At 69.0% G+C, this 450,872-nt stretch carries 401 protein-coding genes, 1 tRNA gene and 2 pseudogenes (2 of these 404 cut by a window edge); 186 read left to right on the forward strand and 218 right to left on the reverse strand.

What is annotated here, in order from left to right:
* From AC57B8_RS04290 to AC57B8_RS04300, 3 genes are all read left to right on the forward strand, one after another.
* Positions 1-1,319: the 3' portion of an NAD(P)H-dependent oxidoreductase gene (locus AC57B8_RS04290; RefSeq protein ID WP_496478774.1), read on the forward strand. It extends 43 nt beyond the left edge of the window; the window shows 1,319 of its 1,362 coding nt (coding positions 44-1,362); its start codon lies off the left edge, out of view; the stop codon is at positions 1,317-1,319.
* A 151-nt stretch (positions 1,320-1,470) separates the two neighbouring features.
* Positions 1,471-1,845 (forward strand): YciI family protein, encoded by a 375-nt coding sequence (locus AC57B8_RS04295; protein WP_496478775.1) that lies wholly within the window; start codon positions 1,471-1,473, stop codon positions 1,843-1,845.
* Positions 1,842-3,074 carry an RNA polymerase sigma factor gene (locus AC57B8_RS04300; protein ID WP_496478776.1) on the forward strand — a complete coding sequence of 411 codons (1,233 nt, stop codon included), beginning with the start codon at positions 1,842-1,844 and terminating at the stop codon, positions 3,072-3,074. The genes AC57B8_RS04295 and AC57B8_RS04300 overlap by 4 nt, the downstream gene beginning before the upstream one ends.
* A gap of 5 nt (positions 3,075-3,079) precedes the next feature.
* Here AC57B8_RS04300 and AC57B8_RS04305 read toward each other — a convergent pair whose 3' ends face one another.
* On the reverse strand, positions 3,080-4,513 hold the full coding sequence (locus tag AC57B8_RS04305; RefSeq protein WP_496478777.1) for a serine hydrolase domain-containing protein: 1,434 nt from the start codon (positions 4,511-4,513) through the stop codon (positions 3,080-3,082).
* Positions 4,514-4,586: 73 nt separating this feature from the next.
* On the opposite strand from AC57B8_RS04305, the gene AC57B8_RS04310 reads away from it, so the two are divergent.
* From AC57B8_RS04310 to AC57B8_RS04325, 4 genes are all read left to right on the forward strand, one after another.
* Positions 4,587-7,172 (forward strand): FtsX-like permease family protein, encoded by a 2,586-nt coding sequence (locus AC57B8_RS04310; protein WP_496478778.1) that lies wholly within the window; start codon positions 4,587-4,589, stop codon positions 7,170-7,172.
* A gap of 294 nt (positions 7,173-7,466) precedes the next feature.
* Positions 7,467-8,606, forward strand: coding sequence for an acyl-CoA dehydrogenase family protein (locus AC57B8_RS04315; RefSeq protein ID WP_496478779.1), 1,140 nt, complete (start codon positions 7,467-7,469; stop codon positions 8,604-8,606).
* A gap of 36 nt (positions 8,607-8,642) precedes the next feature.
* Positions 8,643-9,083, forward strand: a complete 441-nt coding sequence (locus AC57B8_RS04320; RefSeq protein ID WP_354345040.1) for a MaoC family dehydratase N-terminal domain-containing protein — start codon at positions 8,643-8,645, stop codon at positions 9,081-9,083.
* 16 nt (positions 9,084-9,099) lie between these two features.
* On the forward strand, positions 9,100-9,516 hold the full coding sequence (locus AC57B8_RS04325) for a MaoC family dehydratase (protein WP_496478780.1): 417 nt from the start codon (positions 9,100-9,102) through the stop codon (positions 9,514-9,516).
* Positions 9,517-9,568: 52 nt separating this feature from the next.
* Here AC57B8_RS04325 and AC57B8_RS04330 read toward each other — a convergent pair whose 3' ends face one another.
* The 17 genes from AC57B8_RS04330 to AC57B8_RS04410 form a co-directional block, all read right to left on the reverse strand.
* A complete protein-coding gene (locus AC57B8_RS04330) occupies positions 9,569-10,543 on the reverse strand; it encodes a tripartite tricarboxylate transporter substrate binding protein (RefSeq protein WP_496478781.1) in 975 nt (324 codons plus the stop codon).
* 22 nt (positions 10,544-10,565) lie between these two features.
* The gene (locus AC57B8_RS04335) at positions 10,566-12,275 is read right to left on the reverse strand and encodes an AMP-binding protein (protein WP_492727697.1); all 1,710 of its coding nucleotides are present in this window, start codon (positions 12,273-12,275) and stop codon (positions 10,566-10,568) included.
* 25 nt (positions 12,276-12,300) lie between these two features.
* The gene (locus AC57B8_RS04340; protein ID WP_495306177.1) at positions 12,301-13,131 is read right to left on the reverse strand and encodes an SDR family NAD(P)-dependent oxidoreductase; all 831 of its coding nucleotides are present in this window, start codon (positions 13,129-13,131) and stop codon (positions 12,301-12,303) included.
* A 25-nt stretch (positions 13,132-13,156) separates the two neighbouring features.
* Positions 13,157-13,576 (reverse strand): MaoC family dehydratase, encoded by a 420-nt coding sequence (locus AC57B8_RS04345; RefSeq protein WP_496478782.1) that lies wholly within the window; start codon positions 13,574-13,576, stop codon positions 13,157-13,159.
* Positions 13,577-13,580: 4 nt separating this feature from the next.
* Entirely contained in the window at positions 13,581-14,033 is a 453-nt protein-coding gene (locus AC57B8_RS04350) for a MaoC family dehydratase N-terminal domain-containing protein (RefSeq protein ID WP_496478783.1), read from the reverse strand.
* Positions 14,034-14,046: 13 nt separating this feature from the next.
* Positions 14,047-15,234, reverse strand: coding sequence for a lipid-transfer protein (locus AC57B8_RS04355; RefSeq protein ID WP_062474020.1), 1,188 nt, complete (start codon positions 15,232-15,234; stop codon positions 14,047-14,049).
* Between the two features lie 57 nt (positions 15,235-15,291).
* The gene (locus tag AC57B8_RS04360) at positions 15,292-16,431 is read right to left on the reverse strand and encodes an acyl-CoA dehydrogenase family protein (RefSeq protein ID WP_496478784.1); all 1,140 of its coding nucleotides are present in this window, start codon (positions 16,429-16,431) and stop codon (positions 15,292-15,294) included.
* Positions 16,432-16,557: 126 nt separating this feature from the next.
* On the reverse strand, positions 16,558-17,529 hold the full coding sequence (locus tag AC57B8_RS04365) for a Bug family tripartite tricarboxylate transporter substrate binding protein (protein WP_496478785.1): 972 nt from the start codon (positions 17,527-17,529) through the stop codon (positions 16,558-16,560).
* 77 nt (positions 17,530-17,606) lie between these two features.
* Entirely contained in the window at positions 17,607-18,608 is a 1,002-nt protein-coding gene (locus AC57B8_RS04370; protein WP_496478786.1) for a Bug family tripartite tricarboxylate transporter substrate binding protein, read from the reverse strand.
* A 57-nt stretch (positions 18,609-18,665) separates the two neighbouring features.
* Positions 18,666-19,853, reverse strand: a complete 1,188-nt coding sequence (locus tag AC57B8_RS04375) for a lipid-transfer protein (protein WP_496478787.1) — start codon at positions 19,851-19,853, stop codon at positions 18,666-18,668.
* Positions 19,854-19,872: 19 nt separating this feature from the next.
* The gene (locus tag AC57B8_RS04380; RefSeq protein ID WP_496478788.1) at positions 19,873-20,715 is read right to left on the reverse strand and encodes an enoyl-CoA hydratase/isomerase family protein; all 843 of its coding nucleotides are present in this window, start codon (positions 20,713-20,715) and stop codon (positions 19,873-19,875) included.
* On the reverse strand, positions 20,712-22,283 hold the full coding sequence (locus AC57B8_RS04385) for an acyl-CoA synthetase (RefSeq protein WP_496478789.1): 1,572 nt from the start codon (positions 22,281-22,283) through the stop codon (positions 20,712-20,714). Before AC57B8_RS04385 ends, AC57B8_RS04380 begins: the two co-directional genes overlap by 4 nt.
* A 45-nt stretch (positions 22,284-22,328) precedes the next feature.
* Complete coding sequence (locus AC57B8_RS04390; protein WP_496478790.1) at positions 22,329-23,267, reverse strand: SDR family oxidoreductase; 939 nt, start codon at positions 23,265-23,267, stop codon at positions 22,329-22,331.
* Between the two features lie 140 nt (positions 23,268-23,407).
* On the reverse strand, positions 23,408-26,170 hold the full coding sequence (locus tag AC57B8_RS04395; RefSeq protein WP_496478791.1) for a winged helix-turn-helix domain-containing protein: 2,763 nt from the start codon (positions 26,168-26,170) through the stop codon (positions 23,408-23,410).
* 60 nt (positions 26,171-26,230) lie between these two features.
* Positions 26,231-27,340, reverse strand: a complete 1,110-nt coding sequence (locus tag AC57B8_RS04400) for a CaiB/BaiF CoA transferase family protein (RefSeq protein WP_496478792.1) — start codon at positions 27,338-27,340, stop codon at positions 26,231-26,233.
* 54 nt (positions 27,341-27,394) lie between these two features.
* Positions 27,395-28,411, reverse strand: a complete 1,017-nt coding sequence (locus tag AC57B8_RS04405) for an acyl-CoA dehydrogenase family protein (RefSeq protein ID WP_496478793.1) — start codon at positions 28,409-28,411, stop codon at positions 27,395-27,397.
* Between the two features lie 24 nt (positions 28,412-28,435).
* Positions 28,436-29,593, reverse strand: coding sequence for an acyl-CoA dehydrogenase family protein (locus AC57B8_RS04410; RefSeq protein ID WP_496478794.1), 1,158 nt, complete (start codon positions 29,591-29,593; stop codon positions 28,436-28,438).
* A gap of 144 nt (positions 29,594-29,737) precedes the next feature.
* Between AC57B8_RS04410 and AC57B8_RS04415 the strand changes: the two genes are divergently transcribed.
* Positions 29,738-30,661 (forward strand): LysR family transcriptional regulator, encoded by a 924-nt coding sequence (locus AC57B8_RS04415; protein WP_062474040.1) that lies wholly within the window; start codon positions 29,738-29,740, stop codon positions 30,659-30,661.
* Here AC57B8_RS04415 and AC57B8_RS04420 read toward each other — a convergent pair.
* From AC57B8_RS04420 to AC57B8_RS04470, 11 genes are all read right to left on the reverse strand, one after another.
* Complete coding sequence (locus tag AC57B8_RS04420) at positions 30,649-31,620, reverse strand: Bug family tripartite tricarboxylate transporter substrate binding protein (RefSeq protein ID WP_496478795.1); 972 nt, start codon at positions 31,618-31,620, stop codon at positions 30,649-30,651. The genes AC57B8_RS04415 and AC57B8_RS04420 overlap by 13 nt on opposite strands.
* A 60-nt stretch (positions 31,621-31,680) precedes the next feature.
* Positions 31,681-32,661, reverse strand: coding sequence for a tripartite tricarboxylate transporter substrate binding protein (locus tag AC57B8_RS04425; RefSeq protein ID WP_496478796.1), 981 nt, complete (start codon positions 32,659-32,661; stop codon positions 31,681-31,683).
* 15 nt (positions 32,662-32,676) lie between these two features.
* Positions 32,677-33,480 (reverse strand): crotonase/enoyl-CoA hydratase family protein, encoded by an 804-nt coding sequence (locus tag AC57B8_RS04430; protein WP_496478797.1) that lies wholly within the window; start codon positions 33,478-33,480, stop codon positions 32,677-32,679.
* Between the two features lies 1 nt (position 33,481).
* The gene (locus AC57B8_RS04435; RefSeq protein WP_354345135.1) at positions 33,482-33,904 is read right to left on the reverse strand and encodes a hotdog family protein; all 423 of its coding nucleotides are present in this window, start codon (positions 33,902-33,904) and stop codon (positions 33,482-33,484) included.
* 82 nt (positions 33,905-33,986) lie between these two features.
* Positions 33,987-35,210 carry a CaiB/BaiF CoA transferase family protein gene (locus AC57B8_RS04440; protein WP_496478798.1) on the reverse strand — a complete coding sequence of 408 codons (1,224 nt, stop codon included), beginning with the start codon at positions 35,208-35,210 and terminating at the stop codon, positions 33,987-33,989.
* Positions 35,211-35,486: 276 nt separating this feature from the next.
* The gene (locus AC57B8_RS04445; protein WP_496478799.1) at positions 35,487-36,167 is read right to left on the reverse strand and encodes an RNA polymerase sigma factor; all 681 of its coding nucleotides are present in this window, start codon (positions 36,165-36,167) and stop codon (positions 35,487-35,489) included.
* Positions 36,154-47,832: a filamentous hemagglutinin family protein gene (locus AC57B8_RS04450; protein ID WP_496478800.1), complete on the reverse strand. Its 11,679-nt coding sequence runs from the start codon at positions 47,830-47,832 to the stop codon at positions 36,154-36,156. Before AC57B8_RS04450 ends, AC57B8_RS04445 begins: the two co-directional genes overlap by 14 nt.
* Positions 47,833-48,236: 404 nt before the next feature.
* Complete coding sequence (locus AC57B8_RS04455; RefSeq protein ID WP_496478801.1) at positions 48,237-49,229, reverse strand: FecR family protein; 993 nt, start codon at positions 49,227-49,229, stop codon at positions 48,237-48,239.
* Positions 49,230-49,301: 72 nt separating this feature from the next.
* On the reverse strand, positions 49,302-49,829 hold the full coding sequence (locus tag AC57B8_RS04460) for an RNA polymerase sigma factor (protein WP_496478802.1): 528 nt from the start codon (positions 49,827-49,829) through the stop codon (positions 49,302-49,304).
* Between the two features lie 3 nt (positions 49,830-49,832).
* Positions 49,833-50,465: an STN domain-containing protein gene (locus AC57B8_RS04465; RefSeq protein ID WP_496478803.1), complete on the reverse strand. Its 633-nt coding sequence runs from the start codon at positions 50,463-50,465 to the stop codon at positions 49,833-49,835.
* A 298-nt stretch (positions 50,466-50,763) separates the two neighbouring features.
* Positions 50,764-53,271 carry a penicillin acylase family protein gene (locus tag AC57B8_RS04470; RefSeq protein ID WP_496478804.1) on the reverse strand — a complete coding sequence of 836 codons (2,508 nt, stop codon included), beginning with the start codon at positions 53,269-53,271 and terminating at the stop codon, positions 50,764-50,766.
* 98 nt (positions 53,272-53,369) lie between these two features.
* On the opposite strand from AC57B8_RS04470, the gene AC57B8_RS04475 reads away from it, so the two are divergent.
* Positions 53,370-54,449, forward strand: coding sequence for a PLP-dependent cysteine synthase family protein (locus AC57B8_RS04475; RefSeq protein WP_496478805.1), 1,080 nt, complete (start codon positions 53,370-53,372; stop codon positions 54,447-54,449).
* Between the two features lie 5 nt (positions 54,450-54,454).
* The gene (locus AC57B8_RS04480; RefSeq protein WP_496478806.1) at positions 54,455-55,546 is read left to right on the forward strand and encodes a lipocalin-like domain-containing protein; all 1,092 of its coding nucleotides are present in this window, start codon (positions 54,455-54,457) and stop codon (positions 55,544-55,546) included.
* 21 nt (positions 55,547-55,567) lie between these two features.
* On the opposite strand, the gene AC57B8_RS04485 is transcribed toward AC57B8_RS04480, so the two are convergent.
* From AC57B8_RS04485 to AC57B8_RS04520, 8 genes are all read right to left on the reverse strand, one after another.
* Positions 55,568-56,326 carry a hypothetical protein gene (locus AC57B8_RS04485; RefSeq protein ID WP_496478807.1) on the reverse strand — a complete coding sequence of 253 codons (759 nt, stop codon included), beginning with the start codon at positions 56,324-56,326 and terminating at the stop codon, positions 55,568-55,570.
* A gap of 141 nt (positions 56,327-56,467) precedes the next feature.
* A complete protein-coding gene (locus AC57B8_RS04490; protein WP_062474067.1) occupies positions 56,468-56,917 on the reverse strand; it encodes a cupin domain-containing protein in 450 nt (149 codons plus the stop codon).
* Positions 56,918-57,024: 107 nt separating this feature from the next.
* Positions 57,025-58,011: a branched-chain amino acid ABC transporter permease gene (locus AC57B8_RS04495; RefSeq protein WP_172438368.1), complete on the reverse strand. Its 987-nt coding sequence runs from the start codon at positions 58,009-58,011 to the stop codon at positions 57,025-57,027.
* A 10-nt stretch (positions 58,012-58,021) separates the two neighbouring features.
* Complete coding sequence (locus tag AC57B8_RS04500) at positions 58,022-58,897, reverse strand: branched-chain amino acid ABC transporter permease (RefSeq protein WP_062474069.1); 876 nt, start codon at positions 58,895-58,897, stop codon at positions 58,022-58,024.
* 45 nt (positions 58,898-58,942) lie between these two features.
* The gene (locus tag AC57B8_RS04505; protein ID WP_095746043.1) at positions 58,943-60,139 is read right to left on the reverse strand and encodes an ABC transporter substrate-binding protein; all 1,197 of its coding nucleotides are present in this window, start codon (positions 60,137-60,139) and stop codon (positions 58,943-58,945) included.
* 31 nt (positions 60,140-60,170) lie between these two features.
* Positions 60,171-61,370 carry an ABC transporter substrate-binding protein gene (locus AC57B8_RS04510; RefSeq protein ID WP_496478808.1) on the reverse strand — a complete coding sequence of 400 codons (1,200 nt, stop codon included), beginning with the start codon at positions 61,368-61,370 and terminating at the stop codon, positions 60,171-60,173.
* Between the two features lie 37 nt (positions 61,371-61,407).
* Positions 61,408-62,115, reverse strand: a complete 708-nt coding sequence (locus tag AC57B8_RS04515; RefSeq protein WP_062474075.1) for an ABC transporter ATP-binding protein — start codon at positions 62,113-62,115, stop codon at positions 61,408-61,410.
* Entirely contained in the window at positions 62,115-62,885 is a 771-nt protein-coding gene (locus tag AC57B8_RS04520) for an ABC transporter ATP-binding protein (RefSeq protein WP_062474077.1), read from the reverse strand. The genes AC57B8_RS04515 and AC57B8_RS04520 overlap by 1 nt, the downstream gene beginning before the upstream one ends.
* A gap of 340 nt (positions 62,886-63,225) precedes the next feature.
* Here AC57B8_RS04520 and AC57B8_RS04525 point away from each other — a divergent pair, with 340 nt between their 5' ends.
* From AC57B8_RS04525 to AC57B8_RS04535, 3 genes are all read left to right on the forward strand, one after another.
* On the forward strand, positions 63,226-64,434 hold the full coding sequence (locus tag AC57B8_RS04525; RefSeq protein ID WP_496478809.1) for an AGE family epimerase/isomerase: 1,209 nt from the start codon (positions 63,226-63,228) through the stop codon (positions 64,432-64,434).
* Positions 64,435-64,541: 107 nt separating this feature from the next.
* A complete protein-coding gene (locus AC57B8_RS04530; RefSeq protein WP_496478810.1) occupies positions 64,542-65,159 on the forward strand; it encodes a cysteine hydrolase family protein in 618 nt (205 codons plus the stop codon).
* Between the two features lie 51 nt (positions 65,160-65,210).
* Positions 65,211-65,654 carry a cupin domain-containing protein gene (locus AC57B8_RS04535; RefSeq protein WP_496478811.1) on the forward strand — a complete coding sequence of 148 codons (444 nt, stop codon included), beginning with the start codon at positions 65,211-65,213 and terminating at the stop codon, positions 65,652-65,654.
* Positions 65,655-65,670: 16 nt separating this feature from the next.
* On the opposite strand, the gene AC57B8_RS04540 is transcribed toward AC57B8_RS04535, so the two are convergent.
* The 5 genes from AC57B8_RS04540 to AC57B8_RS04560 are packed head-to-tail and all read right to left on the reverse strand — an operon-like array spanning position 65,671 to position 71,565.
* Complete coding sequence (locus AC57B8_RS04540) at positions 65,671-66,579, reverse strand: LysR family transcriptional regulator (RefSeq protein WP_496478812.1); 909 nt, start codon at positions 66,577-66,579, stop codon at positions 65,671-65,673.
* Between the two features lie 19 nt (positions 66,580-66,598).
* Positions 66,599-68,161: a DHA2 family efflux MFS transporter permease subunit gene (locus AC57B8_RS04545; protein ID WP_062474087.1), complete on the reverse strand. Its 1,563-nt coding sequence runs from the start codon at positions 68,159-68,161 to the stop codon at positions 66,599-66,601.
* Between the two features lie 35 nt (positions 68,162-68,196).
* On the reverse strand, positions 68,197-69,522 hold the full coding sequence (locus AC57B8_RS04550; protein ID WP_495270419.1) for an HlyD family secretion protein: 1,326 nt from the start codon (positions 69,520-69,522) through the stop codon (positions 68,197-68,199).
* Between the two features lie 35 nt (positions 69,523-69,557).
* Entirely contained in the window at positions 69,558-71,036 is a 1,479-nt protein-coding gene (locus AC57B8_RS04555; RefSeq protein WP_496478813.1) for an efflux transporter outer membrane subunit, read from the reverse strand.
* Positions 71,029-71,565 (reverse strand): MarR family winged helix-turn-helix transcriptional regulator, encoded by a 537-nt coding sequence (locus AC57B8_RS04560; RefSeq protein WP_095746050.1) that lies wholly within the window; start codon positions 71,563-71,565, stop codon positions 71,029-71,031. Before AC57B8_RS04560 ends, AC57B8_RS04555 begins: the two co-directional genes overlap by 8 nt.
* Before the next feature lie 78 nt (positions 71,566-71,643).
* Here AC57B8_RS04560 and AC57B8_RS04565 point away from each other — a divergent pair, with 78 nt between their 5' ends.
* Positions 71,644-73,431, forward strand: coding sequence for an ABC transporter transmembrane domain-containing protein (locus AC57B8_RS04565; RefSeq protein ID WP_095949072.1), 1,788 nt, complete (start codon positions 71,644-71,646; stop codon positions 73,429-73,431).
* A 26-nt stretch (positions 73,432-73,457) separates the two neighbouring features.
* On the opposite strand, the gene AC57B8_RS04570 is transcribed toward AC57B8_RS04565, so the two are convergent.
* The 27 genes from AC57B8_RS04570 to AC57B8_RS04700 form a co-directional block, all read right to left on the reverse strand.
* Entirely contained in the window at positions 73,458-73,943 is a 486-nt protein-coding gene (locus AC57B8_RS04570; RefSeq protein ID WP_307589248.1) for a DUF1178 family protein, read from the reverse strand.
* A gap of 7 nt (positions 73,944-73,950) precedes the next feature.
* Entirely contained in the window at positions 73,951-74,556 is a 606-nt protein-coding gene (locus tag AC57B8_RS04575) for an NUDIX domain-containing protein (RefSeq protein ID WP_354344975.1), read from the reverse strand.
* A gap of 5 nt (positions 74,557-74,561) precedes the next feature.
* Complete coding sequence (locus AC57B8_RS04580) at positions 74,562-74,867, reverse strand: DUF2818 family protein (protein ID WP_095746054.1); 306 nt, start codon at positions 74,865-74,867, stop codon at positions 74,562-74,564.
* Positions 74,868-74,883: 16 nt separating this feature from the next.
* Entirely contained in the window at positions 74,884-76,371 is a 1,488-nt protein-coding gene (nuoN, locus tag AC57B8_RS04585) for an NADH-quinone oxidoreductase subunit NuoN (protein ID WP_062475383.1), read from the reverse strand.
* 24 nt (positions 76,372-76,395) lie between these two features.
* Positions 76,396-77,874, reverse strand: coding sequence for an NADH-quinone oxidoreductase subunit M (locus AC57B8_RS04590; RefSeq protein ID WP_062475386.1), 1,479 nt, complete (start codon positions 77,872-77,874; stop codon positions 76,396-76,398).
* A 25-nt stretch (positions 77,875-77,899) separates the two neighbouring features.
* Positions 77,900-79,945, reverse strand: coding sequence for an NADH-quinone oxidoreductase subunit L (gene nuoL / locus AC57B8_RS04595; RefSeq protein ID WP_062475389.1), 2,046 nt, complete (start codon positions 79,943-79,945; stop codon positions 77,900-77,902).
* Between the two features lie 7 nt (positions 79,946-79,952).
* On the reverse strand, positions 79,953-80,261 hold the full coding sequence (gene nuoK, locus AC57B8_RS04600) for an NADH-quinone oxidoreductase subunit NuoK (RefSeq protein WP_007837741.1): 309 nt from the start codon (positions 80,259-80,261) through the stop codon (positions 79,953-79,955).
* Positions 80,258-80,917 carry an NADH-quinone oxidoreductase subunit J gene (locus AC57B8_RS04605; protein ID WP_062475392.1) on the reverse strand — a complete coding sequence of 220 codons (660 nt, stop codon included), beginning with the start codon at positions 80,915-80,917 and terminating at the stop codon, positions 80,258-80,260. The genes nuoK and AC57B8_RS04605 overlap by 4 nt, the downstream gene beginning before the upstream one ends.
* Positions 80,918-80,954: 37 nt before the next feature.
* Positions 80,955-81,500, reverse strand: a complete 546-nt coding sequence (nuoI, locus tag AC57B8_RS04610; protein ID WP_496478814.1) for an NADH-quinone oxidoreductase subunit NuoI — start codon at positions 81,498-81,500, stop codon at positions 80,955-80,957.
* Between the two features lie 18 nt (positions 81,501-81,518).
* Positions 81,519-82,595, reverse strand: coding sequence for an NADH-quinone oxidoreductase subunit NuoH (gene nuoH, locus AC57B8_RS04615; RefSeq protein WP_095949076.1), 1,077 nt, complete (start codon positions 82,593-82,595; stop codon positions 81,519-81,521).
* The gene (nuoG, locus tag AC57B8_RS04620) at positions 82,592-84,757 is read right to left on the reverse strand and encodes an NADH-quinone oxidoreductase subunit NuoG (RefSeq protein ID WP_496478815.1); all 2,166 of its coding nucleotides are present in this window, start codon (positions 84,755-84,757) and stop codon (positions 82,592-82,594) included. The genes nuoH and nuoG overlap by 4 nt, the downstream gene beginning before the upstream one ends.
* A gap of 20 nt (positions 84,758-84,777) precedes the next feature.
* The gene (nuoF, locus tag AC57B8_RS04625; RefSeq protein WP_159271073.1) at positions 84,778-86,118 is read right to left on the reverse strand and encodes an NADH-quinone oxidoreductase subunit NuoF; all 1,341 of its coding nucleotides are present in this window, start codon (positions 86,116-86,118) and stop codon (positions 84,778-84,780) included.
* Positions 86,118-86,660 (reverse strand): NADH-quinone oxidoreductase subunit NuoE family protein, encoded by a 543-nt coding sequence (locus tag AC57B8_RS04630; protein WP_062475406.1) that lies wholly within the window; start codon positions 86,658-86,660, stop codon positions 86,118-86,120. Before AC57B8_RS04630 ends, nuoF begins: the two co-directional genes overlap by 1 nt.
* 10 nt (positions 86,661-86,670) lie before the next feature.
* Positions 86,671-87,924 carry an NADH-quinone oxidoreductase subunit D gene (locus AC57B8_RS04635; RefSeq protein ID WP_070063113.1) on the reverse strand — a complete coding sequence of 418 codons (1,254 nt, stop codon included), beginning with the start codon at positions 87,922-87,924 and terminating at the stop codon, positions 86,671-86,673.
* 5 nt (positions 87,925-87,929) lie between these two features.
* The gene (locus tag AC57B8_RS04640; RefSeq protein ID WP_159271071.1) at positions 87,930-88,541 is read right to left on the reverse strand and encodes an NADH-quinone oxidoreductase subunit C; all 612 of its coding nucleotides are present in this window, start codon (positions 88,539-88,541) and stop codon (positions 87,930-87,932) included.
* A gap of 13 nt (positions 88,542-88,554) precedes the next feature.
* A complete protein-coding gene (locus tag AC57B8_RS04645) occupies positions 88,555-89,034 on the reverse strand; it encodes a NuoB/complex I 20 kDa subunit family protein (RefSeq protein WP_007837763.1) in 480 nt (159 codons plus the stop codon).
* A 15-nt stretch (positions 89,035-89,049) separates the two neighbouring features.
* Positions 89,050-89,409, reverse strand: a complete 360-nt coding sequence (locus AC57B8_RS04650; protein WP_055805154.1) for an NADH-quinone oxidoreductase subunit A — start codon at positions 89,407-89,409, stop codon at positions 89,050-89,052.
* A gap of 67 nt (positions 89,410-89,476) precedes the next feature.
* Positions 89,477-89,561: transfer RNA gene (locus AC57B8_RS04655), tRNA-Leu, on the reverse strand.
* Between the two features lie 119 nt (positions 89,562-89,680).
* Positions 89,681-90,091 (reverse strand): preprotein translocase subunit SecG, encoded by a 411-nt coding sequence (gene secG / locus AC57B8_RS04660; RefSeq protein ID WP_159271069.1) that lies wholly within the window; start codon positions 90,089-90,091, stop codon positions 89,681-89,683.
* Positions 90,092-90,129: 38 nt separating this feature from the next.
* Positions 90,130-90,894, reverse strand: a complete 765-nt coding sequence (tpiA, locus tag AC57B8_RS04665; protein ID WP_095746059.1) for a triose-phosphate isomerase — start codon at positions 90,892-90,894, stop codon at positions 90,130-90,132.
* Between the two features lie 13 nt (positions 90,895-90,907).
* Positions 90,908-91,906, reverse strand: coding sequence for an NAD(P)H-quinone oxidoreductase (locus AC57B8_RS04670; RefSeq protein ID WP_496478816.1), 999 nt, complete (start codon positions 91,904-91,906; stop codon positions 90,908-90,910).
* 90 nt (positions 91,907-91,996) lie between these two features.
* Positions 91,997-94,333: a polyribonucleotide nucleotidyltransferase gene (gene pnp, locus AC57B8_RS04675; protein WP_307635449.1), complete on the reverse strand. Its 2,337-nt coding sequence runs from the start codon at positions 94,331-94,333 to the stop codon at positions 91,997-91,999.
* Between the two features lie 204 nt (positions 94,334-94,537).
* The gene (gene rpsO / locus AC57B8_RS04680) at positions 94,538-94,804 is read right to left on the reverse strand and encodes a 30S ribosomal protein S15 (RefSeq protein ID WP_056579564.1); all 267 of its coding nucleotides are present in this window, start codon (positions 94,802-94,804) and stop codon (positions 94,538-94,540) included.
* Positions 94,801-95,811: a DMT family transporter gene (locus AC57B8_RS04685; RefSeq protein ID WP_496478817.1), complete on the reverse strand. Its 1,011-nt coding sequence runs from the start codon at positions 95,809-95,811 to the stop codon at positions 94,801-94,803. The genes rpsO and AC57B8_RS04685 overlap by 4 nt, the downstream gene beginning before the upstream one ends.
* A gap of 83 nt (positions 95,812-95,894) precedes the next feature.
* Positions 95,895-96,689, reverse strand: a complete 795-nt coding sequence (locus AC57B8_RS04690; protein ID WP_496478818.1) for a helix-turn-helix transcriptional regulator — start codon at positions 96,687-96,689, stop codon at positions 95,895-95,897.
* An 11-nt stretch (positions 96,690-96,700) separates the two neighbouring features.
* Complete coding sequence (locus AC57B8_RS04695; RefSeq protein WP_496478819.1) at positions 96,701-97,894, reverse strand: pyridoxal phosphate-dependent aminotransferase; 1,194 nt, start codon at positions 97,892-97,894, stop codon at positions 96,701-96,703.
* A 5-nt stretch (positions 97,895-97,899) separates the two neighbouring features.
* Entirely contained in the window at positions 97,900-99,183 is a 1,284-nt protein-coding gene (locus AC57B8_RS04700) for a branched-chain amino acid ABC transporter substrate-binding protein (protein ID WP_139702816.1), read from the reverse strand.
* Positions 99,184-99,310: 127 nt separating this feature from the next.
* On the opposite strand from AC57B8_RS04700, the gene AC57B8_RS04705 reads away from it, so the two are divergent.
* Entirely contained in the window at positions 99,311-99,679 is a 369-nt protein-coding gene (locus tag AC57B8_RS04705) for an Hsp20/alpha crystallin family protein (protein ID WP_159276089.1), read from the forward strand.
* Positions 99,680-99,869: 190 nt separating this feature from the next.
* Entirely contained in the window at positions 99,870-100,628 is a 759-nt protein-coding gene (locus AC57B8_RS04710) for an alpha/beta hydrolase (RefSeq protein WP_307588906.1), read from the forward strand.
* Here the strand turns inward: AC57B8_RS04710 and tsaD are convergent.
* Positions 100,564-101,625 carry a tRNA (adenosine(37)-N6)-threonylcarbamoyltransferase complex transferase subunit TsaD gene (gene tsaD, locus AC57B8_RS04715; RefSeq protein WP_159271055.1) on the reverse strand — a complete coding sequence of 354 codons (1,062 nt, stop codon included), beginning with the start codon at positions 101,623-101,625 and terminating at the stop codon, positions 100,564-100,566. The two genes, AC57B8_RS04710 and tsaD, sit on opposite strands and share 65 nt — an antisense overlap.
* Before the next feature lie 100 nt (positions 101,626-101,725).
* Here tsaD and AC57B8_RS04720 point away from each other — a divergent pair, with 100 nt between their 5' ends.
* From AC57B8_RS04720 to AC57B8_RS04735, 4 genes are all read left to right on the forward strand, one after another.
* Positions 101,726-102,991 carry a nitrate- and nitrite sensing domain-containing protein gene (locus tag AC57B8_RS04720; protein ID WP_489058759.1) on the forward strand — a complete coding sequence of 422 codons (1,266 nt, stop codon included), beginning with the start codon at positions 101,726-101,728 and terminating at the stop codon, positions 102,989-102,991.
* 318 nt (positions 102,992-103,309) lie between these two features.
* Entirely contained in the window at positions 103,310-104,557 is a 1,248-nt protein-coding gene (locus AC57B8_RS04725; protein WP_062475451.1) for a CmpA/NrtA family ABC transporter substrate-binding protein, read from the forward strand.
* 13 nt (positions 104,558-104,570) lie between these two features.
* The gene (ntrB, locus tag AC57B8_RS04730) at positions 104,571-105,494 is read left to right on the forward strand and encodes a nitrate ABC transporter permease (protein WP_496478820.1); all 924 of its coding nucleotides are present in this window, start codon (positions 104,571-104,573) and stop codon (positions 105,492-105,494) included.
* The gene (locus tag AC57B8_RS04735) at positions 105,491-106,300 is read left to right on the forward strand and encodes an ABC transporter ATP-binding protein (protein ID WP_496478821.1); all 810 of its coding nucleotides are present in this window, start codon (positions 105,491-105,493) and stop codon (positions 106,298-106,300) included. The genes ntrB and AC57B8_RS04735 overlap by 4 nt, the downstream gene beginning before the upstream one ends.
* Before the next feature lie 25 nt (positions 106,301-106,325).
* Here AC57B8_RS04735 and AC57B8_RS04740 read toward each other — a convergent pair whose 3' ends face one another.
* A complete protein-coding gene (locus tag AC57B8_RS04740) occupies positions 106,326-107,609 on the reverse strand; it encodes a type IV pili methyl-accepting chemotaxis transducer N-terminal domain-containing protein (protein ID WP_496478822.1) in 1,284 nt (427 codons plus the stop codon).
* Between the two features lie 260 nt (positions 107,610-107,869).
* On the opposite strand from AC57B8_RS04740, the gene AC57B8_RS04745 reads away from it, so the two are divergent.
* A complete protein-coding gene (locus tag AC57B8_RS04745; protein ID WP_062475477.1) occupies positions 107,870-109,135 on the forward strand; it encodes an MFS transporter in 1,266 nt (421 codons plus the stop codon).
* A gap of 20 nt (positions 109,136-109,155) precedes the next feature.
* On the opposite strand, the gene AC57B8_RS04750 is transcribed toward AC57B8_RS04745, so the two are convergent.
* Entirely contained in the window at positions 109,156-110,874 is a 1,719-nt protein-coding gene (locus AC57B8_RS04750; RefSeq protein WP_496478823.1) for a bifunctional protein-serine/threonine kinase/phosphatase, read from the reverse strand.
* 64 nt (positions 110,875-110,938) lie between these two features.
* Between AC57B8_RS04750 and nirB the strand changes: the two genes are divergently transcribed.
* From nirB to cobA, 6 genes are read left to right on the forward strand one after another with little or no spacing between them, the layout of a single operon-like run.
* A complete protein-coding gene (nirB, locus tag AC57B8_RS04755) occupies positions 110,939-113,371 on the forward strand; it encodes a nitrite reductase large subunit NirB (protein WP_496478824.1) in 2,433 nt (810 codons plus the stop codon).
* A gap of 13 nt (positions 113,372-113,384) precedes the next feature.
* Positions 113,385-114,173 (forward strand): type IV pili methyl-accepting chemotaxis transducer N-terminal domain-containing protein, encoded by a 789-nt coding sequence (locus tag AC57B8_RS04760; RefSeq protein ID WP_496478825.1) that lies wholly within the window; start codon positions 113,385-113,387, stop codon positions 114,171-114,173.
* A 35-nt stretch (positions 114,174-114,208) separates the two neighbouring features.
* On the forward strand, positions 114,209-114,613 hold the full coding sequence (gene nirD / locus AC57B8_RS04765) for a nitrite reductase small subunit NirD (protein WP_062475470.1): 405 nt from the start codon (positions 114,209-114,211) through the stop codon (positions 114,611-114,613).
* Between the two features lie 7 nt (positions 114,614-114,620).
* Positions 114,621-117,422, forward strand: a complete 2,802-nt coding sequence (locus AC57B8_RS04770; protein WP_496478826.1) for a nitrate reductase — start codon at positions 114,621-114,623, stop codon at positions 117,420-117,422.
* 47 nt (positions 117,423-117,469) lie between these two features.
* Complete coding sequence (gene ybiB / locus AC57B8_RS04775) at positions 117,470-118,375, forward strand: DNA-binding protein YbiB (RefSeq protein WP_489058772.1); 906 nt, start codon at positions 117,470-117,472, stop codon at positions 118,373-118,375.
* Complete coding sequence (cobA, locus tag AC57B8_RS04780) at positions 118,372-119,178, forward strand: uroporphyrinogen-III C-methyltransferase (protein WP_496478827.1); 807 nt, start codon at positions 118,372-118,374, stop codon at positions 119,176-119,178. Before ybiB ends, cobA begins: the two co-directional genes overlap by 4 nt.
* Here cobA and AC57B8_RS04785 read toward each other — a convergent pair.
* From AC57B8_RS04785 to AC57B8_RS04805, 5 genes are all read right to left on the reverse strand, one after another.
* Complete coding sequence (locus tag AC57B8_RS04785; RefSeq protein ID WP_369629499.1) at positions 119,175-119,507, reverse strand: copper-binding protein; 333 nt, start codon at positions 119,505-119,507, stop codon at positions 119,175-119,177. The genes cobA and AC57B8_RS04785 overlap by 4 nt on opposite strands.
* Positions 119,504-122,671, reverse strand: a complete 3,168-nt coding sequence (locus AC57B8_RS04790) for an efflux RND transporter permease subunit (RefSeq protein WP_496478828.1) — start codon at positions 122,669-122,671, stop codon at positions 119,504-119,506. Before AC57B8_RS04790 ends, AC57B8_RS04785 begins: the two co-directional genes overlap by 4 nt.
* The gene (locus AC57B8_RS04795) at positions 122,668-124,161 is read right to left on the reverse strand and encodes an efflux RND transporter periplasmic adaptor subunit (protein WP_496478829.1); all 1,494 of its coding nucleotides are present in this window, start codon (positions 124,159-124,161) and stop codon (positions 122,668-122,670) included. Before AC57B8_RS04795 ends, AC57B8_RS04790 begins: the two co-directional genes overlap by 4 nt.
* Entirely contained in the window at positions 124,158-125,390 is a 1,233-nt protein-coding gene (locus AC57B8_RS04800) for a TolC family protein (protein ID WP_496478830.1), read from the reverse strand. Before AC57B8_RS04800 ends, AC57B8_RS04795 begins: the two co-directional genes overlap by 4 nt.
* 76 nt (positions 125,391-125,466) lie before the next feature.
* Positions 125,467-125,853 (reverse strand): hypothetical protein, encoded by a 387-nt coding sequence (locus tag AC57B8_RS04805; protein ID WP_496478831.1) that lies wholly within the window; start codon positions 125,851-125,853, stop codon positions 125,467-125,469.
* Positions 125,854-125,934: 81 nt separating this feature from the next.
* Between AC57B8_RS04805 and AC57B8_RS04810 the strand changes: the two genes are divergently transcribed.
* The 6 genes from AC57B8_RS04810 (at position 125,935) to AC57B8_RS04835 (ending at position 130,575) form a co-directional block, all read left to right on the forward strand.
* Positions 125,935-127,059 carry a sterol desaturase family protein gene (locus AC57B8_RS04810; RefSeq protein ID WP_070063138.1) on the forward strand — a complete coding sequence of 375 codons (1,125 nt, stop codon included), beginning with the start codon at positions 125,935-125,937 and terminating at the stop codon, positions 127,057-127,059.
* A gap of 2 nt (positions 127,060-127,061) precedes the next feature.
* Complete coding sequence (locus AC57B8_RS04815) at positions 127,062-127,847, forward strand: YaeF family permuted papain-like enzyme (RefSeq protein WP_139140387.1); 786 nt, start codon at positions 127,062-127,064, stop codon at positions 127,845-127,847.
* A complete protein-coding gene (locus tag AC57B8_RS04820) occupies positions 127,844-129,061 on the forward strand; it encodes a BaiN/RdsA family NAD(P)/FAD-dependent oxidoreductase (protein ID WP_496478832.1) in 1,218 nt (405 codons plus the stop codon). Before AC57B8_RS04815 ends, AC57B8_RS04820 begins: the two co-directional genes overlap by 4 nt.
* Positions 129,062-129,296: 235 nt before the next feature.
* On the forward strand, positions 129,297-129,509 hold the full coding sequence (rpsU, locus tag AC57B8_RS04825) for a 30S ribosomal protein S21 (protein WP_007833691.1): 213 nt from the start codon (positions 129,297-129,299) through the stop codon (positions 129,507-129,509).
* 111 nt (positions 129,510-129,620) lie between these two features.
* The gene (locus tag AC57B8_RS04830; RefSeq protein ID WP_062476513.1) at positions 129,621-130,070 is read left to right on the forward strand and encodes a GatB/YqeY domain-containing protein; all 450 of its coding nucleotides are present in this window, start codon (positions 129,621-129,623) and stop codon (positions 130,068-130,070) included.
* Positions 130,071-130,083: 13 nt separating this feature from the next.
* Positions 130,084-130,575, forward strand: a complete 492-nt coding sequence (locus AC57B8_RS04835; RefSeq protein ID WP_095949101.1) for an NUDIX domain-containing protein — start codon at positions 130,084-130,086, stop codon at positions 130,573-130,575.
* 18 nt (positions 130,576-130,593) lie between these two features.
* On the opposite strand, the gene AC57B8_RS04840 is transcribed toward AC57B8_RS04835, so the two are convergent.
* Positions 130,594-131,355, reverse strand: coding sequence for a sulfite exporter TauE/SafE family protein (locus AC57B8_RS04840; RefSeq protein WP_496478833.1), 762 nt, complete (start codon positions 131,353-131,355; stop codon positions 130,594-130,596).
* A 101-nt stretch (positions 131,356-131,456) separates the two neighbouring features.
* Between AC57B8_RS04840 and AC57B8_RS04845 the strand changes: the two genes are divergently transcribed.
* Positions 131,457-132,368, forward strand: coding sequence for a LysR family transcriptional regulator (locus tag AC57B8_RS04845; protein ID WP_496478834.1), 912 nt, complete (start codon positions 131,457-131,459; stop codon positions 132,366-132,368).
* Here AC57B8_RS04845 and AC57B8_RS04850 read toward each other — a convergent pair.
* The 11 genes from AC57B8_RS04850 to pmbA form a co-directional block, all read right to left on the reverse strand.
* Positions 132,355-133,353, reverse strand: coding sequence for an SDR family oxidoreductase (locus AC57B8_RS04850; protein WP_496478835.1), 999 nt, complete (start codon positions 133,351-133,353; stop codon positions 132,355-132,357). The two genes, AC57B8_RS04845 and AC57B8_RS04850, sit on opposite strands and share 14 nt — an antisense overlap.
* Positions 133,354-133,414: 61 nt before the next feature.
* Positions 133,415-134,317: a bile acid:sodium symporter family protein gene (locus tag AC57B8_RS04855; RefSeq protein WP_496478836.1), complete on the reverse strand. Its 903-nt coding sequence runs from the start codon at positions 134,315-134,317 to the stop codon at positions 133,415-133,417.
* Positions 134,318-134,343: 26 nt separating this feature from the next.
* Complete coding sequence (locus AC57B8_RS04860; RefSeq protein WP_496478837.1) at positions 134,344-135,681, reverse strand: flavin-containing monooxygenase; 1,338 nt, start codon at positions 135,679-135,681, stop codon at positions 134,344-134,346.
* On the reverse strand, positions 135,678-136,505 hold the full coding sequence (locus AC57B8_RS04865; RefSeq protein ID WP_496478838.1) for an SDR family oxidoreductase: 828 nt from the start codon (positions 136,503-136,505) through the stop codon (positions 135,678-135,680). The genes AC57B8_RS04860 and AC57B8_RS04865 overlap by 4 nt, the downstream gene beginning before the upstream one ends.
* Positions 136,506-136,613: 108 nt before the next feature.
* A complete protein-coding gene (locus tag AC57B8_RS04870; protein ID WP_496478839.1) occupies positions 136,614-137,663 on the reverse strand; it encodes an NAD(P)-dependent alcohol dehydrogenase in 1,050 nt (349 codons plus the stop codon).
* A gap of 37 nt (positions 137,664-137,700) precedes the next feature.
* The gene (locus AC57B8_RS04875) at positions 137,701-138,807 is read right to left on the reverse strand and encodes an ABC transporter ATP-binding protein (RefSeq protein ID WP_496478840.1); all 1,107 of its coding nucleotides are present in this window, start codon (positions 138,805-138,807) and stop codon (positions 137,701-137,703) included.
* Positions 138,808-138,839: 32 nt separating this feature from the next.
* Positions 138,840-139,652, reverse strand: coding sequence for a carbohydrate ABC transporter permease (locus tag AC57B8_RS04880; protein ID WP_206167906.1), 813 nt, complete (start codon positions 139,650-139,652; stop codon positions 138,840-138,842).
* Positions 139,653-139,663: 11 nt separating this feature from the next.
* Entirely contained in the window at positions 139,664-140,533 is an 870-nt protein-coding gene (locus AC57B8_RS04885) for a carbohydrate ABC transporter permease (RefSeq protein WP_159276062.1), read from the reverse strand.
* 2 nt (positions 140,534-140,535) lie between these two features.
* A complete protein-coding gene (locus tag AC57B8_RS04890; RefSeq protein WP_307693458.1) occupies positions 140,536-141,807 on the reverse strand; it encodes an ABC transporter substrate-binding protein in 1,272 nt (423 codons plus the stop codon).
* Positions 141,808-141,981: 174 nt separating this feature from the next.
* The gene (locus tag AC57B8_RS04895) at positions 141,982-142,926 is read right to left on the reverse strand and encodes a helix-turn-helix domain-containing protein (RefSeq protein ID WP_062476487.1); all 945 of its coding nucleotides are present in this window, start codon (positions 142,924-142,926) and stop codon (positions 141,982-141,984) included.
* 66 nt (positions 142,927-142,992) lie between these two features.
* The gene (pmbA, locus tag AC57B8_RS04900) at positions 142,993-144,363 is read right to left on the reverse strand and encodes a metalloprotease PmbA (RefSeq protein WP_062476484.1); all 1,371 of its coding nucleotides are present in this window, start codon (positions 144,361-144,363) and stop codon (positions 142,993-142,995) included.
* A 98-nt stretch (positions 144,364-144,461) separates the two neighbouring features.
* Between pmbA and yjgA the strand changes: the two genes are divergently transcribed.
* The 6 genes from yjgA to AC57B8_RS04930 all read left to right on the forward strand — a co-directional run bounded on the left by yjgA (position 144,462) and on the right by AC57B8_RS04930 (position 162,549).
* Positions 144,462-145,121, forward strand: a complete 660-nt coding sequence (gene yjgA, locus AC57B8_RS04905) for a ribosome biogenesis factor YjgA (protein WP_062476481.1) — start codon at positions 144,462-144,464, stop codon at positions 145,119-145,121.
* A complete protein-coding gene (mog, locus tag AC57B8_RS04910) occupies positions 145,118-145,714 on the forward strand; it encodes a molybdopterin adenylyltransferase (RefSeq protein ID WP_496478841.1) in 597 nt (198 codons plus the stop codon). The genes yjgA and mog overlap by 4 nt, the downstream gene beginning before the upstream one ends.
* A gap of 255 nt (positions 145,715-145,969) precedes the next feature.
* Complete coding sequence (locus AC57B8_RS04915; protein ID WP_496478842.1) at positions 145,970-148,987, forward strand: Ig-like domain-containing protein; 3,018 nt, start codon at positions 145,970-145,972, stop codon at positions 148,985-148,987.
* Positions 148,988-149,283: 296 nt separating this feature from the next.
* The gene (locus tag AC57B8_RS04920) at positions 149,284-154,371 is read left to right on the forward strand and encodes an Ig-like domain-containing protein (protein ID WP_496478843.1); all 5,088 of its coding nucleotides are present in this window, start codon (positions 149,284-149,286) and stop codon (positions 154,369-154,371) included.
* A 293-nt stretch (positions 154,372-154,664) separates the two neighbouring features.
* Positions 154,665-159,818: an Ig-like domain-containing protein gene (locus tag AC57B8_RS04925; RefSeq protein ID WP_496478844.1), complete on the forward strand. Its 5,154-nt coding sequence runs from the start codon at positions 154,665-154,667 to the stop codon at positions 159,816-159,818.
* 319 nt (positions 159,819-160,137) lie between these two features.
* Positions 160,138-162,549, forward strand: a complete 2,412-nt coding sequence (locus AC57B8_RS04930) for an Ig-like domain-containing protein (protein ID WP_496478845.1) — start codon at positions 160,138-160,140, stop codon at positions 162,547-162,549.
* Positions 162,550-162,647: 98 nt separating this feature from the next.
* On the opposite strand, the gene AC57B8_RS04935 is transcribed toward AC57B8_RS04930, so the two are convergent.
* The 5 genes from AC57B8_RS04935 to AC57B8_RS04955 form a co-directional block, all read right to left on the reverse strand.
* Entirely contained in the window at positions 162,648-163,574 is a 927-nt protein-coding gene (locus AC57B8_RS04935) for a cation diffusion facilitator family transporter (RefSeq protein WP_496478846.1), read from the reverse strand.
* Entirely contained in the window at positions 163,564-166,782 is a 3,219-nt protein-coding gene (locus AC57B8_RS04940) for a CusA/CzcA family heavy metal efflux RND transporter (RefSeq protein WP_496478847.1), read from the reverse strand. Before AC57B8_RS04940 ends, AC57B8_RS04935 begins: the two co-directional genes overlap by 11 nt.
* A 10-nt stretch (positions 166,783-166,792) precedes the next feature.
* Positions 166,793-168,175 carry an efflux RND transporter periplasmic adaptor subunit gene (locus AC57B8_RS04945; RefSeq protein WP_496478848.1) on the reverse strand — a complete coding sequence of 461 codons (1,383 nt, stop codon included), beginning with the start codon at positions 168,173-168,175 and terminating at the stop codon, positions 166,793-166,795.
* Between the two features lie 26 nt (positions 168,176-168,201).
* Positions 168,202-169,557, reverse strand: coding sequence for a TolC family protein (locus AC57B8_RS04950; RefSeq protein ID WP_496478849.1), 1,356 nt, complete (start codon positions 169,555-169,557; stop codon positions 168,202-168,204).
* Between the two features lie 104 nt (positions 169,558-169,661).
* Positions 169,662-170,036, reverse strand: coding sequence for a hypothetical protein (locus AC57B8_RS04955; protein WP_496478850.1), 375 nt, complete (start codon positions 170,034-170,036; stop codon positions 169,662-169,664).
* A gap of 162 nt (positions 170,037-170,198) precedes the next feature.
* On the opposite strand from AC57B8_RS04955, the gene AC57B8_RS04960 reads away from it, so the two are divergent.
* Both AC57B8_RS04960 and AC57B8_RS04965 read left to right on the forward strand, forming a co-directional pair.
* A complete protein-coding gene (locus tag AC57B8_RS04960; RefSeq protein ID WP_062481258.1) occupies positions 170,199-170,876 on the forward strand; it encodes a heavy metal response regulator transcription factor in 678 nt (225 codons plus the stop codon).
* A complete protein-coding gene (locus tag AC57B8_RS04965) occupies positions 170,873-172,201 on the forward strand; it encodes a heavy metal sensor histidine kinase (RefSeq protein ID WP_496478851.1) in 1,329 nt (442 codons plus the stop codon). The genes AC57B8_RS04960 and AC57B8_RS04965 overlap by 4 nt, the downstream gene beginning before the upstream one ends.
* Before the next feature lie 6 nt (positions 172,202-172,207).
* On the opposite strand, the gene AC57B8_RS04970 is transcribed toward AC57B8_RS04965, so the two are convergent.
* Entirely contained in the window at positions 172,208-173,461 is a 1,254-nt protein-coding gene (locus tag AC57B8_RS04970) for a cation:proton antiporter domain-containing protein (protein WP_495306492.1), read from the reverse strand.
* A 191-nt stretch (positions 173,462-173,652) separates the two neighbouring features.
* Between AC57B8_RS04970 and AC57B8_RS04975 the strand changes: the two genes are divergently transcribed.
* Positions 173,653-174,036 (forward strand): hypothetical protein, encoded by a 384-nt coding sequence (locus tag AC57B8_RS04975; RefSeq protein ID WP_307638622.1) that lies wholly within the window; start codon positions 173,653-173,655, stop codon positions 174,034-174,036.
* Positions 174,037-174,098: 62 nt separating this feature from the next.
* On the opposite strand, the gene AC57B8_RS04980 is transcribed toward AC57B8_RS04975, so the two are convergent.
* Positions 174,099-176,426: a heavy metal translocating P-type ATPase gene (locus tag AC57B8_RS04980; RefSeq protein ID WP_496478852.1), complete on the reverse strand. Its 2,328-nt coding sequence runs from the start codon at positions 176,424-176,426 to the stop codon at positions 174,099-174,101.
* 70 nt (positions 176,427-176,496) lie between these two features.
* Between AC57B8_RS04980 and cadR the strand changes: the two genes are divergently transcribed.
* The 3 genes from cadR (at position 176,497) to AC57B8_RS04995 (ending at position 179,497) form a co-directional block, all read left to right on the forward strand.
* On the forward strand, positions 176,497-176,967 hold the full coding sequence (gene cadR, locus AC57B8_RS04985) for a Cd(II)/Pb(II)-responsive transcriptional regulator (RefSeq protein ID WP_095746108.1): 471 nt from the start codon (positions 176,497-176,499) through the stop codon (positions 176,965-176,967).
* A 284-nt stretch (positions 176,968-177,251) separates the two neighbouring features.
* On the forward strand, positions 177,252-178,499 hold the full coding sequence (locus tag AC57B8_RS04990) for an acyl-CoA dehydrogenase family protein (protein WP_496478853.1): 1,248 nt from the start codon (positions 177,252-177,254) through the stop codon (positions 178,497-178,499).
* 134 nt (positions 178,500-178,633) lie between these two features.
* Positions 178,634-179,497: a LuxR C-terminal-related transcriptional regulator gene (locus tag AC57B8_RS04995; protein ID WP_496478854.1), complete on the forward strand. Its 864-nt coding sequence runs from the start codon at positions 178,634-178,636 to the stop codon at positions 179,495-179,497.
* Positions 179,498-179,559: 62 nt separating this feature from the next.
* Here AC57B8_RS04995 and AC57B8_RS05000 read toward each other — a convergent pair whose 3' ends face one another.
* The gene (locus AC57B8_RS05000) at positions 179,560-180,063 is read right to left on the reverse strand and encodes a RidA family protein (RefSeq protein WP_496478855.1); all 504 of its coding nucleotides are present in this window, start codon (positions 180,061-180,063) and stop codon (positions 179,560-179,562) included.
* 13 nt (positions 180,064-180,076) lie between these two features.
* Complete coding sequence (locus tag AC57B8_RS05005; protein ID WP_496478856.1) at positions 180,077-181,111, reverse strand: quinone oxidoreductase family protein; 1,035 nt, start codon at positions 181,109-181,111, stop codon at positions 180,077-180,079.
* Positions 181,112-181,232: 121 nt separating this feature from the next.
* On the opposite strand from AC57B8_RS05005, the gene AC57B8_RS05010 reads away from it, so the two are divergent.
* Positions 181,233-181,658 (forward strand): winged helix-turn-helix transcriptional regulator, encoded by a 426-nt coding sequence (locus AC57B8_RS05010; protein ID WP_496479113.1) that lies wholly within the window; start codon positions 181,233-181,235, stop codon positions 181,656-181,658.
* A 27-nt stretch (positions 181,659-181,685) separates the two neighbouring features.
* On the opposite strand, the gene cysE is transcribed toward AC57B8_RS05010, so the two are convergent.
* The gene (gene cysE / locus AC57B8_RS05015; protein ID WP_223301446.1) at positions 181,686-182,477 is read right to left on the reverse strand and encodes a serine O-acetyltransferase; all 792 of its coding nucleotides are present in this window, start codon (positions 182,475-182,477) and stop codon (positions 181,686-181,688) included.
* 67 nt (positions 182,478-182,544) lie between these two features.
* On the reverse strand, positions 182,545-183,276 hold the full coding sequence (locus tag AC57B8_RS05020; protein WP_495271630.1) for a TrmJ/YjtD family RNA methyltransferase: 732 nt from the start codon (positions 183,274-183,276) through the stop codon (positions 182,545-182,547).
* A 132-nt stretch (positions 183,277-183,408) separates the two neighbouring features.
* Between AC57B8_RS05020 and AC57B8_RS05025 the strand changes: the two genes are divergently transcribed.
* Genes AC57B8_RS05025 through AC57B8_RS05035 form a run of 3 tightly spaced genes read left to right on the forward strand, consistent with a single transcriptional unit; the run spans position 183,409 to position 187,789 of the window.
* On the forward strand, positions 183,409-184,464 hold the full coding sequence (locus AC57B8_RS05025; RefSeq protein WP_307693475.1) for an inositol monophosphatase family protein: 1,056 nt from the start codon (positions 183,409-183,411) through the stop codon (positions 184,462-184,464).
* Positions 184,464-186,704 (forward strand): FUSC family protein, encoded by a 2,241-nt coding sequence (locus AC57B8_RS05030; RefSeq protein ID WP_095949132.1) that lies wholly within the window; start codon positions 184,464-184,466, stop codon positions 186,702-186,704. Before AC57B8_RS05025 ends, AC57B8_RS05030 begins: the two co-directional genes overlap by 1 nt.
* A complete protein-coding gene (locus tag AC57B8_RS05035) occupies positions 186,704-187,789 on the forward strand; it encodes a mechanosensitive ion channel family protein (protein WP_095746116.1) in 1,086 nt (361 codons plus the stop codon). The genes AC57B8_RS05030 and AC57B8_RS05035 overlap by 1 nt, the downstream gene beginning before the upstream one ends.
* A gap of 27 nt (positions 187,790-187,816) precedes the next feature.
* On the opposite strand, the gene AC57B8_RS05040 is transcribed toward AC57B8_RS05035, so the two are convergent.
* Positions 187,817-188,203 (reverse strand): DUF4148 domain-containing protein, encoded by a 387-nt coding sequence (locus tag AC57B8_RS05040; protein ID WP_159270981.1) that lies wholly within the window; start codon positions 188,201-188,203, stop codon positions 187,817-187,819.
* A gap of 382 nt (positions 188,204-188,585) precedes the next feature.
* Here AC57B8_RS05040 and AC57B8_RS05045 point away from each other — a divergent pair, with 382 nt between their 5' ends.
* Positions 188,586-189,842 (forward strand): porin, encoded by a 1,257-nt coding sequence (locus AC57B8_RS05045; RefSeq protein WP_496478857.1) that lies wholly within the window; start codon positions 188,586-188,588, stop codon positions 189,840-189,842.
* A gap of 158 nt (positions 189,843-190,000) precedes the next feature.
* Here the strand turns inward: AC57B8_RS05045 and AC57B8_RS05050 are convergent, their stop codons facing one another.
* Entirely contained in the window at positions 190,001-190,459 is a 459-nt protein-coding gene (locus AC57B8_RS05050; protein WP_062479155.1) for an Lrp/AsnC family transcriptional regulator, read from the reverse strand.
* Between the two features lie 107 nt (positions 190,460-190,566).
* On the opposite strand from AC57B8_RS05050, the gene AC57B8_RS05055 reads away from it, so the two are divergent.
* Positions 190,567-191,190, forward strand: coding sequence for a LysE/ArgO family amino acid transporter (locus AC57B8_RS05055; RefSeq protein ID WP_159270978.1), 624 nt, complete (start codon positions 190,567-190,569; stop codon positions 191,188-191,190).
* Positions 191,191-191,194: 4 nt separating this feature from the next.
* Here the strand turns inward: AC57B8_RS05055 and AC57B8_RS05060 are convergent, their stop codons facing one another.
* From AC57B8_RS05060 to pcaQ, 5 genes are all read right to left on the reverse strand, one after another.
* Positions 191,195-191,503 (reverse strand): TfoX/Sxy family protein, encoded by a 309-nt coding sequence (locus tag AC57B8_RS05060; RefSeq protein ID WP_082818228.1) that lies wholly within the window; start codon positions 191,501-191,503, stop codon positions 191,195-191,197.
* Positions 191,504-191,586: 83 nt separating this feature from the next.
* Positions 191,587-192,249: a suppressor of fused domain protein gene (locus tag AC57B8_RS05065; protein ID WP_496478858.1), complete on the reverse strand. Its 663-nt coding sequence runs from the start codon at positions 192,247-192,249 to the stop codon at positions 191,587-191,589.
* Positions 192,250-192,289: 40 nt separating this feature from the next.
* A complete protein-coding gene (locus AC57B8_RS05070) occupies positions 192,290-193,495 on the reverse strand; it encodes a DUF418 domain-containing protein (protein WP_496478859.1) in 1,206 nt (401 codons plus the stop codon).
* Complete coding sequence (locus tag AC57B8_RS05075) at positions 193,492-194,103, reverse strand: TetR/AcrR family transcriptional regulator (RefSeq protein WP_307638635.1); 612 nt, start codon at positions 194,101-194,103, stop codon at positions 193,492-193,494. The genes AC57B8_RS05070 and AC57B8_RS05075 overlap by 4 nt, the downstream gene beginning before the upstream one ends.
* Before the next feature lie 82 nt (positions 194,104-194,185).
* Positions 194,186-195,115: a pca operon transcription factor PcaQ gene (gene pcaQ / locus AC57B8_RS05080; RefSeq protein ID WP_062479169.1), complete on the reverse strand. Its 930-nt coding sequence runs from the start codon at positions 195,113-195,115 to the stop codon at positions 194,186-194,188.
* 137 nt (positions 195,116-195,252) lie between these two features.
* Here pcaQ and AC57B8_RS05085 point away from each other — a divergent pair, with 137 nt between their 5' ends.
* Entirely contained in the window at positions 195,253-196,272 is a 1,020-nt protein-coding gene (locus AC57B8_RS05085) for a Bug family tripartite tricarboxylate transporter substrate binding protein (protein ID WP_496478860.1), read from the forward strand.
* On the opposite strand, the gene AC57B8_RS05090 is transcribed toward AC57B8_RS05085, so the two are convergent.
* Positions 196,244-196,840, reverse strand: coding sequence for a MarR family winged helix-turn-helix transcriptional regulator (locus AC57B8_RS05090; protein WP_496478861.1), 597 nt, complete (start codon positions 196,838-196,840; stop codon positions 196,244-196,246). The genes AC57B8_RS05085 and AC57B8_RS05090 overlap by 29 nt on opposite strands.
* Before the next feature lie 152 nt (positions 196,841-196,992).
* On the opposite strand from AC57B8_RS05090, the gene AC57B8_RS05095 reads away from it, so the two are divergent.
* The 3 genes from AC57B8_RS05095 (at position 196,993) to AC57B8_RS05105 (ending at position 200,423) form a co-directional block, all read left to right on the forward strand.
* On the forward strand, positions 196,993-198,012 hold the full coding sequence (locus AC57B8_RS05095; protein WP_496478862.1) for a Bug family tripartite tricarboxylate transporter substrate binding protein: 1,020 nt from the start codon (positions 196,993-196,995) through the stop codon (positions 198,010-198,012).
* Positions 198,013-198,118: 106 nt separating this feature from the next.
* Positions 198,119-199,072, forward strand: coding sequence for a Bug family tripartite tricarboxylate transporter substrate binding protein (locus AC57B8_RS05100; protein ID WP_095949153.1), 954 nt, complete (start codon positions 198,119-198,121; stop codon positions 199,070-199,072).
* A gap of 19 nt (positions 199,073-199,091) precedes the next feature.
* Positions 199,092-200,423 carry a sulfatase family protein gene (locus AC57B8_RS05105; protein ID WP_070063176.1) on the forward strand — a complete coding sequence of 444 codons (1,332 nt, stop codon included), beginning with the start codon at positions 199,092-199,094 and terminating at the stop codon, positions 200,421-200,423.
* Between the two features lie 236 nt (positions 200,424-200,659).
* Here the strand turns inward: AC57B8_RS05105 and AC57B8_RS05110 are convergent.
* Positions 200,660-200,809 (reverse strand): annotated as a pseudogene (locus AC57B8_RS05110) (IS5/IS1182 family transposase); the annotation flags it as partial.
* A 192-nt stretch (positions 200,810-201,001) separates the two neighbouring features.
* Here AC57B8_RS05110 and AC57B8_RS05115 point away from each other — a divergent pair.
* Positions 201,002-201,352 carry an NINE protein gene (locus AC57B8_RS05115; RefSeq protein WP_495265976.1) on the forward strand — a complete coding sequence of 117 codons (351 nt, stop codon included), beginning with the start codon at positions 201,002-201,004 and terminating at the stop codon, positions 201,350-201,352.
* A gap of 413 nt (positions 201,353-201,765) precedes the next feature.
* Here the strand turns inward: AC57B8_RS05115 and AC57B8_RS05120 are convergent.
* The 8 genes and pseudogenes from AC57B8_RS05120 to AC57B8_RS05155 all read right to left on the reverse strand — a co-directional run.
* Positions 201,766-202,023, reverse strand: a pseudogene (locus AC57B8_RS05120) (helix-turn-helix domain-containing protein); the annotation flags it as partial.
* A gap of 1,299 nt (positions 202,024-203,322) precedes the next feature.
* Positions 203,323-203,493 carry a hypothetical protein gene (locus tag AC57B8_RS05125; RefSeq protein WP_157627413.1) on the reverse strand — a complete coding sequence of 57 codons (171 nt, stop codon included), beginning with the start codon at positions 203,491-203,493 and terminating at the stop codon, positions 203,323-203,325.
* 105 nt (positions 203,494-203,598) lie between these two features.
* Positions 203,599-203,988, reverse strand: coding sequence for a hypothetical protein (locus AC57B8_RS05130; RefSeq protein ID WP_143599085.1), 390 nt, complete (start codon positions 203,986-203,988; stop codon positions 203,599-203,601).
* Positions 203,989-204,011: 23 nt separating this feature from the next.
* Positions 204,012-204,455, reverse strand: a complete 444-nt coding sequence (bamE, locus tag AC57B8_RS05135; RefSeq protein WP_496478863.1) for an outer membrane protein assembly factor BamE domain-containing protein — start codon at positions 204,453-204,455, stop codon at positions 204,012-204,014.
* A 66-nt stretch (positions 204,456-204,521) separates the two neighbouring features.
* Complete coding sequence (locus tag AC57B8_RS05140; protein ID WP_496478864.1) at positions 204,522-205,769, reverse strand: beta-barrel domain-containing protein; 1,248 nt, start codon at positions 205,767-205,769, stop codon at positions 204,522-204,524.
* Positions 205,766-207,958: a type I secretion system permease/ATPase gene (locus AC57B8_RS05145; protein ID WP_496478865.1), complete on the reverse strand. Its 2,193-nt coding sequence runs from the start codon at positions 207,956-207,958 to the stop codon at positions 205,766-205,768. Before AC57B8_RS05145 ends, AC57B8_RS05140 begins: the two co-directional genes overlap by 4 nt.
* The gene (locus AC57B8_RS05150) at positions 207,955-209,289 is read right to left on the reverse strand and encodes a TolC family outer membrane protein (protein ID WP_496478866.1); all 1,335 of its coding nucleotides are present in this window, start codon (positions 209,287-209,289) and stop codon (positions 207,955-207,957) included. The genes AC57B8_RS05145 and AC57B8_RS05150 overlap by 4 nt, the downstream gene beginning before the upstream one ends.
* 61 nt (positions 209,290-209,350) lie before the next feature.
* Positions 209,351-217,003: a tandem-95 repeat protein gene (locus AC57B8_RS05155; protein ID WP_496478867.1), complete on the reverse strand. Its 7,653-nt coding sequence runs from the start codon at positions 217,001-217,003 to the stop codon at positions 209,351-209,353.
* A gap of 621 nt (positions 217,004-217,624) precedes the next feature.
* Between AC57B8_RS05155 and AC57B8_RS05160 the strand changes: the two genes are divergently transcribed.
* From AC57B8_RS05160 to AC57B8_RS05175, 4 genes are all read left to right on the forward strand, one after another.
* On the forward strand, positions 217,625-218,452 hold the full coding sequence (locus AC57B8_RS05160) for a response regulator transcription factor (protein WP_095746131.1): 828 nt from the start codon (positions 217,625-217,627) through the stop codon (positions 218,450-218,452).
* Positions 218,453-218,467: 15 nt separating this feature from the next.
* Positions 218,468-220,780 carry a sensor histidine kinase gene (locus AC57B8_RS05165; RefSeq protein WP_496478868.1) on the forward strand — a complete coding sequence of 771 codons (2,313 nt, stop codon included), beginning with the start codon at positions 218,468-218,470 and terminating at the stop codon, positions 220,778-220,780.
* 132 nt (positions 220,781-220,912) lie between these two features.
* The gene (locus AC57B8_RS05170; protein ID WP_062474958.1) at positions 220,913-221,500 is read left to right on the forward strand and encodes a PadR family transcriptional regulator; all 588 of its coding nucleotides are present in this window, start codon (positions 220,913-220,915) and stop codon (positions 221,498-221,500) included.
* Positions 221,501-221,514: 14 nt separating this feature from the next.
* Entirely contained in the window at positions 221,515-222,357 is an 843-nt protein-coding gene (locus AC57B8_RS05175) for a siderophore-interacting protein (RefSeq protein WP_496478869.1), read from the forward strand.
* Between the two features lie 43 nt (positions 222,358-222,400).
* Here the strand turns inward: AC57B8_RS05175 and AC57B8_RS05180 are convergent, their stop codons facing one another.
* From AC57B8_RS05180 to AC57B8_RS05190, 3 genes are all read right to left on the reverse strand, one after another.
* A complete protein-coding gene (locus tag AC57B8_RS05180; protein ID WP_307589033.1) occupies positions 222,401-223,390 on the reverse strand; it encodes a magnesium and cobalt transport protein CorA in 990 nt (329 codons plus the stop codon).
* Positions 223,391-223,423: 33 nt separating this feature from the next.
* Positions 223,424-223,993 (reverse strand): hypothetical protein, encoded by a 570-nt coding sequence (locus AC57B8_RS05185; protein WP_496478870.1) that lies wholly within the window; start codon positions 223,991-223,993, stop codon positions 223,424-223,426.
* A 142-nt stretch (positions 223,994-224,135) separates the two neighbouring features.
* Positions 224,136-224,375, reverse strand: a complete 240-nt coding sequence (locus AC57B8_RS05190) for a polysaccharide deacetylase (protein ID WP_496478871.1) — start codon at positions 224,373-224,375, stop codon at positions 224,136-224,138.
* A gap of 208 nt (positions 224,376-224,583) precedes the next feature.
* Between AC57B8_RS05190 and mutS the strand changes: the two genes are divergently transcribed.
* From mutS to AC57B8_RS05205, 3 genes are read left to right on the forward strand one after another with little or no spacing between them, the layout of a single operon-like run.
* Complete coding sequence (gene mutS, locus AC57B8_RS05195) at positions 224,584-227,250, forward strand: DNA mismatch repair protein MutS (protein ID WP_185993551.1); 2,667 nt, start codon at positions 224,584-224,586, stop codon at positions 227,248-227,250.
* 28 nt (positions 227,251-227,278) lie between these two features.
* The gene (locus tag AC57B8_RS05200; protein WP_062474940.1) at positions 227,279-228,118 is read left to right on the forward strand and encodes a proteasome-type protease; all 840 of its coding nucleotides are present in this window, start codon (positions 227,279-227,281) and stop codon (positions 228,116-228,118) included.
* Positions 228,119-228,120: 2 nt separating this feature from the next.
* Complete coding sequence (locus AC57B8_RS05205; RefSeq protein WP_447748792.1) at positions 228,121-228,927, forward strand: alpha/beta fold hydrolase; 807 nt, start codon at positions 228,121-228,123, stop codon at positions 228,925-228,927.
* Between the two features lie 7 nt (positions 228,928-228,934).
* Here the strand turns inward: AC57B8_RS05205 and AC57B8_RS05210 are convergent, their stop codons facing one another.
* Positions 228,935-229,447 carry an MOSC domain-containing protein gene (locus AC57B8_RS05210; RefSeq protein WP_496478872.1) on the reverse strand — a complete coding sequence of 171 codons (513 nt, stop codon included), beginning with the start codon at positions 229,445-229,447 and terminating at the stop codon, positions 228,935-228,937.
* Between the two features lie 113 nt (positions 229,448-229,560).
* Between AC57B8_RS05210 and AC57B8_RS05215 the strand changes: the two genes are divergently transcribed.
* The 5 genes from AC57B8_RS05215 (at position 229,561) to AC57B8_RS05235 (ending at position 234,802) form a co-directional block, all read left to right on the forward strand.
* Positions 229,561-230,859, forward strand: a complete 1,299-nt coding sequence (locus AC57B8_RS05215) for an RNA polymerase sigma factor (RefSeq protein ID WP_496478873.1) — start codon at positions 229,561-229,563, stop codon at positions 230,857-230,859.
* On the forward strand, positions 230,841-231,221 hold the full coding sequence (locus AC57B8_RS05220) for a YciI family protein (RefSeq protein ID WP_070062632.1): 381 nt from the start codon (positions 230,841-230,843) through the stop codon (positions 231,219-231,221). Before AC57B8_RS05215 ends, AC57B8_RS05220 begins: the two co-directional genes overlap by 19 nt.
* 100 nt (positions 231,222-231,321) lie before the next feature.
* Entirely contained in the window at positions 231,322-232,134 is an 813-nt protein-coding gene (locus AC57B8_RS05225; protein ID WP_496478874.1) for an SDR family NAD(P)-dependent oxidoreductase, read from the forward strand.
* Between the two features lie 113 nt (positions 232,135-232,247).
* A complete protein-coding gene (locus AC57B8_RS05230) occupies positions 232,248-232,961 on the forward strand; it encodes a response regulator transcription factor (RefSeq protein ID WP_496478875.1) in 714 nt (237 codons plus the stop codon).
* Between the two features lie 74 nt (positions 232,962-233,035).
* On the forward strand, positions 233,036-234,802 hold the full coding sequence (locus AC57B8_RS05235) for a sensor histidine kinase (RefSeq protein ID WP_496478876.1): 1,767 nt from the start codon (positions 233,036-233,038) through the stop codon (positions 234,800-234,802).
* On the opposite strand, the gene azu is transcribed toward AC57B8_RS05235, so the two are convergent.
* The 3 genes from azu to AC57B8_RS05250 all read right to left on the reverse strand — a co-directional run bounded on the left by azu (position 234,795) and on the right by AC57B8_RS05250 (position 238,679).
* On the reverse strand, positions 234,795-235,247 hold the full coding sequence (azu, locus tag AC57B8_RS05240) for an azurin (RefSeq protein ID WP_307589052.1): 453 nt from the start codon (positions 235,245-235,247) through the stop codon (positions 234,795-234,797). The two genes, AC57B8_RS05235 and azu, sit on opposite strands and share 8 nt — an antisense overlap.
* 98 nt (positions 235,248-235,345) lie before the next feature.
* Positions 235,346-237,694: a cytochrome P450/oxidoreductase gene (locus AC57B8_RS05245; protein ID WP_496478877.1), complete on the reverse strand. Its 2,349-nt coding sequence runs from the start codon at positions 237,692-237,694 to the stop codon at positions 235,346-235,348.
* A 10-nt stretch (positions 237,695-237,704) separates the two neighbouring features.
* The gene (locus AC57B8_RS05250) at positions 237,705-238,679 is read right to left on the reverse strand and encodes a Bug family tripartite tricarboxylate transporter substrate binding protein (RefSeq protein WP_390342581.1); all 975 of its coding nucleotides are present in this window, start codon (positions 238,677-238,679) and stop codon (positions 237,705-237,707) included.
* A gap of 113 nt (positions 238,680-238,792) precedes the next feature.
* Between AC57B8_RS05250 and AC57B8_RS05255 the strand changes: the two genes are divergently transcribed.
* On the forward strand, positions 238,793-239,602 hold the full coding sequence (locus AC57B8_RS05255) for an IclR family transcriptional regulator (protein ID WP_496478878.1): 810 nt from the start codon (positions 238,793-238,795) through the stop codon (positions 239,600-239,602).
* Between the two features lie 10 nt (positions 239,603-239,612).
* Here the strand turns inward: AC57B8_RS05255 and AC57B8_RS05260 are convergent, their stop codons facing one another.
* Positions 239,613-240,437, reverse strand: coding sequence for an undecaprenyl-diphosphate phosphatase (locus AC57B8_RS05260; protein ID WP_062474913.1), 825 nt, complete (start codon positions 240,435-240,437; stop codon positions 239,613-239,615).
* Positions 240,438-240,619: 182 nt separating this feature from the next.
* Between AC57B8_RS05260 and AC57B8_RS05265 the strand changes: the two genes are divergently transcribed.
* Positions 240,620-241,477 carry a hypothetical protein gene (locus tag AC57B8_RS05265; RefSeq protein WP_307637584.1) on the forward strand — a complete coding sequence of 286 codons (858 nt, stop codon included), beginning with the start codon at positions 240,620-240,622 and terminating at the stop codon, positions 241,475-241,477.
* Here the strand turns inward: AC57B8_RS05265 and AC57B8_RS05270 are convergent.
* Genes AC57B8_RS05270 through AC57B8_RS05280 form a run of 3 tightly spaced genes read right to left on the reverse strand, consistent with a single transcriptional unit; the run spans position 241,469 to position 244,430 of the window.
* Positions 241,469-242,119 carry an aspartate/glutamate racemase family protein gene (locus AC57B8_RS05270; protein ID WP_496478879.1) on the reverse strand — a complete coding sequence of 217 codons (651 nt, stop codon included), beginning with the start codon at positions 242,117-242,119 and terminating at the stop codon, positions 241,469-241,471. The genes AC57B8_RS05265 and AC57B8_RS05270 overlap by 9 nt on opposite strands.
* Positions 242,120-242,133: 14 nt before the next feature.
* Positions 242,134-243,051, reverse strand: a complete 918-nt coding sequence (locus tag AC57B8_RS05275) for a transporter substrate-binding domain-containing protein (RefSeq protein WP_496478880.1) — start codon at positions 243,049-243,051, stop codon at positions 242,134-242,136.
* Positions 243,052-243,095: 44 nt separating this feature from the next.
* Positions 243,096-244,430 (reverse strand): aspartate aminotransferase family protein, encoded by a 1,335-nt coding sequence (locus AC57B8_RS05280; protein WP_496478881.1) that lies wholly within the window; start codon positions 244,428-244,430, stop codon positions 243,096-243,098.
* 205 nt (positions 244,431-244,635) lie between these two features.
* Between AC57B8_RS05280 and AC57B8_RS05285 the strand changes: the two genes are divergently transcribed.
* The gene (locus tag AC57B8_RS05285) at positions 244,636-245,502 is read left to right on the forward strand and encodes a MurR/RpiR family transcriptional regulator (protein WP_159276007.1); all 867 of its coding nucleotides are present in this window, start codon (positions 244,636-244,638) and stop codon (positions 245,500-245,502) included.
* Here the strand turns inward: AC57B8_RS05285 and AC57B8_RS05290 are convergent, their stop codons facing one another.
* From AC57B8_RS05290 to AC57B8_RS05305, 4 genes are all read right to left on the reverse strand, one after another.
* Positions 245,503-246,234: a GntR family transcriptional regulator gene (locus tag AC57B8_RS05290; protein WP_095948910.1), complete on the reverse strand. Its 732-nt coding sequence runs from the start codon at positions 246,232-246,234 to the stop codon at positions 245,503-245,505. It abuts the gene before it with no gap.
* Between the two features lie 164 nt (positions 246,235-246,398).
* Positions 246,399-246,863: a (2Fe-2S)-binding protein gene (locus tag AC57B8_RS05295; RefSeq protein WP_070062620.1), complete on the reverse strand. Its 465-nt coding sequence runs from the start codon at positions 246,861-246,863 to the stop codon at positions 246,399-246,401.
* Positions 246,864-246,891: 28 nt separating this feature from the next.
* On the reverse strand, positions 246,892-249,171 hold the full coding sequence (locus tag AC57B8_RS05300; RefSeq protein WP_496478882.1) for a xanthine dehydrogenase family protein molybdopterin-binding subunit: 2,280 nt from the start codon (positions 249,169-249,171) through the stop codon (positions 246,892-246,894).
* A 62-nt stretch (positions 249,172-249,233) separates the two neighbouring features.
* Positions 249,234-249,818, reverse strand: coding sequence for a TetR family transcriptional regulator (locus AC57B8_RS05305; RefSeq protein WP_492727802.1), 585 nt, complete (start codon positions 249,816-249,818; stop codon positions 249,234-249,236).
* 169 nt (positions 249,819-249,987) lie between these two features.
* Between AC57B8_RS05305 and AC57B8_RS05310 the strand changes: the two genes are divergently transcribed.
* A complete protein-coding gene (locus tag AC57B8_RS05310; RefSeq protein ID WP_062474873.1) occupies positions 249,988-250,353 on the forward strand; it encodes an SPW repeat protein in 366 nt (121 codons plus the stop codon).
* 131 nt (positions 250,354-250,484) lie between these two features.
* On the opposite strand, the gene AC57B8_RS05315 is transcribed toward AC57B8_RS05310, so the two are convergent.
* The 4 genes from AC57B8_RS05315 to AC57B8_RS05330 form a co-directional block, all read right to left on the reverse strand.
* Positions 250,485-251,984, reverse strand: coding sequence for an efflux transporter outer membrane subunit (locus AC57B8_RS05315; protein WP_496478883.1), 1,500 nt, complete (start codon positions 251,982-251,984; stop codon positions 250,485-250,487).
* A gap of 11 nt (positions 251,985-251,995) precedes the next feature.
* A complete protein-coding gene (locus AC57B8_RS05320) occupies positions 251,996-255,256 on the reverse strand; it encodes an efflux RND transporter permease subunit (RefSeq protein ID WP_496478884.1) in 3,261 nt (1,086 codons plus the stop codon).
* Positions 255,257-256,022: 766 nt separating this feature from the next.
* Positions 256,023-259,148, reverse strand: a complete 3,126-nt coding sequence (locus AC57B8_RS05325) for an efflux RND transporter permease subunit (protein ID WP_496478885.1) — start codon at positions 259,146-259,148, stop codon at positions 256,023-256,025.
* On the reverse strand, positions 259,145-260,821 hold the full coding sequence (locus tag AC57B8_RS05330) for an efflux RND transporter periplasmic adaptor subunit (protein ID WP_496478886.1): 1,677 nt from the start codon (positions 260,819-260,821) through the stop codon (positions 259,145-259,147). Before AC57B8_RS05330 ends, AC57B8_RS05325 begins: the two co-directional genes overlap by 4 nt.
* A 288-nt stretch (positions 260,822-261,109) precedes the next feature.
* Between AC57B8_RS05330 and AC57B8_RS05335 the strand changes: the two genes are divergently transcribed.
* From AC57B8_RS05335 to AC57B8_RS05355, 5 genes are read left to right on the forward strand one after another with little or no spacing between them, the layout of a single operon-like run.
* The gene (locus AC57B8_RS05335) at positions 261,110-261,631 is read left to right on the forward strand and encodes a DUF6622 family protein (protein WP_495270197.1); all 522 of its coding nucleotides are present in this window, start codon (positions 261,110-261,112) and stop codon (positions 261,629-261,631) included.
* 42 nt (positions 261,632-261,673) lie between these two features.
* Positions 261,674-262,639, forward strand: a complete 966-nt coding sequence (locus AC57B8_RS05340; protein ID WP_159275999.1) for a sterol desaturase family protein — start codon at positions 261,674-261,676, stop codon at positions 262,637-262,639.
* Positions 262,636-262,950, forward strand: a complete 315-nt coding sequence (locus tag AC57B8_RS05345; RefSeq protein WP_370870079.1) for a 2TM domain-containing protein — start codon at positions 262,636-262,638, stop codon at positions 262,948-262,950. Before AC57B8_RS05340 ends, AC57B8_RS05345 begins: the two co-directional genes overlap by 4 nt.
* Positions 262,947-264,032: a sensor histidine kinase gene (locus AC57B8_RS05350; RefSeq protein ID WP_496478887.1), complete on the forward strand. Its 1,086-nt coding sequence runs from the start codon at positions 262,947-262,949 to the stop codon at positions 264,030-264,032. The genes AC57B8_RS05345 and AC57B8_RS05350 overlap by 4 nt, the downstream gene beginning before the upstream one ends.
* Positions 264,033-264,058: 26 nt before the next feature.
* Positions 264,059-264,889, forward strand: a complete 831-nt coding sequence (locus tag AC57B8_RS05355; RefSeq protein WP_496478888.1) for a LytR/AlgR family response regulator transcription factor — start codon at positions 264,059-264,061, stop codon at positions 264,887-264,889.
* An 81-nt stretch (positions 264,890-264,970) separates the two neighbouring features.
* Here the strand turns inward: AC57B8_RS05355 and AC57B8_RS05360 are convergent, their stop codons facing one another.
* Positions 264,971-265,327, reverse strand: a complete 357-nt coding sequence (locus tag AC57B8_RS05360; protein WP_496478889.1) for a hypothetical protein — start codon at positions 265,325-265,327, stop codon at positions 264,971-264,973.
* Positions 265,328-265,464: 137 nt separating this feature from the next.
* Between AC57B8_RS05360 and AC57B8_RS05365 the strand changes: the two genes are divergently transcribed.
* The 6 genes from AC57B8_RS05365 (at position 265,465) to AC57B8_RS05390 (ending at position 271,123) form a co-directional block, all read left to right on the forward strand.
* Positions 265,465-267,282, forward strand: coding sequence for a glutamine--tRNA ligase/YqeY domain fusion protein (locus tag AC57B8_RS05365; RefSeq protein ID WP_390342555.1), 1,818 nt, complete (start codon positions 265,465-265,467; stop codon positions 267,280-267,282).
* Positions 267,283-267,378: 96 nt separating this feature from the next.
* Positions 267,379-267,942, forward strand: coding sequence for a pseudouridine synthase (locus tag AC57B8_RS05370; protein ID WP_496478890.1), 564 nt, complete (start codon positions 267,379-267,381; stop codon positions 267,940-267,942).
* Positions 267,943-267,985: 43 nt separating this feature from the next.
* Positions 267,986-268,882 carry a peptidoglycan DD-metalloendopeptidase family protein gene (locus tag AC57B8_RS05375; protein WP_496478891.1) on the forward strand — a complete coding sequence of 299 codons (897 nt, stop codon included), beginning with the start codon at positions 267,986-267,988 and terminating at the stop codon, positions 268,880-268,882.
* 46 nt (positions 268,883-268,928) lie between these two features.
* Complete coding sequence (locus tag AC57B8_RS05380) at positions 268,929-269,804, forward strand: hypothetical protein (protein WP_496478892.1); 876 nt, start codon at positions 268,929-268,931, stop codon at positions 269,802-269,804.
* A 129-nt stretch (positions 269,805-269,933) separates the two neighbouring features.
* Complete coding sequence (locus AC57B8_RS05385) at positions 269,934-270,785, forward strand: restriction endonuclease (protein WP_496478893.1); 852 nt, start codon at positions 269,934-269,936, stop codon at positions 270,783-270,785.
* A 14-nt stretch (positions 270,786-270,799) separates the two neighbouring features.
* On the forward strand, positions 270,800-271,123 hold the full coding sequence (locus tag AC57B8_RS05390) for a hypothetical protein (protein ID WP_369646337.1): 324 nt from the start codon (positions 270,800-270,802) through the stop codon (positions 271,121-271,123).
* A 17-nt stretch (positions 271,124-271,140) separates the two neighbouring features.
* On the opposite strand, the gene AC57B8_RS05395 is transcribed toward AC57B8_RS05390, so the two are convergent.
* The 3 genes from AC57B8_RS05395 to AC57B8_RS05405 all read right to left on the reverse strand — a co-directional run bounded on the left by AC57B8_RS05395 (position 271,141) and on the right by AC57B8_RS05405 (position 274,506).
* On the reverse strand, positions 271,141-272,076 hold the full coding sequence (locus AC57B8_RS05395) for a M14 family metallopeptidase (RefSeq protein WP_496478894.1): 936 nt from the start codon (positions 272,074-272,076) through the stop codon (positions 271,141-271,143).
* Positions 272,077-272,191: 115 nt separating this feature from the next.
* Positions 272,192-273,394 (reverse strand): ammonium transporter, encoded by a 1,203-nt coding sequence (locus AC57B8_RS05400; protein WP_062476947.1) that lies wholly within the window; start codon positions 273,392-273,394, stop codon positions 272,192-272,194.
* Between the two features lie 170 nt (positions 273,395-273,564).
* Entirely contained in the window at positions 273,565-274,506 is a 942-nt protein-coding gene (locus AC57B8_RS05405) for a LytTR family DNA-binding domain-containing protein (protein ID WP_496478895.1), read from the reverse strand.
* A gap of 146 nt (positions 274,507-274,652) precedes the next feature.
* On the opposite strand from AC57B8_RS05405, the gene AC57B8_RS05410 reads away from it, so the two are divergent.
* On the forward strand, positions 274,653-275,921 hold the full coding sequence (locus tag AC57B8_RS05410; RefSeq protein WP_496478896.1) for an acyltransferase family protein: 1,269 nt from the start codon (positions 274,653-274,655) through the stop codon (positions 275,919-275,921).
* Here AC57B8_RS05410 and AC57B8_RS05415 read toward each other — a convergent pair.
* On the reverse strand, positions 275,833-276,285 hold the full coding sequence (locus AC57B8_RS05415; RefSeq protein WP_159270928.1) for a PaaI family thioesterase: 453 nt from the start codon (positions 276,283-276,285) through the stop codon (positions 275,833-275,835). The two genes, AC57B8_RS05410 and AC57B8_RS05415, sit on opposite strands and share 89 nt — an antisense overlap.
* A 238-nt stretch (positions 276,286-276,523) precedes the next feature.
* On the opposite strand from AC57B8_RS05415, the gene AC57B8_RS05420 reads away from it, so the two are divergent.
* A complete protein-coding gene (locus AC57B8_RS05420) occupies positions 276,524-278,152 on the forward strand; it encodes a DUF4139 domain-containing protein (protein WP_496478897.1) in 1,629 nt (542 codons plus the stop codon).
* Positions 278,153-278,304: 152 nt separating this feature from the next.
* On the opposite strand, the gene AC57B8_RS05425 is transcribed toward AC57B8_RS05420, so the two are convergent.
* From AC57B8_RS05425 to ylqF, 7 genes are all read right to left on the reverse strand, one after another.
* Positions 278,305-280,494 carry a TonB-dependent receptor gene (locus AC57B8_RS05425; protein ID WP_496478898.1) on the reverse strand — a complete coding sequence of 730 codons (2,190 nt, stop codon included), beginning with the start codon at positions 280,492-280,494 and terminating at the stop codon, positions 278,305-278,307.
* 32 nt (positions 280,495-280,526) lie between these two features.
* Positions 280,527-282,005, reverse strand: coding sequence for an ABC transporter permease subunit (locus AC57B8_RS05430; protein ID WP_496478899.1), 1,479 nt, complete (start codon positions 282,003-282,005; stop codon positions 280,527-280,529).
* A 15-nt stretch (positions 282,006-282,020) separates the two neighbouring features.
* Complete coding sequence (locus AC57B8_RS05435; RefSeq protein ID WP_496478900.1) at positions 282,021-283,421, reverse strand: ABC transporter permease subunit; 1,401 nt, start codon at positions 283,419-283,421, stop codon at positions 282,021-282,023.
* A 4-nt stretch (positions 283,422-283,425) separates the two neighbouring features.
* Positions 283,426-284,130, reverse strand: coding sequence for an ABC transporter ATP-binding protein (locus AC57B8_RS05440; RefSeq protein WP_496478901.1), 705 nt, complete (start codon positions 284,128-284,130; stop codon positions 283,426-283,428).
* Positions 284,131-284,253: 123 nt separating this feature from the next.
* Positions 284,254-284,403, reverse strand: coding sequence for a type B 50S ribosomal protein L36 (gene ykgO, locus AC57B8_RS05445; protein ID WP_013542562.1), 150 nt, complete (start codon positions 284,401-284,403; stop codon positions 284,254-284,256).
* A 104-nt stretch (positions 284,404-284,507) separates the two neighbouring features.
* On the reverse strand, positions 284,508-284,966 hold the full coding sequence (locus tag AC57B8_RS05450; protein ID WP_095746174.1) for a Fur family transcriptional regulator: 459 nt from the start codon (positions 284,964-284,966) through the stop codon (positions 284,508-284,510).
* Between the two features lie 54 nt (positions 284,967-285,020).
* A complete protein-coding gene (ylqF, locus tag AC57B8_RS05455) occupies positions 285,021-285,998 on the reverse strand; it encodes a ribosome biogenesis GTPase YlqF (RefSeq protein WP_496478902.1) in 978 nt (325 codons plus the stop codon).
* A gap of 215 nt (positions 285,999-286,213) precedes the next feature.
* Here ylqF and bamE (AC57B8_RS05460) point away from each other — a divergent pair, with 215 nt between their 5' ends.
* The 3 genes from bamE (AC57B8_RS05460) to AC57B8_RS05470 all read left to right on the forward strand — a co-directional run bounded on the left by bamE (AC57B8_RS05460) (position 286,214) and on the right by AC57B8_RS05470 (position 287,873).
* On the forward strand, positions 286,214-286,816 hold the full coding sequence (gene bamE, locus AC57B8_RS05460; protein WP_062476980.1) for an outer membrane protein assembly factor BamE domain-containing protein: 603 nt from the start codon (positions 286,214-286,216) through the stop codon (positions 286,814-286,816).
* A 160-nt stretch (positions 286,817-286,976) separates the two neighbouring features.
* The gene (locus AC57B8_RS05465; RefSeq protein ID WP_307587549.1) at positions 286,977-287,405 is read left to right on the forward strand and encodes a CBS domain-containing protein; all 429 of its coding nucleotides are present in this window, start codon (positions 286,977-286,979) and stop codon (positions 287,403-287,405) included.
* A 105-nt stretch (positions 287,406-287,510) separates the two neighbouring features.
* The gene (locus tag AC57B8_RS05470) at positions 287,511-287,873 is read left to right on the forward strand and encodes an HPF/RaiA family ribosome-associated protein (RefSeq protein ID WP_062476985.1); all 363 of its coding nucleotides are present in this window, start codon (positions 287,511-287,513) and stop codon (positions 287,871-287,873) included.
* Positions 287,874-287,885: 12 nt separating this feature from the next.
* Here the strand turns inward: AC57B8_RS05470 and AC57B8_RS05475 are convergent, their stop codons facing one another.
* From AC57B8_RS05475 to AC57B8_RS05505, 7 genes are all read right to left on the reverse strand, one after another.
* Positions 287,886-288,347: a MerR family transcriptional regulator gene (locus AC57B8_RS05475; RefSeq protein ID WP_496478903.1), complete on the reverse strand. Its 462-nt coding sequence runs from the start codon at positions 288,345-288,347 to the stop codon at positions 287,886-287,888.
* The gene (locus tag AC57B8_RS05480; RefSeq protein ID WP_159270919.1) at positions 288,337-288,753 is read right to left on the reverse strand and encodes a nuclear transport factor 2 family protein; all 417 of its coding nucleotides are present in this window, start codon (positions 288,751-288,753) and stop codon (positions 288,337-288,339) included. The genes AC57B8_RS05475 and AC57B8_RS05480 overlap by 11 nt, the downstream gene beginning before the upstream one ends.
* A 104-nt stretch (positions 288,754-288,857) precedes the next feature.
* Positions 288,858-289,784: an SDR family NAD(P)-dependent oxidoreductase gene (locus AC57B8_RS05485; protein WP_496478904.1), complete on the reverse strand. Its 927-nt coding sequence runs from the start codon at positions 289,782-289,784 to the stop codon at positions 288,858-288,860.
* Between the two features lie 122 nt (positions 289,785-289,906).
* On the reverse strand, positions 289,907-290,287 hold the full coding sequence (locus AC57B8_RS05490) for a response regulator transcription factor (protein ID WP_062476998.1): 381 nt from the start codon (positions 290,285-290,287) through the stop codon (positions 289,907-289,909).
* Positions 290,288-290,439: 152 nt separating this feature from the next.
* Complete coding sequence (gshA, locus tag AC57B8_RS05495; protein ID WP_062477001.1) at positions 290,440-291,996, reverse strand: glutamate--cysteine ligase; 1,557 nt, start codon at positions 291,994-291,996, stop codon at positions 290,440-290,442.
* 165 nt (positions 291,997-292,161) lie between these two features.
* Entirely contained in the window at positions 292,162-292,479 is a 318-nt protein-coding gene (locus AC57B8_RS05500) for a putative quinol monooxygenase (RefSeq protein WP_307587546.1), read from the reverse strand.
* A gap of 76 nt (positions 292,480-292,555) precedes the next feature.
* Entirely contained in the window at positions 292,556-293,218 is a 663-nt protein-coding gene (locus AC57B8_RS05505; RefSeq protein ID WP_495274121.1) for a dienelactone hydrolase family protein, read from the reverse strand.
* A gap of 176 nt (positions 293,219-293,394) precedes the next feature.
* On the opposite strand from AC57B8_RS05505, the gene AC57B8_RS05510 reads away from it, so the two are divergent.
* Positions 293,395-293,871, forward strand: a complete 477-nt coding sequence (locus AC57B8_RS05510) for a Fur family transcriptional regulator (protein WP_095747674.1) — start codon at positions 293,395-293,397, stop codon at positions 293,869-293,871.
* A gap of 24 nt (positions 293,872-293,895) precedes the next feature.
* A complete protein-coding gene (locus AC57B8_RS05515) occupies positions 293,896-294,549 on the forward strand; it encodes an FMN-binding negative transcriptional regulator (RefSeq protein ID WP_496478905.1) in 654 nt (217 codons plus the stop codon).
* Between the two features lie 9 nt (positions 294,550-294,558).
* Here the strand turns inward: AC57B8_RS05515 and zigA are convergent, their stop codons facing one another.
* Positions 294,559-295,752 carry a zinc metallochaperone GTPase ZigA gene (zigA, locus tag AC57B8_RS05520; RefSeq protein WP_496478906.1) on the reverse strand — a complete coding sequence of 398 codons (1,194 nt, stop codon included), beginning with the start codon at positions 295,750-295,752 and terminating at the stop codon, positions 294,559-294,561.
* A 113-nt stretch (positions 295,753-295,865) separates the two neighbouring features.
* Between zigA and AC57B8_RS05525 the strand changes: the two genes are divergently transcribed.
* Together AC57B8_RS05525 and AC57B8_RS05530 are read left to right on the forward strand one after the other, a co-directional pair.
* Entirely contained in the window at positions 295,866-296,282 is a 417-nt protein-coding gene (locus AC57B8_RS05525) for a hypothetical protein (RefSeq protein ID WP_496478907.1), read from the forward strand.
* A 25-nt stretch (positions 296,283-296,307) separates the two neighbouring features.
* Positions 296,308-296,886: a GNAT family N-acetyltransferase gene (locus AC57B8_RS05530; RefSeq protein WP_496478908.1), complete on the forward strand. Its 579-nt coding sequence runs from the start codon at positions 296,308-296,310 to the stop codon at positions 296,884-296,886.
* A 6-nt stretch (positions 296,887-296,892) separates the two neighbouring features.
* Here AC57B8_RS05530 and AC57B8_RS05535 read toward each other — a convergent pair whose 3' ends face one another.
* A complete protein-coding gene (locus tag AC57B8_RS05535) occupies positions 296,893-297,804 on the reverse strand; it encodes an SDR family NAD(P)-dependent oxidoreductase (protein WP_496478909.1) in 912 nt (303 codons plus the stop codon).
* A gap of 64 nt (positions 297,805-297,868) precedes the next feature.
* Positions 297,869-298,741 (reverse strand): helix-turn-helix domain-containing protein, encoded by an 873-nt coding sequence (locus AC57B8_RS05540; protein ID WP_496478910.1) that lies wholly within the window; start codon positions 298,739-298,741, stop codon positions 297,869-297,871.
* A 91-nt stretch (positions 298,742-298,832) separates the two neighbouring features.
* Here AC57B8_RS05540 and AC57B8_RS05545 point away from each other — a divergent pair, with 91 nt between their 5' ends.
* Positions 298,833-299,492, forward strand: a complete 660-nt coding sequence (locus AC57B8_RS05545; protein ID WP_496478911.1) for a glutathione S-transferase — start codon at positions 298,833-298,835, stop codon at positions 299,490-299,492.
* Here the strand turns inward: AC57B8_RS05545 and AC57B8_RS05550 are convergent, their stop codons facing one another.
* Both AC57B8_RS05550 and AC57B8_RS05555 read right to left on the reverse strand, forming a co-directional pair.
* A complete protein-coding gene (locus tag AC57B8_RS05550) occupies positions 299,493-301,886 on the reverse strand; it encodes a PepSY domain-containing protein (RefSeq protein WP_496478912.1) in 2,394 nt (797 codons plus the stop codon).
* A gap of 55 nt (positions 301,887-301,941) precedes the next feature.
* Positions 301,942-304,062, reverse strand: coding sequence for a TonB-dependent siderophore receptor (locus AC57B8_RS05555; RefSeq protein WP_496478913.1), 2,121 nt, complete (start codon positions 304,060-304,062; stop codon positions 301,942-301,944).
* Between the two features lie 220 nt (positions 304,063-304,282).
* Here AC57B8_RS05555 and AC57B8_RS05560 point away from each other — a divergent pair, with 220 nt between their 5' ends.
* A complete protein-coding gene (locus AC57B8_RS05560; protein ID WP_496478914.1) occupies positions 304,283-304,600 on the forward strand; it encodes a hypothetical protein in 318 nt (105 codons plus the stop codon).
* A gap of 139 nt (positions 304,601-304,739) precedes the next feature.
* The gene (locus AC57B8_RS05565) at positions 304,740-305,105 is read left to right on the forward strand and encodes a hypothetical protein (protein WP_157755147.1); all 366 of its coding nucleotides are present in this window, start codon (positions 304,740-304,742) and stop codon (positions 305,103-305,105) included.
* A 15-nt stretch (positions 305,106-305,120) separates the two neighbouring features.
* On the opposite strand, the gene AC57B8_RS05570 is transcribed toward AC57B8_RS05565, so the two are convergent.
* On the reverse strand, positions 305,121-306,023 hold the full coding sequence (locus tag AC57B8_RS05570) for a LysR substrate-binding domain-containing protein (protein ID WP_159275969.1): 903 nt from the start codon (positions 306,021-306,023) through the stop codon (positions 305,121-305,123).
* A gap of 128 nt (positions 306,024-306,151) precedes the next feature.
* On the opposite strand from AC57B8_RS05570, the gene AC57B8_RS05575 reads away from it, so the two are divergent.
* Both AC57B8_RS05575 and AC57B8_RS05580 read left to right on the forward strand, forming a co-directional pair.
* Positions 306,152-307,483 (forward strand): MFS transporter, encoded by a 1,332-nt coding sequence (locus AC57B8_RS05575; RefSeq protein ID WP_496478915.1) that lies wholly within the window; start codon positions 306,152-306,154, stop codon positions 307,481-307,483.
* Between the two features lie 46 nt (positions 307,484-307,529).
* Complete coding sequence (locus AC57B8_RS05580) at positions 307,530-308,633, forward strand: M14 family metallopeptidase (RefSeq protein ID WP_496478916.1); 1,104 nt, start codon at positions 307,530-307,532, stop codon at positions 308,631-308,633.
* Between the two features lie 16 nt (positions 308,634-308,649).
* Here AC57B8_RS05580 and AC57B8_RS05585 read toward each other — a convergent pair whose 3' ends face one another.
* On the reverse strand, positions 308,650-309,447 hold the full coding sequence (locus AC57B8_RS05585) for an enoyl-CoA hydratase/isomerase family protein (protein ID WP_496478917.1): 798 nt from the start codon (positions 309,445-309,447) through the stop codon (positions 308,650-308,652).
* Positions 309,448-309,525: 78 nt separating this feature from the next.
* Positions 309,526-309,960, reverse strand: a complete 435-nt coding sequence (locus AC57B8_RS05590; protein WP_496478918.1) for a hypothetical protein — start codon at positions 309,958-309,960, stop codon at positions 309,526-309,528.
* A 136-nt stretch (positions 309,961-310,096) separates the two neighbouring features.
* On the opposite strand from AC57B8_RS05590, the gene AC57B8_RS05595 reads away from it, so the two are divergent.
* Positions 310,097-310,312, forward strand: coding sequence for a hypothetical protein (locus tag AC57B8_RS05595; protein ID WP_062477590.1), 216 nt, complete (start codon positions 310,097-310,099; stop codon positions 310,310-310,312).
* A gap of 26 nt (positions 310,313-310,338) precedes the next feature.
* Here the strand turns inward: AC57B8_RS05595 and AC57B8_RS05600 are convergent, their stop codons facing one another.
* Together AC57B8_RS05600 and AC57B8_RS05605 are read right to left on the reverse strand one after the other, a co-directional pair.
* Complete coding sequence (locus tag AC57B8_RS05600) at positions 310,339-311,256, reverse strand: DUF808 domain-containing protein (protein ID WP_496478919.1); 918 nt, start codon at positions 311,254-311,256, stop codon at positions 310,339-310,341.
* Between the two features lie 90 nt (positions 311,257-311,346).
* Positions 311,347-311,865, reverse strand: a complete 519-nt coding sequence (locus tag AC57B8_RS05605; RefSeq protein ID WP_062477596.1) for a GNAT family N-acetyltransferase — start codon at positions 311,863-311,865, stop codon at positions 311,347-311,349.
* 86 nt (positions 311,866-311,951) lie between these two features.
* Between AC57B8_RS05605 and AC57B8_RS05610 the strand changes: the two genes are divergently transcribed.
* The 3 genes from AC57B8_RS05610 to AC57B8_RS05620 are packed head-to-tail and all read left to right on the forward strand — an operon-like array spanning position 311,952 to position 312,671.
* Positions 311,952-312,098 (forward strand): hypothetical protein, encoded by a 147-nt coding sequence (locus AC57B8_RS05610; RefSeq protein ID WP_167395057.1) that lies wholly within the window; start codon positions 311,952-311,954, stop codon positions 312,096-312,098.
* Positions 312,099-312,102: 4 nt separating this feature from the next.
* On the forward strand, positions 312,103-312,390 hold the full coding sequence (locus AC57B8_RS05615; RefSeq protein WP_070062546.1) for a VF530 family protein: 288 nt from the start codon (positions 312,103-312,105) through the stop codon (positions 312,388-312,390).
* The gene (locus AC57B8_RS05620) at positions 312,387-312,671 is read left to right on the forward strand and encodes a 2Fe-2S iron-sulfur cluster-binding protein (protein ID WP_307696131.1); all 285 of its coding nucleotides are present in this window, start codon (positions 312,387-312,389) and stop codon (positions 312,669-312,671) included. The genes AC57B8_RS05615 and AC57B8_RS05620 overlap by 4 nt, the downstream gene beginning before the upstream one ends.
* A 3-nt stretch (positions 312,672-312,674) precedes the next feature.
* Here AC57B8_RS05620 and AC57B8_RS05625 read toward each other — a convergent pair whose 3' ends face one another.
* Positions 312,675-313,871, reverse strand: a complete 1,197-nt coding sequence (locus AC57B8_RS05625; protein ID WP_369632800.1) for an MFS transporter — start codon at positions 313,869-313,871, stop codon at positions 312,675-312,677.
* A gap of 128 nt (positions 313,872-313,999) precedes the next feature.
* Here AC57B8_RS05625 and AC57B8_RS05630 point away from each other — a divergent pair, with 128 nt between their 5' ends.
* Positions 314,000-314,671, forward strand: a complete 672-nt coding sequence (locus AC57B8_RS05630) for an RluA family pseudouridine synthase (RefSeq protein ID WP_496478920.1) — start codon at positions 314,000-314,002, stop codon at positions 314,669-314,671.
* Here the strand turns inward: AC57B8_RS05630 and AC57B8_RS05635 are convergent.
* From AC57B8_RS05635 to AC57B8_RS05650, 4 genes are all read right to left on the reverse strand, one after another.
* The gene (locus AC57B8_RS05635; protein WP_056579296.1) at positions 314,658-315,098 is read right to left on the reverse strand and encodes a universal stress protein; all 441 of its coding nucleotides are present in this window, start codon (positions 315,096-315,098) and stop codon (positions 314,658-314,660) included. The two genes, AC57B8_RS05630 and AC57B8_RS05635, sit on opposite strands and share 14 nt — an antisense overlap.
* A 130-nt stretch (positions 315,099-315,228) precedes the next feature.
* The gene (locus AC57B8_RS05640) at positions 315,229-315,978 is read right to left on the reverse strand and encodes a 2OG-Fe dioxygenase family protein (protein WP_495303411.1); all 750 of its coding nucleotides are present in this window, start codon (positions 315,976-315,978) and stop codon (positions 315,229-315,231) included.
* On the reverse strand, positions 315,975-316,259 hold the full coding sequence (locus AC57B8_RS05645; RefSeq protein ID WP_056579293.1) for a DUF427 domain-containing protein: 285 nt from the start codon (positions 316,257-316,259) through the stop codon (positions 315,975-315,977). Before AC57B8_RS05645 ends, AC57B8_RS05640 begins: the two co-directional genes overlap by 4 nt.
* A 140-nt stretch (positions 316,260-316,399) precedes the next feature.
* Positions 316,400-317,326, reverse strand: coding sequence for a LysR family transcriptional regulator (locus AC57B8_RS05650; RefSeq protein ID WP_062477611.1), 927 nt, complete (start codon positions 317,324-317,326; stop codon positions 316,400-316,402).
* A 234-nt stretch (positions 317,327-317,560) separates the two neighbouring features.
* Between AC57B8_RS05650 and AC57B8_RS05655 the strand changes: the two genes are divergently transcribed.
* From AC57B8_RS05655 to AC57B8_RS05700, 10 genes are read left to right on the forward strand one after another with little or no spacing between them, the layout of a single operon-like run.
* On the forward strand, positions 317,561-318,337 hold the full coding sequence (locus tag AC57B8_RS05655; protein ID WP_487863375.1) for a 5-oxoprolinase subunit PxpA: 777 nt from the start codon (positions 317,561-317,563) through the stop codon (positions 318,335-318,337).
* A 42-nt stretch (positions 318,338-318,379) separates the two neighbouring features.
* Positions 318,380-318,628, forward strand: a complete 249-nt coding sequence (locus AC57B8_RS05660) for an acetyl-CoA carboxylase (RefSeq protein ID WP_095746198.1) — start codon at positions 318,380-318,382, stop codon at positions 318,626-318,628.
* A gap of 11 nt (positions 318,629-318,639) precedes the next feature.
* Positions 318,640-320,034: an acetyl-CoA carboxylase biotin carboxylase subunit gene (locus AC57B8_RS05665; protein WP_369629607.1), complete on the forward strand. Its 1,395-nt coding sequence runs from the start codon at positions 318,640-318,642 to the stop codon at positions 320,032-320,034.
* Positions 320,031-320,930: a 5-oxoprolinase subunit B family protein gene (locus AC57B8_RS05670; protein ID WP_496478921.1), complete on the forward strand. Its 900-nt coding sequence runs from the start codon at positions 320,031-320,033 to the stop codon at positions 320,928-320,930. Before AC57B8_RS05665 ends, AC57B8_RS05670 begins: the two co-directional genes overlap by 4 nt.
* Entirely contained in the window at positions 320,920-321,897 is a 978-nt protein-coding gene (locus AC57B8_RS05675) for a 5-oxoprolinase subunit C family protein (RefSeq protein ID WP_496478922.1), read from the forward strand. The genes AC57B8_RS05670 and AC57B8_RS05675 overlap by 11 nt, the downstream gene beginning before the upstream one ends.
* A 52-nt stretch (positions 321,898-321,949) precedes the next feature.
* Positions 321,950-323,032, forward strand: coding sequence for a TMAO reductase system periplasmic protein TorT (gene torT / locus AC57B8_RS05680; RefSeq protein WP_496478923.1), 1,083 nt, complete (start codon positions 321,950-321,952; stop codon positions 323,030-323,032).
* A 7-nt stretch (positions 323,033-323,039) separates the two neighbouring features.
* Entirely contained in the window at positions 323,040-324,548 is a 1,509-nt protein-coding gene (locus tag AC57B8_RS05685) for a sugar ABC transporter ATP-binding protein (protein WP_496478924.1), read from the forward strand.
* Entirely contained in the window at positions 324,545-325,591 is a 1,047-nt protein-coding gene (locus tag AC57B8_RS05690; protein ID WP_496478925.1) for an ABC transporter permease, read from the forward strand. Before AC57B8_RS05685 ends, AC57B8_RS05690 begins: the two co-directional genes overlap by 4 nt.
* 35 nt (positions 325,592-325,626) lie before the next feature.
* On the forward strand, positions 325,627-326,898 hold the full coding sequence (gene gabT, locus AC57B8_RS05695) for a 4-aminobutyrate--2-oxoglutarate transaminase (RefSeq protein WP_496478926.1): 1,272 nt from the start codon (positions 325,627-325,629) through the stop codon (positions 326,896-326,898).
* Positions 326,899-326,910: 12 nt separating this feature from the next.
* Positions 326,911-328,374: an NAD-dependent succinate-semialdehyde dehydrogenase gene (locus tag AC57B8_RS05700; RefSeq protein ID WP_496478927.1), complete on the forward strand. Its 1,464-nt coding sequence runs from the start codon at positions 326,911-326,913 to the stop codon at positions 328,372-328,374.
* Between the two features lie 4 nt (positions 328,375-328,378).
* Here the strand turns inward: AC57B8_RS05700 and egtD are convergent, their stop codons facing one another.
* Both egtD and egtB read right to left on the reverse strand, forming a co-directional pair.
* Complete coding sequence (gene egtD / locus AC57B8_RS05705; protein ID WP_095747679.1) at positions 328,379-329,377, reverse strand: L-histidine N(alpha)-methyltransferase; 999 nt, start codon at positions 329,375-329,377, stop codon at positions 328,379-328,381.
* Positions 329,378-329,403: 26 nt separating this feature from the next.
* Entirely contained in the window at positions 329,404-330,669 is a 1,266-nt protein-coding gene (gene egtB, locus AC57B8_RS05710) for an ergothioneine biosynthesis protein EgtB (protein WP_496478928.1), read from the reverse strand.
* 148 nt (positions 330,670-330,817) lie between these two features.
* On the opposite strand from egtB, the gene AC57B8_RS05715 reads away from it, so the two are divergent.
* Together AC57B8_RS05715 and AC57B8_RS05720 are read left to right on the forward strand one after the other, a co-directional pair.
* Positions 330,818-332,164, forward strand: coding sequence for an NAD(P)/FAD-dependent oxidoreductase (locus tag AC57B8_RS05715; protein ID WP_496478929.1), 1,347 nt, complete (start codon positions 330,818-330,820; stop codon positions 332,162-332,164).
* Positions 332,165-332,183: 19 nt separating this feature from the next.
* Positions 332,184-332,435 carry a hypothetical protein gene (locus AC57B8_RS05720; RefSeq protein WP_095948968.1) on the forward strand — a complete coding sequence of 84 codons (252 nt, stop codon included), beginning with the start codon at positions 332,184-332,186 and terminating at the stop codon, positions 332,433-332,435.
* 39 nt (positions 332,436-332,474) lie between these two features.
* On the opposite strand, the gene AC57B8_RS05725 is transcribed toward AC57B8_RS05720, so the two are convergent.
* The 3 genes from AC57B8_RS05725 to AC57B8_RS05735 all read right to left on the reverse strand — a co-directional run bounded on the left by AC57B8_RS05725 (position 332,475) and on the right by AC57B8_RS05735 (position 336,161).
* Entirely contained in the window at positions 332,475-334,400 is a 1,926-nt protein-coding gene (locus AC57B8_RS05725) for a PhoX family protein (RefSeq protein ID WP_496478930.1), read from the reverse strand.
* 60 nt (positions 334,401-334,460) lie between these two features.
* Complete coding sequence (locus AC57B8_RS05730) at positions 334,461-335,033, reverse strand: thermonuclease family protein (protein WP_496478931.1); 573 nt, start codon at positions 335,031-335,033, stop codon at positions 334,461-334,463.
* A gap of 96 nt (positions 335,034-335,129) precedes the next feature.
* Positions 335,130-336,161 (reverse strand): LacI family DNA-binding transcriptional regulator, encoded by a 1,032-nt coding sequence (locus AC57B8_RS05735; RefSeq protein ID WP_062477653.1) that lies wholly within the window; start codon positions 336,159-336,161, stop codon positions 335,130-335,132.
* A 130-nt stretch (positions 336,162-336,291) separates the two neighbouring features.
* On the opposite strand from AC57B8_RS05735, the gene AC57B8_RS05740 reads away from it, so the two are divergent.
* The 6 genes from AC57B8_RS05740 to AC57B8_RS05765 all read left to right on the forward strand — a co-directional run bounded on the left by AC57B8_RS05740 (position 336,292) and on the right by AC57B8_RS05765 (position 341,272).
* Positions 336,292-337,158: a dioxygenase family protein gene (locus tag AC57B8_RS05740; RefSeq protein WP_496478932.1), complete on the forward strand. Its 867-nt coding sequence runs from the start codon at positions 336,292-336,294 to the stop codon at positions 337,156-337,158.
* Positions 337,159-337,180: 22 nt separating this feature from the next.
* Positions 337,181-337,948, forward strand: a complete 768-nt coding sequence (locus AC57B8_RS05745; protein WP_095746212.1) for an SDR family NAD(P)-dependent oxidoreductase — start codon at positions 337,181-337,183, stop codon at positions 337,946-337,948.
* Positions 337,945-338,853, forward strand: coding sequence for a beta-keto acid cleavage family enzyme (locus tag AC57B8_RS05750; RefSeq protein ID WP_496478933.1), 909 nt, complete (start codon positions 337,945-337,947; stop codon positions 338,851-338,853). Before AC57B8_RS05745 ends, AC57B8_RS05750 begins: the two co-directional genes overlap by 4 nt.
* The gene (locus AC57B8_RS05755) at positions 338,850-339,845 is read left to right on the forward strand and encodes a quinone oxidoreductase family protein (RefSeq protein ID WP_496478934.1); all 996 of its coding nucleotides are present in this window, start codon (positions 338,850-338,852) and stop codon (positions 339,843-339,845) included. Before AC57B8_RS05750 ends, AC57B8_RS05755 begins: the two co-directional genes overlap by 4 nt.
* 18 nt (positions 339,846-339,863) lie before the next feature.
* Positions 339,864-340,220 (forward strand): cupin domain-containing protein, encoded by a 357-nt coding sequence (locus AC57B8_RS05760; protein WP_062482150.1) that lies wholly within the window; start codon positions 339,864-339,866, stop codon positions 340,218-340,220.
* 62 nt (positions 340,221-340,282) lie between these two features.
* Positions 340,283-341,272, forward strand: a complete 990-nt coding sequence (locus AC57B8_RS05765) for a Bug family tripartite tricarboxylate transporter substrate binding protein (RefSeq protein ID WP_496478935.1) — start codon at positions 340,283-340,285, stop codon at positions 341,270-341,272.
* A 2-nt stretch (positions 341,273-341,274) separates the two neighbouring features.
* Here AC57B8_RS05765 and AC57B8_RS05770 read toward each other — a convergent pair whose 3' ends face one another.
* From AC57B8_RS05770 to AC57B8_RS05800, 7 genes are all read right to left on the reverse strand, one after another.
* On the reverse strand, positions 341,275-341,637 hold the full coding sequence (locus tag AC57B8_RS05770; protein WP_496478936.1) for a DUF3325 domain-containing protein: 363 nt from the start codon (positions 341,635-341,637) through the stop codon (positions 341,275-341,277).
* Complete coding sequence (locus AC57B8_RS05775) at positions 341,634-343,259, reverse strand: PepSY-associated TM helix domain-containing protein (RefSeq protein ID WP_496478937.1); 1,626 nt, start codon at positions 343,257-343,259, stop codon at positions 341,634-341,636. Before AC57B8_RS05775 ends, AC57B8_RS05770 begins: the two co-directional genes overlap by 4 nt.
* Positions 343,256-343,558, reverse strand: a complete 303-nt coding sequence (locus tag AC57B8_RS05780) for a DUF3649 domain-containing protein (protein WP_095948980.1) — start codon at positions 343,556-343,558, stop codon at positions 343,256-343,258. Before AC57B8_RS05780 ends, AC57B8_RS05775 begins: the two co-directional genes overlap by 4 nt.
* Positions 343,559-343,649: 91 nt before the next feature.
* The gene (fhuE, locus tag AC57B8_RS05785) at positions 343,650-346,139 is read right to left on the reverse strand and encodes a ferric-rhodotorulic acid/ferric-coprogen receptor FhuE (RefSeq protein ID WP_496478938.1); all 2,490 of its coding nucleotides are present in this window, start codon (positions 346,137-346,139) and stop codon (positions 343,650-343,652) included.
* Between the two features lie 70 nt (positions 346,140-346,209).
* Complete coding sequence (locus AC57B8_RS05790; protein WP_496478939.1) at positions 346,210-347,256, reverse strand: FecR domain-containing protein; 1,047 nt, start codon at positions 347,254-347,256, stop codon at positions 346,210-346,212.
* A 61-nt stretch (positions 347,257-347,317) separates the two neighbouring features.
* Complete coding sequence (locus tag AC57B8_RS05795) at positions 347,318-347,821, reverse strand: sigma-70 family RNA polymerase sigma factor (RefSeq protein WP_070062515.1); 504 nt, start codon at positions 347,819-347,821, stop codon at positions 347,318-347,320.
* Positions 347,822-347,934: 113 nt separating this feature from the next.
* Positions 347,935-348,684 (reverse strand): SDR family oxidoreductase, encoded by a 750-nt coding sequence (locus AC57B8_RS05800; protein ID WP_496478940.1) that lies wholly within the window; start codon positions 348,682-348,684, stop codon positions 347,935-347,937.
* Positions 348,685-348,786: 102 nt separating this feature from the next.
* On the opposite strand from AC57B8_RS05800, the gene AC57B8_RS05805 reads away from it, so the two are divergent.
* A complete protein-coding gene (locus tag AC57B8_RS05805; protein ID WP_496478941.1) occupies positions 348,787-349,692 on the forward strand; it encodes an AraC family transcriptional regulator in 906 nt (301 codons plus the stop codon).
* Positions 349,693-349,711: 19 nt separating this feature from the next.
* Here the strand turns inward: AC57B8_RS05805 and AC57B8_RS05810 are convergent, their stop codons facing one another.
* Positions 349,712-351,409, reverse strand: a complete 1,698-nt coding sequence (locus AC57B8_RS05810) for a long-chain fatty acid--CoA ligase (RefSeq protein WP_062475913.1) — start codon at positions 351,407-351,409, stop codon at positions 349,712-349,714.
* A 208-nt stretch (positions 351,410-351,617) separates the two neighbouring features.
* On the opposite strand from AC57B8_RS05810, the gene AC57B8_RS05815 reads away from it, so the two are divergent.
* The 3 genes from AC57B8_RS05815 to AC57B8_RS05825 all read left to right on the forward strand — a co-directional run bounded on the left by AC57B8_RS05815 (position 351,618) and on the right by AC57B8_RS05825 (position 353,751).
* A complete protein-coding gene (locus tag AC57B8_RS05815; protein WP_496478942.1) occupies positions 351,618-352,172 on the forward strand; it encodes a CHRD domain-containing protein in 555 nt (184 codons plus the stop codon).
* A 109-nt stretch (positions 352,173-352,281) separates the two neighbouring features.
* A complete protein-coding gene (locus AC57B8_RS05820; protein WP_062475918.1) occupies positions 352,282-352,722 on the forward strand; it encodes an OsmC family protein in 441 nt (146 codons plus the stop codon).
* Positions 352,723-352,764: 42 nt separating this feature from the next.
* Positions 352,765-353,751: a Bug family tripartite tricarboxylate transporter substrate binding protein gene (locus AC57B8_RS05825; RefSeq protein WP_496478943.1), complete on the forward strand. Its 987-nt coding sequence runs from the start codon at positions 352,765-352,767 to the stop codon at positions 353,749-353,751.
* 13 nt (positions 353,752-353,764) lie between these two features.
* Here the strand turns inward: AC57B8_RS05825 and AC57B8_RS05830 are convergent, their stop codons facing one another.
* Positions 353,765-354,493, reverse strand: coding sequence for a Crp/Fnr family transcriptional regulator (locus tag AC57B8_RS05830; protein ID WP_307696097.1), 729 nt, complete (start codon positions 354,491-354,493; stop codon positions 353,765-353,767).
* A 142-nt stretch (positions 354,494-354,635) separates the two neighbouring features.
* On the opposite strand from AC57B8_RS05830, the gene AC57B8_RS05835 reads away from it, so the two are divergent.
* The 9 genes from AC57B8_RS05835 to AC57B8_RS05875 all read left to right on the forward strand — a co-directional run bounded on the left by AC57B8_RS05835 (position 354,636) and on the right by AC57B8_RS05875 (position 362,159).
* Positions 354,636-355,136: an ester cyclase gene (locus tag AC57B8_RS05835; RefSeq protein ID WP_223301409.1), complete on the forward strand. Its 501-nt coding sequence runs from the start codon at positions 354,636-354,638 to the stop codon at positions 355,134-355,136.
* Positions 355,133-355,906, forward strand: coding sequence for an SDR family NAD(P)-dependent oxidoreductase (locus AC57B8_RS05840; protein ID WP_496478944.1), 774 nt, complete (start codon positions 355,133-355,135; stop codon positions 355,904-355,906). The genes AC57B8_RS05835 and AC57B8_RS05840 overlap by 4 nt, the downstream gene beginning before the upstream one ends.
* A 44-nt stretch (positions 355,907-355,950) precedes the next feature.
* The gene (locus AC57B8_RS05845) at positions 355,951-357,024 is read left to right on the forward strand and encodes an MBL fold metallo-hydrolase (RefSeq protein ID WP_496478945.1); all 1,074 of its coding nucleotides are present in this window, start codon (positions 355,951-355,953) and stop codon (positions 357,022-357,024) included.
* 40 nt (positions 357,025-357,064) lie between these two features.
* A complete protein-coding gene (locus AC57B8_RS05850) occupies positions 357,065-358,402 on the forward strand; it encodes an MFS transporter (RefSeq protein WP_496478946.1) in 1,338 nt (445 codons plus the stop codon).
* Positions 358,403-358,490: 88 nt separating this feature from the next.
* Complete coding sequence (locus tag AC57B8_RS05855; protein ID WP_496478947.1) at positions 358,491-359,249, forward strand: GntR family transcriptional regulator; 759 nt, start codon at positions 358,491-358,493, stop codon at positions 359,247-359,249.
* The gene (locus AC57B8_RS05860; RefSeq protein WP_487848245.1) at positions 359,246-360,043 is read left to right on the forward strand and encodes a transporter substrate-binding domain-containing protein; all 798 of its coding nucleotides are present in this window, start codon (positions 359,246-359,248) and stop codon (positions 360,041-360,043) included. The genes AC57B8_RS05855 and AC57B8_RS05860 overlap by 4 nt, the downstream gene beginning before the upstream one ends.
* A gap of 15 nt (positions 360,044-360,058) precedes the next feature.
* A complete protein-coding gene (locus tag AC57B8_RS05865; protein WP_062475944.1) occupies positions 360,059-360,721 on the forward strand; it encodes an amino acid ABC transporter permease in 663 nt (220 codons plus the stop codon).
* 18 nt (positions 360,722-360,739) lie between these two features.
* Positions 360,740-361,393, forward strand: a complete 654-nt coding sequence (locus AC57B8_RS05870; protein ID WP_354343738.1) for an amino acid ABC transporter permease — start codon at positions 360,740-360,742, stop codon at positions 361,391-361,393.
* Positions 361,377-362,159 carry an ATP-binding cassette domain-containing protein gene (locus AC57B8_RS05875; RefSeq protein ID WP_492736627.1) on the forward strand — a complete coding sequence of 261 codons (783 nt, stop codon included), beginning with the start codon at positions 361,377-361,379 and terminating at the stop codon, positions 362,157-362,159. The genes AC57B8_RS05870 and AC57B8_RS05875 overlap by 17 nt, the downstream gene beginning before the upstream one ends.
* A gap of 30 nt (positions 362,160-362,189) precedes the next feature.
* Here AC57B8_RS05875 and AC57B8_RS05880 read toward each other — a convergent pair whose 3' ends face one another.
* Positions 362,190-362,510: a LysR family transcriptional regulator gene (locus AC57B8_RS05880; protein ID WP_159275929.1), complete on the reverse strand. Its 321-nt coding sequence runs from the start codon at positions 362,508-362,510 to the stop codon at positions 362,190-362,192.
* A 398-nt stretch (positions 362,511-362,908) separates the two neighbouring features.
* Positions 362,909-363,454 carry an isopentenyl-diphosphate Delta-isomerase gene (gene idi, locus AC57B8_RS05885; protein WP_496478948.1) on the reverse strand — a complete coding sequence of 182 codons (546 nt, stop codon included), beginning with the start codon at positions 363,452-363,454 and terminating at the stop codon, positions 362,909-362,911.
* Between the two features lie 525 nt (positions 363,455-363,979).
* Here idi and AC57B8_RS05890 point away from each other — a divergent pair.
* From AC57B8_RS05890 to AC57B8_RS05940, 11 genes are all read left to right on the forward strand, one after another.
* On the forward strand, positions 363,980-364,486 hold the full coding sequence (locus AC57B8_RS05890; protein ID WP_496478949.1) for a P-loop nucleotide/nucleoside kinase family protein: 507 nt from the start codon (positions 363,980-363,982) through the stop codon (positions 364,484-364,486).
* 11 nt (positions 364,487-364,497) lie between these two features.
* Positions 364,498-364,986, forward strand: coding sequence for a GNAT family N-acetyltransferase (locus tag AC57B8_RS05895; RefSeq protein ID WP_496478950.1), 489 nt, complete (start codon positions 364,498-364,500; stop codon positions 364,984-364,986).
* Between the two features lie 72 nt (positions 364,987-365,058).
* Positions 365,059-365,640, forward strand: coding sequence for a YceB family lipoprotein (locus AC57B8_RS05900; protein ID WP_062475964.1), 582 nt, complete (start codon positions 365,059-365,061; stop codon positions 365,638-365,640).
* Complete coding sequence (locus tag AC57B8_RS05905; protein ID WP_496478951.1) at positions 365,637-366,644, forward strand: glycerophosphodiester phosphodiesterase; 1,008 nt, start codon at positions 365,637-365,639, stop codon at positions 366,642-366,644. The genes AC57B8_RS05900 and AC57B8_RS05905 overlap by 4 nt, the downstream gene beginning before the upstream one ends.
* Positions 366,641-366,916, forward strand: a complete 276-nt coding sequence (locus AC57B8_RS05910; protein WP_070062497.1) for a hypothetical protein — start codon at positions 366,641-366,643, stop codon at positions 366,914-366,916. Before AC57B8_RS05905 ends, AC57B8_RS05910 begins: the two co-directional genes overlap by 4 nt.
* Positions 366,917-366,956: 40 nt before the next feature.
* Complete coding sequence (locus AC57B8_RS05915; RefSeq protein WP_496478952.1) at positions 366,957-367,364, forward strand: hypothetical protein; 408 nt, start codon at positions 366,957-366,959, stop codon at positions 367,362-367,364.
* A gap of 200 nt (positions 367,365-367,564) precedes the next feature.
* Positions 367,565-368,941, forward strand: coding sequence for a TolC family protein (locus tag AC57B8_RS05920; protein ID WP_496478953.1), 1,377 nt, complete (start codon positions 367,565-367,567; stop codon positions 368,939-368,941).
* Position 368,942: 1 nt separating this feature from the next.
* Entirely contained in the window at positions 368,943-370,331 is a 1,389-nt protein-coding gene (locus AC57B8_RS05925; RefSeq protein WP_496478954.1) for a multicopper oxidase family protein, read from the forward strand.
* 33 nt (positions 370,332-370,364) lie between these two features.
* On the forward strand, positions 370,365-370,886 hold the full coding sequence (locus tag AC57B8_RS05930; protein WP_447746246.1) for a cupredoxin domain-containing protein: 522 nt from the start codon (positions 370,365-370,367) through the stop codon (positions 370,884-370,886).
* 21 nt (positions 370,887-370,907) lie between these two features.
* Positions 370,908-371,357 (forward strand): DUF411 domain-containing protein, encoded by a 450-nt coding sequence (locus AC57B8_RS05935; protein ID WP_492680591.1) that lies wholly within the window; start codon positions 370,908-370,910, stop codon positions 371,355-371,357.
* Positions 371,358-371,405: 48 nt separating this feature from the next.
* Positions 371,406-371,696 (forward strand): copper-binding protein, encoded by a 291-nt coding sequence (locus AC57B8_RS05940; protein ID WP_492727974.1) that lies wholly within the window; start codon positions 371,406-371,408, stop codon positions 371,694-371,696.
* Between the two features lie 3 nt (positions 371,697-371,699).
* Here AC57B8_RS05940 and AC57B8_RS05945 read toward each other — a convergent pair whose 3' ends face one another.
* A complete protein-coding gene (locus AC57B8_RS05945) occupies positions 371,700-373,001 on the reverse strand; it encodes an NAD(P)/FAD-dependent oxidoreductase (RefSeq protein WP_496478955.1) in 1,302 nt (433 codons plus the stop codon).
* A gap of 40 nt (positions 373,002-373,041) precedes the next feature.
* Here AC57B8_RS05945 and AC57B8_RS05950 point away from each other — a divergent pair, with 40 nt between their 5' ends.
* Genes AC57B8_RS05950 through AC57B8_RS05965 form a run of 4 tightly spaced genes read left to right on the forward strand, consistent with a single transcriptional unit; the run spans position 373,042 to position 377,313 of the window.
* A complete protein-coding gene (locus AC57B8_RS05950) occupies positions 373,042-374,070 on the forward strand; it encodes a P1 family peptidase (protein ID WP_369646264.1) in 1,029 nt (342 codons plus the stop codon).
* Between the two features lie 27 nt (positions 374,071-374,097).
* Positions 374,098-375,480 carry a TAXI family TRAP transporter solute-binding subunit gene (locus AC57B8_RS05955; RefSeq protein WP_495260395.1) on the forward strand — a complete coding sequence of 461 codons (1,383 nt, stop codon included), beginning with the start codon at positions 374,098-374,100 and terminating at the stop codon, positions 375,478-375,480.
* Positions 375,481-375,499: 19 nt separating this feature from the next.
* A complete protein-coding gene (gene pabB, locus AC57B8_RS05960) occupies positions 375,500-376,630 on the forward strand; it encodes an aminodeoxychorismate synthase component I (protein WP_496478956.1) in 1,131 nt (376 codons plus the stop codon).
* Entirely contained in the window at positions 376,627-377,313 is a 687-nt protein-coding gene (locus tag AC57B8_RS05965) for an aminotransferase class IV (RefSeq protein ID WP_496478957.1), read from the forward strand. The genes pabB and AC57B8_RS05965 overlap by 4 nt, the downstream gene beginning before the upstream one ends.
* A 109-nt stretch (positions 377,314-377,422) precedes the next feature.
* On the opposite strand, the gene ettA is transcribed toward AC57B8_RS05965, so the two are convergent.
* Positions 377,423-379,084: an energy-dependent translational throttle protein EttA gene (gene ettA / locus AC57B8_RS05970; RefSeq protein ID WP_062475998.1), complete on the reverse strand. Its 1,662-nt coding sequence runs from the start codon at positions 379,082-379,084 to the stop codon at positions 377,423-377,425.
* A 294-nt stretch (positions 379,085-379,378) separates the two neighbouring features.
* On the opposite strand from ettA, the gene AC57B8_RS05975 reads away from it, so the two are divergent.
* Positions 379,379-381,175 (forward strand): DEAD/DEAH box helicase, encoded by a 1,797-nt coding sequence (locus AC57B8_RS05975; RefSeq protein WP_495271739.1) that lies wholly within the window; start codon positions 379,379-379,381, stop codon positions 381,173-381,175.
* Between the two features lie 196 nt (positions 381,176-381,371).
* Here AC57B8_RS05975 and AC57B8_RS05980 read toward each other — a convergent pair whose 3' ends face one another.
* On the reverse strand, positions 381,372-382,760 hold the full coding sequence (locus AC57B8_RS05980) for a hypothetical protein (protein ID WP_495265879.1): 1,389 nt from the start codon (positions 382,758-382,760) through the stop codon (positions 381,372-381,374).
* 130 nt (positions 382,761-382,890) lie between these two features.
* On the opposite strand from AC57B8_RS05980, the gene AC57B8_RS05985 reads away from it, so the two are divergent.
* A complete protein-coding gene (locus AC57B8_RS05985; RefSeq protein ID WP_496478958.1) occupies positions 382,891-383,940 on the forward strand; it encodes an endonuclease/exonuclease/phosphatase family protein in 1,050 nt (349 codons plus the stop codon).
* A 12-nt stretch (positions 383,941-383,952) separates the two neighbouring features.
* On the opposite strand, the gene AC57B8_RS05990 is transcribed toward AC57B8_RS05985, so the two are convergent.
* The 5 genes from AC57B8_RS05990 to AC57B8_RS06010 form a co-directional block, all read right to left on the reverse strand.
* Entirely contained in the window at positions 383,953-385,152 is a 1,200-nt protein-coding gene (locus AC57B8_RS05990; RefSeq protein WP_062476010.1) for a mandelate racemase/muconate lactonizing enzyme family protein, read from the reverse strand.
* 86 nt (positions 385,153-385,238) lie between these two features.
* Positions 385,239-386,249 carry a TRAP transporter substrate-binding protein gene (locus AC57B8_RS05995; RefSeq protein WP_062476013.1) on the reverse strand — a complete coding sequence of 337 codons (1,011 nt, stop codon included), beginning with the start codon at positions 386,247-386,249 and terminating at the stop codon, positions 385,239-385,241.
* 61 nt (positions 386,250-386,310) lie between these two features.
* On the reverse strand, positions 386,311-387,612 hold the full coding sequence (locus tag AC57B8_RS06000) for a TRAP transporter large permease (RefSeq protein ID WP_070062487.1): 1,302 nt from the start codon (positions 387,610-387,612) through the stop codon (positions 386,311-386,313).
* Positions 387,609-388,160 carry a TRAP transporter small permease gene (locus AC57B8_RS06005; protein ID WP_223301408.1) on the reverse strand — a complete coding sequence of 184 codons (552 nt, stop codon included), beginning with the start codon at positions 388,158-388,160 and terminating at the stop codon, positions 387,609-387,611. The genes AC57B8_RS06000 and AC57B8_RS06005 overlap by 4 nt, the downstream gene beginning before the upstream one ends.
* A gap of 54 nt (positions 388,161-388,214) precedes the next feature.
* Positions 388,215-388,964 carry a FadR/GntR family transcriptional regulator gene (locus tag AC57B8_RS06010; protein ID WP_062476018.1) on the reverse strand — a complete coding sequence of 250 codons (750 nt, stop codon included), beginning with the start codon at positions 388,962-388,964 and terminating at the stop codon, positions 388,215-388,217.
* Positions 388,965-389,179: 215 nt separating this feature from the next.
* Here AC57B8_RS06010 and AC57B8_RS06015 point away from each other — a divergent pair, with 215 nt between their 5' ends.
* From AC57B8_RS06015 to AC57B8_RS06035, 5 genes are all read left to right on the forward strand, one after another.
* Entirely contained in the window at positions 389,180-390,919 is a 1,740-nt protein-coding gene (locus tag AC57B8_RS06015; RefSeq protein WP_056579196.1) for an IlvD/Edd family dehydratase, read from the forward strand.
* A 297-nt stretch (positions 390,920-391,216) separates the two neighbouring features.
* Entirely contained in the window at positions 391,217-392,128 is a 912-nt protein-coding gene (locus AC57B8_RS06020) for a 2-dehydro-3-deoxygalactonokinase (RefSeq protein ID WP_496478959.1), read from the forward strand.
* Positions 392,125-392,766, forward strand: coding sequence for a 2-dehydro-3-deoxy-6-phosphogalactonate aldolase (locus AC57B8_RS06025; RefSeq protein WP_496478960.1), 642 nt, complete (start codon positions 392,125-392,127; stop codon positions 392,764-392,766). Before AC57B8_RS06020 ends, AC57B8_RS06025 begins: the two co-directional genes overlap by 4 nt.
* Positions 392,766-393,548: an aldolase gene (locus AC57B8_RS06030; protein ID WP_496479114.1), complete on the forward strand. Its 783-nt coding sequence runs from the start codon at positions 392,766-392,768 to the stop codon at positions 393,546-393,548. The genes AC57B8_RS06025 and AC57B8_RS06030 overlap by 1 nt, the downstream gene beginning before the upstream one ends.
* 113 nt (positions 393,549-393,661) lie before the next feature.
* Positions 393,662-393,988, forward strand: coding sequence for a hypothetical protein (locus tag AC57B8_RS06035; protein WP_095746254.1), 327 nt, complete (start codon positions 393,662-393,664; stop codon positions 393,986-393,988).
* A 6-nt stretch (positions 393,989-393,994) separates the two neighbouring features.
* On the opposite strand, the gene AC57B8_RS06040 is transcribed toward AC57B8_RS06035, so the two are convergent.
* From AC57B8_RS06040 to AC57B8_RS06055, 4 genes are all read right to left on the reverse strand, one after another.
* Entirely contained in the window at positions 393,995-394,702 is a 708-nt protein-coding gene (locus AC57B8_RS06040; RefSeq protein ID WP_496478961.1) for an SDR family oxidoreductase, read from the reverse strand.
* 38 nt (positions 394,703-394,740) lie between these two features.
* Positions 394,741-396,165, reverse strand: a complete 1,425-nt coding sequence (locus tag AC57B8_RS06045; protein ID WP_095746256.1) for an MATE family efflux transporter — start codon at positions 396,163-396,165, stop codon at positions 394,741-394,743.
* 15 nt (positions 396,166-396,180) lie between these two features.
* Positions 396,181-397,497: an MFS transporter gene (locus AC57B8_RS06050; protein ID WP_095746257.1), complete on the reverse strand. Its 1,317-nt coding sequence runs from the start codon at positions 397,495-397,497 to the stop codon at positions 396,181-396,183.
* Positions 397,498-397,606: 109 nt separating this feature from the next.
* Positions 397,607-398,062 carry a MarR family winged helix-turn-helix transcriptional regulator gene (locus AC57B8_RS06055; RefSeq protein ID WP_070062480.1) on the reverse strand — a complete coding sequence of 152 codons (456 nt, stop codon included), beginning with the start codon at positions 398,060-398,062 and terminating at the stop codon, positions 397,607-397,609.
* A gap of 75 nt (positions 398,063-398,137) precedes the next feature.
* Between AC57B8_RS06055 and AC57B8_RS06060 the strand changes: the two genes are divergently transcribed.
* The 9 genes from AC57B8_RS06060 to AC57B8_RS06100 all read left to right on the forward strand — a co-directional run bounded on the left by AC57B8_RS06060 (position 398,138) and on the right by AC57B8_RS06100 (position 408,219).
* Positions 398,138-398,704, forward strand: coding sequence for a PaaI family thioesterase (locus AC57B8_RS06060; RefSeq protein ID WP_070062479.1), 567 nt, complete (start codon positions 398,138-398,140; stop codon positions 398,702-398,704).
* 225 nt (positions 398,705-398,929) lie between these two features.
* Positions 398,930-401,485 (forward strand): phage head spike fiber domain-containing protein, encoded by a 2,556-nt coding sequence (locus AC57B8_RS06065; RefSeq protein ID WP_496478962.1) that lies wholly within the window; start codon positions 398,930-398,932, stop codon positions 401,483-401,485.
* 153 nt (positions 401,486-401,638) lie between these two features.
* On the forward strand, positions 401,639-402,700 hold the full coding sequence (locus AC57B8_RS06070) for a Fe(3+) ABC transporter substrate-binding protein (RefSeq protein ID WP_062480133.1): 1,062 nt from the start codon (positions 401,639-401,641) through the stop codon (positions 402,698-402,700).
* 35 nt (positions 402,701-402,735) lie between these two features.
* On the forward strand, positions 402,736-404,421 hold the full coding sequence (locus AC57B8_RS06075) for an ABC transporter permease (RefSeq protein WP_070062476.1): 1,686 nt from the start codon (positions 402,736-402,738) through the stop codon (positions 404,419-404,421).
* Positions 404,418-405,101, forward strand: coding sequence for an ABC transporter ATP-binding protein (locus AC57B8_RS06080; protein ID WP_062480137.1), 684 nt, complete (start codon positions 404,418-404,420; stop codon positions 405,099-405,101). Before AC57B8_RS06075 ends, AC57B8_RS06080 begins: the two co-directional genes overlap by 4 nt.
* 14 nt (positions 405,102-405,115) lie before the next feature.
* Positions 405,116-406,369, forward strand: a complete 1,254-nt coding sequence (locus AC57B8_RS06085; protein ID WP_496478963.1) for a hypothetical protein — start codon at positions 405,116-405,118, stop codon at positions 406,367-406,369.
* A 101-nt stretch (positions 406,370-406,470) separates the two neighbouring features.
* On the forward strand, positions 406,471-407,151 hold the full coding sequence (locus AC57B8_RS06090; protein ID WP_496478964.1) for a glutathione S-transferase family protein: 681 nt from the start codon (positions 406,471-406,473) through the stop codon (positions 407,149-407,151).
* A gap of 59 nt (positions 407,152-407,210) precedes the next feature.
* Entirely contained in the window at positions 407,211-407,624 is a 414-nt protein-coding gene (gloA, locus tag AC57B8_RS06095) for a lactoylglutathione lyase (protein WP_070062472.1), read from the forward strand.
* A 25-nt stretch (positions 407,625-407,649) separates the two neighbouring features.
* Positions 407,650-408,219 carry a DUF1697 domain-containing protein gene (locus AC57B8_RS06100; RefSeq protein ID WP_496478965.1) on the forward strand — a complete coding sequence of 190 codons (570 nt, stop codon included), beginning with the start codon at positions 407,650-407,652 and terminating at the stop codon, positions 408,217-408,219.
* Positions 408,220-408,231: 12 nt separating this feature from the next.
* Here AC57B8_RS06100 and AC57B8_RS06105 read toward each other — a convergent pair whose 3' ends face one another.
* The 4 genes from AC57B8_RS06105 to AC57B8_RS06120 all read right to left on the reverse strand — a co-directional run bounded on the left by AC57B8_RS06105 (position 408,232) and on the right by AC57B8_RS06120 (position 412,222).
* On the reverse strand, positions 408,232-408,960 hold the full coding sequence (locus tag AC57B8_RS06105) for a haloacid dehalogenase type II (protein ID WP_496478966.1): 729 nt from the start codon (positions 408,958-408,960) through the stop codon (positions 408,232-408,234).
* 2 nt (positions 408,961-408,962) lie between these two features.
* A complete protein-coding gene (gene eda, locus AC57B8_RS06110; RefSeq protein WP_496478967.1) occupies positions 408,963-409,598 on the reverse strand; it encodes a bifunctional 4-hydroxy-2-oxoglutarate aldolase/2-dehydro-3-deoxy-phosphogluconate aldolase in 636 nt (211 codons plus the stop codon).
* Positions 409,599-409,640: 42 nt separating this feature from the next.
* Entirely contained in the window at positions 409,641-411,470 is a 1,830-nt protein-coding gene (gene edd / locus AC57B8_RS06115) for a phosphogluconate dehydratase (RefSeq protein WP_492699298.1), read from the reverse strand.
* 200 nt (positions 411,471-411,670) lie between these two features.
* Positions 411,671-412,222, reverse strand: coding sequence for an OmpA family protein (locus AC57B8_RS06120; protein ID WP_447746314.1), 552 nt, complete (start codon positions 412,220-412,222; stop codon positions 411,671-411,673).
* A 135-nt stretch (positions 412,223-412,357) separates the two neighbouring features.
* On the opposite strand from AC57B8_RS06120, the gene AC57B8_RS06125 reads away from it, so the two are divergent.
* Entirely contained in the window at positions 412,358-413,053 is a 696-nt protein-coding gene (locus AC57B8_RS06125) for a gamma-glutamylcyclotransferase (RefSeq protein WP_447746317.1), read from the forward strand.
* Positions 413,050-413,589 (forward strand): superoxide dismutase family protein, encoded by a 540-nt coding sequence (locus AC57B8_RS06130; protein ID WP_095949020.1) that lies wholly within the window; start codon positions 413,050-413,052, stop codon positions 413,587-413,589. The genes AC57B8_RS06125 and AC57B8_RS06130 overlap by 4 nt, the downstream gene beginning before the upstream one ends.
* Positions 413,590-413,606: 17 nt before the next feature.
* Here the strand turns inward: AC57B8_RS06130 and AC57B8_RS06135 are convergent, their stop codons facing one another.
* Entirely contained in the window at positions 413,607-414,176 is a 570-nt protein-coding gene (locus AC57B8_RS06135) for a nucleotidyltransferase family protein (RefSeq protein WP_496478968.1), read from the reverse strand.
* Positions 414,177-414,205: 29 nt separating this feature from the next.
* Between AC57B8_RS06135 and pdxH the strand changes: the two genes are divergently transcribed.
* The gene (gene pdxH, locus AC57B8_RS06140; protein ID WP_354343788.1) at positions 414,206-414,862 is read left to right on the forward strand and encodes a pyridoxamine 5'-phosphate oxidase; all 657 of its coding nucleotides are present in this window, start codon (positions 414,206-414,208) and stop codon (positions 414,860-414,862) included.
* 7 nt (positions 414,863-414,869) lie between these two features.
* On the opposite strand, the gene AC57B8_RS06145 is transcribed toward pdxH, so the two are convergent.
* From AC57B8_RS06145 to msrA, 6 genes are all read right to left on the reverse strand, one after another.
* Positions 414,870-416,084 (reverse strand): OmpA family protein, encoded by a 1,215-nt coding sequence (locus AC57B8_RS06145; RefSeq protein WP_496478969.1) that lies wholly within the window; start codon positions 416,082-416,084, stop codon positions 414,870-414,872.
* Positions 416,084-416,467, reverse strand: a complete 384-nt coding sequence (locus AC57B8_RS06150) for a hypothetical protein (RefSeq protein ID WP_496478970.1) — start codon at positions 416,465-416,467, stop codon at positions 416,084-416,086. The genes AC57B8_RS06145 and AC57B8_RS06150 overlap by 1 nt, the downstream gene beginning before the upstream one ends.
* 133 nt (positions 416,468-416,600) lie before the next feature.
* A complete protein-coding gene (locus tag AC57B8_RS06155) occupies positions 416,601-417,551 on the reverse strand; it encodes an AEC family transporter (RefSeq protein ID WP_139702887.1) in 951 nt (316 codons plus the stop codon).
* A gap of 43 nt (positions 417,552-417,594) precedes the next feature.
* Positions 417,595-419,691, reverse strand: a complete 2,097-nt coding sequence (locus AC57B8_RS06160; protein ID WP_496478971.1) for a TonB-dependent receptor — start codon at positions 419,689-419,691, stop codon at positions 417,595-417,597.
* A gap of 83 nt (positions 419,692-419,774) precedes the next feature.
* Positions 419,775-420,137: a hypothetical protein gene (locus AC57B8_RS06165; protein WP_496478972.1), complete on the reverse strand. Its 363-nt coding sequence runs from the start codon at positions 420,135-420,137 to the stop codon at positions 419,775-419,777.
* Between the two features lie 52 nt (positions 420,138-420,189).
* Positions 420,190-420,741 carry a peptide-methionine (S)-S-oxide reductase MsrA gene (gene msrA, locus AC57B8_RS06170; RefSeq protein ID WP_496478973.1) on the reverse strand — a complete coding sequence of 184 codons (552 nt, stop codon included), beginning with the start codon at positions 420,739-420,741 and terminating at the stop codon, positions 420,190-420,192.
* Positions 420,742-420,844: 103 nt separating this feature from the next.
* Between msrA and AC57B8_RS06175 the strand changes: the two genes are divergently transcribed.
* The 4 genes from AC57B8_RS06175 (at position 420,845) to AC57B8_RS06190 (ending at position 424,218) form a co-directional block, all read left to right on the forward strand.
* Positions 420,845-421,522: a TetR/AcrR family transcriptional regulator gene (locus tag AC57B8_RS06175; protein WP_487848212.1), complete on the forward strand. Its 678-nt coding sequence runs from the start codon at positions 420,845-420,847 to the stop codon at positions 421,520-421,522.
* Between the two features lie 94 nt (positions 421,523-421,616).
* Positions 421,617-422,294, forward strand: coding sequence for a protein-L-isoaspartate O-methyltransferase family protein (locus AC57B8_RS06180; protein ID WP_496478974.1), 678 nt, complete (start codon positions 421,617-421,619; stop codon positions 422,292-422,294).
* A 16-nt stretch (positions 422,295-422,310) separates the two neighbouring features.
* Positions 422,311-422,664: a rhodanese-like domain-containing protein gene (locus tag AC57B8_RS06185; RefSeq protein WP_070062458.1), complete on the forward strand. Its 354-nt coding sequence runs from the start codon at positions 422,311-422,313 to the stop codon at positions 422,662-422,664.
* A 24-nt stretch (positions 422,665-422,688) separates the two neighbouring features.
* Positions 422,689-424,218, forward strand: coding sequence for a TolC family outer membrane protein (locus tag AC57B8_RS06190; protein ID WP_062469804.1), 1,530 nt, complete (start codon positions 422,689-422,691; stop codon positions 424,216-424,218).
* Between the two features lie 26 nt (positions 424,219-424,244).
* Here AC57B8_RS06190 and AC57B8_RS06195 read toward each other — a convergent pair whose 3' ends face one another.
* Both AC57B8_RS06195 and AC57B8_RS06200 read right to left on the reverse strand, forming a co-directional pair.
* Complete coding sequence (locus AC57B8_RS06195) at positions 424,245-425,639, reverse strand: 3-deoxy-D-manno-octulosonic acid transferase (RefSeq protein WP_496478975.1); 1,395 nt, start codon at positions 425,637-425,639, stop codon at positions 424,245-424,247.
* A gap of 7 nt (positions 425,640-425,646) precedes the next feature.
* Positions 425,647-427,029 (reverse strand): phosphomannomutase/phosphoglucomutase, encoded by a 1,383-nt coding sequence (locus AC57B8_RS06200; protein ID WP_496478976.1) that lies wholly within the window; start codon positions 427,027-427,029, stop codon positions 425,647-425,649.
* A 110-nt stretch (positions 427,030-427,139) separates the two neighbouring features.
* Between AC57B8_RS06200 and AC57B8_RS06205 the strand changes: the two genes are divergently transcribed.
* The 3 genes from AC57B8_RS06205 to AC57B8_RS06215 all read left to right on the forward strand — a co-directional run bounded on the left by AC57B8_RS06205 (position 427,140) and on the right by AC57B8_RS06215 (position 430,277).
* Positions 427,140-428,744 carry a DNA-3-methyladenine glycosylase 2 family protein gene (locus tag AC57B8_RS06205; RefSeq protein ID WP_496478977.1) on the forward strand — a complete coding sequence of 535 codons (1,605 nt, stop codon included), beginning with the start codon at positions 427,140-427,142 and terminating at the stop codon, positions 428,742-428,744.
* A complete protein-coding gene (locus AC57B8_RS06210; RefSeq protein WP_062469816.1) occupies positions 428,741-429,238 on the forward strand; it encodes a methylated-DNA--[protein]-cysteine S-methyltransferase in 498 nt (165 codons plus the stop codon). The genes AC57B8_RS06205 and AC57B8_RS06210 overlap by 4 nt, the downstream gene beginning before the upstream one ends.
* 76 nt (positions 429,239-429,314) lie before the next feature.
* On the forward strand, positions 429,315-430,277 hold the full coding sequence (locus AC57B8_RS06215) for a DMT family transporter (protein WP_496478978.1): 963 nt from the start codon (positions 429,315-429,317) through the stop codon (positions 430,275-430,277).
* A 6-nt stretch (positions 430,278-430,283) separates the two neighbouring features.
* Here AC57B8_RS06215 and AC57B8_RS06220 read toward each other — a convergent pair whose 3' ends face one another.
* A complete protein-coding gene (locus tag AC57B8_RS06220; RefSeq protein ID WP_070062606.1) occupies positions 430,284-430,937 on the reverse strand; it encodes a DUF1345 domain-containing protein in 654 nt (217 codons plus the stop codon).
* Between the two features lie 186 nt (positions 430,938-431,123).
* Here AC57B8_RS06220 and AC57B8_RS06225 point away from each other — a divergent pair, with 186 nt between their 5' ends.
* Both AC57B8_RS06225 and AC57B8_RS06230 read left to right on the forward strand, forming a co-directional pair.
* Positions 431,124-431,972 (forward strand): hypothetical protein, encoded by an 849-nt coding sequence (locus tag AC57B8_RS06225; RefSeq protein ID WP_496478979.1) that lies wholly within the window; start codon positions 431,124-431,126, stop codon positions 431,970-431,972.
* A 115-nt stretch (positions 431,973-432,087) separates the two neighbouring features.
* Positions 432,088-433,695, forward strand: coding sequence for a class I adenylate-forming enzyme family protein (locus AC57B8_RS06230; protein WP_496478980.1), 1,608 nt, complete (start codon positions 432,088-432,090; stop codon positions 433,693-433,695).
* A gap of 7 nt (positions 433,696-433,702) precedes the next feature.
* Here AC57B8_RS06230 and AC57B8_RS06235 read toward each other — a convergent pair whose 3' ends face one another.
* From AC57B8_RS06235 to AC57B8_RS06245, 3 genes are read right to left on the reverse strand one after another with little or no spacing between them, the layout of a single operon-like run.
* Complete coding sequence (locus AC57B8_RS06235) at positions 433,703-435,247, reverse strand: acyl-CoA synthetase (RefSeq protein WP_496478981.1); 1,545 nt, start codon at positions 435,245-435,247, stop codon at positions 433,703-433,705.
* Positions 435,248-435,252: 5 nt separating this feature from the next.
* Entirely contained in the window at positions 435,253-436,386 is a 1,134-nt protein-coding gene (locus tag AC57B8_RS06240; protein ID WP_062469831.1) for a DUF5938 domain-containing protein, read from the reverse strand.
* A 23-nt stretch (positions 436,387-436,409) separates the two neighbouring features.
* A complete protein-coding gene (locus AC57B8_RS06245) occupies positions 436,410-437,213 on the reverse strand; it encodes an SDR family NAD(P)-dependent oxidoreductase (protein WP_369629680.1) in 804 nt (267 codons plus the stop codon).
* Between the two features lie 202 nt (positions 437,214-437,415).
* Between AC57B8_RS06245 and AC57B8_RS06250 the strand changes: the two genes are divergently transcribed.
* Genes AC57B8_RS06250 through AC57B8_RS06260 form a run of 3 tightly spaced genes read left to right on the forward strand, consistent with a single transcriptional unit; the run spans position 437,416 to position 439,826 of the window.
* Positions 437,416-438,096 (forward strand): TetR/AcrR family transcriptional regulator, encoded by a 681-nt coding sequence (locus AC57B8_RS06250; RefSeq protein WP_496478982.1) that lies wholly within the window; start codon positions 437,416-437,418, stop codon positions 438,094-438,096.
* Between the two features lie 7 nt (positions 438,097-438,103).
* Positions 438,104-439,066, forward strand: a complete 963-nt coding sequence (locus tag AC57B8_RS06255; protein ID WP_496478983.1) for a TIGR03571 family LLM class oxidoreductase — start codon at positions 438,104-438,106, stop codon at positions 439,064-439,066.
* Positions 439,067-439,121: 55 nt separating this feature from the next.
* Positions 439,122-439,826, forward strand: coding sequence for a glutathione S-transferase N-terminal domain-containing protein (locus AC57B8_RS06260; RefSeq protein WP_495264083.1), 705 nt, complete (start codon positions 439,122-439,124; stop codon positions 439,824-439,826).
* Between the two features lie 17 nt (positions 439,827-439,843).
* On the opposite strand, the gene AC57B8_RS06265 is transcribed toward AC57B8_RS06260, so the two are convergent.
* From AC57B8_RS06265 to AC57B8_RS06275, 3 genes are all read right to left on the reverse strand, one after another.
* Positions 439,844-441,094 (reverse strand): glutamate carboxypeptidase, encoded by a 1,251-nt coding sequence (locus AC57B8_RS06265; RefSeq protein WP_447746383.1) that lies wholly within the window; start codon positions 441,092-441,094, stop codon positions 439,844-439,846.
* A gap of 74 nt (positions 441,095-441,168) precedes the next feature.
* Positions 441,169-442,848 (reverse strand): cyclic peptide export ABC transporter, encoded by a 1,680-nt coding sequence (locus tag AC57B8_RS06270; protein WP_487848198.1) that lies wholly within the window; start codon positions 442,846-442,848, stop codon positions 441,169-441,171.
* Positions 442,849-442,933: 85 nt separating this feature from the next.
* On the reverse strand, positions 442,934-443,167 hold the full coding sequence (locus AC57B8_RS06275; RefSeq protein ID WP_070062443.1) for a hypothetical protein: 234 nt from the start codon (positions 443,165-443,167) through the stop codon (positions 442,934-442,936).
* 162 nt (positions 443,168-443,329) lie between these two features.
* On the opposite strand from AC57B8_RS06275, the gene fhuF reads away from it, so the two are divergent.
* The 6 genes from fhuF to AC57B8_RS06305 form a co-directional block, all read left to right on the forward strand.
* Positions 443,330-444,115: a siderophore-iron reductase FhuF gene (fhuF, locus tag AC57B8_RS06280; protein WP_496478984.1), complete on the forward strand. Its 786-nt coding sequence runs from the start codon at positions 443,330-443,332 to the stop codon at positions 444,113-444,115.
* Between the two features lie 66 nt (positions 444,116-444,181).
* On the forward strand, positions 444,182-445,288 hold the full coding sequence (locus AC57B8_RS06285) for a GNAT family N-acetyltransferase (RefSeq protein ID WP_496478985.1): 1,107 nt from the start codon (positions 444,182-444,184) through the stop codon (positions 445,286-445,288).
* Complete coding sequence (locus AC57B8_RS06290; RefSeq protein WP_070062440.1) at positions 445,275-446,594, forward strand: lysine N(6)-hydroxylase/L-ornithine N(5)-oxygenase family protein; 1,320 nt, start codon at positions 445,275-445,277, stop codon at positions 446,592-446,594. Before AC57B8_RS06285 ends, AC57B8_RS06290 begins: the two co-directional genes overlap by 14 nt.
* Positions 446,595-446,754: 160 nt before the next feature.
* Entirely contained in the window at positions 446,755-447,333 is a 579-nt protein-coding gene (locus tag AC57B8_RS06295; RefSeq protein WP_159275880.1) for an RNA polymerase sigma factor, read from the forward strand.
* Entirely contained in the window at positions 447,330-448,358 is a 1,029-nt protein-coding gene (locus tag AC57B8_RS06300) for a FecR family protein (RefSeq protein ID WP_496478986.1), read from the forward strand. The genes AC57B8_RS06295 and AC57B8_RS06300 overlap by 4 nt, the downstream gene beginning before the upstream one ends.
* Positions 448,359-448,563: 205 nt before the next feature.
* A protein-coding gene (locus AC57B8_RS06305) for a TonB-dependent siderophore receptor (RefSeq protein WP_496478987.1) crosses the window boundary here: on the forward strand, positions 448,564-450,872 show its 5' portion. The gene runs 139 nt beyond the window's last position; the window shows 2,309 of its 2,448 coding nt (coding positions 1-2,309); it begins with the start codon at positions 448,564-448,566; the stop codon falls past the right edge of the window.

Here is a 450,872-nt window from a genome sequence, read left to right on the forward strand (position 1 = left end):
GCCCCATCCGCATCGGCCTGATCGGCGCCGGCAAGTTCGGCGCCATGTACCTGGCGCAGATTCCGCGCACGCCCGGCGTGCAGCTGGTCGCCATTGCCGACCTCTCGCCCGCCGCCGCGCGCGTCAACCTGGAGCGCGTGGGCTGGCAGGCCGAGCGCAGCAACGCCGCCTCGGTACAAGAGGCGCTGAAGACCGGCGCCACCTGGATCACCGACGACTGGCAGGCCGTGACGCGCGAGCCCGGCATCGACATCGTGGTCGAGTGCACCGGCAACCCGGTCGCCGCGGTCGACCACTGCCTGGACGCCTTTGCGCACGGCAAGCACGTGGTCAACGTGACGGTCGAGGCCGACGCCTTCTGCGGCCCGCTGCTCGCGCACAAGGCGCAGCAGGCCGGCGTGGTGTATTCGCTGGCCTTCGGCGACCAGCCCGCGCTGATCTGCGACCTGGTCGACTGGGCCCGCACCTGCGGCTTTCCGGTGGTGGCGGCCGGGCGCGGCCACAAGTGGCTGCCGCACTTCACCGAATCGACGCCCGAGACCGTGTGGGGCAACTACGGCCTCACGCCCGAGCAGGCGAAACGCGGCGGGCTCAACCCGAAGATGTTCAACAGTTTTCTCGACGGCTCCAAGCCGTCGATCGAAAGCTCGGCCGTGGCCAACGCCACCGGCCTGGGCGTGCCCTCCGACGGCCTGCTCTACCCGCCCGCGAGCGTGGAAGACATTCCCTTCGTCACGCGTCCGCGCAGCGAAGGCGGCGTACTGGAACGCAAGGGCATGGTCGAGGTGATCTCGTCGCTCGAGGCCGACGGCCGCAAGATTCCCTACGACATCCGCATGGGCGTGTGGGTCACGGTCGAGGCCGAGACCGACTACATCAAGAACTGCTTCGAGGAATACAACGCCCACACCGACCCGAGCGGGCGCTACTTCACGCTGTACAAGCGCTGGCACCTGATCGGGCTCGAAGTGGGCATGTCGGTCGCCAGCGTGGCGCTGCGCGGCGAGCCCACCGGCGTGGCCACCGGCTGGAATGCCGACGTGGTCGCCACCGCCAAGCGCGACCTCGCCGCGGGCGAGATGCTCGACGGCGAAGGCGGCTACACCGTCTGGGGCAAGCTGCTGCCGGCCGAGCGCTCGCTGCGCCTGGGCGGCCTGCCGCTCGGGCTGGCGCACAACGTCAAGCTCGTGCGCCCCGTGAAGAAGGGCCAGAGCCTGAGCTGGGCCGACGTGGCGATGGACACCAGCACCGCCGCCTACCGGCTGCGCCAGGAAATGGAAACGCTGTTCACGCCCGCGGTACGCGCCCACGCGGCCTGAGCGCGGGGCCTGGCGCCCACGTTGCGCCAAAGAGCGAACAGGACAAGAATCTTCTGCTCGGCACCGCGCCCGGTGTCGAAATGACCGGTGGCGGGCCGTCATTGTGGTGAGCGCTCTTGCTCGGCAAGCTTTTCCTTCACGGAGAAACACCATGCAGTACATGTTGATGTTCTACCAACCCGCCGCCGAATTCGAACAACGTGACGACCCCTCCTCGCAGGCCTACCGCGCGAGCTGGGTCGCGTATGCCGATGCGGTGCGCCAGTCGGGCGTCGCACTCGGCGGCCACGGCCTGCTGCCGCCCATGACCGGCACCACGCTGCGCGTGCGCGGCGACAAGCGCCGGGTGCAGGACGGCCCCTTCGCCGACACCAAGGAGCAGCTCGGCGGCTACTTCGTGGTCGACGTGCCCGACCTCGACGCGGCGCTCGAATGGGCCGCGCGTGCGCCCTGCGCCGCCAGTGGCGGTGTCGAAGTCCGGCCGGTCTTCACCGCCACCGCAGCGGCGGGCGCGAGCCAGACGTGACCACTCCGGCGGCACACCACGCCGCCGAACGCGCGGCACGCGAGTCGTACGGGCGGCTGCTGGCCATCCTGTCCGCCCGCACGCACGACATCGCGGCCTCCGAAGACGCGCTGGCCGACGCCTTCGCCCGCGCGCTCGAGCGCTGGCCCGCCGACGGCGTGCCGGTGCAGCCCGACGCCTGGCTGCTGAGCGTCGCGCGGCACCGCAAGCTCGACGCCTGGCGCCACAGCCGCGTGCAGGACGACGCCACGCAGACCCTGCTGCTGCTCGCCGGCGAGATGGACGAAGCCGACCCCGATGCCGCCACCGTGCCCGACGAGCGGCTGCGCCTGCTCTTCGTCTGCGCGCACCCGGCCATCGACGCCGCCGCGCGCGCGCCGCTCATGCTGCAGACCGTGCTCGGGCTCGATGCCGCGCGCATGGCCGGCGCCTTCCTCACCTCGCCTTCCGCGCTGGGCCAGCGGCTGGTGCGCGCCAAGGCCCGCATCCGCGCGGCCGGCATTCCTTTCGAATACCCGCAGGCGCGCGACCTGTCGCACCGGCTGCGCGACGTGCTCGACGGCATCTACGCCGCCTACGGCACCGGCTGGGACGACGTCGACGGCGCCGACGCCCTGCCGCGTGGCCTGACGACCGAGGCCATCGACCTGGGCCGCATCCTGTGCCGCCTGCTGCCCGCCGAGCCCGAGCCGCTGGGCCTGCTGGCGCTGATGCTGTTCTGCGAGGCGCGCACCGCGGCGCGCCGCACCGAGGCCGGCGCCTACGTACCGCTCGACCAGCAGGACATCACGCGCTGGGACCACGCGCTGCTGGCCGAGGCCGAGCACCATCTGCGCATCGCATCGGCCATGCAGTCGCTCGGGCCTTACCAGCTCGAGGCCGCGATCCAGTCGGCCCACTGCGAGCGCCGCGCGGGTGCCCCGGTGCCGCCCGAGGTGCTGGTGTCGCTGTACGAAGGCCTGCTCGCGCTGCGGCCCAGCATCGGCGCGCAGGTCAGCCTGGCGTGCGCGCTGGCGAATGCGCGCGGGCCCGAGACCGGGCTGCGCGCGCTCGATGCGATTCCATCGGACGAGGTGGCGAGCTACCAGCCGTTCTGGGCAGCGCGCGCGCACCTGCTCGCGGCCGGGGGCGCGCGCGTGGCGGCGCGGCAGGCGTATGACCGGGCGATCGGGTTGAGCAGCAATGGCGCGGTGCGGGCGTACCTGCACGCGATGTCGGAACGGGCCTGAGGCGCTCAGTCCTGCGGCACAGCAACCCCGGCCCGCCGCCCTTCGAGCCGGCTGCCGCCCTGCGTCAGCGTGACGCCGATCACCTCACCACCATCCCCACGCCGGAACACGAACTGCGCGCCGATGGCCGTCACCGCAAAACGATCAGGCCCGGTGGGCGTGAGCCCGTTGTAGCCCTTGCCCGATTCACGCGCCAGCAAGCGCCCGTCGCGCACGGTGAAGCCCAGCACCTGCGCCTTGCCGACGCGGAACTCGCCCGCGTAGTCGGCCAGGCGCTTCGGATCGATCGGCACTTCGGTCGTCGGCACCGGGTAGCGGCTCTTGCCGATGGCGAGCATCACGGGCTGCAGCGGCGCGCGCTGGTTGCTGGCCAGCACGATGAGCGCCTCGCCGGTGTCGGGCGCCAGCAGCCAGAGCGTGCGGTAGCCCTCGGTGACGCCCGCGTGGTAGTAGGTGCGCCGGCCGGTCTCGGGGCCGCGCACCATCACGGCATAGCCGATCTCGGCGCCCTCGTAGCGCGCAAGCGGCGTGAGCAGCCGCACGGCGGCCGGGCCCAACGGGCCGTGCGCGCCGGCGAGGATGGCGCGGCTGAAGGCCAGCATGTCGGCGGCGGTCGAGCGCAGCGCGCTGGCGGGCGCGTAGGCATGCATGTCGAAGCGGCGCTGGCGCTGGTCGCCCGCGAACGGCGGCGCCATGCGCGAGGCCTTGTCGCCGAGCGGGATCACGGTGTCGTTCATGCCCAGCGGCTCGGTGATGCGCGCACGCACCAGCTCGCCCCACGAGGTGCCGTAGCGCAATGCCAGCAGCTGCCCGAGCAGCGCCATGCCGAAGTTGCTGTAGCGCGCCTCGCACGGCGCCGCGGCGGCCGTGAGGTGGATGCGCGCGAGCGCGGCCCAGAACATCGGCAGGTCGAAGCTGCGGAACTGCTCGGCCAGCGCGGCGCCACCGGTCACGCCGTCGGCCATCACGGGCAGGCAGCCGGTGTGGGTGACGAGCTGCCGCAGCGTGATCGACGCCACGGCGGGCGGCACGCCCTCGGCATGGCCGGCGAGCAGCTTGCCCACGCTGTCGTCGAGCGCCACGTCGCCGCGCTCCACGGCCTGCGCCAGCAGCAGGCCGGTGAAGACCTTGGTGACCGAGCCGATCTCGAACATCGGCTGCTCCGCGCTGGCCGGCGCAATGGCGCGCGCCACCAGCGGTTCGGGGTTGTGGGCGATGCCGTAGGCGGCCTTGTCGCCGCGCAGCACGCCGACCACCAGCGTGCCGCGCTCGGCGCCGAGCGCGGTGCGGGCCAGCACGGCGGGGTCGCTGGCGAGCGAGAGCGGCGCGGAGGGCGCGGCCGGCGGTGCGAGTTGCGCACTCGCTGCGCCCGCCAGCCAGGGCACGAGAAGCCAGGGCGCCAGCCAGCGGCGGCACCAGGCGGAGGGCAGAAGCCGCATCGTCGGAATCCTCGGGCGTGAAGTCGTCATCGTCGAACAGACGCCATCCTGCCACGGCGGCCACAATGACCCCATGCGTGCATTGCTTTCGACTTTCTCCTGGCAGGAACTGCGCCACCACCCCTGGCGCAACGCGGCGGCCGTGCTGGCCGTGATGCTGGGCGTGGCGCTGGCGTTCTCGGTGCAGCTCATCAACGCCTCGGCGCTCGACGAGTTCTCCAGCGCGGTGCGCTCGGTGAACGGCCAGCCCGACCTCGAAGTGCGCGCCGCGCAGGGCAGCTTCGACGAAGCCGTGTTCGGCCGGCTCGCGCGCCGACCCGAGGTGGCGCTGGCGAGCCCGGTGCTCGAGTTCCAGGGCCTGGCCCTGGGCCACGACGGGCGCCAGGTGCCGCTGCGCGTGATCGGCGTCGATGCGCTCGCGCTGCCCACCATCGCGCCCGCGCTGATGCCGCAGTCAGCCGCCGGTGCCGACCGCTTCGCGCTGTTCGCGCCTGGCCATGTGTTCCTCAACGCGGCGGCGCGCCAGGCGTTGCAGCTGCCGCTGCAGCCCGCGACCGGTGAGAGCCTGCAGCTGCGCAGCGGCGCCGCGTGGCAGCGCCTCGCGGTCTCTGGCCATGTGACGGCCGGCGGCGCGGCGCTGGCGGTGATGGACATCGCGGCCGCGCAGGATCTGTTCGGCCCGCTCGGGCAGTTGAGCCGCATCGACCTGCGGCTCGCACCGGGCACCGACCGCGCGGCCTTCGTGGCCGCACTCGAGAAGTCGCCCGATTGGCCCGCGGGCCTGAAGTTCGCCGAGCCGGGCGACGCGGCCGAGCGCGTGAGCAACCTGTCGCGCGCCTACCGCGTCAACCTCACGGTGCTGGCGCTGGTGGCGCTGTTCACGGGCGCGTTCCTGGTGTTCTCGGTGCTCGCGCTCAGCGTAGCCAAGCGCGCGCAGCAGTTCGCGCTGCTCGGCGTGCTGGGCCTCACGCCGCGCGGACGGCTGCGGCTGGTGCTGGCCGAGTCGCTGGTGCTCGGGCTGATCGGCAGCGCCGCCGGTCTGGCGCTCGGCACCGCGCTCGCAGCGTTTGCGCTGCGCGTGCTGGGCGGCGACCTGGGCGGCGGCTACTTCGAAGGCGTGGCGCCCCGGCTGCACTGGAGCAGTGGCGCCGCGCTGCTGTACGGCGGGCTCGGCGTGGTGGCCGCGCTGGTGGGCGGCTGGTGGCCCGCGCGCGCCGCGCAGGCATTGCCCGAGGCGCAGACGCTCAAGGGCCTGGGCGCGGCGCCCGCACAGGGCCGCCACCACTGGCTCGCGCTCGGGCTCATCGGCGCGGGCGCGGCGCTGGCCAACCTGCCGGCCATCGGCGGCATTCCGGTGGCGGCGTACCTGTCGGTGGCCTGCCTGCTGGTGGGCGGCATCACCGCCCTGCCCTGGCTCATCGCGCTGCTGTACGACCGCGTGGCACCCGCGTTTGCTCGGCGCGTGCTGCCGATGCTTGCCGTCGAGCGCGCGCGGCGCATGCGCGGCACGGCGGCCGTGGCGGTGAGCGGCGTGGTCGCAAGCCTGAGCCTGGCGGTGGCGCTGACGGTGATGGTCGCGAGCTTTCGCGAGTCGGTCACGCACTGGCTCGACGTGGTGCTGCCGGCCGACCTGTACGTGCGCGCCACCTCGGGCGGGCGCGGCAGCGGCAACAGCGGCGGCACCAGCAGCACCGACACCGCGACCTTCGCGCCGGCCTTCGTGCAGGCGCTGGCGCAACTGCCCGGCGTGGCGCGCACCGGCACGCTGCGCACGCAGTCGCTGCAGCTCGACCCCGCGCAGCCCGCCGTGACGCTGATCGCGCGCAGCCTCGAAGGCGGCGTGGTGCGCGGCCTGCCGCTGGTGGGCGAGGCGCTGCCGGTGCCGCCCGGGCAGACCGGCATCTACGTGAGCGAGCCGATGGTCGAGCTGTACGGCGCGAAGCCGGGCAGCGCGTTCGCGCCGCTGGCCGATGCGATGCGCACGGCCACGCCGCAGCTGTTCTTCGTGGCCGGCGTGTGGCGCGACTACGCGCGGCAGTTCGGCGCCATCGCGATGGACGCGCGCGACTTCGAGCGCATCACCGGCGAGCACGACGTGAGCGACGTCGCGCTGTGGCTCGCGCCCGGTGCGTCCGAAGCGGAAGTGCAGGCGGCCGTTCGCGCGCTCGCCTCGCGCACCTCACGCGACGGCGCGGTGGAGCTCGCCTCGGTCGGCCAGATCCGCGCCACCTCGCTGCGCATCTTCGACCGCAGCTTTGCCGTCACCTACTGGCTGCAGGCCGTGGCCATCGCCATCGGCCTGTTCGGCATCGCGGCCAGCTTCAGCGCGCAGGTGCTGGCGCGGCGCAAGGAGTTCGGGCTGCTCGCGCACCTGGGCTTCACGCGGCGGCAGGTGCTGGCCGTGGTGGCCGGCGAAGGCGCGGCCTGGACGGCCATCGGCGCGGTGGCCGGGCTGCTGCTCGGGCTGGCCGTGTCGGTGGTGCTGGTGAAGGTGGTGAACCCGCAGAGCTTCCACTGGAGCATGGACCTGCTGGTGCCGTGGGTGCGACTGCTGGCGCTGTGCGCGGCCGTGGTGGCGGCCGGCACGTTCACGGCGTGGATGGCGGGGCGCGCCGCCGCGGGGCGCGATGTGGTGCTGGCGGTGAAAGAGGACTGGTAAGCGCCCGACATCCGCTGGACCCGTTCCACGGTCTCCTTCTCGCCAGCCGGGCGGCAGGTCTTCGGTGGCCTGGTGATCGGTGTCGCCAAAGGCCTGCCACTGGCCGTTGGCTCCCTTGCGGGCCGGTTCGTCGGTCGCAACGCGCCCGGCCACGGCCCTTGATCGCGCGAACACGCCCTAGCCATCGCGGCTAGTGCGCCCGGCCCTGCGTCGCACGACGATCACCAAGGGAACGGATTGCGCCGTGACGCCTTCGGCGGATCGCTCCGTTCCGTCACCCAAGGAGATCGCGACATGCAGGTCGAACGCAGCGTCTATCGTGAGGACCACGAGACATTCCGCACCACGGTGCGCCGCTTTTTCGAACGCGAGTGCGTGCCCCACCAGGCCGATTGGGACCGCGACGGCCAGGTCAGCCGCGAGGTCTGGCTAAAAGCCGGCCGCGAGGGCCTGCTGTGCACCACGCTGCCCACCGAATACGGCGGCGGTGGCGGCGACTTCGGCCACGCGGCCATCATCGCCGAGGAGATCGCGCACGCCGGTGTCGGCGGCCTGTCGATCGGGCTGCATTCGGACATCGTGGCGCCCTACATCCACCGCCTGGGCACCGAGGCGCAAAAGCAGAAGTGGCTGCCGGGCATCTGCCGCGGCGAGCAGATCCTGGCGGTGGCCATCACCGAACCGGGCGGCGGCTCGGACGTGAAGTCGCTGCGCACCACCGCCGTGCGCGACGGCGACGACTACCTCATCAACGGCAGCAAGACCTTCATCAGCAACGGCTTCCTCAGCGACCTGGTGGTCGTGGTGTGCAAGACCGACCCAGCCGCCGGCGCCAAGGGCGTGAGCCTGGTCGTGGTCGAGACGGACCGCCCCGGCTTTCGCCGCGGCCGCAAGCTCGACAAGGTCGGCATGCGCGCCCAGGACACGGCCGAGCTGTTCTTCGACAACGTCCGCGTGCCGGTGGCCAACCGGCTGGGTGAAGAAGGCAAGGGCTTCGCCTACCTGATGCAGGAGCTGCCGCAGGAGCGCTTCATGATCGCCGTCAGCGCCGCGACCAAGCTCGAGCGGCTGCTGCAGCAGACCCTCGAGTACGTGAAGGACCGCCGCGCCTTCGAGCAGACCGTGTGGGATTTCCAGAACACGAAGTTCAAGCTGGCCGACATCAAGGCCCAGTCGGTGGCACTGCGCACGATGGTCGACCACTACCTCGCGGCCCACATGAGCCGGCGGCTGACGGTGGAAGAAGCCGCGATCGCCAAGCTGTTCGCCACCGAGACGCTGTGGAAGTGCATCGACGACATGGTGCAGCTGCACGGCGGCTACGGCTACATGCTGGAGTACCCCATCGCACGCGCCTTCGTCGACATGCGCGTGAGCCGCATCTACGGCGGCACCAGCGAAGTGATGCGCGACCTGATCTCGCGCAAGCTGTAGGCCGGGCAAGCCGGCATTCAAACAAGGAGCATCTTCATGATCGACAGGAACATCATCGGCATGGCTTTCCCGCCTTTTGCCATCACCGCCGAAGCCGGGCAGCTGCGCTTCTTCGCCAAGGCCATCGGCGAGACCGATCCGGTCTACTTCGACGAGTCCGCCGCGCGCGATGCCGGCCACCCCACCTTGCCGCTGCCGCCCACCTTCCTGTTCTCGCTGGAGCTCGCGCGTCCGCCGAGCAACTGGCGCGAGGAAGCCGGCATCGAACTGGCGCGCGTGCTGCACGGCGAGCAGTCCTTCACCTACCGGCGCATGGCCCATGCGGGCGACACGCTGCACTTCGACAGCCGCGTCACCGATGTCTACGAGAAGAAAGGCGGCGCGCTCGAGTTCGTCGTCATGGAAACCCGCGTCACCAACCAGCGCTCGGAGCACGTGGCCGACATCCGCAAGGTGCTGGTGCACCGCAATGGCTGAACACAAGGAACACCCGATGAAGACCCTGAATTTCGACGCCCTCGAACCTGGCGATACCTTGCCCCCACTGACACTCGCCCCGATCAACCGCACGACCCTGGCGCTTTTTGCCGGCGCATCGAACGACCACAACCCGATGCACATCGACCTGGACTTCGCGCAACGCGGCGGCATGCCCGACGTGTTCGCGCACGGCATGCTGTCGATGGCCTACCTGGGCCGCCTGCTGACGCAGTGGGTCGACCAGCGCAAGGTGCGCCAGTTCAACGCGCGCTTCGCCGGCATCACGCACCTGGGCAACGCGATCACCTGCACGGGCGAGGTCATCGAGAAGTTCGAGGCCGGCGGCGAAGAGCGGGTGAAGGTGGAAATCCGCACCACCAACCAGGACGGCGAGGTGAAGATCCTGGGCGACGCAGTCATCGCGCGCTGACCCGGCTCGCACGTGGTCCCCGGTGCCACGGCGCCGGGGACCGCGCGATCGATCACTGCATGAAATTCGGCCCGGCCAGCTTGACCAGTTCGCGCGTGCGCACCGATTCACTTGCAATCATCGCGCTGAACGGCTCCCGGCCCGTGCCGGCAAACTCCCCACCGCTGATGCGCACCACCTGCTCGCGGAACGCCGGGTCGGCGGCCGCGCGCACCATCAGCGCCTCGAACTTTCCGGCAATCGGCGCCGGCGTCTTGGCGCGGATCGCGAAGCCGATGAAGGTGAAGAGCGTGTAGTCGGCCACGCCACCTTCCTGCACGGTGGGCACTCCCGGCATCAACGCGTGGCGCTTGCCCGAGGACACGCCCAGCCCGCGCACCTTGCCCGAGGCGATCAGCGGCGCCGCGCCGCCGATATCGGTCAGCGCCGCATCGGCCACGCCGCCGATCACGTCGGCGATCGCCTGCGAGGCGCCCTTGTAGGGAATGGCATTGAACTTCACGCCCGCCCGGCGCGCGAGGTCCAGCGCACCCAGCCGGTACGAGTTGCCGTAGACACCGATGCTGACCGACCCCGGCGCCTTGCGGGCCGCATCGAGCAGGTCGCCCAGCGTCTTGAACCGCGAGTCGGGCGATGTCACCAGCACGGCCGGAATGCGCACCAGGTCGAGCATCGGCGTCAGGTCTTCCACCTTGTAGGGCAGGTCCTTGATGACCAGCGGGTTGATCACCATGGTGCTGTTGCTCACGAGTACCACCGAATGACCGTCCGCCGGCGCCCCCAGCAGGTTCTGCGTGCCCACGACAAGATCGGCACCGGGCCGGTTCTCGACGAAGGTCGCCTGCCCCGAGACGGCCCTGAACTGCTCCGCCATCAGCCGCGTGAGCGTGTCGCCGCTGCTGCCGGGCCCGATGGGCACGATGAAGCGCACCGCACGGGAGGGATAGCCTTCGTCGGACTGGGCCTGCGAGAGCGCAGGAACGGCCAGGGCCAGGGCCAGCCATGCGGCACCGATCTTCTTGTTCATGTCTTGTCTCCTTGAAGGGTCTTCACGTGAGCGCGAGTGCCGCAGCGCGCGCGGCCTGGTCGTGCGCGTCCTGCTGCGCCTGCATCTCGCGCCACAGGATCTTTCCGGTCGCGGTCTTGGGCAGGGCCTCGACGAACTCGACCAGGCGCGGAACCTTGTAGGCCGACAGGCGCGTGCGCGCCCATTCCGTGACCGCCTCCGGCGCCAGCGTGCCGCGCGCCGCCGGACGCAGCACGACGAAGGCCTTGACGGTCTCGCCGCGGCGCGCATCGAAGGCCGAGATCACGCAGGCTTCCTGCACCGCCGGGTGGCCGTACAGCGAGGTCTCGATCTCGGCGGGCCAGATCTTCAGGCCCGCCGCGTTGATCATCCGCTTGAGCCGGTCGGTGACATAGAAATAGCCGTCCTCGTCGTGATGACCGATGTCGCCGCTGCGCAGGAAGCGCTTGCCGTCGATCTCGATCGTCGCCGCCGCCGTGGCCTCCGGCTGGTTCCAGTAGCCCTCGAACAGGGTCGGCGCGTGGATCACGATTTCCCCGGGGTGCGCGGGCCCCAGTTCCGCGCCCGAATCCGGATCGATCACGCGGGCATCGCAGTTGATGTGCGGCACGCCCGCGCACTGGCGCCGCGCCGCCTGGGGCGGGTTGATGTGCGAGGCGCCGCAGGCCTCCGTGAGGCCGTAGCTTTCGATGAAGGACAGCCCCAGCCGTTCCTCGATCTTGCGGATCAGCGCCTCGGGCATGGCCGTGGCGCCGCCATAGAGCCGCCGCAGCGACGACAGGTCGCGCTGCGCGATGTCGGGCCGCGAGAACACCTCGGCCAGCATCGGCGTGACGGCGCACCAGGCGTACAGGCGCAGCCGCTCGATCAGCTCGACCACCGCGTCGCCATCCCAGCGCGACAGCAGCACGACGGTGCGCCCGACGTAGATCGCCAGGTTCATCACGTTCATGCCGGCCAGATGGCTGGCCGGCAGCACCAGCAGCTCGGACTGGTCGGCCTGCTCCGACAGCCACTGCACGCGCTGCAGCGACGCATGGGCGAAGTTGCGGTGGGTCAGCATAGCGCCCTTGGGCTTGCCGGTGGTGCCCGAGGTGTAGGCCACCACGGCAAGGTCGCCGCCCCCGCCCTGCATCGGGGTCGGCGCGATGCCTGCCGCGAGCGCGCCGGAGAACGTGTGCAGCCCGGGGCCGGCCAACGGCCGCCGCGCTTCGCGCACGAACTCGGGAATCTCGAGGAAGGGCACATCCTGCGGCCTTCCGGCCAGCTCGGAGACCGCGCCGACCACGCAGCCGTCCAGGCGGTTGTCGTCGAGCAGGGACTGCGCCCGGTCCATCATGTCCTGCGTGGCGATCAGCACCCGCGCGCCGGAATCGCTGGCGTAGTAGGCAACCTCCTCGGCGGTGCTCATGGCGTTCATCGCCACCACCACGGCATCGCACCGCAGCACCGCGTAGTAGGCGATGACGAACTGCGGGCAGTTCTGCATCAGCAGCATCACGCGGTCGCCGCGCCGCACGCCCAGCCGCTGCTGCAGGTAGCCGGCCAGCGCCAGTGCATCCGCATGCAGGCTGCGGTAGCTGGTCGAGCGTCCGTAGTAGGAGATCGCGACCTTGTCCGGCGCGGCCTCGGCGCTTCTGGCGAGGTGGCTGAACAGGTTGCGATCGGCCACTTCCAGCGTCTGCGGAACGCCGGCGGGCCAGTGTGCGTAGTGGCGGGTCAACCGTGCCATGAAAGCTGCCTTGAGGCGTGCCTGGCTAGAAACCGCCGCGCCCGCCGCCGCAGATCAGCGTCTGGCCGGTGACGTAGTTCGACTCCGGAATGCAGAACATGTAGACCGAGCCCGCCGCTTCCTCGGGCGTGCCGGGGCGGCCCAGCGGAATCTCGCTGCTGGCGCGCTCGATGGTCTCGGGCCGCACGCCGATGCGGATTTCCTTGCCCTCGATCTGGATCGTCTTGGCTTCCTTCACGGGCTGCGTGAGCCGGGTGGCGATGAAGCCGAAGGCCACGCAGTTCACGTTGACCTTCATGCGGCCCCATTCCTTGGCCAGCGTCTTGGTCATGCCGACCAGGCCCGCCTTGGCCGCCGAGTAGTTGACCTGGCCCGTGCTGCCCTGCGTGCCCGAGATCGAGGAGATGTTCACCACCTTGCGAAACACCTCCTTGCCGTTCTCGGCCTCGGCCTTGCTCACTTCGCGAAAGTACGGCTGCGCGGCGCGCAGCACCTGGAACGGCGCCTTCAGGTGGCAGTCCAGGATCGCGTCCCACTGCTCATCGCTCATCTTCTGGATCACGTTGTCCCAGGTGTAGCCGGCGTTGTTGACGATGATGTCGATGGCGCCGAAGGCGTCGAGCGTCGCCTTGACGAAGTTGGTGCCGAAGTCCGGCGCGGTCACGCTGCTGGCGAACGCGACGGCCTGTCCGCCGGCGCCGCGGATCTCCGCCACCACCTCTTCGGCCGGTGCGGCGTCGAGGTCGTTGACCACCACCTTGGCGCCTTCATGGGCGAGCTTCAGCGCGATGCACCGGCCGATGCCGCGTCCTGCGCCGGTGACCATGGCCACTTTGCCTTCGAGATTTCTGTTCATGCTTGCTTTCTCCTGTGGATGAATTTCAAAGGGCGGCCACCACGGCTTCGCCGAGGATCTTCACGTCGCCGTTCTGGTTGGCGCACTGCACTTCGACACGCAGGCGCGGCTCGCCTTCGTGCGCGAAGCGCTCGGTCACGCGGCCGGTGCACAGCGGCACGTCGTGCACCTGCGTGATGCCGGTGAAGCGCACATGCAGGCGCCGCAGCCGCTCCTGCCCCGCCCAGTTCGTGACCAGCCGTCCCACGTAGGCGGCCGACAACATGCCGTGCGCGAACACGTCGTCCAGGCCGGCGTTGCGGGCGAAGTCGATGTCGATGTGAATCGGGTTGTGGTCGCCCGAGGCGCCGGCATACAGCGCCAGCGTGGTGCGGGAGATCGCGGGCAGCTGCAGCGCGGGAATGCCGTCGCCCACCTGCAGGTCTTTCAGTGCCGGGGTCGTCATGTGGTCATGCCTCCGCGAGCTGGCGTTGCACGAGGGCCGTGCGCAGGTCGGCGATGTGCACGCCGTCCTGGTTGGTCACGCGGGTCTGCTTCACGAGGAACTCCAGCGCCCCGCCTTTCTTGTCGTAGACGTCGACGATCTTCGGCTCGTAGCTGAGGACGTCGCCGGCATAGGCCTGCGCGTGGTATTCGTAGCTTTGCTCCGCATGCAGCAGGCGCTTCAGATCAATGCGGGCCAGGTCCAGCAGCGCGCGCGTCTGGAACAGCCGGCCTTCCAGGCACGACAGGAAGGTGGGCGGCACGCGCAGCGCGCGGTGGCCGGCGTCGCGTGCGGCCGACGCATCGAGGCAGGTCGCATCGGTCTCGCCGATGGCCTGCGCGTACGAGCGCACGGCGCCCTCTTCGACGGTGAGGCTGCGCTTTCCGAGGGCGTGGCCGATGAGGTTGCGGTCGAGCATGTCGCGTCCCTGCTCAGTTGCGGCCGTACAGCGTCACCACGCAGGCGCCGCCCAGACCCAGGTTGTGCTGCAGCGCGAGCGTCACGCCGTCCACCTGCCGCTGGTCGGCCGTGCCGCGCAGCTGGTGCGTCAGCTCGTAGCACTGCGCGAGACCGGTGGCACCGAGCGGATGGCCCTTGGACAACAGGCCGCCCGACGGATTGGTCACCACCCGCCCGCCGTAGGTGTTGTCGCCGTCCTCGACGAACTTCTCCCCCTCACCCACCGGGCACAGGCCCAGTGCTTCGTAGGTCAGCAGTTCGTTCTGGGCAAAGCAGTCGTGCAGCTCGCAGACGCGGATGTCCGCGGGGTCGACGCCGGCCTTCTCATAGACCTTGTTCGCCGCCGCCTGCGCCATGTGGAAACCGGCGTAGCTGATCATCGAGGGCGGATCGAAGGAGGCGACCGGGTCGGTGGTCATCGCCTGCGCCAGGATCTGCACGTCGCTGCGCAGGCCGTGCTTCTTCGCGAACTTCTCGGACACGATCAGCGCGGCGGCCGCGCCGCAGGTCGGCGGGCAGGCCATCAGACGCGTCATCACACCGGGCCACATCACCTTGTCGTTCATCACGTCCTCGGTGCTGAGCACGTTCCTGAAGATCGCCAGCGGGTTGGCGGCGGCATGCCGGCTGGCCTTGGCGCGGATCGCGGCGAAGGTCTGCATCTTCGTGCCGTACTTCTGCATGTGCTCGCGGCCCGCGCCGCCGAAGGTGCGCAGGGCCTGTGGCAGCTCGGGCACGTCGGCCGTGAGGTCGCTCACGATGTGCGAGACGCGGGCCCGCGTGCGGGGCCGGTCGTCCCAGTGCGACTTGAGCGCGCCGGCCTGCATCTGCTCGAAGCCCAGCGCCAGCACGCAGTCGGCGTCGCCCAGCGCCACGGCCTGACGTGCGAGGTACAGCGCGGTCGAGCCGGTCGAGCAGTTGTTGTTGACATTGACGACCGGAATGCCGGTGAGACCGACTTCGTACAGCGCGGTCTGCCCGCAGGTCGAGTCGCCGTACACGTAGCCCACGTAGGCCTGCTGCACCAGCTCGTAGCCGATGCCGGCATCGGCCAGCGCGCGGCGCACCGCGTCGGCGCCCATGTCGGTGTAGCTCGGGCTCGCGCCAGGCTTGGCAAACGGGATCATGCCGACACCGCCGACCAGGACTTTTTCACTCATGGTTTCTCCAGTTCAGTAAGGGGGAAGAAGGAAGGAAAGTCGTAGGCAGCGCGGCGCCTACAGCTTGCGTGCGATGAGGTCGCGCATGACCTCGTTGGCGCCGCCCACCACGCGCGAGACGCGGTAGTCGGTGAAGGCGCGTGCGATGGGGTACTCCAGCATGTAGCCGTAGCCGCCGTGCAGCTGCACCATGTCGTCCAGGCACTTCCACAGCGCCTCGGTGGCGTACATCTTGGCGATGGCTGCCTCCTGCACGCTGAGCTTGCGGCGCAGGTGTTCGCCCAGGTAGTAGTCGACCAGCGTGCGCACGGCCACCGACTGCGCCTTGACGTCGGCCAGCTTGAACTTCGTGTTCTGGAAGTCCCACACGGTCTGGTTGAAGGCGCGGCGGTCCTTCACGTACTCGAGCGTGAGGCCGAGCAGGCGCTCCAGCGCAACAGCGGCATACAGGGCGATGATCAGGCGCTCCTGCGCCAGCTCCTGCATGAGGTAGGCGAAGCCCTGGTTCTCTTCGCCCAGGCGATTGGCCACGGGCACGCGCACGTTGTCGAAGAACAATTCGGCGGTGTCGGCCGCGGGCTGGCCCACCTTGTCGAGCTTGCGGCCGCGGCGAAAGCCTGCGCGGTCGGCCTCGACCATGATCAGGCTCACGCCCTTGGCGCCAGCGGCCGGTTCGGTCTTGCACACCAGCAGCACCATGTCGCAGCTCAGGCCGTTGCTGATGAAGATCTTGCTGCCGTTGATGACGTAGTCGTCGCCGTCGCGCACGGCGGTGGTGCGGATCGCCTTCACGTCGGAGCCGCCGCCCGGCTCGGTGATGCCCACCGCCAGGATCTGCTCGCCGCGGCAGATGCCTGGCAGCCATTGCTGTTTCTGCGCTTCGGTTCCCAGGCGCACGATGTACGGCGCAATGATGTCGGAGTGCAGCGAGAACCCCGCGCCCGACACACCCGCGCGGTGCACCTCTTCGAGGACCACCGCCGCATGGCCGAAGTCGCCGCCACCGCCGCCGTATTCGGTCGGCACCGTCACGCACAGCAGGCCTTCGCGGCCGGCCTTGAGCCAGGTCTCGCGGTCGATCCGGCCGGCCTGGTCCCACGCCGCCTGGCGAGGCACGCACTCGCGTTCAAAGAAGCGCTGTGCGCTGGGTCTGAGCATTTCGTGGTCTTCGCGAAAGACCGTGCGATTCACATCCACTGGGAGCTCCTCTCGATGCGTCTGTTGATGGAACTTCGGCGTTGGGGAAACCGGTCGCCTTGGGGTTCATGATCGCCACTCGCCGCGCAGAATTCACTAGCCGTAATGGCGAGTCGGCGCGCCCATTCAGTCCATCTTTGCCCCGGAGATCCGCACGAGCTTCTCGATGACCGGCCCGCTGGCTTCGAAGCCCTCGCGCGCCTCCTTGGCGCTGTTGCCAACACCGATCAGGCCGAAGACCTGGAACCGCGCCTTGAGCTGCACGGTTTGAATGGCCGCCCGCGCCTCCTTCTCCAGGCGGGCGAGCGCGGGCGGCGGCGTGCCTGCGGCCACCATCATGGTCAGCCCGCCGATGATCTTGAACTCCGGGTCGCGAAAGCCAGCCTCGATCAGCGTCGGCACGCCCGGCAGGTCGTCGAGCCGCTGCTCGCCCACCACGGCCAGCGGCCGCAACTGGCCGCTCGCGAAGTGCGGCGACAGGGAGCCGGCCGTGGCGAAGGCCCAGGGGATGTGGCCGCCGATGAGGTCCTGGATCATGGGCGCCTCGCCCTTGTAGGGCACATGCGACATGCCGAGTTGCCGTGATTCGCCAAGGTAGGAACTCATCAGGTGCCCGGACGAGCCCACCCCATAGGAGCCGTAGCTGACCTTGCCTTTGTTGGACCTGGCCCATGCGATGAACTCCGTCATGTTCCTGGCAGGCACATCCTTGTGCACCGCCAGCACCAGGCTCGCATCGCAGATGTGCGTCACGAAGGCGAGGTCCCAACGCACGTCGTAGGGCACCTTCGAGAACGTGTGGTGCGCGTAGTAGATGGGCGTGGTGTGCGTCACCAGCAGCGTGTAGCCATCGGCGGGCGCACGCGCGACAAGCTGCGTGGCCAGCATGCCCGACGCGCCGGGCTTGTTGTCGACGACGATGACCTGCCCCAGCGCCTTGCCCATCGCGTCGGCCAGCGAGCGTGCAATGGCATCCGACGCGCCACCGGCCGGCGCGGGCACGACCATGGTGATGGAACGGGTCGGAAAGCCCTGGGCGAAGCCCGGAGCGCTGCACGCCAGGGCGGCGGCGAGCACGAAGGTCTGGATGCGGTGCATGGCGGGTTCCTCGCCGGACGCACGGTCCGGACAGATGGCAAGACGGACAGGTCGAACGCGAAAGGGCCGCCGGCGCGCTACTCCGGCTGAAGGCCCGTGGTCGTGATGTAGTGCTTCCAGCGCGCCTGGTCTTCGCGGATGGCCTTCGTGAACTCAGCCGAGGCCGCCGGGTAGGCCGCCGTGCCGCGCCGCGCGAAATGCGCCTGGGCTTCAGGCGACGCGACGAACTCCACGGCCAGCAGCGAGAGCTTGTCCACGATGGGCCGCGGCGTGCCGGCCGGCGCGAACAGGCCCAGCCAGCTCGTCAGCGTGGCATCGCCCAGGCCCAGTTCGCCCAGCGTGGGCACATCGGGCAGGGCCGCAACGCGCATCGGGCTCGACACCGCCAGTGCCCGGAGCTTGCCGCCTTCCACCTGCGGCACGGCCTGCGACACCTCCAGCATCGCGTAGTCGATGGTGCCGGCGAGCAGGTCGGGCAGCATGCCCGACGAACTCTTGTAGGGCACGTCCAGCGCCTGGACCTTCGCCAGGCCGTTGATCGCCGCGGTCATGACCTTGTAGCCCGATGTGCTGGTGCCATAGCTGAGCTTTCCGGGATGGGCGCGCGCGGCCGCCAGCAAGGCGTCCAGGCTGCGGTACGGCGACGTGGCCGGCACCGTCACCACGATGGGGACCACGGACATGCGCGCGATCGGCAGCAAATCCTTGTTCGCGTCGTAGGGCAGGCTCTTGAACATGTAGGGGTTGGCGGCCACGGCGCTGGCCACCGCCAGCAGCAGCGTGTAGCCGTCGGGCGCCGCCTTGGCCACGTGGTCCGACGCCAGGATGCTGTTGGCGCCAGGCCGGTTCTCCACATAGAACGACTTGCCGGTCTTGTCGCTGAGGTACTTGGCGGCCAGCCGGGTGAAGTCGTCGACCCCGGTGCCCGCGCCGCTGACCGACACGATGCGCACCGGCCGGTCGGGGTAGGCCGCGGGCTGCGCCGTCGCCGATGCGGCAAGGCCCAGCAAGGCCCCCCACAGGCTGAGCCGCAGGACCCGCCGGTGCAGGGTGGTGGCATCTTGCGAGTGCGTGAACATGGTCTTGTCTCCTGGTGAAAGTCGGAAAGCCGCAACGACGGGAACCGTCTGAAAAACTCAATGCCTGCCGTACAGCGTGACCACGCAGGCGCCGCCCAGGCCCAGGTTGTGCTGCAGCGCCAGCCGCGCACCCTCGACCTGGCGCTTGTCCGCGGTGCCGCGCAGCTGGTGCGTCAACTCGTAGCACTGCGCCAGGCCGGTGGCGCCCAGCGGATGGCCCTTGCACAGCAGGCCGCCGGACGGATTGGTGACGACACGGCCGCCGTAGGTGTTGTCGCCGTCCAGCACGAACTGCTCGGCACCGCCTTCGGGGCACAGGCCCAGCGACTCGTAGCTCAGCAGTTCGTTGTGCGCAAAGCAGTCGTGCAGTTCGACCACCGGGATGTCCCGCGGATCGACGCCGGCCTGTTCGTAGACCGCGCGCGAGGCGCGCTGCGCCATGTAGCTGCCGACGAAGCCTTTCATGGTCGGCGGCTCGAAGGACTCCTGCGGGTCCGTGACCATGGCCTGCGCCAGGATCGCGACGTCGGTGCGCAGGCCGTGCCGCCGCGCGAACGCGGGCGAGCAGACGACCGCGGCGGCCGCGCCGCAGGTGGGCGGGCAGGCCATCATGCGGGTCATCACGCCGTCCCACATGACCTGGTCGTTCATGACGTCTTCGGTCGTCACGATCTTCCTGAACAGCGCCAGCGGGTTGTTCGCGGCATGGCGACTGGCCTTGGCGCGGATCGCGGCGAAGGTGGACATCCGCGTGCCGTACTGGCGCATGTGCTCGCGGCCGGCGCCGCCGAAGGTCACCAGGTTGCGCGGGATCTCGCCGGCATCGCCGCACAGCGCGTCCTGGATCGGCAGCACGTCGCCGCGCGGGATCGGGCGATCCGGGAAGTTGGAGCGCGTGGCCCCCGGCTGCATCTGCTCGAAGCCCAGCGCCAATGCGCACTCGACCTGCCCGCTCTGTACCGCGGCGCGCGCCAGGTAGAGCGCGCTGGAGCCGGTGGCACAGGCGTTGTTGACGTTGAACACCGGAAGGGCCGTGCGGCCCACGCGGTACAACACGCCCTGCCCGCAACTGGTGTCGCCATAGACATAACCGGCGAACGCCATCTGCAACTGGCCGTAGCCGATGCCGGCGTCGGCCAATGCCAGGCGCACGGCATCGCCGCCCATCTCGAGATAGTTGGGGCCGGCACCCGGCTTGGTGAAAGGCACCATGCCGACGCCGGCGACCAGAACGTTGTCAGTCATGCGGTTGTTCCTTCGCGATTCAGGAGGTGGACCGCCCGGCCGCCATGCGGTCCCAGTCGTAGCGGAAGGCGCCGTCGCGCGCGAAGTCGGCCACGGCCTGGGCGTGGTAGGGCGTCTGCATGGCCACGGCCTGCGCGCTGGCCTCGGCCGTGAACATCGCGGCGCAGTCGGTCTCGAAACTTCGGTTGACCAGGTTCTTGGTCATGCCGGCCGCCTCGCGCGGGCCTGCGCACAGGCGCTGCGCGAACGCCCTCGCCTCGGCCTGCAACGCATCGTCCGCATGGACCGCATGCACGAGGCCCCAGGCCTGCGCCTCCTCGGCCCCCAGGCGGCGCGCCGTCAGCATGAGCTCCTTCGCGCGGGACAGGCCCACGATGCGCGGCAGCGTATGCAGCAGGCCGAAGTCGGGCACGGCACCCAGGCGCGCGAACGAGGCGCAGAACACCGCGCGTGTCGACGCGAGCACGAAGTCCGCCTGCAATGCCAGGCCGAAGCCCGCGCCGTAGGCCGGCCCGTCGACAGCGGCAACCACCGGCACCTCCAGCTCACGCAGGCGGGTCAGCCACTGGTGCGCCTTGCGCAGCCGGCTGCGCATGTAGTCCGCCGTCGCCACGCTCGGATCGGTCAGCCGTTCGCGCATGAACTTGACGTCGCCGCCGGCCGAGAAGCTGCCGCCCGAGCCGGTGATCAGCAGCACGCGGATCTCGCGGTCGCTCTCGACGCGCGCGATCACGTCGACATAGTCCATCTGCAGTTCGGTCGACAGCGCATTGCGCAGCGCCGGTCGCTGGTGGCTGAGTTCGGCGATGCCGCCTTCGATGCGCAGCTGCGACGCGCGCAGGGTTTCGGTGGTGTCGTTCATGTCTGTGGTTCCTGGTTCAGTTCAGGCCTGGCATAGCGCTCGCGCAGCGCGCGCTTGTAGAGCTTTCCGGTGGGGAGACGCGGCATCTCGTCGATGAAGTCCACCGAGCGCGGCAGCATGTAGCTCGCGACCTTGCCGCGCAGGAAGGCGATGAGCGCTTCGGCCAAGGCCGGCGTGGGCGCCACGCCGGGCGCGGGCTCGATGACGGCCTTCACGGCCTCGCCCATCTCGGCGTCGGGCACGCCGATCACGGCGGCGTCCTGCACGCTGGGGTGCAGGGCCAACGCATCCTCGATGGCCTGCGGGTAGATGTTCACCCCGCCCGAAATGATCATGTAGAAGAGCCGGTCGGTCAGGTACAGGTAGCCGTCCGTGTCGAGGTGGCCGATGTCGCCGATCGCGGTCCAGTTCGGGTGCCGTGGATGCTGGGCCGCGCGGGTCTTGCCGGGGTCGCGGTGATAGTGAAAGGGCAGCGTGTCGCGCTCGAAGTAGATCAGCCCGTCCTGGCCCGCCGCGAGCTCGTTGCCGTCGTCGTCGCAGATGCGCAGCACGCCCAGCACGGCACGGCCCACCGAGCCGGGGTGCGCGAGCGCTTCACGGCTGTCGATGGAGGTCAGGCCGTTGCCTTCGCTGCCGCCGTAGTACTCCACCACGATCGGGCCCCACCAATCGATCATGCGGCGCTTGACCTCGGCAGGACACGGCGCCGCGGCATGGATGGCCACGCGGTGGCTGGACAGGTCGAAGGCTTCGCGGGATGCGTCCGGCAGCTTCAGCAACCGGATGAACATGGTCGGCACCCACTGGCTGTGGGTGACGCGGTAACGCTCGATCAGCGCCAGCGACTCGACCGCATCGAACTTGGGCATGAACACCACGGTGCCGCCGAAGAAGTGCGTGTTGGTCGCATAGGACAGCGGGGCTGCGTGGTACAGCGGCGCCGTCGACAGGTAGACCGAACCGGCGTCGAACTTGTACCGGTGCATCATCATCAGGCGCGGGTCGGCCACGTCGTCGTCGAAGCGCGCACGGGCCGCCGCGCGCACGATGCCCTTGGGCCGGCCTGTCGTGCCGGAGCTGTACAGCAGCGTGCCGCCCACCCACTCCTCGGCCAGCCGCTGCGCCGGCGCGCCGGCCACGGCCTGCTCGTAGGACTCCCACCCGGGAATGACGCCGTCGATCATCAGCCGCCGCGTGCAGTGCGGCGTGGTGCCGGCCAGTTCGGCCGCGACACCGGCCATCGCGACCGAGGAGATCAGCACCTGCGCACCGCTGTCCTCCACGATGTAGGCCACCTCCCCCGCCGTGAGGAACCGGTTGACCGCCGTCAGCAGCAGCCCCGAGCGGAAGGCCGCCCAGGCCACCTCGAAGCAGCGCATGTGGTTCTCCAGCAGCATCGCGATGCAATCGCCGCGGCGCAGGCCCTGGGCGTGCAGCACCTGCGCGAGCCGGTTGGAGCGTTCGTCCAGTTCGCGGTAGCTGAGGCGCTCGCCGCTGCTGCCGTTGATGACGGCGGGCTTGTCCGGCGTCAGGGCGGCAAAGTCTCCAAGGTAGTTCGCCGTTTTCATGCGGTGCCTCCTGGGACGGACCGGTGTCCGCAGTCCTTGTTCATGTCAGGCGTTCGGCGCATTCAGCTGGCCGCTCAGGTCGGCGTTCGGCGCCGCGCGCGCGACGAGGCCGGGCAGCACCTCGCCCAGCTCGGCGGCGGTCCAGCGGCTGTCCTTCTGCACGTGAGGACCGGCGCGCCACCCTTCGGCCACCGTGATGCGCCCGCCCTTGGCGCCGAACACCCGGCCGGTGACGGCGCCGGAATGCACGCTGCCCAGCCAGACGACCAGCGGCGCCACGTTCGCCGCGTCCAGCGGGTCGAACCCGGCGGCGCCGGCCGGTGCCTTGGGGTTGAGCTGGCCGCTCTTGAACAGGTCTTCCGTGAGGCGGCTCATCGCGGTCGGGTAGATCGCATTGACCGTCGCGCCATAGCGCTCCAGCTCGCGCGACGCGACGATGGTCATGTTGGCGATGCCGGCCTTGGCCGCGCCGTAGTTGGTCTGCCCGACGATGCCGTACAGGCCCGACGACGAACTGGTGTTGACGACGCGCGCCACGCGCGGGCGGCCGGCCTTGGCTTCTTCACGCCAGTACGCGGCGGCATGGCGCATCGGCGCGAAGGTGCCGCGCAGGTGGACGCGGATCACGGCGTCGAAATCGTCGATGTCCATGTTCACCAGCGTCTTGTCGCGCAGGATGCCGGCGTTGTTGACCAGCACGTCGAGCCCGCCGAACGCGGTGATCGCGGCCTCGATCAGCCGCCTGGCGCCCTCCCAGTCGGACACGTCGTCGGTGTTGGCCACGGCCTCGCCGCCCATCGCGCGGATCTCGGCCACCACTTCCTGGGCCGGGCCGTTCATGGCGCCCGTGCCGTCGGGCCTGGCGCCCAGGTCGTTGACGACCACCTTCGCGCCCTGGCGCGCGAACTCCAGTGCGTATTCGCGGCCGAGGCCGCGGCCGGCGCCGGTGATGACGACCACGCGGTCCTTGCAGAGCTGTTGCATCTCCATTCCTTTCGTTTCGCTGGGATCGATGTGCCGGACCGGGCGGTCCGCAGCGGCAGTCGCCTGACAGGCGCTGTCGCATGCATCGATGATGCGAAGCCGAAGGCCGCGAGCCACTAGCCGCGATGGCTAGCCGGTGTTCAGTGCAGCCTGGGGGTTTCCCGGACCAGCGAGAGATCGCGCATGCGCGCAACCGCTTCGTCGCGCTCGGCAACGCCCAGCTTGCTGTAGATCTTGCGCAGATGCCACTTCACGGTGTGGGGCGTGACGCCCAGCACGCGGGCAATCTTCTTGTTGGGCATGGCCTGCGCCACGAGGTCGAGCACCTCGCGCTCGCGCTCGTTGAGCAGGTCGACGGCCACGCCTTCGGCTGCGGCGCTCTTGGCCATGCGGACGGCCGCACGTGCGCGTCGCGTGGCCGCGGCCGCCTCCAGCAGCCGCCGCGCATAGAACGCAAGGACCGGGTCGAGCGCCGCATCCGCCAGCAGCGCATCGAGGAGCGACGGCACGTTCGCCGATACGTCCAGCAGGCTGCGCACGAGACCGAGCCGATGGCCCAGCCGCAAGGCTTCGATCGCCTGCTCACGCGCGGGCCGCGGGTTGCCGCGCCCCGACTCCGCGATGGCCAGTTGCAGCCGAAGGGCCGCCAGGATGCGCAACCGGCCGGCCGATTCGGTGCACGCCACGAGGGGCTTCAGGCAATCGACGGCGCCGTCGAAGTCGTTCCAGTGCAGGCACATGTCGGCACGCGCACGCTCGGTGATGCGCCAGGTTTCGGCGGCCGTGCCCTTGCCCGCATCGGCATGGCGCACGTTCAGCACCTTGATCCGCTCGAACACCTGGTCGGCCTGCGCGGTCTCGCCTTGCTTGAGATACAGGCGCAGGCGCAGGACCAGCGCATGCGCGAGCAGGCGGTCCAGGCTGTGGCGCACGGCGTAGTCCTCCAGGTGATCGAGATGGTCGAGCGCTTCGAGGCGCCGGCCCGCGAGCCAGTGCGCGCACGCCAGGACGACGAAGGCGCGCAGCACCGCATCGGGAATCGAGGCGCGCTCCAGCACTTCGATGCGAGGCTCGAGCAGGCTACAGGCGGCCTCGAGTTCGTTCCACTCGTAGAGCACGTCGCTTTGCAGGCCCGCGGCCATGCTGGCCACGCCGATGCGGGCGGCGCCGTGTCCTTGCGCCTCCTGCAGTACCGCGCGGAACAGGTGCTCCGCTTCGGTCATGCGGCCTTCGAGCGCAAAGCTCATGCCGGCGAGGCAGCGCGCGATCAGGCCGCGCCCGGTCGAGGTGCCGTGCTGCTGCGCGGCCTCTTCCAGCAGCGCGCGGGCCTCGGCGTAGGCATCGCGGTACATGTGCATCCAGGCCAGCAGGTGGTTGCGCCCCGCGAAGATGGCCTGCGCGTCGTCAGGAATGGCTTCGAGCTGCGGCGCGATCGCCAGCAGGGTCTCGGTGTCGTCGCGCTGAAGGGCCAGGCCGCCGCGCAGCAGCGTGAGCCCCCGGCGCTGCAGTGCGTCCAGCGTGTCGAATTCCGCCTCCAGCTGCGAGATGCTGCCCTCCAGCGCTTCGATGTCGCGCGCATACAGGCGCAGGTAGGCCGCCACGAGCCGAAGCCCGAAGCGCGCCTGCACCTGGGCCATCGGCAGCCGCCGCATGAGGCCACCCAGCGAGGTCAGTTCGCCCCGGGCCAGCAGGTCGGATGCGCAGGCCTCCACGATGTCGGCCGCCGCGTGCGCGTCGCCCGCCAGCACCGCATGGCGCACGGCTTCGTCGAAGTGCCCGTGCGCCTCGAACCAGCGCCAGGCCGCGCCGTGCAGCGCACCGCGTTCCTCGCCCGGCAGCCTTTCCAGGCGCGCCAGCAGGATCTCGCGCAGCAGCGGATGCACGCGATACCAGGTCTCGCGGTCGTGGCTGCTGACCTGGCTGATGAACAGGTTCTCGCTATCGAGGCGTGCCAGCCGCAACGCCATGTCCGCACCGGCGTGCGGCAGCACCAGCAACGCGGCGCACAGGGAGGCGCAGAAACGGTTGCACAGGGCCAGCCGCGTGAGCAGCGCCAGCTCATCGGGCGGCAGGTGCGCCAGCACTTCGCCTTCGAAGTAGCTGGCAAAGGCCTGCGCGTCGCGCACCTGCACCCGGGCATACGGGGCGCCGCGCTTGGCCTGCATGTCGACCACGAACAGCTGCAGGCCGGCCACCCAGCCATCGGTGAGCTCGTGCAGCACCTGCACGTCGCGCTTGTCGATGCTGGCCAGCTGCTCGCGCAGGAAGCGCTCGGTTTCCTCGGCGGTGAAGCGCAGGTCGCGCAGGTCGAACTCGCTCACGAGGCCCTGGGAGCGCAGCCGCGCGAACGACAGCGGCAAGGCGGTGCGCGAAGCGAAGGCCAGGTGCAGCCGCGGCGGTGCGTAGTCGAGCAGCCACTGCAGCACCTGGAAGATGCGGGCGTCCTCCAGGTGCTGGAGATCGTCGAGCATCAGCACCAGCTCCCGCGAGCGCGACGAGATGGCCTGCACGACGGTAATCACGGCATGCTCGAGCGCAGACTCGTCGCTGTCCCGCCCCATCAGCAGCGCCGCCTCGCGCACAGCGTCGGGATCGACCTCGCCGATGCTGGCCAGCAGGCAGTCGAAGAAGCGTGTCGGCTCGCAGTCTTCGGCGGACAGCGACAGCCAGGCGACGTCGAAGTCCAGCGCCAGCAGGGCCTGCCGCCAAGCCACCAGCGTGCTGGTCTTGCCGCTGCCCGCGGGCCCCTGCACGACCACGCAGCGCTGGCGCCGGGCCTCCAGCAGCCGCGCCTGCAAGGCGTCGCGCGGCACCAGCCGGTGCGACGGACGTGGCGGAAGCAGCTTGGTGCTGGCGACCGGTTCGATCCTGCGCTCCGGCACCGTCGCAAGGCTGGGGTTCAAGGATTCATCCATGGACACGAAGGAAGAGACTCCCCGCAGTGTGGAGCGCCGATGCGCAAATCAGCGTCGCGCGGTGCGCCATTCGGTGGCGATGGCGGCTAGGTCGGCGTCCGGCGATTCCTGGGGCGCCCTGGGCATGGCGGGCACGGTGCGGCTGAAGCGCGGCGCCGGGGCCGGCTGCACCACGCCCTCGACCTCGACGAAGGTGCCGCGCGCCTTCATGTGCGCATGCTGCGGCGCCTCGGCAAAGGACAGCACCGGCGCAAAGCAGACATCGCTGCCTTCGAGCAGGTCGCACCACTGTTGCCGCGTGCGCGACTTGAAGCGCTGCGCGATCTGCACCTTGGCCTGTGCCCATGCGCCGCGGTCGTGCTGGTCGCCGAGCGCTGCGGCATCGAGGTCCAGCTTCTGCAGCAGCTGCGCATAGAAGCGCGCCTCGATCGGGCCGACCGAGATCCATCCGCCGTCCTGGCATTCGTAGACCTCGTAGAACGGCGCGCCGGTGTCCAGGATGTTGGTGCCCCGGCGCTCGTCCCACAAGCCCGCGGCATGCAGGCCGTAGAAGGAGGTGGCCAGCGAGGCCGCGCCGTCGACGATGGCGGCATCGACGACCTGGCCCTGGCCGGAGCCGCGCGCTTCCAGCAGCGCCGCCAGCACGCCCATCACCAGGTAGAGCGCGCCGCCGCCCATGTCGCCGGCCAGGGCCAGGGGAATCGAAGGGGCCTGGTCCTTGCGGCCGATGGCGTTCAGCGCGCCGGTGAGCGCGAGGTAGTTCACGTCGTGGCCGGCGGCGTGGGCGAGCGGGCCGGTCTGGCCCCAGCCGGTCATGCGGCCATACACGAGGCGCGGGTTGCGCGCGAAGCAGGCGTCCGGCCCGAGCCCGAGGCGTTCGGCCACGCCGGGCCTGAACCCTTCGATCAGTGCATCGGCGCCTTCCACGAGGTCCAGCACCTGCGCAACGGCAGCGGGCTGCTTGAGGTCGAGCGTCGCGCGTTGGCGGTTGCGCAACAGCAAGTCGTATTTGGCCGGGCGCTTGACGCCCAGGTCGGCCGCCTCGGTGCGATCGATGCGCAGCACCGTGGCGCCCAGGTCGGCCAGCAGCATGCAGGCCATGGGGCCCGGGCCGATGCCGGCAAGCTCGACGATCCTGATTCCTTGCAAGGGTCCCATTCGCTTGTCTCCTTCGATGCGTGGCGACTGCCGGCCACGCGGATTGGTGAAAACTCAGGCCAGGGCCGGCGCGGACAAGCGCAGGCGGACGAAATCGAACAGCCCGTCGGGCTGCGCCAGCAGGGCCTCGCCCAGCAGGCGCGCACATTGCGTCTCCGTGCCCGGCACGACCCGCCACTCATGCAGGCGGCGTGTGTACAACCCGAGCACGTGTTCTTCGGTGATGCCGATGGCACCGAACACGGCGTGCGCGATGGCGCAGACGCTGCGCGCCGCCTCGCAGGCCCGCAGCTTCGCGGTGGCCGCCAGCAACGGATCGGGTTGCACGCCCGCAGCGCTGCAACCCAGCCGCGCGGCCAGCGTGGCCGAATGCGCCTGCTCGCCCAGCACGCTGAGTTCCTGCTGCACGGCCTGGAACTGCGCGATCGGCCGGCCGAACTGCTTGCGGTCGCGCGCGTAGTCGGTCACCAGTTCGAGCACGCGCGCCATGGCGCCCGCCATGCCTGCGGCGTGAAGTGCGTTGCAAAGCGCCACGGCGTCGGCCGCGCCCGCATCGAAGCGCACCACAGCGAGATCGCGTGTGTGCCACTGCAAAGTGGCGGAAGCCTGCGGACGCCATGCACCCGGCGTGGCCGTTGCACGATCGCGCGGCAGCAGCAGCCATTCGCCTTGCCAGCTCACGAGCACCTGCTGCGCGAGCGCGCCGCCGGGCACGTCGCGGCAAACGATGGAACCCGCGTCGCCGGGAACACCCGGTGCGATCGCGATGGGGCCGGCGCCGCGCCGCTCGCCATGCCCCGCCGCAGCCAGCAGTGCGCGCGCGACGGCGGTCTCGCCGAAGGGAAGCCCGAGCCCGGCCTTGCCGGCGGCGAACACGAGCGCGAACAGCTCGCGCAGCGACAGGCCCGCGCCGCCCTGCGCTTCCGCCACGAGTGCATCGGTGTAGCCGAGCGCATCGATGGCCTGCCACAGCGCGTCGGTGGGCGCGCCGGCTTCGACGGCGCGCAAGGTGTCGTCCGTGCACAGCGCGCGCAGCGGGCGTTCGAAATCGTCAAGGAGTGTGTCGTCCATCATGTGTCCTTGTGTGCGGCGCTGCTAGCGAACGCCCAGCCCGCGGGCGATGATGCCGCGCATGATCTGGCGCGTGCCGCCGCGCAGGGAAAAGCTGGGGGCCAGTTGCGTCACGTAGGCCAGGGTCTGCAGCAGGCCGGCCGATGGCACCGGATAGCCGGGCGCGTCGAAGGCTTCCTCGATCCATCCGGGTATCGCCTGTTCGAACTCGGTGCCCAGGTCTTTCACCAGCGAGGCCTCGAACGCGGGATCGAGCCTGCGGCCCAGTTGCTCCGCGACGGCCAGCGACATCGCGCGCAGCACCGCCATGCGCCCAGCGATGCGCCCCGCGATGACCTGCGCGCCGGCAGCCGGCGCCGGACCCTGGCGCAATTCGGCAAGCCACGCTTCGGCAAGCACCAGGCTGGAGTAGATGCGTTCGGGCCCGCTGCGCTCGAAGGCCAGCTCGGCCGTCACCTGTTGCCAGCCCGCGCCCTCTTCGCCGACCAGCGCATCGGCCGGCAGCTCGACGTCTTCAAACAGCACTTCGCAGAAATGCCCGTCGCCACTGAGGTCGCGGATCGGCCGCACGGTGATGCCCGGCAGCGTCAGGTCGACCAGCAACTGCGACAGGCCCTTGTGCCGGTCTTCCGATGTGCCCGAGGTGCGGACCAGGGTGCACATGTAGTGCGCGCGGTGCGCATTGGTCGTCCAGATCTTGCGGCCGTTCAGGCGCCAGCCGGTGGCGGTGGGCACGGCCCGCGAGCGGACACCGGCCAGGTCGGAGCCGGTATCGGGTTCGCTCATGCCGATGCTGGTGAAGAGTTCGCCGCGCGCGATGCGCGGCACGAAGAACGCGCGCTGCGCCTCGCTGCCGTAGCGCAGGATCAGCGGCGCGGTCTGCCGGTCCGCGATCCAGTGGGCCGACACGGGTGCGCCCGCGGCGAGCAGCTCTTCGAGCAGCACGAAGCGCGCGAAGCTGCTGCGCCCGGCGCCGCCATAGGCCTTGGGCAGCGTCAGGCCGATCCAGCCCTGGCGCCCGAGCGCGCGGCTGAAGTCGGCGTCGAACCCCATCCAGGAGCGCGCCCGCACGGCCGGCGCAACGCCGTGCAGCGCCGACTGCAGGAAGGCGCGCACCGGCGCGCGCAGGGCTTCGTCCTCCGGTGGAATCGCGACCAGCGAAAACGATTGCAGGGTGTTCAATGGTGTGTCCTCACAGATGCTTCATCGGGTTTTGCCCGCTTCGTTCGGATGGGTGCAAGCGCCATAATCCGCGTGGCTCCTGCACCGTTTGGCAGCCGCAGCGGGCCACCCGTTACTGCCGCAATCACCGAGACATTCGCCCCCATGGAGCTTCGCCAATTGCGGCAGGTCGTCGTCCTGTCGGAGACGCTCAACTTTCATCGCGCCGCAGAGCGGCTGCACATGGCGCAGCCGCCGCTGTCCACCTCGATCAAGAAGCTCGAGGAAGAACTCGGCGTGCTCCTGTTCGACCGGCTCTCCACCGGTCTGCGGCTGACCGCCGCCGGCGAAGCCGTGCTGCAGAACGCCAAGCGCGCGCTGTTCTTCGTCGACGAGGTCCGCCGCGCGGCCCGCGACGGCGTGGCGGGCGAAGAGGGCCTGCTGCGCATCGGCTTCGTCGGCTCGGCCACCTATTCGCTGATGCCTCAGATCGTGCGCAGCTTTCACCGCCAGTACCCGCGCGTGGATCTGGAGATCGAGGAGTCGACCACCACCGATCTGCTGCGGCGCATCGAGGACCACTCGCTCGACCTCGCGCTGGTGCGCTATCCGGTGCTGACGCCGACGGCCGCGGAACTCACGGTGCTGCAGCTGGACCACCTGGTGCTGGCCGTGAGTGCCGATTCGGCCTTCGCGCAGCGCAGCGAGATCGCCATCGCCGAGCTGGAGGGCGAGCCCTTCATCGCGTACTCGCGCACGCTGGTGCCCACCATGCATGTGCTGACCATGCAGGTGTTCCAGGATGCCGGCGTGCAGCCGCGCATCACGCAGGAGGCGGTGCAGGTTCAGACGATCCTCGGCCTGGTGGAAAGCGGCCTGGGCATGGCGCTGGTGCCGGCGGTGGTGCAGCGCTACGCCAGCAACGGCGTGCGCCTGATCCCGCTGACCGACATGCCGTCCAAATACACCGTGGGCATCGCGATGGCCACGCTGCCCGACGCCTTGACGCCGGCCGCACGCAATTTCATCGCGGTGGCGCATGCTGCTGTCCAGCCTTCTGCAACGCAGCCACCGGCTCAGTCTTCGTAGCCGATGTTGGCGGTCTTCACGATGCGCCGGGTCTTCTCGATCTCGGCCCGCTGGAACTCGCCGAAGGCCTGCGGCGCGCCGTAGAACACCGCCCCGCCCTGCAGGGTGATGAAGGTCCTGGCCTCGTCGCTGTCCATCAGCTCCTTGATGGCCTGCGACGCCCGGGTGAGCACGGGCTCGGGCACGCCCGCGGGAAAGAACACGCCGGTCCAGGCATAGGACTCGTAGCCGGGCGTGCCGCTCTCGCTCACGGTCGGCACCTGCGGCAGTTCCTTGATGCGTTCGTTGGCGGCGACGGCCAGCGCACGCACCTTGCCGCCGCGCAGCAGCGGCATCACCGCGCTGACCTCCGCCATCGTGTAGTCGATGTTGCCGCCGGCCAGGTCGGTCATGGCCGCCGAGGTGCCCTTGTAGGGCACGGCCGTGGCCTTGATCTGGTTGCGCTCGTGCAGCAGTTCGAGCGCGACGCGGTAGGTGGCGGTGCCGCTGCCGAAGTTGAGCTTGCCCGGCGCCTGGCGCGCGGCCACCACCAGGTCCTGGAGGGTCTTGAAGGGCGAGCTGGCGGGCACGACCAACACCATCGGGAAACGGGCGATGCGCGCCAGCGGCTGGAAGTCTTTCACCGCGTCGTAAGGCAACTGCCGGAACACGGCCACGTTGGTCACCATCGGCGAGTTGCTGGCGACGAACATCGTGTAGCCGTCGGCCGGTGCGGTGGCCACGGCGCGCGCGGCAATGAAGCTGTCGGCGCCGGGCCGGTTGTCGACGAGGAAAGGCTGGCCGAGTTTTTCGCTCAGGTGCCTGGCCAGGAAGCGCGCGGTGGTGTCGGCGCCGCTGCCGGGCGGCAGCGACACGATGATCTTGACGGGCTTGTCCGGATACCCGGCCGCGGTCGCCAGCGCGGCGGCGCAACCCAATGAAAGCGTCAGCAGCCAGCGCGCGAGGAAAGGGGTCTTCATGTCTCTGGTTCCTTGTCGTTGTTGTCCGGCCCGCCGATCGCAGGTCCGATGCCTGTCTTCTTATTCGGCCTCGATGCCCGCGGCCTGCACCGCGCCGGCCCAGCGCTTGAGCTCCGCGCGCAGGTAGGTGCCGAACTGCTCGGGCGTGGAAGACTGGAGCAGCACGCCTTGCGGCTCGAACTGGCCGCGCAGGCTCGGGTCGGCCACCACCTTGTTGACGGCTTCGTTGAGCGCCTTGACGAGGGCCGGCGGCGTGCCCTTGGCCACCAGCAAGCCGTGCCAGGTGGGTGCGTCAAAACCCGGGATCAACGACTCGCCCAGCGCCGGCACGCCGGGCAGCACGCCGATGCGCGCCTTGCCGGCCACGGCCAGCGCACGCACGCGGCCGTCGCGGATGAAAGGCAGCGACGAGTTCACGGCGTCGAGCAGGAACTGGGTCTGTCCGCTCATCAGGTCGGCCATGGCGGGTGCGGTGCCTTTGTAGGGCACATGCATCGCATCGAGCTTCAGGGCCTGCAGGAACAGCGCGACACCCAGGTGCGTGACGTTGCCCTGCCCGCCCGAACCGTAGGCGAGCTTGCCGGGCCGCGCCTTCATGTACTGCACGAACTCCTCGATGTTGGCGACGGGCAAGCTCGGGCTTGCCATGAGCACGGTTGGGATCAGCGCGGGCAGCGCCACGGGCACGAGGTCGCGCAGCGTGTCGTAGGGCAGGTTCTTGTGCAGCGCCGGGCTGATGGCCAGACCCGACGAGTGGTACAGCACCGTGTAGCCGTCCGGTGCCGAGCGAGCCACGAACTCGGTCGCGATGTTGCCGCTGGCGCCGGTGCGGTTGTCGACGACCACCGGCTGCCCCAGCAGTTGCGAGAGCCTGAACCCGATGGCGCGTGCCACGACGTCGGTGGGCCCGCCCGCAGCGTAAGGCAGCACCAGCCGGATCGGCTTCTGCGGCCAGGCTTTGGGTTCATCGGCCGCGCGGGCCAGGGGCATCGCTGCGAGCGCACCCGCAGCGGCAAGGATGTGGCGCCGTTGAAAGGACATGTTCATTCCCCGCTGTCAGGCGCGCGCCGCGGCACGGGCCTTCGCCGCATCGAGAAAGGCATCGAGCGCGGACTCGTGCGCGGCGGTGTGGTGCGCCAGTGCCTGGAAGCCTGCCGACATCTCCAGCACCGTGTCGAGCCGCGCGTGCTGTGCTTCGCGCAGCAGCCGCTTGGTCATGCGCAGGGCATGCGACGGATTGCTGGCGATGCGCTTCGCGAGCCGCAACGCCGTGGGCATCAGCGCATCGGGCTCGACCACATCGGAGACCAGCCCCCATTGCAGGGCCTGCGCGGCATCGATGGGATCGCCGGTGAAGGCCATTTCGCAGGCGCGCGACATGCCGACCGCGCGCGGCAGCAGCCACGCGCCACCGTCGCCCGGAATCAGGCCGAGCTTGACGAAGCTCTCGGCGAACACGGCCGTGCGCGAGGCAATGCGGATGTCGCACATGCAGGCCAGGTCGCTGCCCGCGCCGTAGGCCGGCCCGTTGACGGCCGCGATGGTCGGCACCTCGAGGTTGCACAGCGCCAGCGGCAGGCGCTGGATGCCGTCGCGATAGGCGTAACGGCTGTGCACCGGCTCGCCGAGCCCGCTGCCGATGGTGTCGCGCAGCGTCTTCAGGTTGCCGCCGGACGAGAACGCCGTGCCGGCACCGGTCAGCACCACGGCGCGCACGGACAGGTCGCGGTTGACGGTGTCGCACAGCGCGATCAGCGACTCGACGGCATCTGCGTCGGACAGTGCATTGCGGGTCTGCGGACGGTTCATCGTCACCACGGCCACGCCGCCGTCCCGTTCGATCTTGAGGAAGTCTTCCATGTCAGTGCGCCTTCTTTTCGTCTGCCGGCTTCATGCGCATCATGCGCAGCGGCGTGTAGGTGAGAACGGTCTTGCCATCCTGGTTAAGAACCGAATTGCGGGTGCGCACGAGGCCGCGTCCCGGCTTGGCGGTGGGGCGTCGCTCGATCACTTCGCATTCGACATGGATCGTGTCGCCCACGAAGGTCGGCGCGGCGATGTCGAGTTCCGCATTCAGGAACGCCAGGCCCGTGCCCTGCATGGACGGCGTGATCAGGCCTTCGGCGAAGGCATAGACCAGCGCACCCGGCACCACCCGGCCCGCAATCGCCATGTGCGCCCGGTCGCTGGTGTCGGTGAACAGTTCCTCGTTCAGCCAGCTCAGGTTGATGAAGCTCACGAGGTCCGCCTCGGTCACGGTGCGGGAACGGGAACGAAAGCGCATGCCTGTTGGCAGCTCGTCGAAATAGAAGCCGGTGTTCAGCTGGATCAAGGGTGCGCTCCGTTCGGGTCCATGCGATGGCGGTTCAACTCGCTTCGGAAATCAGTTCGGCGGGCAACAAGGTGGCGCCCTGCGCGGCCAGTGCCTCGATCTGCGCCGCGCTGTAGCCGGCCTCGGCCAGCACCTCGGCGCTGTGCTCTCCGAGCCGGGGCGCCTGACGCAACACCTTGGGGGGCGAATCGGACCATCGCGTCGCGATCGCCATGGCGCGCAGGCGCCCTTCGCTGGGGTGTTCCACGGTTTCAAAGAAGCCCACGGCCTTGAGATGCGGATCGTCCATCAGCGACTCGAGGGTGTGCATCGGCATGACGGGGATGTCGGCGGCTTCGAGCCGTGCGGTCCAGTCGGCCGATGTGCGGGTCTTCATCACCTGGCCCACCAGCTGGTACAGCTCGCCGATGTTCTCGGTGCGCCGGCCGATGGTGCTGAAACGCGGATCGGCCTCCATCTCCTGCGACTTGCCGATCAGGCCGAAGAAGGTCTTCCACTGCTTGTCGTTGTAGATCAGCACGCACAGATGGCCGTCCAGCGTCGCGTAGGGACGGCGGTGTTCGTTGAGCAGCCGCGCATAGCCGGCAGGCCCGATCGGCGGCTCGAAGGTGCAGCCGCCCATGTGGTCGCCGAGAACGAACTGCGCCATGGTCTCGAACATGGGCACGTCGATCGATTGCCCCCTGCCCGTGCGCTCGCGGTGGAAGAGGCCCGCCGACACGGCGTTGGCCGCGCTCATGCCCACGATGCGGTCGACCATGGCACTGGGCACGTAGCGCGGCACGTCGGCGCCCGCGCGCACGCCCAAGGTGGGAATCGCGGCCGCGCCCTGGATCAGGTCGTCATAGGCTGGCTTGGCCGCATACGGGCCGTCCTGGCCATAGCCGTACACGCCGACATAAAGGATGCGTGGGTTGACCGCGGCAACGGCGGCGTAGTCCAGCCCCAGGCGCGCCATGGCCTGCGGCCGGACGTTGTAGATGAGCACGTCGGCATCGGCGGCGAGCCGCAACAGCGCCTCGCGGCCATCGGGTTGCTTGAGGTCCAGCACCACGCTGCGCTTGCTGCGATTGGCGTGCAGGAAGATGCCGCCCATGCCGGGATGGCGGCCGGGCCCGATGCCGCGCACCGTGTCGCCGCCGGGCGACTCGATCTTGATGACGTCGGCGCCCAGGTCGCCGAGGATCTGGGTGGCATAGGGCCCCATCAGCACCGCGGTCATGTCGATGATGCGCACACCGTCGAGAGGTCCGCTCATGGGGCCCCCTGGCTTTTCGAAGCCGGTAGCGCAGTGCGCGAAAGGAAGCGACCCGCCGCTTCTGTCCTTGTGTCCATTCGGTCTCCCGTGTCGTTGGAACGATGCTAGGGGAACCGGTGTTGGCCGTGAAATACCGTCTTCATGTCGGGCGATACGCGTTGGGTATCGGGTGCTCGATCGGACAGGTCGTGCGTCCCGCAACCGCTCCCACCCGAACGCCGACGAGATCGGCAGCAGCAAGTTGCTACCGATCCGGCGCCGCCCGCAGGCGGGATTTCATTTCTCCAAGCGTGGCGCGCCGGCGCGCATCGGGGCGACGACTTTCTCCTGCCATCGCCGGGAAAGACCGCGTCGGGGCGAAGCGCCTTCCGCCCTCACGGTGTGACCGGACGCATGCGCGCAGTAGTCCAGGGCCTGGCGAAGCGCCGTGTCCACCCGGCGCAAGGAGATGCAATGCCGGTCTGCCACGTCCTGACGGGTCATCTCCTCGATCTGCAGTGCCACGAGCACCGAACGATGCCGATGCGAAAGCCGCTGCATCGCCTGCTCGACGGCCTCCACGGCCGAGCGCGCTTCGGCGATGGCATCGGGGCCGGGCGCGTGGTCGGCCAGGAGATCGAGGGCCGTGTCCCATTCGCCCACGTACTGCCAGGACCGATCGCTGCGCAGGCGATCCATGGCCAGGTTGCGCGCCGTTCGATAGACATAGGCCCCGGGACTGCGCACGGGCTCCGATGCCGTCATCTCGCCCAGGCGCAGCCAGGCGTCGTGCAGGCACTCGCTGGCCTGGTCGGAACAGCCGAGATCGCGGGCCAACCGGCGATGCAGGTACGTGTAGTTCGCCGTCAGGAACGCCCGCAGCACGACGCCGGTGGGCTCGCCGTGACCCGCGAATGGCCCTTGAAAACAAGGACCGGGATCGAACTCAGCCGCGGACATCGTCTTACTTGCCGGCATGGCGCAACCTGCTCTTCTCGGCGTCGGTCAGCAACGACATCACCGACGCATCGAACTGATTGCCGTGCCCAAAGACCTGCACGGGATTGGCAGGGTCGTACCGAGGCACAGCGCCCGCTTGCGCGCCGGGGCGTGGCGGCGACGATGTACCCGCACCGCCCGGCGACAGGCTTTCGTTGCCGAAGCCCAGCACCCGCACCGTGAACACAGAGGGCAGGTTCTGCCGTGCCGCGGCCCGCTCCTGGCGCATGGACTCCTGCGCCGCCATGGCCGCCGCCGACGCCGCCGCGCTGGCGGTGGTCAGTGCGCCGATGTTCACCGCCGCCACCACCGGCAGCCCGGTCGTCTCGCCCTTGACCTGGATGTTGTCGGCGTTGCGCACCTGCAGCGCGGCGATGTTGAGGTTGCTGGCGACCCGGATGCCGGCATCGCCCGCATCGATGGTGCCCCGGGGTGCGACCAGGTCCACGTCGCCTTCGCCCACGGTGCCGATGCCGGCGCCGCTCATGTCGCGCTTTTCCTCCACGGTGATGTTGCCGTCGGCGTCCGACGTGACTTCCGGCGCCTGCGGGATGCGCACCGTCTTGGCGCCGCGGCCGGCGTCGATGTCGCCCTGGCTGGACCACAACACCTGGTCGCTGCCCAGCGGCTCGGCCTGCGAGACGAAGGACAGGATGCGCGAACGGTTCACGATGATGTCCCGGTCGGTGAACACATTGACCTGCCCCGGCGAGGCCAGCGTCACCAGGCCGTATCCGTCCGGCACCACGGCGCCCAGCCCCGCCACCTGCAGGCCGCCGCCGGGAGTGAAGACGTTGATGTCCCCCCCCTGGTGGGTGCGCGCCGCCATCCGGGTCGCGGCGATGCTGCCCACGCCGGACCAGCTGCTGCGCCAGTTGTCCGGCAGGTCCGCGGCGTAGCGAACGGGCTGGCCTTCGACCGTCGCACCGCGGAACAGCGTGTCGATGGCCGCGGAGCCGCGACGGTAGCCGCCGTTGATCGGACCGTTCTGCCCATCGCCCCCGTTCTGGTCGCGCCCTCCTTCGCGCAGTTCATAGACAAAGACCTGGCGCAGGAACTGCTCGCGCACCAGGGGCGGCAGTTGCCGGTATTGCTCCCACGCCTGCTGCGGGCTCAGCTTGCCGTCCGCAGTGCCGGTGAGGCTGGCGACCTTGTCGGCACCGAGCATGCCTTCCACGAAGGACACCAGGCCCCGGCGCGCCAACTTGGCCAGGTCGCCGCGGTTTTCCACCCCGTCGCTCAGGTACAGCGGCGCCACGGTGCCGTCGGCCAGGGTGGTCTTCAGATAGTCCGGCATGGCGGCCACGTTGGCCGGGTTCAGGTAGGCCCGCTCGAAGGCGTCGTAGCTGGCGGCCTTGTTCATGCCGGCCATCAGGGTGATGCCGGCGCCCTCGGCGGGCAGGGCCTTGATGACGTTCGATTCTTCGCCGAGCGGCGTTGCCGACACGTAGTCCCAATAGCGATTGGCATTGGTGTACAGCGACAGGTTGTTGCCCTGGATGTCGCGCCCGGCCAGCAGCAGCAGGGATCCCGGCCCTTGCAGCGCGGTGCGGCTGCCCCTGTCGTAGTAGTAGGCCGCCGCGTCGCCGCTGTATCGCGCATATCGGTGCGACAGGAGCCTGTTGGCGACAGCCAGGATGTCGTTGCCCGCCGCCAGCATGGTGGTGTCGGTGGGGCGCAGGTTGCGCGCGCTGAGCTCGAAGTTGCGGATGTCGGTGCCGGCCTGCACGTGCACCGATTCCGACGCGATCAGATTCAGGTCGCTGATGGAACCGGTCGCCGCGTACAAGCGGCTGGGCGTGAAGTCATGCACCTGCATCGGCAGCACATCGGGGTTGTCGAACAGCTCCATGCCATTGAGGCTGTTGGTCAGGAACGTGTTCGTCACCGAGAAGCCGCCATAGACCGACTTCAGCGGCGCGCCGAACGCCGATGCCCCGCCCAGCGTGATCGTGAAACCCATCCACGGCCGGAATATCGACGGCCACTTGTCCAGCGTGGTCTGGGTCATGACGATGGCACCCGTGTTCTGCAGGCTGCTGCCGCGCAGGAAGCGCAGGTCTTTCGCGGCCAGCAAAGACAGGTCGCTGCTGTTCGCCGGCGCCATCGCCAGCAGGCCCGCGACGTCGATGTTGCCGCTCAGGGCCGACACGCTGACCTTGGCCGGGTACAGGCCCACCATGTCCGTCTGGAGCTTGGTGTCCGTCATGCCGCTCACCAGCCTGGTGGTGTTCTCCGTGTCGTTTCCTGCCACGAATTCCGACTGGTTGACCAGGCGCACGTTGCCGCCGGTGGACACCAGGCTGACGGCGCTGCGCTCTGTCTGACTGCTCATGAACATCGCATGGCTGGACGCGCCGCTGGTGTCCCGGTCGGCCTGGTCGACGTAGGCACGGCGTATCTGCATCGGGTCGATCACGGTCTGCAGGACCAGGTCGCCCAGCGTCTGCAGCTTGAGCGTGGCGTCCGACAGCGCCAGCACGGGCGCGATGTCGTAGGAATAGGCGGTGTTGGGCCAGCTGCTCGAGATGCCGGTCAGGGCATAGCCGGAGGCGCTTGCGCCGGCTTCGATCTCGCCGGCGCCGCGGCCCACGTAGTACTGGCCGGCCTTCAGGGTGCCGCCCGCCGCCACCTGCAGCTGCCCGCCGTTGCGGGTCACCGTGGAGGCCGCGGCATCGCCAGCGGAACGCCCGCCCGTCACGCGCATGGTGCTGGGCAAGGCCACCACCAGGTTCACCAGGTCGCCGCCCGCCGACAGCTTCACGTTGCCGCCGCCCAGCGCGCCCAGGCCCTGCTGGAAGCTGGCGTGGTTCACCCACCAGCTCGGTTGCTGGCCCCGGGCGGACATGACCGGCGCCCAGCTCTCGCCCATGTTGTACGCGTCGTAGTAGCCGGTGGGACTGCTGAGATCTCCGCCATAGCGGCCCTGGCGGAACAGCCATTCGGTCAGGATCTGGTCCGAACGCGCGCCCTGCGCGGTGGGCGCACGCACGCTGCCCTGGACCGCGACATCCACGTGGCCACCTGCGGTGCCGTACTGGGCATCGACGCTGGCGGTGTCGAAGCCGCCGCCCAAGGTGGGATCGGCCTCGGCCCGGCCTGCGGTGTACAGCGCGGACTCCTTGTGCGCCAGCACGAGGTCGCGCCCGGCGCGTACCGTCAGGTCGCCGCTGCCGGTGCGCACCAGCTTGCCGGCGCCCGACTCGGTGCCGGCCGTGCCCACGCGGATCGTGCCGGTGTCGGCTGCAAGCGCGCCCGATGGCCGCGTGGCCAGTGCATCGACCGACCCCAGGTCCGCGCCCGCCACCAGGCGCAGGTTCCACGACGCGGCCTGCTGCAGCCGCGCCGCCCGGCCCGCGCCGTTGTCGCGGCCCGCCACGTCGAAGCCGTCGCTCAGATGGCCGTCGATGTTCAGGTTGCCGCCGGCGCGCAGCGTGAGCGTGCCTTCGCGGTGCGCCGCACCGAAGCTGTCGAACAGGTTCCAGTCGCGGCCCAGCGTCAGGTCGCCCGGGCTGGTGATCTCGATGCCCGCCGCCAAGGTGTAGGCGGCGGCGTTGCCGCCCAGCCTTGCCAGGATGCCGGTGTGGCCTGCAAAGGCATTGGCCTCGGCGATCGCTTGCGGGGCCACGGATTCCACCGTGCCATCCGTGCACGCATGGCGGCGCACGCCTTCGAGCACCGCGGAGCGCGCGCCCAGCACGGCAGCGTTCAGCGCCGTGACGTTCAGGCCGTCGTTGCCTGCGGTGCGCTGCGCCCGCAGTCGCAGCTTGCCGCCTTCGCCGCCGCTCAGGTCCAGCGTGCCGCCGGCCAGGTGCAACTGGCCGTCGACCGCTTCCAGGTCGATGCGGCTGCTGCCCAGGCCATCGATGGCGTCGGTGGCATGGGCCGCCAGCACCGCGCCAGGCTGCATCGTCAGCCCCGCCCCGCCGACAAGGCGGATGCTGCCGCCGTAGGCCGCGTTGGCCTCGACGCGTGCCGTGCCGTCGACAGAGATCACGCCGCGGTCGGTGATGACTTCGAAGTCGGCCACCCGCGTGGTGCCCGCGATCGTCAGGTCGCCCTGACGGACGCGGAACTGCCGCGAGCGGCTGAAACCCGCATCGTTGAGCGTTCGCGCCAGCGCGCCGAAATCGTCCAGCCGATCGATGGCCAGCGCAAAGTTGCCGCCGTTGCCGCCGGCACCGGCCTGCGCTTGCACAGTGCCACCGAAGTGGACCCGCCCGCCGGCCGATGCATCCACCGTCAGGCGGCCGGCGTCGCCACCGCGCGGATGGGCCGACAGGTCCAGCAGGCTGCCCGGGGCCAGGTCGATCAGGCCGCCTCGCGTCGCCAGGCTGATCTGGCCCGCGTCCACGTACTGGGCCGCGTCGAAGAAGACTTTTTCCAGGCCGCCCGCGTGCAGGCGGCCCTGCTCTGCAACCGTCAGGTTGCCCGTGCCGGCATCGACCGCAATGCTGCCGCCCAGCGCCAGCACCGGCAGCGCCACGGTCACGCCCTGGCCCGACAGGCTCAGGCGCGCGCCCAGGCTGGCGCGGCCCAGTGCCGCCATCTCTTGCGCATCCAGTTGCGCGTCTTGCTGCAACACCAGTTGGCCCTGCGTTCGCACGGTCTGGTCGGCGCCGGACACCCCTTGCAGCACCGGCGTGCGCAGCGTCAGCGCCGCCGTCCCGGCGTCCAGGCTCCCGGTGCCTTCGCCGGCGATGCGCCGGCTGGCTGCCAGCAGCACCTGATCGAAGCCGGACATCGTCTTGTCGCCCGCGCCCAGCACCAGCTCGCCGGCCGACAGTTCCAGGCGACCACTGCCTGTGCCCGCGCTGCCGAGCGACGCGCCCGTGTTCTGCAGCGTCAGGTGGGAGGCCTGCACCTGCACGGCATCGGCGCCATGGCCCCGCAGGGCTGCGGCGTCGAACACCACCTGCGCCAGGCCGCGCATGTCGAGCGAGCGATAGAAGTCCAGGCTGCCGTAGCTGTGCAACGTCAATGACTGCGCGCGCGACAGCTGCGCCAGGGCGTCGGTGTCCAGCACCAGGCCGCCGCTGCCGCCGCCGATGCCGATGCGGCTCGCGGCCACCGACAGGGCCTTGCCCGACAGCTGCGCGCCGGCAGCCATCTCCGTGTTGTTGGTGGCGTCGAGCAGCAGCGCCTCGCCGCCCTGCAGCAGCGCACCGGCGCCGATGCGCACCTGGCCGCCGACCGTGGTGTCCACGTTCTCGCGCAGCGCCCGCACGGCCTGGCCGCTGCTCACGCGCACCAGCGCACCCCAGTCTCTGGAAGGCGTGACGATGTGGTCGTCGCTGGTGTCGTTGGGCGTGTTGTTGTCGCTCCACACGGCCGCCACCTGCGGCTTGAGCACCAGGGTCGCCTCGTCGCCCGACGCGGCGCCGTGCGCGCGCAGCACGCTGCCCGACTCGATCGACACCGCATTCGCCGCGGCCAGGATCACCTCCGGGCCGCTCAACGCGGTGCCTGCCGTGTTGCGCAGCACCACGTCGCTGGCGGCCACGTCCACCTGCAGGCCGCGCACGTTGCCCGTGCGCGTGCCGCCCACCAGCAGGCTGCCCGCGCCGAAGCGCGTCAGGCTGCCGGCATCCACGACCAGGTAGCCGTCGGCGCGCAGGTCGCTGCTGTCTTGTCCCGCGCCGACGATCGCGATCTTGGCGGCGGCAATGTCCACCAGGCTGCCGCGCCCGCCCGCATCGGGTTGCGCGCGCAGTTCGCCGTCCAGCGTCAGAGCGCGGTCGGCCTTGAACACCACGGCGCCGCCATCGCGCGCCAGGCGCGGGGTCACGACGTCCTGCCCTGTCAAACGGTATTGCGTCAGCTTGAACGCATCCGACGAGAAGAAGGCGTTGCCCCGCGCTTCGTTGTATTCGCTGACCTTGCGCACCAGACTGGCGGGCAGCACGCGCCAGCCCGAGGCCGTGGCATCGCGCGCGCCACTGACCGTGTTCTGTTCCCGCCCGGCCACGATCGTCGAGCCGTCGCGCAGGCTGACCACCTCGCCACGGGACGCGGCCCACGCCGGCAAAGCCTGGCCCGTGCTCTGCACCGCAAAGGCGCCGGGCAGCAGCGCATAGCGCGCCGGCAGCAGCGTGTACCAGCCGGCGCCCAGGCCACCGCCGGCCAGCCAGACCTTCTGGCCCGCCGCACCGCCCGCCACGGGCGACAGGCCCTGGTAGCCCGGCAGCACCGCGTACATGCCGGGCAGCGTCAGCACGTCGTGCGAGCCGCCCGAGCCGGGCACGTGCTCCCACGCATGCAGGTCGCCCCCGCCCGCGATGTCCACCACCGCGCCCGCGGCCATGGCCACATCAGGCGCTTGCAGGAGCACGCGCTTTTCCGGCAGGGACGACAGGTAGCGGTTTTCGTCCAGGGAACTGGCATCGCCGGCATTCGCACGGTTGCGGCCCTGCGGGTTGGCCGGGTCCAGCCAGTACTCGGCGTTGCGCAGGCTGCCGTAGAGCACGTCCAGGCCCGCACCGGACACCGAGGTCAGGCTGTTCGTGCCCAGCGTCAGGCGCTCGCTGGCATTCAGCGCGATCTGCCCGAAGGGCGCGCGCAGCACGCCGTCCTGCTCGATGACGGGCGCGTTCAGCGTCAGGCTGCCGCCGGCCGACAGAGGCGCCGCGGCGCTCCCGTTGCCACGCACGGTGATGGAGTGGTCCGAGTTGATTCGCGCCGTGACAGCCGTGGCCGGGTAGACCTGCGCGGCCTTGATCTCCAGCGCGCCTCCCACGTCCAGCGTGGCCCGCAGCTGGGGGTCGTCGTAGTCGGTGCCGCCTTCGCTGTAGGCGCCCGCCACGAAGCGCAGGTCGCCGGTGTCCAGCACGGTGCGTTCGAAGCCGCGCAGCTTGACGTCGACGGGCGACACGGACTCGCCCTTCGCACCCCTGCCTGCAATGTCGATGGCCTGGCTGGCCGACAGGATCAGTTCGCCCGCATTGCGGGCCGTGGCGCCGACCGCGCCCACCGCACCTGTCAGTGGGTTCAGTTGCAGATGGTGGGCATGCAAGCGCACCACGCCGCCCAGCCCGTCGCTCTGGATGACCGGGGCGGTGATGCCCAGGCGGCCGGCGACGCTCAGGTCGACGCCGCCGGCCAACTGCACGCCCACTTGCGTGGAGCGCAGGTCGACCGCCGAGAAGCCGGTGTCCTGCAGCGCCTTCGCCGACACATGCAGGGTGCCATCCGAGGTGGCGATGTTGCCGATGTGGATCTTGTGGCTCAGCGCCGTTCCGGTGCCGCTCCAGAAGTACTTGTTGAGCAGTTCGACCACCCGCTTGTCGATGCTCGCGTCGTGCTCCCACGGCGCCCTGTCGGCGCCCGGTCCCGCAGCAAGCGCCGCGCCCGCGTCGAGGACGAGCCCCTTGCTGCTGGACACCGACGTCGGCAGCGTCGTGTTGATCGCGGTGCGCATGGCGCTGTTCATCTTGACGTCGCCGGCGTACTCGTCGCGCACGTCGAGGTTGCCGCTGGTGCCGATGATCCGCGCGTACTTTTCGCCGTTGAAGGTGTACGTGCCGGTGGGGCTCTTGTAGTAGAGGAAGGAGCCGATGTCCGGCGCCACCAGGTCCCCGGACGCACGCCCGGCCGCGCTGGTGTCCGTGATGGACAAGGACCCGCCCGCTGCCTGGGCATTGCCGCCGTGGGCGCGCAGCCTGGCATTCATGGCGCCGCCGGCCGCGGCCTCCATCACGATCGCGCCGCCGTCGCTGCCCAGTTCCTGGTCCACGCGCCGCAGGGCGCCGAGCGCGCCCGTGCCGCGGTCCCAATACGCCACCGTGCCCCGCGCGCCCGACACGTCGATCAGCGCACCGGCCTGCGCGTCCAGCGTGCCGGCGCTCAGTGTGACCGTGCCGCCCGGCAGCACCTTGCCCTGGGGCAGGCGCATGGCCGGGTCGTGGAAGATCTGCGCCACGCCGGGCAGCAGCAACTCGGCCCCATCGGCCAGCGTCAAGGTGTTCTTGGCGCGGATGTTCAGCGTCCCGGCCGGCGCCTGAAGGCGGCCCGCCACCCGCACGGAGGCCTGCCCGGACCCGTCCGCGTCCAGCGAGATCGCGCCGCCGGGTTCTGTCTGGATGCTGGCGTTCGCGTCGATGCGGATGCCGCCACCGGTCGCGCCGGTCGCCAGCGACAGGCCACCGGGCGCGCGCGCGGCGCGGCGCTGTCCGCTCAACTCGTCCAGTGCCTTGGGGGCCAGCACATCGCCCAAGGCGCTGCCGCTGGGCAGCGTGCGCAGCGTCGATACCGCCGCGAGCATGTCCCAGCTCGTGGGCTGGATGTGCACCTGTGCGCCTTCCGCGACCACGACGTCCCCGCCGAGCGAACGGATGCCGATCGTGCCGAAGCCGCGCTCGGCGTACAGGGTCTGCGGCAGGTGCAACGGCTTTGCCGCGCCCGATGCCTTGCCGCCCGTTGCTTCGGCCGCGGGCGCGGCGCCGCCCACCTGCACGTCGCCGATCGCCGTGAGGGTGAGCCGGGACGCATCGCCCCCCGCCCAGCCGCGCAGGTCCAGCGTCTCGAGCGCCGTGTTGTCGAACGCCGTCAGGCTGATGGCCCCGCCGTTGCCCGCCTTCACCTTGCCGGCCTTGCCGCCCGCCGTGACACCGGACAGCCAGCCGCCGCCGGACACGTCCAGCGCCGCGCCGGCGGCCACCTCCACGTTGCCGTACACCGTGCCCAGGCCCTCTTTCATCGGGGTCCCCAGTGCGATCGAGCCGCCGTGGATGGCGCGGCCCAGCGTGACGCCTTGGCCGGTGTCGTTGACCCACTGGCCCGCGACGCTCAGCAGGCTGTTCGCCCCCAGGCGCAGCACGCTGTCCGCCTTGCCGCCGGCGCTCAGCGCAATGGAGCCGCCCGGGGCGATGAGCTTGCCCTGGATGTCGAAGTTGCCGGGGATGCCCTGGCCGTCGTAGACCGCGGCCGTGAAGCGCGCCCCCGGCTGCAGAGTCACCACCGCGCTGTCTTCCAGCACGAAGCCGGTGTTGAGGTTCAACTCGATGGCGCCCAGGCCTGAATGGCTCAGCCCCGCAGCAGACAGCCAGGTGGTGCGGCCCACACCCGCGCCCGCGCCGGGGGATTGCCCTTCGGGCTCGGTCAGGAAGGCGTCCCTGCCCAGCGGGCTGTCGATGCTGAAACCCGCCGGCAGCAACGCGGGCTTGTCGCTGATGACGACCTGGCCCAGGGTCCACATGCCCTCTTGCGCGCGGTTGGAACCCACCGTGAGGCGGCCGGCCCGAGGCAGCTCGGCCGCTTCCTGCACCCGGTCGCCGGGCTGCACCGAGCCCCTGAACTCGCCCTCCAGGATGAAGGCGCTGCCGGCACGGATGTCGATCGAACCGGCATTGCGGCCTTCTTCGTAGCCCGGCTCCCAGCGCCGCCCCGACAGCATCGGATTGACATAGGTCTGCGTGACGCCCCAGCGCGCATGCGCCTGCAGGTACTGGCCCGCGATGCCCGTGTAGGTCATGTCCGCTGGCGCGGACGACATCGTGTAGGTGCGCCCGTCCGCGCCGCGCAGCAGGGTTTCCGTGTTCCAGCCGTCGCTGTAGCGCACCGAGCCGCCCGACACATCCAGGATGGAGCCCGGCCGCGTGATCACCGAACCGTTGGACTGGATGGTGATGTCGCCGCCTCGCGCCGCCAGCTCGGACAGGCCGACCAGGCCGTTGCCCACCCAGCCCGTCACGTCCGCCAGCGGGGTGCCGACCCAGATGCCCTTGAGCGCCTTGCCGGACTCGTCGGTGACCCATTCGACGCCCGCCATGAGCCCCTTGAAGGTGCCCGACCGACGTCGATCCACGATGACCTTGCGGCCGTACAGCCAGGTGTTCGCCTGCAGGTGGGAGTCGCGCAGTTCGTTGATGCGCAGTTCGGCTTCGACGAAGTTGCTGGCCATGTCCACCGGCATCTGCATCAGCCCCGCGGTGCTGACGGTGGCGTGTTCACCGATGAGGATGCGGCTGCCGTCGCCCACCTGGGTGTTGCGCTGCAGGGCCGCAGGGTTGGCCTGGGCCTGGATGTCGATGTGGCCCGCGGCGGCGGTGACCTGGGCACGGGTCTGCACGTCGATCGTCTTGCCGTAGAGCTCGATGCGCCCGGGCTGGTAGCGGTTGGCCAGCGAGCCGCTTTCGATCCGCGTGGTGTCCTGCCAGTCGTTGACGACCTGGGTGATGCTGTCCGGCCCCAGGGTCAGCGTGCCGCCCGACCAGGCCGTCAGGCGCGGGACGTCGGCCGCCAGGTTGATGTCGATGTTGTGCACGCCCTGGCCCCAGGCGCGCAGGCGGATGGAGCCCGTGCGGTTGTTCAGCGCGGTGCTGGCTTGCAGGATGCCGCCCTGGTGGATCTCGCGCGACACCATGGTGATGTCGCCGTGATCGGCCTGGATGATGCCGGTGTTGTGCACGCTGTAGCCGACCTGGGCCGCGCGCTGCTCCATCAGCGGCAGGATGTCGGACACGATGCGCCCGATGAGATAGGGCTGGAAGGCGGGCGCTGTCTGCGGATTGATCAGGAACTTGGCCGGAAAGAGCCAGGGCCGCACCGACGAGGTGACGGCATCGAAGCCGCGCACGGTGGGGCTGATTTCCTTGGCTTCCAGCCACACGTTTTCGCCGGCGCCCAGCAGCGTCTGGCCGCTCGGCGTGCGGATGCTGCCCGCGTTGCTGACCTTGGGCGCGAACATCAGCACGTGGCCGCCCTGCCCCGTGATCTGCGCACCGGCCGCCACCTTCACGTCGCCCGGCGGCTTGCCCGGATCGAAGGCCGGGCCCATGTCGGCGAACTGCACGTTCGAATCGGCCGGCATCTGCTTGGAGTTCTCGCCGAAGGTGGGAATGCCGACGCCCACTTCGAGGCCGCTCCAGTAACCGGGGTCACCCGATTTCGCGCCCAGGCGCGTGTTGAGACCGGCCTTGAACTGTTCGTCGCTGAGCTTCAGGCTGGAGGCGACGAGGTTGCGCACGTTGACCTGGCTGCTGCCGGTGAACAGGATGCCGTTGCGATTGATGAGGTAGACGCTGCCCTCGGCCTCGATGCGGCCGGCGATCTGGCTGGGTCGGCCGCTGGGGTCGTTGATGCGGTTGAGCGCGATCCACTCGTTGGCGCCGGTCTTGGCGTGGGTGCCGGCACGCTGGTCGAACTTCACCGTCGTGTTCTTTCCGACGTTGAAGGTCTCCCAGTTCAGGATGGCCTTGTCGGCGGTCTGCTCGATGGTGACCGTGGTCCTGCCGTTCGCTGCGGCCTGCACGGGGTCCCTGGCGTTGAGCCAGCCGGCGGTCAGCGAATTCGTGTCGACCTTCAGGCCGCCTTCGGCCAGGCCGTCCGGCGCGGACTCGCCGCTGGCCAGCGCCTCGGCCCGCTTCTGTGTCTGCTGCGCCTGCTGCGCGGCGATCGCGCGCGCGGCCAGGTTCAGGTTGGTGATGGACGTCTGCAGCTGCTGGCTCGCCGCCGACGACGGCTGCGTCGGGTGGACCAGGCTGGACGCCGGCGCGCCGTTCGGCAGCTTGCCCGTGGCGATCGCGCCCGCCTGCGCCGCGCCCTTGTCGGCGAACCACGCCGGACTGAACGCCCGCTGGGCATGCGCGCTGCCGAGGACCCCACCGGCAGCCAGCGCCACCGCGATGGCCCGCGCGAGGGGCGCCATCCTGAAAACCTGCTGCGCCGCGCGCGCCGGTCGATTCTTTTCCTTGCACCCACTGATGGTCATTTCTCGTTCCCGCCGAAGTAAAGCCTGTGCCGAAGGGGCTGCGCGCGTCGCGCAGGCCAACCCCATTCAAGAAGCCCCTGCGATGGCGATCGAAAGCCAACGCGACAGGCGCCGTCAGTTTCTTGACGGGACGGAAACGTCGAATTCCAGAAGAATATTTTTGGCCTCGTTGTGGGCGCGCGCGTGTCGCTGCGGCCTCGGTCCGGAAAGTCCTTGCAGATCAACGGCCAGGACGCGCTGCACCTCGGCAAAGTCACGAAAGCTTCACAGTGGCTGCGCACGACCACCATGGGAAGCCGCGACATCGAGACAGGGTCGCCACCCAACCCCGAGGTCCACCTCTAGCTCAGGACCAGCACGCCGGCGGGGAGCGACCGGGCGTTCAAACCGAAGGAGCGCTGCATCTGGAGCAAGGCCAGATCGAGACGGTCGAGTTTGAAGGTCGCGGTGACCGTTTTCCCTCGCAGCGCATCCACCATCAGGACCACACGCCCGGGGCGGTAGCGATTGATCTCGTCCAGCACCACCGACAAGGGCGCCTGCTTGAACACGAGCTCACCGCGCCGCCAGGCAGAAGCCACCTCGGGGTCCGCGGCGGCGATGCCGCTGATGGAATGATCGCGGTAGACCGCTTGCTGGCGTGCCAGCAGCACACGGTCGCCGGCCGGGTGCTCGATGCGCACGCGGCCCGCCAGGCAGGTCACGCACACCCGCCCTTCCAGGCGGCTGATCTCGAAGCGCGCCGATTCGCCAATGCTGCGACCGGCGCCGGCCACGACGCTGAAGGTGCGCGCACTGGGCAGCATCTCGATCGCCGCTTCGCCGTTCAGCAACTCGAGCCCCTCGGCCTGGTCGTCCGAGGCCACCCGGCGGATGCTGGTGCGGGTGTTCAAGGTCACGTCGATCTGGTCGGACCACGCGATGGCACGCTGCTCGCCGGCGGCCGTGCGCCAGTCCGCACGCCATTCATTGGCTGCGGGCCACAACCCCAGGGGCGAATAGACCGCCACCCCCGCGACACCGGCCGCGGCGGCTGCGCCCGCCACGCCCAGGAAGGCCCGACGGCTCGCCGCGGGCTTGCGCAGGGTCTCGCGGTGAAGGCTCGCCGCTTCGGTGTCGGTGCGCACCAGCCTGTTCAGCGCGGGTTGGAGCACGCGCCACTGCTGCCGGGCCTCGATGAACGCCGCCTGATGCAAGGGACTCGCGTCGCGCCAGCGCCGGAACGCCTGTGCCTCCCACTGCGTGGCGGCGCCCGAATGCAGCTTGCGCACCCAGGCGCGCGCGTCTTCGCGCAGCGTCTCGGGAAGCGTCGGTGGTGAAGGGTGCGTCGTCATGTCGGTTTCAGGGGCCCCGTACTTGATAGACGGTTGCCGACACCGCAATCCGCAAACTATTTCTTCGTGCCGTCATGAAGACCTGCCAGGGCGCGGTGCCAGCCGCGAGAACAGAAGATCCTGCGCGGCCTTCAGTTCGTACTCGACGGTCCGCACAGGAATGCCAAGCCGCGTGGCCACGTCCCGCTGGGACCAGCCCTCCAGGCGAACCAGCAGCAGGATTTCGCGGCGGCGCGGCGGCAGGCGCGACAGCAGGCCGTCCAGCGCCTCCAGCTGCGAACGGGCTTCGGCGACCTCGGCGGGGCCGGGCGCCGGGTCCGGCAGCTCGTTCATCAGCAGCTCGATGTCGTCGGACAGCAAGACCTGGCTCTGCGCACGCCGGACGTCGATGGCCAGGTTGACCGCCATGCGCAGCAGGTACGCCTGGGGTGTGGCAATGGGGCCCGCCATGGGCTGGCTGCGCTCCAGCTTCAGCCAGGTTTCGTGCAAGGCGTCTTCCGCCAGTTCGCGATTCCCCAGCCGCACCGCCAGGCGTTGCTTGAGCTGCTCGTAGCGTTGCACCAGGAAGCTGCGCAGCAGCGGGATGACGTTCTCCGTCATGCGTCAGTGCACCGTGGCGCAGCGGGGCCCGGGCAACACGTCGTGCGGCAGGATGGCCAGCGTGAGCGGCAGCGCCAGGTCCGCGGGCGGGGGGCGGTCCATCTTCAGAGGAGCCAATGCCGCGAGCATGGCGGCGTCTCGCGCAGGGTCTCCCGAAGACGACACCAGGCGGGCCTGGCTGATGCGGCCCGACGCGGTCACCTGCAGTTGCAGGATCGCGCGGTAGTGGCCGGGGGCCGTACGGAGATCGGCGCACAACGCGTCCCAGACACGGGCCTGGACCAGGGCGTCGTACCCGCGTGGCGAACCGGCGGTCGACACCACCCCAGGCACCGCTGCGACGCGCTTCAGGATGAAGGCACCGGAAAGCTGCGTGTCCACGTCATCCGCGGTGAAACCCGTGCCGACCAGCAAGGCCCGCAAGGCGGCATGCGGCGCATGGCGCCCGCGCACCGGGGCCGAAGTTCGCCCCGCCACCCACTCGTCGATGAACATCACCGACCGCCCCGACACCGCGGCGTATTGCGCCAGGGCAGCCGCCAAGGGCTGCGCGGGCAGGTCGAAGTCCAGCATCTGCGATTCGGGCGACGCACGGGTGGCGGCATCTGCCGACTGCGCGTCGGTGCCTGCGGCCACGGCCTTCGCTGTCGATCCCCAGGCGATGCAGACGCACACCACGGTGCACGTGAGGCCGGAGACAAGGGCCCGCACGAGCCTGTCGTCCCTGCCCCGGCCCAAGCCCCGTCCAACCACTCGCCCACGACCACCATGCGCTGAAGTCAACAAGGAAGAAGTGGATCGTGTCAGCAAGCTTGTGGGCAGTATTTCAACTCCTGCAAGCATCACATCGGCGAATGACGACCGCGTGACGACCGGCAGGGCCGGGCGCGCCGCGGCGGGGCGCGGGCAGCGCCCTCTTCCGTGACCGGTCCTGCTAGCGCCCCGGCGTCAGCTGGATTCGTTCCACCGTTTCTTTCTCGACCGCGCCACGGCTGTAGACCAGCGGCACGTACTTGCCTTCGAGCCACAGCGGCGCGAGGTCGCGGTAGTTCGGGCTGTCGGGGTTGCCCGACTGGCCCGGCGTGTTGATGACGCGCGAGGCGTCCCAGTTGCCCACGTCGAGCACCATGCGAAACGACGCGCCCGAGGTCAGCTTGTAGTCGTTCGCGCGGTAGGTGGCCGCCATCGGCGTGAACGACGAGCCGGACATCGGCCAGTCGCCCACCTCGAGCTTCTTGCGCGTGGCCGCATCGACCACGCCGCCCAGCGGATGCCGGAACTCGGCGCGGTGCAAGGCGCCCCACTTCCACGCCGCCGGGTCGGGCCCGAGCTTGGCGGACAGCTCCTGCATGGCGGCGGGCAAGGTCGTCAGCAGCAAGGCGTCGCGCTGCGCGTTGCTGACCCAGCCGGACGGGTTCTCCAGCAGCAGCACCATGCGCGTGTTGTCGCCGGGTGCGGCCAGCGCGGCAGCGGCATCGCCCGCTCCCGCCTTGAGCACGGCCTGGCGCAGGAACTTGCTGCTCCACACCTCGTACAGCGCGGCCGCCGCGCTGTCGCGGTCCATGGCGCCGTCCCAGCCCTGCAGCAGGCGCAGCGCCGCCGCGGTCTGGGCGTCGTCGCTGCGCTGGCCGGCCAGCAGCTTCAGCACGCGCTGCGCCGGCGTCGCGACGATGTCGTTCTGCATGCGCTCCGAGTCCTCGATGGTGAAGCGCGAACCCGCCGCCACCTTGGCCGCGAACAGTTCCTTGAGGCGGAGCGCGCGGGCCGCGTCGCTCCACTCGTAGCCCACGCCCTTCTTCGCGGCAGGATGGTCGGGCGGGATGTTGTTCTCGTTGGCCGTGACCACGTAGCCGCGCGCGGGGTTGAACTCCGAGGGCAGCTCGTCGCCGTTGCGAAAGCCCGACCACTCATAGCGGCCGTCGCCCGGCACGGGCATCAGGCCGTCCCAGTTCGGACGGATCGGCGTGAGCCCGCCCGGAATCCAGCCGACGTTGCCGCTGCTGTCGGCATACACCTGGTTTTCGCCCGGCGCGCCCCAGCGGTTCATGGCCGCGCGGAACTGGTCCCAGTTGCGCGCGCGCATGTAGTCCATCGAACCGAAGTACGGCGCCATGCCGGGCTCCAGCCAGGCGGCGCGCAAGGCGAAGGCGCGGCGCTTGCCGGGCTCCGCGACCAGCACGGGGCCGTGGCGCGTGAAGGTGTTGACCACCTCGCGCGGCGCGGCCTCGCCCTTGACCGCGATGCGCTCGGTGACGCGCGTCATCGGCTCCCAGCGGCCCTGGTAGCGGTACTCCTCGGGGTTGGCCGGGTTGAGCTCGTACACGTACAGGTCTTCCTGGTCCATGTAGAAGCGCGTGAGGCCGAAGGCGATGGTGCCGTTGTGGCCGATCGACAGGCCCGGCAGGAAGGGCTCGCCGGCGCCGATGGCGTCCATGCCGGGCGCGCTCAGGTGCGTCATGTAGCGCAGGCTCGGCGCGCCGTGCGCGCGGTGCGGATCGTTGGCCAGGATCGGCCGGCCCGTGGACGTGAGCTTCGGCGCGATGACCCAGTTGTTGCTGCCGTAGGCGGCCGTGGGGTCGCCCTGCGCCGCTTCGTCCTGCTCGGCCTTCGCGGCCATCGCCTCCGCACTGCCCGGCAGCAGCGCGACCGGCGCGGAAGACGCGCCCGCGTTCATGCCCACGCGCGTGTTCTCCTTGGTGAAGCGCGGCGCATCGGTCGCCCGCAGGTAGGCCGCGCGCAGCTCCGCCACCGGAAGGCTGCAGGGATCGAAGCCCTCGGGCACCTTGGGCGTGACCGGCGGATCGAGCTCGCGGCGCAGCCAGTCGGCCTTGGCGCCCGGCGCGCCGGCGCAGAACGCGCGTGCGCGGTCGACCTCCGACGTGAAATTGAGCGTGAGCCCGTGGTGCCGGATGCGCACCACGTCCTCGGGTGACCACGTGGCCGGCTGGTAGCCCAGCAGCGCGAACTCGGTCGGCAGCAGCGCGGGTTGCGCGCGCACCTGCGCCACGTAGGCATTGACGCCGGCCGTGAAGGCCTCGGCCACGCGCTTGGCGTCGGAGCCGTAGGCCAGCCACTCGCGGTACATGTCGCCGCGGTAGAGCACGGCGCGCGCGGCGCGGTCGCTCTCGACCCAGGCGGGGCCGAAGTCCTTCGCCATCTCGCCCAGGCCGCGTTTGCGCCACAGGTCCATCTGCCAGAGCCGGTCGCGCGCGGCGATGAAGCCCTGCGCCACGAAGGCGTCGTAGAGCGTGCCGGCGTACAGGTGCGGCACGCCCCAGCGGTCGACCAGCACTTCGGCAGGCTTCTCGAGGCCGGGCACCGCGAAGGATGACGAGGGGCGCGTGGGTGTGTTCACGCCCGGGGCGTTGGACGCACACCCTGCGAGGGCGAGGACCGCCAGCGACACGGCGCCCAGGGAAAGCCGATGGTTCATTCTCTTCATGCAGTTCGTCTCCGGTCTTGTTGTGGATTGGCAGCGGGCAGTATCCCGATTTCTGTCACCCGCCGGGTTACAAGGCATGACTTGTAGACTGACGCGCTATGCAGCCCACCACCCCTTCAACCTCCTCCTGCGACAGCTGGCTCGCCGGCGCGATCCGCCGCATCGAAGCCGACTACCAGCGCAGCGCCGACACGCACCTCATTCCGCTGCCGCTGCCCGCGCTCGCCGCGCACGGCATCGACCTGTACCTGAAGGACGAATCGACGCACCCCACCGGCAGCCTCAAGCACAGGCTCGCGCGCTCGCTGTTCCTGTACGCGCTGTGCAACGGCTGGGTGCGCGAAGGCACGACCATCGTCGAAGCGTCGAGCGGCTCCACCGCCGTGAGCGAGGCCTACTTCGCGCGGCTGCTGGGCCTGCCCTTCATCGCCGTGATGCCGCGCAGCACCTCGCCCGAGAAGGTCGCGCAGATCGCCTTCTACGGCGCGAGCTGCCACTTCGTGGACCACGCGGCGCAGGTGTACGACGAGGCCCGCGCGCTGGCCGAGCGCACCGGCGGCCACTACATGGACCAGTTCACGTACGCCGAGCGCGCGACCGACTGGCGCGGCAACAACAACATCGCCGAGAGCATGTTCCAGCAGATGGCGCGCGAGCGGCACCCGGTGCCCGCGTGGATCGTGGTGGGCGCCGGCACCGGCGGCACCAGCGCCACCATCGGGCGCTACCTGCGCTTTCGCTGCCACGACACGCAGGTGTGCGTGGCCGACCCCGAGGGCTCTGTGTTCTCGGCCTACCACCGCAGCGGCGACGCCACGCTCACGGCGCCCGGCTCGCGCATCGAAGGCATCGGCCGCCCGCGCGTGGAGCCCAGCTTCGTGCGCACGCTGGTCGACCGCATGCTCGAAGTGCCCAACCTCGACTCGGTGGCCGCCATGCATGCGCTGTCGGCGCTGCTGGGCCGCAAGGTCGGCCCGTCGACCGGCACCAACTTCGTCGGCATGCTGGCCGTGGCGCACGAGATGCGCGCGGCCGGCCAGCTGGGCTCGATCCTTTCGCTGCTGTGCGACGCGGGCGAACGCTACCTGCCGAGCTACCACGACGCCGACTGGGTGCGCAACGCCTTCGGCGACATCGCGCCCGCGCAGCAACGCATCGACGCGCTGGTGGCGGGCTGATGGCCATGCGCCCGCCCCGTGGCCTCATCGCGCGGCGGCAGCTGTTGCTGCTGGCCGCGCTGGCCGCCTCGGGCGCGCCGCACGCCGCGTGGGCCCTGCCCGCGAAGGCGCTGCAGTTTCCGCGCGACTTCGGCAGCCACCCCGAGCTGCGCACCGAGTGGTGGTACATCACCGGCCACGGCCAGACGGCTGCAGGGCGCGCGTTCGGCTTCCAGGTGACCTTCTTCCGCTCGCGCGTCGACGCCACGCAGGCCATGCGCTCGGCCTTCGCCGCCAAGCAGCTGGTGTTCGCGCACGCCGCCGTCACCGACCTCGAAGGCCGCGTGCTGCGGCACGACCAGCGCATCGCGCGCGCGGGCTTCGACGTGGCCTCGGCCAGCGAGGCCGACACCGACGTGCGGCTGCGCGACTGGTCGCTGACGCGCGACGCCGGCAGCGGCGCCTACACCGCGCGCATCCCCGCGGGCGAGTTCACGCTCGACCTGCGCTTCGCGCCGTCGCAACCCGTGCTGCTGCAGGGCCGCGAAGGCCTGTCGCGCAAGGGCCCCGAGCCCGAGCAGGCGAGCTACTACTACAGCGAGCCGCAGCTGCAGGCACAGGGCCGCCTCACGCTGCAAGGCCAGGCCCCGTTCGAGATCGCCGGCACCGCCTGGCTCGATCACGAATGGAGCGAGGCGCTGATGCACCCCGAGGCCGTGGGCTGGGACTGGATCGGCATGAACCTCGACGACGGCAGCGCGCTCACCGCCTTCCACCTGCGCCGCCGCGACGGCAGCGCGCTGTGGTCGGGCGGCTCGTTCCGCCCGCGCGGTGGCGCGGCGCGCATCTTCCAGCCCGGCGAGGTGCGCTTCGACGCGCTGCGCAGCTGGACCAGCCCGCGCACGCGCGCGAGCTACCCGACGCACTGGCGCATCGACACGCCCGCGGGCCGCTTCGAGGTGCAGGCCCTGCTCGACGACCAGGAACTGGACAGCCGCGGCTCCACGGGCGGCGTGTACTGGGAAGGCTTGAGCGAGCTGCGCGACGCGCAGCAGGGCCGGCGCGTGGGGCGCGGGTATCTCGAGATGACGGGGTACGCGGCGCCGCTGCGGCTGTGAGCCGAAGCCCGCCGCGATGGGCTACTTCACGCCCTGGCTCAGCGCCTGCGCCGTGTTGCGCGACAGCGCGCGGACGTGGTCGTCGATCGCCGAAGCGACGGGCGCGAACTCGGCAGTGCTCAACCGCTTGAGGTCGCGCGGTTCCGGGAAATCCTTGAGTTGCCGCACCCGTTGCCGCTGCTGGGCGAGCATCGGCTCGTAGGCCGCGAGGTTCAGCGGCGGGTCCATGACGAAGACCTTGGCTTCGATCGCGGGCACCGCGTAGTACCGCGTCGACCCCAGCATGCTGCGCGTGAAGAGGCCCGAGTTCTGCATGACGCTCTCGCCACAGGGCCCACCGGTGCACTCCAGGCGCGCCTGCGTTCGCGTCGCCTCGACGAGGACCACCGCGGCAATCTGGTCGTCCTTCAGCTTGCGTGTCGCCCACGCCTGCGCAGGATTCGCGATCCATCGATCGTGCTTGAAGACGGCCAGCGCGTTGACGGAGGTCGTGGCAAAGCTCGTGAGCCGCACCACCTGGAAGCCCGCCTTTTCGAGCTCCGACGTGAAGGCCTCGTAGACCTTGGCCGTGGGGTTCCAGGGGAACGGGTACGTGGTCGAGAAGTTGTTGAAGACGGTCGTGCCCACATGCATGTGTTCCGCAGAGGCGGTGGGGATGCGGACCAGCAGGCCGACCTTCGCGCCCTTCGCGAGCTGGCCGCCGTTCGGCGGCAGCGGCGGTGGGGTCATGCACCCTGTCAGCGCGAGCGCCACGAAAAGTGCGAGCAGCCGTCTGCGCATGGGGGTCTCCTCCATCTTCTTGTCGGTGTGGGCCTGTGCGGCCGGGTGCGGATGATTGTGCCGAGCGCTGCATGCGGCGTCGCCACGGGAACCGGTGGTTTTGGACAGCGTCGGCTTGTCAGTGCCGATGAGGGCCGCACCTCACGCCGAGACCGTCACCCCATTGCGCGCCAGCACCGCCAGCAGCTTCGGAATGTCGGGCGCCGGCCCGACCGGAATCTCGCGGTCGATGGCGGTGAACATCTGCGCGGCCATCGCGTCCTGCCCCGTGATCTCGAGCATCTGGCCGCCGCCCTTGCCGTAGTGAAAGCCGTGCACCGTGCCGCGCGGCACGTGCACCAGCGTGCCGGGCTGGCACCGATGCGCCTGGCCGTCGCAGAGGAATTCGACCTCGCCGCCGAGCACGTAGAACGACTCGTCCCAGTCGTGGCTGTGCGGTGGCGGGCCCGTGCCTTCGTCGCCGCGCTGGAAGGTGACGCCGTAGCTTTGCGTCGAGGCATTCGACGCCAGCACCGTCACCTGCGTGCCGAGCACGTTCAAGGGCGTTTCGCGCCGCTCGGGTGTGAGGACAAAGTACGGAAGAAGGGCCATGGCCGGCTCCTCGAAGTGGGAGCCGGATTCTGCGCCCCGGCCACAGGGGGCACAAGCGGTGGCGCCGCAGGGAGGGTAACCACCCCGCCGTCACGCCACCGGCATCGCTACTTCGCGCGGCGGCGCTCGATGAAGGCGATGATCTCGCCCATGATGCCCTTGCGGAAGGCCAGCACGCAGATCACGAAGATCAGGCCCGTGACCATGGTGACCGACTCGCCCAGCGTATTGAACCAGTCGACGGTCGTGATGCGCGCCAGGAAGTTGCCGAGTTCGCCGATCTTGTTCTCGAGCAGCACGACCACCGCCGAGCCCACGATGGGGCCCGACAGCGTGCCCAGGCCGCCCACCAGCGTCATCAGGATGACCTGGCCCGAGGCGGTCCAGTGCACGTCGGACAGCGTGGCAAAGCCCAGCACCAGCGTCTTGAGCGAACCGGCCAGGCCCGACAGCGCGGCCGAGATCACGAAGGCCAGCAGCTTGAAGCGGCTCACGTCGTAGCCCAGCGAGAGCGCGCGCGGTTCGTTTTCCTTGATGCCCTTGAGCACCTGACCGAACGGCGAGTGGATGGTGCGCACGATCAGCAGGAAGGCCGCGACCACGATCACCAGCGCCACGTAGTACATGGTCAGGTCGTTCGACAGGTCGACGACGCCGAAGAGCTTGCCGCGCGGCACGCCCTGCAGGCCGTCTTCGCCGCCCGTGAACTTGGCCTGCAGCGCGACGAAGAACATCATCTGCGCGAGCGCCAGCGTGATCATCGCGAAGTAGATGCCCTGGCGGCGGATGGCCAGCACGCCGAACAGCCAGCCCAGCAGCGCGCCGGTGAGCGTGCCCGCGATCAGGCCCAGCTCGGGCGTGAGGCCCCAGACCTTGATCGCATGGCCCGCCACGTACGCGGAGCCGCCCAGGAAGGCCGCATGGCCGAAGGACAGCAGCCCGGTGTAGCCCAGCAGCAGGTTGAAGGCCGCGGCGAACAGCGCGAAGCACATGAGCTTCATCACGAACACCGGGTAGGCGCCGAAGAACGGCGCGAGTACCAGGGCGACCAGCAGCAGCGCGTAGACGACGGTGGAGATTTTTTTCATGTTCATGCCGCTCGCCTTATTTCTCTTTGCCGAACAGGCCGGCGGGGCGGATGAGCAGCACGATGACCATGATCACGAACACAACCGTCGAAGAAGCCTCGGGATAGAAAACCTTGGTGAGCCCCTCGATCACGCCCAGGCCCAGGCCCGTGAGGATGGCGCCCATGATGGAGCCCATGCCGCCGATCACGACCACCGCGAACACCACGATGATGAGGTTCTGCCCCATCAGCGGCGACACCTGCATCACCGGTGCGGCCAGCACGCCGGCGAACGCGGCGAGCGCGCAGCCGAAGGCGTAGGTCAGCGTGATCATCAGCGGCACGTTGACGCCGAAGGCTTCCACCAGGCGCGGGTTCTCGGTGCCGGCGCGCAGGTAGGCACCCAGGCGCGTCTTCTCGATCACGTACCAGGTCGCAAAGCAGATCACCAGCGACGCCACGACCACCCAGGCACGGTAGTTGGGCAGCACCATGAAGCCCAGGTCGGTGGCGCTGGACAGCAGCTCGGGCGCATCGTAGGGCAGCCCCGACACGCCGTAGACCGAGCGGAACACGCCTTCGATCAGCAACGTGAGGCCCAGCGTGAGCAGCAGGCCGTAGAGGTGGTCGAGCTTGTAGATCCAGCGCAGCAGCAATCGTTCGATGACCACGCCGAACAGGCCGATGAGGACCGGCGCGGCGATCAGCATCACCCAGTAGTTGACGCCCAGGTACTCCATCGCCATCCAGGTGAGGACGGCCCCGAGCATGAACAGCGCGCCGTGCGCGAAGTTGATGACGTTGAGCAAACCGAAGATCACCGCCAGCCCGAGGCTCAGGATGGCGTAGAACGAGCCGTTGACCAGCCCCAGAAGGAGCTGACTCAACAAGGCGGGAAGGGAAATGTTCATAAGCGTTTCAACGAACCCGGGCGCCGCAGGGGCGCCCGCGGGAGGTCACTTCCAGAGGGCGCAGCGGCTTTCGGCCTTGGTCGTGAAGACTTCTTCGCCCTTCAACTTCTGGACCACCTTGTAGTAGTCCCACGGCTGCTTGGATTCGGCCGGCGACTTGACCTGCACCAGGTACATGTCGTGCACGAAGCGGCCGTCGGCGCGGATGCTGCCCTTGGCGTAGAAGTCGTCGATGGGCGTGGACTTGAGCGTGGCCATGACCTTGTCGGCATCGACCGTCTTGGCGGCCTGCACGGCCTTCAGGTAGGTCATGGTGGCCGAGTAGTCGGCGGCCTGGATGTCGGTGGGCATGCGCTTGGTCTTCTCGAAGAAGCGCTTGCCGAAGGCGCGCGTCTTGTCGTCCAGGTTCCAGTCCCAGCTGGTGGTGAGCAGCAGGCCTTCGGTGTTCTTCAGGCCCAGGCTGTGCACGTCGGTCACGAACACCAGCAGGCCCACCATCTTCATGCTCTTGGTGATGCCGAATTCTTTCGCGGCCTTGATGCTGTTGATGGTGTCGCCGCCGGCATTGGCCAGCGCCAGCACCTGCGCCTTGGAGTTCTGCGCCTGCAGCAGGAAGGACGAGAAGTCGGAGGTATTGAGCGGCGCCTTCACCGAGCCCAGCACGGTGCCGCCCTTTTCCTTCACGACCTTGGTCGCGTCGGCTTCGAGGGCCTGGCCGAAGGCGTAGTCGGCGGTCAGGAAGTACCAGCTCTTGTCGCCACGGCCGATCACGGCCGCGCCGGTGCCCTTGGCGAGCGCGACGGTGTCGTAGGCGTAGTGCACGGTGTAGGGCGAGCACTGCTCGTTGGTGAGCGCCGAGCTGCCCGCGCCGTTCACGACGAAGACCCGCTTCTTCTCCTGCGCCACCTTGGCCATGGCCAGGGCCGTGCCGGAGCTGGTGCCGCCGAACAGCATGGTCAGGCCCTGCGTGTCGATCCACTCGCGCGCCTTGGAGGCGGCGATGTCGGCCTTGTTCTGGTGGTCGGCCGTGAGCAGCTCGATGGGCATGCCGTTGACCTTGCCGCCGAAGTCGTCGATGGCCATCTGGATCGCCAGCGCGCCGTTCTTGCCTTCGACGTCGGCGTACAGGCTCGACATGTCGGTGACGAAGCCGATCTTGACCTTGTCCTGTGCCTGGGCGGTGCCGGCGGCCAGCGCGGCGGCGGCGAAAACGGCGGAGAGAGCGAATGTGGTGGTCTTCATGGATGTTGTTCCTGTGGGGTGTTCGGTGGTGTCACTTCCAGAGCGTGCACTTGGACTCGGCCTTGGTGGTGAACACCGTGTCGCCGGGCAGCTTCTTCACGAGCTTGTAGTAGTCCCACGGCGTCTTCGATTCGGCGGGCGACTTGACCTGCATCAGGTACATGTCGTGCACGTAGCGGCCGTCGGGGCGGATCTGGCCGGTGCCGAAGAAGTCGTTGAGCTTCATCTTCTTGAGCTCGGCCATGACCTTGTCGGCATCGTCGGTCTTGGCGGCGTCCACGGCCTTGAGGTAGGTCATGGTGGCCGAGTAGTCGGCGGCCTGGATCTCGGTGGGCATGCGCTTGGTCTTGTCGAAGAAGCGCTTGGCGAACTTGCGGGTCTCGTCGTTCAGATCCCAGTACCAGCTGGTGGTGAACTGCAGGCCTTCGGTGTTCTTCAGGCCCAGGCTGTGCACGTCGCTCAAAAAGATCAGCAGGCCGGCCAGCTTCATCGTCTTGCCGATGCCGAACTCCTTGGCGGCCTTGATGCTGTTGACGGTGTCGCCGCCCGCGTTGGCCAGGCCCAGGATCTGCGCCTTGGAGTTCTGCGCCTGCAGCAGGAACGAGGAGAAGTCGGACGCATTGAGCGGATGGCGCACCGCGCCGACGATCGTGCCGCCCTTGGCCTTCACGACGGTGGAGGTGTCGGCCTCGAGCGCGTGGCCGAAGGCGTAGTCGGCCGTCAGGAAGAACCAGGTCTTGCCGCCGCCGTCGACCACCGCGGCGCCGGTGCCCTTGGCGAGCGCGACGGTGTCGTAGGCGTAGTGCACGGTATAGGGCGAGCACTGTTCGTTGGTCAGCGCCGACGAGGCCGCGCCGTTGTTGAAGTACACGCGCTTCTTCTCGGCCGCGACCTTGGCCAGCGCCAGGCCCACGCCCGAGTTGGTGCCGCCGAAGACCATGCTCAGGCCTTGCGTGTCGATCCACTCGCGCGCCTTCGAGGCGGCGATGTCGGGCTTGTTCTGGTGGTCGACGGTGAGCAGCTCGACCGGCTTGCCGGCCGCCTTGCCGCCGAAGTCGTCGATGGCCATCTGGATCGCCAGCGCGCCGTTCTTGCCTTCGAGGTCGGCGTACAGGCTGGACATGTCGGTGATGAAGCCGATCTTGACCTTGTCCTGGCCTTGCGCCTGGGCGGACGCTGCGAGCGCCAGTGCGCTGAAAGCCAGGGCGAAAGCGGTGAGCCGATTTTTCATGGGTGTCTCCAGCAGTAGCAAGAAGGGGTGAAAGAACTCAGACGCCGAGCAACTCGGTCAGCACGGGCATCTTGGCTTCGAGCTCGGCGGCGCCGAACTTCTCGACGATGCGGCCGTGCTCCATCACGTAGAAACGGTCGGCCAGCGGCGCGGCGAAGCGGAAGTTCTGCTCGACCATGACGATGGTGTAGCCCTTGGCGCGCAGCGTGGTGATCATGCGGGCCAGCGCCTGCACGATCACGGGCGCCAGGCCTTCGGAAATCTCGTCGAGCAGCAGCAGCTTGGCGCCGGTGCGCAGGATGCGCGCCACGGCCAGCATCTGCTGCTCGCCACCCGACAGGCGCGTGCCCTGGCTGTGGCGGCGCTCGGCCAGGTTGGGGAACATGGCGTAGATCTCGTCGACCGACATGCCCTGCCCCGCGCCCTTGAGCTCGGGCGGCAGCATCAGGTTTTCTTCGCACGAGAGGCTGGCGAAGATGCCGCGCTCTTCGGGGCAGTAGCCGATGCCCAGGTGCGCGATGCGGTGCGTCGCCATCGAGACGGTCTCGACGCCGTTGACCTTGATGCTGCCCTTGCGGGCGCCGGTGAGCCCCATCACGGCGCGCATCGTCGTCGTGCGGCCCGCGCCATTGCGGCCCAGCAGCGTGACGACTTCGCCCGGCTGCACGACCATGTCGACGCCGTGCAGCACGTGCGATTCGCCGTACCAGGCCTGCAGGCCCTTGATTTCGAGTGCAGCGGTCATCAGTGAGCCCCCTGCATTTCGCCGTCGGTGGTGCCCATGTAGGCCTCCATCACCTGCGGGTTCTTCGAGACTTCGGCGTACGGGCCTTCGGCCAGCACGGCGCCGCGCTGCAGCACCGTGATGGTGTCGGCGATGGTCGAGACCACGCTCATGTTGTGTTCGACCATCAGGATGGTGCGTCCGGCCGACACGCGCTTGATGAGCTCGGCCACGCGGTGCACGTCTTCGTGGCCCATGCCCTGCGTGGGTTCGTCCAGCAGCATCAGCTCGGGCTCCATGGCCAGCGTGGTGGCAATCTCGAGCGCGCGCTTGCGGCCGTAGGGCAGGTTCACGGTCTGTTCGTCGGCCAGCTCTTCGAGGCCCACCTCGGCGAGCAGCTCGCGGGCGCGCGCATCGAGCGGCTTGAGCGACTTCTCGCTCTTCCAGAAGTGGTACGAGGTGCCCAGCTTGCGCTGCAGGCCCAAGCGCACGTTCTCGAGCAGCGTGAGGTGCGGGAACACGGCGGAGATCTGGAACGAGCGGATCACGCCGCGCCGCGCAATCTGCGCCGGGCGTTCGCCCGTGATGTCGTGGCCGTTGAACAGGATCGTGCCGGCCGTGGGTTCGAGGAATTTGGTGAGCAGGTTGAAGCAGGTCGTCTTGCCGGCACCGTTGGGGCCGATGAGCGCGTGGATCGAACCGCGCTTCACCGAGAGGTCGACCTTGCTGACCGCGGTGAATCCCTTGAATTCCTTGGTGAGCTGGCGTGTTTCAAGAATGACGTCGCTCATCTCGCGGCGTCGTCCGTGTGCGGAAAAAAGAAATCGGTCATGCGGTCCATCTCAATGCGCCACCATCGAGCGCGGACCGATTGTTGGTGGCTGCTATGCAATTGCATACTGGGGCAAATGCCTATGCTGCACTGCAACCATTCACAGAGTGCGCCCCCTCTGTGCGAGCGACTGTCGTCCCGACGACATTGCGCACTGCAGCACGCACACCTGCAAACGCGCGATGCATGCACGCGCACCGTCATGAGGGTGTCGGGCACGCATGCACGCTTCGTGAAAAACTGGCGTGCCCGCTGCGCTGCAACGATGCGCTTTCACCCGGATTGAATCCATCACCGCCATGCCGAACTTCCGCTCACCCGAATTCCTTGCCGACCACGTCGCCCACACGCTGGCGTTCTACGCGCCGCGCAGCCGCGATGCCTCGGGCGGTTTCTTCCATTTCTTCAAGGACGATGGCACCGTGTACGACCGGCGCACGCGCCACCTCGTGAGCAGCACGCGCTTCGTGTTCAACCACGCGATGGCGTGGCGCCGCTTCGGCCAACCCGACGACCTTGCCGCGGTGCGCCACGGCCTGGCGTTTTTGCAGACCGCGCATGCCCAGCCGAATGGTGGCTATGCATGGCAGATCGACTGGGATGGCCATCAAGCCACCGTGCAGGACGGCACGCAGCATTGCTACGGCCTGGCCTTCGTGCTGCTGGCGCACGCGCATGCGCTGATGGCCGGCGTCGAGGAAGCACGCGCCGGCCTCGCGCGCGCCCGCGATTTGATGGAACAGCATTTCTGGGAGCCGCAGCATCAGCTGTACGCCGACGAGGCGACGCCAAGCTGGCAGGTCGGCCCCTACCGCGGCCAGAACGCCAACATGCACGCCTGCGAGGCGATGCTCGCGGCCTACGACGCCACGCGCGAGCCCTTCTACCTCGAGCGCGCGCGCACGCTCGCCGAAAGCATCACGGGTCGGCAGGCTGCGCTCGCCGACGGGCTGGTGTGGGAGCACTACCGCGAGGACTGGTCGGTCGACTGGGACTACAACCGCGGCGACAAGACCAACATCTTCCGGCCCTGGGGTTTCCAGACCGGCCACCTCACCGAATGGGCCAAGCTGCTGCTGCAGCTCGAGAGCCACCTGGGCTCCGACGCGCCAGGCACCGAATGGATCGTTCCGCGTGCACGCCACTTCTTCGACACCGCGATGCAGCGCGGCTGGGACGCCACGCACGGCGGGCTGGTCTACGGCTTCGGGCCCGACGGCGCGGTGTGCGATGGCGACAAGTACTTCTGGGTGCAGGCCGAAAGCTTCGCCGCCGCCGCCCTGCTCGCGGTGCGCACGGGCGACGCCGGCTACTGGGACTGGTACGACCGGATCTGGGCCTACAGCTGGGACCACTTCGTCGACCACGCGCACGGGGCGTGGTATCGCATCCTCACGCCGCAGAACGCGAAGATCAGCGACGAGAAGAGCCCGGCGGGCAAGACCGATTACCACACGATGGGTGCGTGCCATGACGTGCTGAAGGCGCTGGGCCACGGCGTGAAGTAGCCACGCTGATCGCCACGATCCGCACAAATCTTGTGCGGCCGCGCATCTACCCCGCAGCGCGCGGGCTGCCTACGCTTCAGGCCTTCTTTCACTCACGCAGAGAACGCATGAAGCACCCCAGCATCCGCAGCCTCACCGGCGCCGTGCCGACGAGCCGCATCGATCCCGCCGCCACGGCGCTGATCGCGATCGATTTCCAGAACGAGTACTTCGACGGGCGCATGCCCATTCCCGACGGGCTGGCCGCCCTGCGCCAGGCGCGGCGCCTGATCGATGCCGCCGACCGGCATGCGGTGCCGGTGTTCCATGTACAGCATGTGGCGCCCGCCGACAGCCCGATCTTCGCGGACAGCAGCCATGCCTTCGGCATCCACGATGAACTGCGCCCGGCGCCGCAACACGCCGTGCTACGCAAGGCCACGCCGAGCGCCTTCGCCGGCACCACGCTCGAGGCCGAGCTGCAGGCGCGCGGCATCACGACGCTGATCCTCACGGGCCTCATGACGCACATGTGCGTGTCGGCCACCGCCTTCGACGCCGCACCGCGCGGCTACCAGAGCCTCATCGTGGGCGATGCCTGCGCGACGCGCGACCTCGACCTGGAAGAAGGCGGCGTGCTGGGCCACCGCGAGCTGCATCGCGCGGCGCTGCGTGGCGTGTCGGACGTGGTGGCCGAGGTGCGCTCGACCGACGAGGTGCTGCAACTGCTGGAAGCGGGCCGCTGACGCCCTGCCCTTCGCATGCCCCCACGAATCCACCCTCTTCGATCCATGACCATGAAACGCTCTTCCGCCTTGTTCCTCGCCCTGTCCTGCGCCCTGTGCGCGCCGGGCCTTGCCACCGCCGCCACGCCGGCACCCCGCACGCCGATCTCGGCGCCCGCCGACACGCTGCAATGGCAGGCCCTCGCGGGCGGCATCCGCTACGCCAACGTGCGCGGCAACCTGACGGGCAATGGCCCCTACGAAGCCTTCGTCGAATTCCCGGCCGGCTTCGACAACCCGCACCATCGCCACACGCAGGCGCTTCCGTCCGTCGTGCTCTCAGGTGTGTTCTACGCGATCTTCGATGACGGCAAGAAGGTGCTGTACCCGGCCGGCTCGTACTACCTGCTGCCGGCGCGGCTGCCGCACCGCAGCGGCTGCGAGCCGGGGGCGAACTGCCTGTTGTTCCAGTACCAGGGCGATCGCTTCGACCTGGTGCCCACCGCAGCGAAGTAAGGCGCGGCTACCGCGCTCAGTCGCCCTGCCCGTCCGCGGGCAGGTAGCGCGCGGCAGCAAAGTCGACAAACGCCCGCACCTTCGGAGACAGGTGCCGGTTCTGCGGATACAGCGCGTACAGGTTCAGCGGCTGCTGGCGGAACTCGGGCAACACGCGCACCAGCTCGCCGCGCGCCACAGGGTCGCGCACGAGAAACGCCGGCGACGCCGCCAGCCCCGTGCCGGCCAGCGCGGCGCTGCGCAGCACGAGCCCGCTGTTGGCCTGCAGCCGCCCGCCCACGTCGACCGTGCGGACGCTGCCGTCCGGCGCGGTGAAGCTGGGCTGTGCGGCTTTCGCGGCCAATGAGTAGTTCAGGCAGTCGTGCGCCGCCAGGTCGGCGGGCGTTTGCGGCGTGCCGCGCCGCTGCAGGTAGGCGGGCGACGCCACCCACCATTCCTCGAAGCTCGCAAGGCGCTTGACGATCAGCGTCGAGTCCGAGAGTGCATACGCCAGTCGCAATCCCACGTCGAAGCCCTCTTCGATCAGGTCGACGAAGCGGTCGTTGCACACGAGGTCGGCCTTGACCTGCGGGTGTGCGTCGAGAAAAGCCGGCAGCCACTGCGCCAACTCTTCCAGTCCGAAGGACATCGGCGCGTTGATGCGCAGCAGGCCCGTGGGCTCGACCTGGTGCTGCGCCACGACCAGCGCCGCGGTCTCGACCTGGTCGAGGATCTGCCGCGCGTGCTCGTAGTAGGTCTGGCCGGCCTGCGTGAGCGCGAAGCGGCGCGTGGTGCGGTTCAGCAGCTGCACGCCCAGCGCCGTTTCCAGCTGCTTGACGTGGCGCGAGACCACCGTGTGCGACACGTCCATCGCGTCGGCCGCGGCGGTGAAGCCGCCGGCCTCCACGACGGCGCGGAACGCCTTCATGGCCGCGAACTGGTCCATGCGCGAGCGCTGCCGGTTGTCAGTGCGCGCCGGCGGCCGCGTCGCCGCCCGCGCCGCCCTTTTGCGGCCGCGCCAGCCACACCAGCGGAATCAGCAACAGGAACAGCACCGCCGAGGCATAGAAGATGTCGTTCGTCGCGAGCATGAACGACTGCTGGTCGACCAGGCGGTTGATCTGCCCGAGCACCTGCTCGGAACTGAAGCCGCTGCCGGTCAGCCCCGAGATGGCGCTGGTGGCGGCGCTGTTGCCCGGGTTCACCGACTCCACCAGCTGCGCGTGGTGCAGCGCCGCGCGGCTGTCCCACAGCGTGGTGGCGATCGAGGTGCCCATGGCGCCCGCCGTGATGCGCAGGAAGTTCGACAGCCCCGACGCGGCCGGGATGCGGTCGGGCGTGAGGCCCGACAGCGTGATGGTCACCAGCGGAATGAAGAAGAACGCCATCGCGATGCCCTGGATGATCGTCGGGATGATGATCGTCACGAAGTCGGCCTGCGTGTTGAAGTTCGAGCGCATCCACAGCACCAGCGCGAACACGAGGAACGAGAAGGTCGCGTAGCGGCGCGGGTCGATCTTGGACACGGTGAGGCCCACCACCGGCGAGAAGAAGATCGCCAGCAGCCCCACGGGCGCCATGATCATCCCCGCCTGCGTGGCGGTGTAGCCCATCCATTGCTGCAGCCACAGCGGCAGCAGCACCACGTTGCCGAAGAACAGGCCGTAGGCAATGGCCGTGGCCACCGCGCCCGACCAGAAGTTGCGGCGCTTGAACAGCGACAGGTCGACCACCGGGTGCTTGTCGGTCAGCTCCCAGACCAGGAAGAAGGCGAAGCCGACCACGGCCACCACGGCCATGGTGACGATCTCGGCCGAGTGGAACCAGTCGAGCTCCTTGCCCTTGTCGAGCATGAGCTGCAGCGAGCCCACCCACAGCACCAGCAGCGCCAGGCCGATGGCGTCGATCGGCACCTTGTGCGTCTTGCTCTCGCGCTTGTGGTACAGCGTCCAGGTGATGGCCGCGGCCACGATGCCCACCGGGATGTTGATGTAGAAGATCCACGGCCACGAGATGTTGTCGGTGATCCAGCCACCGAGCAGCGGTCCCATCACGGGCGCGACCAGCGTCGTCATCGACCACATGGCCATGGCCAGGCCGGCCTTGGCCTTCGGGTAGCTCGACAGCAGCAGCGTCTGCGACAGCGGGATCATCGGCCCCGCCACGAAGCCCTGCAACGCGCGAAACAGGATGAGCGTGGTCATGTTGGGCGCCAGGCCGCACAGCAGCGAGGCGACCATGAACAGGATCACGCTGGCCATGAACAGGCGCACCTGGCCGAAGCGCTGGGTCATGAAACCCGTGAGCGGCACCGCGATGGCGTTGGCCACCGCGAAGCTGGTGATGACCCAGGTGCCTTGCGTGGTGCTCACGCCAAGGTCGCCCGAGATGGCCGGCAGCGACACGTTGGCGATCGACGAGTCGAGCACGTTCATGAAGGTGGCGGCGGACAGCGCGACCGTGCCCCAGACGCGGGCGGAGCCCTCGAGCGGGGGGTGCGCGATGTAAGCGGGAGCAGCAGTGGCCATGGCGCGAGCTGTGAGGGTTCAGCAGCCGGCGGCGATCAGCCCGGCTGGCCCTGCGTGGCGGCGTGCACGGCCGGTGCGGCGGCGGACGCTGCCGGGCGGCTCACGGCTGCCGTGGGCGCACCGCGGCCGAGGTTGGCGGCGACGATGCGGTCCACCTCGGCGTCGGCGCCGCGGTCGAGCTGGCTGTAGACCTGCGTCTGCGCGAAGGCGGTGCTGCGCGGCGCATCGGCCAGCATCTTGCCGGTCTTCTGCGTGATGTCGATCTCGGCGTCCATCGACAGGCCGATGCGCAGCGGGTTGGCCTTGAGCTGCTCGGGGTCGAGTGCGATGCGCACGGGGACGCGCTGCACCACCTTGATCCAGTTGCCGGTGGCGTTCTGCGCCGGCAGCAGCGCAAAGGCGGCGCCGGTGCCCACGCCCAGGCCGGCGACCTTGCCGGTGTACTCGACCTTCTTGCCGTACACGTCGGCGGTGAGCTTCACGGGTTGGTCGATGCGGATGTTGCGCAGCTGCACTTCCTTGAAGTTGGCGTCGACCCACAGCTGGTGCAGCGGCACGATGGACATCATCGGCGTGCCGGCGGCCACGCGCTGGCCCAGCTGCACGGTGCGCTTGGCGACGTAGCCGTCGACCGGCGCGGGCATGGCCACGCGCTGCGTGGCGAGGTAGGCCTCGCGCACCTTGGCGGCGGCGGCCAGCACGCTCGGATGCTGGGCCACGCTGGTGCCTTCGGTCAGCGACTGGTTGCTGGCCAGCGCCTCGCGCGCGGCGACCACGCCGGCCTGTGCGGCGGCCAGTGCGCTCCTGGCGTTGGCCAGTTGCGTCTCGGCGTGGTTGAGTTCTTCCTTCGACACGGCGCCGTTGCCCGACAGCGCGCGGCGGCGCTGCAGGTCGTCCTGCGCCTTGGCGATGTCGCTCTGGGCCTTGGCGATGTCGCTCTGGCGCAGCGTGACCTGCGCGGCCAGCGAGCCGTTGTTGGCGTACAGCGTGCGCACCTGGCGCACGGCCTGCGCGAGCGCGGCCTCGGCCTGCTCGAGTGCGACCTTGGCGTCGGCCGGGTCGAGCTGCACCAGCGGCTGGCCGGCCTTCACGAAGTCGGTGTCGTCGGCACCGATGGCCATGACGGTGCCGCCGATCTGCGGCGTGATCTGGATGACGTTGCCCTGCACGTAGGCGTTGTCGGTGTTCTCGTAGTGGCTGGCGACCAGCCATTCGTACAGGCCCCAGCCGCCGCCGGCGACCAGCACCACGGCGGTGAGCGCGGTGAGTGCGCGGCGGCGCTTGCCGTTGCCCGCGGGCGCCTCGGGCGCGGCGGCGGGGGATACGGGGGAAGCGGATGTCGGAGTGTTGTTATCGCTCATGATGGAGTTCTTTCCGAAGAAGGCGGATCAGCAAATCAGTTCTGGGTGGCGGCCGTCGGGGCCGCCGCCGTGGCGGTGGCCGGCGGCTGCCAGCCGCCGCCCAGGGCGCGCGCCAGGCCCACCTGCGTGTCGAGGGCGCGGGCCGCCAGGTCGACCGCGAGCCGGCGCTGAGCCAGCACGGCGGTTTCGGCGGTCAGCACGTTGAGGTAGTTGCCCAGGCCGGCGCGGTAGCGCTGCACGGCAATGTCGTAGGCGCCTTCGGCGGCCGTCTGCGCGGCGCGCTGTTCGGTCTGCTGGCGCGTGATCGACTGTGCGCTCGACACCTGGTCGGCCGCGTCGCGCACGGCGTCGAGCACGGTGGCGTTGTAGCTTTCGATGGCCACGTCGAGGTCGGCCGACTTGCCGCGCAGGTTGGCGCGCAGGCGCCCGCCTTCGAAGATCGGCAGGTGGATGGCCGGGCCCACGCCCCACTGCTCGCTGCCCGACTTGAGCAGCTTGCCGAAACCCAGGCTCTGGAAGCCGGCAAAGGCCGTGAGGTTCACGTTGGGATAGAACTGGGTCTTGGCATTGGCCACGTCGCTGGTGGCCGCTTCGACGCGCCAGCGCGCGGCGGCGATGTCGGCGCGGCGGCCCAGCAGGTCGGCCGGGATGTTCGCCTGCAGCGCCATCGGCTTCACGCCGGCGAGCACCGGCGGCTTGAGCGAGGCCGACACGTTGGGCTGGCCCACGAGCGCATCGAGCGCGTGCTGCTGCAGCGCGATCTGCTCGTTGAGCGCTTCGATCTGCTGGCGCGCCTCGGGCAGGCCGCCTTCGCTCTGGCGCAGTTCGAGACGGGTGTCGAGGCCGGCCGCCACGCGGTCGCGCACCAGCTTGAAGGTCTCGTCGCGCTGGGCCAGCGTGCGCTTGGCCACTTCGACCTGCTCGTTCAGGCGCGCCCACTGGAAGTAGCTGCGCGCCACGTTGCTCGCGAGCAGCACGCGCGCGGCATCGGCGTCGGCCGCTGCTGCGTTGGCCGTGCCGAGGGCGGTGTCGAGCGCGCTGCGGTTCTTGCCGAAGAAGTCGAGCTCCCAGCTCGCGCCCAGCTGCAGCAGGCCGATGTTCTGCGTCGAGCCGCCCAGCGGCGCCGGGTAGATGTAGTTGCTGTTGAACTTCTGGCGGTTCAGGTTGAGGTCGGCGCCGACCTTGGGCAGCAGCGCCGCACCGGCGATGTCCGCCGAGGCCTGGGCGCGCACGAGGCGCGCACGCGCGACCTGCAGGTTCGGGTTGCCGGCCACGGCCTGGTCGACCAGCGCATTGAGCTGGCTGTCGCCGAAGGCCTGCCACCACTGGCTGTCCAGGCTGGGCACATTGGCGCGCGCGGGGTCGGCCGCGATGCCGAGCGTGGACGCATCGCGCAGCGTGGCGTGCGAGCCGATGCCGGCCATGTCGGCGCAACCGGCGAGCGCGACCACCGCCAGCGCGGCGGCCACGACAGGCGTGCGGCGCAGCGCACGCACGGCGAAAGACTCAGTCATTCTTCTCTCCACGGGCCGCGAGGCCCTGTGCGTTGTCGAGGATGCGGCGCAAGTAGTCCTTGAGCTGCTCCCATTCTTCGAGGCTGAAGCCGGCCAGGTACTCGTTCTGCACCCGGCTCAGCACATAGGGCACTTCCTTCGCGGCCGCACGGCCTTCGTCGGTGAGTTCGATGTTGACCACGCGGCGGTCTTCGAGCGAGCGCACGCGCCGGCACAGGCCCTTGGCCTCGAGGCGGTCGAGCAGGCGCGTCATGGCGCCGGTGTCGAGTTCGCAGGCGCGGGCCAGTTCGGCCACGGTGGTGGCGGCGCCGACGTGCAGCTTGTACAGCGGCACCCACTGCGGGTAGGTGGGGCTGCCGGGCTCGCACATGCGCGTGCCGACGGTCTGGCCCACGGACGTGACGATGCGGCGCATCAGGTAACCGATGCTCTCTTCGGCGCGGTAGTCCTCGGCGCGATAGAAGGCGACCGGCGGGCGCGCGGCCTCGTCGGGCGTCGGAGGGACCGGGGAAATGGGGGCATCGCTCATGCCCGAAATATTAGTTGCCATGGCAATTACTGTCAAGGCGACCTTTGTGGGGGCAAGGGCTCGGTAGAATTCGCGCCCATGGCTTCTTCCCCTCCGTCGTCCTCCGCAGCCAAGGGTTCGCCCCGCTCGCTGTCGGGGTTGCGCCCCTTCCTTCGCCCCTACCGCGTGCAGATCGTGCTGGCGGGGGTCTTCCTGGTGATGGCGGCGGTCACGACGCTGGCTTTTCCTATCGCCCTGCGCAGCCTGATTGATGGCGGCTTGGTCAGCGCCGACAAGGGCGCGCAGACCATGGCGCTGCGCGAGCACTTCGGCGCCCTCTTCGCAGTGGCCGTGGCGCTGGGCCTGTTTTCGGCCGCGCGCTTCTACACGGTGAGCTGGCTCGGCGAGCGCGTCACGGCCGATCTGCGCAACGCGGTCTACGGCCATGTGCTGCAGCAGAGCCCGGCCTTCTTCGAGACCACGCAGACCGGCGAGGTGCTGTCGCGCCTCACGGCCGACACCACGCTCGTGCAGACGGTGGTCGGCTCGTCGCTGAGCATGGGCCTGCGCAACGCCGTCATGGGCGTGGGCGCGCTGGCGGTGCTGGTCTGGACCAACCCTTATGTGATGGTGCAGGTGCTGGGCATCCTGGTGTTGGTGGTGCTGCCGAGCATGTGGTTCGGCCGCCGCGTGCGCAAGCTCTCGCGCGCCAGCCAGGACCGCGTGGCCGACTCGAGCGCCATCGCGGCCGAGGTGCTGAACGCGATTCCCGTGGTGCAGAGCTACACGGCCGAAGGCCGCGAGGCCGACCGCTTCAAGGGCTCGACCGAGAACGCCTTTCATACCGCCGTGCGCCGCACGCGCGCGCGCTCGGTGCTCGTGGCCTTCATCATCATTGCCACCTCGGCCGCCCTGCTCTGGGGCCTGTACGAAGGCACGCAGGCCGTGCTGCGCGGCGACATCACGGCCGGCCACCTGGGCCAGACCGTGGTCTACGTGGCGATCCTGGCGAGCGCCACGGCGGTGCTCGGCGAGGTGTACGGCGACCTGCTGCGCGCCGCCGGCGCCACCGAGCGACTGATGGAACTGCTGCACGCGCCGACGGCCATCGCCTCGCCCGCACGGCCGGCGGTGGCGCCCGTTCCCGCCGCGGGCAGCGCGATCCGCTTCGACGCCATCACCTTCCACTACCCCTCGCGGCCAGGCACGCCGGCGCTGCGCGACTTCAGCCTGGACATCGCCCCGGGCGAGACCGTGGCGCTGGTGGGATCGAGCGGCGCGGGCAAGAGCACGGTGTTCCAGCTGCTGCTGCGCTACTACGACCCGCAGTCGGGCCGCATCGTGCTCGATGGCGCGTCGCTCGATGCGCTCGCCCTGCACGACCTGCGCACCCGCATCGGCCTCGTGCCGCAGGACGCGGTGATCTTCTCGGCCAGCGCCTTCGAGAACATCCGCTACGGCCGGCCCGACGCCAGCGCCGACGAGGTGCACGCCGCGGCGCGCGCCGCCTTCGCGCACGACTTCCTGCAGGCCCTGCCCGAGGGCTACGACACCTTCCTGGGCGAACGCGGCGTGCGGCTGTCGGGCGGCCAGCGCCAGCGCATCGCGATCGCGCGGGCCATTTTGAAGAACCCGCCGCTGCTGCTGCTGGACGAAGCCACCAGCGCGCTCGACGCCGAGAGCGAACGCATGGTGCAGGCCGCGCTCGAATCGGCGATGGAAAACCGCACCACGCTCGTGATCGCCCACCGCCTGGCGACCGTGCAGAAGGCCGACCGCATCATCGTGCTGGACCACGGCGGCATCGTCGAACAGGGAACGCACGCGGCGCTGGTGGCGCAAGGCGGCGTGTACGCGCGGCTGGCCGCGCTGCAGTTCACGGCCTGACCCGATCGATCGGGCCAGTCGGTCAGTTACTGCAGGGTTTCTTTCAGCGCTGCCGGAATCGGCAGCGCCATCACCGGAATGCCTTCATCGAGCAGCGCCTCGGTCTGCTCCGGCGTGGCCTGGCCGCGGATGCCGCGCTCGGCGGTTTCGCCGTAGTGCATCTTGCGCGCCTCGTCGGCGAAGCGGTCGCCGACGTCTTCGGTCTTGGCCAGCACTTCGCGCACGGCGCGCATCCAGCGGGCTTCGGGTGAAGTCGAAGATGCCGATACCTGCGTGGAAGGCGATGCGGGCGCCGACGGCGCGTGGGCCGCGTCGCCGCGCCCTTCTTCCTTCGGCGCCTTGGCGTTGCTCAGGTTCAGGCGGGGTGCACTCAGCAACTTGACGATGGCGGTGTCGCCGCAGACCGGGCACTCGACCAGGCCGCTGGCGAGCTGGCTGTCGAACGCCTCGTTGGACGCGAACCAGCCCTCGAAGCCGTGGCCGTGCGTGCAGCGGAGATCGAGAACCTTCATGCGCGGATTATCCCGCGCCGCCTTGCGAGGCTGCGGCCTGCCAATCCAGTGCCCATGCGCCCGACAGGACGTTCTGCAGCCACAGGGCGCAGGTGAGCGTCTTCGCGTCGGTCACGGTGCCGTCGCGGCACCAGCCGATGAGCTCCTGCGGCGTAGCAGTGAACACGTCGAGAAACTCGCCGTGGTCGAGCTGGCGCTCGCCCAGCGAGAGGCCGCGTGCGAAGTAGATGTGGATGATCTCGGTCGAGTACGCCACCGCCAGGTGCGTGGCGCCGGCATGCGCCCATTCGCGCGCGGAGTAGCCGGTTTCCTCGAGCAGTTCGCGCTGGCCGCACAGCAGCGGATCTTCGCCGGCGTCGAGCTTGCCCGCGGGAAACTCGACGATCACGCGGTCCACCGGGTAGCGGAACTGGCGCTCCAGCACCACGCGGCCGTCGTCGAGCAGCGGAATCACCACCACCGCGCCGGGATGCACCACGTACTCGCGCGTGGCGCTGTGGCCGTCGGGCAGGCGGATGGTGTCGCGCTTGGCGTGCAGGAACTTACCCTTGAAGAGCTCTTCGCTGCTGACGAGCGCTTCCTTCAGATGCGAATCGGGGGCGGGAGAAGTCATGTCGGTCAGTGCCTGTGCTTCATCAGGTAGCGCCAGGTGAACCCGGGGAAGGCCAGCACGACGAACAGCGAGGCCGTCACCGCGTAGAACTCCCAGCCCTGGGCGGCGATCTGCCCTGCCCTGCGCTCGAACAGCAGGCCGATGCCGCCGGCAATGAAGTACAGCACCACCAGTTCGCCGAAGCGGATGGCGAGCGACTTGTGTCCGGTCGACAGTGGCACCGCTCCGAACAGGCGCTCATTCAGGAACGGCAGGTTGGCGGCCACCAGGGCCACCAGCAGCACCACCCAGACCGACGCGGTTTGCGACACCGTGTTGCGGACCGCGTCAGTGGGCCAACGTGGCCGCGATGGCGTCGTAGCACAGCGTCATCAGACCACCGGGCAGCACGCCAAGAATCAGGATCAGCGCGCCGTTGATCGTGAGCACGGTGCGCACGTCGAACGAGGCCGACACGGTGGTCGCCGTGACGGGCGCGTCGAAGTACATGACCTTGACCACGCGCAGGTAGTAGAACGCGCCGATCAGCGAGGTGATCACGGCGAATACCGCCAGGCCGATGTAGATGGCTGCGCCCGAGGCGATCAGCGCCTGCAGCACGGCCAGCTTGGCGTAGAAGCCGACCAGCGGCGGCAGGCCGGCCAGCGAGAACATCGCGATGGCCATCACGCCGGCGTACAGCGGGCTGCGCTGGTTCAGGCCGGCCAGGTCGGTGATCTCTTCGCTTTCGAAGCCTTCGCGCGCCAGCAGCAGGATGATGCCGAAGCTCGCCAGCGTGGTCAGCACGTAGGTCACGACGTAGAACATCGCGGCGCTGTAGGCGGCCTGCGCGTTCTGCGTGCCCTGCAGGTCGGAACCCGCCACCAGGCCCAGCAGCATGAAGCCCATCTGCGCGATGGTCGAGTACGCCAGCATGCGCTTGAGGTTGCTCTGCGCGATGGCGGCCAGGTTGCCGATCACCAGCGACGCCACCGCCAGCACGGCGAGCATCTGCTGCCAGTCGATGGCCAGCGGCTGCAGGCCGTCGACCAGGAGGCGGATGATGATGCCGAAGGCAGCCAGCTCGGGCGCGGCGCCGATCAGCAGCGTGATCGCCGTCGGTGCGCCCTGGTAGACGTCGGGCACCCACATGTGGAACGGTGCGGCACCGACCTTGAACGCCAGGCCCGCCACGATGAAGACGAGGCCGAACACCAGCACCTGGTGGTTCACCTTGCCGGTCGAGATCGCCTTGAACACTTCGTTCAGGTCGAGCGAGCCGGTCGCGCCGTACATCATCGACAGGCCATACAGCAGGAAGCCGCTGGCCATGGCGCCGAGCACGAAGTACTTCATGGCGGCTTCGCTGGCCACCGCGTTGTCGCGGCGCAGCGCCACGAGCGCGTAGCTCGAGAGCGTGAGCAGTTCCAGGCCGAGGTAGATCAGCAGGAAGTTGCTGCCGCCGATCATCACGAACATGCCCAGCAGGGCCAGCATGCTGATCGTGAACATCTCGCCGCCGCGCAGCATCTCGCGATCGGCCGCATAGGGACGGCCGTAGACCAGCGTCACCATCAGGGCCAGCGAGGCGAAGCACTTGAGCCAGTTGCCCATCGTGTCGCTCACCACCATGCCGCCGAAGCCGTAGGAGGTCTTGCCGCCGACAGCGGCCAGGCCCGTGAGCACAGCCACCGCCGCCAGCGTGAGCAGCGTCAGGATGTAGGTGCGGGTGCGGCGCGGGCTCGTGTCCGACAGGTCGACCAGCGCAATGATGCAGGCCATGACCAGCAACACGATTTCGGGGTAGATCGTCACCCAGCTGAGTTTGTCAATCATCTCGTTCTCTTCTTCAGCGTGGCATCAGACGGGCAGCTTCGAAATCGCCACGTGGCGCAGAAGCTCGACGACGGAGGCATCCATCGCGTCGGTGAAAGGCTTCGGATACAGGCCCATCCACAGCACGGCGATCGCCAGCAGCGAGAGCATCAGGAATTCGCGGGCGTTGATGTCCTTCAGTTCCTTGACGTGGTCGTTGCCGACCGGGCCCAGGTACACGCGCTTGTACATCCACAGGGTGTAGGCAGCGCCGAAGATCAGTGCGGTGGCAGCGCCCAGGCCGACCCAGAAGTTGGCCTTGACGGCGCCCAGGATCACCATCCATTCGCCCACGAAACCGGCGGTGCCCGGCAGGCCGCAGTTGGCCATGGCGAACAGCAGCGCGAACGCGGCGAACTTGGGCATGGTGTTGACCACGCCGCCGTAGTCGGCGATCTGGCGCGAGTGCACGCGGTCGTACAGCACGCCGATGCCCAGGAACATGGCGCCAGACACGAAGCCGTGGGCAATCATCTGCACGATGCCGCCGGACACGCCGAGCTCGTTGAAGATGAAGAAGCCCAGCGTCACGAAGCCCATGTGGGCGACCGACGAGTACGCCACCAGCTTCTTCATGTCCTGCTGCACCAGCGCAACGAGGCCCACGTAGATCACGGCGATGAGCGACAGCGCGATCATGAGCCACGCCCACTCGTGCGAAGCGTCAGGCGCGATGGGCATCGAGAAGCGCAGGAAACCGTAGGCACCCAGCTTCAGCATGATCGCGGCCAGCACGGCCGAACCGCCCGTGGGGGCCTCGACGTGCACGTCGGGCAGCCAGGTGTGGACCGGCCACATCGGCACCTTGACGGCGAAGGCCGCGAAGAAGGCAAAGAACAGGAAGGTCTGCGCGGTCGAACCCAGCGGCAGCTTGTGCCAGCTCAGGATGTCGAAGCTGCCGCCCGACTTGTTGTACAGGAAGATCAGCGCGACCAGCATCAGCAGCGAGCCGAGCAGCGTGTACAGGAAGAACTTGAACGCCGCGTAGATCTTGTTCGGGCCGCCCCAGATGCCGATGATCAGGTACATCGGGATCAGCGTGGCTTCGAAGAACACGTAGAACAGGATGCCATCGAGCGCAGAGAACACGCCGATCATGAAGCCCGACAGGATCAGGAACGCGCCCATGTACTGGTTCACGCGCTCGGTGATCACTTCCCAGGCCGAGATCACGACCACGACCGTGATGAACGAGGTCAGCAGCACCAGCCACAGCGACATGCCGTCGATGCCCAGGTGGTAGTTGACGTTGAAGCGCGAGATCCAGCTCGTCTTCTCGACGAACTGCATCGCGGCGGTTCCGTTCTGGAAGCGCGTGAACAGCGGCACCGTGACCAGGAAGCTCACGATGGCACCGACGAGCGCGACCCAGCGCACGCCCTTGGCGTGCTCGTCGCGGCCAAACGCCAGCAGCACGGCGCCGAATGCGATCGGCACCCAGATGGCAAGGCTCAACAAACCCATTTTTCTTTTTCTCCAGCGTTCGGGCTCAACGTTTGAACCAGACGAAGTACGTCATCAGGATGAAGATGCCCAGCAGCATCGCGAAGGCGTAGTGGTAGATGAAGCCCGACTGCAGCCAGCGCACGACGCCGGCCACGCGACCCACCACCTTCCAGGAACCGTTGACGAGCGCGCCGTCGATCAGCGCCTGGTCGCCGCCCTTCCACAGGCCCGTGCCGAGCAGGCGCGCACCGCGGGCGAGGATGTTCTCGTTGATCCAGTCGAGGTAGTACTTGTTCTCGAGCAGGTTGTAGATCGGGCTGAAGGCGCGCTTGATGGCGGCCGGCAGGGCCGGGTTCATCATGTACATGTAGTACGAGAGCGCCACGCCGGCCAGTGCCAGCCAGAACGGTGCGGTCTGCAGGCCGTGGATCGCCATGGCGACCGGGCCGTGGAAGGCTTCCTTGAGCTCGCCCATCGCGTGGTGCTTGGCACCGTCGACGAAGATCGCGTCCTTGAAGAAGCTGCCGAACAGCATCGGGTCGATGGTCATGAAGCCGATCACCACCGAGGGGATCGCCAGCAGCACCAGCGGCAGCCAGACCACCATCGGCGATTCGTGCGGCTTGTGGGCGTCGTGGCCATGGCCGTGGTCGTCGTGTCCGTGCGCGTCGTGCGCATGGTCGTCGTGGTGCGCGTCGGGGTTCTGGTCGTAGCGTTCCTTGCCGTGGAAGACCAGGAAGTACATGCGGAACGAGTAGAACGCCGTCACGAACACGCCGGCCAGCACCGCGTAGTAGGCGAACTGCGCGCCCCACAGGTGGCTTTCGTGCACGGCCTCGATGATGCTGTCCTTCGAGTAGAAGCCCGAGAACAGCGGCGTGCCGATCAGCGCGAGCGAACCCAGCAGCGAGGTGATCCAGGTGATGGGCATGTACTTGCGCACGCCGCCCATCCAGCGGATGTCCTGGTTGTGGTGCATGCCGATGATCACCGAGCCCGCGCCGAGGAACAGCAGCGCCTTGAAGAACGCGTGTGTCATCAGGTGGAACACCGCGACCGAGTAGGCCGAGGCACCGAGCGCCACCGTCATGTAGCCCAGCTGCGAGAGCGTCGAGTACGCGACCACGCGCTTGATGTCGTTCTGGATGATGCCCAGGAAGCCCATGAACAGCGCGGTGATGGCGCCGATCACGAGGATGAAGCTCAGGGCCGTGTCGCTCAGCTCGAACAGCGGCGACATGCGCGCCACCATGAAGATGCCGGCCGTCACCATCGTCGCCGCGTGGATCAGCGCCGAGATGGGGGTCGGGCCTTCCATCGAGTCGGGCAGCCACACGTGCAGCGGGAACTGGGCGCTCTTGCCCATCGCGCCGATGAACAGGCAGATGCAGATCACCGTGATGAGCATCCACTCGGTGCCCGGGAAGGTGATGCCGGCCAGCGTGTGGGCCTTGGCGAAGGCCTCGCCGTAGTTCAGCGTGCCGGCGTAGGCGGCGATCAGGCCGATGCCCAGGATGAAGCCGAAGTCACCCACGCGGTTGACCAGGAAGGCCTTCATGTTCGCGAAGATGGCCGTGGGCTTGTTGAACCAGAAGCCGATCAGCAGGTACGACACCAGGCCCACCGCCTCCCAGCCGAAGAACAGCTGGAGCATGTTGTTGCTCATGACGAGCATCAGCATCGAGAAGGTAAAGAGCGAGATGTACGAGAAGAAGCGGTTGTAGCCGTCGTCTTCTTCCATGTAGCCGATGGTGTAGATGTGGACCATCAGCGACACGAAGGTCACGACGCACATCATCATGGCCGTGAGGCCGTCGACCAGGAAGCCGACTTCCATCTTCAGGCCGCCGACCATCATCCATTCGTAGATGGTCTGGTTGAAGCGGGCACCGTCGACGATGACCGACTTCAGCGTCATCGCCGAGATCACGAAGGCGACGAACACGCCCAGGATGGTCAGCGAATGCGTGACCTTGCGGCCGATGTGATTGCCGCCGAACTTCGTGCCGAACAGGCCGGCAAGTGCGGCGCCGACCAGGGGTGCCAGCGGCACGGCCAGCAAGGTGGATGCGGAAAGGGTTGCGCTCATACTGCTGTCAACCCTTGAGCGAGTTGAGTTCGTCGACGTTGATGTTGGACTTGTTGCGGAACAACAGGACCAGCAGCGCCAGGCCGATGGCCGATTCGGCCGCCGCCACCGTCAGGATGAAGAACACGAAGATCTGGCCGTGCATGTCGCCCAGGTAGTGCGAGAAGGCCACGAAGTTCATGTTGACCGCCAGCAGCATCAGTTCGATGGCCATCAGCAGCACGATCAGGTTCTTGCGGTTCAGGAAGATGCCGATCACCGACAGCGCGAAGAGCATCGCGCCGAGCGAGAGAAAGTGTCCGAGCGTGAGCGTCATGCCTTGTTTTCCTTTGCAGCGGCATCCGCTGCCGGGGCCTCAACCACCGGCTCGGCCGCACGCGTGACGGGCATCTGCACGATGCGCACGCGGTCACGCGCCTTCACGCGCACCTGGTCCGACGGGTTGACGTACTTGCTGTCCTTGCGGGTGCGCAGCGTCAGTGCAATGGCGGCAATGATGGCCACCAGCAGGATGACTGCGGCGATTTCCAGCGGATAGAGGTATTCGGAATACAGCAGCTTGCCCAGCTCGAGCGTGTTCGAGCTGTTGGGCGAGGTCGTCGCCATGGCGCGCGGGCCTTCGCCCAGGCGAAAGCCGCCCATGAGCACAGCCGCCATTTCGAGCGCGATGAGCGCGCCGATGCCGGCCGCCAACGGGAAGTGCTTCCAGAAGCCCTCTCGCAGGCCGTCGACGTCAATGTCCAGCATCATCACGACGAACAGAAACAGCACCATCACGGCGCCGACGTACACCAGCACGAGCGAGATCGCCAGGAACTCGGCGCGCAGCAGCAGCCAGATGGCCGAGGCCTGGAAGAAAGCCAGCACCAGGTACAGCGCGGCGTACACGGGGTTGCGGGAGGTGATGACGCGGAAGGCTGCGAACAGCAGCACCGCGGCAAACAGATAGAACAGACCGGTCTTGACGTCCATTGGAATTCGATTGGTACGGGTTTCGAGCGGAGCCGGCTCAGCGGTACTTGGCGTCGGCCGCCTTGTTCGCCGCGATTTCTTTTTCGTAGCGGTCGCCCACGGCCAGCAGCATGTCCTTGGTGAAGTACAGGTCGCCGCGCTTTTCGCCGTGGTATTCGAAGATGTGCGTCTCGACGATCGAGTCGACCGGGCAGCTCTCTTCGCAGAAGCCGCAGAAGATGCACTTGGTCAGGTCGATGTCGTAGCGCGTGGTGCGGCGCGAGCCGTCGTCACGCACGTCGGATTCGATGGTGATCGCCAGCGCGGGGCACACGGCCTCGCACAGCTTGCAGGCGATGCAGCGCTCTTCGCCGTTCTCGTAGCGGCGCAGCGCGTGCAGGCCACGGAAGCGCGGCGACAGCGGCGTCTTCTCTTCGGGGAACTGGACGGTGATCTTGCGCGCGAAGGCGTACTTGCCCGTGATGGCCAGGCCCTTGAACAGTTCGAACAGCATGAAGCTGCCCAGGAAGTCCTTGAGCGAGAACGGTGCGGAGGCCAGCTTGGAGGTGCGTCCGAGCCCTCCGGCGGTGCGTGAAGCAGTCATGATGTCGTCGCTTCCTGCTTATTTCCAGATGTTGAACGGCGTCTGCATCCAGCCACCGACCACGACCAGCCACACCAGGGTGACGGGAATGAAGATCTTCCAGCCCAGACGCATGATCTGGTCGTAACGGAAGCGCGGGAACGTCGAGCGCACCCACAGGAACATGGTGACCACGCAGAAGGTCTTCAGGCCCAGCCAGATCCAGCCCGGAATGAAGCTCAGGAACTCGAACGGCGGCAGCCATCCACCGAGGAACAGCACCACGGTCAGGATCGAGACGAGCCACATGTTGGCGTACTCGGCCAGGAAGAACATCGCGAAGCTCATGCCCGAGTACTCGATCATGTGGCCGGCCACGATTTCGGATTCGCCTTCCACCACGTCGAACGGGTGGCGGTTGGTTTCGGCCAGGCCCGAGATGAAGTACACGACAAAGATCGGCAGCAGCGGCAGCCAGTTCCACGACAGGAAGCCGATGCCCATGTCTTGGAACATACCCTTGCCCTGCACCGTCACGATGTCGGACATGTTCAGGCTGCCCGTGACCATCAGCACCACGACGAAGCAGAAGCCCATCGCGATTTCGTAGCTCACCATCTGTGCCGAGGCGCGCAGCGCGCCCAGGAAGGCGTACTTCGAGTTCGAGGCCCAGCCGGCGATGATCACGCCGTACACCTCGAGCGAGGTGATGGCCATCACGAACAGCAGGCCGGCATTGATGTTGGCCAGCGCCACGTCGGGACCGAAGGGAATCACGGCCCATGCGGCCAGCGCCGGCATGATGGTCATGATGGGACCGAGCAGGAACAGGCCCTTGTTGGCGACCGTCGGAAGGATGATTTCCTTGGTCATCAGCTTGAGCGCGTCGGCGATCGGCTGCAGCAGGCCCAGCGGCCCGATGCGGTTCGGGCCCACGCGGATCTGCGTGAAGCCGATGGCCTTGCGTTCCCACAGCGTGAGGTACGCCACAGCCAACATCAGCGGGATCACGACGACGATGATCTTGATCAGCGTCCAGACCACGGGCCAGACGACGGACGTCCACCAGCCTGCGGCGACCAGCCCCTGGCCGAAGCCATGAATTGCGTCGATCATGCCAAGGCCTCCTCGGCACGAGCGGGTGCGGCCTGTGCGCTGTTGCGCGCGTCGGCGGTCAGCTGCAGCGACGGTGCGCGGCGCACGATCGAGTCGAGCTGGTAGATGCTCGCGACCACGGGCGCAGCCACGACGCCGCTGGCCGCGACGGCCTTGGCGGACGTGGCATTGCTCAGCGCGTTCGCCGGCACGGTGCCCTTGTCACCGATGGTGGCCAGCACCTCGGCGGTCGATTCGAAGGCGAAGCCCGGCAGGCCGAGCAGGTTCGCCAGCACGCGCAGCACCTTCCACGCCGGCCGCGTTTCGCCTTGCGGCTTCACGACGGCATGGAAACCCTGCAGGCGGCCTTCGGCGTTGACGAAGGTGCCGGGCGTTTCGGTGAACGGGGCGATGGGCAGCAGCACGTCGCTGAACTCGAGGTTGGCCTTGAAGGGGCTCAGCGTGACCACCATCTGCGCATTGCCGATGACATCGGCAGCGGCAGCACCGGCGGCCGAGTCGAACACCGGCTCGGTGTTCAGCAGCAGCACGGCCTTGAGGCCGGAGCCGGCGGCGAGCATGCGGCCGGCATCGAGGCCGCCGTTCTGCGGGAAGGCGCCGACGAGCTGTGCGCCCACGGTGTTGCCCGCTTCGGTCAGGTAGCCGACGGTGGCGCCGGTCTGTGCGCCAATCCAGTTCGCGAGGGCCAGCAGGCTGCTGGCTTGTGCGTGGTGCGCGGCGGCATTGCCGAGCAGGATCGCCTTGCGTTCGCCGCTCAGCAGCGAGGCTGCGATGGCTTGCGCGACGGCGTCGGGTGCGTTCTTCGGTGCCAGCGGCGCGGCAGCGCCGTTGGTCTGGCCGATGGCCGCAGCCACGGCGGCCAGCGCCTCGACCCACTGGTCGGCTTCGACGATGGCCGCTTGCGCCACGTCGATGGCCCAGGCACCGCGATCGGCCATGAGGCTGGACGAAGTGATCACCGACAGCGCGGCGCCCTTGCGCACGGCCTGGCGGATGCGCTGCGCGAACAGCGGGTGTTCCTTGCGCAGGTTCGAACCGACGACCAGCGCGCGCTGCACTTGCGTGAGCGAGGCGATCGAGGTGCCGAGCCAGCGCACACCTTCGAAGGCCGTGAATTCGGCATTGCGCAGGCGGTAGTCGATGTTGTCGCTGCCGAGTTCACGCGTGAGCATGGCGGCGAGCTGCAGCTCTTCGAGCGTGCTGTGCGGGCTGACCAGCGTGCCGATGCTTTGCGCGCCGTGGTCGGTCTTGATCTGCTTGAGGCCGTTGGCAACGTACTCGAGCGCCGTCTGCCAGTCGACCTGCTGCCATTGGCCGCCCTGCTTCAGCATGGGCTGGGTCAGGCGTTCCGTGCCGTTGAGCGCTTCGTACGAGAAGCGGTCGCGGTCGGCGATCCAGCATTCGTTGACGTCTTCGTTCTCGAGCGGCACCACGCGCATCACGCGGTTGTTCTTGACCTGGACGATCAGGTTGGCACCGGTGGAATCGTGCGGGCTCACCGACTTGCGGCGCGACAACTCCCAGGTGCGGGCGCTGTAGCGGAACGGCTTGCTCGTGAGCGCGCCGACCGGGCAGATGTCGATCATGTTGCCCGACAGTTCGGAGTCGACCGAGTCGCCGAGGAAGGTTTCGATTTCGGAGTGCTCGCCGCGGTGCGACATGCCCAGCTCCATCACGCCGGCCACTTCCTGGCCGAAACGGACGCAGCGCGTGCAGTGGATGCAGCGGCTCATTTCTTCCATGCTGATCAGCGGGCCGACGTCCTTGTGGAACACGACGCGCTTTTCTTCTTCGTAACGCGAAGAAGAACCGCCGTAGCCCACGGCCAGATCCTGCAGCTGGCACTCGCCGCCCTGGTCGCAGATGGGGCAGTCCAGCGGGTGGTTGATCAGCAGGAACTCCATGACGGACTGCTGGGCCTTGATGGCCTTGTCGCTCTTGGTGCGAACGATCATGCCCTGCGTGACGGGCGTGGCGCAGGCCGGCATCGGCTTGGGCGCTTTTTCCACGTCGACCAGGCACATGCGGCAGTTGGCCGCGATGCTGAGTTTCTTGTGATAGCAGAAGTGCGGAATGTACGTGCCCGCCTTTTCGGCCGCATGCATCACCATGCTGCCTTCGGTCACTTCGACCTTCTTGCCGTCGAGTTCGATTTCGATCATGTCTGTGTTTCTTCTCGCACTCAGGCCTTGACGGGCGCCGTCGGGACGTGACCCGGAATCAGGGCCTCGAACTCATGGCGGAAGTGCTTGATCATGGCGCGCACGGGCATGGCTGCCGCATCGCCGAGCGCACAGATGGTGCGGCCCATGATGTCGCCGGCCACGGAGTCCAGCAGCTGCATGTCGCTGGGCTTGCCCTGGCCGTTGTGGATGCGGTCCACCACGCGGTAGAGCCAACCCGTGCCTTCGCGGCAGGGGGTGCACTGGCCGCAGGACTCGTGCATGTAGAAGTACGAGAGGCGCTTGAGCGACTCGACCATCGAGCGGCTGTCGTCCATGACGATCACCGCGCCCGAACCCAGCATGGAGCCGGCCTTGGCGATGGAGTCGTAGTCCATGGTGCAGGCCATCATGATGTCGGCCGGCAGCACCGGCGACGACGAGCCGCCGGGGATCACGGCCTTGAGCGTGCGGCCCTTGCGCACGCCGCCGGCCAGCTCGAGCAGCTTGGAGAACGGCGTGCCCATCGGCACTTCGTAGTTGCCGGGCAACTCGACGTCGCCGCTCACCGAGTAGATCTTGGTGCCGCCGTTGTTCGGCTTGCCGCACTCGAGGTAGGCCTGGCCGCCGTTGCGGATGATCCAGGGCACCGCCGCGAAGGTCTCGGTGTTGTTGATGGTGGTCGGCTTGCCGTACAGGCCGAAACTGGCCGGGAACGGCGGCTTGAAGCGCGGCTGGCCCTTCTTGCCTTCGAGCGACTCGAGCAGCGCGGTTTCTTCGCCGCAGATGTAGGCACCGAAGCCGTGGGCGGCGTGCAACTGGAAGTTGTACGTGCTGCCCATGATCTTGTCGCCGAGATAGCCAGCGGCACGTGCCTCTTCAAGGGCGGCCTCGAAGCGGTCGTAGCTCTGGAAGATCTCGCCGTGGATGTAGTTGTAGCCCACGCTGATGCCCATCGCATACGCGGCGATGGCCATGCCTTCGATCACGATGTGCGGGTTGAACTGCAGGATGTCGCGGTCCTTGCACGTGCCGGGCTCGCCTTCGTCCGAATTGCAGACGAGGTACTTCTGGCCCGGGAACTGGCGAGGCATGAAGCTCCACTTCAGGCCGGTCGGGAAACCCGCGCCGCCACGGCCGCGCAGGCCCGAGGCCTTCACTTCGGCGATCACCTGGTCAGGCGTGAGGCCCTCGGTGAGGATCTTGCGCAGCGCCTGGTAGCCGCCGCGCGCTTCGTAGTCGGCCAGGTGCCAGTTGGTGCCGTCCAGGCCTGCATAGATCTGAGCGCCGATGTGGCGGTCATGGAAGCAGGTCTGGACACCGGTGGCCTGGAATTGCGAGAGAACCTGTTCGGGCGTCATCACGAAGCCTCCCCTGGCTTGGCACTGCGCAAACCGTCGATGAGCTGGTCGAGCTTGTCGTTGCTCATGAAGCTGCACATGGTGCGGTCGTTGACCAGCATCACGGGCGAATCGGCGCAGGCGCCCAGGCATTCGCTCTGCTGCAGCGTGAACAGGCCGTCGGCCGTGGTCTCGCCCATCTTGATGCCGAGCTTCTTCTCGAGGTGCACGAGCGCGGTGACGCCGTCGCGCAGCTGGCACGGCAGGTTGGTGCACACGTTGAGCTTGAACTTGCCCACCGGATGCTGGTTGTACATGTTGTAGAAGGTCGTCACTTCGTGCACGGCGATGGGCGCCATGCCGAGGTAGGCGGCGATCTCGCGCTCGCGCTGCACGCTCACGAAGCCTTCGTCCTGCTGGACGATGGCCAGGCAGGCCATCACGGCCGACTGCTTGCCGGCTTCGGGGTACTTCGCGACCTCGCGCGCAAAACGCTCGAGGATGGCAGCCTTCAACGGCGCCGAGGGCGCCGCGTCATGGTGATGGGTTGAGGAAGTCGTCATTCGCTCTTTCTCACCTGTCGATTTCGCCGAACACGATGTCCATCGTGCCGATCACCGCGACAGCGTCGGCGATCATGTGGCCGCGCGACATTTCGTCGAGGGCAGCGAGGTGCGGGAAGCCCGGGGCGCGGATCTTCAGACGGTACGGCTTGTTGGCACCGTCGCTCACGAGGTAGATGCCGAACTCGCCCTTGGGGTGCTCGACGGCGGCATACGCTTCGCCTTCGGGCACGTGGAAGCCTTCGGTGAAGAGCTTGAAATGGTGGATCAGCTCCTCCATGTTCGCCTTCATCGATTCGCGCGCGGGCGCGGCAACCTTGTGGTTGCTGGTGATCACCGGGCCAGGGTTGGCGCGCAGCCAGGCCGAGCACTGCTGGATGATCTTGTTGGCCTGGCGCATTTCTTCCACGCGAACCAGGTAGCGGTCGTAGCAGTCGCCGGTCTTGCCCACGGGCACGTCGAACTGCATCTGGTCGTAGACGTCGTAGGGCTGCTTCTTGCGCAGGTCCCATTCGACGCCCGAGCCGCGCAGCATCGGGCCGGTGAAGCCCAGGTTCAGCGCGCGCTCCGGCGTGACCACGCCGATGCCCACGGTGCGCTGCTTCCAGATGCGGTTGTCGGTGAGCAGCGTCTCGTACTCGTCGACCATCTTCGGGAAGCGCTTGCAGAAGTCGTCGATGAAGTCCAGCAGCGAGCCCTGACGGTTCTCGTTGAGCTTTTCGATGGCCTTCGCATTCTTGATCTTGCTGACCTTGTACTGCGGCATCGAATCCGGCAGGTCGCGATAGACGCCGCCCGGGCGGAAGTACGCCGCGTGCATGCGCGCGCCGGACACGGCTTCGTACATGTCGAACAGGTCTTCACGCTCGCGGAAGCAGTAGATGAGCATGTTCATCGCGCCGCAATCGAGACCGTGCGCGCCGAGCCACAGCAGGTGGTTCAGCAGGCGGGTGATCTCGGCGAACATCACGCGGATGTACTGCGCGCGGATCGGCACATCGAGGCCCATCATCCGCTCGATGGCGAGGCAGTAGGCGTGCTCGTTGGACATCATCGACACGTAGTCGAGGCGGTCCATGTAGGGCAGCGACTGGATGAAGGTGCGCGATTCGGCGAGCTTCTCGGTCGCACGGTGCAGCAGGCCGATGTGGGGGTCGGCACGCTGGATCACTTCGCCGTCCAGCTCGAGCACCAGGCGCAGCACGCCGTGTGCTGCGGGGTGCTGGGGACCGAAGTTGAGTGTGTAGTTCTTGATTTCGGCCATATCTGTCAGTGCAAACCGCCGCCGTAGTTGTCTTCGCGGATCACGCGCGGCGTGATTTCGCGCGGCTCGATCGAGACCGGCTGGTAGACCACGCGCTTCTGCTCTTCGTCGTAACGCATCTCGACGTGACCCGACACCGGGAAGTCCTTGCGGAACGGGTGGCCGATGAAGCCGTAGTCGGTCAGGATGCGACGCAGGTCGTCGTGACCGTCGAACACGATGCCGTACAGGTCGAAGGCTTCGCGCTCGAACCACGTGGCAGCGCTCCAGACGGGCTGGAGCGAGTCGATCACGGGCAGGTCTTCGCTGGTCGCGAACACCTTCAGGCGCACGCGCTGGTTGAGGCTCACGGAGAGCAGGTGCGAGACGACGCCGTAGCGCTCGCCCTGCCACTCGCCTTCGCGGTAATCGGAATAGTCCATGCCGCACAGGTCGATCAGCTGCTCGAAGCGGCAACCGGGCGCATCGCGCAGCAGCAGCGCCGCGTCGATGTAGTCGGCGGCGCTGACCACGACGGTCACTTCTTCAAGCGCAACCGTCACGCTCTTGGCCTTGGCGCCGAGCGTCTCGGCAATGGTGGCGCGCAGCACCTCCGGCGAAATTGCAAAGTCAGTCATCGTCGGCAATCTCTCAGGCGCGGGCAATGGTGTTGGTGCGGCGAATCTTCTGCTGCAGCTGGATCACACCGTACAGCAGTGCTTCAGCGGTGGGCGGACAACCCGGCACATAGACGTCGACCGGCACGATGCGGTCGCAGCCACGCACCACGGAATAGCTGTAGTGGTAGTAACCGCCGCCGTTCGCGCAGGAGCCCATCGAGAGCACCCAGCGCGGTTCGGGCATCTGGTCGTAGACCTTGCGCAGCGCCGGCGCCATCTTGTTGCACAGCGTGCCGGCCACGATCATCAGATCGGACTGGCGCGGGCTGGGGCGGAACAGCATGCCGAAACGGTCGATGTCGTAGCGGGCAGCGCCCGCGTGCATCATTTCGACCGCGCAGCATGCGAGGCCGAACGTCATCGGCCAGAGAGATCCGGTCTTCGCCCAGTTCACGACGGAGTCGTAGGTCGTGGTGACGAAGCCTTCTTTGAGAACGCCTTCAATGGCCATCGTGTAGCTTCCTTGTCATTCCCAGTCGAGCGCGCCTTTTTTCCACTCGTAGACGAAGCCCACGACGAGGATGGCGAGAAAGATCATCATGGCCCAGAAGCCAACAGCGCCGATTTCCTTGAGCGCAATGGCCCACGGAAAGAGAAAGGCAATCTCGAGATCGAAGAGGATGAAGAGAATCGCGACGAGGTAATAGCGCACGTCGAATTTCATGCGCGCATCCTCGAAGGCTTCGAAGCCGCACTCGTAGGGCGCGTTCTTCGCAGCGTCGGGCCGATTGGGCCCGAGGATGTATCCGATGACTTGCGGGGCGACGCCTACGCCGACCCCGACCAAAATGAACAAAAGGACGGGAAGGTAGGAATCGAGGTTCATCGAGAAATTTTCACCGCTTGCCACCGACAGAAGAGCCTCTGGAAAGAGATCTTCTGCCGGTGAGATTTGGTGCGGTCGGCGAGACTCGAACTCGCACAGCTTTCGCCACTACCCCCTCAAGATAGCGTGTCTACCAATTTCACCACGACCGCGGTTTTTAACTGTCCAGATGGCATGAGGTGCCGTTGAGGCATTTGGCTTTCTGAACAGATTTAGAGTTTACCCTGAAATGAAGCCGTTTCTCACGAACGGCTGCATGAAAACAACCTGATTACTTGGCCGGAATCTGGCCGGAGCCCGAAACGGGTGCAGCAGGCGCCGAAGCGGCCTTGGCAGGTGCTGCTGCAGCGGGGATTTCGCCCGCAGCGCCAGTCGCAGGCGCGGCCGGTGCAGCAGGCGCACCCACGGCTGCGCGCTCGAGCAGGCTGCCACCGCCCGCAGGACGTGCGTGGCTGAAGTAGGCCAGCAGCAGCGTGCAGGCAAAGAACACCGCAGCCAGCACGGCCGTGGTGCGCGAAAGGAAGTTGGCACTGCCGCTGGCGCCGAACAGGCTGCCTGCACTGCCGCTGCCGAAGGCCGCGCCCATGTCGGCACCCTTGCCGTGCTGGATCAGGATCAGGCCGATCATTGCCAGCGCCGCCAGCATTTGCACGCCGACCAGAAGATTGAGGACCACGTTCATTCGTTCTTACTCCTAAGTGATGGCTGCCGTTGCCGCGATCAGCGTGCAGCAGCAGAAATGATCTGCAGAAAGTCGGGCGCCTTGAGCGAGGCGCCGCCGATGAGGCCGCCGTCGATGTCGGCCTGCGCCAGCAGTTCGGCGGCATTCGCCGCATTCATGCTGCCGCCGTACAGAATCTTGATGCCCGCGGCGTGTTCGCTCGCGGCATGGTGCAGTTGTGCACGCAGCACGGCATGCACCGCCTGCGCCTGTTCCGGCGAAGCCGTCTTGCCCGTGCCGATGGCCCAGACCGGCTCGTAGGCCACGACGATCTCGCTGATGCAGTGGCCATTCACATGGATCACCGCGGCCAGCTGGCGCTTGACGATCTCTTCGGTCTGCCCTGCTTCGCGCTCTGCCAGCGTCTCGCCGACACAGACGATCGGCGTGATGCCGTTCGCCAACGCCGCCGCCGTCTTGGCCGCCACGGCATCGTCGGTTTCGCCGTGGTACTGGCGACGCTCCGAATGGCCCACGATGGCATAGCGCACACCGAAATCCTTCAGCATCGCCGCCGACTGCTCACCGGTGAACGCACCTTGCGGGTGCGCCGAAATGTCCTGCGCACCAAGGGCCAGCGACGGCGTGCCCGCCAGCAGCGATTGCAGCTGGGCGAAGTACGGCGCAGGCGCGCACAGTGCAACACCGCAGGCCGCGGGGCTGGCGGCCAGCCCTTGCTGCAGGGCCTTCACCAGCGCCTCGTTGGCGGCCAGGCCGCCATTCATCTTCCAGTTGCCGGCAATCAGTTTCTTGAAGGTTGTCATCGCGTTGTTCGTCTCACCAAGTCAGCACGATCTTGCCGATGTGCTGGTTCGATTCCATCAGGGTGTGCGCTTGGGCCGCACCGCTGGGTTCACCTGCTGCCGCATAGGTGCTGTGGATCACGGACTTGACCGCGCCGCTTTCGAGCAGCGGCCAGACCTTTTCGCGCAGCGCCTTGGCAATGGCCCCCTTGAACGCCACCGGCCGCGGACGCAGCGTCGAGCCGGTGATCGTGAGCCGCCGGCGCAGCACGAGGCCCGCGTTGATCTCGCTCTTCACACCGCCCTGCACCGCGATGATCACCAGCCGGCCGTCTTCGGCCAGGCACTCGACCTCGCGTGCCACGTAGTCGCCGGCCACCATGTCGAGCACCACGTCCACGCCCTTGCCACCCGTGAGCTGCTTCGCCACTTCGACGAAATCGCTCGTGCGGTAGTTGATCGCGTGGTCGGCGCCGAGCTTCAGGCAGGCTTCGCACTTGTCATCGCTGCCGGCCGTGACGATCACGGTCGCACCGAGCGCCTTGGCGATCTGGATCGCCGTGACGCCGATGCCGCTGGAACCGCCCTGGATCAGCAGGGTCTCGCCCTTCTGCAGGCGGCCGCGCTCGAACACGTTGCTCCAGACGGTGAAGAAGGTCTCGGGCAGCGAAGCCGCCTCGACATCGCTCCAGCCCCTGGGCACCGGCAGGCATTGCGCCACGGGCGCCACGCACAGCTCGGCATAGCCGCCACCAGCCACCAGCGCGCACACGCGGTCGCCGACCTGGAAGCCCGCATCGGCCAGCGCCTTGGCGTCACCCGACACGATCTCGCCGGCCACTTCGAGGCCCGGCAGGTCGGAGGCACCGGGCGGCACGGGGTAGTGCCCCATCCGCTGCAGCACGTCCGGGCGATTCACGCCGCTGGCCGCCACGCGGATCAGCAGCTCACCCTCGCCCGCCACCGGGTCGGGACGCGCAGCGACGCGCAGCACCTCGGGGGCGCCGTACGAAGTGATCTCAATGGCTTTCATGGGGGTCTCCGAGGCTCGGATGCCCGCACGGGGCGGGCATCACCACTGTCCACGCGAGAGGCGACGGCAGAGGCCGTCGCGCCTCACTGCTTACTCCTGCGGTTCGCGCGGCGCTTGCTGCTGCGACTCGCCGGCGGGCTGCTGTTGCTGCTCGCCGCGGGGTTGCTGCTGCTGGTCGTTGAAGCGCGGTGCGCGCTCGCCACGATCGCCGCCGCGGTCACCGCGGTCGCCACGGTCCGAACGCTCGCGGCGGTCGCCGCCACGGTCGCCGCGATCGCCACGGTCTTCGCGCGGCGGGCGCTCGCTGTATTCCATGCCGGCCGGACGCTCGGTCAGGGCCTTCATGGACAGCTTGACGCGGCCCTTTTCGTCGGTCTCGAGAACCTTGACCTTCACGATCTGGCCTTCGCTCAGGTAGTCGGTCACCTTCTCGACGCGCTCGTGCGCGATCTGGCTGATGTGCAGCAGGCCGTCCTTGCCGGGCAGCAGGTTGACCAGCGCGCCGAAGTCCAGGATCTTGGTGATCGGGCCTTCGTAGACCTTGCCGATTTCGACTTCAGCGGTGATCTGCTCGATGCGCTTCTTGGCGAATTCGGCCTTTTCCGGATCGGTCGAGGCGATGGTGATGGTGCCGTCTTCGTCGATGTTGATCGTCGTGCCGGTTTCTTCCTGCAGGCCACGGATGACCGCGCCGCCCTTGCCGATCACGTCGCGGATCTTCTCGGGGTTGATCTTCAGCGTGGTCAGGCGCGGTGCGAACTGCGACACGTCGGCCTTGGCCTCGCCCATCGCTTCTTGCATCTTGCCCAGGATGTGCATGCGCGCTTCCTTGGCCTGCGCCAATGCAACCTGCATGATTTCCTTGGTGATGCCCTGGATCTTGATGTCCATCTGCAGCGCGGTGATGCCGTTGGTCGTGCCGGCCACCTTGAAGTCCATGTCGCCCAGGTGATCTTCGTCGCCCAGGATGTCGGTCAGCACTGCGAAGCGGTTGTCTTCCTTGATCAGGCCCATGGCGATGCCGGCCACGTGTGCCTTCATGGGCACGCCGGCGTCCATCATCGAGAGGCAGCCGCCGCAGACCGAAGCCATCGACGAGGAGCCGTTCGACTCGGTGATTTCCGACACCACGCGGATGGTGTACGGGAATTCTTCCTTGGTCGGCAGCACGGCGACGAGCGCGCGCTTGGCCAGACGGCCGTGGCCCACTTCGCGGCGCTTGGTGGAGCCCATGCGACCCACTTCACCGGTGGCAAAGGGAGGCATGTTGTAGTGGAACAGGAAGCGGTCTTCGTACTCGCCGGCCAGCGCGTCGATGCGCTGCGCGTCGCGCTCGGTGCCGAGCGTGGTGACGACCAGGCCCTGCGTCTCGCCGCGCGTGAACAGCGCCGAGCCGTGGGTGCGGGGCAGCACGGAGTTACGGATTTCGATGGGGCGCACGGTGCGCGTGTCGCGGCCGTCGATGCGCGGCTCGCCTTGCAGGATCTGGCCGCGCACGATGCGCGACTCGATCGCGAACAGCAGGTCGCTGACCTTGCCGGCGTCGAACTCGGCGCCTTCGGCCTTCAGGGCCGTGAAGACGCTGGCATTGGCTTCGCGCAGGGCTTGCGTGCGAGCTTGCTTGCTGCGGATCTGGTAGACGGCGCGCAGCTTTTCTTCGGCCAGGCCGTTGATCTTGGCGATGAAGTCTTCGTCCTTGGCTTCAGGCACCCAGGTGCCTTCCTTGAGCCATTCCGGCTTGCCGGCGTCGCGCACGAGGTCGTGGATCGCGTTGATCGCGATGTTGGCCTGCTCGTGACCGAACACCACGCCACCCAGCATGATTTCTTCGCTGAGTTGCTGGGCTTCGGATTCGACCATCAGCACGGCGGCTTGCGTGCCGGCGACGACGAGGTCCATCTGCGAATCCTTGCGGGCCGTGGGACCCGGATTCAGCACGTACTGGCCGTTGATGTAGCCCACGCGGGCGGCACCGATCGGGCCGCTGAACGGGATGCCGGAGATCGACAGGGCGGCGCTCACGCCGATCATGGCGGCGATGTCGGCGTCGACTTCAGGATTCAGCGACACGGTGTGGATCACCACGTGCACTTCGTTCAGGAAACCTTCGGGGAACAGCGGGCGGATCGGACGGTCGATCAGGCGGCTGGTCAGGGTTTCGTGTTCGCTGGGCTTGGCTTCGCGCTTGAAGAAGCTGCCGGGGATCTTGCCGGCGGCGTAGGTCTTCTCGATGTAGTCGACGGTCAGCGGGAAGAAGTCCTGGCCGGGCTTGGCGGTCTTGGAGGCGACCACGGTCGCCAGGATCACGGTGCCGTCGATATCAACCAGCACGGCGCCGGTCGCCTGGCGGGCGATTTCACCGGTTTCCATGACGACGGTCTTGTCGCCCCATTGGAAGGACTTGGTGATTTTGTTGAAGAGGCTCATTTTTGCTCCTATTTTGATAGCGAATCACACAGGATTCGCAAGGGGCGGAGGCTGCTCAGAACACGATGCCATTCCAGCGAAGCTCGGGACGAACTTCATTGGAATGACACAGCTTCGCTCTGTTGGGCACTCCGAAAGTGGATCGCGAAGTAAAAAACGCCTGAGCTAGCGGACTAACCCAGGCGTTTTTTCATGCGATTCGAATTACTTGCGCAGACCCAGCTTGGCGATCAGCGCGGTGTAACGCTCGGCGTCCTTGGACTTGAGGTAGTCGAGCAGCTTGCGACGGCGGCTGACCATGCGCAGCAGGCCGCGACGACCGTGGTGGTCCTTGGCGTGCGTCTTGAAGTGGGGGGTCAGCTCGTTGATACGGGCGGTCAGCAGTGCGACTTGCACTTCGGGGCTGCCGGTGTCGTTGGCTGCGCGGGCGTTGTCCTTGACAACTTCGGCCTTGATGGAGGCTGCGATCATGTTGAATTTCCTTGTTCCGGGATGTTTGACTTGCGGTGAGCACTGGAACTGCCCTCACCGTGCGCCTTGCGGCATGCAAAGCTTTGGGAGTATACATCGGCCGGCTTGACCGCTCCTTCCCGCCGTCTTCCGTCAAGTGAAACCAGCCCCACGGCCCCCAGCACGCAGGCCGCGCCGGCGACCTGGGCCCACCCCACCGCCTCCCCCAGCCACCACGCCGCCAAGACCAGCGCCGACACCGGCATCAGCGCCGTGAACAGCGCCGCCTCGGCGCCCCGCAGCCGGGCGGCGCCCGCGTACCAGAGCAGGAAGCCTGCCACCGTCGGCACCAGCGCGTAGTAGGCCACCCCGGCCAGCGCCTCGGCCGGCACCGGCTGAAGCCAGGCGCGCTCCAGCAGCGCAGGAACCACGGACAGCAGCAGCCCCAGCGCGACCATCGCGGTCGATTGCACGAGCGGCGCCAGCGGCACGCGCAGCCGCTTGTTGAGCAGGATGAACAGCGACTCGAGCGCCACCGCCCCCAGCACCAGCAGGTTGCCGAGCAGCGCGGTCGACGTGCGCTCGCCACCTCCGTCGCCCGGACGCAGCGTGATCGCCAGCACGCCCAGGCTCGCGAGCACGATCCCGCCCACCAGGTAACGCCCCGGCCGCTCGCGCAGCGCCAGCACAGCCACCAGTGCGGCCATGGCCGGCAGCGTGCCGGTCACCACGCCCGCATCGGCGGCCGGCGCCCAGCGCACGCCCAGGATCAGCAGCACCGTGTAGCCGACGCTGCCCGCCGCCGCCTGGCACAGCAGCAGCACGGCGTCGTGACGGTCAGGGCGCGGCCAGCGCCCGCGCATGAACCCCATCAGCGCCACGAACACGGGCAGCGCCAGCGCAAAGCGCAGCGCGGTCGCCGTGAACGGCGGCAGGCCGCTGGCGATGAGCTTGCTCGCGACCACCGTGCTGCCGACCGTGACCATCGCGAGCGCGCACAGCCACATTCCCTTGCTTCGTTCCGACATCCTGATCGCCTTCCGTTTTGCAGAAAGCGCGAGCGTCTCCCGCCAGGGGCGCGGCGGTCTTGAACGAAATTGCAGGAATCGAGCTAGCGCGCCGCCGCGTACGCCCCGGGCGTGAAGCCCAGGAAGCGCACGAAGGCCCGCGTCATGTGGCTTTGGTCAGAGAAGCCCGCGCCGGCTGCGGCATCGGCCAGCGCCCTGCCCTGCGCGATCAGCCGGCGGGCGCGCGACAGCCGGCATTGCTGCAGCCAGGCATGCGGCGGCAGCCCGAAGGCGGCCGCGAAGCCGCGCAGCAGCTGGTAGCGGCTCAGGCCCGCTTCGCGCGCCAGTTCGGCGAGCGTGGGCGCATGGATGCAGTCGTCGGCGATGCGCGCACGTGCGCGCTCCATCGCTGCCGGCGCCACGCGCTTCGGCGCCTCCGGAGCCCGCGCGCCGGGTGCATCGCGCAGCAGTTGCAGCACACCCTGCTCCAGCGCCAGCGCGTCGTCGCCTTCGACGACGGCCGCGAACAACCGGTCGAAGCCCTGCCGCAGCGCCGGATCGCTCAGCACCGGCCGCGTCAGTTCGAACCCCGGCGGCACACCATCCGACAGCAGCGCAGGCACCAGATGCAGCATGCGCCAGGCCCGCGCTTCGCCGCGCATCGCGACACCGTCGTGCACCTCGCCCGGATTCACCGTGATGACATTGCCGCGCACCGCCTCGACCGCGCCGCGCCCGCTGGCCGAGCGCTGTCCGCCGCGGTCCATCACACCGATGCCGAACACGTCGTGCATGTGGCGCGGAAAGCTGCGCTTCGATTCGGCCGCGATCGCCTGCAGTCCCGGCAGCGCCGAGCCGCGGATACGCACGGCATCGACGGGCGCAGACCTCAACGCCATGCCGGAAAGCCTCAGCGCGCCTGCTTGGCCAGCCAGCCGCGCAGCCGCTCGACGCCCTGCACCAACCGCTGCGGGTCTTTCGACGCAAAGCACCAGCGCAGCCAGCCCTGCGCCTCGGGCGCGAAGGCGTTGCCCGGCGCGAGCCCCAGGCCGGCTTCGGCGACCAGGCGCTTGGCGAGCTCGAGCGAATCGCCAAAGCCCTCGAGCCGGAAGAAGGCGTACATGCCGCCCTTGGCCGGCGCCACTTGCACGCCTGGCACGGCCGCCAGCAGCGGCACCAGCGTGTCGCGGCACTGCTTCAGGTGCGCGACCACGCGCGGCGTGATGTCGGCCGTGTGCTCGAGCGCGGCGATGGCGGCACGCTGCGTGAACACGCTGGCGCACGAGGTGTTGAACTCGATCAGCTTGCCGATGCCGTCGACCATCGCCGGCGGCAGCACCAGCCAGCCGAGGCGCCAGCCGGTCATGAGAAAGCTCTTCGAGAAGCTGTGCGTGACGACCAGGCGGTCATCGGGCGTCGAGATGTCGAGGAAGCTCGGCGCGCAACCGTTCGGCGTGGGCTCGAAGTACAGGCGCTCGTACACCTCGTCGGCCAGGATCCAGGTGCCGGTCTCGCGGCAATGGTCGAGCACGGCCTGCTGCTCGTCGCGCGTCATCGTCCAGCCCGTGGGGTTGTTCGGCGCGTTGACGATCAGCAGCTTCGTCTTGGGCGTGACCGCCGCGCGCAACGCGGGCAGGTCGAGCGTCCACTGGCCGTTCACCGGCACCAGCGGCACGGTGCGCACCTGCGCACCCATGATCGCCGGCTGCGCCGTGAGGTTGGGCCACACGGGCGTGACGGCGACCACGTCGTCGCCCGCATCGACCAGCGCCTGCACCGCGAGCATCAGCGCGCTCACGCCGCCCGAGGTGACGGCGATGCGCGAGGCGTCGACCGTCGGGTGCAGGCGGCTGGTGTAGCGCGCGATGGCTTCGCGCAGCTCGGGCAGGCCGAGGTTGTGCGCGTAGAAGGTTTCGCCGCGCTGCAGCGACTCGATGGCCGCCTGGCGGATCACCTCGGGAGTGACCTCGTCGCTCTCGCCGAACCAGAAGGCGAGCACGTCGTCGCGGCCCATGCCGGCATTGGCGACTTCGCGGATCTTCGAGGCTTCGAGGTGGTGGATGGCTTCACGCATGTCGGGGAGTTCCTGTGCTGTCGGGGTCATGCACCTCAGGGGCGCTTCATCTTGCAAGAGGTGGGCTGCTCGGCGCGCTCCGGCGCGATCGTCTTGATCACGCGAAAGCCATAGCCCGAGCCCTCGACGTCGAACTGCACGCCGGGCTTGCCTTGCTTGTCCATCACGCCCACCACGAGTTGCTGCTGGAACTGGTGGTCGGCCGCGCGCATGCGCCCGCGCTGGCCGTACAGGCTCACGTCGGCCTGCTCCAGTGCGCGCGCCAATGGCACGGCCTCGGTGCTGCCCGCGCGTTCCAGCGCCTGCGCGAGCGACTCGACCAAGAGCTGCATGCGCATGTGTACGTAGTCGTCGGCCGGGCGCGGAAAGCGCGTGCGGAAGGCGCGGTAGAAGGCTTCGGACTGCGGCGTCTGCACGTTCGGCAGCCAGTCGGCCACGGCGACCACGCGACCGATGCCCGCGTCGCCGATGGCGGCGGGCGCGCCCAGCGCATTGCCGTAGAAGGTGTAGAAGCTGCCGTTGAAGCCGGCTTCGCGCGCGGCCTTCACGAGCAGCGTGAGGTCGTTGCCCCAGTTGCCGGTGACCACCGCTTGCGCGCCGCTGGCGAGGATCTTGGTGGCGTAGGGCGCGAAGTCCTTCACCTTGCCCATCGGGTGCAGCTCGTCGCCGACGATTTCCACGTCGGGGCGCTGCACGCCCAGCTGGCGGCGCGACTCGCGCAGCACGGCCTGGCCGAAGCTGTAGTCCTGGCCGATCAGGTAGACGCGCTTGAGCGCCGCGTCGTCCTTGACCACGTCCATCAGCGCGGCCACGCGCATGTCGGCATGGGCGTCGAAGCGGAAGTGCCAGAAGCTGCAACGCTCGTTGGTCAGCACCGGATCGACCGCCGAGTAGTTCAGGAAGATCGCGCGGCGCGAGGGGTCGCGCTCGTTGTTCTTGTCGATGGCATCGATCAGCGCCGCGGCCGTCACCGACGAATTGCCCTGCAGCACGATGCGGGTGCCGTCGTCCATGGCCGCGCGCAGCGCCGACAACGCCTCTTCGTTCTGGCCCTTGCTGTCGTAGCGATCGAGCTGCAGCGGCCGTGCGCCGCCCGGCAGCTTCACGCCGCCGCGTGCATTCACACGCTCCACGGCCCACTGCAGGTTGCGGAACACGGCCTCGCCGGTGTTGGCGAAGGGGCCGCTCATGCTCTCGATGAGCGCCAGCCGGATGGGGGCGGGTTGCGGGGCCTGGGCCAGGCCGGCGAACGGGGTCGCGCATAGCGCCGCCGCTGCGAATTTCAAGGCCTGGCGGCGCCAAATAAAGGGGGTTTTCATTGTCTTGAAACGCGTGCCGATGCGCCTAGATGAGGTGTCAAGCGGCACTCACGATGGAAAGGCCGCGCAGTGTAAGGGACACACATTCCATGTCCCCATTGTGTTCATTCACCCAGGAGTTTTCGCCATGTTCTTCACCCCCACCCACCGCGCGCATTTCGCTCCCCGTGCCCACGACCGCGCTTTCGAGCGCTTCGTGAACGAGGCCTTCGCCGGCGCCCGCCGCTCCCCTCTGGTCGAGCAGGACGACAAGAGCTGGACCCTGTCGCTGGACGTGCCCGGCCTGTCGCGTGAAGACCTGTCGGTGGCCATCGAAGGTGCCGTGGTCCGCATCGAAAGCAAGGCCGAAGCCAAGCGCCAGATCAAGCTCGCCTACGAGCTGCCGCAAGCCATCGACCTGGCCACCAGCGAAGCCAAGCTGGAGAACGGCGTGCTGACCCTCAAGCTCGGCAAGCTGGTGCCGGCAAGCCAGGTTTCGAACTTGCAGATCAACTAGTCCCGGCGATGCCCCCACGAAGAAAATGTTAGTGACAGCTTGTTTTGACTTTAAACAAGCGCCGTATTCACAATAGTGCCGGATAACGTCACATGATGTGACGATTTATTAGTACTTTCTTCTTCGTGGGCATCTCGTAAACGCATCGAGTTCCCGGGCGGTGCGGACAGCGGGTGTGCCTCAAGGCACCATGAAAACGCACCTGCAGTCAGCCAATGACAACGAACGGTCCGACACGCTCCTGATCTTCCTGCCAGGGGCCTACCTCAAGCCCGAAGAGTTCGAGCGCGAGGGCTTCATCAGCGCCGTGCGCGAGCGGCACCTCGCAGCCGACGCACTGCTGGTCGATGCGGACGTCTCCTACTACTACGACCAGACCCTCAGCGAGCGGCTGCATGCCGACGTCATCGAGCCCCAGCGGGCCAAGGGCTACACCTCGATCTGGCTGGTCGGCATTTCCATCGGCGGGTTCGGCGCGCTGATCCACGAACTGGCGCGGCCGGGCTCGGTGGATGGCATCGTGGCGCTGGCGCCCTACCTCGGGCGCCGCGTGCTCGGCGCGGAAATCAAGAAGGCCGGCGGCCTGCGCGCCTGGCAGGCGCCCACCGGGCCGCAGCCCGACGAGGAACCCGACCGCAAGCTCTGGCCCTTCTTCCAGCAGTACCTCGCGCCGAAGCCTTCCCAGGACCTGCCGCCGCTGTACCTGGGCTTCGGCCTGGCCGACCGCTTTGCCAGCAACCACAAGCTGCTGGCCGACGCCCTGCCCCCGGGGCGCGTGTTCACGACCGAAGGCGGCCACGACTGGCCCGAGTGGCGCCAGCTCTGGCGCAACGTGCTCGACGTGCTGCCGCTGCCCTCGCTGGGGCGTGCACGGCCGCAGCCAGCTATGCGGTTTCCGGCAGCGGCGTCTCGGGCGTCATCAGCGATGCCATCGGCCATCGCGGCTTGACGTCGAAGGCGTAGCGCTCCGAGGCCTGCGACAGGCCTGATTGCAGCCGCATCGCGGCGGCCATGGCAATCATGGCGCCGTTGTCGGTGCACAGGTGCAGCTCGGGGTAGTGCACGCGCACCTTGCGCTTGGCGCAGGCCGCGTTCAACTGCTCGCGCAGGTTCTTGTTGGCCCCCACGCCGCCGGCCACCACCAGCCGCTTCAGGCCGGTCTGGTCCAGCGCCGCGAGCGACTTCTTCAGCAGCACTTCGACGATCGCCGCCTGCGTGGAGGCGGCCAGGTCGGCCTTGCGCGCCTCGAGCTGGTCGCCGAGCTTCTTGGCCTGCGTGAGCACGGCCGTCTTCAGGCCGGCGAACGAAAAGTCGAGATCACCGCTGTGCAGCAGCGGGCGGGGCAGCTTGAAGGCCGCGGCGTCGCCGCCTTCGGCCAGCTTCGCGAGCCAGGGGCCGCCGGGGTACGGCAGGCCCATGAGCTTGGCGCTCTTGTCGAAGGCCTCGCCCGCCGCGTCGTCGATGGTCTCGCCGAGCAGTTCGTAGCGGCCCACGCCGTCGACCCGCATCAGCTGCGTGTGGCCGCCCGACACCAGCAGCGCCACGAACGGAAACTCGGGCGGGTCGGCGCTCAGGAACGGCGACAGCAGGTGCCCTTCGAGGTGATGCACCCCCAGCACCGGCTTGCCCAGCGCCACGCCCAGCGCACAGGCCACGCCGGCGCCCACGAGCAGCGCGCCGGCCAGGCCCGGGCCGCGCGTGTAGGCCACCACGTCGATCTCGGCCAGCGAGCGTCCGGCTTCGGCCATGACGGCTTCGGTGAGCGGCAGCACGCGGCGGATGTGGTCGCGGCTGGCCAGCTCGGGCACCACGCCGCCGTAAGCCTGGTGCATGGCGATCTGGCTGTGCAGCGCGTGCGAACGCAGCAGCGGCAGCGCGTCGCCGTGCGACTCGACCAGCGCCACGCCGGTCTCGTCGCAGGATGATTCGATTCCCAACAAGAGCATGGCGCCGAGTGTAGGGGCCGCCCGCCGGCGGCGCCCGCGAAGGGGCAAGCGAGGCACGGAAGTTGCACGAGCGGGATGCGCTCCTTTTGCGCCCCCACGAATGACTTCCGGCCTGAGCTTCCTGATCGCCGCGCGCCGATGCGAGATCGACGCGCTGGACCAGCTCGCGCGCACCAGCGAGCTGGTCGGCGCCATCGGCCGGCTCGTGCATGCGCTGCAGCGCGAGCGCGGCATGTCGAACGTGTTCCTGGCCTCGCACGGCGGGCGCTTTGCCGAGCAGCGCGGCCCGCAGATCGCCGAATGCCTCGCGCTCGAGCAGCAGGTGCGCGCCGGCTTCGACCGGCTCGAGGCCGAGCACCACCGCGCGGTGGGCGCCGGCCACGGCGCGCGCCTGTTCAGCCGCATCGCCTGGGTGCTGCCCGGCCTGGACGCCCTGCCCGCGCTGCGCCGGCGCATCGACGCGCTCGAACTCCAGCCGGCCCAGGCCGTCGCCGCCTTCGCCAAGCTGGTGGCCGGCCTGCTGGCGGTGGTGTTCGAGGCGGCCGACGGCGCCACCGACCCCGAGATCTCGCGCCTGCTGGTGGCGATGTTCAACTTCATGCAGGGCAAGGAGTTCGCCGGCCAGGAGCGGGCCTTCGGCGCCGCCGCGCTCGCGCTGGGCCGGGGCGACGATGCGCAGCGCCAGCAGTGGCGCCACCTCATCGAGTCGCAGGAGCGCTGCTTCCAGGTGTTCATCGACTTCTCGGGCGACGCGGTGCGCACGCTCTGGCACGACAGCCAGTCGGACGCCGTGCTGGCCGAGCTCGAGCGCCTGCGTCGCAAGGGCGCCACCTCGGTGCCGGCCGACGCGCTGCTGAGCCAGGCCTGGTTCGACTGCTGCACGCGGCGCATCGACGCCATGCAGACGGTCGAGAACCGCCTCTCGGCCGACCTGCGCGCGCTGTGCGACCACAAGACCGCCCAGGCCCGCAGCGAGCTGGCCGCGTACCGGCAACTGCTCGGCACGCTGGCCCCGCAGGCCGGCGGCGCGCTCTTCTTCGACGATGCCCAGCAGGCGCAGGACGCCACGCCCGCGCAGCTCGGGCGCCACCTCGAACGCTCGGTGCTCGACATGGTCCAGGAGCAGTCGCAGCGCCTGCAGGCCATGAGCGACGAACTCGACACCGTGCGCGCCTCGCTCAACGAACGCAAGATCGTCGAGCGCGCCAAGGGCCTGCTGATGGCGCACCGGCGCCTGAGCGAGGCCGAGGCGCACAAGATGCTGCGCCAGACCGCCATGAACCAGAAGCGCCGCCTCGTCGACGTGGCCGAGTCGATGCTGGCCATGGCCGACTACCTGCCGCTCGAGCCTGCACCGCGGCGCTGACCCGGGCCGCTTGGATTGGTGCAGCGCACAACAACTGTGCGTCGCCCGGGTTAGCGAGCCAGCAGGAACTTTTCCCTGCACCGGCGCGCCCTGCCAGCTATCTTTTCCATAGCTCCCACCGGCAGTTGCGGGCTGGCACACCGCTTGCATGGAGCTTGTCACAGACCGCAAGGTCTTCAGGCAGGTTGCACCCAACGGCGGGTGCGGCCCACCGAACCGGACAAAGGCGTCCCCATCCCGCAAGGGCTCGTTCACGAGCAGCCCCTGCGCGGTGCGGACGCCTTTTCGTTTTTGTCTTTCACTTCTGGAGCCCCGCCCATGTCCGATCTGCTGCTGAAAACCAAACTGAGCCGGCGCCGCGTGCTGCAGGCCGCCGCCCTCGGCGCCGTGGGCATCGACCCCGCGCTGCGCGCCGCCGTCTGGGCCCAGGGCTCGGACAAGCCCGAGAAGGAAGAAGTGAAGATCGGCTTCATCCCGCTGACCGATTGCGCCAGCGTGGTGATGGCCTCGGTGCTGGGCATCGACAAGAAGTACGGCGTGAAGATCGTGCCGAGCAAGGAAGCCAGCTGGGCCGGCGTGCGCGACAAGCTCGTGAACGGCGACCTCGACATGGCCCACGTGCTCTATGGCCTCGTGTACGGCATGCACCTGGGCGTGAGCGGGCCGAAGAAGGACATGGCCGTGCTCATGACCCTGAACAACAACGGCCAGGCCATCACGCTGTCGAAGAAGCTGGCCGACAAGGGCGCGGTCGATGCGGCCTCGCTCGCCAAGCTCATCGCCAAGGAAAAGGGCGAATACACCTTCGCCCACACCTTCCCCACCGGCACGCACGCCATGTGGCTCTACTACTGGCTCGCCTCGGCCGGCATCGACCCGTTCAAGGACGTGAAGAACATCACCGTGCCGCCCCCGCAGATGGTGGCCAACATGCGCGTGGGCAACATGGACGGCTACTGCGTGGGCGAGCCCTGGGGCCAGCGCGCGATCATGGACGGCATCGGCTTCACCGGCATCACCACCCAGGACATCTGGAAGGACCACCCCGAGAAGGTGCTGGGCTGCACCGCGGAGTTCACGAAGAAGTACCCGAACACCGCGCGCGCCGTCACGGCCGCGATCCTCGAGGCCGGCAAGTGGATCGACACCGGCCTGCAGAACAAGAACAAGATGGCCGAAACCATTGCTGACAAGAGCTACGTCAACACCAGCGTGGACGCCATCAACCAGCGCATCCTGGGCCGCTACACCAACGGCCTGGGCAAGAGCTGGGACGACCCCAACCACATGAAGTTCTACAACGGCGGCGCCGTGAACTTCCCGTACCTCTCGGACGGCATGTGGTTCCTCACGCAGCACAAGCGCTGGGGCCTGCTGAAGGAGCACCCCGACTACCTGAAGGTGGCCACCGAGATCAACCGCATCGACATCTACAAGCAGGCCGCCGCCGCCACGCAGACGCCCGTGCCCAAGGACGTGCTGCGCACCAGCAAGCTCTTCGACGGCACGGTCTGGGACGGCAAGGACCCGAAGAAGTACGCCGAGTCTTTCAAGCTCCATGTCTGAGGAGAAACGCACCATGGTCAGCGCTGTCTTCCATTCCCCGCTCGACGCCGTGGCCTCGCAGGTCGCCGCGCCCGTGGTGTCCAGGCCCCTGGCACCCGCCCCCGCTACGGCCGTTGCGGCGGCGGCACCCGTGCCCCGCACCCGCACGCCCCTGGACCTGCGCGCCTTCTGGATGCGCGTGCTCCCGCCGTTCCTGGGCTTCGGCCTGCTGGTGCTGGTGTGGGAGATCGTGGCCATGAAAAGCACCACCGGCTTTCCTTCGCCGCTGGCCACCTGGCAGCAGGCGCTCACGGTGTTCAGCGATCCGTTCTACAGCAAGGGGCCGAACGACCAGGGCGTGGGCTGGAACGTGCTGTCGTCGCTGCAGCGCGTGGCGCTGGGCTTCGGCCTGGCGGCGGCGGTCGGCATTCCGGCCGGCTTTGCCATCGGGCGCTTCGAGTTCCTCTCGCGCATGTTCAACCCGCTGATCAGCCTGCTGCGCCCGGTGTCGCCGCTCGCGTGGCTGCCCATCGGGCTCCTGGTGTTCAAGGGCGCCAACCCAGCCGCGATCTGGACCATCTTCATCTGCTCGATCTGGCCGATGGTCATCAACACCGCCGTGGGCGTGCAGCGCGTGCCCAGCGACTACATGAACGTGGCCAAGGTGCTCAACCTCAGCGAATGGAAGATCCTCACCAAGATCCTCTTTCCGGCCGTGCTGCCCTACATGCTCACCGGCGTGCGCCTGGCCGTGGGCACCGCGTGGCTGGTGATCGTCGCGGCCGAGATGCTCACGGGCGGCGTCGGCATCGGCTTCTGGGTGTGGGACGAGTGGAACAACCTCAACGTCGCCAACATCATCATCGCGATCTTCGTGATCGGCATCGTCGGCCTGGTGCTGGAGTTCGCGCTCATCAAGCTCGCCACCGCATTCACGTTCGAAGAGGTGAAGTCATGAACGACGACAGCAAGTACATCGAGATCCACAACGTCGAACAGGCGTTCAAGACGCCCAAGGGCCGCTTCGTCGCGCTGCGCGACGTGAACCTGAACGTGGCCAAGGGCGAGTTCGTCACGCTCATCGGACACTCGGGCTGCGGCAAGTCGACGCTGCTGAACCTCATCGCCGGCCTGACCACGCCCACGCAGGGCGTGCTGCTGTGCGCCAACAAGGAGATCAAGGGCCCGGGGCCCGAGCGCGCCGTGGTGTTCCAGAACCACTCGCTGCTGCCCTGGCTCACCTGCTTCGAGAACGTGTACCTCGCGGTCGAGCGCGTGTTCGCGGCCACCGAGAACAAGGCGCAACTGCGCGAGCGCACCGACGCGGCGCTCGCGCTGGTGGGCCTCACGCCCGCGGCGCAAAAGCGGCCCGGCGAAATCTCGGGCGGCATGAAGCAGCGCGTGGGCATCGCCCGTGCGCTGTCGATGGAACCCAAGGTGCTGCTGATGGACGAGCCCTTCGGCGCGCTCGACGCCCTCACCCGCGCCAAGCTGCAGGACGAGCTGCTCGCCATCGTGCAGAAGACGCGCAGCACGGTCGTCATGGTCACGCACGACGTCGACGAAGCCGTGCTGCTGAGCGACCGCATCGTGATGCTCACCAACGGCCCGGCCGCCACCATCGGCGACGTGCTGGCGGTGGAGATCGCGCGTCCGCGCAACCGCGTCGCACTGGCCGAAGACCCGGCCTATGTGCATGCGCGCAAGGCGGTGATCGATTTTCTCTACACGCGCCAGGCGCATGTGGAGAAGGCTGCGGCCTGACCCAGGAGGTGCCGCACAACCGGCGTCAGGACATGATGACCTGCAGGCTGTGCTCGTACCACCCGGTCAGGCGCTCGAAGGTGTCCACGAGCGCTTCGCTGGAGCGCACCAGCGTGGCGCGCCCCTCGGGGCTGTCGAGCGCCTGCACGCCGCCGACGAGGCGCAGCCACTCGTCGCGCGCGCTCGCCAGCCCGGCACGGATCTCGGGCGAGCTGAGCGGCGCGCGCTCCAGCTCCAGCAGCGCGGCTTCGAATTCGTTCATGGTCGGCAACAGCCGCTCGCGCGAGGCGCCGGCCGCGAGCGTCGAGGCCAGCAGCGCGTCCTTGGCCAGCCGCTGTGCGCGCATGCGCTGCCGCCCGCAGATGTTGACGATGCGCAGTGCGCGCCGCGCACCCGAGGCCTCCAGCGCGTCCGTCAGCGCCTCGGCCGCCGACAGCAAGGCCTCGCCGCGCGCATCGATCGCGGCCAGCCCTTGCGATGCGGGCTTGGCAACCAGCAGCGCGGCCAGCGCGAGCCACGCGGCCTGCACCTCGCCGAGCGCCTGCACGCCGGCCGGGCCCAGCTCGAGGGCCGTCAGATGATCCAGCGTCTGCTGCACGCGTTCGGTCGACTGCGTGCGCAGCACGCGCGCGCGCTGCGCATCGATGCCGGCCGCGAGCTGCGCCGCCACGCGCACCAGCCGCTGCGAGAGCATGCGCAGCTGGCCCGCGCGGTTGATCGCCTCGGCCCATTGCGCGGCCTCGATGACCGAGCGCGACACCTCGCCCAGCCGCAGGTTGGCGTGCATCGCGGCGCCGCGCAGCAGGCCGAAGGCCTCGTCCTCGCCGATGCCGCGCGCGGACATCAGCAGGCCCTTGGCGCGGTCGACCCACTTGCGCTCGTCCATGCGCGTGCGCAGGGCGTCGAGTTCGGTGCGCAGCGTGGCCTCGCGGGTCCAGCGGGCCTGCGCCTGCGCGGTCAATGCGGCGAGCGCACCGGCGCTCTCGATGGGTACCCACCCGTGCACGCCCGCGGCCACGAGCGCCGCATGCTGCGCGCCGTCCAGCGGCGCGCTCATCACGCCCAGGGCGCACGGCGGTGCGCCTCCCCAGGGGGCCAGCGCTTCGAGCAGCGCGTCGAGCTGCGGCTCTGTTGCATCCAGATGCACCAGGACCATCGACGGTGCAAGCGCCTGCGTGCGCTGCACCAGCGTGTGGCAGCCCGCGCGCCCGAGCACCGCGACGCCCGCGGCATCGATCGACTGCTGCAGCGACGCCGGCAAGGGCTCGCCTTCAGCGGGTTCAGGGGAAAGGACGACGAGAAGGGACATGGCGGCAAGGTGTGGCAAGGCCCGGGAAGCATAGGCCACGCCAGCCTGCATTCGCAGGCACGCCTCTTGCATCGAAGGGGGCACGGTGTAACGAAGCACCGCTTTGGTGAGGCTGCAGGTTCCTGCATCCAACCCGGCCCTCCTCAGGCCGGGCTCACCCCCATGTCGACGGCATTCGCCGCCGGCCTCCCGACTCCACCCCTGTCCGTCGACACGGCCGCTCCCCGGTCGCGCCGCGGCTTTTTGCACCTTTGAACGCCATGTCCGGTTTCAGGAATTTCTTGCAGTCAGGCCACAGTCCGACCCTGTTCGCGGCCTTCCTGTACTTCTCGTTCTCCTGCTGCATCTGGGTGCTCAACGGCGCCATGGCGCCCTTCATCGGCGAGACCTTCAACCTCTCGCCCGCGCAGAAGGGCCTGATGCTGTCGGTGCCGATCATCGCGGGCGCGCTCATGCGCTTTCCGCTGGGCCTGCTGTCGCAGTACATCGGCCGCAAGAAGGCCACGCTGGTCGAGATGGGCCTCATCGCCGTGGCGATGCTGTTCGGCTTCTTCTTCGTGAAAAGCTTCAACGACCTGCTCGCCATGGGCGTGCTGCTGGGCATCGCGGGCGCGAGCTTCGGCGTGGCGCTGTCGCTGGGTTCGGGCTGGTTCCCGCCGCAGCACAAGGGCCTGGCGATGGGCCTGGTGGGCGCGGGCAACGTGGGCACGGCCGTGTCGGTGCTGGTGGCGCCGCCGCTGGCCAACTGGCTGGGCTGGCAGGCGGTGTACGGCGTGGCCGCCGTCGCGATCCTCATCCCGATGGTCGTGATGGTGTTCTTCGCGAAAGAGCCGCCGGACGTGGACCCGCACGGCAGCTTCCGCGCCCACATCGCCTGCCTGTTCGAGAAAGACGGCTGGGTCTTCAGCCTGATCTACGGCGTGACCTTCGGCGGCTTCATCGGCCTCACGACCTTCCTGCCCTCGTACTACTACGACCAGTTCGGCGTGAGCAAGGTGCAGGCCGGCCAGCTGACGATGCTCGCGGCCTTCATGGGCGCGGCGGTGCGCATCGTGGGCGGCTGGCTGTCCGACCGCTGGGGCGGCGTGAACACGCTCACGGTGGTGCTGCTGGTGGTGGCCGTGGGCCTCGTGCTGGTGGGTTTCTCGTCGGGCTCGCTGGCGCTCACCACGCTGCTGCTCATCGTCTGCTTCGCCGCGCTGGGCGCGGGCAACGGCGCGCTGTTCCAGCTGGTGCCGCTGCGCTGGCCCACGAGCACGGCGGTGGCCGGCTCGATGATCGGCGAGATCGGCGCCCTCGGCGGCGGCCTGGTGCCCAACGCCATGGGCCTGTCGAAGCAGTACCTGGGCAGCTATGCCTGGGGCTTCGTGTTCTTCGGTGCGCTCTCGCTGGCGATGCTGGGCGTGATGCGCGTGATGCAGATCCGCTGGACACGCACCTGGGCCGAAAAAGGCGGACGCGCGCGCGTCACGCCAGCCCCTGCGGTTGCCAAGCCCTCGCCCGTTCGCAAGGCCGCCCGTTCATGAGCCTCTTCGCCCGCCCCCGCTCAACGTGGCAAGAAAAGCAGCCACACGATGAGCAGCACGTTGAACAGCACCGACACGCCGAGCGCGAGCTGGTACAGAGCGAGCGGGTCGCGGCGGATCAGCGGTGTGGCGGCGGGCGCGTTCACGGGGCGCGAGGCGCCGCGCTCCAGCGCGAGCAGCATCTCCTCGGCGGTTTCGAAGCGTTCGCGCGGGTCGCGGGCCACGGCCTTGCGCACGAGGTGGTCGAGCCACACGGGCACGTCGGGCCGCAGGCGCGAGAGCGCGACCGGGTCGCGCCGGTAGCGCGCCACCTGGTAGGGCTCGATCTCGCCGTAGGGCAGGTGCCCGCCGAGCCACTGGTAGAGCGTGGCGCCGAGCGCGAACAGGTCGCTGCCCGCATCGGCCACGCCACCCTCTTCCCACTGCTCGGGGTTGATGTAGCTCGGCGTGCCCGCATGCAGCTCGCGCTGCGCCGCGCCTTCGCGGCCCGAGATCGCCACGCCCAGGTCGAGGATGCGCCAGTGCCCGTCGTCACCCCGGTGCAGGTTGCCGGGCTTGATGTCGCGGTGGACCACGCCGTGGCGGTGCAACCGCCCGAGCGCACGGCTCACCTCGATGGCCGCGGCGACCACCTCGGCCACGGTGCCGCGCGTGCCGTCCTTGCGCATCTGCTCGAGCGTGCGGCCGCCGTGCCAGTCGAACACGATGTAGAGCGCGCTGGCGTCGGGTGCGCGCTCGTGCACGCGCACGAAGCCGCCGCCCTGCCCCACGCGCTGCCCCAGCCAGGCCTCGTGCGCCAGCATCGCGCGCTCCTGCGGGTCGCTAGCACGCGACGGGTGCAAGGTCTTGAGCGCAACGAGTTCGCGCGTGACCGGATGACGCGCCTGGTACAGCAGGTGCACGCCGGTGTCGGCCACCAGCCCGGTGATGACGTAGCCGTCGAGCACATCGCCCACCTTGAGCCACGGCGGCGGTGCGAGCCGGCGGCCGTCGCCGAGTTCGTCGTCGAGCTGGCGCGCGTCGAGCCCCACCACGCGGATCACCAGCGCGGTCGCGTTGTCGCGCGTGCCGGCGTCGAGCGCCGCCTGCACCAGCGCTTCGCTTGCTGCCTCGGCGTCGCCCTGCAGCGCGAGCGCGGCCACCTGCTGCGGCTTGAGCACGGCGTGCACGCCGTCGGTGCTGAGCACGAAGCAGTCGCCCACGCGCACGTCGCCCTGCAGGTAGTCGACGCGCACCTGGTCGTCCAGGCCGATGGCGCGCGTGAGCCGGCTGCGCATGTCGGGGTGGTCGAAGGCGTGGTCCTGCGTGAGCAGCTGCGCGGGCTCGCCGTCGGCGCGCACGCGCCAGGCGCGGGTGTCGCCCACGTGGGCCAGCGTGTAGCTCTGGCCGTGCAGCACCAGCGCGGTGAGCGTGGTGAGCGCCGTGCCGGCGCCCTCCTGCTTGCCCTGGCGCCGGCGGTTGTGGTCGGCCAGCCAGCCGTTCTGCGCGCCGATCAGGCGGTCGAGCGCGGCGGTCGGCTCCCAGGTCGCGGGCGTGGCGAAGTAGTCGGCCAGCAGGCCCATCACCGTGGTCTGCGCCGCTTCGCGGCCGCGTCCGCCGCTCGAGACCCCGTCGGCAATCGCCGCAATGAGCCCGCGCGCCTCGTCGCCGGCCGGCGCATGCACCGTGCCGGCGAAGTCCTCGTTCGCGTCGCGCGGCCCGCGCTGGCTGCTGTAGCCGATGTCCACTTCAAAGCTCATGGCGCGATTCTGACCGCGCGCCGCGGGCCGTCGTTCGGTTGATTTCCCTGAAAGGTCCCGCCCCATGAAGAAAATGAAACTCGTGATGGTCGGCAACGGCATGGCCGGCGTGCGCACGCTCGAAGAGCTGCTGAAGATCGCGCCCGACCTGTACGACATCACCGTCTTCGGCGCCGAGCCGCACCCCAACTACAACCGCATCCTGCTGTCGCCCGTGCTCGCGGGCGAGCAGACGGTGGACGAGATCGTGCTCAACAGCTGGGAGTGGTACAGCGACAACCACATCACGCTGCACGCCGGCAAGAAGGTGGTCGAGGTCGACCGCGTGAACCGCATCGTGCGCGCGGAAGATGGCACCGAGGCGCCCTACGACCGCCTGCTGATGTGCACCGGCTCGAACCCCTTCATGCTGCCCGTGCCCGGCAAGGACCTGAAGGGCGTGATCGCCTACCGCGACATCGCCGACACCGACTACATGATCGAGACCGCGCGCACGCACAAGAACGCCGTGGTCATCGGCGGCGGCCTGCTCGGCCTGGAAGCCGCCAACGGCCTGATGCTGCGCGGCATGACTGTGACGGTGGTGCACGTCATGCCCTGGCTCATGGAGCGCCAGCTCGACGACGTCGCAGGCAAGCTGCTGCAGAAATCGCTCGAAGACCGCGGCCTGAAGTTCCTCATGGGCGCGCAGACGCAGGACCTGGTCGGTGGCGACGATGGCCGCGTGAAGGCCATCCGTTTCAAGGACGGCACCGAAGTGGCAGCCGACCTCGTGGTGATGGCCGTGGGCATCCGCCCCAATGTGGAGCTGGCCGAGAAGATGCGCCTGCACTGCAACCGCGGCATCGTGGTCACCGACACGATGCAGACCGTGACCGACGCGCGCATCTACTCGGTGGGCGAATGCGCGGCGCACCGCGGCATCGCCTACGGCCTGGTCGCGCCGCTGTTCGAGCAGGCCAAGGTGGCGGCCAACCACCTGGCGCTGTTCGGCATCGGCCGCTACCTCGGCTCGCTCACGTCCACCAAGCTCAAGGTCACGGGCATCGACCTGTTCAGCGCCGGCGAGTTCATGGGCGGCGAAGGCACCGAGGAGATCGTGATGAGCGACCCCTTCGGCGGCGTCTACAAGAAGCTGGTTCTGAAAGACGACAAGCTCATCGGCGCCTGCCTGTACGGCGACACGGTGGACGGCAGCTGGTACTTCAAGCTGCTGCGCGATGGGCGCAGCGTGCACGACATCCGCGACAAGCTGATGTTCGGCGAATCGAACATCGGCGACACCGGCCACGAGGGCCACAGCAAGGCCGCGAGCATGCCCGACGATGCCGAGGTGTGCGGCTGCAACGGCGTGAACAAGGGCACCATCTGCAAGGCCATCAAGGAGAAGGGCCTGTTCACGCTCGACGAGGTGAAGAAGCACACCAAGGCCAGCGCCAGCTGCGGCTCGTGCACCGGGCTGGTCGAGCAGATCCTGATGTTCACGGCCGGCGGCGACTACTCGGCCACGCCGAAGAAGAAGGCGATCTGCGGCTGCACCGACATGAGCCACCAGGACGTGCGCGACGCGATCCGCAAGGAGCACTGGCTCACGCACGACGCGGTCTACCGCGGCATGGGCTGGCGCACACCCAACGGCTGCGCCACCTGCCGCCCGGCCGTCAACTACTACCTCATCAGCACCTGGCCGAAAGAAGCGAAGGACGATCCGCAGAGCCGCTTCATCAACGAGCGCAGCCACGCCAACATCCAGAAGGACGGCACTTACTCCGTCATCCCGCGCATGTGGGGCGGCCACACCACGCCCGACGAACTGCGGCGCATTGCCGATGCGGCCGACAAGTACAAGATCCCGACCGTCAAGGTCACGGGCGGCCAGCGCATCGACCTGCTGGGCGTGAAGAAGGAAGACCTCGAAGGCGTGTGGAAGGACATCGGCATGCCCTCGGGCTTTGCCTATGCGAAGTCGCTGCGCACGGTAAAGACCTGCGTGGGCAGCGAGTGGTGCCGCTTCGGCACGCAGGACAGCACGCAGATGGGCAAGGACCTGGAGCGCGCGCTGTGGGCCATGTACTCGCCGCACAAGGTCAAGCTGGCCGTGTCAGGTTGCCCGCGCAACTGCGCCGAGGCCGGCATCAAGGACGTGGGCGTGATCGGCGTCGACTCGGGCTGGGAGCTCTATGTGGGCGGCAACGGCGGCATCAAGACCGAGGTGGCGCAGTTCCTCGTGAAGGTGAAGACCGCCGAGGAAGTGATGGAACACGCCGGCGCCTTCCTGCAGCTGTACCGCGAGGAAGGCTGGTACCTGGAGCGCACCGTGCACTACATCGGCCGCGTCGGGCTGGACTACGTGAAGAAGAAGATCCTCGAAGACGCCGAGGGCCGCAAGTCGCTGTGGGAGCGGCTGCAGTTCGCGCTCGACGGCGAACCCGACCCGTGGTTCGAATCGGCGCAGGCCTCGGTGGATGTGCGGCAGTTTGCGCCGCTGAGCGTGTGATCGGAGTGACCGCTTGAAACGACGACTCTTCATCGCATCTTTCGCCCTCGCCGCACTCGCCCCGGTGGGCGCCCGTGCGCAAGTGGCCGACCTCAACGACGCCATCAACAAGGCCGGCCGCCAGCGCATGCTGTCGCAGCGCGCGAGCAAGGCCTACCTCGCGCTGGTGCAGAAGGTGGAGCCGCGCAGCGCGCAGCAGGTGCTCGACCGTTCCGTGGCGCTGTTCGAGCGCCAGCTCGGCGAGCTCAAGGCCTTCGCGCCGACACCCGCACTGCGCGCCACCTACGACGGTCTGGACGGCGCCTGGCGCGCCTTCCGCACCGAGCTGGCCGACGCAGCACCCGGCCGGGAGGCCGCCGCGCGGGTGGTGGCGCTCGACGCCGCCGTGCTCGCGCTGGCCCACCAGGGCACGGCGCAGTACGAGGCCGCCTCGGGCAAGCCGGTCGGGCGGCTGGTCAACATCGCGGGGCGCCAGCGCATGCTGTCGCAGCGCATGGCCAAGTGCTACCTGGCCGCGGCGATGCAGATCGACCCGGCCGGCAGCACCGCAGAGATCGCCAAGGCACGCACCGAATTCCTGGCCGCGCTCGAACTGCTGCGCAACGCGCCCGAGGCCACCGCACAGATCCGCCAGGAGTTGGTGCTGGCCGATGCGCAATGGATGTTCTTCAACCGCGGCCTGCAGCGGCTGGACGGTGCGGGCGCCTCGCCCGCGCTGATGTCCGACGTGTTCGTGAGCAGCGAGAACCTGCTCGCGATCATGGACCGCGTGACCGGCCTGTACGCCGAGATCAAGACCTGACCCGCGCCCGCCCCCAAAGACAAGAGAGCCCCACCATGAGCGATTGGAAAGCCATCTGCCGCCTCGACGACATCCCCGTGCTCGGCGCCCGCCGCGTGATGCGGCCCGCCGGCCTGGACGTGGCCGTGTTCCGCAATGCCGAGGACCAGGTCTTCGCCCTGCTCGACCGCTGCCCGCACAAGGGCGGCCCGCTGAGCCAGGGCATCGTGTTCGGCACCAGCGTGGCCTGCCCGCTGCACAACTGGGCCATCGGCCTGGACGACGGCTGCGCCCGCTCACCCGACGAAGGCTGCACGCCGAAGTTCGCGGTGAAGCTGGAAGACGGCGTGGTGCACCTGGACGCCGGCGAGCTGGCCACGCACGCGCTCGACCTGGAGCGCCCGGTCGCCGGACCGCAGCGCCTGGCCGCCGTGACGGTCCTGTCCCCGGAAGAAGGTTGAGGCCCGCATGACCCAGGAGACGCGCTCCACCTGCCCGTACTGCGGCGTCGGCTGCGGCGTCATCATCGAATCGCAGGGCGACCAGATCACCGGCGTGCGCGGCGACCCCGACCACCCGGCGAACTTCGGGCGCCTGTGCACCAAGGGCTCGACCTTGCACCTCACGGCCAGCGCGACCGTCACGCGCCAGACGCGGCTGCTGCAGCCCCTGCAGCGCCTCGTGCGCAAGGAGGCGCCCGCGCCCGTGGCGTGGGACCACGCGCTCGACCTCGCCGCCGGCAAGTTCGCGCAGGTGGTGCGCGACCACGGCCCCGACGCGGTCGGCTTCTACGTGTCGGGCCAGCTGCTCACCGAGGACTACTACGTCTTCAACAAGCTGGCCAAGGGCCTGGTCGGCACCAACAACATCGACACCAACTCGCGCCTGTGCATGAGCAGCGCCGTGGCCGGCTACAAGCAGACGCTGGGCGCCGACGCGCCGCCGGCCTGCTACGACGACCTGAAGCACGCCGAGTGCCTGTTCATCGTGGGCAGCAACACGGCGTGGGCGCACCCCATACTTTTCCGCCGCATCGAGGACGCGAAGGCCGCGAACCCGGCGCTGAAGATCGTCGTGGCCGACCCGCGCCGCACCGACACGGTCGAGATCGCCGACCTGTTCCTGCCGATCCAGCCCGGCACCGACGTCATGCTGTTCCACGGCATGCTGCACCTGATGCTGTGGGAAGGCTGGACCGACACCGCCTACATCGCGGCCCGCACGAACGGTTTCGACGCGCTGAAGGCCACGGTGCGCGACTGCACGCCCGACACCGTCGCGCAGGTGTGCGGCATCCCGAAGGACGACCTGCTCGCGGCGGCGCGCATGTTCGCCACCTCGCCCGCCACGCTGAGCCTGTATTGCCAGGGACTGAACCAGTCGTCCAGCGGCACGGCGAAGAATGCGGCGCTCATCAATCTGCACCTGGCCACGGGCCAGATCGGCAAGCCCGGCGCGGGCCCGTTCTCGCTCACGGGCCAGCCCAATGCGATGGGCGGGCGCGAGGTGGGCGGCCTGGCCAACCTGCTGAGCGCACACCGCGACCTGGCCAACCCCGAGCACCGCGCCGAAGTGGCCGCGCTGTGGGGCGTGCCCTCGGTGCCCGAGAAGCCCGGCAAGACGGCCGTCGAGATGTTCCAGGCCGCGGCCGACGGCGAGATCCGCGCGCTGTGGATCGCCTGCACCAACCCCGCCCAGTCGATGCCCGACCAGGCCACGGTGCGCCGCGCGCTCGAACGCGCCGAGTTCGTCGTGGTGCAGGAAGCCTTCGCCACCACCGCCACCTGCGCCTTCGCCGACCTGCTGCTGCCCGCCACCACCTGGGGCGAGAAGGAAGGCACCGTGACCAACAGCGAGCGCCGCATCTCGCGCGTGCGCCCGGCCGTGCCGGCGCCGGGCGAGGCGCGCAACGACTGGTCGATCGGTGTGGCCTTCGCGCGCCGGCTCGAACAGCAGCTGGGCCGCAGCTTCACGCTGTTCCCGTACGAGAGCGCCGAGTCGGTCTGGAACGAGCACCGCGAATCCACGCGCGGGCGCGACCTCGACATCACCGGCCTGAGCTACGCGATGCTCGAGAACGCCGGCCCGCAGCAATGGCCGCTGAAGGAAGGCGAGCGCACCGGCCGCGTGCGCCTGTACGAAGACGGCGTGTTCCCCACGCCCGACGGCCGCGCGCGCTTTGTCGACACGCCCTACAAGCCCGTGGCCGAGGCGCGCGAGGCGCGCTTTCCCTTCTCGCTGAACACCGGCCGGCTGCGCGACCAGTGGCACGGCATGAGCCGCACCGGCACGGTCGGCAAGCTGTTCGGCCACGTGGCCGAGCCCGTGGTGCAGATGAACGCGCAGGACATGGCGCGCCGCCAGATCGCCGAAGGCAACCTGGTGCACCTCACATCGAAACGCGGCTCGATCCTGCTGCCGGCGCGCGCCAGCGCCGAGATCGGCCTGAGCCAGGCCTTCGTCGCCATGCACTGGGGCGAGGAGTACCTGAGCGGCTGCTCGTCGACCGGCGTGCGGCTCGCGGGCATCAACGCGCTCACCACGCCGGCCTACTGCCCGACCTCGAAGCAACCCGAGCTCAAGCACACGCCCGTGAAGATCCTCAAGGCCGAGCTGCCGTGGTCGCTGCTGGCCATGGCCTGGCTGCCCGCCGGCGACGCGCTCACGGCGCAGCGCGCACTGCAGCCGCTGATGGCGCTGTTCCCCTTCGCCACCTGCGTGCCGTTCGCGGGCAATGCGCCCGGCGAAGAAGAACGCAGCGGCGTGCTCTTTCGCGCCGCCGCGCACGACGCGCCCGACGCCGCGCTGGTCGAAAAAATCGAAGCCCTGCTGGGCCTGCAGACCGCCGACACCCTGCGCTACGCCGACCACCGCCGCGGCCAGCGCCGCGCCGCGCGGCTGGTGCGCCGCGCCGACGGCAGCGCCGGGCTCGAAGCCTTCCTGCTGGGCGGCGACACCAGCGCCGAAGCCTGGATCGCCACCCTGCTGCGCGAGGAGCTGCCGGCCCAGAGCTACGGCCGCCTGCTGCTGTCGCCGGGCGCCCGCGCGCCGGTGGCCGTGCAGTCGCGCGGCAAGCCGGTGTGCGCCTGCTTCAACGTGACCGACCGCGCCATCGAGGCCGAGCTGCTGCGCTGCACCGGCAGCGCCGACGAGCGGCTGGCGGCGCTGCAAGGGACGCTGAAATGCGGCACCAACTGCGGGTCGTGCGTGCCGGAGCTCAAGCGCATGGTGCGGGCCACCCCGGCCGAAGCACTGGCCGTGGGGGCATAAGCCGACTCACATTCCGGCATAAGCGTTGCGGGACAATCCGCCTACCCATGGGAATCAGCCACTACATCAAGGAAATCGGCCGCGGCGCGCGGGGCGCCCGTCCGCTCACGCGCGAGCAGGCCTGCGACCTGTTCGGCCAGGTGCTGGACGGCACGGTCACCGACCTGGAGATCGGCGGCTTCTGCCTCGCGATGCGCATCAAGGGCGAGACGCCCGAGGAAATGGCCGGCTTTCTCGACGCCACGCATGCGCGCCTGAACCCCGTGACGACCCGCGGCGGTCCGCTGATCGTGCTGCCCAGCTACAACGGCGCGCGCAAGCTGCCGGTGCTCACGCCGCTCCTGGCGCTGCTGCTGGCGCGCGAGGGCCTGCCGGTGCTGGTGCACGGCAGCGCGAGCGAAACCTCGCGCGTACTGGCATCGAACGTGCTTTCGGCCCTGGACATGCCCCCGATGACCACGCTCACCCCGATCGCCGCCGGCCAGGTGGGCTTTGCCCCGACCGAGCTGCTGAACCCCGCGCTCAAGCGCCTGCTCGACGTGCGCCGCGTGGTGGGCCTGCGCAACCCCGGCCACAGCGTGGTCAAGCTGATGCGCCCGACCACCGGCCCCTGCGTGGTGGTGGCCAGCTACACGCACCCCGAATACGCCCGCACGATGGGCGAGACCTTCGAGCTCACGGGCATGACCGCCCTGCTCTCGCGCGGCCTCGAAGGCGAGGTGGTCTCCGACCCGCGCCGCACCGCGCAGATCGACGGCTTCGTGCGCGGCGTGCGCAGCGAACTCCAGGCCCAGGCCGCCGGCACCGCCGCCGACGTGCCCGGCCTGCCGAAAGAAATCGACGTCGCCACCACGGCCGCCTACACGCGGCGCGTGCTGGCCGGCGAGCTTCCCGTGCCCGAAGCCATCGCGACGCAAGTCAGGCACATCACCGAACTGGCCTCCCACGCATGAACCACGCACTTCCCCTCATCACCGGCCGCTGCACGCTGGTGGGCGCCGGCCCCGGCGACCCCGAGCTGCTGACCGTCAAGGCCGTCAAGGCGATCCAGGCCGCCACGGTGCTGCTGGTCGACGACCTCGTGAACGACGCCGTGCTCCAGGCCTACGCCCGGCCCGGCGCGCGCATCGTGCACGTGGGCAAGCGCGGCGGCTGCAAGAGCACGCCGCAGGCTTTCATCGAGCGGCTCATGATCACGGCCGTGCGCGAAGGCGAGACCGTGGTGCGCCTGAAGGGCGGCGACCCGTTCATCTTCGGGCGCGGCGGCGAAGAGGTGGAGCACCTGCGCGAGGCCGGCATCGAATGCGCGGTGGTCAACGGCATCACCGCCGGCCTGGCCGCCGTGACCTCGCTGGGCGTGCCGCTCACCCACCGCGACCACGCGCACGGCGTGGTCTTCGTCACCGGCCACGCCAAGACCGGCGCCGGCGCGGCCGAAGACCCGACCGACTGGCGCGCGCTGGCCGCCACGGCGCACAACGCCCGCCTCACGCTCGTGATCTACATGGGCGTCTCGGGCGCCGGGCACATCGAGCGCGAACTGCTGCACGGCCTGCCGGGCGACACGCCCGTGGCCGTGGTGCAGCACGCGAGCCTGCCGCACCAGCGCCACCTCGTGACCACGCTGCAGGGCCTGCAGGCCCGCATCGCCGACGCCGGGCTGGCCAGCCCGGCGGTGATCGTGGTGGGCGACGTGCTGCAGGGGCTGGCCGCGGCGGCGCTGCAACCGGGCGACGCCGGCCGGTTCGGGACCTAGCGCGCAGCTTCGAGGTGCGTGACGGTCGGCTTGCCCTTCACCACCTCGACATGAAACCGGACCTTGTCGCCGGGCTTGACCTGTTCGAGCATCTGCTTCTCGGCCACATCGAAACCCATCGTCATCGGCGGCATCGCCAGGTTGGGAATGTCGCCGTGCTTCAACACGATCAGGCCGCGGGCCGGATCGATCTTCTGGACCACGGCATCGGTCAGCATGCCCGGCGCGGACGCCTTCGCGGGCGGAGGCTCGCTCTTCGGCGCCTGGGCCTGGGCGGCACCGGCCAGGCTGGCGACCAGTGCGAAGGCAAGGGGATGGAGAAAGTTCATGAAGTGGCTCCTTGACGAGATGAGGGGTTGGAAACAGCAGATGACAAAGGGGCGCGACGGCGCAACAGATACCAGGCTGCGGGCACGACCAGCATGCTCAACAGCGGCGCGGTGACCATGCCGCCCACCATGGGCGCGGCAATGCGGGTCATCACCTCCGAGCCGGTGCCGCTGCCCCACAGGATGGGCAGCAGGCCGGCCATCACGACGGCCACGGTCATGGCCTTGGGCCGCACGCGCAGCACGGCGCCTTCGCGGATCGCGGCCAGGAGCGTCTCGTCGTTCATCGGCTCGCCGGCATCGAGGCGCCGTGCCAGCGCGTTCTTCAGATAGACCAGCATCACCACGCCGAACTCGGCCGCCACGCCAGCCAGCGCGATGAAGCCGACCGCCGTCGCCACCGAAATCGAATGGCCCAGCGCCCAGATGAGCCAGAAGCCGCCGACGAGCGAGAACGGCACGGCCGCCATCACGAGGGCCGCATCGGCGAACGAGCGGAACAGCAGGTACAGCAGCACGAAGATCACCGCCAGCGTGGCCGGAACGACCAGCTTCAGCCGCTCGGTCGCGCGCGCCAGGTACTCGAACTGGCCGGACCATGACACCGCATAGCCCGCGGGCATCTTCACGGCCTGGTCGACCGCCGCCTGCATGTCGTGGACGGCGGAGCGCAGGTCGCGCCCGCGCACGTCGACGTAGACCCAACCCGACAGCCGCGCGTTCTCGCTGCGCAGCATCGGCGGGCCGTCTTCGATGGCGATGCGCGCGACATCGCCGAGCAGCAGTTGCGCGCCCTTGTCCGTCACGAAGGGCAGCTGCCGCAGCCGCTCCAGCGAATCGCGGATCTCGCGCGGGTAGCGCACGTTGATCGGATAGCGCTCGCGGCCCTGGATCACTTCGCCCACGTTCTCGCCGCCGATGGCCGTGGACACCACGGCCTGCACATCGGCCACCGAGAGGCCGTAGCGCGCGGCGGCGAGGCGGTCGACATCGACGTCGATGTAGCGCCCGCCGGTGAGCCGCTCCGCCAGCGCCGACGACACGCCGGGCACGCCCTTCACCGCCGCCTCGATCTGCGTGGTCAGCTTGTCGATGGTGGCCAGGTCCGCCCCCGCTACCTTGATGCCGACCGGGCTCTTGATGCCCGTGGCCAGCATGTCGATGCGGTTGCGGATGGGCGGCACCCACACGTTGGTCAGGCCCGGCACCTTGACGGCGCGGTCCAGCTCCTCGACCAGCCTGTCGGGTGTCATGCCGACGCGCCATTGATCCTTCGGCTTGAACTGAATGGTGGTCTCGAACATCTCGAGCGGCGCGGGGTCGGTCGCGGTGTCCGCGCGGCCGGCCTTGCCGAACACGCGCGCAACCTCGGGCACGGTCTTGATGAGGCGGTCGGTCTGCTGCAGCAGCTCGGCGGCCTTCGACACCGACAGCCCCGGCAGCGCCGACGGCATGTAGAGCAGGTCGCCCTCGTCCAGCGGCGGCATGAACTCGCCGCCCAGGCGCATCAGCGGCACCACGGTGAGCGCCAGCAGCACCGCGGCGACGGCCAGCGTCCCCTTGGGAAAACGCAGCACCAGTTCCAGCGCGGGCCGGTACACGGCCATCAGGAAGCGGTTCACGGGATTGGCGCCTTCGTGCGGAATGCGCCCGCGCACCAGGTAGCCCATGAGCACCGGGATCAACGTCACCGACAGGCCTGCCGCTGCCGCCATCGCATAGGTCTTGGTGAAGGCCAGCGGCGAGAACAGCCGCCCCTCCTGCGCCTCGAGCGAGAACACGGGCACGAAGGACAGCGTGATCACCAGCAGCGAGAAGAACAGCGCCGGCCCGACCTCCACCGACGCGTCGGCCACCAGCCGCCATCGCTCGACCACCGTCGGCTGCCGGCCCTGCGCTGTCTCGAAGGCCTCGATGTGCTTGTGTACGTTCTCGACCATCACGATGGCACCGTCCACCATCGCGCCGATGGCGATCGCGATGCCGCCCAGCGACATGATGTTGGCGTTGACGCCCTGCCAGTGCATCACGATGAAGGCCGCGAGCACGCCGATCGGCAAGGCCACCACCGCCACGAGCGCCGAGCGCAGGTGGAACAGGAAGACCACGCAGACCAGCGCCACCACGATGAACTCCTCGATCAGCTTGCCGCGCAGGTTGTCGACGGCGCGATCGATCAGCAGCGAGCGGTCGTAGGTCGGCACGATCTCGACGCCCGGGGGCAGGCCGGGCTTGAGCGTTTCCAGCTTGGCCTTGACGGCCTCGATGGTCGAGCGCGCGTTCTTGCCCGAGCGCATGACGATCACGCCGCCCGCCACCTCGCCTTCACCGTCGAGTTCGGCGATGCCGCGGCGCATCTCGGGGCCGATCTGCACGGTGGCCACGTCGCGCAGCAGCACCGGCGTGGCGCCCGTCACGGCCAGCGGGATGGTGCGGAAGTCGTCCAGCGAACGCAGGTAGCCACGCGAACGCACCATGTACTCGGCCTCGGCGAGTTCGACGACCGAGCCGCCCGAGGCCTGGTTGGCCTTCTGCAGCGCCGTCACGACCGCCTGCTGCGTGATGCCCAGCGCGCGCATGCGGTCGGGGTCGAGCACCACCTGGTACTGGCGCACCATGCCGCCGATGCTGGCGACCTCGGCCACGTCGGGCACGGTCTTCAGTTCGAACTTGAGGAACCAGTCGTTCAGCGCGCGCAGCTGCCCGATGTCGCGCGTGCCCGTGCGGTCGACCAGCGCGTACTCGTAGACCCAGCCCACGCCCGTGGCATCGGGGCCCAGCGAGGCGTTCGCGCCGGCGGGCAACCGGCCCTGCACCTGGTTCAGGTACTCGACGACGCGCGAGCGCGCCCAGTAGGGATCGGTCTTGTCGTCGAACAGCACGTAGACGAACGAGTCGCCGAAGAACGAGTAGCCGCGCACAGTCTTGGCACCGGGCACGCTGAGCATGGTGGTGGTCAGCGGGTAAGTGACGAGGTCTTCGACCACCTGGGGCGCCTTGCCGGGGAAAGGCGTGCGGATGATGACCTGCGTGTCCGACAGGTCGGGCAGCGCATCGAGCGGCGTGCGCACCACCGACCACCACCCGGCGGCCACCAGGAACAAGGTCGCGATCAGCACCAGGAAGCGGTTGCCGATCGACCAGCGGATGACGGCGGCGATCATCGCTTGGCGCCCTGTGGCATGCGCTGGACGGAGACCAGCTCGTAGCCGGTGGGGCCGCCCTCCTTGAACTCGAAGCGGACCAGGTCGCCGGGCTCGATGTCCGGGAACGCGTCGGGCGATGCCTTCGCAAAGCCCATCGTCATCGACGGCCACTTGAGCGTGGCGACAGGCCCGTGCGAGATCGTGAGGCCGTCGGGCGCCACGCTTTCCACCTTGCCTTCGGCCTGGTGCAGCACGGCAGCCGGCGCTGCGGCCGTGGCCGCAGGCGATGCCATGCTGCCCAGCACCGACCGCAGTCGGGCTTCCGAGTCGATGAGGAACTGGCCGCTGGCCACCACCTGCTCGCCTTCATTCAGGCCCGAGACGATCTCGGTGTCGTCGCCCAGGTCCGCGCCAGTCGACACGTCGCGCGGCTCGAACGCGCCGTCGGCCTTGCGCACGATGACGACCGCGCGCTTGCCGGTGCGGATGACGGCTTCGGACGGCACGACGAGCCGGGTGCTGGTGGGCCCCGTCACCTGCAGGCGCAGCAGCATGCCGGGCGTGAGCTTCCCGTTGCTGTTGTTGACCTCGAAGCGGGCCTTCAGGGTGCGGGTGGCCGCGTTGACCTCGGGCAGGATCTCGTCGAGCGTGCCGTCGAACGACTGGGCCGCATCGGCCTGGAGGGTTGCCCTGACCTTCTGGCCGCGCGCGAGCCGCACGGCCTGCGCTTCCGGGATCTCGGCCGCCGCCCAGACCTTCTCCAGGCCCGCGATGCGAAAGAGCGTCATGCCGGGCGTGACCGCGACGCCTTCGCGCACGCCCAGCTCGGCCACCACGCCGTCGGACGGCGCGGTGAGCACGTAGCGCGCCTGCGCCGTGCCGGTTTCCTCGCTGCGGCGGATGAGCTCGGCGGGGATGGACAGGGCCCGCATGCGATCACGCGCGGCCGCGACGAGGTCGGCGGAAACGCCCGAGCGCTTGAGGGCCAGCCATTCGTTCTGCGGCCCGAGCCATTCAGGCGCGAAGACCGTCGCCAACGCCTGCCCCTTGCGCACGCGCTCCATCGGCGCACGGACCGACAGGCGCTCGACGTAGCCCGCCACGCGCGTCTGCACGACGACATTGAGGCGCTCGTCGAACTGCACGGCGCCGACCGCATCGAAGGACTCGGAGACTTCCGCGCGCCGCACGCCGGCATACCGGATGCCGAGGTTCTGCTGGACCGTGGGGCTCACCTGCACGCCGCCTGCACTGCCCGTGCCGGTGGTGCTGTCGGCATACATGGGCACCAGCTGCATGTCCATGAACGGCGACTTGCCGGGCTTGTCGAAGCGCGGGCCGGGCACCATGGGGTCATGCCAGTAGAGAACCTTGCGACCGTCCGGGGTGGACGGCGCGGTCGTCGGTGCCTCCGTGGACGGGGCGGTCGTGCGCCCCAGGTAGAAGCCGCCTGCTGCGAGCAACAGGGCGGCCAGCAGCGAAGCACCGATCGTGCGTGTGCGGTTCATGGGGCCCCCTCGGTGGTGAGCGGCCGGAAGGCCAGTTGGACGTGGGTTCTGGCCAGGTCGCGCTGCAGCGTCAGCAGCTTGCGCTGCGCTTCGACTTCGGCATGCCGCGCCTCGAACAGCGTGACGAGGCTGCCCTGGTTCGAGCGGTAGGCCGCCGTTGCGGCCGCCGTTCTCTGGCTGGCCGGAACGACCACGCCCGTGCGGTAGCGGTCGATGCGTTGCTGCAGGCGTTGCGCATCGCTGCGCAGCGCCTGGTATTCGGCGGTCGCGGCCCGGGTGGCTTCGGCCAGGTCGGCCTCGGCTTTCTCGACCAAGGCGAGCTTGGCGGCGGTGTCCCGGTCCTGCCGTTCGCCGGGTGCGACGGGCAGCGGAATGCTCAGGCCCACCGACACCATGTCGGCGTAGCCGGTGCGCTGGCCGTAGGCGAGCTCCCAGGTCCAGTTCGGCTTGCGGTCGGACGCGGTGACGGCCGCCGCCTGCCTGGCCACGTCGACATCGCGCTGCAGGGCCGCGACCGTGGGGTGCGCGGCCACATAGGCCGCTTCGGAGGGCACGGCGATGGCGCCCGGAGAGCGCAGTTCGTCGGGCGGCACGCCGACCCAGCGCTGGAAGGCGACGCTGGCGGCTTCCTGCTGCTGCAGGAGATCCGCCGTCTCGTCTTCCGCGATGCCTCTGGCGCCGGCCAGGGCCAGCACGTCCTGGCTGCTCCCTGCGGCCGACGACAGGCGTGCGCGCGAGGCTTCCAGTTCTTCGTGCGCGTGGTGTTCCATGCGCCGCGCGAGCTTGATGCTCTCGCCGGCGTAGAAGGCGTCCACGTACGCGAGCGCGGCCTGCCGGCGGGTGTCGGCCACGGCGGCCTGCACCCGCACCGCCTCCAGCCCGACCGACGCCTCGGCGGCGGCCTGCCGCGCGGCGCGCTTGTCGGCGGACAGCCATTCCTGGCTGATGCCGATGCGCTTCATCGTCATCGCATCGCGCGTGGTGTGGAAACGATCCGCGCCCGTCGCAGGCAGGTTGTCGACGCCGATGCGCAGCGTGGGATCGGGAAGCTGCGGGGCCGCGGAGGCCGCCGCCGTGGCGCTGGCGACGCCGGCACGGGCGGCGCGGGTGGCTTCGGAGCGCCGGGCCGCAAGCTCCAGCGCTGCATCAAGAGATAAGGGGGCCGCCGCCGCTAGGGACGGCAGCAACGCGACGGCCCAGACGGTCGCGCGCGAAAAAGGAAGGGACATGAAAACTCCGCAAACGAACGAGCGAATCGCTGGCAGGCGGACGCGCCGCACCAGCACCGGTCAGTCGACGGAGATGTCAGACGCGCAGTCTGCGCGTGGCGAGAAAAACGGGATCGGGCGGTGGATGCTGCCGCTCCGGCACGGCCTGCGGCGGAAGGACATGGCCTTCCGACACCAGCACCAGGGGCATCACCACGAGCTGCACGATGGCCGGCAGCGAAGGCGTGGTCAGCTTCACCGGCTCGAAGGACAGCGACAGGTCTGCGGCATGCTGGAAGCACAGCACCGGCTGGGCCATGTCCATGCCTTCGCAGGGCTCGCCCGACGCCATCATGTCGGCCATCGAACCCGGGCTGTCCGGGGCGCCGGGGCAGACATAGCCTGCCAGCGCCAGCTGCGAGAACAGCAGCGACAGGACCACGAAAATCGCGGTCGTGCAGCGACGGAGGGAGCGGCGGGCCATGAGGAGCCGCAGTGTAGCGCCGCCGTCCGGGCGCCGCCTAAAATCCCGCCCGGCCCAACGAACAAGAAGGAAGAGGCAGGGATGCTCGACAAACTCAACGAATTCACCGAAAGCCACGGCGAGCTGCGCCGCGGGCGCGGGCTGGTCACGGGCACCATCGCCTTCAGCCTCGCTGCCCTGTGCTTCCTGGGCGTGCTGGCCTTCCACTTCCCGCAGTACCTGACGACGCCCGAGCTGCGCAAGAGCTACAACGTCGACGTGATGCGCGTCATCCTGCTGACGGCGCTGGTCATTGCGGGCGGGCTCTCGCTGGTCAACATCATCTTCAACCGCTCGCGCTGGCTCTCGTCGGCCGCGTTCCTGCTGGTGGCGGTGTCGGCGCTGCTGGGCGGGCACAAGGTGCCGGTGCACGACTTCGCGGACCACACGCCGTACATCGGGCTCGATTGGTTCATCCTCGACCTCTTGGGCTCGTCGCTGATCTTCATCTTCATCGAGAAGCTCTTTGCGCTGCGCAAGGACCAGCCGGTGTTTCGCGAAGAGTGGCAGACCGACTTTCATCACTTCGTGGTGAACCACATGATCGTGGGCTTCGTGCTGCTGGCCACCAACCTCATGGTGCACAAGCTCTTCGGCTGGGCCGCCAACGACGGCATCCGCGGCTGGGTGAGCAACCTGCCGTTCTGGGCCGGCATCCTGTTGATCATCCTGGTGGCCGACCTCGTGCAGTACTGGACGCACCGCGCCTACCACGAGGTGCCGGTGCTGTGGCGCCTGCACGCCGTGCACCACAGCGTGAAGAGCATGGACTGGATGGCGGGCTCGCGCCAGCACATCCTGGAGCTGCTGATCACGCGCACGCTGGTGCTCGCGCCGATCTACGTGCTGGGCTTCAGCAAGGACGTGATCGACGCCTACATCGTGGTGGTCGGCTTCCAGGCGGTGTTCAACCACTGCAACGTGAGCGTGCGCCTGGGGCCGCTGCGCTACCTCATCGTGACGCCCAACTTCCACCACTGGCACCACAGCCAGGACATCGAGGCGCTCGACAAGAACTACGCGGCGCACTACGCCTTCCTCGACTACCTCTTCGGCACGGCCGTGAAGAGCACCAAGCTCTGGCCCGAAAAATACGGCGTGCTGGGCGACTACGTGCCCAACGGCTTCTTCAAGCAGCTGAAGTTCCCGTTCGTGTGGAAGGGATGACCATGGCCTCCCTTCTTCGCGCCGTGGCGCTCGCCGCGGCGCTGCCGCTCTTGCTCTCGGCCTGCGCCACGCGCATCGAGATGCCCTCCGAAACCTCCGGCCTGCGCCTGCGCGTGCAAAGCTCGGTGATCGCCCCCGGCAACGGCGGCGAGCTGATCGGCGCCGAGGTGCTGGCGCCCGGCGACATCCTGCTGACCTCGATCGCCACGGTGAATTCGTTCGGCATCCGCCTGGGCACCTTCTCGCCCGTGAGCCATGCCGTGCTGTACCTGGGCGACGGCCAGATCGCCGAGGCCGTGGGCACCGGCGTGCGCGCACGGCCGCTGGCCGAGGTGGTCGACGAAGAGCAGATGGTCGTGGCCTTCCGCGTGCCGGGCCTCGTCGAGGCCGACGTCGAGAAGATGCGCGACTGGGCGCACTCGCAGGTCGGCACCCGCTACAACACCGCCGGCGTGCTGCTGAACGCACCCTTCGTGCTGAACCGCCGGCTGTGCGAGCTGCCGCTGATTCCCTCGGCCGTCAGCGCGTATTGCATCAGCGGCCTGGCCACGGTGCAGCTGGGCGCCAGCCGCAACGACCAGTTCTTCTGCTCCCAATTCGTGCTGGAGGCCTACCGCCAGGCCGGCGTGCCGATCACCGACGCCGACCCGCGCTGGGTGAGCCCCGCCGACCTGCTCCACATGCGCGAGGGCGACGTGCCCTCGATCGCCGCCACGCAGCCGCTGCGCTACGTGGGCCACCTCAAATACAACCCGCCGCCGGTGCTGGCGGCGGACGGACCCGCTTGAGCTCTTCTCCTCCCTCTTCTTCCTTTGACGTCGTTGTCGTCGGTGCCGGCGCCGCCGGTCTCTTGTGCGCCGCACTGGCGGGCCAGCGCGGCCTGCGCGTGCTGCTGGTCGACCACAGCGAGAAGGTCGGCGAAAAGATCCGCATCTCGGGCGGTGGCCGCGCCAACTTCACCAACCGCGACCTCGACGTGCGCGCGCCGCAGCGCCATTTCGTCGGCGACAACCCGAATTTCTGCCGCTCGGCGCTGTCGCGCTACGCGCCGCAGCAGTTCATCGACATGGTGCAGCGCCACGGCATCGCGTACCACGAGAAGCACAAGGGGCAGCTGTTCTGCGACGGCTCCTCGCAGCAGATCGTCGACATGCTGCTGGCCGAGTGCGCCGCCGGCAACGTCGAACGCTGGCAGCCGTGCAAGCTCGGCGACATCGCCTTTGTCGACGGGCGCTACCAAATCAGTAGCACGCGCGGCCCGATCGACGCACCCAAGCTCGTGGTGGCCACCGGTGGCCTGTCGATTCCCCAGATTGGTGCGAGCGACTTCGGCTACCGGCTCGCCGAGCAGTTCGGCCTGCGCCTGGTCACGCCGCGCCCGGCGCTGGTGCCGCTGACCTTCGGCGGCGACGCCTGGGCGCCCTACGCCGGCCTGGCCGGGCTGGCACTGCCGGTGCGCATCGAGACCGGCGGCAAGAAGGACAGGATGGCCTTCCTGGAAGACCTGCTGTTCACCCACCGCGGCCTGTCGGGCCCGGCGGTGCTGCAGATTTCGAGCTACTGGAAGCCCGGCGCCCCGCTGACGCTGGACTTCGCGCCCGGCATGGACGTGGCCGAGTCGCTGTCCGACGCCAAGCGGCGCTCCAAGAAGCGCATCGCCAACGAGCTGGCCGCGCTGGTGCCCTCGCGCCTGGCCGACGCCTGGGTCGGCGAAGACCCGGCCCTGCAGCGCCCGGTCAACGAGGCCACCGACAAGGCGCTGGCGGCGCTGTCCGAGCGCATCGCCCGCTGGCAGATCACCCCCAGCGGCACCGAGGGCTACAAGAAGGCCGAGGTGACGGCGGGCGGCGTCGACACCCGCGATCTGTCGTCGCAAACCATGGAATCGAAGCAGCCGGGCCTGTATTTCATCGGGGAAGTGGTCGACGTGACGGGTTGGTTGGGCGGATACAACTTCCAGTGGGCGTGGGCGAGCGCCCATGCGTGCGCACAGGCCCTCTGAAGGCGCACTCTCGAGGTTTTTTCCAGGACACCGAGGAACCGGCTTTGCCGGGCCTCAGGTGTCGCCCCCGGCGAGGGGGTTGGAGAAGCGACACGAAGTGCGCGCAGCCTGGGGGAGTGCTATACTCGCGGGCTAACTTTTGGCCTTCCCTCAACGGCCACAAAATTTTTCAGTTGAGGAACCCCGGCTTGGGGCCTCGATCTCCCCCGGCCAAATCCATTTCAACGATTCATCAATGACCACCATCCGCGTTAAAGAAAACGAGCCCTTCGACGTCGCCCTGCGCCGCTTCAAGCGCACCATCGAAAAGCTCGGCCTGCTGACCGACCTGCGCGCCCGCGAGTTCTACGAGAAGCCGACGGCCGAGCGCAAGCGCAAGAAGGCAGCTGCGGTCAAGCGCCACTACAAGCGCGTGCGCAGCATGCAGCTCCCCAAGAAGCTGTACTAAGCAACGCCCAGGGTGGCTGGCCCCGACGAAAGTCCCCGCCAGCGCCCCGTTGCACCAGCCGCGCCAGGGAAACCTGCCGCGGCTTTTGTTTTTTCCGAAAGGTTGCGAAGAATGACTCTCAAAGAACAAATCACCGAAGACATGAAGACGGCGATGCGCGCCAAGGACTCGGAGCGCCTGGCCACCATCCGCCTGCTGCTCGCCGCCATGAAGCAGAAGGAAGTCGACGAGCGCGTGGAGCTGGACGACGCCATGGTCGTGGCCATCGTCGACAAGATGGTCAAGCAGCGCAAGGACTCGATCGCCGCGTTCACCACGGGTGGCCGCGCCGACCTGGCCGACAAGGAAGCCGCCGAGATCAAGGTGCTCGAGGTCTACCTGCCCCAGCGCATGAGCGCCGATGAAACGGCTGCCGCGGTGAAGGCCATCGTGGCCGAACTGGGCGCCTCGGGCCCCGGCGACATGGGCAAGGTGATGGGCGTGGTCAAGACGCGCCTGGCCGGCAAGGCCGACATGGGCCAGGTCAGCGCTGCGGTCAAGGCCGCCCTCACGGGCGCCTGAGGCGGCCACCGCCATGAAGAACGGCAGCAGCAGCCCGCTCGGCGCCGCCCCCGTCGCAACGATCCCGAAGGCCTGCGCCTGCCTGGTCGATGCGCAGGGCCGGCTGCTGGTGTTCCGTCATCCCGAAGACGGCAACATGCAGCTGCCCAAGGGCACCATCGAGCCTGGTGAGTCGCCCGAGGCGGCCGTGCGGCGCGAGCTGCTCGAAGAGTCGGGCCTGGTGTTCGCCGGCCGGCTCGAATCGCTGGGCACGCTGGAGCGCGAATGCGAAGCCGGCGTCGAAGGCAACACGCACCGCCATCCGCAGCGCTGGCACATCTTCCTGATGCGCGACCACCGCGCCCTGCCCGAGACCTTCGAGCACATGGCCACGGGCAGCCCGGAAGAAGAAGGCCTGGTGTTCTCGTTCTACTGGCTTGAGGCCGACGCCCCCATCGAGGACTTCGCCCTGCCCTACCGCCAGACCATCGAGCGCGTGCGCGCGGCCCTGCTGGCCGCCAGCTGACCGATCGATCGTGTCCGCTCAGGCGGACATGACGGCGCGCAGCGCCATGTACGCCCCCAGCAGCGCCAGCCCGATCAGGAAGCAGCGCCGGAACACGGCCACCGGCAACCGCTGCCGCAGCCAGGTGCCCAGCACCATGCCGCCGACGGCCGGCACCAGCATCGCCAGCGACCCGCCCAGCACCGCCGCCGGGTAGCTTCCGTTGGCCGCCAGCCCCAGGGCCAGCACCACGGTCGAGGTGGTGAACGAGATGCCCATGGCCTGGATCAGCGCATCGCGCTGGAAACCCAGCGCCTGCAGGTACGGCACGGCTGGCACCGCGAACACGCCGGTCACGGACGTCACCAGCCCCGTCGCGGCGCCCACCACGGGCCCCAGCCAGCGCGCCTGTGCGTCGCTCACGTGCAGCTGCCGCCCCGTCAGCCCCCACAGCGCATAGATCACCAGCGCCACGCCGAGCGCCAGCGAAGCCCAGGCCCCGGCCGGTACGCCCAGCCACCACGCCCCCGCGAGCGTGCCCACCACGACACCGGCCTGCATGCGACCGATGCGGCGGAACACCGCGCCGAAGCTGGCACGCGGTCCGGTCTGCCAGAGGTTGGTGACCAGCGACGGCACGATCAGCAGCGCCGCCGCCTGTGCGGGCGACATCCACAGCGCGAGCAGCGCCATCGTCACGGTCGGCAGCCCCAGGCCGATCACGCCCTTGATCAGGCCGGCCAGCAGAAAGACCGCGGCCGCCGCCGCCCACAGGCCCATCGCTTCATTGGAGATCGTCATCGCCGCAGAGTCTGCCGACCGACTCACCGGCTGGAAATGCGGCTTTCGCGCAGCCAGCCTCAGGCACAGGCTGAGGCTGGCGTGCTACCTTGCGGCCCATCATGCGATTCGACCTGACCGACCTGCGGCTCTTTCTCCACGTCGTCGAAGCCGGCAGCCTCACGGCCGGCGCTGGCCGCTCGCACATGACGCTGGCCTCGGCCAGCCAGCGTGTGCGCGGCATGGAAGACGCGCTCGGCACGCCGCTGCTCACCCGCCACGCGCAGGGCGTGCGCCCCACCGAAGCGGGTCGCACGCTGCTGCACCATGCGCGCGTCGTGCTGCAGCAGATGGAGCGGCTGCGCGGCGAGCTCGGCGAGTACGGCCAGGGCCTGAAGGGCCACGTGCGCTTCATGTGCGGCACCTCGGCACTCACCGAGCACCTGCCCGAGGTGCTGAGCCGCTTCCTGGCCGAGCATCCGCGCATCTCGGTCGACCTCGAGGAGCGCGCCAGCCCTGACACCGTGGAGGCCCTGCGCAGCGGCCTGTGCGACATCGGCATCGTCTCCGACGCCATCGAGAGCGACGGCCTCGAATGCCACCCCTTCCGCCGCGACGACCTCGTGCTGGTGATGCCGCGCGGCCACGCGCTGGCCAGCCGGCGCCGCTTGCACCTGGCCGAGGTGGTCGACAGCGAGTTCGTCGGCCTGCCCGCCGACAGCGCGCTGCAGCAGCTGATCACCGGGCATGCGCGCGCGCTCGCCAGGCACCTGGCCTACCGCGTGCGCGTGCGCAACTTCGAGGCCGTGTGCCGCATGGTCGAGTACGGCATCGGCGTGGGCATCGTGCCGCAGACCGCAGCCGAGCGCTGCGCCCGCTCGATGAAGATCGCGCGCGCCTCGCTGGCCGACCCGTGGGCCGAACGCACGCTCATGGCCTGCGTGCGCTCGTCGCAGGACCTGCCGCTCAATGCGCGGCGCATGCTCGACTACCTGATCGCACCGCCGCCGCCGGCGGACGCTACGCGGAAGTGACCGGCCGCCCCTGCCGCGCACGCGCCGCAATGAAGGCCTCGAAGGCTTCGCGGCTGGTCTTGCGCGGCACGTAGCCGAACTGGGTCTTCAGCGCGGTGTTCAGCAGCACCGGCCGGTAGCGCAGAAAGTCGAGCTGCTCGGGCCCGTAGCGACTCACGCCCAATGCCGAGCCCGCGGCCAGCGCCGCCTGCAGCACGCCGGCCGGCCAGGCGATGGCGCGCTTGCCCAGACGCGCCGCGATCTCATGGATCGTGAGCGCGCCGTCGCCCGCGAGGTTGTAGCAACCGGGCGGCGCACCGCCGAGCGCGTGGGCGATGGCGCCGGTCACGTCCTCGTCCCACACGAACACGAAGGGGCTGTCGCTGCCGCGGATGGCGATCAGCCTCTTTTTCTCGAACAGCGCGGTGATCTGGTTGTCGACGCGCTCGCCGAGGATGGTGCCGATGCGCAGCACCGTCTGCGCCAGCGCGGGATTCTGCACGCGGCAGTCGGCCAGCATCTCTTCCACCTGCCGCTTGTGGTCGGCGTAGGCGAACACCGGGTTGCCGCGCAGCGGCTGCGACTCGGTGATCCAGGCCGGGTTGTCCGCGTGGTAGCCGTAGGCCGCGCCGCTGGACGACACCACGATGTGCCCCACGCCGCGCGCCACGCAGGCGTCGAGCACGTTGCGCGTGCCGCCCACGTCGACCGAATGCTCGAAGGCGCGGTTCGAGTCCTTGCCGGGCGTGACGATGGATGCGAGGTGCACCACCGTGTCGATCGCGTGTTCGGCCAGCACGTCGGCGATGCCGTCGTCGCGCACGTCCTGCTGCAGGTAGGCCACGCCGGGCAGCCGCCGCGCGGCGGGCACCTCGCGCACATCGAGTGCCACCAGGGTTTCGAACGTGCCTTGCGCGGCCAATGCCGCGAGCACGCTGCGCCCGAGAAAACCATCACCGCCCGTCACCAGCACGCGCCGCGCGGACGCCTTCCAGGTGTCGCTCATTGGTATACCTTCGTGCTTCGCACTGCGGTGCGAGCTTGCTTGGGGCGGCCCGGCGCGGCGCTCATGGCGTCGCAGGCTTGCGCCCCCACCAGCTCGCCAGCGCCAGGCCCGCGATGATGTCCCAGAAGCCCCACACGCCGGCCACCACGGCCATGCCGCCGAGCCCGCCGAAGAAGCTGAAGATCAGCACCAGCCCGAGCCCCGCGTTGCGGATGCCCACCTCGATGGCCACCGCGCGCCGGTCGTAGTCGCCCAGCCCCGAGAGCCGCGCGCACAGGTAGCCCGTGCCGAAGGCCAGCGCGTCGTGGATCACCACGGCCATCAGCACCAGTCCCACGTAGTCGAGGAAGTAGCGCCAGTTGCCCGCGATGGCGCCGACGATGAAGGCGATCAGCGCCATGAAGCTCAGGATGCGCGCCGGCTTCTTGATGCGCGCCGTGAGGCCCGGCAGCTTGTGCGCACAGGCCACGCCCAGCACGAAGGGAATGCCGATGATCATCACGATGTGGCCCAGCATGTCGAAGGGGTCGAGCGCGATGGTCTTGAGCAGCACCGAGGCCGTGGGATGCAGGCCGCCCCAGAACGCGAAGTTCAGCGGCATCACCACGATCGACAGCGCGTTCGAGATGGCCGTCATCGACACCGACAGCGCCACGTTGCCGCCCGCGCGGTGCGTGAGGATCTGCGAGATGTTGCCCGGCGGGCAGCAGGCCACGAGGATCATGCCCAGCGCGATGCTCGGGCCCGGCTGCAGGATCAGCGTGAGCACGAAGGTCACGGCCGGCAGCACCACGAACTGCGCGCCGATGCCCACCGCCATCGCGCCGGGCATGCGCGCCACGCGCTTGAAGTCATCGATGCGCGTGTCCAGCGCAATGCCGAACATCAAAAAGCCCAGCACCACGTTGAGCAGCACCAGCGAGGCCGGGTTGAAGTGCAGGCGGATCTCGTCGACAGGCAGCATGCGCGGAACCCCTTGTAGAAAGACGATCAGTCGGCCAGTGCGGCAGCGGCCTGGCGCACGGCCGCACGGTAGGTGTCCTTGTGCACGTAGTAAGCCATGCGCTCCAGCTGCAGGTACTTGAAGCCGCCCGACAGGTCGGGCGGCGGCCCCTGCACTGCCGTGCGCAGCGCCGTTGCCTTGGGCGAGCCCGCGGCTTGCGCACGGAAGTAGCGCGCCAGCAGCTCGGCCTGCTCGTAGCGCCCCTGCCAGCCGATGCCGCTGGCTTCGATCATGCCGAGCACGCCCAGCGTCTCGAAGCGCGGCGAGAAGATGTTCAGGTACAGGCGCGGTGCCATGCCCTGCCAGTTGAGCAGCTCGCGGTCGATGAACGGGTAGTGCAGCGCATAGCCCGTGGCCGTGAGGATCAGGTCGTAGTCGCGCGCGCTGCCGTCCTTGAAATGCACGGTGCGCCCGGCGAGCCGCGCGATGTCGGCGCGCACGCCGATGTCGCCATGGCCCACGTGGTGCAACACCAGCGAGTTCACCACCGGGTGCGACTCGTACATCTTGTAGTCGGGCTTGGGAAAACCGAAGCGCACAGGGTCGCCGGTGAACCACTGCAGCACGGTGGCGTCGACCTTCTGCTTGAGCCACGGCGGCAGCGGACGCTTGCCGCCCAGCGTGTCGGCCGGCTTGCCGAACACGTACTTGGGCACGAAGTAGTAGCCGCGCCGCACCGAGATGTCGACGCTGCGCGCGTAGTGCACCGCATCGACCGCGATGTCGCAGCCCGAGTTGCCGGCGCCGACGATCAGCACGCGCTTGTCCTTGAACAGTTCCGCGTGCTTGTAGCTGCTGGTGTGCAGCAGCTCGCCGTCGAAGTGGCCTTCGAACTGCGGATGCTTGGGCTCGGACAGCGTGCCGTTGGCAATCACCACGCCCTTGTACTCGTCGGTTTCCACCGTGCCGTCGGGCGCCTCCACGCTCACGCGCCAGCGCGTGTCGGGCGCGTCGCTCACCGGCTCGACGCGCAGCACGCGGGTGCCGAAGCGGAAGTGCGCGCGCAGGCCGAAGCGGTCGGCGAAGTCGCTGAAGTAGCGGCGCAGCTCGCGGTGGCTCGGGTAGTCGGCCACGGTGTCGGCCATCGGGAACTCGGCGAACTCGGTGGTGCGCTTGCTCGAGATCAGGTGCGCCGAGTGGTAGACCGTGGAGCGCGGGTTGTCGATGTCCCAGAGGCCGCCCACGTCGCTGTGCGCCTCGAAGCCCTGGAACGGAACGCCGAGCTTCTGCAGATTGCGAGCGCCCGCCAGGCCCGAGGGCCCGGCGCCGATGAGGGCGATCTGTTCGTGCGTGGGAACGGTGGCGGCGGCAGCGGAAGGCGTCATCGGCGGGGAGGTTCTTTCTGGGAGTTCAGGCCGGGGATGGCGGTGGCACCCACCTCGCCCACGCGCGGCTTGCGCGGCTGGCCGCGCAACAGGCGGTCATGCAGCGGCGTTGGCAACAGGTCGAGCGCTTTCGACAGCCAGCCGATGCGCCGCGGCAGCACGATCTTTTCGCGCCGGGCCGCCAGGCCCGCCAGCAGCTGGCGCGCCGCCGCGTCGGCTTCGAGCAGCCCCGGCATCGCGAAGCGGTTGCCGGCCGTGAGCGCGGTGCGGATGTAGCCCGGGCTCACCGTGTGCACCGTGAGCCCCGTGCCGCGCAGCTCGGCGCGCAGGCTTTCGAGATAGCGGATCAGGCCGCCTTTGCTTGCACAGTAGGCGCCGTTGCCAGGCATGCCGCGCCAGCCCGCGATGCTGGCCACGCCGACGAGCGCGCCGCGGCCCGCTGCGCGCATCGGCTGCACGAAGGGCTGGAAGGTGGTGGCCGCGCCGAGCAGGTTGATCTCGAGCATGCGACGGAACACGGCCAGGTCATCGGCCTCAGCGGTGTCGTAGCCGCCGGCCACGCCCGCGTTGGCGATCACGAGGTCGGGCGGGCCGAAGCGCTGCATCCAGTCGGCCGCCATCGCCTGCATGGCGGGGCCGTCGGACACGTCGGGCGTGTAGGCCTTGCAACGCCCTTCGGCTGCGGCAGCGAGCGCCGCAAGACGCTCGGTGTCGAGGCCCACCAGCGCGACGCGCGCGCCCTGCGCAATCAGCTCACGCGCCAGCGCCTGCCCGAGGCCGCCGCAGGCACCGGTGAGAACGACATTGCGAAACGGCAAGAGCATGGGCAGGGAGGCGCGCAAGGCTGCGAGTGGCAAAACGCAGCCACTGTAGCCGCGCCCTGCCGGCGCACTCCCCAGCGTTTCCCCTTGCCCCGCGCCCTTGCGGGGCGTTCAGGCCGCCGCGGCGGCAGGGAATTCGATCTGAATCTTCACATCCGTGACGCGCCCGGCCGCGGCTTCCTCGAACGCGGCGATGCCGTCCTCGAACGCGAAGGTGCGCGAGATGAAGGGCTTCACGTCGACCTGCCCCGACGCGATGAGCGCCAGCGCACGCGGGAAGATGTTGGCGTAGCGGAACACCGACTCGATGCGCGCCTCCTTCGCCTGGATCGCGACGATGTCGAAAGCCACCTTGGCGGCGGGTATGCCCACCAGCACCAGGCAGCCGCCGGGACACAGCAGATCGAACACGTTGTCGAAGGCGCGCGCGCTGCCGCTGGCCTCGAAGACCACGTTCGCGCCCCAGCCGTCGGTGAGGGCCTGCACGGTGTCGGCCAGGCTGGTGCTGCGCACGTCGACCGTCGTCACCGCCGGGTTGCGGGCGAACAGCGCCAGCTTCTCGGGCACGAGGTCGGCCAGGATCACGCGCGCCGCGCCGCCCGCGAGCGCGGCCAGTGCCGTCATCGCGCCAATGGTGCCGGCGCCGATGACCACCGCCACGTCGCCCGGCTTCAGCGCCGCCTTCTTCGCGGCCTGCAGGCCGATGGCCAGCGGCTCGACGATGGCGCCCTCGCCGAAGCTCACGTTGTCGGGCAGGCGGAAGGTGAAGGCTGCCGGGTGCACCACGTAGGGCGTGAGGCAGCCGTGGATCGGCGGCGTGGCCCAGAAGCGCACCGCAGGGTCGAGGTTGTAGAAGCCTTCGCGCACGGCGCGCGAGTCCATGTCGGGAATGCCGGGCTCCATGCAGACGCGGTCGCCGGGCTTCAGGTGCGTGACTTCGGCGCCCACCTCGGCCACCACGCCCGAGGCCTCGTGGCCGAGGATCATGGGCGCATCGACGACGTACGGGCCGATGCCGCCGTGCTGGTAGTAATGAACATCGCTGCCGCACACGCCCACGGTGTGCATGCGGATCTTCACGTCGCGCGGGCCGACGTGCAGCGGCAGCTCGACATCGCGCAGCGTGATCTCGTGCGCCTTTTCCAGAACCAGTGCTTTCATTGCATCTTTCTCAGAGGGTTGAAACGGGGGCCGCCACTCAGTGCAGCACGGCGTCCGGACGCAGCAGCGAAGCGCCCGTCGCGACATCGAACAGGTGCACCTGCTGCGCATCGGCCACGAAGCGCAGCGGCTCGCCAAGCCGGGGGCCCGCCGCGGACGGCAGGAGCACGGCGATCTCTTCGCCACCCTGCCCCACGCTCACCAGCACTTCGTTGCCGAGGTATTCGATGAGCTGGACCTCGCCCGCAAAGCCTTCGCTGCTCGCCTTGGCGGTGTCGAGGTGCAGGTGCGCGGGGCGCACGCCCAGCGTCACGCGCGCGCGGCCTTCGAGCGCGAAGCGGCGCGCATCCACGCGCACCGAACCGCCGCCGCCGCGCAGCTCGCACTGCCCGCCGTCCAGGCCATGCACCGCCATCTCCATCAGGTTCATCGGCGGCGTGCCGATGAAGCCGGCCACGAAGGCCGAGCGTGGGCGCTCGAAGATTTCCTGCGGCGTGCCGACCTGCTCGATGCGCCCGTCGCGCAGCAGCACGATGCGGTCGGCCAGCGTCATGGCCTCGTGCTGGTCGTGCGTGACGTACACGGTGGTGGTCTTCAGCGTCTGGTGCAGCTTCGCGATCTCGATGCGCATGTGGTTGCGCAGCTTGGCGTCGAGGTTCGACAGCGGCTCGTCGAACAGGAACACCTTCGGCGTCTTGATCATGGCGCGCGCAATCGCCACGCGCTGCTGCTGGCCGCCCGACAGCTCGGTGGGCTTGCGCTCGAGGTAGCGCTCCAGGCCCAGCGTGTCCGACACCTCCTTGATGCGGCTGTCGATCTCGGCCTTGGGCACCTTCAGCCGCTTGAGCCCGAACGCGATGTTGTCGCGCACCGTCATGTGCGGGTACAGCGCGTAGTTCTGGAACACCATCGCGATGCCGCGCTCCTGCGGCGGCAGGTCGTTCACGCGCTGGCCGCCGATGTGCAGGTCGCCGCCGCTGATGTCTTCCAGGCCTGCAAGCATGCGCAGGATGGTCGACTTGCCGCAGCCCGAGGGGCCGAGGAACACGACGAACTCGTTGTCGGCCACGTCGAGATCGAAGGCGTGGACGACCTGCGTTTCCCCGTAGCGCTTGATGAGGTGGTGACAGCGGATGGCAGACATTTTGGGTTCTGGAGAAAGGGAAGCGGCGGGGTTCATTCAGCCTCCCGCTTGCGCTTGAACGCGGCATTGAGAAAACCGCTGAGCACGCCCACCATGAGCAGCGGCGGCAGCGACAGCAGGATGACCGAGGCATTCAAAATGCCCCACGGCACATCGCGCCCGAGCTGGCTGAGTTCCGACGCCACGATGGGCAGCGTCTTGGCCTCGGAGGTGGTGAGCATCAGCGCGATGAGGAACTCGTTCCACACCAGCACGAAGCCGAAGGCGATGGCCCCCACCAGCGAGCGCGCGGCGATCGGCAGCGCGATGCGAAAGAAGATCGCGTAGGGTCCGTAGCCGTCGACGCGGCCGGCCTCTTCGACTTCCTTCGGCACCGCCTTGAAGGCCGGGATGGCGAGCCAGATCACGGTCGAGAGCGTGAGCAGCGTGTAGGTGGCGATGAGCGCCACGCGCGAGTCGTACAGCTCCAGTTGCAGCCAGATCACCATGAGCGGAATGGCCACGGCCACCGGCGGCAGGAAGCGCATCGACAGCACGAAGAACTGGATGTCGTTGCCCCAACGCAGCGGGTAGCGCGCCAGCGCGTAGGCGGCCGGCAGGCCCAGCACCGCGCCGATGATCACCGCCGCGCCCGCCACCACGATCGAGTTGACCAAGCCCGCCGCCACGGCCTCGCGGTTCAGCACGTACAGGTAGTTGTCCAGCGTGGGCGTGAAGAAGAACTTCGGCACGGCCGAGACGATGTCGACCCGATTCTTGAACGAGTTGAGAAAGGTCCACAGCACGGGCACGAGGGCCGAGAGCCCGGCCGCGATGAGTGCCAGCCGCGCCAGCAGCGTTCCGATGGCAAGCTTCTTCATGACGGCTTGGTCCATTTCCAGATGTAGGTGAACGCGACCGTCGAGGCGACCATCATCAGCACCGCCATGCTCGACGCGTACGAGATGCGGCCCGACTCGATGAAGCCCTGCGAGAAGGCGTACATGTCGAGCGTCTCGGTCGAGATGCCGGGGCCGCCGCGCGTCATCACGTAGATGAGGTCGAAGGCGCGCAGCGACTCCACCATCTTCACGAAGGCCAGGCTGATGAGTGGCGCCTTCAGCATCGGCAGCGCCACGTAGGCATACACCTCCCAGGTCTTCGCGTGATCGAGACGCGCGGCCTCGAAGGGCTGCGGCGGAAGGGTTTCGAGCAGCTTCAGCACGATGACGCCGAAGAACAGCCCCCACTGCCACACGTCGACGAAGGCCACCGTGAGCAGCGCCAGCACCGGGTCGGCGAACAGGTCCAGCGGCTCGCCGGTGATCGCCTTGTACGGCCACGTGATGAGGCCGAACAGCGGATGGAAGGCGAACTTCCAGACGAAGGCGGCCGACACGCGCGGCAGCAGCACCGGCACGATGAACAGCATCGACAGCACCTGGCGCCAGCGCGGCGTGGCGCAGCGGTGCATCAGCGTGCCCATGAGCACGGCCAGGGCCATGGTGGCGCTGACGGTCAGCACCTCCCACACCAGCGACACGCGCACCGAGTTCAGGAAGCGCCGGTCGGAGAACAGCTGCACGTAGTTGCTGAACCAGACCCAGCCGGTGTCGGCCTGGCCCAGCTCGCGGTCCTGCAGCGAGATGGCGATGGCGAACACCGTCGGCACCAGCGCCAGGACCGCCAGCACGAGCAGCCCCGGCCCGATGAACACGGCCGGCAGCCGTGTGGTGTGGGAACGCATGCTCACTTCTTGCGACGCGCGATCAGTTGCTTGGCGTAGGCGTCGAGTTCGTCGAGCCCGCCCTGGATGTCGGTGCGCGAGCCGGTGATCAGCTCTTCCAGAATGATCCCCCAGCGGTCGCCCAGATCGGGCCAGGCCGGGTCTTGCCAGAAGTTCACGGCCGTGACCTTGCCGGTGTCGGCCAGCGCCTTGCCCAGGTCGGCGCCATAGCGCTTGGCGAACTCGGGGCTGCCGAGCACGCTGGTGCGGTTGAGCTCGCCGAACTGGCCTTGCGCGAGGCGGCGCTGCTCGTTCTCCTTGGAGGTGGCCCAGGCGATGAACAGGCCCGCGCACTTCTTGGCCTCTTCGGTCTTGTTGGCGCGCGCGCCGATGGCCAGGCCGTGGCCGTAGCCGCCGCCGGTGAGCGGCGTGGGCGGCACGGCGTAGGCGATCTTGCCGACCACGGTCGACATCTTCGGGTCGAGCGCGTTGCCCGCCAGCGGCGTCGATTCGACCAGGATCGCGACCTTGCCGGCCAGGAAGGCGCCGGTGGACTCGTCCCATCCGCCCGTCTTGGTGCCGGGTGCGGAGTACTTGAAGAGATCCAGGTAGGTCTGGGTCGCCTTCACGGCGGCGGGCGAGTTGAAGACCGGCTTGTCGCCGTCGAACCACTGGCCGCCGTAGCCGCGGAAGAACGGCATCCAGCGCCACACGTTGGCACCCGAGCCGCGCTGACCGCGCAGCGCCACGCCGTAGACGCCGTTGGCCGGGTCGTTGAGCTTCTTCACGGCCGCCACGAACTCGTCGAGCGTGGCCGGCGGCTTGATGCCCGCCTTCTCGAGCAGGTCCTTGCGGTAGACCATGAGGTCGCCGCCGCCGGTGAGGGGCGCGAACCAGGCCTGGCCGGCGAAGGTCGCGACTTTCTGACGGCCGGCGTCGAAGTCGGCGTAGTCGTAGCTGGCCGGGTAGTACGGCGTGAGCGGCACGATCCACTTCGACTGCACGAACTGCGCGACGTTGGCCTCGTCGACGTAGTACACGTGGTACTTGCCGACCGTGGACGCATCGGCGCGCGACTTGGCGCGGCGGTCGTTCTCGTTGAGGTTGTCGATGCTGAACGAGGCACCGCTCAGGCGCTTGAACTCGTCCTTCGATTTCTCGAGCAACGTCAGGCCTTCGCGCGGTTGCGACAGGACGCGCACGTCCTCCTTGCAGACCTGCGCCAGCGCGGCGGGCGCCAGCGTGGCCAGCGCGAGCGCGAGGCCGGCCAGACGGTGGGAATGCGGAATCGGCATGCTTGTCTCCTTCGTTGTTCGTGCAAATTGCCGGCGAAATGCCGGCAAATGCAACGAGACGAAGGTTAGGAGGCCGATCCGAAGGGCCTCCTACATGCCCACCGGGCACCTGATACTTTGCTGCCAAGCCGTCTCGGGGTTTAGCCCAAGAGGCAAGTGCGTATCAGTCGCCCATCAGGCAGCGAGTGGCGTGTGCTGCGCGCTGCGCAGGCCGAAACGCTCCTGCGCCTGCTGCCGGTAGGCCGAGGGCGTCATGCCCTTGAGCTGCAGGAAGCGGCGGTTGAAGTTCGCGAGGTTCGAGAAGCCGACCTCGTAGCAGATGTCGCTCACCAGCCGGTCGGACACCTGCAGCATCTCGCAGGCCTTGGTGATGCGCAGCCGCGTGACGAAGTCGGTGAAGGTGCTGCCCATGTGCTTGTGGAAGTAGCGCGAGAAGCTGCTCTCGGCCATGTTGGCGACGCCGCACACGGTGGGCAGCGAGAGCTCTTCGGCCAGGTGGGCGTGCAGGTAGTCGAGCACGCGGCGCATGCGGGTGTTGGCCGTGGGGTCCTCGTCGCTCGGGTCGGCGTTGCTCGAGATCTGGCGCCAGTCGCTCCAGCTGGCGAGTTCATGCAGCAGGCCGATGAACTCCGACAGCCGGGCCATGCCCTTTTGCTTCTGCACGCGCACGAAGCGCTCGCGCACGAGGTCGCCGATGCCGAAGAACTCGATGCCCAGCTTGGCACGGTCGAGCATCGGCAGCACCGTCTCCAGCTCGGGGAACAGGTCGACGCCCTGGCGCAGGGGCGCGTCGCGGAAGTGGATCACCATGCTGCGGTCGGCCACGCCCTCGGGCGGCACGTCGTGCGAGATCCAGGTGTGGGGCAGCCGTGCGCCCACCAGGGCGACATAGCCGGGCTCGAAACGGCCGATGTGGTTGCCGACGAAGGCGTCGCCGCTGGTGCGGTTGATGCACTGCAGCTCGTACTCGTCGTGGTAGTGCCAGCAGTCGAAGGGCCAGGGCACGCCGTGCTGCAGGCAGCGCACCGAGCTGCTGCCCGCCGGCTCGAAGCCCAGGCGCGGGTCACGCAGCAGTTCGTGTTCGAGGGCCGGCTTGCGTACGGCGCTGTGTTTGCTCATGTCCTGTCCCCCTGTCCTTGAATGGAGGGGTCGTCGAGCCAGCGCCGTTGCGAGCGGCAGGGCCTGTCAGGCGCCCGCCACCTTCATGCGGTTGACCAGGATCGACCCTGTGGTTTTTGCGCCGAAAGTGTAAGCATCTGCGCCAATCGCTTCAATTCCCATCAACATCTGACGCAAATTGCCGGCAATCGTGATTTCCTGCACCGGATAGGCGATGCGGCCGTTTTCCACCCAGAAACCGCTGGCGCCGCGCGAATAGTCGCCTGTCACGTAGTTGACGCCCTGCCCCATCAGCTCGATCACGAACAGGCCGGTGCCGAGCTTGGCGAGCATGGCGTCGAGGTCGTCGCCGTGCTTCGTGAGGCGCGAGCTCAACGTCAGGTTGTGCGAGCCGCCAGCGTTGCCGGTGGTCTTCATGCCCAGCTTGCGCGCCGAGTAGGTCGACAGAAAGTAGCCTTCGAGGCGGCCGGCATCGACCACCTTGCGGGCGCGGGTGATCACGCCTTCGTCGTCGAAGGGCGAGCTGCCCTTGCCGCGCAGCACGTGCGGGTCTTCGGCCACGTCGACGTGCTTGGGCAGCACGGGCTTGCCCAGCGAGTCGAGCAGGAAGGTGCTCTTGCGGTACAGCGCCCCGCCGCTCACGGCCTGCACCAAGCCGCCCAGCAGGCCCACGGCCAGCGGCGACTCGAACAGCACCGGGCATTCGGTGGTCTTGATCTTGCGCGACTTCAGGCGGCTGAGCGCGCGTTCGGCGGCATAGCGGCCCACGGCCTGCGGGCTGGCCAGTTCGTCGGCCGAGCGCATCGAGCTGTACCAGGCGTCGCGCTGCATGTCGTCGCCCTTGCCGGCGATGGGCGCCACCGAAATCGAGTGCCGCGAGCTGGCGTAGCCGCCGCGAAAGCCGTGCGTGTGGGCGCTGAAGAAGTGGCTCTGCTGCGCCGAGACGCCGGCGCCTTCGCTGTTGGTGATGCGCTTGTCGGTCGACAGCGCCGCCGCCTCGCATTCGAGGGCCAGCTTGGCGGCCTGCTCGCTCGTCACGTCCCAGGGGTGGAACAGGTCGAGCTCGGGCTGCACCTTGGCGATGTCTTCCTCGTCGGGCAGGCCGCTCACCGGGTCTTCGGCCGTGAAGCGGGCGATGTCGTAGGCCGCCTGCACCGTGCGGGCGATGGCCGCCTCGGAAAAGTCGGAGGTGCTGGCGTTGCCGCGGCGGTGGCCCACGTAGACCGTGATGCCCAGCGACTTGTCGCGGTTGCGCTCGACGTTCTCGAGCTCGCCCTTGCGCACCGAGACGCTCAGGCCGCAGCCCTCGGAGGCCTCGGCGCCGGCGTCGGTGGCCCCGAGCTTTTTGGCGTGGGCCAGGGCCGAATCGACCAGGTTTTCGAAGAAGGAGCGGCTGTAGGCGAAGCCGGAATCGGCGCGCGAGGAGGATGTCGTCATGTGGTGGCTATGATACTTGCGCCCCCTGTTTCACGTTTTCCCTTCCGCGCCCCCTGTGCGCGTTGCAGCGCCGCACGGCGCGGCCCAGAATCCACCCCATGTCCCGCAAACCCAAAAAAGGCTATTTCGTCCGTGGCCACTTCGTTGCCGAAGGCAGCGAACTCGACCTGGAGCTCAAGCGCGAGCTCAAGGGCGGCACCGACGAAGCCAGCCGCACCGAACTCAAGCGCGAGAGCGCCGAACTGCAGAAACTGGGCGAAGAATTGCTCACCCTGCGCGCCGGCCTGTTCGACGCCCTCCCGCTGAGCGAGAAACTGGTCGATGCCATCGCCGAGGCGAAACGCATCACCAATTTCGAGGGCAAGCGCCGCCAGATGCAGTTCATCGGCAAGCTCATGCGCGCCCTCGACCCCGAGGTGCTCGAGGCCGTGAAGCAGGCGCTGACCGAGCAGAACACCGTGCCGGCCGCCGAAGCCGCCGCGCTGCACGAGGCCGAGCGCTGGCGCGAACGTCTCATCGCCGACGACGACGCCCTCGGCGGCTGGATCGAAACCCACCCCGCCACCGACTCGCAGCAGCTGCGCGCCCTCGTGCGCCAGGCCCGCAAGGACCTGAAGTCCGGTCCCGCCGGCGAAGCGCCGCGCCAGGGCAAGGCCTACCGCGAGATCTTCCAGCTCGTGCGCGCGCAACTCGCGGTGCATGGCGGCGACGATCACGCCGAAGCGGCTGCGGCGCAAGACCGGGAAGAAGACGCATGAGCGACGGCGGCTTCGACGCGGTGCGCATCGGCATCGTCTCCATCAGCGACCGCGCCTCCAGCGGCACCTACGAGGACAAGGGCCTGCCCGCGCTCAAGGACTGGCTGGGCCGCGCGCTGAAGAACCCCCTCGAATTCGAAGCCCGCCTGATCCCCGACGAGACTGCGCGCATCAGCGCCACGCTCATCGAGCTGGTCGATGCCGGCTGCTCGCTCGTTCTCACCACCGGCGGCACCGGCCCCGCGCTGCGCGACGTGACGCCCGAGGCCACGCTGGCCGTGGCCCACAAGGAAATGCCCGGCTTCGGCGAACAGATGCGCCAGATCAGCCTGCGCTTCGTGCCGACCGCCATCCTCTCGCGGCAGGTGGCCGTCATCCGCGACCAGAGCCTCGTCATCAACCTGCCGGGCCAGCCCAAGTCGATCGCCGAGACGCTCGAAGGGCTGAAGGACGCCAACGGCACGCAGCTCGTGCCCGGCATCTTCGCCGCCGTGCCCTACTGCATCGACCTCATCGGCGGGCCGTACCTCGAGACCGACGACACGGTCTGCAAGGCCTTCCGGCCCAAGTCGGCCGTTCGCACCGCACGCTGAGGCGCAGGCCCCACGGGCCTGCCTGCCGCCGGTTCTCGCGCGGCGGCATTCACCACCGAAGACACATCTTGCTTCGCCGATGCGCGAGGGGCGCGCTCGCGTCCGCATCGCCCGCCCCGGCTTTTATCGGACCCGTCCGATGGTTCCGCCCCCCTGTTCTTCCTAGAGTTCCTGACGCCCGGGCCGCCGGACCGAGCAGCGTGAATTCGCTGCCCGATCCGATCTTTCTTTCCCTTTTCAGAGCATAGGAACTGCATGGCATCCAAAAAGGCAAACGTCTTCATCGACAACAGCCCGAGCATCGATCAGACAGCACGCGCACAGGTCTTCGCACCACAGCCGCCCACCATGGACAGCGTCATCGACGACGCAGGCGACATCATGGGCACCCTCGCCTCCGGCGGCGTCACGGACGACCGCCAGCCCGAGTTCCAGGGCCAGGGCACGCCGGGCGACACCATCCTCATCAGGAACCACGGCGTCGAGATCGGCCAGACCGTCGTGGACGAAGACGGCCAATGGGCCTTCACGCCGTCGACCGACATGAATGAAGGCCACCACGCCATCACCATCGTGGCGCGCGACCCCGCCGGCAACGAGAGCGAACCTTCGGGCCCGTTCAATTTCGAGATCGACGTCACGCCACCCAACGCCAGCAAGCTGTCCATCACCGGCGTCCTCGACACCGCGGGCGGCATCACCGGCAACGTGGCCGCCGGCAAGACCACCGACGACACCCGCCCGCTGCTCACCGGCACGAGCACCGGCCAGCCCGGCCACACCGTCACGGTGATGGTCAGGGACAGCACCGGCACCCATGCGCTGGGTGAAGCCGTCGTCGGCGACAACGGCCAGTGGTCGCTGCAGGTCATGGCGCCACTGGCCGCGGGCCTGAACACCTTCACGCTCGTGGAGAAGGACGCGGCGGGCAACGAGACGGCGCCGACGGGGCGCTACCAGGTGACCATCGACACCAGCAAGCCGACGCCCCCGGTGATCGAGCACGTCTACGACGACGTGGGCGTGCCCCACATGCTGACTCCCGGCGAGGTCACCAACGACGCCCGACCGACCCTGCACGGCACAGCCCAGCCCGGCCATACCGTGACGTTCCACGACGGCACCACCGTCCTGGGCACCACCGAGACCCGCGCCGACGGCACCTGGGCGTTCACGCCCAAAGACAACCTGAGCGAGGGTGCGCACCACATCACCGCCACGGCCACCGGCCCGGTGGGCCAGACCGGCGACGCGAGCAACGGCTGGCACTTCGAGGTCGACACCCTGGCGCCCACGCAGACCAGCACCGTCTCGGGCATCGGCAAGGACAGCGGCATGAACGCCGACGACCACACCACCAACGACGGCAGCGCGGGGCGCCTGATGACGGGCCGCCTGAGCGCATCGCTGGCAGCCGGCGAGACCCTGCAGGTGTCCACCGACGGCGGCCAGACCTGGAAGACCGCCTTCGTGAGCGGCACCGAATGGAGCGCCCAGGACGACCACAGCCATGCGGGCGATTGGACGGTGCAGACGCGCGTCGTGGACCTGGCCGGCAACGTGGGACCGGTGAACTCGCAGGCGGTGACCCTGGACATCGCCACGCCCCACGCGCCCACTGCGGTCGTGCTGGGCAACGGGCAAGTGACCGTGAGCTTCGACAAGGCCGCGGTGTCGCCGGGCGACCGGATTCACCTGCTCAACGGCAAGCAGAACGTGGACTACCTGTTGACGGCGGCAGACATGGCGGCAGGCCAGGCCACCGTTGCGGTGACCGACGTTTCGCTGAACCTGGCCGCGTCGGTGGTCAGCGCAACGGGAGTTCACTCTCCCTACATGGTGATCCGATCGAACACCGAACGGGAAGACTTCGATGCCGGTGAAACCGTCGACCTTGCACCGGGACAAACAGCCGATGCCGGCATGCTGCTCCTGACAAGAAAAGACGCGGCGGCCGACGCTGCTTCGAACAACGGCGTTTTCGACAGCGCCTCACCCGACCATGGGCAGGCATGGCACATCAGCGGCACCACAAACGCTTCACTGAAGGGCAACACCTACAACGCCATCGAATTCGACTGGCGGCACTCCCAAGCCACGCACTCGGTCACCTTCTACGACGCATCGGGCAAGGTCATCTTCGAAGGCACCTTCGGAGAAAGTCACAGCCTTCCGGCCGATGGACACGCGAAATTCATCATGCCCGACGGGCTTTCCTTTGCCTCCTTCGACATCCGCACCGGGCTCGTCGATGGCACCGAAACCGACTGGATCGAGGTCGACAACCTGTCCCTCGCCGTGCTGTACCCGCACCCCGAACTGGTGGACGTCCCCACCCTGCAGGAAATCCAGGCAGGCTCGGACGTCCACTACGGCGGGGCGGGAGACAACGTGTTCCTGGTCCCCGACGTGTCGTACTTCGAAGGCAGCCATGCGAAGGTCATCGGCAACGAGGGACTGGACACCCTCACCCTGACAGGCGCGGACCAGACACTCGACCTGAGCGCGGTCACGGGCAAGCTCAGCGGCGTCGAAGTCATCGACCTCACTGGCACGGGCGACAACACCTTGAAGCTGTCGCTGGCCGACGTGTTGGAGAACGGCGCGGTCGATCAGTTCGTTGCCAACGGCCGCGTGCAGATGCTGGTCAAGGGCGACGCCGGCGACACGGTGACGCTGTCGGACGCGCTGTCCAACGGCACCGCCCCCGGCGACTGGGTGAGGGGCGCCCACGTGACCATCGACGGCGTGGTCTACGAGGAGTACGCGCACTCGGGCTTCGATGCCGCGCTGCTGGTACAGCAGGGCGTGACAGTCGACCTGCAAAACACCTCCGGCACGTTCAGCGATGCCGGACCCGAGGCAACACCACCACTCACCGACAGCGACGAAACACACATCGCCCGGTTCGGTTATGCAGACCGGTTGGAGGACGGCGCGGGTGACGACACCGTCCGCCTCCATGGCGACGGCGACCTCGCGCGCGTCCCTGGCGGCCTGGGCGTCGACACCCTCGTGATGGACGGCAAAGCCATGCTCATCGACCTGTCGGCCCTCGACCTGAAGACGGCGCAGGGCGCGCAGAACCCGGTGTCTCCCGACGGCACGGTGCAGATGCAGGCCACCGGCCCCCACGGCGAGGTCGACCCGCTCGACGGCGGCGGGGTCCACAGCAGCGATGCCACGGTGAGCGACACCGCCGACCACATCTACTCCAACCTCGCCGGCGCCGCGCTGCTGGTCGAGGACAAGGTCCACGTGACGATCCTGTAGCCCCACTCGCCGGCGCACCCCGCGCCGCGTGCAGCCGACAACGCGACAGCCGCCCCGTGCAGCTGTCGCGTTTTTTCATTTCTGCCTGGCAACACATCGCCTTGTGCCCTTCGGCACGACTTTGTTCGCGCTTTCAGCGCCGACTGACTTCTTCGCGTGCCGCTTTCAGATTCGTCCGATGGCCTTGCACAGGGCTTCTTTCTAGAGTGCCCTACCCCACCAGACCCCACGATCGGATTGCGTTCGCTCGCATGCCGATGCGGTCTGGTTTCTTCATTTCAGAGCACAGGAATTCCATGGCCTCCGAGCAGACGAACAGCGTCGCCCTTTCCCAGAACATCGACCTCGCATCGACCTTTGCGCCCCCGCCTCCTCATGTGGGCAGCGCCGCCGACGACGCCGGCGACATCCTGGGCAGCATCGCCCACGGCGGCGTCACCGACGACCGCCAGCCCGAATTTGGCGGCCGGGGCACGCCAGGCGACACCATCGTCATTCGCGACAACGGCACCGAGATCGGCACCACCGAGGTCGACGCCAACGGCAACTGGACCTTCACGCCCTCGACCGACCTGCTCGAAGGCCAGCACGCCATCACCATCGTCACACGCGACAGCAGCGGCAACGAGGGCACGCCTTCGCCCGCGTTCAACTTCGAGATCGACGTCACCCCGCCCGACGCCAGCCGGCTGAACGTCAGCGGCTTCACGGACAACGTGGGCGGGGTCACCGGCAACGTGATCTCGGGCGGCACCACCGATGAAACGCGCCCGCTGCTCAGCGGCATCAGCAACGGCACGCCCGGCCACACCGTCACCGTGATGGTGAAAGACGCCACCGGCACCCATGAGCTGGGCCTGGCCACGATCGGCGAAAACGGCCAGTGGACCTTCCAGGTCGAGGCCCCGCTGGCCGCGGGCCTGAACACCTTCATGCTCGTGGAGCGCGATGCCGCCGGCAACGAAACGATGCCGACCGGGCGCTACAAGGTGACCGTCAATACCGACAAGCCGAACGCGCCTGTCATCGACAGCGTGTTCGACGACGTGGGCGAGCCGCACATGCTGCAGCAAGGTGAAGCCACCAATGACGCCCGGCCGATGCTGGCGGGCACGGCGCAGGCCAACCACACCGTCAAGTTCTACGACGGTTCTACCTACCTGGGCCAGGCCGTCGCCGACGCTTCGGGCAACTGGAGCTTCACGCCCACGGTCGGTCTGACCGATGGCACGCACGGCATCACCGCCACGTCCACCAGCCCCAAGGGCCAGACCAGCGGCGCGAGCAACACCTGGAATTTCGTGGTGGACACCGTTGCCCCCAAGACGCCGATCAAGCTTCTCGCCGACGGTGCCAATGTGGATGTGTACTTCGACGCCACCGACGCGAAGGCCGGTGACACGGTGCGCGTGTTCTTCGGCGACAGGCAGGTCGATCACGTGCTGACCGGGGCCGACATCGCCGCCGGCAAGGTTTCCCTGGCCGACGCAGGGCAGCCATCGAAAGCCGTGATCATCGATCCCGCAGGCAACGTCTCGCCGGCACGCACGCCGACCGCCGGCGCGACCATCGACAAGGTGTACGACGACCAGGGCAGCATCACGGGCGACCTGCTTCCGGGCGCCGTGACGGACGACAACCAGCCCGACATCAGCGGCACGTCCGAGGCCAACAGCACCGTCCTCATCAAGGACCACGGCGTGGTGATCGGCCAGACGCAGGCTGACGCATCGGGCCACTGGACGTTCAAGTCACCGATGCTTCTGGCGGACGGTGCTCACAGCCTGACCGCCACCGCCGTGGGCAAGGATGGCATTGCCGGCGCGCCTTCCGAAGCGTTCGATTTCACGGTGGACGCCAAGGCGCCGCTTGCACCGTCCATCGACAGTGTCTTCGACAACGAGGGCCCGGACCACGGCACCGTGGTTTCTGGCAGCGTCACCGACGATGCCACGCCTGCGATCAGCGGCAAGGCCGAACCGAACAGCACGGTCGTCGTCTATGGCAATGGCGTGGAACTGGGCCGTGCCCCGGTCGACGGCGCAGGCCGTTGGACCTTCGAGCCCAATCCGCCGCTGGAAAACGGCGCTTACAAGCTGACCGCGAAGGCCGTCGATGCAGCGGGCAACATCAGCGTACCGTCCAATGACTTCAACCTCGTGCTGGACAAGGACCTGAGCACGGGCGACGACCATCCGCGCGAGTTGCTTGAAGGCGGTGGAAACTCCAACGCCACCCTGCTGATTGATACGTCGCCCAGCATGAGTGGCGCACCGCTCGCATCGGTCCAGCAGACCCTGAAGGATCTGGCAACGGCCTACCTCGAAGTCGGGGAGTCTGTGACTCTGACGCTTCTGAGCATGACTTCGAACATACCAGTGAAGTACACCTTCGCCAGCGCAACCGATGCCGACTATTTGAAGTACATCGCTGCAGTGAACGCGCTGGGACCCAACGGCGGCATTGCTTACGAAACAACCGTACTGGCAGCCATGAACAGCATAAAGGCCGACCATCTTGCGGGAAAAGGGCCGAGCCAGGTTTTCATCTTGGGCGACGCAGAAAACTTGCTATCGCAAGCGACAGCCGACAAGTGGAAAGCCATGCTGAAAGACCCCGATGGTGATGGAAATCCGTTAGAGATGCCCATCGTCTCGACACCGATCTCATTCATCCCGCTGGACCACCCCTACGCCTACTCGTTCGAGTGGCTGGCCAGCGACAAGGCGATCGGCATGCCGACGCCCGAGATGCTGCCGGAAATTCTGCTGGGCTCCGCAGTTGCAGACACCATTTCCGGAAACCTGCTGGGCAACGACGTGAAGATCACGGTGGACGGCAAGGAACGCCTGAGCCAGATCACGTTCGAGGGCGGGGTGTTTCGCGTCACCAGCGACAACAAGCTGGTCGTGGAAAACGCCAGTGGCAAGGTCATTTCCGCGGCCTACGACGCCAGCAGCGGCCTGCTGACCGTCGCCACCGCCAACGGCTGGCTGAAGGTCTACATGCAGAACTCCACCGGTCACAAGGCCGGGGACTATTCGTACGCGGCCAAGTTCGCCACTCTCTACAACCTGGAAAGCTCGGTGAAAGAGATCTACGGCTACACCGTGGTCGACAGCAAGGAGGCCTCGCAAACGTCCAAGCTGCACATCAGCATCCAGCAGCCTTCTGCGAGCGAGCTGTTGAAGATCTCGAGCCTGGGCAAGGACACGGGCGTCGCGGGTGACTTGGCCACGGCCGACGGCAGCGCCGGGCGTGCGATCACCGGCACGCTGTCGATGCCTCTGGCTTCGGGCCTCAAGGTCCAGGTGTCCATCGACGGCGGCAAGACCTGGCAAGACGCCGTGGTCAACGGAAAGAATTGGGCCTTCGTGGACCTTTCGGCACACACCAGCGACTGGGCGTACCAGGTGCGCGTCAGCGACGGGGTCAAGCATGGGGCAGACGTGTTGTCCCGGGAAGTCACTCTGGTTGATGTGCCAGGAGCACCGGCCATCATGCGCATTCCGGACGCCGAAGGCTTCTACACCTACACCAAGGCATCCGACGGCTCGCAGGTGCTGCTGTCGCTCGCCGGCACGGGCGCCAAGGCCGGCGACACGGTGCACATCCAGTGGGGCTCGACCACCTACGACCAGGTGCTGACACAGCTGGACATCAACAGCGGCATCGCCACCGTCAACGTGCCTTCGACCGCGACCTACTCGTACCAGGGCTATGCCAAGGACTTCGCGGTCACCGCGCAGATCATCAGCAAGAACGGCGCGCTGGGCGCGGTGTCCAAGCCCTACGAGGTGGTGGTCACGGCCGCACTGACGGGGTCGAGCGACACCCTGCATAAGACACCGGTGGGCGACGTGTACACCGGCACCGGCTTCAAGGTCACGACCACCGGCAGCCTGAGCTACAAGGCTGCGACGACGACCACACTGGCCGGCCTCACGCTGAACGACGCCACGCAGGCCAACGCCCTGTTCACCCTGGACAAGCCGGCCAACTACTTCACGCTGCGCCTGACCGGCATCGACAACGCCATGGGTGCCCAGATCCAGGTGTTCGACGTGAAGGGCAACCTCATCCACACCGAGAACTTCATCGGTGGCACCGATGCGCGCCATACCAAGGTGTTCACCTACACCTCGGCCGAACTGGTGGACATCGGCTCGTTCAAGGTGATCTCGCTGAGCACGAGCGTGACGCTGGACGCGTTCAGCCAGCAGGTGGTGAACCACGTGGCGGAAACGCGCGACCCGAACCTGATCGAGTACGCCCCCGAGACCTTCTACGGCGGCACTGAAGATGACGTGGTGTCGCTGTCGGTCAGCGCGACGACCTACTTCAACCAGGCCACGGCGGGTATCCATGGCGGCAGCGGCATCGACACCCTGAAGCTCGAGGGCTACGCGCACGTGCTCGACCTGACCAAGGTGGGGAGCAAGCTCAGTTCCATGGAGGTCATCGACATCACGGGCAGCCACTACAACACGCTGACCCTGTCGCTGGCCGAGGTGCTGAACAACGGTGGGGTCGACCTGTTCTACCAGGGCGACAAGAGCCGCGTGCAGATGATGGTCAAGGGCAATGCCGGCGACACCGTGAACCTGAGCGACCTGCTGGCCGGCGGCATTGACCAGGGTGACTGGGTCAAGAAGAGCAGCGTTACGGTGCAGGGCGTGGCGTACGACAGCTACCAGCACTCGTCGCTCGCCGCCGAGCTTCTGGTGCAGCAAGGCGTGACCGTCAAGGTCACCAACTCGACGCTGGTCGGTGCGGTCGGCACCTTCGAAGCACCGTCGGATGCCATGCCGGACGCCCTCCCCGATGACGAAGTGCTGAGCCACTCGACCCAGGGCTACACCCATGGCGACGACACGCTCATCGCCAAGCTCGGCTTCGCTGATCGCCTGAGCGGCGGCACCGGCAACGACACCTTCACCCACGTCGGCACCCGCGACGTGGTCCATGGTGGTGCAGGCGACGACACGATCCGCATCAACAGCGGCGACTTCGAACGCGTCGAAGGCGGCCTGGGCATCGACACCCTGGTCATGGACGGCAAGGCCATGCACATCGACCTGACCGCCTTCGGCTTGAAGATCCAGGGCTTCGAGAAGTTCGACCTGGGCGCGGGCGGCAACACGCTGGCGCTGCACGCCAGCGACGTGCTGGCCGGCGGCATGCGCGACATGGTCACGGCCGACGGCAAGGTGCAGATGCTGGTCAACGGCGCCAATGGCGATGTGAACCTGCTCGGCGGCAACGACAGCTGGACCCAAGGCGGCAACACCACGGTGGGCGACGTGACGTACAGCGTCTACACCAACCTCGCCGGCACCGCCGAGCTGCTGGTCGAAGACAAGGTCCACGTGACCATCCTCTAAGCCTGCAGACAGGCCACGCGGCGCCCCATCGGCGCCGCCCTCGACGCGACAGCCGCCCCGTGCGACTGTCGCGTTTTTTCTTTCCTGCCAGCAGCCCCGTTCGCCCTTGTGCCTTCGCCCGCGACTTTGTTCGCGCTTCGGCGCCGGCCTATGCCTTCGTGCCTGTCTTTCAGACTCGTCCCATGGCCTTGCCCGCTGCGTCTCCCTAGAGTGCCCGCTCCCCCAGACCGTGATCGAAGCGCGCGCATGAGCACGCCGATCCGGTCGGCTCCCTTTGAGAACACAGGAACTGCATGGCCTCCCCGAGAACAAACGTCGCCCTCGACGACAACAACAAGAACATGGACCGCACGGTGCGTGCAGACGGATGGACCACCGCCTCGTCGCCGATGCCCGCTGACGAACGCGCACCATTCGAAGCCGACACCGGCCGCAGCGCGCCGACCCGTCCCGTGATCGACGGCGCCCTCGACAACGCCGGCGACATCCAGGACCCGATTGCCCACGGCGGCGTCACCGACGACCGTCAGCCCGACTTCCACGGCCAGGGCACGCCGGGCGACACCATCCTCATCCGCGACCACGGTGTGCTGATCGGCACCACCGAAGTCGCCGAGAACGGCCAGTGGGAGTTCACGCCATCGACCGACCTGCTCGAGGGCCTGCACGCCATCACGGTCGTTGCACGCAACGCGGCCGGCGAAGAGAGCGAGCCCTCCGCCGCGTTCAACTTCGAGATCGACGTGACCCCGCCCGACGCCAGCCAGCTGGCCATCACCGGCGTCGCGGACGCCGTGGGCAGCGTCACCGGCAACGTGGCCTCGGGCGGCACCACCGACGACGCCAGCCCGGTGATCAGCGGCGCCAGCTCCGGCGTGCCCGGCCACGTCGTCATCGTGATGGTGAAGGACGCCAGCGGCGAGCGCGAATTGGGCCACGCCACCATCGGCGAAGGCGGCCGCTGGACGCTGCAGGTCGATCCGCCGCTGGCCGCGGGCCTGAACGTGATCCGGGTCTACGAGAAGGACGCCGCGGGCAACGAGACCGCACTCACGGCGCCGTACCGCGTGACGGTCAACACCGACGCGCCCTCGCCGCCCGTGATCGAGAGCGTGTACGACGACGTGGGCACGCCGCACCTGCTCCAGCAAGGCGAAGTGACCGACGACGCCCGGCCGGCCCTGGCCGGCACGGCGCAGGCGAACCACACCGTCAGGCTCTACGACGGCGCGACCTTCCTGGGCGAAGTGGTGGCCGACGCCAACGGCCGCTGGACGTTCACGCCCACGGCCGCGCTGCCCGACGGGCCGCGCCACATCACCGCCACGTCCACCAGCCCGCTGGGCCAGACCAGCGACGCCAGCAACGCCTGGGACTTCGTGGTCGACACCACGGCGCCGCAGGCGCCGGTCATCGTGGCGGTGGCCGACGACGTGGGCAGCATCGTCACCCCGAACATGGCCGACGGCGCGACCACCGACGACACGCGCCCCGGCTTCACCGGCACGGCCGAGGCCAATAGCACCGTCGTCGTGTACGACGACGGCGTGGAGATCGGCCGCGTGCCGGCCGACGCCTCGGGCCACTGGACGTTCACGCCGGCCACCTCGCTGAGCGAAGGCCCGCACCGCATCACGGTGGCCGCCATCGACCGGGCGGGCAACACCAGCGCACCGTCCGACCCGTTCGGCTTCACCGTGGACACGACGGCGCCGACGCAGACCGCCACGCTCACCGCCCTCGGCAAGGACAGCGGCACGAGCGACAGCGACTTCCTCACCAACGACGGCAGCGCGGGCCGCCTGATGCGCGGCAACCTGTCGGCGCCCCTGGGCGCGGGCGAGACCCTGCAGGTGTCGACCGACGGCGGCACCACCTGGAAGCCGGCCATCGTCACCGGCGACAAGTGGAGCGCGCAGGACGACCACAGCCACGCCGGCGGCTGGACGGTGCAGACACGTGTCGTCGATGCCGCAGGCAACGCAGGCCCCGTGAACTCGCACACCGTGGCCCTGGACACCACCGCACCTGCCGCACCGACCTCGATGACGATCAACGGCTCGCAGGCGACCGTGGCGTTCGACAAGACCAACGCGGAAGTCGGTGGCCGCATCACCCTGACCCAAGGCGACAAGCGCTACGACCATGTGCTGACGGCCGCGGACGTGGCGGCCGGTCGCGTCGTCATCAACGCGCCCTTCGCGCTGGGCAGCCAGACCACCGCCGGCCTCGTGGACAAGGCCGGCAACGTGTCGGCCGAGTCACTGCGGGAGTCGGTGTACCTGGAGAACTTCAACGCCGTCACCGGCGCGATCAACCTGCCGACGGGCGCCTCCTACAAGCTCGGCAGCCTGACCTTCTACAGCCTGTCGTCCAGCGGCGGCTCGGTCAACGGCATGACCTACCCGCAGGGCCTGTATTCCAGCTACTACACCCCCTACATGCACCAGAAGCCGTACTCGAACGCGCTCTGGGTCGCAGGCAGCATTCGCGTGTCACTCGACGGCGGCCTGGTGGGCGACAAGCTCAGCTTCTACATCGGCGACAACAACAACTACGCCACCATCCGGCTGTACGCCAAGGACGGCAGCCTGCTGCACAGCGCCAGCATGGCGCCCCTGAACGGCACCATCAACATCGATGTCGCGTCGACCGGCAAGTCGTTCTCCAGGTTCGAGATCGTCACCTACTACAACGCGGGTCAGCGCGGCAACGACCAGCTGTGGATCGACAACATCCAGATCTCCAGCAGCAGCAAGGTCGCCACGACGGGCGTGTTCACGCTCACGGCCGACAGCGCGGCGGTGCTGCATGGCGATGCGGGCAACAACGTCTTCCAGGTGGGCGCCGTGGCCGACTTCAGCGATTCGGGCATTGCCGGCAACGGCGGGCTCGACACCCTGAAGCTGACCGGCGCCAACCAGGTGCTCGACCTCGTCGCGCTCGGCGCGAAGCTCAGCTCGGTCGAGGTCGTCGACCTCACCGGCACGGGCAACAACACGCTCAACCTGTCGCTCGCCAACGTGATGGAGAACGGCACGGTCGACCAGTTCGTGGCCAACGGCCGCGTGCAGATGCTGGTCAAGGGCAATGCCGGCGACGCGGTCGCGCTGAGCGGCCTGCTGCCCGACGGCACCTTCCCGGGCGACTGGGCCGAGAACGGCACCGTCACGCTCGACGGCGTGGTCTACACCGTGTACGCGCACTCGGGCTTCGGCGCCGACCTGCTGGTGCAGCAGGGCGTGACGGTCACGCTGGGCGTGGGCACGACGCTCACCATCGACAGCCTGGGCAAGGACAGCGGCGCCACCACCGACTTCGTGACCGCCGACGGCAGCGCGGGCCGCGTGCTCACCGGCAGCCTCAGCGGCGCCCTGCCCTCCGGCCTGAAGGTCCAGGTGTCGGTCGATGGCGGCCAGACCTGGCACGACGCCGTGGTCAACGGCAAGGCCTGGGCCTTCGTGGACACCCAGGCACACGGCGGCGACTGGCGCGTGCAGGCCCGCGTGAGCGACGGCCAGGGCCACAGCAGCCCGGTGGTCGAGCGCGAGGTCACGCTGCTCGACGCGCCCGGGGCCCCCGTCATCACGCGCATTGCGGAGGCCGAAGGCATCTACACCACGACGAAGGCGCAAGACGGTTCGCTGGTGAACGTGTCGCTCGCCGGCACCGGCGCCCAGGCCGGCGACAAGGTGCATGTGCAGTGGGGCATGAGCACCTACGACCAGGTGCTGACGCAGGCCGACATCACCAACGGCACCGCCACCCTCAAGGTGCCGGCGACCGTGACCTACTCGTACCAGGGCGCGGCCAAGGACTTCGCGGTCACCGTGCAGATCATCTGCAAGGACGGCGCGCTGGGCGCTGTGTCCAAACCTTACGACGTGGTGGGCACGGCCGCGCTGACCATGGTGGGCGACACCCTGCAGAAGGCACCGGTGGACGACGTGTACGCGGGCACCGGCTTCAAGGTCACGACCACCGGCACGCTGGCCAAGACAGTCGTGAACACGAAGGCACTGGCCGGCCTCACGCTGAACGACACCACGCAGGCCAACGCGCTGTTCACCCTGGACAAGCCGGCGAACTACTTCACGCTGCGCCTGACCGGCATCGACAACGCCACGGGTGCGCAGATCCAGGTGTTCGACGTGAAGGGCAACCTGATCCACACCGAGAACTTCATCGGCGGCACCGACGCCCGTCACACCAAGGTGTTCGCCTACACCTCGGCGGCACTGGTCGACATCGGCTCGTTCCAGGTCACGGCGCTCAGCCCGAGCGTGACGCTCGACGCGTTCAGCCAGCGCGTGGTGAACCACGTGGCGGAAACGCGCGACCCGAACCTGATCGAGTACGCACCCGAGACCTTCTACGGCAGCGCGGGAGATGACGTGGTGTCGCTGTCGGTCAGCGCGACGACCTACTTCAACCAGGCCACGGCGGGTATCCATGGCGGCAGCGGCATCGACACGCTCAAGCTCATGGGCTACGCACACGTGCTCGACCTGACCAAGGTGGGGAACAAGCTCAGTTCCATCGAGGTCATCGACATCACGGGCACCAACTACAACACGCTGACCCTGTCGCTGGCCGAGGTGCTGAACAACGGCGGCGTCGACCTGTTCTACCAGGGCGACAAGAGCCGCGTGCAGATGATGGTCAAGGGCAATGCCGGCGACATCGTGAACCTGAGCGACCTGCTGCCCAACAAGAACGACCAGGGCGACTGGATCAAGAAGGGCAGCGTCACCGTGCAGGGCGTGGCGTACGACGTGTACCAGTTCTCCACGCTCGCCGCCGAGCTGCTGGTGCAGCAAGGCGTGACCGTCAAGCTCAGCAACGTCGCGCTCAAGGCCTTCAGCCTCGACCTCGCATCGGACGGTGCGCTCGATCACGCAACGCAGGCCTGGACCCAAGGCGACGACACGCTCATCGCCAGGCTCGGCTTTGCCGACCGCCTCGAAGGTGGTGCCGGCAACGACACCTTCACGAAGGTCGGCACGGGCGACGTGGCTCATGGTGGCGCGGGCGACGACGTCATCCACGTGCTCAGCGGCGACTTCGAGCGCGTCGACGGCGGCCTGGGCATCGACACCCTCGTCATGGACGGCACCGCCATGCGCATCGACCTGGCCGCCTTCGGCCTGAAGCTGCAAGGCTTCGAGAAGTTCGACCTGGGTGCGGGCGGCAACACGCTGGCGCTGCACACCAGCGACGTGCTGGCCGGCGGCATGCGCGACATGGTCACGGCCGACGGCAAGGTGCAGATGCTGGTCAACGGTGTCAACGGTGAGGTCGACCTGCTGGGCGGCAGCGCAGGCGACGACGGCTGGAGCCAGGGCGGCAACGCCACCGTCGACGGCGTGACCTACAGCGTCTATACCAACCTCGCCGGCACCGCCGAGCTGCTGGTCGAAGACAAAGTCCACGTGACCCTCCTGTAAGCCACCCACTCACCGGCGCAACCCGCGCCGATGCAGCCGACAACGCGACAGCCGCCCCCAGCGACTGTCGCGTTTTTTGTTTCTGCTGCGTGGCAGTGGCCCGCGCGGAGCCACCACGCCCGGTTGTGCCTTCCCACACGACTTTGTGCTCGCTTTGAGCTCCGACTTATTCCTTCGAGCTTAGGTTTCGGACTCGTCCGATGGTCCCGCAGGGCCGTTCTTCCTAGAGTGCTCCATTCCCCCAGACCGTTTGATTTGCACTGCGTTCATTTGCGCGCCGATGCGGTCTTTTCTTTCCTTTTCAGAACAGAGAAACTCCATGCCCTCCGAGAAAATTCAGGTCGCCATCGACCACTCGAACACCACCTTCACAGCCCCTCCCGCCATCGTGGGCGGCGCCCTCGACGACGCCGGCGACATCCAGAACCCCATCGCCCCCGGCGGCGTGACCGACGACCGCCAGCCCGGCTTCCACGGCCAGGGCACGCGAGGCGACACCATCGTCATCCGCGACAACGGCACCGAGATCGGCACGACCGAAGTGGCTGAAGACGGCACGTGGACCTTCACGCCGTCGACCGACCTGCTGCAGGGCCTTCATGCCATCACGGTCGCCGCGCTCGACACCAATGGCAACGAGAGCGCGCCCTCGCCCGCGTTCAACTTCGAGATCGACGTCACCCCGCCCGACGCCAGCCGGCTGAACGTCAGCGGCTTCACGGACAACGTGGGCGGGGTCACGGGCAACGTGATCTCGGGCGGCACCACCGATGAAACGCGCCCGCTGCTCAGCGGCATCAGCAACGGCACGCCCGGCCACACCGTCACCGTGATGGTGAAAGACGCCACCGGCACCCATGAGCTGGGCCTGGCCACCATCGGCGAAAACGGCCAGTGGACCTTCCAGGTCGACACCCCGCTGGCTCCTGGCCTGAACACCTTCATGCTCGTGGAGCGCGATGCCGCCGGCAACGAAACGATGCCGACCGGGCGCTACAAGGTGACCGTCAACACCGACAAGCCGAACGCGCCTGTGATCGACAGCGTGTTCGACGATGTGGGTGAGCCCCACATGCTGCAGCAAGGTGAAGCCACCAATGACACCCGGCCGACGCTTGCGGGCACGGCGCAAGCCAATCACATCGTCAAGTTCTACGACGGATCGACCTACCTGGGCCAAGCCGTCGCCGATGAGAACGGCCACTGGCGCTTCACGCCCCAAGCCGACCTGGCCGATGGCGCGTACAACATCACCGCCACCTCCACCAGCCCACTGGGCCAGACCAGCAATGCCAGCAGCGCATGGAACTTCGTGGTAGACACAGTACCACCGCCCACTGTGCCGACGATCACTGGGGTCTACGATGACGTGGGCGCGAGCACAGGCAACGTCGCCAACGGTGGCGGTACCGACGACACTCGCCCGACCCTGAGCGGCATGGGGGAGATCGGCGCCGTGATCACAGTCAAGAGCGGCAGCATCGTGGTCGGTACCGCAACCGTGGGCAGCGACGGCAAGTGGTCGCTGTCACCCTCTAGTGATCTGGCCTTTGGCGAGCACAGTCTCATTGCAACGCAAGCCGACAGCGCTGGGAATGCAAGCACGAACAGCAGCATCTATGCGCTGAGAGTCGGAACTATGGCGGCTCTGACGGAAGGCTTCGAGACCATGGCGACCGGTTTCTCCTTCCAACAAGGTGTGACACTGGCCACACCCAGCGGACTCTTGATCACCAATGTGAAGACAGGGGAAGACTATGCCCCGTACATCATCAAGACGTCCCATCCGCACCTTGTGGATGGAACTCAATCTCTACTTGTGGGCGATGGCTCCATCACTCGATTCGATTTCGCTAATGGCGGAACAGCAGCCGTCCAATATCAGACCCGCGCGGTTCATACCCCAGGGAACACGGCCAAGTACTACGATGCCAGCGGTGCATTGCTGGGCTCAAAGGTATTCCCTGTGTCCGAGCCAGTCGTAGTCCACTCATTTGCCGCTCCAGCCGGGAAAACCATTGCCTACATGATCATCTCTTACCCCGGAGGAGATTGGGACAATGGTTGCACGATAGACAGTATCAGTTGGCAAGGACTTGTTGTCCCGGACTCCAACACGTTTGATACGGCATCTGCTGATGCCCCAGAACAGTCAGCGTTTGTGATTCCAGAGAGAGGGGAGGAATTGGCGCCAGTCGAATCTGTCATTCAAAGCGATGACCTGATCATCGCCAAGCTCGGCTTCGCCGATCGACTCAGCGGCGGCGCCGGCAGCGACACCTTCACCCACGTCGGCACGGGCGACACGGTGCACGGTGGCGCGGGCGACGACACGATCCGCATCAACAGCGGCGACTTCGCGCGCCTCGACGGCGGCCTGGGCATCGACACGCTCGTCATGGACGGCACCGCCATGCACATCGACCTGTCGGCCCTCGGCGCGAAGGTGCAGGGCTTCGAGAAGTTCGACCTGGGCGCAGGCGGCAACACGCTGGCGCTGAGCGCGCAAGACCTGCTGGCCGGTGGCGCACGCGACATGGTCTCGGCCGACGGCAAGGTGCAGATGCTGGTCAACGGCGCCAACGGCGATGTGAACCTGCTCGGCGGCGACGACGGCTGGACCCTGGGCAATGCAGCCACGGTCGGCGGCGTGACCTACAGCGTCTACACCAACCTCGCCGGTACCGCCGAGCTGCTGGTCGAAGACAAGGTCCACGTGACCATCCTCTAAGCCTGCAGGCAGGCCACGCGGCGCCCCATCGGCGCCGCCCCCGACGCGACAGTTGCCCCGTGCGACTGTCGCGTTTTTTGTTGTGCTCTTCCCTTGCGTCAGCCCGCCGTCACCGCAGGCCCGAACCCATGGGTCTCCCCCGCCTGCTCGCACGGCACGCGCTCCACCTGCACGGTCGAGTGGTGGATGTCGAACTTCTCGGCCAGCAGGCCGCGCAGCTGCAGCATCAGCGGCGCCAGGTCGACCATGTCGGGCGTGCACACCACGTGCACGCTCAGGCTCACCTTGCCGCTGGACAGCGCCCACACATGCAGGTCGTGCAGGCCTGCCACGCCCGGCTGCGCCTGCAGCGCGCGCTCGACCTCGGGCAGGTCGACGTCGTCGGGCACGCCTTCGAGCAGCACGTTGAGGCTCTCGCGCAAGAGGCGCCAAGTGCGCGGCAGCACCCACAGGCCGATGGCGACGGCGATCACCGAGTCGACCCAGGCCCAGCCGGTGAAACGGATGACGAGCGCGCCCACGATCACGCCGACGGAGCCGAGCATGTCGGCCCACACCTCCAGGTACGCGCCCTTCACGTTGAGGCTCTCGTCCTTGCCGCTGGCCAGCAGGCGCATGCCGATGAGGTTGACCACCAGGCCGCCGATGGCCACGAGCAGCATCATGGTCGACTGGATCTCGGCCGGCTGCGAGATGCGCCGGTACGCCTCGTAGAGCACGTAGATCGCCACGAAGAACAGCAGCACCGCGTTGACCACGGCCGCCAGGATCTCGAAGCGGTAGTAGCCGAAGGTGCGGCGCTTGTCCGCCGGCCGCTTGCCCAGCCAGATGGCGGCCAGCGAGATGGCCAGCGCCACGGTGTCGGTGGCCATGTGGGCCGCGTCGGACAGCAGCGCCAGGCTGCCCGACACCAGCCCGCCGATCACCTCGGCGACGAGGTAGGTCGAGGTCAGCGCCAGCGCCCAGCGCAGCGCCTTCTCGTTGCCACCAGCAACGGCTGTGGCGTGTGAATGCTCATGGGCCATGGGAACCTTGCAGTGCGGGATCGAGCGGTGCGCCGTGTTGCTGCTCTGCGTTGGCTTCCTGCACCTCGCCTTCATCGCGCCGGTGCGCGATGCGGTACAGCAGCGGCAACACCAGCAGCGTCAGCGCGGTCGACGACAGGATACCGCCGATGACCACGGTGGCCAGCGGGCGCTGCACTTCGGCGCCCGTGCCGGTGGCGATGGCCATGGGCACGAAGCCCAGCGACGCGACCAGCGCCGTCATGAGCACCGGGCGCAGCCGCGTGAGCGCGCCTTCGCGAATGGCTTCGTCCAGCGGCAGGCCGCCTTCGCGCAGGTTGCGGATGAACGAGATCATCACCAGCCCGTTGAGCACGGCCACGCCCGACAGCGCAATGAAGCCCACGGCCGCCGAGATCGACAGCGGAATGCCGCGCATCCACAGCGCGACGATGCCGCCCGTGAGCGCAAACGGAATGCCGGTGAACACCAGCAGGCCGTCCTTCAGGTTGCCGAACATCGCGAACAGCAGCGTGAACACAAGCAGCAGCGACACGGGCACCACCACCTGCAGGCGCTGCGTGGCCGAGGCCAGGTTTTCGTACTGGCCGCCCCACACGGTCCAGTAGCCCGGTGGAATGCGCACGGCGCGCATGGTCTCCTCGGCCTCGGCCACGAAGGAGCCGAGGTCGCGACCGCGCACGTTGGCGCTGACGACGATGCGGCGCTTGCCGTCTTCGCGGCTCACCTGGTTGGGACCGGGTGCGAGGTCGAGCGTGGCCACTTCGCCCAGCGGGATGAAGCTGGTGCGCAGGCCTTCGCCGCCCGCGCCCCCCGCGCCCTTCGGCAGCGCGATCGGCAGGCGGCGAATGGCTTCCAGGTCGGTGCGCAGGGTCTCGGGCAGCCGCACGATGATGTCGAAGCGACGGTCGCCGTCGAACAGCGTGCCGGCTTCGCGCCCGCCCACCGCGGTGGAAATGGCGTCCTGCACATCGCCCACGTTGAGGCCGTAGCGTGCGGTCTTCTGGCGGTCGATGTTCACGGTGAGCATCGGCAGGCCGGTGGTCTGCTCCACCTTCACTTCGGCAGCGCCGGGCACCTTGCCCAGCGCAGCCGACACCTGCGCGGCCGTCTGGTTGAGCACGTCCATGTCGTCGCCGAAGATCTTCACGGCCACGTCGCTGCGCACGCCGGAGATCAGCTCGTTGAAGCGCAGCTGAATCGGCTGCGAGAACTCGTAGTTGTTGCCCGGCAGCTTCTCGACCTCTTCCTGCACGGCGGCCAGCAGCTCGTCGCGCGTGCGCTTCGGCTTGGGCCACTCGCTCTCGGGCTTGAGCATGATGTAGCCGTCGGAGATGTTCGGCGGCATCGGGTCGGATGCGATCTCGGCCGTGCCGGTGCGCGCGAACACGCGCTCGATCTCGGGGAATTTGTCTTTGAGCGTGCGCTCGAGTTGCTTCTGCATTTCGACCGACTGCGTGAGGCTGGTGCCCGGAATCCGCAGCGCCTGGATGGCGAAGTCGCCCTCGCTCAGGCTGGGCACGAACTCGGTGCCCAGGCGCGTGGCCAGCAGGCCCGACAGCACGACCGCCACCACGGCCGTGGTGATGACCAGCGGCTTGGCGTTCATCGCGCGCGCGAGCAGCGGCGCGTAGCCGCGCTTGGCCCACACCATCAAGCGGTTTTCCTTCTCGCTGACCTTGTTGCCGATGAACAGCGCCACGGCGGCCGGGATGAAGGTAATCGACAGAATCATCGCGCCCAGCAGCGCAATCACCACGGTGAAGGCCATCGGGTGGAACAGCTTGCCCTCGACGCCCGTGAGCGCAAAGATCGGCAGGTACACGATCATGATGATGAGCTGGCCGAACAGCAGCGGCCGGCGCGCCTCGTGCGAGGCCGCGAACACTTCATGGAAACGCTCGTTGCGCGTGAGCGCCCTGCCGTGTTTCTCCTGCGCATGCGCGAGGCGCCGCACGCAGTTCTCCACGATCACCACGGCGCCGTCGATGATGATGCCGAAGTCGAGCGCACCCAAACTCATGAGGTTGGCGCTGACCTTCTGGTTCACCATGCCGGTGAAGGTGAAGAGCATCGACAGCGGAATCACCGTCGCGGTGATGATGGCCGCGCGGATGTTGCCCAAAAACAGGAACAGGATGGCCACCACCAGCACCGCGCCTTCGAAGAGGTTCTTCTTCACGGTGGCGATGGCCTTGTCGACCAGCACCGTGCGGTCGTACACCGTCACGGCCTTCACGCCCGCGGGCAGCGTGCGGTTGATCTCCTGCATCTTCTTGTCGACCGCCTGCGAGACGGTGCGGCTGTTCTCGCCGATGAGCATGAACACCGTGCCCAGCACGACCTCGCGGCCGTTGTCGGTGGCGGCGCCGGTGCGCAGCTCCTGCCCGATGCCGACCTCGGCCACATCGGACACGCGCAGCGGAATGCCGCCGGCGTTGCCCAGAATCACGTTGCCGATGTCTTCCACCGACTTCACCTGCCCCGGCGCGCGAATGAGGTACTGCTCGCCGCGCTTCTCGATGTAGCCCGCGCCCACGTTGGCGTTGTTGCGCTCCAGCGCGGTGACCAGGTCGGTCATCGTGAGGCCGTGCGCCAGCAGCTTGGCGGGGTCGGGTGCGATCTGGAACTCCTTGGCGTAGCCGCCGATGGAGTTGATCTCGGTCACGCCCGGTACGTTGCGCAGCTGCGGCTTGATGATCCAGTCTTGAATCTCGCGCAGGTCGGTCGGCGTGTAGGGCTTGCCGTCGGCCTTCTTGGCGCCCTCTTCGGTCTCGACGGTCCACAGGTAGATCTCGCCCAGGCCGGTCGAGATGGGCCCGATCACCGGCGACACGCCGGGCGGCATGCTCTCGCGCGCCGACTGGATGCGCTCGTTCACGAGCTGGCGCGCAAAGTAGATGTCGGTGCCGTCCTTGAAGATCACCGTGACCTGCGACAGGCCGTAGCGCGACAGCGAGCGCGTCTGCTGCAGGCCCGGCAGGCCGGCCATGACGGTCTCGATGGGGTAGGTCACGCGCTGCTCGGCTTCGAGCGGCGAGTAGCCGGGCGCGGACGTGTTGATCTGCACCTGCACGTTGGTGATGTCGGGCACGGCGTCGATGGGCAGCTTCTGGTAGCTGAAGACGCCGAGCGCCGCCATGCCGAGCACGGCCAGCAGGATCAGCCAGCGCTGCTCGATGGAGAAGCGGATGATGCGTTCGAACATGCGGTCGTCCTCAGTGGGTGTGCGTGGCCGAGCTCTTGCCCTGCTGCGACTTCACGACGAAGCTGCCGCTGGCCGCATAGGCCGCGCCGGGCTTCAGGCCGCCCACGATCTCGATGCGCTGGCCGTCGCTGCGGCCGGTCTTCACGTGCTGCGGCACAAAGCCGCCGGGCACGCGCAGGAACACGGTGGGCTGGTCGTCCACGGTCTGCACGGCTTCGGCCGACACGGTGACGGGCGCATCGGCCTCCGATGCCACCAGCTCCACGTTCACGAACAGGCCCGGGCGCCAGGTGCGCTGCGGGTTGGTGAGCGTGACGCGCGCGGTGGCGGTGCGCGTCTGCGCGCCCAGCAGCGAGCCCACGTACGACACGGTGCCGCGCGCGGCCTGCTCGAAGGAACCGGCGCGGATGGTCACGGCCTCGCCGACGCGCACGAGGTTCAGGCTGCTGGCGGGCACGCTGATCTCGGCCCACACGGTCGACAGATCGGAAATGGTGAACACGTTGACCGCCTCGCCCACCGATTCGCCCAGCGAGATGTGCTTTTCGACCACCATGCCGTCGAAGGGTGCGCGCAGCTCGTAGCGGCCCAGCGCCGACGAGCCGGGCGTGGCGCCCAGCGCCAGCAGCTTCTGGTTGGCGTTGGCCACGGCGATCTGCGCCTCCTGCATGGCCTGCTCGGCCTGCAGGAAGTCTTGCTGCGGGGAGATCTTTTCTTCCCACAGTTTTTTCTCGCGGTCGTGCGTGGTGCGTGCCAGCGCCAGCCGGCGCTGCGCGGTCTGCAGTTCGCTGCGCTGCTCCGAGAGCGCGGGGCTGGAGATCACGGCCAGCACCTGGCCGCGCTTGACTTCCTGGCCCAGGTTGGCCGACACGCTGTCGACCACGCCCGCCACGCGCGGCACCACGTGGGCCGTGCGGTCTTCGTTGAACTTGATCTCGCCGGGCAGTTGCAGCGACGTCTTGATGCGCGCCGGGCCGACGCTGTCGATCGCGATGCCGGCGGCCTTGACCTGCTCGTCGGTGAAGGGGATCTTTTCTTCGTCTTCCTTGTGGGCGTTGGCGGCGGCCTTCTGCGGCTCTGCCGATGCGGGCGTTTCCTTGGCGGGTTCCTTGCCTGCGTCCTTGCCCTCTTCCGCGTGGTGTTCCTTGTCGCCATGGCCTTCGTCGTGCGAATGGCCGTGGTCGTCTTCCTTGCCCTTGGCGTGGCCCTTGTCTTCCTCGTGGTGCTCGCCGTCGGCATGGCCGGCGGACTCCGAATGGCCGCCCGCCTCGGGCTTGGACGGCGCGGTGCGCAGGATGAGCGCGCCGGCGACGAGGCCGGCGAGCAGGACGGCGGCAATGGCGATCCACTGCTTGCGGCCGGAGGACGTGGTGCGGTTGTGTGGTGTGGTCATGGTCGGAATCGGTTCGGTGTTCTTCTTCAGCGCACGTTCGGCGTCACGTTCGGTGTCGCGTTCGAGGCGATGTCGTCGCCCTCCGTGCCCAGCAGGCGGTCGAGCTCTCCGGCTGCGCGGTGCGCCTCGGCCAGCGCGACGAGGTACTGGTTGCGCACCTGGAACAGCGTGCGCTGCGCGTCGAGCGCCTCGAGAAAGCTGAACTTGCCCAGCTCGAAGCCCTTGGTGGCGGCGCGGTAGGCGGTCTCGGCGCCGGGCAGTGCGTCGCGCTGCAGCGTCTCGGCCGTGGCGCGCGCCGAGCGCAGGCGCTCGCTGGCCTGGGCCACGTCGGCGCCCAGTTGCAGCTCGGCGGCAGCGAGTTCGTCGCGCGCCTTGTCTTCGCGGCTCAGTGCTTCGGCGATGTTGCCGCGGTTGGTGTCGAAGATCGGCAGCGGCACCGACAGGCCCACCACCACCTGGTTGCGCCGGCTGCTGCTCACGGCCTCGCCGCCCTCGCCTTCCGATGCGGGCACGCGCTTGACGCCGAGCGACACGGTCACGTCGGGAATGCGTTTGGCCTGCTCCAGGTCGCTCAGCGCGCGGCGGCGCTCGACCTCGAGCCGGGCCTGGCGCAGCACGGGCGCGTCAGACAGGCGGCGCGCTACCTCGGGCGCGGCGGCCTGGACGGGCAGCTGGTCGACCGCGCCGTCCACCTGCGTGAAGCGCGGCGCCGGGTTGCCCCACAGCGCGGCCAGCAGCTGGCGCGACGCGCGCAGCGTGCCCTCGGCCTGCAGCAGCTCGACGCGGATGCCGGCCTCGGCCACGCGCGCCTTGGTTTCTTCGAGCGGCGACACCTTGCCGGCCGCCACGCGGTTGGCCGCGGCGCGGGTGGCGATCTGCGCGAGCCCCACCGAGTCTTGCGCCAGCCGCAGGCGCTCCTGCGCGGTCAGCACGTCGAAGAAGGCAGTGACAGCCGAGGCACGCAGTTCGGCGCGCCGCGCCGACAGCGCCGACGCCGCCTGGTCGCGCGCACGCTCGGCCGCCGTGACGCGCGCGGCGCGCTTGCCGCCCAGCTCCAGGGGCTGGCTCAGCTGCAGCGTGGTCGTGCGGTTGTTGCGGCGCAGGTCTTCCAGCTGCGTGTCGAGCGTGGGGTTGGGCCAGGCGCCGGCCTGCACCACGGCGCCATCGGCGGCGGCCTGTTCATGGCGCGCGGCGGACAGGCCCGGGTTGGCCTGCAGCGCCAGCGCCACGGCGGCGCGCAGGGTCAGCGGGCCTTCGGGCTCCAGCGTGCGGGCAGGTGCCGACAGGGACGACGAGGGACCGGCCGCCTGCGGGGTCTGCTGTGAAAAGGCCGGGGGTACCGCCAAGGCCAACACGGCCAGCGGCACGAAAAGCGTGCGCATCGAATTCTCCTGGGTTGCGAAACAACGGACGGACGAATTCGGCGAGGAGCGCTCAGCTGATGAGTGAGATCAGAAAAAGAAAAAGGGGCTGTGCTCTCGCCGAATCAGGCGGCGAGCAACCAGTCGGGGCGCACCGGCACTTCGGCGATGTGCGAGGCGAAGCGTTCGGTGGAAACGGCGCGCAGCGCCTGCGAGGCGATGGGCGATTCGGCCGGCAGCGCGGCGGCGGTGTCCGCGTGCTGGGCCTGCCCGAAGTGGGCAACGATGCAATGGCCGACCGCCGCGTTGGGCTGGCGGGTGCTGTCTTTCTTGGCGCCGTCGCCCGCGTGGGTGCGGTCGGTGCCGCGCGGCTCGTCCTCGTGGTGGCCCCAGTGGCCGCTTCCCTTGTCGCCTTCGTGCAGGCAATAGGCTGCCGACACCGCCCAGCTGTACTGGAAAGGCAAGAGAAACAGCAGGAAAATCAGGAGCCAGCGGCGCATTGTTGACAAAAGTATATCGACGGGGCGTGGCGCGCCGACCAAGAAAAGCCCTGCGAACCGAGGGCCCGGCCCACTGTACGACAGCGTGTCGGCGCTTTGTCCTTCAATAGGATTACTAAATCGTAACCAGCGTCTCGAAAGGCCTTGGGTACGATCCGTACCATGCGAATTCTTGTCATCGAAGACGAACCCAAACTGGGCGATTACCTGAAAAAGGGACTGGAAGAGAACGGCTACGTGGTCGACATCGCCCGCGATGGCATCGAAGGCCGCTACCTCGCCACCGAGGGCGACTACGCGCTCGTGCTGCTCGATGTGATGCTGCCGGGCATCGACGGCTTTGCCGTGCTGCAGGCCATTCGCCGCACGAAGAACGTGCCCGTGCTGGTGCTCACCGCGCGCGACAAGGTCGAAGACCGCGTGCAGGGCCTGCAGCAAGGCGCCGACGACTACCTGGTGAAGCCCTTCTCCTTCTCGGAGCTGCTGGCGCGCGTGCAGGCGCTGCTGCGGCGCGGCAAGACGCAGGAGCCCACGGTGCTGCGCCTGGCCGACCTGGAACTGGACCTGGTGAGCCGCAAGTGCATGCGCAACCGCACGCGGCTGGACCTCACGGCCAAGGAGTTCACGCTGCTGGTGGTGCTGCTGCGCCGGCGCGGGCAGATCCTGTCGCGCTCCACGCTCGCCGAGCAGGTGTGGGACATGAACTTCGACAGCGACACCAACGTGGTCGAGGTGGCGATCCGCCGCCTGCGCAGCAAGATCGACGACCCCTTCGACGTGAAGCTGCTGCACACCGTTCGCGGCATGGGCTACGTGCTGGAAGACCGTTCCTGGGCATGAGCCCGAAGCCGCATTCGATCCAGAGCCGGCTCTCGTTCTGGTTCGCCGCGCAGACGCTGTCCGGCCTGAGCATCATCTGCCTGGCGATCTACCTCGTGACCGCCTGGAGCTTCGGCGCCAAGCAGCGCGACGCGCTCGACCAGAAGACGGTGCTCGTCGAGCACCTGCTCAAGGAGGCCGAGAAAGGCGGAGACCTCGTCTTTCTGCGCCACAAGCTCGACGACTTCTTCTCGATGCAGGACGACGTGACCCTGTCGATCGCCAACGCCGGCAAGCCGCTGTTCCAGTCCACGCCGCCGCCGCAGGGCCGCTGGCTGCGGCGCGCCATCGTCGTGCCCTGGCAGAACGGCGACTTCCACACCGACCTGTCGGTGCAGGTCGGCGTGAACATCGCGCAGGACTCCCGGCTGCTCGAACGCCTGGCCTGGACGCTGCTGGGCGCGGTGGTGCTGGGCACGGCGCTGGTGTCGCTCACCGGCATGTGGCTGGTGCGGCGCGGGCTGCGGCCGCTGAAGGCGCTGGCCGAGCGCACGGCGGCCATCACGCCCGACCACGTCCACCAGTCGATCGACCCCGGCGCCTTCGCGCAGGAGCTGCGGCCCTGGATCACGCAGTTCAACGCGCTGCTGGCGCGGGTGCAGCGCGCCTACGTGCAGCTGGAGTCGTTCAACGCCGACGTGGCGCACGAGCTGCGCACGCCGCTGGCCAACCTGCTGGGCTCGACCGAGGTGGCGCTCACGCGCCCGCGCAGCAACGAGGAGCTGCAGGCCGTGCTGGCCTCCAACCTCGAGGAGATGGGGCGGCTGTCGGGCATCGTGACCGACATGCTGTTTCTTTCGAAGGCCGACCGCGGCACCTCGGCGCGCTCGATGGCCCCGGTGAGCCTGGCGGAGCAGGCGCGCGACGTGATCGACTTCTACGACGCCATGCTCGACGAGGCCGGCCTGCGTGCCGAGGTGCACGGCGAAGCCGTGGCCGAGGTGGACGCGGGGCTGATCCGGCGCGCCCTCTTCAACCTGCTGGGCAATGCAATCCGCTTTGCCGAACCGGCCTCGACGCTGCGCATCGAGATTGCGGCCGCCCCTGGCGGAGAACACCACACCATCGCCGTGATCAACCGCGGCGCGCCGATCGACCCCGAGGCGCTGCCGCGCCTGTTCGAGCGCTTCTACCGCGCAGCCCAGGCACGCGACGGCTCCACGCGCCACCACGGGCTGGGCCTGTCGATCGTCGAGGCGATCGCGCGCATGCACGGCGGACAGGTGTTCGCCTCGAGCCAGGGCGGCGAGACGCGCATCGGGTTCAGCGTGCGCCGCAGCGGCTGAAGGGGTTCAGGGCTCGGCGTGCACCGCCGTCTCGGCGGGCTTCGGCTTGCGGCCGACGCACAGCGTCATCAGCGGCCCGGTCATCGCGGTGGTGGCCAGCGCCATCACCAGCAGCATCGTGAAGAGCTCGGGGCCGATCAGGCCGACGTCCAGGCCGATCTTGATGACGATGAGCTCCATCAGCCCGCGCGCGTTCATGAGCGAGCCGGTGGCCAGGCTGTCGCGCCAGCTGTAGCCGGCGATGCGCGCGCCCGCCGCGCCGCCCGCGATCTTGCCCACGGTGGCCACGCCCACGATCAGCAGCATCGCGCCCAGGCTGGCGCCCGAGAACGCGTTGGCCGTGGTGCCCAGCCCCGCGAGCGCGAAGAACAGCGGCATCAGCACCACGATGGAGATCGGCTCGATGCGCTCGCTCAGCGAGCGCAGCAGGCGGTCGTCGCGCGGCAGGCAGGCACCGAACAGGAAGGCGCCGAACACCGCGTGCAGGTGCAGCCATTCGGTCAGCAGCGCCGTGACCAGCAGGCCGATCATGAGCGCGGCCATCAGCGTGGTCGACGGCTCGCCGTCGGGCGCCTTCACGCGCAGCAGCCACGCAAAGGCCGGCTTGAGCCCGAGGAACAGCACCGTGAGCATCACCACCACGCCGACCGTGATCTTGATCAGGCCCGCATAGCCGTCACTGGTGCCCACCAGCGCGACCACGAAGGCCAGCAGGATCCACGCGAACACGTCGACCACCGCCGCCGCGCTCAGCGACAGCTGGCCGAAGGGCGTGCGCGTCATGCCGCGGTCTTTCAGGATGCGCGCCATCACCGGGAAAGCCGTGATCGACAGCGCCGCAGCCATGAACAGCGCGAAGGGCCAGAAGCCCACGCCGGCCGGCGCGAGCGTGGGATGCAGCGCCGGCGAGATCGCCAGGCCCAGCACCAGCGGCACCAGCACGCTGAGCACGCCCACCGCGCCGGCCGCCTGCAGCTGCGCGCGCATGTTGCGCGTGGCCCGCAGCTCCAGGCCCACCACGAACATGAACAGCACCAGCCCCACCGTCGCCAGCGACGACAGCCCCTGCAGCGACTCCTTGGCGAACAGCTGCGCGTGCAGCGACGGGAACAGCAGGCCCATGACCGCCGGCCCGAGCATCAACCCCGCCGCCATCTCCCCCACCACGCTCGGCTGCCCCACATGGCGCAGCACCCAGCCGCACAGGCGCGCGGTGGTGAGGATGACGACGAGTTGCAGCAGGAGGGTGGTGACGGACATGGGCGGAACGGTCGTGAGGCCTGGGGAAAAAACTCGCCCGATGTTAGTTCGGCGCGCCCGGCTCGATCCAGATGTGCAACGCGGCGCGGGGGCCGTTGGAGACGTGGGCGGCGCGCGAGTGAGCCCAGACGCCTCAAGGCCGTGCTAAAAATCCGAATGCGCATGATCCAAAACTCAGCCACTTCAGCCTCATGAACACCCCTCTGTTCGCCGATCTGGCCGCCTGGATCGATTCCGTCTTGTCTGCGCCGCTGCCTGAAGGCATCGCCGCTTTTCACTTCAACCTCTACGACAGTTCGACGACCTACGACCTCGAACTCGTGGGTGCTCCAACCTACGACCCGGAAGATTCCGACTGGGCGTGCGACGACATCTTCATGTCCTCATCGCCACGTTTCGAGATTGCGAGCGAAGCGGTGGGGCCAGACTGGGAGGCAGGCCTGCAGGCCATCTCGCAGATGATTCTTCGCTACCTGGACGCCGCGTCTGCGGGCGCTTCGCGCCTGAAGGCTGCTCGCGCGGTCTCTCTGGGATTCGTAGATGGCGACCTGCACCTCGTCTGGCGTGCCGAGTGAGGCGTTGACCGGCAGGCGCTCGCTTCAGCCCTCTTCTCCGAGGCCGCCTCCTCCGCGCTGCGCTATTCCTGCTTTTCGGTCCGCATCAACCGCAGCCCGTTCGCCACCACCAGCAGGCTCGCGCCCATGTCGGCGAACACCGCCATCCACATGGTCGCGCTGCCGAACACCGCGAGCACGAAGAACACGCCCTTGATGCCGAGTGCGAGGGTGATGTTCTGCCACAGCACGGCATGCGAGCGGCGCGACAGGCGGATGGTCTCGGGGATGCGGCGCAGGTCGTCGTTCATGATGACCACGTCGGCCGCCTCCATCGCGGTGTCGGTGCCGGCGCCGCCCATGGCGAAGCCGATGTCGGCCTTGGCCAGTGCCGGGGCGTCGTTGATGCCGTCGCCGGTCATCGCGACGGCGCCGTAGCGCTGCTGCATCGCCTGGATGGCATCGAGCTTCTCTTCAGGCAACAGGTTGCCGCGCACGTCGTCGATGCCGGCGTGCGCGCCGATGGTCTTCGCGGTGGCGGTGTTGTCGCCGGTGAGCATGACGGGCGTCACGCCCAGCGCGCGCAGCTCGGCCACGGCGGCTTGCGACGAAGGCTTGATGGTGTCGGCCACTGCGAACAGCGCCAGCACCGACTTTTCAGATGCCAGCAGCGTCACCGTGCGGCCGGCTTCTTCGTGGCGCTTCAGCTCGGCCTCGAGTGCCGGGGAGCACAGGCCGCGCTCTTCGATCAAGCGGTGGTTGCCCAGCACGTAGCTCTGGCCCGCATGCGTGGCCTGCACGCCGCGTCCGGGCAGCGCGGTGAAGTCGCCGACCTCTTCGACCGGCCCACCCAGGCCCTGGGCGATGGCCTTCGACACCGGGTGGTCGGAACGGCCGGCGATGTTGGCGGCCAATGCGTACACCGCGCCTTCATCCCTGCCCGCCTTGTCGATCAGCACCGACTCGACCAGCTTGGGCTTGCCTTCGGTGATGGTCCCGGTCTTGTCGAGCGCCACGGCCTTGAGCTTGCGCGCCTCTTCGAGGTAGGTGCCGCCCTTGATGAGGATGCCGCGCCGCGCGGCCGAGGCCAGCGCGCTCACGACCGTCACGGGCGTGGAGATGACCAGCGCGCACGGGCAGGCGATGACCAGCAGCACCAGCGCCTTGTAGACGGCCTGCACCCAGGTCCAGCCCAGCAGCCACGGCGTGAGCACCGCGATGGCCAGCGCCAGCACGAAGACGGAGGGCGTGTAGATGGCGGCGAACCGGTCGACGAAGCGCTGCGTGGGGGCGCGCGAACCCTGCGCCTCTTCGACCGCGTGGATGATGCGCGCGAGCGTGGTGTTGGCCGCCACCGCCGTCACGCGGAACACCAGCGCGCCGGTCTGGTTGATGGTGCCGGCAAACACCGCGTCGCCCGCGGCCTTGTCGACCGGGATGCTCTCGCCCGTGACCGGCGCCTGGTCGATGGCGCTGGTGCCTTCGAGCACCACGCCGTCCAGCGGCACGCGCTCGCCGGGGCGGATGCGGGCCACGGCATCGAGCGCCACCGCGTCGGCGCGCACGGTCTGCCAGCTGCCGTCGGGCTGCCGCACCTCGGCCTGTTCGGGCGCGAGCGCAAGCAGGCTCTGGATGGCGTTGCGCGCGCGGTCGACGGCACGGGCCTCGATGAGCTCGGCGATGGCGTACAGCGCCATCACCATCGCGGCCTCGGGCCACTGGCCGATGATGAAAGCGCCGGTGACAGCGACGGCCATCAGCGCATTGATGTTGAGGCGCCCGCGCACCAGCGCGGCGAAGCCCTTCTTGTAGGTGTCCAGGCCGGCCAGCGCGATGGCCGCGAGCGCGAGCCCCATCTCGGCGGCCATGAAGCCCACGCCGTCGAGCGCGAGGAAGGACACGGTCTCGGCCGCGATGGCCAGCACCAGCGCGGCCACGAGGCGTGCCAGGCCGGTCGACATGCCGGCGAAGCGCGCGGGCTCGGCCTTCTGTGCGCCCGTGGTGGCCACCGGCTCGGGCTTGAAGCCGGCCTGGCGGATGGCGTCGAGCGCGGCGGGCAGCGCGCCGTCTTCGGTGGTGAGGGCCAGCGTGCGTTCGCTCAGGCGAAAGCGCAGGGCCTTCACGCCCGCAACGGGCTCGAGGGCGCGGCGGATCTCGGACTCTTCGACCGCGCAGTCCATGGTGGGAATGCGAAACAGGACTGCGCCCTTCGGCAGGTCGGCCGGCTCGGCCGATGCCGGGGCACTGCCGCACACCGCGCTGCCGCAGCAGGCCGTTGCCGGCGCGGCGGGGGCGTGATCGTGTGCATGGTCGTGCGCGTGGTCGTGTCCGTGGCTGTGCCCGTGGTCGTGAGCGTGGTCATGCGGCGCAGCGCGCGGCACCGGCTGATTCAGGGTGTTCTGATTCGTCATGCATTCATTGGAAACCCTGAAGCAGGTGTAGAGTCAACCGTTGATTGCCACTTCCTTGAGATGCCGCATCATGAAAATCGGTGAACTGGCCAAGGCCACGAACACGCCGGTCGAAACCATCCGGTACTACGAGCGCGAGCAGCTGCTGCCCGCGCCCGCGCGCACCGACGGCAACTACCGCATCTACGACGACGAGCATGCCCAGCGCCTGGGCTTCATCCGCCGCTGCCGCTCGCTGGACATGACGCTCGACGAGATCCGCAGCCTGCTGAAATTCCGCGATGCGCCGCAGGACGACTGCGGCGAGGTGAACCAGCTGCTGGACGACCACATCGGCCACGTGGCCTCGCGCATCGCCGAGCTGAAGACGCTCGAAAAGCAGCTGAAGGCGCTGCGCCTGCAGTGCGGCGGCCCCGAATCGGCGAGCGCCTGCGGCATCCTGCAGGAGCTGGACACCGCCGCGCTCGCACCCGAGACCTTCGGCCAGCACGCGGGGCACGTGCACGGCACGCTGCACGGCGCCTCCGCCAAGCGCTCCTGACATCGGGCCCAGCGCCACGCTGGGCGATGCGGGGGTCGTGCTTCGACCGCCGTCGAGCGAACTTCAATGGTGCGTGTCGAGGCTGTGTGGCCGGGCTCCGCGCCGATGCGCATGCGTGCCGCACGGCCTCTTTTTCTCCCTTGGGCAGGGCCTGACGCGCCCACCGGCATCGCGAATGTTCGCGAAGGCGGTGCGGCCGACCCCGGCAGACAATTCCGCCGACCCGGCGCATCCGCCCTGCGACCTTGGGGCCGCGAGCCGGACAGACCTACAACGGAGACACCATGCCGATCGACTTCACCCTCACCCCCGCGCAGCGCGAGTTGCAACTGTCGGCTCGCCGTTTCGCGCGCAGCGTACTGACCGAGGTCGCACCGGCCACGCGCCACCTGCCCACGCCGCTGGCGCGCTTCGTCGCCACGCGTCCGTTCTATGCACAGCTGGTGAAGGCCGGGTTCCTGCGGCGCATCATCCCGATGCCGTTCGGCGGCGAAGGCACGGGCATGCTGGACATGGCCGTGGTGGCCGAGGAGTTCTATCGCGTCGACCCCAACGTGTCGCTCACGATGTTCGCCACGCTGCTGGGCCTGCTGCCCGTGACGATCGGCGGCTCGCCCGAGCAGCAGAAGGCGTTTCTCGGGCCGTTCCTGGAGGGCTCCGGTGCACCATTGGCCGCCCTGTGCAACAGCGAGCCTGGCGGCAGCGCCAACTTCGATGCCGCAGCCCCTGGCGAAGGCACGCGCACGCGCGCCCGGCTTGAGGGCGGGCAGTGGGTCATCGACGGCACCAAGCAGTGGATTTCGAGCGCGACCGGATGGGACGAGCAAGGCGCCGACCTGCTGTGCGTGGTGTGCCGCACCGACCCCGACGCGCCGCCCGACAGCGGGCTGTCGGTGCTGGTCGTGCCCCGGCCCGAGGGCGGCATCGTGGTCGAGCGCTATCACGATTCGATGGGCCACCGCGCGCACCTCACGCCCCGCTTTCGCCTCGAGGGCGTGCGCACCGCGCAGGCCAACGTGCTGGGCCCGATGGGCAGCGGCAAGGGCCTCGTGGCCGCCAGCTTCTCGGCGACGGCGGCGCTGGTCGGCGTGTTCGGCACGGCCCTGATGCAAGGCGCCTTCGATTTCTCCCTGCACTTCGCCAAGACCCAATGCCGCGGCGGCGCCCTTCCGATCATCGAGCACCAGGCCGTGGGGTATGCGCTGGCCGATGCCAAGACCGCCATCGAAGCCTCGCGCTACCTCAACTGGCGCGCGTGCCATGCGCTGGACACGCAATCGCCCGCGGCGCTGGAGCTGGCGCTACAGGCCAAGATCTACGGCTCCGAAACCGCGGTGCGCGTGATCACCGACCTGATGCGCGTGGTGGGCATCGACAGCTACGACCACGACCTGCCGCTGGCCGGCATGCTCCAGGACGCGTTGGTGCTCCCGCTGTTCGACGGCGGCAACATGGGCGTGCGCCGACGCCAGCTGCACGAGCTGCTGCGCTCGCCGGACTACGACCCGCTGACGGCCAGCGGTGCGGCGTGACGGCCGCAGGGCCGACGCTCGCCTGAACGGCGCCAGCGTCGCGGGTCCACACCAGCGTGCCATCGGACGCAGCCCCCTTCCGCCCGGGGACGCCGCGCCGTAGCATTCGACTTCCGCACTGCAGCCCGGCATCCATGCTCGAAGACCACGACATCCTTGTGCTTCAACGCCAGCTCCGACGGCGCCTGTTCGAAGGCGAGCGCGCGATCACCTGGCGACCGGGCCGCGAGCTGGCCGCGCAGCTGCTGCTGTACCTGGACGACCCGCAGGCCTGCTGGCGCATCTCGGTGCAATGGCTGCGCGACACGCTCGACGCCGACCGCGTCGACGCCGGCTTCGGCGGCTATGTCGACGCCAGCGGCCGCCTGCATGACTACGTGGTCGCGGCCGAGGTGCAGCGCCCGTCGCAACCACTGCCTGCGGTGATCGGCCTGCGCTTCAGCGCCGCCAACCCGGGCATCCGCGCCGTCTGGAGCGGCAGCGGCATCGCCCCCATCATCGACGTGTCGCAAGAGCGCAGCTTCACGCAGGAGTTGCGCGCCACGCTGATGCAGGCCGGCACGGCCTCGAAGCTGGCGGTTCCCGTGCACGACGAAGACCGGCCGGTGGGCATGATCTGCGCCGACTGGCACCACAGGGCCCCGCGCTGGAAGCACGCCGTGTGCGACGAGTTGCCGGGCCTGGCCCGCACTGCGCTGGGCCCGCTGCTGAGCGCCGCCCACCGGTTCGCGCAGGTGCAGAGCGAACGGGCGGACGCCGCGGACAGTTCGGCGAACCTCGCGGCGCTGACGCCGGCGGAGCTGAAGGTGGCGAAGCTGGCGGCCGGCGGCCTGAGCTACAAGGAGATCGCGCGCCAGCTGGACCGATCGCTCTCCACGATCGACCACCAGCTGCGCAGCATCCGCGAGAAGCTCGGCACGCGCTCGACGGCGCGCCTGGTGCACATGCTCAGCGAACTGAACACGTCGGCGACGGGCCGCTCGGCACCGCTTCAATGAGCGAGGCGTGATGGGGACGCGCACGGCTGAACGCCGGGGCGGCGTCAGCGGTGTCGGCAACCTCAGCGACGTGAGGGTTCCACTTCAAGGGTCAAGGTCACGGCCACCGGCAGGTTGCCCGGCAGGTTGCGCACCCCGCACACCGACCGCGCATGGCCCGCGCGCGTGTCGAACAGGCGAGCCAGCAGCTCGGAGGCGCCGTCGAGCACCTGCGGGTGCTGGGTGAACGACTGCACGCAGGCGACATGGCCTTCGAGCCGCACGACCTGCCGCACCCGTTGAAAACCGCCCAGGTGCAAGCACACCTGGGCCAGCGCATTGAGCACCGCCAGCCGGGCCGCCTGGCGGCCTTCTTCCAGCGTCAGCTCGGCGCCGAGCAGCCCGCGCGGCAGCGGATGCCCCGCCACCACCGGCCCCTGCATGGAGACATGCAGCAGGCCCGCCGCCTCGATCACCGCGCGGTAGGCACCGAGCGGCGGCGGCGGTTCGGGCAGTGCGAGTCCCAGGGCCTCGATGCGTTGAAGCACCGCGTCGCCCTGCGTGGCGAACGAAGGGTTCGTGGCCATGGCGCGCCCTGCTTCAGCTCGCCCAGGGCTGCAGCACGATGCTGCCCCGCGCCTCGTTGGCGGCGATGCGCCGGTGCGCCTCGGCGGCCTGCGAGAGTGGCAGCACGCTGTCGATCTGCGCACGGACCCGGCCCTGCCGTATCGCGTCGAGCCAGGCGGCGAAGTCCTCGATGTCGCCCACCAGCGTGCCGCGCAGCTGCTGCTGCGCGAAGAAGAAACGCCGGATGTCGAAGCGCACGTCGGTGCCCGCCATGAACCCCATCGCCACCACGATGCCCATGAGCTTCACGGCCTCGAGGGTCCGAGACAGCACATCGCCGCCGAGGTTGTCGATCGCGACATCGACACCCTGCCCGCCGCTCCAGGCGCGCACGGGCTCGACGAAGTCCTGCGTGCCGGTGTCGATCGCCAGCTCGGCGCCCAGGCGCACGGCCAGGTCGGCGGAGGCCGCGTTCTGCACCGTGGTGACGACGCGCGCACCCAGCGCGCGGGCCACCTGAATGCTCATCATGCCGGTGCTCGACGCGCCGGCATGCACCAGCACCCGGTCGCCGGCCTTGACCTCGCCGACGACCTGCACCGCGCGGATCGCGATCAGCAACGAGACCGGCAGTGCGGCCATCTGCTCGGCCGGCAGGCCGGTGGTGTCGCGCAGCAGCCAGTGCTCCGGCACCACGATGTACTGGGCATAGGTGCCCGGCATGTGGATGCCGGGAATCGCGTAGCTGGCGGCCGCCGTGACCGGGCGGGTGTCCCACTGCGCGGGGTCGGTCGGGTAGCCGGGCATGGCGATCACGCGCTCGCCCACCGCGAAGCGTGAAGCGCCAGCGCCCAGGGCGGCGACCTCGCCCACCGCATCCGAACCCAGGATGTGCGGGAACGGCAGGACCGGGGCGATCTGCCCCAGGCGCACATAGTGATCCAGTCGGTTGACGCCGATGGCCAGCACCTTGACCAGGACTTCGCCCGGTCCCGGTGCCGGCGTGGCGACCTCTTCGAGTTGAATCTGGTCGGGGTCGCCGAAGGATCGGATGACGGCTGCTTTCATGAAAATCTGCTCCTGTCGTGTGGCGGGCACCATGCCTCGCAACGAAAACAGGAATGGTAGATTTCACGTCACCAACCCGGAAGTAGTGACTTAAAAGTGCGATAGGGATAAAAAAGTGACCATGAAGAACCGGATGAACCGCGCGGCTCGCACCCCGCGCGTCGCGGCGCCGCCCGGCGACACGCCGTTCGTCCTGCGCGAGGACTGTGCGCAGCGGCGCATCCACTACGTCCTGAACGGCAAGTGGACGTCCATGGTGCTGTACGCCCTCAGCCACGGCGCGATGCGCACCGGGCAGCTGGAGCGCGCCCTGCCGGGTATCTCCAAGAAGATGCTGACCCTGACCCTGCGCGAGGTGGAGGCAGGCGGCCTGGTCCACCGCGAGGTGTTCCAGGTCGTGCCGCCGCGCGTGGAGTACGCCTTGACGCCGCTGGGCGAGGTCTTCGTCGAGCCCTTGCGCGCGCTCTATGGCTGGGCGCTGGACCACGGCGACGCGCTCGACCAGCTGGAAGACAACCTGCGGCGAGACAGGGCGTCGCCCGCCTGAACGGCGACAGCGCCCTCTGCCCCGCTTCTACTTGCCGATCAGCTGCGTCAGCTTGTCGGCCTCGAACGACTCGCCGCGCGCTGCGTCGCCCGGCACGCAGTCCTTGGTGCCCGGCTGCGCCGACAGCTTCTCGATGGCCTGCCACAGGAGCGCGATCTGGTGCTCCTGGCTCGAGGCGTTGTCGATCAGGCCGCGCATGGCCTGGCTCAGCGGGTCGTCGTCCTGCGTGATGCCGTAGGCCGAGAACTTCTGCGGCGCGGCCACGTCGGCGCTCTCACCCTCTTTTGACGGGATGATGCGCGCCGGAATGCCCACCGCGGTCGCCCCGGCCGGCACCGGCTTGATGACCACCGCGTTGGAGCCGATCTTGGCGCCGTCGCCGACGACGAAGCCGCCCAGCACCTTGGCGCCCGCGCTCACCACCACGTTCTTGCCCAGCGTCGGATGGCGCTTGGTGCCCTTGTAGAGCGAGGTGCCGCCCAGCGTCACGCCCTGGTAGATGGTGCAGCCGTCGCCGATCTCGGCGGTTTCGCCGACCACCACGCCCATGGCGTGGTCGAAGAACACGCGTTCGCCGATCTTGGCGGCCGGGTGGATCTCGATGCCCGTGAACGCGCGCGCGCAGTGCGCGATGAAGCGGGCCGGCCACTTGAAACCGTGGGTCCAACAGGCGTGCGCCCAGCGATGCAGCACCACGGCATGGAAGCCGGGGTAGACCGTGATCACTTCCCAGGCGCTGCGGGCGGCCGGGTCGCGTTCGAGGATGCACCGGATGTCGGCGCGCAGTCGAGAGAACATCGCTGCCTTTGTTGTCGTTATATCGATAGGGGCCGGGCAGTCTAAAGCCGGGCGTCTTCGCTTACGCGCGATGGGGTTTTGTGACGGCTCAGCTGCCGCGCGGCTCGCGGGTGGCGTCGCTCATGGCCTTGGCAATGCCGCGCAGGATGTGGATTTCCTCGGGCGTGGGCTGCGCGCGGTTGAACAGCTGCTGCAGCCGCGGCATGAGCTTCTTGGGCGCCGCCGGGTCGAGAAAGCCGATGTCCACCAGCGAGCGCTCCCAGTGGTCGAGCATGCCGGCCACGGCCTGCGCGTCGGCCGCCTGCACTGGCGCGATGGCCTCGCGCACGCCGTAGCCGCCCAGCGCCAGGCGCCATTCGTAGGCCACCACCTGGATCGCCGCGCCGAGGTTCAGCGAGCCGAACTTCGGGTCGGTCGGGATGCTCAGGGCCACGTTGCAGCGGTAGACGTCCTCGTTGCGCATGCCGAAGCGCTCGGAGCCGAACAGGAAGGCCACGTGCTGGTCGCCCTGCGTGGCCAGCGGCTCCAGGTGCTCGCGCGGCGTGCGCGTGGGCGGGCCGAAGTCGCGCGGGATCATGGCCGTGGCGCACAGGTGGGTCACGCCGTCGAGGGCTTCATCGAGCGTTTCGACGATGCGGGCGTTGTTCAGCACGTCCAGGGCGCCGCTGGCGCGCTGGATGGTTTCCTCGCGCCGCAGCACGTTGGCCCAGCGCGGCGCGACCAGCACCAGGTCGTCGAAACCCATGGTCTTCATGGCGCGGGCGGCAGCGCCCACATTGCCGGCGTGGCTGGTCTGGATGAGGATGAAACGGGTGCGCATGACGGGTGGGGAAGACACAAACGGGCTGAGCCGGTAAAATGCCCGATTCTCGCCGCCCGCATCGCCGGACCGCAGGGTCGCCCAGATTGCATTCTTGGGGACCTCTCCCACCCGTTCTTCTCACAATCCAGAATGTCGTCCCCCAACCTGCATCCCATGCTCAATGTGGCCGTCAAGGCCGCACGCGCCGCCGGCGCCATCATCAATCGCGCCGCCCTCGACGTCGAGGCCGTGCGCATCTCCCAGAAGCAGGTCAACGACTTCGTCACCGAAGTCGATCACGCCAGCGAGAAGGTCATCATCGAGACCTTGCTGGGCGCGTACCCGGGGCACGGCATCCTGGCCGAAGAATCGGGCACCGAATACGGCGCCAAGGACTCCGAATTCGTCTGGATCATCGATCCGCTCGACGGCACCACCAATTTCATCCACGGCTTTCCGGTCTACTGCGTGTCGATCGCGCTGTCGGTGCGCGGCAAGATCGAGCAGGCGGTCGTCTTCGACCCTTCGCGCAACGACCTGTTCACGGCCACCAAGGGCCGCGGCGCCTACATGAACGAGCGCCGCATCCGCGTGTCCAAGCGCGTGAAGCTCAGCGAGTGCCTCATTTCCACCGGCTTCCCGTTCCGCACCGGCGACAACTTCAAGCAGTACCTAGCCATCATGGCGGACATGATGCCCCGCATGGCCGGCCTGCGCCGCCCCGGCGCCGCCGCGCTCGACCTGGCCTACGTGGCCGCGGGCTTCACCGACGGCTTCTTCGAGACCGGCCTGAACCCCTGGGACGTGGCCGCCGGCTCGCTGCTGGTGACCGAGGCCGGCGGCCTCATCGGCAACTTCACCGGTGAGCCCGAGTTCCTCGACCAGCGTGAATGCCTGGCCGGCGCCCCGCGCGTGTACGGCCAGCTGGTGCCGCTGCTCGCCAAGTACTCCAAGTTCGCCAACGTGGACGACAAGCTGCGCGCCAGCGACCGCGTGCGCGCCGTGTCGGCCTCGACCAAGTCGAGCCCCGCCGACGCCTCGGTCGACCTGTACGCCCGCAGCACCGTGACCGAAGCCACGGCCGCCCCGCTCGACGGCAGCGCCGAAGCCCCGGCCGCCGCAGCCCCCGCCGCGCCGGCCGCCCCGCGCAAGCTCACCCGCATCAAGCGCGAGGCGCCCGCCGAGGGCGACGCCTCCGCCAAGTGATGACGGGGCCGGGCGCCGCCGCGCGGGTTCGTGCGGCGTTGCGCATTGCGCTGAGCCACTACGTCGCGAGCGGGCTCACCGTCGCGCTCGGCCTGCTCGTGATTTCGGGCGGGGTGCACCTGTGGCTGGGCACCCTGGCCGCCTCGGCCGCCGCCACCGGCGTGATCGTCACGGCGCCGCCCGACCTGCCCGGCCCGCGCCGCGGCAAGTTTTTGCAGATGCTGCCGGCGCCGCTCATCGGCCTGCCGCTGTTCTTCGCGGTGCAGATGCTGCACGGCGCACCGATCCGCCTCGGGCTGCTGCTGGTGCCCGCCACCTTCATGGCCTTCGTGGCCATGGCCTGGGGCAAGCGCGGCATTCCCATCGCCATCGCGGTGATGTTCTCGATGGTCTTCTCCATGGCCACGCCAGCCCCCGCCGGGCTGTCCGACGCCATCGCGCGCACCACCGAGTTCGGCCTGGGCGCCGGCCTGTACGTGGTGTGGGCCACGCTGGCCAACCTGCTGCTCAACGGGCGCTTTCGCACCCAGTCGATCGCCGACGTGCTGTTTTCGCTGGCCGCGCTCATGCGCACCGAGGCCAGCCAGTTCACGCCGCAGGACGAAACCCGCGACATCCGCGACACCCCCGCCTCGCTGCTGGGCCAGCTGCTGCGCGAGCAGGCCGCGCTGGCCGACCAGCTGCAGGCCACACGCGACATCGTGCTCGAGTCGCCGCGCACGCCGCGCCGCCAGCGCCTGGCCGGCATGCTCGTCATCGTGCTCGAGATGCGCGACCAGCTGCTCGCCAGCGAGCTCGACCTCGACGCCCTGCGCGCCCATCCGTCGCACGCGCAGGCGCTGGTCGAGATGCGCCGCATCCTCGAAGAGCTGGCCGACGAAACGACCGGCCTGGCCGATGCGCTGCTCATGCGCCGCCACCCCGCCGCCGTGGCCGACCGCCGGCCGCGCCTGGCCGCCATCCACGTGACGGCGGACGACGAGGACACGCACGGCCAGATGGGCCCGTCGGCCGCCATGCTCGCGCGCGGGCTGGCCAGCCGCATCGGCCACATCAACGACGAGGTGCTGCGCCTGGCGGCCATGGCGCGCGGCGACGCCGAGCCCAACCTGGCCGTGGTGCGCGCCAACTGGCAGCTCTTCGTGAGCCCGACCGACTGGTCGCTGCGCCCCTTCCTCGCGCTGTGGCGCTGGGACGCGCCGCCGCTGCGCCACGCCATTCGCGCGGCGCTGGCCATCGCGGCCGGCTACGGCATCGCCGTGTCGATGCCCTGGGGTTCGCACGATTACTGGATCTTGCTGACCATCGTGGTCGTGCTGCGCGGCAGCCTCTCGCAGACGCTGGAGCGGCGCAACAGCCGCGTCGCCGGCACGCTGCTGGGCTGCGTGCTCGCGGTGGGCCTGCTGTCGGCGCACCCGTCGCCGCTGATGCTGCTGGTGACCGTGACCATCGCGCAGGCCATTGCCCACAGCTTCGCGGTGCGGCGCTACCTCGTCACCGCCGTGGCCGCCACCGTGCTGGGCCTGCTGCAGGCCCACATGCTGAACACCGGCACCGCGCCCATCTTTGCGCTGTTCGAGCGCATCGCCGACACGCTCATCGGCGCCGCGCTGGCCTGGGGCTTCTGCTACGTGCTGCCCTCGTGGGAGCGCACGCAGATTCCGGCGCTGGTGGCGCGCGTGCTCACCGCGCAGGCACGCCATGCGCGGCTCGCGCTCGGGCTGGGCCAGCTGCAGGCCATCCAGAGCAGCCCCGAGCTCGAATGGCGGCTCGCGCGCCGCGAGGCCTACGACAGCCTCTCGGCGCTGGTGCAGGCCACGCAGCGTTCGCTCTCCGAACCGCGCGCCGTGCAGCCGCCGCTCGAACCGCTCGAGCATCTGCAGGCCCACAGCTACCAGCTGCTCGCGCAGCTCAGTGCCGTGAAGTCGATGCTCGTGCTGCGGCGCGACCGCCTCACGCCGGGCGACATCGAAGGCCCGCTCGTGCGCACTGCGCAACGCATCGAGGCCGCCCTGGGAACCATTCCGATCGCAGGGCCCTCTCACCCCGAGAGCACGGGTGCCACCACCGTCGGCGGCCCCATTCCACTGCCTGACCCGTTCGACAACGACATCAGCCCCTGGCTGGTGCGCCGGCTCGACCTGGCCACGGCGCTCGCCACGCAGCTGCGCGACGACGCAGCGCGCATTCTTCAACCACTGAACGACAACACCCCAGAAGCAAAGACCACCCCCGCCTGATGACCCAAGAGCTCCTCGCACACCCCTGGTTCGGCACCTGGATTGCCGCCCTGATCGCCGCGCCCCTCGCCCTTCTCGCCCACCGCATCGGGGGCATGGTCCTCAGGCGGATCACCCGCCCGGCGCCCGCCGTGCATGCGATGGTGCTCAACTGCACCGCCCCCGCGCGGCTGGTGCTGCCGCTGGCGGCGCTCATGATGGTGTGGCAGGCGGCGCCGGACGACCTGCGCTTCATCGGCAGCGTGCGGCATCTCACGGGACTGCTGCTCATCGCGGCCAGCACCTGGTTCGTGCTCAAGGCCATCAGCGGCTTTGCCGACGGCGTGCTCGCGCAGCACCCTTCGGACATCTCCGACAACCTGCAGGCGCGCCGCGTGCTCACGCAGACCCGCGTGCTCGCACGCACCGCCATGTCGGTCGTCGTCGTGGCCGGCGGCGCCATGATGCTCATGACCTTCCCGGGCGCGCGCCAGGTCGGCGCCAGCCTGCTGGCCTCGGCCGGCGTGATCGGCATCGTGGCGGGTCTTGCGGCCAAGCCCGTCTTCAGCAACCTCATCGCCGGCCTGCAGATCGCGCTGTCGCAGCCGATCCGCATCGACGACGTGCTCGTGGTCGAGGGCGAATGGGGCCGGGTCGAGGAAATCACCGGCACCTTCGTGGTCGTGCGCATCTGGGACGACCGGCGCCTCATCTTGCCGCTCACCTACTTCATCGAGAAGCCGTTCCAGAACTGGACCCGCCACTCGGCCGAACTGCTCGGCTCGGTCTTCTTCTACCTGGACTACGGCACGCCGCTGGCGCCGCTGCGCGCCGAGGTCGAGCGCCTCGTGAAGGCCGCGCCCGAGTGGGACGGCCGCTTCTTCAACCTGCGCGTGACCGACGCCACCGAACGCACCATGCAGGTCCGCGTGCTCTGCACCGCCGCCACCTCCGGCCTGGCCTTCGACCTGCGCTGCCACGTGCGCGAAGGCGTCATCGACTTCATGCAGCGCGAGTACCCGCAGTTCCTGCCGAAGATGCGCTTCGAGGGCAACGATCCGGCGATGGGGCAGCCGGCGGTGATGCAGGGCGCGACGGCGGGCTGAAGCTCCCGCCGCCGACTTTCTTCTCCCCTACCGCGCAGGCGCCGCCGCAGGCAGCACCATCGGCGCGCCCAACCGCGAGGCGCGCTCCCAGCCCGGTTGCGACTGCGCGCGCTCCAGCTCGGCCACCACCTCCGCGCGCGTGCGGGGTTGCGTGGCCTTCACGGGGATCGGGGCGCCCCAGCGCAGCACGCCGGCCCACTCGGGGCTTTGCTGCGCGGCGCGCAGTTCGGCCACCACCTGGGCGTCGGTCTTGCCCGGGCCGGCGTTTTCAGGGTGCTCCTTGATGCCGGCTTCGGTCGCCGCGAAATGCGCCGGCCCCTCGACGTGCTGCTGGCTGGTTTGCGCGCCGGCCACCAGCGGGAGCGCTGCGGCGGCCACCGCTGCCAGCGCAAAGGCCATCTTCCTGTTCGTCATGTGTCATCTCCTTCGTTGAACGCCGAAGAGGACCACCCGCTTCGGCGATGGCGGTTTTGCTTCGCCATGCCGACACGCTAGAAATTCGGACCGTCGCCGCGCGAACGGTTCAATTACAAAAACGACAGGATGAAGACCAATTCATCAATTCTCTGCAAGCGGCAAACGGAGCTTTCCAATTCGTAACCCGGCTGCACGGAAAACGTAATTGAAAAAGGCGGTTTCGGTCTTTTCCTGTCGCAATCGATCGATATGATTTGCCCAGACGCATGAACCATGCGGAAGGCAGAAGAAATCAATTGAATTTATTTCCGCACGCCGAACCGGAGCTCCAACGCGGTGCGTGGGAGCGATGAATTTCATATTCAATTCAAGGGCAACAATGAAAAGACAATTCCTCACGGCCGCCGCACTGTTCGGTGTCGGGTTCGCCAATGCGCAGTCTTCCGTCACGCTGTTTGGCGTGGTGGACACGGGCATCAGCAATTACTCGTCCAAATCGCAGGACATGAACGGCGCCACGCTGTTCAACCCGTTCTACGTGAACCAGGGCACGCGCACCGCGAGCCAGACCGCGCTGAGCTCGGGCGGCTATTCCACGAGCCGGCTGGGTTTTCGCGGCACCGAGGACCTGGGCGGCGGGCTCGCGGCCAGCTTCTGGCTCGAGGCGCCGATCAGCCCCGACGACGGCAAGACCGGCATCACCACCTTCCAGCGCCGTTCCACGGTCAGCCTGTCGGGCGGTTTCGGTGAACTGCGCCTGGGCCGCGACTACGTGCCGACGGCCTGGAACGACATCGTGTTCGACCCCTTCGGCATCGTCGGCGTGGGCCGCAGCCTGATCTTCACCGCCGCCAACACGAATGCCGGCGGCGGCTCGGGCGGCTTCGGCGGCGACCTCAATTACAACCGCGCCAGCAATTCAATCGGTTATTTCCTGCCGAAGAACCTCGGCGGCTTTTATGGCCAATTCATGTACGCGCTGCATGAAAACACCAAATACGACCCCGGCACAGCCATGCCGCCCGGCGTCAATGCGGCGGGCGCGCTCAATTCGGGCAATTCGGCCGCATCGCGCGCAGGCCGTTATCTGGGCGGTCGTGTCGGTTATGCCAATGGCCCGTTCGACGTGGCCGTGTCGTATGGCAACAGCACGGCGGCCGACAATTTCTATGCAGGCACCACCGACAACGTCAAGACCTTCAATCTCGGCAGCTCCTACGATTTCGGCGTGGTCAAGCTGTTCGGCGAATTGTCGAGAATCAAGAAGACGCGCGATTACGCGGTCACGCCGCTGGTCGGCGGCGCGCCGGACGTCGACCTCACGGGCTACCTGATCGGCGTGACCGCGCCGGTCGGCCCGGGCCTGATCCGCGCCTCGTACTCGCAGGTCAAGTACGACCTCAACACCGTCAACCTGCCGTTCACGCCGTCGGTCGCCGACCCCAAGGCCAACAAGCTGGCCATCGGCTACATCCACAACCTGTCCAAGCGCACCGCCCTGTACGCCACCGTCGCGCGCATCAGCAACAAGAACGGCGCGGCGCTCACGGTCGGCGGCCCTGCCTTCGTGAACACCGGGGTGTTCGTGCCCAAGACCTCGACGGGCTACGACGTCGGGCTGCGCCACTCGTTCTGATCAGGGAAGACTGTCACGCGCAAAGAAGCAAGCAAGTGAGTGAATGACCGCGGGCGGCCCTGCGCCCGCGGATGTTCCGTTTCTCCAGGAGCCCGTCAGGCGGGTCCATTCGGTCCGCCCTGGTGCGGACCATTTTTTTGGGGCGAGAGAAGCGAGCCTCAGTCGGGCACGGTGCCCGCCGGCGCCGCCACCGCGCGCGCCGCGATCGGCACCGACATCACGATCGAGGTGCGCGTTTCGCCCAGGTGGTTGATGCTGCTCACGAAGGCCTCGAGGTGCTCGATGTCGCGCGCGACCACCTTCAGCACGTACGAGTCCTGCCCCGTGACGTGAAAGCACTCGAGCACTTCGCGCCGGCTGCCGAGCAGCTTCAGCAGCCGGGCCTTGTCGGGTTGCGCGGTGGTGATGCCGACCAGCGCGGTGACGGTGTAGCCCGCCTTGCGCGGTGGCACCACGGCGCGGTAGCCCTCGATGACGCCGGCCTCTTCGAGGCGCTTCACGCGCTCGGAGGTGGAAGGCACCGACAGCGCCACCTGCCGCGCGAGCGCCGTGAGCGAGGTGCGCGCGTCCTGCTGCAGCACGTCGAGGATCTGCCAGTTCTTGGCGTCGATTTCCATGGATTTCAGGCCCGATTGAGAATTTCGCTTCCGATTTCAGGCAAGGCATGCCGCGCGCCTGAATTTCGCCATTCTCGCCATGCAGGCCTCGCCGAACAATCGATGGCATGGACTTCGCTCTCTTTCTCAAGGCCCTCGTCATCGGGCTCTCGATCGCCGCACCGGTCGGCCCCATCGGCCTGTTGTGCATCCAGCGCACGCTCGCGCATGGCCGCACCATCGGTTTTCTCAGCGGCCTGGGTGCCGCGCTGGCCGATGCCTGCTATGGCGCCATCGGTGCGTTCGGCGTGTCGGCCGTGGTGTCGACGATGGTCGCGGCGCGCGTGCCGCTGGCGCTCGGCGGCGCGGCCTTTCTCGCGTGGATGGGCGTGCAGTTGCTGCGCGCGCCGGCGGCCACGCAGGCTCGCGCGGCAGAAGACGCGGCCACGCCTGTGAAGGCGCTGCTGTCGGTGTTCGTGCTCACGCTGGCCAACCCGATGACGATCCTGTCGTTCGTCGCGGTGTTCGCCTCGCTCGGCAGCGGCCATGTGGGCAGCGGCAGCGGTGCGGCGCTCACGATGGTGATGGGCGTGTTCCTCGGCTCGGCGCTGTGGTGGCTGGGGCTGTCGAGCATCGTGTCGATGGTGCGGCACAAGCTCGGCGCGCGCGTGCTGCAGGGCATCAACAAGCTGTCGGGCGCGTTGCTGCTGGGCTTTGCGGTGTTTCAGCTGTCGACGCTGTTGTCGCGTTGACGAATCAACTGGCCGGTTTGCGGCGCGCGGGCTTGCGCGCACCCAGCGCGCTCGCCAGCGCCTTGGTCGCCCAGTCGCGCAAGGCGTGCGGGTCTTCGAGCGCGTCGACCGGCGCTTCGTAGTAGCTCGCGACCTTCACGGTCGAGGCGCTGGTCGCGTACGAGAACGGCACCGCGCCCAGGCGCTCGAATTCCGGCCGGGTGGCGTCGTCCACGCGCAGGTACAGCGTGCCCTTCATCACGAAGGCGAACTGCACGCCGGCCTGCACGAGGCCGAAGCCGCCGAAGAAGCGCTTGACCTCGATGGGGCCCATCGCGCCGAGCGACTCGGCCAACTCGAGCGCTCGCCCGTGCGAACGCTCGGCACCGCCGGCGGCGGCCCCGCCTTTCGCGCGGCTCAAACGACCGCCTTGCGCCGCGCGTCGGTCACGGGCGCACCGCCATGCACTTCGAGCAAACGCAGCAGCGCCTCGGAGCTGTGGGCCTTGGCCCAGTCGCGTTCGGAATCGTTGATGCCGACGAGGTGCAAAAAGTCGAAGCGGCCCGAATCGAGCTGCGCCGCCGCGGGGTAGTGCTTCGGCTCCATCAGCACCACATGGCGCAGGGCCACGGTGCCCTTCTCGCGGATCGCCTCGCCGACGGGAATGCGGTCGCCGTAGTCGAAGGGCTGTTTGTCTTCGCCGAAGTGCGAGTGCGCGAGCAGCACGTTGTAGGCGAGCAGGCGACGCAGGAGCTTGATGGCCCACTGGTCCTGCGGCTGCGACGGCACTTCGATGACCAGCTCGGACCCGATCCACGAATAGTCCTCGGGGTCGTAGTCGGCCGGCTCCGTTTCCCAGGGCGTGGAGCCGCCCGAGGTCACGTACAGCCAGGTGTTGCGCACGGGCGTGGGCGCGAACTCGAACACGCCCAGGTGCAGCCAGCGCGGATCGACGTCTTCGGCGCCCAGCGCCTTGAAGTCGTCGAAGTCCAGCACGTAGATGCCGGTGCGCTCGGGGCCGAACAGGCGCGGGTAGAGCGTCTCCTCGCGGTAGGCCCACACGTCTTCCATGGAACTCATCGGCGCATCCTCCTCGTTGGAACGAGGGCATTCTCGTCGCTCAACGTGACCGTTGCATACGCCGCAGGGCGGGCCACTCGAGGTTGGTGAAGGCGCGCAGCACCCACTCCACCGGGCCGTACGCAAAGCGTGCCAGCCACCAGCGGCTGACCAGCATCTGCGCGCCGAAGATGCCGAAGGCGACCATGAGGCTCATGAACGGCCCGAGCTCGCCGATGAGCCGCAGCCCGTACGCCAGGAAGAGCCACGCGCACACCGCCGACTGCAGCAGGTAGTTCGACAGCGCCATGCGCCCCGCCGGTGCGAGCGCCTGCGCCAGCCGGCCGCCCCAGCGCGACTGGAACAGCAGCATCATCGCGCCCACATACGTCGCCGTGAGCAGCGGCGAGGTGAAGACGCCGACCGCCAGGCCCAGCACGTCCCAGCGCGAGCCCGGCACGACGGACGCGGTCCACGCATACACGGCCGCGCCCGGCAGCCCCAGCACCAGCCCGGGCACCAGCAGCCGCTTGAACAGCGGCCGGTAGCGCTCGGCCCGCGCGAACAAGTTGCGGCGGCCCTCGATGACGCCCGCGAAGAACATCGCCAGCGCCATCGGTGCCTGCACCAGCCCGAGCACGATCCACACCTGCGACAGCTCGCGCAGGTGCTGGCGGATGACCGTCGCGGCCGTACCCCGGTAGGCCGCGAGCGCCGAGGCCGCATCGGCCCTCGCGGTGCGAAGAACGTCTTCGGTCGCCGGGCCGCCCAGCATCGCGAGCATGCCGATGGCGCCCCACACCAGCGCGGTCGCCAGCACCAGCCGCAGCGCCCAGCGCGCCAGCACCGCGTCGCTCTGGTGGCGCAGCGCCAGCAGCACGGCGCCGAGCACCGCGTAGGTCGTGAGGATGTCGCCATGGAACAGCAGCACCGCATGCAACGCGCCGATGCACCACAGCGCCACCAGCCGGCGCGCCAGGCGCGGCACGAAGGGCTTGCCGCTGCGCTGCGCCGACTGCATCTGCAGCGTGAAGCTGTAGCCGAACAGGAACGAGAACAGCAGGTAGAACTTGGTCTCGAACAGGAATGCAACGGCAAAGGCCGCCACGCGGTCCAGCCCCGAACGCATCATCGGGTCGGGCAGCGGCTGGCCGTAGTACGGCGAGGCAAAGGCCGCGATGTTCACGACCAGGATGCCCAAGAGCGCAAAGCCGCGCAATGCATCGACGAGCGACTGGCGCTCGACTGCCACAGGGGTCGGGTTCATGCGCCCCGCCCCGGCTTGGCGAGAAAGCGGCCCACCACGCGCCGCAGCATCGGTGCCTCGCGCGCGGGGTCGAAGCCCGTGTCGAGCGCCAGGCGCGAGAACACGCCGTCGATGAGCGCGGCGATCCAGTTGGCCGATTGCACGGGGTCGAGCTCGGGGTCGATCTGGCCGCGCGCCGCGGCCTTGCGCAGCAGGGCCGCGAGGCCGTCGCGCATTTCGGTGTCGCCCGCGGCCACGCTGGCGCAGACCACCGGGTTGCGCAGGGTCTCGGCGGCCACCTCCAGTGCCAGCCGCGAGTAGCTGCGGTCGGAGGCAAAGACCATCACCACGTCGAGGAACGACAGCACCACCTCCAGCGGGTCGGCCGGGTCGTCGTCGATCGCGGCGAAGTACGCGGCCGTGTCGCGCCACTCCTCTTCGGCCAGGGCCTCGATGATCGCGTTCTTGCTGGGAAAGTAGTGAAAGAGATTGCCCGGGCTCATGCCCGCGGCGGCGCAGATCTCGGCGGTGGTGGTGGCATGAAAGCCGCGCCGCGCAAAGCAGTCGCCCGCGGCCTCCAGGATCTGGCGGCGCTTGGCCTGCTGGCGTTCGGGGTCAACTTTGCGCACGGTGGTTCTCGCGGAATTCGGTCATGCCCGAATTATTAGACCGAGCACTCGATCTATTCTGAAGGAAGCCTGAAGAAACCCTTCAGGCAGCGCGCGTGGCCGCGATGCCCCGGATGGTGTCCAGCAGCAGGCGCGCGCCCTCGCCCGTCTCGCTGCCGCGCCGCACGGTCACGCCCACCGGGCCTTCGGTGCTCGCCGTGTCGATGGCCACGCGCTTGAGTTCGCCGCGTGCCACGAAGCCTTCCACCGCGCCCTGCGGCGCAAACCACACCGCGTCGGAGCGCTGCAGCAGGCCCACGGCAAAGCTGGTGTCGGTGGCTTCCACCAGCCGCGCCGGCAGCGCCAGCCCCTGCGCGATGAGGAAGGCGTCGGCCGTGTGCCGGATCAGCGTGCCCGACACCGGCAGCACCAGCGGGTAGGCGGCCAGCGCGTCGAGCGTGGGCTTGCGCCGCGACGCCAGCGGATGGCCGGGGCGCACCACCAGCAGCAGCACCTCGCTGTACAGCTGCTCGAAGGCCAGGTCGGCCATGGCCGAGGCCTGCGCCAACCGGCCGAGCACGAGGTCGATCTCGCCCTGGCGCAGCTGCGTCATGAGCTGCGCGTTGGTGCCGCTCACCACGCGCACGCGCATCGCCGGGTGCGCCGCATGCAGCCGCGCGACCGCCTCGGGCAGCAGGTGCGCCGCCATGTTGGGCAAGGCGCCGACCGCCACGCGCAGCTGGTCGGCCTCGGGCTGGTCCATGGCCAGGCCCAGGCCTTCGCGCAGGCCGCGCAGCGCCGACACCGCATGGCGCACCAGCACCTCGGCGGCCGGCGTGAGCTCCACGCCGCGGCGGCGGCGCAGCAGCAACTGGCGGCCCACGATCTCTTCGAGCTCGGCCACCGTCTTCGACACCGCCGGCTGCGTGAGCGACAGCGCCTCGGCCGCGCGCACCAGGTTGCGCTCCTGCGCCACCATGACCAGGCATTGCAGGTGGCGCATCTTCAGGCGCTCAAAGTTCATGGCTGACATGCGGTTCTCCTCGAAGCCATTGGGGCGATGTGCTTTCAAATATAACCAGAGGGAATAGCTGGCGGAAGAGACTTCAGTTGTGCCGCGCCGCGCAGCCTTCTAGAGTGCCGTGAATACGGAGACAGACAAAGCAGCCCATGACCACGACCTTTTCCTCGAAGCCTTCCTCTTCAATCTTCGGCGCGCGCCGCCGCCTCACGCTCGCCGCCGCCTGCGCCGCGCTGGCCCTCGGCCTCGCCACACCGGCCGCGCAGGCCCAGGGGAGCTACCCCGCCAAGCCCGTGAAGTTCCTCGTCAACTTCCCGGCCGGCGGCCCCATCGACATCCTCGGGCGCGCGCTGGCCGATGCGCTGCAGAAAGACCTGAAGCAGCCCTTCGTGGTCGACAACCGCCCCGGCGCGGGCGGCAACATCGGCGCCGACGCCGTGGCCAAGAGCCCGGCCGACGGCTACACCGTGCTGCTGGGCATCGACAGCACCTTCACCGTCAACCCGCACCTGTACGCCTCGATGCCCTTCGCGGTGAAGGACCTCAAGCCGCTGATGATCTTCAGCTCGTCGGGCCTGAGCTTCACCACCGCCGCCTCGGTGAAGGCGAAGACGCTGTCCGACTTCATCGCGCAGGCCAAGGCCAAGGCCGAGCCCGCCACCTTCAGCTCGGCCGGCAACGGCAGCCCGGGCCACATTGCCGCGGAGATCTTCGCGAGCGCCACGGGCGCGAAGATCGTGCACGTGCCCTACAAGGGCAACGCCCCGGCCGTAATGGCCATGCTCGGCAACGAGGTGCAGGCCGGCATCGTCGCCACGCCCGGCGTGCTGCCGCAGATCCAGGGCGGCAAGCTGCGCGCCCTGGCCGTCACCGGCCGCCAGCGCGCGCCGCTGCTGCCCGAGGTGCCCACCGTGGGCGAGCTGGGCCTGAAAGAGCTGGAGTTCGAAGTGCTCTACCTCGCCATGGTGCCGGCCGCCACGCCCGAGCCCGTGATGCAGACCCTGCGCCAGGCGCTGCACAAGGCGCTGGCCATGCCCGAACTCAAGAGCCGCCTGGCCTCGCTCGACATGGTGCCGCTGGCCGAAACCGATGCCGCCGCCACGCGCCTGGCCACGGCGCAGGCGCGCTACGGCCGCATCGTCAAGGCGACCGGGATGAAGGTGGACTGACGGCCTTGCCGCTGCGCGCCGTGCTGTTCTTCTTTCCCTGGCCTGCAGCCGCCGCAGCAGCAGCCGCCGCATGGCGCCCCCGGTCGGCCTTGGGCAGCACCGCCTGCGCGACCATCGTTTCGGCCTGCGCCTGCAGCCGGAGCAGCGCGTCGTCGAAGCGCGCGGCATCGTCCGCGTCGAGCGTGCCCATCAGCTCGGCGTTGATGCGCGTCACCAGCGGAAAGAGTTCGTCGTACAGCGCCTGCCCCGTCGCCGTGAGGCCCAGCCGCACCTGCCGCCGGTCGCCCGCCAGCGCCGTGCGCGACACCAGCCGCTTGGCCACCAGCGAGCCCACCGCCTTCGAGGTGCGCGCCCGGTCGAGCTGCGCATGCTCGGCCAGCTGCGACGAGCCCAGCTCGCCCCGGCTCGCCAGCACCGCGATCAGCCGCCACTCGCGCCGCGTGATGCCGAAGCGGCCCTCGCACAGCCGGATCACCATGCTGCCCGCCACCGCGAGCAGGCGCGACAGCCGGTACAGCAGCAGGTCGTCCAGCGGGCGGCGCGGCGGGGTGGCGGCGTCTTCGGTCATGGGGGTGCGTCTCGAAAGGCCGGGTAAATCCGGGCGATGGTTGATTTGATCAATCGAATGTAGCGTCTCCAGAATCGTCCGCAGCCGCGGCCACCCGCCCGGCCACGCACAGACCCTGCCGAACGCCGAACGAGACCCCGGAGAGATTGACGATGCCCCAGCTTCCCGACCCGACCCGCCGCCGCACCCTGACCACCCTTGGCGGGCTGGCCCTTGCGCCCCTTGCATCCTTCGCACCGCTTGCGTTCGCGCAGCAGCAGCAACCCGCCGCCTTCACCCCCGGCCAGCCGATCAAGGTGCTCATCGGCGTGCCCGCCGGCGGCACGCAGGACGTGCTGACCCGCGCCATTGCCCACCAGGTGCGCGATTCGCTCGGCCCGCTCATCATCGACAACCGCTCGGGCGCGGCCGGCCGCATTGCCGTGGACGCCGTGAAGACCGCAGCGCCCGACGGCCACACCCTGCTTCTGGGCACCGCGAGCATGATGACCATGTTCCCCAGCGCCTACCGCAACCTGTCGTACGACCCGATCAAGGACTTCGTGCCGCTGGTGAACGCCGCGCGCTTCGAGCTGGCGCTCACCGTGCACAAGGACGTGCCCGCCAACACCCTGGCCGAGTTCATCGCCTGGGCCAAGGCGCAAGGCGACAAGGTCAGCTTCGGCTCGTACGGCGCCGGCACGCCCTCGCACTTCCTGGGCGAAATGCTCAACCGCGCGGCCGGCCTGAAGATGGTGCACGTGCCCTACCGCGGCTCCACGCCCGCGCGCCAGGACGTGATGGGCGGCACCGTGCCCGTGTACTTCGACACCATCGGCGGCGCGCAGCAGATGCTGCCCACCGGCCGCGTGAAGGTGCTGGCCACCAGCGGCGACAAGCGCTCGCCGCTCATGCCGCAGCTGCCCAGCTTCGTCGAGAGCGGCTACAAGGACGTGGTGGCCACCGCGTGGTTCGCCTACTACGCGCCGCTGAAGACGCCGCCCGCCACCGCCGAGAAACTGCGCACCGAAATCATCCGCGCCGTGAACAGCCGCGACGTGCGCCAGCTGCTGCTGCAGAACGGCATGTACCCCGTGGCCGACGGCCCCGAGGCGCTCGTGAAGACCATGCGCGAAGACATTGCCCGCTGGGCCGGCATCATGAAGGCCGTGAACTTCCAGGCCAACGACTGACCGACCGATCGACAACAAGGACACACCCTTCATGATCCCGCGCGCCCTCCCCGCTTTCGCTTCTTCCTTCAACCCGGCCCGCCGTCGCCTCGCCACCGTGCTGGCCATGGCCGGCCTCGTGGCGGCCATCGCCGCCCCCACGCTCGCACGCGCGCAGGCCGCCCAAGCCGCACTCGACAGCCCGCTGCGCATCGTCGTCGGCTACGCCCCCGGCGGCGCCACCGACCGCGTGGCGCGCATCGTGGGCGACAAGCTCGCGGCCCAGCTCGGCGTGCCCGTGATCGTCGACAACAAGCCCGGCGCGGGCGGCCGCCTGGCCGCGCAGCAAGCCAAGGCCACGCCCGCCAACCAGAACGTGCTGATGCTCGCCAACCCCGCCGTGATGGTGGTGGCGCCGCTCGTCTTCAAGGACAACGGCTACGACGCCGAGCGCGACTTCGTGCCCGTGTCGCACGTCAACGCCTACGACTTTGCGCTGGCCGTGTCGCCCACCCTGCCCGTGCGCGAGCTGAACCATCTGCTCGCATGGATGCGCGCCAACCCGCAGCAGGCCAACGTGGGCGTGCCCGCCACCGGCAGCCTGCCGCACTTCTTCGGCCTCATGGTGGGCGAGAAGGCCAAGGTGCAGACCCAGGTGATCGGCTACCGCGGCTCCGCCCCGCTGCTGAATGACCTGATCGGCGGCCAGGTGCCCATTGCCGTCGACACCGAAGACGTCGTGCTGCCCCAGCACACCGCCGGCAAGCTGCGCATCCTGGCGCTGTCGGGCGAAAAGCGCTCGCCCTTCGCGCCCACCATTCCGACCTTCAAGGAAGCCGGCCTCGACCTCGCCGCCACCGGCTGGAACACCTTCTTCGCGCCGGCCAGCATGCCCAAGGAGAAAGTCGAACGCCTGGCCACCACCATCCACGCCGTGATGCAAGACCCCGACACCCAACGCAAGTTCAAGGACGCCGGCATGACGCCGGTGGTGAGCACCCAGGCGCAGACCGCCGCGATGCTCAAGGCCTACAAGGCGCAATGGGCGCCCGTGGTCCAAAAGTCCGGATACCAGCCCTGATCGAAAAATCTTCCGACCTATGACGACACGCAGCACCCGCCCCAACATCATCTTCATCGTGGCCGACGACCTCGGCTATGCCGACCTCGGCTGCTACGGCGGCCGCGAGGCGCCTTTTGGCCGCGTGTCGCCCGTGCTCGACGGCCTGGCCGCCAACGGTTTGAAGCTCACGCAGGGCTACTCGAACTCGCCCGTGTGCTCGCCCACGCGCTTCGCGATGATCACCGCGCGCTACCAGTACCGCCTGCGCGGCGCGGCCGAAGAGCCCATCAACAGCCGAAGCCGCGGCAGCACCACGCTGGGCCTGCCCACCGAGCACCCCACCCTGCCGTCGCTGCTGAAAGACAGCGGCTACAAGACCGCGCTCATCGGCAAGTGGCACCTGGGCTACCCGCCCAGCTTCGGCCCGCTGCGCTCGGGGTATGAGGAGTTCTTCGGCCCCATGTCGGGCGGTGTCGACTACTTCACCCACTGCGATTCAGCCGGCCGCCACGACCTCTGGTACGGCGAAGAAGAGCACAAGGACGACGAGGGCTACCTGACCGACGTGCTCTCCAAGCGCGCCGTCGACTACGTCGAGCGCATGGCCACGCAAGAGGCGCCCTTCTTCCTGAGCCTGCACTACACCGCCCCCCACTGGCCGTGGGAAACCCGCGACGACGCCGACAAGGCGCCGCTCGTGAAGGACAACCTGTTCGACCTGTCGGGCGGCAACATTCATGTGTACCGCCGCATGATCCATCACATGGACGAGGGCATCGGCTGGATCATGGCCGCGCTCGAAAAGCACGGCATGGCCGACAACACCCTCGTCGTGTTCACCAGCGACAACGGCGGCGAGCGCTTCTCGGACAACTGGCCGCTCGTCGGCGGCAAGATGGATTTGACCGAAGGCGGCATCCGCGTGCCATGGATCGCGCACTGGCCCAAGGTGATTGCCAAGGGCGGCGAGAGCACCCAGCTGTGCATGACCATGGACTGGTCGGCCACCATGCTCGACGCCGCCGGCGTGAAGGGCGACGCGGCGTACCCGCTCGACGGCGTGTCGCTGATGCCCGTGCTGAAAGACGCCACCCACACCTTCCGCCGCCCCCTGCACTGGCGCATGAACCACCGCGGCCAGGAAGCGATGCGCGACGGCGACTGGAAGTACCTGAAGGTCGACGGCAACGAGTACCTGTTCAACATCCCGGCCGATGAGCGCGAACGCGCGAACCTGGGGAAGAAGGAGCCGCAGCGGCTGGAGGCGATGCGGGCGCAGTGGCAGGCTTGGAATGCGACGATGCCTGGGATTCCGGAGGATGCGACTGTGAGCCTTGGGTATTCGGTTAAGGATATGCCGCAGAGGTGAGCTTCTCGGTAGCGACGAATTTTGATTTGTTCGCCTAGTCGTAGCCCGACTACGGCTAGGCGAACAAAACGAGGTGCGTCAACGCACTGACAAGTGTCGTTGCGGCAATTGCACCTCTACTGCCACCGCGTGCAACTCAGGTGCTGCGCCAAGCCTTGTCGCGCGGGCTTGGCGAGCCCCATACAAGCGCAGCTAACGGTACCCATCCCGGTCCGTATCAATCACCTGTGCGCCGCTCACAGATTCGCCAGCGCGAACAGCGTGACGCTCTGCACGGTGTTCTTGCTCACCCCGCGATAGCGCGCTTTGGTAGACCGGAGCTGCTGCTTCACTACCCGCAACGGGTGCTCGAACTTGGCCCGAATGCCGGCCTTCATCTTCTCCACTCGCTCGGCCATGAACTCGGGCTCGATGAACGAGCTCAACGGTCCGCACTTTTCTCAGATCCCGCAAAGCTCGGACCCGTTTTTCAGAACTTCCTTAGAAGCAAAACTTTTGCCCACAAGCAGATGTGAATTGCTATGCTTGCCTCCGCTTCGGAGGAGGCGAACTAGATATTTCATTCATAGAAAGACCAAATGAATCAGGCGATTGCTAAGGGAAGCGACGAGAAATTTTGTTCAGAGTGTGGTTCGATCATCAAGCTTCGCGCTGAGATCTGCCCCAAGTGCGGAGTTCGCCAACTGCCCGCGCCTGGCGCGAACCTTCTTGGCCCTACCACCCGCGCTGGCAGGAGCAAGTTTGCCGCCGCAATGTGTGCTCTCTTTCTTGGCGGGTTCGGTATTCACAAGTTCTATTTGGGCCGGACAGGATGGGGCATCGTTTATCTCCTGTTTTTCTGGACATTCATTCCGGCCATCGTTTCATTTTTCGAGGCCATCTACTTGCTGCTAATGTCAGAAGAGACATTCGAGACGAAGTTCGGCTAGCACGCTTTCGTCCTTCCCGTCACCCGCCCCTTCCAATCGAACTAAGCTAAACAAGGCGTAGTTGGGCTACGACAAGTCCAAAAAAACGAAACACCTCCGCGCAGAGATGCTTGTCGTTGCGGCTGCTGTGCTGCGACCGCCCTACGCGCCGACCTGTTTTCCCGCCAGTGAACTACGGCTCCGTCCCTTGGGCGGCGGGAAGAGTCGTTCAATCGCGTCTGACACGCTGCACGGGGCGATCCTGCTGCACAGTTAGCATTTCATGCTTCACGTGTTGGATTCCGCCGATCTCTGACCCTAGATTTCCATTGAATACTGACCCACTCGCTTTGTGAGCCTGAAGGCTTCACGGTGTGGATAAGTGCTTGGTGTTCTCCTTTTTAGGTTGAGGCTGCGCAGAACTGTTTTTGTGTGTGGATCTGCCGCAGATTGCGCCGCTGTTTCCGCGATTTGGTTGCCTCGATCGCGAGCCAGGTCGCGAGTTTCTCGGCATAGGGATCGAGCTTGCTTGAGCTCGTCCGCTTGGCGTAGCGCGGCATTTCTTCGCCGGCTCGCAGGTACTTCTTTACGGTGTTGCGAGACAGGCCTGTACGCCTGGCTATCTCGCGGATGGACATCTGCTCTCGCAGGGCCCAGCGTCTGATGACACTCAATGTCGCCACGTCTATCACTCCTAGGATCCCCTGCTTTAAAAATGAGCAGGGTAGGGTTTTACGTGGGTCAGTCTTAGACGGAAATTACTGCTCTAACCGGGTCAATTTTCGGCGGCAATCAACAGGCTTGCATCCGATCCCTTCATCGTGAACTTGACCATTGAGACGGAGATCTCACCTTCCTGATCAGGTGCCTGCTTGGGAGTCCTTGCCATCTTGTCCCCTATAAATAAGACGCCAGTGTCGCAGGATATGTTACATGCGGCAACTTTTGGGTTGACTTTGACTGCGAGTCAATAGCTCTGTTTCAACCGCAAGCGCCGTTTGAAATCATCAACCTAGTCGTGCACCTTGGCAGATCTCATGGGGCGATATGCGGGGCGAACCGAAGCCGCCAAATCTCAAAAAATTACCGCACACAGTACAGCTAGGTCCGCCAGTTTCGAGACGTTCACGCCTATCGGCCCGGCCACTGGCCCAGCATCGATTCCGCTGCAATGCAGCTGTATATCTAAGGGGGTTGATTGAAGCGATGCACTCCTTTGGCCCGATTCGAAAGCCGCACACTCAGTACATATTCAAATCCGTCGCATTCAGTACGTCAGGAAGATGAGGCCGCCGCCGGTCACAAAGACGCGGCGGCCACCCAACTCCCCTACCCCCTCCCACTCTCCCCCAACAACCTCTCCGCCTCCCGCGCAAGATCCGCCGCAATCCACAGCATGTGATCCCGGTGTTTCTCCCCGGCTTCCTCGAACCACCCGTTGCCGTCGCCGTAGCAGCACCACAGCAGTGAGTTCAGCTGGGCCAGTTTGATTTCGAGGAGGTCTAGGGGGTCTTCGCCTGTGGGGGTGGACGAAGGGGGCGCGCCGCGTGTGCGGCGGGGAGATTGGGGCGTGGAACGCCCGGCCATAATTCGATCAGCCATTTGTTGTGCTCCTTCTAAGGTATTGCACGTCTCTTGGTCAGACGGTCAGGGTGTTCACGCACCCTGGCCGTCGCCTTTTGTGCCTCACATTCGTGTCGCCGCTTCACAAAGAGGCATCGACACCCGCCGTGAGGCAAGGCGGTTCATTCGCTCGTCAATCGATCAATGGATGCATGGGATGAAGGCGCTTCCTTTCACGGGGTTCGTCGGCCGCTACAGCGGGCCGTCTTGTCGCGGGGGCATTCACTGTAGAGAAGCGAAGCCGCGCAAGAGAAAAGAATTCGTCGACGATTTCTCGAATCGACGAGATATCTGAGGTGCCCCGGTTTTTCTGCTTCACCGGAGGCGAGACAAGGCGAAGCAAGACTCGGCTCGGGGCCGGCCGCTAGCTAGTGCGCGTGCGTGGCGCGCTCGGCTTCGCTGTCGTGGTGGTCCTGGCTGACGCCTCGCGCCGGCAGCGCGTCGGCCGCCAGCGCAAGGAAGAGCGCAAGGAGCAGCCACAGCGCCACGTCGCTCAACCGGTAGAGGTTCTTGCGAAAGCGCTTGGTGCGGCGGATCACGGCGCGCCTCCCGGGGCGGCCGTGCGGGCGTCGTCGTTCAACGCCGGAAGAAGACCAAGCCCCATGCAGCGGAACGCATCCACCTCGAGGGCCGCGTCGTCCACGTCAACCATGGGGCATGAGGTGGTAGAGCTCCGGCAGAAAGCCGCCGGGCGCGGTGAGGCGCGACTTGAGCCGCACGACCAGGTGCAGGTCGTCCACCAGATGGATGTCGCCGCCGCGGTTGGTGAGTTGCAGCTTCACGGCCAGCAGGCCCTGCAGCTTGGCGCGGTGCCATTCGGCGGCGTCGGCGATCTGTGCGCGCGTCATGGCCGCGATGCCGATGCCGTGTTCCAGTTCGGCCGCGCGCAGGCAGGCCACGACGCGGTCGACGCTTTTCAGCGTGCCCTCGATCACCTCCAGGCAGCGCTCGGCCAGCCGCGTGGGCTCGTCGGCGGAGTTGCCGTACACGAAGGCCTCATAGGGACGGGGCGCGCGCTTGGAATCGCGGGGCATGGGCTGCGGGCCGACGTTGCGGCTCAGCGCGGCAGCAGGTCCAGGCATTGGCGGCGGCGCCACACGGCGCTGCGCACGGCCTGGCTGTCGTCGAACACGACCTTGTACTGGCACACGAGGTAGTTGGCCGACTGGGGCATCTGGAACTTGAAGTGGTAGTCCCACTCGGTGCCGAGCGCGCCGCGCTGCTGCTTCAGCGCCTGCCCGAGCACGGCGAGCACCTGGGCCTGGTTGAGGCCGGGCTTGATCTCGCGAAAGCGCTCGGGCCGCGACACGACGCCGTCGCGCAGAAAGGGCTCCTTGAAGTCGGGGCGGCGCGCCTCGACGTCGCGGTAGTCCAGTTTGTCGGGGTTGCTCACGGGGTCCACGGGGTTGTCGCGGGCCACCGCAGGAGCGGCGGCGCCGAACAGCGCGGCGGCGAGCACGAAGGCGGCAGCGGCGGGGGATGCGTGCGGGGTGGTTTTCATGGCTAGCGTCCTCTTGGGTCGGATGGGTGTCGGATGGGTTTGCGGGGAGAGATGGGCGCGCGCGGGTCAGCGCTCGCGCATGGCTTCGCGCGCCTTGTTCAGCGGCTTGGTCAGGTAGTCCCACACGGTCTTGCGGCCGGTGCGGATGTCGGCGGTGGTCACCATGCCGGGCACGATGGGCATGCGGCGGCCGGCCTTGTCGGTGAGTGCGTCGGAGTCGGTGCGCACGAGCACGGGGTAGTACACGATCTCGGGCTTGACCTCGTCGCGCTGGGTGTCGGGCGCGATGGTCACCACGCGGCCCTTGAGGCCGCCGTACACGGCGTAGTCGTAGGCGGTGATCTTGATCTGCGCCTCCTGCCCGGGCCGCATGAAGGCGATGTCGCGCGGCGAGATGCGCGCCTCGACCAGCAGCTGGTCGTCGAGCGGCACCAGCGTCAGCAGCGACCCGTTGGGCGGCACGACGCCGCCGATGGTCGTGACCTGCAAGCTCTTGACGATGCCGCGCACGGGCGAGTTCAGGGTGAGCCGCTCGAGCGAATCGGCGCGCCCGCGCACCACGGACGACAACGACTTCACCTCGGCATCGGCCTTGGCCAGTTCTTCGCGGCTGCGCACCATGTAGTTGGCGCGCGCCTCGGCAATCTTCAGCTCCAGGTCGGCGGCCTGGCGTTGCAGCCGGATGAGCTCGACGTTGCTGGCCGCGCCGCTCACCTGCAGCGAGCGGGTGATGTCGAGCTCCTTGCGCACGAGCGCGAGCGCCTGGCCCAGGCCGGACACGGTGTCGCGCAGGCTGCCCTGGCGTGAGCGGAAGAGCGCGCTTTCGGAATCGACCAGTTGGGCGTAGGCCTTCAGCTCGGCGGGGAACTGCAGGCTGCCCTGCCCTTGCACCTCGGCGCGCAGGCGCACGCTGCTGGCCAGGGCGGCGCGGTAGCGCGCGGCGGTTTCTTCCACGTTCGATTCGCCGCGCGTGGGGTCGAGCTGCGCGAGCACCTGGCCCTTCTCGACGATCTGGCCTTCGTGCACGCGCAGCTCGGCCAGGATGCCGCCTTCGAGCGACTGGATGCGCTGTTCGCGCGAGCTGGGGATCACCTTGCCCATGCCGCTGGACACTTCGTCGATCTCGAAGACCCAGGCCCACACGAAGAAGGCGAGCAGAAAGAGCGCGATGAACCACACGACGCGCGTGGAGCCGCTGGCGCGGGCTTCGTCGAAGTCGTCGGCGCCGCCGGGGCCCCACACGGTGGCGGTGGATACGGCCGGTGCCTGCGCGGCGGCCTGCACCTGCGCCTTGGTCAATGTCACGGCGTTCATGCCTGCCCCTCCTTGCTGCGGCCTGCGGAGGCCATGGCCTCGCGCGAGGCGACTGCGCCCTGGCGCAGCCGCGCCATCACCTGCTCGCGCGGGCCGTCGAGCACGACGGCGCCGCCGTCCACCACGAGGATGCGGTCGACCGCCTCGAGCACGGCCGGGCGGTGCGTGGCCAGCACCAGCGTGCGGCCGGCGGGCAGCGCGCGCAGGTGTTCGATCACTTCGCGCTCGGCCACTTCGTCGAGCGAGGCGGTGGGCTCGTCGAGCAGCAGCACGCCGGGGCGGCGCAGCAGGAGCCGCGCGAGCAGCAGGCTCTGGCGCTGACCGCCCGAAAGGCCGCGCCCGCCTTCGAGCAGCGGATGGTCCAGCCCGGTGGGCAGGCGGCGCACGAAGGCCCAGGCGCCGGTGGCCTGCAGGGCCGCCACCAGTTCGGCGTCGGTGGCGTGGGGCGTGCCCATCTGCAGGTTCTCGCGCAGGGTGCCGTGGAACAGGCGCGCGTCCTGCGCGAGCAGGCCGACGTCGCGGCGCACGTCGGCGGGGTCGATGTGGGCCATCGACACGCCGTCGAGCAGCACGCTGCCCGCGCGCGGCTCGATGAGGCCCGACAGCGCCTGCAGCAGCGTCGACTTGCCCGCGCCGTTGCGCCCGAGCACGGCAATGCGTTCGCCGGCGCCGATGTGCAGCGCCTTCACGTGCAGCGCGGTGGTCTGGCCGTCGTGGCTGAAGACGGCGTCGCGCAGCGTGTAGTCGCCCTGCACGGCCGACCGGTGCACGCGGGTCTCGTGGGGCGGGTGGTCGACCGGGAGCTTCATGAGCTGGTCGAGCGCTTCGCCGGCCACCTTGGCCTGCTGCCAGCGGTTGAGCACCTGCGTCACGCCGGCCAGCGGCGCGAGCATGCGGGTCGACAAGATCGATGCGGCCACGAGCACGCCGGTGCTCATGTGGCCGTCCATGACGAGCGGCGCACCGAAGAACACGACGAAGGCGAAGGCGGCGCCCTGCACGGTCTGCGTCCAGTTGCTCAGGGTGTTGAGCAGCGCGCGCAGTTGCAGGCCCGAGTCGGCGTTGACGGCGTTGTAGTGGTTCCACTGGTTCTGGAAGCGCGGCTCGGCCTGCAGCCCCTTGATGTCGTCGATGCCCTGCACGGCCTCGACCAGCATGGCGTTGCGCAGCGACGACTCGCGCATGCCCGTCTGGGCCAGCGCGCGCAGGCGCGGTTGCGCCAGCAGGCTGGGCACGATCAGCAGCACGCACGCGGCCAGCGGCACGAGCACGAGCCAGCCGGCAATGAACCAGAACAGCACGCAGAACACGAAGAAGAACGGCAGGTCGGCCACGGCCGCCACCGTGGTCGACGTGAGCATTTCGCGCACGGGCTCCAGCTCGCGCAGCTGCGAGATGAAGGTGCCGGTGGCGCGCGGGCGTGCCGAGCCGCGCACGCGCAGCGCGTGGCCGAACACGCGGTCCGAAATGCGCAGGTCGGCGCGCTTGCCCACCACGTCGGTGATGCGCATGCGCGCACCGCGCATGACCCAGCTGAACGCGATCGACAGCAGCACGCCGCCGAACAGCACATGCAGCGTGGGCAGCGACTGCGCGGGCACGACGCGGTCGTACACCTGCATGGAGAACAGCGTGCCGGCCAGCGCCATGAGGTTGTAGGCCAGCGACGCGACGAGGATGTGGGCGTAGGGCCGCCAGTCGGCCAGCACGATCTGGCGCAGCCAGTGCGGCTCCACCGGGCGGATGTAGGCGTCCACGCGCGAGTCGGGCGCCGATTGCGCGGGCCGCAGCACGGCCATGGCTTCGAGGGCGGGTTGCAGCTCGTCCACGGTGCAGACGGTTTCCGCGCCCTGGTCGCCACCGAGCATCACGCGCAGGCCCTGCGCCGAGATGGCGGTGACCACGGCCACCTGCCCGTCGCGCAGCTGCAGCACCACGGGCAGGCGCCAGGGGCTCAGGGTGTCCAGGCGCGGCGCGACCTGGCGCACGGTGAGCCCGGCCTGCCGGGCCATCTGGCGCACGCGCTCACCGATGTCTTCGTGGTCGCTCCACGCGGCGGCGCCGCGGATGCGCTCGCGCGAGGTGTCGAGGTGGTAGTGGGCGGCCACGGCCAGCACGGCATCGACCCAGCCGGCGAGCAGCTCGGGGCCGCGCGCGGCGGACAGTTCGGGCACGGTGGTGGCGGTCATGGCTGGCCTCCGGCGACGAGCTCGCCCGCATCGACCAGCCCGAAGGCCTCGCGCAGGCGGCCCGACTGGTACAGGCACTCGACCGCGAGACGCTGCACCTCGTGCGCGCTCTCGGCCTGCTCGAAGCGCGCGCCGTGGAACTCCTGCTCGGCATTGAGCAGGTCGAGCAACGAGCGCGTGCCCAGCTGCAGGTACTGCTCGCGGTACAGGTCGCGCGTGCGCTGCGTGCTGTGCACGCGCGCGGCGAGCACGGGCAGGCGCAGCGCGTGGCCCTGCGACTGCACGCGCGCGTCTTCGAGGCGCTGGCGCACGCTGAGTTCTGCATAGCCCAGCGCGGCCTCGGCCGCCTCGACGGCGTGCGCGGCGGCGCGCTGGCGGGCCTGGCTGCGCCCGCCTTCATACAGTGGCGCGGTGAAGTTGACGGTGAACGTGCTTTCGTTGGCGGACTGGCCGGCGGGCCGCGCGCCCGATTCGAGCCCCCGGTTGACGGCGGCGTTGAGCGACAACGTGGGCAGCAGCTGCGCATCGGCACCGCGCAGCGCGGCCTGCGCCATGTCGCGTTCGGCCTGCGCCATCTGCACGGCCGGCGCGGGCAAGGCCGTCTGCGGCAGCGCGGCGCAGGCGCTCGCGAGCGGCGCGGACGCTTCGCCGGCGATGCCGGCCGGCGCGCGGCCCTGGGTCAGGTGCATGAGGTTCAGGCGCCAGCGCTCGGCCTGCGACACGGTGTTGAGTTGCTGGGCGCGCGCGGCTTCCAGGCGCGACTGCGCCTGTGCCACGTCGGACTGGCTGGTGGCGCCCTTGGCCTGGCGCTCGCCCACGAGGCCGGCCAGCGACTGCACGCCCTTCACCTGGGCCTGCGCGATCTCGCCGAGCGCCTGCTGGCGATGCACTTCGATCCACGCTTGCGCGGTGTCACGCACCACGTCGTCGACCGCCACCAGCAGCTTGGCGCGCGCGGCCGTGGCCGAGGCTTCGGCCTCGCTCACGGCACTCGACACCTTGCCGAAGTCGTACAGCAGCTGGGTCACCGACAGCGAGGCCTGGTGCACCTGGCGGCGACCGTCGGCCTGCAGCTGGCGGTTGCCCGTGCGTGCGCTGACGCCGGCGCTGACCTGCGGGTAGTAGCCCGAGCGCGCGGCCGCAATGCCCTCGCCCGCCTGCAGCGCCTGGCCGACGGCGTTGCGCACGGTCGGGTGCGAGGTGGCGGCCAGGCGCACGGCCTCGGCCATGCCCAGCGGGGCGGCGGTGCTCGCTTGCGCAAGCGCCGCCGATCCGGCGAGCAGGAAGAAAAGGCCCGCGGCAGCAGACGAAAGATGACGGGAAGCAAGCATGCGTGAAGACGTACAGACCACCAGGTGCCGACGCCGCAAGCGGCGCCGGCACACCGGTCGGTCAGTGGTGAAGCGCGAGGCCCATGTGGAGCTCGTCGGTGAGCGATGGCGCCACGGGCGGTGCGTAGGCCGCGAGCGAATCTGCGGACGACGCCAGCGACAGCACCGTGGGAGACGCCTGCGTGCCACCGAAGGCCGGTGGGAACGCGGCCTGCAACAGTGCATGCAGCGACTCGGCAGCGCCGAAGCCCTGCAGCATGTCGGACAGCTGCAGCCCGCCCCACGCCGGGCCGTCGCCGAAGGGGAAATGCGGCGCATCGTGCGGTTGCTGTTGCTGCTCGATCGACACCGTCACTTCGTCGACGCCGGCCAGGCCCAGCGAGTTTGCCGAGGTGAAGAGCGCTGCCGCACCCGCTGCAGGCGTGTAGTTGACGTGCAGCGTCTGCGTGGCCGCATTGCTCGCATCGCCGTCGCGGTCGACCACCTGGTAGCTGATCGTCTCGTCGTAGTTTTGCGAGGCGGTGGTTTTCGGTGCCACCTGGTAGCTGAACTCGCCCGTGTCGAAGTCCACGACCAGCTTGCCGCCCTTGTCGGTGGCAATGGTGACCTGGTGCGTCGCCTGGTTGTAGCTGTAGTCGCTGCTGGTGGCCGGGCCGGTCTTGATCATCTGGCTCGTGGCGCTGTTGAAGGCGTAGGTGGTGCCGTCGATGGTCAGCGTGGACACATGGCCGCCGTCGGCACCGAAGCCCGACGAACCGCCGAGGCCGCCGGTCAGCAGGTTGCTGACCGTGGGCGGCACGCTGATCGTGCCTTGCAGCATGTCGTTCAGCTGGCTCGTGTCGGTGACGATCTTGCCGTTGGTGTTCGTGCCGGTGTTGCCGTTGTAGGCGATGGGGTCGATGTAGGCCTGCTCCGTCGGGCCCAGGCTGGAACCCAGGCCCAGTGCGAACGAATTGATCTGGTGGGAGGTGAGGAAGTCCTTCCAGATCGCTTCTTCCCCGGCCTGGATGCCCCTGTCGGCCGAACCGCTGTTGCTGGTGTTCGTCAACTCGTCGACGTTGCCGTCGCCCAGGGTCGGCGCTCCGTCCGTGAGGAAGTAAGACACGTTCTGGGCGCCGTTCAGCTTGCCGGGGGCTGAAAAGCCGCTCATCGCCGCAGCCAGGGCAGCGTCGTAGTTGGTGCTGCCATCGGCCTCCAGGTTCGCCAACATCGCCTTGGCCTGGGCCGCCGTCATCCAGGCCTGTTGTGCCTCCCCTTCTGTGCTGAAGGTGACGAGCTGCACCCGCACCTCGCCATAGAGGTCGTAGCCGTCGATCAAGTTCTTGATGGCCTCCTTCGCACGCGCGAGCCGTGTCGGGGTCTCGCCTCTCATGCTCCCGGAGAGGTCCAGGATCACCATCAGGTTGGTATCGATCGGCGCCACGTCGACCGCCTGTTCGCCGTTCACGAGCACCGGCGCATCGTCCTTGACGGGCACGTTGAAGCCCACCGGCGCGCCGCTGAGCTGGCCATCGCTCACCACGGCCTCGAAGTGCAGGTTCGACACGCCCTCGCCGTTGCCCGCCGGGTGGTCGATCGGCGCCTTCAGCGTAACGGTGTAGCCCGCCTCGAACTGCCCCGCGCCCGTGGCGGTGACATTGCCCACCGCCACGGTCATCACCTCGGTGGTGACGCCGTCGACGGTGACGCTGCCCGTGAGCGTGTGCGTGCCAGCGTCCCAGGTCCACGACACCGGCTGGCCGCCGGAGGTGACGCCGGCCGGGCCGCTGAGCGACACCGACAGGTCGCCGGCCAGGCTGTCGGGGTCCGCGATGGAGATCTTGCCGGTCGATTGCACCGACGGCTCGCCCGCCGCCGGAATGCCGCCGGGCAGGCTGCCTTCGGAGACGATGCCGGCGTCGGTTGCCGTGGCCGTCGGCGGGTCGTTCACCGGGTTAACGGTCACGGTCACCGTGCTGGTGGTCGTGCCGCCGTGGCCGTCGCTCACGGTGACCGTGAAGCTGTCGGTGCCGTTGAAGTTGGCGTTGGGAACGTAGGTGTAGGTGCCGTTGGGGTTCACCGTCACCGTGCCGTTCGACGGGTTGCTGCCCTTCACGTAGGTGAGCGTGTCGCCGTCGACGTCACTGCCGACGATCTGGCCGCTGACCGGCGTGTCTTCGTCCGTGGTCTTGGTGTCGTCGGGCGCCTCTGGGGCCTCGTTGACGTTCTGCTCGTTGAGCGTGACGGGGATGTTCGTCGTGACGGTGCCGTCGCTCGCACCGACCACCAGCGCGTGCGCGTTGGCGCCTGCTTCGTAGTCGTTGACGAAGGCGGCAGCGCCTGCCGGCGTGAGGCTGATCTCGCCCGTGGCGGGGTTGATGGCGAAGTAGCCGTTGTCGTTGCCCGAGAGGATGCTGTAGGTGACGGTTGCGCTGTCGATGTCGGTGGCCTGGACTGTGCCGAGCACGGTGCCTGCGGGGCGGTTCTCGTCGTAGCCGAAGACGTAGCCAGTGGCCGTGTCGACCGGCGTGCCGCCGCCGTCGACGAACACGGGGGCGTCGTTGACGGGGTCGATCGTCACGGTGACGGTGCTGGTGGTGGTGCCGCCATGGCCGTCGCTGACCGTGACCGTGAAGCTGTCGGTACCGTTGAAGTCGGCATTGGGCGTGTACGTGTAGGTGCCGTCGGCGTTGACGGTGACCGTGCCGTGCGATGGGTTGCTGCCCTTGGTGTAGGTCAGCGTGTCGCCGTCGACGTCGCTGCCGATCACTTGGCCGCTGACGGGCGTGTCTTCGTCCGTCGTCGTCGTGTAGTTGGGCACCGTCGGTGCGTCGTTGATGTTCTGCTCGTTGAGCGTGACGGGGATGGTGGTGGTGGCCGTGCCATCGGTCGCGCCGATCACCAGCGCGTGCGCGTTGGCGCCTGCTTCGTAGTCGTTGACGAAGGCGGCAGCGCCTGCCGGCGTGAGGCTGATCTCGCCCGTGGCGGGGTTGATGGCGAAGTAGCCGTTGTCGTTGCCCGAGAGGATGCTGTAGGTGACGGTTGCGCTGTCGATGTCGGTGGCCTGGACTGTGCCGAGCACGGTGCCTGCGGGGCGGTTCTCGTCGTAGCCGAAGACGTAGCCAGTGGCCGTGTCGACCGGCGTGCCGCCGCCGTCGACGAACACGGGGGCGTCGTTGACGGGGTCGATCGTCACGGTGACGGTGCTGGTGGTGGTGCCGCCATGGCCGTCGCTCACCGTGACGGTGAAGCTGTCGGTTCCGTTGAAGTTGGCGTTCGGGGTGTAGGTATAGGTGCCGTCCGCGTTGACCGTGACCGTGCCGTGGGCTGGATCGCTGCCCTTCGTGTAGGTGAGCGTGTCGCCGTCGATGTCGCTGCCGACGACCTGGCCGCTGACGGGTGTGTCTTCGTCCGTGGTCTGGGTGAAGTTGGGCACCGTCGGCGCGTCGTTCACCGGGTCGATCGTGACCGTCACGGTGCTGGTGGTCGTGCCGCCGTGGCCGTCGCTCACGGTGACGGTGAACGTGTCGGTGCCGTTGAAGTTCGCGCTAGGCACGTACGTGTAGGTGCCGTCGGCGTTGACCGTGACGGTGCCATGTGCCGGGTCGCTGCCCTTCGTGTAGGTCAACGTATCGCCATCGACGTCGCTGCCAACGACCTGGCCGCTGACCGGCGTGTCTTCATTCGTCGTCTCGGTGTAGTTGGGCGCTGTCGGTGCGTCGTTGACCGGGTTGACGGTTACGTTCACCGTGCTGGTGGTCGTGCCACCATGGCCGTCGCTCACCGTCACCGTGAAGCTGTCGGTGCCGTTGAAGTTCGCGCCGGGGACGTAGGTGTAGGTGCCATCGGCGTTGACGGTCACCGTGCCGTGCGCTGGATCGCTGCCCTTGGTGTACGTCAGCGTGTCGCCATCGACATCGCTGCCGACGACCTGGCCGCTGACCGGCGTGTCTTCATTCGTCGTCTCGGTGTAGTTGGGCTCAGTCGGTGCGTCGTTGACCGGGTTGACGGTTACGTTCACCGTGCTGGTGGTCGTGCCACCGTGACCGTCGCTCACCGTGACCGTGAAGCTGTCAGTGCCGTTGAAATTGGCGCCAGGGACGTAGGTGTAGGTGCCATCCGCGTTGACCGTCACCGTGCCGTGCGCTGGATCGCTGGCCTTGGTGTACGTCAGCGTGTCGCCATCGACGTCACTGCCGACGACCTGGCCGCTGACCGGCGTGTCTTCGTTCGTGGTCTCGGTGTAGTTGGGCACCGTGGGTGCGGCGTTCACCGGAGCGACGGTGACCGTGATGGTGCTGGTCGTCGTGCCACCGTGGCCGTCGCTCACCGTGACGGTGAAGCTGTCCGTGCCGTGGAAGTTGGCGCCGGGGACGTAGGTGTACGTGCCGTCGGCATTGACGGTGACCGTGCCATGCGCCGGATCGCTGCCCTTGGTGTAGGTCAGCGTGTCGCCGTCGACGTCGCTGCCGACGACCTGGCCGTTGACCGGCGTGTCTTCGTTCGTCGTCTCGGTGTAGTTGGGGACCGTCGGTGCGTCGTTCACCGGATCGACCGTGACGGTGATGGTGCTGGTCGTCGTGCCGCCGTGGCCGTCGCTCACCGTGACGGTGAACGTGTCGGTGCCGTTGAAGTTGGCATTCGGGGTGTAGGTATAGGTGCCGTCCGCATTGACCGTCACCGTGCCGTTCGCGGGGTCGCTACCCTTCACATAAGTCAGCGTGTCGCCATCCACGTCGCTGCCGGTCACTTGTCCGCTGACGGGCGTGTCTTCGTTCGTCGTCTCGGTGTAGTTGGGCGCCGTCGGTGCGTCGTTCACCGGGTTGATGGTCACGGTCACCGTGCTGGTGGTCGTGCCGCCGTGGCCGTCGCTCACCGTGACGGTGAAGCTGTCGGTGCCATTGAAGTTAGCACCCGGGGTGTAGGTGTACGTGCCATCGGCATTGACCGTGACCGTGCCGTGCGCGGGGTCGCTGCCCTTGGTGTACGTCAACGTGTCGCCATCGACGTCACTGCCAACAACTTTGCCGCTGACGGGCGTGTCTTCGTTCGTGGTCTGGTTGTAGTTGGGCACCGTCGGTGCGTCGTTGACCGGATCGATCGTGACCGTCACCGTGCTCGTCGTCGTGCCGCCATGACCATCGCTCACCGTCACGGTGAACGTGTCGGTGCCGTTGAAGTTCGGGTTCGGCGTGTAGGCGTACGTGCCATCGGGATTGACCGTGGCAGAGCCGTTCGAAGGATTGCTGCCCTTGGTGTAGGTCAACGTGTCACCGTCGACGTCGCTGCCGATGACCTTGCCGTTGACCGGCGTGTCCTCGTTCGTGGTCTGGTTGTAGTTGGGCGCCGTCGGGGCGTCGTTGACCGGATCGACGGTGACGGTGACGGTGCTGGTCGTCGTACCACCGTGGCCGTCACTGACCGTGACGGTGAACGTGTCGGTGCCGTTGAAGTTCGGGTTCGGCGTGTACGTGTAGGTGCCGTCGGGGTTGACGACCACCGAGCCATTCGAGGGATTGCTGCCCTTCGTGTAGGTCAGCGCATCGCCGTCCACGTCAGCGCCCGTCACCTTGCCGCTGACCGGCGTGTCTTCATTCGTGGTCTCGGTGTAGCTGGGCGCCGTCGGTGCGTCGTTGACCGGGTTGATGGTCACATTCACCGTACTGGTGGTGGTGCCGCCGTGGCCGTCGTTCACCGTCACGGTGAAGCTGTCCGTGCCGTGGAAGTTGGCGCTCGGGGTGTAGGTGTAGGTGCCATCGGCATTGACCGTGACGGTGCCGTGCGCCGGGTCACTGCCCTTCGCGTACGTGAGCGTGTCGCCATCCACGTCACTGCCGACGACCTTGCCGCTGACCGGCGTGTCTTCGTTCGTCGTCTCGGTGTAGTTGGGCGCCGTCGGTGCGTCGTTGACCGGATTGATGGTCACGTTCACCGTGCTGGTGGTGGTGCCGCCATGGCCGTCGCTCACCGTGACGGTGAAGCTGTCCGTGCCGTGGAAGTTGGCACCAGGGACGTAGGTGTACGTGCCATCGGCGTTGACCGTGACTGTGCCGTGCGCTGGATCGCTGCCCTTCACGTAAGCCAGCGTGTCGCCATCGACGTCGCTGCCAATGACCTGGCCGCTCACGGGCGTGTCTTCATCCGTGGTCTTGGTGTAGTCAGGCACCGTCGGTGCGTCGTTGACGGGGTTGATGGTCACGGTGACGGTGCTGGTCGTCGTGCCGCCGTGGCCGTCGCTCACCGTGACGGTGAAGCTGTCGGTGCCGTTGAAGTCGGCGCTGGGCGTGTAGGTGTAGGTGCCGTCGGCGTTGACGGTGACCGTGCCGTGCGATGGGTCGCTGCCCTTGGCGTAGGTCAGCGTGTCGCCATCGACGTCGCTGCCAACCACTTGCCCGCTGACGGGCGTGTCTTCGTTCGTGGTCTTGGCGTAGTCGGGCACCGTGGGTACATCGTTCACCGGATCGACGGTGACCGTGATGGTGCTCGTCGTCGTGCCGCCGTGGCCATCGCTCACCGTCACGGTGAAGCTGTCCGTGCCGTGGAAGTTGGCACCCGGGGTGTAGGTGTAGGTGCCATCGGCATTGACCGTGACCGTGCCGTTCGCCGGATCGCTGCCCTTCACATACGTCAGCGCATCGCCATCGACGTCGGTGCCGACCACGCTTCCGCTGATCGGCGTGTCTTCGTTCGTCGTCTCGTTGTAGTCGGGCGCCTTGGGCGCGTCGTTGACGGGCGAGACCGTCACCGTCACCGTGCTCGTCGTCGTCCCGCCATGGCCGTCGCTCACCGTCACGGTGAAGCTGTCGGTGCCATTGAAATTGGGGTTCGGCGTGTAGACATACGTGCCGTCCGGGTTGACCGTCACCGTGCCGTGCGCCGGGTCGCTGCCCTTCGTGTAGGTCAGCGTGTCGCCGCTGTCGATGTCGCTGCCGGTCACGCGGCCGCTCACGGGCGTGTCTTCGGTCGTGGTCTCGGTGTAGTCGGGCGCGGTGGGCGCGTCGTTCACGGGCGAGACGGTCACGGGCACCGTGACGGTGGTGGTGCCGCCCTTGCCGTCGCTGACGGTCACTTCGAAGCTGTCGGGCCCTTCGTAGCCGGGCTTGGGCGTGTAGACGAACTGGCCGGTCGACGGATCGACGGTGACGGTGCCGTGCTCGGGGCCCTTGGCGACGGTGTAGTTCAGCGTGTCACGGTCGGGGTCGGTCGCCTGCACTTGTCCGCTAACGGGCTTGTCCTGATCGGTGACGACAGGGTCGGCCTTGCCTTCGGGGCCACGGTTCTGCGCGGGAAGCAACGGCGGGATGAAGGCCGGGCCACCGCCGCCGCCACCACCACCGCTCGCGGCGGCACCGACGCCCAGCACGCCGAGCGCGCCCAGCAGCCAGCCCGGCACGCCGTCGGGCAGCAAGGCGCCGCCGGCGTCGTTCCATTCGATCTCGGTGAAGTGGAAGTCCTTCCAGGGCGCGGTGTACTGGCCCCACCACTGCACGCCGGCGCCGTCTTCGAGCACGAGGTCGTTGCGGCCGGCGTCGGGGTACTCGGCGAAGAAGCCGCGCACGGCGACTTCCTGGCCGTCGCGCAGCACGAGCACGAGGTCGTCGCCGCGGCGCTCGAACTTGAGCACGCTCTCGGGCGCGATCTTCAGCGTGACGATCGACGGGCGATCCAGAACCAGAGGGGCTTCCGCCGTCGCTTTGCGGGATGACGCGCCACCAGACTTGTAAACAGCTTCCATGATTGGTCTTTCTCCTTGACTCCGGACCTCGGGCGAGCCCTCGCTTTCAGCGAACAGCCCGGGTCGCACGTTGGGAAATCTCGAAGGCCGTGGGTGGCTCTCGAGGACTCGCCGGCGCGACCCGGTGCGTGGGTCACGCAGGCTTGCGCTTGCATGGGGCGGGATTCTTGGTTCGGGGGGGTGTCCGGACTTTTGCCGGAGAGGCCGTGGCGTTTGCCGTGGCGTACAACTGTTCACAAACGTGTGTGAATGTCGAATACTTCACACGATTGGCGAAAGAAAATCAGCAATTCGCAAGTTGGGAAAGCGAGCGCTGGCGGTCTTTTGGCTTACGGGCTTTTGCCGGAGCGTCCAATTCTTTTGATGGACGGAATCGGCCCGGCTATTTCCTGCAATACCGGACGGGCCCTGTCCAGCACCCCGTTTTCCCTCTGACAGCCCCCCTCGCCACGGCACCTTTTTTAAGGCCTCGGGCGGCAATGGCGGGCGGATCGATCAGGAATGAAGACCGGTCATTGGATGAATTTGCATTTCTTGTGACAATGATTACCAAATTAATTTCTTGGTTACATTGTTTCGGCCACAGGGCGTTCCAACGCGGTGCCGGCGCCCCTTCTTTCCATGTCCTATTGGTCACCTCCGGAGCCCCGGAGAGCTCATCTGCTGGTTGTCGACGACAACGTTGACGAACTCAAGCTCTTGCTGGAAACGCTGCGGGGCACCGGCTACCGCATCACGCTCGCCTTCGATGCGATGGAGGGCTACCGGCGCGCGACGACGCTGCAGATGGACCTGGTGCTGCTGGACGTGCGCCTGGGCGGCACCGACGGGTTTGCCGCCTGCCGCCTGCTGAAGGCCGACCCGGCCACGGCGGACATTCCGGTGATCTTCGTGACCTCGTCGGCCAGCCTGGAAGAGCGCCTGACAGGCCTGCGCGCCGGCGCGGTCGACTACATCGTGAAGCCCTTCGACCCGGCCGAGGTGATGGCCCGCGTCGAGATTCACCTGGCGCTGGCGGAATCCCGCAGGGCGCGCATCGCCCCTGCCACGCAGGCGGCGCCCCCGCCCGACAGCCCCGCCGCGAACGACGGCGGCGCGCCGGGCTCGGGCATGGACCGCGCGCTCATGCAGGCGGCGGAGCGGTTGATACTGGCCGACCTGAGCCGCGTGCTGCCGCTGCGCGAGCTGGCGGCGCGCGTGGGCACGCATGAAAAGCGCCTGTCGCGCGTGTTCAAGGAGCTGACGAACCGCACGGTGTTCGAGTTCGTGCGCGAAGCGCGGCTGCACGAGGCGCAGCGCCTGCTGCTCGAATCGGCCATGCGCATCGAAGAGATCGCCGCGGCGGTGGGGTTCTCGAGCGCCGCGAATTTCGCGACGGCGTTTCGCGAGTACTTCGACTGCACGCCCTCGGCCTGTCGCCAGGCCGGTGTCGAACGTTCCGGCACCTGACGCGCGATGCATCCGGTGCGCACACGCCCCTGGTGGGCAAGCGGCTTGCTGCTCGGCCTCGCCTTGTGGTTGTGGGGCTTCGCGGCCAGCGCGGCGGAGGCCGTCAGGTTCAGCGCGCTGACCCGGGGCAATGTCTCCGTCGAACAGACCGTCGAAGTGCTGGAAGACCCCACGGCCCGCCTGTCGGCGCGCGAGGTGCTCGCCTTGCCGAGCGGCGGCGCGAACGGGTTCGTGCCCGCCACGCCCGACCAGCTGATGCGCGGGTTCTCGACCTCGGCGGTGTGGCTGCGCCTGTCGCTGGTCAACGATGCGCAGGAAGTGCGCACAGCGCGGTTCGGGCTCAACGTGACGTGGCTGCGGCATGTCGACTTTCATCTGCTGCGCACGCGCAATGGCCAACCCGCATGGACGCACGCGCAGGCCGGCGTGTCCGACCCGATGGACAGCACGCACCGCCACGACCGCATTCCGCAGCTGCAGATCGACCTGCAGCCGGGCGAGTCGGTGCAGGTGCTGGTGCGCGTGATGAGCACGGGCCAGATCAAGCTGGTGCTGGAGCTGCACACCGACGAGGCGTGGCATCACATCGAACGCAACCATGCGCTGCTCAGCGGCCTGCTGATCGGCGGGCTGCTGGCATTCGCGGTGTACTCGGCCGCGCTGTGGTGGATTTCGCGCGCGCCGATGCTGGCCTTTCAGGCGGGGAGCTTTGCATTGCTGGCGCTGTACGAGGCCACCTACCGGGGCTACGCGCGCATTGCGCTGTGGCCCGACAGCACCGTCTGGAGCTACCGCGGCCACAGCGTGATGGTGGCGGCCACGGCGCTGTGCCTGCTGCTGTACTTTCACGAGCGCGGCCGCCAGAGCCCGGTGCGCGTGCCCGGGCGCCCGCTGCTGTTCGTGCTGGCCGGCGTCGAAATCGTCGTGCTGCTGGGCACCCTGCTCGGCCCCTATGCGACCTTCGCGGCCATCGGCATCGTGAACGCGCCACTGATCGTGCTCGCGCTGACGGTCTGCACCTTCATCTACCAGCGGCGCGCCGGGCCGGGCGGGCGGCTGTCGCTGATGGTGATGCTCGTGATCTGCGTGGGCGCGCTGATGCGCATGTCGGCGCTGATGTTCGCGGAGCGCTCGATGTCCGACTTCGATCACTATGCGCTGGCGTTCCCGGGCATGCTGGTGGGCGCGTTCGCGATCACGGCCTGGTCGTTCCAGGAAACGCGCCAGCGCAACGCGGCGCAGCAGACGCTGCTGCAGTGGCAGGCCCAGGAACAGCAGCGGCTCGAAGAAGAAGTGGTGCGCAAGACGCGCGCGCTGAGCGAGGCGCTGGGCCAGGCCGAGCAGCGCACGCGCGAGCAGAAAGAACTGCTGGCCTACATCAGCCACGACCTGCGCGCGCCGGTGGCCACCATCCTGGGCAACCTGAAGCTGATGCAGGACGGCAGCGACACGCCTGCGCCCGCGCGGCTCGCCACCATCGAGCGCAGCGCGGCCTACCAGCTGGAGCTGATCGATGACCTGGTCGACTACGCCAAGGGCGAGCTGGCGCCGCTGGCCGTCGAGGCGCAGCCGGTGCAGCTGCGCACGCTGGTCGACAACGTCGCGCAGTACGCGCACGCGCTCGCGCAGCGCCAGCACAACAGCTTCGAACTGACGATCGACGGCGAGCTGCCGGCCCTGGTCCGCCTGGACGGCAAGCGGCTGCAGCAGGTGGTGCTGAACCTGCTGTCGAACGCGGCCAGGTTCACGCGCAACGGCACCATCGGGCTGCGGCTGCAGGCGCAGCCGTCCAACGGCGCGTGGCAGCTGCATTTCGAGGTGACCGACAGCGGCACGGGCATCGACGCCGACACGCTCGAGCGCATGACGCGCCTGCTGGCCGACAACGCGCCCAGCATGGCGGGCGGCGGGCTCGGGCTGGTGATTGCGCAGCGCATCGTGCAGCGGATGGGCGGGCGGCTCGCCATTCACAGCGGCATGGGCTCGGGGACGCGGGTGGTGTTCTCGCTGTCGACCGAGCCGGCGCCTTCGTCGGACGCGCCTGCACCGCCGCCATCGGAACCCATCGCCGCGCCGCGCCCGCGTGCCAGGCCCCGGGCGCGCGGCCGGCTGCTGCCGGTGCTGACGCCGCTGTCGCCGGCGCAGAAGGACGAACTCGAAGTGCTCGCCCGCGACGGCCGCTGGAGCGACCTGCACGAGTGGGTGAACCGGCTGGCCACGGAGGCGCACAGCCAGCCGATGGTGCTGACGCTTCGCCAGGCGCTGGACCGGCTGGATTTCGAGCAGATCCGGTTGATTGCGCGCGCGGCGCCTTTGCGTCCGCTCTGAGAACCCACTCTCGCCCGAAGGGGCCGCGTCCCCAGAACCCATGCGACCGGCAGGGTCGCCCGATGGGTGGGCTTTCGCTTCCTATTTAGATATATCTAGAATAGTCTCGACCCACTCAAGAAAGCCATCCCCATGCGCCACCTTCACCACGCTCCGCACCACCATCACCACCGCCACGCTCCGCGCGGCGAACACGAAGACGGCCTGGCCGGCGGCGGCCGCGGGATGCGCGGCGGGCGCGGCGGCGGCGCGGGCCGGGTGTTCGGCCACGGCGGGCTGCGCTTCGTGCTGCTGCAGCTCATTGCCGACAAGCCCTCGCACGGCTACGAGCTCATCAAGGCCATCGAAGACCGCCTGGGCGGCACCTACGCGCCGAGCCCCGGCGTGGTCTACCCCACGCTCACGCTGCTGGAAGAGCTGGGCTACCTGAGCGTGGAAACCGCCGACGTCGGCGGCCGCAAGCGCTACAGCATCACGCCGAGCGGCCAGGAGTTCCTGGCCGCCAACCGCGAGACGGCCGACGCCATGATGGCCCGCATGGCGGGCGGCGTGGACGGCGCCGGCCCGCGCGCCGGACGGCCCCCGCAAGTCACCCGCGCCATCGAGAACCTGAAGCTCGCGATGCGCCTGCGCCTCGGCGGCGCCCCCCTCACCGAACAACAAGCCCACGAATTCGCCGCGGTGCTCGACAGCGCCGCACAACAGCTCGAACGCATCTGAACCCATCTCTGCAAATGACCGACTTCACCACCACTGCTTCTTCTTCCAACACGCCCGACCGCACGCCCCGCCGCGTGCGCCACGAACTGCGTTTTCGCCAACTCACGGTGAAGACCGTGCAGCGCGTGACGCCGCACCTGATCCGCATCACGCTGACCGGCGATGCGCTCGAAGGCTTCACCAGCCCCGGCTTCGACGACCACGCGAAGCTGTTCTTTCCCGATGCCGCCACCGGCCAGCTCACGCTGCCGACCGCTGGCCCCGACGGCCCGGTGTGGCCCGAGGGCGGTCGCCCGGCCATGCGCGACTACACGCCGCGTCGCCACGACGCGCAAGCGAACACGCTGGAGATCGACTTCGCGCTGCACGACGCCGGCCCCGCCACGCAGTGGGCCGAGCAGGCCAAGCCCGGCGACATCGTCGGCGTGGGCGGCCCGCGCGGCTCGTTCATCGTGCCGACCGAATTCGACTGGCACCTGCTGATCGGCGACGACACCGCCCTGCCCGCCATCTCCCGCCGCCTGGCCGAACTGCCGGCCGGTGCGCGCGTGGTGGTGCTGGCGGAAGTCGACAGCGCAGCCGACGAGATTCCTTTCGAGACGCAAGCCGAGCTCACGCTGCGCTGGGTGCACCGCGAAGGCGCCGCGCCGGGGCTGAGCCCCGTGCTGGTCGACACGCTGAAAACCATGGCGCTGCCGGCCGGCGACTTCCACGCCTGGGTGGGTTGCGAATCGGCGATCGCGAAGGCGCTGCGCGCGCACCTCGTGGGCGAGCGCGGTGCGAACCCGAAGTGGGTTCGGGCGTCGGGTTACTGGCGTCGCGGCGCTGTGGCGACGCACGACACGCACGACGAATAAGGAAAGCGCGATTCAGTCGCGAAGCCCGGGGCCGGGCTTCGTGCTAGAGCCAGCCGACGCGCTTGAACCGGTAGTAGAGGTAGCCGCAGGTGCTGACGATCAACCCCAGTGCCATCGCGTACCCATAGCGGAATTTCAGCTCCGGCATGTGCTCGAAGTTCATGCCCCAAATGCCCGCGAAGGCGGTGCACACCGCGAAGATGCTGGCCCAGGCGGCGAGCCGCTTGGTCACTTCACTCTCCTCGATGGTGACCATCGAGAGGTTCACCTGCACCGCCGTGGCGATGGTGTCGCGCACCGCGTCGATCGAGCCGTTGATGCGCACCAGGTGGTCGCCCACGTCGCGGAAATACTCCTGCGTGCCCACGCAGATCTGCGGCACGCGCCCGCCGTGCAGCTTGCCCGCCGCCTCCACCAATGGCGCCACCGCGCGCTTGAGGATGAGGCTGCGGCGCTTCAGGTCGTACAGCTGCTTGATCTTGTCGCGCGCCGCGCCGCCCTGGGCAAAGATCTGCTGCTCGATGGATTCGAGTTCCACTTCGAGCGCGTCGATCACCGGAAAGTAGCGGTCGACCACCGCGTCCATCAGCGCATAGAGCACGAAGCCCGCGCCGTTGCGCAGCAGGTCGGGCTCGCGCTCGCAGCGCTCGCGCACGCCCAGGAAGCCCTGCTGGCTGCGGTTGCGCACCGACAGCACATAGTTGCGGCCGACGAACACGTTGACCTCGCCCACGTTCACGCTGTGCCCACCCTCCCCCTCGGCGTCGGTCGAGGGCTCGACCAGGTGCATCACGACGAACAGCGAGTCGCCGTACTCCTCCACCTTGGGACGCTGGTGGCCGTGCTGGGCGTCTTCGACGGCCAGGGGGTGCAGGTCGAACTCGTCCTGCATCTGCGCCAGCTCTTCGGGCGTGGCGTCGCTCAGCGCCACCCAGACGAAACAGCCGGCGCGGGAGATGTAGTCGCTGATGTCCTCGACGGGAATGTCGGCGAGCTTGGCGCCGTTTTCATAGGCCACGCAGTTGATCAGCATCGGAGCACTTCCATCGTCGAACTTGAAGGGAGGTCAGGCCGCCGCATCGGTCGGTGCGGTCGCGGCCAGGCGGGCCGTGTCGGCCAGCGAGGCCTCGATGGCCTGCGTCTCGCGCGCGAGCAGGGCCAGCCCCTGGTCGGCGAACGCGCGGTGGCTGGCCACGTCGGCCCACAGGCTCGCCGCAGCTTCGGCACACGTCAGCGACGTGAAGCGGATGCGGCCCTTGGCCAGCGCGACGAAGCGCTGCTCGCGCAGCGGATCGGCCCGGTCCCAGGCGCCGCCGATGAGCACGCGCTTGCCGCGCTTGATGCGCGGTTCGCGCTCGGCGAAGAAAGGCAGCTTGGCGCCGAACCAGCCCGGCAGGCCCGTGTTCAGCGCGGTGTCGAAGGCCGAGGGGGCGGCGTGCGCCTTGGCAAATTCGCGCAGCGTGCCGAGCTGGTAGAGCGCCGGGTCCTTGGCGCCGCCCGTGCCTTCCACGGGCCGGATGACGGACGGGCCGGTGTTGCCCGTGCCCGGGCGCCCTTCGGGCCGTTTCGACTTGCGCAGATCCGCCAGCTGGGCCGGCGACATGCACAGGTACAGCGCCGCAAGGTCAGCGGGCAAGGTGGCGGTGTCCGGGAGCGCGTCCGCTGCAGGGCCTTTGATTTCATCCGACGGGGCCATGGGCGCCTTTGTTCTTCACGCGGGGTTTGCGCCGAGGGATTTTAGGAGGGGCGGTGCAGGCCGCCGCACGCGCCCGGCTGCGTCAGTGCTCGGGGCCGCCCTGCCCCTGCCCCTGCGGCTCGGGCGCAGGGGCCGGCAGCCATTGCAGCTCGTCCGGCAGGTACGGCCTCGACCAGCTCATGCCGTCCAGCCGCACGCGCAGCGTGAGCCCCCGCACGGTGGTCACCGTGCCGGGCTGCCCGTGCACCAGCACCCTGGCGCCCTTGCGGGCAGGCACATGAAATCGTTTCCGGATGTCCTCGTAGCTCACTGGGGTCTCCATCGATGAAGGTCGCGTGCGCCCGCGTAGTCATGCGCATGCGCATGACTACGCACGGGGGAGCTGTCTGGATTCAGGGGAATGCGGCCAAAGTGGACGCGGCGGGGGCGTCGGTGCGGGGAGGCCGGCGCGCACGCCGATGGCCGTCCCCGATAATGACCCGATCCCCGGGATGCGCAGCGCGCACCCTCTTTTCTTCTCCACGGATTCAATGACCTTACCGGTGAAAAGCACCAAAGATCAAGCCCCCTCGGCTGGCGATTTCGCCGGGCACACGCCGATGATGGCGCAGTACTTAGGCCTCAAGGCCGACCATCCGGACACCCTGCTGTTCTACCGGATGGGCGATTTCTACGAACTGTTCTGGGCCGACGCCGAAAAGGCCTCGCGCCTGCTCGACATCACGCTCACCCAGCGCGGCCAGTCGGCCGGGCAGCCGGTGCTGATGTGCGGCGTGCCCTTCCACTCGGTCGACACCTACCTCGCGCGGCTCATCAAGCTGGGCGAATCGGTCGCCATCTGCGAGCAGGTGGGCGAGGTTGGCGCCAGCAAGGGGCCGGTCGAGCGCAAGGTGGTGCGGGTGGTCACGCCCGGCACGCTGACCGACTCGGAACTGCTCAACGACAAGAGCGATTCGCTGCTGCTCGCCGTGCATGCGGGCACGCGCAATTTCTGCGGCCTCGCCTGGCTCAGCGTGACGGGCGCCGAGCTGCGGCTGGCCGAGTGCCCCGCCGATGCGCTCGAAGCCTGGATCGCGCGCATCGCACCGAGCGAACTGCTGTACAGCGCCGAGGTCACGCCCGCCTTCGAGCAGCGCCTGAAGGCCGCGCGCGCGGCCGTGCCGTTCACGCTGTCGCTGCGTCCGGCCTGGCAGTTCGATCCCGGCCTGGGCGAGCGCAAGCTCAGCGAGCAGATGGGCAGCCACAGCCTCGCGGCGTGGAACGCCGAATCGCTGGGCAACGCGCACGCCGCCGCCGCCGCGCTGCTGGGTTATGCCGAGCACACGCAAGGCCGCGCGCTGTCGCACGTGCAGCGCCTGTCGGTGGAGCGCGACGGCGACCTGATCGAGCTGCCGCCCACCACGCGCCGCAACCTCGAGCTGGTGCAGACGCTGCGCGGCGAAGACGCGCCCACGATGTTCTCGCTGCTCGACACCTGCATGACGGGCATGGGCAGCCGCCTGCTCAAGCGCTGGCTGCTCTCGCCGCGCCGCGACCGCAGCGAGGCCCAGGGCCGGCTCGACGCCATCGGCGCGCTGCAGTCCCCCGGGCCCGGCGCCACGGCCGCGCCCTGGCGCACGCTGCGCGAGCAGCTCAAGAACACGAGCGACGTGGAACGCATCGCGGCGCGCATCGCGCTGCGCCAGGTGCGCCCGCGCGAACTGGTGGCGCTGCAGCTCGCGCTGGCGAAGGCCGAGCAGCTGGCGCCGCTGCTGCCGGGCGCCGCCGCGCTGCTGGCGCAGATCACCGAACGCCTCGCGCCGCCGCCGGGCTGCGCCGACCTGCTGGTGCGCGCGATCAAGCCCGATCCGTCGGCGCTGGTGCGCGACGGCGGCGTGATCGCCACCGGCCACGACGCCGAGCTCGACGAGCTGCGCGAGATCAGCGAGAACTGCGACGACTTCCTGCTCAAGCTCGAGATCAGCGAGCGCGAGCGCACCGGCATCAGCAACCTGCGCGTGCAGTTCAACCGCGTGCACGGCTTCTACATCGAGGTGACGCAAAGCGCACTCTCGAAGGTGCCCGACAACTACCGCCGCCGCCAGACGCTGAAGAACGCCGAGCGCTTCATCACGCCCGAACTCAAGGCTTTCGAAGACAAGGCGCTGAGCGCGCAAGACCGCGCATTGGCGCGCGAGAAGTGGCTGTACGAGCAGCTGCTCGACGCGCTGCAGCCCTCGGTGCCCGCACTCACGCAGCTGGCCGGCGGCATTGCCGCGCTCGACGCGCTGTGTGCGCTGGCCGAGCGCTCGCACACGCTGAACTGGCGCGCGCCGACCTTCGTGTCGCACCCGTGCATCGAGATCCAGCAGGGCCGCCACCCGGTGGTGGAGGCGCGACTGGCCGAGAAGTCGTCGGGCGGCTTCATCGCCAACGACACGCAGATGGGGCCGCAGCAGCGCATGCAGATCATCACCGGCCCGAACATGGGCGGTAAGTCGACCTACATGCGGCAGGTGGCGATCGTGGTGCTGCTGGCGTCCATCGGCTCGCACGTGCCGGCCACGGCCTGCCGGCTCGGGCCGATCGATGCGATTCACACGCGCATCGGCGCGGCCGACGACCTGGCCAACGCGCAGTCGACCTTCATGCTCGAGATGACCGAGGCCGCACAGATCCTGCACAGCGCCACGGCGCAGTCGCTGGTGCTGATGGACGAAATCGGCCGCGGCACCAGCACCTTCGACGGCCTGGCGCTGGCGGCCGGCATCGCGGCGCAGCTGCACGACCGCAGCAAGGCCTTCACGCTGTTCGCCACGCACTACTTCGAGCTCACCGAGTTCCCGGCCACGCACCACGGCGCCGTGAACATGCACGTGAGCGCGACCGAGTCGGGCCGCGACATCGTGTTCCTGCACGAGATGCAGCCGGGCCCGGCCAGCAAGAGCTACGGCATCCAGGTGGCGCGCCTCGCGGGCATGCCCGCGGCGGTGGTCAACCACGCGCGGCAGGCGCTCGACGCGCTCGAATCGCAGCATGCGCAAACGCGTGCCCAGGTCGACCTGTTCGCGCCGCCGCCGGCCACCGAAACCCCCATGGCCAGCGCCGTAGAATCCGCGCTGGCTGCCCTCGACCCGGACGCCATGAGCCCGCGCGAAGCCCTCGACGCGCTCTATGCCCTCCAGAAACTGAACGCACGTGAACGCAGTACCGCATGAGCGGGCCCAGTTCCTGCAAGGCGAACCCATGACTTATTGCGTAGGCATCAAACTCAACGCCGGCCTGGTGTTTCTCTCCGACTCGCGCACGAACGCGGGGGTGGACCACATCAGCACCTTCCGCAAGATGATCGTCTACGAGCAGCCGGGCGACCGCGTCATGGTGCTGCTGTCGTCGGGCAACCTGAGCATCTCGCAGTCGGTGCGCGAAATCCTGCAGATCGAAGAGTTGCGCGAAACGCGCGAAGACGGCACGCAGGGCGAGCCCATCACGATCTGGAACGCCAAGAGCATGTTCGACGCCGCGCGCGTGCTGGGCTCGGCCGTGCGCCATGTGTACGACCGCGACGCCGAGGCGCTCAAGCATGCGGGCCTCGACTTCAACGTGTCGTTCATCTTCGGCGGGCAGGTCAAGGGCGAAGGCATGCGCCTGTTCCTGGTCTACGCCGCCGGCAACTTCATCGAAGCCACCACCGAGACGCCCTACTTCCAGGTGGGCGAATCGAAGTACGGCAAGCCCGTGCTCGACCGCGTGCTCACGCCCGAGACACCGCTGGACGAAGCCGCCAAGTGCGCGCTGGTGTCGATGGACTCGACCATGAAGTCGAACCTGTCGGTCGGCCTGCCGCTCGACCTGGTGGTGTACGAGGCCAACAAGCTCGAGACCGACCGCGTGATCTGCATCGACGCGGACAACCCCTACTACCGCATGATGCACAACAGCTGGGGCCAGAAGCTGCGCGAGGTGTTCGACAGCATCGAAGACCCGGTGTGGGACGACAGCGCCACCGAACACCCGCTGCGGATGCCGGCCACGCGCCACAGCCCGCTGCGCAAGATCTCGACCCCCGACGAAAAGCTCATCTGAATCTGTCCGTGCCTCCTGTCATCTTTTCGCACGGCAACAGCTTTCCGGCGAGCACCTACCGCGTCGTTCTCGACAGCCTTCGCAACCGGGGCTTCGAGGTCGACGCCATCGAGAAATTCGGGCACGACCCGAAATACCCCGTCACCGACAACTGGCCGCACCTGGTACAGCAGCTGGCCGACTTCGCCAAGCTGCGCGCCGACCGCGCGGGCGGCCCGGTGTTCCTCATCGGCCATTCGCTGGGCGGCTTCCTGAGCCTGATGTGCGCGGCGCGCCACCCCGAGCTGGCGCGCGGCGTGCTGCTGATCGATTCGCCGATCCTCGGCGGCTGGCGCGCGAACACGCTCAACGTGGTCAAGCGCACGCCGCTCATGAAGAGCATTTCGCCCGGCGCCGTGAGCCGCAAGCGCAAGAACAGCTGGGAGCACCGCGAGGCGGTGTTCGAGCACTTCCGCAGCAAGAAGGCGTTCGCGAAGTGGGACGAGCAGGTGCTGCACGACTACATCGACCACGGCACCTTCGACAGCGAAGACACGCGCTCGCTGAGCTTCGACCGCGACGTGGAAACCGCCATCTACAACACCCTGCCCCACACGCTGGGCGGGCTGCTGCGCCGCCATCCGCTCAAGTGCAAGGCGGCCTTCATCGGCGGGCGCCAGTCGGTCGAGATGAAACAGGTGGGCATGGCGATGACCGAGCAGGTCACCAAGGGCCGCATCACGATGCTCGACGGCAGCCACCTGTTCCCGATGGAAAAGCCGCTGGCCACGGCGGCGGCCATCGAGGCCTCGTTGCGCAACCTGATGTAGGTGGTGTTCAGGCGGTGCGGCAGGCGACCGCGTCGCCGACGCGCAGCACACCGCCACGCAGCACCCGCGCCGTCACGCCGCCATGCCCGCGCATGGCGTTGTAGCCACCGGCGCCGAGCAGCTCTTCCATGCGCGAGCAGGGCTCGCAGGGCCCGGTGATCTCCAGCAGCACCTCGGGCCCGAGCGCCAGCACCAGCGGCTGGTCGCGAAACAGCGCGCGCGCCGCCATCAGGTTGAGGCCCGACACGACGAGGTTGCGACGCAGCAGGCCGGCGTCCACACCTTCCATGCGCTGCGCGAGCGCCGCGACAACCGGCAGGTGCTCCGCCTGGATCAGCGTGACCTGCCGCTTGCCACCGCCGCGCCCGGCGCTGCTGCGGTCGCCGGCCAGCCCCAGCCCTTCGACCGCCAGCACCTCCTCCACCGATTGAACTGGCGTGCGCCGCGCGGGGCGCAGCAGGATGGCGTCGAGCCGGCCGGGGTGCGGGAACTGCCGGGTCAGGGCGTGGAGATCGGACATGCGCCGCATTGTCCACGCGGACTTTTTTTGCGCGCCGCTGTCGGCCCGCCGCATACTGGCGCGTCCTTGGGGTTGAACCGACCTTCTTCGAAGCGACACGCACCGTGCCGACGATGACCACCACCGAGCTGAGCTGGATCGCCACCACGCTGACCGCCGCACGCCCGCGCGCGGTGGCCGCGTTGCTGCGCTACTTCCGCGACCTGGACACGGCCGAGGAAGGCTTCCAGGAAGCCAGCCTGCGCGCGCTGCGGCACTGGCCCGAGCACGGGCCGCCCGACGATCCGCTGGCGTGGCTGATCCTCGTGGGGCGCAACGCGGCGCTCGACGAACTGCGGCGGCGCGACCGGCACGATCCGTTGCCCGAAGAGGAAGACGGCGACGCGGACATGGCCCTCGACCCCGACCTCGCCGAGCAACTCGACCAGTCGCACTACCGCGACGACGTGCTGCGCCTGCTCTTCGTGTGCTGCCACCCCGCGCTGCCGCTCGCACAACAGATCGCGCTCGCGCTACGCATCGTCTCGGGGCTGTCGGTGGCGGAGATCGCGCGCGCCTTCCTGGTCGGCGAGCGCGCCATGGAGCAGCGCATCACGCGCGCCAAGCAGCGCGTGGCCGCGGCCGGCCTGCCCTTCGATGCGCCCGGCGCGCGCGAACGCGGCGAGCGGCTGGCGGCCGTGGGCGCGGTGGTCTACCTGCTGTTCAACGAAGGCTACGCGGCCAGCGGCGGCACGGCCCATGTGCGCGTGGCGCTGTGCGAAGAGGCGATCCGGCTCGCGCGCCTGCTGTGCGAGCTGTTCCCCGACGAGCCCGAGACCGCCGGCCTGTGCGCCCTGCTGCTGTTGCAGCACGCACGCGCCGATGCGCGGCTGGACGCGGGCGGCATGGTCGTGCTGCTCGAAGACCAGGACCGCACGCGATGGCACCGCGCGGCGATCGACGAAGGCCTGGCCCTGCTCGATGCCGCGCTGCGCCAGCGCCGCATCGGGCCGTACCAGCTGCAGGCCGCCATTGCGGCCACGCACGCACGGGCGACGCGCGCGACCGACACCGACTGGGCCGAGATCGACCGGCTCTACGCCGGGCTCGAAAAGCTGCAGCCTTCGCCCGTGGTCACGCTCAACCGCGCGGTGGCCGTGGCCAAGGTGTGCGGGCCCGAAGCGGCGCTGACGATGGTCGACGCGCTGGCGGAGCCGCTGTCGGCGTACTTCCACTTTCACGGCCTGCGCGGCGGGCTGCTGATGCAACTGGGCCGCGCCGACGAAGCACGCTGCGCTTTTGCCGACGCGCTCGCGCTGGCCCGCACCGCCGCCGAAGCCGCGCACATCCGCCTGCTGCTCGACCGCCTCGGCGCGGGCGCCTCTTCCGACTCCCTTCAAGCAAAGGACGAACGATGCTCTATTCCATCCTGATCTACGGTTCCGAAGCTGCGGCGGCCGGCTGGGCGCCCGAGGTCGAAGACGAGATGCTCGAGCGCCACACCGACCTGCGCGACGAGCTGCAGGCCGCCGGCCGGCTCGGCACCGTGCTGCGCCTGATGCCCGACACCGCCACCACCGTGCGGCACGCCGGCGCCGCGCACCCGCTGGTGACCGACGGGCCGTTCGCCGAGACGAAGGAGCAGCTGATGGGCATCTACATCGTCGAGTGCGAGTCGCTCGAGGACGCACGGCATGCGGCGCGGCGGCTGGACTTCGAGGGCGGCGTGTTCGAGATCCGCCCGGTGACCTGGTACGACCCGGGCGTGATCGCGCCGCGCATCCCGCAAGTCTGAAAAAAATCCCACTGCGCTGTCGGATCAGCTGGGCCTGCGCCGTCCTTGGAACGAGCGCCCGCATGTCGCGGGTCGCCATTCACGCCAAGGAGAAGCTCTCATGCCCTCGAATGTCCTGTCTTTGAAAGACCGCTGCGCCGTGATCCACGGCGGCAGCGGTGCCCTCGGCGGCGCCGTCGCCCGCGCCTTTGCTCGCGAAGGCGCCCGCGTGTTCGTCACCGGCCGCAGCCGCGACAAGCTCGATGCGGTGGTGCGAGACATCGCCCAAGCCGGCGGCCGCGCGCAGGCCGCGGTGGTCGACGCGCTGGACGAGGCCGCGATGCTGCGCCACGCGGCCGAGGTCGCCGAACAGGCCGGCGGCATCGACCTCGCGTTCAACGCGGTCGGCGTCTTCCACGTGCAGGGCCGGCCGCTGGCCGAGCTGTCGCTGGAGGACTTCTTCCTCCCCATCCACGCCTACACGCGCGCCAACTTCCTCACCGCCAAGGCCGTGGCACCGCACATGGCGGCGCGCGGCGGCGGCGTGATCCTGTCGGTGTCGACGCCCGCCTCGCGCCTACCCGGCCCCGGGTACCTCGGGCATGCCGTGGCCTGCGCCGGCGTGGAGGGGCTCGCGCGCCACATGGCGGGCGAGCTGGCGGCCTTTCGCATCCGCACCGCCTGCATCCGCTCGCACGCGATTCCCGAGGCGGTGGCCGCGGGCTCGCACAGCGGCGAGGTGTTTCGCCCGGCGGCCGAGCGCATGGGCCTCACGGTCGAGCAGATGCTGGCCGAGCGGCCCGAGGGCCTGCTGGTGGCGCGCCTGCCCTCGCTGGACCAGCTCGCGGGCACCGCGGTGTTCCTGGCCTCGCCGCTGGCCGGGGCCATCACGGGCGCAATAGTCAACCTGAGTGGAGGGGTCATCCTCGATTAGGGTTGTGGCCGCTTTGAATTAACATCAAGATACAAATAGGAACTTTAGAAACAGTCGTTTCATTTAAGAAAAAACGTTGCACCACGTACACCACGGCTCAAAAATGTCGTCCTATGTCTGCCCCTCTCCTGGAAGACGTTGAAGTGGTCTCGCTGAGCCCCGCGCTGGTGGTCGAAGACGATCCGGCGATGCGCGAGCGCCTGGCGTACGTGCTGTCGACACTCGGATGCGACGAGCCCCAGATCGCCTGGGCCGACAGCCTGACCTCGGCCCGCTCGCTGCTGGAGCAGCAGCATTTCGGCGTGGTGCTGGTCGACATCGGCCTGCCCGACGGCAGCGGCGTCGACCTGATCGAGTGGATGCACGAGCACCACCGGCTGGTGCCCGCGGTGGTGATCTCGGCCTGGCGCACCGAGGCCGTGATCTTCGCGGCGCTGCGTGCCGGCGCCATCGGCTACCTGCTGAAGGAACGCGACGACCTCGAGCTCAGCATCGCGCTGCGCAGCATCGAGCAAGGCGGCGCACCGATCGACCCGGCCATCGCCCGCCGCATCCTCGGCTGGGTCGCGACCCAGTTGCCCGGCCTGCCCTCGCCGCCCGACGACCCGTCGCTGACGCCCGCCACCACGCCCGTCATGCTGACGCCGCGCGAGCGCAAAATCCTCGAGCTCGTGTCGCAAGGAATGAGCAACCGCGACATGGCGGAAGCGCTGTCGATCTCCAGACTGACCGTGGAATGCCACACCAAGAACATCTACCGCAAGCTGGCCGTCAACTCGCGCACCGAGGCGGTCTACCAGGGCCGAAGGCAGGGCCTGCTGCGCTGAGGCTCCTTGCGGGCCTGCTGCTGTGGGCCCTGTGGCTGCTGCTCCCGACGGGCAGCGCGCACGCACAAACACCGGTGGTTCCCGAACTGCGCGCCGAAGCCGCACGCGGCACCGGCTGGGATGACACGACCCCGCCCGCCGACGGCTGGACACCCGTCGTCCTGCCCGACAGCTGGGCCACGCGCTGGCCCGGTTTCGACGGCGTGGTCTGGTACCGGCTGACCTGGGAGCAGCCCGCACCCGTGACCGAAACCGGGCTGCTGCTGCACTACCTGAACATGGCCGGCGAGGTCTCGCTCAACGGCACGACGATCTGGCGCGACCGCAGCCTGGTCGAGCCGCTCACGCGCGCGTGGAACTCGCCGCGCTACTGGCTGCTGGACGCGCCGCAATTGCGCGCCGGCACCAACACGCTGCTGGTGCGCGTCTCGGGCCTGTCGGCCTACCAGGCCGGGCTGGGGCCGGTGAGCCTGGGCACGCCCGCGGCCATGCAGGCCGAGTTCGGCCGCGAGCAGCTCATGCGGCGCGACCTGCAGGTGTTCGGCCTGGCGACCAGCGCGGCGGTGTCGGCCTTCTTCGCGGCGTGGTGGCTGCTGCGCCGGCGCGAGACGGCCTACGGCTGGTTCGCCGCGATGTCGGTGCTGTGGCTGCTGTTCGGCTACAACCAGATCGCCACCAGCCCCTGGCCCTTTGCCAGCAACCACAGCTGGCAGGCGCTCAACACCTCATTGCTGCTGTTCTTCAGCGTGTCGTATGGCGTGTTCGTGCTGCGCTTCGCCGGGCGGCGCCTGCCGCGCCTGGAGATCGCGGCGTTCGCGGTGGCGGCCATCGGCGTGCTCGACCTGTGGTTCGCGGGCACCGCCAACCTGCCCACCCACCGCGCGATCTGGACGCTGGTGGGCGGCCTCACGATCATCGTGGTGAACAGCAGCGGCATCTTCCACGCACTGCGCCACCGGGGCAGCCCGATGCGTTCGCTCGCGCCGTTCATGGCGGTGTCGGCGCTCACGGGCGCGCACGACCTGCTGGTGTTCACGCAGGTGATCGACAGCAACATCTACTACACGACCATGTCCTCGTACGTGCTGCTCTTGGGCATGGCGCTGACGCAGGCCGGGCGCTTTGTGCAGAGCCTGCGGCGCATCGAGAACTTCAACACCGAGCTGATCGAGGAAGTGAACGCCGCCAAGGCCGAGCTCGCGTCCACGCTCGCGCAGCAGCACGCGCTGGAGCTCGCGCACGCGCGCATCGGCGAGCGCGTGGCGCTGGTGAGCGACCTGCACGACGGCCTGGGCGGCATGCTGGTGGGCAGCATCGCGACGCTGGAGCGCACGCCCGAGCACCTCAGCGCGCCGCAGTTGCTGGCGATGCTCAAGAGCCTGCGCGACGACCTGCGGCTGATCATCGACGCCACCGGCCGCGACGATGGCGCACGCGCGCTCGGAGAGCTGCTGGCGCCGCTGCGCTACCGCAGCGCGCAGCTGCTGGACGCCAACGGCATCGACTGCCGCTGGAAGGTCTCGGGCATCGACACGCTCGAACTCGCGCCCTCGCAGAGCCTGGACCTGATGCGCTTCCTGCAGGAGGCGCTGACCAACGTGCTCAAGCACAGCGCGGGCCGGCGCGTGGACGTGACGGTGGCGCGCGCGGGCGCCGAGCTGCAGCTCAGCGTGCGCGACGACGGCCGCGGCTTCGCGGTGGACGGCGTGAGCGGCGGCGCGGGGCTGCGCAACCTGCGGGCACGGGCACGCCGCCTGGGCGCGCAGCTGCAGCTGCAGTCGCGCCCCGGCGAGACGCAGGTGGTGCTGCGGATGCCCCTGGGCGGCGCGGCGGCTACTTGACCAGTGCCAGCGTGCCCTTCATGAGCGACGCGTGCCCCGGGAACGAGCAGAACCACGCATAGCTGTCCCCCGCCTTGAGCTTGCTCACGTCGAAGCTCACGGCATCGGTCTCGCCGCCGCCGATGACCTTCGAATGCGCGATGACGCGGGCATCGCCCGGCTTCACGTAGGCCTTGTCCAGCCCCGCGCCGATGCCGTCCGCCGCCACGCCCTGCGCGTCGGCGGCCTTGCTCAGCACCCAGTTGTGGCCCATCGAGGCCTTGGGCAGCTTGCCGACGTGCTTGAGCTTCACGGTGAACTGCTTGCAGCTGGCCGGCACCGCGATGGCGCTCTTGTTGAACTGCATCGCGTCGTTGCCTTCGATCTCGATGTCGCAGGTGGCGGCCAGCACGGGGCCGGCAAGCAGCGCCGTGAAAAGCAGGGCCGCGGTGGTTCTCGTCTTCATCACATGGTTCCTTCGGTGAGGTGCCGATTCGGCACGCCCCACTGTGCGGTGGGCGTGCCGCGAAACACTTGCGATGAATCAATGCGCGGCGAAAAGCCTCAAAGCTCGAGCACCAACCGCCCTTCGCAAGCGCGAGAACAGCAGGCCATCATCTTGGTGTTCGCATCGCGCTCGCTGCGCGTGAGCACCACGTCGCGGTGATCGACCTTGCCGGCCAGCACGCGCACTTCGCACGAACCGCACAGGCCTTCCTCGCAGTCGCTCTGCACATCGACGTTGGCCGCGCGCAGGGCCGTCAGCAAGGTCTGGTCGGGCGGCACGGTGATCACGAGGCCGGAGTCTTTCAGCTCCACCTCGAAGGCGTGTTCCTTCGACGGGTCGAGCGTGGCCAGCGTCGATTCGAAATGCTCCACGCGCAGCGCGCCTTCGGGCCACGCGGCGCAGCAGTCTTCCAGCGCTTCGAGCATGCGCAGCGGGCCGCAGGCATACACCTGCGCGCCGGGCACGGGCGTGGCCAGCAGCGCGCGCAGGTCGTTGCGCCGGCCTTCGTCGGCGGCATGCACATGCAGTCGCTCGCCGTGCAGCGCGGCCAGCTCGTCGACGAAGGCCATGCTCGTGCGGCTGCGGCCGCTGTAGTGCAGCTCGTAGTCCATGCCCAGCGCCTTGGCGCGCCGCGCCATCGCGCTCACGGGCGTGATGCCGATGCCGCCGGCGATGAAGATCGCCTTCGGCAGCGACTCGTCGAGCCGGAAGTGGTTGCGCGGGCCGCGGATGCGCAGACGCTCGCCCACCTTCACGTTCGCATGCACCCAGGCCGAACCGCCGCGACCGTCGGGCTCGTGCAGCACGGCGATCTCCAGCGCGTGGGCTTCGTCGGGGTCGCCGCACAGCGAGTACTGGCGCGACAGCTCGGGCGTGCCGCATTCCACGTCGATGTGCGAGCCCGGCGTCCAGCGCGGCAGCGGCTTGCCGTCGGGCGACACCAGGCGCAGCCGCACGATGCCGTCGGCCACCGGCGTCACGCGCTCGACCACCACGGGCCGCGCGATGGCGTGCGCCGAAGGCTCGCCGATGCGCACCGGCACCTGCACGTCGCGCAGGCCGGCGTTGGCGCGCTCCGGGTTGGCGCGCGGGTCCCACTCGACCCACAGGTGCTCGGGGCCGCGGAACGAGGTGTTGGGCACGTAGCTGAAGCGCTGCTCCGACAGGCGCATGTGCGGCAGCCGGCGCGTGAACTCCTCCAGGAAGATCTGCATCTCCATGCGCGCCAGGTTCTTGCCCATGCACTGGTGCGAGCCGTAGCCGAAGGTCAGGTGGTCGCTGGCGTTGTCGCGCCGGATGTCGAACAGGTCGGCATCGGCGAAGTGGCCTTCGTCGTGGTTGGCCGACGAGGTGACGATCAAGAGGCGCGAGCCCGCCGGCAGGTCGACGCCGCCGACCTGCGTGTCCTTGGTGACGAGCCGGCGCCAGGCGGCCACCGAGCCGTTGTGGCGCAGGCACTCTTCCACCGCGTTGGGAATGAGGCCCGGGTCGTCGCACAGCTCCTGCCACACCTGCGGATGCTGCAGCAGCAGCTTCACCGCGTTGGCGGTGGCGTTGGCGGTGGTCTCGTGCGCGGCCACGATGCCGGCCATCATCATCGAATGCAGGTACGAGTCGGTGACGACCTCGGGGTGCTGCATCTGCTTGCGGATGCCGTATTGCATCCAGCCGGGCGCATCGGGGTCCTGGCGCATCTTGTCGAGCACCTTGCCGGCGTACTGCCAGAAGTTGCCGACGGCGTGCGCCACGGCCACCTGTTCCTCGGGCTTGGGGCGGCCCCAGGTGTTGACGGTGTGCGCGATGGAGTATTTGCGCAGCGTGTCCATGTCTTCCTCGGGCACGCCGAGAAAGTGCAGCGCCACGGTGAGCGGAATCTCCCACAGCATCTGGTCGACGAGGTCGGCGCGGCCGTCGTCGATGAAGCGGTCGACATAGCTGCGCGCGAGTTCGCGCACCAGCGGCTCGTGGTGCTTCAGCGCCTCGGGCGTGAACGGGTCCATGAGCGCGCGGCGGCGCGGCATGTGGGCCGGCTCGTCCTCGTTCACCAGCGTGCGGTTGAGCGCGAAGCCGTAGCTTGCGAGCACGGCGTTGGCTTCTTCGCCGGTGGGCGTGATCTTCTCCAGCGCGTTCGACGGGCTGAAGGTGAGGTTGTCGCGGAACACCGCCTTGATGTCGTCGTAGCGCGTGATCACCCAGTAGCCCAGCTTGGGGCTGTAGAAGATCGGCTCCTGCTCGCGGGCCCAGCGCACGTACTCGGGCGGGTCTTGCTGGTAGCCGTCCTCGAAGGGATCGAACTCGGCGGCGCGCTGGCTCACGGGGCAGCCGGTGGGCGTGCGCTCGGCGGAGAGCGCCCCGTGCGCGACGGGGCAACCGGAGGTGCGCGAAGGCATGGCGGTATCGGACATGGCAGCAGACTCAGTCGAGCGTGATCTTCAGGTCGCGGATCAGCTTGTGCCAGCGCGCGGTCTCGGCCTTGAGCAGCTCGGTGTACTGCGCGGGCGTGTTGCCCACGGGCTCGACGCCGAAGTCGACCATGCGCTTGTTCACCGAGGGCTCGTGGATGGCGGCCACCAGCTGGCGGTTGAGCGTGTTCACCACGTCGGCCGGCGTGGCCGCGGGCACCACCACGCCGACCAGCGCGGCGGCCTCGACGTTCTTGTAGCCGAGCTCGGCGAAGGTGGGCACGTCGGGCAGTTGCGGCAGGCGCGTGGGGTTGGCCACGGCCAGCGCGCGCACCTTGCCGCCCTTGATGAAGCCGGCGCCGGCGGCCATGTCGACCATCATGGCCGGCAGCTGCCCACCGACCACGTCGGCCAGCGCGGGCGCCGCGCCGCGGTACGGCACGTGGACCATGAAGAGCTTGGCCTCCACCTTCAGCAGTTCCATCGCCAGGTGGTGCGGGCTGCCCGCGCCGGCCGAGGCGTAGTTGATGCCGCCCGGCTTGGCCTTGGCCTGCGCGATGAAGTCCTTGGCGGTGGCAAAGCCCGAGTTGGCGCCGACCACCAGGATCATGGGGAACTTGCCCATCAGCGTGACGGGCGCCAGGTCCTTCGTGGGGCTGTAGCTCAGCGACTTGTACAGCGCCGGGTTGAACACCAGCGTGCCGTTGTCGGCCGAGAGCACGGTGTAGCCGTCGGCCGGGGCGCGCGCGGTTTCTGCGGCGGCCAGCGCGGTGTTGCCGCCCGGCTTGTTGTCCACCAGCACCGGCTGGCCGACCTGGGTCGACAGCGTCTGGGCGACGGTGCGCGCGAGGAAGTCGGAGCCGCCGCCCGCTGCGTAGGGCACGAGCCAGCGGATCGGCTTGGCGGGGAAGGTGGTCTGGGCGCTGGCGGCGGAGGCCAGGGCAGCCAGGGACAGGACCGCAAGGCCGCGGGCGAAGTGCTTCTTCATCGGGGTGTCTCCGGGGTGGAAATTGTGTATTGCGTAATTATCATACGCATTGCGTAATCACCAAACCACGGGTTTACCCGGCCACCGAGGCCGCCACCTAAGATGAGGACGACATGACCTCCCCCGCTGAAGCACCCTCTTCCCCTCCCCGCGAGCGCCGCCAGCGCGTGCAGTCCGCCGAGACCGGCATGGCCGTGCTCAAGGGCCTGGCGCACCTGGGCGGGCGCAGCAGCCTCACGGCGCTGGCCACCCACGTGGGCGAGAGCCCGGCCAAGGTGCACCGCTACCTCGCGAGCCTGATGGAGGAAAGCCTGGTGCGCCAGGACACCGCCTCGCAGCACTACTACCTGGGGCCCGAGGCGATCCAGATCGGCCTGGCCGCCATGCGCCAGGCCGACCCGATCCGCGCGGCCGAGCCCTGCCTGATCCGCCTGCGCGAGTCGCTGGAGGTGACCTGCTTCGTCGCGGTGATGGGCAACAAGGGCCCGACCATCGTGCGCTTCGAGGAGCCGGGCCTGCCGGTGACGGTGAACGTGCGCGCCGGCTCGGTGATGTCGATGCTGTGGTCGGCCACCGGGCGCGCCTTCCTGGGCCTGCTCGACGAGTCGCGCGTGGTGGCGCTGGCCGAGCAGGAACTGGCCGACGCCACCGAGGACATGCGCGCGCTGCTCGATGCGGCCGACCCCATCGGCGCGCTGCGCCGCGAGGTGCAGCAGGCGCACTGCGCCATCGTGCGGGACACCTACCTGCGCGGCATCAGCGCCGTGGCGGCGCCGGTGTACGACTACGCGGGAAGGGTGTGCGCCGTGATCACCGCGCTGGGTGCCACGGGCGGGTTCGACCCGTCGATCGACGGGCCGATCGCCATCGCCGTGCGGCGGGAGGCGAAGGCCGCCGGCGCGCTGCTGGGCGCGGCGGCCTGAGGCTGCTGGCTTATTCCGCCCAGACCACCGCGCCGGTCCACGCCGTGGCCAGCACCACGATGCCGAAGGCGATGCGGTACCAGGCGAACGGAATGAAGTTGTGCGTGCTGATGTACTTCAGCAGCCAGCGCACGCACAGCCATGCGCTGATGAACGAGAAGGCCAGGCCCACCGTGAACATCGGAATGTCGGCCACCGACAGCAGCGCACGCTCCTTGTAGAGGCTGTAGGCGCCCGCGCCGATCAGCGTGGGAATGGCCAGGAAGAACGAGAAATCGGTCGCCGCCTGGCGCGACAGGCCCAGCAGCATGCCGCCGATGATGGTCGAGCCGCTGCGGCTGGTGCCGGGGATCATCGCGAAGCACTGCACCAGGCCGACCTTGAGCGCGTCCCAGGGCGTCATGTCGTCCACGTGCTCGACGCGCACCGAGCCGGGCGGGCGCTTCTCGGCCCACAGGATGATGAAGCCGCCGATGATGAAGGTGCTGGCCACCACGGTCGGGATGAACAGGTGCGCCTTGATCATCTTGCCGAACAAGAGGCCCAGCACCACCGCGGGCAGGAAGCCGATGACGATGTTCAGCGCCAGCCGGCGCGCCTTGGGCTGGCGCGGCAGCGCCACCACGGTCGAATGGATCTTCTGCCAGTAGACCAGGATCACCGCGAAGATCGCGCCGGTCTGGATGGCGATGTCGAACACCTTGGCCTTGGCGTCGTCGAAGCCCAGCAGCGAGCCCGCAAGAATGAGGTGGCCGGTCGACGAGATCGGCAGGAATTCGGTCAGACCCTCCACGATGCCCATGACAGCGGCCTTGACCAGCAAAACGATATCCACGCGTACTCCTTGAAAGAGCGGCAATTATGGCGAGGCCATCGGTCAGGCCCTGTTCAGGCGCCGTTCCGCCGGTGGAACGCAAGGCAGCCCGCCCACGGAAATACCTAGTTCAGGTGATGTTCGACCTCGGCGCGTTAATACATATTGATAACAGTTATTCATCTGCGCCCGAAGGAGCATCCATGTCAACGTTCACCACCGGGAGTGAACTCGAGGACTGCGTCGCAGAAGAACGCCCCTCGACGCTCGACGACCATGTCGAAGACCGTCTCAAGAGCCCCTGCCAGCTGGAGCGGGAGCAGTGCCACGGCATGCTGCGCGTGGCCGAAGCCACCGGCGCCTCGGCCCACGAGCTGCGCCAGCTGACGCAGCGCCTGGCCGACATCGACCGCTGCGGCGCCAGCGCCTGCATCGTCGCGCAGGGCCATGTGGAGGCCGACCGCATGGCCTCCGGCCTGCAGGCCAACGCCGCCCTGTGCATCGACTTCCGGCTGCTGGAGCCGCTGGGCCCGGCCCATGACAAGAAATGGTTTGCGCGCTGGAAGTTCTGGAGCTTCCTGCTCGGCGCGGCCGGCCCGGTGGCCGCGCTCACGCTGCAGGGCCTGGCGCTGCGCCCGGCCGAACCGCACGACGCGCACGCCGACCTGGTGGCCAAGTCGCGCAAGGTGCTCGAAAGCTGGCGCCGCACCTCCGACACCCTCTTCTGGCACGCGGTGGAAGACTACGTCCGTCAGCAGGCTTTCTCGCTCGAGACCCAGGCCTACCTGATGCACTGCGTGGCGTCGGTCTTCGCCGCCGACGCGCCCGTGCTGTGCGACGCCGAGCGCGAACGGCTGGCCGCCGTGCTCACCGACACCTACTGCGACGCACTCGGCACGGCGGCGACCATGCCCTCGTCGGACATCTACCGCCGCCTGGCGCAGGGCCTGGAAACCGACAGCGGCAACGCCGGCCCGGGCCGCCCGCTGGCGCGCGGCGAGGCCGCGCAGGTGGCGATGACCACGCTGGTCACGGTCGTCGGCAACGGCGGCTCACACTGAAGCTGAAGCACGCCGACGCAACGCGCGCACCGCGCTGTCGACCGTCGTCAGCACCGGCAGGCCGCTGACCGCCTCGCAGGCGCCACGCGCCCGCGCCATGCTGAACTGAGCCAGGGCAATGCGCGTGCAGCCGCGCGCACGCAGCGCCGCGGCCTGTTCGGCGATGAGCGCATCGTGGCGTTGCGTGTCGCCCGCATCGAGCGCGGCCAGTGCACCGTCGGCCAGCGCCAGCTCGAGCGCCATGCCGGAAGGAAACTCCGGCGGCATCGATTCCAGCGTGCGCGCAAAAGTCGCGATCAGGCCCAGGCGGCCTTCGCCCTGCACGGCCTCTTCGATCATGGCCTCGTTGGGCTTGAGCACCGGAATGCCCGCATGCCGCTGCGCCACCGCCTCGATGCACGGCCCGAAGGCCGAGCAGGTGAAGAGGATGCCGCGCGCGCCCGTGTCCACCGCGTACTGCGCCAGGCGCTGGAAGCGCTCGTGCATCGCCGCGTCGAGCCCCTTGCCGTCGCGCGCGAGGTCGGCCGAGAGGCTGTCGTCCAGCAGGTTCATGCGCACGGCCTCGGGCCAGTCGCGTGCGAAGGCTTCGTTGATGGGCGCGACGGAATGCGAGAGCGCGTGGATGAGGGCGATGCGTGTCATGAAGTCAGATGGAATCAGATGCCCTTGGACGACGGGTTGGCAAAGGCCTCCTTCGTCTCGGCATTGAGCGGGTAATTGATGTTGATGCCCTTGGGCGGAATCGGCGACATGAACCACTTGCTGTAGAGCTTTTCCATCTCGCCGGACTTCATCATGCCCGACACCACGCGGTCCACCAGCGCCTTGAAGGCCGGGTCGTCCTTGCGGAACATCAGCGATTGGTTCTCGGTGCGCAGGCTCTCGCCGGTGATGACGAAGTCCTTCGGGTTGCGCGCATTGGCGATCTGGCCCGCGAGCAGGATGTCGTCGAGCACGAAGGCCTGCGCTCGGCCGCTCTCGACCAGCAGGAACGAGTCGGTGTGGTCCTTGCCCGAGAGCTGGTTCACCTCGAGGCTGCGGCCCTTGTCGGCCGCGCGCAGCAGGCGGAACGACGTGGTGCCCGCGGTGGTGACCACCGTCTTGCCCTGCAGGTCGGCGATGCTCTTGATGCCCGAATCGGCCTTCACCAGCGTGCGCACGTTGTAGCGGAAGATGTCCGGCGAGAAGGCCACCTGCGACTGGCGCTCGACCAGGTTGGTGGTGGAGCCGCACTCGATGTCCACCGTGCCGTTCTGCACCAGCGGGATGCGGTTGGCCGAGGTCACGGCCTGGTACTTGATGTCGAGGGCCGGCAGCTTCAGCTCGGTCTTCAGCGCGTCGACGACGCGGTTGCAGATCTCGATGCTGTAGCCCACGGGCTTGAGGTTGGCGTCCAGGTACGAGAAGCCGAACGAGGCCTCGCGGTAGCCGAAGGTGATGGCGCCGCTGGCCTTGATCTTGGCGAGCGTGTCGTTGGCGGGCTGCGCCTGTGCGGGAGCGGTCGGCACCAGGGCGGCAAGGGCCAGCGCGAAGGCGGCGGCGGCGATGGAAAGCGACGGGCGAAGCTGGGGCATGGAACGCTCCTCGGAACGGCGGTTGAAGAAAAAGGGCGGGTGGCTCAGCGCGCCGCGCCGCGCGTGACCGCGTCGACCGAGGCGGCGAGCCGCGCGACGATCTCCTGCAGGTGGTCGCGCGTCGCGATGTACGGCGGCGCCAGCAGCACGTGGTCGCCCTGGCGCCCGTCCACCGTGCCGCCGAAGGGGTAGCACAGCAGGCCGCGCGCCATCGCGTCTTTCTTGAGGCGCGCGTTGACGGCCAGGGCCGGATCGAAGGGCTGCTTGCTCGCGCGGTCGGCCACCAGCTCGACGCCCCAGAAGAAGCCGCGCCCGCGGATGTCGCCCACGTGCGGGTGGTCGCCCAGCGCCTCGGCCAGCATCGCGCCGAAGGCAACGCCGTCGTCGCGCACCTTGGCGACCAGGCCGTCGCGGCGGATCACCTGCTGCACCGCGAGCGCCGCCGCGCAAGCCATCGGATGGCCCAGGTAGGTGTGGCCGTGCTGGAAGAAGCCGCTGCCCTTGGACATGGCCTCGACGATGCGACGCTGCGCCAGCACCGCGCCGATCGGCTGGTAGCCGCCGCCCAGGCCCTTGGCGATGGTCATCAGGTCGGGCACCACGCCCTCCTGCTCGCAGGCGTGCAGCGAGCCGGTGCGGCCCATGCCGCACATCACCTCGTCGAGGATCAGCAGCACGCCGTACTTGTCGCACACGGCGCGCACGGCCTTGAAATAGCCCGGCACCGGCGTGAGCACGCCGGCGGTGGCGCCGCCCACGGTCTCGGCCACGAAGGCGATCACGCGGTCGGCGCCCTGCGCGACGATGGCCGCTTCGAGCTCGGCTGCCAGGCGCAGGCCGTACTGCTCGGCGCTCTCGTCGGCACGCTGCTCGCGGTACGGGTAGCACGGCGCGACGTGCGTGGCCGGCACGAGGATGGGCGCGAAGGGCTCGCGCCGCCAGGCGTTGCCGCCCACCGCGAGCGCGCCCAGCGTGTTGCCGTGGTAGCTCTGGCGGCGCGCGATGAAGTGCGTGCGCTGCGGCTGGCCGATTTCCACGAAGTACTGGCGCGCCATCTTCAGCGCCGACTCCACCGCCTCGGAGCCGCCGCTCACGAGGTACACGTGGCTCATGCCCTCGGGGGCAGACCCGATGAGCTCGTCGGCCAGTTGCTCGGCCACCTCGCTCGTGAAGAAGCTGGTGTGGGCGTAGGCCAGTGTGTCGATCTGCGCGTGCATGGCGGCCATCACCTCGGGATGGCCGTGGCCGAGCGAGGACACGGCCGCGCCGCCCGAGGCATCGAGGTACTCGCGCCCTTCGGCGTCGCGGATGAACATGCCCTGCGCGCTGGCGGCAACGGGCGGGGTCTGGCGAAGGTGGCGGTGGAAGACGTGCGTCATGGCGGGAGGAAAGCGGGGGGCCTGTGTTTGGAACTAACGTTTCGGACGAATTATTGTTTGGAACATTTGCTCCGTCAACTCCCGGGATTTCCCCGCTCCGGTACATTCGTTCCAGACACCGCACGAAAAGAGACACCGCCATGAGCGCTGCGCCGGGCCGCCCCAAGCAAGCTCGCACCGCAGTGCGAAGCACGAAGGTATTTCGATGAACGCCAAAGAACAGATCCGCCAACGCTTCAACGACCTGAGCCCCGCCCTGCAGCAGGTGGCGCGCTACGTGCTCGACCACCCCAACGAAGTGGTCACGGGCTCGATGCGCAACGTCGGCACGCGCGCGCAGAGCACGCCGGCCACGCTGGTGCGTTTCGCCCAGCACCTGGGCTTCGAGGGCTGGCCGCAGCTGAAGGAGGCCTTCGCCGCCGACATGGGCCTGGGCACCGAGACCTACGGCGGGCGCGCCAAGCAGCTGGTGGGCCGCGTCGCCGACCAGGGCCTGGCGGGCGAGATGTTCGAGGTGCAGCGGCGCAACCTGGAGCTCACGCACCAGCAGAGCGGGCCGGCGCTGCTCAAGGCCTGCGCGCTGCTGGAGAAGGCGCCGGCCGTGCACGCAGCGGGCTTTCGCGCCTGCTTTCCGATCGCGTTCTCGTTCGTGTACGTGTACCGGCTCTTTCGCACCAGCGTGCACCTGGTGGACGGCCAGGGCGGCTCGCTCGAGATGCAGCAGCGCGCCTTCGCCAAGGGCGACGCGCTGGTGGTGGCGAGCTTTGCGCCCTACTCGCGCGAGGCGCTGCAGGTGGCCGAGGCGGCGAAGGCGGCCGGTTGCCGCATCGTGGCGATCACCGACAGCGTGACCTCGCCGCTGTCGCTGCTGGCGGACGAGACGCTGCTCTTCACCATCCACAGCCCCTCGTTCTTCCCCTCGGTCGCCGCCGGCGTGGCCGTGACGGAAGCGCTGGTCGAGTTGCTGGCGAGCCGTGCGGGCAAGCCGGTGATCCGGCGCATCGACCAGGCCGAGGCGCAGCTGTTCGAGTCGGGGGCCTACCTCATGGCGCCGGTGGCGCGGGGCGGCTGATCAGGCCAGCGCGCGGGTGCGGCCGGCGCTCTGACGCAGGTAGAGCACCAGCAGGTCGCGGTTGGCGTTGATGTGCTCGCGCATCGCGGCTTCGGCGCCCGAAGCCTCCTGCCGGCCCAGCGCCTCGACGATGCAGCGGTGCTCTTCGAGCGCCTGCAGGGCCTGGCTGTGGCGGTACAGCAGCATTGCGGCGTCGTGCCTGTGCGGGCGCGAGCGGCTGTCGAAGATCACCGGCAGCTGGCAGGCGCGCTGCACGGCCTCGCTGAGCCAGCGGTTGTCGGCCAGCGACAGCAGCTTGTGGTGAAAAGCCTGGTTCAGGTCCTGCCACAGGTCGGCCCGCTCGTCGGTCCATTCGCCGCTGTCATGCAGCAGCGCATGCTGCTCGTCGACCATGGCCGTCAGTTCGGCCAGCGCCTCGTCGTCCAGGCCGCGCTCGCTGAGCAGGCGGCAGCCCATGCCTTCGAGCGTGGCGCGCACGCTGAAGGCGTCGAACACGTCCTTGGCGTCGAAACGGCGCACCTGGAAACCCCGCTGCGGGTGGTAGACCAGCAACCCCTCGTCGGCCAGCCGCGCCATGGCGCCGCGCACAGGGGTGCGCGACACGCCAAGCTCGTTGGCGAGCGAAATCTCCATCAGGTGGGCGCCGGGGGCGATCGCACCGTCGAAGATGCGGGTGCGCAGCGTGTCGGCCACGGACAGAACGCGCGTCCGCGAGGGATCTGGGGGGGTCATCGAAAGTCGGAAACAGGGGACGGCCGGAAGCGGGCCGCGCGGATGGTACGGCGGCGTATCGAAGCTTCATATCCCCAATTTCCGTAAAAATACCGTTCTGGCGACTTTTTCGAGAATTACGGAAAAATTATTAACTTCTGTAAACAACCACCCCGGTTTCTGCGTTACCGCCCCGCTGTTTCTGCCGCCAGGTGGATCGCGGCGCGAATCCGGGGGTAGGTGCCGCAGCGGCAAATGTTGCCGCGCATGGCGTCCGAGACCTGGTCGTCGCTGGGTTTGGGCGTGGCTTTGAGCAGCGCGCAGGCCGACATGAGCTGGCCGCTCTGGCAGTAGCCGCACTGCACCACGTCGACCTCGGTCCAGGCCGCGCGCAGGGCGTCGGCCTCCCGGCCCTTCAGGCCCTCGATGGTGGTGACTTCGCGCCCGCCCACGGCCTCCAGCGGGGTGACGCAGGAGCGCACGGCCTGGCCGTCCAGGTGCACGGTGCAAGCGCCGCACAGTGCCTTGCCGCAGCCGAACTTGGTGCCGACGAGCTTCATCTCGCCGCGCAGCACCCACAGCAGCGGGGTGTCGGGCTCGGCGCTCACGGTGGCGGTCTGGCCGTTGATCTTCAGCGTGGTGGTGGTCATGGGGTGTCTTTCTTGCTGTTCCGGGAGATCAGGCCAGCCGCAGAGGCAGGCTGCGCAGGCGCTGGCCGGTCAGCGCGAACACGGCGTTGGCCACGGCGGGCGCGATGGGCGGCGTGCCGGGCTCGCCCACCCCGCCGGGCGGCACCTCGGCGCCGGTGCCGGCGAGGATGTCGACCTCGATGGCCGGGCACTCGTCGATGCGCAGCGGCGTGTAGTCGTGGAAGTTGCTCTGCTGCACCTGGCCGCGCGCCACGGTGATCTCGCCGCGCAGCGCCGCCGACAGGCCGAACACGATGCCGCCTTCCATCTGCTGGCGGATCAGGTTCGGGTTGACCGGCAGGCCGCAGTCGATCACGCACACCACGCGGTGCACCCGGATCTGCCGCTCGGGCGTCACCGACACCTCGGCCACCTGCGCCACGATGCTGCCGAAGGCGCGGTGGATGGCCACGCCGCGCGCGCGCTTCGTGCCGTCGGGTCCGTCGGCCAGCGGCTCGCCCCACTTCGAGAGTTCAGCCACGCGCTTGAGCACGGCCAGGTGGCGCGCATCCTTGGCAAGCAGGCCGGCGCGGAAGGCCACCGGGTCCTTGCCGGCGGCGACGGCGCATTCGTCGATGAAGCTCTCGACGAAGAAGCCGTTCTGCGAATGCGCCACCGAGCGCCAGATGCCGGTGGTGACGGCCGATTCGACCGGCACGTGCGCCACGCGGGCCTGCGGGAAGTCGTAGGCGGTGTTCCAGGCGCCGTCGGTCGAGTTGTCCATGAACGACGGCGCACCCAGGCTGGAGCCGGCGCTGGTGGTCTGCCACGCGACCAGCGCGCCCGCCGCGTCGAAGCCGGCCTTGCACAGCGCCACGTAGGCCGGGCGGTAGAAGTCGTGCGTCATGTCTTCCTCGCGCGACCAGATCAGTTGCACCGGCGCGCCGCCGGCCTCACGCGCGAGCTGCGCAGCCTGCACCAGGAAGTCGATGAAGTAGCGCCGTCCGAAGCCGCCGCCCAGGTAGGTGACGTGCAGCGTGACCTTGTCGGCATCGATGCCCAGCGCCTTGGCGACCGCGGCGCGCGCGAAGCCCGGCGCCTGCGTGGGCGCCCAGACGGTGGCGGCGCCATCCTTGAACTGCACGGTGCAGTTCATCGGCTCCATGGTGGCGTGCGCCAGGAAGGGCACGCGGTACTCGACCTCGATCGTGCGCGCGGCGGACTTCAGCGCCGCCGCCACGCCGCCGGTATCGAGGCGGGCGTTGCCTGCGTCGGCGTCGAGCGTGCGCGCGAGGCGGTCGATCATCTCGGCGCTCGACAGGCTCGCGGCCGGGCCGTGGTCCCATTCGATGTCGACCTTCTTCAGCGCGCGCATCGCGTGGTACGGCGTGTCGGCAATCACGGCCACGCCGCCCGCCGTGCTGCCGGTGCCGACGAGGCTCGCGGCCACGGGCTCCAGCGCCATCACCTTGCGCACGCCGGGCAGCGCCTCGGCGGCTTTCGCATCGAAGCGCGCGACGCGGCCGGCCAGCGTCGGGCACATGGCGATGCTGGCGTACAGCAGGCCCGGCGGCAGCACGTCGATGCCGTAGGTGGCGGTGCCATTGAGCTTGCCGGCGTTGTCGATGCGCCGCTGCGGCTGGCCGATGACGCGGAAGTCGGCGGGCGCCTTGAGCTTCACCGCCGTGGGCAGCGGCTGCTGCGCGGCCTTCGCGGCGAGTTCGCCGAAGCGCGCGCTGCGGTTGGAGGCCGGGTGCAGCACGCGGCCGGCCTCGGTGCGGCATTCGCTGGCGGGCACCTGCCACTGCGCGGCCGCCGCGCCCACCAGCATGAGCCGCGCCGACGCGCCGGCCTCGCGCACCGGGCCCCACTGGTCGGTGACGCTCGACGAGCCGCCCGTGCCCGAGAGCCCCGGGATCGTGCGCAGCAGCTTGCCCACCACCTGGTGCGCCGCGCGCTTTCCGAAGCCCTCGTCGCCGGGCCTGAAGGGCAGCGCGTCGAGGATCATGGCCTGGTTGTTGTAGATGGCGTCGAAGCCGGCCTGCTCGAGCCGCACCTGCGATACCGGGGCGTCCATTTCTTCGGCCAACAGCATCGCCAGGCCGGTGTGCGTGCCCTGCCCCATTTCCGATTGCGTCATCACCAGCGTGACGGTGTCGTCGCTGCCCACCTTGACCCAGCCGTTGAGCGCGACCTGCCCGTTGCCCGCCGGCAGCGGCGCGCCGGGCACGAGGCGCGAAGCCGCCGGCGTGGCGGCCCAGCCGACGACCAGGGCGCCGGCGGCCCCGAGGGTGCCGAGCACGAAGTGGCGGCGTTTGAGTTGGGGCATGGCGTGGTCTTTCTTCGGTGGGTCTTGTCGTTCGTGCGGGAGGTGGGGTCGTCGTCAGGTCGTCAGGGCGGCACGGCGATGCCTTGCCAGAAGATCTCGAAACCGGCTTCGGCGTAGTCGAAGGCCGGCGCCGCGTCGCCCGCCTGCGCGATGTAGCCGACCGTGGTCTCGGCCATCGCCGTGAGCATCGCGCCCAGGAATTCCATCGGTCGCTCGACGACCAGCCCGCGCCGCATGCACTCCTGCGCCACCGCTTCCAGCCGCGCGAACGGCGCCATGCCGGCGGCGCGGCTCTCGTCGCTCAGTTCGTCGGAGACCTTGAGCTGCGCCAGCACGCGCAGCTTGCCGGGGTGCGCCACGCCCCAGCGCACGTAGCGGTCCCAGATGTGGCGGAACTGGGTGCGCGGATCGGCGGCCTCGGGCCAGTCGGCCAGCATCACGCCGGCCAGCTCGGTCTTCAGCGCGCGGTACAGCGCGTCGGTCAGCAGCGCCTTGCTCGCGAAGTAGGTGAACAACGTGCCCTCGGCCACGCCCGCGGTGCGCGAGATCGCCGAGGTCGGCGTGGCCCACACGCCGCGCCGGCCGAACTCGACCAGCGCCGCCTCGAGGATGGCGTTGTGCTTGTCTGCGCTGCGGGGCCTGGCCATGCGTCGACGGTCTCCATCGTTCGTTTAGTTGAGTGCGCACTCAAGTATAGGAACGCGGCGCCGATCCGCAAGCCCCGCGCGGCCCGCGCCATGCCGCATGGCGGAACCACGGCGCGGCGTGGCAGTCCAACCAGTGTCGTGGCGTCGTGCTGCGACAGGAGGTACGACCATGAAGCATGTGAAGCATTGGCAGGACCCCGTCAACGCCGTCGCCGGCGTGTGGCTGATCGTCTCGCCATGGGTACTGGGCTTTCAGGGCAATTCGCTCGCCATGTGGACCATGGTGGCGACCGGCATCGTGCTGGGCGCCGTGGCCTTGGGCGCGACCTTCGTGCCGCACCAGTGGGAAGAGTGGACCGAAGTGGCGCTGGCAGCCTGGCTGGCGGTGTCGCCCTGGTTGCTCGACTTCCGCATGGTCGAGCCGGCGCTGGTCAATGCAGTCCTCGTGGCTGCGGTGATCATGGTGCTCGCCCTCTGGGTCCTGGTGACAGACAAGGACTACCTGGGCGAGGCCCTCGACCGACCAGCGCACTGATGGGGAGAGAGCGATCCTGTGAGCGCCGAGCGGTGACCACCGCCGCGAAGCGACGACGCCCGGTCCGGTGTTCGCGCCGGTCGGGCCGACGGGCCAGGCAGGTTCCCATGCCCGCCCGCAACACCCGCCCCTTACGGTGTGCGGGAAGCGGCGCTGTTGTTTGAAGTGCTGTTGCCGGCCGGGCGGGTCGCCCCCATCCAGTCGGCCTGCCAGCCGCCGCCCATGGCCTGGATCAGCGCGATTGCCGCGGCCTGGCGATTGACCTGAAGCTGCACGAGCGCGCGCCGCGCGCTCAGTGCGGCGGCCTGCGCCTGCACCACATCGGTGTAGCTCACCTGCCCCGCGCGATACCGGTTGAGCAGTTGCTGCTCGGTCTTGTCGGCCGCTGCCGTGGCCTCGCGGCGCAAGCCTTCCTGCTGCGCCAGCGTGGCGCCGGTGGTCAGCTGATCTTCCACGGCCTGGAACGCGGCCAGCACGGTCTGGCGGTAGCGCGCGACGCTGGCCTCGTGGCCGGCCTTGGCGGCATCGACGCTGGCGCTGATGGCGCCCGCGTCGAACACCACCTGCGCCACCGACAGGCCCAGCCCCCACAACGTGTTGGCCGCGCCGAAGAGGTCCCTCACGCGGCTGGCGTTGCTGCCGACCGAGGCCGTGAGCGAGATGTTCGGGTAATAAGCCGAGCGCGCCACGCCGATCTGCGCATTGGCCGCGGCCACCGCGCGCTCCGCCGCCGCGATGTCGGGGCGGCGCTGCAGCAGCGTCGAGGGCACGCCGGTCGGCACGCCGGGCACCGTGGGCGTCCAGCGCGCGGGCGGCAGGCTGAAGTCGGCCGGCGCTACGCCCACCAGCATCGCGATGGCGTGCTCCAGCGTGGCGCGCGTGCGCTGCAGGCCCACGCGGTCGGCCTTGGCGTTCACGAGTTGGGTCTGCGCCTGCAGCACATCGGTCTGCGCGGCAATGCCGGCGGCGTAGCGGTTGCTCGTGATCTCGAACGCGCGCTGGTAGCCGAGGATGGTTTCGTCGAGCAGCACGATCTCGGCGTCGGCCTCGCGCAGCGAGAAGTAGTTGGTCGCCAGGTCGCCGACGGCCGACAGCCGCGCCGAGGCCAGGTCGGCCTCGCTGGCCTGGGCGTTGGCCTGCGCGCTGTTCACGGCCTCGCGCAGGCGGCCCCACACGTCGGGCGTCCAGCTCGCGCCCAGCGTGGCGCCGAAGGTGTTCGACGGGCTGGCCGAGGCGTTGCCGCCCACCGTGCCCGAGCGCTTGCCGCTGCCGTCGAAGGACACCGACGGGAACAGCCCCGCGCGCTGCTCGCGCACCAGTGCCTGCGCTTGCGTGTAGTTGGCGACGGCGGCGGCGATGTTCTGGTTCGACACCTGCACGCGCGCCGCAAGCTCGTCGAGCGTGGCGTCACCGAAGAGCTTCCACCACTCGCCGCGGTCGAGCGCGTCGGCCGGCGCGGCGGGCAGCCAGCCGTCGGCGGCGGGCTGCTCCTTCCAGCCGGCCGATGCCGCCGACTCGGGCACCTTGTAGGCCGGGCCCGCGGCGCAGCCGGCGAGCACGGCGGCCAGCGCGAGCGTGCTCAGCGCGAAGAAACGGCGTGAAGGGCTGATAGAAGAAAAGGAGGCATTCATGGTCATGGGTCTCAGACGGCCGGAGCGCGGCTCAGCGCGTGTTCGTTCTTGCCGCGGCGGCGCAGCTTGTCCAGCAGCAGGTACACCACCGGCGTGGTGAGCAGCGTCAGCAGCTGGCTCGCGATGAGCCCGCCGATGATCGCCACGCCCAGCGGCCGGCGCAGCTCGGCGCCCTCGCCGAAGCCGATGGCCAGCGGCAACGCGCCGAGCGCGGCGGCCAGGGTGGTCATCAGGATGGGACGGAAACGCAGCAGGCAGGCCTCGCGCACCGCCTCGAGCGGGCTCAGGCCGCGCGAGCGCTCGGCCTCCAGCGCGAAGTCGATGATCAAAATGGCGTTCTTCTTCACGATGCCGATCAGCAGGAACACGCCGATCAGCGCGATGATGGAAAACTCCATGCGGAACATCAAGAGCGCCAGCACCGCGCCCACGCCGGCCGAAGGCAAGGTCGAGAGCACCGTCACCGGATGCACCAGGCTCTCGTACAGGATGCCCAGCACGATGTAGATCACCACCAGCGCCGCCACGATCAGCATCGCCTGCTGCCCCTGCGACTGCTGCGCGCTCAGCGCGGTGCCGGCAAAGGCGCCGCGCACGTTGGTCGGCATGGCGATGTTGGCCTCGGCCTTGGCGATGGCCTCGCGCGCGTCGCCGAGGTTGGCGCCCTCGGCCAGGTTGAACGAGATGGTGGTGGCCAGCTCGCCGTCCTCATGGCTCACCGACGTGGCCACCGACTGCTCCTCGAACTTTGCCACCGCCGACAGCGGCACCAGCGCGGTGGCCGTATTGCTCAGCACGTTGCCGCTCGAGGCGTTGCGCGAGCCGGCGTTGGCCGACACCGGCACCGTCGCGGCGGCGGCGCTGGCAGACGTCGTCGTGCCGCCCGTGGACGTCGTGGCCGCCACCTGCGTGGTCACCGCCTGCCCCGCGACCACCGAGGTCTTGGTGGCCGGCACGTACACGTCGCGCAGCGCGTTCGGGCTGCGCGTGTAGCCCGGCGCCCATTCCATCACCACGTGGTACTGGTTGAGCTCGGTGTAGATGGTGGCCACCTGCCGCTGGCCGAAGGCGTTGTACAGCGCGTTGTCGATGGCGGTGGAGGTGAGCCCCAGCCGCCGCGCGCTGTCGCGGTCGACCTTGGCCACCGTCTCCACGCCGTTCTGGTCCTGGTCGGTGTCGATGTCGGTCAGCGTGGGCTGCTGCTTCATCTCGTCGGCCAGCTTCACGGCCCAGGTGCGCAGGTCGGACAGGCTGTCGCTCTTGAGCGTGTACTGGTAGGTGGAGTTGCTGGAGCGCCCGCCCGAGCGCACGTCCTGCACCGGGCCGAGGAACACGCGCAGCCCCGTCACCTGCGCAAGCTGCGGACGCAGCCGCGCGATCACGGCCAGGCCGCTGTCCTTGCGCTGGCTGGCCGGCTTCAGGTTGACGAACATGAAGCCGCCGCCCGCGCGCCCGCCGCCCGTGAAGCCCACCACGGTGTCGACCGCCTCGTCCTTGCGGATGATGTCGACCACCTCACGCAGCTTGGCGCCCATGGCCTGCGACGAAATGCTCTGGTCGGCGCGCAGGCCGCCGTTGAGCTGGCCGCTGTCCTGCTGCGGGAAGAAGCCCTTGGGCGCCGCGCTGAACAGGTACACATTGAGCCCCACCACCGCCAGCAGCACGACCATGACGATCGCCTTGCTGTCCAGCGCCCAGTCGAGTGCGCTCTCGTAGCGCTTGAGCATCCAGTCGTAGCTGCGCGCCGCCGCGCGGCCGAAGCGGCCTTGCGGCTTGTTCTTGTCGTGCTCGCCGCCGGGCTTGAGCATCCACGCGCACATCATCGGCGTGGTGGTGAGCGAGATGACCAGCGAAATCAGCACCGCCGCCGACAGCGTGACCGCGAACTCGCGGAACAGTCGCCCCACCTGCCCGCCCATGAACAGCAGCGGAATGAACACCGCCACCAGCGACACGCTGATCGACAGCACCGTGAAGCCCACCTCCTGCGCGCCGAGCAGCGCCGCCTTCATGCGCGACATGCCCGCCTCGATGTGGCGGCTGGTGTTCTCGAGCACCACAATGGCGTCGTCCACCACGAAGCCCGTGGCCACCGTGAGCGCCATCAGGCTCAGGTTGTTGAGGCTGAAGCCCAGCAGGTGCATAACCCCGAACGTGCCCAGCAGCGCCACCACCGTGGCCACCGCCGGCACCACCGTCGCGCGCACGCTGCGCAGGAACAGGCTGACCACCAGCACCACCAGCAGCACCGCGATGACCAGCGTCATCTCCACCTCGCGCAGCGAGCTGCGGATGGAGTTGGTGCTGTCCGAGGCGACCTGCAGCGTCACGTCCGGCGGCAGCTGCGCCTGCAGCTCGGGCAGCAGCGCGCGCACGTTGTCGACGGTCTCGATGATGTTGGCCGAGGGCTGGCGCGTGATCAGCACGATGATCGCCGGCTCGCCATTGAACAGGCCCAGCGTGCGCGTGTCTTCCACGCCGTCGATCACGTCGGCCACTTCGCGCAGCCGCACCGCCGCGCCGTTGCGCCAGGCCACGACCATCGAGGCGTAGTCGCTCGCGCGCAGCGCCGGGGTCTGGGTGTAGATCTGCAGCTTGCGGCCTTCGCCCTGCACCATGCCCTTGGGGCGGTTCGCATTCGACGCCTGAATGGCGGCGCGCACGTCTTCGGTGCTGATGCCGTAGCGGTTGAGGGCGAAGGGGAGCAGTTCGATGCGTACCGCGGGGAGCGAGCCGCCGCCGATCTCTACGTCGCCTACGCCGTCTACCTGGGACAGGCGCTGGCTGACGATGTTGGAGACGGCGTCGTAGATCTGGCCTGGGGTCTTTGTCTTGGACGTGAGGGCCAGGATGATGACTGGCGACGCGGCTGGGTTGGCTTTGCGGTAGGTGGGGTTGCTTCTTAGCGTGGCGGGCAGGTCTACGCGGCTGGCGTTGATGGCGGCCTGGACTTCTCTCGCGGCGCCGTCGATGTTGCGGCTGAGGTCGAATTGCAGGGTGACGCGGGAGGAGCCTACGGAGCTGGTGGACGTCATTTCGTTGACGCCTGCGATCGTGCCCAGGTGCCTTTCCAGCGGGGTTGCAACGCTGGTGGCCATCGTCTCGGGGCTTGCTCCCGGGATCGAGGCTCTTACCGAGATGACCGGGTAGTCGACCTGAGGGAGGGGGGAGACTGGGAGGACGAAGAACGCTGCAATTCCTGCCAGGGCGATGCCTATGGTCAGGAGGACTGTGCCTATGGGGCGGCGGACGAAGGGGCGCGACAGGTTCATCGCAGTGCCTTCTTTTGGGTTCCGAGGCCGGGTCTCGCCCCGGCAGGCGACCTACTTTTCTTTGCTTCGCCAAAGAAACGTAGGCAAAAGAAAGGCGACCCTGCTGTCTGCGTCCCTACGCTTCGCTGCGGGCAACCTGCGGTGCTCGCGTTTCGCGGGGTCTCGCCCAAACTCGCTTCGCTCAAACAAGGGCGAGCCCTGATCCGCGAAACGCTGCGCTCCTCGGCGCATACAGAAGGGGTTTGAATACCAACGGGCCATCGCTGCGCTCGGCCAGTGGGCCGCAGCAGGCGCTTTGCGCCTGCTGCGGCTGGGATTGGTTGGTGCGCTGGCGCTGGCGCTGGCGCGGGCGCGGGCGCGGGCGCGAGCGCTGGCGCTTGTGTTGCCGTTGGCGTTTGCGTTGCCCTTGCTGTTGGCAAGGAGCCGCGCGCAGGCGAAGCCGCGCGCAGGCGCATTGGATTCGGCTGTTGGTACTGCGGGGCCGAGCGAAGCGATGGCCCGCCCGGTATCAAAGCCCCTCTGGCTGCGCCGAGGAGCGGAGCGTTTCGCGGATCAGGGCTCGCAGCTGTTTGAGCGAAGCGAGTTCTGCGAGACCCCGCGAAACGTGAGCACCGCAGGTTGCCCCGTAGCGAAGCGAAGGGGTCGCAGACAGTGGGGTCGCCTTTTCTTTGCTTACTTTCTTTTGGCGAAGCAAAAGAAAGTGAGTCCGCCGCCGGGCGGAACTCCCGGCCTCGGGAAGCAAACAAGCAGCAGGAGTACAGACAGATCAAGCCGCCTCCTCCTCAAGCTCCGAAGAAGAAGCCCGAGCACTCCCCCCACCCAACCGATCAAACGCCAGATAAATAACAGGCGTAGTGAACAAAGTCAGCAGCTGACTAACGATCAACCCGCCAAAGATCGCCAACCCGAGAGGACGTCGCAATTCAGCCCCGTCCCCAAAACTGAACATCAGCGGCACAGCAGCAAACAGCGCAGCCAAAGTAGTCATCAAGATCGGCCGAAACCGCAACAGAGCAGCTTGATGAATGGCTTCCCGAGCCGACTTCCCCTGCGTCCGCTCAGCATCGATAGCAAAGTCGATCATCATGATCGCGTTCTTCTTCACGATACCGATCAGCAGGATGATCCCGATGATCCCGATCACCCCCAGATCATTGCCAGTCAGCATCAAGGCAAGCAAAGCCCCAACCCCGGCAGAAGGCAACGTAGACAAGATCGTCAGCGGATGCACATAGCTCTCGTACAGCACCCCAAGAACGATGTACACACAAACCACCGCCGCCAAAATCAACCACAGCTGATTCGACAACGACTTCTCATAGGCCCCAGAAGCCCCCAGAAAAGTCATCGTCACACTGCTCGGCAACCCGATCTCTTTCGCCGCCGCGCGAATCGCGGCAACCGATCCACCGAGCGACACCCCCGGCGCCGTATCGAAGTTCAACGTACTCGCCGGGTACTGCGCCACGTGCGTAATCTGCAACGGCGCCTGCCGCTCGCTGATCTCCGCAAACGCCGACAGCGGCGTCGCCGTGCCCGACCCCGCAATGAGGTTCAACTGCCCCAGCGTCTGCGGCGTGTTCACCATGCCAGGCTGGGCCTCGAGGATCACGCGGTACTGATTCGTCTCGGTGAAGATGGTCGACACGATGCGCTGCCCGAAGGCGCTGTACAGCGCGTCATCCACCGAACTCGCGGTGATCGACAGCCGCGACGCCGTGTCGCGGTTCACGTTCACATACGCCGCCAGCCCCTGCGCACCGGCATCGCTGCTCACGTTGCGCACCTTGTCCGACTCCTGCAGCTTCGCCACGAGCTTCTGCATCCACTCGGTGACGAGCGCGCTGTTCACGCCTTCGAGCGACACGCGGTACTCGGTCGGGCCGGTCTCGGCGTCGATGGTCAGGTCCTGCGTGGGCTGCAGGTACAGCGTGAGGCCGGCCACCTGCCGCACGCGCTCGCGCAGGCGCTCCATCACCTCCTGCTGGTTGTCGTGGCTGCGGGTCAGGTTGATGAGCATGCTGCCGGTGTGCAGCATCGTGTTGTTGGCCGCGTCCACGCCGACGAAGGAACTGAGGTTCTCGACGTCATGGTCTTCGAGGATGGCGCGCGCGGCCTGCTGCTGCAGCTGCGCCATGCGCTCGAAGGACACGTCTTGCGCGGCCTGCACGCGGGCCTGCAGCTGGCCGGTGTCCTGCGTGGGGAACAGGCCCTTGGGGATCGTGAGGTACAGCAGCACGGTCAGCACCAGCGTGAGCAGCGCCACCAGCAGCGTGAGCGGCTGGTGCGCGATCACCCAGTGCAGCGAGCGGTCGTAGCGCACCATCACGCCGTCGAAGAAACGCTGGGCGCGCGCGCCGAAGCCGGTGCCCGACGCATCTTTCTTCGGCTCGTGCTTGAGCCAGCGCGCCGACATCATCGGCACCAGCGTGAGCGAGACCACGCCCGAGATCAGGATGGTGATCGCCAGCGTCACGGCGAACTCGCGGAACAGGCGGCCCACCACGTCGCCCATGAAGAGCAGCGGGATCAGCACGGCGATGAGCGACACGGTCAGCGAGATGATCGTGAAGCCGATCTGCGCCGCGCCCTTGAACGCGGCCTGCAATGGCTTCTCGCCCTCCTCGATGTAGCGCGCGATGTTCTCGATCATGACGATCGCGTCGTCCACCACGAAGCCGGTGGCGATGGTCAGCGCCATCAGGCTCAGGTTGTTCAGGCTGTAGCCCAGCAGGTACATCAGGCCGAAGCTGCCGATGAGAGAGATCGGCACGGCAATGCTGGCGATGACGGTGGCGCGCAGGCTGCCCAGGAACGCGAAGATCACCAGCACCACGAGCACCACGGCCAGCACCAGTTCCATCTCGACGTGCTGCACCGACGAGCGGATGCCGGCGGTGCGGTCGCTCAACACCTCGACCTGCAGGCCCGCGGGCATGCCGGCCTGCAGCTCGGGCAGCTGCTTCTTGATGGCGTTGACGGTGGCGATCACGTTGGCGCCGGGCTGGCGCTGCACGTTCAGGATGATGGCCGGCGTGAGCTGCACCTGCCCGTCGACCTTGCGCCCGGCCCAGGCACCGAGCTGCGTGTTCTCGGCGCTGTTGACCACGCGCGCCACGTCGACCATGCGGATCGGCGCGCCGTTCTTGTAGCTGACGATGAGGTTCTTGTAGTCGTCGACCGTGAGCAGCTGGTCGTTCGAGTTGATGGTGTAGGCGCGCTTGGGGCCGTCGAAGCTGCCCTTGGCGCCGTTGGAGTTGGCCGCGCTGATCGCGGTGCGCAGCGAATCCAGCCCGATGCCGTTGGCCGCCAGCGCCTGCGTGTTGGCCTGGATGCGCACGGCCGGGCGCTGCCCGCCGCTGAGCGACACGAGGCCCACGCCGGAGACCTGGCTGATCTTCTGCGCGAGCCGGGTGTTCACGAGGTTCTGCACCTCGGTGAGTGGCAGCGTGTCGGAGGTGATGGCCAGCGTGAGCACCGGCGCGTCGGCCGGGTTGACCTTGGCGTACACCGGCGGCGCGGGCAGGTCGGCCGGCAGCAGCGAGCCGCCGGCGTTGATGGCGGCCTGCACTTCCTGCTCGGCGACGTCGAGCGTCTGGCCCAGCGAGAACTGCAGCGTGATGATCGACACGCCCGCCGCGCTGGTCGAGCTCATGCGGTCCAGGCCCGACATCTGGCCGAACTGGCGTTCGAGCGGCGCGGTGACGGTGTTGCTCATGACCTCGGGGCTGGCCCCGGGGTAGAGCGTCTGGACCTGGATGGTCGGGTAGTCGACCTGCGGCAGCGCCGCCAGCGGCAGGAAGCGGAACGCCACCAGGCCGGCCAGCACGATGGCCAGCATCAGCAGCGAGGTGGCGACCGGCCGCAGGATGAACGGGCGCGAGGGGCTCATGGGCTGCGCCGTCCCTCACCGCCGCGTTCGCCGCCGCCGGCGCCACCGCGCTCGGCCATGCGCTGCCAGCGCTCCAGCGCGGCGGGCTCGCCGCGGTCGAGGGCTTCGAGGAAACGCTTGCGGCGTTCGAGTTGTTCGGGGTCGTCCTTGGCCGCGTCGAGCATGCGCTGGCGCTGCTCGGCGGTGGGGAGCTTGGCGGGCGTGGCTGCAGGTGCAGGCGTTGCTGCCGCTGGCGCTGCAGCCGGCGCAGCCGTTCCGGCGGCAGGTGCAGCCGGTGCCTGCGATGGCGAAGCCGGTGCCGCCGCTTCGGCGGGACGAGCACCGCCGCCCTGCGCACCGCCGGCACCTTCCTGCCGACGTCCTCCACGCCGTCCGCCCGGCGCTGCCGCCCCGGAGGCCGCACCGGCCGGCCGGTCGACCGTGGTCTGCACGCGCGCGCCGTCCTTCAGGCGGTCGCCGCCTTCGGTCACCACGGTTTCGCCGGGCTGCAGGCCCTTGGTGATGGAGGCGAAATCGACGCTCGATTCGCCGCGCGTCACCGGCCGCTGCGAGGCCGTGTTCTCGGCCGTCACCACGTACACGTAGTCGCCGTTCGGGCCGTGGCGCAGCGCCGTGACCGGCACCACCACCGCGCTGCTCACGGTGCGCAGCAGCAGCCGCAGGTTGACGAACTGGTTCGGGAACAGCGCGCCGTCGGCGTTGGTGAAGCGCGCCTTGGCCTTCACGGTGCCGGTCTGCGTGTCGACCATGTTGTCGAGCGTGGAGAAGCTGCCGTCGGCCAACCGGCGCGTGCGCGTGCGGTCGAAGGCGGTGGTGGCGAGCGTGGCGCCCTGGCCCAGCCGCTCCTGCACCTCGGGCACGCGGTCTTGCGGAATGGCGAACTCGACGTCGATGGGCGCGATCTGCGTGATGGTGGCCACGCCGCCGGTGCTGCCGGTCGAGATGTAGTTGCCCGCGTCCACCGGCCGCAGGCCGATGCGCCCGCTCACCGGCGCCGTGATGCGGCTCCAGGCCAGGTTGAGCTTGGCGGTGTTCTCGTTGGCGCGGTCGATGGCCACGGTGCCTTCGAGCTGCTTGACCAGCGCGGCCTGGGTGTCGACGTCCTGGCGGGCGATGGAGTCCTGGCCGAGCAGCGTCTGGTAGCGCTGCAGCGTGACGCGCGCCGCGGCCAGCTGCGCCTCGTCGCGCTGGCGCGCACCGGCGGCCTGCGCCAGCGCGTTCTCGAAGGGCTGCGGGTCGATGGTGGCGAGCACGTCGCCCTTCTTGACCATCTGGCCTTCCTTGAACAGCACGGCCGTGAGCACGCCCGACACCTGCGGCTGCACCGTCACGTTGGCCAGCGGCGTGACCGTACCCAGCGCTTCGAGCTGCACCGGGATGTCGGCCTGCCGCGCGACGGCGGTGCCGACGGTGCTGGAGGCCGGGCCTCCGCCGCCTGCCCGACCGCCCGGGCCACCGCCGCCGGGGCGGCCTGCGCCTGCACCTGGTCCTCCGGGTCCGCCCGCGCCGGGCGCCGGCGATTTGGAACGCTGGACCAGATACCAGGCGCCGCCCCCGAGGGCCACCAACAGCAGCAGGGCCAGCAGGCTCCCGACCCAGCGGCGCCGGCGCGCCGGAGGATGGGTCGGCGACACGACGGGTGGCAGGGGTTCGGGGGGCGTTTGGGAATCCATGGGCGGTGCGTGCGAAGGGGTGCGAAAAGGCGGCCTGAAGGGAGGCGGCCTAGAGTACAGCGCGAAATATCACTCCCGCAGTTTTCCGTGCCGTAAAGCGACGGTAAAGCTTCCGTTTGCGTGGCGACCCTGCCATCCCGCGCTCGCCATTCGCGCCGGTGGCCGGCACTTCACGCCGCCCACCCGCATTTCGTCGCATGGCCATGGCGGCGGCTGGGCGGCATTGGCACAGTCCGCTCCATCGATTCCCTGCCCTCTTTGTCTTCTTCCAACCGAACGGAGCCTCCCATGCTGATGCAAATCCTTCTTCACACCCCGAAGTGGGTGTTCGCCGTGTTCGTCCTGCTGGCCTGGCTCGGCGGCCGGCAGCTGGTGGCCAACCGCATCGGCCTGAACCGCGTGCTGGTGATGCCGGTCGCCATGGCCGGCCTGTCGTTCTGGGGCGTGGTGTCGGTGTCCGGCGAGTCGGCCGGCGCCCTGCTCGGCTGGGCCGTGGCCGCGCTGCTGCTCGTGGCGCTGGTGCTGCGCCGTCCGCTGCCGGCGACCACGCGCTACGACGCCGCGGCGCGCCAGTTCGAGGTGGCCGGCACCGCCGTGCCGCTGATGCTCATGATGGGCATCTTCCTCACCAAGTACGTGGTGGGCGTGTCGCTGGCCCTGCACCCTGAGCTGCGCCACCAGGCCGCCTTCGCCCTGGGCGTGCCGGCGCTGTACGGCGCCTTCAGCGGCATCTTCGCGGCCCGCGCCGCGCGCCTGTGGCGCCTGGCCGCCGCGTCGGGCGCGATGGTCAGCAGCGCCCGCGCGGCCTAAGATTCCGACGCCCCCGTCCGCCCTTCGCCGCCAGGAACCGCCATGACCGTGCTCGTGTTGATCCTCAAGATTTCCATCTCGGTGGTGTTGCTCGCCTCGCTGGCCGAAGCGCTGGTGCTGTCGTGGCGCAACGGCTGGCGCAGCTACGACTGGAAGGCGGCGGGCATCTCGGTGTTCGACTTCCTGGTGCGCGAATACCCGCTGCGCTGGCTGCTGCCGTTGGCCTTCTGGGTCGGTGCCATGGACTGGCTCTACGCCCACCGGCTCTTCACGCTGCCGATGGACCACTGGACCGGCTGGCTCGCCTGCTTCGTCGGCCAGGAGTTCTGCTACTACTGGTACCACCGCGCCGCGCACCGCGTGCGCTGGTTCTGGTGCACCCACGCCGTGCACCACTCGCCGAACCAGCTGAACCTGTCGGCCGCCTACCGCTTCGGCTGGACCGGCCGGCTCACCGGCACGCTGGCTTTCTTCCTGCTGGCGCCGCTGTTGGGCATGCCGCCGCGGATCATTTTGCTGATGCTCACGCTGAACCTGCTCTACCAGTTCTGGATTCACGCGACCTGGATTCCGAAGCTCGGCCCGCTCGAATGGGTGCTGAACACGCCCTCGGCCCACCGCGTGCACCACGCCTCGAACCTGGAGTACCTGGACGGCAACTACGGCGGCGTGCTGATCGTGTTCGACCGCCTGTTCGGCACCTACATCCCCGAGCGTGCCGACCTGCCCTGCCGCTACGGACTGGTGAAGCCGATCACCTCGTACAACCTGTTCGAGATCGAGTTCAGCCAATGGCGCGACCTGTGGCGCGACCTGCGCTCGGCGCGTTCGCTGCGCGCCTTCGTCGGCTACCTCGTGAAGCCGCCGGGCTGGCGGCCGGACGGGCCGGGCGAGACCACCGAGGAGCTGCGCCAGCGCGCGGCCCTGCCACCTTCACCGTCGATGCCGGCATCGGCCGCCAGCGACTTCGTTCCCCTTTCACCTGCCTCTCTCAAGGAGCTGTCATGACCCCCATGTCCCCTTCCTCTTCTTCCTCCTCCTCTTCTTCGTCCGCCGACATCGAGCGGCGCGCCCGCCGCCGCGCCGGCGCCAAGATGGGCTGGTTCATCCATGCCTTCGTCTACGTGGTCGTCAACGTCGGGCTGGTTGCACTTGCCGCCTCGCGCGGCCACAACTGGGCCGTGTACCCGCTCATGGGCTGGGGCCTGGGCCTGCTGATCCACGGCGCCGTGGTCTGGCTCATCGCGCCCGGCGGCGGCCTGTACGACCAGCTGCTGGAACGTGAGCGCCGCGCGCTAGGTGGCGGGGACCGTCGGTGACGGCCACGGCGGAAGACACGCCACGCCCGTCGCGCTTTCGCGCCGAGAACCTGCGAGACATCCTGCGGCACGGCCTGATCACGGCCGCCTTCTGCTGCGTCATCGCCGCGGCGCTGACCGTCTCGGGCATGGGCAGCTGGAGTTCGCAGATGGTGTATTCGCTGTCGATCGGAACGATCAGCTGGCTGGTCATCGACACCGGGCGCCTGTTCATCAGCGGCCACCAGAACGTGCTCTGGCCGCACGGGCCCTGGGGCTTCGTGCTGGTGGCCTTCGGCGTCACGCTGGGCTTCCTCGGCGGCGGCGCCATCGGGGACGCCTGGGTCGGCCGGCCGCTGTTCGACTTCACCGGCTTCGCCCGGCACCGGATGGTCTCCACCATCGTCATCACGCTGGCAGCCACCATCGGCATGTGCTACTTCTTCTACAGCCTCGGGCGCAGCAAGCACATGCAGCGCCAGCTCGACCTGGCGCAGCGAGACGCCACGGACGCCCGCCTCAAGCTGCTCGAAACCCAGCTCGAGCCGCACATGCTGTTCAACACGCTGGCCAACCTGCGCGTGCTGATCACCGTCGACCCGCCGCGCGCCGTGGCCATGCTCGACCGGCTCAACAGCTATCTGCGCATGACGCTCAGCGGCTCGCGCGCGCTGTCGCATCCGCTGTCGGCCGAGTTCGACCGGCTGGGCGACTACCTCGAACTGATGTCGGTGCGCATGGGCGAGCGCCTGCGCTACACGCTCGACCTGCCCGACGAGTTGCGCGACACGCCCGTGCCGCCGCTGCTGCTGCAGCCGCTGGTCGAGAACAGCATCCGCCACGGCCTCGAGCCCCAGGTCGAAGGCGGTGAGATCGCCGTGCGCGCGCGCCGCGAGGCGGGCGAACTGGTCATCGAGGTGAGCGACACCGGCGTCGGGCTCGATGCGGCACCACCGCAGCCCTCGGAAGGCAGCGGCTTCGGGCTCGAACAGGTGCGCGAGCGGCTGGCCACCGTGTACGGTGAGCAAGGTCGCCTGAGCCTGCGCCCCGCGCCCACGGGCGGCGGTACGTGCGTCACCCTGAACCTTCCCCTGCCCGCCTGAACAGGCCCCACGACAACAAGAAGACGATGCCCCTCACCGCCCTCATCGCCGAAGACGAACCCCTGCTGGCCCAGGCCCTGCAGGCCGAACTGGCCGCCGTCTGGCCCGAGTTGCGCGTGGTCGCCACCGCCCGCGACGGCCGCAGCGCCGTGCGCGAGGCGCTGCGGCTGCTGCCGCAGGTGCTGTTCTTCGACATCCGCATGCCCGGCCTGGACGGCCTGGGCGCCGCCGCCGAGCTGGCCGACAGCTGGCCCACCGACGAGGCGCCGATGCCGCAGCTGGTGTTCGTGACCGCCTACGACGAATACGCCGCGCGCGCCTTCGAGGCCGAGGCCATCGACTACGTGCTCAAGCCCGTGCAGCCCGTGCGCCTGCGCAAGACCGTGGCGCGGCTGCGGCAGGCGCTGGCGGCGGCCGCGCCGTCGATGACGCCGCCCATCCCGGCCGACGAGGTGCTGGAGCGCACCCTCGCCCAGTGGCGCCAGGTGCTGGGCGCCGCCGGCGGGGCCCCGTCGGCATCGTCAGCGCCGCTGCGCATGATCGCCGCCAGCGATGCGGGCGGCGCCACCGTGCGCATGGTGCCGATCGACGAGGTGCTGTATTTCGAGGCCGCCGACAAGTACCTGCGCGTGCTCACCGCCACGCAGGAATACCTGATCCGCACGCCCCTCAAGCAACTGCTGCCCCAGCTCGATGCCGACACCTTCTGGCAGGTGCACCGGGCGGTGGTGGTGCGCAGCGCGGCCATCGAGGCGGTGCACCGCGACGAAGCCGGCAAGCTGCACCTCGCGCTGCGCGGGCGGGCCGAGAAGATCCCGGTCAGCCGGCTCTACGCCCACCTGTTTCGCGCCATGTGAAATCTGCGAACCGGGCACGCAGCAAAAAGCCGGCCTTTTCGGGGCCGGCTTTTTTCATTCAGTCACGAATGGCGTTGTAAATCAGCGCCAGTGGCCGTGTCCGTGGCCATGACCGCGGTGATAACCACGACCGTAGTAGCGCGGGCCGTAATAGGCCGGCGGCGGTGCGTAGTAGACCGGTGCCGGGCGGTAGTACACCGGCGGCGGACGGTAGTAGACCGGGGGCGGCGGTGCGTAATACACCGGGGCCGGCGGCGCATAGACCGGGGCCGGGTAGTAGGCGGGACCGCCCACGCCGACCGCCACGCCGGGCACGCCGACGCCGATCGACCAGCTCACGTCGCCGCGGGCGCTGGCCGAGGTGGCGGCAAACAGCGCACCGAAGGCCACCGCACCGGCAGCGGCCCATTTGAAGAGGGTAGAACGTGTGACGCTCATGATGTGGGACTCCTTGTTGGGGGGCGTTGTGCGCCCCATGTCCGTATTGAACGCTGCAATTGCAAAGCGGGTGGACGTTGCATTGTGAAGAGCGTTGCCAAAAGTAACCCCGACAGGCCCCCCTCTAGAATGACGCGATGACCTCCCCGACCGACAAAAGCGGCACCAAAACGACCGCTGCACCGAGCAATTTCCTGCGCCATGTGATCGAGAACGACCTCGCACAGGGTGCCTACGCAGGCCGCACCTGGGGCGGTTCCCCGGGCGACGCCGCCCACCACGCCCAGGGCATGCCCGACCCCGCCAAGGTGCGCATGCGCTTTCCGCCCGAGCCCAACGGCTACCTGCACATCGGCCACGCCAAGAGCATCTGGCTGAATTTCGAGCTGGCCAAGGAATACGGCGGCGTATGCCACCTGCGCTTCGACGACACCAACCCCGAGAAGGAAGAGCAGGAGTACGTCGATTCCATCCGCGACGCCGTGAAGTGGCTCGGCTACGAAACCTACCTGGCCGACCGCCCCAGCGCGCCCGGCACGATTCAGGAGCACGAGTACTTCGCCAGCAACTACTTCGACTTCATGTACGAAGCCGCCGAGTACCTGATCGGCGCCGGCCTGGCCTACGTCGACGAGCAGACGCCCGAAGAAATGCGCGCCAACCGCGGCGACTTCAACACGCCCGGCACCGACAGCCGCTTTCGCAGCCGCACGCCCGACGAAAACCTGGCGCGCTTTCGCGAGATGCGCGACGGCAAGCTCGCCGACGGCGCCGCCATCCTGCGCGCCAAGATCGACATGGCGAGCCCCAACATCAACATGCGCGACCCCGCGCTGTACCGCATCCGCCGGGCCACGCACCACAACACGGGCGACAAGTGGTGCATCTACCCGATGTACACCTACGCGCACCCCATCGAAGACGCGCTGGAGCAGATCACCCACTCCATCTGCACGCTCGAATTCGAAGACCAGCGCCCCTTCTACGACTGGCTGCTCGACCGCCTGGCCGAAGGCGGCCTCGTCGCCAGCCCGCACCCGCGCCAGTACGAGTTCGCCCGCCTGAACGTGACCCACGTGATGACCAGCAAGCGCAAGCTGCGCCAACTGGTCGAAGAGAAACACGTCGACGGCTGGGACGACCCGCGCATGCCCACCATCGCCGGCCTGCGCCGCCGCGGCTACACGCCCGCCGCGCTGCAGCTGTTCTGCGAACGCAGCGGCACTACCAAGTCGGGCGGCTGGATCGAATACGCCAGCCTCGAGGCCGCGCTGCGCGACACCCTCGACCCCATCGCGCCGCGCGCCATGGCCGTGCTCGACCCGGTGAAGCTCGTCATCACCAACTGGGGTGAGCTGATGGGTGGCGACGATGTGCTCGACGACTGCTCCGCGCCCGTGCACCCGCACCACCCCGAGATGGGCAAGCGCGAGTTCAAGCTCGGCCGCGAAGTCTGGATCGAGCGCACCGACTACGAAGACGTGCAGCCCAAGGGCTTCTTCCGCCTGTTCCCCGGCAACAAGGTGCGCCTGAAGTACGGCCACGTCATCGAATGCACCGGCGCCACGCGCGACGCCGACGGCAAGCTCCTCGAAGTGCAGGCCACGCTGGTGCCCGACACCAAGAGCGGCACGCCCGGCGCGGACGCGATCAAGGTCAAGGGCAACATCACCTGGGTCGCCGCGGCCGATGCCGTGCAGGCCGAGGTGCGGTTGTACGAGCGCCTGTTCGCCGAAGCCAACCCCGGCAGCGGCGAGCTGCTGGACGAGCTGAACAAGCACAGCCTCGAGGTGTGCACGGCGTTCGTCGAGCCGTCGCTGGCGAAGGCCGAACCCGGCGTGGGCATCCAGTTCGAACGGCATGGCTACTTCGTGCGCGACACGAAGGGCGGTGGCGCCGGCGGACAGGTGGTGTTCAACCGCGCGGCGGGGATGCGGGACAGCTGGGCCAAGTAAGCCCGGTCTATCTCTCTCCCGCAAAGCCGGGGCCGTCATGGCTCCGGCTTTTTTCTTGCGCCGAGCGTCGACAGACCCCGGCTATCCTGTCGGTTCATGAACGCTACGAGCCCTTCTTCTCGCCTGATCCGCTTCAACAAACCCTACGGCGTCCTCAGCCAGTTCACGCCCGAGGGCCGCTGGCGCGGGCTGAAGGACTTCATCGACCTCCCCGGTGTCTACGTCGCCGGCCGCCTCGATGCCGACAGCGAGGGCCTGCTGCTGCTCACCGACGACGGCAAGCTCCAGGCGCGCATCGCCGATCCGCGCTTCAAGATGGAGAAGACCTACTGGGTGCAGGTCGAGGGCGTGCCGACCGACGAGGCGCTGGCGGCGCTGCGCAACGGCGTGCAGCTCAACGACGGCCCCACGCGCCCCGCACGGGCGCGCCGGCTCGACCCGCCGCCCGAGGTGTGGCACCGCGAGCCCCCCATCCGCGAGCGCAAGCTCATTCCCACCGCGTGGCTGGAGCTGGCGATCAGCGAAGGCCGCAACCGCCAGGTGCGGCGCATGACGGCGGCCGTGGGGCTGCCGACGCTGCGCCTCATCCGCGCCGCCATCGGGCCCTACACGCTCGACGGACTGGCGCCCGGAACCTGGCGGGAACAGAGCGGCGAATGAACCGCCGCCCCCTCAACTCCTCATTCGAATCCTGTCCATGCACATGACCCTTCCTTTCTCCGATCTCCCTTCTGCTGCATTGAACCGCCGCAGCGCCGTGCTCGGCGCCCTCGGCTTGCTGGCCCTGCCCGCCGGTGCCGCGGCCCCGGCCAAGAAAAACAACAAGCCGCAGGCGCCCGATGTCTGGCCGCGCGCCTTGCTGGTGCCGGGCGGCGTCGCCCGCCTGTCGCTCGGCCCTGCGGCCACGCGCCCCAAGGCCTTCGCCGGTGATGTGCCGGTGCTGGTGCTCGGCGATCCGATCGAATGGACCGCGCTGGTCGGCATCCCACTCGCCACCCCACCCGGCGAAGCCAGCATCAGCGTGCGCACCGAGGGCAAGCCCGAACGCCAGATCGCCTACACCATCGCCCCGAAGCAGTACCGCGAACAACGCCTGACAGTGGCGCCGCGCACGGTCGACCTATCGCCCGAGGACGAGGCTCGCTACACCAAGGAGCGCGATCACCTGACCGGCGTGATGGCCACGCTCTCCGACCTGCGCCCCGACGCCGCGCTGCAGATGCGCGTGCCCGTGCCGGGCCGCCGCTCCAGCTCGTTCGGCCTGCGCCGCGTGTTCAACGGCCAATCGCGCAATCCGCACAGCGGCATGGACATCGCAGCCGGCACCGGCACGCCCGTGCGCGCGCCGCTGGCCGGCAAGGTGATCGACACCGGCGACTACTTCTTCAACGGCGGCACCGTCTGGGTCGATCACGGCGGCGGCCTGCTGACGATGTACTGCCACCTGAGCCGCTGGGACGTGAAGGTGGGCGACGTGGTCAAGGCCGGCGAGCCGTTGGCCGCGGTGGGCGCGACGGGGCGGGTGACCGGGCCGCACCTGCATTGGGGGGTGATGCTGAACCGGACGATGGTGGACCCGGCGTTGTTCGTTGCGGGTTGAGTTGCGCGCAGGAACAGGCCCACACTGCCCTCAAGCGTTTCGGCGCATGACGACCCGGACTAAGTCCTTTCTCATCTGGCTCGCCGTCGTCCCCGTGCTCACGGGCCTGTGCCTCATCGGCCTGAGCCTGTTGCCACTGTGGTTCGCGTATCTCCTGCCCTATGCGATCGGGGCGACCGTGCTGGTCGTCCTAGTGGCAGTCCTGGCCGCAGGTGGCGCGACCCAGACCCTCGGTGCGAGCGTTGCGGGGCTCGCTGGCGGCGTCGTGCTGGTGATCGCTGCCTTCAGCATCGCCGACGCCGCACGTCGCGCGGATCGGAACGCTTCGTACAACGAGTTCCGGGAATTCAGCCAGACCGTGGCGCGCGGCGACCGGAAGGCGACGGCATCAGCGCTCGATGACCTGCGGCACTTCACCCCGGCCGAAGCGCTCTGCGTCCTGAGCGCCGACAGCGGGAGCGGCGGCTCGGGATATCTGATGCCCGAAGGCCCGGACACGCAGCGCACCCGCATGGGACAACGCTACTTCATCTCGACGCCGCGACTCTTCGAGGTGGCCGAGATCCTCGTTTCGACACAGCCGTCCCAACGCGAAACGCAAGTGGCCCTGTCCCAGATGCTGCAGGCCTTGTACTGGCGCGACGACCCGGCGGCATTTCCGCGCTGGGAACAGCTCTGGCTGCGCACAAAAGCCGCCACGGGCGGCACCGCTGGCTGGCACTTCGACGGTGCCCGTCTGAGGTGGCCGCCCGAGGAGTGCGGAGGAGACGACGACACGCACCTGGCCGACCTGGTCAAGGAGATCAACAAGTCGCCCGAAACACCGGAAGAAGCGCGTGCCCACGAATCGGGCAGCTCGCAAGCGCGGCAAGCCGCAGACAACGCGCTTCGCGACGCGCAGAACACCGCAGTCACACGGTGAAGACCCGGGCGCCCGCCCCGGCTTATAAAGAGATCTTTCGAGGAGCGAGGCAAGCGACCGATGGCAAGACAGACAAGAGCCGAGCGCCGACGCGAGCGGGCGCGACAAGAACTGGCCGGCAAGGCCTGGATGGCGATCTTCGTCGGCATCCTGTTGCTGGTGGTTGCCCCCGCCTTCCTGAAAGGGCCGATCGTGGGCACGCTGGGGCCGGCGCTCCGGCCTGCCGGTTGGGTCGCGCTGGCAATCGGGGCCGTGCTGCTGGGCCTGCACTACGTCGTCCGTCGTCAAGCCGCCCCTGTGGAGATCGAGCCCACGGCAGTTCGCGCTCCCGCACGCCCCGCGCCCGCCTCGACAGCCGAGCGTCGCGAGCCCGTGCTGTCGCCCTCGCCATCGACAGCACCCCATGCGGGCCAGGAATCGCAGTGGAGCCCCGCCGTGCTCCACGCCATCGAATGGCGTCGCTTCGAGGCCTTGTGCGAAGCGCTCTACGCACAAGCCGGCTTCACCACGCGCAGCCAATCGCATGGCGCGGACGGCGGCGTCGATATCTGGCTCCAGTCCAGGCACAGTGACATGCCGCGCATCGTCCAGTGCAAGCATTGGCAGAGCAAAGCCGTGGGCGTCAAGGAAATGCGCGAGTTCTTCGGCGTGATGGCTTCGCACCAATTGAAGAGCGGCACCTACGTGACGAGCTCGACCTTCTCGGCGGAAGCGGCGGCGTTTGCGAAGGCGAACGGCATCCACGCCCAGGACGGCGCAGCCTTGCTCCGGCTCATCGGCCAGCGCACGCCCGAACAACAGGCGGCACTGCTGGCCGTGGCCTACGAAGGAGAATACTGGCGGCCCACCTGCGCGAGTTGCGGCACCAAGATGGTCGAAAGAAGCTCGTCCAAGAACGACGGCAGCTTCTGGGGCTGCGCCAACTATCCGAAGTGCAAAGGCCGGACGATCCCGAAGTCGAGGGCATCTGCAACGGTCTGACCGGGAAGCGCGCCATGGCCCATCCAGCGATGTTCACCGAAGCCTGCCTCGCCTCCTCGTTCGCGCCCACCGAACGCCGCGAAGCCCTCGCCCGCCTCAACACCCTCTTGCACCCCGCCCTGCAGCGGATCGTCGCCGCCGAAGTCGCCGCGGGCAACCGCGTCGTCGATGTCGGCATCGACTGGCCCGACGAGGGTTCGGTGCACGTCACGCTGCAACGGCACTTCACGGCCCGGCACGCCGGCAAGCAAGCCGCATTCAGCCTCTGCGACGACCCGCACTACTGGCATGCCGACTACAGCACCGCGGACAAACCGCGGCACCTGCTGATCTGCTGAACTGAAGGGCGCCGGCCTCAGAGCGGCTTGGTCAGGTACACCGCCTCGCGCCCGACGATCGTGCGCTGCGCGGGCATGAAGATCGTGCAGTCGTCGCACGGCGCGCGGATTTCGTCGGGGCCGTTGGTGGCGATCAGCTCGCCCTTGGCAAAGGTCTCGAAGCCGATCAGCGGGCGCACGAAGGCGAAGTCTTCCGACTTGATCACATGCGTCTGGAGCAGCTCGAAGCGACGCTGCTCGCCGGGCGCGGGCACGGCCGGGTCCTTGTCGATGAGGCCGAAATGCGCCAGGAAGTCGAGCGAGATGGCGGTGGCCAGCTCGGAGGCCGAGCGCAGGAAATGCTGGCCGCACTCGGCCACCAGCGCCACGCCCTTGCCGTCGGCCCGACCATGCTGGCCATGCTGGATCAGCGGCGTGCCCGAGCCCAGGCCGTCGGGCATCACCAGGTGCACCGACGGACGGCCGATGGCCATGGCGGCCTCGGCGTTGCGGTCGAAGGCCGGGTACACCCAGAACGGGATCACAGGCTGGCTCGTGGAATGGATGTCGAGGATGTGGTCGGCCGCGCTCACCACCGGGCGCAACTCGCGGGCGCGGCGCAGCTCGGGGCTGTCCTCGCTGCCGTCGAGCCATTCGGGCGACCACACGCGGTTGAGGTTGTGCACCAGCTGGCGGCTGTCGAAAGGCAGCGCCTCGTTGAAGGACTCGTACGCCGCCACGTTGGCAAAGCTGACGGTGAGCGTGCCGATCTTCGGGCGCACGCCAGTGTCGAGCAGGTGCGTGGCGGCGGTCACGCCGCAGATCTCGTTGCCGTGCGTCAGCGCGTTGATCAGCACGTGCGGGCCGGGCTTGCCGGACTCGAAGCGGTGCACGTAGTCGATGCCGACGTTGCCCTCGCGGTAGGCGGACAGGTCGCGGGGGAGGACTTCGAGGGCGGGGGGCGATTGGGTCATTGGGAGTGGTGAACAGGTGGGATCGGGGGCCGCCGGCAAGTTTGCTACAGCTGGCAAATTCGTGCCGTGCGCCGCAAATCCCCCGATGCGGCTCATGTCCTGAGCCGCATCGCCCTCACCAGTTCACTTCCCGCTCCGGCGTCGCCGAAATGTGGTGGATCGACAGGTCCGCCCCGTCGTATTCCTCCTCCTGCGACAGCCGCAGCCCCATCGTCGCCTTGAGCACGCCGTACACCACGGCGCCGCCGATCAGCGCCCAGACCACGCCAAGCAAGGTGCCGATGAGCTGCGCCCACAGGTTCACGCCGCCGATGCCGCCGAGCGCCTGCGTGCCGAAGATGCCCGCCGCGATGCCGCCCCAGGTGCCGCACAGGCCGTGCAGCGGCCACACGCCGAGCACGTCGTCGATCTTCCATTTGTTCTGCGTGCGCGTGAACATGAAGACGAAGATGGCGCCGGCCACGCCGCCCGCCACGAGCGCGCCCAGCGGGTGCATGAGGTCGGAGCCGGCGCACACGGCCACGAGGCCGGCGAGCGGGCCGTTGTAGACGAAGCCGGGGTCGTTCTTGCCCATGGCCAGCGCCACCAGCGTGCCACCGACCATGGCCATCAGCGAGTTGACGGCGACGAGGCCCGAGATCTTGTCGATGCTCTGCGCGCTCATCACGTTGAAACCGAACCAGCCCACGCACAGCACCCAGGCGCCCAGCGCCAGGAAGGGGATGTTCGACGGCGGGTGCGCGCTGAGCGAGCCGTCGCCGCGGTAGCGGTTGCGGCGCGCGCCCAGCAACAGCACCGCCGGCAGCGCGAGCCAGCCGCCCACGGCGTGCACGACGACCGAGCCGGCGAAGTCATGGAACTCGTGGCCGGTGACCGAGGCGATCCAGCCCTGGATGCCGAAGGCCTTGTTCCAGGCGATGCCCTCGTACAGCGGGTAGACGAAGCCGACGATCACCGCAGTGGCGATCAGCTGCGGCCAGAACTTGGCGCGCTCGGCGATGCCACCCGAGATGATGGCCGGGATGGCCGCCGCGAAGGTCAGCAGGAAGAAGAACTTCACCAGCTCGTAGCCGCTTCTTGCCGACAGTTCGGTGGCGCTGACGAAGAAATGCGTGCCGTAGGCCACACCGTAGCCCACCAGGAAGTACACGATGGTCGACACCGAGAAGTCGACCAGGATCTTGACCAGCGCATTGACCTGGTTCTTCTTGCGCACGGTGCCCAGTTCCAGGAAGGCAAAGCCGGCATGCATGGCCAGGACCATGATGGCGCCGAGAAGGATGAACAGCGCGTCAGCGCCCTGTTTGAGTGCGTCCATGAGAGCTTCTTGCAGGTTTTTGGTTTGATTTGGTGCGTCGCACCCGAACGGATCGGGGCGCCGGCGCAAGAAAGCAAAAATGGTGCCTGAAAGCTCTTGAATGGTGCGAAACGACCCAGGAATGGGCCGAATTCGCAGGGCGCGCACCGGATCGGAACGCGCCGAAACCCTCAGCCCGCGCCGCCGCGCAGCGCGTCGCGGTAGCGCCGGCTGCAGGGCACGCTCGTGCCGTCGTGCATGTGCAGCCGGGCGTCACCACCGTCGAGCGGCTCGATCTCCTTGATGCGGCCCAGGTTCACCGCGTGGCTGCGGTGCACGCGCACGAAGGTGACGGGGTCGAGCTGGGTCAGGAAGTCGGTGAGCGTGGCGCGCAGCAGGTAGTCGTGGCCGTTGACGTGCAGGCCGACGTAGTTGCCCTCGGCCTGCAGCCAGTCGATGTCGGTGGCGGCGATGAGGAATTCGCGGCGCAGCTTGCGCACGAGGAAGCGTTCGGGGCGGGCCGGCGGCGGCGCTACCGACGTTGGCGGTTCCTGTACCGAGGGCTCGACTCCCTCCCTCTCCTCCAAAGCCTCGGGCACCGGCGCCACGCCCTCTTCCGGCAGATCGAGCACGCGCGCCTCGCCCTGCAGCCGCAGCATGAAGAGCCGGTAGGCCCACACGCCGAAGACCATCGTGGCGTAGACGCGCACGTCCTTCAGGTACTCGTAGCCCCATCGCCCCATGGCGCCGCCGAAGTCGTAGGGCTCGCCGGCCGCCGCGTACACCGCGGCACGCAGCCCGAACATCGCCGCGACGTGCGCCAGGCTCAGGAGCACGCTGGCCACCAGGTGCCCGGCGAGAAAACGCACCCAGTGGTCGCGCGCCAGCGGCGACAGCCGGCGCTCCACGGCCACCAGCACCGGCACCAGGGCCAGCAGCGCGATGTGGCTCGACACCTCCCAGGTGACGACCTCCCAGTTCGCGCGCGGCACGGCGCGGCTGCGCGCGTCGATGAGCGCGACCACGGTGCTGATCGCGGCATGCACCGTCATCAGCACGATCCAGAAGCCGACTTCGACGTACCGCCGGATCGGTTCGTAGCGCTCGTACAGGTTCTTGCGCGGCTCGCTCATGCGGGGATTCTCGCGAACCGGGGGCCGGATTTCGTCCCTGGGGGCCACCGTTCGTCACAAATCCGGGCCGATCCGTCCCGGCGAGGGCCCCGGGGGCGGGCGCGGGGGCCACGATGGCCGCCGTTTCCTCGTTCCAGGAGCCCGCCATGCCCTCCGATTCCGTTCCCACACCGCAGCGCCGCCACGACATCGACGCCCTGCGCGCCCTCGCCTTCCTGCTCGTCATCCTCTACCACGTGGGCATGTACTACGTGGCCGACTGGCCCTGGCACCTGAAGAGCCCGCACGCGGCCGAGTGGCTGCCGTGGCCGATGCGGGTGCTGAACCTGTGGCGCATGGACCTGGTCTTCCTGATCTCGGGCGTGTCGCTCGGCTTCCTGAGCCGGGGCCAGGGCACTTGGGGCCTGCTGCGCAGCCGGGGCCTGCGGCTGATGCTGCCGCTGGCCTTCGGCATGGCGGTGGTCGTGCCCTACCAGGCCTATGCCGAGGGCGTGGCGCGCGGGCTGGTGGCGCCGGGCTTCGGCACCTTCCTGCTGCGCTACCTGTCGATGGGCGCGCCGTGGCCCAAGGGCGCGTTCGCGGGGGCGGAGTTCGGCATCACCTGGAACCACCTCTGGTACCTGCCCTACCTGTTCCTCTACACGGCGCTGGTCGCGCTGACGCTGCCGCTGTGGCGCTCGGCGGCTGGGCAGTGGGTGCGGCGGCGCTTCAACGGGCTGCGCGGCTGGCAGTTGCTGGTGCTGCCGGCGCTGCCGCTGCTGGCGTGGACGGTGCTGCTGGCGCGGCACTTTCCGGCCACGCACAACCTGGTGTGGGACTTCCACCTGCACAGCATCTACTTCACCGTCTTCCTCTACGGCTACTGGATGGGCGTGGACACGGGCATCTGGCGCGAGCTGGAGCGGCTGCGCCGCGTGTCGCTGCTGTTGGCGGTGGCGGTGATCGGCGCGTTCATCGCGCTGCGCGTCGGGGCCCTTGTTTCGCCTCAGGGGCTTCTGATGGACGTGCTGCGCACGGCCTACCTGTGGCTCGCGGTCGCCACGATCCTGGGCCATGGCCACCGCCACCTGAACCGCCCCTGGCCGTGGCTGCGCTGGGCCAACGAGTCGGTCTACCCCTGGTACATGCTGCACCAGACGCTGATCGTCGCGGGGGTGGCGCTGCTGGTGCCGCTGGCGCTGGGCCCGGTGTGGGAGCCCGTGGCGCTGGTCGCCGTGACCATTGCCGGCTGCTGGCTGTTGACCGACGGGCTGATCCGCCGCATCGGCTGGCTGCGCCCGCTGTTCGGACTGAAGCGCAAGCCCGAGGCCGAGCCTGCCGTGGTGGTTACGCCGCCTGCTTCGGCTTCGGCTTCGGCGTCGTCGACGCCTCGTCCACCGGCACCAGGATGGCGTTCGCCGTCGCCACGAGCTTGAGCTTGTCTTCGCCCTGACCCTCGGGCTGCGCGAACAGCTCGGCCCCGACGAAGACCTGCTTGCGCCCCGCCTTCACCACGCGCCCGCGCGCCACGAAGGCCTCGCCGATGGCGGGCGAGATGCAGTTGATGGAAAAGTGCGAAGCCAGCACGCGGCCCGCCACGGTGGCGGCCGCGAAGCCGCTCACGGTGTCGAGCAGCGCGGCGATCATCCCCGCGTGCAGGAAGCCGGTGTACTGGCCCATGTCTTCCTCGCGCCATTTCATGCGCAGTTCGGCCTGCCCGTCGGCGGCCTGGGTGACGTCGAAGCCGGCCCAGCGATTGAAGGCGGCCGAACGGTTGATGGCCTGGATCGTGTCGAGCATGGGGGGTGTCCTTTCAGGGTGAATCAATGGAGGGAAGGCGAGACCCACTCTAGGAAGTGGAGCCTCCGCGCACCGTCTCTTGGGTGACCGGCTCGCCGCCGGCAGATGCCTGCGCGACAGCGGCGCGCCCGCGTCACACCGGCGTCATGAAAAAAACTTCGCCACGCCTTAACCCCGTTCGCCCGCCCCGTCCGTAGAAGCGGAGATTCGTCACTGACTTTCTTCCGGAAGGCTTTCCATGCACACACCGTTCTCCGCCCGCCCCCTCCTGCGCGCCACCGCCCTCGCCGCCCTCTGGCTGGCCGCGGGCGCGGGCGCCCATGCACAGCTGCAGGCCGATGCCTCGCGCATCACGCAGGTGAAGGTCTACCCCGGCAGCGCCACGGTGGAGCGCGTGGCGCGCGTCGCGGCGGGCAGTCGCTCGGTCACTTTTGCCTGCCTTCCGGCCGGGCTCGACGTGCAGAGCCTGCAGGTGTCGGCCGGCGCGGCGGTGCGCGTGGGCGAGACCTCGGTGCTCAGCGAGGCGCGCGAGCTTTCGGCGAACTGCGCCACCAGCGCGCTCGACGGCCGCATCCGCGAACTCGAAGACCGCAAGGCCGCGTTGCAGGCCGAGACCGATGCGCTGGGCATGGTCACGGGTTATCTCAAGGGGCTGTCGGGCGGCGAGTCGGGCCCCGGCGCGCGTGCGCCGATGGACGCGCGCAACCTTGCGGCCATGACCGAGGCGATGCGCCGCTCGGGCCAGGACGCGCTGCTCAAGCAGCACCAGATCCAGCGCCAGCAGACCGACCTCGACCGCCAGCTCAAGCCGCTGCTGGCCGAGCGCGGCCGCACGCAGGGCCAGGGCGCGCAGGTGACGGCCGTCACCGTCACGCTGGCCGCCAGTGCCGATGCCGACGTGAAGCTCAGCTACCAGGTCAACGGCCCGGGCTGGACGCCGAGCTACCGCGCGCTGCTCGACACCACGACGCGCAAGGTGCGCATCGAGCGCCAGGCGCTGGTGGCGCAGGCCACGGGCGAGGACTGGCGCGGCGTGAAGCTGGTGCTGTCCACCGGCCAGCCGCGCCGCGAGACCACGGGGCGCACGCCGACCGCGTGGCGCATCGGCATCGAGCCACCGCCGCGCGCGAATGCCGAGCCGGCGTACATGGACGCGCCGATGGCCGCCGCCCCTTCCCCCATTGCCGCCGACCGCAAGATGGCCATGGAGCGCGTGCGCGAGCCGCTGTTCGACGTGAGCGTGTTCGACAACAGCTTCGCCACCGAGTTCGCCGTGCCGCAAAGCATCGACGTGCCCTCCAACGGCCAGCGGGTCACCCTGGCACTGGGCCAGCACGAGGACGCGGCGCAGCTCGCCGCACGCACCAGCCCGCGCGTGGACCCGAGCGCCTTCCTGGTCGCCGAGATGGCGCAGCCCTCGGGCGTGTGGCCGGCCGGTCCGATGCAGCTGTACCGCGACGGCAACTTCGTCGGCCAGGGCCGCTGGAACGCGCCGAGCGACGCGAAGCTCACGCTCTCGTTCGGCCGCGACGAGCTGGTGCGCGTGCAAGTCGAGCCCGAGCGCGACAACCAGGGCTCGGGCGGCTTCGTCGGCTCGCGCGCCGAGCGCCAGGTGCAACGCGCCTACGTGGTCGAAAACCGCCATCGCACGCCGATCGCGGTGCAGGTGCTGGAGGCCGCGCCGGTGTCGGTCGACGAGCAGGTGCGCGTGACCACGCGCTTTGCGCCGCAGCCGGCCGAGCAGGCGTGGAACAAGCAGCCGGGGCTGGCGATGTGGCGCTTCGACCTGGACGCGGGGCAGACGGCGCGCGTGTCGGCGGACTACACGATCGGGTATCCGAAGGATGCGCGGTTGCAGATGCGCTGAGGCTGGGTTTGTTCAGGGCGAGTGCGCAGGCCACCGGGTACTTCCCTCCGCGAATGTCCCCCGGGCTTCGCCCTCCTCCTTGATTTCGCTGCGGGAAGTACCCAGTGTCCTGCGCACACTGGGCGCTGTCGGTTCTCCTCAGCGCGTGGGCTTCAGAAGTCGAACTTCGCCGACACCTCGAAGGTCCGCCGCGGCGCCAGCAACACCTGGCTCGCGGCGCGGCCGGTCCAGGTCGCGTAGAGCCGGTCGGTCAGGTTGCGCACACGAAAACTCAGCAGCGCATTCTTCAAGCGATAGCTCACGGCCGCATCCACCGTCGTGAAGCCGTTGATGCGAATCTGGTTGGCGTTGTCGGTGTACATCGGCCCCGTGTGATTCAACGACGCGAAGTATTCGAACTTCGAGCCGTCGGGCCGGTAGGTGGCGAAGATGTTGGCCATGCGCTCGGGCACGTTCGGCGGGGTCTTGCCCACGCGCGAGACGTTGCCCGCTTCGACCAGCGTGTCGAAGCGCGCATCGAGCGCCGCCAGGTTGCCCGCCAGCGTCCATTCGCGTGTGGGCTTCCACACGGCCGACAGCTCGAGGCCGCGCGACGACTGGCGCCCGTTGTTCACTGTGGTGGCGGCGTTGTTCGGATCGCGCGAGAGCACGTTGTCGAGCTCGATCTTGTACAGCGCCGCGGTCCACTCGAGGTTGGCCGCGGGCAGGCTCTGCTTGAAGCCCACCTCGGCCTGCTTGCCGCGCGACATCGGGAACGCGGCGTTCGAGGCCGACAGCAGGAAGAGCGATCCCACCGGCAGCGTGGCGTTGGTGTACTGCGCATACAGGCTCGACTGCGGCGACAGGTCGTACACCGCGCCGAGGCGCCCCGAGGTGGCACGGTAGCTCGCGCCGAAGCGCGTGACGCTGCCCGCGCTGAGGTCCCAGATGCGGCGGTCGACCTCGGTGCGGTCGTGGCGCAGGCCACCGACCAGCGTGAGGTCGCGCATCGGCTTGAGCGCGTCTTCCACGAAAACCGAGGCAACCTTCACGCGCGAGAAGGTGTCGGCGCGGTTGCCCGCGCCGGTGGTCAGCGCGGGGTTGTCGTCGAAGTAGCCGGTGTATGGGTCGAACACGGGCACGCGCAGTTGCGCGGCGGTGGTGGGGCTGCTGTTGGAGAAGCGGCGCTGGCTGCCGAAGCGCGTTTCGCTGTACTCGCCGCCGACGACGAAGCGGTTGTCCAGGCCGGCGATCTTTCCCTTGTGCGTGGCGTCGAAGCGGTCGAGCCAGAAGTCCTGGTCGTGCGTGATGAGCGTCTGGTCGCGCGCGATGCTGGCGGGCGGCACGAAGGTCGCGCTTTCTGAATTGCGGAACATGCGCTTGGACTGGTTGGCCGAGAACTCGTTGCGCCACGACCAGCCGCCGTCCAGTTGCCCCGTGAGGCGCGCGCGCAGCCAATAGGTTTCCGACGAATTCTCGTCGTCGCGCACGTTGTAGTTGGTGCGCGCCATGCGCCGGTCGATTACGCGGCCGTCGGGCGTGCTGACGACGTTCGTCGGCTGCGTGGCGAAGCTGCGCGGCACGAGCGGCGTGCCCCAGTAGGCGTCGTTGTCGTCGCGCAGGTAGTCGAACGACAGGTCGAGCTTCACCGAGCCGCCCAGGTCCACCAGCAGGCCGCTCGTGAAGTGATCGATGCGCTCGCCGTTGCGGTCGATGGTGCCCACCTTGGTGTCGTTGCGGCTGTAGTCGAGCCGGTAGGCGCTGGCCTCGCCCAGCGCGCCGCCGAAGCCGAAGGCCGCGCGTGTGGAGCCGTAGCTGCCGTACGAGAGCAGCGCTTCCTTGTGCGGGTTGCTGCGGTCGGGCCGCTTGGTCACGAAGTTGACGATGCCGCCGATGGCGCCTTCGCCGTCGAGCACCGAGGCCGGGCCCTTGAGCACTTCAATGCGCTCGTAGTTCCAGGTGTCCTGCACGCGGTTGGTGACGCCCGCGCCCGAGCTGCGCACGCCGTCGTAGAGGTACATGAGGCTGGTGAAGCCGCGCAGCGACAGCGTGGTCGGCGACGACGGGGGGCCGCCGCCCGAGAGGCCCGCCATGCCGCGCAACGCCTCGCTGAAGGTGCGCGCGCCGCGCTGCTGGATCGCGTCCTGCGACAGGATCTCGACCGAGGCCGGCGTCTCGCGCACCGACAGGCCCAGGCGCGAGGCCGTGCCGCTCGAATCATCGAGGTGCAGGCTGTTCGCGTCTCGGCTGCCTTCGATGGTGACGGTGCCGAGTTCGGCGTTGTTGCGGCTGTCTTGTGCAGAGGCGACTTGCAAGGCGGTGAAGGCGGCCAGCGCGACGGTGGTGCGGGTGAACGGGGTCATGGAACGGTGCGTGGAAGAAAGTAGAAAAGGCGTCAGGCCACCGAGAAGCGCCGCAGCCGCCAGGCCGCGAGCCCGAACAGCAGCAGGCTCGGCACCAGCAGTTGCAGCACGGCGAGCGCGGCCTGCCCGCGCAAGAGGTCGGCGGGCTCCTCGTGCCAGGCGAAGGTGGGCATGCGATCGAAGTCGGCAGGGGCGAGCGCATCGCGCGCATCGATGCGCGGGAAGAAGAAGGCCTTCCACGCTTCGTGGTGTGCCACGGTCTGCGCGTCGAAGCGCGCATGGCGACGCGCGCCGTTGCCGGCCAGCGCGGTCATGCCTTCGTAGGCCACGGCCGCCGGCGACACGGCGCCGAAGCGGCCCACCAGCGCCTGTTGCGTCGCCTGCTGTGCGTCGAAGCGCGCGAGCGCGGGGCGGATCGCTTCGTCGACCTCGCGCTGGATGCGGTAGTTGGCCAGCGAGCGGCCGGCGATCTCGATCTTGCCGTCGCGCGGCACGAGGATGGCACCCTGCCCCACGTGCTGGTACTCGGTGCCCAGCAGGTCCTGGTAGCGCTTCATCGCCTCGGCCGTGACCACGCGCTGGCGCGTGGCCAGCTCGGTGCGCGACGGTGCAGGTGCCACCTGCGTGACGGCCAGGTTCAGCAGCACCGGCGCCACGAGCACCAACAACACCCAGGCGATGACGAGCACCATCGCGTTGGTCGCCGACGAGGCGCCGAAGGCGTTCACCGCCACCACCAGCGCGAACCAGAACAGCGCATAGGCGCCCACCAGCAGCGCCCACCACAGCGTGGCGCTGCCCGCGCCGCCCGCCGTGAGCCCCGCATGGCGCGCGATCCACAGCACGGCCACCGGCAGCAGCACGGCGGGGCCCAGCAACACTGCGGCGCGCACGGTGAGCTTGCCCGCGAGCAGCGTGCGCAAGCGCAGCGGTTGCGACAGCAGCAGGCGCAAGGTGCCGTTCTCGCGCTCGGCCGACAGCAGGTTGTAGCTGAGCGCAAAGATCAGCAGCGGCAGCAGGTAGACGATGACGAAGGCCAGGTCGAAATGCCCGCTCAGCAGGTGCCACGGGTTCTCGATGTCGCTCGGGTTCATGAACACCACGCGGCTCTGGTTCGTGACCTGGTACTGGCTCGGGAACAGGTCGCTCTGCCCCAGCGCGACCGGGCCCAGCGGCGCGGTCGGCAGCAGCACGTGCTGGCCGCCGTAGCCGCTCGCCATGCGCGAGGGGTCGGCCGGGTTCTCGAAGGGCGTGGGCTGCGCGGTGCCGGCCAGGATGGCTTCGAGCAAGGTGCGCTGCGCGGTGCGGGTGTCGCGGTCGGCCTGCGCCACGGCCGCCTGCGCGCGGTCGCGCTGGGCGGTCTGCAGCAGGCCGTTGCCCAGGGCATAGGCCACGAGCAAGAGGAACAGCGCGCCGACGACCCAAAGCCCGCGCTCGGCGAGCATCAAACGGACTTCCTGGCGCATCACGGCCAGCAGGCGGCGGCCTTGGGGAGGATGGATGGAGGACATGGGTGGCATCCCCTCTCAGAGCGCGCGCTGGCGCAAGGTGGCGAAGGCCGCGAACGCCGCCGCGAGCAGCAGGCCGGCGCACAGCACGAGGAAGCTGCGCGTCTGGTGCCGCAGCGCCCACCCTGCTCCCGGCGGGTGGTAGTCGAAGGGCGGCACGGTGGCCCAGAGGTCGACCGTGGCCTGGTAGGAGAAGTGGCGGTCGCCGAGCGGATCGGCATGCGCCACGAGGTCCTTGCTCATCAGGTCCTGGATGTTGCGGCGGTGCAGCTCGGCGGCCGTGGTGAAGCGCCGGTGGTGCGAGAAGTCGGTGCCCGCCATGCCCATCGAGAAGCTGCGCACCGCGAGCAGCGGCAGCAGCAGGCCGCTCCACTCCTGCACTTTCTGCTGCTGTTCCCAGGTGTCCCACAGGCGGCCGTAGTGGCGGTCGTACACGGGGTACGAGGCCTGGTCGTCCAGGCGCAGCGCAATGCCCCACTTGCTCAGCGGCACGTCGCGCCCCCAGCGCTCGGTGGTGCCGAAGTTCTGCTGCCAGACCTGGTTCGACACGGCCTTGAGTTCCGCGCCCAGCGCTTTGTTGAATTCGAGCCGCGTCGGGCTCGGATACCAGGTGCGCGAAAGCTCGGAGAGCACGCGCGGCGCCATCACGGCCTGCCCGATCCACAGCGCGAGCAGCACGGTGATCGCCATGCGCGAGGTCGACGACAGCGCCGACACACCCAGCACCAGGCACACGAAGATGCCGAGGTACACCGCGTAGCCCAGCGACCACGCGCCCAGCCGCAGCAGCGCATCGACGCGCCCGCCCGGCTCCGCGCCCACCGCCACGGCAACGGCCGCAACCAAGGCCGCCGGCACCAGCAGCACCGCCAGCAGCGCCGACAGCGCGAGCGCCTTGCCGGCCAGCAGCCGCAGCGGCGCCACGCCCAGGCTCAGCGTCTGGCGCAGGATGCCCTGCTCGCGCTCGCCCGCGAAGGCGTTGAAGCCCAGCACGATCACCAGCAGCGGGCCGAGCACCTGCAGGATCCAGCCCACCGACAGGTTGCCGAAACGCTGCAGGCCCGTCGCGTCCTGCGCGGCATTGAACTTGACCTCGCTCTGGCGGTGCGCCTGCAGCCACACGGTGCTGCCGATGTAGGGGTTGATGCCCGCGTCGACCATCGACAGCGGCGGCTCGGGCTTGAAGGCGTGCATGCCCTGGTGCGCGGCGTCGTGCGGATGGCGCTTGTCCTGGTGCAGCCAGTCGCGGTAGTCCATGGCCTGTGCGGCCACCTGCTCGGCATGCGCGCCGCGCTGGTGCGCCCAGCCGACGGCCAGCGCGGTGAAGAGCAGCACGGCCACGAGCCCGCCGGCCCAATACAGGCGGCCGTCGCGCAGGCGTTCGGTGAATTCGCGTCGGGCGATCCAGCGCATCGTCATCGGGTCAGGCCCTCATGTGTTGCAGGTAGAGGGACTGCAGGTCGGTCTGCCCGATCTGCGCGCCGTCGAGGCTTTCGACCAGCCGCCCGCGCTTCATGATCCCGACGCGCGTGGCGGTCTGCTGCGCATGGAACAGGTCGTGCGTGGTGGTGAGCACGGCCACGCCGCGGTCGGCCGCGCGCCGCAGCAGGTCGGAGAACTCGGCGGCGGCATGCGGGTCGAGCCCCGAGGTGGGCTCGTCGAGCAGCAGCGCCTTGGCCTGCTTGGCCAGCGCGACCGCGATCCACACCTTCTGGCGCATGCCCTTCGAATACATGCTGACGCGCTTGTCGGCGGCCGCGTGGTCGAGCCCCACTTCGGTCATCAGCGCGAGCAGGCGTTCGCGCGGCAGCTCGTGGCCCAGTGCGAGGCCGGCGAAGAAGCGCAGGTTCTCCAGGCCCGAGAGCGTGCCGTACAGCGTGACCTGCTCGGGGATGTACGCCACGTCCTGCTTGGTCGCGACCGGGTAGCGCGTGACGTCGGTGCCGTTGATCTGCACCGTGCCGTCGGTCGGCGCGATGAAGTTCAGGAACAGGTTGATGGTGGTCGTCTTGCCCGCGCCGTTGGCACCCAGCAGGCAGTAGATGTCGCCGCCGCGGATGTCGAGGTCGAGGCGGTCGAGCGCGGTGTGCGCGCCGTAGCGTTTGGTGAGGCCGGTGGCTCGGAGCATGGCGGAGGGATTCCGATGGAAGGAAGAAGAAAAGGGAAAGACGCGCGCAGGCACGCCCCCGGCGTGGGCACGCCGATGCAGTCATCGAATGGGGAATGAAGGCGGCTTCTGGGCCGCCGCGCGTCAGCGCTTGTTCTTGTTCTTTGCGCCGCCTTGCCGCGCCTTGAAGCGCGGGTTGGACTTGCAGATGACGTAGGTGCGGCCGCGCCGCGTCACCACCTGGCAATCGCGGTGACGCTTCTTGGCTTCCTTGAGCGAGGACAGGACTTGCATGTGCGTGGCCGGGGAGTTCGTTCGGACACGCGAATATACGTTATTGCGAATTCATTCTCAATAACTTTGTTGACCTTTCCCCGGCATCCGGGGCCCCGCCGTCGTCAGTGCGGCGGGTGCGCCTTCGGCGCTTTCGCGCCGGCGTCGACACAGGCGGCGCACAGGCCATGCAGCGTGACCTCGTGGTGCGTCACCTGGAAGCCCTTGGGGGCCAGGTCGTGCATCGGCCCCGGGCAGGCGTGCAGCAGGAACACCTGGCCGCACTGCGAGCAATGGAAGTAGTGATGGTGGTGGTGCCCTGCATCGTCGCTGGCGCCGTGCGAAGCGTGATCGTGTGGATCAGCCTTGCAGGCCACTTCATAGCGCGCCGGCTCGCCCGGCAGCTCGACCTTGGCGATCTCGCCGTCGGCCAGCAGCAGCGAGACCTGGCGATACACCGTCGACAGGCTGATCTCGGGCACGATGGCCCGTGCGTGTTCGAGGATTTCGGGGGCGGTCAGCACGCGACCGGCGTCGCTGAAGGCGGAGAAAACGGCGTTGCGCTGGCGCGTGAGACGTTGCATGTCTCGATGATAGGGGCGGCCCGCGCAGCCTTCAGCGAGCCGCGCGCAAGACCTTCACGCGTCGGCCGTCGGGCCGCTGTCTGCCTCGGGCGCCTCGGGCTTTTGCTTGCCCTTCTTGCCACGCGCCGCCTTCTTCGCGGCGCGCTCGGCGTCGGCGCGCTGGCCGGCGGCCAGCCACTGCGCGAACTCTTCGGGCGTCTCGAGCGTGATGCGCCCCAGGTTGCCGGCGCGGAACTCGTGCATCACGATCTCGGCGGCCTTCTGCAGGTTGACCTTGCCCTTGCCCAGCAGCGCGCCGCGCTTGCGGCCGATGGTGTCGAGGACGTCTTCGTCCTTCATGTCGGCCAGGGTGGCGGCGTCGAGCTCGACGAGCTTGAAGCGCGCGACGATGCCCTCGGCGTAGTTCGCCTTGAGGTAGTCGAGCAGCTCCAGCGCCACTTCTTCCTCGTCGAAGGCATTGCGCCCCACCGCGCCGCTGGCCGCGAGGTTGTAGCCGCTCTTGGGCACGATGATGCGCGGCCACAGCATGCCGGGCGTGTCCCACAGGTAGAAGTCGTCGGCCAGCGTGATGCGCTGCTCGAGCTTGGTGATGCCGGCCTCGTCGCCGGTTTTGGCTTTGCGCCCGCCGGTGAGCGTGTTGATGAGGGTCGACTTGCCCACATTGGGAATGCCGCAGATCAGCACGCGCATCGGCTTGGCCATGCCGCCGCGGTTGGGCGACAGCTCGTGGCAGGCGCGCACGATGCGCTGCGCGGGCATGGTCAGGCTGGCATCGAGCGCGATGGCGCGGGTGTCGGGCAGCGCGTTGTAGTGCGCCAGCCAGGCCTCGGTGCGCGCGGGGTCGGCCAGGTCCTGCTTGTTGAGCACCTTCAGCGTGGGCCGCCCGGCCGTGAGCTCGGCCAGCATCGGGTTGGCGCTGGAGCCGGGCAGGCGCGCGTCGAGCAGTTCGATCACCACGTCGATGTCCTTCACCCGTTCGGTGATGGCCTTCTGGGTCGAATACATGTGACCGGGGAACCACTGGATCGCCATCGATGGATGCTCTTTCTTTCGCGCTGTCTGGAAGGGACCGGCCTCGCAGGCCGGGTGCGCATTGTGAACCGGGAAACGGACCGATTCCTCGATGCTGCGCTTTTGATAGCACCAGCTGGCGTATTCACTGGCTTGTTGGCCGCCAGATCACCCCTAGAATCCGCGCGCTGCGCCTGCAGCTGTTTCAAAAAGTCACACCGAGGGAGATCCTTTTCATGGTCCAGCGCCTTGCCGCCGCCGCCCTGCTCGCGGCCACCACCATCCTGTCCGCCACCGCGGTGCACGCCCAGCGCCCGTCGCCCCCGCCCGGTCCGCTGACCGACGGTTTCCTGTGCTGCAACATGCGCACCTACGGCGACTCGATCAGCGACATCAACTACGACGAGCAGGGCACGAGCATCGTCCCCGTGGGCACGCCGGCGCGCATCACGGCCTACGACTTCCGCTTCTTCAACCTCGATCTCGCGGGCAAGCCCCAGCGCATCAAGAACGACTACAGCCGCAACATCACGCTGATCGACTTCGCCAAGCGCTACGTGGTCACCGAAGACCCCAAGCGCAAGATCGCCAGCTTCCCGCCTGCGGTGGGCGCCGCCATCCTCGCGGGCAAGGTGATGCCGGGCATGACGCGCGAACAGGTGCTGATGGCGCTGGGCTACCCGGTGGCCAGCGAGAACCCGAGCCTGGACGCGCCGGTGTGGCGCTACTGGCGCGACAGCTGGTCGGAGTTCCAGGTGAACTTCGACGCGCAGGGCCTCGTGAAGGATGTCGCGGGCAATGCCGTGGCGCTGAGCCGCGTGCTCGCCGCCGCGCCCTGAGCACCCTTGATCATCCCCAGGTTCGTGTGCGCGGCATGACACGCGCAACACCCGGGAGGGTTTTGCATCGCGAAGGGCGATTCCGCCCCTATGATTTGTCCGAAGCACGGCGCCGCCACGTGCGTCGGCCGGATCGAAACCCCTGAATGGAGTGCCTGCGATGAAACCCGTCTCCGAACTGCTCAAGCGCCACGATTCCGCCGCCTGGCGCACCTCGCCCGACACCAGCGTGTTCGACGCGCTGGCCACGCTGGCGCATTTCGAAGTGGGCGCGCTCATGGTGATGGACGGCGAAAAGCTCGTGGGCTTTTTGTCCGAGCGCGACTACACCCGCAAGGTGGCGCTGCAGGGCAAGAATTCGAAAGAGATGAAAGTCTCCGAGATCATGACGCCCGACGTGATGACCGTCACCCCGCAGACCCAGACCCACGCCTGCATGGCGCTCATGAGCCAGCGCAAGTTCCGCCACCTGCCCGTGGTCGACGGCGACAAGGTGGTCGGCATGATCTCGATTCAAGACCTGATGGACGACATCATTTCCGAGCACGAGCAGACGATCACGCAGCTGACCAGTTACATCCAGAGCTGAGCACGCGGCCATGCCCCGGCAAAAAGGGGCAACACACCTACGCGCAGGGGCACTCTTTCGGGTGCACAGTGAAGGCTCGTTCACCATCCAGCAGGGACATACGCAATGCAGATCCAGGTCAACACGAGCAATGGCATCACCAACAAGGACACGCTGGAGCGCTGGGCAGACACCGAGATCAAGCAGCACCTGAGCCGTTTCGTCGAAGACGTGACGCGCGTCGAGGTGCACCTGAGCGACGAGAACCACGACAAGGCCGGCGGTGGCGACAAGTGCTGCGTGATGGAAGCGCGCCTGGCGCACCACCAGCCGCTCGCGGTGACACAGCATGCCACCAGCCTCGACGAGGCCTTCCGCGGCGCGGCCGACAAGCTCAAGCGCCTGCTCGACAACACGCTGGGCCGCCTCAACAACCACCGCGCCCGCGACTCGATCCGCCGCGACGGCGAGGGCTTCGTCGCCGAGTAGTCGAGTCGACGCTCAGCACGCCGGCTTGCGCTTCGGTGCGGGCAGGCGCTGCGGCGTTTCCACCGGAATGAGCGGCGGGCGCCGCCCGTCGGCCATCCAGGCGTCGTAGAAATCGATCTTGCGATCGACCAGCGACAGCGCCTGCTGCCAGTCGGCGATCGTCTGGTGCACGCGCGCGCGGTGCGCCTCGAGCAGGTCGCGCCGCTGGCGCAGCGTGGCCTTGCCCTGCAACGCGAGCGCCGTGTAGTCGCGCATCTCGGCGATCGACATGCCGGTGCGGCGCAGCCGGTCCATCAGGTCGAGCCAACCCACATGCAGTTCGCCGTACACGCGCCGCCCGCCCGCATCGCGCGCCACGCCGGGCACGAGGCCCTGCGATTCGTACCAGCGGATGGCGTGCACCGTGCGGCCCGTGCGCGCGGCCAGTTCGCCGATGTGGAACGACGGCGTGGCAGCGCTGGCGTCAGCCGGCATGGGCGGTCGGCGCGTCGAGCGCCCGCTCGACCAGCGCGGTGTCGAAGTACTCGGTCAATGTCTTCACTTGGCCTCCTTCGAGTCGGTAGACGTAGCAATAGCGGTTGTTGTAGCGCTTGCCGGCCTTGGTGGGCACGTCGCCGCTGAACAGCACCACCACGCGGTCGCCTTCCGCAATGATGCATTCGGTCTTGCTCACATAGGGCCCCGCGAACTGCCCGAACAGCGGCTTGATCAGCTCTTCGCGGATCGCCTGCTTGCCCTGGTAGGTGCGCGACCAGGGCGTGCTGCCTTCCAGCGTCCAGCTGGCGTCGTCGGCCAGGCTGTCGATGAAGGCCTGGCCGTTGCCCCTGTCCAGCTCCGCGTGGATGCGCTGGACCAGGGCCTTGTTGTCGATCGTGTGCATGGCGTGATTTCCTTGGATGAATGAAGACACCGGACATCCGGTGAATTCATTGGAAATGCTCGAGTGCGCTCGAAGTCAAGCGCCATGCACCGAGTGACGAAAGTTCAGCCCCGGCCGGCGTTCGCCTGGCCCTTGGCGACTTCGTTCGCGCCCTGGGCGGTGCCGCTTTGCGGCACGGCCTCGCCCTCGCGCGCGGTCACTTCCGACAGGCGCGCGGCCAGCTGCTCGGCCGTGTCGGCGGCAATGCCCAGCCAGGCGCCCTGCGTCAGCGTGATATGCGCGGCCTCGAAGGTGCCGGCGCCGGCACAGAGGATGGTGCGGTTGGGCGCGTCCTGCGCGGCCAGCACCAGCATCGCGGGCACCACGGCCTCGGGGCGGAACGCCTCGAGCATGTCCTTGGGGAACAGGTCTTCCGTCATGCGCGTGGCGGCGGTGGGCGCCAGGCAGTTCACCCGGATGTCGTTCTTGGCGCCTTCGATGCTCAGCGTCTGCATGAGGCCCACCAGCGCCAGCTTGGCGGCGCCGTAGTTGCTCTGGCCGAAGTTGCCGTACAGGCCCGACGACGAGGTGGTCATCACGATGCGGCCGTACTTCTGCTCGTTCATGAGCGCCCAGACGGCCTTGGTGCAGTTCACGGCGCCCATCAGGTGCACGTCGACCACCAGCTTGAAGTCGTCCAGTTCCATCTTGGCGAAGCTCTTGTCGCGCAGGATGCCGGCGTTGTTCACCAGGATGTCGACGCGGCCCCAGGCGTCGACCGCCTGCTTGACCATGGCCTGCACGGCCTCGAAGTCGGTCACCGAGGCGCCGTTGGCAATGGCTTCGCCGCCGGCCGCCTTGATCTCGTCGACCACCGCCTGCGCGGCGCTGACCGAGCCGCCCGAGCCGTCGCGCGCGCCGCCCAGGTCGTTGACCACCACCTTGGCGCCGCGCGCTGCCAATGCCAGCGCATGCTGGCGGCCCAGGCCGCCGCCGGCGCCGGTCACGATGGCCACACGGCCCTGGAAGTCGATGGAGGTGCTGTTGCTCATGAGGTCTCTGCTCGCTGTCTGAACGGTGTGGGTCGGTGTTGATGAGGGTTGCCAATTGACAACAACCCAACGTTTTACCTCAGTTCCCCGCCCCGTTCGCCGCCGGGCGCCCCCGGCGGGAGTCACCCATGCGACGGCTGGACGGTGGCGCAGTACGCCACCAGCTGGTCGAGTTCGGCCGATTTGTCGAAGAAGGCGTCGGCACCCAGCTGCTGCGAGCGCAGGCGCATGTCGGCGGTGGCGTAGTTGCTGAGCACCACCACCTTCTGGTGTGGCGAGCGCTGGCGGCAGGCGTTCAGCACGGCCAGACCGTTGCCGCGCTGCAGGAACAGGTCAACGATGGCCAGGTCCCAGTCGCTCTTGTGGTCGCGCAGCCAGTCGAGCGCTTCGTCGGCGGTGCTGGCCGAGGCGATCACGTGCGCATCGATCACGTCCTCGAGAAAGTCGACCAGGTTCTCGCGGATCACCGGACTGTCCTCGACCAGGTAGGCATGGAGCGTCATGGTGGGTGTCTCGGGTCCGGAACTGGGCAGCGCATGACGCCATCTTCGGGGCTGGCCGCCGCGCCACGGTGAGCCGGACAGGTCAATGGCTGTAGGCCATCGGCCAGCGGCGCTGTCGGCATGCGCCGGCCGGCGCCGCCGGGGTGACCGTCTCAGGCTGCGACCGGCAGGCGGCCGGGGGCCATGCCCAGGCGCGCCGGCGAGACATACTGCTCGCGGTAGATCTCGAAGGGCATGGTGTCGGCCGCCTCGATGCGCTTTTGCGCCTGGATCGACTCGGCCGTCATCTGCTCGAACCCGGCCTGCTGCGCGGCCGAGAACGGCAGCGCCAGCAGCGCGGCGCGGGTCTGCTCCGACTGGGCGCGCACGAAGCCGACGAAAGAGTTGCCGTGCTGTTGCTCGATGGCCGCGAGCACGCGGGCCGAAGGCAGGCTGTCGGGGTTCTCGAGGCCGGCCTTGGCGGCGCGCACCGCGTCGACATGCTGCGTGCCGCCCTGCGCCGCGTCGAGCGCGGCGGCAATCGGCAGGCACTGCTCGACCAGCTCCAGGCCCCAGTCGGTCAGGCCGACCTCGCGCCCGTCTCGGCGCAGCTTCAGCCCCGGCTCGCGGCCACGCGCGGCCGTGAGGTGCTGGTTCTGCGCCAGGTCGGCGATTTCTTGCGGGGTGTCGTCGGGGCTGTCGTTCAGCAGGCAGTGCAGCAGGAACACGTCGATGAAGCGCATGGTCTGCGCGTTGATGCCGACGGTCTCGAAGGGGTCGAGGTCCATCAGGCGCACCTCGACGTACTCCACGCCGCGCTCGCGCAGCGCGTGCAGCGGGCGCTCGCCGGAGTGGATCACGCGCTTGGGGCGGATCGTGCCGTAGAACTCGTTCTCGATCTGCAGCAGGCTGGTGCCCAGCTGGTTGTAGTCGCCGCCCAGGTTGCGGATGCCGATGGCCTCGTAGGCCGGCCACGGACGCGTGAGCGCGTCCTGCAGCGAGGCGCCGTAGCCCTCCAGGCTGTTGTAGCTCACGGCCAGCGAGGCCTGCGCCTCGCTCTGGTAGCCCAGGCGGCCCATGCGCAGCGAGGTGCCGTGCGGCATGTACATGCTGCCGTCGCCCAGCGGCTGCAGCTCGTGCGGGCGGCCCGCGACAAAGCTCGAACACAGGGCCGGCGAGGCGCCAAACAGGTACAGCAGCAGGAAGGCCTGGCGGCGGAAGTTGCGGATGAGCGCAAAGTACTCTTCGCTCGACACCTCCGGCAGCGACCAGTTGTAGTGGATGCCCGAGATGGTCTGCATGCGGCGGCCATAGCGGTGGCTCAGGCCCATGCGGTACACGCTCTTGGCGCGGCCGACGTTCGACGAGCCGTAGCGGCCGATCGGAATGGTCTCGTCGGTCGGCAGGCCGCAGGGCATGCTCGACACCCACAGGCGCTCGTCGCCGAGCTGGTCGAGCACGCGGTAGGTGAACTGGTGCACCCGCGTGAGCTCTTCGAGCGCCGACTCCACGCCCGCGTGCACGCCCGTGATGAGTTCGAGCTGCGATTCGCTGAAGTCGGTCGTGATGTGCGGATGCGTGAGCGCCGAGCCCAGCGCCAGCGGATGCGGCGTGAGGGCCAGCTTGCCGTCGGGCAGCGCGCGCAGGCTTTCCTTCTCGATGCCGCGACGCATTCCCTTCAATCGCGCGGCCGGGAGTGCACCCAGCCTCTCCTGCAATCTGTTGCTCATGTTCTTATGACCCATCAATCTTCTGTGGGGCTGGAAGGTAGCACGGGCGGACAGGCACTGCTGAAGCAGGGAATCCCGCATCCGGCTATGCTGTTTTTTGCTACTTTTTTCATAGCTGCCCTCTCAAATACCACCGGCCTTGCGGCGCGCAGTGGGGTTCGAAATTCAGGCCTTGGGGCGGCCCGCCGACAGGTCGATCTCTTCCGACTGGTAGACATGGATCGACGGCACGCCGTCGGCCATGGCCGCGAGCGCCTTGCCGAACGCGCGCGACGCGTCGACGCGAAAGTGCGCCTGCAGCGCCGCCATGTCGCTCCAGCGCTCCACGAAGGTGAGCTGCAGCGGGTCTTGCACGTCGGTCGTGACGTCATGCGAGATGCAGCCGGGCTCGGCGCGCGAGCGCAGCACGTGTTCCACGCTGATGGCCAGCATCGCCTGCAGGGTGTCGGCCTTTGCCAGCGCGTGTCCGATGACCAGAATCATGGGGGTCTCCTTCTGTGCGTTCTTGCGGGGTGACAGGATCAGGATGGATGCGCGCGCGGCCCGGCGTGGCGGGCCTTCAGCCGAACACGCGCAGCAAAAAGCGGTTGAGGTCGGCGATCTCTTCCATGCAGACCGAGTGCGCCATGGGGTATTCGTGCCATTCGACCGGGTGGCCCAGCGCCACCAGCGCGTCGCGCGACTGTTCGGCGCGCGCCAGCGGCACCACCGGGTCCTGCCGGCCGTGCGCGAGGAACACGGGCGTGTCGTGGTTGGCGCCGTGGCGCTCGGCCGCCGTGGTCGCGGCGATCGGCAGGTAGCCCGAAAGGCCGACGATGCCGGCCAGCCGCTCGCCGTGGCGCAGCCCGGTCATCAGCGCCATCGCACAGCCTTGCGAGAAGCCGGCCACCACGATGCGGTGGGCGGGGATGCCGCGTGCCTTTTCATTCGCGATGAGGGCCTCGATGCTCGCCTGCGAGCGGCGCAGGCCGGCCTCGTCCTCGCGCGCCACCAGATCGGCCACCGCGATGTCGTACCAGGCGGGCATCTCGTAGCCGCCATTGATGGTCACGGGAATGACGGGCGCGTTGGGGAACACGAAGCGCACCGGGCCCACGGCCGACAGGTCGAGTTCGCCGGCGATCGGCACGAAGTCGTTGCCGTCGGCACCCAGGCCGTGCATCAGGACCACCGAGGCGGTGGGGTTCGGGGCGGTTTCGATTTCGATGGGGGGACGGGACATGGTCAACGAAGGTATTCAGGAATGCGAATGCCCGGACCTTAGCGCATTCGGGCGACCCGGGCCGCGGCGAAACGGCCGGTTGGCTGACTTGCACCTCGCAACATCCGCGCCTTCGGGCCGCCCCGGCGCCCTTGTCGGCACAAGGGAGCGCCGGATGCAACACAATGGCGTTTCGCATGAAGACCCCCACCCCGCCCCTGAAAAGCTCGTCGTCCCGCCCCGCCTTCGACAGCGAGGCGCTGCTGCGCGGCAGCGGGCTGCGCGTGACGCGCGCCGCCCAGACCGTGCTCGAGCTGCTCGAACACGGCTCGCAGCCGCTGACCCACGAGGAAGTGGCCGCCGCCTACACCGCCGCCACGGGCGAGCCGCCCGACCGCGTCACGCTCTACCGCGTGCTCGACCGGCTGGTCGAGGCCGGCCTGTGCGACCGCCGCGTGGGCGCCGACCGGGTCAACCGCTTCGCGCGGCACGTCGACACCGCCTCGGGCAACACCTTCGAATGCGACCAGTGCCACAAGGTGCTGGCCCTGCCCTCCGACCCCGAACTGCCCAAGGTGATGGGCCGGCTCGGCAAGGCGCTGCGCAAGCAGGGCATCGACACGCGGCACACGGCGCTCACGCTGCACGGCATGTGCGGCGACTGTGCCCGATAGGTCGCCGAGCCGACCAGGCCGCGCGTGTACGTCTCCCGGCACCACCGCCAGCCCGACCTCGGCGCGAGCCACGCGCTGATCGACGCGCACCCGCTGGGCGCCTGGGTCGTGCCGGGCGCCGACGGGCTGGTCGCCAACCACCTGCCCTTTCTGCTCGACCGCTCGCGCGGCCCGTTCGGCACGCTGCTCGGCCACGTGTCGCGCGCCAATCCCGTGTGGCGTCAGCTCGATGCCCCGGCCCCTTCTGTCGTGATGTTCCAGGGGCCGCAGGCCTACATCACGCCCGGCTGGTACCCCGGCAAGGCCGAGCACGGCCAGGTGGTGCCGACCTGGAACTACGCCGTCGCCCACGCGCACGGCATCGCGCGCGCCATCGACGACGAAGCCTGGCTGCTCGACCTGCTCGCGCGGCTGACAGCGGCGAACGAGGCCGGCCAGCCCGTGCCCTGGCAGACCACGGACGCGCCCGAGACCTTCATCCGCAAGCTGGCGCGCGCCGTGGTGGGCATCGAGATCCCCATCGACCGCCTCGAAGGCAAGCTCAAGGCCAGCCAGGACGAAGCCCTGCAGGACCGTCAAGGCACCGTGCAGGGCCTGGCCGCCGTCGGCAGCGAAAACGCGTCGGCCATGGCCCGGCTGGTGCAGCAGGCGATGCAGCCCGGCGCCGCCGACGACTGAACTTCGCCTTTACACGTTCCACGACGGAAACGGATCGGGCAGGTTCTGCCACCACGAGGGGCCGAAGCGCATCTCGTTGGGCGTGAGCAGGCAGGCATCGAGCCGTGCGCGCAGCGCGGCCTCATCCATGCCGATGCCGATCAGCACCAGCTCCTGGCGCGCGTCGCCGGTGGCGTCGTCCCAGTTCTTGCGGATCAGTTCGAGCCCGTCGGGGTCGGTCGGCCAGTGTTCGCGCGGCACGGCCGCCCACCACAGGCCCGCCACGCCGTAGCGGCAGGCACCGCCGGCCTGTGACCACGCACCCGCGCGGGTCGGCCGGCTCGCGAGCCAGAAGAAGCCCTTGGAGCGCACCACGCCCTCCCACTCGCTCTGCACCAGGTCCCAGAAGCGCTGCGGATGGAACGGCAGGCGCGAGCGGTAGACGAAGCTGCGGATGCCGTAGGCCTCGCTCTCGGGCACATGCTCGCCGCGCAGCTCGGCCAGCCAGCCCGGCGCCTGCTCGGCCTGCTCGAAATCGAACAGGCCCGTGTCGAGCACGCGGTCGAGCGCGACGCGGCCGAACTCCGATTCCTCGATGCGCGCACGCGGGTTGAGGCTGCGCAAGATCGCCATCAGCCGCTCGCGTTCTTCGGCCGTCACGAGGTCGGTCTTGTTGACCACGAGCACGTCGCAAAACTCGATCTGCTCGATCAGCAGGTCGACCACCGTGCGCGTGTCTTCGTCGCCGAGCGACTGGCCGCGCTGGCCCAGGCTGTCGGACGAGCCGTAGTCGCGCAGGAAGTTGAAGGCATCGACCACCGTGACCATGGTGTCCAGCCGCGCCACGTCGGCCAGGCTCTGGCCGTCTTCGCCCGCGAAGGTGAAGGTCTCGGCCACGGGCAGCGGCTCGGAAATGCCGGTCGATTCGATCACGAGCTGATCGAAGCGCCCTTCCTTCGCGAGCCGTTTCACCTCGATCAGCAGGTCTTCACGCAGCGTGCAGCAGATGCAGCCGTTGCTCATCTCGATGAGCTTCTCGTCGGTGCGCGACAGCGCGGCACCGCCTTCGCGCACCAGCGCGGCGTCGATGTTGACCTCGCTCATGTCGTTGACGATCACCGCCACGCGGCGGCCCTCGCGGTTGTGCAGGATGTGGTTGAGCAGCGTGGTCTTGCCGGCGCCCAGGAAGCCGGACAGCACGGTGACGGGAAGGCGATCGGCCATGAGGGACTCGTTCTTCAAATGCAATGGAGTTGCATTATATGGATTGTCGCAACTAGGTTGCATTTATATCGCCATACACATCACGACCGCACACTCGCTTTACCATCCAACGCATGACCGACTTTTCCGCCTTTGTCGCCCCGCCGCCCTCCGACGCGCCGCAGGCCGCCGTCGTCGAGGCCGCATCGGCCTGCCTCGACCGTTTCACGGCGGCCTTCAACGCCTCGGACACGCGCGGCATGGACGCCGAGCTGCACTTTCCGCACACGATGCTCTCGGGCGCGCGGCGGCTCGACTGGCCCGTGCCCGGCCAGCACCCGGTTGATTTCTTCGACACGCTCAAGGCCGGCGGCTGGGCCTCCACGCAGTACGAAAAGAAGGAGCCCGTGCTCGTGAGCCATGACAAGGTGCACTTCGTCGTGCACTACACGCGGCGCGATGCGGCCGGCGCGGTGCTCAGCACGCACGCCAACCTCTGGATCGTCGTGCAGGCCGAGGGGCGCTGGGGCATCGCGCTGCGCTCGTACTGATCTTCAAAGACAAGGACCGTTTCCCATGTCCCTTTCCGCACTGCAACTCGTCTGGCCCTCGCCGGAGCATTTACCCGGCTACATCGCTGCGTTGGAGCGCGGCTGGTCGCCCAACAACCTGCGGGCCGAAGCCGGCCGCGAAGAGCTGGCGCTGATCCGCACCGACCCCGAAGGCTTTCTCGCCGGCCAGGTTGATCGCGAAGCCAAGGGCCCGCCCATCGCGCTGCCCACCGGCGGCACCGTGCCGCGGCTGCCGGGCTATCGGCGCTGGCTCTGGGACGGCGAGTTCTGCGGCAGCATCCAGTTGCGCTGGCAGCCGGGCACCAACGACTTGCCTTCGTACTGCCTCGGCCACATCGGCTACGGCGTGGTGCCATGGAAAAGCGGCCGGGGCTACGCCACCGCCGCGCTGCGCGCGCTGCTGCCCGATGCACGCGCCATCGGCCTGGACCACGTCGAGATCACGACCAGCCCCGACAACCTCGCGTCACAGCGCGTGATCCGCGCCAACGGCGGCGTGCTGGTCGAAGAGTTCATCACCGAGCCCGGACTCGGCGGCGCGCCCGAGCTGCGCTTTCGCATCGACGTGCGCGAACTGTCGTAGCTCGGCCTACATCTCGAACGGCTCGACCTGCCGCCCGTCGATGTCGGTGAAGCCGTAGGCACGCGCGAGGTCACCCACGCGCAGCACCTGGCCTGTCTTGTCGAGCACCTGCGCATCGCCCGCCAGCGCGGCCACGGCGCGGCCCAGGTAGCGCGGCGATTCGGTGCGCGCCAGCGCGGGGCGCTCCTGCCAATGCGCTTCGTCGGTCTTGTGGCCCGCGAGCACGAACTCGGTGCGCATCCAGCCCGGCGACACGGCCACCGAGGCCACGCCGTGCGGCTGCAGCTCCTGCGCGATGCCGAAGGCCAGCCGCGTCATCGATGCCTTGGCGAGGTCGTAGAACAGGTTGCCGCGCAGGTAGTGGCCGCGGTCCCAGAAGGTGGTGGTGACGATCAGGCCCTGCTTGCGGCGCACCATGCCCGGCGCGGCGCAGCGGCTGGCCACGAGGTGGTTGCGCACGCCGCGGTCGAACATCGAATCCCAGTTGGACAGCGGGTGCTCCCAGAACGGCGCCTCGAAGACACCCGTGAAGGTTTCGTGGCCGCCCCAGGCGTTGTTCACGAGCAGGTCGAGCCGGCCCTGCTCGCGTTCGACGCGCGCGAACAGCGCCGCCACTTCGTCTTCCTTCGTGTGGTCGCAGGCCACGGCGATGCCGCGCCCGCCGAGCCGCGTGACCTCGTCGGCGGTGTCGTCGATGGTGCCCGGCAAGGCGGCCAGCTCGGACAAGGCGAGCAGCTGCCCGTAGGTGTCGGCCGGCCGTGCGCGGGTGCTGCGCCCGGTCACGTACACGGTGGCGCCGGCCGCGCCCAGTTCCTGCGCGATGCCACGGCCCGCGCCGCGGCTGGCGCCGGTCACCACGGCCACGCGGCCCCCCAGCGGACGGTGCGCGGCGTCGGGGATGGGGTGGTCTGCTGTCATTTTTCATTGCTCCTTCGTTCGGTGAGGGTCCTTGGGCAGGACGAGCCGCCACGATAGGTCGACCTCAACGCGCCGTCTTGGAAGAAACCGAAACCCTGCGCCCGAGGAACTCGGTGGGCGTCACGCCGCACAGGGCGCGGAACTCGTTGACGAGGTGCGACTGGTCGTAGAACCCGTGGTCCAGCGCCATGTCGGCCCAGGCCGGCACGCTGTGCAAGCGCAGTGCGCGCAGGCAGGCATGCAGCCGCGCGAGCCGGCCCCAGGCGCGCGGCGACAGCCCGACGTGCGCATGAAAGATCTGCTGCAGCCGGCGCTCGCCCACGCCGACGGCCTGTGCCACCTCGCGCAAGGCCTGGCGCCCGTCGGCAGCGGCGATGAGCCGTGCGGCGTGCATGGCAGCGGCCGGTGGCGTGCCGTCGCCGGCTTTCTGCAGGCGCTTCATCAGGGCCTGCTGCAGCAGATCGGCGCGTGCGACATCGCCGCGCGCTTCGGCCATGCGTGCGAGCAGCGTCGTGCCCTCCCCGCCCCAGAGGTCGTCGAGGTGCACCGCGCGGCCCGCGATCTCGCCGGCCGGCACGCCGAGCAGCGCCGCCGCCGCACCGGGCCGCAGCGCCACCGACAGGCCCTCCACCGTGTCGCGCATCCGCACCACAGCCGGTGCGGCGAAAGCGCCGATGGCTTCGACCGCCTGCCCCGGCGCGTCGTCGGCCGAGGGCGCGTCACCGAAGTTGAAGACCAGCCGGATCGCGCCGTCGGGCAACACGCGCTCGCGCACCTCGTGGCCGGGGGCAAAGGTCTCGCGGTACATCAGCAGGTGCGAGACATGCGACTGCAGGGCCGGCGCAACCGGCAGCACCTGCAGCGTGTCGTCGGGCACATCCGATTCCGGCCCGTGCAGCGGGTCATCGTGGAGCCGGAGGAAAAGACGTTCGCCCATGGCGGTCGATTGTGAGGAAAAACCCGCCGCCGCGCGACCCGGCCCGATGGTTCGACAATCGGCCGGCTCCCGCTGCTCATCTTTCGTTCGCATGCCCGACTCCGCCCTCCCCGTGCTCTATTCGTTCCGCCGTTGCCCGTATGCGATGCGGGCCCGGCTCGCGCTGGTGGCGAGCGGGCAGCACTGCGCGCTGCGCGAGATCGAGCTGAAACGCAAACCCGCCGAGATGCTCGCGGCCTCGCCCAAGGGCACGGTGCCCGTGCTGGTGCTCGACGGCGGCGCGGCGGTGCTGGAACAGAGCTTGGACGTGATGCTGTGGGCGCTGCGCCGCCACGATCCGCTGCGCTGGTTGACGCCGGAGCGCGGCACGCTCGACGACCTGCTCGCACTGATCGCCGCCTGCGACAACGGCTTCAAGCCGCTGCTCGACCGCTACAAGTACCCGGCGCGTTACCCCGCGTCGGAAGGCTCGGCGCGCGACGAGGGCGCGCGCTTCCTGCAAGGGCTCGAAGACAGGCTCGCGATGTCGGCGCAGCTGGCCGGCGCGCACGCCACGCTGGTCGACGCGGCGCTGATGCCTTTCGTGCGCCAGTTCGCGATGGTCGATGCGACCTGGTTCGACGCTCAGCCCTGGCCGCGCCTGCAGGCCTGGCTCGCGGGCTGGACCGCGTCGGAGTTGTTCACGCGCATCATGGCCAAGTACACGCCGTGGCAGACGGGCGAACCGGGCGTGAGCTTTCCGCCCGTTTGATCAGTAGACGTCGCGGCGGTAGCGGCCTTCGGCGATGAGCGCGTCCATGCCGCTCTCGCCCAGCACCTCGGTGAGCGCCGCATCCACGCCCGGCGCCATGCCTTCGAGGCTGCCGCAGACGAAGACGATCGCGCCCTCTTCGTCCACCCACTGCTTCAACGCTTCGGCGGCCTCGCGCAGGCAGTCCTGCACGTACACGCGCTGCGCCTGGTCACGCGAGTAGACGAAATCGGCGCGCGCCACGAGGCCGCCGGCCTGCCATGCCGCGACCTCGTCCGCGCCGAAGCCGTCGTTCACCGCCTGCCGCTCGCCGAACACCAGCCAGTTGCGGCCGTGCCCTCGGCGCGCACGCTCGCGCAGCAGCGCGCGCAGGCCCGCAAAGCCCGAGCCGTTGCCGATGAAGATGCAGGGCCGCGCATCGTCGGGCAGCGCGAAGCCGGGGTTGGCAACGAGGCGCAGCGCGAGTTCTGTGCCCATCGGCGCGCCGACCGTGAGCCAGCCCGAGGCCACGCCCAAGCCGTTGTCGTGCCGCGCCTGCCGCACCAGCAGCTGGACGGCGCCGTCGGACGGAATCGACGCGACCGAATAGCTGCGCGGCGCGGGCGCCGGAGTGCCGTCGTCGTGCATCTGGCGCGGCACGATCTCGACCAGTGCGCCGGGCACCCAGTCCATCGCGCCGCCACTGACGCGTCGCAGCTCGATCTCGAACAGCGGATCGCCCTGGCTGCCCGCATTGAGCAGGCGCCGGCCGTCGAGCCGCCAGGCTTCGAAAGCCGGCGCGGTCGACACGGGCCACGCGGCATCGCGCACCCCGAAGGTCTCGCGCAGCGCATCGTGCCAACGCGCGAGCGCTGCCGGGTCTTCGCCGTCCACCTCGATCATGGGGAACAGCGGCTGCGCGCCCTGGTTGTGCAGGTCGTGGTCGAGCTTGCGGCCGAAGCCGCAGAAGGTCGCGTAGTGGCGATCGCCGAGCGCGAGCAGGCCGTAGCGCAGATGGCGCAAGCCCGGGCCGCCTTGCCGCGCGAACGCACGAGCGAAGGCCCGCGCGCTGTCGGGCGGCTCACCCTCGCCGAAGCTGCTCGCCACCCACAGCACCTGCCGGAAATGCAGCAGCGCGTCAGCGCTCAGTGACGACACGGGCCGCACCACCGCCGCGACACCGGCCGCCTGCAACGCGCTGGCCGTCTGCAGCGCGAGGCGCTCGGCATGGCCGGTCTGGCTCGCGAAGGCGACCAGCACCTGCCCCGCATCGCCCGCCGGGGCGGGCACGGCGACCGCATCGAGCCGCGCACGCTCGGCGCGCACGGCCTTCGCGGTGCGGCGGCGGCCGAGGTACATCATCCAGCCGCTGATCGCGAACAGCGCCAGCCCCAGGCTCGTGAGCATCATCACGATGCGCCCCGGCAGGCCCCAGTAGGTGCCCATGTGCAGCGGGTAGATGCTGTTCACGAAGCGGCCCAGGGGCGGCTTGTCGGCATAGCGTTCGTGGCGCAGCGTCTCGCCGGTCGCGGCCTGCAGGTACAGGCGGTTGCGCGCGCGCTCATGCTCGGGGTGCGTGCGCAGGTAGACGGCCTCCACCTGCGCCCCGTTGCGCGCCGGCAACCGCAGCGTCACCTGGGTCCAGTCGCCGCCCGTGGTGTCGACGAAGGCCTGCCAGACGCGCGCCAGGTCGAGCGTCACCGGGGCATCGGTCGGCGCGCGTTCGGCACGCGCCATGCGGCCTTCGCCGACCGCACCGTCGACCGCCTTGCGCAAGCCGTCGAAGGCCCAGTACATGCCGGTGGTGGTCGACACCACGTAGGCCAGCAGCGCGACGGTGCCGACCACCGCATGCAGGTTCCACAGGAAGGCACGGCCGCGCAGCGCGAAGTCGATGCGCAACCACTGGCGCCACGCGAAGGGCCGGCGCGGCCAGCGCAGGTACAGGCCCGACAGCGCGAGCAGCAGCAACAGGCCGGCCAGCGAGCCGGTGAGGGGCTTGCCGTCGTCGCGCGGCAGCAGCAGCCAGCGGTGCAGCTCCTCGACGAACTCGAAGAAGTGCTCGCCCACCGGATCGGGCAGCAGCGCGCCGGTGGCGGGATCGGCGAAGCGCGTCTCGCCGCGCCGCTCACCGGGCGGCGGCGCGAACCCGATGCGCGCAGCGCGCCCGGGCTCGGTCGACACGGCGACGGTCGCTATGCGCCGCCCGGGCATCTCGGCCTGCACGCCCGCGACGAGCGCGGGCGGTGCCAATGCGGGTGCGGCCGAGGCCGCGGGGATCGGGTTCAGCAGGTCGGTGATCTCGGCGCGGAACGACAGCGTCGCCCCGCTCAGGCCGATGACGACCAGCACGCTGCCCGCCGTGATGCCGATGAACCAATGGATCTGGAACCAGACGCGACGCAGCAAAGCCATGAAAAACAGAAGAAAACGAGAAACAGGAAGCCCCGCCAAGGCGGGGCGCGCGGGTTCAGAGATCGATCTTGACCAGAGCCTTGATCGTACGCGGCGTGCCGACCGCCAGCCGGGTGCCGGCCGCCGACCAGTAGCGCTTGTCGCCCACGTTGTCGACGTTCAGCTGGAAGGTGGTGCGCCTGCCCATGAGCTGCGCCACGTAGCGCGCGCCCAGGCCGAAGACCGTCGCGCCGCCGATGAAGCCCTGGTTCAGGTCGTCGACGGGACGCCGCCCCGTGAAGTACGCGCCGCCGTTGACCGACAGCCCCGGCACCGCCGCGATGTCGTACGAGAGGAAGGCGCTCGCCGTTGTGCGCGCCGTGTTCTCGGGCCGCTTGCCGTCGTACTGTGCGTTGATGCGGCGGAATTCGGCGTCGAGCCACTGGCCCGAGAGCTGCCACGCCAGCGCAGGCGTGAGCCGCCCCTGCGCCGACACCTCGAGGCCGCGGTAGCGCTGGCGCCCGCTGGCCACGAACGTGTTGGCGCTGTCGGTGTAGGCGCCGGGCCGTTCGATGTCGAACAGCGCGCCCGACAGCAGCGTGCCGCCGCCGGTCAGCCAGCGCAGGCCGATTTCCTTTTGCCGGCTCACGCCCGGCGGCATGCGCGTGTTCTGGTTGGCGGTGCCGGCCGGCGCGACCTCGCCCTCTTCCACGCCCTGCGAGTACGACACATAGGCCATGAGGTCGGGCGTGAACTTGTAGCTCAGCGCCGCCAGCGGCGTGGTCTTGCGCACGCTGTAGTCGAGGGCCGGCAGCGTGGCGCTCGCGCCCTGCCAGCTCTGATAACGCGTGTGGCGCAGGCCGGCCACCAGCTGCCACTGCGGCGAGAAGGTGATGCGGTCGAGCGCGTACAGGCCCAGCTCCTCGCTGTCCTGCGCGCCCGAGGTGGGCCGCGACGGCATCGCGCTCAGCGCCAGCGCGCCGATGGGCACGGGGCTGTACAGGTTCTGCAGCGTGGTCGCGCCGCCGTAGTTGCGCTGGAACACGGGCGCCTGCGTCTTGTCGCTGCGTGCCGCGCCGAGCGTCAGCTCGTGCTGCAGCGCGCCGGTGGCGAAGGTGCAGAACAACTCGGCGCGCAGCAGGTCGGAACGCTGCTCGAGGTGCTGCACGTTGCCCGTGAGACGGCCCAGGCCGGTGCGCACGTTGTAGGTGCCGAACTGCGCCAGGCGCCGGTCGCGCTCGGCCTCGGAATGGCCGGCCTCCACGCTGAGCGCCCAGTGGTCGCTCAAGGCGTAGTCGGCGCGCAGCTGCGTGTTGGTGACCTCGGCCTCGAACACGGCCCAGGGCGGCGCGATCAGCTTGTGCGGATCGGGCAGCGCCGGCAGCGCGATGACGCCGTTCACCGCCGCAAGCCGCGCGATGCCGGCCTGCTCGGTGATGCGCTTGCGGTAGTGCTCGATGTCGGCCTTCAGCGTGAGCCGCCGGTTCACGCGCCAGTCGAGCGCGGCCGAGATGAACTTGCGGTCACCGTCCACGCCGTCGATGGTCGAGCCCAGCTGGCCGCCCGCCGCGTTCAGCCGCAACCCGAACTGGTCGTTCTCGCCGAACTGGCGACCGATGTCGACCTGCCCCTGCAGCCCGCCCTGGTTGTCGACGCTCATCCCGAGCGAGGTGACGGGCGTGCGGCCCGCGCGCTTGGTGACGAAGTTGATCACCCCGGCCGGCGTGGTGAAGCCGTAGTACAGCGCCGAGGCGCCCTTGAGCACCTCGACGCGCTCCTTGTTCTCCATCGGAATTTCCGACACGTTGGGAATCGCAAGCGCGCCGTTGAGGCGGTAGTTGGTGCGGTTCTCCACGGCAATGCCGCGAATGACGAGCTGGTCGAAGGTGTCGCCGCCGTTTTGCTGGCGCGTCACGCCGGCCGTGTTGCGCAGCACGTCGTACACGCCCGCCGCGCCCTGCAGCTCGATCACCTCGCGCGTCACGGTGTTGACCGTGGCCGGCACGTCCATCACGGACGCGCCCCGGAGCGTGCCCGCCTCGACCGTCTCGGCCAGGAAGCCGTTGGCGCGCGAGGCCTCGACGTTGACGGTGCCCAGCTCGCCCGCCCGCGTGTCGGAAGTGGCGGACGCAGGCACGGATTGCGCCTGCGCTGCCTGCACGGCGGCAAGCGCAAGGCTCACACAAACTCTCTTCATTCAGATCCCTTGGATGTTCTTGGCGGCGCGCCTCCCGGCGGCCTGGTGACGCTTCCGGCGTGCGGAAGCGGGAGGGATTATGAATGAGAGGAGTTCTCATTTGACAACAGTTGCCGGACCCTGCCGATAGGATCGGACGCCAGAGCGTTCGATGTCGAAACGCCATCAAGGAGGAATTCATGACTGCCAGTGAAACATCGACCAGGCGGGAGGCCCTGCGATGAAGACGGCCGGACGCCTGGCGCTCGGCGTGCTCGCCTGGGTCACCGTGGTCCCGCTGCTGGGACTTCTGTGCATGTGGCTGGGCCCGTCGGCCCTTGACTCGCCCGACGCCTCGCGCGTCACCATGTATGCAGTCCAGGCCATCAACCTCGGCGCAGCCGCGCTGCTCTACTGGTATGCCGTGCCGAGCGTGCCGCACTGGGGCCGGCGCGTGGCCTATTTCGTCGCCTTCGTGGTGCTGATGGTGGTCGCCAGCGCCCTCGCGGCCTTCGGCGTCAAACTGCTTTTCGTGGCGCTGGTGTTGTTCTGGCGTTGAGCTGGGGCCAGGGAAGCTTGGCCCGGCGGCTTGACGGGAATGAGCGGAAGCCTCATTTGAGAACAGTGTTTTGGCGCTCGCGCCCCTAGCATCGCCTCCAGAGCGTTCCATTTCGAAACGCCAATCAGGGAGGAAATTCATGACTGCCAACGAGCATTCGGCGCCGAAATCCATGCTGTACGAAGGCCACCCAATGAAAACAGCGGGCCGCCTCGCACTTGGCGTGCTCGCTTGGGCGGCCTCGATCCCGCTGACGGGATTCCTCGGTATCTGGCTGTACCAGTCGGTCCTTTTTCCTCCCGAGATCGCGATCTTCTTCGTCCGTCTATTCGCGGGAGTGCTGATCCTCGCGGCCGCGCTGATCTATTGGCGTTGCGTACCGAGCGCGCCGGATTGGGGGCGACGCATGATCTACCTCGTCGGCTTCGCGCTGCTACTGACAGGCGTCGGCTACCTGGCCGCCTACGCCGGCATCGCTCTCGTGGTGCTGCTGCTCTGGAGTTGAGCCGCCCCGCCTCCGCTACACCTTCATCGCCGCCGCCGACGCCCGCTGAATGCACTCGATGAAGTGCTGCGCCGCCGGCGTCGACGGCTGCCCGCGCCGGCGCACCACGCACACGTTCAGCACCGGCAGCGTCTCGCGCACGTCGACGCGCCGGATGCCGTGGCGCTTGAAGCTGAGCCCTGCCAGCGGCTCGACGAAGAGGCCGATCAAATCCATGTGGCCCACCAGCGCGAGCGCCACGGTGACCGAGTGGCCCTGCAGCACGCGCGTGGGCGGCGGCAACCCGAGCGGGGTGAACAGCGGCGCCACGGCGTTGGTTCCGCCATGGTCGTCGCCCGGCAGGACCCATTCGGCGGCATAGAGGTCGTTCAGCGAGCGCGCATTGCGCAGCGGATGGCGCTCGCGCAGGCCGACCACCAGCTGCACCGGGAACAGCTCCAGCGCCTCGAACTGCGGATCGAGCGTGCCGGGCACGATGTGCGCCACCGCGAAGTCGAGATACCCGTCGCGCAGCCGCGCGAGCATCCACGGCAGCACGGCCTCGCTGAACTGCACGTCGACCGCGGGCAGGCGGGTGTGGAAGTCCTTGAAGGCGGCGGGCAGCACGGTGAGCGCGAACGAGGCGCTCACGGCCAGCGAGACCGAGCCGGTGGCGCCGTCGCGGATCTGCGCGATTTCGTCGCGCGCGCGTTCCATGTCGGCCAACAGCAGCCGCGCACGCGGCGCGAAGGCCAGGCCGAACTGGGTGAGCCGCACGCCTTTCACACTGCGCTCCACCAACGGCGCGCCGACCTCGCGCTCCAGCTCGCGCACGATCTTGGTCACGGCCGGCTGCGAAATGCCGAGCACGCGCGCGGCGGCGCGGATGCTGAGCTGCTCGACCACGGCCACGAAGGCATGCAACTGATTGGGTTTCATCTTTGGAGTGACAACCAAAAGTTATCGTTGACGCCCAATTATTGTCTTTTCATGACAGCGGCGAGTCTCTAGCATCCGCCGCGGTTCGGGCCCACGCGGCCTGCGCCCCCGATACACACAGGAGACACATGAACACCCTCGCTTCCCAGCCCTCGCCCACATCGCCCTCGTCGCCGGCCCGCCGGCGCCAGACCATCGTGGCCACCACCATCGGCAACGGACTGGAATTCTTCGACTTCACGGTCTACGGCTTTCTCGCGCTGGTGATCGGCAAGCTGTTCTTCCCCACCTTCAGTTCCTACGGCCAGCTGCTGCTGACGGTGGCGAGCTTCGGCGTCGGCTTCATCATGCGGCCGCTGGGCGGCATCGTGATCGGCGCGTACGCCGACCGCGCGGGCCGCAAGAAGGCCATGACGCTCACGATCTTCCTGATGGCGCTGGGCTGCGCGCTGATCGCCTTCACGCCGACCTACGCGAGCATCGGCGTCGCGGCGCCGATCGTGATCGTGCTGGCGCGCCTGATCCAGGGCTTCTCGGCCGGCGGCGAGGTGGGCGCATCCACCACGCTGCTGGTGGAGCACGCCACGCCGGCCAACCGCGGCTACATGGCGAGCTGGCAGTTCGCGAGCCAGGGCCTGGGCGTGCTGATGGGTGCCGTGGTGGTCGGCGTGCTGACCGTCTCGCTGTCCGCCGAGGCCATGCAGAGCTGGGGCTGGCGCGTACCCTTCGTGCTCGGCATGCTGATCGCGCCGGTGGGCATGTACATCCGCCGCCACCTCGAAGAGTCGCTGCACATCACGCCCGAAGACGCGAAGGCGCCGCGCGAGAGCAGCCTGAAGATCGTCTGCACGCAGCACGGCAGGACGGTGCTGGCCGCCATCCTCGCGCTGGTGGGCGGCACCACGGCGGCCTACGTGGTCACCTTCTACATGCCGACCTACGCAGTGCGCGAGCTCGGCCTCACGCCCTCGGTGGCGCTGTTCGGTGCGGCGCTCACGGGCCTGCTGTCGTTCGCGCTCGCGCCCTTCGTGGGCAAGTGGTCGGACATCGTGGGCCGCAAGACGCTCATCCTCTGGAGCCGCATCGTGATGGCGATCCTGATCTACCCGGGTTTTCTGTGGCTCAACGCCTCGCCCACGCCCGTGGTGCTGTTCACCGTGCTCGGCGTGCTGAGCATCGGCCTGGTGGTGCAGACGGTGCCGGGCATCACGATGCTGCCGGAGATGTTTCCCAAGCGCGTGCGCGCCAGCGGCATGTCGCTGGTCTACAGCGTCGGCGTGGCGCTGTTCGGCGGCTTTGCGCCCTTCGTCAGCACCTGGCTGGTCAACGCCACCGGCAGCAAGCTGGCGCCGGCCTGGTACCTGGTGGGGATGACGCTGGTGTCGCTGCTGGGCCTGCTCTGGCTGCGCGACCACACGGGCCGCGACATCGATGCGGCCCACGCCCACGCGCCGGCCTGATACCGTCTTCCTCCTTCCCGCCTTCATGCACAGGAATCTTCCCGCCATGTCCCAGCCTGCCACCGCCGCCACCCGCCATTTCTCGGGCACGTACGTCGAAGCCCGCGCCAAGTTCCTCGAGGCCGCCGCGGCGCGCGGCGCCACCGTCGAGTCGTTCGTGCACCCGACGCACCGCGGCGCGCTCGGCGAAGAACTCGCCACCGACGTCGCGCTGATCGGCGCGGCCGACGCGAAAAAGGTGCTGCTCGTCACCTCGGGCACGCACGGCCCCGAGGGCTTCTGCGGCTCGGGCGCGCAGGTGGCCACGCTGAACGACGCCGACCTGCTGGCGCGCCTCGAGCGCGCGGGCGTCACGCTGCTGCTGGTGCATGCGGTGAACCCGCACGGCTTCTCGCACCTGCACCGCACCAACGAAGACAACATCGACCTGAACCGCAACCACATCGACTTCAGCGCGCCGCTGCCGGTGAATGCCGAGTACGCCGACGTGGAGCCGCTGGTGCTGCCCGCCAGCTGGCCGCCGACGCCGGCCGACGACGCGGCCGTGGCCGCCTACATCGCCACGCACGGCATGACCGCCTTCCGCGCGGCCGTGACGCGCGGGCAGTACACCTCGCCCGACGGCCTGTTTTACGGCGGCACCGCGCCGTCGTGGAGCAACCGCACCATCCGCGCCATCCTGCGCGGCTATGCGGCCTCGGCCACGCACCTGGGCTGGATCGACGTGCACACGGGCCTGGGCCCCTACGGCCACGGCGAAAAGATCTACCCGGGCCGCAACACGCCCGAAGACCTCGCGCTGGCCCACGCCTGGTGGGGCGCCGACGTGTTCGCGCCCTTCGCGGGCGACTCGGCCTCGGCCGACGTGTCGGGACCGGTGATCTCGACCGCGTACGACGAATGCCCGAACGCGCGCGTCGCGCCCATGGGCCTCGAATTCGGCACGCTGCCCGACCTGGAAGTGCTCGACCGCCTGCGCGCCGACACCTGGCTGCGCCGCCACCCCGAGGCGCCCGAAGCGCAGAAGCGAGAGATCCGCCGCCGCCTGCGCGACGCGTTCTACTGCGACAACGACGAGTGGAAGGGCATGGTGCTGGGGCAGACGCGCGTCGTGCTGCTGCAGACCTTGCAGGGGCTGAGCAAGGCCTGATCCGGCGGAGGTCGGCTCAGCCGAAGTTCGGCGCGCGCTTCTCGCGCAGCGAGGCCACGCCCTCGCGCACGTCGGCGCCCGCGAAGCCCATGAACTCCAGCGCCAGCGAGGCGTCGAAGGTCGGCCCCGCCTGGCGCAGCCAGTTGTTCAGCGCGTACTTGGTGAAGCGGATCGCGCTCTGGCTGCCGGCCGCGAGGCGGTCGGCGATCTCGTAGGCGCGCGGCAGCAGGTCGGCCTCGTCCACGGCGAGCGACACCAGGCCGATGCGCTCGGCCTCCTCGCCGCTCACCGGCTCGCACAGCAGCAGGTGGTACTTGGCCTTGGCCATGCCGCACAAGAGCGGCCACACGATGGCCGCATGGTCGCCCGCCGCCACGCCCAGGCGGGTGTGACCGTCGACGATCTTCGCGTTCTTGCTTGCAATGGAAATGTCGGCCAGCAGCCCCGCCACCAGCCCCGCGCCCACGGCCGGGCCGTGCATGGCGCTCACGATGGGCTTGTCGCAGTTGATAAGGTTGTAGACCAGGTCGCGCGCTTCCTTCCACACGCGCTGGCGCACGGTGTCGTCGGTGGTCATGTCCTGCACCATGCCCAGGTCGCCGCCGCCCGAGAAGCCCATGCCCTCGCCGCGCAGCACGGCGCAGCGCACCGTGTCGTCGGCCGCCACGTCGCGCCAGATCTCGGCCAGCTCGCGGTGGCCGTCATGGCCGGCCGTGGGCAGCTTGCCGTTGGCGGCGCGCATCTGGATGTCGAGCACCGCGCCGTTCGTGCCGCGGCGCGTGAGGGCGAGGGTCTGGTAGCGGGTGTAGTCCATGCGTGTGTCTCCGCCCCGCACGCACGGCCATGGCGCAGGGACTTCGTTCGATGAAGGAAAAGAAGAAAGGCCGGAGGCCTATTTTTGCGCTGCCAGCTCGCGGCAGCGCTTCACGTTCGCATCGAAACGCGGCGCCAGGCCCGGCTCGCAGGCGTCGTCGGCGGGGTTCAGCCGGCACATGCCGACCACCGCGTAGTCCATGACGGCCGCCGTGCACATCGGGTAGGCGGCCAGCTCGGGGTTGGCCTTGGCCTTGAAGCCCCAGCGCTCGGAAAACTGCACCATGCGCGTCATCGCGCCGAGGAAGAAGCTGCGGTCCTTCGCGGCAATGGCCGCTTCCATGCGCGGCAGCTCCTCGTTGAGGTAGCCGACCGAGTCCAGCGGAAAGCTGGCGGGGTCGGGCTGCGGCTGCGCGAAGGCCGTGGCGGCCATCACGGCCAGCGAGGCGCCCACGCAGGCGCGTCGCAACGGGAGGAAGAAGGCGGAACCGGTGGGCAGGTGGCGGTATGGCATGGCCTGCGATTCTGCAACGTTTGGAAGCATTTTTGCGCGCCGAGCGATGCGCGCACGCGACGTTTTGAGGCGACTGCCGGCCTCCCCGCGCGGCGCGGGACAATGGCCGCTTCCGTTTTCCCTTGCAAAGACCCCCATGGCCCGACGCCCCCAACGACAGCTGCGCACCATCGAGCGCGGCATCCTCTGCCTCCTGATCGGCGTCGCCGTGCTGCTGGGCCCGCGCTTCCTGCAGGGCACGCGCTGGTTCGAGATGGTGGCCGGCGCGTACCTCGTCGGCTGGTTCGCGCTCGCGCTGGGGGTGGCGCTGGTCGGCGTCGGCCTGTTCCAGCGCGGCAAGCCGGACCGCTGAGGCCCGGCCGCAAGGTCAACAGGCGCTCAGTGCGCCGCCGCCTTCTTGCCGCGCAGCTTGCCGACGAGTTCCACCACGGCCAGCACGATGGCGCCGGCCACGATGCCCACGACGGCATTGACGCCCATCGAGCCCAGCGTGCCGAACACGCCACCCGTGGCCTTGGCCCAGTCTTCGACCGCGTGGCCGAACGCCGGCACGCCGTGCACCAGGATGCCGCCGCCCACGAGGAACATGGCGGCCGTGCCGGCCACCGACAGGCCCTTCATGAGCCAGGGCGCCGCCGCCAAGATGCCGCGGCCCAGGGCGCGCGCCGCCGCGCTGCTGCGCTGGCTCAGGTACAGGCCCGCGTCGTCCAGCTTCACGATGCCGGCCACGAGGCCGTAGACGCCGATCGTCATGATCAGCGCGATGCCGACCAGCACGCTGAGCTGCGTCGTGAACGGCTGGCCCTGCACGGTGCCCAGCGTGATGGCGATGATTTCGGCCGAGAGGATGAAGTCGGTGCGCACCGCGCCCTTGATCTTGTCTTTTTCGACCGCGACCACGTCGACCGTGGTGTCGGCCACGGCCTTCTGGTGGCGCGCGGTGTCGGCCTCGTGCTCCTTTTTGTGCAGGAACTTGTGGACCAGCTTCTCGGCGCCCTCGAAGCACAGGAACGCGCCGCCCACCATGAGCAGCGGCGTCACCAGCCAGGGCAGCCAGGTGCCGATGGCCAGCGCGGCCGGCACCAGGATCGCCTTGTTGACGAGGGAGCCCTTGCACACGGCCCACACCACCGGCAGCTCGCGCTCGGTGCGCACGCCGGTGACCTGCTGCGCGTTCAGCGCCAGGTCGTCGCCGAGCACCCCGGCGGTCTTCTTGGCAGCAACTTTGGTGAGGACGGAGACGTCATCGAGCACGGTGGCGATGTCGTCGAGCAGCAGGAGCAGGCTGGTGGCCATGGGCGAAAGTCGGGCTGTGGAAGAAGCGGCGAGCTTATCCGCAGCCGATGGCCGCGCCGGTGAAGACCGTACGCGGCATCCGGGGGTGGATCAGTCCACCGCCCGCTTCAGGCGGATCTCTTCGACGCGCACGGTGCCCAGGGCCGTGGTCTTGGCCGTCTTCATCTCGCGCTTGAAGCCGGCGAGTTCGTGGAAGCGCATGGCGCGGTCGTTGCGCAGCGGCACCCAGATGGTGACCGTGGTGCAGCCTTCTTCGGCCAGGCCTTCGCGGGCGGCGTCCCACAGGGCCACGCCGGCGCCCTTGCCCCAGTGCTCGGGCTTGACGTAGATGGCCCAGATCTCGCCCGTGGTGGGCGGCGTCTTGGGGTCGCGCGAGCGGTCGAAGCCCACGAAACCGACGATCTCGCTGCCGTGCGTCACCACATGGACCTGGGGTTCGCTGAATTCGATGGCCTCGCGCCACTTGGCCTCGCGGGAGGCGGGGGCCAGCACGCGCAGGTCGTCTTCGGACAGGATGCCTTCGTAGGCGGCCTTGGCAGAGAGGGCATGGACTTCGGCGACGGCCTTGGCGTCGCGCATCGTGGCGGGGCGAACTTCGTAATCGGACATGAAAGCGGAAAAACGTGTGGAACCGGCTATTGTCGCCGCACCGCTAAACTCCTCCGGCATCCGCACGTATCAACTGGAGAAAGCACATGGCCAAGGGTCAGCAACGCACCAACAAGGAAGCGAAGAAACCGAAGAAGGACACCTCGCCGCCGAAGGCACCCACCGGCGGCATCGAGCCCGTGCGCACCGTCACCACGGCGGTGATTCCGCGCGGCAAGCTCAAGAACAAGTGACCGAGTGACCGACGTCCCCGCGCCCGCCCCCAAGCCGGCGCAGCCGCGCAACCCGTTGCATGGCCTCACGCTGGAGGCCATCGTGACCGCGCTGGCCGATTACTACGGCTGGGAGCAGCTCGGGCACCTGGTGCCGATCCGCTGCTTCATCAGCGAGCCCAGCGTGGGTTCCAGCCTCAAGTTCCTGCGCAAGACCCCCTGGGCACGCGACAAGGTCGAGAGCCTGTACCTCTTCATGCTGCGCGAGCAACGCCGCGAACAGCAACAGCAGCAAGAACCTCCCGCGCGATGAAGGTCCGCCTCGAACCGTCGGGCCTCGAATTCGAGGCCGAGGCGGGCGTCACGCTGCTGCATGCGGCGGAGGCGGCCGGCATCGAGCTGCCCAGTTCGTGCCGCAACGGCACCTGCCGCACCTGCATCTGCCAGCGCCTGTCGGGCGAGAGCCGCCACCTCATCGAATGGCCGGGCCTGAGCTTCGACGAAAAGATCGACGGCTGGATTCTTCCCTGCGTGGCCGTGGCGCAGAGCGACCTCACGCTCGACGTGCCGCAGGCCCGCGCCCTCTTCGACTGACGGTCAGGGCCGCGCCGAAGCCGGCGCCGCGACCACCAGCCGGTCGCGCTGCGCCAGCGACGGGAACAGGCGGAACCACGTCAGCGCCACCAGCATCGTCCCCACGCCGCCGAGCACCACCGAGCCGACCGGCCCCAGCAGCGCCGCCGTGGCGCCCGACTCGAACTCGCCGAGCTGGTTGCTCGCACCGATGAAGATCGAGTTGACCGCGCTCACCCGCCCGCGCATGGCGTCGGGCGTTTCCAGCTGCACCAGCGTCTGGCGGATCACGACGTTGACCATGTCGGCCCCGCCCGACACCGCCAGGGCGATGAGCGAGACGAGAAAGCTCTTCGACAAGCCGAAGACCACCATGCACAGCCCGAACGCCCCCACGGCCAGCAGCAGCGTGCGCCCCACGTTGCGCTCGACCGGCCGGCGCGTGAGCGCGATCGACATCACCAGAGCGCCCACCGCCGGTGCGCTGCGCAGCAGGCCCAGGCCCCAGGGGCCGGTGTGCAGGATGTCCTTGGCATAGATCGGCAGCAGCGCCACCGCGCCGCCCAGCAGCACCGCGAACAGGTCGAGCGACACGGCGCCCAGCACCGGCTTGCGCTTCCAGATGAAATTCACGCCCGCGAACACCGTGGCCAGCGTGACCGGCTCGCGCGCGGCCGGCGCGTGGTCGTAGCGCAGCCGCAGCACCAGCACGCAGGCCACCGCGAAGCACAGCACGCTCGCGCCGTACACCACCGCCATACCCGCCACGAACAGCAGCCCGCCGAGCGCGGGGCCGCCGATGATCGCGCCCTGCATGCCCGCCGAGCTGAACGCCATCGCGCGCGACAGCAGCAGCGGCGGTACCAGGAGCGGCGTGAGCGCCTGCTGCGCCGGCATCTGGAAGGCGCGCACCGCGCCCAGCACCAGCGACAGCCCGAGCAGCAGCCCGCGCGTGTCGTTCTTGTGCAGCACCGCGAACAGCAGCGCCAGCGCCACCGTGCCCTGCACCGCGAAGCACACCGCCACGATGCGACCGCGGTGGTGCCGGTCCACCACATGGCCGGCCAGCAGCGCGAGCAGCAGCGCCGGCACGAACTGGTACAGCCCGACCAGCCCCAGGTCCCACGCGCTGCCCGTCAGCTCGTACATGTGCCAGCCGATGGCCACGAGCATCATCTGCGAAGCGGCGGTGCCGAACAGGCGCGCCACCCACAGCTGCATGAAGGGGCGCTCGCGCCTCAGGTCGATGAACGTGGGAGACAAGGGAGGAGAAGCGGCGCCGGGCATATCGGTCGAGGATAGCCCAGCCTTCTTCCGGCTTTCTGAGCCTCTCTACACTCGCTGTCCCCATGACCGCTTCGCCGCCCGACCTGCTCCCCGTTCACGAAGACGCCCACCTGCTGGTGCTCAACAAGCCCGCCGGCCTGCTGTGCGTGCCCGGGCGCGGCGAGGGCAAGCAGGACTGCCTGAGCGCGCGCGCCCAGCGCCAGTGGCCCGACGCGCTCATCGTGCACCGGCTCGACATGGGCACCAGCGGCCTCGTGGTGATGGCGCGCGGCCTGGAAATGCAGCGCGCCCTGAGCGCGGCCTTTGCCGACCGCGAGGTGCACAAGCGCTACGAAGCCGTGGTCGATGGCGTGATGCCGCAGCGCGACGACTGGTCGCTCATCGACGCCCCGCTGATGGCCGACTGGCCGCGCCGACCGCTGCAGAAGATCGACCCTGCGGGCAAGCCCAGCCTCACGCGCTGGCGCGCACTGGCCAGCGTGTCGCCGCCCGGCGGCCCGGCGGCCACGCACGTGCTGCTGGAGCCGCTCACCGGCCGCTCACACCAGCTGCGCGTTCACCTGCTGTCGATCGGGCACCCGATTTTGGGCGATGCGCTGTACGGCGATGCCGCGCTGCAGGCACGCGCGCCGCGCCTGCTGCTGCATGCCAGGGAGTTGGGGTTCGTGCATCCCGCGACGCGGGAGCCGTTGCACTTCGAGCGTGCGGCGGGTTTCGTGCTCAGCGGCCCTTGACGACGAGCACCGGCATGGTGGCGTCCTGCAGCACGCGCTGCGTCACGCTGCCCAGCAGCAGTTTCTCGATGCCGCTGCGCCCGTGCGAGCCCATCACGATCAGGTCGGCCGCGATGGCGATGGCGGTGTCCACGATGCCTTCGTGCACCACGTGGCCGTCGATCACGCGCTGGTCGCTGTGCAGGCCCTCGGCCGCCAGGGCGGCCACGCCGCGTGCGAGCGCCGCGTTGGCGCTGGCGGTGGCCGCCGCGAGGTATTCGTTCTGGCCGAGCGCGTAGTCCGCGCCCACGCCGATGAAGGGGTAGTTGTCGATCACGTGGATCAGCGTGATGCGGCTGCCGAAGGCCAGGGCGAGACCGCTGGCCTTGCTGACCGCGAGCATGGAAGTTTCGGAGCCGTCGATGGGGACCAGGATGTGATTGAACATGGCGGGACCTCGCTTAGCGTTCGCAGACAGACAGACTGACGGACCCGGTTCGCACCGGGTCGGGCCCCGAATTTAACCGCTATGCAGAACCCGCCCTGTAGGACTCCGACCAGCGAAGTCCGCAGGCGTCTCAATCCCCCTGGAAACCCTCGGACCGGCAGGTGACCACCAGCGTGTCGCGCCACCCATCGCCGCCCTCTTCCAGCGGCTGGATCGGCGTCGATTCATGGATCACGCGCGCGTCGTCGAGCAGCAGCAGCGTCCACGGCTCGGTCATGGTGAAGCGCTCGCCGCGCCGGCCGTTGGCCTCGAACACGCGCGTCTCGCCGCCCTTGATGCCCTGGCGCCCGATCAGCACCACCGCCACCAGGTCAACACCGTCGCGGTGCGCGCCTTCGGGCGTCGGGCGGCCGATGCCGCCGGCGGTGTCGATGCGGAACTGGTGCGCTTCCACGAACCAGCGCTGCGCTGCGCCGCGCATGTCGCTGCTGACCTGGCCGAGCTGCTGCATCAGCCGCTGCCACACGGGCTGCGCCACCGTGGCCTCGAGCATCGGCGCGAACCAGCGCTGCATGCCGCCGTGCAGCGCGTTGTATTCGACCGGCTGCCAGTGCGCGCGGTGCGGCACCTGCGCCAGCGTGGCGTCGGCCTCGACCGTGAAGCAGGCGTGGCGCCGCGTGCGGTAGCGCCCTCCGTCCTTCAGGTACTCGTCGGGCGGCAGGTCGTTCCAGTCGGCATGCAGCGCTTCGAGCTGCGCCAGCGGCACGCCGAGCCAGTCGCACACGCCCTGCGGGCTGAGCACCGCATAACCGTGTTCGCGCAGCGCACCGGCCAGTTCGGCCGGCGGCGTGAACGGGGGAGCGAAGGCGGCGGTGCTCACTGGGCGCTGACCTTCACGTCCTTCCAGAACGCGACGCGGTCACGGATTTCCTCGGCTTCGGGCTTCGGGTCGGGGTAGTACCAGGCGGCGTCGGCGTGCAGCTCGCCGTTGACCAGCAGCGAGTAGTAGTTCGCCGAGCCCTTCCACGGGCAGGTGGTCTTGTGGTTGCTGAAGGTGACCACGTCGCGGTTGAGCGAACTCATCGGGAAGTAGTGGTTGCCTTCGACGAGCACGGTGTCGTCGCTTTCGGCGATGGTGACGCCGTTCCAGGTTGCTTTCATGGGATCGATCTCCGGGGAGGTGCAAGGTGCCGATGCCGCATTGCGCGCTCGGGACAGCGGCTATTGTGACGCTGGCGCGACGTGCTTTCCTTGCGCCGGGTCATCCCGGCCCGATGCCGGCAGGGTTTCCCCCTGCAGTGTCAGGCGCGGCCGCGCCCCGTGCGCCCCGATGCCGGCTCGAGAAACAGCTGCCGGAAATAGTTGCGGAACGCGGTCATCGCCGGCGAAAACTCCACGCCCTGCTTCCACCCCAGGCCGATGTTCATCGTGGGCACCGCGTCGCGCAGGTTGATGGTCTCGATGCGCTTGCCTTCCAGCGACCACGGGCGGTAGACCATGTCCGACAGCACCGTCACGCCCAGCCCGTTGGCCACCGTGCTGCGCACCGCTTCCACCGAACTCGTGCGCAGCCGGATCTGCGGCTGGTGCGGCGTCTTGCTCCAGTACTTGAGCGCGGTGGCCGCGGCCTCGTCCACCGTGAGCATGATGTAGGGCTCGGCCGCCACGTCGGCCAGCGTCACCTCGGCCTTGTCCAGCAGCGGGTGCTTGGCCGGCACCCACAACCGGCGCTGCGAGCCGAAGAAAGTTTCGAGCGACAGTTCGCGCAGCACCACGTTCGACGTGAGCACCACGCCGATGTCGTAGCGCTGCGTGATCAGGCCCTCCTCGATGGCCTCGCGCGCCACCTCGTGCACCTTCACCGTCACCTGCGGATGCAGCTGCTCGAAGCGCTGCAGGTGGTGCGGCAGGAAGTAGCCCAGCACCGTGTAGCTGGCCGCGATGGTGAGCGAGCCCTCGACGTTCTCGCCCTCGTGCGGCATGCGCACGGCCTCGTCGGCCGCGGACAGCACCGCGTAGGCGTGGCTCAGGAAGCGGCGCCCGGCCTTGGTGAGTTCCACGCCATGCGGGTGCCGCTCGAAGAGCTGCTGCCCCATCAGCTCCTCGAGCTCGCGGATGGCGGTGGTCACGGCCGACTGCGAGATGTTCAGCTGCAGCGCCGCGTGCGAGATGCGCCCCACCTCGGCCACCGCAGAGAAGTACTTGAGCTGGCGAAGGGTCAGGGACATGGCGCCGTCTTCCTAGGGTATTTACGGATACGCGCTGCCTGCCTCGGGCGAAAACCCGATACCGCGCGATCGCTTCCCTCCAGCGTAGCGCCCATTCCAGCGGCTTGCAGCATCTGTTTTTCAGATATCGGACCGCCTGAAAACAATGCTTTTCGGCCTTTCGACTGCTGGCTAACCTTCGCGCCAACCTGCACCGCCCCCTTGGCGATGCGCACCACACAAAGGCGGGACGACGTGACGAAGACAACGCGGATCGATCTGAATTCCGACATGGGCGAAGGCTTCGGCCCCTGGACCATCGGCGACGGCGTGGACGAGCAGCTCATGCCGCTGATCAGCTCGGCCAACATCGCGACCGGCTTCCATGCCGGCGACCCGAACATCATGCGCAGGATGGTGCTGCTGGCCCGCGAACACGGCGTGGGCATCGGCGCACACCCGGGCTTTCGCGACCTCGTGGGCTTCGGGCGCCGCCACATCACCGCGCCGGCCGACGAGCTGGTGAACGACATGGTCTACCAGCTCGGCGCGCTGCGCGAGTTCGCGCGCCTGGCCGGCATGACGCTGCAGCACATCAAGCCGCACGGCGCGCTGTACATGCATGCGGCGCGCGACGAGGCGCTGTCGCGCGCCCTCGTCACCGCGCTGCAGCAGATCGAACCCACGCTGCGCCTGTTCTGCATGGAGTCGTCCGTCACCTTCCAGGTGGCGCGCGAGCTGGGCCAGCCGGTGGTGCGCGAGTTCTATGCCGACCGCGACTACGACCTGAGCGGCTCCATCGTCTTCACGCGCCGCGTCGGCGCGCTCGACCCCGAGGCCGTGGCCGCCAAGGTGCTGCGCGCCTGCACCGAGGGTGTGGTGCGCACGGTCGACGGCCAGGACGTGGCGATCGGTTTCGACTCGGTCTGCATCCACAGCGACACGCCCGGCGCGCTCGCGCTGGTGCAGGCCACGCGGCGCGCCCTTGCCGACAACGGCATCGAAGTTGCAGGCCTGGCCAAGCCCGCCTGAGTTTTTTTCCTCGTTACCCGAACCTGTTCCAGGAGTGTCCCGATGCCCGCTACCCATGAAGTCCTGAGCCCGCTGCCGGGCACCTTCTACCGCCGCTCGGCGCCCGACGCGCCGCCGTTCAAGGCCGAAGGCGACACCGTGGCCGTGGGCGACGTGCTCGGCCTGGTCGAGGTGATGAAGCAGTTCAGCGAAGTCACGGCCGACGCGGCAGGACGCCTGGCACGCTTCGCCGTCGAGAACGGCGAGCCGGTCGATCCGGGCCAGCTGCTGGCCGTCATCGAAACGGCCTGAGGCAACCGCCCATGACCGCCGCATTCGACACACTGCTGGTCGCCAACCGGGGCGAGATCGCGGTGCGCATCATCCGCGCCGCGAAAGAGCTGGGGCTGAAGACCGTCGCCGTCTACAGCGACGCCGACGCGCAGAGCCTCGCCGTGCGCATGGCTGACAAGGCCGTGCGCATCGGCCCGGCGCACGCCACCAAGAGCTACCTGAGCATCGACGCGATCCTGCAGGCCGCCGCCGACAGTGGTGCCGGCGCGGTGCATCCGGGCTACGGTTTTCTTTCGGAGAACGCAGCCTTCGCCGAGCGCGTCGAGGCCGCGGGCCTGGTGTTCGTGGGCCCGACGCCGCATGCGATCCGCACCATGGGCGACAAGGCCGCGGCGCGTGCCGCCGCCCTGCGCGCCGGCGTGCCCACCGTGCCCGGCAGCGCGGGCGTGGTGACCGACCCCGACACCGCCGTCGAAGTGGCGAAAGACATCGGCTACCCGATCATGATCAAGGCCTCGGCCGGCGGCGGCGGGCGCGGCATCCGCGTGGCGCACGACGAGGCCGAGCTGCGCCAGCAGTTCGCCACCGCCACCGCCGAGGCGCAGGCCGCTTTCGGCAACGGCGAGGTGTACCTCGAGCGCTTCATCCGCCAGGCGCGCCACATCGAGGTGCAGATCCTGGGCGACGGCGAGCGCGTGGTGCACTGCTTCGAGCGCGAATGCTCGCTGCAGCGGCGCCGCCAGAAGGTGTGGGAAGAAGCGCCCTCGGCCGCCATCAGCGAGGCCACGCGCGCCGCGCTGTGCGAATCGGCACTGCGGCTCGCACGCGCCGTGGCCTACCGCGGCGCGGGCACGCTCGAGTACCTGTACGACGACGACACGCGCGAGTTCTTCTTCATCGAGATGAACACGCGCATCCAGGTCGAGCACCCGATCACCGAGATGGTCACCGGCGTCGACCTCGTGAAGGAAATGCTGCGCATCGCGCTCGGCCAGCCGCTGCGCCTGCAGCAGGACGACATCCGCCTGACCGGCGCGGCCATCGAGGTGCGCATCAACGCCGAGAACGCGGCAAAGAACTTCATGCCGAGCCCCGGCCTCGTGTCGCAGCTCGTGGTGCCGGGCGGCCCGGGCGTGCGCTTCGACACCTTCCTGTTTCCCGGCTACACCGTGCCGGCCTACTACGACTCGCTGCTCGGCAAGCTCATCGTGCACGACACCGACCGCGCCAGTGCCCTGGCCCGCATGCGCCGTGCGCTCGACGAGTTGCAGGTGGAAGGCATTCACACGACGATCCCGTTGCACCGCGCGCTGTGCGAGGACGCGGATGTCGCCAAGGCCGAGTTCCACACCGGTTTTCTCGAAACCTGGCTCGCGGCGAATCCACTCGCCGACGCGCCTCCCATGTTGAAGGTGGCCGCATGACCGCTGCAAGCACCCTCCCTGCGCAAGCCCGCTACAGCTTCGGCGGCGACGAGCACCTGTTCGTCGAGATCAGCGAAGAGATGTCGCTGCCCGCCTTCTTCAAGGGCATGGCCATCTGCAACGAGCTGCGCCGCCGCGCGCTGCCCGGCGTGACCGAGATCTGCCCGGCCAACGCCGCCTACCTCGTGCGCTTCGACCCCGACACGATCGCGCCCGACACGCTGCTGGCCACGCTGAAGGAGATCGAAGCGGGCCTGGGCGATGCCGACCTGCAGATGCAGACGCGCATCGTCGAGATCCCGGTGCTCTACAACGACCCGTGGACGCACGAGACGCTGATGCGTTTTCGCGAGCGCCACCAGGACCCGTCGAGCACCGACATCGAGTACGCCGCGCGCATCAACGGCCACGCTTCGGTCGAGGCCTTCATCGAGGCGCACTCGTCGGCGCCGTGGTTCGTGTCGATGGTCGGTTTCGTGGCCGGCCTGCCCTTCCTGTTCCAGATGGTCGAGCGCCAGCGCCAGATCCAGGTGCCCAAGTACCTGAGCCCGCGCACCGACACGCCCAAGCTCACGCTGGGCCACGGCGGCTGCTTCAGCTGCATTTACTCGGTGCGCGGCGCGGGCGGCTACCAGATGTTCGGCGTCACGCCCGCACCGATCTTCGACCCCGCCCAGCGGCTGTCGTACCTCAAGGACCTGATGGTGTTCTTCCAGCCCGGCGACATCGTCAAGTGGAAGCCCATCGACCGCGCCGAGTACGACCGCCAGGTCGCGCAGGTCGAGGCCGGCACCTACGCGCTGCGCATCGCGCCGGTGTCGTTCTCCCTCAACGATTTCCTGGCCGACCCCGATGGCTACAACCAACAACTGCTGAAGGTGCTCCATGGCGATTGACGTGCTCAAGCCCGGCCTCGCGACCAGCGTGCAGGACGCCGGCCGCCCCGGCTACTACCACCTGGGCATTCCGCTGTCGGGCGCGCTCGACCAGCAAAGCCTGGTGCTCGCGAACCTGCTGGTGGGCAACGACGAAGGCGCGGCCGTCATCGAAAGCACGTTGCTCGGGCCCGAGCTGCAGTTCGACGCGCCCGCGCTGGTGGCCGTGACCGGCGCCGACGCGAAGATCAAGCTCAACGGCAACGAGATGCCGCGCAATGAGTCCTTCACAGTGCAGGCCGGCGACAAGCTGAGCTTCGATTTCATGAAGCTCGGCGCACGCATGTGCATCGCCGTGGCCGGCGGCATCGACGTGCCGGTGGTGCTGGGCAGCCGCTCGACCTACGGCCTGGGCGCGTTCGGCGGCTTCAACGGCCGCAAGCTGCTGGCCGGCGACAAGCTCCCCGTAGGTACGCCTTCGGCCAGCGCCCGCGCGGGCCGCACGGTCGATGCCGCGCTGCTGCCGGTGCTCGAAAAAGAAGTGGCCCTGCGCGTGCTGCCGGGCATCTACTTCCATCGCCTGCAAGAGGTGTCGGTGCACAGCTTCTTCGCCGACACCTGGACCGTCGGCTCCGAGGCCGACCGCATCGGCTACCGCTACAAGCACGGCACGCCGCTGAAGTTCCAGGACCGCACGCCACCCTTCGGCGCGGGCGACGACCCGTCGAACATCGTCGATGCGGGCTACCCGTACGGCTCCATCCAGGTGCCGGGCGGACGCGAGCCGATCATCCTGCACCGCGACGCGGTGTCGGGCGGCGGCTACGCCATGGTGGGCACCGTCATCAGCGCCGACATGGACCTCATCGCCCAGATGCAGCCCAACCACAAGGCGCGCTTCGTCGAGGTCGACATGGCGCAGGCGCTCGACGCCCGCGCCGAACGCCGACGAAGGCTCGACCGCCTGCGGGCCGCACTCGCGGCCTGACGCGCGCCCGTCCTCCCCTTTTTCTTCACTGCTGTCACCCAAGGAGTTCTTCATGAACAGCTCGCCCCTGCGCGTTTCATTGATCGCCGCTTCGCTCGCCACCGCCCTGGCGTGGCACGCCCCGGCCTCGGCCGCCGACTGGTTTCCCTACAAGGCCGAGGCCACCGAGCCCGCCTTCTCGGCCGAGGGCACGAAGAAACCCATCGACTACACGCCGCTGGCCAAGGCGTCGAAGAAGTGGGACATCTGCGTGTCGTTCCCGCACATGAAGGACGCCTACTGGCTCGGCGTGGACTACGGCGTGATCGAAGAGGCCCGCCGCCTGGGCGTGAAGCTGCAGGTGGTCGACGCGGGCGGCTACACCAACCTGGGCAAGCAGGTCTCGCAGATCGAGGACTGCGTGGCGCGCGGCGCCAACGCCGTGGTCATCGGCGCGATCTCGGGCGACGGGCTCAACAACGTCATCAAGGCCACGGCCGCGAAGAAGGTGCCGGTGATCGACCTGGTGAACGGCATCAGCTCGCCCGACCTGTCGGCCAAGTCGCTCGTCTCGTTCTACACGATGGGCCAGTCGACCGGCGAGTACCTCGCGAAGAAGCACCCGGCCGGTTCGCCGCCGGTGAAGGTCGGCTGGTTCCCCGGCCCGGCCGGCGCGGGCTGGGTCGAGGCCGCGCACAAGGGCTTCATGGAAGCGATCAAGGGCAGCGCCGTGACGGTGCTCGACCCCAAGTACGGCGACACCGGCAAGGAGGCGCAGGCCAAGCTGGTCGAAGACGTGCTGCAGGGCAACCCCGACCTGGCCTACGTGGCCGGCACGGCCGTGACGGCCGAGGCCGCCACCGGCATCCTGCGCGCGCGCAACCTCGACAAGAAGGTGCAGGTGCTCTCGTTCTACATGACGCCGGGCGTGTACGAAGGCATCCAGAAGGGCCGCATCGTGGCCGCGCCGGCCGACTCGATGGTGATCCAGGGCCGCATCGCGGTCGACCAGGCCGTGCGCCTGCTCGAGAAAAAGGACGTGGTGAAGCACGTCGGCCCGAAGATCTTCGTGGTCGACGCCGGCAACATCAAGAGCGTGAAGCAGGCCGACATCCTGCCGCCGACCGGCTTCAAGCCGGTGTTCGAGGTCAAGTAGGCCGGCCATGGCTCCCGTGCTGCTGCAGACCCTCGGCCTGGGCAAACGCTACCCCGGCGTGCTCGCGCTCGATGCGATGGACTTCGAGCTGCGCGCCGGCGAGGTGCACGTGCTGTTCGGCGAGAACGGCGCCGGCAAGTCGACGCTGATCTCGCTGCTGGCCGGCGCCAATGTGCCGACGGCGGGCGAGATCCGCATGCACGGCGCGCCGGTGAAGTTCGCCAACGTGCACGACGCGCGGCGCCACGGCATCAGCGCGGTGTTCCAGGAGTTCTCGCTGATCCCCACGTTGTCGGTGGCGCAGAACCTGAGCCTGGGCGAGGAGCCGTGCCAGGGCGGCCTGCTCGACCGCGCGGCGGTGCGCGAACGCGCCCGCACGATGCTGGCCGATCTGGGCTTCGAGATCGACGTCGAGGCGCCCGTGGCGGGCCTCACGCGCGCACAGCAGCAGATGGTGGAGATCGCCAAGGGCCTGCGCGGCGAGGTGTCGGTGCTGATCCTCGACGAACCCACGGCCTCACTCACCGACACCGAGACGCAGCGCCTGTTCGAACTGGTGGCGCGGCTGAAGGCGCGCGGCGTGGGCATCGTCTACATCTCGCACCGCATGCAGGAGATCGCGCAGATCGCCGACCGCATCACGGTGCTGCGCGACGGCCGCAAGGTCACGACGGTGGACGCCCACGCGACCAGCGCCGACCGGCTCATCGAGCTGATGAGCGGGCGCGCCATCGAGAACATCTATCCGCGCATCACCGCCAATCCCGGCGAGGTGGTGCTGCAGGTCGACGGGCTGGCCTCGCCGAACGGCGTGCGTCACGCCAGCCTCACGGTGCGGCGCGGCGAAGTGGTCGGACTCGCGGGCCTCGTGGGCTGCGGCAAGTCGGAGCTGTTCCGTGCCATCTACGGGCTCGACCCCGTGAGCGAAGGCCGCGTGCTGTTCAAGGGCCGGCCGCGCACCGGCGCGACGGTGCGCCAGCTGCTCGACGAGGGCCTCTTCTACCTGCCGCCGGACCGCAAGGGCGAAGGGCTGGTGCTCGGCTTCACCTCGCGCGCCAACATCACCTTGCCCCTCGTGCACGGGCCGCTGCGCGGGCGCGGCGGCTGGCTGCGCAAGCGCCTCGGCCGGCGGCTTTCGACGACGGCCGCCGAGCGCGTCGAGCTCGCGCCGCGCAACCTCGAACGGCCCGTGGGCCTGCTCTCGGGCGGCAACCAGCAGAAGGTGCTGTTCGGCAAGGGCATGACGCGCGACGCCGCGCTCTACGTGTTCGACGAGCCCACGGTCGGTGTCGACGTGGGCACCCGCAGCGCGCTGTACGAGGTGATCCGCAAGCTCTGCGAAGGCGGCGCGGCGGTGGTCGTGATCTCGTCCGACCTGCCCGAGGTGCTGCACCTGAGCCACCGCGTGTACGTGATGTGCCGCGGCGAGATCGCCGGCGAGCTGCATGGCGACGCCATCCAGGAAACCGCCGTGCTCAACCTGTTTTTCGGCCCCAGCGAGAACCCCTCCTCATGACTTCGCCTTCCCTCACCGCCGCCCCGGCGGCTCCCACGCCCGGCCTGGTCGGGCGCGCCCTCGGCCTGCTGCGCAGCCTCTTCCTGCGCCTGGGCGTGCTGCCCTTCATGCTGGTGATCGCCTGCGTGGTGTTCGCCACGCTGTCCGACCAGTTCCTCACGGTGCAGAACCTGGTGAACCTGCTGCGCCAGTCGGTCTACCTGATCCTCGTGTCGCTGGGCCAGATGCTGGCGCTGGTCACCGGCGGCTTCGACCTCTCGGTGGGCACGGTGATGGCGATCACCTCGGTGGTCTCCGCGCTTGCCATGCAGTCGCTGGGCGCGGTCTTTCCCGACGCGGCCTGGATGGTCGTGCTCGTGGGCTGCGCCTGCGGGATGCTCGCCGGGCTGGTGGTGGGCCTGGTCAACGGCTTCGGCGTGGCGGTGATCGGCGTGTCGCCCTTCATCGTGACGCTGGGCGTGCAGTCGATCGGCTTCGGCTTTGCGCTGTTCCTCACGGGCGGCGTGCCGGTGTCGGGCATACCGGCGCAGTTCAGCGAGCTGTTCGGCTTCGGCACCGTGCTCGGCGTGCCGGTGCCGATCCTCGTGACGGCCGTGTGCGTTGCCGGCATGGGCGTGCTCATGGGCCGCCTGCCGACCGGCACGCACCTGCTCGCGGTGGGCGGCAACGCCAAGGCCGCGGCGCTGTCGGGCATCGACACGCGCCGCGTGCTGCTCATGGCCTACCTGCTGTGCGCGGGCCTGGCGGCCGTGAGCGGCCTGCTGCTCACGGCGCGCGTGGAAACCGGCGAGGCCAACCTCGGCGGCACCGTGGCGCTCGAATCGATTGCGGCCTGCGTGATCGCCGGCGTGAGCCTGCGCGGCGGCATCGGCCGCGTGCCCAACGTGGTGATGGGTGCGATCTTCATCGGCCTGGTGCAGAACGGCATGAACCTGGCCAGCGTGGGCTCGTACCTGCAGATGGTGGTGCTGGGCGCGCTGCTGATCGTGGCCGTGGTCGCCGACCAGATCCGCCATCGCATGGTGGCGCCGGGCAGCCACTGAGCCTCCAACTCACACAAGCAACGAAGGAATCTCTCATGACATCCAAGACCAACGCCGCCATCGACGCGCGCCGCATCGCCGCCACGCCGCGCGGCGTCGGCATCGGCTTTCCCATTTACGCAGAGCGCGCGCTCAACGCCGAGCTGTGGGACGTCGAAGGCCGGCGCTACATCGACTTCGGCTCGGGCATCGCGGTGCTCAACACCGGCCACCGGCATCCGCGCGTGGTGGAGGCCATTCGCGCGCAGCTCGAGTGCTTCACCCACACGGCCTACCAGGTGGTGCCTTACGAGAGCGTGGTGTCGCTGGCCGAGCGCCTGAACCGCCTCACGCCCGGCACCCACGCCAAGAAGACCGCCTTCTTCACGACCGGCGCCGAGGCGGTCGAGAACGCCATCAAGATCGCGCGCGCCGCCACGCGCCGGCCCGGCGTGATCGCGCTGGGCGGCGGCTTTCACGGCCGCACGTTCATGGGCATGGCGCTCACGGGCAAGGTGGTGCCGTACAAGACCGGCTTCGGGCCCTTTCCCGGCAGCATCTTCCACGTGCCCGCGCCGATCGCGCTGCACGGCGTGTCGGTGGACGATTCGCTGCGCGCCATCGACAAGCTGTTCAAGGCCGACATCGAGCCCGAGCAGGTGGCGGCCATCATCCTGGAGCCGGTGCAGGGCGAAGGCGGCTTCTACGCCGCGCCGCCCGCCTTCATGCGCGCGCTGCGCGAGATCTGCGACCGCCACGGCACCCTGCTGATCGCCGACGAGATCCAGACCGGCTTCGCGCGCACCGGCAAGTGGTTCGCCATGGACCACCACGACGTGGTGCCCGACCTCATGACGATGGCCAAGAGCCTGGCCGGCGGCACGCCGCTGTCGGCCGTGTGCGGGCGCGCGGAGATCATGGACGCGCCCGCCCCCGGCGGCCTCGGCGGCACCTACGCCGCCAACGCGCTGGCCATCGCGGCGGCGCATGCGGTGCTCGACGTGATCGAGGACGAACGCCTGTGCGAGCGCGCGCAAATACTGGGCGACCGGCTCAAGGCGCGCCTCGAAGGCCTGCGCGCCAAGGTGCCGCAGATCGCGGACGTGCGCGGCCTGGGCGCGATGGTAGCGGTCGAGTTCGCGGGCGCCGATGGCGCGCCCGACCCCGCGTTCACGAAGCAGGTGCAAACCCGAGCGCGCGACGCGGGTTTGCTGCTGCTGACTTGCGGCGTGCACGCCAATGTGGTCCGCTTCCTGTTCCCCCTGACCATCGAAGACGCGGTGCTCGGCGAAGGCCTCGACATCCTCGCCGCCGCATTGCAAGCCTGAGACAAACCACCCATGCCACTGAAACTCCAAGACCCGACCCTGCTGCGCCAGCAGGCCTGCATCGCCGGCGCCTGGGCGAATGCCGACAACGGCACCACCGTCGCCGTCACCAACCCCGCCACCGGCGAGCAGATCGGCACCGTGCCCATGTGCGGCACCGAGGAAACCGTGCGCGCCATCGCCGCCGCCGAGAAGGCGCAGAAGGCCTGGGCCAAGGTGCCCGCCAAGGAACGCTCGGCCATCCTGCGCAAGCTCAACGACCTGATGCTCGCGAACGTGGACGACCTCGCGCTGATCATGACCACCGAGCAGGGCAAGCCCCTGGCCGAGAGCCGCGGCGAGATCGCCTACGCCGCCTCGTTCATCGAGTGGTTCGCCGAAGAAGCGCGCCGCGTCTACGGCGACACCATTCCCGCGCCGCAGGCCGACCGCCGCATCCTGGCGCTGAAGCAGCCCGTGGGTGTCACCGCCGCCATCACGCCCTGGAACTTTCCCACCGCCATGCTCACGCGCAAGGCCGGGCCCGCGCTCGCGGCCGGCTGTGCGATGGTCGTGAAGCCGGCCACGCAGACGCCGTTCTCGGCGCTGGCCTTTGCCGTGCTCGCCGAACGCGCGGGCGTGCCCAAGGGCCTGCTGTCGGTGCTCACCGGCTCGGCCAGCCAGATCGGCGGCGAGATGACGCGCAGCCCCATCGTGCGCAAGCTCACCTTCACCGGCTCGACCGAGGTGGGCCGCACGCTCATGAAGCAGTCGGCCGACACCATCAAGAAGCTGTCGCTCGAACTCGGCGGCAACGCGCCCTTCATCGTGTTCGACGATGCCGATGTGGATGCCGCCGTCGAAGGCGCGATGGTCTCCAAGTACCGCAACACCGGCCAGACCTGCGTGTGCGCCAACCGCCTCTACGTGCAGCGCGGCGTGCTCGAGGCCTTCACGCAGAAGCTGGTGGCCAAGGTCAACGCGCTGAAGGTCGGCAACGGCACCGAGGCCGGCGTGAACCAGGGCCCGCTGATCGACGCCAAGGCGGTCGAGAAGATCGAGGAACACGTGGCCGACGCCGTCGCCAAGGGCGGCACCGTGCTCGCGGGCGGCAAGCGCCACGCGCTGGGGGGCCAGTTCTACGAACCGACCGTGATCGGCGGCGCCACGCCCGACATGCTGTTCGCGCGCGAGGAAACCTTCGGCCCGCTGGCGCCGATCTTCGCGTTCGACACCGAGGCCGAAGCCATCGCCGCGGCCAACGACACCGAGTTCGGCCTCGCCGCGTACTTCTACAGCCGCGACATCGGCCGCATCATGCGCGTGGCCGAAGCGCTCGAATCGGGCATCGTGGGCGTGAACACCGGCTTGGTGTCGACGGCCGAGGCGCCGTTCGGCGGCGTCAAGCAATCGGGGCTGGGGCGCGAGGGCTCGAAGTACGGGCTCGACGATTTCCTCGAGGTGAAGTACGTGTGCCTGGCGGGGCTGGACAGCTAGCGAATCAGCTCAGCAGCCAGTGCACGCTGAACAGCCGCTCGGGGTCGGTCCACACCGCCCCGACGCGGAAGCCCGCGCGCACCGCCAGGGCCTGCAGGCCTTCGACGGTGAACTTGTGCGAGTACTCGGTGTGCAGGGTCTCGCCTTCCTCGAACGAGAAGCGCTCGCCGCGCAGCTGCACGCTCTGCGCGCGCCGGCTCACGAGGTGCATCTCGATGCGGCGCATCGGCGCGTTGTAGAAGGCCGCGTGCGAGAAGCCGTCGAGGTCGAAGTCGGCCGACAGCTCGGCGTTCGCGCGCCGCAGCAGGTTGAGGTTGAACGCCGCCGTCACGCCCTGCGCGTCGTTGTAGGCCGCGTGCAGCCGGTCGGGGTCTTTCACCAGGTCGACACCGATCAGCAGGCCGCCGCCGCGCAGCATGCGCGCCGCGAGCTGCAGGAACGCCAGCGCCTCGTCGGGCTCGAAGTTGCCGATGGTCGAGCCCGGAAAGAAGCCCACGCGCCGCCCCGCCCCAGCCAGGGGCGCGGGCAGCACGAGCGGCATGGTGTAGTCAGCCGCGATGGGCTGCACCGCGAGCGCCGGGTAGTCGGCCTTCAGGCGCGCTGCCGCGGCTTCGAGGTGCTCGCCCGAGATGTCGATCGGCAGGTAGCGCTTGGGTGATTCGAGCGCGTCGAGCAGCAGCCGCACCTTGGTGAGCGAGCCGGCGCCGAACTCGACGATCTCGGCGTTCGGCCCGATCTGCGCGGCGATCTCGCCGGCGCAGGCGCCCAGGATGCCCAGCTCGGTGCGCGTGGGGTAGTACTCGGGCAGCTCGCAGATGCGGTCGAACAGCTGCGAGCCGGCCACGTCGTAGAAGAACTTGGGCGAAATGTGGCGCGGTGTGCGCGCCAGGCCGGCCTGCATGGCGCGGCCGAACTCGGACCACGGGGCGGTGTCGGGCGGGGTCGCTGCTTCCTGTCGCTGCAGGTGGCTGGCGAGGGCGAACGGGGCGGTCGGATTGCGCATGGTGCTCGGCTCCATCGAGGTGTCGGTCAAAGGTCTTTCGCGAGCCGCAGCCCCGAGAACTGCCAGCGTGCCGCCGGCGGAAAGAAATTGCGGTAGCTCGACCGCGTGTGGCCGGCCGGCGTGGCCACGCTGCCGCCGCGCAGCACCAGCTGGCCCACCATGAACTTGCCGTTGTATTCGGCCGCGATGCCGGGCAGCGGACGAAAGCCCGGGTACGGGTCATACGAAGAACGCGTCCATTGCCAGACATGGCCGCTCATCTGCGCGATGCCGGGCGCGTCGAAGGCGGCCTCCCATTCGAACTCGGTGGGCAACCGTGCGCCGGCCCATTCGGCGTACGCGGCGGCCTCGTAGAAGCTCAGCTGGGACACGGGCGCGTCGGCCTCCATCGGCCGCACGCCGTGCAGGCCGAACACCTGCCAGCCGCCGGGCGCGGCAGGGCCGCCGCCGGCGCCGAGGGTGGCGATGCGCGGGTCGTCGGCTTCGAGCCAGTAGGCCGGGTGGCGCCAGCCCTGCGCCTGCACCGTGGCCCAGCCGTCGGACAGCCACAGCTCGGGCCGGCGGTAACCGCCGTCGGCGATGAACTGCGCGTAGTCGCCGCAGTTCACGAGCCGGTCGGCGATGGCGTAGGGGCGCAGCAAGGCGGCGTGGCGCGGCGTCTCGTTGTCGAAGCAGAAGCCTTCGCCCGCATGCCCGACCTCGACCGTGCCGCCCGGCTGTTCCAGCCAGCGCACCTCGGCCGGCACGGCCGCCAGCCGCCGCGCGGGGCCGCTCGCGGGCTTGTACGCCGGCAGCAGCGGGTTGCACGACAGCGCATGCAGGATGTCGGTGAGCAGCAGCTCCTGGTGCTGCTGCTCGTGGTTCAGCCCGAGCGCGACGATGGCCTCGATGGCTACCCAGTCGAGCGCCTCCGGCGCAGCCAGCAGCGCGAGCACCGCCTCGTCGACATGGCGGCGGTAGGCGTGCACTTCATCGAGCGAAGGCCGCGTGAGCAGCCCGCGCTGGGGGCGCGGGTGGCGCGGCCCGAGCGCCTCGTAGTAGGAGTTGAAGAGGTAATGAAAACGCGTATCGAAGGGTTGGTACCCCGCCGCATGCGGCTGCAGCAGCACGGTCTCGAAGAACCACGTCGTGTGCGCCAGGTGCCACTTGGTCGGGCTGGCGTCGGGCATCGACTGGATGCACTGGTCCTCGGCGGACAGCGGCGCGGCCAGCGCCACGCTGGCGGCGCGCACCGTGCGGAATTGCTCGCGCAAGGCGCTCGCCACGGGGGCGATCGGCCGGGAAAACGTCATGGTGTCTCCAGTCGGGTGAGCCGGAAGTTTTAGCCCATACCGGCGACAAAAGCACGTAGGACAAGACGCCGCCGCCGCGCCGCCGCAGGAGCCCGTCCTGCGCGCAAGCGGCCCGGAACGCCCCGGCCCGCTGCGTATGATTCGGGCGATGCAAACCCCCTCTCCTTCGGCCAGGCCCCACGTTGTCATCATCGGCTGCGGTTTCGGCGGACTCGAGGCAGCGCGCCAGCTGCAGCGGGCCGACGTCGATGTGACGGTGATCGACAAGACCAACCACCACCTGTTCCAGCCCCTGCTGTACCAGGTGGCGACCGCCGGGCTTGCGGCGCCGTCGATCGCGGCGCCGGTGCGCGCGCTGTTCCGCAAGCAGGCCAACGTGACCACGCTGCTGGCCGAGGTGACGGGCATCGACCCGGCCGCGCGCACGGTGCAGCTGGCCGACGGCAGCCAGGTGGCCTACGACCACCTGATCGTGGCGGCCGGCGCCACCCACAGCTACTTCGGGCACGACGAGTGGGCGCCCGCCGCGCCGGGCCTGAAGACGCTGGCCGATGCCTTCGAGATCCGCCGCCGCGTGCTGATGTCCTTCGAGACGGCCGAGACCACCGCCGACCCCGAGCGCCGCCGCGCGCTGCTCACCTTCGTGGTGATCGGCGCCGGGCCGACCGGCGTCGAGATGGCCGGCACGCTGGCCGAGATCGCCAAGCACACGCTCGCGGGCGAGTTCCGCCGCATCGACCCCGGCAGCGCGCAGGTGCTGCTGGTCGAGGGCGGCCCGCGCGTGCTGCAGGCCATGCCCGAAAGCCTGAGCCAGAAGGCGCTCGAGCAACTGGAACGGCTCGGCGTGGAAGTGCGGCTGAACGCGCGCGTCACCGCCATCGACAACGCCGGCCTCGAAGTGCAGACCGGCGGCGGCCCCGACGGCACGCCGCTGCAAAGCTACCGCATTCCCAGCAGCTGCGTGGTGTGGGCGGCCGGTGTCGCGGCCTCGCCGCTGGGCCGGCTGCTCGGCAGCGCCACGGGCGTCGAGTGCGACCGCGCGGGCCGCATCAAGGTCGAGCCCGACCTGAGCCTGGCCGGCCACCCCGAGATCAGCGTGGTGGGCGACCTGGCCGCGGCCATGAGCCACGCGCCCGGCAAGCCGCCCAAGCCGGTGCCCGGCGTATCGCCCGGCGCCAAGCAGGCGGGCCGTGCGGCGGCGGCGAACATCCTGCGCCGCCTGGCGGGCCAGCCCACGGTGCCGTTTCGCTACGCCGACTACGGCAACCTGGCCACCATCGGGCGCAACTCGGCGGTGGTCGACCTGGGCACGCCCTTCGGCCCGCTGCGCTTCAGCGGCCGGCCTGCGTGGCTGTTCTGGCTGTTCGCGCACGCGTACTTCCTCATCGGCTTCCGCAACCGCGTGGTCGTGATGTGGGACTGGGCCAGCGCCTACTGGAGCTTCCAGCGCAACGCGCGCGTGGTGGCCGACGTGCAGGGCCGCAGCGAGTCGTAAGCACGTCCCACGCCGCGCGATGACGTTGCTCTGGTGGGTCGTCTTTCATGCGCTCGATGCGCTGTTCTGGCTATGGATCCTGCGCTGGGGCGGCGCGGCCTGGCTCGAAGGCACATTCCTCTCGGGCTTTCTCGTGAGCATCTTCGCGCCGCGCTGGGGCGCCGAGGGCCTGCGCATGTTCGCGCTGCTGATGCTGATCGTGTGCGCGATCAGCTTCGTCTGGGGCCTGCTCATGCCCGAGATGCGCTGCTGGTACTCGGGCCACTGCTGAAGCCCCGAGGGCGCCCCCGCGAGGCGCCCCCTGGCCGCGTCAGGTGCCGATCACCCCACCGTCGATCTTCGTGATGACCACGGTCGCCGAGCGCGGCCGGCCTGCGCCGTCGGGCCACTTCGACACCGCGAGCGGGCGCTCGGGGTCGCTGCGCTCGTTGGCCGGCTCGCCCGGGTGCTGGATGTTGATGAACAGCGTGCGCAGGTCCGGCGTGGCCGTGAGGCCGGTGATCTCGCAGCCGGCCGGGCCGAGCAGAAAGCGGCGGATCTCGCCCTTCGTCGGGTCGCAGGCCAGCATCTGGTTGTTGGGCAGGTTCGTGTAGTCGCCCTTGCCGAGCGTGGAGGTCGACACGTCGGTCTGGATCCACAGCACGCCGCGCGCATCGACCATCAGGCCGTCGGGGCTGCCGAAGGCGTCGCCCTTGACGTTGCCCTGCGCTTCGTAGCGCGTCTGCTTCGGGTCGCCCGCGAGCACGAGGTGGTTCCACGCGAACTTCGTGGCGTCGAGGTCGCCGCTTTCCTTCCAGCGGATGATCTGGCCCATCGTGTTGTTGGAACGCGGGTTGGCCGCGTCCATGAAGGGCTGGCCCGGGGCGCCGCGGTTGCTGTTGTTGGTGAGCGTGCAGTAGACCTCCTTCGTCAGCGGATCGACGGTGGTCCACTCGGGGCGGTCCATCTTCGTGGCGCCGAGGAGGTCGCTGGCCTGGCGCGACTTGATGAGCACGTCGCCCTGCGTGGCGAAGCCCTTGTCGGCCACCAGCCCGCCCTTGCCCTGCACCAGCGGCAGCCACTCGCCCGTGCCGTCGACGTCGAAGCGGCCCACGTAGAGCGTGCCGTGGTCGAGCAGGTCGCGGTTGGCGGCGGCGCCACCGGGGCGTACCTTGTCGCGGCTCACGAACTTGTAGATGTACTCGAAGCGCGAGTCCTCGCCCATGTAGACCACGGCGCGGCCGTCGTCGGTGAGCGCCACGGCCGCGCCTTCATGTGCGGCGCGGCCCAGTGCGGTGCGCTTGCGCGGCGTGGAGCTCGGGTCCTGCGGATCGATCTCGACCACCCAGCCGTAGCGGTTCGATTCGTTCGGGTGCTTGGCCACGTCGAAGCGTTCTTCGTGCTCGTGCCAGCGGTACTTGGCGCCGTTGCCCTTCTTGAGACCCCAGCGCTTCTGGTGCGCGTCGGGCGTGGCGGTGCCCTCGAAGTAGTCGGCGAAGTTTTCCTCGCAGGTCAGGTAGGTGCCCCACGGCGTCTGGCCGTTGGCGCAGTTGTTGAAGGTGCCGAGCACCTGCGTGCCCGAGGGATCGCCCGCGGTGCGCAGCATCGGGTGGCCGGCCGCGGGGCCGGTGAGCGTCATCGGCGTGAGCGCGGTGATGCGGCGCGCGAAACGCGAGGGCAGCACCTGCTGCCAGGCCGCGCCGTCGCGCTGCAGCTCGATCACCGACACGCCGTGCGCGTGCATCGACTTGCGCACCTTCGCGGCGCTCCAGGTCTTCATGCCGTCGGTGTGCAGCAGGCCGTCGTCCACGTACTCGTGGTTCAGCACCAGCAGGCCGCGGTTCGATCCGTCCAGCGGGAAGAAGGCCATGCCGTCGTGGTGCATGCCGGCCTGCAGCGCCTGGTCGTCGGCGGAGTCGGAAGCGTCGGTCTTGAAGGCGGGCATGCGGCCCGCGATGCCGGTGGGGTCGCCCCAGCGGTAGATCACCTGCGTGCGGTAGCCCTCGGGCACGACCACCTGGTCGACCGCCGCCATGGGCACGCTCTTGAAACCGATGCTGCGGCCCAGGCCGCTCACTGCGCTATTGCTACTGCCGGCGCCCGTGCTGGCACAGCCGGCCAGCGGCCCGAACAGGCCCGCCACGGCCGCCGCCAGGCCGCCGCGCACGAAGACCCGCCGCTGCGGATCGGACACGTCGTGGATGGTGGGATTGCCGGAGGGGTTCGAGTCCTCCATGCGCGCGAAGTCTTTGGCCATGTCCTGGGGGTCCGTGGGAATCGTGGGAACCCGCGATGCTCCCGCACGCCCATGAAGCCGTCATGACAGGGGTTCGAAGCGCACGTCGCCCCAGGGCCGCGAGCCGCCATGGTTGTTGTTGCTGCGCGGCTGCTCCCGGCGTTCGCGCCGCCAGTCCCACGGCGGCGTCGGCGCGGTGTCGGCCCACAGGCCGATGTGCTGCGCACGCGCCGCGGCTTCGAGGCGGAACAGGTCGCCGCCGCGCTTCTTCGCGATGCCGTGGTAGTCGTACACCCAGGCCCAGCCCTCGGCCACCAGGCGGCGGCCGGCGTCTTCGCCGTTGCAGCGCACGTCGGCCACGGTGCGGCCGTAGCGGTCGGTGTCGCGCTCGGTGATGACGGCCTTCTCGGCGTAGCACAGGCGGCTCAGCGCCTGGCGGCTGCGCTGGCCGTAGGGCTGCGCTTTCTCGGGTGCGTCGATGGCGGCGATGCGCACCTTGACCTGCTCGTAGGCACCGCTGCGACCACAGCGCGCGGTGAGCGTGTCGCCGTCGCTCACGCCCACGACGAGGCAGGTGCGCGGCGACGCGGCGTGGGTCAGCAGCGGGAGGGAAAGGCCGAGGGAAAGAACCAGGAAGACGGGGCGAAAGCGCATGCGGAAAGGGAACGGAACACGGGGCCGGGAATGGCCGACGATTCTCGGCGCGAAGTGCGCGCTTCGCCCTGCGGATGCATTTGTTTTCGTCTTCGTTCAGCGTGCGGCCGGCGCGGCCGTCGACTTGCGCACCACCAGCTCCGGGCGCAGCACCACGGTGGAGGCCGAGAGCGCCTGCCCGTCGATCTCCTCGAACAGCATCTCGGCCGCGCGCCAGCCGAGTTCGCGGTGCGGCAGCCGGATGGTGGTGAGCGGCGGATCGACCATGTCGACCAGCGGCATGTCGTTGTGGCCGGTGATCGAGATGTCCTTCGGCACGCGCAGGCCGGCCTCGCGCAGCGCGTCGTAGGCGCCCAGCGCCACGAGGTCGTTGCAGCAGACCACGGCCTGCGGCGCGGCGCCGGCCGCGAGCATCTGCTTCATCGCTGCCGCGCCCGCCTCGCGGCTGTAGCTCGCGCACTCGACGATGCGCGCCGGCTTCATGCGGTGGTCGCGCAGCGCCTGCTCCACGCCCAGCAAACGGCCCACGCCGGTAGGGATGGTCTGCGGCCCCGCGAGGTGCGCGATGCGCTTGTGGCCCAGGCCCACGAGGTGGTCGACCGCGAGCTTCATCGCCAGCCGGTCGTCGCTCACCACGGCGGGCAGGCGGCCAGTCTCGTCGGCGCGGTTGACCAGCACCGCGGTCATGCCGGCCTTGGCGACGAAGTCGACCAGCGGGTCGTCGCGCGTGGCGGTGGCCAGGATCACGCCGTCCACGCGCTGCGCCAGCATGCGTTCGAGCACCGGCCGCGCGAGCGCCGGGTCGACCACGTTGGTGACGAACACGAAGTAGCCGCGCGCGGCCGCGCTGGCCTCGATGCCCTGCAGGATCGGCGGGAACACCGCGTTGGTGATGTCGGGCACCAGCACGCCGATGGTGTGCGTGCGGCCCGTGCGCAGCGCCGAGGCCGCGCGGTTGGGCCGGTAGCCCAGGCGCTGCGCGGCCTCCTCGACCACGCGCAGCACCTCGTCGCTGATCAGCGAGCGCTTCTCGGGGCTGAGCGCGCGCGACACGGTCGACACATGCACCCCGGCGGCACGGGCGACGTCGCGGATGGTGACGGGGCTGGAGGGGGGATGGGTGCTCATTGGTGCAAACGATTGTTGGTCATCCGGCGCGCCATGGTTGGCGAATTCCCATTCTGACATCCCGGATACCCTCCATTTTACTTTTCCTGAATCTGCCTTAAGATCATGCAAACGATTGCAAGGATTGCAGATGAACATCGCCACCTCCCCCGATTCGGTGCTCGGCTTTGCGCTCGACGCCATGCAACGCACCCCCGATCCGCGCCTGCGCACCGTGATGGACGCGCTCACGCGCCACCTGCACGCCTTCGTCCAGGAGGTGAGGCTGACCGAGGAGGAGTTCGAGCAGGCGCTCGAATTCATCGTCGCCATCGGCCACGCCACGGGCGAGACCAAGAACGAGGTGGTGCTGGCGGCCGACATCCTGGGCGTGTCCACGGTGGTGGCGCTGCAGAACAACCAGGACCCGCACGGCGAATCGCCGGCCGCGCTGCTGGGCCCCTTCTGGCGCGCCAACTCGCCGGCCTGCGCGGCGGGCGAGAGCATCGCGCGCTCGGGCACGCCCGGCACGCCGCTGGAGGTGACGGGCACGGTGCGCGACGTGAGCGGACAGCCGATGGCCGATGTCACGGTCGACGTGTGGCAGGCCTCGCCGGTCGGGCTCTACGAGAACCAGGACCCGGAACAGGACGACATGAACCTGCGCGGACGCTTCACCACCGACACGCAAGGCCGCTTCCATTTCCGCAGCGTGCGCCCTGCCGGCTACCCGGTGCCCACCGACGGGCCGTGCGGCGTGCTGCTGCGCGCACAGCAACGCCACCCGAACCGTCCCGCGCACCTGCACTTCATGCTGAGCAAGCCGGGCCACAAGGTGCTGGTCACGCAGGTGTTCGCCGACGACGACGAGAACCTGGAGAGCGACCCGACCTTCGGCGTGACGCGCCAGCTCATCGGCCGCTTCGCGCTCGCGCCCGACGGCGGTAGCGCGACGCTGCAGTACGACTTCCAGCTCGAACCGGGAGAAATGAAGTTCCCCCGCCCGCCGATCCCCTGATTCCGCAACTTCCCTTCATCCCATGAGCTTCGATCCCCAATCCCGACTCCACGGCAAGATCGCCGTCATCACCGGCGGCCTCGGCGCCATCGGCTACGCCACGGCCACGCGCCTGGCCGCGCTGGGCGCCACCTGCGTGCTGCTGCACCGCGGTGGCGACGACAACGCCGCCGCGCGCGCCGCCGCCCTGCCCTCGGACAGTGGCCAGCGCCACGGCGCGATCCGCGCCGACATCGTCGACACGCCGAGCCTGCAGGCCGCCGCCGCCGAGGTGAAGGCCGCGCACGGGCGCTGCGACATCCTGGTCAACAGCGCGGGCCACACGCAGCCCGTGCCGGCCGGCGACCTCGATGCGCTGACCGACGAACTCATCGACGACCTGCTGCGCGCCAACTTCCGCGGCGTGTTCGCCACCATCCGCGCCTTCGCGCCGATGCTCAAGGCCACCGGCGACGGGCTGGTGGTCAACATCTCGTCCATTGCCGGCTTCACGGGCGTGGGCAGCAACCTCGCGTACGTCGCGGCCAAGGCCGGGCTCGACGTGGTGGGCGATGCGCTGGCCAAGGCGCTGGCGCCGGCGGTGCGCGTGGTGTCGGTGTCGCCGGGCGCGGTCGAGTCGGGCTTCGTGCCCGGGCGCGGCGCCGAGTTCGCCGACAAGATGGCCAGCACCACGCCGCTGGGACGCATCGGCAAGCCCGACGACGTGGCGGCCACCGTGGAAGCGCTGGCCACCACGCTGCGCTTCGTCACCGGCACGCGCATCGTGGTCGACGGAGGGCGCCACCTGTGAACAACGCGAAGACGCTCATCACCTGCGCCGTCACGGGCAACCTCGTGAAGCCCGAGCAGACGCCGCACCTGCCGATCACGCCGGTGCAGATCGCCGACGAATGCCTGGCCGCCGCCGAAGCCGGCGCGGCGCAGGTGCACATCCATGTGCGCCACCCCGAGACGGGCAAGCCCTCGATGGAGGTCGAGCTGTACCGCGAGGTGGTCGACCGCATCCGCCGCGAGAACCGCGAGCTGATCGTGAACCTCACGACCGGGCCGGGCGGGCGCTTCATTCCGAGCGAGGACGATCCGAAGATCGCCGCGCCGGGCACCACGCTGCTGCCGCCCGAAAAGCGCGTGGAGCACATCGCGCTGCTCCGGCCCGACGTGTGCTCGCTCGACCTCAACACCATGAACTCCGGCCCCGACGTGGTGATCAACACGCCGAGGAACGTGCGCCGCATGGCGAAGGTGATGCGCGAGGCCGGCGTGAAGCCCGAGCTGGAGATCTTCGACTCGGGCGACATCCACCTGGCGCTGGACCTCATCGCCGACGGCACGCTCAACGGGCCCGCGATGTGGACCTTCGTGCTCGGCGTGAAGTACGGCTTTGCGCCCACGCCCGAGACGCTGCTCTATGCGCGCAACCTGCTGCCGCGCGGCGCCTTCTGGAGCGCCTTCGGCATCGGCCGCACGGAGTTCCCGATCGTCGCGCAGTCATGGCTGCTGGGCGGCCACGTGCGCGTGGGCATGGAAGACAACATCTACCTCGAGAAAGGCGTGCTGGCCGAAAGCAACGCGCAGCTCGTGGCGAAGGCGCGCGACATCCTGCGCAGCCTGGGCGGCGAGGTCGCCAACCCGCGCGAGGCCCGCGCGATGCTGGGACTGGCCGACACCCGCGCCGTTCAGGGAGCCGCACGATGAGCGCCATCCTTCATGAACCGCGCGCCCTGCGCGTGAACGGCAAGGCCGCCAACCCCGAGGCGCTGCACCTGGAGGCCGCGCCGCAACCCGAGCCCGTGGCGCCGCCCGGCCATGCCGTGGTGCGCGTGGCCGCCGCCGCCGTGAACCCGAGCGACGTGAAGGCCGCGCTGGGCCTGATGCCGCAGGCCGTCTGGCCGCGCACGCCGGGCCGCGACTTCGCGGGCACCGTCGTGAGCGGCCCTTCGGAATGGATCGGCCGCGAGGTCTACGGCTCGGGCGGCGATGTCGGCATCACGCGCGACGGCTCGCATGCGCGCTACCTCGTGCTGCCCGAAGCGGCGCTGCGCGCCAAGCCCCAGGGCATCTCGATGGACGAGGCCGGCGCGGTGGGCGTGCCCTTCGTCACGGCCTACGAGGGCTTCCGGCGCTGCGGCATGCCGCAGGCGGGCCAGACGGTGCTGGTGCTGGGCGCCAACGGCAAGGTCGGGCAGGCGGCGGTGCAACTGGCCGCACAGGCCGGCGCGCGCGTGATCGCGGTGCAGCGCGGCCCGGGGCCCTTCGCGGGGTTCGCGAGCGCGCCGGTCGACGTGGTCGATGCTCGCCACCACGCCGACGTGGGCGCGCAGGTGCGCGAACTCACCGACGGGCGCGGCGCGCACATCGTCTACAACACCGTGGGCAGCGCCTACTTCGAGGCCGCCAACAAGGCAATGGCCAAGGGGGCCACGCAGATCTTCATCGCCACGCACGACCGCGCGGTGCCCTTCGACATCTTCGCGTTCTACCGCGGCATGCACACCTACGTGGGCATCGACTCGCTGGCGATGGACTGCGTCGCCTCCACCGCGCAGCTCGACGCGATGCGCGAGGGCTTCGAGCGCGGCACGCTGAAGCCCTTTCCCGTGGCACGCCACTTCGCGCTCGACGAAGCGATCGACGCCTACCGGCTGGTGCTGTCGGGCAGCACCGACCGCGTCGTGCTGCGCCCCTGACCCCCGAGGACACCCACCATGCATGTGACCCGTTTCAGCGAGGCGCCGCACTACGAGGCGCCCAACCACTTCGACATGCGCTGCCTGCGCCTGCAGGGCAAGGAGGCCGGCCCCTCGACGCAGATGTGGATGGGCATGAGCCAGATCCTGCCCGGCGGCCGAACCGGGCTGGACGGCTCGCCGATGGAAAAACTCTACCTCGTGCTCGAGGGCGAGCTGCACGTCGTCGGCGAACTCGACGGCGCGCACCAGGAAGACGTGCTGCTGCCCTACGACAGCTGCCGCTTCGCGCCCGGCGAGAAGCGCCAGCTCGAGAACCGCGGCAACCGCCCGGTGCTGGTGGCGCTGGTGATGGCGAACGCACCGCCCGCCTAGCGTGCTCCTTTCCCAGTCAGTCATTCATCGCTCGCACCAACCAATCAACGGAGACAAGACGCATGAAGAAGACATTCCCCTGGAGCCGCCGACAGGCGCTCACGATCGCCGCGGCACTCGCGGCCTGCACGCTCGGCGGCGCCCATGCACAAGGCCCCTGGCCGGGCACGCAACCGATCAAGCTGGTCGTGCCCTTCACGGCAGGCAGCGGCACCGACATCGTCGCGCGCCTGGTCGCCGAGAAGCTGGGACCCGCGCTGGGCACCAGCGTGATCGTCGACAACCGCCCCGGCGCGGGCGGCACGCTGGGCGCGGCCATCGCCGCCAAGGCGCCGGCCGACGGCTACACGCTGCTGGTGCATTCGGCCGGCCATCTCGTGAACCCGTGGATCTACAAGGGCCTGTCGTACGACACGCTGAAGGACTTCACGGGCGTGACGCCGATGGCCAGCCTGCCCAACGTGCTGGTGACCGCGCCTTCGCACTTCACCGACGTGAAAGACCTCGTGGCCAAGGTGAAGGCCAAGCCCGGCGGGCTGAACTACGGCTCCGCGGGTAACGGCTCGGCCACGCACATGAACGCCGAGGTGTTCCGCCTCGCGGCCGGCGTCGATGCGCAGCATGTGCCCTTTCGCGGCACGCCCGAGGCCATGACCGAGGTGATGGCCGGGCGCGTCGACTGGTTCTTCGCGCCGATGGTGTCGGCACTGCCGCTGATCAAGAGCGGCAAGCTCAAGGCACTGGCCGTGGGCACCGCCGGTCGCTCGTCCGCCCTGCCCGACGCGCCCACCACCGTGGAAGCCGGCGTGCCGGGCTCGGCCTACCTGTTCTGGGTCGGCCTGTTCGCGCCCGCCAAAACGCCGCAGCCCGTGGTGGAGCGGCTGCAGGCCGAGGTCGCGAAGATCATGGTCTCGCCCGAACTGAAGGACCGGCTGGAGAAGCTCGGCGCCGAGCCCTTCACCATGCCCTCCGCGCAGTTCAACAAGTTCATTGCCGACGAGACCGCGAAGGCGCAGCAGGTGGTCAAGGCCGCAGCCATCAAGGTGGACTGACCTCAGCGCAGCAGCGCCGCCAGCACCGGCGCAAGCCCCGCACCACCGGCCACGGCGGCAGCGCCGGCGCCCCACGCCACGGTGCGTGGGCGGTACGGCAACAGCAGCGCCACCGGCAACGCACCGGCCGACAGGAAGCCCAGCCAGGCGACCGTCCCGACCGTAGGGCCCCACGCCATCACGCAGGGCACGATGGCCGCTGCCAGCAGCACCATGCCGATCGCGCGCAAGCCCGTGCGCCGGCGCGCGGGCACTTCGCGTCCGCGCGTCAGCTGCTCGTGGTGCCGGTCCATGGCAAAGCTCAGGCACGACATGCCTGCATACGCCAGCGCAAGGCCAAGCAACGAAGCCCATGCCGTCGTCATCGCGCCGCCTTTCGCAGCAGATGGCGCAGCGCGCCCAGCGCCGCAAGCCCGAAGGCCACCACGCCCAGTTCGACGCCGAGGCTTTCCCAATCGCTGCGCGACAGCTGCGCCAGCAGGTGATCGCCCGTGGTCACGAAGTTGAGCACCGGCAGCAGCAGGCACAGCGCGGCCAGCGCACCGAGCTGCTCGCGCCACGCGCGCGCCGGCGAGCGCACGAAGGCATGCACCAGCGCCAGCGCCCACAGCGCGAAGAAGACCTGCAGTTCGCGGTCCGCGCGGTGCCCGATGCCGACCGGCACCAGCCGGTTGGCCCACAGGTAGCCCACGCAGGCGATCGCCAGGCCGGCGATGGCCGCGACGTTCAGCGCTTCGACCAGCCGGTAGACCCGCGCCGTCGCGCCACCGAACTCGCCCAGGTGCTTCTGGCGGCGCTTGACGATGAACAGCACGGCGCCCGAACCCATCATCGCGGTGCCCGCGAGCCCGCACAGGAAGTAGAGCCACTTCATCGGCCAGCCGCCGAAGGTGACCATGTGCAGCCCGCCCATGGCCGACTGCGCGAGCATGGCGGCCCCTCCGTCCGCGGCGCCCGGCAGGCGCACGCGCTGCACCTCGCCGGTGGCGGCCGAGAACTGCACCATGCCGGTGGTGGCGCTGAGCCGGCGCGCGGATTCGTCGTCGCCATTCCAGCCGTACACGCCGATGCGCGCAGCCGCGTCGCCCGGATGATCGATGACGACCGCGCGCACCGGCTGGCCCATGCGCTCCTGGCCGCGCGCCGCGAAGGGTTCGAGCACGGGCACGGGCATCGCGCGGCCGGTGGCGGCGGGCTTGTCGCTGTCGCCCAGCTCGGAGACGAAGCGCACCTGCGCCTGCGGGCCGGTGCCGTAGTGCAAGACCTTGGGGGCCGGCATGAAGCTGGTGCCCGAGATCACGAGGCCGGTGTAGGCGATCATGAACTGGAAGGGCAAGGTCAGCACCGCCACGGCGTTGTGCGCATCGAGCCAGCTGCGCTGGCCTTTCTTCGGCCGGAAGGTGAAGAAGTCCTTGAAGATGCGCTTGTGCGTGATGACGCCCGACACCAGCGCCACCAGCATCGCCATGGCGGCGATGCCGACGATCCACAGGCCGACGGTGCCGGCGTGCAGCTCGTAGTGGAAGTCGACGAAGTGATGCCCACCCAGCGTGGCACGCGCCGCGTGGCCGCCGTCTTCCTTCAACGGCTTGCCGGTGGCGGGGTCGAGCGCGACGCCTGCGTACTGCCGGTTGGCGTCGAACCAGAACACCCGCAGCTCGCCACCGCCCTGCGCGTCCGAAGGCCACAGCTCCCACATCGAGGCGCCCGGGTGGTGCTCGGCCATGTAGGCCATGCCCCAGGCCAGGCGCTGCGCGCGGTCGGCCGTGGGCTCGCCCTTCTCCTTCTTGGCCGCCGCGGCGGCTTCCTCGGCGTGGTGCTCCGGCGTCATCCAGTGGGTGATGGGCTCGTCGAACACGGCCAGCGTGCCGGTGAGGAACACCGCGAACAGCAGCCACGAGAACCACAGGCCGCACCAGGTGTGCAGCCAGGCCTGGGCCTGGCGGAAGCCGCCCTGCGACGGCGCCTTGGGTGTCTTCGTGCTCATGCCCCGCCTCCCGCGCCGCGCAATGCCAGGCCGAGCCCGGCCAGCACCACGGCCGGCAGCAGCAGGCCGGCCCACGCACGCGGCAGCGACACGGGCGCGAACGCCCAGATCACGGCGACGGTGTAGACCGCGAAGCTGAACTGCATGCCCCCGAGCGCGGCCTCGGCGGGGCCGGCCGGCAGCACGGCGGCCAGGAAGACGGCGGCGGCCGAGGCCAGCGCGTAGCCGCCGAACACGGCGGCCGCGACGCGGGACAGCAGCCGCAGGGCGGGAGAAAAGGAGGAGGTGCGGGTGTTCATCGGGGACCGGAAAACGGGGCGCGGACATGCGCCCCTCCCCTACATGACAAACGAGAACGAAAAAAGGGTCATGCCCCCCGCTCTTTCCCGGTCAGAACGCGTAGCTCAGCGTCGCCACCGCGTTGCGCGGCGTGCCGAAGTAGGCCTGCCCGTCGATGTTGCTGTAGTACTTCTTGTCGAAGAGGTTCTCGATGTTCAGCTGCAGCGCCAGCCTGGGCGTGAAGGCGTAGCGCGCCATCAGGCTCACGACCGCGCGCGAGCCCTGCTGGTAGCGCAGGTCGACATCGCCCACGCTGTACGCGTAGTAGGTGCGGTTCTGCCAGTTGACGCCGCCGCCCAGCGTGAGCCGGTGCCACGCGCCGGGCAGCCGGTAGGTGGTGAACAGCGTGGCCTGCGTGGTCGGCATGGCGGTGTTGATGCGGTTGCCGTTGCCTTCGCGGCCCAGCGTGCGCGCGATGCCCGCGTTCAGCTGCCAGCCCCGGGCCAGTTCGCCCGACACCTGCAGCTCGATGCCCTTGCTGGTCACGCCGCGCGCACCGTAGTAGGCGCCTTCGCTCGAGTTGGGCACGAGCTTCGTGCCGTCGCGCTGCGCCACGTTCTCCTGCTCGGCGCGGAAGACGGCGATGGAGGTGTTGAGCTTGCCATTCAGGTGCTCGCCCTTGAGGCCGATCTCGTAGCTCTTGCCGGTCACCGGGTCGAGGTAGGCGCCGCTGGCGTCGCGGTAGTTCTGCGGCTGGAAGATGTCGGTGTAGCTCGCGTACACCGAGTAGTTCTCGCTCAGGTCGTACACCAGGCCCGCGTAGGGCGTGAACACCTCGTGCTTGCGCGTGGCCGGTGCGTCGGCGGTCAGGCGCGTGGAACGCCAGCTGTTCTGGCGCCCGCCCACGATGAGCTTGAGCGAATCGGCCAGCGACAGGCGCGCGGCGCCGTAGTAGCCGGTCTGGCGCGTCTTGGTGATGGCCGAGACCTTCAGCGGGTCCCAGCCCGGCTCGGGGTACGACGCGGCGTTCCAGTCGTAGAAGTTGCCGGTGTCGGGCAGCGGGCTGGTGCGCGGATGGCTCGCCTCCACGTAGCGCGACTGGCTGTTGCTGACGCCCACCACGAGTTCGTGCGTGCGGCCCAGCAACTTGAACGGGCCGGTGGCCTGCAGGTCGAGGCTGTTCTGGCGGAACTGGTGCTCGAAGTAGCCGGGCAGCGAGCCCAGGCCGGTGCCGGTGAGACGGTCGAGGTCGCCGTACAGGTACAGCAGCTTGGCGTTCTGCTTGCTCTGCCGGTGCGAGCCGTTGGCCTTGAGTTTCCAGCCGTTGTCGAACTGGTGCGTGAGGTTCGCGAAGGCGGTGGTGGTGGTCGTGTCCCAGTGGGTCCACGGCGTGCCGACGGTCTTGGAGCGGTCCCAGCGCGTGGCCGTGCCGTCGCTGAAGGTCAGCGGCAGGCCGCCCCAGGTCGACGAGGTGGGCCGCGTGGCCTGCGACTCGATGCCCACGCTGAGCGTGGTGCTGGGCGTGAGGTCGGCATCGACCACGCCGTACAGCACGTGCTTGCGGCCGTGGTACATGTCGATGAAGGAGTCGCGGTCTTCCGTCATGCCGATGAGGCGGGCGCGCACGCGACCGTCTTTCGTCACCGGCGTCTGCAGGTCGACGGTGCCGCGGCGCAGGTTCCACGAACCCAGCGCGAGCGATGCGTTGCCGGCGAACACCTTGCTGTCGGCGTGCTTGCGCACCAGGTTGACCGAGGCCGAGGGGTTGCCCGCGCCGGTGAGCAGCCCCGTCGAGCCGCGCACGACCTCGATGCGGTCGTACAGCACCGGGTCGTTGGTGGAAGCGCCGAAGAAGTCGGTGGTGACCGTGGTCGGCACGCCGTCGTACTGGTAGTTGTCGATGTAGAAGCCGCGCGCGTACAGGTCGGTGCGGTCGCTGTCGGAGCTCACCGAGAACACGCCGGGCACGCTCTGCATGGCCTGGCCGAGCGACAGCAGGTTCTGGTCGTCGATCTGCTGGCGCGTGATGACGGTGACCGACTGCGGCGTCTCGCGCGGCGACAGCGCGAGCCCCGTGGCCGCCGCCGTGGCGCGCGTGGTGTAGGCGCCGGTGCCTTCGGTGGTGCCGCTGCGGTCGGCCTCGGCCGTGACGGTGACGGGCGAGAGCGTGTCGATGCCGCCCTGCCCCGCGTGCCCGGCGGTGGGCGTGCCGGCCTCGCGGCGGTTCAGCGTGTAGCTGCCGTCGGTGCGCGCCACCACCTGCAGGCCGCTGCCCGCGAGCAGGCGCTCGATGGCTTCGCGCGCGGTGTAGCGGCCCGCCACCGCGGGGCTGCTGCGCCCCTGCGTCAGCGCGGGGTCGAACGACAGCGCGATGCCGTTGCCGGCCGCGAAGGCGGCGAGCGTGCGGCCCAGCGGGCCGGCGGGAATGTCGTAGGCGCGGGACACGGCGGCGTCGAGCGAGGACGACGACGCCTGCGCGAAGGCCGGCCCTCCCGCGCCGGCCAGGCCGCCGAGGGCGAGTGCCACCAGGGCATGGCGAAGGACGGTGTTCAGGCGGCGCTCTGCGAACGGGCGCAAGGCGGACGGGCGGGATGCAGACATGGAGACGGGCCTTTCGGTTGGGCAACGGTGAGTTCTTCACCCTCCTTGCCAGCCGAAACGAAAAAAAGTCTCACCCCCGGATCGATATATTTTTCGAAGCGCCCGTCGCGCGCTCTTCGGGTGCCGCACGCGGCACCAGCGTGACCCAGTAGCCGCGCAGGCGCGTGGCCGCATCCACCGGATAGGTCGACACCAGCATGCGCAGCACGCCGTCGGTGTCGGCCAGCGGAAAGGCGCCCGAGACACGCAGCTCGGCCACCGCCGCGTCGCACTGCAGCAGGCCGGGGCGATAGCGCGACAGCTCGGCAGCGAAGTCGGCCAGCCGCATGCCGTCGGCCAGCAACATGCCTTGGGTCCACGCCAGCACCGAGGCGTCCGTCGGGCGGAAGTCGTCGATGCCGTCGGCCGTGAAGCGGGCCTGCTGCCCCGCCGGCAGCACGCGCGCGGCGGCGCGCTCGGGCGTGATGCGCACCGCGCCTTCGAGCACGGCGATGTGGGTGGCGCCACCTGCTTCCTTGCGCACGCTGAAGCGCGTGCCCAGGGCCTCCAGCGTGCCGCCGGCGCTGGCCACGCGGAACGGGCGGTGCGCGGCGGCGGGGTCGGGCGCGGTGGCGATGAAGATCTCGCCCGCCTGCAGCACCACGCGGCGCTGCGTGCCGTCGAAGTGCACATCGATTGCGCTGGCGGTGTTGAGCGTGAGGCGGCTGCCGTCGGCCAGCCGCAGTTCGCGGCGCTCGCCGGTGGCGGTGCGGTGCCCGGCCATCCAGCCGCGTTCCCCCGCCATCTCGACCGCCTGCCAGCCGAGCCAGCCGGCGGGCACGGCCGCCAGCAGCGCGGCCAGCCGGCCGAGGGTGGCGCGGCGGTTGTTCGCGTTGCCGCGCGCGGGCCGCGCGAGCGAGGACATCGCCAGCGCCGGCGGCAGGCCGCCGAGCTTGTTCATCAGCTGCTCGGCGCGCGCCCAAGCGCGGGCGTGGTCGGGGTGGCTCTGCCGCCAGCGCTCGCAGGCGCGGCGGTCTTCGTCGGTGACGGCGCTGTCGTGCAGCCGCATCAGCCATTCGGCCGCTTCGTCGAGCACGCGCGGGGCGAGCGTCGATGTCTCGAAATTCATGGCGCTCATCAGAATGCCTTCGTGCTTCGCACTTCGGCGCGCGCTTGCTTGGGGCGGCCCGGCGCGGCGCTCATGCCATCACCGCCAAGCACCCCCGGAAGCCCTGCTGCATGTAGCGCTTGACCGTGACGAGCGACACGCCCAGCTCGCGCGCGATGTCCTCGTACTTCATGCCGTCGAGCTGCGACAGCAGGAAGGCCCGGCGCGCGAGCGGCTTGAGGGCGTCGAGCATGGCGTCGATCTCGTGCAGCGTCTGCAGGATCACCAGCCGCTGCTCGGGCGACGGCGCCTCGGGCTCGGGCATGACGGCCAGCGCCTCGAGGTAGGCCCGCTCCAGCGCCTGGCGCTGGTACCAGTTCACGAGGATGTTCTTGGCCACGCTCGTGAGGTAGGCGCGCGGCTGCACGATGACCTCGGGGTTGCGCGCCGTCAGCAGCCGCGCGAAGGTGTCCTGCGCCAGGTCGGCCGCGTCACACGAATTGCCGAGCTTCTTGCGCAGCCACGACTGCAGCCAGCCGTGGTGGTCGCTGTAGAGGGTGTGGACTTGCTGGAAGGCGGCTTCGGCAGCGGACATGGCGGGCGGCACGGCGGCGGGGGCTCCGCCTACAAATAAGAATTATTCTCATTTTAAGCAAAAAGGCCGCAGTGCCGCCCTGCTCGTCCTGTCCGCACTGCGGACAGCGTGGCTCAGGCCGGCCGGGCCGCCGCGAGCGCCACCGCGTCCGCGCCCGCCGGATAGCGCAGCGTCGCATCCGAGTCGTTCGCGGCGCGCCAGACGGCCTCGGCCACGTCGGCGGCCGTGGTCACGGCCGTGGGGTTGCCCAGCGCCGCGAAGACGCCCTGCGCCAGCGGCGCGTAGTCCGGCGGGATCAGGCCCTGCATGCGCTGCGCCCCGTTCTCGGTGAACCGCGTGCCGGGCCCGTAGCCGGGCTCGACGAGCTTCACGCGCACGTCGAACGCCGCCAGCTCGAAGGCGAGCGAGGCGGTGAAGCCCTCGATCGCCGTCTTGCTCGCGGTGTACGCGGCCACCAGCGGCATCGGCGCGAGCGTGACAGTCGAGGTGACGTTGACCAGCACCCCCGAGCGCCGCGCCCGGAACTGCGGCAGCACGGCCTGCGCCATGGCCATCATGCCGAAGGTGTTGGTCTCGAACACCTCGCGCACGGTGGCCATGGGCGTGGCCTCGAAGGCGCCGAAGAGACCGACGCCGGCGTTGTTCACGAGCACGTCGATCGGGCCCGCGTTCTCGATGGCGGCGGCGATGCTGTCGGGCTGCGTCACGTCGAGCGGCAGCACGCGCAGGTTCGGCGCGTCGGGAAAGAGGTCGTCGCGCGGTGTGCGCATGGTGGCGACGACGCGCCAGCCCTGAGCGTGGAAGTGGCGGGCGGTGGCCAGGCCGTAGCCGGAGGAGCAGCCGGTGATCAGTGCGGTTTTCAATGGGGTTCCTTGGAAGTGGGTGATGAAGAGCCCCAACGATAGGGACGACCGACCGGACTTGCTACCATCGAACGTCGCCATTTCTTTTGCAAGAGTCCAGCCATGGCCGATCCCCTGGCCGAGGTCATCGCGCTGCTTCGCCCGCGTGCCGTGTATTCCAAGGTGATCGCGGGCGCCGGCGCCTGGGCCGTGCGCTACACCGCCTTCGGCCAGCCCAGCTTCTGCACGATGCTCGAGGGTGACTGCATCCTGGCAGTCGATGGGCAGCCGCCGCTGGCGCTGGCCGCCGGCGACTTCCTGCTCATGCCGGCCACGCCCGGCTTCACGCTGTCGGGACTCACGCCGGCGCCGCCGGTGTTTCTCGACCCGCATGAACAGGCGGCGCGCGAGGACGCACACAACGAGGTTCGCCACGGCGACCGGCAGGGCCCGCCCGACGTGCGCATGCTCGGCGGCTACTTCGCCTTCGATTCGCCCGACGCCGCCCTGATGGTGTCGCTGCTGCCCTCGGTGCTGCACATGCGCGGCGTCGCGCGGCTGTCGCTGCTGGTGCAGCTCGTGCGCGAAGAGTCCTTGGCGCAGCGGCCGGGGCGCGACCTCGTGCTCGGGCGGCTGGTCGAGGTGCTGCTGATCGAGGCGCTGCGCTCGGCGCCCGGCGAAGGCGCGCCGCCGGGGCTGCTGCGCGCGCTGGCGGACAGCCGACTGGCCGCCGCCGTGCGGCACATGCACGCGGACCCCGGGCGTTCATGGACGGTGGAAGAACTCGCCGGCAAGGCCGCGCTCTCGCGCTCGGCCTTCTTCGAGCGTTTCTCGCGCGCCGTGGGCGTGCCACCGATGGAATACCTGCTGGCGTGGCGCATGGCGCTCGCCAAGGACCTGCTGCGCCGCGGCGGCTGCGCGCCGGCGGAGGTGGCCGCGCGCGTCGGCTACAGCTCGGCCAGCACGTTCAGCACGGCGTTCAGCCGCCATGTGGGCCAGGCACCGGGGCGCTACGCGCGCCAGCCCTAGCAAGGACAAAGGCGGCGGCTCAGGCCGCCGTGCCTTCCTTCTCCTGCAGCAGGCGCCACATCACCTTGCCACTGCCGCTCTTGGGCAGCGCATCGACGAACTCCACCTTGCGCGGAATCTTGTAGACCGCCATGTTCTCGCGGCACCAATCGATGATCTGCTGCTCGGTCGTGTCCTTGTGCGTGGCGCGCAGCACCACCACGGCCTTGACCGATTCACCGCGGTAGTCGTCCTTGGTCGAGATGACGCAGGCCTCCTGGATCGCGGGGTGGCGGAACATCAGCAGCTCGACCTCGGCCGGCCACACCTTGAAGCCGCTCGCGTTGATCATGCGTTTGAGGCGGTCGGTGATGAAGAAGTAGCCCTCCTCGTCCATGCGGCCCATGTCGCCCGAGCGGAAGAAGCGCTTGCCCTCGAACTCGACAAAAGCGGACTTGGTGGCGTCGGGGCGCTTCCAGTAGCCCTGGAACACCTCGGGGCCGTGGATGATGATCTCGCCCGATTCGCCGATGGGCATCTCCTGCAGCGTGTCGGGGTCGACCACGCGCGCGTCGGTGCTCATGAACGGGATGCCCAGGCACTGCTGCTTGGGGTGGTCCGAGGGGTTGGTGTGCGAGGGCGCGGCGGTCTCGGTGAGGCCGTAGCCTTCCTGGTACTTCAGGCCGTACTGCTCGAACAGGCGCTGCGCCACGGCCTGCGGCATGGCGGCGCCGCCGCCGCCGATGTGGGTCATGCTCGTGAGGTCGTAGCTCGCGAAGTTGGGGCTGGCCATGAGGTCGATGACCATGGTGGGGATGTTGGTCCAGCTCGTGACCTTCCAGCGCGAGATGAGCCGGCCCGCCACGTCGCGGTCCCAGCGCGGCATGATGACCAGCGTGGCCGCCGCGAGGATCGAGGTGTGCATCATGCTCACCACGCCGGTGATGTGGAACATCGGCACCACGGCCAGCACCACCGCCTCCGACGTCGCCTGACCCCAGAGCTGGCCGGCCATCGCGTTGTGCATGAGGCTCGAATGGTGATGCACGCAGCCCTTGGGCAGGCCGGTGGTGCCGCTGGTGTAGGGCAGCAGCGCCATGTCGTTGGCGCCCACCACGTGCGCGGGCGCCGGGTGGCCGGCCGCGAGCGCGTCGGTCCACGCCATGACCTGGCCGTCGGCCAGCGCGGGCAGCGGGTGGCGCGTGCCGAGCCAGTCGGCCCAGGCCGGCGCGGGGGCGTCGTCGCCGGTCACGCCGGCATCGAAGGCGTCGGTGAACTGGCTCACGATGAGATGCGACAGGCGCTGCTCGGGCGGCAGTGCGTCGCTGGCCTTGGCCAGCTCGGCCGCGAGGTCGCCGGTGGTGATCGCCACCTTGGCGTCGGGGTCGACGATGTAGTGCTTGAGCTCTTCGGCCCGGTTCATCGGATTGACCGGCACCACGACCGCATTGGCGCGCAGGATCGCGAAATGCGCGATCACCAGCTGCGGACAGTTCTGCATGTTCAGCACCACGCGGTCGCCGCGCTGCACGCCCAGCGCATGCAGCGTGCCGGCCAGCCGCTCGACCTGGTCGGCCACGTCGCGGTAGCTCAGCACGCGGCCGAAGAAGACCAGCGCGGCCTTGTCGGGGTAGCGCGCCGCCGAGGTGGCCAGGTTGTGCCACAGCGAGGTCGCGGGGACGGTGATCGAATGCGGGAGGCGCTTGGGCCAGAACTTGTAATGCGGGCGTGGTTGCATGGTCTGTGAACAGGCGAGGAGGAAAAAGGTGAGGGGGAAAGAAAGCGGTGCGACAAAGGCGCAATGCGCCAGCCTAAGCCGCACCGGCCGCCGCTCCCATCGGGGAAGCCCCCGGGGCGTCACCTTGGCGACGCCCATTCTTCGTACGTCGGGTAGGCACAGCGCATCGGCTATCGTGCGGGCTCCGCTTCACCTGTGCCTGCCTGCCATGCCCGATCCCGCCCGCCCCACCTTGCGCCGACGCATCGCCCTCTTCGGTGCCGCACTGGCCGCCCTGGCCGCGGCGGGCTGCTCGCGGGTCCCCCGGTTCGGCATGTCGGCCCCGGCGACGGAGCAGCCGTCCAAGGAACCACCGACATGGTTCGTGGCCGACTGCTGGCTCGGGACCGAGGACGTGGTCCCGCCGCACAAGGGCAAGGCCGGCGGCTCGGCGGCCGGCACGCTGACGCTGGCCACCGGGGTGTTCGAATGGCGCGTGAACGCCGCACGCCTGAGCGGGCCGGCGACGGTCGTCGGCTTCTACGGCCCCGCCGCCACGGGCAGCAATGGCCCGCTGGCGATCCAGCTGCCGCTGCCCAGCGAGGGAGAGCCGCGCAACGACGGCGCCGGCTACGAGCGGACCGGCACAAGCCGGTTGACGCCCGCCCAGATGGCCGACCTGATGGCGGGCCTCTGGTATGTCAGCGTGTCGACGCAGGCCTGGCCGGGCGGCGAGGTCCGGGGCCAGCTCAAGCGCAGCACCTGGGGCGTGCACGGCGGCTGACGTCGGCCCCCGATGCGATGCGCTCTGCGACTACAGACAGGCGCGGATTTCGGAGCGATACCTGCGGTTCTCCCTCCGATCCACCCTCCACCTGACTGAAGGAATGTCCATGGCAGCAGACAAGCACGCAAGCGTTCACTGGGAAGGCGCCGGCAAGACCGGCAAAGGCCTGGTCAGCACCGAGACCGGCGCCCTGAAAGACTACCCCTACGGCTTCGCCAGCCGCTTCGAAGACGACCGGCGCGGCACCAACCCCGAGGAAATCGTCGGCGCAGCCCATGCGGCCTGCCTGACGATGGCCTTCGCCTTCGCGCTGGAAGCGGCGGGCCTGACCGCGACGCGCATCGACACCAAGGCCGCCGTGCGGCTGGCCAAGGACGGCGCTGGCTTCAAGATCGACCGCATCCAGCTCGAACTGGACGCGGCCGTGCCCAACCTCGACGAGGCGAAGTTCCAGGAAATCGCCGCCGCCGCGAAGGCCGGCTGCCCGCTGTCGAAGGCGCTGGCGAGCGTGCCCGAGATCACGCTGAAGGCCACGCTGGCGAGCTGACCGCGCTGCTTATGATCGTCTCCACAAAAAAGGAGACGGATCATGAGCAAGCCCACCCGGACCGCATCGGCGGTCCTTTCTTTCGCCCTCGGCACGTTCGGCGCATTCGGCACCACGGCGGCCCTGGCCGCCTACCCCGACAAGCCGATCAAGGTCGTCATCGGCTTCCCGGCCGGCGGCCCGCTCGACCAGCACGCGCGCCTGTTGACCGACAAGCTGCAGGCCGTGCTCGGCCAGCCGCTGATCGTCGACTACAAGCCCGGCGCGGGCGGCTCGGTCGGTGCCGACTTCGTCGCCAAGAGCCCGGCCGACGGCTACACGCTGGTGCTGGCCAACACCGGCGTGGCGGTGATCAACGGCGCGCTCTACAGCAAGCTGCCCTACAACACGCAGCGCGACTTCGTGCCGATCGCGCGCACCGCGATGCAGCCACTCGCGCTGCTGGTCACGCCCAAGCTGCCGGTGCAGAACCTCAAGCAGTTCATCGACTACGCCAAGGCGCGGCCGGGCCAGGTCAACTACGGCTCGGCGGGCAACGGCGGCATCAGCCACCTCGTGCCCGAGATGTTCAAGACCGCGACCGGCCTCTTCATGGTGCACATCCCCTACCGCGGCAGCGCGCCAGCCTTCACCGACCTGATGGGCGGGCAGGTGCAGTTCATGGCCGAATCGATTCCGCAGGCCGCCAACTATCACAAGCAGGGCAAGGTGCGCGCGCTGGCCGTGACCAGCCGCGAGCGCAACCCCGCGCTGCCCGACGTGCCGACCGTCATCGAGTCCGGCGTCAAGGGCTTCGAGGTGGTGGGCTTCTACGGTTTCCTGGCGCCGAAGGACACGCCCAAGGACGTGGTCGCCAAGCTCAGCGATGCGTTCAGGCAGGTGCTGACCAGCCCCGAGGTGCGCGAGCGCATGGTGAGCCAGGGCGCGGACCCGGCCTACCTGGGCAGCGAGGACTTCGCACGCTTCCTCTCGACGGAAACGCCGCGCTGGGACAAGGCGGTGAAGGCCTCGGGCGCGCGGATGGACTGAACCCCGGCCGCGCTCAGCGCGGCGTGGCCGCGTGCCGCTCCAGCTGTGCGCGGTCGAGCAACTCGATGCTGCGGTAGCGCACGCGCAGCGTGCCGTCTTCCTCCCACAGCTTCAACTGTCGGTTCACGCTCTGGCGCGACACGCCGAGCATGAACGACAGGTCTTCCTGCGACACGCCCAGCAGCGTGCCGCCCCCTTCCTCCGTCGGCGCGACCGCGCGCGCGTCCAGCGTGAGCAGCCGGTGCGCCAGCCGCACGGGCAGCGGCATCAGGATCACGTCGTCGATCCAGGCCAGCGCCTGGCGCAGCCGCAGGCACACGAGCCGGGTGAAGGCCATGTGCACGTCGGGATGGTCGGCCACCAGCCGGTGGAAGTCGGCCGCCGCGACCACGGCCATCTCGGTGGTGTCGACGGCGCAGGTGTCGTAGACGCGCTCGCGCCCCACCAGCAGCGAGACCTCGCCGAACCAGTGGCCCGGCTCGAGCATCGCGATCACCGCCTCGCGCCCGCCCGGCGCGACCACGCTCACGCGCAACGAGCCGCTGACCACGCCGAACAGCGCGTCGGGCGACGAACCCTTGTGGAACAGCGATTCGCCGCGCACCAGCGTGCGCCGGTGGGCCACCGCGAGCAGGCGCTGCTGCACGTCGTCGGCCAGCCGCATGTCGCTGTTGTGCACGGGCGAAGGCTGCGCGTCCGGCTCAGCGGGGCTGGCGCTGGAAGAAGGGGAAGAGCGTGGCATCGCGGGTTTGTCCGGGGCCTCGATTGCCAACACCGGACAGTCTGGCGTCGAGGGGCTGTCGATAGTACGCAGGCCACCCGGGTCGACGCATTCGCGGCAACCCGATGTCCCCTGTCACCCCTGTCGCATGGAGCACACCCCAATGACCACACTGACCGACCTGCAAGCCCGCCGCGAGCGCCTCGTGCTCGACCATTTCGCCGACGAGACCCGCCAGGACTTCGACGCGGTGCTCGGCACCTTCCCGCACCCGCACTACGAGCTGATTCCCAGCGGCGAGGTGCACGACGGCATCGCCGACGTGCGCCAGTACTACACCGACACGCGCCGCGCCTTCCCCGACCAGCGCCACGAGATCATCCAACTGCGCCATGCCGACGATTCGGTGATCGTGGAGTTCTGGCTGCTCGGCACGCACCGCGGCCCGCTCAAAGGCCTGCCGCCGACGGGCAACAGCTTTCGCTGCCGCATGAACGCCTTCTTCATCTTCGAGGGCGACCGGCTGGTGTGCGAGCGCGTGTACTTCGACACGCTGACGATGCTGCGCCAGCTGCTCGTGGGCGTGCCCCCGGAGATGGTGGGCGGGCTGGTCGCCGGACTGCTCGGCCAAACCGCCCCGCGGGCCGAGGCCGCCACGGCATGACCGACACGCTCGCCCGGGCGCTCGAAGGGCGCCATGCGATCGTGACCGGCGGCGCGCGCGGCATCGGCCTGGCCATCGCGCGGCGCTGCCTCGCGAACGGCGCGAGCGTCGCGCTGTGGGACGTCGAGGCCGCGACGCTGGCGGAGGCGGCGGCGCAACTGGCGCCGCTGGGCACCGTGGTCACATCGTTGGTCGACGTGCGCGACGAAGACCAGATCGCCCACGCGGCAGCGCAGTCGCAGGAGCGCTTCGGCCGCGTCGACGTCCTCGTCAACAACGCGGGCGTGCTCGGGCCGACGGTGCCCGCGTGGGAGCACACGCCCGCGCAATGGCGCCACGTGCTCGACATCAACCTCACGGGCGCCTGGCTGTGCTGCCGCGCCATCGCACCGCTGATGCTGGCGCAGCGGCGCGGGCGCATCGTCAACATCGCCTCGGTCGCGGGCAAGGAAGGCAACGGCTTCAACGCCGCCTACTCGGCCTCGAAGGCCGGGCTCATCGCACTGACCAAGTCGCTCGGCAAGGAGCTGGCCTCGTCGGGCGTGCTGGTGAACTGCATCACGCCCTCGGCGGCCGACACGGCCGTCTTCGCAGGTGTGCCCGCCGAGCATCGCGAACAGCTGCGCACCGCCCTGCTCTCGCGCGTGCCGATGGGGCGCTTTGTCGACGTCGACGAGGTGGCGGCGATGGCCGCGTGGCTGGCGTCGGACGAGTGCTCGTTCAGCACCGGGGCGGTGTTCGATATCTCCGGAGGGCGCTCGATGTACTGAGCGACGAACCCGCAAGCCCACGCATCCAGACACAGGAGACGACCATGACCCGAGACCCCGACCCCACCGGCTTCGCGCAGATCACCGAGCTCGACGGCACGCGCCACGCCGCCATGCCGCAAGACCGCCTGCGCGCCATCCGCCGCGGCGCCGAAGCCCTGCGCGAGCGGCTGCTCGACGCGCCGCCCGTGCACTTCGCGCGCAGCTTCAACCTGCTGCGCATTCCGTACCCCGCGTGGTTCGCCTTCACCGGCGTGTACTCGCAGCAGCTGCTCAAGCCGCACATGGTGCATCTGCTGGCGCGCACCGTGCTCGTCCAGTACGACGACTTCGAAGGCCGGCTGCGCACGCTGCTCTTCACGCCGGCCGACTTCGAGGCCGGCAACGAAACGCCCTACTTCAAGCGCCTGAGCGACCAGACGCCGAAGTTCCTGCACAAGGCCATCGCGCCGGTCTACCAGACCGTGCTGCAGGCGCTCGCCAGCTGCGGCATCTCGCCGGAGCAGATCGACCACATCACCTACGACCACCTGCACACGCAGGACGTGCGCCGCTGGCTCGGCAACGCGGGTGCGCCGGGCCTGCTGCCGAACGCGAAGCTGCTGGTGCATCGCCAGGAACTCGCGAACGTGCAGGGCCTGCTGCCGGTGCAGGCCGAGTGGTACTGCCCGCACGGCCTGGACGGTGTGCCGCCCGAACGCATCGTCGCCTTCGACGGCAGCCTGCAGCTCGGCCCCGGCGTCGCGCTGGTGCACACGCCGGGGCACACCGAAGGCAACCACTCGCTGGTGTACCGCACGGGCGACGGCCTGCGCGTGAGCAGCGAGAACGGCGTGTCGGCCGACAGCTGGGCGCCGCTGCAGTCGCGCCACAACGGCATCCGCCGCTATGCGCAGGCCACGGGCGCCGAGGTGATCCTCAACGGCAACACGCAGGAGAGCAGCAACGACCAGTACCTGTCGATGGTGCTCGAGAAGACGCTCGCGGGCACCTCGGCGCTGCATGGCTTCAGCAACGTCGTGCCGTCGGCCGAGTGCTCGCCGCACTGGCTGTTTCCCGGCGCGCCCACGAGCCACCTGTGGGGCGAAACCAGCTTCGGCGCGCTCGTGCAGGCCTGACCTGCCAACACGCGCACAAAAAAGAGAAGGAGACACACCGATGAACACCGCCACCCTCGACGCCGCCGCCGGCGTGCGCACGCCGGCCTCGGCCGATGCGCGCGACGACGCCGCGCTCTTTCGCAAGATCACCTGGCGCCTGATGCCGCTGCTGTGCGCCTGCTACGTGCTGAACTACCTGGACCGCACCAACGTCGGCTACGCACAGCTGCAGATGAAAGACCAGCTGGGCTTCAGCGACGCGGTGTTCGGCCTGGGCGCGGGCATCTTCTTTCTGGGCTACGCGGTGTTCGAGATCCCGAGCAACCTGATGCTCGCGAAGATCGGCGTGCGCGCCACGCTGCTGCGCATCATGGGCCTGTGGGGCCTGGCCTCGGCGGCGATGATGTTCGCCACCACGCCCACGCAGTTCTATGTGCTGCGCTTTCTCATCGGCGTGTTCGAGGCCGGCTTCGCGCCGGGCGTGCTGTTCTACCTGACGCTGTGGTTCCCCTCGCGCCGCCGCGCGCAGGCCACCGCGCTGTTCTTCATGGCCTTCGGCGCGGCGCCCATCGTCGCGGGGCCGATCGCCGGGCTCACGATGACCTACCTCGATGGCGTGCTGGCGCTGCGCGGCTGGCAGTGGCTGTTCCTGCTCGAAGGGCTGCCGAGCGTGCTGCTGGGCGTCATCGCCTTTCGCACGCTGTCGAACAGCCCGGCGCAGGCGCCGTGGCTTTCAGCGGCCGAGAAGCAGCGCGTGGCCCACCTGCTGGCCGAGGACCAGGCCGCGCACGGCGGCGCCGGGCGCCACACCTTCGGCGCGGCGATGCGCGACGGGCGCGTGTGGCTGATCGGCTTCATGTCCTTCCTGATCATCCTGGGCATCTACGCGCTGTCGTTCTGGCAACCGACGATCCTGAAGTCGATGGGGCTCAGCGTGCTGCAGATCGGCTTCTATTCGGTGATTCCCGCCGTGGCCGGCATCGCGGCCAACATCGTCGTGGGGCGCCACTCCGACCGGCACCAGGAGCGCCGCTGGCACTTCGCGCTGGGCGCCCTCGCGGGCGCGGCTGGCCTGGCGCTGACCACGCTCTTCATGCACAGCCCCGTCGCCGCCGTGCTGTGCCTGGCACTGGCGTCGATGGGCATCTCGAGCGCCTTCACCGTGCTGTGGGCGATTCCCGGCAGCTTCATGTCGAAGAGCGCGGCGGCGGCGGGCATTGCGCTCATCAGCACCATCGGCGGCAGCGCGGGGCTGGTGGCGCCGATGATGGTGGGCGCGCTCAAGACGCTCACGGGCGGCTTCACGGCCAGCCTGTATGTGCTGAGCGGCGCGCTGGTGCTGTCGGCGCTGCTCATGCTGCTGGCCCTGCCCCGCAGCGCGCTCGGCCAGCGCTAGCGCGCACCGCCGGCGCACCGCGGCCGGCCCATTTCGGTGCACACGGCTTGCATACCAGTTGGCACGGAAGCTGCTGATATGCAGGCCTATGGCCATCTCCGCATCCGAAATCAGTGCACGCATCGTCGAAGCGGTGATGGCGCAGAAGCTCGCGCCCGGCGCGCGCCTGGGCGAGCAGCCGCTGGCGATGCTGTTCGACTGCAGCCGCACCATCGTGCGCGAGGCGCTCACGCGGCTGGCCGCGCGCGGCATCGTCACGGTGAGCGCGCGGCGCGGCTGGTTCGTCATCGAGCCCTCGCAGGACGAGGCGCGCGAGGCCTTCGAGGCGCGGCGCGTGATCGAGCTCGGGCTCATCCGCAGTACCGACAAGATCGACAAGGCCGCCCTGCGCCAGCTGAAGGCGCACCTGCAGCGTGAAAAGGCCGCACTGAAAGAGCGCGACGTCGGCCACCGCAGCTTCCTGTTGGGCGACTTCCATGTGTGCCTGGCCGAGTGCCTGGGCAACACGCTGCTGGCCGACACGTTGCGCGACTTCACCGCGCGCACCACGCTGATCGCCATGCTCTACCAGAGCACGCACGACGCGGTGCAGTCGTGCGAAGACCACGTGCGGATCGTCGCGGCGCTGGAGCGCGGCGACCACGCCGCCGCCGAGGCGCTGATGGCCGAACACATCGGCACGGTGCAGTCGGCGCTGCGCGTGCAGGCGCCCGCCGACCCGCTCGCGCAGCTGCGCGATGCGCTGGCACCGCTGAACAACACCCCCACATCGAAGCGCCGCCGCAAGGCCGCGCCCGCCGACGACGCCACCACCGATTCATCGACCTACCTAGGAGCCCTGCTATGACCTTCCCCGCATCCCGTCGCCTCGCTCTCGCGCTGGCCAGCGTCGCCCTGCTGGCCGCCACCGGCGCCGCCCAGGCGCAGAACGCACTCGACAACGTGCTCAAGGCCAAGACCATCAAGATCGCCGTGCCCACCGACTACCCGCCGTACGGCTCGGTCGACCGCAACATGCAGCCGCAGGGCCTGGACGTCGAGATGGCGCAGCTCGTCGCCGCCAAGCTCGGCGTGAAGGTCGAGCTGGTGCCGGTGACCAGCGCCAACCGCATCCCCTACCTGCAGACGCGCAAGGCCGACCTCGTGATCTCCACGCTCGGCAAGAACGTCGAGCGCGAGAAGGTGATCGACTTCAGCGCGGCCTACGCGCCCTTCTTCCAGGCCGTGTATGCGGCCAAGAGCATGAAGCTCACCAGCTTCGCCGACATGGCCGGCAAGACCGTCGCCGTGACGCGCGGCGCCATGGAAGACCAGGAACTGAACAAGGTGGCGCCGCCGAACGTCGACTACCGCCGCTTCGAGGACAACAACGCGACGATCGCCGCCTTCGTGGCCGGCCAGACGCAGACCCTCGCCACCAGCGCGGCGGTGGCCGGCGACATGCTCGCGAAGAACCCGAAGGTGAGCGCCGAGTACAAGCTGCTGCTGAAAGACAGCCCCTGCTTCATCGGCATCGCCAAGGGCGAGACCGCATTGAAGACCCGGGTCAACGAGATCATTGCCGCCGCCAAGAAGGACGGCACGCTCGACGCGATGTCCAAGAAGTGGCTCGGCAAGGCCGCCGGCGACCTGCCGGTCTGAGCGAAGGGCGCGGCCATGGGCATTGAATTCGACTTCGGCGCGGTGCTCGCCGAATGGCCGCTGCTGCTGCGCGGCGTGGCATGGACGCTGGGCCTCACGGCCGTGGGCACCGTGCTCGGGCTGGCCGTGGGCACGCTGTGCGCGTGGGCCCGCTCGGGCGGGCCGGCGTGGCTGCGCGCGCTCGTGGGCGCGTACGTGGAGCTGATCCGCAACACGCCCTTCATCGTGCAGCTGTTCTTCATCTTCTTCGGACTGCCGGCCGCGGGCGTGAAGCTCTCGCCCGAGGTGGCGTCGGTGATCGCGATGGTGATGAACCTGGGCGCGTACTCCACCGAGATCATCCGCGCCGGCATCGAGGCCACGCCCAAGGGTCAGATCGAAGCCGCTGTGAGCCTGGCGCTCAGCAAGGCGCAGGTGTTCCTGCGCGTGGTGCTGCCGCCGGCGCTCAAGAAGGTGTGGCCCGCGATGGTGAGCCAGATCGTCATCGTGATGCTGGGCTCGGCGGTGTGCGGGCAGATCTCGACCGAGGAGCTGAGCTATGCGGCCAACCTGATCCAGAGCCGCAACTTCCGCGCCTTCGAATCCTTCATCGTCGCCACGCTCATCTACCTGGCGCTGGCCGTGGCGCTGCGCCGCCTGCTCCAGTGGGCCGGGCCGCGCTTCTTCTTCGGCCGCTGAACGCGAGGCCCTTGCACCATGGTCGATTTTTCTCTGTGGGACATCCTGCGCAACCTGTTGATGGCGCTGCGTTGGACCGTCGTGCTCTCGCTCATCGCCTTCGTCGGCGGCGGGCTCGTGGGGGCGCTGCTGCTGTTCGCGCGGCTGCGCGGCGGCAAGGCGGCGCAGCGGGCCGTGGGCCTGTACGTGCAGCTGTTCCAGGGCACGCCGCTGCTGATGCAGCTGTTTCTCGCCTACTTCGGCATCGCGCTGTTCGGCATCGACGTGTCGGCGTGGACCGCCGCGAGCGTGGCGCTCACGCTGTACACCAGCGCCTTTCTCACCGAGATCTGGCGCGGCTGCGTGGCCTCGATCCCCAAGGGCCAGTGGGAGGCCTCGGGCAGCCTGGCGCTGAGCTTCGGCGAGCAGATGCGCCACGTCATCCTGCCGCAGGCCGTGAAGATCGCCATCGCACCCACGGTCGGTTTCCTGGTGCAAGTGATCAAGGGCACGGCGCTGGCGTCGGTGATCGGCTTTGTCGAACTCACCAAGGCCGGCAGCATGATTTCGAACGCCACCTTCCAGCCCTTCGTGGTGTTCAGCTGCGTGGCCCTGCTTTACTTCGTGCTGTGCTTCCCCGTGAGCCTGTACGCCAAGACCCTCGAGAGGAAGACCCATGGCCGCCGTGCTTGAACAAACCCAACCCGAAGCCGCACCGTTCGCGGCGCCCATCGTGCGCATCACGGCGCTGCGCAAGTCCTACGGCACGAACGAGGTGCTCAAGGGCATCGACCTGGACGTGAAGCGCGGCGAGGTGATCGCCATCATCGGCAAGAGCGGCTCGGGCAAGAGCACGCTGCTGCGCTGCATCAACGGGCTCGAGGTGTTCCAGGAAGGTGCGCTCACGGTCGACGGCAAGCCGCTCCTGCATGAGAGCGCGATGGCCATGCGCACGCTGCGCCAGCGCGTGGGCATGATCTTCCAGGGCTTCAACCTGTTCCCGCACCTCACGGTCGGCAAGAACGTGATGCTCGCGCCCACGCTGGTGAAGAAGCGTTCGTCGATGGAAGCCGCTTCGCAGGCGCGCAAGCTGCTCGAGCGCGTGGGCCTGGCCGAGAAGTTCGATGCGATGCCCGAGCAGCTGTCGGGCGGCCAGCAGCAGCGCGTGGCCATTGCCCGCGCGCTCGCGATGGAACCGGCGGTGCTGCTGTGCGACGAGATCACCTCGGCGCTCGACCCCGAGCTGGTGGGCGAGGTGCTGCGCGTGGTGGAGTCACTGGCCGACGAAGGCATGACGCTGTTGATGGTCACGCACGAGATGAGCTTTGCGCGCAAGGTCAGCGACCGCGTGATCTTCATGCACCAGGGCCGCGTGCACGAGATGGGGCCGCCGGCGGAACTGTTCGGCGCGCCGCAGACGCCGGAGCTGAAGCAGTTCCTGTCGTCGCTGCACGACTGACCGCGCGCGCGGCGGCAACAACAGCCGCAGCTACAGGTGCTGCGATTCGTCGATGCCCAGCCGCAGCCCCGCGGCCAGCGGTGGCACCAGCCGCCCGCCGCGCCGCTCGACCTCTTCGCCCGCCTTCAGCAGCTGCTGCACCTGCTGGAAGAGTTCGTCGCCGGCCGCGGTCAGCTGCACGCCCTGCTGGCTGCGCGCGAACAGCGCGTGCCCGAGGATGCCTTCGAGCTCCCTCACGCGGGCCGTGATGGCCGGCTGGCTGACAAAGAGGTGGCGGGCCGCCGCGTTGACGGAGCCCAATGTCGCGGCCCAGTGAAAGGCCTCCAGTTGCCGGAAGGTGATGCGCAACACCGCAGCCACCTTTCAGCCGGGGGCTGTCGTGGACGTGCAGGGGTACACCGCGGCCTGTTCGCTCTTCTGCTTCATGTCTGCCTTCTTTCAAAGCAATTCAATCGCATCGAATGGCGAGAAGGCCACGCAACGGGGAATTCTAATTGCGTGAATTCCCATGACTACGGACGCAAACCACGGATCCAATCCAATTCAACAGAGGTGATTCCTTCTCATCAAATCCTTGAATTAACCGACTCCCAGGCTTGTAAGGCATCGCCGGGAGTGAATTGAGAATTTAGTGCAATCACAGTTCCTGTTAAAGAGAATTTTTTTGATATAGAACTTTGGTGGTAGGTGCAATTCGACCGAAAGCCACGGGAATCGGTGGGCCTTGCGGGCCTGGCCGGGGCCGCGCGTCAATGCGCCGTCAATGCGCGCTCCCGCCAGGCCCCCAGGCCTTCCGGCCCGAAGCGCTCGGCGATGCGGTGCAGCCAGATGGTGAAGTGCGCCGGGGCCCGCGCCAGTTCGCGGTGCAACTCGGGCAAGGCCAGCCACCGCCACTCGCGCACCTCGCCGGGGTCGGGTTGCGGCAGGTCGTGCGCGATGCCGACGAACACGTGGTCGTACTCGTGCTCGACCAGCTCCGCGGACACCGCCTCCCGGTAGAGAAAGGCCGTCACCGGCTGCAGCGCACACCGCAGGCCCAGCTCTTCCTGCAGCCGCCGCAGGGCGGCCGCGCCGGTGTCCTCGCCGGGGCGGGGATGCCCGCAGCAGCTGTTGCTCCACAGGCCGGGCGAGTGGTACTTGCCCAGCGCGCGCTGCTGCAGCAGCACCCGGCCTTGCGTGTCGAACAGGAAGATCGAGAACGCCCGGTGCAGGATGCCCTCGCGGTGGGCACTCATCTTTTCGACCGCGTGCAGCGGCCGGTCTTCGGCGTCGACGGCGATGAGGAATTCGTCCATGAGCTGCTCCAGAAGTGAGGGCCCGGAGCCTCGCGGCCCTGCGATTTCCGTGGCCTGGCGGCTTCAAAAAAACCGGCTCGCTTCTTTAGCACGTATTTTTTGCCAGACCGCAATAAGAAATTCAAATTAGTTCGAACTTATTACATCGAAGAAGAATATAAAAAATGGAATAAACACAAATAATTACATAGATAACAAAAATATCGAATCCGATTCACAAATGAGCCAAAATCGCCCCACAGGTATTTCTTGCGCATTTCGAACCGTGGTTCCTGGTTCGCCCCCGTTGCCTGGTCAAAGGCGCGCCATCGGCAACGCGTGATCGCCGCCGCGTTCCCGCGCGCCCCGGGCCGGGTTAACCTCGCCCTCCATGGCCCGCCTTCGCACCGCATCGATCATTCGCCCGCTCTCGCGAGAGCGGGTGAGCTAGCGCACGGTTCGAAACCACGCCATGCAACCCGCCCCAGGAGGCGGGTTTTTCTTGTCCGTCTCCCGAGGTTTGTTCCCCCACCCGCAGGAGACCGAATGACACCGACACCCCCCACATCTCCCCCGCCCGTGCTGCACATGGTCTGCGGCAAGATCGGCGCCGGAAAATCCACGCTGACCCGGCGCCTGGCGCAGGCGCCCGCCACCGTGTGCATCAGCGAGGACACCTGGCTCGCCGCGCTCTACCCCGGCGAGATCCACGCGCTGCCCGACTACGTGCGCGCCGCCGGCCGGCTCAAGCAGGCGATGGGCGAGCACATCTGCGCACTGCTGGGCGCCGGCGTGTCGGTGGTGCTCGACTTTCCGGCCAACACCGTGAGCACCCGCGCCTGGGCGCGCGGCCTCTTCGAGCAGGCCGGCGCGGCACATCAGCTGCACTTTCTCGACGTGCCGAACGCGGTCTGCAAGGCGCGGCTGCGGGCGCGCAACGCGTCGGGCGAGCACCCTTTCGAGACCTCCGACGCGCAGTTCGACCTGATCACCCGCCACTTCGTGCCGCCCACGGCCGAGGAAGGCTTCCACGTGATCCGCCACGATCGGTAAGCTGCGCGCCGATGCACATCGAACCCGCCCTTTCCACCGAAGCGCCCGCCGTCGCGGCCGTGTTGACCGAAGCCGCGCAATGGCTCGCCGAGGGCGGACGCCCGCTCTGGAGCGCCGCCGACACCGGCCTCGAACGCATCCAGCGCGACACCGACGCCGGCCGCTACGTGGTGGCCAAGGAGAACGGCGGCTGGGCCGGCGTGATGCGCCTCGATCTGGAAGACCCGTCGTTCTGGCCCGAGATCGCGCCCGGCAGCGCGCTGTTCGTCCACAAGCTGGCCGTGCGCCGCGCCTGGGCGGGCCGGGGCGTGTCGCGCGCGCTGCTGGGCCATGCGCGCGACCACACCCGCGCGCTCGGGCGCCCCTGGCTGCGGCTGGACTGCGTGGCCGACCGCGCCGCGCTGCGCACGCTGTACGAAGACTTCGGCTTCGCGCTGCACAGCTGCATCGACCTGCGCGGCGGGACGTTTGCGCGCTACGAACTGCGCGTCGACGGCTGACCGTCCGACACGCCGACGCGCCCCTTGGGCGCTGGCGGGAACATCGTGGCCTGTGGCAAGCTCGCAAGCTCCATGACCGACCGAATCCCGCCCTCTCATTTCCGCCGTCGGGTGCTGCGCGCGCTGCTGGGCGCCGCCGCCCTGCCCGCGCCGTTCGCGGCGCTGGCCGGCTTCAACTTCTTCACCAACGAATACACCGCCACGCGCGAGGAGCTGCAGTCGCAGATCGCCAAGCGCTTTCCGGTGGCCGAGCGCTATGCCGAGATCTTCATGGTCGGGCTGCGCGACCCGCAACTGGGCCTGGACGGGCGCGCCAACCGCGCCGCCATCACGGCCACGCTGACCATCGCCAGCCCGCTGCTGGCGGCCTCGCCGGTGCAGGGGGTGGTGTCGGTGAGCAGCGCGCTGCGCTACGACGCGGCGGCACGCGCGCTGCGGCTCGATCAGCCCAAGGCCGAGCGCCTCGAGCTGCAGGGCGTGGAAGGCCGCGACGCCGAGCGCCTGCAGAAGGTCGGCGCGGTGGTCGCGCAGGAACTGCTGCAGGGCCAGATCCTGCGCAGCTTCACGGCCGACGAGCTCACGGTCGGGCGCAAGACCTACGAGGTGGGCGACATCACGGTGCAAGACAACGGCATCAAAGTGCAACTCAAATGAAACAACGTGCCGCCCTTCTTGTCCTGATCGCCGCTGCGCTCGTCGGCGCCGGCTGCGCCGCCATCGCCCCGAAGGCGAAACAGCACTTCGACCTGCAGGCCCACCGCGGCGGACGCGGCCTGGCGCCCGAGAACACGCTGACCGCGTTCTCCAACGCGATGGCGCTGGGCGTGACCACGCTCGAACTCGACATCGGGCTCACGGCCGACGGCGTGGTGGTGGTGTCGCACGACACGGCGCTCAACGCCGACCACACGCGCGACGCGCGCGGCGCCTGGCTCACGGCCAAGCCCGCCCCGTCGGTGCGCTCGCTCACGCTGGCGCAGCTGCAGACCTACGACGTGGGCCGCCTCAACCCCGAGAGCAATTACGGCAAGCAGTTCGCGCTGCAACAACCGCGCGACGGCGAGCGCATTCCCACGCTGGCCGCGCTGTTCGCGCAGGTGCAGGCGCGCGGTGCCGATGCCGCGCGGGTGCACTTCAACATCGAGACCAAGATCGACCCGACCAAGCCCGACGAGACCGCCGCGCCCGAGCCCATGGTGCGCGCGCTGCTGGCCGAGATCGACAAGGCGAAGATGGCCGACCGCGTGACCATCCAGAGCTTCGACTGGCGCACGCTCGCGCTGGTCGGCCAGCTCGCGCCGCAGCTGTCGCGCGCCTACCTCACCACGCCCCGCACGCTGAAGGACAGCCGCTGGACCGCCGGCCTTGGCGCCGCCGGCTTCGCCTCGGTGCCGCAGCTGGTGAAGGCCGCGGCCGGTGCATCGACCGGGCCGCTGATCTGGTCGCCGGCGCACGCCGACCTGGGCGCCCCCGCGATCCGCGAAGCGCAGAAGCTCGGCATGAAGGTCGTGCCCTGGACCGTGAACCAGCGCGCCGACATGGTGCGGCTCATGGACGCGGGCGCCGATGGCCTGATCACCGACTACCCCGACGTGCTGCGCGACCTGATGCGCGAACGCGGGCTGGCACTGCCACCACCAGCGAAGGCCACCTCATGAGCACCGTGACGCAACTCGACACCATCGCCTCGGGCATCGCCGCGCTGCAAGGCGGTGGCGGCTCGGTCGCCACGCTGTCCACGGCCGCGCGCGCCAGCACCGAGCTGCTCGGCGCCCTGCCGCCGCGCTACGGCGAAGTGCTGCTGAACCTGCTGGACCGCCTCGAATCGAGCGCGCTCTTCAGCGAGGAAAGCTGCTCGTTCAGCCAGAAAGACCTGCTCGACAACCTGCAGGTGTGGGTCGACAAGGCCCGCGGCCAGCTGGTGTCTTGAGGCGCTGACGCCCCGCCCCGGTTTATCATCGCGCCCACCCATGCGCACCCTGCTGCTCGCCCTCATGATCGCCCTGCTGCCCATCCGCGGCTGGCTCGGCGACGCCATGGCGCTCGAGATGGTGCGGCATTCGCTGCCCGCCGCCGAAGCGGTGGTGGCCGCCGCAGCAGGCATCGCCGAGTCGCATTGCCACGAAGCGGCAGAGGCTGACAGCGGCCACGACATGGCGGCCATGCACGACAACAGCAGCGATTCGCAGCAGTCCCACGGCACCGACCACGCGAACTGCGGCACCTGTGTCGCCTGCCAGGTCTGCCACACGGTGGCGCTCGGCGGCATGCCGCTGGTCGACACCCCGCATGCGGCGCCCCAGGCGCCGCCGGCCGCGCACGCGGCCCGCTTTGCCAGCGCCGAGCCCGTCCTGGGCTTCAAGCCGCCCATTTCCTGATCTTCCTGCCCGTAGTCCGTCCGCAGTGAGCCCTTCCCGGCTCGCAGCGTTCGCCGTATTGCCCATGGAGATCGCTCGTGAATTCCCTTGCTCGCCGGCCGTATGCCGGCATCCCCCGCTATCGAACAGATAACCCGCCCCTCGGGCGAAAAAGTCACTTTTCATTCCTCAGAACCGCCACCGCGCTGACCGCTGCGTTGGTGCTCGCCGGCTGCGCCAGCCTGTCGCCCGACGGCGGCGCCGGCGACGTGCAGGCGCTGGTCGACGGCAACCCGCTCATGGCGGGCGCCGCAGCCCAGCGCAAGCCGGACGACGCCTCGCAGCAAAGCGTCGACGCGTTGCTGGCCAAACCGCTGGACGCCGAGGCCGCCGTGCGCATCGCGCTCGTCAACAGCCCGCGCGTGCAGGAGGCCTTTGCCACGCTGCAACTGAGCGACGCCGACCGCGTGCAGGCCGCGAGCCTGCCGAACCCGGTGCTGTCCTTCAGTCGGCTGGCGCAGGGCAGCGAGCGCGAGTTCGAGCGCATGCTGACTTTCAACGTGGTGGGCCTGCTCACGCTGCCGTGGCAGGCGCGCTGGGCCGGCCAGCGGCACGAAGCGGCCAAGCTGCAGGCCGCGCAAAGCGTGCTGCTGCTGGCCGCCGACACCCGCCGCGCCTGGGTGCGCGCGGTGGCCGCACAGCAGAGCGTGAGCTACCTGCGCGATGCGAAGGAAGCGACCGAAGCCGGTGCCGAACTGGCGCACCGCATGGCCCAGGTCGGCAACTGGAGCGCGCTGCAGCGCACGCGCGAACAGCTGCTGCTGGCCGACGCGTCCGCGCAGCTCGCACGCGCCGAACAGGCGGCCGTCGCCAGCCGCGAACAGCTCACGCGCCTGCTGGGCCTGAGCGGCGCGCGCACCGGCTACACCCTGCCCGACCGCCTGCCGCCGCTGCCGAAGGCCGCGCCCGAACTCGGCGACGTGCAGGCCCTGGCGCTGCGCGACCGGCTCGACGTGCGCTCGGCGCGGGCGCAGAACACGGCCGTGGCCGGCTCGCTCGGCCTGACGCACGCCACAAGCGTGATCAACGCGATGGAACTGGGCGTGGTGCGCAACACCACCTTCGAGAACGATGCCGATCGCTCGAAATCGACCACGCGCGGCTTCGAGCTCGAGCTGCCGATTCCGATCTTCGACTGGGGCCAGGCCCGCAGCGGCCGCGCCGAGGCGCAGTACCTGCAGTCGGCCGCGCGCGTGCGCGACGTGGGCGTGCTCGCCGCCAGCGAGGCGCGCGAAGCCTGGCAGGGCTGGAACACCGCCTACGCCCTGGCGCGTCGCTACCGCGACGAGGTGCTGCCGCTGCGCAAGCAGGTCAACGAGGAGATGGTGCTGCGCTACAACGGCATGCTCGCCAGCGTGTGGGAGCTGCTCGGCGAAACGCGCGCCAGCATGCTCGCCGTGAACGCCGGCATGGAAGCCCAGCGCGACTTCTGGCTGGCCGACACCGATCTTCAACTGGTGCTCACGGGCAGCTCGCCCGGCGGCATGACGGCCCTGCAGACCGCGGCCACCAACGAACCTGCGGCGGGAGGCCACTGACATGAACCGTCGCAACTTTTTTGCGGGCGCCGCCACCGCCGTCGCCGCCTCCACCGTGAGCCGCGTGAGCATGGCTGCGCTGCCCGAGCCGGTGACACAGGCATCGACCGCCACCGCACCACCGCTCGTGCCGCCCAACGGCCGCCCCTACAACCCCGTCGTCACGCTCAACGGCTGGACGCTGCCCTGGCGCATGAACGCCGGCGTCAAGGAATTCCACCTCGTCGCCGAACCCGTCGTGCGCGAGATGGCGCCCGGCTTCAAGGTCAACATGTGGGGCTACAACGGCCAGTCGCCCGGCCCGACCATCGAGGTGGTCGAGGGGGATCGCGTGCGCATCTTCGTGACCAACAAGCTGCCCGAGCACACCACCGTGCACTGGCACGGCCAGCGCCTGCCCAACGGCATGGACGGCGTGGGCGGCATCACGCAGCCGCACATTCCGCCGGGCAAGACCTTCGTCTACGAGTTCACGGCGCGGCGCCCCGGCACCTTCATGTACCACCCGCATGCCGACGAGATGGTGCAGATGGCGATGGGGATGATGGGCTTCTGGGTCACGCACCCGAAGGCGGAGCATCCGCTGATCGAGAAGGTCGACCGCGACTTCTGCTTCCTGCTCGGCAGCTTCGACGTGGAGCCCGGCAGCGCCACGCCCAAGGTCAACACCATGACCGACTTCAACATCTGGAGCTTCAACAGCCGCGTGTTCCCGGCCATCGACACGCTCAACGTGCGCAAAGGCGACCGCGTGCGCATCCGCGCGGGCAACCTCACGATGACCAACCACCCGATCCACATCCACGGCCACGAGTTCGAGGTCACGGGCACCGACGGCGGCCCCGTGCCGCGCACCGCGCGCTGGCCCGAGGTGTCGGTCGACGTGGCGGTGGGCCAGATGCGGCAGATGGAGTTCATCGCCGACGAGGAAGGCGACTGGGCGCTGCACTGCCACAAGGCGCACCACACGATGGGACCGATGGGCCACGACGTGCCGACCATGATCGGCGTGGACCACAAGGGCGTGGCCGAAAAAATCAAGAAGCTCGTGCCCGACTACATGGTGATGGGCGACAAGGGCATGGCCGACATGGGCGAGATGGAAATGCCCATTCCCGAGAACACCGTGCCCATGATGACCGGCACCGGCCCCTTCGGTTCGGCCGAGATGGGCGGCATGTTCACGCTGCTGAAGGTGCGGCGCGACCAGAAGCCGGGCGACTACCGCGACCCGGGCTGGTTCAAGCACCCGGCCGGCACGGTCGCGCGCGAGGTGTCGGCCAGCGGTGCGCCGGTGGCGCCGCGCAAGACCGGCGCCGCGCCCGCGAGCCCCGACAGCGGCAGCGCCACCGTGCGCAAGCCCTCGGGCCATGGAGCCCACAACCACTGATCGCATCGATCCAACTTTTTTGAGATTCCATTCATGAACACCCGTTTCTCCACCCTCGTCGCCGGCCTCGCACTGGCGGCCGTCGCCACCTTCGCCACGGCCCACGAAAACCACGCGCCCGAAGCCGGCAAGGCCGCTGCCGCATCGCTCGCGCCCGAGCAGAAAGCCTGGGGCATCGCCGGCAAGGCCAGCGCCGTGAAGCGCACCATCGACATCGCGATGGCCGACGACATGACCTTCACGCCCTCGGTCCTGGAGGTGCGCGAAGGCGACACCATCCGCCTGCGGCTGAAGAACCGCGGCAAGGACCTGCACGAGCTCGTGCTTGGCACCACCGCCGTCATCGAGGACCATGCCGCCATGATGAAGAAGCACCCCGGCATGGAGCACGACGAGCCCTGGATGGCGCATGTGCAGCCCGGCAAGACCGGCGAACTGATCTGGACCTTCAACCGCGCCGGCGACTTCGACTTCGCCTGCCTCGTGAAGGACCACTACGAACTCGGCATGGCCGGCCGCGTGCGCGTGCGGGCCGCTGCCGCGCCCGCACGATGACCCACTGAAAGGAAACCCACCATGCAACGACGAACCCTCCTGAAACTCGCCGCCGCCACCGCGTCCCTGCCGCTCGCCGCGCAGGCCGCCGCGCCGATGGTCGAGATCTGGAAAGACCCGAACTGCGGCTGCTGCCAGGACTGGGTCAAGCACCTCAACAAGAACGGCTTTGCCACGCGCGTGCACGACGAGGGCAACGGCCCGGCGCGCGAGCGGCTCGGCATTCCGGCCAAGCTGGGTTCGTGCCACACCGGCCGCGTCGGCGGCTATGCCATCGAAGGCCACGTGCCGGCGCGCGAGATGCAGCGCCTGCTGAAGGAAAAGCCCAAGGCCATCGGCCTGGCCGTGCCCGGCATGCCCATCGGCTCGCCCGGCATGGACGGCCCGGCCTACGGCGACCAGCGCGACGCCTACGACGTGCTGCTGGTGCTGGCCGACGGCAGCACGCGTGTCTTCCAGAGCTACCGCTGAGCCCCTCTTCACCCTTCATCCCATCCAAACCAGGAAGGAACCCCGACCATGAAAACAGTCCTCACCGCCCTCTCCACCCTCGTGCTCGCTGCCGCGGCGTTCGCGCAGGCCGCACTGCCCCAGGTCGACGGCGAAGTCCGCAAGGTCGACACCGACGCCAAGAAGATCACCCTGCGCCACGGCGACATCCCGAACCTCGAGATGACCGGCATGACCATGGTGTTCCGCGTGAGCGACCCGGCGCTGCTCGCCAAGGTGAAGGCCGGCGACAAGGTGAAGTTCACGGTCGACAAGGTCGACGGCGCACTCACCGTGCTGTCGATCACGCCGGCGAACTGAACCTCAGGACCTGAAGCGCCCCGGATCGAAGGGCGCCAGCGGTATCTCCGGCGCAACGCCCGCCAGCAGTTGCGCCGCCAGCCGCCCGGTTCGCGCCGAGCCGCACAGGCCGACGTGGCCATGCCCGAAGGCCAGCACGATGTCGGCGCTGGCCGCCGACGGGCCGATGCACGGCAGGCCGTCGGGCAGGCTCGGGCGGTGACCGAGCCAGTGCGCCACCGAAGGCGCACCGGGCCCGGGCGGTGCCAGCGACGGGAACATCGATTGCAGATGCGCGTGCAGGATCTCGGCGCGGCGCCAGTCGGGCGCCGCTTCGAGGCCCGCGATCTCCACCTGGCCCGCCGCGCGCAGGCCGCCGTCCATCCAGTGCGCGATGAGTTTGCCGTCGGCCACCATGGTCGGCGTGCGCGGGCCGGCCGTGGCGCCTTCGAGCACCACGTGGTAGCCGCGCTCGGACTCCAGCGGCACCGCCGAGCCTGCCGCCGCGGCCAGCGGGCCCGAGCGCGCGCCGGCGCAGATGGCGGCGCCGTCGCAGGCGATCTCGCCGGCCTCGGTGCGCACGGCGCGCAGCCGGCCGCCCTCGATGCGAAAGCCGGTGGCCCGGGCGGCGACGCGTTCGGCGCCCGCAGCGAGCGAATGGTGCGCCAGGGCCGCCACGTAGGCGCCCGGACTGCGGCAGTGGCCGGCTTCGGGCACGAAGATGCCGAGCGTGTAGCGCGCGGCCAGATCGGGCTCGCGGCGGCGCAGCTCGTCCGCCGGCCATTCTTCCCACTGGACACCGGCGCGCCGACGCACGCGCCAGCCCAGCGCGTCGCCGTCGAACTCGGCGCGCGAACGGTAGGCATGCAGCAGCCCGCGCCGCTCGATGAGCTGCGGCACGCCGGCCTCGGCGGCCAGTTGTGCATGCAGCGCGGGCGCATCAACCAGCAGCGTGCGCAATGCGTCGGCGGTGCGCTGCACGCGCGCCTCGGTCCAGCCCGAGGCCAGGTAGCGCAACAGCCACGGCAGCGCGCGCGGCAGGTGGCGCCAGCGCAACGCCAGCGGCCCGAGCGGGTCGGCCAGCCAGCCCGGCACCTTGCGCCAGGCCCCCGGCAGCGCGGGCGGCACCACGGAGTGCGACGACAGCCAGCCGGCGTTGCCGTAGCTCGTGGCCTGCGGGCCACCCGGCTCGCCGGGCTCCACCAGCGTCACGCGCAGGCCCGCGCGCAAGGCCTCGATGGCGGTGGCGCAGCCCACCGCGCCCGCGCCGATCACCACCACGTGGCGGCTGCCGCCCTCGGGGGAGAAACTTCTTGCAACTGTCATTGTGGGGATCGTAAAGGTCGCGGTCCCATAATCGGCCGCCATGTCCGCTGCGTCTTCTTCCCCCTCTTCTCGCGCCGGTGCCATCACCGACGTCGCCGGCATCGAAGTCGGCCATTTTTCCGACACCCGCCGCCCCACCGGCTGCACCGTGATCATTGCGCGCGACGGCGCCGTGGCCGGTGTCGATGTGCGCGGCGCCGCGCCCGGCACGCGCGAGACCGACCTGCTCTCGCCCGGCAACCTCGTGCAGGAAGTGCACGCCGTCATGCTCGCGGGCGGCAGCGCCTGGGGCCTGGCCGCCGCCGAGGGCGCGATGCGCTGGCTCGAAGAGCGCGGCGTCGGCATGGACGTGCGCTTCGGCACCCTGCCCATCGTGCCGGCCGCCGTGCTGTTCGACCTGCCGATGGGCGACGCGCGCATCCGCCCCGACGCGGCCGCGGGCTACGCCGCCTGCGAAGCCGCCTCGACCGATGCGCCCGCCGAAGGCAACGTGGGCGCGGGCACCGGCGCACTGGTGGGCAAGCTCTTCGGCGTGCACCGCGCGATGAAGGGCGGCATCGGCACCGCCTCGGTCACCGTGGGCGGCGTCACGGTCGGCGCACTCATCGCGGTGAATTCGCTGGGCGACGTGATCGACCCCGACACCGCCCTGCCCGTGGCCGGCGCGCGCACCGAGGACGGCAGCGCCCTGCTCGACACGCGCCGCGCGCTGCTGCGCGGCGACCTGCCCAAGCCGCTGCTGGCGGGCACCAACACCACCATCGGCGTGATCGCCACCGACGCGGTGCTGACCAAGGTGCAGGCCAACCGGCTCGCCATGGTGGCGCACGACGGCCTGGCGCGCGCCATCAACCCGGTGCACACCATGAGCGACGGCGACACGCTGTTCGCACTGGCCACCGGCCGCGTGCCGCTGGAAGGCGATGCGCCCGGCATGACCGTGCTGAGCACCATGGCCGCCGAAGCCACCGCCATCGCCACCGTGCGCGCGGTGCGCGCCGCGCGCGCGGTGACCGTGGGCGAGCTGCACATTCCCTGCGCCGCCGACCTGGCCGCACCGCGCGGCTGACCCGCGCACCGCACGACGAGGCACCCCATGGCGTTTCCCCGCACCCTGAAGCTGATCCTGCTGTCGATCCGCGACCTGATCGCCTCGGCCGGCCCGATCGTGTTCATCGTCATCGGCCTGCTGATTGCGGCCTACTGGTGGTTGCAGCCGCAGCCGCCCAAGCACGTGACGCTGGCCACCGGCCCCACGGGCAGCGCCTATGCGCAGTTCGGCAAGCGCTACGCCGACGCCCTGAAGCACAGCGGCATCACCGTGGAGCTCAAGGCCACCTCGGGCTCGACCGAGAACCTGCAGCTGCTGCGCACCGGCGGCGCCGACGTGGCCTTCGTGCGCGGCGGCAGCGCCGACCCGGTGGCCGACGAAGAGGCTGGCCTGCGCTCGCTGGGCGCGCTGTTCTTCGAGCCGATCTGGCTCTTCTACCGCACCGACACCGCCCAGAAGATCGACCGCAAGACCGGCACGCTGACCTCGCTCACGCAGCTGCGCGGCCTGCGTGTGAACGTCGACCTGCCCGGCAGCGGGCTGCCCGAGATCATGGAGCGGCTGCTCAAGGCCAACCGGCTCGGGCCCGACGACCTGCTGCTGTCGAACCTCGAGCAGGCCGCCGCGGCCGAGGCGCTGCAGGCCGGGCTGCTCGATGCCATCGTGCTGTTCTCGGCGCCGCAGTCGCCGCAGGTGCAGCGGCTGCTGCGCGCGAGCGACATCCAGCTCATGGACTTCGGCCAGGCCGAGGCCTACACGCGGCGCTTTCCGTTCCTCTCGGCCGTGACACTGCCGCGCGGCGTGGTCGACCTGTCGAAAGACCTGCCGCTGCACGACGTGTCGCTGCTCGCGGCCACCACCTCGCTGCTGTCGCGCGACGAAACCCACCCGGCCCTGCGCCAGCTGTTCGCGCAGGCCGCGCAGACCGTGCACAGCGACGCCGGCTGGTTCAACCGCGCGCGCGACTTCCCCAACACCCGCACCAGCGAACTGCCCGTGAGCCCCGAGGGCGACCGCGCGATCAACGGCACGCCGCCCTTCTGGCAGCGCTACCTGCCGTTCTGGGCCAGCAACCTCGTCGAGCGCATGTGGCTCGTGCTGGGCGGTGTACTCGTGCTGATGCTGCCGCTGAGCCGCGTGATCCCGCCGCTGTACCAGTTCCGCGTGCGCCGCCGCGTGTTCCGCTGGTACGCACGGCTGCGCGACATCGAGGCCAAGGTGGACGGGCGCCAGAGCCAGGCCGAGCGCGACAAGCTGCTGGAAGAACTCGACGACCTCGACCGCGTGGTCAACAAGGTGGCCGTGCCGCTGTCGTACGCCGACGAGCTCTATGCGCTGCGCAACAACATCTACGCGGTGCGCAAGCGGGCCCTCGCGGGCTCGGCGGGCGCAGCAGCCACCGCCGCGCCGGTCCGCGCGGCCACCTGACGAAGGTCCGGGCGCACGCTTGCTGTCCACGCTGATCGATTTCGCCGACCCGCGCACCGACGGGACGACCCGGCTGCGCGCCGCTTTCGGCACGCCCGTGCGCGTGCTGGTCGCCCATGCGCCGCACGAGGTGCGCCCCGTGCTGGAGGCGGTCGAGGCGCTGGCCCGCGAAGGCCGATGGTGCGTCGGCCACCTGCGCTACGAGGCCGCCGCGGCCTTCGACCCGGCGTTCGAGGTGCATGCACCCGACGGGCCGCTGGCCTGGTTCGGCGTGCATGACGAGGCATTGCCGTGGCCCGACGCGCCGGCGCCCGCCGTGGCGCCCGTCGCGTGGTCGGCCGAGCTGTCGCGCGAGGCTTTCGACTGCAATATGGCCGCGATCCACCGCGCCATCGCCGACGGCGTGCTGTACCAGCTCAACTACACGGCGCCGCTGCACGCCACTTTCGACGGCGACGCGCAGGCCTGGTTCCATGCGCTGCGGCAGGCGCAGCCCAACGGCTACGGCGCCTTCATCGACACCGGCGACGAGCAGGTGCTGTCGGTGTCGCCCGAGCTGTTCTTCGACCGCGACGGCGACCGCATCCTCGTGCGCCCCATGAAGGGCACCGCGCCGCGCGGCGCCACGCCCGCCGAGGACGCGGCCCACGCGCTGCGGCTGCGCACCGTGCCCAAGGAGCGCGCCGAGAACGTGATGATCGTGGACCTGATCCGCAACGACCTCTCGCGCGTGGCCCAGCCCTTCTCGGTGCGCGTGCCGCGCCTCTTCCACACCGAGGCGCTGCCCACCGTGTGGCAGATGACCTCCGACGTGGAAGCCCGGCTGCGCGAAGGCACGACGCTGGCCGACCTGTTCGCGGCGCTGTTCCCCTGCGGCTCCATCACGGGTGCGCCGAAGGTGAGCGCCATGCGCATGATCCGCGCGCTGGAGCCCGACGCGCGCGGCGTGTACTGCGGCGCCGTGGGCGTGGTGCGACCCGGCGGGCACGCGACCTTCAACGTGCCGATCCGCACCGTCACGCTGCGCGGCAACGCCGCACGCTGCGGCATCGGCAGCGGCATCACGGCCGATGCGCAGGCGGATGCGGAGTGGGACGAGTGGCGGCACAAGCGCGCCTTTCTCGGCGCGGCGGTATCTTCGCAACCATGACCTCCTTCGAGCTGCTCGAAACCCTGGCGCTGACCGATGGCGCACTGCGCGATGGGCCCGCGCACCTCGCCCGCATGCGCAACGCGGCGGCGCACTTCGGCTATCCGTGGCACGAAGCACAAGTGACGGCCTGCCTGGACCAGTTGCGCACCACGCATGCCGCAGGCACATGGCGCGTGCGCCTGCTGCTCGACGCACAAGGCCAACCGCGCGCCGAAGCCTTCGCCATGGACGCCCCGCCGCCGCGCGTGCGCCTGCAGCTGGCCGCGCGCGCTTTCGACGCGGCCGACAGCGAGTTCTCGCGCTTCAAGACCACGCGCCGTGCGCACTACGAGGCGTTCACACCGACCACCCCCGGCGTGTTCGACACGCTGCTGTGGAACCGCGATGGCGAGATCACCGAATGCACGCGCGGCAACATCGCGCTGCGGCTCGACGGCCGCTGGGTCACGCCGCCGCTGCATTGCGGGCTGCTCGACGGCATCGGCCGCGCGCGCCGGCTGCGCGACGGCCAACTGGCCGAAGCGGTCGTGCGCGTGGACGACCTGCCGCGCATCGAAGCGCTGGCCTTCGTCAACAGCCTGCGCGGCTGGCTCGACGCGGACCTTGTCGACGACAACGCCCCCCTGAACGACAAAGCGCGCGGCCCCTTGCGGAACCGCGCGCTCTTGGAACGACGCTAAGGCTTCTTCACCAGAAACACCGAGGAACCGGCTTTGCCGGGCCTCTGGTGTTGCCCCCGGTAGGGGGTTGGCGTAGCGACACGAAGTGCGCGAAGCCTGGGGGCGAGCCTTATTTCAAGGCCTTGTAGCGCATGCGCTTCGGCTTGGCGCCTTCTTCGCCCAGGCGCTTCTTCTTGTCGGCTTCGTACTCCTGGTAGTTGCCGTCGAAGAAGGTCCACTGGCTGTCGCCTTCGGCCGCGAGGATGTGCGTGGCGATGCGGTCGAGGAACCAGCGGTCGTGGCTGATGACCATCACGGTGCCGGCGAACTCGAGCAGGGCGTCTTCCAGCGCGCGCAGGGTTTCCACGTCCAGGTCGTTCGACGGTTCGTCCAGCAGCAGCACGTTGCCGCCCGCGATCAGCGTCTTGGCCAGGTGCAGGCGGCCGCGTTCGCCGCCCGACAGCGTGCCGACCTTCTTCTGCTGGTCGGCGCCGTTGAAGTTGAAGCGGCCCGCGTACGCGCGGCTGGCCATCTGGAACTTGCCGACGTTGATGATGTCCAGGCCGTTCGAGATGTCTTCCCACACGGTCTTGTCGGACGCCAGTTCGTCGCGGTGCTGGTCGACGAAGGCCATCTTCACGGTCTGGCCGATGACGACCTCGCCCGTGTCCGGCTTTTCCTTGCCCGCGAGCAGCTTGAACAGCGTCGACTTGCCGGCGCCGTTCGGGCCGATGATGCCGACGATCGCGCCCGGCGGCACGGTGAAGCTCAGGTTGTCGATCAGCATGCGGTCGCCGAAGGACTTGCTGACGCCGTGGAATTCGAACACCTGCTGGCCCAGTCGCTCGGCCACAGGAATGAAGATTTCCTGCGTTTCGTTGCGCTTCTGGTATTCCATGTCGCTCAGCTCTTCGAAGCGGGCCAGGCGCGACTTGCTCTTGGCCTGGCGTGCCTTCGGGTTCTGGCGCGACCACTCGAGTTCCTTCTTCAGGGCCTTGGCGTGGGCTTCTTCGCTCTTTTGCTCCTGCGCCAGGCGTTCGCCCTTCTGCTCGAGCCAGGTGCTGTAGTTGCCCTTCCAGGGAATGCCGCGACCGCGGTCCATTTCCAGGATCCACTCGGCGGCGTTGTCCAGGAAGTAGCGATCGTGGGTGATGGCCACCACGGTGCCCGTGAAGCGCTGCAGGAACACTTCGAGCCACTCGACCGATTCGGCGTCCAGGTGGTTGGTCGGTTCGTCGAGCAGCAGCATGTCGGGCTTGGACAGCAGCAGGCGGCACAGCGCCACGCGGCGCTTTTCACCACCCGACAGCAGGCCGATCTTGGCGTCCCACGGCGGCAGGCGCAGCGCGTCGGCGGCAATTTCGAGCTGGTGCTCGGAATCGGTGCCGGCGGTGGCGATGATGGCTTCAAGCTGGGCCTGCTCGGCCGCCAGCGCGTCGAAGTCGGCGTCTTCGGCACCGTAGGCGATGTAGACCTCTTCGAGGCGGGCCTTGGCCGCGAACACCGCGCCCATGGACTCTTCGACCGATTCGCGCACCGTGTGCTCGGCGTTGAGCTTGGGTTCCTGCTCCAGATAGCCGATCGTCATCCCCGGCATGGGCAGGGCCTCGCCCTCGAATTCCTTGTCCACACCCGCCATGATCTTGAGCAGCGTGGACTTGCCCGAGCCGTTCAGGCCGAGCACACCGATCTTGGCGCCGGGGAAGAAAGAGAGCGAAATGTCCTTCAAGAGCTGCCGCTTGGGCGGCACGGTCTTGCTGACGCGGTTCATCGAATAGACGTATTGAGCCATCTGTGAATGATTACCTTGGGTAGCTTGGGATTTGCGTAAAAGCACGGTCGTCCGGACAGTGATCCGGGCGCGGCGAACCCATGATTATCGACTCATGCGACAATAGTCCTCGTTGCCGGGTCCAGTTGCCCGCAAACCGGCTCTCTGCCGGGGACGAAGAAAACCCCAAATCACCGCGGGTCTTCCGGCTCCCACCCCTGACCTTCATCTGCCTTGACTGGCTCGGCGTCACCCCAAAACGACGCCTGGCGGGCCGATGCCACTGCGCCGTGTATGGCGCTTGTTGTTTCCACAATGAATTTTGACGAACTGAAGCTGGCTCCCGCCATCTTGAAGGCTGTGCACGAGCACGGCTACGACACCCCCACCCCCATCCAGGCGCAAGCCATTCCCGTGGTCCTCGACGGCCACGACCTGCTGGGCGGCGCCCAGACCGGCACCGGCAAGACCGCGGCCTTCACCCTGCCGATGCTGCACAAGCTCACCATGAGCCGCAGCGCCACCAACAAGTTCGGCGGCATCGGCATCCGTGCCCTCGTGCTGACCCCCACGCGCGAACTCGCGGCCCAGGTCGAAGAGTCGGTGCGCACCTACGGCAAATACCTGCAGCTCGACTCCACCGTGATCTTCGGCGGCGTGGGCATGAACCCGCAGATCAGCAAGCTCAAGAAGGGCGTCGACATCCTCGTGGCCACCCCCGGCCGCCTGCTCGACCTGCAGCAGCAGGGCATGCTCGACCTGAGCCAGGTCCAGATGCTGATCCTGGACGAAGCCGACCGCATGCTGGACATGGGCTTCATCCACGACGTGAAGAAGATCCTGGCCCTGGTGCCCAAGGAAAAGCAGAGCCTGCTGTTCTCGGCCACCTTCAGCGACGAGATCCGCGACCTCGCCGGTTCGCTGCTCAAGAACCCGCAGAGCATCCAGGTCACGCCGCGCAACACCACGGTGCAGCGCATCACGCAGGTGATCCACCCCGTGGGCCGCGGCAAGAAGAAGGCGCTGCTCGCGCACATCATCAACGAGAACAAGTGGAGCCAGGTGCTCGTGTTCACGCGCACCAAGTTCGGCGCCAACAGCGTGGCCGAGTTCCTCACCAAAAACGGCATCGAGGCGATGGCGCTGCACGGCAACAAGAGCCAGAGCGCCCGCACGCAGGCACTGGCCGGCTTCAAGAGCGGCGACATCCGCGCCCTGGTGGCCACCGACATCGCGGCGCGCGGCATCGACATCGACGAGCTGCCGCACGTCGTGAACTACGAGATCCCGAACGTCAGCGAAGACTACGTGCACCGCATCGGCCGCACCGGCCGCGCCGGTTCGAGCGGCGAGGCCGTGAGCTTCGTGTGCCTGGACGAAGAAGGCTTCATGCAGGAAATCGAACGCTTCACGAAGCAGACGATCCCGGTGCAGAAGGTCGAGGGCTTCGGTCCTGAAGAAGGCGAACGCGCCGAGCCGATCGCCATGGGTCGCCAGACGATCTGGGGCGGCGCCGGCCGTCCGCCGAGCCGCGAAGTCATGCAGGCAGCCGCCAAGGCCGCCCGCACCGAGATGATGTCGCGCATCCGCGAGAACAAGGCCGGCCAGGGTGGCGGCAACGGCGGTGGTGGCGGCGGCAATGGCGGCGGTCAACGCCGTGGTGGCGGCCAGGGCGGCGGTCAAGCCCGCAATGCCAACGGTGGCGGCCAAGGCCAGGGCCAGGGCCCGCGTGGCCAGGGCGCAGCCCGTCCCGCACAGGGCCGCGGCCCGCAGCAAGGCCAGCCGCGCGCACCGCAGCAGCCCCATCACCACGCCCCGCACGAAGAGCGCCAACCGCGCCATCACGGCAACAGCCACAGCCCGACGCAGGCCAACCAGGTCGCACACCTGCGCGCCGAAGCCGTTGCAGGCGGCGGCGCCGGCCAGCCGGACCCGCTGCGCACGAGCGTCGACCACATGGGTGGTCGCGGTCGCGGCGGCCGTCCGGGCGGCGGTGGCGGCTACGGCGGCAACCGGTCGGGTGGCGGTGGCCGCTCGGGTGGTGGCGGTGGCTACGGCGGCGGCGGTGGTGGCCGCTCCGGCGGCGGCGGTGGCCGTTCGTTCGGTCGCTGACAAGACACCGCGGGTGGCACGCCACCCGGAAATTGGAAAAGGGCACCTCGGTGCCCTTTTCTTTTGAGCTCCCGCAGGAGCAGCCGTCAGCGCGGCGGCGCCGCCTGCATCCGGGCCACGGGAGCCGGCGCGCCTGCGCAGGCCACGGCCAGACCAAGGCTGTGCAGCAGCGTGCGCCGATGCGCCGCGGCTGCGTTCACTGTTCGACTGCAGTGATCTTCTTGATGCCTTCTGAAGGCGGCTTGGCTGCGGCCTCCCGAAGCTGCAGGGCGTAGCCGTAGTCAGTCAGATAGACGTAGGTGTCGGTCCGTTCGAGCGAATCGGGCTGCATGCGGCACTCCAGGCGCCTGGCGTCGCCACTCAGGACAGGATGAAGCTCGGCAGCCGCGCTCACGCCGACGACCTTGCAGACCGTCGTGTAGTCGTAGGTCACTCCGCCGATCATGCTGAACAAGCTCAGTTTCTTCGTCTCGTAGCGCAACTCCGAGCCCACGGCCATACGTTGCCAGTCGCCCGTCAACGTGAGATCGGTCATGGCCTGGCTGATCGTGTCAGAGCCAGGAAGAAAGTTGACGAAGCTGCTCAAGTCGACCAGGCCCAGGAATGAAGCGGTCTGCGACCGCGTGCCGTCCGCGGGGCCTGTGCCGGTCTTCGTCCGGGTTCGGAACATGGAAGCTGTCGCGTCCGGCGCAATCTGGAGCTCGTTGCGGGTCGGCGTCGTCTTCCCGTCGCGGGTCCATGTGCCTTCGAGCACGACGCGCTTCAGGCGCTTGGGCGCCGGTGGAAGCCCCAGCTGGGAAACAGCCTTCATCACCGCCGGGCTCGGCGGCGTCAGGCCTGCGGGATCAGGCAGCGCCTTGGCGCGAGAAGTGAAGGCAGGCAACACCTGCCCTGCCGAAGCACCGCTGCAGGCCGCCTTGAAGAGCGCCTTGTAGTCCGCATTCGTGTCGCCGCCGACCGTGTACGACTTCGCCCTGTCACCTTCAACCCGGCCGTCCGTAACGCGGCCGCGCTCGTCGATGTCGAAGCCACTCACCTGGGCATAGGATTGCGATTGGCACGCGAGCCTGAAGCGCTCGCGCTTCTGGCCAAAGGGTGCCCGGTAAGGCAGGTCGAAGTCCATGCGCGGATAGTCGAACGCGCCCCAGAAGAGCAAGGCGCCCTCGGAGGTCTCGACGCTCGCGATGTCGATGAGTGTGAATGTGCCGTCTGCGCCGCGTTGCACCTCGCGCCAATCGGGCGGGGTCGCGCGGCATGCGCGTTCGACCGCCGGCTGCGCTTTCAGGGCCAATGCCTGGCGCTCGTCCAGTTCCTTGCGCACGCCATACCGCCGGCCGGTCACCGGATAGCTGCGGCCGGTGCGCAGATCGGAGTAGAGCAACCACGCCTGGGGCGCATTGCACGCGACAGTGAAGTTGCGCGTCTCGGGCCCATCTTCCAGGGCAAAGGACACATGGTCCTCGACGCGCAGCAGGCTGTGTTCGACAAGGCTGCCGCCGAAGGACATCGACGGATGGCTCCTGGACGCGCAGCCCGCAACGAGCAGCGCCGCCACGGCGCAGATGGTGAGATGGATGAGCTTCATGCATTCCGCGCTGGGCGGCTCCCCGGTTTCGTTGTTGTTTCTTGCGGCCGGCCTCGCCATCGAGTGACATGGACGACATGGCGGGCGCACCTCAGCTTGAAATCCTAACCCGGGACACAATCGCGTTTCCATGCCATACATCCCGCCCAACTACGCCACGCTCTTCGTCGCGACCTGCAACCTGCTCAACCTCGCGAACCCCAACCGCGTGTACTACGAGAACCAGGACGCCTACAACGAGCGCGAATACGAACGCAAGATCGACTGGATCGGCGAGCGCATCCACGCGCTCAATGCCGACGTGCTCGCGGTGCAGGAGGTGTGGGACGAGGCCGCGCTGAAGGCCGCCATCGGCCGCAGCGGGCTGCGCTACGACTTCGTCTCGGTGCCGGGCGCCGAGAACTCGCCGCCGCCCGGCAGCCCGCCGGGCACGCCCGGACGGCCGGGCGCACAGGGCACGCCGCGCGTCGGCATCGTCACGCGGCTGCAGGTGGACAGCGTGCAGTCCTTCGTCGATTTCCCCGCGGGCTTCGGTGTCGAGGTGCCGGGCATCGGCCCGCACACGCGCTTCGAGCGCCCGCCCCTGCTGGCCACCGTGCGCATGAAGCACGGCCAGCAGGTGCATGTGCTGACGGTGCACCTGAAGTCCAAGCGCCCCAAGTTCCTGCAGGACGCGCAAGGCAACTCCCTCGAAGACCGCGACGACCGCAAGATCGGCGCGATGGCCTCGCTGCGCTCCTTGCTGATGCGCGGCGCCGAGGCCGCGGCCCTGCGCTGCATCGTGATCGACCTGCTGCAGGGCACCAACGTGCCGCTGGTGGTGATGGGCGACTTCAACGACAACCCGCACAGCGTGACCACGCAGCTGGTGGCCGCCACCTCCGAGGTGGCCTACGACAAGGCCGCGCGCGACGTGGCGCTGTTCAACGCCTACGAGATGCAGGGCGAGTCGGCGCTCAAGAAGGACGTGGCCTATTCGCACATCCACCAGGGCTTTCCGGACGTGCTCGACCAGATCCTGGTGAGCGAGGAGTTCGTCGCCACCAGCCGCCACAGCCTGGGCGACGTGCGCCGCGTCGACTACTTCAACGACCACCTACACGAAGGCCGCGACCGCTCGCGCTCGGACCACGGCTTCGTGCGCGCCCTGCTGCGGCTGCGCACCGACGACAACCGCTGACAGGCGACGGCCCTACGCCGCCTTCGACACCCGCACGATCGCGTCGGCGCGCTTGTGCAGGTCGGGCAGCAGCTCCAGGCCCAGGCCGGGCTTGTCATTGAGGCTGATCATGCCGTTCTCGACCTTCGGCAACTCGGTGACGAGCTCCTTGTACCAGCCGGTGAAGAAGGCGCGCACGCTCTCCTGGATGAGCGCGTTGGGCGCGTGCAGACTCAGGTGCGTGGACGCGGCCCAGACCACCGGCCCCGTGCAGTCGTGCGGTGCCACGGGCAGTTGCCAGGCGTCGGCCATGGCGGCGATCTTGCGCGCCTCGGTGAGGCCGCCGCACCAGCTCAGGTCGAGCATCGCGACCCCGGCCACGCCGGTCTGCAGGTAGTCCTTGAAGCCCCACTTGTAGCTCAGCGTCTCGCTGGCGCAGACGAGCGCCTGGCAGTCCTTCGCGTACTGCTTGAGCAGGTCGAGGCTGTCCATGCGGATGGCGTCCTCGTGCCAGAAGGTGTCGAACTCCTGCAGCGCGCGCGCGATCTTCTGCGCCATCGGCAGCCGCCACAGGCTGTGGAACTCGACCATGATGTCCATCTTGCCGCCCACCGCCTGGCGGATCTTGCGGAAGGGCTCGAGCGCGGTGTCGAGATCGGCGTTGCTGATGTACTGCCCGTGGCTCTTCTCCGCCGCCGGATCGAAAGGCCAGATCTTCATGGCCGTGATGCCTTCGGACAGCAGCGACTCGGCCAGTTCGTCGGCGTGGTGCAGGAAGCCCTGCAGGTCTTCGTACGGCCCGTTGTTGTTGGCCAGGCCCCAGTTCGAGCTGGTCTGGTTGGTGGCGCTGCGGATGTACTGGTAGCCCGCGCAGGTGTTGTAGATGCGGATCGCATCGCGGCTCTTGCCGCCCAGCGCCGTGTGCACCGGCATGTTGGCGGCCTTGCCGAACAGGTCCCACAGCGCGATGTCGACGGCCGAGTTGCCGCGCGTTTCCACGCCCGACCCGCGCCAGCCGAGGTAGCCCGTGATGTCGCGGTTGCGCGCCTCGATCTGCAGCGGGTCGGTGCCCAGCAGCTTCAGCGCCGCCCATTCGTGCAGGTAGGCCTCGACCGCTTCGGCGCCCATGAAGGTCTCACCGAGGCCGACCAGGCCCTCGTCGGTGTGCAGGCGCACCCACAGGATGTTGGGAAATTCGCCGAGGCGGATGGTTTCGAGCTGCGTGATTTTCATGACAAGGATTCCGCAAAAAGAAAAAGCCGCAGCGGCGGGTGCCGCGCGGCTCTTGCACACATTCAGCGCATGGCCGAACGCCTCGATCAGCCCCCGCGCGCCTTCTTCAGCGCGTCGGTGACCACGCCCACGGCTTCCGTGCCGATGTTGGGCACGTTCTTGTCGTACACGGGCTTGACCTTCTCCAACATGCGCTTCTGTTCGGCCGCCGAGACTTCGTTCACCGTCATGGTCTTGCGCAGGCTGGCGAGCGACTTCTCGTTGAGCGCCCGGTTGGCTTCGCGCTGGACCTTCTGGCCTTCCTTCGCGGCCTCGCGCAGCACCGCCTGCTCCTGCGGGTTGAGCTGGTCCCAGAGCTTCTTGCTGTAGAGGATGAGGAAGGGCGTGTAGGCGTGGCGCGTCACGCTCAGGTACTTCTGGACCTCGCTGAACTTGGAGGTCTCGATGGTCACGAAGGGGTTCTCCTGGCCGTCGATGGTGCGGGTCTCGAGCGCAGTGAACACCTCGCCGAAGGCCATGGGCACGGCGTTGGCGCCCAGGGTCTTGAACGAGTCCAGGAAGATGTTGTTCTGCATCACGCGCAGCTTCACGCCTTCGAAGTCCTCGGCCTTGGCCACGGGCTTCTTGCTGTTGGTGAGGTTGCGGAAGCCGTTCTCCCAGTAGGCCAGGTTCACGAGACCGGCGGCTTCGAGCTTCTTGTTGAAGTACTCGCCCGCGGGGCCGTCGAGCACCGCGTCGGCCTCCTTCTCGTTGGCGAACAGGAACGGCAGGTCGAAGGCGCCGAGTTCCTTCACGATGCCCACCAGCGGCGAACTCGACGTGCACACCATTTCCTGCGTGCCGGCGCGCAGCGCCTGCGTGGCCGGGAGGTCGCCGCCCGCGGCGCCGCCCCAGAAGGCCGTGATCTTCATCTTGCCGCCGGTCTTGGCAGCGAGCACTTCCTGCATCTTCTTCACGCCCACGCCCACGGGGTGGTCTTCGTTCACGCCGTTGGTGAACTTGATCGTGCGTTCGGCAAATTGCGCGAGGGCGCCGGTCGACGCCAGCAGGCCGCCGGCCACGAGGGCGGCGGTCATCAGGGTTCTGCGAAACAACATGCTTGTCTCCTTCGATTCGAGGGGTTGGTTGAACGAACTGACTGACAGGAAAAAAGAAGAACTAGCGCCCCATCCACCACTGGAGCGGCACGGTCACGAGCTGCGGGAAGAACACCAGCGTGAACAGCACCACCAGGTGGGCGATGAAGAAGGGCATCACGCCCTTGAAGGCATCGTCCATCGAGATGCGCGCCACGCCGCTCACCACGTTGAGCACCGTGCCCACGGGCGGCGTGATCAGGCCGATGGCGTTGTTCATGATGAACAGCACGCCGAAGTACACCGGGTCGATGCCGGCCTTGAGCACCACGGGCATCAGCACCGGCGTGAGGATGAGCACGGTGGGCGTGAAGTCGAGCGCGGTGCCCACGATGACGATCAGCACCATCATCACGAACATCAGCAGCGTCTTGTTGTCCAGGAAGGGCTCCAGCAGCGACACCACCTCGGTCGGGATGTTGGCCACCGTGATGAGCCAGGCGCTCACCATCGCGGCAGCCACGAGGAACATCACCACCGCGGTGGTCTTGCCGGCCGCCAGCGTGAGGCGGTACAGGTCTTTGACCTTGAGTTCGCCATAGATGAAGAGACCCACCACGAGCGAATAGACGGCCGCGACCACGGCGGCTTCGGTCGGCGTGAAGACGCCGAACTTCATGCCGCCGATGATGATGATCGGCAGCGCCAGCGCCAGGCTGCCCTGCGCCGTGACCTTCAGCCGCTCGCCCCAGGGCACGCGCGGCGAGGACTTCACGTTGTCCTTCCGGGCCACGATCCACCAGGCCACGCCCACTGCGAGCCCCATCAGGATGCCGGGCACGATGCCCGCGAGGAACAGCTTGGTGATCGACACGTTGCCCGCCACGCCGAACACGATGAGCCCGATCGACGGCGGGATCACCGGCGCGATGATGCCGCCCGCGGCAATGAGGCCGGCCGAGCGGTTCATCTGGTAGCCGGCGGCCTTCATCATGGGGATGAGGAGCGCGGCGAGCGCGGCCGTGTCGGCCACGGCCGAACCGGACAGCGAGGCCATGATGATCGCGGCCAGCACCGCCACATAGCCCATGCCGCCGCGGTAGTGGCCGACCCAGGCCATCGCCAGGTTCACGATGCGCCGGCTGAGCCCGCCCGCGTTCATGAACTCGCCGGCCAGCAGGAAGAACGGCACGGCCAGCAGCGGGAAGTTGTCGGCACCGTCGACGAAGCGCTGCGCAATGATCTGGCTGTCGAAGGCCGGCAGGCCGCCGGTGTAGGCCAGCCAGCCCATCAGCGAGACGCCGCACACCAGCAACGAATACGAGATCGGAATGCCCAGTGCCATGGCGCCGAGCAGGGAGACGATGAAGATCGTGACAGTCATTGCGCCACCTTCCCGTGTGCGGCGGCGTCGAGCACCTGTTCTTCGGATTCCATGATCTGGATCAGCTCCTGGTCGGGCACCCGGCCCCTGAACAATCGCCAGAGCTTGTCGATGTTGAAGAGGGCCATCACCACCGACACCACGTAGCCGATGCCGTAGACCCAGATCATCGAGATGCCGACCACGGGCGAGATGTTGGTCACCTGCAGCTCGTGCATCTCGTAGGTGCCCATGAAGAAGAGCACGTTGCAGAACAGCATGAGCGACTGGCTCAGGAAGAAGCAGACCTTCTTGCCCATGAGCGGCAGGTGCTTGATGAGCGTGTCGACACCCAGGTGCGCGCCGTCGCGCATGGCCACCATGGCGCCGATGTAGGTGAGCCAGATGAAGCAGTAGCGCGACATCTCGTCCGACACCGAAATGCCCGAATTGAAACCGTAGCGCAGCACCACGTTGCCGAACACCATGACGACCATCGCCACCATGCACACGACGACGAGGAACTCCAGCAGGCGAAAAAATCCGTCGATAGCCCTTTGCATCAGCATCTGCGTCTCCTGACTTTCCAGTGTTGTTATGGGATGTCTGCGCGGCCGCCGCGTCTAGAGCGGGAAGGCCTTCAGCTGCGTCGCCGGGCGGCTGATGCGCGGAATCTTCTTGCGCGAGGCCAGCACCGTCTCGATGTCGTGGCGCGCGCCGTCGATGAGCACCAGCACGGCTTTCTCGGCGGCGGCCGGATCGCGTGCGATGACGGCGTCGAGCACCGCGCGGTGCAGCGGCAGCGAACTCGCGGGCCCGTTCTTGCGCGTGGTCGAAATCTCGAAGCTGGTGCGCAGCAGCGCGCCCAGCGCACGGCTCATCTGCACCAGCATGCGGTTGTGGCTGGAGCGGATGAGACCCTGGTGAAAGCGCAGGTCGGGCGTGATGTAGTCGCCGCCGAATTCGATGGCGCGCTTCATGCCCGCGTAGGCGTCTTCCATGTCGGCGATGTCTTCGGCGGTGGCGCGCTGGGCGGCCAGCGCCACCGCGGCGGGCTCGACCACGCGGCGCAGGTCCTGCAGGTCGCGCAGGAACTCGGCCGACAGGCCCGCCTGCGTCTGCCAGACGATGACGTCGGCGTCGAACCAGTTCCACTGGTCGGGCGGCTGCACGCGCGTGCCCACCTTCGGGCCGCTGGTCACCAGGCCCTTTGCGATCAGCGACTTGATCGATTCGCGCACCACGGTCCGGCTCACGCCGAGCTCTTCGCACAAGAGCGGCTCCGGCGGAATCGACGCGCCGGGCGCATAGCGGCCCGCGACGATGTCGCTGCCGATGCGGTCGACCGTGTTGCCGTGAACGTTCTTGATCATGCCTGCCTGTGGGTGTGTGGTTCTGGTGGTGTCCGGTGCCTGTTTGCCTGCCCGTATCGGGGCCGGATTCAGGCAGCTCCTGCCTGTGCCGGCCACTCGAAAACCCTGAATGCGCGACAGCTCGTCACGCTTATCATATGATGATTGAAACGGGCGTCCCGCAGGAAAAACCCTGAGGATTTCCGCAAAGCATCAACGACGAAGAGACACATCCCATGAGCAACGCCCCGAAGAAAAAGCCCGCCAGCGAACTGCGCAGCCAGCAGTGGTTCGGACGCCACGACCGCGACGGTTTCATCTACCGCAGCTGGATGAAAGGCAAGGGCGTGCCGCACGACCAGTTCGACGGTCGCCCGGTCATCGGCATCTGCAACACCTTCAGCGAACTCACGCCCTGCAACTCGCACTTCCGCACGCTCGCCGAGCAGGTGAAGATCGGCGTGTACGAGGCGGGCGGCTTCCCGCTCGAGTTCCCGGTGATGTCGCTGGGCGAGACGCTCCTGCGCCCCACCGCCATGCTGTATCGCAACCTCGCGAGCATGGACGTGGAGGAAAGCATTCGCGGCAACCCGCTCGATGGCGTGGTGCTGCTCATGGGCTGCGACAAGACCACGCCCGCGCTGATGATGGGCGCGGCCAGCGTCGACCTGCCGACCATTGGCGTGTCGGGCGGCCCGATGCTCTCGGGCAAGTGGCGCGGCCAGGAGCTAGGCTCGGGCACCGGCGTGTGGCAGATGAGCGAGCAGGTGCGCGCCGGCACGCTCAAGCTGCAAGACTTCTTCGAGGCCGAGAGCTGCATGCACCGAAGCCACGGCCATTGCATGACGATGGGCACGGCCAGCACCATGGCCAGCATGGTCGAGTCGCTGGGCATCGGCCTGCCGGGCAACGCGGCCTACCCTGCCGTCGACGGCCGGCGCAACGTGCTGGCGCGCCAGGCGGGCCGGCGCATCGTCGACATGGTGCATGAAGACATGAACATGTCGAAGATCCTCACGCGCCAGGCGATCGAGAACGCGATCAAGGTCAACGCGGCCATCGGCGGCTCGACCAACTTCGTGATCCACCTGCTGGCCATCGCGGGCCGCATGGGTGTCGAGCTCACGCTCGACGACTTCGACCGCCTCGCCGCCGACCTGCCCTGCCTCGTGAACCTGCAGCCCTCGGGCCAGTTCCTGATGGAAGACTTCTGCTACGCGGGCGGCCTGCCCGTGGTCATCAAGGAAATCGCCGACCACCTGCACAAGGACATCCTCACCGTCACCGGCCAGAGCGTGTGGGAGAACGTGAAGGACGCCGAGAACTACAACCCGCAGGTCATCCGCACCCAGGCCGAGCCCTTCAAGGACAAGGCCGGCATCTGCGTGCTGCGCGGCAACCTCGCGCCCAACGGCGCCATCATCAAGCCCAGCGCGGCCACGCCCGAGCTGCTGGTGCACAAGGGCCGCGCGGTGGTGTTCGAGAGCGCCGACGACCTGCACAAGCGCATCGACGACGAGAACCTGGACATCGACGAGCACTGCATCATGGTGCTCAAGAACTGCGGCCCCAAGGGGTACCCCGGCATGGCCGAGGCCGGCAACATGCCGCTGCCGCCGAAGGTGCTGCGCAAGGGCATCACCGACATGGTCCGCATCAGCGACGCACGCATGAGCGGCACGGCCTACGGCACCGTCGTTCTGCACACGGCGCCCGAAGCGGCTGCGGGCGGCCCGCTGGCACTGGTGCAGGACGGCGACATCGTCGAGCTCGACGTGCCGAACCGCAAGCTGCACCTGCATGTGAGCGACGAGGAACTGGCGAAGCGCCGCGCGAAGTGGGTGGCGCCCAAGGCTCCGCTCGACTCGGGGTACTGGAAGCTGTACGTCGACACGGTGCTGCAGGCCGACCAGGGAGCGGACCTGGCCTTTCTGCGTGGTCGTCGTGGGGCTTTTGTGCCGCGAGACAATCACTGATTTGGAGAGATCCAGGGCGCGCTCCCGCCGACGGGGTACCTTGCTCCGCGAATGTCCCCCGCCCTTCGGGCTCCTCCTTGATTTCGCGGCGCAAGGCACCCCATCGACGTGAGCGGGTTCACAGCAGTCGTTGATCGGCTGCAAACGCAGAGCGTGCCCTCGTGCACAGGGCACTGGGTGCTCCCCGCAGCGAAATCAAGGAGGAGGCCGCAGGCCGGGGGACATTCGCGGAGGGGAGTACCCGGTGTCCTGTGCACACGCCCCGAACAAACTCTCGAAACGCAACAGACGACAGACATGACAAGACTCATCGCCATCGACTGGGGCACAAGCTCGCTACGCGGTTCATTGCTCGACCCGAGCGGGCAGGTCATCGAAGAACGCAGCGACGCCCGCGGCATCCTCACCGTGCCCGAGGGCGGCTTTCCTGCCGTGTTCGAGTCGCTGTTCGGCGACTGGATGCGCTTGGCAGACACGCGCTGCCTGATCTCCGGCATGGCCGGCAGCAAGCAGGGCTGGGTCGAAGCGCCCTACTGCCCCTGCCCCGCAGGCCGCGTCGAAGTAGGCCGCAGCATCATCGCCACAGACGCCATCCCCGGCGCGCGCATCGCCATCGTGCCCGGCCTCAGCGACGAGCACGCCGGCGTGCCCGACGTGATGCGCGGCGAAGAGGTGCAGATCCTCGGCGCCATGACGATCACCGGCCTGGACGACGGCGTCTTCGTGCTGCCCGGCACCCACAACAAATGGGCCACGGTCAAGAAAGGCCGCGTCGCGGGCTTTCGCACCTACATGACGGGCGAGTTCTACGCGCTGCTGAGCCAGCACTCGATCCTGGGGCGCACGCTCGACGCCGCCGCGCCGCTCGACGAAGCCGCGTTCCTCGAAGGCGTCACGCGTTCCGAGAACGGCCACGGCCTGCTGCACAACGCCTTCGGCACGCGCACGCTCGCGCTGTTCGAGCGCATGCCCAGGGAAGAGCTGTCGAGCTACCTCTCGGGCCTGCTCATCGGCGAAGAGCTGCGCACGCAATCGGTACAGGCCGTCGGCGAGGTCGTGCTGATCGGCTCCTCGACCCTCACCCAGCGCTACACCCTGGCCCTGCGCGCCACCGGCGTCGCCACGCGCACGCTCGGCGCCGAAGCCACCTGGGCCGGACTGCACACGCTGTCCGGCTTTCTCGACACCGACAGGACACCCGCCGCATGACAACACCCCTCGATAAATTCAACGCCGCGATGCAGGCCCTGCCGCTCGTGGCCATCCTGCGCGGCCTCTCGCCCGCCGAAGCCGCCGACGTGGGCGACGCCATCGTCGAGCCCGGCTTCCGGCTGCTCGAAGTGCCGCTCAATTCGCCGCAGCCGCTGGAGAGCATCGCGCTGATGCGCCAGCGCTTTCCCACCGCGCTGGTCGGCGCGGGCACCGTGCTCGACGCCAAGCAGGTGCGCGAGGTGCATGCGGCCGGCGGCGAGCTGATCGTGTCGCCCAACTTCAACGCCGACGTCATCGCCGAGGCCGCGCGACTGGGCATGGCCTGCCTGCCCGGCGTGATGACGCCGACCGAGGCCTTCGGCGCACTCGCGGCCGGCGCCACGGGCCTCAAGCTGTTCCCGGCCGAGCTGGCCTCGCCCGCCGTGGTCAAGGCCCTGCTCGCGGTGCTGCCCGCCGGCACGCCCGTGATGCCCGTGGGCGGCATCGCGCCCGACAACATGGGCGCATGGCGCGCGGCCGGCGCGGCCGGCTTCGGCATCGGCTCGTCGCTCTACAAGCCCGGCAAGACCGCCGCCGCCGTGCGCGAAGACGCGCAGCGCTTCGTGGCCGCCTGGGCCGGGCTGGTCCGAGCCTGATCCGACAAGACCCATCCACCACAAGAAAGAAGGAGACCCCCGCGATGTCCGCCGATTCCGAATACGCCAGCCCCGCCGTGCGCCAGTTGCGCGAAGACCTCGCGCTCGCCTTGCGCGCCGCGGCCCACCACGGGCTGTCCGAAGGTGTGTGCAACCATTTCAGCGTGTTGCTGCCGGGCGCGCAGGACCGCTACCTCATCAACCCGCGCGGGTTGCACTGGAGCGAGATCGGTCCCGACGACATCGTGCTGATCGACGTGCACGGCGAAGTGCTCGCGGGCCGCCACCGCGTGGAGCCCACCGCCCTCTTCATCCACGGCGCGGTGCACCGCCTCACGGGCCACGCCGTGGTGCTGCATTGCCACATGCCCTACGCGACGGCGCTGACACTCACGGTCGACCGCGCGCTCGACCCGACCGCCAGCCAGAACGCCATGCGCTACATGAACCGCATCGCCATCGACGCCGAGTACAACGGCCTGGCACTGGACGACGCCGAGGGCGAGCGCATCGCGCGCGCCATGGCCGGCAAGGACGTGGCCTTTCTCGCGAACCACGGCGTGATCGTGGCGGGCGGCACCATCGCGCATGCCTACGACGACCTGTACTACCTGGAGCGCGCCTGCCTGCACCAGGTGATCGCGCAATCGACCGGGCGCCCGCTGGTGCCCGTCAACGCCCAACTGGCCGCGCACGTGGCGGCGCAGATCCAGGGCGAGCGGGAACAGTCCGATCTGTTCTTCGAAGCCTTGCGGCGCATGCTGCCGGCCCCGCCACGCTGAAAAAGTGTGAGCGCAGCGGCTTACAGCTCTTCATGCGATTTCGCTTCCGGCTTACAAGAACTTCACATAATGGCGCGACGATGAGGCATCGCAATCACTCCCCAGGAGTCGCCATGAAAAAGCTGACATTCGCCTTCGGTGCTGCCGCCCTGCTGTCGCTGGCCGCCCTCACCGCGCCGGCCCATGCCCAGGCCGGCGGCCCGTTCATCCAGGCCCAGGTGTACGTGACGCCGGCGCCGCCGCCGCGCCATCACTACTACGCCCCGCCGCCGCCCCCGCGCCACTACCACCCGGGCTACTACGACGGTCCGCGTCGCCACGGTTACTACGACCACGGCCGCCGCGATTGGGAGGGCCGTCGCCACGGCCGCCGGGACAACGACGGCGACGGTGTGCCCAACCGTTACGACCGTCGCCCGAACAACCCCTACCGCTATTGACCCACTTCAGACCGGCGGACTCGCATAAGCAGGCCGCTCGGTCGACAGGCTCTGCTTGAGCTGGCGCGTGACCTCGTCGGCCAGCACCTCCGGCAGCCCCGCTTCCACGCCTGCCAGTGCCTGTCGCGCCGCGTCGTCGGGCGAGGTCTTGGGGCCAGGCAGGCGCGCCGCCATGTCGGTGTCCATGAGCGCCACGTGCAGGCTCGTGACCTGCGTGCCCTGCCCCGCCAGTTCGTTGCGCAAACCGTTGCTCAGCGACCAGGCCGCCGACTTGGTCGCGCTGTAGGTCGCCACGCCGGGGAACGTCGTCCAGGCCAGGGCTGACAGCACGTTGAGGACCGCACCCCCGCCGTTCGACGTGAGCACCGGCGCAAAGGCCTGCGTGAGCGCCCAGGGGCCGAAGAAGTTGGTCTCGAACTCGGCGCGTGCCGCGGCCACCGCGTCGGGCGAGCCCAGGAAGCTCGATCCGCGCGAGATGCCCGCGTTGTTGACCAGCAGCGTCACGTCGCCGCAGGTGCGCACGGCGGCTTCGATCTGCGCGGGCTGCGTGACGTCGAGCGCCACGGGCACGACGCCCGCGAGCGTGATGCTCTTCGGGTCGCGCGCGGCCCCGTAGACCTTGCGCGCGCCGGCCGCGAGCGCCGCCTTGGCGAACGCCAGGCCGAGCCCCCGGTTGGCGCCGGTGATGAAGACGACGGAATCCTTGATCTGCATGACGAGCCTTTCGTTGATGAAGAGATAGCGAGAGCGCTTCAGGCCTGCGCCACGCGGCGCAGCAGCCCCTGCGTCGTGCGCGGCCAGCCCACGCGGCCGAACCACGCACCGCCCGCGATGGCCGAGGCGATGACGATGCCGTACACCACCAGCGCAACGCCCTGCGCCGCGAACACGCCGGTGAGGCCGCCGCCCCAGCGCAGCGCCAGCCAGCCGCCCGTGCCCGCCACGGCGAGCCGCGCGATGTTGCCGAGCACCGGCCACAGCAGCCGGCCCGCGCCCTGCGAGGCGAAGTACAGCACCAGCCCGACGCCAAAGAAACCGTACAGCGGCCCCACCACGCGCAGGTAGTGTGCGCCGGTCTCGAGCATCACGGGGTCGTGGCCGAACAGCATCAGCCACGGACGCGGGAACAGCGCGGCGGCCAGCCCGATGACCTCGGCCATGCCGAAGGCCAGCGCCGCACCGGCCCACGTGGCACGCAGCGCGCGCTCGCGCAGCCCTGCGCCCATGCAGGTGCCGACCATCGCGACCAGCGGCGCACCCAGGCCGAACACCAGCGGCACCAGCAGGTACTCGAGCCGCGACGCGGTGCCGTAGCCGGCCAGCGCGCCCGCGCCGAAATGCCCGGTGAGCGCGGTGGCGATGCCGATCGACAGGTTGGTCGCCACGGTCGACACCGTGCCCACCAGCCCGATGCGCAGGATGTCGCGGAACAGCGGCCAGCGCATCTGGAACGCCGCCAGCGTGGGGCGCAGCAGGCTGCGCGGCGAGCGCAGGTAGGCGATGAGCGCGAGCGAGCCCAGCAGGTAGTACAGCAGCAGCGCCAGCGCCCCGCCCGCAATGCCCATGCCGCCCCACGGCCCGATGCCGAAGATCAAGAGCGGCGATGCCGGAATGAGGAATACCACGCCCACCACCGTCACGTTGGCCGGCACCGCCATGTTGCCGGTGCCGCGAATGATGGCGGACAGCGAGTTGAAGAGCCACACCAGCACCGCGCCCGCGAACACCCAGTTCGAGTACGTGAGCGCGGCTTCCAGCGCGGCGCCGGTGCCGCCCATCACGCCGTAGAGCCAGCGCCCGCCCAGCAGCAGCGCGAGCGTGAAGCACAGGCCGAAGCCGATCGCGATGACCACCGCATGCCACACCAGCGCATCGGCGTCACCCCGGCGGCGCGCGCCCAGCGCACGCGCGATCGACGAGGCGATGCCGCCGCCCATCGCGCCGCTGGAGGTCATCTGCATCAGCATGACGATGGGGAACACCAGCGCCATGCCGGCGAGCGCGTCGGTGCCGAGCTTGCCGACGAAGTAGGTCTCGATGAGCCCGACGGAGGCCTGCGCCAGCATCACGAGCACATTGGGCGCGGCCAGCCGCAGCAGCGTGGGGATGATGGGCGCCTCGAGCAGGCGGCGCGTGCGCGGGTCGAGGTCGCCGTTCGCTTGTTGGGGGGTGGTCATGCGGGTCTCCGGCAGTCAGGCGCGCGCGGCGGCGTTGGTGGTGGCCGCGGCCGGTGCGGCGGCGGTCTTGGCGGGACGGCGGATCGCCATCACGATCAGCGCAGCGAACAGGCAGGCCGCGCCGGCCGTGTACAGCGCCGGCGTGTAGGTCAGCAGCAGCGTGCGCGCAAAGCCCGCGCCGTAGGCCGCGGTGGCCGCGCCCAGCTGGTGGGCGGCGAAGATCCAGCCGAACACCAGCCCGACCTTCGCGGGGCCGAAGGCGGCGCCCGCGAGCTTGACGGTCGGCGGCACGGTGGCGATCCAGTCCAGGCCGTAGAACATCGCGAACAGGCCCAGGCCGTAGATCGTGAATTCCGAATGCGGCAACCAGAACAGCGACAGCCCGCGCAGGCCGTAGTACCAGAAGAGCAGCTTGCGGTTGTCGTAGCGGTCGGAGAGCCAGCCCGACAGGATGGTGCCGACGAAGTCGAAGGCACCCATCATCGCGAGCACCGAGGCAGCGGGCACGGCGCTCATGCCGTAGTCGCCGCACAGCGAGATGAAGTGCGTCTGCACCAGGCCGTTGGTGCTCAGGCCGCAGATGAAGAAGGTGCCGGCCAGGATCAGGAAGGTGCGGTTGGTCGCCACCTCGCGCAGCACGCGAAACGGCGTGGCGAAGTTCATCGTGAAGGCGGGCGCCGGTGCCGGCTGCGTGCCGGGCGCTTCACCATAAGGCAGCAGGCCGATGTCCGACGGCCGGTTGCGCACCAGGCACAGCGCGAGCAGCGCGATCACCACGCTGCCGACCACGATCGGCACGATGGCCGAGCGCCAGCCCCAGTGCTCGATCATCCAGGCCGCCAGCGGCAGGAAGGCCAGCTGGCCGGTGGCCGCGCTGGCCGTGAGCATGCCCACGACCAGGCCGCGCCGCGCAACGAACCAGCGGTTGGCCACCACGGCGCCCAGCACCAGCGCCGTCATGCCCGTGCCCAGGCCGAGCATCAGGCTCCACAGCACGAACAGCTGCCACAGCTGCGAGGCCGTGGTGACCAGCGCCATGCCCAGCCCGACCAGCGTGAGGCCGGCGCACATCACCGCGCGCAGGCCGTAGCGCTCCATCAGCACCGCGGCGAACGGGCCCATGAGGCCGAACAGCGCAAAGCGCAGTGCGAGCGCGGACGAGATCTGCTCGGTGCTCCAGCCGAACTCCTCGCCGAGCGGCTTCATCATCGCGCCCGGCAGGCCGAGCGCGGCCGACATGGTGAGCATGGTCAGGAAGGTGACGGCGGCGACGATCCAGCCGTAGTGGATGCCGCGGCGCTGCAGCCATGCGGAGACGTGGGTGGCGAACATGGGACCTCTGGAACTGTTGGAATGGGTCGGGGGAGAAACGAAGAGACAGGAACTCCGGCCGCGCGGCTTCAGGGGCGCGGAACGCGTTCGTTGAAAGGGGATGGGAGCGTCAGTCCTGCACGTCGACCGGCTCGCCCGTGCCCAGCAGCGCAAGCGATTCGTCGATGAGCGCATGCAGCGCCAGCACGCGCTCCACGCCCAGCAGCGCATTGAGCTTGAGCTGCGCCGTCTTCCAGTGCTGCTGCGCTTCGCGCCACTTGGCGTCGCCGGCGTCGGTGAGCGACACCAGCCGGCTGCGCGCATCGGCGCCCGCCACTTGCGCCACCCAGCCCGCGGTGATGAGCGGCTGCAGGTTGCGGCTCAGCGTGGACGCGGTCATCTTCAGTTCGCCCGCCAGGTCGACCGGGCGCATCGGGCCCAGGCGCTTGAGGTGCGACAGCAGCGAGTACTGCGTGGTCTTGAGGCCGCTGCGCGACACCTCGGCGTCGTAGTGCTGCGTCAGGCGGCGCATCAGCTGGCGCGTCTTGAAGCTGGTGCAGCCGCGGGGTTGGGTGGGAGTGTCCATGGGGTATTATTGTATGTGCAACTATTGCATATGCAATCAACCCCTCCCCGCAAAGCCCCCAGCAGGAACACAGGCATGACGCAGCAAGCTTTCACCGACACCCCTTCCCATCTGCTCGACGCATGGATCGCCGAAGAACGGCAGATCGCCGAGCGCCTCGAGAACGGTCCCGGCCCCGGGCTCGCGCGCCCCGAGCAGGTCGCCGGCAAGACCGGCCTGGAGGTCATGCAGGCCATGCTCAACGGCGAGATTCCCTACGCCGCCATCGCCAAGACGCTGGACTTCACCATCGTCTCGGTCAGCAAGGGCATCGCCATCTTCCAGGGCACGCCGCTGCCGCAGCACCTGAACCCGCTGGGCACCATCCATGGTGGCTGGGTCGCCACGATGCTCGACTCGGCCCTGGGCTGCTCGGTCCACACCATGATGCCGCCCGGTCGCGCGTACACGACGGCCGAGCTCAGCGTGAACTACGTCAAGGGCCTCACGCCGAAGGTGCAGCGCGTGCGTGCCGAGGGCAAGGTGATCCACTGCGGCAAGCAGCTCGCCACGGCCGAGGCGCGGCTGGTCGGGGCGGACGGCACGCTGTATGCGCATGCGACGACGACCTGCCTGGTGTTCGAGGTGCCGGCGGGGCGGTGAAGCAAGGGCCCCGTCTTCGTTGAACCGCAGGGCGCCCCGCCCTCCTCTGAAGGCCGACATATGTCGGCCTTTTTCGTTGGGGCGTTCGGCGAGAAAGTCGTCATCGCCAACCAAGGAAAAGACTGCCATGGCCGCCATGGGCTGGCCGGCGGCGGAACCCCCCGTCGCCGAACCCGAAGGCACCGCCTGCGTTCGCGCGAGGCAGCCCGCAGAGGACCCAACCAGATGACAACGACACTTACCGAAAAGACTTTTGCCGAGCTGTTCACCTATGCGGGCGGCACGAACGGCTCTCGCGTCAACGCCCAAGGCTTCATCGAGCCCTGCGCCACGCCGCGCTTCGACTTCGATCCGATCACGAGGGTGGCGAAGGGGCTGCTCATTGAAAACGCGCGAATCAACCAATTGGCGTTTTCGTCGCGATTTGAAAACGCGGTCTGGGCGAAGACGAGCGTCACCGCCGTGCCTAGCGCAGCCCAGGCGCCGAACGGACGTTGGGATGCTTGCAAGCTGACCTTGCTCAACGGCGGGATCGCGTCCGTGGGCCGCGCGTCGCAGACGACTGCCAAAGCGGCGGCCGCAATCACCTACGCCTTTTCTTTCTATGCGAAGGCCGCAGGCTCTTCGAATGGATGGACCTTCGCTTCCGGCGCGACAACAGGCGAAAGAATCAGCTTCGCCTTCGACCTGTCGGCCTTGACCATCTCCCTCTTCACCATCTCTGTCTTTACGGAGGTGTCGAAACGGATCGTCGATGTCGGCGGTGGGTGGCGCAGGGTCGAGATCGTCTTCACGACAGACGCCTCCGCGGCGCTGACCGCGGCGGTCTACCCCGGCGCAGCGGCTGCCGGCACCGGTCCCGGCGACGGCGTCGCCGGCCTCTACATCTGGGGTGCGCAGCTCGAAGTGGGTGCGTTCGCCAGCTCCTACATCCCCAGTTGGGACGGGGTCACGGCACGCGCCTCCATCGGCAGCTACTGCGACGCCAAGGGCATCCTGCGCTATGCGGCGGCAGGCGTTGCGCGCAACAGCTACGAGCCGTCGAACCGGGCGCTGCCGCCTGTGCTGATGGTCGAAGAGCAGCGCACGAACATCTTGGCCAAGAGCAACGACATGCACCTATGGTCGGGTGGAGGAATGGTGCGCAACACTGGCAAGACGGCACCAGACGGCTCGCTCCGAGCAGCGGAGTTCTCGGGGCCGGCCACTTCGCCCAATTTCCTGTCTGTTGCGGCTACGTCAACAGTGATGACGTACTCGGTTTATCTCAAGAATGTTTCGCGAACCGCCGTCATCGACCTGCTGCTGCGAAATAACACGACTGCCTTCAACGGCGCGCCTGGGAGCGTGAACCTCCACAGCGCCACTCCCTCAATCTCGGGTACTGGTTGGGAAATGCGAGACGTCGGCGGGGGCTGGTTCCGGTGCACCTACACATCGAACATGCCAATCGCGGTCGGCGATACGCTGACCTGCTACGCAGTGGCCTCAGGTGCTCGACCAGACAATGGCGCCTGCCTCGCGTGGGGCGCCCAACTCGAAGCCGGCACGTTCGCCACCAGCTACATCCCTAGCACCGAGACCTTCACTGGCCGTGCGTCCATCGGGACCTATTTCGACTCGACGGGTGTGATGAAGACTGCCGCGGCTGGCGCGGCGCGGATGACCTACAACCCAACCGATCTGAGCATCGCGCCGTGGCTGATGCAGGAGGGGCAAAGCACGAACCTGCTGCTCAACAGCCAGATCGCCGCTGGGGTCGCCGGCGGGACCACGCCGCCACTGGTCTCCAGCGAAACGGTGGACGGAGAAGCCTGCGTTGCAACGACCTTCACACCGGCCATGACCTCCACGGGCTACGCGGGTTGTCGCATGCAGGGTGGTTCCGGAATTGGCGCAACGGTCATGGGAGGCACCGCCTACAGTTCGAGCAGCTACGTGAAACTCAGTCGACCGCTGACCGGAAGCGAGTCGATCACGATGTATTACACGGGCATCTCCGCGCTTGGCTCATTCATCATCACTGCGGCGAATTCGGCCCAGTTCGTGGACAGATTCACGCGGGCGGTTGTTCAAAATGTGACGGCTGCGGGCAGCACCAGCGGAGGGGTCTACCCGGTCGTCAACGCAAACACGGTTGTCACAAGCACTCTGACCGTCTGGATATGCAAAGGCCAGGTCGAGGTGGGACCTGTTGCAACCAGCTACATCCCCACGACGACCGCAACGGTCACCCGAGCGGCGGACGCCGCCACCTCGACCGCGGCCACCCGCCAGGCAGACACGGCAACCTCCGCGGCCACGACACGCGCCGGCGACGTCATTCGCGTCAACACGACCAAAGGCTGGTGCAATGCCGCCGAAGGCACCCTCTTCATGGAGTTCGGACGGCCGAGAGAAGGAGACTCGTCGACGCGCAACCTGATCGAGATTGGCTCCGCCATCGCCAACCGGGTCGGCATCGGCTTCAATACGACGGGGTCCGCCTACGCGTATTCCAACGCTAATGGCGTGTCAGGCCCAAGCACGCCAGGGGTCGGACTCCTCGGCACCCCCGTTGGAAGCCCGGTCAAGACCACGGTCAGCTATGGCGCCGACGGCCTTCGCTACGGATGCAACGGCCAGTTGTTCAAAGCGGCCATGACGACGGTCCCGCCCATGAACTTCCTGGGCATCGGGAACCTTGCCACCGGCGGCAACCAGCCGTTCCTTCATGTCCGATCGGTGCGATACCAACCGCAGAAACTGACGGATGCGGAAGTCGTGGCCTTGACGGCCTAGAGCCCCCGGCCGAGCGCTTCGCAGTAAACCCTCAACCCGTAAGCCAAAGGAAAACCCACCCCTCCCCGTCAGTGATAATTGTTCTCATCAGCGACGCACCCGCCGTCGCCGATGCCTTTCCTAGAACACCTCACCGCACCTGGAGGATCCTTCATGACCGACCGTTCCGGCCCCCAGGGCCGCGTGGCGCACGCCCTCCTCGGCGTTTCCGCCGCCTGGCTCGCCCTCACCGCCCTGCCCGCGCACGCCGCCAATGACGAGCTCACGCTCTACACGACGCGCGAGCCGGCGCTGATCCAGCCGCTGATCTCGGCGTTCAGCGCGCAGAGCAAGATCAAGGTCAACACGGTGTTCGTGAAGGACGGTCTGCTGGAGCGCGTGAAGGCCGAAGGCGCCCGCTCGCCGGCCGACGTGCTGATGACGGTGGACATCGGCAACCTCGTCGACCTCGTCGAAGGCGGCGTGACGCAGCCGGTGAAGTCGGCTGCGCTCGAGTCGGCCATTCCGGCCAACCTGCGCGGCGCCGACGGTCAGTGGTTCGCGCTCTCGCTGCGCGCCCGCGTGCTGTACGCCGACAAGAACCAGCCGCTGACCAGTTTCCGCTACGAAGACCTGGCCAACCCGAAGTACAAGGGCAAGGTCTGCATCCGCGCCGGCCAGCACCCCTACAACACGGCCCTGGTGGCCGCGATGATCGCGCACGACGGCGAAGCCAAGACCGAGCAGTGGCTGCGCGGCGTCAAGGGCAACCTGGCGCGCAAGGCCACCGGCGGCGACCGCGACGTGGCGCGCGACATCCTCGGTGGCATCTGCGACATCGGCGTGGCCAACTCGTACTACGTGGGCCAGATGAAGAGCGCCAAGGAAGGCACCGACGCGCGCAAGTGGGGCGACGCCATCAAGGTGATCCGCCCGACCTTCGCCAGCGCCAAGAGTGGTGGCACGCACGTGAACATCAGCGGCGCGGCCGTGGCCAAGAACGCACCGCAGCGCGCCAACGCGGTCAAGCTGCTCGAGTTCCTGGTGTCGGAACCGGCCCAGGCGCTGTACGCCGACGCCAACTACGAATACCCGGTGCGCAAGGGCGTGGCCCTCGACCCGATCATCGGCCAGTCCATCGGCGAACTGAAGGTCGACCCGCTGCCGCTGACCGAGATTGCCAAATACCGCAAGCAGGCCAGCGCCCTCGTCGACAAGGTCGGCTTCGACCAGTGACCTTGCATGGCCGGGCACACCTTGCCGGCAACTGAATGCTGATTTCGCGGCGCCAGCCGCCGGGCCTGCGCGCCGCGGGCCCGGCATGGCGCTGCGCGTCGTTCCTGATCGCGCTCGGCGTGCTCGCGCCGGTGCTCACGCTAGCCTGGCTCGCGTTCGGCTCGGGCGTCGGCCACTGGGGGCCGCTGTTCGCGCACGTGCTGCCGCAGGCGGCGCTCAACACGGCGCTGCTGCTCGCGGGCGTCGGCACCCTCGTCCTCGTGATCGGCACCGGCTGTGCCTGGCTGGTCACGGCGCATGACTTTCCCGGCCGCGGCGTGCTCAACTGGGCACTGCTTCTGCCGCTGGCGATGCCGACCTACATCGTCGCCTTCGCCTACCTCGACCTGCTGCACCCGATCGGCCCCGTGCAGGGCGCGATCCGCTGGATGCTGGGCTTCGACAGCCCGCGCCAGTTCCGCCTGCCCGACCTGCGCTCGATGCCGGGTGCGATCTTCGTGCTGGGCTTCGTGCTCTACCCGTACGTCTACATGACGGCGCGCGCGATGTTCATGACCCAGCCGGCGCACCTGCTGGAAGCGGCGCGCACGCTGGGCGAGAACCGGCGCGGCGCGTTCTTTCGCGTGGCGCTGCCGCTGGCGCGGCCGGCGCTGGCCGTGGGCCTGAGCCTGGCGCTGCTCGAGACGCTCAACGACATCGGCGCCTCCGAATTCCTCGGCGTGAACACGCTCACGGTGGCGGTCTACACCACCTGGATCACGCGCTCCGACCTGGCCGGCGCCGCGCAGATCGCCTGCGCGATGCTGTTCGTGGTGGTGGCGCTGGTCTGGCTCGAACGCAACGGCCGCCAGCACCAACGCTTCGGCTCCGCGCAGCGCATGCGCGCGGTGCAGCCCCGGCGCCTGCACGGCGGCGCGGCCTGGGCGGCTACCGCGACGGCGGCGCTGCCGGTGCTGATCGGTTTCGTCGCGCCCGCGCTGTACCTGGTCTGGGAAAGCGGCAAGCGGCTGCACCAGGGCGGCGGCATTTCGCAGGGCCTCGTGGCCAGCCTGGGCAACACGCTGGCGCTCGCGGCGGGCGTGACGGTGGTGGCCGTGGCGGCGGGGCTGGTCGTGGCCTGGGCCTCGCGCAGCCAAGGCACGAGCCTCAACCGCGCCCGCTGGCAGGCGCGCGTGGCCACGCTGGGCTACGCGGTGCCGGGCACCGTGCTCGCCATCGGCCTGCTGACACCGGCGCTGGCCTTCGACGCGGCGCTGGCCGGCGCGATGGGCTGGCAGGGCCTGCCGCTGATGGGCGCGGGCATCGTGCTGGTCATGGCCTGCGCGATCCGCTTTCTTGCGATGCCCGTGGGTGGCATCGAGGCCGGGTTGGCGCGCATTCCGCCGGCCATCGAGCAAGCCTCGCGCCTGCTCGGCGAAACCACCGGCGGCACGCTGCGCCGCGTGCACCTTCCGCTGCTGCAGCCCGCCATCGCGGCGGGCGCGCTGCTGGTCTTCGTCGACGCCATGAAAGAGCTGCCGGCCACGCTGCTGCTGCGCCCGGCCAACTTCGACACCCTCGCCACCTGGCTGTATGCCGAGGCCGCGCGCGGCACCTACGAGGAAGGCGCGATCGCCGCGCTGGCCATCGTGGTCGCCGGCCTGCTGCCGGTGGTGCTGCTGGCGCGCAACCAGCTCGGCACGACACCGGCGGTGACGCCTCCCGACACGGACCCCGCATGAGTTCCCCGCTTCATCTCGACTCGCTCCAGCTCGCGTACGACACGCCGCGCGGCCCGCACACGGTGGTCGACGGCTTCTCGCTGGACCTGCCCGCGGGCGAGATCGCCTGCCTGTTCGGCCCCTCGGGCTGCGGCAAGACCACAGTGCTGCGCGCCATCGCCGGCTTCGAGCCCGTGCGCGCCGGCACCATCCGCCTCGGCGAGACGCTGCTGTCGTCGCCCCAGAAGCACCTGCCGCCCGAGCAGCGGCGCGTGGGCATGATGTTCCAGGAGTACGCGCTGTTCCCGCACCTGTCGGCCGCCAGGAACGTCGCTTTCGGCCTGCGCCGCCTGGGCCGCGCGGCGCAGCAGGCGCGCGTGGCCGAGATGCTCGCGCTGGTCGGCCTGGCCGAGGCCGGCGAGCGCTACCCGCACGAACTGTCGGGCGGCCAGCAGCAGCGCATCGCGCTGGCCCGCGCGCTGGCGCCCTCGCCCGCCCTGCTGCTGCTGGACGAGCCGTTTTCCAACCTCGACGGCGGCACGCGCGAGCGCCTGACCGCCGAGGTGCGCGGCATCCTGAAGAAGGCCGGCCAGACCGCGATCCTGGTCACGCACAACGAGGCCGAGGCGCATGCGATGGCCGACCGCATCGGCGTGATGCACAACGGGCGGATCACGCACTGGCTGGAGACGGCGTCGTAGAAAGAGGCACTCCGATGCACAAGGCGACCCGACTCCTCCTCGCATGGGCGACGTTGCTCGGGTCGGCGATGCCGGCCCTGGCAGAAGTCCGTGCGGTCTACCAAGGCACCCTCGGCACCAGCGAGGTCGTGCTCGAAGTGAATGCCACTGGCGGCGGGCGGTACTTCTATCGCCGCCACGGCGTCGACATTCCGCTCTCCGGGCCGGTGACGAAGCTCGTGGAAGCCCTCCCGATCCAGGGCGAGGCGATGTACCGCGCGGCACAAGGCGGCAACGCGCCGCTGTTCGAAGATGCGCAGACCCGGCAGCCGGGCCCGACGTGGCGCGGCCAGGTGGTTGACGGCACTTTTGCTGGAAGCTGGAGCGATGGCCCTGGCAAGAAGGACGTCGCGTTCGAGCTTCAGCAAGTTCGCCAATACGACCCGGACCGGAGTCCCGGCGCAACCGCACCAGTGACGCGCGCCATCCCGCCAGGCAACACCACCGGCGCGGCTTCGGACGCACCGGTTTCCATCGAGACGGCGCCCTACGACCACCTGAAGCTCCAGACCCCGCTCAAGCAAGGCGCGGAGCACGTCAGCGGAGCGGTGGCATGGCGCATGGTCATCGATCCGCGCACACGCCTGCCCTATCCGCGGCTCACCCGGCACCCGGATGCGCGCATGGTCGAGAAGGTCAACGCCATCCTCGCGCGCAGGCACGGACAGCTCAGCCTCGCCGCGCTCGAATGCAAGGCCACCCTCTACACCGCGACGCACCCGGCGGCCGGCTCGCTGGGAAACTACGACGCGGAATCGGTGCGCGTCACCTTTCTCAGCCCGACGCTGATGAGCGTCGTCGAATCGGGAAGCACCGACTGCGGCGGCGCCCATCCCCACAACCACTACGCGCCCTACACACTCGACCTGGTCCGTGGCGAGTACCTCGACTTCGAACGCCTGTTCCGCGCGTTCACCAGGACGCCGGAGGGGTTCGCGCCGAGCAAGACGCTCATGGCGCTGATCGGGAAGAAGCTGAAGGCAGAGGGACGTGGGCCCCAGTCCGCCGCGTCTGCAGACCCGCAGTCCACGGGTTGCGACGAGGTGTGGCCCGAGTACCTGGCATTGCATTTCGAGCGCACCCGCGGGCGCGATGCGCTGGCCGTCGCGGTCAGCGGCGTGCCGCACGCGCTCGGCGCCTGCCTCGGCACCACGGTGGCGCTGCCGTTCACCGAACTCAAGCCCCTTCTCAAACCTGCGGCCGGCGCGTACCTCTTTCCCAAGCCGTAGCAACCGGGCGCCGCCCGAATGGGCTTTTCCAGAAAAGGTTGTTCAGGACCGCAAGAATCGCGGCGATCCGACCACCCATTTCTTCGAAGACGGAACGCCCCATGACCCAGGCCCTCACCCTCGTCAGCCACCTGCTGTGCCCCTACGTGCAACGCGCCGCGATCGCGCTGCACGAGAAGAACGTGCCCTTCGAGCGCGTCGTGATCGATCTCGCGAACAAGCCCCAGTGGTTTCTCGACATCTCGCCGCTGGGCAAGGTGCCGCTGCTGAAGGTGCAGCGCCCCGGCGGCACCGAGGCCGTGCTGTTCGAGAGCAACGTGATCTGCGAGTACCTCGAAGAGACGCAACCCGGCGTCCGCCTGCACCCCGAAGACCCGCTCGCACGTGCGCAGCACCGCGCATGGATGGAATTCGGCTCGGCCGTCCTCGCCGACCTGTGGGGCTACGAGACCACGCAGGACGCCGCCGTGTTCGCGCAGAAGCGCGAGGCGCTGGCCGCCAAGTTCGAACGCGTCGAGGCCGCGCTGGGGCAAGGCCCCTACTTCGCGGGCGAAGCCTTCAGCCTCGTCGATGCGGTGTTCGCACCGGTGTTCCGCTACTTCGAGGTGTTCGACGCGATCAGCGATTCGCACCTGTTCGATGCGCTGCCCAAGGTGAATGCCTGGCGCCATGCGCTGGCGGCACGGCCCAGCGTGCGCGCGGCGGTGGTGCCCGAGTACCCACGGCACCTGATGGATTTCCTGAAGAAGTACCAAGCGCACCTGCTGACGCTGGCGGCTTGATCGCAAGAAGCAGAGGGCGACAATAGCCCCCTTCCCCCCATAACGACACGACCCACGAGATGCGACTTCTCCACACCATGCTGCGCGTTGGCAATCTCCAGCGCTCCATCGACTTCTACACGCAGGTGCTCGGCATGACGCTGCTGCGCACGTCGGAAAACCCCGAATACAAGTACAGCCTCGCCTTCGTCGGCTACGGCAACGGCAACCCCGACCAGGCCGAGATCGAGCTCACCTACAACTGGGGCACCGAGAGCTACGAGCTCGGCACCGCCTATGGCCACATCGCGCTCGGCGTGCCCGACGCCTACGCGGCCTGCGACAAGATCAAGGCCGCCGGCGGCAACGTGACGCGTGAGGCCGGCCCGGTCAAAGGCGGCACGACGGTGATCGCCTTCGTGACGGACCCCGACGGCTACAAGATTGAATTGATCCAGCGCAACGAGAACGCCGCGGGCGGCGGCCTGCGCTGAGCCGTTTCGGGCCGCACCCCACGCCATGGCAAGCCCGAAGACAAAGAAGAAAGACGCGCCGCTGACGCGCTACGTCGCCCTGCTGCGCGGCGTGAACGTCAACGGCATCACGATCAAGAGCGCCGACCTGAAGGCGCTGTTCGTCGACGAACTCGGCTTCGGCGCGGTGCGCACGGTGCTCGCCAGCGGCAACGTGCTGTTCAACACCGATGCGCCCGACGCCGCCGCGCTGCGCACGCGCATCGAGCAGGCGCTGCGCCAGTGCTTCGGCTACGAGGCGTGGATCGTGCTGTGCACACAGCAGCGCGTGGCCGACATGGCCGCGAGCTACCCTTTCGAACGCATCGACGACACGCACCATCCCTACCTCGTGTTCGGCTCCGACGCCGCGATGCTCGACGAGATCATGGACAAAGCCGGCACGGTCGATGCCAAGGTCGAGCAGCTGGTGCGCGGAGACGGCGTGCTGTACTGGCAGTGCCCGCGCGGCGAAAGCCTGGAGACGCCGGTGGCCAAGCTGCTCGCGAAGACCCGCTACAAGTCGAGCACCACCACGCGCAACCTGCGCACGGTGGAAAAGCTCATCACGGACTGATCGACTGCTCGATCAGCAGCCCAGCCGGTCGGCCAGCGCGACGATGTCGCGCACATGCAGGCTGTTGTCCGGCTGCGGCGACACGTCCTTCGGCTGGTTGCGGCCGAACTCGTAGGGCCGCTCGATGTACGCCGTCTTCAGGCCGCACACCCGCGCGGCCGCCAGGTCGTCGTGGTGCGCCGCGGCGAGCATGACCTGCCCGGGCGTGGCGTCGAACACGCCCGCCACGCCGAGGTAGGTGCGCGGGTCGGGCTTGTAGGCCTTGAACACCTCGGCCGACAGCACGCAGTCCCAGGGCAGGCCGGCGCGCTTGGCCATCTCGGTGAGCAGGCCGATGTTGCCGTTGGAGAGCGTGCAGATGGTGAACTTCTTCTTCAGCCGCGTGAGCCCCTCGACCGCATCGGGCCAGGCCGGCAGGCGGTGCCAGGCGCGGCTCAGGTCGCGCTTGGCGGCGCTGTCGAGGTGGTCGGCCAGGCTGAAGTCGTGCAGCACCTGTTCGAGCATGCTCAGGTGCAGCTCGTCGAGCAGCGTGAAGCCGCCCTCGCCGGCCGCGATGCGTTCCATCACGGCCTTCATGGCGGGCTGGTAGCCGGCGCGCCAGGCCAGCGCAAAGGCCGCGCCGTCCACGCCGGGCAGCACGCGCTCGACCTCGGCCGCGATGCCGCTGTGCCAGTCGACCACCGTGCCGAACACGTCGAACGCGATGACCTTGAGGTCGCCCGCGTCGAAATCGGCCGACATGCTCAGCGCGGCAGCTGGCTCGCGGCGCGCGCCAGTTGCTCGATGCGGGTCCAGTCGCCGTCGCGGATGGCGTCGGTCGGCACGATCCACGAACCGCCCACGCAGGCCACGTTCGACAGCGCGAGGAACTCGGCCGCGTTGCCCGCATGGATGCCGCCCGTGGGGCAGAAGGTGACGTCGCCGAACGGGCCCTGCCAGGCCTTGAGCATCGGCAGGCCGCCGGCCTGCAGCGCGGGGAAGAACTTCAGCTGGGTGTAGCCGTCTTCCTGCGCCGTCATGATCTCGCTGCCGGTGGCCACGCCGGGCAGCAGCGGCAGGCCGAGGTCGTGGCAGGCCTTGCCGACCGCGCGCGTGTAGCCCGGGCTCACGCCGAACTTGGCGCCGGCCAGCGCCGAGGCCTGTGCGTCGGCCGCGCTGCGGATGGTGCCCGCGCCGGCGACGGCCTCGGGCACTTCCTTGGCGATGGCCTCGATGCACTGCAGCGCCTGCGGCGTGCGCAGCGTCACTTCGAGCATGCGGATGCCGCCTGCGACCAGCGCGCGCGCCAGGGGCACGGCGTCTTTCAGGTCGTTCAGCACGATGACCGGAATGACGGGTGCGTCGCGCATCACGTCGAGGGGGGTGAGTCTGTCTGTCATCTCATGGCTCCAAAAGTTTCTTGCGGCCCACGTGGGGCCCCGTCACATCCAGGTGCAGGCGCCCTCTTCGGCGGTCAGTGCGTTGCGGCGCATGCCGGCGAACAGTTCGCGGCCCAGGCCGTGCCCATCCGCGATGCGTTGCGCGTCGGACAGCGTCGCGGTCTCGCGCGCAGCCCATTCGTCTTCGGGCAGCAACACGGCGAGCGTACCCGCTACGGCGTCGAGGCGGATCAGGTCGCCGTCGCGCACCTTGGCCAGCGGGCCGCCGGCGGCCGCTTCGGGCGACACGTGGATGGCCGCGGGGATCTTGCCCGAGGCACCGCTCATGCGGCCGTCGGTCACCAGCGCCACGCGGAAGCCCTTGCCCTGCAGCACCGACAGCGGCGGCGTGAGCTTGTGCAGCTCGGGCATGCCGTTGGCCTGCGGGCCCTGCCAGCGCACCACGCAGACCACGTCGCGCTCCAGCTCGCCGGCCGTGAACGCTTTTTGCAGCGCGGCCTGCGAATCGAACACGCGGGCCGGCGCTTCGATGACATGGCGGTCGTCGGGCACCGACGACACCTTGATCACGCTGCGCCCCAGGTTGCCGCTGAGCAGCTTGAGGCCGCCGGTGGCGCTGAAGGGGCTGGCCACCGGGCGCGTGACGGCTTCTTTCTGCAGCGGTGCAGCGGGCGTCCATTGCAGCGTGTTCTCACCGGCCAGCGACGGGATGTTGGCGAATTCGCGGATGCCGCCGGAGCGCACCGTGAGCACGTCGGCGTGCATCAGGCCAGCCTCGACCAGCTCGCCGATCACGAAGCCCGGGCCGCCGCAGGCCTGGAACTCGTTCACGTCGGCGCTGCCGTTGGGGTACACGCGCGTGAGCAGCGGCACCACGTCGGACAGCTGGGAGAAGTCGTCCCAGTCGATGAGGATGCCCGCGGCGCGCGCCACGGCCACCCAGTGGATCAGGTGGTTGGTGGAGCCGCCCGTCGCCAGCAGCGCGACCATGGCGTTGACGATGCAGCGCTCGTCGACCATCTCGCCGATGGGCGGGCAGTTGAAGGCCGTGTCGCTGGCCTTGCCGAGCACCGATCGCACCGCCTCGCGCGTGAGCGTCTCGCGCATGGCATCGCCGGGCTGGATGAAGGCCGTGCCGGGCACGTGCAGGCCCATGGCCTCGAGCAGCATCTGGTTGCTGTTGGCGGTGCCGTAGAAGGTGCAGGTGCCGACCGTGTGATAGGCGGCCATCTCGGCCTCCAGCAGGCCCTGGCGGCCCACGAGGCCCTGCGCCGCCTGCTCGCGCACCTTCGACTTGGCGGTGTTCGACAGGCCCGAGGGCATCGGCCCGGCGGGCACGAAGACGGTGGGCAGGTGGCCGAAGTGCAGCGCGCCGATCAGCAGGCCCGGCACGATCTTGTCGCACACGCCGAGCATCAGGGCGCCGTCGAACATGTCGTGCGTGAGCGCCACCGCAGTGCTCATGGCGATCAGGTCGCGGCTGAACAGGCTCAGCTCCATGCCGGGTGTGCCCTGCGTGACGCCGTCGCACATGGCAGGCACGCCGCCCGCGACCTGCGCCGTGGCGCCGTGGCGGCGGGCCTCGTGCTTGATGATGTCCGGGTAGCCCTGGTACGGCGCGTGGGCCGAGAGCATGTCGTTGTAGGCCGTGACGATGCCCAGGTTGGGCGCGCGCTCGGCCACCACCTTGAACTTGTCGTTGGCCGGGATGCCGGCCACGGCGTGCGCCACGTTGGCGCAGCCCATGCGGTCGGAGCCGCGGTCGCGGGCGCGGATCTCGGCCAGGCGCGTGAGGTAGGTGCTGCGCGTGTCGCGGCTGCGCGCGCGGATGCGATCGGTGACGTCGCGGACGGTGGGGTGTGTGCTGCTCATGGGGAAGTTGGCTCTTGCTGCGTGTCGCCGGCGCGACTGTGGGCCTGGAGGCCCATCGTACCAATTCGAGCGCGACGCCCCGATGAAATCCGGCCGCAGAACGATACGAAATTACTCAGGCATGCACCCGGTCGCGTGCAGGCACAAAAAAACCCGGCCATGCCGGGTTTTTTGCTGGGGGATGCGGAAGGCCGGATCGCTCAGTCGACCAGCCGGACCTCGACGCGGCGCGCCTCGGCGTTGTTGCCCGATCCGGCGGTGACGGCGGGCTTCTGCAGGTCGATCTTCTCGGCCGGCACGCCCAGGCCTGCGAGCACCTCGCGCACCATCTGGGCGCGCTTCTTGGCCAGTTCCTCGTTCACGGCGGCATCGCCGGTGGTGTCGTGGAAGCCCGAAACCACCGCCTTGCGGCCACCCTCGACGCCCTTGATGACCAGGGCCAGCGCCTCGGCCGCGCCCGGTGCGAGGTCGGCGCTGCCGGTCGCGAAGTAGAAGTTCACCACGCCGCCGACCACGCGGATGCTGGCACCGTCGGGGATCACCACGGTGACGGTCTCGGTGACTTCGGTCACCTGCACCGCGCCGCCCGGCGCCGCTGCCGCCGAAGCGGCGACCGCGGGCTTGGCGTGCGCGGCCGTCGCGCCCAGGCCCTTGTGCCAGAAGGCGACGCCGATCACGAACATGATCACGAGCGCGATCAATGCCACCAGGAAGCCGAGGGCGAAATTCTGCTGGCTGTCGTCGTTGTTCATGGAAGCGCGGTCTCCGTAGGAAAGGGGTCGGTAAATAATGGTGCGGTGAACCATGATCACGAAATTGTAGGCGCCACCCCCGACATCCCCGTGTCAGCCGGCGCGCCGGACCCCGGTCCGCCGGGTCTCGACCCCATGCCCCGTCCGCTGCGCGACCCGCAGCCGATGCTGGAACGCGCGATCGCCGACTGGGGCGGACGCGACGATCTCTGGCTGTTCGGCTACGGCTCACTGATCTGGCGGCCCGAGTTCGGCTTTGCGGAGCGGCGCGCGGCCTCGGTGCACGGCTGGCACCGCGCGCTCAAGATGTGGAGCCGCGTCAACCGCGGCAGCGTGCAGACGCCGGGCCTGGTGTTCGGGCTGCTCTCGGGCGGCAGCTGCCGAGGCGTGGTGTTCCGCGTGCCGAAGGCCGAGGGCCTGGAGACGCTGAAGCGCCTCTGGCTGCGCGAGATGCCGACCGGCGTGTACGACCCCAAGTGGCTGCAATGCGGCACCGCCGAAGGGTCGGTGCGCGCGCTGGCCTTCACGCTGTCACGGCGCAGCCCCAACTTCACGGGCGAGCTCAGCGACGAGCGCTACCGCCACATCTTCGCGAATGCCGTGGGCCGTTACGGCAGCTCGCTCGACTACGCGCGCCAGACCCTGCTCGAGCTGCAGCGCCACGCGATCCACGACGCGGCGCTGGCCCGGCTGGTGGCGCTGGCCGCCGAGCCGCCATTTCAGACACCCGCCGATTGCGGGACAGCCCCGGCTCCGGTATACGTTGCGGGGTCTTCGGACACCGCGTCCTCTCAACCCTCCACCCCGTTCATCAATAAGGAAAACCAATGATCCATCGCCGTCTCCTCGCCACTGGCACCGCCCTCCTCGCCACTGCCGTGCTCGCCGCCTGCGGCAGCATGGGCGGCAAGCCGAGCACCACGGTCGAGCTGACGCCGACCGCCGCCGTCACGCCCAACCCCGCGCGCGGCTCGGTGACGCTCACCGCACTCGACCACGGCGTGCGCGTGTCCGGCGAGGTGCGCGGCCTGGCGCCGGGCAGCGAGCACGGTTTCCACATCCATGAAAAGGGCGACTGCGGCAACAACGGCAACGCCTCGGGCGGCCACTTCAACCCGGCCGGCGGCACGCACGGCAAGTTCTCCGCGCCCGGCAGCCATGCCGGCGAGTTGCCCAGCCTCGTGGCCGACGCCAGCGGCGTGGCGCGCTTCAGCGTCGAGAACCACGCGATCTCGCTGACCGACGGCGCCGCCAACAACGTGCGCGGTCGCGCGCTCGTGGTGCACCGCGACCGCGACGACTTCACGACGCAGCCCGCAGGCAACTCCGGCCCGCGCGTGCTCTGCGCGGTCGTTGCCCAGAACTAAGAAAAAAGCGTGAGTGGTCAGGCGCCCACGCGCGCCTGCCAGAGCGCCTCGGCCCGCGCCAGGGCCTCGGGCGTGTCGATGTCGGTCACGACGCCGGCATCGTCCACGGCCAGATCGATGACCGAATCGATGGCACGCATCGCACGCAGGACGGACGATGCGCCCAGATTCCCCTCCAGCGCCGCCAGCTGCGCCCAGCAGCCCGCCGCAAAGCCCACCGGATGCCCGCGCTCGCCCCGGTACTGCGGCTGCACGGCATTCACCCGCCCGCCGAGCGCGGCGGCCACCGCCCGCAGCGTCGCGGGCTGCACCAACGGCAGGTCGCCCGGCAGGATCAGCCAGCCCGCAGCGTGGGGCGTGGCGCGCACGGCCGCGGCAATCGAATCGCCCATGCCGGGGTGACCCGCGTCTTCCAGGTGCCACGGCAGGCCGCTCGCGCGCACCGCGTCGAGCGTGCGCTCGAGCACCGGCCGGCCCGCGAGCAGCGCCTTCAGCTTGGAACCCGTGCCGCCGGCCGCGATGAAGCGCTCGCCACGGCCCGAGGCCAGCACGATCACGGTCGGGGCGTTCGTCTCGGTTGTCGTCATGGGCGAAGTATGTGCGCAACAATCCCGGCATGACTTCTTCTCCTCTTTCCAAGGACGCGCTGGCCGCGCTGCGCAAGAGCTACGAGCGCGCCGAGCTCGACGAGACCCGCAGCGCCGCCGACCCGCTGCAGCAGTTCGAGCGCTGGCTCACCGAGGCCGTCGACGCGCACATCCCCGAGCCCAACGCGATGACGCTGTGCACCGTGGGCAGCGACCTGCGGCCGTCCAGCCGCATCGTGCTGATCAAGGGCTACGACGCGCGCGGCATCGTCTGGTACACCAACTACGACAGCCGCAAGGGCCGCGAGCTGTCGGGCAACCCGTATGCCTCGCTGCAGTTCCACTGGGTCGAACTGGAGCGCGTGGTGCGCATCGAGGGCCGCGTGGAACGCGTCAGCGCCGAGGAGAGCGACGCCTACTACGCCAGCCGCCCGCTCGATTCACGCATCGGCGCCTGGGCCAGTCCGCAGAGCGAAGTGATCAGCGGGCGCGACGTGCTGGTGAAGAACGCCGCCGTGTACGCCGCCAGGCACCTGCTCTCGCCGCCGCGTCCGCCGCACTGGGGCGGCTTCCGGCTCGTGCCCGACCGCTGGGAGTTCTGGCAGGGCCGCAAGAGCCGGCTGCACGACCGGCTGCGCTACCGGCTCGAAGGTGCTGACTGGGTGCGCGAACGCCTCGCGCCCTGACCCTGGCTCAAGCCTCGCAAGTTGCGACCTTGAATTCGACGCGCCGGTCCAGCGCGTCGCTCGCATCGTCGGCGCCCGTGCCGACGATGTTCTCGCGAAAGCCCATGCCGGCTTCGCGCAGCTTCTTCGACAGCGGCGGCGCCTCGCCCACCAGCCGCGCCTTGACGCTGGTTGCGCGCTGCAGCGACAGCCGCTCGTTGACCGCCTCCGAGCCCGTGCGGCTCGTGTGGCCCGTGACCACCACGCACGACTCGATCTGCGCCGCCTGCCGCGCGATCTGGCGCAGCCACATCGGGTAGGCCGCGCTGATCTTCGGGTCGGCCAGGAAGTCGGTCGAACCCGGCTTGAACAGGAACTTGACGCTCAGGTTGTTGCTCTCGAGCCCCAGCCGCGCCAGCGTGCCGAAGGTGCGCTCGGCGTCGGCCGTGCGGCCCAGCTGCGACTGCGTGAGGTACAGCCCGCTGTAGATGCGCAGCTGCTGGCCGTCGGCGCGCTTCGACGCGGCCTCGTAGCGGCTCAGGGCCTCGCTCATGCGGCCGGCCTCGTAGGCGGCGGTGGCCTCCTGCAGCACCGTGGCGGTCGGCAGGCGCTCCAGGTACAGCGCGTCGGCGGCCTGCCCGGCCGGCGTCTCGGCGGTGCGGATGTAGCCTTCCACGCCGCGGTCCTTGCCGTTCACGGGGCTGTCGCGGAAGAAGGCGGTGGGCCGCGTGTCGAGCGAGGCGTCGCTGATGCGCGCCACCGACTGCGCGATCACCATGCCGCTCTTGATCTCGGTCATGGCGAGGTTCAGCCGGTACGGCGCGCCCGAGGCGTCCTTGTCGCGCACCAGCGTGCCGTTGAGCACGTACTGCGCGTTGCCGATCTCGTTGGCGTTGAAGGGCGTCACGGTGAACTGCTTGAACTGCGCCTGCATGCGCTGCACGATGCGCTGCTCGGCCACGCGCGTCACCTCGGTCTGCTGGCCGCTGGCGCCTTCGAGCAGCGGGTCGATCACGATGCGCCGCTGCGTCAGCGTGGACTCCACCTTGGCCAGGAAGGCCGGCAGTTTCTGGGTCTGCACCATGAGGTCGTCGACCGCCTGGGTGACGGCCTGGTCGAAGGGCATGGCGCTGCTGGGCGCGGGGCGGTGCGCGCAGGCGGTGGCCAACAGCGCGGCGGTGCACATCGCCAGCACGCGCCACAAGGCTCGGGGGACGGCGGTGTTCGTGGTGGTCGTGGTCATCAGCACTGGCTCCTCAAAATGGTCATGTCCTGGTCCGACAGCGGCTCGCCCACGGCGGCGCGCATGTTGATCTCGCTGCAGCGTTTCGATGGCGCGGGGCGTCGCTCGGCGGGCTCGCGATGCGCCTCGGGCGCCGGGGCCGGCGCTGCGGTGGCGGTGATCTGCGGGCGCGGCTTCGGCGCCGGCCGCACGACGGCGGGCTTGGGCTCCGCTTCCTTGGCCTGTGGCGCCTCAACCGGCACGGGAACGGCCAGGCAGGGCGTTCGGCACGGCTTGGCCTCGCCCGCCGCATGCGCGCGTGCGCCGTGCAGCGCGATCACCGTCGCGACCACCGCCGTCACTGCAAGGGCAAGGGGCGAAACACGCGCCGGGTAGATCGTCATCAGCCGGCAAATGTAGGGGCGCGAACGCCGCTCGCCAGCCCACCAAACGGCCACCCCTGCCAAACGGCATAGGGCTAGCGCTGTCGCTCAGTCGGGCAAAAGTTCGCGAAAGGCGCGGAAGAAATGGGGGCCGTCAGGGCAACCACTGCACCCAGACCATGACCAGGGTGAGCGTGCCCAGCGCCAGCACGGTCGACACGGCGACGCTGGCCGTGACCAGGTCTTCGGCGCTGCGGTAGCGCTGCGAGAACAGGAACACGTTGGCGCCGATGGGCAACGCCGCCGCCACCACCATCACGGTGAGCGGGATGCCACGCACGCCCAGCAGCCAGCCGATGAGCGCCACCAGCAGCGGGTGCACGAGGTTCTTCACCAGCGCCTGCACCAGTGCGCCGCGCCAGTGGCGCCCGATGGGCGTGAGCGCGAGCGTGATGCCCACCATCACCAGCGCGACCGGCCCGAAGGCCTGGCCCAGCAGCTGGATCGGCTTGTCGATCACCTCGGGCATCACGAGGCCCGTCTGCGCGAACAGCAGGCCCGCAATGATCGGCAGCGGCACCGGATGGATGATGGCGTTGCGCAGCGCGCGCCCCACGGTGCGCGCCATGGAGCGCCGGTCGGCGCCGCTCACCGCCGCATGCTCGCGCGCCACGGCCAGCTCAAGCACCACGGTGGCGCTGGTCATGAGCACGAGCGAGTGCAGCGAGATCAGCGTGAGCAGCACCACCATGCCGGGCTCGCCGTAGGCCAGGCCGATCAGCGCGATGCCGATCATCACGGTGTTGCTGTAGGTGTTGGCCAGCGCGAGCACCGCGCCCGTGCGGTTGAAGCCGCGCCACGCGAGCGTGGCCGCGAACAGCAGGCCCGAGGCGATGAAGTACGCCGCCACGGGCTTCAGGCTCAGCTGCTGCACGTGCACCGTGCTCATGGCGCGAAACAGCAGCGCGGGCGCGAGCAGCAGGAAGATGAGGTTCGACAGGTCTTTCACCGCATTGCCGCCGATCCACCGGCGCCGTCCGGCGAGGTAGCCGGCGGCAATGAGGAGAACGACGGGCAGCAGGGAAGAAATGACGAACGAATTCACCCGGCGAGGATAGCGCGCGCCCGTCGCACGAAAGGTCGGAACGTCAGAACGTGACGCGCAGCCCCACCTTCAGCGAACGCCCCGGCAGCGGCGCCTTCGGGAACACCGTGGTCGTCAGGATCGAGGTCGGCGTGTAGGCCAGCGTGTTCCCGATGTTGTCCATGCGCGCGTACCAGGTGAGGTTGGCGCGCTGCACCTTCATGCGGTAGCTGATGGACGCGTTCCACAGCGTGTATGCGTCCGTCTCGCGCGCGCCCACGCTCGGCACCCGGCGCTGCGCCGCGTTGTAGTCGAAGCCGACGCGCGCGGTCCACGGCCCGTTGCCGTAGGCCAGTGTGGCGCCCAGGCGCAGCGGCGCGATGCGCGGCAGCGGCTCGCCGGTGTCGAGGTTCTTGGCGCGCACGATGTCGCCGCGCCATTCGAGGTCGAGCGTGCCCGCGTCGGCCATGCGCGCGAAGCCGTCGGCGCCCAGCAGCCGCAGGTTGCCGTTGGCCTCGATGCCGGTGAAGCGCGCGCGCATGCCGCCGTAGCGGTACTCGGCCAGCGTGTCGGTCGCTTCGGGGTCGGTGACGACCTGCCCTTCCTCGTCGAGCGTGCGGCCCGACGCGGTCAAGCCGATGTAGTTGCGAAAGCGCGTGACGTACGCGTTCACGCGGGCCGTGTTCGGGCCCGACTTCCACTGCGCGCCCAGGTCGAAGCCGGTGGACTTTTCCTTGCCCAGGTTCGGGTCGCCCACCTCCCAGGCCGCCGTGGCCACGTGCGGGCCGTTGGCGAGCAGCTCGTAGTCTTTCGGTGCGCGCTCGGTGTAGGCCAGGTTCGAGGTCAGCTGCCACTGCGGCGTGAGGTTGACCAGCGCACCGAACGCCGCGCTGTGCGGGTTGAAGGTGCGCTCGCCGATGGCGAAGCGCGTCACCGACAGGTCGTCGGGGTAGCCCAGCGAGCGCACCGTGACCTTCTCGGTGCGCGCGCCGAAGCTCAGGCGGCCCCACGAGGTGCCGAGCTCTTCGTGCAGGAACAGTGCGTTGGAGCGCGTGCGGCTGTGCGGCGCGAAGGCCTCCGAGCCGTCGGCGGCGAAGCGGTTGGTCTCGCGGCTGAAGCCGACGAGGCCCTCGAGGTTGCCGATCTTCTCGTGCCGCGCCTCGATGCGCAGGTCGTTGCTCAGGTTCGAGAAGGTGGTGCCGGCCTCGCGGCCCTCGAACTCGGTGTGGCGGTAATCGGTGCGGCTGACCTTCGCGTGGATGCTGCGGATGAAGCCGCCCGGGCGCCACTCGCCTTCCAGCGCGTAGCGGTCGGACTTCATGCCGATGGTCACGTCGTCCTCGGCCACGGTGCCGTAGTTGCTGCGGTAGGTGCTGGCCGAGGCGCCGATCCAGCCCTGGCTGAAGAACAGCGTGCCGCCGACCGCGCCGCCGTGCGCCTCGTTCTGCGAGTTGCAGATGCGGCGCGCGAGCGACAGGCGCCCGGGCTTGCTGCATTCGAGGTCGACCGGCACCGCCACGTCCTTCGAATCGCGGTTGAAGGCGTCGACATGCAGGGCGAAGCGGTCGTTGCCGCCTTCGAGCAGCACGCCGCCGCTCTTTTCCTTGTTGCCGCTGGCGTAGCCCAGCTCGGCACGGCCGCCGAAGCCGTTGATGGGCTCGGTCGGGATGCGGTTGTCGATCACGTTGACCACGCCGCCCACGGCGCTGCCGCCGTACTGCAGCGCCGAGGGGCCGCGCAGCACCTCGATGCGCTCGGTCACCAGCGCGTCGACGGGCACCGCGTGGTCGTAGCTCAGCGCCGAGGCGTCGGGCGCGCCGCCGCCGTTCTGCAGGATGCGGATGCGGTCGCCGTCCTGTCCGCGGATGCTGGGGCGGCTGGCATTGGGGCCGAAGTAGCTGCTGCTCACGCCGGGCAGGTTGTTCAGCGTCTCGCCCAGCGTCGATTCGGAGCGCAGCAGCAGCTGGTCGCCGGACAGCGAGGTGGTCGGCGCGATCAGGTCGCTCGCGCCCAGCGGGTTGCCGGTGACGGTGACCTCGCGCAGGCTGGAGGCGTCAGCGGCTGGGGCGGCGGCAGTGTCGGCGGTCTGGGCCAGGCTCGCCACCGAGGCGAGCGAAAGAACGGCAGCGCCGATGGCGTTGCGACGGAATTGGGGGGTCATGAAGAAGGAACACTCGTTGAATCGGGGAACGACCGGCCGCCCTCACCCGCCCGAAGGGGTGCGGCAACCGGAACACGGGGGATTCAGCGAGTGGACGGCGGGCCGCGCGCATCGAAGAGCGCGACCCAGCGGGCGATGGCTTCGCCCTGCAGATAAGCAAACGTGGCCGCCGGCAGCAGCATCGGCAGCACCACCAGCGGCACGCCGGGCACGCCCGTGCCGTGCGCGAGCTGGTCGTACAGGCGGCAGTCGGCGTCGTCGTGCACGCCGAAGAGGCTGGCCAGCGTGTGGCCGCTGTCGTGCCGGTGCGCGGCCTGTGCCTGCGCCGCCGCTGCAGCGGCGGGCAGGCCCGGCACGTGCAGCGAGCGGTGCATGAGCCCCATCGTGCCGGCAAACCAGAGCGCGAACGCCAGCGCGACGATGAGCGCGCGGGTGGCACGCGTCATGCGGGTTGGGGTCTGGCGCAGGGTAGCGGACACAGGGCGTGAAAGAAGAGACTCAGGCCTTGACGCGCGAAGCGAAGGTCTTCTGGAACTTCTCGACCTTCGGGCCGACCACGAACGCGCAGTAGCCCTGGTTCGGGTGGTTCAGGAAGTAGTCCTGGTGGTAGGCCTCGGCGGTCGAGTAGTTGGCCAGCGGCGCCACTTCGGTCACCACGGGCGAGCTGTAGGTCTTGCTGGCCGCGATCTCGCGGATCACGGCGTCGGCGACCTCTTTCTGGGCGTCGCTCGTGGTGTAGATGCCGCTGCGGTACTGCGTGCCGACATCGTTGCCCTGGCGGTTGAGCGTGGTGGGGTCGTGCACCACGAAGAAGATCTCGAGCAGCTCGCGCAGGCTGATCTGGGCCGGATCGAATTCGAGCTTCACGACCTCGGCATGGCCGGTGCGGCCGGTGCAGATCTGCTCGTAGCTCGGGTTCACCGTTTGGCCGTTGCTGTAGCCCGATTCGACGTCCAGCACGCCCTGCACCCGGTCGAACACCGCCTCGGTGCACCAGAAGCAGCCTCCGCCGAGCACGATGGTTTCGGTGGGCGACGGTGAGGAAGACATGGCGCGGCTCCGGGTGGGTTGGAAAAAGCGGGGACCGGTATTGTCGCGGCTTGACGGGCCGGATGCCGGTCACTACATTACTAACCCGTCAGTCATTAACACCATGGCCTCCCCCCGCTCCCTCGTCGACAAGTTCTGCCCGCTGCCGTCCAAGCGCGAGCGGCGCAAGGAGGCGCGTCCGGGCGAGCTGCTGGCGGCGGCGCTGGACCTGTTCGTCGAAAAGGGCTTTGCCGCCACCCGCTCGGAAGAAGTGGCGGCCCGCGCCGGCGTGTCCAAGGGCACCCTCTTTCTGTACTTTCCGAGCAAGGAAGAGCTGTTCAAGGCCGTGGTGATCGAAAACCTCGGCGGCCGTTTCACAGAGTGGAACGCCGAGTTCGAGGCCTTCGAGGGCACGACGGCCGAGATGCTGCGCTACTGCATGAACGTCTGGTGGGAGCGCGTCGGCCTGACCAAAGCCTCGGGCCTGACCAAGCTGATGATGAGCGAAGGCGGCAACTTTCCCGAGCTGGCGGAGTTCTACCGCGAGCAGGTGGTGCGCCCGGGCCACGAGCTGCTGCGGCGCATCCTGCAACGCGGCATCGACCGCGGCGAGTTCGTGCAAATGGACATCGACCACGCCATCTATTCGGTGGTCGCCCCCATGGTGTTCCTCATGCTCTGGAAGCATTCGGCCATGGTCTGCGTCGACGGCGTGAGCACGCTCGACCCCGAAAAATTCATCGCCACCCAGTGCGAAACCGTGCTTCACGGCCTGTGCGTGCGCCCCGGGAGCCCCGCATGACGCCCGCCGGATGGCCGACTGGCGCGGTGGCGTCATCGGCGCGACCTAAAATTGAAGGTTTGTCCCGTCCAGAGCCTTCAAGGAAAGCCACGCCATGAACCCCACGCCCACCCTCGAGCGCTTGCGCTTCAACATGATCGAACAGCAGATCCGTCCCTGGGACGTGCTGGAGTCGGACATCCTCGAGCTGCTGGCCGAGATTCACCGCGAAGACTACGTGCCCGACGCGCACCGCACGCTGTCCTTCTTCGACATGGAACTGCCCCTGCTCGACGGCTCAGTGCCCGGCGAATTCATGCTGTCGCCCAAGGTCGAGGCCCGCACCCTGCAGGACCTGCACATCCAGAAGCACGAATCGGTGCTCGAGATCGGCACCGGCTCCGGCTTCATGGCCGCCCTGCTCGGCGCCCGCGCGGCCCAGGTGCTGTCGCTCGAGATCAACCCCGTGCTGGCCGCCCGCGCCGCCGACACGCTGCGCAGCAACGGCGTGACGAACGTCGACGTGCGCCACGCCGACGGCGCCGTGCCGCTGGCCAGCGGCCCGAGCTTCGACGTGATCGTGCTCAGCGGCTCGGTTGCGCGCATTCCGCAGAACCTGCTCGGTTCGCTCAAGGTCGGCGGCCGCCTGTCGGCCATCGTCGGCGACGAGCCCATGATGCGCGCCCATTTCGTGACCCGCACCAGCGAAAGCAAGTGGGAGACGATCCAGCCCTGGGACACCGTGGCGCCGCGCCTGCTGAACTTCCCCGAGCCCTCGCGCTTCGCCTTCTGATCGAGCGGCCCACCGAATGATCGATCAAGTCCGCCCCGCCGACCTGGCCGCCTGGTTCGCACAGGACGCCGACGCCGCCCCCGTGCTGCTCGACGTGCGCGAGCCCTGGGAGCTGCAGACGGCGAGCGTCGCGCCGCAGGGCTTCACGCTGGTCGCGATCCCGATGAACGAGATTCCCGGCCGGCTGGCCGAACTCGCCGCCGGCGACGGACAGCCCGCGCCCCGCATCGCCTGCCTGTGCCACCACGGCGCCCGCAGCCAGCGCGTGGCCGCTTTTCTGCACCAGAACGGCTTTGACTCGCTCGCCAACGTGGCGGGGGGCATCGACGCCTGGTCCGCGCAGCACGACCCGAGCGTGCCGCGCTACTGATTCTTTCCCTCCCAAGGACGTTCAATGCCTCCCAGGCCCCGGCTTCTGCCTCTTTCCGCAGCCCTCGCAAGCGCCATTGCGAGCCTGCTCGCACTGCCGGCCCAGGGCCAGACACTGAACGAACTCTACGATTCCGCGCGCGGCTTCGATGCCACCTACCAGGGCGCCCGCGCCCAGTACGAGGCCAACCTGGCGCGTGCGGCGCAGGCCAAGGCCGGCATCCTGCCGGCCGTCGGGCTCACCGCGGGCGTGAACCGCAGCAACCTGGACATCGACACCCTGACCGGCACCGGCCGCGGCAGCAGCGCCTCGCGCGACTTCACCACGCAGAACGTCGGCATCAACGCCACGCAGCCGCTGTACCGCCCCGCCAACTGGGCCACCTACGAGCAGGGCAAGCGCCAGGCCGAAGTGGCGCAGGCCGTGCTCACCATCGCCGAGCAGGACCTGATCGTGCGCGTGAGCCAGGCCTACTTCGACGTGCTCGCCAGCCAGGACAGCCTGGCCCTGGTGCGCGCGCAGAAGGTCGCCGTGGCCGAGCAGCTGGCCTCGGCCAAGCGCAATTTCGAGGTCGGCACCTCCACCATCACCGACTCGCGCGAGGCCCAGGCCCGCTACGACCTCGTGATTGCCCAGGAGATCGCCGCCGAGAACGACCTGCAGGTCAAGAAGGTGGTGCTCGACCAGCTGGTCGGCCGTCCGGGCAGCGTGCCCGTGCCGCTGGCCGCGCCGGTCGTGCTGCCGACCGCGCAGCCCGCCGACATCAACGCCTGGGTGGCGCAGGCCGACGAGGTGCATCCGGCGATCCGCCAGGCGCGCCTGGGCCTGGACGTGGCCGGGCTCGAGGTGCAGAAGGCGCAGGCCGGCCACAAGCCCACGCTGGACGCCAACCTGGGCTACAACGTCACGCGCAACCCGACCGGCACCAGCACCAGCACCGTGGGCACGCGCGTCAACGCCGCCACGGTCGGCGTCACGTTCAACCTGCCGCTGTTCGCGGGCTTTGCCACCGAGAACCGCATCAAGGAAACGCTGGCCCTCGAAGACCAGTCGCGCAGCGTGCTCGAAGGCACGCGCCGCAGCGTGGCGCAGGCCACGCGGGCGGCCTACCTCGGGCTGGTGTCGGGTGCGGGGCAGGTGAAGGCGCTCGAAGCGGCCGAATCCTCCAGCCAGAGCGCGCTCGACGCCAACAAGCTGGGCTACCAGGTGGGCGTGCGCATCAACATCGACGTGCTCAACTCGCAGAGCCAGCTGTTCCAGACCAAGCGCGACCTGGCGCAGGCGCGCTACAACGTGCTGCTGGGCAACCTGAAGCTGCGCCAGGCCAATGGCACGCTGACGACCGACGACATGAACGCGATCAACGCGACGCTGGCGCGCAACGGCAGCACGCCTGCAGTGCCTGCCGCGACGACGGGCGCGCCCGTGGTGCCCGTGACGCCGCCGGCCATTCCGGTGGTGCCGCCGGTGCCGGTGCAGCCGTTCAACCCGCCCGCGCCGACGATGCCGTCGGCACCGCCGCCGCCGGTGATCCTGAACCCGCCGGTGCGCTGACCCGGCAACGGGTCACTCCATCAATCTCAATCGAGCGTGGGTTCGGCCCGCACCGCCTCGGGCGGCGGGGCGCCATCGTCGTCGGCCGCCGGCGTTCCCACCGGCTCCGCCGCCTGCGCAATCGCCAGCACCGCCGCCGCCGTGCGTTCGGCCGCGCCACGGTTCGACGACGAAAAGGCCAGCGCGGCCTGCGCCATCACGGCGCGGCGCTCCGGGTTCTCGACCAGCTTGAGCGCCGCGGTCACGGCCTGCTCCATGCCCTCGACACGCAGCGACGCACCCGCCGCGAGCGACAGCTGCGCCGCCTCGGCGAAATTGAAGGTCGACGGGCCCATGACCACCGGGCAGCCGCAGGCCGCCGGCTCGATGAGGTTCTGCCCGCCCAGCGGCTCGAAGCTGCCACCGAGCAAGGCCACGTCGGCCAGGCCGTAGTACAGCGCCATTTCGCCCAGCGAATCGCCGAGCCAGATCTCGGCCTCGGCCGGCTGGCCGGCCGCGCTGCGGCGCGCCACCGCGAAGCCCTCGGCCTCGATGAGCGCCGCCACTTCGTCGAAACGCTGCGGATGGCGCGGCACGATCATCCATTGCACGTCGTGCACGCGCTTGGCGATCGAGCGGATCGCGCCCTGCTCGGGCGGCACCGGCGAAGTGGCACCGAAGCGCTTGAGCACCTCCAGCAGCAGCCGCTCCTCGCCGTCGCGCGAGCTGGCCAGCACGACCATCGGACGCGGCAGGTGCTCGCGCAGCGAGACGGCCGTGGCCAGTTGCCGCGCGTCGGGCGTGGCGTCGAACTTGAGGTTGCCGTAGATCCCGGCCACCTTGGCGCCCAGCGACACCAGCCGGTGCGCGTCGGCCTCGGTCTGCGCCCAGACGGCGGCGAGCGCCGAGTACGCCGGCCGCGCCAGCCCGCTGAGCCGTTCGGCCGCGGCGCGCGATTTCTCGTTGAGCCGCGCATTGGCCAGCACCAGCGGAATGCGGCGCTCGGCGCAGGCCGCGGCCATCTCGGGCCAGACCTCGGTTTCCATCAGCACGCCGATGCGCGGCTGGAAGCGGTCGAGAAAGCGGGCGACGGCGCCCGGCGTGTCCCACGGCTGCCAGACCTGCGTGTCGCCGGGCTCGAGCAGCTTGGCGCCCTCTTCGCGGCCCGTGGCGGTGCCGTGCGTGAGCAGGATCGGAATGCCCGGGTACTGGCGCCGCAGCTCGGCGATCAGGATGGCGGCGGCGCGCGTCTCGCCCAGCGAGACGGCATGCACCCAGCACTGGGCAAAGCCGGTGGTGGCGTCGTCGTAATGGCCGAAGCGCTCCTCGACGGCCACGGCATAGCCGGGCTCGGCGATGGCGCGGCGCCGCAGCTTGCGGCGGACCAGCGGTTGGACGGCGGTGGTGAAGACGCCGTAGAGGCGAAGCAGCAGGGAACGCACAGGTTCTTCAGTGGGCAGCAGCGGCCAGCGTGGCGTCGGGCTTGACCGTTCGCAGCACCGCAAGCATCTCGGTCTCGATGCGTTGGAGCGCCGCCTCGGTCTGGCCTTCGAAGCGCAGCACCAGCACGGGGGTGGTATTGGAAGCGCGGATCAGCCCGAATCCATCGGGCCAGTCCACGCGCAGGCCGTCGATGGTCGAGACCTGGGCGGGCGCGTCGAAGCGCGCGTTCTGCACGAGCTGGGCGACCAGCGCGTGCGGCTCGCCTTCGGCGCAGGCAACGTTCAGTTCGGGGGTCGAGAAGCTGGTGGGCAGCGCATTGAGCACGTCGTTCGCGTCCGGGTGCTTGCTCAGGATCTCGAGCAGGCGGCAGCCGGCGTAGGTGCCGTCGTCGAAGCCGTACCAGCGCTCCTTGAAGAAGATGTGACCGCTCATCTCGCCGCCCAGCGGCGAATCGATTTCCTTCATCTTCGCCTTGATGAGCGAATGGCCGGTCTTGTAGATCATCGGCGTGCCGCCCGCGGCCTCAATGGCCGGCGCCAGGCGCTGCGAGCACTTCACGTCGTAGACGATGGTGCCGCCGGGCACGCGCGAGAGCACATCCTGCGCAAAGAGCTGCATCTGGCGGTCGGGGAAGATGTTCTGGCCGTCCTTGGTGACGATGCCCAGCCGGTCGCCGTCGCCGTCGAAAGCCAGGCCCAGCTCGGCCTGGCCCTTGGCCAGTTCGGCCATCAGGTCCCGGAGGTTGTCGGGCTTGCTCGGATCGGGGTGGTGGTTGGGGAAGTTGCCGTCGACCTCGCTGAACAGCTCGACCACGTCACAGCCGATGGCGCGGAAGATGGCCGGCGCGGTCGCGCCCGCGATGCCGTTGCCCGAATCGACCACGATCTTCATGGGGCGTGCGAGCTTGATGTCGCCCACGATGCGCTGCACGTAGGCCTCGGTCACGTCGACCTTGCGCACGCTGCCGCCGGGCGCCAGCGTGGCGCTGCCGTCTTCCATGGTCTTGCGCAGGCCCTGGATCTCGTCGCCGTAGATCGCGCGGCCGGCCAGCACCATCTTGAAGCCGTTGTAGTCCTTCGGGTTGTGGCTGCCCGTGACCTGGATGCCGCTGGTGCACAGCGTGTGGGCCGCGAAGTACAGCATCGGGGTCGTGACCGCGCCGATGTCGATCACCTCGACGCCGGTGGCGACCAGGCCGTCGATCAGCGCGTCCACCAGCGCCGGGCCCGACAGGCGGCCGTCGCGGCCCACGGCCACCGCGGTCTCGCCGGCCGCGCGTGCTGCGCTGCCGAAGGCACGGCCCAGCGCCTCGGCCACTTCGACATCGAGACTGAGGGGCACGACGCCGCGGATGTCATAGGCCTTGAAGATCGATGCGCTGAGCTGCATGAAGGGCGGGGTCACTGTTGGTTCGGAGTCGGGCATTGTAGGCAACGCGTTGTAGACATCGATGTCCGAAAACGGCCAGTTGAAACGAGTCGAAACCGTATCATTTCCCCATGTCTACCGCCCACGCCCCCTCCGAAGTGCTCGAGAGCGACGCCTGCTACCTGGCGATGAAGACGCACGACGCGCGCTTCGACGGCTCGTTCTTCACGGCCGTGACCTCCACCGGCATCTACTGCCGGCCGGTGTGCCGCGTGAAGCTGCCGCGGCGCGAGAACTGCCGCTTCTTCCGCCACGCAGCCCAGGCCGAGGCAGCAGGCTTTCGCCCCTGCCTGCGCTGCCGGCCCGAGCTGGCGCCGCGCGCAGCCAGCTGGTCGACCGAAGACGCCTCGCGCATCCTCGCGCTGCAGGCGGCGCGGCTCATTGACGAGCCCGATGCCTGGTCCGAGGAAGGCCCCGGCGCGGCGCAGATCGCGGCCCGCCTGGGCGTGAGCGACCGCCACCTGCGGCGCATCTTCGAGGCGCAGTTTGGCGTGTCGCCGCTGCAGTACCTGCAGACGCGCCGCCTGCTGGCCGCCAAGCAGCTCATCGCCGACACGCGCCTGCCGATGACGCAGGTGGCGCTGGCCAGCGGCTTCGCGAGCGTGCGGCGCTTCAACGCGGCCTTCGTGGAGCACTACGGGCTCAACCCGAGCGCACTGCGCCGCGCGGGCGGCACCGAAGGCGGAGAAGGCAAGGCCATCGAGGTGCGGCTGGGCTTTCGCCCGCCCTACGACGCGAACGCCATGCTCGGCTTCTTCGCACGGCGCGCGCTGCGCGGCGTCGAGACCGTGCACACCGCCGACGGCAAGGAGCCCGCCAAGGGCAGCACGCCCACCTACGTGCGGCTGGCGCGCACCCTGCGCGTCCAACAAGGCGGGCAGACGCACGCCGGCTGGCTGCAGCTGCGCTTCGACCTCGAGCGCGAGCAGGTGCTGCTGGCCGTGAGCGATTCGCTGGCCGCGGTGCTGCCGATCGTCATCAGCCGCGCACGCGCGCTGTTCGACCTCGACGCCGAACCGATGGCCATCAACGCCGCGCTGCATGCGGCCTTTCCGCACGGCGACGGGCTGCGCGTGCCGGGCACGGTCGACGGCTTCGAGCTCGCGGTGCGCGCGGTGCTGGGCCAGCAGATCACCGTGGCCGCGGCGCGCACGCTGGGCTCGCGGCTGGTCGAGGCCTTCGGCGACGCGATCGACACGCCCATCGACGGCCTGAGCCGCCTCTTCCCCACGCCCGCCGCGCTGGCAGCGGCCAGCGGCGATGCGCTCGGGCAGCTGGGCATCGTGCGCCAGCGGCAGGCCGCGCTGCAGGCCGTGGCGCGCGAAGTGGCCTCGGGCCGGCTGGCGCTGCATGCGGGCGCCGACGTGCCCTCCACCCTCGCGGCACTGCAGGAACTGCCCGGCATCGGCGCCTGGACCGCGCAGTACATCGCGATGCGCGCGCTGCGCTGGCCCGACGCCTTTCCCGCCGGCGACGTGGCGCTGCAGAAGGCGCTGGGCGTGACCACCGCGCGCGCCGCGGGCGAGGCCTCGCAGGCCTGGCGCCCCTGGCGCAGCTACGCGGTGCTGCGGGCCTGGCACACGCCGCCCGCGCCCGCCGAACCGGCATCGGCCGCCGCGCCGACCGCCACTTCTTCCGACCTCGCAACGGCAGGCCCCGTGCCTGAAAGACCATGAAATTCAAACGCACCGTCATCTACACCTCGCACACCGACACGCCGCTAGGCGGCGTCACGATGGCCGCCACCGACCAGGGCCTGGCCGGCGTCTGGTTCGACCACCAGCGCCACTGGCCCGACACCACGGGCTGGCAGACGAAAGACGACCACCCCGCGCTGGTCGAGGCCGCCGCGCAGCTGCGCGACTACTTCGCGGGCCGCCGCAGCCACTTCGACATGCAGCTCGACCTGTCGCACGGCACCGCCTTCCAGCAGGGCGTGTGGCAGGCGCTGCTGGCCATCCCGGCCGGCGAGACCACAACCTACGGCGCGCTGAGCCAGCGCGTGGGCAACCCGGCCGCGGTGCGCGCGGTCGGCGCGGCGGTCGGGCGCAACCCGATCAGCGTGATCGTGCCCTGCCACCGCGTGCTCGGTGCGGACGGCTCGCTGACCGGTTACGCTGGCGGGCTCGAGCGCAAGACCGCCTTGCTCGAACTCGAGACCGGCAAGTAAGACAGAAGAAAACACCGCCCATGGCGCGTGGCGACATCCTCTGGATGGCGCCACGCGCCATTCCCCAAAGAGACGCATGACCACAACGAACAACAACACCACCGTCGCTCCCTCGCCTTCGCCCGCTCCCGCCGCGCTCGCACCGAAGGCGTGGCTCGTCGATCTCGTGCTGCTGGGCGCGCTGTGGGGCGCCTCCTTCCTGTTCATGCGCATCGGCGCGGCGGAGTTCGGCGCGCTGCCGACGGCCGCCGTGCGCGTGGCCATCGCGGCGCTGTTCCTGCTGCCGATCGCGCTCTTGCGCGGCCAGGGGCCGTCGATCGCGAAGCACTGGAAGGCCAGCCTCACGGTCGGCATCTTCAACTCGGGCATGCCCTTCGCGCTGTTCTGCTTCGCGCTGCTGACCATCAACACCGGCCTGGCGGCGGTGCTCAACGCCACCACGCCGATGTTCGGCGCGCTGGTGGCCTGGGCCTGGTTCCGCGAGCGGCCGAACGGCTCGCGCCTCGTCGGGCTGGTGATCGGTTTCGCGGGCGTCGCAATGCTCGCCAGCCGCAGTGCCGGCCTGCATGCCGGTGCCAGCAACCACGCCGCGCTGTGGGCCGTGCTGGCCTGCCTGGCGGCGTGCCTGTGCTACGGCATCTCGGCCAGCGCCACGCGGCGCCACCTGTCGGGCGTGCCCGCGCTGACCACGGCCACCGGCAGCCAGATCGGCGCCAGCCTGTTCCTCGCGCTGCCCGCGATCTGGCTCTGGCCCGCGCAGATGCCCAGCCTGCGCGCGTGGGCAGCGCTGCTGGCGCTGGGCATCGCCTGCACGGGCGTGGCCTACATCCTGTTCTTCCGGCTCATCGAACGCGCCGGCCCGGCCCGCGCGCTCACCGTGACCTTCCTCGTGCCGGTGTTTGCGCTGTTCTACGGCGCCGTGTTCCTGGGCGAGCAGATCACGCAGTGGATGCTGATCTGCGCCTTCGTGATCGTGTGCGGCGTGGCGCTGTCGACCGGCATCGTCAAGCTGCCGTCGCTGCGCAAGGCCGCGGGCTGAGCCTTCTTAGACCACGCCGGCCACCACGTTCACCGACAGGGCCAGCACGAGCATGTTGAAGGCGAAGGCGAGCACGCTGTGGACCAGCGTGATGCGCCGCATCTCGTGCGAGGTGGCCTGCACGTCCGACACCTGCGAGGTCATGCCGATCACGTAGGCGTAGTACATGAAGTCGAAGTAGTCGGGCGCCTCCTTGCCCGGAAAGTCGAGCCCGCCGTCGGAGGCGCTGTCCTTGCGGTCGATGTAGTAGCGGTGCGCGTAGTGGAAGGCGTAGATCGTGTGCATCATCAGCCACGAGCCCGCCAGCGCCACCAGCCCCAGCGCCACGTGCGCGCCGCGCGCCCAGCCGCTGAGCTGACGCACCTGCTGCAACAGCATCGCGATGGCGACCACGCTCACGCCCACCGCCACCAGCATCGACACCAGGATCACGACGTTGGGCTGGTCCAGCTGCTGTGCGCGCTCGCGCGTGCGCTGGGCGTCGAAGGTCTCGGCCAGCCACCAGCTGAGCACCTGGTACACCGCCACACCCGCGCACCAGCCGGCCAGCGCGCGCGCCGTGAGGCCCATCGGCCAGGGCACGAGCGCCACCGCGACGGCCGCCGCGGCCCCGTAGAGAAGACGTTGGGGACCGGTGGTGGTGGAAAGGTGTTCGCGCATGGGCGGACTGTAGCGCCGCGACATGCATCGGCGCGCGATCGGCAATTTCCTACAGGCACATCGGCCAACGGCGCATGCGCGGCGCGATGCCGCGTCACTAAGGTGATGCGGTTTCAGGGAGCCTCAGCCCGGAGGCATTGCGCCATGCACATGCCCGAGGCATCTTTCACCCGAAGGATTTCTTTCATGCTGTTGCTTCGTTCGCGTCCGTTCGACCGGACCGCGAGATTCGGCGCCCTGGGCGCCCTGGCCGGAACCGGCGCCCTCTGCCTTCTTTGCTTCGCGCCCTTTGCCGCGGCCGAGCCCTCCCCGGCGCTGGACCGTTTCAGCTTCTCGGTGGGGGCCTTCAGTGCCGATCCCAAGTTCAGCGCCTCGGTCGAAACGCCCTATGGCGTGCTGCGCTCGAACGAGCTCAAGCCGGGCCGCGTGACCATGCCGCGCATCTCGGCCGACGTGCTGATCGGCGACAGCCAGGGCCTGTCTTTCGACTACTACCGCTACAAGCGCGACTACGAAGGACAGGTGGCGGGCAACACCTCGTTCGGCAGCTTCGGCTCGCTGAGTGCCATCGGCAACGCGAACCTCTCGGCCCAGCTCGACTTCGCCAAGCTCGCCTACAAGTGGTGGCTCGGTTCGGGCAACACCGTCTTCGGCCTGGGCGCCGGCGCGGCCTACTACCGCGCGACGCTCGGTGCCAGCGCGCTGGTCGGCGTGAACGGACAGGTTCGCTCGGTCAGCGAGCGCTCGAGCGACAACGCCATCGCGCCCCTGCTCGAGGTCGGCGTGCGCCACGCGATCACGCCCGACCTCCGGTTGTTCGCCGATGCCTCGGGCGTGTGGAAAAGCAGCGGCCGCTTCCACGGCAACATCTACAACGCCGCAGCCGGCGTGGAGTGGTTCCCGGTGAAGAACGTGGGCCTGGTGCTGTCGTATGGCGTGACCAACATCGACCTCACGCGCGAGGGCGGCTTCGCCGATTCGCGCCTGAAGGTGCGGCTGCAGGGGCCCTCGGCCTTCCTCAAGGCCCGCTTCTGACGCGGCCCCGCCGGGCGGCCGGCGCTGCATAGCCACTCTTCGCAAGACCGGCAGGCGGTGCCGGTCTTAGTCTGCGCTCCGATCGAACACCCCCAACGACCGGAGACACGCCCTCATGCCCGCCGCCCGTACCGAGCCCACGCCCTCCTCCTTCCAACGCATCGCCCGCATCGCGCTGGGCGACGTGATCCACCGCAGCGCGCGGCGCTTCGGCGCGCGCACCGCGCTCATCGAAGGCGAGCACCGCATGAGCTACAGCGAGCTCGACGCCGCATCGAACCGCTTTGCGCACCACCTGCTGGGCCTGGGCCTGGCCAGCGGCGAGCGCGTGGCTATGCTGTGCAACAACTCGATCGAGATGGTGGTCGCGCTGCTCGGCATCCAGAAGGCCGGGCTCGTGTGGGTGCCGATCAACACGGCACTGGCGGTCGATGCCATCGGCTACATCCTCGAACACGCCGAAGCGCGGCACCTGGTGATCGACACCGCGCTGCACGCGCGCCCCGAGCTGCGCCAGCTGCTGGACACGGCGGGTGTCTCGCCGCTGCTGTGCGTGCTCGACGGCGACACGCCGCCGCCCGGCGTGCCCACCGTGGCGCAGGCCATCGCGCAGGGCCCCGCCACGCTGCCCGACGTGGCCATCGACACCAACCAGCTCGCGCTCATCATGTACACCAGCGGCACCACCGGCCGGCAGAAGGGCGTGATGCACTCGCACGCCTCGGTGCACTCGGTGCTCCAGAGCAACATGCTCGAATGGGGTGGCGGCCCCGCGCACCACGACGTGTGGAGCAACGTGCTGCCGCTGTTTCACTGCGGGCAGCACACGGTGCTGATGTCGGCGCTCGCGGTGGGCGGCACGAACGTCATCCTGCGCGGCTTCGACCCCGGCGCGATGCTCGCCGCCATCGAGCGCCACAGGATCACCGTGACGGTCGGGCTGCCCATGATGTACGGCGCGCTGCTGGCCCACCCGCAGCGCGAGTCGCGCGACCTGTCGAGCCTGCGACTGTGCGTGTATGCGATGGCGCCGATGTCGCGCACGCTGCTGCTGCGCCTGCTCGATGCGCTGTGCCCGAACTTCGCACTGGCCTCGGGGCAGACCGAGATGTACCCCGGCGCCACCATCTTCGAGACGCACCAGCAGCGCGAGCGCTTCGGCTCGTACTGGGGCGTGGGCACGCTGGTGAACGAGGTCGCGGTGATGGGCGACGAGGGCGAGCTGCTCGCGCCGAACCAGGTCGGCGAGATCGTCTTTCGCGGACCGAACGTGATGCTCGGCTACTACAAGGACCCGCAGGCCACGGCGCATGCGCAGCGCTTCGGCTGGCACCACTCGGGCGACCTGGGCAAGCTGGACGACGACGGGCAGCTGATCTTTCTCGATCGGCTCAAGGACATGGTCAAGTCGGGCGGCGAGAACGTGCCTTCGCTCAAGGTCGAGGAGGTGCTGCTGCGCCACCCGGCCGTGCTGAACGCGGCAGTGGTCGGCCTGCCGCACGAGCGCTGGGGCGAGGCCATCACGGCCTTCGTCACACGCCGGCCCGATGCGCCGGCGGAGTTCTCGGAGGCCACGCTCACGGCGCACTGCAAGGAACATCTCGGAGGCTTCGAGGTGCCCAAGGACATCGTCTTCCTGCCCGCGCTGCCGATGACCTCGACAGGCAAGATCCAGAAGTTCGAGCTGCGCCAGGCCCACCAGGGGCACTACCAGCGCGACTGAATCCGCATCAGGGCGACTGCAGTTTCTGCAACAGCGACGCGCGCACTTCCTTCTTGAGCACCTTGCCGACCTTGGAGCGCGGCAGGTCGGCCCACACCTCGACCTGCTTGGGCGCCTTCACGCTGCCGATGCGCGACTTGACGAAGATCTTGATCGCCTCGGCATCGACGCTGCGGCCCGCATGCAGCTGCAGCACGGCCACCACGCGCTCGCCCCACTTCTCGTCGGGCAGGCCGACGACGGCGCTGTCCTGCACGTCGGGGTGTTGCATCAGCACCTGCTCCACCTCGGCCGAGTAGACGTTGAAGCCGCCCGAGATGATCATGTCCTTGGCGCGGTCGACGATGTACAGGAAGCCGTCGCCGTCGAGGTAGCCGATGTCGCCCGTGTGATGCCAGCCGTGGCGCGAGGCCTCCTGCGTGGCCTTCGGGTCCTTGTAGTAGCCGCGCATCACGAGCGAGCCGCGCACCACGATCTCGCCGCTCTCGCCCGTGGGCAGCAAGGCGCCCTCGCCGTTCATGATGCCGACCTGCACCAGCGGACCGGGCCGCCCCGCCGAGGCCAGGCGCTGGCGCGCCACCGAACCGTCGGCGTTGAAGTGGTCGCGCGGCGGCATCATCGAGACCATCATCGGCGCCTCGGTCTGGCCGAAGAGCTGCGCCATGACGAGGCCGATCTTGTCGAGCGCTTCTTCGAGCCGCGCGGCCGACATGGGTGCGGCGCCGTACCAGAAGCACTGCAGCGAATCGCGCTTCGTCTGCGCCAGCTCCGGATGCTGCAGCAGCATGTAGATGAGCGTCGGCGGCAGGAAGGTGTGGGTGACGCGCCGGCGCTCGATGAGCGAAAGGAACTCGCTCAGGTCGGGCTTGGGCATGATGACCACGCGCCCGCCCAGCGCCATCACCGGCAGGCACAGCACGCCGGCCGCATGCGTGAGCGGCGCGAGCGCCAGGTACACGGGCCGGCCCTCGAACGGGTAGCCCATGAGGGTCAGCGCCGACATGGCCTCCAGGTTGCCGCCCGAGAGCATCACGCCCTTGGGCTGGCCGGTGGTGCCGCCGGTGCCGGCGATCATGGCCACGTCGTCGGGCGGCGCGATGTCGATCGGCGCATCGTCCAGCCCGTCGAGCCATTCGTCCATGGCGGGCGCGAAGGCCTGCCGCTGGTCGAGGCACACCAGCGCCTTCAGTTTAGGCAGCTGCGCGCGCATCTGCTCGACCATGGGCCCGTAGTTGCTGTGGAACACGAGGCAGGCGCAATCGAAGGCATCGAGCACGAAGGCGTTCTCGCTGGCTTCGTTGCGCGGGTTGATCGGGCACCACACGCCACCGGCGCGCGAGATGCCGAACACCGTGGCGAAGGCCAGGGCGTCGTTGCTCGAGAGCACCGCCACCTTGTCCCCGGGCTGGATGCCCGCGCGCTGCAGGCCGCGTGCCACGCGCCAGCTGATGCGTTGCACCTGGCCGTAGCTCAGGTCGGCGTCGCCCATGGTGAGGCACGGCGAATCGGCGCCCTGCTGGGCGCCTTTGTCGAGGTAGTCGACGAGGCGCATGCGCGTCAGCCCATCCGCGTGAGCACGGGTTCCTGCACCAGCCCGAAGCTGCGCAGCGCCCCCAGCAGCTCGCGGTGCCCGAAGGCCTGGCAGCCCGAGGCAAAGCCGGCGCGGCGCGGCGCCTGCTGCAGCAGCGAGGCCGCGGCATAGGCTTGCAGCAGGCCGGTCTGCTTGTAGTTGCAGTTGCCGAAGATCACGCAATGCGCACGCCCCAGCGGACCGGAGGCATGCACCGAATCGACCGACTTGTTGATGCGCGGGTTCTCGCGCGGCGGCATGGTGTTCATCACGCCCGCGGCCGTCTGGGCCAGCGCGGCATAGCGGTCTTCGTCGTTCATGCCTTCGGTGGCCTTGAGCGCGGCGGCCACGATCTGCGGCACGCCCAGCATCAGCGGCTTGTTGAAGACGCCGCCGAGCACCTTCACGTTGGCCACGCGCGGGTCGCGCTTGAACCACACCGGGTGCGAGGTGCCGCCCCAGGGCAATGCCAGCGCGGCTTCATGCTGGCCGGGAATCGACAGGTGGTACAGGCCCGCGTCGGGCTGCCATTCGACGTACTGGTTCTGCTCCAGGTAGAAGGCCTTGGACGTGGCCGCGTTCACCAGGATGGTCTGCGTCGACGCGATGGTCGGGCTGCCGCCCCAGAACACGGCGATGTCGAGCGTGTCCAGGCCGGGCGTTTCCAGGCACAGCTGCGCCGCGATTTCGCCGGTGGTGTACATCTGCGCCAGGCCGGGCGACAGCAGCAGGCCTGCAGCGGCGAACTTGGCGCCGTACTTCTGGTCGAGCGTGATGAGCCAGTCTTGTTCGCCGGTGGTGTCGGTGTAGTGGCAGCCGGCGGCCAGGCAGGCATCGACCACCTCGGGACCGAACTTGGCGAACGGCCCCACCGTGTTGAGCACGACCGAGGCGCCGGTGAAGAGCTCGGTGAGCGCTTCAACCGTGTGCGCGACCTCGACCACTTCGTAGTCGGCGGTCTCGATGCCGGGCACGTTCGACTTCATCGCCGCTTCGAGCTTCTCTGCGCTGCGGCCTGCTGCGATGAAGGGGATGTGGTACTCGCGCAGGTACTCGCAGACCAGGCGCCCGGTGTAGCCGGAGGCGCCGTAGACGATGACGGGTTTCTTCTTGCTGCTCATGTTTCTTGCTCCTTGTTGATCGCTCACATGCCCATGCCGCCGTCCACCGCGAGGCCCGCGCCGGTGATGAACCGGGCGGCGTCGGAGCAGAGGAAGACCACCACGTCGGCCATGTCGCCGATCTCGCCGAGGCGGCCCAGCGGCGTCTGGCCGATGACATCGCCCACGGCGGCCTCGACGCTGGGCGCGAGCCCCGCGGCCACGATGTCGTTGGCGAGCTTCATGCCCATGTCGGTGGGCACGAGGCCGGGGTAGATGCAGTTGACGCGCACGCCGTAGCCCAGCTTGCCGGACTCCATGGCCGCCACGCGCGTGGCGCGGTCGACCGCCGACTTGGTCGCCGAGTAGCCGGCGATGGCGGGAAAGGCGATGGTGGCCGCGACCGACGCGATGTTGACCACCGCCCCGCCGCCGCCCGCGCTGCCGCCGGGGCGCATGGCGCGAAAGGCGTGCTTCATGCCCAGCAGCGTGCCGGCCACGTTCACGTCGAGCATGCGGCGCAGGTCGTCGCCGTCGACGTCGACCACCAGCGAGGTGATCTCGATGCCGGCGTTGTTGACCAGGATGTCGAAGCCGCCGAGGGCCTTCACCGTGGCTTCGGTGGCAGAGGCCCAGTCGCCGTCCTTCGTGACGTCGAGCGGGACGAAGCCCACCTTCGCTCCCTCTGCGGAAAGCCGCTGCGCGGTCTCCTTGCCCAGGTCGGCGAGCACGTCGCCGATCATCACCGACGCACCCGCCTGCGCCAACGCCTGGGCGATGCCCGCGCCGATGCCGCGCGCACCCCCTGTCACCAGGGCCTTGCGCCCCGTCAAGTCGAACTTGGCCATCACTTGTCTCCTGTGGATATGTGTATGAGATGGAGCGGCCATGCTAGGAATCGACTTGACGAGTGTCAAGAATTTTTTTGACGACTGCCCAAATTTCGTAAAATGCCTCTGGAATGCACGTACGAGGGATTTCCCACGCCGCGTGCTATGGTTTGCAATCACCAGGAAACACAGCGGCCGGCACTCTGCGGCCTGGCTAGAAATGACCACTCATTCACGGGTAAAGAAGCACACCGGACGGGTGCAGAAGGCGCCGGCCGACAAGTTCGAGCAGCGCCGCGCCGAGCTCGGCGAAGCCGCCCTCACCACGCTGGCCACGCTCGGCTACGCGCGCACCAGCCTGCGCGAAATTGCGCAGAACTCCGAGTTCTCGCATGGCGTGCTGCACTACTACTTCAGCGACAAGGTCGACCTCATCGTCTGCAGCGTCAAGCAGTACAAGGCGCGCTGCGTCACGCGCTACGACCACGCGGTCGACACCGCCACGACGTATGACGAGCTCATGGAAGGCTTCCTGCAGAGCCTGGGCGACACGCTGCTGGGCGAAGGCCACGTGCACCGGCTCTGGTACGACCTGCGTTCGCAGGCGCTGTTCGAAGCGGCCTTCCACGACGACGTGGTGCAGATCGACAAGAGCCTCGAAGACATGATCTGGCGCATCATGAGCCGCTTCGCCGAACTCTCGGGGCAAGCCCCCGGCCTGCCGCCCTCGGCCTGCTACGCCCTCTTCGACGGGCTGTTCCTGCAGGCGCTGCTCAAGCACCTCTCGGGCGACACCAAGGCCATCGCCGACATGCAGGCCGACGTGCGGCAGTCGATCGAGCGGCTGTTCACCGCCCCCGCCGCAACCACCGCGCCGGCCTCCCGCAAGCGGCGCGCCTGACGCCGCCATGGCGCCGTTCAACACCGCCTACCGGCAGACGCTGCTCGCCGGGCGCCTCACCCTGGGCCTGATGACGCCGCTGGCGCGCCCGCACGGCGCGATGGCCGACCCCGCGTCCGAACTGCAACTGGCCCGGCTGGCCGACACGCTCGGCTTTGCCGCGCTGTGGACGCGCGACGTGCCCGTGATGCTGCCGCAGGGCGAAGAGACCGCGGTGCTCGACGAGCCCTTCATCTGGCTCACCGCGCTGGCCGCCGCCACGCAGCGCATCGCGCTCGGCACCGCCGCCGCCGTGCTGCCGCTGCGCCATCCGCTGCACGTGGCCAAGGCCGCGCTCTCGCTCAACCGCCTGTCGAACGACCGCTTCATCCTCGGGCTGGGCTCGGGCGACCGCGAAGCCGAGTTCGCCATCTTCCAGCAGGACATCGCGCTGCGCGGCGACGTCTTCCGCGAACGCTGGAACCTGGTGCGCTCGGCGCTCTCGCCCGATGCGCACGAGCGCGCTGCGCTGCACGAAGCCACCGGCGGCCACGACCTCATGGCGGCACCCGCCGCGCGCATCGGCATGCTGGTGGTGGGCTCGGCGCGCCAGTCGCTGCAATGGACCGCCGCCCACGCCGACGGCTGGGCCACCTACCACCGCGACGAAGCGCGCCAGCAGGGCCGCATCGGCCTGTGGCAGACCGCGCTGCGCGAACGCGCGGGCGGCGAAGCCAAGCCCTTCATTCAATCGTTGCAGCTCGACCTGCTGGACGATGCCGACGCGCCCGCCGAACCCATCGAACTCGGCCTGCGCACGGGACGCCACGCGCTCGTCGACTACCTCGACCGCATGGAAGACGCCGGCGTCGCGCACGTGCTGCTGAACTTCGCGCGCAGCAGCCGGCGGCCCGCGCAGGACGTGGTCGACGAGCTCGGCCGCGAGGTGCTGCCGCGCCTGCAAGGCCATGCGCGCACACCGCCAGCCTGACCCGTGCAGAATCCGGCGCTCGCCGTTGCCGACCTTCCTTCCAAGGACTTTCCCCATGACCGATCTCTCGCACTTCCCCATCACGAAGAAATGGCCCGCGCAGCACCCCGAGCGCCTGCAGCTGTACTCGCTGCCCACACCCAACGGCGTGAAGGTGTCGATCCTGCTGGAGGAAACCGGCCTGCCCTACGAGCCGCACCTCGTGAGCTTCGAGACCCAGGACCAGATGTCGCCGGAGTTCCTGTCGCTCAACCCGAACAACAAGATCCCCGCCATCCTCGACCCCAACGGCCCGGGCGGCCAGCCGCTGGCGCTGTTCGAATCGGGCGCCATCCTGCTGTACATCGCAGAAAAGACCGGCCAGTTCATCCCGAAGGATGCGGCGGCCCGCTACGAGACCATCCAGTGGGTGATGTTCCAGATGGGCGGCATCGGCCCGATGTTCGGCCAGCTCGGCTTCTTCAACAAGTTCGCCGGCAAGGACTACGAAGACAAGCGCCCGCGCGACCGCTACGTGGCCGAGTCGAAGCGCCTGCTCGGCGTGCTCGACAAGCACCTCGCCAACCGCGCCTGGATCATGGGTGACACGTACACCATCGCCGACATCGCCACCTTCCCGTGGGTGCGCAACCTGATCGGCTTCTACGAGGCCGGCGACCTCGTGGGCTTCAGCGAGTTCAAGAACGTCGCGCGCGTGCTTGAGGCCTTTGTGGCGCGGCCGGCGGTGGTGAAGGGCCTGGGCATTCCAAAGCGGGGCTGAGGCCCCGGCAACAGACCCTAGTTCGCGCTCAGGTCCATGAGCATCCGCGACAGCAGATAAAGCCGCGGCACCACGCTCTCGACCTCGGCGTATTCCTCGGGCGTGTGGATACCGCCACCCACTATGCCGAAGCCGTCGAGCACGGGCACGCCGACACCGGCCACGAGGCTGGCGTCGGCGGCCCCGCCGCTGCTCTCGATGGTGAGCTTCTTGCCGATCTCGCCGTAGATGCCCTCGGCCATGCGCACCAGCTTGTCCGACGCGGGCGAGCGCGGCATCGGCGGTAGGCCGCGCACGAGGCGCACGCGCACCTCGGTCTCGGGGATGAGCTTGTTCTGCGCGATGCGCGTGAGGTCTTTCTCGACGCGGTCGAGCTCCTCGGGCGTGGCGGCGCGCACGTCGCCCTTGGCGCTGGCCGACGCGGGGATCACGTTGGTCGGTCCGTTGGCCGTGAGCACCGTGAAGTTGACCGTGGTCTTCTTGGCCGCATCGGCCACCTTCGACAGTTGCAGGACCTGGTGCGCGACCTCCATCGCGGCGTTGCGGCCCGCCTCGGGCGCGACGCCCGCGTGCGACGCGAGCCCCTTCACCTCGATGAGCGCCGTGGCCGAGCCCTTGCGCTCGACCACGAGGCCGTCGGCCGGACGGCCCGGCTCGAGGTTCAGCGCGACGTCGTGCTGCTTGGCCACGCGCTCGATGAGCGCGCTGGTGCCGACCGAGCCGGTCTCTTCGTTGGTGTCGATCAGGAAGGTGATCTGGCCGTAGTCCTTGAAACCGATCTTCTGCAGGATCTTCAGCGCCTGCAGGCCGGCCACGACGCCGCCCTTGTTGTCCATCACGCCGGGGCCGTAGGCGCGGCCGTCCTTGATGTAGAAGGGCTTGGCCGCGGCCGTGCCGTCCTTGAACACGGTGTCGATGTGGGCCAGGATGAGGATCTTCTTCTTGCCCTGGCCGGTCAGCGTCGCGACCAGGTTGGTGCCCGGGTGCGGCTCGGCGGGAAAGCTCTCGATGCGCGCGTCGAGCTTGCGCAGTTCGTCCGCCACCATCTCGCGCACCTTGGCCAGGCCCTCGGTGTTGGTCGAGCCCGAATCGATGTTGACCATGCGCTCCAGCAGCTGCAGCGTCTCGTCCTTTTGCTGCGTGGCGGCGTCGAGCACGCCCTGGTGCGGCTTCTGGGCCATGGCGCTGGCGGCGAGCAAGGCACTGGCCAGAACGGCGCCCTGGCAGGCGGCGCGCGTCCATGAACGCGGGGTGGAGCGAAGGTGCATGAGGAAGCCTGTTCTTTCTGTTGTGGAGGTTCGTTCGAAGCGAACCCCACACTAGCACCCGCTTCGCGAACGGGTCAAGCCGCGAGGCTCGGCGCCGGCGCCTCCGTGGCTTGCGCGATGCGCCCGGCCTTCATGTGGACGATGCGGTCGGCCACATGAAAGTAGCGGTCGTCGTGCGAGATGACGACCAGCGAGTGCCCCTTGGCGCGCAGCTCGGGCAGCAGCTCGGTGTAGAACAGATGGCGAAAGGCCGGGTCCTGGTCGGCGGCCCATTCGTCGAACACCAGCACCGGCCGGCCTTCGAGGTACGCATGCACCAGCGCCAGCCGCTTGCGTTGGCCGGTCGACAGGTCGGTGGTGCTGAAGGCGCCGTCTTTCACCGACACCTTGTGCGCGATCTCCAGCCGTTGCAGGTAGGGCAAGGCGGTTTCGGGCAGCGCCTGGTGGCCGCCCTCTTCACCGGCCACGAGGTCTTCGAACAGGTAGAAGTCGGAGAACACGGTGGTGAAGAGCTGGCGGTAGTCGTCGCGCGTCTGCGGCGTCACGGCCTTGCCGTCGAGCAGCAGCTCGCCATCCACCGGCGCGTACAGGCCCAACAGCAGCTTGATGAGCGTGGTCTTTCCCGAGCCGTTGTCGCCGACGACGAAGACGATCTCGCGCCGCCCGATGCGCAAATCCACCGGGCCGAGCACGAAGGGCTCCGCGCCCTCCACCGCCGGGAACGCATAGCGCGCGCCGCGCAGCTCGATGGCGTCGTGCAGCACGGGCGTGGCGGGCGGTGCGTGCAGGTCCAGGTGCGGTTCGGGCGTGGCGAAGCGGGCCGACAGGTCACCGATGCGCTCGAAGGCCACCTTCGCGCGCCCCAGGTGCGGCAGGGCCGCCACCACCTGATCGAGCGGCCCTTTCAGAAACAGAAGCACCAGCACGAAGCCGCTGAGCACGACGGGCGCGGTGTCGCGGAACGCGGCCCAGCCGAGGATGAGTGCAATCAGCAGGAAGAACAGCGCCGAACCGAAGGACGAGGCGAGCACGAAGATGTTGATGGCACGCCGGTTGATGTCGTGGATGCGTTCCACCGTGTGCGCCACCTGCTGCTCGTACACCTTGGCGCGGCGCGCGCGGTGCATGCGCAGCTCCTTCGCGCCTTCGCTGATGCCGCGGTAGGCCTTGTGCAGCGCCTCCTCCTGCTCGCGCGCCTTGAAGAAACCCGAGATGCCACGCGCATGCGCCAGGCTCTGCACGGTGATGCCCACGAGCAGCGCCCCCAGCAGCAGGCCGAACAGCGGCGGCGAAAGCCACGCCAGGTAACCCAGGCAACCAAGGGAAACAGCCAGCGCGATCATGGTCGAGGCCAGCATGAAGGCCACGTCGCTGATCATGTCGACGTCCTGCGTGAGCACGGGCATCAGGCGGTGCATGCGGTAACGCTCGAGCGCATCGATCGGCGCCGCGAGGATCTTCAGCGCCAGGCTCTTGCGCACTTGCGCCACGAGCCGCTGGCCGACCACGTTGTTCGACATGTCGGAGGTGGCGCGCCCGACCAGCGCCACCACGCACAGGCCGATGAAGGTCAGCAGCAGCCCGCCGGCCAGGCCGCCGGGGCGATGCAGCACCTGGTTGATGGTCGCCAGCAGCGCGACGGTCGCGATGCCCGCGCCGATGCCGGTCACGGTCGACAGCGCGATCCACGGGAAGTAGGGCCGCAACAGCCGGACGAGTTCGGACGCGGGGGCGCTGGCGGGTGTGAGGTTCATGCGGCGGACGGTTCGTTGCAAAGGGAGACGGGCTCCCTGCAATGACGTTCGGCGGGCCTGCTTGTTTAGCAGGAAGGCGCGGTGCCTATTGCAGCAGCGGCTGCGCCCCCGCCTCGCGCGCGGCCTCCACCACCGAGGCGCCGGCCAGCGCCCACAGCGTCAGGGCCTCGTCGAGCGCGCGCACGTGGCTCGGGTCCTGGCCGAGCCAGGCCACGAGCTGCTCGGCGCGCTCGGGCGACGGTGCGTCGTGCAGCTCGCGAAAAAGCCGCCAGGCCATGCTGAAGGCCGGATCGGAGGGACGGTGTCTCGGGAAGCTCATGGGGATTCGCACGCCTGCACTGCTGTCGATGAGTGAGTAGACGCTCCGTGGGGCAGGCTGTTTAGGCGCGGGGCCTGCGCGGACTAAATTTCCGGCCCGCCGGCGCGTCTTCTGCTGCATGCCTGTGCGCCTTCTTCTTCACGCCACCTTCGGCCCCGCCCCGTGATCCCGCTGCTCGCGCCGATCTTCCAGGGCGAGTGGGCGCCCTACGGCGAAACGCTGGCCTGCGCCCCGCACCCGCCGCCCGACGCCGTGCGCGTGGCCGATCTGCTGGCCGACCCGCCGCGCCTGCTGGCGCTGCTGCGCCTGAAGGCGCGCACGCTGAACATGCCGGAGCGCGACCTGCGCGCGGTCGCCTCCGCCTGGAGCATGAACTACCTGCACGCGCTGCTGCCGCCCGTGGCCGCCGCGGCGAGCCTGCTGCAGCACGGTTTTCCCGTCACGCCCGAGCAGGTCTGGGTGTCGCTCGATGACGAAGACGGCGACCCGGAGTGCTTCCACATCGTCGAGCTCGGCACGCCGCGCCCCGGCACCGACACGGCGGCGCGCTACGACGTGCTGCTGTGGACGCACCTGGCGCCCCTCTTCGCGCGGCTGACGCAGCTCACGCGGCTGGCGCCCAAGATCCTCTGGGGCAACGCCGTGCGCTACCTCGAGCCGGTGCTGGAAGAAGGCCTGCGCATGAGCGGCCAGGTGCCCGCCGTGGCCGCCGACCTCGAGCACCTGCTGCACCGCCCGACCTGGCCGCAACCGGGCGGCGAGGCGCGCGACAACCCGATGTTCATGCCCGCGCGCCGCGGCGTGCGCGTGGCCGACCGCAGCGCGCCGCCCGTCACGCTGCACCGCCAGTGCTGCCTCTACTACCTCGTGCCGCGGCTGGGCTACTGCGGCGCGTGCCCGCTCTCGCCCGAGTTCGAACGGGAGCGCTGCGCAAGCACCGCCGACTAAACATCCGGCCGCAGCCCGCGTCTTCCTTCTGCATCCCACACATCGACCACACCCCGGAGGTTTTGCTTGACCGCCCACGACACTGCATGGCGCTTTCACGCGCATCCCGAAGGCCGGGTGCTGGACGTCCGGCTGGAAGGCACCGCGCTCAAGGTCACGCCGCTCGACGGCGACCGCCACGGCAGCACCTGGGCCCTGCGCGCGCAGCCCGGCACGCCGCGTCTCGAATGGCTGGGCGCCTGCGCGGGCGAGCCTGACGAAGCGCACCTGCTGGCGGCGATCGAGGCGGCCTTCCAGCGCCACCCAGCCGCGCGGCAGCTCGCGCTGCAGTCGCCGCTGCCGACCGGCACGCGGCTGGTGGACGCGGGCATCGTCACGCCGGCCGAGGGCGCGCTGCCCACGGTCGCGCGCGAGGCCTTCTGGCAATGGCCGCGCGCCTGGCTGCCGCAGCCGCGCGAGCCCTTCGCGCAGCGCTTCGTCGTCACGCAGGGCAAGCGCCATCCGCTGCGCCCCGCCAAGCCGCAGGGCACGGTGTACCGCCGCCACATCCCGTGGCTGGGTAAGACGCTCACGCTCGACACGGTCGACATCGAACGCGACCTGCCCGCCTTCCACCGTTGGATGAACGACCCCGTGGTCGCCCATTTCTGGGAAGAGGAAGGCGACCTCGCGCGCCACCGCCAGTACCTGGAAGGCATCGCGGCCGACCCGCGCGTGACCGGCCTCGTCGGCCGCTTCGACGGCGAGCCTTTTGGCTACTTCGAGGCCTACTGGGCCAAGGAAGACCGCATCGCGCCCTTCTACGACGCGGCCGACCACGACCGCGGCTGGCATGCGCTGGTGGGCGAGGCGCGCTTTCGCGGCAAGCCCTTTCTCACGGCCTGGATGCCGTCGGTGTCGCACTACCTGTTCCTGGACGACCCGCGCACGCAGCGCCTGGTGATCGAGCCGCGCGCCGACAACGAAAAAATGATCCGGAGCCTGGGCCGCTGCGGCTACGCCCATGTGAAGGAGTTCGACTTTCCGCACAAGCGCGCCCTGCTGGGCGTGCTGTGGCGCGAGCGTTTCTTCGGCGAGGCGCTGTGGATTCCGCGCGCCGACCCCACCGCCGCTTCGCCGGCCCCGGCTCGTCGACACGAGCCATCCCTGGAGGACATCCATGCAAATCCATGACCTGATCGGCGTCGGCTTCGGCCCGTCCAACATCGCGCTGGCCATCGCGCTCGACGAGAAGCGCCAGAAGGGCCACTTCGTCGATGCGCTGTTCATCGAGAAGCAGCCGGGCTTCGTCTGGCACCGCAACATGCTGCTGGACAACGCGCACATGCAGATCTCGTTCCTGAAGGACCTGGCCACGCTGCGCAATCCGTCCAGCCGCTTCACCTTCCTGAACTACCTGCACGAAAAGCAGCGCCTGCAGGACTTCATCAACCTCAAGACCTTCTTCCCGAGCCGCCACGAGTTCAACGACTACCTGGGCTGGGCCGCGGCGCAGTTCGAAGACCGCTGCGCCTACGGCGAGGCCGTGTTCGAGGTGGTGCCCGAGATGAAGGGCAACGAGGTCTCGCTGCTGCGCGTGCGTTCGCGCGACGCCAACGGCGCGGTGCGCGAGCGCCTGGCGCGCAACCTGGTGGTGAGCGTGGGCGGCGTGGCGAACATCCCGGCGCGCTTCCAGCCGCTGCGCGACGACGGCCGCGTGTTCCATTCGAGCACCTACCTGGAGGCCATTGCCCGCCACCCCGGCGCCGACCGCATCGCCATCGTGGGCGCGGGCCAGAGCGCGGCCGAGATCTTCATGGACCTGCAGTCGCACCCGGCGAAGCCGCAGGTCGACCTGATCATGCGGGCGCGCTCCATCAAGCCCTCGGACGACAGCCCGTTCGTGAACGAGATCTTCAACACCGACTTCACCGACTTCGTGTTCAACCGCTCGGTGAACGAGCGCGCCGAGCTGCTCGAGGAGTTCTGGCACACCAACTACGCCGCGCCCGACCTGGAGCTGATCCAGCAGATCTTCAACGTGTTCTACCGCCAGCGCGTGGCCGGCTCGACGCGCCACAGCTTCCTGCGGCGGCACGAGGTGTCGGCCGTGCGCGCCGCGCAGGACGGCATCCACCTGTCGCTGCACGACCTGAACACCGGCGCGCGCCACGACAAGGCCTACGACGCCGTGGTGCTCGCCACCGGCTACGCGCGCGACGCGCACCGCACGCTGCTGGCACCGCTGGCGCCCTACCTGGGCGATTTCTCGGTCGACCGCGACTACCGCGTGCAGGGCACGCCGGCGCTGCGCCCGGGCATCTTCCTGCAGGGCGCCTGCGAGACCAGCCACGGCCTGAGCGACACGCTGCTGTCGGTCACCGCCATCCGCTCCGACGAGATCGGGCAGGCGCTGCTGAACGCCACGCCGCGGCACACGGCGCAGGCGCCGCAGGCCCCCGCCGCGGAGCGCCCCGCCCACGCCGCGCCAGTGGTCTAGCCACGGAAACGCAAGGCTTCGGTGCTACACTCAATAAGAATAGTTCTTATTCACCCCATCCCCGGGGTCACCGAAGCCAGCGCCCTCGCCTCCTCTTCACCGGCGCGCACCAGCCATCGGCCCAGGGGTCCTTTGTCGATGCTTGCGAGAAGGCGACCGGATGCGCGACCTCGTCCAGGAACTTGTGTCTCACTACGCGGACTTGCGCCGGCAGCTCACGCGCGACCTGCGCGACCCGCACCATGCGGCCGACATCGCGCAGTCCAGCTTCGAGCGCGTGTACACGCACACCCTCGGCCTGCGTGACGGCGCCGCCATCGAGTCGCCGCGCGCCCTGCTGTTCCGCGTGGCGCGCAACCTGTGCATCGACGAAGCGCGCCACCGCAAGGTGGCGCAGGAGTGGGCCGTCTCGCATGCCGTCGTGGGCACGCACCTCACGGCCCCCTCGTCCGAATACGTCGTGGCCCAGCACCGCGTGCTGCGCCGCGTGGTGGAAACCATGGAGCAGCTGCCGCCGCGCCGGCGCGAGGTGTTCCTGCTGTTCCGCGCCTACGGCCATTCGCGCGCCGAGATCGCGCAGCGCCTGGGCATCACCGAGATGGCGGTTGCCAAGCACCTGCTGCGCGCCACCATCGACTGCTCGCGCGTGTTCGCCGAGCTGCGCCAGGAACTGATCGAGCCGCAGGCGGTGAACAGCCACGCCGGTTTCGACACCGCACTGGCCGAAGACTTTTCATGAGCCGTGCGGCCACAGCGGTCGTTCCGCGTGAACGGCTGATCGAACGCGCGCTCGCGCTCATCGTCGAGGACGAGATCGCGCCGCCGAGCCCGGCCGCCAACAGCGCCCGGCTCGCGCTCGACCAGTGGCGCACGCGCTCGCCCGAACACGCCGCCGCCGTGCGCGAGGCGCGCGAGCGCTGGAACGCCCTGGGCGGCATGGCCGACGACCTGCGCGCGCACTTCGACGAGCCCGTGCCCGCACCGGCCCCGCGCAACCCCTCGCGCCGCAAGATGCTGCTGTCGGTCGCCGGGCTGCTCGGCGCCGGCGTGGTCGCCGGGCGCGGCGTGCAGTGGTACTGGCAGCAGCCGTTGTTCCAGGCCGCGTATCGCACGCCGAACGCGCGGATGCTCAAGGTCACGCTGGCCGATGCCGCCGATGCCTCGGCCGGCAGCCGCCTCGACCTCGCGCCCCAGAGCGCCGTCGACGTCACGCTCTACCGCCGCCGCCGCATGATCGACATGGCGCGCGGCGAGGTCCGCTTCGACGTCGCCCCCGACGCCGAGCGGCCCTTCGTGGTGCGCACGCGCGAGGCGATCATCGAAGTGGTCGGCACCGCCTTCACCGTGCGCGACCGCGGCGGCCCGATCACCGTGGGCGTCGAGCACGGCCATGTGCGCGTGCAGGTGCTGCGCCACGCCGGCACCGAACGCAGCGGCGAAGTGGTCGACCTGCGCGCCGGCGACATGCTCGAGGTGCGCGACGGCCACGCCGACCCGGTGCGCCAGGCCGACACCGCCGCCCTCTCGGCCTGGCGCGACGGCTGGCTGGTGTTCGACAACACGCCGCTGGGCGACGCGCTGGCCGCGGTCAACAGCTACCGCAGCGCGCCCATCGTCGGCGCCGACGCCCGCATCGACGCGATGCGGCTCTCGGGGCGCTTTCGCACCAACGACTCGGCCGGCCTGCTCGACGCGCTGCCGGCCATCCTGCCGCTGGTGGCGGTGGCCCGGCCCGACGGCAGCGTGCGCCTGCAGGCGCGCTGACCCGGGCGTGCCCGCCGGCGCGCCGCTCCCTCTTTCCGCTCGTTTTTAGCCCCGCATCGACGCGGCGGCCGATGCCTTGTCACGGGCCTGTCTCTCTTTTTCGAGTTCAAACGTCTTACATCCAGAAGCACCCCGCATCCGATCGACGGCTGCGGCGCGCCCCCGTTTCATGCCGCACCGATTTATTTGTCTGGAGCCTTCACCCATGCGTTTCTCGCCTCGCCACCGACTCCTGAGCGCCGCGCTTGCCGCCGCCTTCGGAACCGCCCTTGCCAGCTGGAGCGGCCTTTCCGCCGCCCAGGGCGCCGACCAGCCCGCTGCACAGGCACGCGACATCAACGTCCCCGCCCAGCCGCTGGGCGCCGCGCTCAACGAGCTGTCGCGCCAGACCGGCGTGCAGGTGCTCGCCGCCGGTGACGTTGTCTCGGGCCTGGCCGCACCGGCCGTGTCGGGCCGCCTGAGCTTCCAGCAGGCGCTCGACCGCCTGCTGGCCGGCAGCGGCCTCGTGGCCGTGCGCAACGGCCCCACGCGCGTCACCATCCAGCGCCAATCTACGGCCGGCGCTTCCACGCTGCCGGCCGTGACCGTGGCCGCGCAGGCCGCCACCGACGGCACCACCGAAGGCACGGGCTCGTACACCACGCGCGCCGCCGCCGGTGCGACGCGCATGGACCTGTCGCTGCGCGAAACGCCGCAGTCGGTCAGCGTCATCGGCCGCCAGCAGATCGACGACCAGAACCTCGTCACCCTCGAAGACGTGCTGCGCCAGACGCCCGGCATCGTGGCCGACCGCAACGACGAGCGCGTGACCTTCTCCTCGCGCGGCTTCGCCCTGAGCACCATGATCGACGGCGTGCCCACGCTGGGCTTCAACAGCGTGGCCGGCGAGTCGAGCATGATCAGCACCGCCTTCTACGACCGCGTCGAGGTGATCCGCGGCGCGGCCGGCCTGCTCAACGGCGTGGGCTCGCCTGGCGGCGCCATCAACCTCGTGCGCAAGCGCCCGACCTCCGAATTCGCCGGTCACATCTCGGGCGGCATCGGCAGCTGGAGCCGCTACAACGCAGAGATCGACGTGGGCGGCCCCCTCAACGCCGACGGCACCGTGCGCGGCCGCTTCATGGCCTCGCGCACCGACGGCAAGAGCTTCATCGAGAACAAGAAGCGCAGCGAAGACGCGCTGTACGGCATTCTCGAAGTCGACCTCGCGGCGGGCTCGCGCCTGTCGGTGGGATTCGAGCACCAGAAGACCGCCATCGACGGCGCCAACTACGGCCAGAGCCCGCTGTTCTTCAGCAACGGCCAGCGCACCAACCTGCCGCGCTCATTCAACTCCAGCGCCCCGTGGAGCTACTGGGACATGTACAGCGACAAGCTGTTCGCCAACCTCGACCAGCGCCTGGGCGCGGGCTGGCAGCTGAAGGTGGACGCAAGCTACCTCAAGAGCAAGCGCGAGCGTGCCTCGGGTGACCTGAGCATCTACCGCGCGATCAACGCGCGCACCGGCGCCTCCACCATCGACATCCGCGAGAACCCCGCCGAAGGCGCCAACAAGGCCCTCGACGTGCACCTGAAGGGCCCGTTCGAGGCCTTCGGCCAGACGCACGAGGCCGTGGTGGGCATGAGCTACAACACCTACGACGCCACCGTGTACACGCGTGGCGCCGTGCCGCGCATGATCGACCGCCGGCCGCTGAACTTCTACCAGCTGCAGAGCTTCCCCGAGCCGACCTCCTTCTCGTACCCGCTGTACACGGCGCCGCTGAACACCACCGAGAAAGCCATCTACGCCTCGACCCGCCTGAAGCTGGCCGAGCCGCTGTCGCTCATCGTCGGCGCGCGCGGCACCTGGTACAAGTCCGATGCGTCCACGCTCGACTGGACCACCTGGCGGCGCACCGGCGTGAGTTCGATGCGCGAGAACGGCGTGGTCACGCCCTACCTGGGCGTGGTGTTCGACGTGAGCAAGGAACTCTCGCTGTACGGCAGCTACACCGACATCTTCCAGCCCAACACGGTGCGCGACCGCAACAACTCGCTCATCGCGCCGCAGCGCGGCAAGAACATCGAGCTGGGCCTGAAGGGCGAGCACTTCGGCGGCAAGCTCAACACCAGCGCCGCGATCTTCAAGACGCGCGAGACCAACCTGGCCGTGATCGACACCGGCGCCGGCTCGCTGCTGCCCGACGGCGGCATTCCGTACCGCGCGGTGCAGGGCGCCAAGAGCAAGGGCTTCGAGCTCACCGCCGCCGGCGAGGTGCTGCCGGGCCTGCAGATGCTCGCGGGCTACACCTACCACGCCAAGCGCGATGCCGACGGCGTGCTGCTGAACCCGCAGTACCCGCGCCGCCTGTTCCGGGTGGCCACCAGCTACCGCCTGCCGGGCGAGTGGAGCAAGCTCACCATCGGCGGCAGCGTGAGCTACCAGAGCGGCATCTACTACGACGAGTTCAACGAACTGGGCCGTGCCTCGCAAGGCGGCCTGACGCTGTTCGGCCTGATGGCGCGCTACGA

The organism is Variovorax sp. BGA-UO-ETr-C22 (genome assembly GCF_059567965.1).

What these genes read in the sequence shown, in the direction of transcription:
- AC57B8_RS04350 (WP_496478783.1), bottom strand. Translation starts at nt 14,033, where the DNA reads ATGCTCGACCGCAACCTCATCGGCCACGCCCTCGGAAAGCGCAGCCTC.
- AC57B8_RS06215 (WP_496478978.1), top strand. Translation starts at nt 429,315, where the DNA reads ATGACCACAACGAACAACAACACCACCGTCGCTCCCTCGCCTTCGCCC.
- AC57B8_RS05820 (WP_062475918.1), top strand. Translation starts at nt 352,282, where the DNA reads ATGGCAGCAGACAAGCACGCAAGCGTTCACTGGGAAGGCGCCGGCAAG.
- AC57B8_RS06205 (WP_496478977.1), top strand. Translation starts at nt 427,140, where the DNA reads ATGTCTACCGCCCACGCCCCCTCCGAAGTGCTCGAGAGCGACGCCTGC.
- AC57B8_RS05380 (WP_496478892.1), top strand. Translation starts at nt 268,929, where the DNA reads ATGACGACCCGGACTAAGTCCTTTCTCATCTGGCTCGCCGTCGTCCCC.
- gabT (WP_496478926.1), top strand. Translation starts at nt 325,627, where the DNA reads ATGACATCCAAGACCAACGCCGCCATCGACGCGCGCCGCATCGCCGCC.
- AC57B8_RS06255 (WP_496478983.1), top strand. Translation starts at nt 438,104, where the DNA reads ATGGCGCCGTTCAACACCGCCTACCGGCAGACGCTGCTCGCCGGGCGC.
- AC57B8_RS04725 (WP_062475451.1), top strand. Translation starts at nt 103,310, where the DNA reads ATGTCCGATCTGCTGCTGAAAACCAAACTGAGCCGGCGCCGCGTGCTG.
- AC57B8_RS05650 (WP_062477611.1), bottom strand. Translation starts at nt 317,326, where the DNA reads ATGTCCCTGACCCTTCGCCAGCTCAAGTACTTCTCTGCGGTGGCCGAG.
- AC57B8_RS05895 (WP_496478950.1), top strand. Translation starts at nt 364,498, where the DNA reads ATGCACATCGAACCCGCCCTTTCCACCGAAGCGCCCGCCGTCGCGGCC.
- AC57B8_RS04685 (WP_496478817.1), bottom strand. Translation starts at nt 95,811, where the DNA reads ATGTCGGAACGAAGCAAGGGAATGTGGCTGTGCGCGCTCGCGATGGTC.
- AC57B8_RS06300 (WP_496478986.1), top strand. Translation starts at nt 447,330, where the DNA reads ATGAGCCGTGCGGCCACAGCGGTCGTTCCGCGTGAACGGCTGATCGAA.
- bamE (WP_062476980.1), top strand. Translation starts at nt 286,214, where the DNA reads ATGGTCCAGCGCCTTGCCGCCGCCGCCCTGCTCGCGGCCACCACCATC.
- AC57B8_RS04400 (WP_496478792.1), bottom strand. Translation starts at nt 27,340, where the DNA reads ATGGGACCCTTGCAAGGAATCAGGATCGTCGAGCTTGCCGGCATCGGC.
- AC57B8_RS04800 (WP_496478830.1), bottom strand. Translation starts at nt 125,390, where the DNA reads ATGTCCCTTCCTTTTTCGCGCGCGACCGTCTGGGCCGTCGCGTTGCTG.
- AC57B8_RS05670 (WP_496478921.1), top strand. Translation starts at nt 320,031, where the DNA reads ATGACCGCTGCAAGCACCCTCCCTGCGCAAGCCCGCTACAGCTTCGGC.
- AC57B8_RS06290 (WP_070062440.1), top strand. Translation starts at nt 445,275, where the DNA reads ATGCAAATCCATGACCTGATCGGCGTCGGCTTCGGCCCGTCCAACATC.
- AC57B8_RS05935 (WP_492680591.1), top strand. Translation starts at nt 370,908, where the DNA reads ATGCAACGACGAACCCTCCTGAAACTCGCCGCCGCCACCGCGTCCCTG.
- AC57B8_RS05930 (WP_447746246.1), top strand. Translation starts at nt 370,365, where the DNA reads ATGAACACCCGTTTCTCCACCCTCGTCGCCGGCCTCGCACTGGCGGCC.
- AC57B8_RS06090 (WP_496478964.1), top strand. Translation starts at nt 406,471, where the DNA reads ATGACCCAGGCCCTCACCCTCGTCAGCCACCTGCTGTGCCCCTACGTG.
- AC57B8_RS05045 (WP_496478857.1), top strand. Translation starts at nt 188,586, where the DNA reads ATGAAAAGACAATTCCTCACGGCCGCCGCACTGTTCGGTGTCGGGTTC.
- eda (WP_496478967.1), bottom strand. Translation starts at nt 409,598, where the DNA reads ATGACAGACAGACTCACCCCCCTCGACGTGATGCGCGACGCACCCGTC.
- AC57B8_RS04975 (WP_307638622.1), top strand. Translation starts at nt 173,653, where the DNA reads ATGAACACCCCTCTGTTCGCCGATCTGGCCGCCTGGATCGATTCCGTC.
- AC57B8_RS05550 (WP_496478912.1), bottom strand. Translation starts at nt 301,886, where the DNA reads ATGGCTTTGCTGCGTCGCGTCTGGTTCCAGATCCATTGGTTCATCGGC.
- AC57B8_RS04550 (WP_495270419.1), bottom strand. Translation starts at nt 69,522, where the DNA reads ATGAGCGATAACAACACTCCGACATCCGCTTCCCCCGTATCCCCCGCC.
- AC57B8_RS04845 (WP_496478834.1), top strand. Translation starts at nt 131,457, where the DNA reads ATGCGATTCGACCTGACCGACCTGCGGCTCTTTCTCCACGTCGTCGAA.
- azu (WP_307589052.1), bottom strand. Translation starts at nt 235,247, where the DNA reads ATGAAGACGAGAACCACCGCGGCCCTGCTTTTCACGGCGCTGCTTGCC.
- AC57B8_RS04915 (WP_496478842.1), top strand. Translation starts at nt 145,970, where the DNA reads ATGGCATCCAAAAAGGCAAACGTCTTCATCGACAACAGCCCGAGCATC.
- tpiA (WP_095746059.1), bottom strand. Translation starts at nt 90,894, where the DNA reads ATGACAACCTTCAAGAAACTGATTGCCGGCAACTGGAAGATGAATGGC.
- tsaD (WP_159271055.1), bottom strand. Translation starts at nt 101,625, where the DNA reads ATGCTCTTGTTGGGAATCGAATCATCCTGCGACGAGACCGGCGTGGCG.
- AC57B8_RS04980 (WP_496478852.1), bottom strand. Translation starts at nt 176,426, where the DNA reads ATGACGAATCAGAACACCCTGAATCAGCCGGTGCCGCGCGCTGCGCCG.
- msrA (WP_496478973.1), bottom strand. Translation starts at nt 420,741, where the DNA reads ATGTCTTCCTCACCGTCGCCCACCGAAACCATCGTGCTCGGCGGAGGC.
- AC57B8_RS05375 (WP_496478891.1), top strand. Translation starts at nt 267,986, where the DNA reads ATGACCCTTCCTTTCTCCGATCTCCCTTCTGCTGCATTGAACCGCCGC.
- AC57B8_RS05675 (WP_496478922.1), top strand. Translation starts at nt 320,920, where the DNA reads ATGGCGATTGACGTGCTCAAGCCCGGCCTCGCGACCAGCGTGCAGGAC.
- AC57B8_RS05290 (WP_095948910.1), bottom strand. Translation starts at nt 246,234, where the DNA reads ATGACCCCCCCAGATCCCTCGCGGACGCGCGTTCTGTCCGTGGCCGAC.
- AC57B8_RS05175 (WP_496478869.1), top strand. Translation starts at nt 221,515, where the DNA reads ATGACCGACTTCACCACCACTGCTTCTTCTTCCAACACGCCCGACCGC.
- AC57B8_RS04325 (WP_496478780.1), top strand. Translation starts at nt 9,100, where the DNA reads ATGAAGACCCTGAATTTCGACGCCCTCGAACCTGGCGATACCTTGCCC.
- AC57B8_RS05360 (WP_496478889.1), bottom strand. Translation starts at nt 265,327, where the DNA reads ATGAGCGTCACACGTTCTACCCTCTTCAAATGGGCCGCTGCCGGTGCG.
- AC57B8_RS06220 (WP_070062606.1), bottom strand. Translation starts at nt 430,937, where the DNA reads ATGCGCGAACACCTTTCCACCACCACCGGTCCCCAACGTCTTCTCTAC.
- AC57B8_RS04505 (WP_095746043.1), bottom strand. Translation starts at nt 60,139, where the DNA reads ATGAAGACCACCACATTCGCTCTCTCCGCCGTTTTCGCCGCCGCCGCG.
- AC57B8_RS05310 (WP_062474873.1), top strand. Translation starts at nt 249,988, where the DNA reads ATGAAGCATGTGAAGCATTGGCAGGACCCCGTCAACGCCGTCGCCGGC.
- AC57B8_RS06150 (WP_496478970.1), bottom strand. Translation starts at nt 416,467, where the DNA reads ATGACGATCTACCCGGCGCGTGTTTCGCCCCTTGCCCTTGCAGTGACG.
- nirB (WP_496478824.1), top strand. Translation starts at nt 110,939, where the DNA reads ATGAAGAAAATGAAACTCGTGATGGTCGGCAACGGCATGGCCGGCGTG.
- AC57B8_RS04855 (WP_496478836.1), bottom strand. Translation starts at nt 134,317, where the DNA reads ATGCTGCCTGTCGACGAGATCCGCCTGCACTTCAACCCGGCCTCGCTG.
- AC57B8_RS05545 (WP_496478911.1), top strand. Translation starts at nt 298,833, where the DNA reads ATGCCCGACTCCGCCCTCCCCGTGCTCTATTCGTTCCGCCGTTGCCCG.
- AC57B8_RS04705 (WP_159276089.1), top strand. Translation starts at nt 99,311, where the DNA reads ATGTTCTTCACCCCCACCCACCGCGCGCATTTCGCTCCCCGTGCCCAC.
- AC57B8_RS05790 (WP_496478939.1), bottom strand. Translation starts at nt 347,256, where the DNA reads ATGAGCGCCATGAATTTCGAGACATCGACGCTCGCCCCGCGCGTGCTC.
- AC57B8_RS04635 (WP_070063113.1), bottom strand. Translation starts at nt 87,924, where the DNA reads ATGGCCGAAATCAAGAACTACACACTCAACTTCGGTCCCCAGCACCCC.
- AC57B8_RS05370 (WP_496478890.1), top strand. Translation starts at nt 267,379, where the DNA reads ATGAACGCTACGAGCCCTTCTTCTCGCCTGATCCGCTTCAACAAACCC.
- AC57B8_RS06005 (WP_223301408.1), bottom strand. Translation starts at nt 388,160, where the DNA reads ATGCTGATGCAAAGGGCTATCGACGGATTTTTTCGCCTGCTGGAGTTC.
- AC57B8_RS05010 (WP_496479113.1), top strand. Translation starts at nt 181,233, where the DNA reads ATGAAGAACCGGATGAACCGCGCGGCTCGCACCCCGCGCGTCGCGGCG.
- AC57B8_RS05220 (WP_070062632.1), top strand. Translation starts at nt 230,841, where the DNA reads ATGCTCTATTCCATCCTGATCTACGGTTCCGAAGCTGCGGCGGCCGGC.
- AC57B8_RS05020 (WP_495271630.1), bottom strand. Translation starts at nt 183,276, where the DNA reads ATGCGCACCCGTTTCATCCTCATCCAGACCAGCCACGCCGGCAATGTG.
- AC57B8_RS06130 (WP_095949020.1), top strand. Translation starts at nt 413,050, where the DNA reads ATGATCCATCGCCGTCTCCTCGCCACTGGCACCGCCCTCCTCGCCACT.
- AC57B8_RS05500 (WP_307587546.1), bottom strand. Translation starts at nt 292,479, where the DNA reads ATGATTCTGGTCATCGGACACGCGCTGGCAAAGGCCGACACCCTGCAG.
- cadR (WP_095746108.1), top strand. Translation starts at nt 176,497, where the DNA reads ATGAAAATCGGTGAACTGGCCAAGGCCACGAACACGCCGGTCGAAACC.
- AC57B8_RS05950 (WP_369646264.1), top strand. Translation starts at nt 373,042, where the DNA reads ATGTCCGCTGCGTCTTCTTCCCCCTCTTCTCGCGCCGGTGCCATCACC.
- AC57B8_RS05130 (WP_143599085.1), bottom strand. Translation starts at nt 203,988, where the DNA reads ATGCCCCGCGATTCCAAGCGCGCGCCCCGTCCCTATGAGGCCTTCGTG.
- rpsO (WP_056579564.1), bottom strand. Translation starts at nt 94,804, where the DNA reads ATGATCGCAGCCTCCATCAAGGCCGAAGTTGTCAAGGACAACGCCCGC.
- AC57B8_RS04670 (WP_496478816.1), bottom strand. Translation starts at nt 91,906, where the DNA reads ATGAAAGCCATTGAGATCACTTCGTACGGCGCCCCCGAGGTGCTGCGC.
- AC57B8_RS05415 (WP_159270928.1), bottom strand. Translation starts at nt 276,285, where the DNA reads ATGCTCGACACGATCCAGGCCATCAACCGTTCGGCCGCCTTCAATCGC.
- AC57B8_RS06085 (WP_496478963.1), top strand. Translation starts at nt 405,116, where the DNA reads ATGCACAAGGCGACCCGACTCCTCCTCGCATGGGCGACGTTGCTCGGG.
- AC57B8_RS05795 (WP_070062515.1), bottom strand. Translation starts at nt 347,821, where the DNA reads ATGTCCGCTGCCGAAGCCGCCTTCCAGCAAGTCCACACCCTCTACAGC.
- AC57B8_RS04320 (WP_354345040.1), top strand. Translation starts at nt 8,643, where the DNA reads ATGATCGACAGGAACATCATCGGCATGGCTTTCCCGCCTTTTGCCATC.
- AC57B8_RS05230 (WP_496478875.1), top strand. Translation starts at nt 232,248, where the DNA reads ATGTCTGCCCCTCTCCTGGAAGACGTTGAAGTGGTCTCGCTGAGCCCC.
- AC57B8_RS04935 (WP_496478846.1), bottom strand. Translation starts at nt 163,574, where the DNA reads ATGGCCCATGAGCATTCACACGCCACAGCCGTTGCTGGTGGCAACGAG.
- AC57B8_RS05685 (WP_496478924.1), top strand. Translation starts at nt 323,040, where the DNA reads ATGGCTCCCGTGCTGCTGCAGACCCTCGGCCTGGGCAAACGCTACCCC.
- AC57B8_RS05410 (WP_496478896.1), top strand. Translation starts at nt 274,653, where the DNA reads ATGCCCTCCGATTCCGTTCCCACACCGCAGCGCCGCCACGACATCGAC.
- AC57B8_RS06210 (WP_062469816.1), top strand. Translation starts at nt 428,741, where the DNA reads ATGAAATTCAAACGCACCGTCATCTACACCTCGCACACCGACACGCCG.
- AC57B8_RS05035 (WP_095746116.1), top strand. Translation starts at nt 186,704, where the DNA reads ATGACCCAAGAGCTCCTCGCACACCCCTGGTTCGGCACCTGGATTGCC.
- AC57B8_RS04750 (WP_496478823.1), bottom strand. Translation starts at nt 110,874, where the DNA reads ATGAGCTTTGAAGTGGACATCGGCTACAGCAGCCAGCGCGGGCCGCGC.
- AC57B8_RS05155 (WP_496478867.1), bottom strand. Translation starts at nt 217,003, where the DNA reads ATGGAAGCTGTTTACAAGTCTGGTGGCGCGTCATCCCGCAAAGCGACG.
- AC57B8_RS04365 (WP_496478785.1), bottom strand. Translation starts at nt 17,529, where the DNA reads ATGCACCGCATCCAGACCTTCGTGCTCGCCGCCGCCCTGGCGTGCAGC.
- AC57B8_RS05305 (WP_492727802.1), bottom strand. Translation starts at nt 249,818, where the DNA reads ATGGCCAGGCCCCGCAGCGCAGACAAGCACAACGCCATCCTCGAGGCG.
- AC57B8_RS05855 (WP_496478947.1), top strand. Translation starts at nt 358,491, where the DNA reads ATGGCCATCTCCGCATCCGAAATCAGTGCACGCATCGTCGAAGCGGTG.
- AC57B8_RS05270 (WP_496478879.1), bottom strand. Translation starts at nt 242,119, where the DNA reads ATGACACGCATCGCCCTCATCCACGCGCTCTCGCATTCCGTCGCGCCC.
- AC57B8_RS05105 (WP_070063176.1), top strand. Translation starts at nt 199,092, where the DNA reads ATGACGACACGCAGCACCCGCCCCAACATCATCTTCATCGTGGCCGAC.
- AC57B8_RS04740 (WP_496478822.1), bottom strand. Translation starts at nt 107,609, where the DNA reads ATGTCCCTTCTCGTCGTCCTTTCCCCTGAACCCGCTGAAGGCGAGCCC.
- AC57B8_RS05435 (WP_496478900.1), bottom strand. Translation starts at nt 283,421, where the DNA reads ATGACGATGCGCTGGATCGCCCGACGCGAATTCACCGAACGCCTGCGC.
- AC57B8_RS06190 (WP_062469804.1), top strand. Translation starts at nt 422,689, where the DNA reads ATGCCTCCCAGGCCCCGGCTTCTGCCTCTTTCCGCAGCCCTCGCAAGC.
- AC57B8_RS06225 (WP_496478979.1), top strand. Translation starts at nt 431,124, where the DNA reads ATGCTGTTGCTTCGTTCGCGTCCGTTCGACCGGACCGCGAGATTCGGC.
- AC57B8_RS04430 (WP_496478797.1), bottom strand. Translation starts at nt 33,480, where the DNA reads ATGGAAGACTTCCTCAAGATCGAACGGGACGGCGGCGTGGCCGTGGTG.
- AC57B8_RS05540 (WP_496478910.1), bottom strand. Translation starts at nt 298,741, where the DNA reads ATGGGCGAACGTCTTTTCCTCCGGCTCCACGATGACCCGCTGCACGGG.
- AC57B8_RS05690 (WP_496478925.1), top strand. Translation starts at nt 324,545, where the DNA reads ATGACTTCGCCTTCCCTCACCGCCGCCCCGGCGGCTCCCACGCCCGGC.
- AC57B8_RS05900 (WP_062475964.1), top strand. Translation starts at nt 365,059, where the DNA reads ATGACCGACCGAATCCCGCCCTCTCATTTCCGCCGTCGGGTGCTGCGC.
- AC57B8_RS05775 (WP_496478937.1), bottom strand. Translation starts at nt 343,259, where the DNA reads ATGAGCACGAAGACACCCAAGGCGCCGTCGCAGGGCGGCTTCCGCCAG.
- AC57B8_RS04375 (WP_496478787.1), bottom strand. Translation starts at nt 19,853, where the DNA reads ATGACTGACAACGTTCTGGTCGCCGGCGTCGGCATGGTGCCTTTCACC.
- AC57B8_RS04650 (WP_055805154.1), bottom strand. Translation starts at nt 89,409, where the DNA reads ATGAACCTCGATTCCTACCTTCCCGTCCTTTTGTTCATTTTGGTCGGG.
- AC57B8_RS06295 (WP_159275880.1), top strand. Translation starts at nt 446,755, where the DNA reads ATGCGCGACCTCGTCCAGGAACTTGTGTCTCACTACGCGGACTTGCGC.
- AC57B8_RS04415 (WP_062474040.1), top strand. Translation starts at nt 29,738, where the DNA reads ATGGAGCTTCGCCAATTGCGGCAGGTCGTCGTCCTGTCGGAGACGCTC.
- AC57B8_RS05860 (WP_487848245.1), top strand. Translation starts at nt 359,246, where the DNA reads ATGACCTTCCCCGCATCCCGTCGCCTCGCTCTCGCGCTGGCCAGCGTC.
- AC57B8_RS05480 (WP_159270919.1), bottom strand. Translation starts at nt 288,753, where the DNA reads ATGCACACGATCGACAACAAGGCCCTGGTCCAGCGCATCCACGCGGAG.
- AC57B8_RS04390 (WP_496478790.1), bottom strand. Translation starts at nt 23,267, where the DNA reads ATGCAACAGCTCTGCAAGGACCGCGTGGTCGTCATCACCGGCGCCGGC.
- AC57B8_RS05610 (WP_167395057.1), top strand. Translation starts at nt 311,952, where the DNA reads ATGGCCAAGGGTCAGCAACGCACCAACAAGGAAGCGAAGAAACCGAAG.
- AC57B8_RS06160 (WP_496478971.1), bottom strand. Translation starts at nt 419,691, where the DNA reads ATGACCCCCCAATTCCGTCGCAACGCCATCGGCGCTGCCGTTCTTTCG.
- AC57B8_RS05580 (WP_496478916.1), top strand. Translation starts at nt 307,530, where the DNA reads ATGTCCCAGCCTGCCACCGCCGCCACCCGCCATTTCTCGGGCACGTAC.
- AC57B8_RS04885 (WP_159276062.1), bottom strand. Translation starts at nt 140,533, where the DNA reads ATGCGTTCCCACACCACACGGCTGCCGGCCGTGTTCATCGGGCCGGGG.
- AC57B8_RS05555 (WP_496478913.1), bottom strand. Translation starts at nt 304,062, where the DNA reads ATGAAGAGAGTTTGTGTGAGCCTTGCGCTTGCCGCCGTGCAGGCAGCG.
- AC57B8_RS05340 (WP_159275999.1), top strand. Translation starts at nt 261,674, where the DNA reads ATGACCGTGCTCGTGTTGATCCTCAAGATTTCCATCTCGGTGGTGTTG.
- AC57B8_RS04590 (WP_062475386.1), bottom strand. Translation starts at nt 77,874, where the DNA reads ATGGGTTTGTTGAGCCTTGCCATCTGGGTGCCGATCGCATTCGGCGCC.
- AC57B8_RS04420 (WP_496478795.1), bottom strand. Translation starts at nt 31,620, where the DNA reads ATGAAGACCCCTTTCCTCGCGCGCTGGCTGCTGACGCTTTCATTGGGT.
- AC57B8_RS05040 (WP_159270981.1), bottom strand. Translation starts at nt 188,203, where the DNA reads ATGACGAACAGGAAGATGGCCTTTGCGCTGGCAGCGGTGGCCGCCGCA.
- AC57B8_RS06135 (WP_496478968.1), bottom strand. Translation starts at nt 414,176, where the DNA reads ATGACGACAACCGAGACGAACGCCCCGACCGTGATCGTGCTGGCCTCG.
- gloA (WP_070062472.1), top strand. Translation starts at nt 407,211, where the DNA reads ATGCGACTTCTCCACACCATGCTGCGCGTTGGCAATCTCCAGCGCTCC.
- mutS (WP_185993551.1), top strand. Translation starts at nt 224,584, where the DNA reads ATGACCTTACCGGTGAAAAGCACCAAAGATCAAGCCCCCTCGGCTGGC.
- AC57B8_RS05825 (WP_496478943.1), top strand. Translation starts at nt 352,765, where the DNA reads ATGAGCAAGCCCACCCGGACCGCATCGGCGGTCCTTTCTTTCGCCCTC.
- AC57B8_RS05630 (WP_496478920.1), top strand. Translation starts at nt 314,000, where the DNA reads ATGACCGCTTCGCCGCCCGACCTGCTCCCCGTTCACGAAGACGCCCAC.
- AC57B8_RS04315 (WP_496478779.1), top strand. Translation starts at nt 7,467, where the DNA reads ATGCAGGTCGAACGCAGCGTCTATCGTGAGGACCACGAGACATTCCGC.
- AC57B8_RS05575 (WP_496478915.1), top strand. Translation starts at nt 306,152, where the DNA reads ATGAACACCCTCGCTTCCCAGCCCTCGCCCACATCGCCCTCGTCGCCG.
- AC57B8_RS06120 (WP_447746314.1), bottom strand. Translation starts at nt 412,222, where the DNA reads ATGAACAACGACGACAGCCAGCAGAATTTCGCCCTCGGCTTCCTGGTG.
- AC57B8_RS05365 (WP_390342555.1), top strand. Translation starts at nt 265,465, where the DNA reads ATGACCTCCCCGACCGACAAAAGCGGCACCAAAACGACCGCTGCACCG.
- AC57B8_RS05440 (WP_496478901.1), bottom strand. Translation starts at nt 284,130, where the DNA reads ATGCTCCGAGCCACCGGCCTCACCAAACGCTACGGCGCGCACACCGCG.
- AC57B8_RS04770 (WP_496478826.1), top strand. Translation starts at nt 114,621, where the DNA reads ATGACCCAGGAGACGCGCTCCACCTGCCCGTACTGCGGCGTCGGCTGC.
- AC57B8_RS05420 (WP_496478897.1), top strand. Translation starts at nt 276,524, where the DNA reads ATGCACACACCGTTCTCCGCCCGCCCCCTCCTGCGCGCCACCGCCCTC.
- AC57B8_RS05430 (WP_496478899.1), bottom strand. Translation starts at nt 282,005, where the DNA reads ATGTCCTCCATCCATCCTCCCCAAGGCCGCCGCCTGCTGGCCGTGATG.
- AC57B8_RS05990 (WP_062476010.1), bottom strand. Translation starts at nt 385,152, where the DNA reads ATGAAAATCACGCAGCTCGAAACCATCCGCCTCGGCGAATTTCCCAAC.
- AC57B8_RS04445 (WP_496478799.1), bottom strand. Translation starts at nt 36,167, where the DNA reads ATGCCGGCAAGTAAGACGATGTCCGCGGCTGAGTTCGATCCCGGTCCT.
- AC57B8_RS04710 (WP_307588906.1), top strand. Translation starts at nt 99,870, where the DNA reads ATGAAAACGCACCTGCAGTCAGCCAATGACAACGAACGGTCCGACACG.
- AC57B8_RS06270 (WP_487848198.1), bottom strand. Translation starts at nt 442,848, where the DNA reads ATGAACCTCACACCCGCCAGCGCCCCCGCGTCCGAACTCGTCCGGCTG.
- AC57B8_RS05595 (WP_062477590.1), top strand. Translation starts at nt 310,097, where the DNA reads ATGGCCCGACGCCCCCAACGACAGCTGCGCACCATCGAGCGCGGCATC.
- AC57B8_RS06105 (WP_496478966.1), bottom strand. Translation starts at nt 408,960, where the DNA reads ATGTCGGCCGATTTCGACGCGGGCGACCTCAAGGTCATCGCGTTCGAC.
- AC57B8_RS04540 (WP_496478812.1), bottom strand. Translation starts at nt 66,579, where the DNA reads ATGGACCAGTTCGCGGCCATGAAGGCGTTCCGCGCCGTCGTGGAGGCC.
- AC57B8_RS04385 (WP_496478789.1), bottom strand. Translation starts at nt 22,283, where the DNA reads ATGAAAACGGCGAACTACCTTGGAGACTTTGCCGCCCTGACGCCGGAC.
- AC57B8_RS04380 (WP_496478788.1), bottom strand. Translation starts at nt 20,715, where the DNA reads ATGAACGACACCACCGAAACCCTGCGCGCGTCGCAGCTGCGCATCGAA.
- AC57B8_RS05265 (WP_307637584.1), top strand. Translation starts at nt 240,620, where the DNA reads ATGTCAACGTTCACCACCGGGAGTGAACTCGAGGACTGCGTCGCAGAA.
- AC57B8_RS05210 (WP_496478872.1), bottom strand. Translation starts at nt 229,447, where the DNA reads ATGTCCGATCTCCACGCCCTGACCCGGCAGTTCCCGCACCCCGGCCGG.
- AC57B8_RS04840 (WP_496478833.1), bottom strand. Translation starts at nt 131,355, where the DNA reads ATGACGATCTCCAATGAAGCGATGGGCCTGTGGGCGGCGGCGGCCGCG.
- AC57B8_RS05730 (WP_496478931.1), bottom strand. Translation starts at nt 335,033, where the DNA reads ATGCGCTTTCGCCCCGTCTTCCTGGTTCTTTCCCTCGGCCTTTCCCTC.
- AC57B8_RS05295 (WP_070062620.1), bottom strand. Translation starts at nt 246,863, where the DNA reads ATGACCACCACCACGCTGAAGATCAACGGCCAGACCGCCACCGTGAGC.
- AC57B8_RS05625 (WP_369632800.1), bottom strand. Translation starts at nt 313,871, where the DNA reads ATGCAGCTGTGGGTGGCGCGCCTGTTCGGCACCGCCGCTTCGCAGATG.
- AC57B8_RS05300 (WP_496478882.1), bottom strand. Translation starts at nt 249,171, where the DNA reads ATGCCCCAACTCAAACGCCGCCACTTCGTGCTCGGCACCCTCGGGGCC.
- AC57B8_RS05170 (WP_062474958.1), top strand. Translation starts at nt 220,913, where the DNA reads ATGCGCCACCTTCACCACGCTCCGCACCACCATCACCACCGCCACGCT.
- AC57B8_RS04545 (WP_062474087.1), bottom strand. Translation starts at nt 68,161, where the DNA reads ATGGCCACTGCTGCTCCCGCTTACATCGCGCACCCCCCGCTCGAGGGC.
- AC57B8_RS04425 (WP_496478796.1), bottom strand. Translation starts at nt 32,661, where the DNA reads ATGTCCTTTCAACGGCGCCACATCCTTGCCGCTGCGGGTGCGCTCGCA.
- AC57B8_RS04500 (WP_062474069.1), bottom strand. Translation starts at nt 58,897, where the DNA reads ATGAACATTTCCCTTCCCGCCTTGTTGAGTCAGCTCCTTCTGGGGCTG.
- AC57B8_RS05425 (WP_496478898.1), bottom strand. Translation starts at nt 280,494, where the DNA reads ATGACCCCGTTCACCCGCACCACCGTCGCGCTGGCCGCCTTCACCGCC.
- AC57B8_RS04575 (WP_354344975.1), bottom strand. Translation starts at nt 74,556, where the DNA reads ATGACTTCTCCCGCCCCCGATTCGCATCTGAAGGAAGCGCTCGTCAGC.
- AC57B8_RS05665 (WP_369629607.1), top strand. Translation starts at nt 318,640, where the DNA reads ATGACCGCCGCATTCGACACACTGCTGGTCGCCAACCGGGGCGAGATC.
- AC57B8_RS05215 (WP_496478873.1), top strand. Translation starts at nt 229,561, where the DNA reads ATGACCACCACCGAGCTGAGCTGGATCGCCACCACGCTGACCGCCGCA.
- AC57B8_RS05645 (WP_056579293.1), bottom strand. Translation starts at nt 316,259, where the DNA reads ATGAAAGCAACCTGGAACGGCGTCACCATCGCCGAAAGCGACGACACC.
- AC57B8_RS04480 (WP_496478806.1), top strand. Translation starts at nt 54,455, where the DNA reads ATGCGCCCGCCCCGTGGCCTCATCGCGCGGCGGCAGCTGTTGCTGCTG.
- AC57B8_RS05565 (WP_157755147.1), top strand. Translation starts at nt 304,740, where the DNA reads ATGACTGCCAACGAGCATTCGGCGCCGAAATCCATGCTGTACGAAGGC.
- AC57B8_RS05030 (WP_095949132.1), top strand. Translation starts at nt 184,464, where the DNA reads ATGACGGGGCCGGGCGCCGCCGCGCGGGTTCGTGCGGCGTTGCGCATT.
- AC57B8_RS04990 (WP_496478853.1), top strand. Translation starts at nt 177,252, where the DNA reads ATGCCGATCGACTTCACCCTCACCCCCGCGCAGCGCGAGTTGCAACTG.
- zigA (WP_496478906.1), bottom strand. Translation starts at nt 295,752, where the DNA reads ATGGCCGATCGCCTTCCCGTCACCGTGCTGTCCGGCTTCCTGGGCGCC.
- AC57B8_RS04850 (WP_496478835.1), bottom strand. Translation starts at nt 133,353, where the DNA reads ATGAGCGACACCTGGAAGGCGTCCGCGCGGCGCGTGCTGGTGACGGGC.
- AC57B8_RS04955 (WP_496478850.1), bottom strand. Translation starts at nt 170,036, where the DNA reads ATGCGCCGCTGGCTCCTGATTTTCCTGCTGTTTCTCTTGCCTTTCCAG.
- ettA (WP_062475998.1), bottom strand. Translation starts at nt 379,084, where the DNA reads ATGGCTCAATACGTCTATTCGATGAACCGCGTCAGCAAGACCGTGCCG.
- AC57B8_RS05245 (WP_496478877.1), bottom strand. Translation starts at nt 237,694, where the DNA reads ATGTCCGATACCGCCATGCCTTCGCGCACCTCCGGTTGCCCCGTCGCG.
- AC57B8_RS06035 (WP_095746254.1), top strand. Translation starts at nt 393,662, where the DNA reads ATGAAAAAGCTGACATTCGCCTTCGGTGCTGCCGCCCTGCTGTCGCTG.
- AC57B8_RS05560 (WP_496478914.1), top strand. Translation starts at nt 304,283, where the DNA reads ATGAAGACGGCCGGACGCCTGGCGCTCGGCGTGCTCGCCTGGGTCACC.
- AC57B8_RS04805 (WP_496478831.1), bottom strand. Translation starts at nt 125,853, where the DNA reads ATGGCCCGCCGCTCCCTCCGTCGCTGCACGACCGCGATTTTCGTGGTC.
- AC57B8_RS05485 (WP_496478904.1), bottom strand. Translation starts at nt 289,784, where the DNA reads ATGAGCAACAGCACCTCCATCGACTTCCAGGGCCGTGTGGCCATCGTG.
- AC57B8_RS05355 (WP_496478888.1), top strand. Translation starts at nt 264,059, where the DNA reads ATGCCCCTCACCGCCCTCATCGCCGAAGACGAACCCCTGCTGGCCCAG.
- AC57B8_RS04535 (WP_496478811.1), top strand. Translation starts at nt 65,211, where the DNA reads ATGAAACGCTCTTCCGCCTTGTTCCTCGCCCTGTCCTGCGCCCTGTGC.
- AC57B8_RS04945 (WP_496478848.1), bottom strand. Translation starts at nt 168,175, where the DNA reads ATGACCACACCACACAACCGCACCACGTCCTCCGGCCGCAAGCAGTGG.
- AC57B8_RS04860 (WP_496478837.1), bottom strand. Translation starts at nt 135,681, where the DNA reads ATGACGCCTTCCGCTGCCGCCGCCACCGTTCCCACGCACGAACAGATC.
- AC57B8_RS05400 (WP_062476947.1), bottom strand. Translation starts at nt 273,394, where the DNA reads ATGGACGCACTCAAACAGGGCGCTGACGCGCTGTTCATCCTTCTCGGC.
- AC57B8_RS06245 (WP_369629680.1), bottom strand. Translation starts at nt 437,213, where the DNA reads ATGGCCAAGTTCGACTTGACGGGGCGCAAGGCCCTGGTGACAGGGGGT.
- AC57B8_RS04965 (WP_496478851.1), top strand. Translation starts at nt 170,873, where the DNA reads ATGAGCCCGAAGCCGCATTCGATCCAGAGCCGGCTCTCGTTCTGGTTC.
- AC57B8_RS05070 (WP_496478859.1), bottom strand. Translation starts at nt 193,495, where the DNA reads ATGAACCCGACCCCTGTGGCAGTCGAGCGCCAGTCGCTCGTCGATGCA.
- AC57B8_RS05490 (WP_062476998.1), bottom strand. Translation starts at nt 290,287, where the DNA reads ATGACGCTCCATGCCTACCTGGTCGAGGACAGTCCGGTGATCCGCGAG.
- AC57B8_RS05755 (WP_496478934.1), top strand. Translation starts at nt 338,850, where the DNA reads ATGAGCGCCATCCTTCATGAACCGCGCGCCCTGCGCGTGAACGGCAAG.
- AC57B8_RS04490 (WP_062474067.1), bottom strand. Translation starts at nt 56,917, where the DNA reads ATGGCCCTTCTTCCGTACTTTGTCCTCACACCCGAGCGGCGCGAAACG.
- AC57B8_RS04605 (WP_062475392.1), bottom strand. Translation starts at nt 80,917, where the DNA reads ATGGACGTCAAGACCGGTCTGTTCTATCTGTTTGCCGCGGTGCTGCTG.
- AC57B8_RS05780 (WP_095948980.1), bottom strand. Translation starts at nt 343,558, where the DNA reads ATGAACACCCGCACCTCCTCCTTTTCTCCCGCCCTGCGGCTGCTGTCC.
- nuoH (WP_095949076.1), bottom strand. Translation starts at nt 82,595, where the DNA reads ATGATCGACGCAATTCATGGCTTCGGCCAGGGGCTGGTCGCCGCAGGC.
- AC57B8_RS04450 (WP_496478800.1), bottom strand. Translation starts at nt 47,832, where the DNA reads ATGGCGCCCCTCGCGCGGGCCATCGCGGTGGCGCTGGCTGCCGGTGGG.
- AC57B8_RS06175 (WP_487848212.1), top strand. Translation starts at nt 420,845, where the DNA reads ATGGCCTCCCCCCGCTCCCTCGTCGACAAGTTCTGCCCGCTGCCGTCC.
- AC57B8_RS06275 (WP_070062443.1), bottom strand. Translation starts at nt 443,167, where the DNA reads ATGAGCTTCCCGAGACACCGTCCCTCCGATCCGGCCTTCAGCATGGCC.
- AC57B8_RS05945 (WP_496478955.1), bottom strand. Translation starts at nt 373,001, where the DNA reads ATGACAGTTGCAAGAAGTTTCTCCCCCGAGGGCGGCAGCCGCCACGTG.
- AC57B8_RS04475 (WP_496478805.1), top strand. Translation starts at nt 53,370, where the DNA reads ATGCAGCCCACCACCCCTTCAACCTCCTCCTGCGACAGCTGGCTCGCC.
- AC57B8_RS05985 (WP_496478958.1), top strand. Translation starts at nt 382,891, where the DNA reads ATGCCATACATCCCGCCCAACTACGCCACGCTCTTCGTCGCGACCTGC.
- AC57B8_RS04835 (WP_095949101.1), top strand. Translation starts at nt 130,084, where the DNA reads ATGAAGAACGGCAGCAGCAGCCCGCTCGGCGCCGCCCCCGTCGCAACG.
- AC57B8_RS05635 (WP_056579296.1), bottom strand. Translation starts at nt 315,098, where the DNA reads ATGTTCAATCACATCCTGGTCCCCATCGACGGCTCCGAAACTTCCATG.
- AC57B8_RS04960 (WP_062481258.1), top strand. Translation starts at nt 170,199, where the DNA reads ATGCGAATTCTTGTCATCGAAGACGAACCCAAACTGGGCGATTACCTG.
- AC57B8_RS05815 (WP_496478942.1), top strand. Translation starts at nt 351,618, where the DNA reads ATGCCCGATCCCGCCCGCCCCACCTTGCGCCGACGCATCGCCCTCTTC.
- AC57B8_RS04345 (WP_496478782.1), bottom strand. Translation starts at nt 13,576, where the DNA reads ATGACGACCCCGGCACTGAAAGACCTGCAGGTGGGCGACGGCATTCCC.
- AC57B8_RS04950 (WP_496478849.1), bottom strand. Translation starts at nt 169,557, where the DNA reads ATGCGCACGCTTTTCGTGCCGCTGGCCGTGTTGGCCTTGGCGGTACCC.
- AC57B8_RS04555 (WP_496478813.1), bottom strand. Translation starts at nt 71,036, where the DNA reads ATGACTGAGTCTTTCGCCGTGCGTGCGCTGCGCCGCACGCCTGTCGTG.
- bamE (WP_496478863.1), bottom strand. Translation starts at nt 204,455, where the DNA reads ATGAAAACCACCCCGCACGCATCCCCCGCCGCTGCCGCCTTCGTGCTC.
- AC57B8_RS06075 (WP_070062476.1), top strand. Translation starts at nt 402,736, where the DNA reads ATGCTGATTTCGCGGCGCCAGCCGCCGGGCCTGCGCGCCGCGGGCCCG.
- AC57B8_RS05995 (WP_062476013.1), bottom strand. Translation starts at nt 386,249, where the DNA reads ATGTTGTTTCGCAGAACCCTGATGACCGCCGCCCTCGTGGCCGGCGGC.
- AC57B8_RS05180 (WP_307589033.1), bottom strand. Translation starts at nt 223,390, where the DNA reads ATGCTGATCAACTGCGTGGCCTATGAAAACGGCGCCAAGCTCGCCGAC.
- AC57B8_RS05225 (WP_496478874.1), top strand. Translation starts at nt 231,322, where the DNA reads ATGCCCTCGAATGTCCTGTCTTTGAAAGACCGCTGCGCCGTGATCCAC.
- AC57B8_RS05835 (WP_223301409.1), top strand. Translation starts at nt 354,636, where the DNA reads ATGACCACACTGACCGACCTGCAAGCCCGCCGCGAGCGCCTCGTGCTC.
- AC57B8_RS04355 (WP_062474020.1), bottom strand. Translation starts at nt 15,234, where the DNA reads ATGAGTGAAAAAGTCCTGGTCGGCGGTGTCGGCATGATCCCGTTTGCC.
- AC57B8_RS06050 (WP_095746257.1), bottom strand. Translation starts at nt 397,497, where the DNA reads ATGTTCGCCACCCACGTCTCCGCATGGCTGCAGCGCCGCGGCATCCAC.
- AC57B8_RS05050 (WP_062479155.1), bottom strand. Translation starts at nt 190,459, where the DNA reads ATGGAAATCGACGCCAAGAACTGGCAGATCCTCGACGTGCTGCAGCAG.
- AC57B8_RS06055 (WP_070062480.1), bottom strand. Translation starts at nt 398,062, where the DNA reads ATGGACACTCCCACCCAACCCCGCGGCTGCACCAGCTTCAAGACGCGC.
- AC57B8_RS05250 (WP_390342581.1), bottom strand. Translation starts at nt 238,679, where the DNA reads ATGAAGAAGCACTTCGCCCGCGGCCTTGCGGTCCTGTCCCTGGCTGCC.
- AC57B8_RS04435 (WP_354345135.1), bottom strand. Translation starts at nt 33,904, where the DNA reads ATGCGCTTTCGTTCCCGTTCCCGCACCGTGACCGAGGCGGACCTCGTG.
- AC57B8_RS05315 (WP_496478883.1), bottom strand. Translation starts at nt 251,984, where the DNA reads ATGAATGCCTCCTTTTCTTCTATCAGCCCTTCACGCCGTTTCTTCGCG.
- AC57B8_RS05875 (WP_492736627.1), top strand. Translation starts at nt 361,377, where the DNA reads ATGGCCGCCGTGCTTGAACAAACCCAACCCGAAGCCGCACCGTTCGCG.
- AC57B8_RS04305 (WP_496478777.1), bottom strand. Translation starts at nt 4,513, where the DNA reads ATGCGGCTTCTGCCCTCCGCCTGGTGCCGCCGCTGGCTGGCGCCCTGG.
- AC57B8_RS05725 (WP_496478930.1), bottom strand. Translation starts at nt 334,400, where the DNA reads ATGGCCAAAGACTTCGCGCGCATGGAGGACTCGAACCCCTCCGGCAAT.
- AC57B8_RS05255 (WP_496478878.1), top strand. Translation starts at nt 238,793, where the DNA reads ATGACCTCCCCCGCTGAAGCACCCTCTTCCCCTCCCCGCGAGCGCCGC.
- AC57B8_RS06185 (WP_070062458.1), top strand. Translation starts at nt 422,311, where the DNA reads ATGATCGATCAAGTCCGCCCCGCCGACCTGGCCGCCTGGTTCGCACAG.
- ykgO (WP_013542562.1), bottom strand. Translation starts at nt 284,403, where the DNA reads ATGCAAGTCCTGTCCTCGCTCAAGGAAGCCAAGAAGCGTCACCGCGAT.
- nuoN (WP_062475383.1), bottom strand. Translation starts at nt 76,371, where the DNA reads ATGATTGACAAACTCAGCTGGGTGACGATCTACCCCGAAATCGTGTTG.
- AC57B8_RS05330 (WP_496478886.1), bottom strand. Translation starts at nt 260,821, where the DNA reads ATGGATTCCCAAACGCCCCCCGAACCCCTGCCACCCGTCGTGTCGCCG.
- AC57B8_RS04930 (WP_496478845.1), top strand. Translation starts at nt 160,138, where the DNA reads ATGCCCTCCGAGAAAATTCAGGTCGCCATCGACCACTCGAACACCACC.
- AC57B8_RS04470 (WP_496478804.1), bottom strand. Translation starts at nt 53,271, where the DNA reads ATGAAGAGAATGAACCATCGGCTTTCCCTGGGCGCCGTGTCGCTGGCG.
- AC57B8_RS05005 (WP_496478856.1), bottom strand. Translation starts at nt 181,111, where the DNA reads ATGAAAGCAGCCGTCATCCGATCCTTCGGCGACCCCGACCAGATTCAA.
- AC57B8_RS06260 (WP_495264083.1), top strand. Translation starts at nt 439,122, where the DNA reads ATGACCGATCTCTCGCACTTCCCCATCACGAAGAAATGGCCCGCGCAG.
- AC57B8_RS05865 (WP_062475944.1), top strand. Translation starts at nt 360,059, where the DNA reads ATGGGCATTGAATTCGACTTCGGCGCGGTGCTCGCCGAATGGCCGCTG.
- AC57B8_RS05470 (WP_062476985.1), top strand. Translation starts at nt 287,511, where the DNA reads ATGCAGATCCAGGTCAACACGAGCAATGGCATCACCAACAAGGACACG.
- nuoL (WP_062475389.1), bottom strand. Translation starts at nt 79,945, where the DNA reads ATGAGCGCAACCCTTTCCGCATCCACCTTGCTGGCCGTGCCGCTGGCA.
- AC57B8_RS04295 (WP_496478775.1), top strand. Translation starts at nt 1,471, where the DNA reads ATGCAGTACATGTTGATGTTCTACCAACCCGCCGCCGAATTCGAACAA.
- AC57B8_RS04695 (WP_496478819.1), bottom strand. Translation starts at nt 97,894, where the DNA reads ATGACCCCGACAGCACAGGAACTCCCCGACATGCGTGAAGCCATCCAC.
- AC57B8_RS05395 (WP_496478894.1), bottom strand. Translation starts at nt 272,076, where the DNA reads ATGACCCAATCGCCCCCCGCCCTCGAAGTCCTCCCCCGCGACCTGTCC.
- AC57B8_RS05095 (WP_496478862.1), top strand. Translation starts at nt 196,993, where the DNA reads ATGCCCCAGCTTCCCGACCCGACCCGCCGCCGCACCCTGACCACCCTT.
- AC57B8_RS05605 (WP_062477596.1), bottom strand. Translation starts at nt 311,865, where the DNA reads ATGTCCGATTACGAAGTTCGCCCCGCCACGATGCGCGACGCCAAGGCC.
- nuoK (WP_007837741.1), bottom strand. Translation starts at nt 80,261, where the DNA reads ATGACGCTCACGCTCGGACACTTTCTCTCGCTCGGCGCGATGCTCTTC.
- AC57B8_RS04440 (WP_496478798.1), bottom strand. Translation starts at nt 35,210, where the DNA reads ATGAGCGGACCTCTCGACGGTGTGCGCATCATCGACATGACCGCGGTG.
- nuoG (WP_496478815.1), bottom strand. Translation starts at nt 84,757, where the DNA reads ATGATCGAAATCGAACTCGACGGCAAGAAGGTCGAAGTGACCGAAGGC.
- AC57B8_RS06240 (WP_062469831.1), bottom strand. Translation starts at nt 436,386, where the DNA reads ATGAGCAGCAAGAAGAAACCCGTCATCGTCTACGGCGCCTCCGGCTAC.
- AC57B8_RS04525 (WP_496478809.1), top strand. Translation starts at nt 63,226, where the DNA reads ATGCCGAACTTCCGCTCACCCGAATTCCTTGCCGACCACGTCGCCCAC.
- AC57B8_RS04495 (WP_172438368.1), bottom strand. Translation starts at nt 58,011, where the DNA reads ATGAACATGAAAAAAATCTCCACCGTCGTCTACGCGCTGCTGCTGGTC.
- AC57B8_RS05390 (WP_369646337.1), top strand. Translation starts at nt 270,800, where the DNA reads ATGGCCCATCCAGCGATGTTCACCGAAGCCTGCCTCGCCTCCTCGTTC.
- AC57B8_RS05735 (WP_062477653.1), bottom strand. Translation starts at nt 336,161, where the DNA reads ATGAGCACCCATCCCCCCTCCAGCCCCGTCACCATCCGCGACGTCGCC.
- AC57B8_RS05840 (WP_496478944.1), top strand. Translation starts at nt 355,133, where the DNA reads ATGACCGACACGCTCGCCCGGGCGCTCGAAGGGCGCCATGCGATCGTG.
- AC57B8_RS04455 (WP_496478801.1), bottom strand. Translation starts at nt 49,229, where the DNA reads ATGACGACGCACCCTTCACCACCGACGCTTCCCGAGACGCTGCGCGAA.
- AC57B8_RS05535 (WP_496478909.1), bottom strand. Translation starts at nt 297,804, where the DNA reads ATGACAGCAGACCACCCCATCCCCGACGCCGCGCACCGTCCGCTGGGG.
- AC57B8_RS05065 (WP_496478858.1), bottom strand. Translation starts at nt 192,249, where the DNA reads ATGAGTTCCATGGAAGACGTGTGGGCCTACCGCGAGGAGACGCTCTAC.
- AC57B8_RS06180 (WP_496478974.1), top strand. Translation starts at nt 421,617, where the DNA reads ATGAACCCCACGCCCACCCTCGAGCGCTTGCGCTTCAACATGATCGAA.
- AC57B8_RS04340 (WP_495306177.1), bottom strand. Translation starts at nt 13,131, where the DNA reads ATGAACAGAAATCTCGAAGGCAAAGTGGCCATGGTCACCGGCGCAGGA.
- AC57B8_RS04370 (WP_496478786.1), bottom strand. Translation starts at nt 18,608, where the DNA reads ATGTTCACGCACTCGCAAGATGCCACCACCCTGCACCGGCGGGTCCTG.
- AC57B8_RS05320 (WP_496478884.1), bottom strand. Translation starts at nt 255,256, where the DNA reads ATGAACCTGTCGCGCCCCTTCGTCCGCCGCCCCATAGGCACAGTCCTC.
- AC57B8_RS06145 (WP_496478969.1), bottom strand. Translation starts at nt 416,084, where the DNA reads ATGACCACGACCACCACGAACACCGCCGTCCCCCGAGCCTTGTGGCGC.
- AC57B8_RS04330 (WP_496478781.1), bottom strand. Translation starts at nt 10,543, where the DNA reads ATGAACAAGAAGATCGGTGCCGCATGGCTGGCCCTGGCCCTGGCCGTT.
- AC57B8_RS04570 (WP_307589248.1), bottom strand. Translation starts at nt 73,943, where the DNA reads ATGAAGGTTCTCGATCTCCGCTGCACGCACGGCCACGGCTTCGAGGGC.
- AC57B8_RS06165 (WP_496478972.1), bottom strand. Translation starts at nt 420,137, where the DNA reads ATGACGCGTGCCACCCGCGCGCTCATCGTCGCGCTGGCGTTCGCGCTC.
- AC57B8_RS05025 (WP_307693475.1), top strand. Translation starts at nt 183,409, where the DNA reads ATGTCGTCCCCCAACCTGCATCCCATGCTCAATGTGGCCGTCAAGGCC.
- AC57B8_RS04405 (WP_496478793.1), bottom strand. Translation starts at nt 28,411, where the DNA reads ATGGACGACACACTCCTTGACGATTTCGAACGCCCGCTGCGCGCGCTG.
- AC57B8_RS05940 (WP_492727974.1), top strand. Translation starts at nt 371,406, where the DNA reads ATGAAAACAGTCCTCACCGCCCTCTCCACCCTCGTGCTCGCTGCCGCG.
- AC57B8_RS06000 (WP_070062487.1), bottom strand. Translation starts at nt 387,612, where the DNA reads ATGACTGTCACGATCTTCATCGTCTCCCTGCTCGGCGCCATGGCACTG.
- AC57B8_RS04565 (WP_095949072.1), top strand. Translation starts at nt 71,644, where the DNA reads ATGGCTTCTTCCCCTCCGTCGTCCTCCGCAGCCAAGGGTTCGCCCCGC.
- edd (WP_492699298.1), bottom strand. Translation starts at nt 411,470, where the DNA reads ATGAGCAGCACACACCCCACCGTCCGCGACGTCACCGATCGCATCCGC.
- AC57B8_RS04520 (WP_062474077.1), bottom strand. Translation starts at nt 62,885, where the DNA reads ATGAGCGACGTCATTCTTGAAACACGCCAGCTCACCAAGGAATTCAAG.
- AC57B8_RS04830 (WP_062476513.1), top strand. Translation starts at nt 129,621, where the DNA reads ATGACTCTCAAAGAACAAATCACCGAAGACATGAAGACGGCGATGCGC.
- AC57B8_RS06265 (WP_447746383.1), bottom strand. Translation starts at nt 441,094, where the DNA reads ATGCACCTTCGCTCCACCCCGCGTTCATGGACGCGCGCCGCCTGCCAG.
- AC57B8_RS04920 (WP_496478843.1), top strand. Translation starts at nt 149,284, where the DNA reads ATGGCCTCCGAGCAGACGAACAGCGTCGCCCTTTCCCAGAACATCGAC.
- ybiB (WP_489058772.1), top strand. Translation starts at nt 117,470, where the DNA reads ATGGGAATCAGCCACTACATCAAGGAAATCGGCCGCGGCGCGCGGGGC.
- AC57B8_RS04790 (WP_496478828.1), bottom strand. Translation starts at nt 122,671, where the DNA reads ATGATCGCCGCCGTCATCCGCTGGTCGATCGGCAACCGCTTCCTGGTG.
- AC57B8_RS05915 (WP_496478952.1), top strand. Translation starts at nt 366,957, where the DNA reads ATGCGCACCCTGCTGCTCGCCCTCATGATCGCCCTGCTGCCCATCCGC.
- AC57B8_RS05060 (WP_082818228.1), bottom strand. Translation starts at nt 191,503, where the DNA reads ATGGGCCCCATCGAGGTCAAGCGCTTCTTCGGCGGCTTCGGCCTCGTG.
- AC57B8_RS05280 (WP_496478881.1), bottom strand. Translation starts at nt 244,430, where the DNA reads ATGACGCACGTCTTCCACCGCCACCTTCGCCAGACCCCGCCCGTTGCC.
- AC57B8_RS06080 (WP_062480137.1), top strand. Translation starts at nt 404,418, where the DNA reads ATGAGTTCCCCGCTTCATCTCGACTCGCTCCAGCTCGCGTACGACACG.
- rpsU (WP_007833691.1), top strand. Translation starts at nt 129,297, where the DNA reads ATGACCACCATCCGCGTTAAAGAAAACGAGCCCTTCGACGTCGCCCTG.
- AC57B8_RS05530 (WP_496478908.1), top strand. Translation starts at nt 296,308, where the DNA reads ATGTCCCTTTCCGCACTGCAACTCGTCTGGCCCTCGCCGGAGCATTTA.
- AC57B8_RS05810 (WP_062475913.1), bottom strand. Translation starts at nt 351,409, where the DNA reads ATGCAACCACGCCCGCATTACAAGTTCTGGCCCAAGCGCCTCCCGCAT.
- AC57B8_RS05140 (WP_496478864.1), bottom strand. Translation starts at nt 205,769, where the DNA reads ATGAACGCCGTGACATTGACCAAGGCGCAGGTGCAGGCCGCCGCGCAG.
- AC57B8_RS05335 (WP_495270197.1), top strand. Translation starts at nt 261,110, where the DNA reads ATGCTGATGCAAATCCTTCTTCACACCCCGAAGTGGGTGTTCGCCGTG.
- AC57B8_RS06100 (WP_496478965.1), top strand. Translation starts at nt 407,650, where the DNA reads ATGGCAAGCCCGAAGACAAAGAAGAAAGACGCGCCGCTGACGCGCTAC.
- pcaQ (WP_062479169.1), bottom strand. Translation starts at nt 195,115, where the DNA reads ATGTCAGCCATGAACTTTGAGCGCCTGAAGATGCGCCACCTGCAATGC.
- AC57B8_RS05660 (WP_095746198.1), top strand. Translation starts at nt 318,380, where the DNA reads ATGCCCGCTACCCATGAAGTCCTGAGCCCGCTGCCGGGCACCTTCTAC.
- AC57B8_RS05620 (WP_307696131.1), top strand. Translation starts at nt 312,387, where the DNA reads ATGAAGGTCCGCCTCGAACCGTCGGGCCTCGAATTCGAGGCCGAGGCG.
- AC57B8_RS06020 (WP_496478959.1), top strand. Translation starts at nt 391,217, where the DNA reads ATGACAAGACTCATCGCCATCGACTGGGGCACAAGCTCGCTACGCGGT.
- AC57B8_RS05475 (WP_496478903.1), bottom strand. Translation starts at nt 288,347, where the DNA reads ATGCCGGCTGACGCCAGCGCTGCCACGCCGTCGTTCCACATCGGCGAA.
- AC57B8_RS05965 (WP_496478957.1), top strand. Translation starts at nt 376,627, where the DNA reads ATGACCTCCTTCGAGCTGCTCGAAACCCTGGCGCTGACCGATGGCGCA.
- AC57B8_RS05720 (WP_095948968.1), top strand. Translation starts at nt 332,184, where the DNA reads ATGACGTTGCTCTGGTGGGTCGTCTTTCATGCGCTCGATGCGCTGTTC.
- AC57B8_RS05765 (WP_496478935.1), top strand. Translation starts at nt 340,283, where the DNA reads ATGAAGAAGACATTCCCCTGGAGCCGCCGACAGGCGCTCACGATCGCC.
- AC57B8_RS04870 (WP_496478839.1), bottom strand. Translation starts at nt 137,663, where the DNA reads ATGAAAGCACTGGTTCTGGAAAAGGCGCACGAGATCACGCTGCGCGAT.
- cobA (WP_496478827.1), top strand. Translation starts at nt 118,372, where the DNA reads ATGAACCACGCACTTCCCCTCATCACCGGCCGCTGCACGCTGGTGGGC.
- AC57B8_RS05745 (WP_095746212.1), top strand. Translation starts at nt 337,181, where the DNA reads ATGAGCTTCGATCCCCAATCCCGACTCCACGGCAAGATCGCCGTCATC.
- torT (WP_496478923.1), top strand. Translation starts at nt 321,950, where the DNA reads ATGAACAGCTCGCCCCTGCGCGTTTCATTGATCGCCGCTTCGCTCGCC.
- AC57B8_RS05975 (WP_495271739.1), top strand. Translation starts at nt 379,379, where the DNA reads ATGAATTTTGACGAACTGAAGCTGGCTCCCGCCATCTTGAAGGCTGTG.
- AC57B8_RS05955 (WP_495260395.1), top strand. Translation starts at nt 374,098, where the DNA reads ATGGCGTTTCCCCGCACCCTGAAGCTGATCCTGCTGTCGATCCGCGAC.
- AC57B8_RS04530 (WP_496478810.1), top strand. Translation starts at nt 64,542, where the DNA reads ATGAAGCACCCCAGCATCCGCAGCCTCACCGGCGCCGTGCCGACGAGC.
- AC57B8_RS04720 (WP_489058759.1), top strand. Translation starts at nt 101,726, where the DNA reads ATGACTTCCGGCCTGAGCTTCCTGATCGCCGCGCGCCGATGCGAGATC.
- egtB (WP_496478928.1), bottom strand. Translation starts at nt 330,669, where the DNA reads ATGACGTTTTCCCGGCCGATCGCCCCCGTGGCGAGCGCCTTGCGCGAG.
- AC57B8_RS05055 (WP_159270978.1), top strand. Translation starts at nt 190,567, where the DNA reads ATGGACTTCGCTCTCTTTCTCAAGGCCCTCGTCATCGGGCTCTCGATC.
- AC57B8_RS05845 (WP_496478945.1), top strand. Translation starts at nt 355,951, where the DNA reads ATGACCCGAGACCCCGACCCCACCGGCTTCGCGCAGATCACCGAGCTC.
- AC57B8_RS05100 (WP_095949153.1), top strand. Translation starts at nt 198,119, where the DNA reads ATGGCCGGCCTCGTGGCGGCCATCGCCGCCCCCACGCTCGCACGCGCG.
- AC57B8_RS04795 (WP_496478829.1), bottom strand. Translation starts at nt 124,161, where the DNA reads ATGAACCGCACACGCACGATCGGTGCTTCGCTGCTGGCCGCCCTGTTG.
- AC57B8_RS06010 (WP_062476018.1), bottom strand. Translation starts at nt 388,964, where the DNA reads ATGATCAAGAACGTTCACGGCAACACGGTCGACCGCATCGGCAGCGAC.
- idi (WP_496478948.1), bottom strand. Translation starts at nt 363,454, where the DNA reads ATGGACGAATTCCTCATCGCCGTCGACGCCGAAGACCGGCCGCTGCAC.
- AC57B8_RS06045 (WP_095746256.1), bottom strand. Translation starts at nt 396,165, where the DNA reads ATGACCACCCCCCAACAAGCGAACGGCGACCTCGACCCGCGCACGCGC.
- AC57B8_RS04815 (WP_139140387.1), top strand. Translation starts at nt 127,062, where the DNA reads ATGGCCTCCCTTCTTCGCGCCGTGGCGCTCGCCGCGGCGCTGCCGCTC.
- AC57B8_RS05385 (WP_496478893.1), top strand. Translation starts at nt 269,934, where the DNA reads ATGGCGATCTTCGTCGGCATCCTGTTGCTGGTGGTTGCCCCCGCCTTC.
- AC57B8_RS04510 (WP_496478808.1), bottom strand. Translation starts at nt 61,370, where the DNA reads ATGAAAAATCGGCTCACCGCTTTCGCCCTGGCTTTCAGCGCACTGGCG.
- AC57B8_RS04460 (WP_496478802.1), bottom strand. Translation starts at nt 49,829, where the DNA reads ATGACGGAGAACGTCATCCCGCTGCTGCGCAGCTTCCTGGTGCAACGC.
- AC57B8_RS06070 (WP_062480133.1), top strand. Translation starts at nt 401,639, where the DNA reads ATGACCGACCGTTCCGGCCCCCAGGGCCGCGTGGCGCACGCCCTCCTC.
- AC57B8_RS06025 (WP_496478960.1), top strand. Translation starts at nt 392,125, where the DNA reads ATGACAACACCCCTCGATAAATTCAACGCCGCGATGCAGGCCCTGCCG.
- AC57B8_RS06250 (WP_496478982.1), top strand. Translation starts at nt 437,416, where the DNA reads ATGACCACTCATTCACGGGTAAAGAAGCACACCGGACGGGTGCAGAAG.
- AC57B8_RS04310 (WP_496478778.1), top strand. Translation starts at nt 4,587, where the DNA reads ATGCGTGCATTGCTTTCGACTTTCTCCTGGCAGGAACTGCGCCACCAC.
- AC57B8_RS06060 (WP_070062479.1), top strand. Translation starts at nt 398,138, where the DNA reads ATGACGCAGCAAGCTTTCACCGACACCCCTTCCCATCTGCTCGACGCA.
- AC57B8_RS05200 (WP_062474940.1), top strand. Translation starts at nt 227,279, where the DNA reads ATGACTTATTGCGTAGGCATCAAACTCAACGCCGGCCTGGTGTTTCTC.
- AC57B8_RS04560 (WP_095746050.1), bottom strand. Translation starts at nt 71,565, where the DNA reads ATGAGCGATGCCCCCATTTCCCCGGTCCCTCCGACGCCCGACGAGGCC.
- egtD (WP_095747679.1), bottom strand. Translation starts at nt 329,377, where the DNA reads ATGCGCAATCCGACCGCCCCGTTCGCCCTCGCCAGCCACCTGCAGCGA.
- AC57B8_RS05190 (WP_496478871.1), bottom strand. Translation starts at nt 224,375, where the DNA reads ATGGAGACCCCAGTGAGCTACGAGGACATCCGGAAACGATTTCATGTG.
- AC57B8_RS06015 (WP_056579196.1), top strand. Translation starts at nt 389,180, where the DNA reads ATGAGCAACGCCCCGAAGAAAAAGCCCGCCAGCGAACTGCGCAGCCAG.
- AC57B8_RS05905 (WP_496478951.1), top strand. Translation starts at nt 365,637, where the DNA reads ATGAAACAACGTGCCGCCCTTCTTGTCCTGATCGCCGCTGCGCTCGTC.
- AC57B8_RS05715 (WP_496478929.1), top strand. Translation starts at nt 330,818, where the DNA reads ATGCAAACCCCCTCTCCTTCGGCCAGGCCCCACGTTGTCATCATCGGC.
- yjgA (WP_062476481.1), top strand. Translation starts at nt 144,462, where the DNA reads ATGTCCCGCAAACCCAAAAAAGGCTATTTCGTCCGTGGCCACTTCGTT.
- ntrB (WP_496478820.1), top strand. Translation starts at nt 104,571, where the DNA reads ATGGTCAGCGCTGTCTTCCATTCCCCGCTCGACGCCGTGGCCTCGCAG.
- AC57B8_RS05910 (WP_070062497.1), top strand. Translation starts at nt 366,641, where the DNA reads ATGAGCACCGTGACGCAACTCGACACCATCGCCTCGGGCATCGCCGCG.
- AC57B8_RS06230 (WP_496478980.1), top strand. Translation starts at nt 432,088, where the DNA reads ATGCCCGCCGCCCGTACCGAGCCCACGCCCTCCTCCTTCCAACGCATC.
- nuoF (WP_159271073.1), bottom strand. Translation starts at nt 86,118, where the DNA reads ATGACGCCCGAACAGGTTCTCTCGCAATTCCAGGCCACCGGTGTCCAG.
- AC57B8_RS05740 (WP_496478932.1), top strand. Translation starts at nt 336,292, where the DNA reads ATGAACATCGCCACCTCCCCCGATTCGGTGCTCGGCTTTGCGCTCGAC.
- AC57B8_RS05585 (WP_496478917.1), bottom strand. Translation starts at nt 309,447, where the DNA reads ATGGACTACACCCGCTACCAGACCCTCGCCCTCACGCGCCGCGGCACG.
- AC57B8_RS05525 (WP_496478907.1), top strand. Translation starts at nt 295,866, where the DNA reads ATGACCGACTTTTCCGCCTTTGTCGCCCCGCCGCCCTCCGACGCGCCG.
- secG (WP_159271069.1), bottom strand. Translation starts at nt 90,091, where the DNA reads ATGAACGTGGTCCTCAATCTTCTGGTCGGCGTGCAAATGCTGGCGGCG.
- AC57B8_RS05450 (WP_095746174.1), bottom strand. Translation starts at nt 284,966, where the DNA reads ATGCAACGTCTCACGCGCCAGCGCAACGCCGTTTTCTCCGCCTTCAGC.
- AC57B8_RS04335 (WP_492727697.1), bottom strand. Translation starts at nt 12,275, where the DNA reads ATGGCACGGTTGACCCGCCACTACGCACACTGGCCCGCCGGCGTTCCG.
- AC57B8_RS04810 (WP_070063138.1), top strand. Translation starts at nt 125,935, where the DNA reads ATGCTCGACAAACTCAACGAATTCACCGAAAGCCACGGCGAGCTGCGC.
- mog (WP_496478841.1), top strand. Translation starts at nt 145,118, where the DNA reads ATGAGCGACGGCGGCTTCGACGCGGTGCGCATCGGCATCGTCTCCATC.
- AC57B8_RS06040 (WP_496478961.1), bottom strand. Translation starts at nt 394,702, where the DNA reads ATGCAGATCAAGGATTCCGTCGTCTTCATCACCGGCGCCAACCGGGGG.
- AC57B8_RS05590 (WP_496478918.1), bottom strand. Translation starts at nt 309,960, where the DNA reads ATGCCATACCGCCACCTGCCCACCGGTTCCGCCTTCTTCCTCCCGTTG.
- AC57B8_RS04690 (WP_496478818.1), bottom strand. Translation starts at nt 96,689, where the DNA reads ATGGCGTTGAGGTCTGCGCCCGTCGATGCCGTGCGTATCCGCGGCTCG.
- AC57B8_RS05285 (WP_159276007.1), top strand. Translation starts at nt 244,636, where the DNA reads ATGAACGCCAAAGAACAGATCCGCCAACGCTTCAACGACCTGAGCCCC.
- AC57B8_RS06200 (WP_496478976.1), bottom strand. Translation starts at nt 427,029, where the DNA reads ATGCAGCTCAGCGCATCGATCTTCAAGGCCTATGACATCCGCGGCGTC.
- AC57B8_RS05345 (WP_370870079.1), top strand. Translation starts at nt 262,636, where the DNA reads ATGACCCCCATGTCCCCTTCCTCTTCTTCCTCCTCCTCTTCTTCGTCC.
- AC57B8_RS04645 (WP_007837763.1), bottom strand. Translation starts at nt 89,034, where the DNA reads ATGGCCATTGAAGGCGTTCTCAAAGAAGGCTTCGTCACCACGACCTAC.
- AC57B8_RS04875 (WP_496478840.1), bottom strand. Translation starts at nt 138,807, where the DNA reads ATGTCTGCCATCCGCTGTCACCACCTCATCAAGCGCTACGGGGAAACG.
- AC57B8_RS04895 (WP_062476487.1), bottom strand. Translation starts at nt 142,926, where the DNA reads ATGAGCAAACACAGCGCCGTACGCAAGCCGGCCCTCGAACACGAACTG.
- AC57B8_RS05325 (WP_496478885.1), bottom strand. Translation starts at nt 259,148, where the DNA reads ATGAGCCCCTCGCGCCCGTTCATCCTGCGGCCGGTCGCCACCTCGCTG.
- AC57B8_RS04940 (WP_496478847.1), bottom strand. Translation starts at nt 166,782, where the DNA reads ATGTTCGAACGCATCATCCGCTTCTCCATCGAGCAGCGCTGGCTGATC.
- AC57B8_RS05760 (WP_062482150.1), top strand. Translation starts at nt 339,864, where the DNA reads ATGCATGTGACCCGTTTCAGCGAGGCGCCGCACTACGAGGCGCCCAAC.
- AC57B8_RS05115 (WP_495265976.1), top strand. Translation starts at nt 201,002, where the DNA reads ATGAATCAGGCGATTGCTAAGGGAAGCGACGAGAAATTTTGTTCAGAG.
- AC57B8_RS05160 (WP_095746131.1), top strand. Translation starts at nt 217,625, where the DNA reads ATGTCCTATTGGTCACCTCCGGAGCCCCGGAGAGCTCATCTGCTGGTT.
- AC57B8_RS05275 (WP_496478880.1), bottom strand. Translation starts at nt 243,051, where the DNA reads ATGCCCCAGCTTCGCCCGTCGCTTTCCATCGCCGCCGCCGCCTTCGCG.
- ylqF (WP_496478902.1), bottom strand. Translation starts at nt 285,998, where the DNA reads ATGGCGATCCAGTGGTTCCCCGGTCACATGTATTCGACCCAGAAGGCC.
- AC57B8_RS05090 (WP_496478861.1), bottom strand. Translation starts at nt 196,840, where the DNA reads ATGACCGAAGACGCCGCCACCCCGCCGCGCCGCCCGCTGGACGACCTG.
- AC57B8_RS05570 (WP_159275969.1), bottom strand. Translation starts at nt 306,023, where the DNA reads ATGAAACCCAATCAGTTGCATGCCTTCGTGGCCGTGGTCGAGCAGCTC.
- AC57B8_RS05980 (WP_495265879.1), bottom strand. Translation starts at nt 382,760, where the DNA reads ATGAAGCTCATCCATCTCACCATCTGCGCCGTGGCGGCGCTGCTCGTT.
- pdxH (WP_354343788.1), top strand. Translation starts at nt 414,206, where the DNA reads ATGACTTCTTCTCCTCTTTCCAAGGACGCGCTGGCCGCGCTGCGCAAG.
- AC57B8_RS05870 (WP_354343738.1), top strand. Translation starts at nt 360,740, where the DNA reads ATGGTCGATTTTTCTCTGTGGGACATCCTGCGCAACCTGTTGATGGCG.
- AC57B8_RS04700 (WP_139702816.1), bottom strand. Translation starts at nt 99,183, where the DNA reads ATGAAAACCCCCTTTATTTGGCGCCGCCAGGCCTTGAAATTCGCAGCG.
- AC57B8_RS05000 (WP_496478855.1), bottom strand. Translation starts at nt 180,063, where the DNA reads ATGGCCACGAACCCTTCGTTCGCCACGCAGGGCGACGCGGTGCTTCAA.
- AC57B8_RS04890 (WP_307693458.1), bottom strand. Translation starts at nt 141,807, where the DNA reads ATGCCGATTCCGCATTCCCACCGTCTGGCCGGCCTCGCGCTCGCGCTG.
- AC57B8_RS04785 (WP_369629499.1), bottom strand. Translation starts at nt 119,507, where the DNA reads ATGAACTTTCTCCATCCCCTTGCCTTCGCACTGGTCGCCAGCCTGGCC.
- AC57B8_RS05465 (WP_307587549.1), top strand. Translation starts at nt 286,977, where the DNA reads ATGAAACCCGTCTCCGAACTGCTCAAGCGCCACGATTCCGCCGCCTGG.
- pmbA (WP_062476484.1), bottom strand. Translation starts at nt 144,363, where the DNA reads ATGACGACATCCTCCTCGCGCGCCGATTCCGGCTTCGCCTACAGCCGC.
- AC57B8_RS05770 (WP_496478936.1), bottom strand. Translation starts at nt 341,637, where the DNA reads ATGACGACGGCATGGGCTTCGTTGCTTGGCCTTGCGCTGGCGTATGCA.
- fhuE (WP_496478938.1), bottom strand. Translation starts at nt 346,139, where the DNA reads ATGTCTGCATCCCGCCCGTCCGCCTTGCGCCCGTTCGCAGAGCGCCGC.
- AC57B8_RS04970 (WP_495306492.1), bottom strand. Translation starts at nt 173,461, where the DNA reads ATGTCCGTCACCACCCTCCTGCTGCAACTCGTCGTCATCCTCACCACC.
- AC57B8_RS04995 (WP_496478854.1), top strand. Translation starts at nt 178,634, where the DNA reads ATGCTCGAAGACCACGACATCCTTGTGCTTCAACGCCAGCTCCGACGG.
- AC57B8_RS05700 (WP_496478927.1), top strand. Translation starts at nt 326,911, where the DNA reads ATGCCACTGAAACTCCAAGACCCGACCCTGCTGCGCCAGCAGGCCTGC.
- AC57B8_RS04925 (WP_496478844.1), top strand. Translation starts at nt 154,665, where the DNA reads ATGGCCTCCCCGAGAACAAACGTCGCCCTCGACGACAACAACAAGAAC.
- AC57B8_RS04735 (WP_496478821.1), top strand. Translation starts at nt 105,491, where the DNA reads ATGAACGACGACAGCAAGTACATCGAGATCCACAACGTCGAACAGGCG.
- AC57B8_RS04485 (WP_496478807.1), bottom strand. Translation starts at nt 56,326, where the DNA reads ATGCGCAGACGGCTGCTCGCACTTTTCGTGGCGCTCGCGCTGACAGGG.
- AC57B8_RS05805 (WP_496478941.1), top strand. Translation starts at nt 348,787, where the DNA reads ATGGCCGATCCCCTGGCCGAGGTCATCGCGCTGCTTCGCCCGCGTGCC.
- AC57B8_RS05150 (WP_496478866.1), bottom strand. Translation starts at nt 209,289, where the DNA reads ATGCTTGCTTCCCGTCATCTTTCGTCTGCTGCCGCGGGCCTTTTCTTC.
- nirD (WP_062475470.1), top strand. Translation starts at nt 114,209, where the DNA reads ATGAGCGATTGGAAAGCCATCTGCCGCCTCGACGACATCCCCGTGCTC.
- AC57B8_RS06065 (WP_496478962.1), top strand. Translation starts at nt 398,930, where the DNA reads ATGACAACGACACTTACCGAAAAGACTTTTGCCGAGCTGTTCACCTAT.
- AC57B8_RS05145 (WP_496478865.1), bottom strand. Translation starts at nt 207,958, where the DNA reads ATGACCGCCACCACCGTGCCCGAACTGTCCGCCGCGCGCGGCCCCGAG.
- AC57B8_RS05925 (WP_496478954.1), top strand. Translation starts at nt 368,943, where the DNA reads ATGAACCGTCGCAACTTTTTTGCGGGCGCCGCCACCGCCGTCGCCGCC.
- AC57B8_RS04630 (WP_062475406.1), bottom strand. Translation starts at nt 86,660, where the DNA reads ATGACGACTTCCTCAACCCATCACCATGACGCGGCGCCCTCGGCGCCG.
- nuoI (WP_496478814.1), bottom strand. Translation starts at nt 81,500, where the DNA reads ATGACTGCTTCACGCACCGCCGGAGGGCTCGGACGCACCTCCAAGCTG.
- AC57B8_RS05890 (WP_496478949.1), top strand. Translation starts at nt 363,980, where the DNA reads ATGACACCGACACCCCCCACATCTCCCCCGCCCGTGCTGCACATGGTC.
- AC57B8_RS05405 (WP_496478895.1), bottom strand. Translation starts at nt 274,506, where the DNA reads ATGAGCGAGCCGCGCAAGAACCTGTACGAGCGCTACGAACCGATCCGG.
- AC57B8_RS05085 (WP_496478860.1), top strand. Translation starts at nt 195,253, where the DNA reads ATGACCACGACCTTTTCCTCGAAGCCTTCCTCTTCAATCTTCGGCGCG.
- AC57B8_RS04745 (WP_062475477.1), top strand. Translation starts at nt 107,870, where the DNA reads ATGTCCGGTTTCAGGAATTTCTTGCAGTCAGGCCACAGTCCGACCCTG.
- AC57B8_RS04865 (WP_496478838.1), bottom strand. Translation starts at nt 136,505, where the DNA reads ATGCTCTTGCCGTTTCGCAATGTCGTTCTCACCGGTGCCTGCGGCGGC.
- AC57B8_RS05600 (WP_496478919.1), bottom strand. Translation starts at nt 311,256, where the DNA reads ATGGCCACCAGCCTGCTCCTGCTGCTCGACGACATCGCCACCGTGCTC.
- AC57B8_RS06125 (WP_447746317.1), top strand. Translation starts at nt 412,358, where the DNA reads ATGCCCCGTCCGCTGCGCGACCCGCAGCCGATGCTGGAACGCGCGATC.
- AC57B8_RS05510 (WP_095747674.1), top strand. Translation starts at nt 293,395, where the DNA reads ATGAAGACCCCCACCCCGCCCCTGAAAAGCTCGTCGTCCCGCCCCGCC.
- gshA (WP_062477001.1), bottom strand. Translation starts at nt 291,996, where the DNA reads ATGAGCAACAGATTGCAGGAGAGGCTGGGTGCACTCCCGGCCGCGCGA.
- pnp (WP_307635449.1), bottom strand. Translation starts at nt 94,333, where the DNA reads ATGAGCCTCTTCAACAAAATCACCAAGTCCTTCCAATGGGGCGACAAG.
- AC57B8_RS05850 (WP_496478946.1), top strand. Translation starts at nt 357,065, where the DNA reads ATGAACACCGCCACCCTCGACGCCGCCGCCGGCGTGCGCACGCCGGCC.
- AC57B8_RS06235 (WP_496478981.1), bottom strand. Translation starts at nt 435,247, where the DNA reads ATGCGCCTCGTCGACTACCTCGACAAAGGCGCCCAGCAGGGCGCCGAT.
- AC57B8_RS05830 (WP_307696097.1), bottom strand. Translation starts at nt 354,493, where the DNA reads ATGCCACGCTCTTCCCCTTCTTCCAGCGCCAGCCCCGCTGAGCCGGAC.
- AC57B8_RS04515 (WP_062474075.1), bottom strand. Translation starts at nt 62,115, where the DNA reads ATGACCGCTGCACTCGAAATCAAGGGCCTGCAGGCCTGGTACGGCGAA.
- AC57B8_RS04640 (WP_159271071.1), bottom strand. Translation starts at nt 88,541, where the DNA reads ATGACTGACTTTGCAATTTCGCCGGAGGTGCTGCGCGCCACCATTGCC.
- AC57B8_RS05505 (WP_495274121.1), bottom strand. Translation starts at nt 293,218, where the DNA reads ATGTCCCGTCCCCCCATCGAAATCGAAACCGCCCCGAACCCCACCGCC.